427 protein-coding genes, 3 tRNA genes, 4 pseudogenes and 1 riboswitch (1 of these 435 cut by a window edge) are annotated in these 451,051 nt (G+C 66.4%); of the genes and pseudogenes, 201 read left to right on the forward strand and 233 right to left on the reverse strand.

The annotated features are described in order from the left end of the window. A partial coding sequence (locus MRBLMD1_RS05490; RefSeq protein ID WP_364398059.1) for a hypothetical protein occupies positions 1 to 210 on the forward strand: 210 nt, incomplete at its 5' end. A gap of 335 nt (positions 211 to 545) precedes the next feature. Here MRBLMD1_RS05490 and rpsN read toward each other — a convergent pair. Genes rpsN through rpmB form a run of 3 tightly spaced genes read right to left on the reverse strand, consistent with a single transcriptional unit; the run spans position 546 to position 1,257 of the window. Further along, on the reverse strand, positions 546 to 851 hold the full coding sequence (gene rpsN, locus MRBLMD1_RS05495; RefSeq protein WP_015938870.1) for a 30S ribosomal protein S14: 306 nt from the start codon (positions 849 to 851) through the stop codon (positions 546 to 548). A gap of 2 nt (positions 852 to 853) precedes the next feature. Beyond that, positions 854 to 1,021 (reverse strand): 50S ribosomal protein L33, encoded by a 168-nt coding sequence (gene rpmG, locus MRBLMD1_RS05500; RefSeq protein WP_013602737.1) that lies wholly within the window; start codon positions 1,019 to 1,021, stop codon positions 854 to 856. Next, positions 1,021 to 1,257 carry a 50S ribosomal protein L28 gene (rpmB, locus tag MRBLMD1_RS05505; RefSeq protein WP_018763944.1) on the reverse strand — a complete coding sequence of 79 codons (237 nt, stop codon included), beginning with the start codon at positions 1,255 to 1,257 and terminating at the stop codon, positions 1,021 to 1,023. The genes rpmG and rpmB overlap by 1 nt, the downstream gene beginning before the upstream one ends. 314 nt (positions 1,258 to 1,571) lie before the next feature. Here rpmB and MRBLMD1_RS05510 point away from each other — a divergent pair, with 314 nt between their 5' ends. From MRBLMD1_RS05510 to MRBLMD1_RS05520, 3 genes are read left to right on the forward strand one after another with little or no spacing between them, the layout of a single operon-like run. Then, positions 1,572 to 3,038 carry a ferredoxin reductase family protein gene (locus tag MRBLMD1_RS05510; protein ID WP_364398061.1) on the forward strand — a complete coding sequence of 489 codons (1,467 nt, stop codon included), beginning with the start codon at positions 1,572 to 1,574 and terminating at the stop codon, positions 3,036 to 3,038. Then, positions 3,035 to 3,604 carry an FMN-binding protein gene (locus tag MRBLMD1_RS05515; RefSeq protein ID WP_364398063.1) on the forward strand — a complete coding sequence of 190 codons (570 nt, stop codon included), beginning with the start codon at positions 3,035 to 3,037 and terminating at the stop codon, positions 3,602 to 3,604. Before MRBLMD1_RS05510 ends, MRBLMD1_RS05515 begins: the two co-directional genes overlap by 4 nt. Continuing rightward, positions 3,588 to 4,415 carry an FAD:protein FMN transferase gene (locus MRBLMD1_RS05520; RefSeq protein WP_364398065.1) on the forward strand — a complete coding sequence of 276 codons (828 nt, stop codon included), beginning with the start codon at positions 3,588 to 3,590 and terminating at the stop codon, positions 4,413 to 4,415. Before MRBLMD1_RS05515 ends, MRBLMD1_RS05520 begins: the two co-directional genes overlap by 17 nt. A gap of 23 nt (positions 4,416 to 4,438) precedes the next feature. On the opposite strand, the gene MRBLMD1_RS05525 is transcribed toward MRBLMD1_RS05520, so the two are convergent. Together MRBLMD1_RS05525 and MRBLMD1_RS05530 are read right to left on the reverse strand one after the other, a co-directional pair. Next, positions 4,439 to 5,200, reverse strand: coding sequence for an SGNH/GDSL hydrolase family protein (locus MRBLMD1_RS05525; protein WP_364398067.1), 762 nt, complete (start codon positions 5,198 to 5,200; stop codon positions 4,439 to 4,441). A gap of 56 nt (positions 5,201 to 5,256) precedes the next feature. Continuing rightward, entirely contained in the window at positions 5,257 to 5,742 is a 486-nt protein-coding gene (locus MRBLMD1_RS05530; RefSeq protein ID WP_159629765.1) for a MarR family winged helix-turn-helix transcriptional regulator, read from the reverse strand. Positions 5,743 to 5,801: 59 nt separating this feature from the next. Between MRBLMD1_RS05530 and MRBLMD1_RS05535 the strand changes: the two genes are divergently transcribed. Beyond that, the gene (locus MRBLMD1_RS05535) at positions 5,802 to 6,107 is read left to right on the forward strand and encodes a YciI family protein (protein ID WP_364398070.1); all 306 of its coding nucleotides are present in this window, start codon (positions 5,802 to 5,804) and stop codon (positions 6,105 to 6,107) included. On the opposite strand, the gene MRBLMD1_RS05540 is transcribed toward MRBLMD1_RS05535, so the two are convergent. The 6 genes from MRBLMD1_RS05540 to MRBLMD1_RS05565 all read right to left on the reverse strand — a co-directional run bounded on the left by MRBLMD1_RS05540 (position 6,104) and on the right by MRBLMD1_RS05565 (position 12,244). Then, positions 6,104 to 6,967 carry an SGNH/GDSL hydrolase family protein gene (locus MRBLMD1_RS05540; protein ID WP_159629761.1) on the reverse strand — a complete coding sequence of 288 codons (864 nt, stop codon included), beginning with the start codon at positions 6,965 to 6,967 and terminating at the stop codon, positions 6,104 to 6,106. The genes MRBLMD1_RS05535 and MRBLMD1_RS05540 overlap by 4 nt on opposite strands. A 135-nt stretch (positions 6,968 to 7,102) precedes the next feature. Continuing rightward, entirely contained in the window at positions 7,103 to 8,155 is a 1,053-nt protein-coding gene (locus MRBLMD1_RS05545) for a siderophore-interacting protein (protein WP_364398072.1), read from the reverse strand. Continuing rightward, positions 8,152 to 8,967, reverse strand: a complete 816-nt coding sequence (locus MRBLMD1_RS05550; protein ID WP_364398074.1) for an ABC transporter ATP-binding protein — start codon at positions 8,965 to 8,967, stop codon at positions 8,152 to 8,154. The genes MRBLMD1_RS05545 and MRBLMD1_RS05550 overlap by 4 nt, the downstream gene beginning before the upstream one ends. Position 8,968: 1 nt before the next feature. Beyond that, entirely contained in the window at positions 8,969 to 10,006 is a 1,038-nt protein-coding gene (locus MRBLMD1_RS05555; RefSeq protein ID WP_364399294.1) for a FecCD family ABC transporter permease, read from the reverse strand. Positions 10,007 to 10,062: 56 nt separating this feature from the next. Further along, entirely contained in the window at positions 10,063 to 11,145 is a 1,083-nt protein-coding gene (locus MRBLMD1_RS05560) for a FecCD family ABC transporter permease (RefSeq protein WP_364398076.1), read from the reverse strand. Positions 11,146 to 11,155: 10 nt separating this feature from the next. Further along, positions 11,156 to 12,244, reverse strand: coding sequence for an iron-siderophore ABC transporter substrate-binding protein (locus tag MRBLMD1_RS05565; RefSeq protein ID WP_364398078.1), 1,089 nt, complete (start codon positions 12,242 to 12,244; stop codon positions 11,156 to 11,158). 357 nt (positions 12,245 to 12,601) lie between these two features. Between MRBLMD1_RS05565 and MRBLMD1_RS05570 the strand changes: the two genes are divergently transcribed. Then, positions 12,602 to 13,096, forward strand: a complete 495-nt coding sequence (locus MRBLMD1_RS05570) for an FBP domain-containing protein (RefSeq protein ID WP_224023647.1) — start codon at positions 12,602 to 12,604, stop codon at positions 13,094 to 13,096. Between the two features lie 58 nt (positions 13,097 to 13,154). On the opposite strand, the gene MRBLMD1_RS05575 is transcribed toward MRBLMD1_RS05570, so the two are convergent. The 4 genes from MRBLMD1_RS05575 to MRBLMD1_RS05590 all read right to left on the reverse strand — a co-directional run bounded on the left by MRBLMD1_RS05575 (position 13,155) and on the right by MRBLMD1_RS05590 (position 19,792). Continuing rightward, the gene (locus MRBLMD1_RS05575) at positions 13,155 to 13,832 is read right to left on the reverse strand and encodes a hypothetical protein (protein ID WP_364398081.1); all 678 of its coding nucleotides are present in this window, start codon (positions 13,830 to 13,832) and stop codon (positions 13,155 to 13,157) included. A gap of 185 nt (positions 13,833 to 14,017) precedes the next feature. Further along, complete coding sequence (locus MRBLMD1_RS05580) at positions 14,018 to 17,479, reverse strand: ATP-binding protein (protein WP_364398083.1); 3,462 nt, start codon at positions 17,477 to 17,479, stop codon at positions 14,018 to 14,020. Further along, complete coding sequence (locus tag MRBLMD1_RS05585; protein ID WP_364398085.1) at positions 17,476 to 18,342, reverse strand: DUF4194 domain-containing protein; 867 nt, start codon at positions 18,340 to 18,342, stop codon at positions 17,476 to 17,478. Before MRBLMD1_RS05585 ends, MRBLMD1_RS05580 begins: the two co-directional genes overlap by 4 nt. After that, positions 18,335 to 19,792, reverse strand: coding sequence for a DUF3375 family protein (locus MRBLMD1_RS05590; protein WP_364398087.1), 1,458 nt, complete (start codon positions 19,790 to 19,792; stop codon positions 18,335 to 18,337). The genes MRBLMD1_RS05585 and MRBLMD1_RS05590 overlap by 8 nt, the downstream gene beginning before the upstream one ends. 260 nt (positions 19,793 to 20,052) lie before the next feature. Here MRBLMD1_RS05590 and MRBLMD1_RS05595 point away from each other — a divergent pair, with 260 nt between their 5' ends. The 3 genes and pseudogenes from MRBLMD1_RS05595 to MRBLMD1_RS05605 all read left to right on the forward strand — a co-directional run bounded on the left by MRBLMD1_RS05595 (position 20,053) and on the right by MRBLMD1_RS05605 (position 23,329). After that, positions 20,053 to 20,355 carry a hypothetical protein gene (locus tag MRBLMD1_RS05595; protein ID WP_364398089.1) on the forward strand — a complete coding sequence of 101 codons (303 nt, stop codon included), beginning with the start codon at positions 20,053 to 20,055 and terminating at the stop codon, positions 20,353 to 20,355. A 61-nt stretch (positions 20,356 to 20,416) separates the two neighbouring features. After that, the gene (locus MRBLMD1_RS05600; protein ID WP_364398091.1) at positions 20,417 to 22,417 is read left to right on the forward strand and encodes an acyl-CoA dehydrogenase family protein; all 2,001 of its coding nucleotides are present in this window, start codon (positions 20,417 to 20,419) and stop codon (positions 22,415 to 22,417) included. Between the two features lie 64 nt (positions 22,418 to 22,481). Further along, positions 22,482 to 23,329 (forward strand): annotated as a pseudogene (locus MRBLMD1_RS05605) (hypothetical protein). Here the strand turns inward: MRBLMD1_RS05605 and MRBLMD1_RS05610 are convergent. After that, positions 23,330 to 23,728, reverse strand: a complete 399-nt coding sequence (locus MRBLMD1_RS05610; protein ID WP_364398095.1) for a YchJ family protein — start codon at positions 23,726 to 23,728, stop codon at positions 23,330 to 23,332. 163 nt (positions 23,729 to 23,891) lie between these two features. Between MRBLMD1_RS05610 and MRBLMD1_RS05615 the strand changes: the two genes are divergently transcribed. The 5 genes from MRBLMD1_RS05615 to MRBLMD1_RS05635 all read left to right on the forward strand — a co-directional run bounded on the left by MRBLMD1_RS05615 (position 23,892) and on the right by MRBLMD1_RS05635 (position 28,090). Continuing rightward, a complete protein-coding gene (locus MRBLMD1_RS05615; protein WP_364398097.1) occupies positions 23,892 to 24,545 on the forward strand; it encodes a hypothetical protein in 654 nt (217 codons plus the stop codon). A gap of 39 nt (positions 24,546 to 24,584) precedes the next feature. Then, on the forward strand, positions 24,585 to 25,589 hold the full coding sequence (locus MRBLMD1_RS05620) for an aldo/keto reductase family protein (RefSeq protein WP_364398099.1): 1,005 nt from the start codon (positions 24,585 to 24,587) through the stop codon (positions 25,587 to 25,589). Beyond that, entirely contained in the window at positions 25,590 to 26,450 is an 861-nt protein-coding gene (locus tag MRBLMD1_RS05625; protein WP_364398101.1) for an SDR family oxidoreductase, read from the forward strand. It abuts the gene before it with no gap. Between the two features lie 86 nt (positions 26,451 to 26,536). Then, a complete protein-coding gene (locus MRBLMD1_RS05630; RefSeq protein ID WP_364398103.1) occupies positions 26,537 to 27,652 on the forward strand; it encodes a sulfite oxidase in 1,116 nt (371 codons plus the stop codon). A gap of 54 nt (positions 27,653 to 27,706) precedes the next feature. After that, on the forward strand, positions 27,707 to 28,090 hold the full coding sequence (locus MRBLMD1_RS05635; protein ID WP_142070227.1) for an RNA-binding S4 domain-containing protein: 384 nt from the start codon (positions 27,707 to 27,709) through the stop codon (positions 28,088 to 28,090). 16 nt (positions 28,091 to 28,106) lie between these two features. Here the strand turns inward: MRBLMD1_RS05635 and MRBLMD1_RS05640 are convergent, their stop codons facing one another. Next, a complete protein-coding gene (locus tag MRBLMD1_RS05640; protein ID WP_159629729.1) occupies positions 28,107 to 28,619 on the reverse strand; it encodes a hypothetical protein in 513 nt (170 codons plus the stop codon). Between the two features lie 102 nt (positions 28,620 to 28,721). Here MRBLMD1_RS05640 and MRBLMD1_RS05645 point away from each other — a divergent pair. From MRBLMD1_RS05645 to MRBLMD1_RS05685, 9 genes and pseudogenes are all read left to right on the forward strand, one after another. Further along, a pseudogene (locus MRBLMD1_RS05645) lies at positions 28,722 to 30,114 on the forward strand (HNH endonuclease). Further along, positions 30,101 to 30,982 (forward strand): cytochrome c oxidase assembly protein, encoded by an 882-nt coding sequence (locus tag MRBLMD1_RS05650; RefSeq protein ID WP_275182010.1) that lies wholly within the window; start codon positions 30,101 to 30,103, stop codon positions 30,980 to 30,982. The pseudogene MRBLMD1_RS05645 and the gene MRBLMD1_RS05650 overlap by 14 nt, the downstream one beginning before the upstream one ends. A 209-nt stretch (positions 30,983 to 31,191) precedes the next feature. Then, a complete protein-coding gene (locus tag MRBLMD1_RS05655; protein ID WP_236560681.1) occupies positions 31,192 to 31,728 on the forward strand; it encodes a uracil-DNA glycosylase in 537 nt (178 codons plus the stop codon). A 79-nt stretch (positions 31,729 to 31,807) separates the two neighbouring features. Continuing rightward, on the forward strand, positions 31,808 to 32,566 hold the full coding sequence (locus MRBLMD1_RS05660) for a phosphatase PAP2 family protein (RefSeq protein ID WP_364398107.1): 759 nt from the start codon (positions 31,808 to 31,810) through the stop codon (positions 32,564 to 32,566). Between the two features lie 9 nt (positions 32,567 to 32,575). After that, positions 32,576 to 33,226 carry a DedA family protein gene (locus MRBLMD1_RS05665; RefSeq protein WP_364398109.1) on the forward strand — a complete coding sequence of 217 codons (651 nt, stop codon included), beginning with the start codon at positions 32,576 to 32,578 and terminating at the stop codon, positions 33,224 to 33,226. 41 nt (positions 33,227 to 33,267) lie between these two features. Further along, positions 33,268 to 33,978 carry a FadR/GntR family transcriptional regulator gene (locus MRBLMD1_RS05670; protein ID WP_364398111.1) on the forward strand — a complete coding sequence of 237 codons (711 nt, stop codon included), beginning with the start codon at positions 33,268 to 33,270 and terminating at the stop codon, positions 33,976 to 33,978. A 30-nt stretch (positions 33,979 to 34,008) separates the two neighbouring features. After that, the gene (locus MRBLMD1_RS05675) at positions 34,009 to 35,055 is read left to right on the forward strand and encodes an asparaginase (protein ID WP_159629717.1); all 1,047 of its coding nucleotides are present in this window, start codon (positions 34,009 to 34,011) and stop codon (positions 35,053 to 35,055) included. A gap of 7 nt (positions 35,056 to 35,062) precedes the next feature. Beyond that, the gene (locus tag MRBLMD1_RS05680) at positions 35,063 to 36,484 is read left to right on the forward strand and encodes an aspartate ammonia-lyase (RefSeq protein ID WP_159629715.1); all 1,422 of its coding nucleotides are present in this window, start codon (positions 35,063 to 35,065) and stop codon (positions 36,482 to 36,484) included. Positions 36,485 to 36,514: 30 nt separating this feature from the next. Beyond that, positions 36,515 to 38,029 carry an amino acid permease gene (locus MRBLMD1_RS05685; RefSeq protein WP_364398114.1) on the forward strand — a complete coding sequence of 505 codons (1,515 nt, stop codon included), beginning with the start codon at positions 36,515 to 36,517 and terminating at the stop codon, positions 38,027 to 38,029. An 87-nt stretch (positions 38,030 to 38,116) separates the two neighbouring features. Here the strand turns inward: MRBLMD1_RS05685 and ggt are convergent, their stop codons facing one another. Continuing rightward, positions 38,117 to 39,949 carry a gamma-glutamyltransferase gene (gene ggt, locus MRBLMD1_RS05690; RefSeq protein ID WP_364398116.1) on the reverse strand — a complete coding sequence of 611 codons (1,833 nt, stop codon included), beginning with the start codon at positions 39,947 to 39,949 and terminating at the stop codon, positions 38,117 to 38,119. Between the two features lie 88 nt (positions 39,950 to 40,037). Between ggt and MRBLMD1_RS05695 the strand changes: the two genes are divergently transcribed. The 3 genes from MRBLMD1_RS05695 (at position 40,038) to MRBLMD1_RS05705 (ending at position 43,050) form a co-directional block, all read left to right on the forward strand. Then, positions 40,038 to 40,985: an L-lactate dehydrogenase gene (locus MRBLMD1_RS05695; RefSeq protein ID WP_364398118.1), complete on the forward strand. Its 948-nt coding sequence runs from the start codon at positions 40,038 to 40,040 to the stop codon at positions 40,983 to 40,985. A gap of 122 nt (positions 40,986 to 41,107) precedes the next feature. Then, positions 41,108 to 42,424: an ATP-binding protein gene (locus MRBLMD1_RS05700; protein WP_224023698.1), complete on the forward strand. Its 1,317-nt coding sequence runs from the start codon at positions 41,108 to 41,110 to the stop codon at positions 42,422 to 42,424. A gap of 77 nt (positions 42,425 to 42,501) precedes the next feature. Continuing rightward, positions 42,502 to 43,050, forward strand: a complete 549-nt coding sequence (locus tag MRBLMD1_RS05705; protein ID WP_364398120.1) for a flavodoxin domain-containing protein — start codon at positions 42,502 to 42,504, stop codon at positions 43,048 to 43,050. Here the strand turns inward: MRBLMD1_RS05705 and MRBLMD1_RS05710 are convergent. Together MRBLMD1_RS05710 and gluQRS are read right to left on the reverse strand one after the other, a co-directional pair. Further along, on the reverse strand, positions 43,017 to 43,640 hold the full coding sequence (locus tag MRBLMD1_RS05710; RefSeq protein ID WP_364398122.1) for an HD domain-containing protein: 624 nt from the start codon (positions 43,638 to 43,640) through the stop codon (positions 43,017 to 43,019). The genes MRBLMD1_RS05705 and MRBLMD1_RS05710 overlap by 34 nt on opposite strands. 9 nt (positions 43,641 to 43,649) lie before the next feature. Then, the gene (gluQRS, locus tag MRBLMD1_RS05715; protein ID WP_364398125.1) at positions 43,650 to 44,549 is read right to left on the reverse strand and encodes a tRNA glutamyl-Q(34) synthetase GluQRS; all 900 of its coding nucleotides are present in this window, start codon (positions 44,547 to 44,549) and stop codon (positions 43,650 to 43,652) included. A gap of 327 nt (positions 44,550 to 44,876) precedes the next feature. Here gluQRS and MRBLMD1_RS05720 point away from each other — a divergent pair, with 327 nt between their 5' ends. The 3 genes from MRBLMD1_RS05720 to MRBLMD1_RS05730 all read left to right on the forward strand — a co-directional run bounded on the left by MRBLMD1_RS05720 (position 44,877) and on the right by MRBLMD1_RS05730 (position 47,579). Further along, entirely contained in the window at positions 44,877 to 45,344 is a 468-nt protein-coding gene (locus MRBLMD1_RS05720; protein ID WP_364399296.1) for an Lrp/AsnC family transcriptional regulator, read from the forward strand. Positions 45,345 to 45,429: 85 nt separating this feature from the next. Then, complete coding sequence (locus MRBLMD1_RS05725) at positions 45,430 to 46,920, forward strand: WXG100 family type VII secretion target (protein ID WP_364398127.1); 1,491 nt, start codon at positions 45,430 to 45,432, stop codon at positions 46,918 to 46,920. Between the two features lie 56 nt (positions 46,921 to 46,976). Further along, entirely contained in the window at positions 46,977 to 47,579 is a 603-nt protein-coding gene (locus MRBLMD1_RS05730; RefSeq protein WP_224027235.1) for a hypothetical protein, read from the forward strand. A 15-nt stretch (positions 47,580 to 47,594) separates the two neighbouring features. Here the strand turns inward: MRBLMD1_RS05730 and MRBLMD1_RS05735 are convergent, their stop codons facing one another. After that, positions 47,595 to 48,050, reverse strand: a complete 456-nt coding sequence (locus tag MRBLMD1_RS05735) for an Lrp/AsnC family transcriptional regulator (RefSeq protein WP_082006995.1) — start codon at positions 48,048 to 48,050, stop codon at positions 47,595 to 47,597. 106 nt (positions 48,051 to 48,156) lie between these two features. Here MRBLMD1_RS05735 and MRBLMD1_RS05740 point away from each other — a divergent pair, with 106 nt between their 5' ends. Further along, positions 48,157 to 48,798: a LysE family translocator gene (locus tag MRBLMD1_RS05740; protein WP_307490980.1), complete on the forward strand. Its 642-nt coding sequence runs from the start codon at positions 48,157 to 48,159 to the stop codon at positions 48,796 to 48,798. 11 nt (positions 48,799 to 48,809) lie between these two features. Here MRBLMD1_RS05740 and MRBLMD1_RS05745 read toward each other — a convergent pair whose 3' ends face one another. The 6 genes from MRBLMD1_RS05745 to MRBLMD1_RS05770 all read right to left on the reverse strand — a co-directional run bounded on the left by MRBLMD1_RS05745 (position 48,810) and on the right by MRBLMD1_RS05770 (position 54,404). Further along, positions 48,810 to 49,787, reverse strand: coding sequence for a hypothetical protein (locus MRBLMD1_RS05745; RefSeq protein WP_364398130.1), 978 nt, complete (start codon positions 49,785 to 49,787; stop codon positions 48,810 to 48,812). A gap of 57 nt (positions 49,788 to 49,844) precedes the next feature. Next, positions 49,845 to 50,237 (reverse strand): nuclear transport factor 2 family protein, encoded by a 393-nt coding sequence (locus tag MRBLMD1_RS05750; RefSeq protein WP_275181990.1) that lies wholly within the window; start codon positions 50,235 to 50,237, stop codon positions 49,845 to 49,847. A 40-nt stretch (positions 50,238 to 50,277) separates the two neighbouring features. Beyond that, complete coding sequence (locus MRBLMD1_RS05755) at positions 50,278 to 50,781, reverse strand: DUF456 domain-containing protein (RefSeq protein ID WP_275181989.1); 504 nt, start codon at positions 50,779 to 50,781, stop codon at positions 50,278 to 50,280. A 102-nt stretch (positions 50,782 to 50,883) separates the two neighbouring features. Further along, on the reverse strand, positions 50,884 to 52,083 hold the full coding sequence (locus MRBLMD1_RS05760; protein ID WP_159629689.1) for an NAD(P)-dependent malic enzyme: 1,200 nt from the start codon (positions 52,081 to 52,083) through the stop codon (positions 50,884 to 50,886). A 289-nt stretch (positions 52,084 to 52,372) separates the two neighbouring features. Continuing rightward, a complete protein-coding gene (locus tag MRBLMD1_RS05765; RefSeq protein ID WP_364398133.1) occupies positions 52,373 to 52,981 on the reverse strand; it encodes a TetR/AcrR family transcriptional regulator in 609 nt (202 codons plus the stop codon). Between the two features lie 139 nt (positions 52,982 to 53,120). Beyond that, positions 53,121 to 54,404, reverse strand: coding sequence for an MFS transporter (locus MRBLMD1_RS05770; RefSeq protein ID WP_224023717.1), 1,284 nt, complete (start codon positions 54,402 to 54,404; stop codon positions 53,121 to 53,123). 156 nt (positions 54,405 to 54,560) lie between these two features. On the opposite strand from MRBLMD1_RS05770, the gene rraA reads away from it, so the two are divergent. From rraA to MRBLMD1_RS05785, 3 genes are all read left to right on the forward strand, one after another. Next, on the forward strand, positions 54,561 to 55,022 hold the full coding sequence (gene rraA / locus MRBLMD1_RS05775) for a ribonuclease E activity regulator RraA (RefSeq protein WP_364399298.1): 462 nt from the start codon (positions 54,561 to 54,563) through the stop codon (positions 55,020 to 55,022). Positions 55,023 to 55,143: 121 nt separating this feature from the next. Continuing rightward, positions 55,144 to 56,808, forward strand: coding sequence for an MDR family MFS transporter (locus tag MRBLMD1_RS05780; protein WP_364398136.1), 1,665 nt, complete (start codon positions 55,144 to 55,146; stop codon positions 56,806 to 56,808). Between the two features lie 230 nt (positions 56,809 to 57,038). Further along, the gene (locus MRBLMD1_RS05785) at positions 57,039 to 58,481 is read left to right on the forward strand and encodes a sugar porter family MFS transporter (protein WP_364398138.1); all 1,443 of its coding nucleotides are present in this window, start codon (positions 57,039 to 57,041) and stop codon (positions 58,479 to 58,481) included. Positions 58,482 to 58,601: 120 nt separating this feature from the next. Here MRBLMD1_RS05785 and MRBLMD1_RS05790 read toward each other — a convergent pair whose 3' ends face one another. From MRBLMD1_RS05790 to MRBLMD1_RS05815, 6 genes are all read right to left on the reverse strand, one after another. Beyond that, positions 58,602 to 59,828, reverse strand: a complete 1,227-nt coding sequence (locus MRBLMD1_RS05790; protein ID WP_364398140.1) for an MFS transporter — start codon at positions 59,826 to 59,828, stop codon at positions 58,602 to 58,604. 46 nt (positions 59,829 to 59,874) lie between these two features. Continuing rightward, positions 59,875 to 60,315 (reverse strand): MarR family winged helix-turn-helix transcriptional regulator, encoded by a 441-nt coding sequence (locus MRBLMD1_RS05795; protein WP_159629679.1) that lies wholly within the window; start codon positions 60,313 to 60,315, stop codon positions 59,875 to 59,877. Between the two features lie 40 nt (positions 60,316 to 60,355). Beyond that, complete coding sequence (locus MRBLMD1_RS05800) at positions 60,356 to 60,847, reverse strand: GNAT family N-acetyltransferase (protein ID WP_364399300.1); 492 nt, start codon at positions 60,845 to 60,847, stop codon at positions 60,356 to 60,358. 177 nt (positions 60,848 to 61,024) lie between these two features. Beyond that, the gene (locus MRBLMD1_RS05805) at positions 61,025 to 62,188 is read right to left on the reverse strand and encodes a mannitol-1-phosphate 5-dehydrogenase (RefSeq protein ID WP_364398143.1); all 1,164 of its coding nucleotides are present in this window, start codon (positions 62,186 to 62,188) and stop codon (positions 61,025 to 61,027) included. Continuing rightward, the gene (locus MRBLMD1_RS05810; protein WP_224023725.1) at positions 62,188 to 64,248 is read right to left on the reverse strand and encodes a PTS mannitol transporter subunit IICBA; all 2,061 of its coding nucleotides are present in this window, start codon (positions 64,246 to 64,248) and stop codon (positions 62,188 to 62,190) included. Before MRBLMD1_RS05810 ends, MRBLMD1_RS05805 begins: the two co-directional genes overlap by 1 nt. 88 nt (positions 64,249 to 64,336) lie before the next feature. Then, positions 64,337 to 65,065 carry a TetR/AcrR family transcriptional regulator gene (locus tag MRBLMD1_RS05815; protein WP_159629673.1) on the reverse strand — a complete coding sequence of 243 codons (729 nt, stop codon included), beginning with the start codon at positions 65,063 to 65,065 and terminating at the stop codon, positions 64,337 to 64,339. A 161-nt stretch (positions 65,066 to 65,226) separates the two neighbouring features. On the opposite strand from MRBLMD1_RS05815, the gene ptsP reads away from it, so the two are divergent. From ptsP to MRBLMD1_RS05830, 3 genes are read left to right on the forward strand one after another with little or no spacing between them, the layout of a single operon-like run. Continuing rightward, on the forward strand, positions 65,227 to 66,912 hold the full coding sequence (ptsP, locus tag MRBLMD1_RS05820; RefSeq protein ID WP_159629671.1) for a phosphoenolpyruvate--protein phosphotransferase: 1,686 nt from the start codon (positions 65,227 to 65,229) through the stop codon (positions 66,910 to 66,912). 42 nt (positions 66,913 to 66,954) lie between these two features. Further along, positions 66,955 to 67,377, forward strand: a complete 423-nt coding sequence (locus MRBLMD1_RS05825) for a helix-turn-helix domain-containing protein (RefSeq protein WP_364398146.1) — start codon at positions 66,955 to 66,957, stop codon at positions 67,375 to 67,377. Positions 67,378 to 67,388: 11 nt separating this feature from the next. After that, on the forward strand, positions 67,389 to 68,207 hold the full coding sequence (locus tag MRBLMD1_RS05830) for an alpha/beta fold hydrolase (RefSeq protein ID WP_364398148.1): 819 nt from the start codon (positions 67,389 to 67,391) through the stop codon (positions 68,205 to 68,207). Here MRBLMD1_RS05830 and MRBLMD1_RS05835 read toward each other — a convergent pair. Continuing rightward, on the reverse strand, positions 68,170 to 69,390 hold the full coding sequence (locus MRBLMD1_RS05835; protein WP_364398150.1) for a PucR family transcriptional regulator: 1,221 nt from the start codon (positions 69,388 to 69,390) through the stop codon (positions 68,170 to 68,172). The two genes, MRBLMD1_RS05830 and MRBLMD1_RS05835, sit on opposite strands and share 38 nt — an antisense overlap. A gap of 233 nt (positions 69,391 to 69,623) precedes the next feature. Here MRBLMD1_RS05835 and ald point away from each other — a divergent pair, with 233 nt between their 5' ends. After that, a complete protein-coding gene (gene ald / locus MRBLMD1_RS05840) occupies positions 69,624 to 70,742 on the forward strand; it encodes an alanine dehydrogenase (protein ID WP_159635003.1) in 1,119 nt (372 codons plus the stop codon). 75 nt (positions 70,743 to 70,817) lie between these two features. Here the strand turns inward: ald and MRBLMD1_RS05845 are convergent, their stop codons facing one another. The 6 genes from MRBLMD1_RS05845 to MRBLMD1_RS05870 all read right to left on the reverse strand — a co-directional run bounded on the left by MRBLMD1_RS05845 (position 70,818) and on the right by MRBLMD1_RS05870 (position 78,808). Continuing rightward, positions 70,818 to 71,885 carry a Gfo/Idh/MocA family protein gene (locus tag MRBLMD1_RS05845; protein WP_364398152.1) on the reverse strand — a complete coding sequence of 356 codons (1,068 nt, stop codon included), beginning with the start codon at positions 71,883 to 71,885 and terminating at the stop codon, positions 70,818 to 70,820. Between the two features lie 107 nt (positions 71,886 to 71,992). Next, positions 71,993 to 73,708, reverse strand: coding sequence for an ABC transporter family substrate-binding protein (locus MRBLMD1_RS05850; RefSeq protein ID WP_364398154.1), 1,716 nt, complete (start codon positions 73,706 to 73,708; stop codon positions 71,993 to 71,995). A gap of 49 nt (positions 73,709 to 73,757) precedes the next feature. Next, positions 73,758 to 75,956, reverse strand: coding sequence for an ABC transporter ATP-binding protein (locus MRBLMD1_RS05855; protein WP_364398156.1), 2,199 nt, complete (start codon positions 75,954 to 75,956; stop codon positions 73,758 to 73,760). Then, the gene (locus tag MRBLMD1_RS05860) at positions 75,953 to 76,942 is read right to left on the reverse strand and encodes an ABC transporter permease (RefSeq protein WP_224023737.1); all 990 of its coding nucleotides are present in this window, start codon (positions 76,940 to 76,942) and stop codon (positions 75,953 to 75,955) included. The genes MRBLMD1_RS05855 and MRBLMD1_RS05860 overlap by 4 nt, the downstream gene beginning before the upstream one ends. Positions 76,943 to 76,944: 2 nt before the next feature. Beyond that, a complete protein-coding gene (locus MRBLMD1_RS05865) occupies positions 76,945 to 77,928 on the reverse strand; it encodes an ABC transporter permease (protein WP_364398158.1) in 984 nt (327 codons plus the stop codon). 268 nt (positions 77,929 to 78,196) lie between these two features. Then, entirely contained in the window at positions 78,197 to 78,808 is a 612-nt protein-coding gene (locus MRBLMD1_RS05870) for a TetR/AcrR family transcriptional regulator (RefSeq protein ID WP_414703670.1), read from the reverse strand. Between the two features lie 119 nt (positions 78,809 to 78,927). Here MRBLMD1_RS05870 and MRBLMD1_RS05875 point away from each other — a divergent pair, with 119 nt between their 5' ends. The 5 genes from MRBLMD1_RS05875 (at position 78,928) to MRBLMD1_RS05895 (ending at position 82,644) form a co-directional block, all read left to right on the forward strand. Beyond that, positions 78,928 to 79,485, forward strand: coding sequence for an NAD(P)H-dependent oxidoreductase (locus MRBLMD1_RS05875; RefSeq protein ID WP_364398160.1), 558 nt, complete (start codon positions 78,928 to 78,930; stop codon positions 79,483 to 79,485). A 166-nt stretch (positions 79,486 to 79,651) separates the two neighbouring features. Further along, complete coding sequence (locus MRBLMD1_RS05880; RefSeq protein ID WP_364398162.1) at positions 79,652 to 80,293, forward strand: GerMN domain-containing protein; 642 nt, start codon at positions 79,652 to 79,654, stop codon at positions 80,291 to 80,293. Positions 80,294 to 80,365: 72 nt separating this feature from the next. Next, positions 80,366 to 81,658 carry a PLP-dependent aminotransferase family protein gene (locus tag MRBLMD1_RS05885; RefSeq protein ID WP_364398164.1) on the forward strand — a complete coding sequence of 431 codons (1,293 nt, stop codon included), beginning with the start codon at positions 80,366 to 80,368 and terminating at the stop codon, positions 81,656 to 81,658. A gap of 44 nt (positions 81,659 to 81,702) precedes the next feature. Beyond that, on the forward strand, positions 81,703 to 82,131 hold the full coding sequence (locus MRBLMD1_RS05890; RefSeq protein WP_159629650.1) for a universal stress protein: 429 nt from the start codon (positions 81,703 to 81,705) through the stop codon (positions 82,129 to 82,131). Between the two features lie 177 nt (positions 82,132 to 82,308). Then, positions 82,309 to 82,644, forward strand: coding sequence for a hypothetical protein (locus MRBLMD1_RS05895; RefSeq protein ID WP_159629648.1), 336 nt, complete (start codon positions 82,309 to 82,311; stop codon positions 82,642 to 82,644). Positions 82,645 to 82,675: 31 nt separating this feature from the next. On the opposite strand, the gene MRBLMD1_RS05900 is transcribed toward MRBLMD1_RS05895, so the two are convergent. The 5 genes from MRBLMD1_RS05900 to MRBLMD1_RS05920 all read right to left on the reverse strand — a co-directional run bounded on the left by MRBLMD1_RS05900 (position 82,676) and on the right by MRBLMD1_RS05920 (position 88,276). Further along, entirely contained in the window at positions 82,676 to 83,293 is a 618-nt protein-coding gene (locus tag MRBLMD1_RS05900) for a phosphatase PAP2 family protein (RefSeq protein ID WP_364398166.1), read from the reverse strand. A 16-nt stretch (positions 83,294 to 83,309) separates the two neighbouring features. Further along, on the reverse strand, positions 83,310 to 84,788 hold the full coding sequence (locus MRBLMD1_RS05905; RefSeq protein WP_364398167.1) for a dihydrolipoamide acetyltransferase family protein: 1,479 nt from the start codon (positions 84,786 to 84,788) through the stop codon (positions 83,310 to 83,312). A gap of 7 nt (positions 84,789 to 84,795) precedes the next feature. Beyond that, entirely contained in the window at positions 84,796 to 85,776 is a 981-nt protein-coding gene (locus tag MRBLMD1_RS05910) for an alpha-ketoacid dehydrogenase subunit beta (protein WP_224023746.1), read from the reverse strand. Beyond that, complete coding sequence (pdhA, locus tag MRBLMD1_RS05915) at positions 85,776 to 87,008, reverse strand: pyruvate dehydrogenase (acetyl-transferring) E1 component subunit alpha (RefSeq protein WP_364398170.1); 1,233 nt, start codon at positions 87,006 to 87,008, stop codon at positions 85,776 to 85,778. Before pdhA ends, MRBLMD1_RS05910 begins: the two co-directional genes overlap by 1 nt. Before the next feature lie 149 nt (positions 87,009 to 87,157). After that, positions 87,158 to 88,276, reverse strand: coding sequence for a histidinol-phosphate transaminase (locus tag MRBLMD1_RS05920; RefSeq protein WP_275181975.1), 1,119 nt, complete (start codon positions 88,274 to 88,276; stop codon positions 87,158 to 87,160). Positions 88,277 to 88,383: 107 nt separating this feature from the next. Here MRBLMD1_RS05920 and MRBLMD1_RS05925 point away from each other — a divergent pair, with 107 nt between their 5' ends. Together MRBLMD1_RS05925 and MRBLMD1_RS05930 are read left to right on the forward strand one after the other, a co-directional pair. Continuing rightward, positions 88,384 to 88,809 (forward strand): phage holin family protein, encoded by a 426-nt coding sequence (locus tag MRBLMD1_RS05925; protein ID WP_159629638.1) that lies wholly within the window; start codon positions 88,384 to 88,386, stop codon positions 88,807 to 88,809. Between the two features lie 226 nt (positions 88,810 to 89,035). Next, the gene (locus tag MRBLMD1_RS05930; protein WP_364398173.1) at positions 89,036 to 89,974 is read left to right on the forward strand and encodes a hypothetical protein; all 939 of its coding nucleotides are present in this window, start codon (positions 89,036 to 89,038) and stop codon (positions 89,972 to 89,974) included. A gap of 28 nt (positions 89,975 to 90,002) precedes the next feature. Here the strand turns inward: MRBLMD1_RS05930 and MRBLMD1_RS05935 are convergent, their stop codons facing one another. Both MRBLMD1_RS05935 and MRBLMD1_RS05940 read right to left on the reverse strand, forming a co-directional pair. After that, entirely contained in the window at positions 90,003 to 91,262 is a 1,260-nt protein-coding gene (locus MRBLMD1_RS05935; protein ID WP_364398175.1) for a hypothetical protein, read from the reverse strand. An 86-nt stretch (positions 91,263 to 91,348) separates the two neighbouring features. Then, the gene (locus tag MRBLMD1_RS05940; RefSeq protein ID WP_364398177.1) at positions 91,349 to 91,636 is read right to left on the reverse strand and encodes a hypothetical protein; all 288 of its coding nucleotides are present in this window, start codon (positions 91,634 to 91,636) and stop codon (positions 91,349 to 91,351) included. 194 nt (positions 91,637 to 91,830) lie between these two features. Between MRBLMD1_RS05940 and purB the strand changes: the two genes are divergently transcribed. Both purB and MRBLMD1_RS05950 read left to right on the forward strand, forming a co-directional pair. Beyond that, positions 91,831 to 93,273, forward strand: coding sequence for an adenylosuccinate lyase (gene purB, locus MRBLMD1_RS05945; protein ID WP_364398179.1), 1,443 nt, complete (start codon positions 91,831 to 91,833; stop codon positions 93,271 to 93,273). 137 nt (positions 93,274 to 93,410) lie between these two features. Then, entirely contained in the window at positions 93,411 to 94,088 is a 678-nt protein-coding gene (locus MRBLMD1_RS05950; protein ID WP_159629628.1) for a histidine phosphatase family protein, read from the forward strand. Here MRBLMD1_RS05950 and MRBLMD1_RS05955 read toward each other — a convergent pair. From MRBLMD1_RS05955 to MRBLMD1_RS05965, 3 genes are all read right to left on the reverse strand, one after another. Then, the gene (locus MRBLMD1_RS05955; RefSeq protein ID WP_364398181.1) at positions 94,085 to 95,053 is read right to left on the reverse strand and encodes a serine/threonine-protein kinase; all 969 of its coding nucleotides are present in this window, start codon (positions 95,051 to 95,053) and stop codon (positions 94,085 to 94,087) included. The two genes, MRBLMD1_RS05950 and MRBLMD1_RS05955, sit on opposite strands and share 4 nt — an antisense overlap. Then, positions 95,050 to 95,325: a hypothetical protein gene (locus MRBLMD1_RS05960; RefSeq protein ID WP_236560674.1), complete on the reverse strand. Its 276-nt coding sequence runs from the start codon at positions 95,323 to 95,325 to the stop codon at positions 95,050 to 95,052. Before MRBLMD1_RS05960 ends, MRBLMD1_RS05955 begins: the two co-directional genes overlap by 4 nt. Before the next feature lie 118 nt (positions 95,326 to 95,443). Continuing rightward, positions 95,444 to 95,959, reverse strand: a complete 516-nt coding sequence (locus MRBLMD1_RS05965) for a MarR family winged helix-turn-helix transcriptional regulator (RefSeq protein WP_159629622.1) — start codon at positions 95,957 to 95,959, stop codon at positions 95,444 to 95,446. A gap of 155 nt (positions 95,960 to 96,114) precedes the next feature. Here MRBLMD1_RS05965 and MRBLMD1_RS05970 point away from each other — a divergent pair, with 155 nt between their 5' ends. The 5 genes from MRBLMD1_RS05970 to MRBLMD1_RS05990 all read left to right on the forward strand — a co-directional run bounded on the left by MRBLMD1_RS05970 (position 96,115) and on the right by MRBLMD1_RS05990 (position 101,299). Continuing rightward, positions 96,115 to 96,618 (forward strand): GNAT family N-acetyltransferase, encoded by a 504-nt coding sequence (locus MRBLMD1_RS05970; protein ID WP_224023768.1) that lies wholly within the window; start codon positions 96,115 to 96,117, stop codon positions 96,616 to 96,618. Positions 96,619 to 96,672: 54 nt separating this feature from the next. Then, positions 96,673 to 97,107 carry an acyl-CoA thioesterase gene (locus MRBLMD1_RS05975; protein WP_364398184.1) on the forward strand — a complete coding sequence of 145 codons (435 nt, stop codon included), beginning with the start codon at positions 96,673 to 96,675 and terminating at the stop codon, positions 97,105 to 97,107. 184 nt (positions 97,108 to 97,291) lie between these two features. Then, positions 97,292 to 98,368, forward strand: a complete 1,077-nt coding sequence (locus MRBLMD1_RS05980; protein ID WP_159629617.1) for an extracellular solute-binding protein — start codon at positions 97,292 to 97,294, stop codon at positions 98,366 to 98,368. 46 nt (positions 98,369 to 98,414) lie between these two features. Continuing rightward, the gene (locus MRBLMD1_RS05985; protein WP_364398187.1) at positions 98,415 to 99,479 is read left to right on the forward strand and encodes an ABC transporter ATP-binding protein; all 1,065 of its coding nucleotides are present in this window, start codon (positions 98,415 to 98,417) and stop codon (positions 99,477 to 99,479) included. Beyond that, a complete protein-coding gene (locus tag MRBLMD1_RS05990; protein WP_364398189.1) occupies positions 99,476 to 101,299 on the forward strand; it encodes an ABC transporter permease in 1,824 nt (607 codons plus the stop codon). The genes MRBLMD1_RS05985 and MRBLMD1_RS05990 overlap by 4 nt, the downstream gene beginning before the upstream one ends. Here the strand turns inward: MRBLMD1_RS05990 and MRBLMD1_RS05995 are convergent, their stop codons facing one another. Then, positions 101,300 to 102,361, reverse strand: a complete 1,062-nt coding sequence (locus MRBLMD1_RS05995) for an FAD-dependent monooxygenase (RefSeq protein ID WP_159629611.1) — start codon at positions 102,359 to 102,361, stop codon at positions 101,300 to 101,302. Between the two features lie 57 nt (positions 102,362 to 102,418). Here MRBLMD1_RS05995 and MRBLMD1_RS06000 point away from each other — a divergent pair, with 57 nt between their 5' ends. Next, a complete protein-coding gene (locus tag MRBLMD1_RS06000; RefSeq protein ID WP_159629609.1) occupies positions 102,419 to 102,958 on the forward strand; it encodes a TetR/AcrR family transcriptional regulator in 540 nt (179 codons plus the stop codon). A gap of 40 nt (positions 102,959 to 102,998) precedes the next feature. Here the strand turns inward: MRBLMD1_RS06000 and MRBLMD1_RS06005 are convergent, their stop codons facing one another. The 3 genes from MRBLMD1_RS06005 to MRBLMD1_RS06015 form a co-directional block, all read right to left on the reverse strand. Then, the gene (locus MRBLMD1_RS06005) at positions 102,999 to 104,186 is read right to left on the reverse strand and encodes a 4-hydroxybenzoate 3-monooxygenase (RefSeq protein WP_364398192.1); all 1,188 of its coding nucleotides are present in this window, start codon (positions 104,184 to 104,186) and stop codon (positions 102,999 to 103,001) included. A 135-nt stretch (positions 104,187 to 104,321) separates the two neighbouring features. Beyond that, positions 104,322 to 105,065, reverse strand: coding sequence for an IclR family transcriptional regulator (locus MRBLMD1_RS06010; protein ID WP_159629606.1), 744 nt, complete (start codon positions 105,063 to 105,065; stop codon positions 104,322 to 104,324). Positions 105,066 to 105,175: 110 nt separating this feature from the next. Beyond that, positions 105,176 to 106,252, reverse strand: a complete 1,077-nt coding sequence (locus MRBLMD1_RS06015; protein WP_307491054.1) for an FUSC family protein — start codon at positions 106,250 to 106,252, stop codon at positions 105,176 to 105,178. A gap of 158 nt (positions 106,253 to 106,410) precedes the next feature. Between MRBLMD1_RS06015 and MRBLMD1_RS06020 the strand changes: the two genes are divergently transcribed. From MRBLMD1_RS06020 to MRBLMD1_RS06045, 6 genes are all read left to right on the forward strand, one after another. Further along, positions 106,411 to 107,247: an amino acid-binding protein gene (locus MRBLMD1_RS06020; protein ID WP_159629604.1), complete on the forward strand. Its 837-nt coding sequence runs from the start codon at positions 106,411 to 106,413 to the stop codon at positions 107,245 to 107,247. A gap of 253 nt (positions 107,248 to 107,500) precedes the next feature. Beyond that, the gene (locus MRBLMD1_RS06025) at positions 107,501 to 108,859 is read left to right on the forward strand and encodes an MFS transporter (protein WP_364398195.1); all 1,359 of its coding nucleotides are present in this window, start codon (positions 107,501 to 107,503) and stop codon (positions 108,857 to 108,859) included. Between the two features lie 79 nt (positions 108,860 to 108,938). Beyond that, entirely contained in the window at positions 108,939 to 109,622 is a 684-nt protein-coding gene (locus MRBLMD1_RS06030) for a GntR family transcriptional regulator (RefSeq protein ID WP_364398197.1), read from the forward strand. Then, complete coding sequence (locus MRBLMD1_RS06035; protein ID WP_364398199.1) at positions 109,619 to 110,407, forward strand: aspartate/glutamate racemase family protein; 789 nt, start codon at positions 109,619 to 109,621, stop codon at positions 110,405 to 110,407. The genes MRBLMD1_RS06030 and MRBLMD1_RS06035 overlap by 4 nt, the downstream gene beginning before the upstream one ends. Positions 110,408 to 110,438: 31 nt before the next feature. Then, positions 110,439 to 111,869 (forward strand): amidohydrolase family protein, encoded by a 1,431-nt coding sequence (locus MRBLMD1_RS06040; protein WP_364398201.1) that lies wholly within the window; start codon positions 110,439 to 110,441, stop codon positions 111,867 to 111,869. An 8-nt stretch (positions 111,870 to 111,877) separates the two neighbouring features. Further along, the gene (locus MRBLMD1_RS06045; protein WP_364398203.1) at positions 111,878 to 112,603 is read left to right on the forward strand and encodes a maleate cis-trans isomerase family protein; all 726 of its coding nucleotides are present in this window, start codon (positions 111,878 to 111,880) and stop codon (positions 112,601 to 112,603) included. Between the two features lie 38 nt (positions 112,604 to 112,641). Here the strand turns inward: MRBLMD1_RS06045 and MRBLMD1_RS06050 are convergent, their stop codons facing one another. From MRBLMD1_RS06050 to MRBLMD1_RS06070, 5 genes are all read right to left on the reverse strand, one after another. Continuing rightward, complete coding sequence (locus MRBLMD1_RS06050; RefSeq protein ID WP_364398205.1) at positions 112,642 to 113,562, reverse strand: diacylglycerol/lipid kinase family protein; 921 nt, start codon at positions 113,560 to 113,562, stop codon at positions 112,642 to 112,644. A gap of 83 nt (positions 113,563 to 113,645) precedes the next feature. Next, positions 113,646 to 115,019, reverse strand: a complete 1,374-nt coding sequence (locus MRBLMD1_RS06055; RefSeq protein WP_224023789.1) for an NAD(P)(+) transhydrogenase (Re/Si-specific) subunit beta — start codon at positions 115,017 to 115,019, stop codon at positions 113,646 to 113,648. Beyond that, positions 115,016 to 115,336: an NAD(P) transhydrogenase subunit alpha gene (locus tag MRBLMD1_RS06060; protein ID WP_159629594.1), complete on the reverse strand. Its 321-nt coding sequence runs from the start codon at positions 115,334 to 115,336 to the stop codon at positions 115,016 to 115,018. The genes MRBLMD1_RS06055 and MRBLMD1_RS06060 overlap by 4 nt, the downstream gene beginning before the upstream one ends. After that, a complete protein-coding gene (locus tag MRBLMD1_RS06065; protein WP_364398208.1) occupies positions 115,336 to 116,514 on the reverse strand; it encodes a Re/Si-specific NAD(P)(+) transhydrogenase subunit alpha in 1,179 nt (392 codons plus the stop codon). Before MRBLMD1_RS06065 ends, MRBLMD1_RS06060 begins: the two co-directional genes overlap by 1 nt. Before the next feature lie 173 nt (positions 116,515 to 116,687). Next, positions 116,688 to 117,344, reverse strand: a complete 657-nt coding sequence (locus MRBLMD1_RS06070) for a GntR family transcriptional regulator (RefSeq protein ID WP_159629591.1) — start codon at positions 117,342 to 117,344, stop codon at positions 116,688 to 116,690. A gap of 193 nt (positions 117,345 to 117,537) precedes the next feature. On the opposite strand from MRBLMD1_RS06070, the gene MRBLMD1_RS06075 reads away from it, so the two are divergent. Continuing rightward, positions 117,538 to 118,563 carry an amidohydrolase family protein gene (locus MRBLMD1_RS06075; protein ID WP_364398211.1) on the forward strand — a complete coding sequence of 342 codons (1,026 nt, stop codon included), beginning with the start codon at positions 117,538 to 117,540 and terminating at the stop codon, positions 118,561 to 118,563. A gap of 22 nt (positions 118,564 to 118,585) precedes the next feature. Continuing rightward, a complete protein-coding gene (gene ligK, locus MRBLMD1_RS06080; RefSeq protein WP_364399305.1) occupies positions 118,586 to 119,269 on the forward strand; it encodes a 4-carboxy-4-hydroxy-2-oxoadipate aldolase/oxaloacetate decarboxylase in 684 nt (227 codons plus the stop codon). Here ligK and MRBLMD1_RS06085 read toward each other — a convergent pair. Next, a complete protein-coding gene (locus tag MRBLMD1_RS06085) occupies positions 119,266 to 120,045 on the reverse strand; it encodes an IclR family transcriptional regulator domain-containing protein (RefSeq protein WP_159629588.1) in 780 nt (259 codons plus the stop codon). The genes ligK and MRBLMD1_RS06085 overlap by 4 nt on opposite strands. Positions 120,046 to 120,140: 95 nt before the next feature. After that, complete coding sequence (locus tag MRBLMD1_RS06090) at positions 120,141 to 120,980, reverse strand: shikimate dehydrogenase family protein (protein ID WP_364398214.1); 840 nt, start codon at positions 120,978 to 120,980, stop codon at positions 120,141 to 120,143. A gap of 135 nt (positions 120,981 to 121,115) precedes the next feature. Here MRBLMD1_RS06090 and MRBLMD1_RS06095 point away from each other — a divergent pair, with 135 nt between their 5' ends. Beyond that, positions 121,116 to 122,453, forward strand: coding sequence for an MFS transporter (locus tag MRBLMD1_RS06095; protein WP_364398216.1), 1,338 nt, complete (start codon positions 121,116 to 121,118; stop codon positions 122,451 to 122,453). 87 nt (positions 122,454 to 122,540) lie between these two features. Here the strand turns inward: MRBLMD1_RS06095 and MRBLMD1_RS06100 are convergent, their stop codons facing one another. The 12 genes from MRBLMD1_RS06100 to MRBLMD1_RS06155 all read right to left on the reverse strand — a co-directional run bounded on the left by MRBLMD1_RS06100 (position 122,541) and on the right by MRBLMD1_RS06155 (position 133,966). Continuing rightward, on the reverse strand, positions 122,541 to 123,353 hold the full coding sequence (locus MRBLMD1_RS06100) for an IclR family transcriptional regulator domain-containing protein (RefSeq protein ID WP_224023797.1): 813 nt from the start codon (positions 123,351 to 123,353) through the stop codon (positions 122,541 to 122,543). A 35-nt stretch (positions 123,354 to 123,388) separates the two neighbouring features. After that, complete coding sequence (locus MRBLMD1_RS06105; protein WP_364398218.1) at positions 123,389 to 124,075, reverse strand: 3-oxoacid CoA-transferase subunit B; 687 nt, start codon at positions 124,073 to 124,075, stop codon at positions 123,389 to 123,391. A 1-nt stretch (position 124,076) separates the two neighbouring features. After that, positions 124,077 to 124,766: a 3-oxoacid CoA-transferase subunit A gene (locus tag MRBLMD1_RS06110; protein ID WP_364398220.1), complete on the reverse strand. Its 690-nt coding sequence runs from the start codon at positions 124,764 to 124,766 to the stop codon at positions 124,077 to 124,079. Beyond that, positions 124,766 to 125,980 carry a thiolase family protein gene (locus tag MRBLMD1_RS06115; RefSeq protein WP_364398222.1) on the reverse strand — a complete coding sequence of 405 codons (1,215 nt, stop codon included), beginning with the start codon at positions 125,978 to 125,980 and terminating at the stop codon, positions 124,766 to 124,768. Before MRBLMD1_RS06115 ends, MRBLMD1_RS06110 begins: the two co-directional genes overlap by 1 nt. Then, on the reverse strand, positions 125,977 to 126,417 hold the full coding sequence (gene pcaC, locus MRBLMD1_RS06120; RefSeq protein ID WP_159629579.1) for a 4-carboxymuconolactone decarboxylase: 441 nt from the start codon (positions 126,415 to 126,417) through the stop codon (positions 125,977 to 125,979). The genes MRBLMD1_RS06115 and pcaC overlap by 4 nt, the downstream gene beginning before the upstream one ends. After that, positions 126,414 to 127,232: an alpha/beta fold hydrolase gene (locus MRBLMD1_RS06125; RefSeq protein ID WP_364398225.1), complete on the reverse strand. Its 819-nt coding sequence runs from the start codon at positions 127,230 to 127,232 to the stop codon at positions 126,414 to 126,416. The genes pcaC and MRBLMD1_RS06125 overlap by 4 nt, the downstream gene beginning before the upstream one ends. Continuing rightward, complete coding sequence (locus tag MRBLMD1_RS06130; RefSeq protein ID WP_364398227.1) at positions 127,225 to 128,703, reverse strand: lyase family protein; 1,479 nt, start codon at positions 128,701 to 128,703, stop codon at positions 127,225 to 127,227. The genes MRBLMD1_RS06125 and MRBLMD1_RS06130 overlap by 8 nt, the downstream gene beginning before the upstream one ends. Further along, positions 128,700 to 129,257, reverse strand: a complete 558-nt coding sequence (gene pcaG, locus MRBLMD1_RS06135; RefSeq protein ID WP_159629573.1) for a protocatechuate 3,4-dioxygenase subunit alpha — start codon at positions 129,255 to 129,257, stop codon at positions 128,700 to 128,702. Before pcaG ends, MRBLMD1_RS06130 begins: the two co-directional genes overlap by 4 nt. A 5-nt stretch (positions 129,258 to 129,262) precedes the next feature. After that, a complete protein-coding gene (pcaH, locus tag MRBLMD1_RS06140; protein ID WP_159629571.1) occupies positions 129,263 to 130,135 on the reverse strand; it encodes a protocatechuate 3,4-dioxygenase subunit beta in 873 nt (290 codons plus the stop codon). A 58-nt stretch (positions 130,136 to 130,193) separates the two neighbouring features. Next, positions 130,194 to 132,065, reverse strand: a complete 1,872-nt coding sequence (locus MRBLMD1_RS06145; RefSeq protein WP_364398230.1) for a bifunctional sugar phosphate isomerase/epimerase/4-hydroxyphenylpyruvate dioxygenase family protein — start codon at positions 132,063 to 132,065, stop codon at positions 130,194 to 130,196. Then, entirely contained in the window at positions 132,065 to 132,946 is an 882-nt protein-coding gene (locus tag MRBLMD1_RS06150; protein ID WP_159629568.1) for a shikimate dehydrogenase, read from the reverse strand. Before MRBLMD1_RS06150 ends, MRBLMD1_RS06145 begins: the two co-directional genes overlap by 1 nt. A 156-nt stretch (positions 132,947 to 133,102) precedes the next feature. Then, a complete protein-coding gene (locus MRBLMD1_RS06155; protein ID WP_201302370.1) occupies positions 133,103 to 133,966 on the reverse strand; it encodes an IclR family transcriptional regulator in 864 nt (287 codons plus the stop codon). A 233-nt stretch (positions 133,967 to 134,199) separates the two neighbouring features. Here MRBLMD1_RS06155 and MRBLMD1_RS06160 point away from each other — a divergent pair, with 233 nt between their 5' ends. Next, positions 134,200 to 135,519 (forward strand): MFS transporter, encoded by a 1,320-nt coding sequence (locus tag MRBLMD1_RS06160; protein ID WP_159629566.1) that lies wholly within the window; start codon positions 134,200 to 134,202, stop codon positions 135,517 to 135,519. A 119-nt stretch (positions 135,520 to 135,638) separates the two neighbouring features. Here MRBLMD1_RS06160 and MRBLMD1_RS06165 read toward each other — a convergent pair whose 3' ends face one another. Then, positions 135,639 to 136,724, reverse strand: a complete 1,086-nt coding sequence (locus MRBLMD1_RS06165; RefSeq protein WP_364398233.1) for an ATP-dependent DNA ligase — start codon at positions 136,722 to 136,724, stop codon at positions 135,639 to 135,641. A 52-nt stretch (positions 136,725 to 136,776) separates the two neighbouring features. Further along, positions 136,777 to 137,700 (reverse strand): AEC family transporter, encoded by a 924-nt coding sequence (locus MRBLMD1_RS06170; RefSeq protein WP_364398235.1) that lies wholly within the window; start codon positions 137,698 to 137,700, stop codon positions 136,777 to 136,779. Between the two features lie 152 nt (positions 137,701 to 137,852). Here MRBLMD1_RS06170 and MRBLMD1_RS06175 point away from each other — a divergent pair, with 152 nt between their 5' ends. Together MRBLMD1_RS06175 and MRBLMD1_RS06180 are read left to right on the forward strand one after the other, a co-directional pair. Continuing rightward, positions 137,853 to 139,079 carry a pyridoxal phosphate-dependent aminotransferase gene (locus MRBLMD1_RS06175; protein WP_159629560.1) on the forward strand — a complete coding sequence of 409 codons (1,227 nt, stop codon included), beginning with the start codon at positions 137,853 to 137,855 and terminating at the stop codon, positions 139,077 to 139,079. Positions 139,080 to 139,203: 124 nt separating this feature from the next. Next, entirely contained in the window at positions 139,204 to 139,440 is a 237-nt protein-coding gene (locus tag MRBLMD1_RS06180) for a hypothetical protein (RefSeq protein WP_141158887.1), read from the forward strand. 29 nt (positions 139,441 to 139,469) lie between these two features. Here MRBLMD1_RS06180 and MRBLMD1_RS06185 read toward each other — a convergent pair whose 3' ends face one another. Genes MRBLMD1_RS06185 through MRBLMD1_RS06195 form a run of 3 tightly spaced genes read right to left on the reverse strand, consistent with a single transcriptional unit; the run spans position 139,470 to position 143,092 of the window. Then, positions 139,470 to 140,306, reverse strand: a complete 837-nt coding sequence (locus tag MRBLMD1_RS06185; RefSeq protein WP_364398238.1) for a DUF1932 domain-containing protein — start codon at positions 140,304 to 140,306, stop codon at positions 139,470 to 139,472. Continuing rightward, positions 140,296 to 141,708, reverse strand: a complete 1,413-nt coding sequence (gene ligM / locus MRBLMD1_RS06190; protein WP_364398240.1) for a vanillate/3-O-methylgallate O-demethylase — start codon at positions 141,706 to 141,708, stop codon at positions 140,296 to 140,298. Before ligM (MRBLMD1_RS06190) ends, MRBLMD1_RS06185 begins: the two co-directional genes overlap by 11 nt. A 34-nt stretch (positions 141,709 to 141,742) precedes the next feature. Next, complete coding sequence (locus MRBLMD1_RS06195) at positions 141,743 to 143,092, reverse strand: aminomethyl transferase family protein (protein WP_364398242.1); 1,350 nt, start codon at positions 143,090 to 143,092, stop codon at positions 141,743 to 141,745. 206 nt (positions 143,093 to 143,298) lie between these two features. Here MRBLMD1_RS06195 and MRBLMD1_RS06200 point away from each other — a divergent pair, with 206 nt between their 5' ends. The 7 genes from MRBLMD1_RS06200 (at position 143,299) to MRBLMD1_RS06230 (ending at position 150,978) form a co-directional block, all read left to right on the forward strand. Continuing rightward, positions 143,299 to 144,396: a 4-oxalomesaconate tautomerase gene (locus tag MRBLMD1_RS06200; protein WP_364398244.1), complete on the forward strand. Its 1,098-nt coding sequence runs from the start codon at positions 143,299 to 143,301 to the stop codon at positions 144,394 to 144,396. A 36-nt stretch (positions 144,397 to 144,432) separates the two neighbouring features. Next, the gene (locus MRBLMD1_RS06205; protein WP_364398246.1) at positions 144,433 to 145,398 is read left to right on the forward strand and encodes a VOC family protein; all 966 of its coding nucleotides are present in this window, start codon (positions 144,433 to 144,435) and stop codon (positions 145,396 to 145,398) included. A 46-nt stretch (positions 145,399 to 145,444) separates the two neighbouring features. Beyond that, positions 145,445 to 146,935 carry an aldehyde dehydrogenase family protein gene (locus tag MRBLMD1_RS06210; RefSeq protein ID WP_364398248.1) on the forward strand — a complete coding sequence of 497 codons (1,491 nt, stop codon included), beginning with the start codon at positions 145,445 to 145,447 and terminating at the stop codon, positions 146,933 to 146,935. Positions 146,936 to 147,055: 120 nt separating this feature from the next. Beyond that, positions 147,056 to 147,952: a methylenetetrahydrofolate reductase gene (locus MRBLMD1_RS06215; protein ID WP_364398250.1), complete on the forward strand. Its 897-nt coding sequence runs from the start codon at positions 147,056 to 147,058 to the stop codon at positions 147,950 to 147,952. Positions 147,953 to 147,963: 11 nt separating this feature from the next. After that, a complete protein-coding gene (gene purU / locus MRBLMD1_RS06220) occupies positions 147,964 to 148,836 on the forward strand; it encodes a formyltetrahydrofolate deformylase (protein WP_364398252.1) in 873 nt (290 codons plus the stop codon). Between the two features lie 39 nt (positions 148,837 to 148,875). Then, positions 148,876 to 150,288, forward strand: coding sequence for a vanillate/3-O-methylgallate O-demethylase (gene ligM, locus MRBLMD1_RS06225; protein ID WP_364398254.1), 1,413 nt, complete (start codon positions 148,876 to 148,878; stop codon positions 150,286 to 150,288). A gap of 69 nt (positions 150,289 to 150,357) precedes the next feature. Then, the gene (locus MRBLMD1_RS06230) at positions 150,358 to 150,978 is read left to right on the forward strand and encodes a PadR family transcriptional regulator (RefSeq protein ID WP_159629540.1); all 621 of its coding nucleotides are present in this window, start codon (positions 150,358 to 150,360) and stop codon (positions 150,976 to 150,978) included. 16 nt (positions 150,979 to 150,994) lie between these two features. Here the strand turns inward: MRBLMD1_RS06230 and MRBLMD1_RS06235 are convergent, their stop codons facing one another. The 8 genes from MRBLMD1_RS06235 to MRBLMD1_RS06270 all read right to left on the reverse strand — a co-directional run bounded on the left by MRBLMD1_RS06235 (position 150,995) and on the right by MRBLMD1_RS06270 (position 157,517). After that, positions 150,995 to 152,251: an ABC transporter substrate-binding protein gene (locus tag MRBLMD1_RS06235; protein ID WP_224023830.1), complete on the reverse strand. Its 1,257-nt coding sequence runs from the start codon at positions 152,249 to 152,251 to the stop codon at positions 150,995 to 150,997. Beyond that, the gene (locus MRBLMD1_RS06240) at positions 152,248 to 153,354 is read right to left on the reverse strand and encodes a branched-chain amino acid ABC transporter permease (RefSeq protein ID WP_364398257.1); all 1,107 of its coding nucleotides are present in this window, start codon (positions 153,352 to 153,354) and stop codon (positions 152,248 to 152,250) included. The genes MRBLMD1_RS06235 and MRBLMD1_RS06240 overlap by 4 nt, the downstream gene beginning before the upstream one ends. Next, complete coding sequence (locus tag MRBLMD1_RS06245) at positions 153,354 to 154,235, reverse strand: branched-chain amino acid ABC transporter permease (protein ID WP_159629536.1); 882 nt, start codon at positions 154,233 to 154,235, stop codon at positions 153,354 to 153,356. Before MRBLMD1_RS06245 ends, MRBLMD1_RS06240 begins: the two co-directional genes overlap by 1 nt. Before the next feature lie 5 nt (positions 154,236 to 154,240). Further along, a complete protein-coding gene (locus tag MRBLMD1_RS06250; RefSeq protein WP_255173762.1) occupies positions 154,241 to 154,951 on the reverse strand; it encodes an ABC transporter ATP-binding protein in 711 nt (236 codons plus the stop codon). Beyond that, positions 154,938 to 155,720 carry an ABC transporter ATP-binding protein gene (locus MRBLMD1_RS06255; RefSeq protein ID WP_159629532.1) on the reverse strand — a complete coding sequence of 261 codons (783 nt, stop codon included), beginning with the start codon at positions 155,718 to 155,720 and terminating at the stop codon, positions 154,938 to 154,940. The genes MRBLMD1_RS06250 and MRBLMD1_RS06255 overlap by 14 nt, the downstream gene beginning before the upstream one ends. Before the next feature lie 134 nt (positions 155,721 to 155,854). Then, positions 155,855 to 156,142 carry a MoaD/ThiS family protein gene (locus tag MRBLMD1_RS06260; protein ID WP_159629530.1) on the reverse strand — a complete coding sequence of 96 codons (288 nt, stop codon included), beginning with the start codon at positions 156,140 to 156,142 and terminating at the stop codon, positions 155,855 to 155,857. Then, positions 156,135 to 157,244 carry a WD40/YVTN/BNR-like repeat-containing protein gene (locus MRBLMD1_RS06265; protein ID WP_159629528.1) on the reverse strand — a complete coding sequence of 370 codons (1,110 nt, stop codon included), beginning with the start codon at positions 157,242 to 157,244 and terminating at the stop codon, positions 156,135 to 156,137. Before MRBLMD1_RS06265 ends, MRBLMD1_RS06260 begins: the two co-directional genes overlap by 8 nt. A 72-nt stretch (positions 157,245 to 157,316) precedes the next feature. Then, complete coding sequence (locus MRBLMD1_RS06270) at positions 157,317 to 157,517, reverse strand: hypothetical protein (RefSeq protein ID WP_159629526.1); 201 nt, start codon at positions 157,515 to 157,517, stop codon at positions 157,317 to 157,319. Positions 157,518 to 157,794: 277 nt separating this feature from the next. Between MRBLMD1_RS06270 and MRBLMD1_RS06275 the strand changes: the two genes are divergently transcribed. From MRBLMD1_RS06275 to MRBLMD1_RS06300, 6 genes are all read left to right on the forward strand, one after another. Beyond that, positions 157,795 to 158,607, forward strand: a complete 813-nt coding sequence (locus MRBLMD1_RS06275) for a hypothetical protein (protein WP_364398261.1) — start codon at positions 157,795 to 157,797, stop codon at positions 158,605 to 158,607. A 105-nt stretch (positions 158,608 to 158,712) separates the two neighbouring features. Continuing rightward, on the forward strand, positions 158,713 to 159,468 hold the full coding sequence (locus MRBLMD1_RS06280) for a class F sortase (protein ID WP_364398263.1): 756 nt from the start codon (positions 158,713 to 158,715) through the stop codon (positions 159,466 to 159,468). 66 nt (positions 159,469 to 159,534) lie between these two features. Then, positions 159,535 to 160,044, forward strand: coding sequence for a universal stress protein (locus MRBLMD1_RS06285; RefSeq protein ID WP_224023842.1), 510 nt, complete (start codon positions 159,535 to 159,537; stop codon positions 160,042 to 160,044). Between the two features lie 298 nt (positions 160,045 to 160,342). Continuing rightward, positions 160,343 to 160,702, forward strand: coding sequence for a metal-sensitive transcriptional regulator (locus MRBLMD1_RS06290; RefSeq protein WP_364398265.1), 360 nt, complete (start codon positions 160,343 to 160,345; stop codon positions 160,700 to 160,702). Between the two features lie 52 nt (positions 160,703 to 160,754). Beyond that, positions 160,755 to 160,994 carry a heavy-metal-associated domain-containing protein gene (locus tag MRBLMD1_RS06295; RefSeq protein WP_364398267.1) on the forward strand — a complete coding sequence of 80 codons (240 nt, stop codon included), beginning with the start codon at positions 160,755 to 160,757 and terminating at the stop codon, positions 160,992 to 160,994. 28 nt (positions 160,995 to 161,022) lie between these two features. Then, positions 161,023 to 163,305, forward strand: a complete 2,283-nt coding sequence (locus tag MRBLMD1_RS06300) for a heavy metal translocating P-type ATPase (protein WP_364398269.1) — start codon at positions 161,023 to 161,025, stop codon at positions 163,303 to 163,305. A gap of 28 nt (positions 163,306 to 163,333) precedes the next feature. Here MRBLMD1_RS06300 and MRBLMD1_RS06305 read toward each other — a convergent pair whose 3' ends face one another. Then, a complete protein-coding gene (locus MRBLMD1_RS06305; protein ID WP_224023850.1) occupies positions 163,334 to 163,606 on the reverse strand; it encodes a DUF2277 domain-containing protein in 273 nt (90 codons plus the stop codon). A 213-nt stretch (positions 163,607 to 163,819) separates the two neighbouring features. Between MRBLMD1_RS06305 and MRBLMD1_RS06310 the strand changes: the two genes are divergently transcribed. Beyond that, positions 163,820 to 164,083: a WXG100 family type VII secretion target gene (locus MRBLMD1_RS06310; RefSeq protein ID WP_110545130.1), complete on the forward strand. Its 264-nt coding sequence runs from the start codon at positions 163,820 to 163,822 to the stop codon at positions 164,081 to 164,083. A 105-nt stretch (positions 164,084 to 164,188) separates the two neighbouring features. Here the strand turns inward: MRBLMD1_RS06310 and MRBLMD1_RS06315 are convergent, their stop codons facing one another. Next, the gene (locus MRBLMD1_RS06315; RefSeq protein ID WP_364398272.1) at positions 164,189 to 165,217 is read right to left on the reverse strand and encodes an EamA family transporter; all 1,029 of its coding nucleotides are present in this window, start codon (positions 165,215 to 165,217) and stop codon (positions 164,189 to 164,191) included. 71 nt (positions 165,218 to 165,288) lie between these two features. On the opposite strand from MRBLMD1_RS06315, the gene MRBLMD1_RS06320 reads away from it, so the two are divergent. Continuing rightward, positions 165,289 to 165,834 (forward strand): CGNR zinc finger domain-containing protein, encoded by a 546-nt coding sequence (locus tag MRBLMD1_RS06320; RefSeq protein ID WP_159629508.1) that lies wholly within the window; start codon positions 165,289 to 165,291, stop codon positions 165,832 to 165,834. Between the two features lie 42 nt (positions 165,835 to 165,876). On the opposite strand, the gene MRBLMD1_RS06325 is transcribed toward MRBLMD1_RS06320, so the two are convergent. The 3 genes from MRBLMD1_RS06325 to MRBLMD1_RS06335 form a co-directional block, all read right to left on the reverse strand. Beyond that, on the reverse strand, positions 165,877 to 166,254 hold the full coding sequence (locus tag MRBLMD1_RS06325) for a hypothetical protein (protein WP_275181675.1): 378 nt from the start codon (positions 166,252 to 166,254) through the stop codon (positions 165,877 to 165,879). A gap of 99 nt (positions 166,255 to 166,353) precedes the next feature. Continuing rightward, on the reverse strand, positions 166,354 to 166,944 hold the full coding sequence (locus tag MRBLMD1_RS06330; protein WP_159629504.1) for a hypothetical protein: 591 nt from the start codon (positions 166,942 to 166,944) through the stop codon (positions 166,354 to 166,356). A gap of 67 nt (positions 166,945 to 167,011) precedes the next feature. Then, complete coding sequence (locus MRBLMD1_RS06335) at positions 167,012 to 168,364, reverse strand: MATE family efflux transporter (protein ID WP_364398275.1); 1,353 nt, start codon at positions 168,362 to 168,364, stop codon at positions 167,012 to 167,014. A gap of 108 nt (positions 168,365 to 168,472) precedes the next feature. Here MRBLMD1_RS06335 and MRBLMD1_RS06340 point away from each other — a divergent pair, with 108 nt between their 5' ends. Next, positions 168,473 to 168,910 carry a DoxX family protein gene (locus tag MRBLMD1_RS06340; RefSeq protein ID WP_364398277.1) on the forward strand — a complete coding sequence of 146 codons (438 nt, stop codon included), beginning with the start codon at positions 168,473 to 168,475 and terminating at the stop codon, positions 168,908 to 168,910. A gap of 132 nt (positions 168,911 to 169,042) precedes the next feature. Then, positions 169,043 to 170,059, forward strand: a complete 1,017-nt coding sequence (locus MRBLMD1_RS06345; protein WP_364398279.1) for an acyl-CoA thioesterase — start codon at positions 169,043 to 169,045, stop codon at positions 170,057 to 170,059. On the opposite strand, the gene dnaB is transcribed toward MRBLMD1_RS06345, so the two are convergent. Beyond that, complete coding sequence (gene dnaB, locus MRBLMD1_RS06350; RefSeq protein ID WP_159629496.1) at positions 170,056 to 171,441, reverse strand: replicative DNA helicase; 1,386 nt, start codon at positions 171,439 to 171,441, stop codon at positions 170,056 to 170,058. The two genes, MRBLMD1_RS06345 and dnaB, sit on opposite strands and share 4 nt — an antisense overlap. A gap of 643 nt (positions 171,442 to 172,084) precedes the next feature. On the opposite strand from dnaB, the gene MRBLMD1_RS06355 reads away from it, so the two are divergent. Beyond that, positions 172,085 to 172,402 (forward strand): hypothetical protein, encoded by a 318-nt coding sequence (locus MRBLMD1_RS06355; RefSeq protein WP_307490799.1) that lies wholly within the window; start codon positions 172,085 to 172,087, stop codon positions 172,400 to 172,402. Between the two features lie 2 nt (positions 172,403 to 172,404). Then, the gene (locus tag MRBLMD1_RS06360) at positions 172,405 to 172,971 is read left to right on the forward strand and encodes a hypothetical protein (RefSeq protein ID WP_159634979.1); all 567 of its coding nucleotides are present in this window, start codon (positions 172,405 to 172,407) and stop codon (positions 172,969 to 172,971) included. Here the strand turns inward: MRBLMD1_RS06360 and MRBLMD1_RS06365 are convergent. From MRBLMD1_RS06365 to rpsF, 6 genes are all read right to left on the reverse strand, one after another. Then, on the reverse strand, positions 172,968 to 173,594 hold the full coding sequence (locus tag MRBLMD1_RS06365; protein WP_364398282.1) for an FMN reductase: 627 nt from the start codon (positions 173,592 to 173,594) through the stop codon (positions 172,968 to 172,970). The genes MRBLMD1_RS06360 and MRBLMD1_RS06365 overlap by 4 nt on opposite strands. Positions 173,595 to 173,699: 105 nt before the next feature. Beyond that, the gene (locus MRBLMD1_RS06370) at positions 173,700 to 174,548 is read right to left on the reverse strand and encodes a PhzF family phenazine biosynthesis protein (protein WP_364398284.1); all 849 of its coding nucleotides are present in this window, start codon (positions 174,546 to 174,548) and stop codon (positions 173,700 to 173,702) included. Between the two features lie 81 nt (positions 174,549 to 174,629). Then, positions 174,630 to 175,082, reverse strand: a complete 453-nt coding sequence (rplI, locus tag MRBLMD1_RS06375) for a 50S ribosomal protein L9 (RefSeq protein ID WP_018769834.1) — start codon at positions 175,080 to 175,082, stop codon at positions 174,630 to 174,632. A gap of 17 nt (positions 175,083 to 175,099) precedes the next feature. Continuing rightward, positions 175,100 to 175,339 carry a 30S ribosomal protein S18 gene (gene rpsR, locus MRBLMD1_RS06380; protein WP_003800144.1) on the reverse strand — a complete coding sequence of 80 codons (240 nt, stop codon included), beginning with the start codon at positions 175,337 to 175,339 and terminating at the stop codon, positions 175,100 to 175,102. 125 nt (positions 175,340 to 175,464) lie between these two features. After that, a complete protein-coding gene (locus MRBLMD1_RS06385; protein WP_141158852.1) occupies positions 175,465 to 176,040 on the reverse strand; it encodes a single-stranded DNA-binding protein in 576 nt (191 codons plus the stop codon). A gap of 72 nt (positions 176,041 to 176,112) precedes the next feature. Further along, complete coding sequence (gene rpsF, locus MRBLMD1_RS06390) at positions 176,113 to 176,418, reverse strand: 30S ribosomal protein S6 (protein ID WP_015939036.1); 306 nt, start codon at positions 176,416 to 176,418, stop codon at positions 176,113 to 176,115. Positions 176,419 to 176,805: 387 nt separating this feature from the next. Beyond that, positions 176,806 to 176,957, forward strand: a riboswitch (cyclic di-AMP (ydaO/yuaA leader). Between the two features lie 3 nt (positions 176,958 to 176,960). Here rpsF and MRBLMD1_RS06395 point away from each other — a divergent pair. From MRBLMD1_RS06395 to MRBLMD1_RS06405, 3 genes are all read left to right on the forward strand, one after another. Beyond that, a complete protein-coding gene (locus tag MRBLMD1_RS06395; protein ID WP_364398288.1) occupies positions 176,961 to 178,064 on the forward strand; it encodes a glycoside hydrolase family 16 protein in 1,104 nt (367 codons plus the stop codon). Positions 178,065 to 178,185: 121 nt separating this feature from the next. Then, a complete protein-coding gene (locus MRBLMD1_RS06400; protein ID WP_364398290.1) occupies positions 178,186 to 179,379 on the forward strand; it encodes a glycosyltransferase in 1,194 nt (397 codons plus the stop codon). Continuing rightward, positions 179,376 to 180,863, forward strand: coding sequence for an oligosaccharide flippase family protein (locus MRBLMD1_RS06405; RefSeq protein WP_275181687.1), 1,488 nt, complete (start codon positions 179,376 to 179,378; stop codon positions 180,861 to 180,863). The genes MRBLMD1_RS06400 and MRBLMD1_RS06405 overlap by 4 nt, the downstream gene beginning before the upstream one ends. Before the next feature lie 12 nt (positions 180,864 to 180,875). Here the strand turns inward: MRBLMD1_RS06405 and MRBLMD1_RS06410 are convergent, their stop codons facing one another. The 7 genes from MRBLMD1_RS06410 to MRBLMD1_RS06440 all read right to left on the reverse strand — a co-directional run bounded on the left by MRBLMD1_RS06410 (position 180,876) and on the right by MRBLMD1_RS06440 (position 190,123). Then, on the reverse strand, positions 180,876 to 181,889 hold the full coding sequence (locus MRBLMD1_RS06410) for an aminoglycoside phosphotransferase family protein (RefSeq protein ID WP_364398293.1): 1,014 nt from the start codon (positions 181,887 to 181,889) through the stop codon (positions 180,876 to 180,878). Then, positions 181,886 to 183,862, reverse strand: coding sequence for a dTMP kinase (locus tag MRBLMD1_RS06415; RefSeq protein WP_364398295.1), 1,977 nt, complete (start codon positions 183,860 to 183,862; stop codon positions 181,886 to 181,888). Before MRBLMD1_RS06415 ends, MRBLMD1_RS06410 begins: the two co-directional genes overlap by 4 nt. A gap of 50 nt (positions 183,863 to 183,912) precedes the next feature. Further along, on the reverse strand, positions 183,913 to 184,716 hold the full coding sequence (locus MRBLMD1_RS06420; RefSeq protein WP_364398297.1) for a glycoside hydrolase family 16 protein: 804 nt from the start codon (positions 184,714 to 184,716) through the stop codon (positions 183,913 to 183,915). 7 nt (positions 184,717 to 184,723) lie between these two features. Next, positions 184,724 to 186,937: a hypothetical protein gene (locus MRBLMD1_RS06425; RefSeq protein ID WP_364398299.1), complete on the reverse strand. Its 2,214-nt coding sequence runs from the start codon at positions 186,935 to 186,937 to the stop codon at positions 184,724 to 184,726. Between the two features lie 75 nt (positions 186,938 to 187,012). Further along, a complete protein-coding gene (locus MRBLMD1_RS06430) occupies positions 187,013 to 188,314 on the reverse strand; it encodes a glycosyltransferase (RefSeq protein WP_364398301.1) in 1,302 nt (433 codons plus the stop codon). After that, the gene (locus MRBLMD1_RS06435) at positions 188,311 to 189,315 is read right to left on the reverse strand and encodes a glycosyltransferase family 2 protein (protein ID WP_201302369.1); all 1,005 of its coding nucleotides are present in this window, start codon (positions 189,313 to 189,315) and stop codon (positions 188,311 to 188,313) included. Before MRBLMD1_RS06435 ends, MRBLMD1_RS06430 begins: the two co-directional genes overlap by 4 nt. Next, positions 189,308 to 190,123, reverse strand: a complete 816-nt coding sequence (locus MRBLMD1_RS06440; RefSeq protein WP_236560671.1) for a glycosyltransferase family 2 protein — start codon at positions 190,121 to 190,123, stop codon at positions 189,308 to 189,310. Before MRBLMD1_RS06440 ends, MRBLMD1_RS06435 begins: the two co-directional genes overlap by 8 nt. A gap of 517 nt (positions 190,124 to 190,640) precedes the next feature. Here MRBLMD1_RS06440 and MRBLMD1_RS06445 point away from each other — a divergent pair. From MRBLMD1_RS06445 to MRBLMD1_RS06500, 12 genes are all read left to right on the forward strand, one after another. Next, positions 190,641 to 192,884, forward strand: coding sequence for a PKD domain-containing protein (locus MRBLMD1_RS06445; RefSeq protein WP_275966692.1), 2,244 nt, complete (start codon positions 190,641 to 190,643; stop codon positions 192,882 to 192,884). Between the two features lie 693 nt (positions 192,885 to 193,577). After that, positions 193,578 to 196,265, forward strand: a complete 2,688-nt coding sequence (locus MRBLMD1_RS06450; protein WP_364398304.1) for a helix-turn-helix transcriptional regulator — start codon at positions 193,578 to 193,580, stop codon at positions 196,263 to 196,265. A 150-nt stretch (positions 196,266 to 196,415) separates the two neighbouring features. After that, positions 196,416 to 198,008 (forward strand): sugar transferase, encoded by a 1,593-nt coding sequence (locus MRBLMD1_RS06455; RefSeq protein ID WP_364398306.1) that lies wholly within the window; start codon positions 196,416 to 196,418, stop codon positions 198,006 to 198,008. A 28-nt stretch (positions 198,009 to 198,036) separates the two neighbouring features. Further along, positions 198,037 to 199,179 (forward strand): Gfo/Idh/MocA family protein, encoded by a 1,143-nt coding sequence (locus MRBLMD1_RS06460; protein WP_364398308.1) that lies wholly within the window; start codon positions 198,037 to 198,039, stop codon positions 199,177 to 199,179. After that, complete coding sequence (locus MRBLMD1_RS06465; protein ID WP_364398310.1) at positions 199,176 to 200,168, forward strand: NAD-dependent epimerase/dehydratase family protein; 993 nt, start codon at positions 199,176 to 199,178, stop codon at positions 200,166 to 200,168. The genes MRBLMD1_RS06460 and MRBLMD1_RS06465 overlap by 4 nt, the downstream gene beginning before the upstream one ends. Further along, positions 200,168 to 201,334 (forward strand): DegT/DnrJ/EryC1/StrS family aminotransferase, encoded by a 1,167-nt coding sequence (locus tag MRBLMD1_RS06470; protein ID WP_201302367.1) that lies wholly within the window; start codon positions 200,168 to 200,170, stop codon positions 201,332 to 201,334. Before MRBLMD1_RS06465 ends, MRBLMD1_RS06470 begins: the two co-directional genes overlap by 1 nt. Then, positions 201,331 to 201,990, forward strand: coding sequence for an acetyltransferase (locus tag MRBLMD1_RS06475; RefSeq protein WP_364398312.1), 660 nt, complete (start codon positions 201,331 to 201,333; stop codon positions 201,988 to 201,990). Before MRBLMD1_RS06470 ends, MRBLMD1_RS06475 begins: the two co-directional genes overlap by 4 nt. Next, on the forward strand, positions 201,987 to 203,111 hold the full coding sequence (locus MRBLMD1_RS06480; protein WP_364398314.1) for a DegT/DnrJ/EryC1/StrS family aminotransferase: 1,125 nt from the start codon (positions 201,987 to 201,989) through the stop codon (positions 203,109 to 203,111). The genes MRBLMD1_RS06475 and MRBLMD1_RS06480 overlap by 4 nt, the downstream gene beginning before the upstream one ends. Further along, on the forward strand, positions 203,108 to 204,586 hold the full coding sequence (locus tag MRBLMD1_RS06485; protein WP_364398316.1) for an oligosaccharide flippase family protein: 1,479 nt from the start codon (positions 203,108 to 203,110) through the stop codon (positions 204,584 to 204,586). The genes MRBLMD1_RS06480 and MRBLMD1_RS06485 overlap by 4 nt, the downstream gene beginning before the upstream one ends. Then, positions 204,583 to 205,851, forward strand: coding sequence for a glycosyltransferase (locus tag MRBLMD1_RS06490; RefSeq protein ID WP_364398318.1), 1,269 nt, complete (start codon positions 204,583 to 204,585; stop codon positions 205,849 to 205,851). The genes MRBLMD1_RS06485 and MRBLMD1_RS06490 overlap by 4 nt, the downstream gene beginning before the upstream one ends. Next, complete coding sequence (locus MRBLMD1_RS06495) at positions 205,848 to 207,023, forward strand: glycosyltransferase (protein WP_364398320.1); 1,176 nt, start codon at positions 205,848 to 205,850, stop codon at positions 207,021 to 207,023. Before MRBLMD1_RS06490 ends, MRBLMD1_RS06495 begins: the two co-directional genes overlap by 4 nt. 2 nt (positions 207,024 to 207,025) lie before the next feature. Beyond that, positions 207,026 to 207,913, forward strand: coding sequence for a DUF6492 family protein (locus MRBLMD1_RS06500; RefSeq protein ID WP_364398322.1), 888 nt, complete (start codon positions 207,026 to 207,028; stop codon positions 207,911 to 207,913). 794 nt (positions 207,914 to 208,707) lie between these two features. Here MRBLMD1_RS06500 and MRBLMD1_RS06505 read toward each other — a convergent pair. From MRBLMD1_RS06505 to MRBLMD1_RS06605, 21 genes are all read right to left on the reverse strand, one after another. Then, complete coding sequence (locus tag MRBLMD1_RS06505) at positions 208,708 to 209,544, reverse strand: chain-length determining protein (RefSeq protein ID WP_364398324.1); 837 nt, start codon at positions 209,542 to 209,544, stop codon at positions 208,708 to 208,710. Continuing rightward, on the reverse strand, positions 209,544 to 210,926 hold the full coding sequence (locus MRBLMD1_RS06510; RefSeq protein WP_364398326.1) for an O-antigen ligase family protein: 1,383 nt from the start codon (positions 210,924 to 210,926) through the stop codon (positions 209,544 to 209,546). Before MRBLMD1_RS06510 ends, MRBLMD1_RS06505 begins: the two co-directional genes overlap by 1 nt. Further along, positions 210,923 to 212,209, reverse strand: a complete 1,287-nt coding sequence (gene epsE / locus MRBLMD1_RS06515) for an exopolysaccharide biosynthesis GT4 family glycosyltransferase EpsE (RefSeq protein ID WP_364398328.1) — start codon at positions 212,207 to 212,209, stop codon at positions 210,923 to 210,925. Before epsE ends, MRBLMD1_RS06510 begins: the two co-directional genes overlap by 4 nt. After that, positions 212,206 to 214,845 (reverse strand): WecB/TagA/CpsF family glycosyltransferase, encoded by a 2,640-nt coding sequence (locus tag MRBLMD1_RS06520; protein ID WP_364398330.1) that lies wholly within the window; start codon positions 214,843 to 214,845, stop codon positions 212,206 to 212,208. Before MRBLMD1_RS06520 ends, epsE begins: the two co-directional genes overlap by 4 nt. 475 nt (positions 214,846 to 215,320) lie before the next feature. Beyond that, entirely contained in the window at positions 215,321 to 216,622 is a 1,302-nt protein-coding gene (locus tag MRBLMD1_RS06525) for a M18 family aminopeptidase (protein ID WP_364398332.1), read from the reverse strand. 42 nt (positions 216,623 to 216,664) lie between these two features. Beyond that, positions 216,665 to 217,666, reverse strand: coding sequence for a hypothetical protein (locus MRBLMD1_RS06530; RefSeq protein WP_364398334.1), 1,002 nt, complete (start codon positions 217,664 to 217,666; stop codon positions 216,665 to 216,667). 491 nt (positions 217,667 to 218,157) lie between these two features. Then, positions 218,158 to 218,433, reverse strand: a complete 276-nt coding sequence (locus MRBLMD1_RS06535; RefSeq protein WP_364398336.1) for a hypothetical protein — start codon at positions 218,431 to 218,433, stop codon at positions 218,158 to 218,160. A 154-nt stretch (positions 218,434 to 218,587) separates the two neighbouring features. Further along, on the reverse strand, positions 218,588 to 219,994 hold the full coding sequence (locus tag MRBLMD1_RS06540; protein WP_224023908.1) for an amino acid permease: 1,407 nt from the start codon (positions 219,992 to 219,994) through the stop codon (positions 218,588 to 218,590). 271 nt (positions 219,995 to 220,265) lie between these two features. Beyond that, entirely contained in the window at positions 220,266 to 221,159 is an 894-nt protein-coding gene (locus MRBLMD1_RS06545) for an ABC transporter permease (protein WP_364398338.1), read from the reverse strand. Further along, positions 221,156 to 222,082, reverse strand: a complete 927-nt coding sequence (locus MRBLMD1_RS06550; protein ID WP_159629443.1) for an ABC transporter ATP-binding protein — start codon at positions 222,080 to 222,082, stop codon at positions 221,156 to 221,158. Before MRBLMD1_RS06550 ends, MRBLMD1_RS06545 begins: the two co-directional genes overlap by 4 nt. Before the next feature lie 144 nt (positions 222,083 to 222,226). Next, positions 222,227 to 223,723, reverse strand: a complete 1,497-nt coding sequence (locus tag MRBLMD1_RS06555; RefSeq protein WP_364398340.1) for a bifunctional phosphatase PAP2/diacylglycerol kinase family protein — start codon at positions 223,721 to 223,723, stop codon at positions 222,227 to 222,229. 22 nt (positions 223,724 to 223,745) lie between these two features. Continuing rightward, positions 223,746 to 224,960 (reverse strand): MFS transporter, encoded by a 1,215-nt coding sequence (locus tag MRBLMD1_RS06560; RefSeq protein WP_364398342.1) that lies wholly within the window; start codon positions 224,958 to 224,960, stop codon positions 223,746 to 223,748. Then, entirely contained in the window at positions 224,957 to 225,730 is a 774-nt protein-coding gene (locus MRBLMD1_RS06565) for a DeoR/GlpR family DNA-binding transcription regulator (protein WP_364398344.1), read from the reverse strand. The genes MRBLMD1_RS06560 and MRBLMD1_RS06565 overlap by 4 nt, the downstream gene beginning before the upstream one ends. A 49-nt stretch (positions 225,731 to 225,779) precedes the next feature. Beyond that, positions 225,780 to 227,462, reverse strand: coding sequence for an ATP-binding cassette domain-containing protein (locus MRBLMD1_RS06570; RefSeq protein WP_364398346.1), 1,683 nt, complete (start codon positions 227,460 to 227,462; stop codon positions 225,780 to 225,782). 24 nt (positions 227,463 to 227,486) lie between these two features. After that, a complete protein-coding gene (locus MRBLMD1_RS06575; protein ID WP_364398348.1) occupies positions 227,487 to 229,475 on the reverse strand; it encodes a penicillin-binding transpeptidase domain-containing protein in 1,989 nt (662 codons plus the stop codon). Positions 229,476 to 229,547: 72 nt separating this feature from the next. Continuing rightward, positions 229,548 to 230,990: a phytoene desaturase family protein gene (locus MRBLMD1_RS06580; protein ID WP_159629420.1), complete on the reverse strand. Its 1,443-nt coding sequence runs from the start codon at positions 230,988 to 230,990 to the stop codon at positions 229,548 to 229,550. Then, positions 230,983 to 232,446 carry a glycosyltransferase family 87 protein gene (locus MRBLMD1_RS06585; RefSeq protein ID WP_159629418.1) on the reverse strand — a complete coding sequence of 488 codons (1,464 nt, stop codon included), beginning with the start codon at positions 232,444 to 232,446 and terminating at the stop codon, positions 230,983 to 230,985. Before MRBLMD1_RS06585 ends, MRBLMD1_RS06580 begins: the two co-directional genes overlap by 8 nt. 47 nt (positions 232,447 to 232,493) lie before the next feature. After that, entirely contained in the window at positions 232,494 to 232,634 is a 141-nt protein-coding gene (locus MRBLMD1_RS06590) for a hypothetical protein (protein WP_159629416.1), read from the reverse strand. Positions 232,635 to 232,970: 336 nt separating this feature from the next. Beyond that, positions 232,971 to 233,105, reverse strand: a complete 135-nt coding sequence (locus tag MRBLMD1_RS06595; protein WP_255173822.1) for a hypothetical protein — start codon at positions 233,103 to 233,105, stop codon at positions 232,971 to 232,973. Between the two features lie 155 nt (positions 233,106 to 233,260). Continuing rightward, positions 233,261 to 233,845: a histidine phosphatase family protein gene (locus MRBLMD1_RS06600; protein WP_159629414.1), complete on the reverse strand. Its 585-nt coding sequence runs from the start codon at positions 233,843 to 233,845 to the stop codon at positions 233,261 to 233,263. Next, entirely contained in the window at positions 233,842 to 235,350 is a 1,509-nt protein-coding gene (locus MRBLMD1_RS06605; RefSeq protein ID WP_364398352.1) for a CCA tRNA nucleotidyltransferase, read from the reverse strand. The genes MRBLMD1_RS06600 and MRBLMD1_RS06605 overlap by 4 nt, the downstream gene beginning before the upstream one ends. Before the next feature lie 208 nt (positions 235,351 to 235,558). Between MRBLMD1_RS06605 and MRBLMD1_RS06610 the strand changes: the two genes are divergently transcribed. The 5 genes from MRBLMD1_RS06610 (at position 235,559) to trxA (ending at position 241,648) form a co-directional block, all read left to right on the forward strand. Next, the gene (locus MRBLMD1_RS06610) at positions 235,559 to 236,059 is read left to right on the forward strand and encodes an NUDIX hydrolase (RefSeq protein WP_159629410.1); all 501 of its coding nucleotides are present in this window, start codon (positions 235,559 to 235,561) and stop codon (positions 236,057 to 236,059) included. A gap of 60 nt (positions 236,060 to 236,119) precedes the next feature. Beyond that, positions 236,120 to 238,261, forward strand: a complete 2,142-nt coding sequence (gene murJ, locus MRBLMD1_RS06615; protein WP_364398354.1) for a murein biosynthesis integral membrane protein MurJ — start codon at positions 236,120 to 236,122, stop codon at positions 238,259 to 238,261. A 166-nt stretch (positions 238,262 to 238,427) separates the two neighbouring features. Beyond that, positions 238,428 to 240,113 (forward strand): discoidin domain-containing protein, encoded by a 1,686-nt coding sequence (locus MRBLMD1_RS06620; protein WP_364398356.1) that lies wholly within the window; start codon positions 238,428 to 238,430, stop codon positions 240,111 to 240,113. A gap of 215 nt (positions 240,114 to 240,328) precedes the next feature. Next, positions 240,329 to 241,285: a thioredoxin-disulfide reductase gene (gene trxB, locus MRBLMD1_RS06625; RefSeq protein WP_364398358.1), complete on the forward strand. Its 957-nt coding sequence runs from the start codon at positions 240,329 to 240,331 to the stop codon at positions 241,283 to 241,285. Positions 241,286 to 241,321: 36 nt separating this feature from the next. Continuing rightward, positions 241,322 to 241,648, forward strand: coding sequence for a thioredoxin (gene trxA / locus MRBLMD1_RS06630; protein WP_364398360.1), 327 nt, complete (start codon positions 241,322 to 241,324; stop codon positions 241,646 to 241,648). Positions 241,649 to 244,995: 3,347 nt separating this feature from the next. On the opposite strand, the gene MRBLMD1_RS06635 is transcribed toward trxA, so the two are convergent. The 9 genes from MRBLMD1_RS06635 to rpmH form a co-directional block, all read right to left on the reverse strand. After that, positions 244,996 to 245,973 carry an IS481 family transposase gene (locus MRBLMD1_RS06635; protein WP_364398362.1) on the reverse strand — a complete coding sequence of 326 codons (978 nt, stop codon included), beginning with the start codon at positions 245,971 to 245,973 and terminating at the stop codon, positions 244,996 to 244,998. A 1,460-nt stretch (positions 245,974 to 247,433) separates the two neighbouring features. Further along, entirely contained in the window at positions 247,434 to 248,741 is a 1,308-nt protein-coding gene (locus MRBLMD1_RS06640) for a ParB/RepB/Spo0J family partition protein (protein WP_364398364.1), read from the reverse strand. A gap of 65 nt (positions 248,742 to 248,806) precedes the next feature. Next, positions 248,807 to 249,889, reverse strand: coding sequence for a ParA family protein (locus MRBLMD1_RS06645; RefSeq protein WP_236560665.1), 1,083 nt, complete (start codon positions 249,887 to 249,889; stop codon positions 248,807 to 248,809). Between the two features lie 89 nt (positions 249,890 to 249,978). Next, positions 249,979 to 250,629 (reverse strand): 16S rRNA (guanine(527)-N(7))-methyltransferase RsmG, encoded by a 651-nt coding sequence (gene rsmG, locus MRBLMD1_RS06650; protein WP_224023939.1) that lies wholly within the window; start codon positions 250,627 to 250,629, stop codon positions 249,979 to 249,981. A 20-nt stretch (positions 250,630 to 250,649) separates the two neighbouring features. Continuing rightward, positions 250,650 to 251,213 (reverse strand): protein jag, encoded by a 564-nt coding sequence (locus tag MRBLMD1_RS06655; RefSeq protein ID WP_364398367.1) that lies wholly within the window; start codon positions 251,211 to 251,213, stop codon positions 250,650 to 250,652. Further along, entirely contained in the window at positions 251,213 to 252,184 is a 972-nt protein-coding gene (yidC, locus tag MRBLMD1_RS06660; RefSeq protein ID WP_364398369.1) for a membrane protein insertase YidC, read from the reverse strand. The genes MRBLMD1_RS06655 and yidC overlap by 1 nt, the downstream gene beginning before the upstream one ends. A gap of 15 nt (positions 252,185 to 252,199) precedes the next feature. After that, complete coding sequence (yidD, locus tag MRBLMD1_RS06665) at positions 252,200 to 252,592, reverse strand: membrane protein insertion efficiency factor YidD (protein ID WP_201302365.1); 393 nt, start codon at positions 252,590 to 252,592, stop codon at positions 252,200 to 252,202. Continuing rightward, positions 252,585 to 252,995: a ribonuclease P protein component gene (gene rnpA, locus MRBLMD1_RS06670; protein WP_224023943.1), complete on the reverse strand. Its 411-nt coding sequence runs from the start codon at positions 252,993 to 252,995 to the stop codon at positions 252,585 to 252,587. Before rnpA ends, yidD begins: the two co-directional genes overlap by 8 nt. Before the next feature lie 40 nt (positions 252,996 to 253,035). Continuing rightward, positions 253,036 to 253,173 carry a 50S ribosomal protein L34 gene (gene rpmH, locus MRBLMD1_RS06675; RefSeq protein ID WP_003800212.1) on the reverse strand — a complete coding sequence of 46 codons (138 nt, stop codon included), beginning with the start codon at positions 253,171 to 253,173 and terminating at the stop codon, positions 253,036 to 253,038. Positions 253,174 to 253,643: 470 nt separating this feature from the next. Between rpmH and dnaA the strand changes: the two genes are divergently transcribed. The 12 genes and pseudogenes from dnaA (at position 253,644) to MRBLMD1_RS06735 (ending at position 266,908) form a co-directional block, all read left to right on the forward strand. After that, entirely contained in the window at positions 253,644 to 255,065 is a 1,422-nt protein-coding gene (gene dnaA / locus MRBLMD1_RS06680) for a chromosomal replication initiator protein DnaA (RefSeq protein ID WP_224023945.1), read from the forward strand. Between the two features lie 538 nt (positions 255,066 to 255,603). Continuing rightward, positions 255,604 to 256,728, forward strand: coding sequence for a DNA polymerase III subunit beta (gene dnaN, locus MRBLMD1_RS06685; RefSeq protein ID WP_214945168.1), 1,125 nt, complete (start codon positions 255,604 to 255,606; stop codon positions 256,726 to 256,728). 85 nt (positions 256,729 to 256,813) lie between these two features. After that, positions 256,814 to 257,722 (forward strand): annotated as a pseudogene (gnd, locus tag MRBLMD1_RS06690) (phosphogluconate dehydrogenase (NAD(+)-dependent, decarboxylating)); the annotation flags it as partial. A 45-nt stretch (positions 257,723 to 257,767) separates the two neighbouring features. After that, positions 257,768 to 258,973 carry a DNA replication/repair protein RecF gene (gene recF, locus MRBLMD1_RS06695; protein WP_364398372.1) on the forward strand — a complete coding sequence of 402 codons (1,206 nt, stop codon included), beginning with the start codon at positions 257,768 to 257,770 and terminating at the stop codon, positions 258,971 to 258,973. Next, positions 258,963 to 259,517, forward strand: coding sequence for a DUF721 domain-containing protein (locus tag MRBLMD1_RS06700; RefSeq protein WP_159629378.1), 555 nt, complete (start codon positions 258,963 to 258,965; stop codon positions 259,515 to 259,517). The genes recF and MRBLMD1_RS06700 overlap by 11 nt, the downstream gene beginning before the upstream one ends. 378 nt (positions 259,518 to 259,895) lie before the next feature. Continuing rightward, entirely contained in the window at positions 259,896 to 261,983 is a 2,088-nt protein-coding gene (gene gyrB / locus MRBLMD1_RS06705) for a DNA topoisomerase (ATP-hydrolyzing) subunit B (RefSeq protein WP_224023955.1), read from the forward strand. Positions 261,984 to 262,038: 55 nt separating this feature from the next. Further along, a complete protein-coding gene (gene gyrA, locus MRBLMD1_RS06710) occupies positions 262,039 to 264,717 on the forward strand; it encodes a DNA gyrase subunit A (protein WP_141158797.1) in 2,679 nt (892 codons plus the stop codon). After that, positions 264,710 to 265,360 (forward strand): DUF3566 domain-containing protein, encoded by a 651-nt coding sequence (locus MRBLMD1_RS06715; RefSeq protein WP_364398375.1) that lies wholly within the window; start codon positions 264,710 to 264,712, stop codon positions 265,358 to 265,360. Before gyrA ends, MRBLMD1_RS06715 begins: the two co-directional genes overlap by 8 nt. A 98-nt stretch (positions 265,361 to 265,458) precedes the next feature. Further along, positions 265,459 to 265,532 (forward strand) — tRNA-Ile (locus MRBLMD1_RS06720). A 71-nt stretch (positions 265,533 to 265,603) separates the two neighbouring features. Further along, positions 265,604 to 265,720 carry a DLW-39 family protein gene (locus MRBLMD1_RS06725; protein WP_306629327.1) on the forward strand — a complete coding sequence of 39 codons (117 nt, stop codon included), beginning with the start codon at positions 265,604 to 265,606 and terminating at the stop codon, positions 265,718 to 265,720. A gap of 72 nt (positions 265,721 to 265,792) precedes the next feature. Next, positions 265,793 to 265,868: transfer RNA gene (locus MRBLMD1_RS06730), tRNA-Ala, on the forward strand. Positions 265,869 to 265,951: 83 nt separating this feature from the next. Then, positions 265,952 to 266,908: a DMT family transporter gene (locus MRBLMD1_RS06735; protein ID WP_364398377.1), complete on the forward strand. Its 957-nt coding sequence runs from the start codon at positions 265,952 to 265,954 to the stop codon at positions 266,906 to 266,908. Between the two features lie 3 nt (positions 266,909 to 266,911). Here MRBLMD1_RS06735 and MRBLMD1_RS06740 read toward each other — a convergent pair whose 3' ends face one another. Then, a complete protein-coding gene (locus tag MRBLMD1_RS06740; RefSeq protein ID WP_159629370.1) occupies positions 266,912 to 267,787 on the reverse strand; it encodes a glycosyltransferase in 876 nt (291 codons plus the stop codon). Between the two features lie 103 nt (positions 267,788 to 267,890). Then, positions 267,891 to 268,832, reverse strand: a complete 942-nt coding sequence (locus MRBLMD1_RS06745) for a hypothetical protein (protein ID WP_364398379.1) — start codon at positions 268,830 to 268,832, stop codon at positions 267,891 to 267,893. A 154-nt stretch (positions 268,833 to 268,986) separates the two neighbouring features. Between MRBLMD1_RS06745 and MRBLMD1_RS06750 the strand changes: the two genes are divergently transcribed. From MRBLMD1_RS06750 to MRBLMD1_RS06760, 3 genes are all read left to right on the forward strand, one after another. After that, a complete protein-coding gene (locus MRBLMD1_RS06750; protein ID WP_141158792.1) occupies positions 268,987 to 269,532 on the forward strand; it encodes a peptidylprolyl isomerase in 546 nt (181 codons plus the stop codon). Between the two features lie 9 nt (positions 269,533 to 269,541). Then, on the forward strand, positions 269,542 to 270,420 hold the full coding sequence (locus MRBLMD1_RS06755; RefSeq protein WP_159629366.1) for a rhomboid family intramembrane serine protease: 879 nt from the start codon (positions 269,542 to 269,544) through the stop codon (positions 270,418 to 270,420). Positions 270,421 to 270,964: 544 nt separating this feature from the next. Continuing rightward, positions 270,965 to 271,432, forward strand: a complete 468-nt coding sequence (locus MRBLMD1_RS06760) for a carboxymuconolactone decarboxylase family protein (protein WP_159629357.1) — start codon at positions 270,965 to 270,967, stop codon at positions 271,430 to 271,432. A 214-nt stretch (positions 271,433 to 271,646) separates the two neighbouring features. On the opposite strand, the gene MRBLMD1_RS06765 is transcribed toward MRBLMD1_RS06760, so the two are convergent. Both MRBLMD1_RS06765 and MRBLMD1_RS06770 read right to left on the reverse strand, forming a co-directional pair. Beyond that, positions 271,647 to 272,258 (reverse strand): DNA-3-methyladenine glycosylase I, encoded by a 612-nt coding sequence (locus MRBLMD1_RS06765; RefSeq protein ID WP_159634951.1) that lies wholly within the window; start codon positions 272,256 to 272,258, stop codon positions 271,647 to 271,649. 34 nt (positions 272,259 to 272,292) lie between these two features. After that, positions 272,293 to 272,544 (reverse strand): cell division protein CrgA, encoded by a 252-nt coding sequence (locus tag MRBLMD1_RS06770; RefSeq protein ID WP_141158788.1) that lies wholly within the window; start codon positions 272,542 to 272,544, stop codon positions 272,293 to 272,295. 173 nt (positions 272,545 to 272,717) lie between these two features. Between MRBLMD1_RS06770 and MRBLMD1_RS06775 the strand changes: the two genes are divergently transcribed. From MRBLMD1_RS06775 to MRBLMD1_RS06785, 3 genes are read left to right on the forward strand one after another with little or no spacing between them, the layout of a single operon-like run. Continuing rightward, positions 272,718 to 273,512: a class E sortase gene (locus MRBLMD1_RS06775; protein WP_159629355.1), complete on the forward strand. Its 795-nt coding sequence runs from the start codon at positions 272,718 to 272,720 to the stop codon at positions 273,510 to 273,512. Between the two features lie 2 nt (positions 273,513 to 273,514). Beyond that, positions 273,515 to 273,685, forward strand: coding sequence for a hypothetical protein (locus MRBLMD1_RS06780; protein WP_201302364.1), 171 nt, complete (start codon positions 273,515 to 273,517; stop codon positions 273,683 to 273,685). Then, positions 273,682 to 274,323 carry an aminodeoxychorismate/anthranilate synthase component II gene (locus tag MRBLMD1_RS06785; protein ID WP_159629353.1) on the forward strand — a complete coding sequence of 214 codons (642 nt, stop codon included), beginning with the start codon at positions 273,682 to 273,684 and terminating at the stop codon, positions 274,321 to 274,323. The genes MRBLMD1_RS06780 and MRBLMD1_RS06785 overlap by 4 nt, the downstream gene beginning before the upstream one ends. Before the next feature lie 27 nt (positions 274,324 to 274,350). On the opposite strand, the gene pknB is transcribed toward MRBLMD1_RS06785, so the two are convergent. The 7 genes from pknB to MRBLMD1_RS06820 form a co-directional block, all read right to left on the reverse strand. Beyond that, positions 274,351 to 276,294 (reverse strand): Stk1 family PASTA domain-containing Ser/Thr kinase, encoded by a 1,944-nt coding sequence (gene pknB / locus MRBLMD1_RS06790; RefSeq protein WP_364398384.1) that lies wholly within the window; start codon positions 276,292 to 276,294, stop codon positions 274,351 to 274,353. A gap of 63 nt (positions 276,295 to 276,357) precedes the next feature. Continuing rightward, positions 276,358 to 278,088, reverse strand: coding sequence for a serine/threonine-protein kinase (locus MRBLMD1_RS06795; protein WP_364398386.1), 1,731 nt, complete (start codon positions 278,086 to 278,088; stop codon positions 276,358 to 276,360). Continuing rightward, a complete protein-coding gene (locus MRBLMD1_RS06800; RefSeq protein ID WP_275181768.1) occupies positions 278,085 to 279,545 on the reverse strand; it encodes a peptidoglycan D,D-transpeptidase FtsI family protein in 1,461 nt (486 codons plus the stop codon). The genes MRBLMD1_RS06795 and MRBLMD1_RS06800 overlap by 4 nt, the downstream gene beginning before the upstream one ends. After that, on the reverse strand, positions 279,542 to 280,930 hold the full coding sequence (locus MRBLMD1_RS06805; RefSeq protein ID WP_364398389.1) for an FtsW/RodA/SpoVE family cell cycle protein: 1,389 nt from the start codon (positions 280,928 to 280,930) through the stop codon (positions 279,542 to 279,544). Before MRBLMD1_RS06805 ends, MRBLMD1_RS06800 begins: the two co-directional genes overlap by 4 nt. Beyond that, positions 280,927 to 282,636, reverse strand: coding sequence for a PP2C family protein-serine/threonine phosphatase (locus MRBLMD1_RS06810; RefSeq protein WP_370871850.1), 1,710 nt, complete (start codon positions 282,634 to 282,636; stop codon positions 280,927 to 280,929). Before MRBLMD1_RS06810 ends, MRBLMD1_RS06805 begins: the two co-directional genes overlap by 4 nt. Before the next feature lie 2 nt (positions 282,637 to 282,638). Then, complete coding sequence (locus MRBLMD1_RS06815) at positions 282,639 to 283,121, reverse strand: FHA domain-containing protein FhaB/FipA (protein ID WP_275181771.1); 483 nt, start codon at positions 283,119 to 283,121, stop codon at positions 282,639 to 282,641. After that, on the reverse strand, positions 283,118 to 283,861 hold the full coding sequence (locus tag MRBLMD1_RS06820) for a DUF3662 and FHA domain-containing protein (protein ID WP_364398391.1): 744 nt from the start codon (positions 283,859 to 283,861) through the stop codon (positions 283,118 to 283,120). Before MRBLMD1_RS06820 ends, MRBLMD1_RS06815 begins: the two co-directional genes overlap by 4 nt. Before the next feature lie 395 nt (positions 283,862 to 284,256). On the opposite strand from MRBLMD1_RS06820, the gene MRBLMD1_RS06825 reads away from it, so the two are divergent. Beyond that, a tRNA-Leu gene (locus tag MRBLMD1_RS06825) sits at positions 284,257 to 284,339 on the forward strand. Positions 284,340 to 284,497: 158 nt separating this feature from the next. Here MRBLMD1_RS06825 and MRBLMD1_RS06830 read toward each other — a convergent pair. Together MRBLMD1_RS06830 and MRBLMD1_RS06835 are read right to left on the reverse strand one after the other, a co-directional pair. Further along, positions 284,498 to 285,217 carry a FadR/GntR family transcriptional regulator gene (locus MRBLMD1_RS06830; protein WP_159629342.1) on the reverse strand — a complete coding sequence of 240 codons (720 nt, stop codon included), beginning with the start codon at positions 285,215 to 285,217 and terminating at the stop codon, positions 284,498 to 284,500. A 23-nt stretch (positions 285,218 to 285,240) separates the two neighbouring features. Then, positions 285,241 to 286,368: an L-talarate/galactarate dehydratase gene (locus MRBLMD1_RS06835; RefSeq protein ID WP_364398393.1), complete on the reverse strand. Its 1,128-nt coding sequence runs from the start codon at positions 286,366 to 286,368 to the stop codon at positions 285,241 to 285,243. 153 nt (positions 286,369 to 286,521) lie between these two features. Between MRBLMD1_RS06835 and MRBLMD1_RS06840 the strand changes: the two genes are divergently transcribed. Then, complete coding sequence (locus MRBLMD1_RS06840; protein WP_364398395.1) at positions 286,522 to 287,451, forward strand: NADP-dependent oxidoreductase; 930 nt, start codon at positions 286,522 to 286,524, stop codon at positions 287,449 to 287,451. 15 nt (positions 287,452 to 287,466) lie between these two features. On the opposite strand, the gene MRBLMD1_RS06845 is transcribed toward MRBLMD1_RS06840, so the two are convergent. Beyond that, positions 287,467 to 288,177, reverse strand: coding sequence for a TetR/AcrR family transcriptional regulator (locus tag MRBLMD1_RS06845; protein ID WP_307493262.1), 711 nt, complete (start codon positions 288,175 to 288,177; stop codon positions 287,467 to 287,469). Between the two features lie 82 nt (positions 288,178 to 288,259). On the opposite strand from MRBLMD1_RS06845, the gene MRBLMD1_RS06850 reads away from it, so the two are divergent. Further along, positions 288,260 to 289,705: a flavin monoamine oxidase family protein gene (locus tag MRBLMD1_RS06850; RefSeq protein WP_364398398.1), complete on the forward strand. Its 1,446-nt coding sequence runs from the start codon at positions 288,260 to 288,262 to the stop codon at positions 289,703 to 289,705. Positions 289,706 to 289,772: 67 nt separating this feature from the next. Beyond that, the gene (locus MRBLMD1_RS06855; RefSeq protein ID WP_159629334.1) at positions 289,773 to 290,255 is read left to right on the forward strand and encodes a pyridoxamine 5'-phosphate oxidase family protein; all 483 of its coding nucleotides are present in this window, start codon (positions 289,773 to 289,775) and stop codon (positions 290,253 to 290,255) included. A gap of 28 nt (positions 290,256 to 290,283) precedes the next feature. Here MRBLMD1_RS06855 and MRBLMD1_RS06860 read toward each other — a convergent pair whose 3' ends face one another. After that, entirely contained in the window at positions 290,284 to 290,892 is a 609-nt protein-coding gene (locus MRBLMD1_RS06860; RefSeq protein WP_364398400.1) for a DUF6919 domain-containing protein, read from the reverse strand. A gap of 60 nt (positions 290,893 to 290,952) precedes the next feature. Continuing rightward, the gene (locus MRBLMD1_RS06865) at positions 290,953 to 291,579 is read right to left on the reverse strand and encodes a hypothetical protein (protein WP_364398402.1); all 627 of its coding nucleotides are present in this window, start codon (positions 291,577 to 291,579) and stop codon (positions 290,953 to 290,955) included. Between the two features lie 162 nt (positions 291,580 to 291,741). Here MRBLMD1_RS06865 and MRBLMD1_RS06870 point away from each other — a divergent pair, with 162 nt between their 5' ends. Beyond that, a complete protein-coding gene (locus tag MRBLMD1_RS06870) occupies positions 291,742 to 292,122 on the forward strand; it encodes a VOC family protein (RefSeq protein ID WP_364398404.1) in 381 nt (126 codons plus the stop codon). A gap of 90 nt (positions 292,123 to 292,212) precedes the next feature. Here the strand turns inward: MRBLMD1_RS06870 and MRBLMD1_RS06875 are convergent, their stop codons facing one another. Beyond that, positions 292,213 to 292,614, reverse strand: coding sequence for a DUF5997 family protein (locus MRBLMD1_RS06875; protein WP_159629326.1), 402 nt, complete (start codon positions 292,612 to 292,614; stop codon positions 292,213 to 292,215). 58 nt (positions 292,615 to 292,672) lie between these two features. Here MRBLMD1_RS06875 and MRBLMD1_RS06880 point away from each other — a divergent pair, with 58 nt between their 5' ends. Beyond that, complete coding sequence (locus MRBLMD1_RS06880; RefSeq protein ID WP_364398407.1) at positions 292,673 to 293,398, forward strand: LysR family substrate-binding domain-containing protein; 726 nt, start codon at positions 292,673 to 292,675, stop codon at positions 293,396 to 293,398. Positions 293,399 to 293,501: 103 nt separating this feature from the next. On the opposite strand, the gene MRBLMD1_RS06885 is transcribed toward MRBLMD1_RS06880, so the two are convergent. The 3 genes from MRBLMD1_RS06885 to MRBLMD1_RS06895 are packed head-to-tail and all read right to left on the reverse strand — an operon-like array spanning position 293,502 to position 295,491. Further along, entirely contained in the window at positions 293,502 to 294,164 is a 663-nt protein-coding gene (locus MRBLMD1_RS06885) for a DUF3618 domain-containing protein (protein WP_224023988.1), read from the reverse strand. Then, positions 294,161 to 294,592 (reverse strand): phage holin family protein, encoded by a 432-nt coding sequence (locus MRBLMD1_RS06890; RefSeq protein WP_224023990.1) that lies wholly within the window; start codon positions 294,590 to 294,592, stop codon positions 294,161 to 294,163. The genes MRBLMD1_RS06885 and MRBLMD1_RS06890 overlap by 4 nt, the downstream gene beginning before the upstream one ends. After that, on the reverse strand, positions 294,592 to 295,491 hold the full coding sequence (locus MRBLMD1_RS06895) for a hypothetical protein (protein ID WP_364398410.1): 900 nt from the start codon (positions 295,489 to 295,491) through the stop codon (positions 294,592 to 294,594). The genes MRBLMD1_RS06890 and MRBLMD1_RS06895 overlap by 1 nt, the downstream gene beginning before the upstream one ends. A gap of 275 nt (positions 295,492 to 295,766) precedes the next feature. Between MRBLMD1_RS06895 and MRBLMD1_RS06900 the strand changes: the two genes are divergently transcribed. Continuing rightward, complete coding sequence (locus tag MRBLMD1_RS06900; RefSeq protein ID WP_159634933.1) at positions 295,767 to 296,300, forward strand: MarR family winged helix-turn-helix transcriptional regulator; 534 nt, start codon at positions 295,767 to 295,769, stop codon at positions 296,298 to 296,300. Between the two features lie 79 nt (positions 296,301 to 296,379). Here the strand turns inward: MRBLMD1_RS06900 and MRBLMD1_RS06905 are convergent, their stop codons facing one another. From MRBLMD1_RS06905 to MRBLMD1_RS06940, 8 genes are all read right to left on the reverse strand, one after another. Beyond that, entirely contained in the window at positions 296,380 to 297,516 is a 1,137-nt protein-coding gene (locus MRBLMD1_RS06905) for a Vms1/Ankzf1 family peptidyl-tRNA hydrolase (RefSeq protein ID WP_364398412.1), read from the reverse strand. A gap of 158 nt (positions 297,517 to 297,674) precedes the next feature. Further along, on the reverse strand, positions 297,675 to 298,010 hold the full coding sequence (locus MRBLMD1_RS06910; protein ID WP_224023998.1) for a hypothetical protein: 336 nt from the start codon (positions 298,008 to 298,010) through the stop codon (positions 297,675 to 297,677). A 22-nt stretch (positions 298,011 to 298,032) separates the two neighbouring features. Continuing rightward, positions 298,033 to 299,283, reverse strand: a complete 1,251-nt coding sequence (locus MRBLMD1_RS06915; protein WP_364398415.1) for a D-arabinono-1,4-lactone oxidase — start codon at positions 299,281 to 299,283, stop codon at positions 298,033 to 298,035. A 167-nt stretch (positions 299,284 to 299,450) separates the two neighbouring features. Further along, positions 299,451 to 301,223, reverse strand: coding sequence for an amidase (locus MRBLMD1_RS06920; RefSeq protein ID WP_364398417.1), 1,773 nt, complete (start codon positions 301,221 to 301,223; stop codon positions 299,451 to 299,453). After that, positions 301,220 to 302,323 (reverse strand): agmatine deiminase family protein, encoded by a 1,104-nt coding sequence (locus MRBLMD1_RS06925; RefSeq protein WP_364398419.1) that lies wholly within the window; start codon positions 302,321 to 302,323, stop codon positions 301,220 to 301,222. The genes MRBLMD1_RS06920 and MRBLMD1_RS06925 overlap by 4 nt, the downstream gene beginning before the upstream one ends. A gap of 42 nt (positions 302,324 to 302,365) precedes the next feature. Continuing rightward, positions 302,366 to 303,082, reverse strand: coding sequence for an alpha/beta fold hydrolase (locus tag MRBLMD1_RS06930; RefSeq protein ID WP_364398421.1), 717 nt, complete (start codon positions 303,080 to 303,082; stop codon positions 302,366 to 302,368). Between the two features lie 40 nt (positions 303,083 to 303,122). Next, entirely contained in the window at positions 303,123 to 304,283 is a 1,161-nt protein-coding gene (gene rsgA / locus MRBLMD1_RS06935) for a ribosome small subunit-dependent GTPase A (protein ID WP_364398423.1), read from the reverse strand. A gap of 249 nt (positions 304,284 to 304,532) precedes the next feature. Further along, positions 304,533 to 304,940 (reverse strand): CGNR zinc finger domain-containing protein, encoded by a 408-nt coding sequence (locus MRBLMD1_RS06940; protein WP_364398425.1) that lies wholly within the window; start codon positions 304,938 to 304,940, stop codon positions 304,533 to 304,535. 222 nt (positions 304,941 to 305,162) lie between these two features. Here MRBLMD1_RS06940 and MRBLMD1_RS06945 point away from each other — a divergent pair, with 222 nt between their 5' ends. After that, positions 305,163 to 306,425: an MFS transporter gene (locus tag MRBLMD1_RS06945; RefSeq protein ID WP_364398427.1), complete on the forward strand. Its 1,263-nt coding sequence runs from the start codon at positions 305,163 to 305,165 to the stop codon at positions 306,423 to 306,425. A gap of 54 nt (positions 306,426 to 306,479) precedes the next feature. On the opposite strand, the gene MRBLMD1_RS06950 is transcribed toward MRBLMD1_RS06945, so the two are convergent. From MRBLMD1_RS06950 to MRBLMD1_RS06960, 3 genes are all read right to left on the reverse strand, one after another. Continuing rightward, on the reverse strand, positions 306,480 to 307,520 hold the full coding sequence (locus MRBLMD1_RS06950) for a hemolysin family protein (protein ID WP_364398429.1): 1,041 nt from the start codon (positions 307,518 to 307,520) through the stop codon (positions 306,480 to 306,482). Further along, complete coding sequence (locus MRBLMD1_RS06955; RefSeq protein WP_364398431.1) at positions 307,513 to 308,874, reverse strand: hemolysin family protein; 1,362 nt, start codon at positions 308,872 to 308,874, stop codon at positions 307,513 to 307,515. Before MRBLMD1_RS06955 ends, MRBLMD1_RS06950 begins: the two co-directional genes overlap by 8 nt. Positions 308,875 to 308,998: 124 nt before the next feature. Next, a complete protein-coding gene (locus MRBLMD1_RS06960) occupies positions 308,999 to 309,235 on the reverse strand; it encodes a zinc-ribbon domain-containing protein (protein WP_364398433.1) in 237 nt (78 codons plus the stop codon). Between the two features lie 147 nt (positions 309,236 to 309,382). Here MRBLMD1_RS06960 and MRBLMD1_RS06965 point away from each other — a divergent pair, with 147 nt between their 5' ends. Beyond that, positions 309,383 to 310,534 (forward strand): GGDEF domain-containing protein, encoded by a 1,152-nt coding sequence (locus MRBLMD1_RS06965; RefSeq protein WP_159635973.1) that lies wholly within the window; start codon positions 309,383 to 309,385, stop codon positions 310,532 to 310,534. A gap of 36 nt (positions 310,535 to 310,570) precedes the next feature. Here MRBLMD1_RS06965 and MRBLMD1_RS06970 read toward each other — a convergent pair whose 3' ends face one another. The 7 genes from MRBLMD1_RS06970 to MRBLMD1_RS07000 are packed head-to-tail and all read right to left on the reverse strand — an operon-like array spanning position 310,571 to position 317,846. Next, on the reverse strand, positions 310,571 to 311,686 hold the full coding sequence (locus MRBLMD1_RS06970; RefSeq protein ID WP_159634897.1) for a Gfo/Idh/MocA family protein: 1,116 nt from the start codon (positions 311,684 to 311,686) through the stop codon (positions 310,571 to 310,573). Then, a complete protein-coding gene (locus tag MRBLMD1_RS06975) occupies positions 311,671 to 312,369 on the reverse strand; it encodes a ThuA domain-containing protein (protein WP_275181352.1) in 699 nt (232 codons plus the stop codon). The genes MRBLMD1_RS06970 and MRBLMD1_RS06975 overlap by 16 nt, the downstream gene beginning before the upstream one ends. A gap of 48 nt (positions 312,370 to 312,417) precedes the next feature. Beyond that, positions 312,418 to 313,422: a sugar phosphate isomerase/epimerase family protein gene (locus MRBLMD1_RS06980; RefSeq protein ID WP_364398436.1), complete on the reverse strand. Its 1,005-nt coding sequence runs from the start codon at positions 313,420 to 313,422 to the stop codon at positions 312,418 to 312,420. Between the two features lie 51 nt (positions 313,423 to 313,473). After that, on the reverse strand, positions 313,474 to 314,664 hold the full coding sequence (locus MRBLMD1_RS06985) for a Gfo/Idh/MocA family protein (RefSeq protein ID WP_364398438.1): 1,191 nt from the start codon (positions 314,662 to 314,664) through the stop codon (positions 313,474 to 313,476). A gap of 14 nt (positions 314,665 to 314,678) precedes the next feature. Beyond that, a complete protein-coding gene (locus MRBLMD1_RS06990; RefSeq protein WP_364398440.1) occupies positions 314,679 to 315,584 on the reverse strand; it encodes a carbohydrate ABC transporter permease in 906 nt (301 codons plus the stop codon). Between the two features lies 1 nt (position 315,585). Beyond that, positions 315,586 to 316,521, reverse strand: a complete 936-nt coding sequence (locus tag MRBLMD1_RS06995; protein WP_364398442.1) for a carbohydrate ABC transporter permease — start codon at positions 316,519 to 316,521, stop codon at positions 315,586 to 315,588. Continuing rightward, complete coding sequence (locus tag MRBLMD1_RS07000) at positions 316,518 to 317,846, reverse strand: extracellular solute-binding protein (RefSeq protein WP_159634879.1); 1,329 nt, start codon at positions 317,844 to 317,846, stop codon at positions 316,518 to 316,520. Before MRBLMD1_RS07000 ends, MRBLMD1_RS06995 begins: the two co-directional genes overlap by 4 nt. Positions 317,847 to 318,081: 235 nt before the next feature. On the opposite strand from MRBLMD1_RS07000, the gene MRBLMD1_RS07005 reads away from it, so the two are divergent. Then, positions 318,082 to 319,125 carry a LacI family DNA-binding transcriptional regulator gene (locus MRBLMD1_RS07005; protein WP_159634876.1) on the forward strand — a complete coding sequence of 348 codons (1,044 nt, stop codon included), beginning with the start codon at positions 318,082 to 318,084 and terminating at the stop codon, positions 319,123 to 319,125. Positions 319,126 to 319,154: 29 nt separating this feature from the next. Here MRBLMD1_RS07005 and MRBLMD1_RS07010 read toward each other — a convergent pair whose 3' ends face one another. Then, positions 319,155 to 320,264 carry a LacI family DNA-binding transcriptional regulator gene (locus tag MRBLMD1_RS07010; protein ID WP_364398445.1) on the reverse strand — a complete coding sequence of 370 codons (1,110 nt, stop codon included), beginning with the start codon at positions 320,262 to 320,264 and terminating at the stop codon, positions 319,155 to 319,157. A gap of 173 nt (positions 320,265 to 320,437) precedes the next feature. On the opposite strand from MRBLMD1_RS07010, the gene MRBLMD1_RS07015 reads away from it, so the two are divergent. From MRBLMD1_RS07015 to MRBLMD1_RS07035, 5 genes are all read left to right on the forward strand, one after another. Continuing rightward, complete coding sequence (locus MRBLMD1_RS07015) at positions 320,438 to 321,301, forward strand: ABC transporter substrate-binding protein (RefSeq protein ID WP_364398447.1); 864 nt, start codon at positions 320,438 to 320,440, stop codon at positions 321,299 to 321,301. A 97-nt stretch (positions 321,302 to 321,398) separates the two neighbouring features. Continuing rightward, positions 321,399 to 322,187 (forward strand): amino acid ABC transporter permease, encoded by a 789-nt coding sequence (locus MRBLMD1_RS07020; protein WP_159634867.1) that lies wholly within the window; start codon positions 321,399 to 321,401, stop codon positions 322,185 to 322,187. After that, complete coding sequence (locus MRBLMD1_RS07025; protein WP_364398450.1) at positions 322,184 to 322,966, forward strand: amino acid ABC transporter ATP-binding protein; 783 nt, start codon at positions 322,184 to 322,186, stop codon at positions 322,964 to 322,966. The genes MRBLMD1_RS07020 and MRBLMD1_RS07025 overlap by 4 nt, the downstream gene beginning before the upstream one ends. Then, on the forward strand, positions 322,966 to 324,009 hold the full coding sequence (locus tag MRBLMD1_RS07030; protein ID WP_364398452.1) for a Gfo/Idh/MocA family protein: 1,044 nt from the start codon (positions 322,966 to 322,968) through the stop codon (positions 324,007 to 324,009). The genes MRBLMD1_RS07025 and MRBLMD1_RS07030 overlap by 1 nt, the downstream gene beginning before the upstream one ends. A gap of 77 nt (positions 324,010 to 324,086) precedes the next feature. Beyond that, positions 324,087 to 325,208 carry an NAD(P)/FAD-dependent oxidoreductase gene (locus MRBLMD1_RS07035; protein ID WP_364398454.1) on the forward strand — a complete coding sequence of 374 codons (1,122 nt, stop codon included), beginning with the start codon at positions 324,087 to 324,089 and terminating at the stop codon, positions 325,206 to 325,208. A gap of 61 nt (positions 325,209 to 325,269) precedes the next feature. Here the strand turns inward: MRBLMD1_RS07035 and MRBLMD1_RS07040 are convergent, their stop codons facing one another. Continuing rightward, on the reverse strand, positions 325,270 to 326,769 hold the full coding sequence (locus tag MRBLMD1_RS07040) for a SulP family inorganic anion transporter (RefSeq protein WP_364398456.1): 1,500 nt from the start codon (positions 326,767 to 326,769) through the stop codon (positions 325,270 to 325,272). A gap of 182 nt (positions 326,770 to 326,951) precedes the next feature. Here MRBLMD1_RS07040 and MRBLMD1_RS07045 point away from each other — a divergent pair, with 182 nt between their 5' ends. Both MRBLMD1_RS07045 and mptB read left to right on the forward strand, forming a co-directional pair. After that, complete coding sequence (locus tag MRBLMD1_RS07045) at positions 326,952 to 327,353, forward strand: MerR family transcriptional regulator (RefSeq protein ID WP_414703682.1); 402 nt, start codon at positions 326,952 to 326,954, stop codon at positions 327,351 to 327,353. A gap of 149 nt (positions 327,354 to 327,502) precedes the next feature. Continuing rightward, complete coding sequence (gene mptB / locus MRBLMD1_RS07050) at positions 327,503 to 329,128, forward strand: polyprenol phosphomannose-dependent alpha 1,6 mannosyltransferase MptB (RefSeq protein ID WP_364398460.1); 1,626 nt, start codon at positions 327,503 to 327,505, stop codon at positions 329,126 to 329,128. A gap of 24 nt (positions 329,129 to 329,152) precedes the next feature. Here mptB and MRBLMD1_RS07055 read toward each other — a convergent pair whose 3' ends face one another. Further along, entirely contained in the window at positions 329,153 to 330,409 is a 1,257-nt protein-coding gene (locus tag MRBLMD1_RS07055) for a glycosyltransferase 87 family protein (protein WP_364398462.1), read from the reverse strand. Positions 330,410 to 330,437: 28 nt separating this feature from the next. Continuing rightward, positions 330,438 to 331,727, reverse strand: coding sequence for a glycosyltransferase family 87 protein (locus MRBLMD1_RS07060; protein WP_364399309.1), 1,290 nt, complete (start codon positions 331,725 to 331,727; stop codon positions 330,438 to 330,440). 356 nt (positions 331,728 to 332,083) lie between these two features. Between MRBLMD1_RS07060 and MRBLMD1_RS07065 the strand changes: the two genes are divergently transcribed. Continuing rightward, complete coding sequence (locus tag MRBLMD1_RS07065) at positions 332,084 to 332,287, forward strand: hypothetical protein (RefSeq protein WP_159634846.1); 204 nt, start codon at positions 332,084 to 332,086, stop codon at positions 332,285 to 332,287. A 125-nt stretch (positions 332,288 to 332,412) separates the two neighbouring features. On the opposite strand, the gene MRBLMD1_RS07070 is transcribed toward MRBLMD1_RS07065, so the two are convergent. Further along, on the reverse strand, positions 332,413 to 332,673 hold the full coding sequence (locus MRBLMD1_RS07070) for a DUF3072 domain-containing protein (protein ID WP_364398464.1): 261 nt from the start codon (positions 332,671 to 332,673) through the stop codon (positions 332,413 to 332,415). Between the two features lie 137 nt (positions 332,674 to 332,810). Between MRBLMD1_RS07070 and MRBLMD1_RS07075 the strand changes: the two genes are divergently transcribed. From MRBLMD1_RS07075 to MRBLMD1_RS07090, 4 genes are all read left to right on the forward strand, one after another. After that, complete coding sequence (locus MRBLMD1_RS07075; protein WP_159634840.1) at positions 332,811 to 333,683, forward strand: NAD(P)-dependent oxidoreductase; 873 nt, start codon at positions 332,811 to 332,813, stop codon at positions 333,681 to 333,683. 188 nt (positions 333,684 to 333,871) lie between these two features. Beyond that, complete coding sequence (locus MRBLMD1_RS07080; protein WP_364398467.1) at positions 333,872 to 335,248, forward strand: MFS transporter; 1,377 nt, start codon at positions 333,872 to 333,874, stop codon at positions 335,246 to 335,248. A 153-nt stretch (positions 335,249 to 335,401) separates the two neighbouring features. Continuing rightward, entirely contained in the window at positions 335,402 to 336,064 is a 663-nt protein-coding gene (locus MRBLMD1_RS07085; protein WP_364398469.1) for a GntR family transcriptional regulator, read from the forward strand. Continuing rightward, positions 336,061 to 337,230, forward strand: a complete 1,170-nt coding sequence (locus MRBLMD1_RS07090; protein ID WP_364398471.1) for an MFS transporter — start codon at positions 336,061 to 336,063, stop codon at positions 337,228 to 337,230. The genes MRBLMD1_RS07085 and MRBLMD1_RS07090 overlap by 4 nt, the downstream gene beginning before the upstream one ends. Before the next feature lie 156 nt (positions 337,231 to 337,386). Here MRBLMD1_RS07090 and MRBLMD1_RS07095 read toward each other — a convergent pair whose 3' ends face one another. Continuing rightward, positions 337,387 to 338,187, reverse strand: a complete 801-nt coding sequence (locus tag MRBLMD1_RS07095) for an IclR family transcriptional regulator (protein ID WP_364398473.1) — start codon at positions 338,185 to 338,187, stop codon at positions 337,387 to 337,389. Between the two features lie 120 nt (positions 338,188 to 338,307). Here MRBLMD1_RS07095 and MRBLMD1_RS07100 point away from each other — a divergent pair, with 120 nt between their 5' ends. From MRBLMD1_RS07100 to MRBLMD1_RS07185, 18 genes are all read left to right on the forward strand, one after another. Then, positions 338,308 to 338,811, forward strand: a complete 504-nt coding sequence (locus MRBLMD1_RS07100; protein WP_364398475.1) for a tripartite tricarboxylate transporter TctB family protein — start codon at positions 338,308 to 338,310, stop codon at positions 338,809 to 338,811. A gap of 2 nt (positions 338,812 to 338,813) precedes the next feature. After that, positions 338,814 to 340,316, forward strand: coding sequence for a tripartite tricarboxylate transporter permease (locus MRBLMD1_RS07105; protein WP_364398477.1), 1,503 nt, complete (start codon positions 338,814 to 338,816; stop codon positions 340,314 to 340,316). 49 nt (positions 340,317 to 340,365) lie between these two features. Continuing rightward, the gene (locus MRBLMD1_RS07110) at positions 340,366 to 341,373 is read left to right on the forward strand and encodes a tripartite tricarboxylate transporter substrate binding protein (protein WP_364398479.1); all 1,008 of its coding nucleotides are present in this window, start codon (positions 340,366 to 340,368) and stop codon (positions 341,371 to 341,373) included. A 24-nt stretch (positions 341,374 to 341,397) separates the two neighbouring features. Continuing rightward, positions 341,398 to 342,024 (forward strand): methyltransferase, encoded by a 627-nt coding sequence (locus MRBLMD1_RS07115; protein ID WP_159634816.1) that lies wholly within the window; start codon positions 341,398 to 341,400, stop codon positions 342,022 to 342,024. 45 nt (positions 342,025 to 342,069) lie between these two features. After that, positions 342,070 to 342,849, forward strand: coding sequence for an NAD(P)-dependent oxidoreductase (locus MRBLMD1_RS07120; protein ID WP_364398481.1), 780 nt, complete (start codon positions 342,070 to 342,072; stop codon positions 342,847 to 342,849). 79 nt (positions 342,850 to 342,928) lie between these two features. Then, entirely contained in the window at positions 342,929 to 344,266 is a 1,338-nt protein-coding gene (locus MRBLMD1_RS07125; RefSeq protein ID WP_364398483.1) for a TRAP transporter large permease subunit, read from the forward strand. 9 nt (positions 344,267 to 344,275) lie between these two features. Continuing rightward, positions 344,276 to 344,533, forward strand: coding sequence for a hypothetical protein (locus MRBLMD1_RS07130; protein WP_364398485.1), 258 nt, complete (start codon positions 344,276 to 344,278; stop codon positions 344,531 to 344,533). After that, the gene (locus MRBLMD1_RS07135) at positions 344,530 to 345,510 is read left to right on the forward strand and encodes a cyclase family protein (protein WP_364398487.1); all 981 of its coding nucleotides are present in this window, start codon (positions 344,530 to 344,532) and stop codon (positions 345,508 to 345,510) included. The genes MRBLMD1_RS07130 and MRBLMD1_RS07135 overlap by 4 nt, the downstream gene beginning before the upstream one ends. Before the next feature lie 197 nt (positions 345,511 to 345,707). After that, the gene (locus MRBLMD1_RS07140; RefSeq protein WP_364398489.1) at positions 345,708 to 346,397 is read left to right on the forward strand and encodes an HD domain-containing protein; all 690 of its coding nucleotides are present in this window, start codon (positions 345,708 to 345,710) and stop codon (positions 346,395 to 346,397) included. Positions 346,398 to 346,493: 96 nt separating this feature from the next. Next, complete coding sequence (locus tag MRBLMD1_RS07145; RefSeq protein ID WP_364398491.1) at positions 346,494 to 347,288, forward strand: IclR family transcriptional regulator; 795 nt, start codon at positions 346,494 to 346,496, stop codon at positions 347,286 to 347,288. Positions 347,289 to 347,409: 121 nt separating this feature from the next. Continuing rightward, complete coding sequence (locus MRBLMD1_RS07150; protein ID WP_159634795.1) at positions 347,410 to 348,687, forward strand: cytochrome P450; 1,278 nt, start codon at positions 347,410 to 347,412, stop codon at positions 348,685 to 348,687. A 5-nt stretch (positions 348,688 to 348,692) separates the two neighbouring features. Then, positions 348,693 to 349,772 carry a PEP/pyruvate-binding domain-containing protein gene (locus MRBLMD1_RS07155; protein ID WP_159634789.1) on the forward strand — a complete coding sequence of 360 codons (1,080 nt, stop codon included), beginning with the start codon at positions 348,693 to 348,695 and terminating at the stop codon, positions 349,770 to 349,772. Between the two features lie 61 nt (positions 349,773 to 349,833). After that, positions 349,834 to 351,702 (forward strand): PEP-utilizing enzyme, encoded by a 1,869-nt coding sequence (locus tag MRBLMD1_RS07160; protein ID WP_159634786.1) that lies wholly within the window; start codon positions 349,834 to 349,836, stop codon positions 351,700 to 351,702. Positions 351,703 to 351,739: 37 nt separating this feature from the next. Next, complete coding sequence (locus tag MRBLMD1_RS07165; protein ID WP_159634783.1) at positions 351,740 to 352,483, forward strand: SDR family NAD(P)-dependent oxidoreductase; 744 nt, start codon at positions 351,740 to 351,742, stop codon at positions 352,481 to 352,483. 49 nt (positions 352,484 to 352,532) lie between these two features. Then, positions 352,533 to 352,853 carry a 2Fe-2S iron-sulfur cluster-binding protein gene (locus MRBLMD1_RS07170; RefSeq protein ID WP_286400767.1) on the forward strand — a complete coding sequence of 107 codons (321 nt, stop codon included), beginning with the start codon at positions 352,533 to 352,535 and terminating at the stop codon, positions 352,851 to 352,853. A gap of 2 nt (positions 352,854 to 352,855) precedes the next feature. Beyond that, a complete protein-coding gene (locus MRBLMD1_RS07175; RefSeq protein ID WP_364398495.1) occupies positions 352,856 to 354,157 on the forward strand; it encodes an NAD(P)/FAD-dependent oxidoreductase in 1,302 nt (433 codons plus the stop codon). A gap of 30 nt (positions 354,158 to 354,187) precedes the next feature. Further along, positions 354,188 to 354,967: an HD domain-containing protein gene (locus MRBLMD1_RS07180; RefSeq protein WP_159634777.1), complete on the forward strand. Its 780-nt coding sequence runs from the start codon at positions 354,188 to 354,190 to the stop codon at positions 354,965 to 354,967. Continuing rightward, entirely contained in the window at positions 354,964 to 356,493 is a 1,530-nt protein-coding gene (locus tag MRBLMD1_RS07185; protein ID WP_159634774.1) for an aldehyde dehydrogenase family protein, read from the forward strand. Before MRBLMD1_RS07180 ends, MRBLMD1_RS07185 begins: the two co-directional genes overlap by 4 nt. Before the next feature lie 158 nt (positions 356,494 to 356,651). Here MRBLMD1_RS07185 and MRBLMD1_RS07190 read toward each other — a convergent pair whose 3' ends face one another. Further along, positions 356,652 to 357,224, reverse strand: a complete 573-nt coding sequence (locus tag MRBLMD1_RS07190) for an MOSC domain-containing protein (protein ID WP_364398498.1) — start codon at positions 357,222 to 357,224, stop codon at positions 356,652 to 356,654. 61 nt (positions 357,225 to 357,285) lie between these two features. Here MRBLMD1_RS07190 and MRBLMD1_RS07195 point away from each other — a divergent pair, with 61 nt between their 5' ends. Continuing rightward, the gene (locus MRBLMD1_RS07195; protein ID WP_364398500.1) at positions 357,286 to 358,260 is read left to right on the forward strand and encodes an alpha/beta hydrolase; all 975 of its coding nucleotides are present in this window, start codon (positions 357,286 to 357,288) and stop codon (positions 358,258 to 358,260) included. A gap of 32 nt (positions 358,261 to 358,292) precedes the next feature. On the opposite strand, the gene MRBLMD1_RS07200 is transcribed toward MRBLMD1_RS07195, so the two are convergent. The 3 genes from MRBLMD1_RS07200 to MRBLMD1_RS07210 all read right to left on the reverse strand — a co-directional run bounded on the left by MRBLMD1_RS07200 (position 358,293) and on the right by MRBLMD1_RS07210 (position 361,639). Continuing rightward, positions 358,293 to 360,662: an excinuclease ABC subunit UvrA gene (locus tag MRBLMD1_RS07200; protein WP_364399311.1), complete on the reverse strand. Its 2,370-nt coding sequence runs from the start codon at positions 360,660 to 360,662 to the stop codon at positions 358,293 to 358,295. 111 nt (positions 360,663 to 360,773) lie between these two features. Further along, complete coding sequence (locus MRBLMD1_RS07205; protein WP_159634762.1) at positions 360,774 to 361,193, reverse strand: VOC family protein; 420 nt, start codon at positions 361,191 to 361,193, stop codon at positions 360,774 to 360,776. After that, positions 361,190 to 361,639: a helix-turn-helix transcriptional regulator gene (locus tag MRBLMD1_RS07210; RefSeq protein WP_364398502.1), complete on the reverse strand. Its 450-nt coding sequence runs from the start codon at positions 361,637 to 361,639 to the stop codon at positions 361,190 to 361,192. The genes MRBLMD1_RS07205 and MRBLMD1_RS07210 overlap by 4 nt, the downstream gene beginning before the upstream one ends. 257 nt (positions 361,640 to 361,896) lie before the next feature. Here MRBLMD1_RS07210 and MRBLMD1_RS07215 point away from each other — a divergent pair, with 257 nt between their 5' ends. Both MRBLMD1_RS07215 and MRBLMD1_RS07220 read left to right on the forward strand, forming a co-directional pair. Next, complete coding sequence (locus tag MRBLMD1_RS07215; protein WP_364398504.1) at positions 361,897 to 362,286, forward strand: CBU_0592 family membrane protein; 390 nt, start codon at positions 361,897 to 361,899, stop codon at positions 362,284 to 362,286. A gap of 133 nt (positions 362,287 to 362,419) precedes the next feature. Next, entirely contained in the window at positions 362,420 to 363,442 is a 1,023-nt protein-coding gene (locus MRBLMD1_RS07220; RefSeq protein WP_159634753.1) for a sugar phosphate isomerase/epimerase family protein, read from the forward strand. A gap of 21 nt (positions 363,443 to 363,463) precedes the next feature. Here MRBLMD1_RS07220 and MRBLMD1_RS07225 read toward each other — a convergent pair whose 3' ends face one another. The 6 genes from MRBLMD1_RS07225 to MRBLMD1_RS07250 form a co-directional block, all read right to left on the reverse strand. After that, the gene (locus MRBLMD1_RS07225; protein WP_159634750.1) at positions 363,464 to 364,099 is read right to left on the reverse strand and encodes a PAS and ANTAR domain-containing protein; all 636 of its coding nucleotides are present in this window, start codon (positions 364,097 to 364,099) and stop codon (positions 363,464 to 363,466) included. Positions 364,100 to 364,274: 175 nt separating this feature from the next. Continuing rightward, entirely contained in the window at positions 364,275 to 365,198 is a 924-nt protein-coding gene (locus MRBLMD1_RS07230) for an NAD(P)-dependent oxidoreductase (RefSeq protein ID WP_268891554.1), read from the reverse strand. After that, on the reverse strand, positions 365,195 to 366,544 hold the full coding sequence (locus tag MRBLMD1_RS07235) for an MFS transporter (protein ID WP_159634747.1): 1,350 nt from the start codon (positions 366,542 to 366,544) through the stop codon (positions 365,195 to 365,197). The genes MRBLMD1_RS07230 and MRBLMD1_RS07235 overlap by 4 nt, the downstream gene beginning before the upstream one ends. A 158-nt stretch (positions 366,545 to 366,702) precedes the next feature. Beyond that, positions 366,703 to 367,500 carry an IclR family transcriptional regulator gene (locus MRBLMD1_RS07240; protein WP_159634744.1) on the reverse strand — a complete coding sequence of 266 codons (798 nt, stop codon included), beginning with the start codon at positions 367,498 to 367,500 and terminating at the stop codon, positions 366,703 to 366,705. A 90-nt stretch (positions 367,501 to 367,590) separates the two neighbouring features. Next, entirely contained in the window at positions 367,591 to 368,328 is a 738-nt protein-coding gene (locus tag MRBLMD1_RS07245; protein ID WP_364398508.1) for a fumarylacetoacetate hydrolase family protein, read from the reverse strand. A gap of 13 nt (positions 368,329 to 368,341) precedes the next feature. After that, the gene (locus tag MRBLMD1_RS07250) at positions 368,342 to 369,394 is read right to left on the reverse strand and encodes a D-2-hydroxyacid dehydrogenase (protein WP_224024102.1); all 1,053 of its coding nucleotides are present in this window, start codon (positions 369,392 to 369,394) and stop codon (positions 368,342 to 368,344) included. Between the two features lie 196 nt (positions 369,395 to 369,590). Here MRBLMD1_RS07250 and MRBLMD1_RS07255 point away from each other — a divergent pair, with 196 nt between their 5' ends. After that, entirely contained in the window at positions 369,591 to 370,496 is a 906-nt protein-coding gene (locus MRBLMD1_RS07255; RefSeq protein WP_364398510.1) for an MBL fold metallo-hydrolase, read from the forward strand. A 9-nt stretch (positions 370,497 to 370,505) separates the two neighbouring features. On the opposite strand, the gene MRBLMD1_RS07260 is transcribed toward MRBLMD1_RS07255, so the two are convergent. Genes MRBLMD1_RS07260 through MRBLMD1_RS07270 form a run of 3 tightly spaced genes read right to left on the reverse strand, consistent with a single transcriptional unit; the run spans position 370,506 to position 373,623 of the window. After that, on the reverse strand, positions 370,506 to 371,483 hold the full coding sequence (locus MRBLMD1_RS07260) for a hypothetical protein (protein ID WP_364398512.1): 978 nt from the start codon (positions 371,481 to 371,483) through the stop codon (positions 370,506 to 370,508). 9 nt (positions 371,484 to 371,492) lie between these two features. After that, positions 371,493 to 372,599: a GTP pyrophosphokinase gene (locus MRBLMD1_RS07265; RefSeq protein ID WP_364398514.1), complete on the reverse strand. Its 1,107-nt coding sequence runs from the start codon at positions 372,597 to 372,599 to the stop codon at positions 371,493 to 371,495. A gap of 34 nt (positions 372,600 to 372,633) precedes the next feature. Beyond that, on the reverse strand, positions 372,634 to 373,623 hold the full coding sequence (locus MRBLMD1_RS07270; RefSeq protein ID WP_370871796.1) for a LacI family DNA-binding transcriptional regulator: 990 nt from the start codon (positions 373,621 to 373,623) through the stop codon (positions 372,634 to 372,636). A 269-nt stretch (positions 373,624 to 373,892) separates the two neighbouring features. Between MRBLMD1_RS07270 and MRBLMD1_RS07275 the strand changes: the two genes are divergently transcribed. From MRBLMD1_RS07275 to MRBLMD1_RS07285, 3 genes are read left to right on the forward strand one after another with little or no spacing between them, the layout of a single operon-like run. Beyond that, the gene (locus MRBLMD1_RS07275; RefSeq protein ID WP_364398516.1) at positions 373,893 to 374,948 is read left to right on the forward strand and encodes a nucleoside hydrolase; all 1,056 of its coding nucleotides are present in this window, start codon (positions 373,893 to 373,895) and stop codon (positions 374,946 to 374,948) included. 15 nt (positions 374,949 to 374,963) lie between these two features. Continuing rightward, the gene (locus tag MRBLMD1_RS07280) at positions 374,964 to 376,379 is read left to right on the forward strand and encodes an MFS transporter (RefSeq protein ID WP_364398518.1); all 1,416 of its coding nucleotides are present in this window, start codon (positions 374,964 to 374,966) and stop codon (positions 376,377 to 376,379) included. Continuing rightward, positions 376,376 to 377,338 (forward strand): ribokinase, encoded by a 963-nt coding sequence (locus MRBLMD1_RS07285; RefSeq protein ID WP_364398520.1) that lies wholly within the window; start codon positions 376,376 to 376,378, stop codon positions 377,336 to 377,338. The genes MRBLMD1_RS07280 and MRBLMD1_RS07285 overlap by 4 nt, the downstream gene beginning before the upstream one ends. Before the next feature lie 49 nt (positions 377,339 to 377,387). Here the strand turns inward: MRBLMD1_RS07285 and MRBLMD1_RS07290 are convergent, their stop codons facing one another. The 10 genes from MRBLMD1_RS07290 to MRBLMD1_RS07335 form a co-directional block, all read right to left on the reverse strand. Next, complete coding sequence (locus MRBLMD1_RS07290; RefSeq protein WP_224024117.1) at positions 377,388 to 378,134, reverse strand: SDR family NAD(P)-dependent oxidoreductase; 747 nt, start codon at positions 378,132 to 378,134, stop codon at positions 377,388 to 377,390. Positions 378,135 to 378,169: 35 nt separating this feature from the next. After that, positions 378,170 to 379,369 (reverse strand): ROK family transcriptional regulator, encoded by a 1,200-nt coding sequence (locus tag MRBLMD1_RS07295; protein ID WP_275181391.1) that lies wholly within the window; start codon positions 379,367 to 379,369, stop codon positions 378,170 to 378,172. A gap of 27 nt (positions 379,370 to 379,396) precedes the next feature. Further along, on the reverse strand, positions 379,397 to 380,755 hold the full coding sequence (gene ggh, locus MRBLMD1_RS07300; RefSeq protein WP_364398523.1) for a glucosylglycerate hydrolase: 1,359 nt from the start codon (positions 380,753 to 380,755) through the stop codon (positions 379,397 to 379,399). Next, positions 380,752 to 381,834, reverse strand: coding sequence for an ABC transporter ATP-binding protein (locus MRBLMD1_RS07305; RefSeq protein ID WP_364398525.1), 1,083 nt, complete (start codon positions 381,832 to 381,834; stop codon positions 380,752 to 380,754). Before MRBLMD1_RS07305 ends, ggh begins: the two co-directional genes overlap by 4 nt. Before the next feature lie 42 nt (positions 381,835 to 381,876). Next, positions 381,877 to 382,716 (reverse strand): carbohydrate ABC transporter permease, encoded by an 840-nt coding sequence (locus MRBLMD1_RS07310; protein ID WP_159634702.1) that lies wholly within the window; start codon positions 382,714 to 382,716, stop codon positions 381,877 to 381,879. Beyond that, positions 382,713 to 383,606: a carbohydrate ABC transporter permease gene (locus MRBLMD1_RS07315; protein WP_159634699.1), complete on the reverse strand. Its 894-nt coding sequence runs from the start codon at positions 383,604 to 383,606 to the stop codon at positions 382,713 to 382,715. Before MRBLMD1_RS07315 ends, MRBLMD1_RS07310 begins: the two co-directional genes overlap by 4 nt. Beyond that, positions 383,606 to 384,871 carry an ABC transporter substrate-binding protein gene (locus MRBLMD1_RS07320; protein ID WP_224024125.1) on the reverse strand — a complete coding sequence of 422 codons (1,266 nt, stop codon included), beginning with the start codon at positions 384,869 to 384,871 and terminating at the stop codon, positions 383,606 to 383,608. The genes MRBLMD1_RS07315 and MRBLMD1_RS07320 overlap by 1 nt, the downstream gene beginning before the upstream one ends. Positions 384,872 to 385,166: 295 nt before the next feature. Further along, positions 385,167 to 385,544 (reverse strand): hypothetical protein, encoded by a 378-nt coding sequence (locus MRBLMD1_RS07325; protein WP_364398528.1) that lies wholly within the window; start codon positions 385,542 to 385,544, stop codon positions 385,167 to 385,169. Between the two features lie 85 nt (positions 385,545 to 385,629). Beyond that, positions 385,630 to 386,586, reverse strand: a complete 957-nt coding sequence (locus MRBLMD1_RS07330; RefSeq protein ID WP_364398530.1) for a hypothetical protein — start codon at positions 386,584 to 386,586, stop codon at positions 385,630 to 385,632. 123 nt (positions 386,587 to 386,709) lie between these two features. Next, a complete protein-coding gene (locus tag MRBLMD1_RS07335) occupies positions 386,710 to 387,366 on the reverse strand; it encodes a cyclodeaminase/cyclohydrolase family protein (protein WP_364398532.1) in 657 nt (218 codons plus the stop codon). A gap of 175 nt (positions 387,367 to 387,541) precedes the next feature. On the opposite strand from MRBLMD1_RS07335, the gene MRBLMD1_RS07340 reads away from it, so the two are divergent. After that, positions 387,542 to 388,336 carry an alpha/beta hydrolase gene (locus tag MRBLMD1_RS07340; RefSeq protein WP_364398534.1) on the forward strand — a complete coding sequence of 265 codons (795 nt, stop codon included), beginning with the start codon at positions 387,542 to 387,544 and terminating at the stop codon, positions 388,334 to 388,336. A gap of 42 nt (positions 388,337 to 388,378) precedes the next feature. After that, positions 388,379 to 389,323 (forward strand): carbohydrate kinase family protein, encoded by a 945-nt coding sequence (locus MRBLMD1_RS07345; RefSeq protein WP_224024132.1) that lies wholly within the window; start codon positions 388,379 to 388,381, stop codon positions 389,321 to 389,323. A 6-nt stretch (positions 389,324 to 389,329) separates the two neighbouring features. Here MRBLMD1_RS07345 and MRBLMD1_RS07350 read toward each other — a convergent pair whose 3' ends face one another. After that, positions 389,330 to 390,106, reverse strand: a complete 777-nt coding sequence (locus MRBLMD1_RS07350) for a matrixin family metalloprotease (protein ID WP_364398536.1) — start codon at positions 390,104 to 390,106, stop codon at positions 389,330 to 389,332. Between the two features lie 470 nt (positions 390,107 to 390,576). Beyond that, positions 390,577 to 391,755, reverse strand: coding sequence for an ABC transporter substrate-binding protein (locus MRBLMD1_RS07355; protein WP_364398538.1), 1,179 nt, complete (start codon positions 391,753 to 391,755; stop codon positions 390,577 to 390,579). A gap of 299 nt (positions 391,756 to 392,054) precedes the next feature. On the opposite strand from MRBLMD1_RS07355, the gene MRBLMD1_RS07360 reads away from it, so the two are divergent. Further along, positions 392,055 to 392,201 (forward strand): lmo0937 family membrane protein, encoded by a 147-nt coding sequence (locus MRBLMD1_RS07360; protein ID WP_159634671.1) that lies wholly within the window; start codon positions 392,055 to 392,057, stop codon positions 392,199 to 392,201. Between the two features lie 106 nt (positions 392,202 to 392,307). Here MRBLMD1_RS07360 and MRBLMD1_RS07365 read toward each other — a convergent pair. Together MRBLMD1_RS07365 and MRBLMD1_RS07370 are read right to left on the reverse strand one after the other, a co-directional pair. Further along, positions 392,308 to 393,601, reverse strand: a pseudogene (locus MRBLMD1_RS07365) (Y-family DNA polymerase). 23 nt (positions 393,602 to 393,624) lie between these two features. Then, positions 393,625 to 394,056 (reverse strand): LexA family protein, encoded by a 432-nt coding sequence (locus MRBLMD1_RS07370; protein WP_159634668.1) that lies wholly within the window; start codon positions 394,054 to 394,056, stop codon positions 393,625 to 393,627. A gap of 163 nt (positions 394,057 to 394,219) precedes the next feature. On the opposite strand from MRBLMD1_RS07370, the gene MRBLMD1_RS07375 reads away from it, so the two are divergent. From MRBLMD1_RS07375 to MRBLMD1_RS07390, 4 genes are all read left to right on the forward strand, one after another. Continuing rightward, on the forward strand, positions 394,220 to 395,029 hold the full coding sequence (locus MRBLMD1_RS07375; protein WP_364398541.1) for a hypothetical protein: 810 nt from the start codon (positions 394,220 to 394,222) through the stop codon (positions 395,027 to 395,029). Between the two features lie 9 nt (positions 395,030 to 395,038). Further along, a complete protein-coding gene (locus MRBLMD1_RS07380; RefSeq protein ID WP_364398543.1) occupies positions 395,039 to 395,857 on the forward strand; it encodes an HAD family hydrolase in 819 nt (272 codons plus the stop codon). Positions 395,858 to 395,982: 125 nt separating this feature from the next. Next, complete coding sequence (locus tag MRBLMD1_RS07385) at positions 395,983 to 396,246, forward strand: hypothetical protein (protein WP_159634626.1); 264 nt, start codon at positions 395,983 to 395,985, stop codon at positions 396,244 to 396,246. A 41-nt stretch (positions 396,247 to 396,287) separates the two neighbouring features. After that, positions 396,288 to 397,127, forward strand: a complete 840-nt coding sequence (locus MRBLMD1_RS07390; protein WP_414703671.1) for a glycerophosphodiester phosphodiesterase family protein — start codon at positions 396,288 to 396,290, stop codon at positions 397,125 to 397,127. 48 nt (positions 397,128 to 397,175) lie between these two features. Here MRBLMD1_RS07390 and MRBLMD1_RS07395 read toward each other — a convergent pair whose 3' ends face one another. Continuing rightward, on the reverse strand, positions 397,176 to 397,535 hold the full coding sequence (locus tag MRBLMD1_RS07395) for a hypothetical protein (protein ID WP_364398545.1): 360 nt from the start codon (positions 397,533 to 397,535) through the stop codon (positions 397,176 to 397,178). Positions 397,536 to 397,670: 135 nt separating this feature from the next. Between MRBLMD1_RS07395 and MRBLMD1_RS07400 the strand changes: the two genes are divergently transcribed. Continuing rightward, positions 397,671 to 397,907 (forward strand): DUF6480 family protein, encoded by a 237-nt coding sequence (locus MRBLMD1_RS07400; RefSeq protein WP_224024140.1) that lies wholly within the window; start codon positions 397,671 to 397,673, stop codon positions 397,905 to 397,907. Between the two features lie 61 nt (positions 397,908 to 397,968). On the opposite strand, the gene MRBLMD1_RS07405 is transcribed toward MRBLMD1_RS07400, so the two are convergent. The 3 genes from MRBLMD1_RS07405 to MRBLMD1_RS07415 all read right to left on the reverse strand — a co-directional run bounded on the left by MRBLMD1_RS07405 (position 397,969) and on the right by MRBLMD1_RS07415 (position 402,418). After that, the gene (locus MRBLMD1_RS07405; RefSeq protein WP_364398548.1) at positions 397,969 to 399,033 is read right to left on the reverse strand and encodes an EAL domain-containing protein; all 1,065 of its coding nucleotides are present in this window, start codon (positions 399,031 to 399,033) and stop codon (positions 397,969 to 397,971) included. A 170-nt stretch (positions 399,034 to 399,203) separates the two neighbouring features. Next, on the reverse strand, positions 399,204 to 400,754 hold the full coding sequence (locus tag MRBLMD1_RS07410; RefSeq protein WP_275181433.1) for a putative bifunctional diguanylate cyclase/phosphodiesterase: 1,551 nt from the start codon (positions 400,752 to 400,754) through the stop codon (positions 399,204 to 399,206). A 20-nt stretch (positions 400,755 to 400,774) separates the two neighbouring features. Beyond that, the gene (locus MRBLMD1_RS07415; RefSeq protein ID WP_159634614.1) at positions 400,775 to 402,418 is read right to left on the reverse strand and encodes an ATP-binding protein; all 1,644 of its coding nucleotides are present in this window, start codon (positions 402,416 to 402,418) and stop codon (positions 400,775 to 400,777) included. A 208-nt stretch (positions 402,419 to 402,626) separates the two neighbouring features. Between MRBLMD1_RS07415 and MRBLMD1_RS07420 the strand changes: the two genes are divergently transcribed. The 4 genes from MRBLMD1_RS07420 to MRBLMD1_RS07435 all read left to right on the forward strand — a co-directional run bounded on the left by MRBLMD1_RS07420 (position 402,627) and on the right by MRBLMD1_RS07435 (position 406,254). Further along, positions 402,627 to 403,403 (forward strand): class I SAM-dependent methyltransferase, encoded by a 777-nt coding sequence (locus tag MRBLMD1_RS07420; protein WP_224027254.1) that lies wholly within the window; start codon positions 402,627 to 402,629, stop codon positions 403,401 to 403,403. 365 nt (positions 403,404 to 403,768) lie between these two features. Then, positions 403,769 to 404,215, forward strand: coding sequence for a hypothetical protein (locus tag MRBLMD1_RS07425; RefSeq protein ID WP_364398551.1), 447 nt, complete (start codon positions 403,769 to 403,771; stop codon positions 404,213 to 404,215). Positions 404,216 to 404,233: 18 nt separating this feature from the next. Further along, positions 404,234 to 405,043 (forward strand): SDR family oxidoreductase, encoded by an 810-nt coding sequence (locus MRBLMD1_RS07430; RefSeq protein ID WP_364398553.1) that lies wholly within the window; start codon positions 404,234 to 404,236, stop codon positions 405,041 to 405,043. Positions 405,044 to 405,129: 86 nt separating this feature from the next. Further along, complete coding sequence (locus MRBLMD1_RS07435; RefSeq protein WP_224024148.1) at positions 405,130 to 406,254, forward strand: glycerate kinase; 1,125 nt, start codon at positions 405,130 to 405,132, stop codon at positions 406,252 to 406,254. Between the two features lie 13 nt (positions 406,255 to 406,267). Here MRBLMD1_RS07435 and MRBLMD1_RS07440 read toward each other — a convergent pair whose 3' ends face one another. Both MRBLMD1_RS07440 and MRBLMD1_RS07445 read right to left on the reverse strand, forming a co-directional pair. After that, a complete protein-coding gene (locus tag MRBLMD1_RS07440; RefSeq protein ID WP_307491284.1) occupies positions 406,268 to 406,930 on the reverse strand; it encodes a DUF6766 family protein in 663 nt (220 codons plus the stop codon). Between the two features lie 2 nt (positions 406,931 to 406,932). Then, positions 406,933 to 407,451, reverse strand: coding sequence for a DUF6328 family protein (locus MRBLMD1_RS07445; RefSeq protein WP_159634599.1), 519 nt, complete (start codon positions 407,449 to 407,451; stop codon positions 406,933 to 406,935). 220 nt (positions 407,452 to 407,671) lie between these two features. Between MRBLMD1_RS07445 and MRBLMD1_RS07450 the strand changes: the two genes are divergently transcribed. From MRBLMD1_RS07450 to MRBLMD1_RS07460, 3 genes are all read left to right on the forward strand, one after another. Next, a complete protein-coding gene (locus MRBLMD1_RS07450) occupies positions 407,672 to 408,571 on the forward strand; it encodes an SDR family oxidoreductase (RefSeq protein ID WP_159634595.1) in 900 nt (299 codons plus the stop codon). Positions 408,572 to 408,659: 88 nt separating this feature from the next. Continuing rightward, on the forward strand, positions 408,660 to 409,034 hold the full coding sequence (locus MRBLMD1_RS07455; protein WP_364398556.1) for a hypothetical protein: 375 nt from the start codon (positions 408,660 to 408,662) through the stop codon (positions 409,032 to 409,034). A gap of 233 nt (positions 409,035 to 409,267) precedes the next feature. Then, a complete protein-coding gene (locus tag MRBLMD1_RS07460) occupies positions 409,268 to 410,146 on the forward strand; it encodes a glycosyltransferase (protein ID WP_364398558.1) in 879 nt (292 codons plus the stop codon). Between the two features lie 14 nt (positions 410,147 to 410,160). Here MRBLMD1_RS07460 and MRBLMD1_RS07465 read toward each other — a convergent pair whose 3' ends face one another. The 10 genes from MRBLMD1_RS07465 to MRBLMD1_RS07510 all read right to left on the reverse strand — a co-directional run bounded on the left by MRBLMD1_RS07465 (position 410,161) and on the right by MRBLMD1_RS07510 (position 420,481). Further along, positions 410,161 to 410,964 carry a TolB family protein gene (locus MRBLMD1_RS07465; protein WP_364398560.1) on the reverse strand — a complete coding sequence of 268 codons (804 nt, stop codon included), beginning with the start codon at positions 410,962 to 410,964 and terminating at the stop codon, positions 410,161 to 410,163. A gap of 94 nt (positions 410,965 to 411,058) precedes the next feature. Continuing rightward, positions 411,059 to 412,060 (reverse strand): sugar phosphate isomerase/epimerase family protein, encoded by a 1,002-nt coding sequence (locus MRBLMD1_RS07470; RefSeq protein WP_159634583.1) that lies wholly within the window; start codon positions 412,058 to 412,060, stop codon positions 411,059 to 411,061. A gap of 51 nt (positions 412,061 to 412,111) precedes the next feature. Continuing rightward, positions 412,112 to 413,290 (reverse strand): Gfo/Idh/MocA family protein, encoded by a 1,179-nt coding sequence (locus tag MRBLMD1_RS07475; protein ID WP_224024157.1) that lies wholly within the window; start codon positions 413,288 to 413,290, stop codon positions 412,112 to 412,114. Positions 413,291 to 413,346: 56 nt separating this feature from the next. Next, entirely contained in the window at positions 413,347 to 414,474 is a 1,128-nt protein-coding gene (locus MRBLMD1_RS07480) for a Gfo/Idh/MocA family protein (protein WP_364398563.1), read from the reverse strand. Further along, the gene (locus tag MRBLMD1_RS07485) at positions 414,471 to 415,223 is read right to left on the reverse strand and encodes a sugar phosphate isomerase/epimerase family protein (protein WP_364398565.1); all 753 of its coding nucleotides are present in this window, start codon (positions 415,221 to 415,223) and stop codon (positions 414,471 to 414,473) included. Before MRBLMD1_RS07485 ends, MRBLMD1_RS07480 begins: the two co-directional genes overlap by 4 nt. Positions 415,224 to 415,265: 42 nt before the next feature. Continuing rightward, the gene (locus tag MRBLMD1_RS07490; protein WP_159634571.1) at positions 415,266 to 416,156 is read right to left on the reverse strand and encodes a carbohydrate ABC transporter permease; all 891 of its coding nucleotides are present in this window, start codon (positions 416,154 to 416,156) and stop codon (positions 415,266 to 415,268) included. Next, entirely contained in the window at positions 416,156 to 417,118 is a 963-nt protein-coding gene (locus MRBLMD1_RS07495) for a carbohydrate ABC transporter permease (RefSeq protein ID WP_159634568.1), read from the reverse strand. The genes MRBLMD1_RS07490 and MRBLMD1_RS07495 overlap by 1 nt, the downstream gene beginning before the upstream one ends. A gap of 12 nt (positions 417,119 to 417,130) precedes the next feature. Then, a complete protein-coding gene (locus MRBLMD1_RS07500) occupies positions 417,131 to 418,459 on the reverse strand; it encodes an ABC transporter substrate-binding protein (protein WP_159634565.1) in 1,329 nt (442 codons plus the stop codon). Positions 418,460 to 418,571: 112 nt separating this feature from the next. Beyond that, the gene (locus MRBLMD1_RS07505; RefSeq protein ID WP_364398568.1) at positions 418,572 to 419,393 is read right to left on the reverse strand and encodes a hypothetical protein; all 822 of its coding nucleotides are present in this window, start codon (positions 419,391 to 419,393) and stop codon (positions 418,572 to 418,574) included. Further along, positions 419,390 to 420,481 (reverse strand): Gfo/Idh/MocA family protein, encoded by a 1,092-nt coding sequence (locus MRBLMD1_RS07510; protein WP_414703683.1) that lies wholly within the window; start codon positions 420,479 to 420,481, stop codon positions 419,390 to 419,392. The genes MRBLMD1_RS07505 and MRBLMD1_RS07510 overlap by 4 nt, the downstream gene beginning before the upstream one ends. Positions 420,482 to 420,676: 195 nt before the next feature. Here MRBLMD1_RS07510 and MRBLMD1_RS07515 point away from each other — a divergent pair, with 195 nt between their 5' ends. Further along, positions 420,677 to 421,894 (forward strand): ROK family transcriptional regulator, encoded by a 1,218-nt coding sequence (locus tag MRBLMD1_RS07515; RefSeq protein WP_224024168.1) that lies wholly within the window; start codon positions 420,677 to 420,679, stop codon positions 421,892 to 421,894. Positions 421,895 to 421,924: 30 nt separating this feature from the next. On the opposite strand, the gene treS is transcribed toward MRBLMD1_RS07515, so the two are convergent. Further along, complete coding sequence (treS, locus tag MRBLMD1_RS07520) at positions 421,925 to 424,210, reverse strand: maltose alpha-D-glucosyltransferase (RefSeq protein ID WP_364398573.1); 2,286 nt, start codon at positions 424,208 to 424,210, stop codon at positions 421,925 to 421,927. A gap of 276 nt (positions 424,211 to 424,486) precedes the next feature. Here treS and MRBLMD1_RS07525 point away from each other — a divergent pair, with 276 nt between their 5' ends. Together MRBLMD1_RS07525 and MRBLMD1_RS07530 are read left to right on the forward strand one after the other, a co-directional pair. Beyond that, complete coding sequence (locus MRBLMD1_RS07525) at positions 424,487 to 425,371, forward strand: GAF domain-containing protein (protein WP_364398575.1); 885 nt, start codon at positions 424,487 to 424,489, stop codon at positions 425,369 to 425,371. Next, the gene (locus MRBLMD1_RS07530) at positions 425,368 to 426,273 is read left to right on the forward strand and encodes an SGNH/GDSL hydrolase family protein (protein ID WP_364398577.1); all 906 of its coding nucleotides are present in this window, start codon (positions 425,368 to 425,370) and stop codon (positions 426,271 to 426,273) included. Before MRBLMD1_RS07525 ends, MRBLMD1_RS07530 begins: the two co-directional genes overlap by 4 nt. Positions 426,274 to 426,331: 58 nt before the next feature. Here the strand turns inward: MRBLMD1_RS07530 and MRBLMD1_RS07535 are convergent, their stop codons facing one another. Together MRBLMD1_RS07535 and MRBLMD1_RS07540 are read right to left on the reverse strand one after the other, a co-directional pair. After that, the gene (locus MRBLMD1_RS07535; protein ID WP_364398579.1) at positions 426,332 to 426,775 is read right to left on the reverse strand and encodes a hypothetical protein; all 444 of its coding nucleotides are present in this window, start codon (positions 426,773 to 426,775) and stop codon (positions 426,332 to 426,334) included. Further along, the gene (locus MRBLMD1_RS07540) at positions 426,772 to 428,124 is read right to left on the reverse strand and encodes a uracil-xanthine permease family protein (RefSeq protein ID WP_159634544.1); all 1,353 of its coding nucleotides are present in this window, start codon (positions 428,122 to 428,124) and stop codon (positions 426,772 to 426,774) included. Before MRBLMD1_RS07540 ends, MRBLMD1_RS07535 begins: the two co-directional genes overlap by 4 nt. Positions 428,125 to 428,324: 200 nt before the next feature. On the opposite strand from MRBLMD1_RS07540, the gene MRBLMD1_RS07545 reads away from it, so the two are divergent. Both MRBLMD1_RS07545 and MRBLMD1_RS07550 read left to right on the forward strand, forming a co-directional pair. After that, on the forward strand, positions 428,325 to 428,930 hold the full coding sequence (locus MRBLMD1_RS07545; protein WP_364398582.1) for a malonic semialdehyde reductase: 606 nt from the start codon (positions 428,325 to 428,327) through the stop codon (positions 428,928 to 428,930). Positions 428,931 to 429,094: 164 nt separating this feature from the next. Further along, entirely contained in the window at positions 429,095 to 429,622 is a 528-nt protein-coding gene (locus MRBLMD1_RS07550) for a hypothetical protein (protein ID WP_364399314.1), read from the forward strand. On the opposite strand, the gene pgm is transcribed toward MRBLMD1_RS07550, so the two are convergent. After that, complete coding sequence (pgm, locus tag MRBLMD1_RS07555; protein WP_159634495.1) at positions 429,619 to 431,271, reverse strand: phosphoglucomutase (alpha-D-glucose-1,6-bisphosphate-dependent); 1,653 nt, start codon at positions 431,269 to 431,271, stop codon at positions 429,619 to 429,621. The two genes, MRBLMD1_RS07550 and pgm, sit on opposite strands and share 4 nt — an antisense overlap. Before the next feature lie 241 nt (positions 431,272 to 431,512). Between pgm and MRBLMD1_RS07560 the strand changes: the two genes are divergently transcribed. Then, on the forward strand, positions 431,513 to 432,469 hold the full coding sequence (locus MRBLMD1_RS07560) for a nuclease-related domain-containing protein (RefSeq protein ID WP_364398585.1): 957 nt from the start codon (positions 431,513 to 431,515) through the stop codon (positions 432,467 to 432,469). Here MRBLMD1_RS07560 and MRBLMD1_RS07565 read toward each other — a convergent pair. After that, complete coding sequence (locus tag MRBLMD1_RS07565) at positions 432,429 to 433,358, reverse strand: LysR family transcriptional regulator ArgP (protein ID WP_364398587.1); 930 nt, start codon at positions 433,356 to 433,358, stop codon at positions 432,429 to 432,431. The two genes, MRBLMD1_RS07560 and MRBLMD1_RS07565, sit on opposite strands and share 41 nt — an antisense overlap. A 94-nt stretch (positions 433,359 to 433,452) precedes the next feature. Between MRBLMD1_RS07565 and MRBLMD1_RS07570 the strand changes: the two genes are divergently transcribed. Together MRBLMD1_RS07570 and MRBLMD1_RS07575 are read left to right on the forward strand one after the other, a co-directional pair. Then, positions 433,453 to 434,025, forward strand: coding sequence for a LysE/ArgO family amino acid transporter (locus tag MRBLMD1_RS07570; RefSeq protein ID WP_364399316.1), 573 nt, complete (start codon positions 433,453 to 433,455; stop codon positions 434,023 to 434,025). 34 nt (positions 434,026 to 434,059) lie between these two features. Beyond that, positions 434,060 to 434,521, forward strand: coding sequence for a DUF4190 domain-containing protein (locus MRBLMD1_RS07575; RefSeq protein ID WP_159634486.1), 462 nt, complete (start codon positions 434,060 to 434,062; stop codon positions 434,519 to 434,521). 90 nt (positions 434,522 to 434,611) lie between these two features. Here the strand turns inward: MRBLMD1_RS07575 and MRBLMD1_RS07580 are convergent, their stop codons facing one another. Both MRBLMD1_RS07580 and MRBLMD1_RS07585 read right to left on the reverse strand, forming a co-directional pair. Continuing rightward, positions 434,612 to 436,057 carry a purine-cytosine permease family protein gene (locus MRBLMD1_RS07580; RefSeq protein WP_364398590.1) on the reverse strand — a complete coding sequence of 482 codons (1,446 nt, stop codon included), beginning with the start codon at positions 436,055 to 436,057 and terminating at the stop codon, positions 434,612 to 434,614. 139 nt (positions 436,058 to 436,196) lie between these two features. Continuing rightward, positions 436,197 to 436,895: a FadR/GntR family transcriptional regulator gene (locus tag MRBLMD1_RS07585; protein ID WP_275181449.1), complete on the reverse strand. Its 699-nt coding sequence runs from the start codon at positions 436,893 to 436,895 to the stop codon at positions 436,197 to 436,199. Between the two features lie 131 nt (positions 436,896 to 437,026). Between MRBLMD1_RS07585 and MRBLMD1_RS07590 the strand changes: the two genes are divergently transcribed. Genes MRBLMD1_RS07590 through MRBLMD1_RS07600 form a run of 3 tightly spaced genes read left to right on the forward strand, consistent with a single transcriptional unit; the run spans position 437,027 to position 441,200 of the window. Then, on the forward strand, positions 437,027 to 438,397 hold the full coding sequence (locus tag MRBLMD1_RS07590; RefSeq protein ID WP_159634477.1) for an SLC13 family permease: 1,371 nt from the start codon (positions 437,027 to 437,029) through the stop codon (positions 438,395 to 438,397). A 45-nt stretch (positions 438,398 to 438,442) separates the two neighbouring features. Then, a complete protein-coding gene (locus tag MRBLMD1_RS07595) occupies positions 438,443 to 439,666 on the forward strand; it encodes a CaiB/BaiF CoA transferase family protein (RefSeq protein ID WP_364398593.1) in 1,224 nt (407 codons plus the stop codon). Position 439,667: 1 nt separating this feature from the next. Continuing rightward, entirely contained in the window at positions 439,668 to 441,200 is a 1,533-nt protein-coding gene (locus MRBLMD1_RS07600; RefSeq protein WP_364398595.1) for a carboxyl transferase domain-containing protein, read from the forward strand. Positions 441,201 to 441,212: 12 nt separating this feature from the next. Here the strand turns inward: MRBLMD1_RS07600 and MRBLMD1_RS07605 are convergent, their stop codons facing one another. From MRBLMD1_RS07605 to MRBLMD1_RS07615, 3 genes are all read right to left on the reverse strand, one after another. Further along, a complete protein-coding gene (locus MRBLMD1_RS07605) occupies positions 441,213 to 441,566 on the reverse strand; it encodes a LapA family protein (RefSeq protein WP_308209022.1) in 354 nt (117 codons plus the stop codon). 691 nt (positions 441,567 to 442,257) lie between these two features. Further along, positions 442,258 to 442,485 carry a hypothetical protein gene (locus MRBLMD1_RS07610; RefSeq protein ID WP_159634465.1) on the reverse strand — a complete coding sequence of 76 codons (228 nt, stop codon included), beginning with the start codon at positions 442,483 to 442,485 and terminating at the stop codon, positions 442,258 to 442,260. A 189-nt stretch (positions 442,486 to 442,674) separates the two neighbouring features. Further along, positions 442,675 to 444,081, reverse strand: coding sequence for an amidase (locus tag MRBLMD1_RS07615; protein ID WP_364398598.1), 1,407 nt, complete (start codon positions 444,079 to 444,081; stop codon positions 442,675 to 442,677). 220 nt (positions 444,082 to 444,301) lie between these two features. Here MRBLMD1_RS07615 and MRBLMD1_RS07620 point away from each other — a divergent pair, with 220 nt between their 5' ends. From MRBLMD1_RS07620 to MRBLMD1_RS07630, 3 genes are all read left to right on the forward strand, one after another. Continuing rightward, the gene (locus MRBLMD1_RS07620) at positions 444,302 to 444,628 is read left to right on the forward strand and encodes a rhodanese-like domain-containing protein (RefSeq protein WP_224024197.1); all 327 of its coding nucleotides are present in this window, start codon (positions 444,302 to 444,304) and stop codon (positions 444,626 to 444,628) included. Continuing rightward, complete coding sequence (gene pheA, locus MRBLMD1_RS07625; protein ID WP_364398600.1) at positions 444,628 to 445,608, forward strand: prephenate dehydratase; 981 nt, start codon at positions 444,628 to 444,630, stop codon at positions 445,606 to 445,608. Before MRBLMD1_RS07620 ends, pheA begins: the two co-directional genes overlap by 1 nt. Before the next feature lie 94 nt (positions 445,609 to 445,702). After that, positions 445,703 to 445,927, forward strand: a complete 225-nt coding sequence (locus MRBLMD1_RS07630) for a hypothetical protein (RefSeq protein WP_159634453.1) — start codon at positions 445,703 to 445,705, stop codon at positions 445,925 to 445,927. Positions 445,928 to 445,979: 52 nt separating this feature from the next. Here the strand turns inward: MRBLMD1_RS07630 and MRBLMD1_RS07635 are convergent, their stop codons facing one another. After that, positions 445,980 to 447,077 (reverse strand): diacylglycerol/lipid kinase family protein, encoded by a 1,098-nt coding sequence (locus MRBLMD1_RS07635; RefSeq protein WP_275181455.1) that lies wholly within the window; start codon positions 447,075 to 447,077, stop codon positions 445,980 to 445,982. A gap of 88 nt (positions 447,078 to 447,165) precedes the next feature. Here MRBLMD1_RS07635 and serS point away from each other — a divergent pair, with 88 nt between their 5' ends. From serS to MRBLMD1_RS07655, 4 genes are all read left to right on the forward strand, one after another. After that, a complete protein-coding gene (gene serS, locus MRBLMD1_RS07640) occupies positions 447,166 to 448,494 on the forward strand; it encodes a serine--tRNA ligase (RefSeq protein WP_364398603.1) in 1,329 nt (442 codons plus the stop codon). A gap of 90 nt (positions 448,495 to 448,584) precedes the next feature. Beyond that, positions 448,585 to 449,592 carry a type IV toxin-antitoxin system AbiEi family antitoxin domain-containing protein gene (locus MRBLMD1_RS07645; RefSeq protein WP_364398605.1) on the forward strand — a complete coding sequence of 336 codons (1,008 nt, stop codon included), beginning with the start codon at positions 448,585 to 448,587 and terminating at the stop codon, positions 449,590 to 449,592. Between the two features lie 241 nt (positions 449,593 to 449,833). Further along, positions 449,834 to 450,721: an HAD family hydrolase gene (locus MRBLMD1_RS07650; RefSeq protein ID WP_364398606.1), complete on the forward strand. Its 888-nt coding sequence runs from the start codon at positions 449,834 to 449,836 to the stop codon at positions 450,719 to 450,721. Between the two features lie 66 nt (positions 450,722 to 450,787). After that, positions 450,788 to 451,051, forward strand: partial view of a histidine phosphatase family protein gene (locus MRBLMD1_RS07655; protein ID WP_364398608.1) — the 5' end (the start) only. 321 nt of this gene lie beyond the right edge of the window; the window shows 264 of its 585 coding nt (coding positions 1-264); it begins with the start codon at positions 450,788 to 450,790; its stop codon lies beyond the right edge, outside the window.

Below are 451,051 nucleotides of genomic sequence, written 5' to 3' on the forward strand. Positions count from 1 at the left end.
CAACCAATTACATACATAATCGGTATCAACAAACTTGGCACACTATTGAGTTCTCAAACAACAGACACACCCGGCACCACCCAAACCAACGTTCAGGATCGCTCCGGAGCAACTTTTCAAACTTACCCGATCCCCACCTCCGAAGCAAATCCATCTTTCAGGATTCCCATCGAATTGAAGACCGCCCCATACCGATTTCCAGCGCCCTAAAGAGCAACCAGATTCTGGCTTTGAATTGGGGGTTTTGGCCACCCGGTGAACAGTTCTTCACTGTCTCCCCCGCGGCGACTTAGAAAACAATACACGCACACCGGCCCCATCGCAAACCGGCCCTTCGGAGGCCGGAAATCCCCGGTATTCCGCGGCGAAACCCGGGGTGGAGCGCCTACGCAACCTGCCGTCGTCGTCATTCTGCCGCTGTGTGCTGCCGCACAGGTGTTTCCTGGCAGGGCCGGCCGCTGAACAAGCAATGGGTTAAACGCAGAAGGGCCGGCAACCGTAAGGTTGCCGGCCCTTCTCAAGCAGCTGGAATCAGCGGTGCTGGATTACCAGGAAGACTTGGTGATGCCCGGGAGCTCACCGCGGTGAGCCATGTCGCGGAAGCGAACACGGGAGATACCGAACTTCTGGAAGGTGCCACGGGGGCGGCCGTCGATGATGTCGCGGTTGCGCAGACGGATCGGGGACGCGTTGCGGGGCAGCTTCTGCAGGCCCAGGCGGGCTGCTTCGCGTGCTTCGTCGGTTGCGTTTTCGTCAACCAGGGTCTTCTTCAGTTCGAGGCGCTTGGCAGCGTAACGCTCAACGATGACCTTGCGCTGCTCGTTGCGAGCAATCTTGGACTTCTTAGCCATGTTTAGCGCTCCTCTCGGAATTCGACGTGCTGGCGGATCTTGGGGTCGTACTTCTTCAGGACCATGCGGTCCGGGTCGTTACGACGGTTCTTGCGGGTTACGTAGGTGTAACCCGTGCCCGCGGTCGACTTGAGCTTGATGATCGGACGTACGTCCTTGTCCTTAGCCACTAGAGCTTCACCCCACGAGCCAGAATGTCGGCGACGACTGCGTCGATACCGCGCACGTCGATGGTCTTGATGCCACGTGCAGAAACCTGCAGCGTGACGTTACGGCGCAGGGACGGAACCCAGTAGCGCTTCTTCTGGATGTTCGGATCGAACCGACGCTTGTTGCGGCGGTGCGAGTGCGAAATGCTGTGCCCAAAGCCCGGCTCGGCCCCGGTCACTTGGCAGTGTGCTGCCATGACTTCTCCTCAAGAATTGAAAGTAATGATCCGCATATCTGCTGCTGGACCATGCTGCCAAGTGCGACCCACAGAATGTACGGGCAACGGTTAGTTACGCAACTTGAGCCCCTAACTACCGACCACCCTGGAGAAAATTACCGGGCAACCGGAGCAATTGCGCACGCTCCGCGCACTTAGCGCCTACCAAGTCTACGAGTTGACGCAATTAAAGACCAATCGGGTGTATAAGGGCTTGCCCCTGTTGAAAGGTCACAGCAGTCGGTGGCCCCTTTTCACAGCAGGGACATAGCTTCCCCAAGCATGTTTGATGCATGAACACACAGCTCCTGCCGGCATCACCGGCCGCAAGCAGCTCCGGCCGCCCGGAGCTCTCACCACCGAAGATACCCGCCCGCGGCTGGTTCGCCCGCCAGTACCGCCGGCGCATGCTGCGGACGGACTTCCTGACCGTCATTTCCTGGGCATCCGTGGCTGCCGCCATCGCCTTGTGGCTGGCAGACGGCGGGGCCACCAACATCACCTCGCCCGCCTCGCTGTTCACGGCGGCGGGGATCGTGGCCGGCCTGGCGGGCATGGACCTGGTCCTGCTGATGCTGCTCCTGGCCGCGAGGATCCCGTTCATCGACCGCACCTTCGGCCACGACCGGGCCCTGGAATTCCACGGCAAACTGGGCAAGCCCTCCCTTTACCTCCTGTTGGCACACGGCCTCCTGCTGGTCATCGGGTACGGCATGGCGGAGGGACTGGACCCGGTCAGCGAATCCATCAACCTGTGGGTGCAGGTCCCCGACATGTGGCTGGCGTTCGTCTCCATGGCCCTGTTCATCGCCGTCGTGGTGACGTCCCTGGTGGCTGTGCGCCGGCGCTTCCCGTACGAGTTCTGGTACGTGGTCCACCTGCTGACCTATGCCGCGGTGGCAACGTCAATCCCGCACCAGTTCAGCGTGGGCGGCCTCTTTGCGGCCGGCACCTGGCAGCGGTGGTACTGGCTCGCCATCTGCATCTACACCGGCAGTGCCCTGGTGTACTTCCGCATCCTTGAGCCGGTTCTGGCCACCGCGCGCCACCAACTGACGGTGGCCCGCGTGGAGGCCGTGGCTCCGGGCGTGGTGAACATCGTCATGCGGGGACGGAAGCTGGACCAGCTGGCGGGGACGGGCGGACGCTTCTTCATCTGGCGCTTCCTGGTTCCGGGCATGTGGTGGCACCCCCACCCGTTCAGCCTGTCCGCGGAGCCCGTGGTCAACGGCCGGGACGGCCAGGGGACGCTGCGGGTCACCGTCCGGAACCTCGGCGACGGCTCCGCCCAGCTGCTCCGGCTGCGGAAGGGCACCAAGGTGGCCCTGGAGGGTCCCTACGGATTGCTCAGCACGGCAGCCCGGACGAAGAACAAGGTGGTGATGATCGGCGCCGGCATCGGCATCACTCCCCTGCGCGCGCTGTTGGAGACCACCCCGTTCGCTCCAGGCGAGGCCACGGTCCTGCTCCGCGGCCACACTGACAAGGAGCTTTACCTGGGCACCGAAATCCTTGACCTCTGCCAGGCGCGCGGGGCCCGGCTCTTCCACCTCACCGGACCGCGGGGCCATGGCGGGTCCACCTGGCTTCCCGAGGACTCGGTGCGCAACGGCTACAGCCTTACCTCCTATGTGCCGGACATCAGGGATGCGGACGTCTACGTCTGCGGCCCGGCGGCGTGGGCGGCCAATGTCATTGCGGATGCCGGGAAGGCCGGCGTCCCCGAGGAACAGATCCATCACGAAAGGTTTGACTGGTGAAAATTCGCGGAACAGTCGCAGCAGCTTTGGCCTCCGCCGGGATCCTCCTGGCGGGCTGGCAGACAGGCACGCAGGCGGGCGGCATCAGCACCGTCGCATCAAGTACGACGGCGACCGGCACCACGGGTGCCACCGGCACGGGAGCGTCGGGGACGGGTTCGTCCGGGTCGGCCGGGTCCTCCAGCTCATCGGGCACCGCAGGTTCCTCCGGGTCCTCCAGCTCGTCAGGCACCACAGGTTCCTCCGGGTCCGCAAGCTCCGGATCCTCCAGTTCGTCCAATTCCTCCGCGTCCGGCACCTACAAGGGCAACACCGTCCAGACCCGGTTTGGCCCCGTGCAGGTCCAGATCACGGTGGCGAACGGGAAGATCACCGATGTCACGGCGCTGCAGCTGACCAATACGGACGGCAAATCCATCCAGATCAGCAACCGCGCGGCACCCCTGCTCCGCAGCAAGGTCCTGGCGGCGCAGTCTGCCAATGTCCAGACCGTCAGCGGCGCCACCATCACCAGCGACGCCTACCTCACCTCACTCCAGGCAGCCCTCGATGCAGCAAACCTCTAACCCCCTGCCCGCCACGGCAGGCACCGCCCTGAAGGCCCGCACCTTTGAATGCATGGGAACGGTCATCGGCCTGACACTGCCGGTGGGCTCCCCCGCGGAAGGGCAGCCGGGGCTCGACGAACTCGCAGCCGCCACCGCCGTCGTCGAACGCCTGTTCCGGGACCTGGACGAAACGTTCAGCCTGTACCGCCCCGATTCGGAAGCCAGCAGGCTGGCGCGCGGTGAACTGACGCTGCCCCACGCCTCGGCGCAGATGCGCGAGCGGTACGCCGAGGCGCATGAATGGCGCCTGCGCACGGAGGGCGCGTTCACCCCCGAAAGGCCCGACGGCGTGCTGGACCTGTCCGGGATTATCAAGGGCCACGCAATCCGGGAGGCGGGAACCTCGCTCCTGGCCTTGGGGCGGCGCGATTGGTGCCTCAATGCAGGTGGCGATGTGCTGGTCAGCGGCTCACCTACGCCCGGCAGCGGTGAAGCCTGGAAAGCCGGCGTGGTGGACCCTGCCGACCGACTGACCCTCATCACCGGATATCCGCTGGGCGGCAACAGCCGGCACAGCGCGATGGCCACCTCCGGCTCCGCTGAACGCGGCGAGCACATCTGGCGGGTGGGAAGCGGGGCCGGTGACGACGGGTTTGTCCAGGTCACCGTTGCCGCCGGGGATATTGTCACCGCCGACGTCCTGGCCACGGCGATCGTTGCCGGCGGGACACGGATGCTGGACCGTGCCGCGGACAACTGGGACGTTGCCGTGCTGGCCATCCGGGCGGACGGCTCCATGCTGGCGACTCCGGCGTTCCAGCCGGGGTAGGAGAGGCGCAGCCGGGACCCGCGCTACAGCCGCGTGAGCTGGGGGTACTTGGCCTGCAGGTTGTCCCCGGAGGATTTCCCGGTGACGCGGCGGACCACCCACGGCGCCGCGTATTCGCGGAACCACTGGGCGTTGGCACGGATGGCGTCGGCCCCGCTCAGTTCCGGCACCGGAGTCATGGGCGGGACGTCAATGGAGTGGTCATATTTGAGGACCTCAAGCACGCGCTTGGCCATGTTCGCGTGGCCGGCGGCGGACATGTGCATCCGGTCGTGGGCCCACATGCCCCAGTCGTAGTACTCGCTGAAGCGCCAGTAGTCCACCAGCAGGGCGCCGTGGTCCCCGGCGATCCCGCGGACCAGTTCGTTGTAAATGGCGGTGCGGCCGCGCATGGTGCCGAATACCTTCGAACCCCGGGCGTCGAAGCCCGTGAACATCACCACGATGGCGCCGGTGGCAGCGAGCTTCGCCACGGCGTCGTTGTATTCCACGAGGAGATCATCGATGTCCACGCGCGGGCGGAGGATGTCATTGGCGCCGGCGTAGATGCTCACCAGGGTGGGGTTGAGTTCGACGGCGGCGTCCACCTGCTCAGCCAGGATCTGGCGGAGCTTCCTGCCACGGATGGCCAGGTTGGCGTAGCCGAAGTCCGGGTCCGCGGCGCAGAGCTGTTCCGCCACACGGTCGGCCCATCCGCGGACACCGTTGGGACGTGCCGGGTCGTCGTCACCGACGCCTTCGGTGAAAGAGTCACCGAGTGCCACAAACCGGGAAGTGAAATCCATGCGGTTAGTTTGCCACCCGTTGCCGGAAGCAACCAATCGCCGGGGATGCTCTCGGGTCAGGCCTGGGTTTCGCGCAGGATCCAGTGGTCCGAGTCCAGGCGTCCCACCACTTTTTCACCGATCCGCGCCAGGTCCAGGACATCCTGCTCGGTCAGCGCATCGAGGAACAGGTCACGGACGTCCTCAACATGCGCCGGGGCCAGGCCGACAATCGTGGCCATGCCTTCCTCGGTGAGGTGCGCCGTGGTCACCCTGGCGTCGTGGGGGTGCGGGCGGCGTTCCACCCAGCCGCGCTTCTGAAGTTTTGTCACCACGTGTGAGAGGCGGGACAGGGAGGCGCTGGTGCGGGCTGCGAGCTCGCTCATGGGCAGGAACCGGTCCTCGGCTTCGGACAGCATGGCCAGGACGGTGTAATCGAACAGGGACAGTTTTCCCGCGGCGTGCAGCTTGGTGTCCAGGGCGGCAGGCAGCAGCGTATTGATGCTTACCAGCGCCAGCCAGGCGCGGCGTTCGTCAGCGTTGAGCCAGCGGGGTTCGGTCATGTTCCCTATTCTACGATTGATCCTTCAAGTAGCTGGTGCGGCGCCGGTAGGCTTGCCCCATGTATGTTGTCTCCCTCACCTACCGCGTGCCCCAGGAGATCGTCGACTTCCACAACGACGCCCACATTGTCTGGCTGCAAAAGGCGTTCGACGACGGCGTGTTCATCGCCGCCGGACGCAAGATTCCGCGCACCGGCGGGTTGCTGCTGTCGCAGGCCGAACGGGAAACCCTGGACGCGAGCCTGGCGCAGGATCCGTTCTACACCAACGGGGTTGCCGACTTCGAAGTCATGGAATTCCATGCAGGCCGGGTGGCCCCGGGCTACGAAATCCTGCTGGACACCCCTCCCCAGCCCGCACCCTAAGGCGGGCTGCTTCCCGAAGGTATGCTGCCGGCGTCGGACGTTCCGGCGGCGAGCTTCTTCAACCCGCCCTTCCGCGGAACCTTCACCGGCTGGGGCCAGCGCGGGGTGAGGGTGTCCCCCAGCGTGACCCCACGGAGCTTGCGGCCGAAGAGCGGCAGGACCCAGTCGTGGACCCAGCGGCGCTGGCGCCGCTCCCACTCGCGCAGGCCGGGCCGGGCGGGTGGTTCCCAGTCCCTGGGTTTGATCTTGTGCGGCACGCCCAGCTGGTCCAGCACCTGCCCGGCAAGGTATTTGTGCCCGGCTTTGGACATGTGAAGCCGGTCCGAGTCCCACATCCGCCGGTCGTGGAAGGCGTCCAGGCACCAGTAGTCCACCAGCACGGCCCCGTATTTATCCGCGATGTCCCGGACCCGCTGGTTGTAATAGGTGTTGCGCTTCTTCAGTGGCTCCAGCAGAGCGGACACCTTGACGTCGAACCCCGTGAAGAGGACCAGCGTGGCCCCGGTACCGGCCAGCCGGGCCACCAGCTGTTCGTAGTCCGCCATGAGCGCCGGCATGTCGGTCTTCAGGTCCAGGATGTCGTTGCCGCCGGCGTAGAGCGTGACAAGCGTTGGCCGCATCTGCAGCGCCGGTTCCAGCTGTTCGTCGACGATGTGCCGCAGTCGTTTGCTCCTGATGGCCAGGTTGGCATATTTCCACCCTGGCTGCGCCTTGGCGAGTTTCTCGGCCACCCGGTCGGCCCACCCCCGCACCCCGTTGGGCAGCCGCTCATCCCGATCCCCCACCCCTTCGGTAAAGGAATCCCCAAGGGCAACAAACACCCGCCGCCCGGAGTCAGGAAGCAAGGGATCAGAGGGCACGCCACGAAAGTACCGGGACAAGTCAAAGGAATCACGACTCCGGGATGAACAGTAAGTGATGGCGCGTCCCGGAAATACCGGCAGGATCTGATGGGGCGTCCCGGAAAAGCCGGGAGGATCTGATGGGGCGTTTGGCTAGCCTTCGGCTTTGCCCTGCCGCCAGTACCCCATGAACGCCACCTGTTTCCGGTCGATGCCCACGTCCCGGACAAGGTACCGCCGCAGTTCCTTGATGACCCCTGCTTCGCCCGCCATCCAAGCGTAGAAGGGCAGGGCGCCGGCGGGCAGGTGCGGGTTCCTGGAGCCGCTGATAACGGAGGATTCCAGGCGCCCGGGCGTCTCCCACAGGATGTCTTCATCCACGTTGACGTCATCGGGCTCAGGCCCGGCGCCGCCGTCGTCCGCCGTGATGCCCACCCAGCCCGGCACGGGGACGGCTTTGCGCACGGCCTCATGCAGCAGCTGCCCGTGTGGCCGGGACCGCCCGATGGCGGCGCCGCGGGCGAGCCAGGTGATTTCGATGTCCGCCGGGGAGCTGAGTTCCAGGAAGTCGCCTGCCTGCGGGACTTCTAGGAGGGCGTGGCCACTCATGTATGGCGGGAGCGTTTCCAGGATCGCGGAGATGGCGGGGACGGCGGTTTCGTCGCCGGCGAGCAGGACGCGCTGGGCCATGCCGGGGCGCCACTCGATACCGGAATAGGTTTCGGCGGTGACGCAGTGCGCGGCGCGGTTGTTCGGGCCGATGAGGGTGAGCGGGTCGCCGGGTTTGGCCTTGGATGCCCAGTCCGCTGCCGGCCCGGCGTGCCCATCCTCGTCGGCGTGCATCACGAAGTCGACGTCGATCTCGGGGTACACCGCATCCAGCCGCGCCTCCCGGACCGTATAGGTGCGCATGGAGCCGCGCACGGCCGGGTCCATGGCCAACCAGTCCCGGTACCAGCCGGCGTGGGCGGTGTCGAAGGCGGGGACCGGCAGGACCGACCCGTCGGGGGCCTGCGATGGAATGACGAGCTTCACCCGCAGGTCCAGGGTGTGGCCGTGGACGCCGAAGTCACGCAAGGAGTAGCCGCCGAAGGTGATCCTGCGGAACGTGGGGCTCAGTTGCTGGACAGCTGAGACGGTCACCTCGAAGGCAAGGCTCATCGGCTGGGTTGCCGGCTGGGTTGCGGCGCTTTCCCGGGTCTTCATGAAACGAGCTCCAGTTCGGTGGTTGTGGCGTGGTGGCGGCCGATGGGAAGGATCAGCGGGGTACCGGAGACGGGGTCCGGGATGACGCGGCTCTCCAGGCCGAAGACGTCTTTGACCAAGTCCTCCGTCACCACGTCCTGCGGGGAGCCCAAGGCCGCCACGGCGCCGTCCTTCATGGCGATGACGTGGTCCGCGTAGCGGGCGGCCAGGTTGAGGTCGTGCAGGACGATGGCCACGGTGGTGCCGCGCGTGCGGTTCAGGTCCGTCACCAGGTCCAGGACCTCCACCTGGTGGGCCAGGTCCAGGTAGGTGGTGGGTTCGTCCAGCAGCAGGACGTCGGTTTCCTGGGCAAGGGCCATGGCGATCCAGGCCCGCTGCCGCTGGCCGCCGGACAGTTCGTCAACGTCCCGCCCGGCGAGCTCCAGCGTTCCGGTGGCTTCCAGCGCGCGCTGCACCGCGGCGTCGTCCTTGACACTCCAGCTGCGGAAGAAGCCCTGGTGCGGGTAGCGTCCCCGCCCCACCAGGTCGCGGACGGTGATCCCGTCCGGGGCGCTGGGGTGCTGGGGCAGCAGGCCCAGGGCGCGGGCCAGTGCGCGCGCCGGGCGGGAATGGATGTCCTTGCCGTCCAGGGTCACGGCGCCGCGCTCAGGTTTAAGGAGCCGGGACAGGCCTCGGAGCAGGGTCGACTTTCCGCAGGCGTTGGCGCCCACGATCATGGTCACCCTACCTTCGGGAATCCGGACGCTGAGGCCGTCCACCACGCAGCGCTGGTGGTAGCTGAGGGTCAGGTCCTTGGCTTGGAGAACTGCCACGTCAGGCATCCTTTCGGTTGGCCGTGACCAGGAGCCACAGCAGGAACGGGGCGCCGAGCGCGCCGGTGACCACGCCCACCGGGAGCACTGTGCCGCCCAAAAACAAGGGGGCCAGGTTGGCGGCGAAGTAGTCGGCCGCCAGGACAATCAGGGCGCCCACCATGGCCGACGCCGGCAGGCTGGCTTTGCCTGTGAAGCGGCGGGCGATGGGACCGGCCAGGAAGGCGACGAACGAGACCGGTCCGGCAGCCGCCGTCGCCACTGCTGCCAGCGATACCGCGACGACCACCAGTGCCAGGCGCGCGGTGTTGACCCGGACGCCCAGCCCGGCCGCTGCGTCATCCCCCAGTTCCAGGATTCGCAGCGGCCCGGCGATAAGCCCGGTGGCGGGAACCAGGGCGGCGAGCGCAAGGAAGAGGATCCCGGCGCGGTCCCAGTTGGCGGAGTTCAGGGATCCGTTCAGCCAGACCAGGGCGTCGGCGGCGGTGCGGATGTCGGCCCGGGTCATGAGGAAGCTGACCACGGCCTGGAGGGCGGCCGCGGTCCCCACACCGGCCAGGACCAGCCTGTTTCCGGCAGCGGTTCCCCTGCCGGTTCGGCGGGCGCCGCGAGAGATCGCGTAAATCAGGGCCGCCACGGCCAGGGCACCCGCCAGCGCCGCCCCGGACACCGCGGCACCGGACGCGCCGAAAACAACGATCGCAACAACCGCGGCCGCGCTGGCTCCCGAGCTGATGCCGATGACGTCCGGGCTGGCGAGGGGGTTCCGCAGCATGGTCTGGAACAGGCCGCCGGCCAGGCCGAACGCGATCCCGATCAGGGTGCCGATGACCGCACGGGGAAGCTTGTTCTCCATCACGATGAAGCTGGCGCCCGGAATCTTCACGCCGCCGGTGAGGTGGTTGATGACGATGGTGAAGAAATCCGCGATGGTCACCGTGTAGCTGCCCAGCAGGACGGATGCGAAGAACAGAAGCACGACGGCGGCAGCCAGCACCGCGGTCCGGTGCAGCCGCCTCCGTCCCCCGCGCTGCTCCATCACTTTTGGTCCTTTAGGACCGGTTTTGGCAGCCATATCTGATAGCGCAACGCCGGTCACAGGCCTGCCCCCTTCCCGCGGCGGACCAGCCACACGAATACGGGGGCGCCGATCAGGGCGGTCATAATGCCCGCCGGGATTTCACCGGGAAGCAGCACCACCCGGCCCACAATGTCCGCGCCCAGCAGCAGCGCCGGGGCGGCCACCAGGGACAACGGCAGGATCCAGCGGTAGTCCGGGCCGGTGAGGAAGCGGACCGCATGCGGGATCACCAGGCCGACGAAGCTGATGGGCCCTGCCAGCGCGGTGGCCGTGCCGCACAGCAGGACCACCCCCAGGGCCACCACGGCCCGGGACAGGCCCACCCGTTGGCCCAGCCCGCGGGCAACGTCGTCCCCCAGGGCAAGGCTGTTGAGGGTCCGCCCGGCCAGCAGCACAACCAGCGCACCCGCCGCCAGGAACGGCAAACCCGGCAGGAGTACCGGCCAGTCACGGCCCGCGATGCCGCCCACCTGCCAGAAGCGGAACCGGTCGAGGGTGTCCTGGCTGGAGACCAAGATGACGTTCATGAGCGATGACAGCCCGGCGCTCAATGCTGCTCCCGCCAGCGCGAGCTTCACCGGCGTTGCACCCTCCCGGCCCAGCGAGGCGATGAGGTACACCACGACGGCGGCCGCGGCGGCCCCGGTGAACGCGAACCAGATGTAGCCGGTGAAGGTGGTGACGTCGAACAGGTAGATTCCGGCCACTACCGCCAGGGCAGCCCCGGCGTTGACACCGATGATGCCGGGATCGGCCAGGGGATTGCGGGCAACACCCTGCATCGCCGCACCGGCCAGGCCCAGCGCACCGCCGGCCAGCAGGCCCAGGACGGTCCGCGGGATGCGGGCGTGCACCACGGCGTGGTCGCCGTTTGCGGGATCGAACGCTGTGAGCGCCTGCCACACAGTGCCGAGGGGAACGTCACGGGCGCCCACCGCCAGCGATGTGCCGGCCAGGAGCACCAGCACGACGACGGCGGCCGGCAGCCAGGCGGCAGGTTTCCTTCCCTGAGCATCGCCCCGGACGGTGCCGGGGACTGCGGTGGCCGGCACCTTGGTGCCGTTGTCTGCTGCCGGATGCGCCGTCGTCGTACTCATGGAGGTGCGCCTACTTCACTGCGTCCGCTGCTGTGGCCAGCTGCGGGAGGAACGTGTCCAGGGACCACGGCAGGCTCAGCGGCGACGATGCCGAGATGGACAGGGTCAGCGTGTTGTCCGAATCGGCCACCAGGGCACCATTCTTGATGGCCGGGATCTGGCCGAGGAGCGGGTCCGCCTTGATGGCGTCGGTTGTGGAGGCATCCGGAACCCAGGTGACGAAGATGTCCGACTGCAGTTCATTGGCTTTTTCGGCGGACCACGGAATGTAGAACTCCTTGGAGCCCTTGGAGTTGTCCGCCACCACCGGGGCGAGGGTCATGCCGATCTCGCTGAGGAAGCGGGGGCGGTTGTCGTTGGCGGTGTAGACGTTCACGCCGTCGCCCTTGGCGGGCTCCAGGTTGCCGTAGATGAAGCTCCTTCCTTGGATCTGCGGGTACTGGGCCACCTTGTCCTTGACCGTCGACTCGGTGTCAGAAACCAGAGTGGCGGCTTCGACGTCCTTGCCCAGGGCCTTGCCGATGATGGTGGTGGCGTCCTGCCAGGAGGTTCCGTAGGCGACGTCCGGGTGAGCCACCACGGGGGCAATTTCGCTGAGTTTCTTGTAGTCCTCTTCCGTCAGGCCCGAGTAGGCGGCGAGGATGACGTCCGGGCTGAGCTTGGCAATCTCCGTGAAGTTGATCCCGTCCGCTTCCGAGTACTGGGCGGGAGCCTTGGCCGAACCGAAGCCCGCGCCCAGTTTTTCCAGCGCGGCGTCCTTCCAGGGGGTGGAGCCCTTGTCATTGCCGCCCCACTCGTTCCTGGGGACGCCCACCGGAACCACGCCCAGCGCGATGGCGACGTCGTCGTTCACCCAGGAAACGGTGGCAACCCGGGTGGGCTGCTTCTCGATGGTGGTCCTGCCGTACACGTGCTCGATGGTGACCGGGAACGCGGTGCTGCTGCTGGAACTGCCGGCATCCGCAACGGTGGTGGCGGGACCTGTGCTGCACGCCGACAGCGTGAAGGCCGCCGCAGCCAGCACTGCGGCAGCCTTTCCGGCCGAGGAAAGCAGCGTTCGGCGGGTGGGCGCTGGGCCGGGAAAGAGGGGGAACGACACGGGGCTCCTTGAATCGGACTGATCAAAACTTAAGTAAGGCTAACCTATGTAAATCAGCATTACGCAACACTTTTATCACCTAATCCGCCATCGTGACGAAAACCACATTCTGCGATTGGCTGCTTGGACAGGACCCGCATCCTTTGGCAGGATGGCCCTTGCTGGTCCGGCTTTTGAGACACCGGACGGCTGAACAGGAAAAGGACAACGGGAACGATGCGCACGCAGAGGACCAACTGGGCCGCCGCTGCCGTGGAGAGCGGGGTGGCCGCTTTGGCCTGCACCGCGGAGACTGACTGACTCCCCCGTTACCCCTGGCCCGGCTCCGGGCTGCCCACCGTCACGAAAGTTTCAGCCATGCAATCAGTCACGTCCCAGCAAATCCGTTCATCCTTCGTCAACGCCAGCCGCTCGGAAGCTGCAAAGCTCACCCTGCCCAAAAACTTCGAATCCCTCGACTGGGGCAGCCTGGAGTTCCTCGGCTGGCGGGACGAGAAGATGCCGCTGCGCGGCTACCTCGTGGTCCCAGGGCAAAAGGGCCTCACCGGGATCATGCTCCGGGCACCCGAAGGAGGGGCCAAAAAGAACCGGTCGGTGCTGTGTGAGCTCTGCCGGGATGTGTTGTCCAAGGAGGACGTCTTGTTGTGGGTCGCCAAGCGGGCGGGCCAGTCCGGGCGGAACGGCAACACCGTCGGCACCCTGATCTGCGCCGACTTCGTGTGCTGCGGCAACGTCCGCAGGGAGCCGCCTGTCAATGAGATCAATCCAGATCCCGCAGCCGTGGTGGAACGCCAGATCAAGGGGCTTCAGGACCGCACGGCGCAGTTCCTGGCGCGCGTTCAGGCCAAGTAGGACGTCAGGCGGGGGAAGTCCCGTTCACGGCCGTGAGCGGGACTTCCCTGCCTGCCGGTCAGCGGTAGGAGAAGCTCATCAGCACAGCCTTCAGCGCCTGGCCTTCGGCGCCCCAGTACCAGGCCTTCGCCGCGTCATCGTTGGTGAACGGCTGCGCATCGAACAGGACGTCCGCGCTCAAGACCCGGTCGCCAAGCAGTACCGGACCTTCCCGCACCTGTCCGTCCGGGGAAACAGGCAATCCAGCCGTGAGTTCCATGCGGTATCTTGCGGCGCCTTCACTGCGGTCTACAAAGAACGACGCATGCGGCGTGGGAACAGAATGGTCCCGGAGGCCCAGGACAGGGCCTGTTTCGATGACGGTCCGGGTGGCAGAGCCGGCGACGACGTCGGCGATTTGACCGTAGTAGATGTTGATGCGGCTGCTTCCTTCGGCATCGTGAACCGTGGCCGTTCCCACATACGGAGTTTTCGACGGCTCGAAAAGCTCCACCGTCCAGTCCGCCGGGTGGCTGAAGGACAGCCGGCCATCGGGAAAGGTGAAGGCGTCCGGCCCTGGGGGAACCGGGGAAGATGTGGCGGCGGGAACTATTGCCCGGCCAGGGTCCGGGGCCACTGTGGAAATGACGGCGGACCCCGGGGATGAACCGCCATTCGCCGGGGTCCCCTCCGCACAAGCCGCGAGAGGGAGCAGCGCAGCAGCGAGCGCGAGCGGTGCACATTGCAGAAGGCGCATGGGAAGGCCTTTCAAGAGGACGCCATTGTTCTCTCTTGGAACAGCGCGGACCCAGCTTCCCGCAGTGCCGATGGGATTTCTTCAGGCGAGGTGTGGTTGGTGATCCCAGAGTGGCACAACGAAAACACTGGCCACCATGGCGCGGCCAATAAATCCATCAATTTGTTATTTGGCGTAATTTCCGGTTACCGCAGGACGATGTCCACCGGGTTCGCCTCCGACCGCCAGGCGCCCTCCTCGCCGGCGCGGGAACGGATCACCGGCGCCGTGAGGACACCGGAGCGGTTGGTGCGCCGGTCCCGGAGGATCTCGGTGACGGAGCCCAGGTGCCGGGACAGGTCGATCACGTTTTCGGGTGCGGCCAGCAGCAGCTGGAATCCGAATTCGTGCAGCGCCTTGATTCCGGCGCCGGCGAACTCCTCCGACGCGAGCACAAAGGCCTCGTCCATCATCACGGTGCCGTAGGTGGTGAAGCCCTGCTCGGCGATGCCCAGCTGGTAGCTCAGGGCCGCGGCCATGATGAAGGCGGTGAACCGTTGCCGCTCGCCGCCGGACATGGAGCCGGTGTCGGCGTGCATGAACACTTCGGTCTTCTTACCGCCACGGGGACCGGTGACTTCCCGGTGCTCCTTGCACTGGATGAACAGGTGCCCGCGCACGTCCAGCACCTCGGCCCGCCACCTCCGGTCCTCGGGTGCCTGGGAGCCAAGCCGCTTCACCAGCGACTCCAGGGATTTGTAGCGGGCGGTGAGCTCGCCGTCGTCGTCCCCCTCAGCGCCGGAACCCTCCGCCCGGCCGGCCTCCGATTTGGCCGGCCGGCTGTGCCGGGCCTTCAACGCGTTCTGGATGGCGTCCTTGAACTGCTTGGCCGTGGGTGGCAGCGTCTGCTTGATGTCCAGTTCCAGGTAGCTGCCCTCGTGGAAGTTCACCTGCGACAGGATGCCGTTCAGGGGCAGGATGCGGCTGGTGATGGAGCGGCGTTCCTCGTCCAGCAGGTGCAGCAGGGTACTGAAGGACTCGTGCGTGCGCTGATTGAAGAACTGGCGGAACTCCGCCTCCTGCGCGGGCAGGCCGTCGTTCACGATCGCGTGGTAGCGCGCCTCGAACTCGCTCGCGGCGCCGATGCTGGTGCCGTGGTCCGCCGAGATGGCGCTGCCCCACTCACGTACGAAGCCCTCGAAAATGCGGGTAAGCCGCTCCGCCGTCGCCTGCCCCCGCGACTCCGCGGTGTGCAGTTCGCCCAGCAGCGCGGTCCGCACCCGGTTGGCCAGGTTGTCCAGCTCGTGCATTTCCGTGATCTCGCCGAAGTCGGCGAAGTAGGGCTCCAGGGCTTTGACGGTGGCGTCCGACGGCGGCGCCTGGGCCAAGCGGTCGCGCGCGGCTTCCAGCAGGCTGTCGGCAGCCGTCAGCTGGCGGTCGAGTGCCTTGTATTCGCTTTGCAGGACCGCTGCGGACTCGGTGCTGGACTGGTGCTTGTGCCGGACTTCCTCGATGGTGGCACGCAGCGGCTCCAGGTCCGCCTGTGCCGCCAGGGCATCCTTGAGCCGCTGCTCGATCCGCGCCAGCTCATCGGCCGCCACCGCGGCAGACACCTGTTCCCAGGGACGGTCGTCTTCCGCGATCCGGCGCAGTGCGTCAAGCTGCCGGCTCATGCCCTGGTGCGAATCCTCGCGGCTTTGCGCCAGTTCGGCGGCTTTGGCCACTTCCTGCCGGAGGTCCTCCACCTGCCCGGCCACGAGCTCCAGCTTGGCCGCATTATCGAAGCCCAGGACGTAATCCTGGCGGCTGTTGAACCGGTCGTCCTTTTCCACCGTGTGCCGGTTGCGCTTGACCACGCCGCCCAGGCTGAGGCCCTTGTCCAGGGCGGCCAGTTCGTCAGGATCCTCCACGCAAGGGTAGGCGAAGTCGAGGGCGATCCGTTCGCGGACCCATTCGCCGGCTTCAGCAGCCGCACCCGAGGCGAGGATGTCCAGCTTGGTGAGCAGGTCGCCGTCGCGCGCGTCCTCCACGGCGAGCGCGCCGCCGGCGAGCGGCTTGGAGACATCCACGGCCCGCAGCGCGCCGCGGACGTTGTGGTCGTTGAGGTAGCGGGTCACGGCGCCGAAGTGCTCGCCGGGAACCAGCAGGGTGGTGGCCAGGTTGCGGAGTGCGCGTTCGGCGGCGGGGCGCCACCGTTCCTCCCCCTCGGCAAGATCCATGAGCTCACCGGCGAAGGGCATGCGGTCCTCGGGGATGCCGGTTGCCGCGGCAATGGCGGCGCGGTTCTCAATGCTCGACGGCGGCAGCAACGATTTGCGCGTCTTCAGTGAGACGAGTTCCTGCTCAGCCGCGGCCAGTTCGCGTTTCCGGCTGGCGTGCGCGTCGAACGCCTCGAACCGCAGCTCCTGCAGGGCCTGCGAATCATCCTTCAGCTCGGCGGACCGGGCCGCCGCCTGCTCGTGTGCCTGCTCCCAGCCGGCGGCGCTCCACTCGAGCTGCAGGCCGGCGTCGGCCAGTGCCTGCTGGGCTGCCTCCTCCACCTGTTGGCGGAGTTTCAGGCCAACCCGGGCGTTCTCAAGCGACTGCTCGATGGCCGAGATCGCGTTGCCGCCCTGGTTGTTGTAGTCGGTTTCAAGCTGCCGTAGCTCCTTGGCCAGGCCGTCCCGGACCGCACGCTCGGCGCCGAGTTCCTTGGCCTTTGCCTGCGCCAGCTCGCGGAAACGGACCAGGGTCTTCTGGTGGACCGTGACGGCCAGCTGCTGCCGGTACGCCTCGAACTCCCCGCCCACCAGCTCCCGGAGCCGGTTGGCATCCAGCAGCGACTGCGCGTACTCCCTGTTCAGTCCCGGGACCGGGGCCAGCTGGTCCCGCTGCTGCCGGACGTCCTCGAGCCGCTGGCGGATGGACATCAGGTTGCTGAACTCCTCCACCACGTCGTCCGCGGCGGCCAGCGTGGCAGGAGCATCGAGGACCTGGTCGCGGAAGAAGGTGTTGACGCTGCCGCCGAGGCCCTTGCCGGCCTGGATGACGCGCAGCAGGGGCAGCGCCTGGTCCGAGCTGATCCCCAGGAGGCGCCGGAACCGCTCCGCGAATGCCTTGTGCACGTCGAACACCTGGGCGTGCGGGAAGAGCGTCTCCAGCGCGCCCTTGGTGAAGCGCTTGTCCGCGATGCCCTCCACCGCCTCAAGGTCCAGCGGCACGTTGTCGATCAGGTAGAACCGGCCCACGCTGGACTCGGTCCCGTTCTTTGGCAGGTCGAACAGGGCCGAGACCGTCACCCGCGTCCCGGCGGCGTTGTCGAACGTCAGGGCGACGGCGGACCAGGTGGCACCCGGGCGCTGGAACGCGCTCGCCGAGCCCTCCCCCACGGCCTTGTCCCCCACCTTGCCGCGCATGTACGTGAAAGTGGTCCGCTTGTCCTCCACGGCACCCGAACGCTGCGCGGCGGCCTCGTTCGACCTCGGCCGGGCGTCGAACACCCGCAGCATCGCATCGAACAGCGTGGACTTGCCCACGCCGGAGTTACCCGTCAGCAGGGTGCCGTTCCGGTCCACGTGCATCGTGTGCGCGCCGTGGAACGTCCCCCAGTTGACCACCTGCACCAGCGCCAGGCGCATCTGCCCGGGGTTGGTCACGTCCCCCAACGGAAGCATGCTCGCGATCGTCACTGTCCTGCCTCCTTAGCTGTGGTTGGGAACGACGACAGCGCTGCGCCGTCGTCGTCATTCTCGTCCCCACCTTGGGCGTCAAACTCCAGCAGTGCTTCCGTGCCCGTGGCGTCGGCCGAGGCCGCTACCAAGGCCTCGATGTGGGCCGGGATGTCGCCGATGTTTTCGAACGGGAGGGCCAGGGGCAGGGCGTTGGAGATGGTGTAGACGTCGTCCAGTCCGGTGGGGAGCAGGAGTTGGCGGGCCAGGAGCTTGGTGATGGCTCGCGTGACCACGTCCGAGTCCCGCAGGGCGTCCTGCTGGCCGGCGGGCTGGTAGTGCGCCACCAGGTCCGTGATTTCCTCGCGGGTGATGGTGGGGTCCGTCTGGGCCGTGACGTGCCGGTCCAGCAGCAGGCGCAGCCGGAGCAGCACGATGGTTTCCACCCGGCTGAGGGCGCGCTGCTGGCGCAGGATGCTGGACCGGGTGTTGCCGCCGATCACCTCCGGATCCACGGGGCGCAGGACGGCGATCTTCCGCTCATGGTCCAGCTGCAGGGTCAGGAACAGCTCGGACAGGCGGCTGCGCAGGATCACCTGGTTGTCCAGCAGCACCGTCCAGAGCTTTTCGTCCCGGCCGCCGTCAATGTAGGGGCCCTTGAGGAGCTTCACCAGGGCCTGCCGCACCTTCATCGACAGGACTCCGGTGTCGCCGGGGAACAAGGCGGCGCCGTCGACGAAGGTGTCGCGGGGTGAAACAGGTCCGGGGTACCCAGCGCCCGATGCCGCCCCGGTGTCAACCTGCTCAACCAACGACTCCTCCAGGTGTTCTCCAGCCGGCGTTTCCGCGGACTCAACTACCGGCGTCGTGCTTTCCTCAGTCATCTGAATCCTTTGCGAGCGTGACCACCGGCAGGTAGGCCTTGCGGGTGGAGCCGTCTATCTGTTCGAAGTCCAGGCCATCCCAGGCGCCGCGGTCGAAGTCCGCCCCTGCGTGCAGGGCTTCCGACAGGAGGGCGCGGATGGTGTTGATGTGCTGCTCTTCGGGCGGCAGCTGCTGCCAGGCATCGGCAAGGGTTGCAGCTCCTGCCATGGCCGCCCGGACCACCGCCGGTTTGGCCTTGCCGGTCCTCGGCGAGCGCACCCGGTCCGAGTCCGTGAAGGCGATGGGATCGGCCAGGCGGGGCGGCGCCGCAAACTCGTCGGGATCGAAAAGCTTCACCATGGACAGGGACTCAAAGCCGGCGTTGTAAAGGACCGGCCCGGGGACCAGCCCAGGGCGTTCCCGCTCGTACGGCAGGGAACGGATGGCCTGCTCCGCTTCGCGCAGGACCTGCCGCAGCCGGACCGACTGGCGGAAGTCGTCGCTCTGGATGTAGGTGTTGAGGCTTTCGCTCAGCTTGCCGTAGATGCGCTGGATCTGGCTGTGCTGCTGGCGGAGTTCGGCCACCAGGTTCTTCAGCGTTTCCCGGTCGTCGGGCGAGAGGTCGTCGGCGAACTGCCGGCTCAGCACCTCGCCGATCGCCGACCGGAACCTCAGCTGCTGCTGCGGATCCTCCAGGAACGCCGTGAAGGACCGGAACGTCCTGCCCTCGGGACTTTGGCGGAGCCGCTTGTCGGCTTCCAGGACCTGCGCCATAGTGGCGCCCTTGGTCAGGGACTCCTCGATGATCTGGTTGCGGAGGCCGCCCACCAGTTCCTCGATCCGGTCACGCATCTTCTTGTAGTCCGCGGGCAGGCTGGCCGCCAGGTCCAGGATGTTTCCGGCGGCCTCGACCGCTTCATCGTCGTCCAGCAGGCCGTCGAACTCGCCGGTACTGATGTTCTGGATGAGCTGCTGCCGCTCTTCGATTTCCTCTTCGAGGGCTTCGAGCCGGGCGCTCTGGTCCGGGTTGGTTTCGTTGGCGAGCTTTTCCACGTCTCCCAGCAGGGTGCCCAGGCGGGACCCGTTCAGGGTGGACCGCTCGCTGGAGAGGCTGTCCAGGAAGGCGAGCACACGGGCCGCCGGCTCGGTTGCCTCGTAAACGATCTGGCCTGACTGGTTGCGGCGGGTCAGGAACTGCCGCCGGGTCCATTCGTCGCCAAAAGCCTTTCCGTTGGCCCCTCCTCCCAGCCCGGGATCCTGGCGGCGGAGCTCCTCAAGGAAGGAGTCGACGTCGGCATGGAATTCCTCAAGCGGAACCTGCGGCCGGGTGCGTGTGAAGGAAGCCTGGAGCACGGCAATCACCCACGGCGCCGAACGCGTCAGGGCCCAGGCAGGTCCCTTGGTGAGGAGTTCGAGGTCCCGGAGCCGGGCGCTGATGGCGTCAGCGGATGACCTGGCGGAGCGGGGCACACACTCTCCTTGGGCTGGTGGGCGGGGGCTGGGCAGGAGGTGGCCCGAAGTGGACGGACCGGAAAACTGCCAACTACAAGGTTAACGCAGGCCGCCGCGACCGCTTCGTGACCTACCTGCGGGTAGTGTTTCAATCCCGTATCAACAGTCACATCTGCCCCATCCAGCACTGGCTGGGCGTGCGGCCGTCCCCCTACGCTTCTGCTACTGGTCTTCGCCACCGCAGTCTTTTGCACAGCAACGTCGCAGCAGGGGGATTCATGCAGTTCGATTTAAGCTCAGTGGAAACAGCCACCTTGGTCTTCATCGGGACCCTGGTATTTGGCGCATTATTAGCCGCCTTCGTCCTCACGGCCGGACTGGTTGCCCTGGTAGTGCTGGGGGCCGGCAAGCTCACCTGGATGGTGGTGATCAATACCTTGATGGCGGTAGTCCACGGGATCAACGCCGGCTGGGAAAGGCTGGTCCACCGCGCCTCGGCCGTCGAGCTTCCCGGCGATTTCCAGCCCCAGCCATCCCCTAGCACCGGAACCTACCCGCGGGTAATCTTGAGGGACAGCTGAAGGGTTCTCCAACCCGGCGGATCCATGGCTACACCGGCCAATCCGGCCAAGGAGATAACCCATGACCTCCGCAACTGACAGCCAGGCCAAAGACGCCCCGGCTGAAGAAACCCCCGTCCCCGCCGGAAACATCGGCGCCGGAGCTACCGCCGAAGATGCCCGGGCCGTCGCCGAGGCCGCCCGGGAAACAGGCTGGGAACGCCCCAGCTTCGCCAAGGGCCTCTACCTGGGCAATTTCGACCTGGACCTGGTCCATCCGTGGCCCGCCGCGGACCCCGCCTCCGTGGACCGGGGCGAGGAGTTCATGTCCCGCCTCACCGAGTTCGCGAAAACCATGTCCGGGCGGGTCATCGAACGGGATGCGAAGATTCCGGACGACTACATCAAGGGCCTGGCGGACCTGGGTGTGTTCGGGATGAAGATCCCGGAGGAGTACGGGGGGCTGGGCCTCTCCTTGGTGTATTACGGCCGGGCCCTCGCCCTGCTGGGCAGCGTGCACCCCAGCCTGGGCGCCCTCATCTCCGCCCACCAGTCCATCGGCGTGCCGGAGCCCGTCAAGGTCTTCGGCACGCCCGAACAAAAGCGCGAGTACCTGCCGCGGTGTGCCGCAGGCGCCGTCACGGCCTTCCTCCTCACCGAACCCGACGTCGGGAGCGACCCCGCCCGCCTGGGCAGCACGGCAACGCCAACGGACGACGGCGACGCGTACCTTTTGGACGGCGTGAAGCTTTGGACCACCAACGGCGTGATCGCCGAACTGGTGGTGGTGATGGCCGTGGTTCCGGCGCACACCGACGCACACGGCACCCGGCACAAGGGCGGCATCAGCGCCTTCGTGGTGGAGATGGATTCGCCCGGCATCACGGTGGAGAACCGCAACGCGTTCATGGGCCTGCGCGGCATCGAGAACGGCGTGACCCGCTTCCACCAGGTGCGCGTGCCGGCCGCCAACCGGCTTGGCCGCGAGGGCCAGGGCCTGAAGATCGCACTCACCACACTCAACACCGGCCGCCTTGCGCTCCCGGCACTGTGCGTGGCGTCCGGTCGATGGAGCCTGAAGATTGCCCGCGAATGGTCCAATGCGCGCACCCAGTGGGGCAGGCCCGTGGGTGAACACGAGGCCGTGGGTAAGAAGATTGCGTTCATCGCGGCCTCGGCCTTTGCCCTGGACGCGGTGTTTGAACTGTCCGCCGAACTTGCCGATGCGGGGCAGAAGGACGTACGCATCGAAGCGGCGCTCGCAAAGCTCTGGGCCACGGAAATCAGCTGCCGGATCGCGGACGAGCTGGTCCAGATCCGGGGCGGGCGGGGGTTCGAAACGGCCGAGTCACTGGCCGCCCGCGGGGAACGCGCAGTACCGGCGGAGCAGCAGCTGCGGGACCTCCGCATCAACAGGATCTTCGAAGGGTCCTCCGAAATCATGCGGCTGCTGATTGCACGGGAAGCTGTGGACGCGCACCTTGCCGCCGCGGGCGACCTCGCCTCCCTGGACGCGAGCCTGGCCGACAAAGCGAAAGCCGCCGTCGGCGCTTCCGGCTTCTACGCCAAGTGGCTCCCCAAGCTGGTGGCGGGCGCCGGCATGGACCCCCGCTCGTATGGCGAGTTCGGCAGGCTGGCCAGGCACCTTCGCTTCGTTGAACGCTCGTCGCGGCGCCTGGCGCGGCAAACTTTCTACGGCATGGGCCGGTGGCAGGCCAAGCTTGAGCGCAAGCAGGCGTTCCTGGGCCGCGTGGTGGACATCGGCGCGGAACTGTTTGCCATGACCGCCTGCTGCTCCCGGGCCGAGATGCTCCTCAAGTCCTCCCCTGGCAAGGCCGCCGGCGCCTACGAGCTCGCCGACGCCTATTGCGAGCAGGCAAGGGTGCGCGTGGACGAATACTTCGACCAGCTGTGGCGGAACACGGACGACGCCGACCAGGCACTGACGCACAAGGTCCTCGCCGGCGATTATGAATGGCTGGAAGTGGGGGTCCTGGACCAGTCCGAGGGCACGGGCCCGTGGATCGCCGACGCTTCGCCCGGGCCTTCTGCCAAGGAGGACCTCCACCGGAAGTACCGGTAAAACTGCAGGTCACAAAATAGTAAGCACGCTTGCTATCACTCGGGGCGGGTGGTTGAGTTGAGCCATGAGCAGCTCAACGGACCCAGAGAACCTGCCTCCCCGCCGTTCCCGGGAGGACGAAACCACCCGGGGCGGAGGCCACCGGGAAGCAGCCGCGGACGACGCCGCCACACGCTCGATGGACCAGGCACCGGTCCGCCCCAGGGACCGCGACCGGGCCGTGGACCGGGACTATGTGGCGCCGACGGCCGAGCGGACGTACGCTCCTGCCCCGACCAGAGCGACACCCGTGGTGGCACCCGCGGCGGACCCAACCCTGGCAGACAGGGAAACTGCCGTGGCGCGCCAGAAGGAGCGGTTCGGCGGCATCAAGGTTGGCTCTGCCTTCTTTGGCTGGCTGACCGCCACCGGAATGGCCGTCCTGCTGACCGCACTGGTGGCAGCGGCCGGGACCGCCGTGGGCCTCGCCAGCAACACCGACGTCAACCAGGCCGTAAACCAGGCCGCCCAGAACAGCGGCACGGTCGGTTTGGTGGGGATCATCGTCCTTCTGGTGATCCTGTTCCTCTCCTATTACTGCGGCGGCTACGTGGCAGGCCGCATGGCCCGCTTCAACGGCGTCAAGCAGGGGATCATGGTGTGGATCTGGGCCCTGATCGCGGCCGTTGTGGTGGCCATCCTGGGGCTCGTGGCAGGGCAGCAGTTCAACGTCCTGGCCAACCTGAACAGCTTTCCGCGCATCCCCATCAATGAAGGACAGCTGACCACCACCAGCATTATCGCCGCGGTGGTGGTTGCGGCTGTGGCCCTCGTGGGTGCGGTGCTCGGCGGCCTGGCGGGCATGCGGTTCCACCGGAGGTTGACCGTGCCGGGTTCACCCCGGACAGCGAGTTTTACGACGACGAGGAGTAGTCAGGCGAGGATGTCGCCGTCCACGTACAGCCAGTGCCCGCCCTCCCGGACGAACCGGCTGTTCTCGTGAAGGACGCCGCGGTCCTTGCCGTGCCGGTAGAACGCCTTGAATTCCACGGTTCCCTCCGTGTCGAAGGGACCCCCATTCCCGGTGGCCACAATGTCCAGGCGGCGCCATTCCATGGCAGGGTCCAGGTCCAGGGCTGCCGGCGCGGTGGACGGATGGTAGGTGCGCAGAAGGTAGGCCTCGTCGAGCAGGGCAAAGGCGCTGTACCGGGACCGCATCAGCTGTTCCGCCGTGGCGGCCTCCGCCCGGCCGGAATGGAACCGGCCACAGCACGCCGCGTACGGATCTCCGGACAGACATATGCAGTTTGCGGAATCTATTGATGTGGTCACCCGGTGATGCTGTCATATCGGGTAACAGCTTCGCTACAACCTGGCACCGGGCCCTGCCCGCCCGGGCACGGCCGGACAAAAATCCGTATGGTGGAGAAGGAGCTTTGCGCCCGGCCTTATGCGCCGCACGCGGGCCCAGGATGTTGGCCAGAGAGGAGAAGACGTGGAGAACCCGGACACTCTCGTCCTCAACCTGACCTTCCTGGGCACGATGGGCGTGGCTCTCCTGATGTTCCTGGTCCTCTTCCTGCTCGGGGTTATTACCCTGGTCCTCGCGGGTCTGGGGCGCCTCACGGCCGTCGTGCTGATGACCCTGCTCGGGCGGGCGCCCGGCAAACGGGACTCCGCCGGTTCCGCCGGCGCACCCGCCCGGCAGCCCCGCCCGCGAACGACGTTCCGGGAACGTGCCGCCGCGCTGAAGTCGGGCCGGCTGAAGGAGTCGCTGCGCACCGCCGTCGTACGCCACCCGAAACTTGCCGCAGCCCGCCCTGAACCGCAGGTCCTCGCCGAAGACTGGGCCTCCGCCGTCGCGGAAGCCGACAAGCGCGCCCAGGCCAGGGCGCGGGCGGCTGTGCCGGAAATCAAACTGTCCGTGCGGGATCTTCCGGATCCGGCCGTCCCCGCGGACAAGGTCTCCGAGGTAGCCCCGCTGGTGGAGTCCGCCCTGCACAACCACCGGCCGCCCCATGAGATGCCGCGGTCCTTCAAGAAGCCCCAGCCGCTGCATCCGCTGCCGCCGCTGGATACTGGGTCCCTCGTTTCGCTGGCCGGCCCGCAACAGGTACTCAAGGAGCAGCAGGCCAAGGAGAATGGCTAAGCCCTTACCCTGAGCAACCATGTGGGTTAGCGTGAACACATGGAATTCAGATACCTCGGAAACAGCGGCTTCAAAGTCTCGGAAATCACGTTCGGCAACTGGCTGACCCACGGTTCACAGGTGGAAAACGACGTCGCAACCCAGTGTGTGCGCGCCGCCCTCGATGCCGGCATCAGCACCTTCGACACCGCGGACGTCTACGCGAACACAGCCGCGGAAACCGTCCTGGGCCAGGCCCTGAAGGATGAGCGCCGCGAGTCCCTGGAAATTTTCACCAAAGTCTTTGGCCCCACCGGCCCCAAGGGCAAGAACGATCTTGGCCTGTCGCGCAAGCACATCATGGAATCCATCAACGGTTCGCTGCGCCGGCTGCAGACGGACTACGTGGACCTTTACCAGGGCCACCGGTACGACTTCGAAACACCGCTGGAAGAAACCATGCAGGCGTTCGCGGACATCGTCCGGCAGGGCAAGGCGCTGTACATCGGCGTGAGCGAGTGGACCGCGGAACAGCTCCGCGAAGGCCACAAGCTGTCCAGGGAACTGGGCTTCCAGCTCATCTCCAACCAGCCGCAGTACTCCATGCTCTGGCGCGTGATCGAGGCCGAGGTGGTCCCGGCGTCAGAAGAGCTGGGCGTGTCCCAGATTGTCTGGTCGCCCATGGCCCAGGGTGTCCTCAGCGGCAAGTACCTGCCCGGCCAGCCTGCCCCCGAAGGCACTCGCGCCACGGATGAAAAGGGCGGTGCCAAAATGATCCAGCGGTGGATGCGCGACGACGTCCTGGCAGCCGTGCAGGAACTGAAGCCGATCGCCCAGGAGGCCGGCCTCACCATGCCGCAGCTCGCTGTGGCCTGGGTGCTGCAGAACCCCAACGTTGCATCCGCCATCGTGGGCGCCTCCCGTCCCGAGCAGATTGCCGACAGCGTGGGCGCGGCCGGCGTGAAGCTGGAGGCGGAGGTCCTCAAGCGTATCGACGACGCCGTCGGTGGCCTCGCCGAGCGCGACCCCGCACAGACCAAGTCGCCGGCTACCCGGGAAGCCTAAGTGGCCTCCCCGACGGAACTGCCGGACCTCGCTGTCACCGGATCCACCGGAGGCCTGGGCGGAATGGTGGCACGGCAACTTGCCGCGTCCGGTTTCGCCCAGCGCCTGCTGGTGCGCGACGCCGCACGCGCCCCGCAGCTGGATGACGCACATCCGCTGGTGTGTTCCTATGGGGACGGCGCCGCCTCCCGCCAGGCGCTGGACGGGGCGAAAGTCCTGTTCATGGTGTCCGCCGCCGAGGCCGAAGACCGGCTGCAGCAGCACTACGCATTCGTGGATGCTGCTGCGGCTGCCGGGGTGGAACACGTGGTGTACACCTCCTTCTACGGGGCGGCACCGGATGCTACCTTCACCCTGGCCAGGGACCACTACGCCACCGAGGAGCGGATCAAGGCGTCCGGGATGGCGTACACCTTCCTGCGCGACAACTTCTACCTCGACTTCCTGCCGCTGATGACCGGCGACGACGGCGTGATCCGGGGCCCTGCCGGGGATGGCGTTTTCTCCGGGGTGGCGCGGGAGGACGTTGCCCGCAGCGCCCACGCCGTGCTGCGGGATCCCGCCATCCACACGGGCAAGACGTACGACCTGACCGGCCCGGAGGAACTGAGCATGGCGCAGGCCGCCGAGGTGCTGAGCGCCGGCACGGGGCGGTCGGTGCGCTACCAGCCGGAGACGGTGGAGGAAGCCTACGCGTCACGGGCTTCCTACGGCGCCCCGCAGTGGCAGCTGGACGCGTGGATCAGCACCTACACGGCGATGGAGGCCGGCGAGATGGCAGGGCTTTCGCCGGATGTGCACGGACTGACCGGGCAGGACCCCATCAGCCTGGCCGAGTTCCTGACCCGGCCGGTGCTGTAGCCCGGTTAATTTCGTTGACGGGCGGGTTGGCCCGGCGTAGACCTGTGGCGGGGGGACCTTAGTCCGCCGAGCAGAATCGCACCGCCATGAATCCCAGCAACCAGCAGTCCACCCGGCAGGAGCCGGCGGCCGCTCCGGCGCCAGCCGCACAGCCTTCCTCCGGCCCGCTCACCCAGGAGGAACTGCAGCTCGCCGCCCGCAACCATTCCATGCCGCTGGAGGCACTACGCCGCGAGGTCACGCCGCCCGGACTCCACTACGTCCTCACGCACTTCGACATTCCCGACCTGGACGTTTCCTCCTGGCACCTGCGGATCGGCGGCGCCGTGGAACGTGCCCTCGAGCTGAGCATGGCCGCGCTTCGCCGCGACCCGGCCATCACTGTGCCCGTCACCCTTGAGTGCGCGGGCAATGGCAGGTCGCTCCTGGAGCCGCGGCCCCTCAGCCAACCCTGGGTCCTGGAGGCGGTGGGCACCGCACAGTGGACCGGCGTGCCGCTTGCCTATCTCCTGGGCAAGGCCGGTGTGCTGCCGGACGCGGCGGAAGTGGTGTTCACGGGGGCAGATGCCGGGTTGCAGGGCGGCGTCCCCCAGCGCTACGCACGCAGCCTGCCGATTCGCGAGGCCCTGCGTCCCGACGTCGTCCTTGCCTACAAAATGAACGGAGCCGTTCTGCCGCCGCAGCATGGTTACCCGCTGCGGCTGGTGGTCCCGGGCTGGTACGGGATGGCCAGCGTCAAATGGCTGGAGTCCATCGAGGTGGCCAGGGCACCATTCACCGGGTTCCAGCAACAGGTTGCCTACCGCTACCAGAGCTCCGCGGACGACGGCGGGAGCCCGGTTTCGCGGATCAGGGTGCGTTCGTTGATGGTCCCGCCGGGTGTCCCGGACTTCTTCACCCGGCGGCGATTCCTCCGTGCGGGCCCGGTGATGCTGGAGGGCCGGGCATGGTCCGGGGAAGGTGCCGTGACCGCCGTCGAGGTGGGGATTGACGGCACCTGGCTGCCCGCCCACCTGGATAAACCGGCAGGTGGATTCTCGTGGCGGAGGTGGAGCCTGCCCTGGGTCGCGGACCCGGGCGAACACGTCCTGGCCTGCCGCGCCACGGACATCACCGGCGCCACCCAACCACTGGAGCAGAACTGGAACTACCAGGGAATGGGAAACAACGTGGTGCAGCGGGTCAACGTGACGGTGGAGTGACGCTGGACCGGCTTCCCGGGGCGGCATCCTATGGGGCTATACTCGGTGCCAATTATGACCAGCCTCCCATCCGCTCCCGCCAGTGTCCGAATCGATGCGTGGCTGTGGGCCGTCCGCGCCTACAAGACCCGGTCTGCCGCCACGGCAGCCTGCCGCGCAGGGCATGTCCGGCTGAACGGCAACCCCTCCAAGGCTTCGGCAACACTGGTGACCGGTGATACCGTCACGGTCCGCATGCCAGGCTACGAGCGGATCCTTGAGGTGCGGCGGCTCATTGCCAAACGCGTGGGGGCCGAGGCGGCGTCGCACTGCTTCACCGACCACACTCCCCCGCGGCCCGTCCTTCCAGCGCTTGGGTTGCCGCAGCGCGACCGGGGCGCCGGACGGCCCACCAAGAAGGACCGCCGCGAGATGGAGCGGTTGCGGGGCCCTGCCTAGCGGACGTGCTGCCGCGTCAGGCACCCGCCTTGGTGCGTGCCTGCACCAGGTTGGCGAACGGCAACCGGCCATATTCCTCCACAAAGGCAGCGTGGTAACCCGCTTCCGCGCTGCTCAGCTGGCCGGCCGGAAGTTCCTTCCACGCAACGGCCAGTGATTCCGCGTCAGCGAGCTGCCAGACAAGCCGCCCGTCCCAGTGGCCGGGCGGCTTTCCTTGCCCAAAGTCAACGAACTCCTGGATCTGGCGCCGAAGCCCCCGGTTACCCTTGCTTCCGGGTCCGGCCTTTCCCAAGTAGAGAACGACCGCGGCGTCCACCCATTCGGTGGCCAACACGGCTTCGGGGAGGGAAGGGTCCTTCTTCTTGAAGACTCCGGCGGTGCTTTTCGTGAGAAAGCGCGCCTGGAAGTCTTCCGGCACAACGACGGCGAAGAGGCCTGTGCCCTGCGGAATCCTCATGGTTTCGAGGTTTCGGATAGGCCGGAATCCGGCGAAGCCTTCGACCTTCAGGCCCTTCCTGGTGAACTGCATAATTCATTGAACCGCATGGCACGGGCCATTGCTGCGTTTGCGTTTTCCACATAGGGACTTTGGGTGGCCGGGATTGTCACACCCTGCTGGAAGACTTTGGCTATGGAAGCGGTTTTGGAATCGGCGGCAGTACAACAGGGGGTGCGGTGCGCCGAACCTTCCAGTGTTGGTCCCACGCCATACCCGCCCGCCGCACCTTCCATTGGGGATGTCCTGGACCTGCTCGCCCGCGTCCCGGTCCCTGCGGATGGTGCGGGCATGATCGAGCAGATTCGTGGGTTGGAGGATCTGAAGTCCTTGGCGGGTGCCCGGCAGGCTGATGCCGCTGTCGCTTTTGATTTATCCCAGCGGCGGGAGCAGGCCGAGGCCGGGGTCCCGGCCGACGAGCGGGGCGCCGGGGTCGCGGCGCAGATCGCGTTGGCCCGGCGTGAGTCCCCCGCCCGGGGTTCCCGGTTGCTCGGCCTGGCCAAAACCCTCACCGGCATGCCGCACACGTTCCGGGCGTTCCGGACCGGCCTGTTGAGCGAGTGGCGGGCCACCCTGATCGTGAAAGACACCATCTGCCTGAGCACCGAGGACCGGGCGGGGGTGGATGAGGAACTCGCCGCGGAAACCGGCGCCCTGGACGGCCTGGGCGACAGGGCCATCATCGCCGCGGTCCGCGCCGCCGCGTACCGGCGGGACCCCGCCTCGGTCGCGAAGCGCGCCAGCCGGGCCGTGGGCGAGCGGGGCGTGAGCCTGCGCCCGGCCCCTGACACCATGACCTGCCTGACCGCGCTGCTCCCCGCCGCCCAGGGCGTCGCCGCGTACGCCGCGTTGTGCCGGGACGCCGACACCGCCCGCTCGAACGGGGATCACCGGTCCCGGGGCCAGGTCATGGCGGACACCCTCGTCGAACGCGTCACCGGCACCCCCGGGCGGGATCAGCGGGGTTCAGATCCAGCTCGTCATGACCGACCACACCCTCCTGCAGGCCGGCGCCGAACCTGCACGGCTGCCCGGCTACGGCACCATCCCCGCCGAACAGGCACGCACCCTCGCCCTCACAGCTCCTGGTGAGACCGACTTCAACCTCTGGGTCCGCCGGCTCTACACCGTCCCCGGCACCGGCGAGCTGGCGGCCATGGACTCCCCAGCCCGGCTCTTCCCGCCAGCACTGAAACGCTTCCTCCAAATCCGGGACGACACCTGCCGGACCCCCTACTGCGACGCACCCATCAGGCACCACGACCACGTCACCCCCTGGCACCACCGCGGACCCACCACCGCCGGAAACGGCCAAGGCCTCTGCGAAGCCTGCAACCACACCAAAGAAACCCCAGGCTGGGCCGCACAAACCATCCCCGGCCCACGGCATACGGTTGCAACCACCACCCCCACGGGCCACACCTACCACTCCACAGCACCACCACTCCCCGGCACCCCACCTGCAGGAGGCACACGGTCATGCGGCTCTCAGGAACGGGGGCTAACCTTGGCGCGTGCCACCCCTTGAGATCCTTGTTTCTTCCTGGCAGTTCGACTGGGCCGCCGTGGCTTTCGCCGCCGCGGCCGGCATTCTGTACGGCTGGGGAATACGGTCAGCCGCGCGCCGGGGTCAGGGATGGCCAGTGTGGCGGGCGGTGGCGTTCTACGTCCTGGGTCTGGGCTCATTCATCATCCTCACCTGCGGGTTCACTGGGGTATACGGAGCGCAGCAGCGGTGGGCCTTCACCATCAAAATATCCCTGCTGCTCTTTGTCGTCCCGCTGCTGATCGGCCTGGGCAAACCGCTAACCCTCGCGCGGGCAGCACTGCCGGCCAAGGGCACAACAGCCTTGGACAAGGTCCTGTCCAGCAGGCCCGTACGGTTCGTCAGCAATTCATTTGGCGCGCCCCTGCTGGGACTGGCCCTCTTCTCCACGTTCCTCACGCCGGCCTTCTTCACGCTGCGGACCGACCCCGTGGCAGGCGCCCTCCTCACCGTTGGCGTGCCGCTGCTGGGCATGCTGATGGCACTGCCGATCATCGAAGAGTCCGATTTCCAGCGCTCCAGCGCCTACCTGACCCTTGAATTCATGTTCGTGTTCATCGAGTTGCTGATCGATGCGGTCCCCGGCATCCTGCTGAGCCTCAACGGCCAGGTGCTCGACCACGTGATGTCCGTTCCCAACCCCCAATGGTGGTTCCGGGACGCTCTCCAGGACCAGCAGTTCGCCGGAAATTTGCTGTGGTTCATCTGCGAGGTGCTGGACCTGCCGCTGATCATCCTCATGTTCATCCGCTTCTCACGCAGCGACAAGAGGGAAGCAGGCGCCTTCGACGAACTGACCGACGAGCAGTTCGACGAACTTCAAAACCAGCACCTGCGTGGGCGGCAGTAACCATCCCGCGCCCGCTGCCCGGCGCCGGGAAGGGTAGTGCGGATTTCGGTGTGCCCACCCTTTCCCGGGGAAGCGTAGAGTGACATAGGACGCCTGATTCTGGACGCCTCGCTGCCAAGGGAGAAATCGTGACGATTGATTGGGACGAAAAAAAGGCCCTGCTACAGGAACCGAATATCGCGAAGGTAACCCAACTTTGCGATGAGCTGATGGAAAAAAAGCCTGGTTCGACTGTCCCCTATATCGACCCCGTCCACGACGAGGACGAATGCAGGATCATCAGCCTCCAGGCCAGCCCCGGCAAAGGGACCGAGTCCGGGTTCGTCTCCCACAACAACGACGACGAAGCTGCCCGACGCGCCACGCAGATCTATGAGCTGGCCGAGCTGGACCCGCGCTACGTCATGCCGTGGAATGCCTACCCCTGGGTGCGTGAGAGCGGCAGCCCCTCCGCGCTGAGTGTCCAGGAAAAGACCGATGGGCTCCGCCCGTTCCGCCAGTTCCTGAAGATCAATTCCCGCGTCTCCGCCATCATCGCGCACGGCACGGACGCGTCCACATTCCTGACCCTCTTTGAGAAGACCTACCACTCATCGCTGAAGAACAGCGGCATCAAAATCTACAAGGCCTCCGCCCTCGGCGGCAGGGCCTTTGCTGTTTCCGAGGCCAAGCAGGAAGAGCTTCTCGCCAAGAGCGTCGAAACCTATCGTGACGCGATGCAGCGGGCGGGCATCCAGCACCTGTAAGGGAAAGTCACAGGGTTCTTTCAGCCACGCGGGCGCATACTCGTAGGTACCCGGACCGGCGAAAGAACCAGGCTGAACCTTGACGTCCCACACCAACCGCTCCCCCGGGGCGGCATCCCCAGCAGAGGCTGCCGCCGTACGCATGGCGGCCCTGCCCCAGCTCCGGCACTGGATTGCCGTGCCGGTCACGGCGGCTGTCTTGATCGTGGCCGCCGGCCTGGCCCTGCGGTTCATTCCGGCGCTGACGTCTGCGGACATGTCCGTGGATGCCGAGCTGAGCCGTGACCACACGGCGCCGCTGACGGGTGTGGCCATGTTCATCAATGTGGTGTTCAGCCCGGCAGGGGGCGTGCTGATGATCGCCGCCCTGTGCCTGTACCTGCTGCTGGTACGCCGGAGTCCTGTCAACGCGGTTGCCACAGGGCTCGTCGCTGCGGGAGGCTGGGTCAGCAGCGAACTGTTCAAAGTACTCGTGGCAAGGCACCGGCCGGACTCCACCGCCCTGTTCAACCCGCTGATCCCCGAACCGGGCACCGACAGCTTTCCCAGCGGCCACGTCGCACTGGCTTCCGCCCTGGCCATCGCCGTCTTCCTGCTGTCCCGCGGCACCAAGTGGCAGCGGCCCGCGGCCATCCTCGGAATCGTCGTGGCGGTTGCCGTCGCATTCTCGCGCGTCTACCTCGGTGTGCACTATCCCACCGACGTCACGGCGTCCTTCCTCACGGCAGCCACCGGTGCGGCGTTCCTGACGGGCTTGTGGAACCGGTTTGGCCTGGCGCTGCTGGCCCGCATACCGTTCCTGGCGAAGCTGGGCCCCGTCCCGGCACCCCAGGCCTGATCCACGGCCATGACGGGCTTCATTGACGGACTCCTGAACGTCAGCCCGCTTGTGGCGTACATCGCCGTCTTTTGCCTGGTATTCGCCGAGGACGCCTTGTTCGTGGGCTTCGTCATCCCCGGTGAAACCGCCGCCGTCCTCGGCGGAGTGGTGGCCAGCCGGGGCGAAGTGCAGCTGGGCTCCATGATGGCCCTGGTGGTGTGCGCGGCCGTCATCGGCGACAGCGTGGGCTACGAGGTGGGCAAGCACCTGGGCGGCCGGCTTATGAAGACGAGGCTGCTGGCCCGCCACGCCGGGAGGCTGGAAAACGCCCAGGACTTCCTCCGGCGCAGAGGCGGGTCCGCTGTGTTCCTGGGCCGCTTCACCGCCTTCTTCCGCGCCGTCATGCCCGCCCTGGCCGGCACGTCCCGGATGCCCTACGGCCGCTTCATCGCCTACAACGCTGCGGGCGGCGTGGCCTGGGGCATCGGCTTCGTCCTGCTGGGCTTCCTCGCAGGCAACTCCTACGAGACCGTCGCCCAGGCCGTGGGCCGGGACCTCGCCGTCGTGATCGCCTTAGTGGCGGTGGTGGCGCTTATCGCCTGGCATGTCCGTTCACGACGGCGGCAGCAACGGCGGCGCCCGGCCAACCAAGGGCGGGACCATGGCCCGAATTCATAGAAGGGTTTGACAGCAACTGTGACCAGTGCCATATTTAAGGCGTGAACCTGTCAGACAGCCGGACAGCAGGACAGCCTGCATCGTTCCGTCCCCTTGCCCGGCTGAGCGCTGCCGAGGCGGTGTTCAACGCCATCCGCCAGGACATCGAATCGGGCGGCATCCCGGTGGGGAACAAACTCAGCTCGGAAGCCACCCTCTCGCAGCAGTACGGAGTAAGCCGCTCGGTAATCCGGGAAGCCCTCCGCTCCTGCACCGCCCTGGGCCTGACGGTCACCCGGACCGGCAAGGGCACCTTTGTCATTGCCAGCAAGGTGGCCAACGACCTCACGTTGGGCCAGTACTCCGCCCGCGACCTTACCGAAGCCCGCCCCCACATCGAAATTCCCGCCGCCGGACTGGCCGCAGAGCGTCGAACGGAGGAGGAACTGGACACCCTCCGCCACATCATGGGTGCCATGGCCACCGAAACGGATCCCGAATCCTGGGTGGCCCTGGACTCCACCTTCCACGCCACCATCGCCCGTGCCAGCGGCAACAAAGTGTTCGCAAGCGTCGTGGCTGACATCCGGGACGCGCTGGCGCATCAATCCGAGACGCTGAACATGGTGGCAGACCGCCAACATGCTTCCGATATTGAGCACCAGCAGATCCTTGCCGCCATCGAGACCGGCTCCGCGGAAGAGGCCCGCGCCGCCATGGCCCACCACCTGGAGGCCGTGGGCGTGGCCCTGGACTCCATCCTCAACAGCTAGCAAGATCCAACCAACCCTCCCAAGGACCCCATGCCATCCCCCGTGTTTTCTGCTGCCCACACTGCTGCCCCGGCCGGGCTGTCCCTGCCGCAGCACACCCCACTGGTCGCCGCCGTCCGTGACGGCCTCGTGGAAAGTGTCCACTACGGCTCCGCGCTTGCCCTCGCGGCGGACGGCTCAGTGGCGGCATCGGCAGGGGACCCCCTGGCACCGTTCTACCCCCGGTCAGCGCTCAAACCCCTCCAGGCAGTGGCCATGGTCCGCGCCGGCCTTGAGCTTCCCGCCGACCTCCTGGCACTGGCCGCGGCAAGCCATTCAGGTGCGGCAGCACACCGCGACGGCGCGCTGCGCATCCTCGAAGTGCACGGACTTGCCCCCACGGACCTGGAGAACAGCACCGACCTGCCCTACGGCACGGCCGAACGGGAAGACTGGCTCAGCACCGGCGGCAGCGCTACCCGGATCACCCAGAACTGCTCCGGAAAGCACGCTGCCATGGTGGCCACCTGCCTGATCAACGGGTGGCCCGTCCAGGGCTATCTCGATCCCTCCCACCCGCTGCAGCAGCTGGTGGCCCGGACCGTCACCGACCTCACCGGCGAGGAGCCGGCCGCCGTCAGCACCGACGGCTGCGGCACTCCCTTGTTCGCCCTCACGCTGCGCGGCATGGCCCGCGCCTTCGGCCGGATCGCCCAGGCTGCAGCGGACGACGACGGCAGCCCGGAAGCCGCCGTCGGGCTCGCCATGCAGCAGCACCCCGGGATGGTGGCCGGGGACGGCCGCGACGTCACCGCACTGATGCGCCTGCTGCCCGGTGCCGTGGCCAAGGACGGCTTTGAAGGCGTGCAGCTGGTGGGCCTGCCCGACGGCGGTGCCGTGGCCGTCAAGATTTCCGACGGCGGCGACCGCGCCCGGATGCCCGCCACCGTCCGCCTGCTGGAGGCGCTGGGCGTGGAGACGGAGCCGCTTGCCGGCATCGCCACGGCCCCGGTGCTGGGCGGCGGCCACGAGGTGGGCCGGCTGCTGGCCACCGACTTCCTGAATCACCTGTCCGCACCCGTCAACGAAGCCCTGTAAGGACACCATGACAACCATCGAAACCGCCGCACCCGCACAGGTCCGGTCCGAGCACGACCTCCTCGGCGACCGGGACGTGCCCGTGCACGCCTACTGGGGCGTGCACACGCTCCGCGCCGTGGAGAACTTCCCCATCACCGGCCAGAAGCTGTCCTCCAACATGCACCTGGTCCGCGGGCTTGCCGCCGTGAAACTGGCCGCCGCCCGCACCAACCGCGAGCTCGGCCTGCTGGACGCAGAACGCGCCGACGCCATCGAGCAGGCGTGCCAGGACGTCATGGCCGGCCGCCTGGCCGACCAGTTCGTGGTGGACGTCGTCCAGGGCGGTGCCGGGACGTCGTCGAACATGAACGCCAACGAGGTCATTGCCAACAGGGCCCTGGAAATCCTGGGACACCCCAAGGGCGACTACGCCCGGCTGCACCCCAACGACCACGTCAACCTCAGCCAGTCCACCAACGACGTGTACCCCACGGCCGTGAAGCTGGGCACCATCTTCGCCGCCCGGGAACTGCTGGCAGCCCTCGAAGAACTCGAGGATGCCTGCGCTGCCAAGGCACTGGAATTCCGCACCGTAGTGAAGATGGGCCGCACCCAGCTCCAGGACGCCGTGCCCATGACCCTGGGCCAGGAGTTCGGCAGCTACGCCGTGACCATCGGCGAGGACCGGCTGCGCCTGGCGGAGGCCGAGCTGCTGATCCACGAGATCAACCTCGGCGCCACCGCCATCGGCACCGGCCTGAACGCCCCTGCCGGCTACGCCGAGGCAGCCTGCCGGCACCTGGCGGAGATCACCGGGCTGCCCCTGGTGACCGCCGTGGACCTCATCGAAGCCACCCAGGACGTGGGCGCCTTCGTGCACCTGTCCGGCGTGCTCAAGCGCGTTGCCGTGAAGCTGTCCAAGATCTGCAACGACCTGCGCCTGCTCTCCTCCGGCCCGCGTGCCGGCTTCGGTGAAATCAACCTGCCGGCCGTGCAGTCCGGCTCCTCCATCATGCCCGGCAAGATCAACCCGGTCATCCCGGAGGTGGTCTCGCAGGTGGCCTACGAGGTGATCGGCAACGACGTCACCATCACCATGGCCGCCGAGGCCGGGCAGCTGCAGCTCAACGCCTTCGAACCGATCATTGTCCACAGCCTCCACAAGAGCATCTCCCACCTCGAGGCAGCCTGCCGCACCCTTACGGCCCGCTGCATCCGGGGAATCACCGCCAACACCGACCACCTGCGCCGCACCGTGGAGCAGTCCATCGGCCTGGTCACCGCTTTGAACCCCCACCTCGGCTACGCCACGGCCACGGCCATCGCGCAGGAAGCACTTGCCACCGGCAAGGGCGTGGCCGAGCTGGTCCTGGAACACGGGCTCCTCACCGACGCCCAGCTCCAGGAACTCCTGAGCCCCGAACGCCTGGCAAACCTCAGCAAGTAGTCCCCCAACTGCTCCCCGAAGGACACCCCCATGACTAATACTCCCCTTCCAGACCACTTGATTGATGGTGGTCACGCGCATGCGTCCGAGACCTCCCTGCACGCGGAGGACAAGGGTTACCACAAGAACCTGAAGCCGCGGCAGATCCAGATGATCGCGATTGGCGGTGCGATCGGTACCGGCCTGTTCCTGGGCGCCGGCGGCCGGCTCAACGCCGCGGGCCCCTCCCTGGTCATCGCGTACGCGGTGTGCGGGTTCTTCGCGTTCCTGATCCTGCGCGCCCTGGGCGAACTGGTCCTGCACCGGCCCTCCTCGGGCTCGTTCGTCTCCTACGCCCGTGAATTCTTCGGCGAAAAAGCCGCGTTCGTCTCCGGCTGGTTCTACTGGATCAACTGGGCCACCACCACCATCGTGGACATCACCGCCGCCGCCCTCTACATGCACTTCTTCGGCAACTACGTCCCCTGGATGGCCGATGTCCCGCAGTGGGCCTGGGCACTGACCGCCCTCGTCGTAGTCCTGGCCCTGAACCTGGTCTCCGTGAAAGTCTTCGGCGAAATGGAATTCTGGTTCGCCCTGATCAAGGTCGCCGCCCTCGTCGCCTTCCTCATCATCGGCACCTACTTCGTCATCTTCGGCACCCCCGTCGACGGCCAGCAGGTCGGCATCAGCCTCCTGTCCGATAACGGCGGGATCTTCCCCAACGGCCTGCTGCCCATGATCATCCTCATGCAGGGCGTCCTGTTCGCCTACGCCTCCATCGAACTCGTCGGCACCGCCGCCGGCGAAACCGAGAACCCCGAAAAAATCATGCCCAAGGCCATCAACTCCGTGGTCTTCCGCATCGCCGTGTTCTACGTCGGCTCCGTGATCCTCCTGGCCCTGCTGCTGCCCTTCACCTCCTACCAAAAAGGCGTCAGCCCCTTCGTGACGTTCTTCGGCTCCATCGGCGTCCAGGGCGTGGACGTCATCATGAACCTCGTGGTCCTCACCGCAGCCCTGTCCTCCCTGAACGCCGGGCTCTACTCCACCGGCCGGATCCTGCGCTCCATGTCCGTCAACGGCTCCGCTCCCAAATTCGCCTCCCGCATGAACAAGGCAGGCGTCCCCTACGGCGGCATCGCCATCACCGCCGTCGTCTCCCTCCTCGGGGTCCCGCTGAACTACCTCGTCCCCGCCGAAGCCTTCGAAATCGTCCTGAACATCGCCTCCGTCGGCATCATCATGACCTGGGCCACCATCGTCCTGTGCCAAATCCAGCTCAAACGCTGGGCCGACAAAGGCTGGGTCGAACGCCCCTCTTTCCGGATGTTCGGCGCCCCCTACACCGGCTACCTCTCCCTGCTCTTCCTCGTCGGCGTCCTCATCATGGTCTTCATCGACTCACCCCTGACCATGCTCGTCACCGCCATCGCCTCCATCCTCATGGTCCTCGGCTGGTACGCCTGCCGCCACCGCATCCGCCAAATCGCCGAAACCCGCGAAGGCTTCACCGGGACGTCCCCGGTGGTGGCCAACGCGGCGGCTGACACCTTCAAGAAGTAACTGCCTTAAACGTCCGACGGCGGCACCTGGGTTCTGGAAGTCCGGAACCCAAGTGCCGCCGTCGGGGTTTAAAGGTGGCTCAGCCCGTCACTTGGACGGCTTGACCACCATGGCTGATCCGCCGCCGCGCCTGACCGGCTCGGCTGCGGCCAGGGTCCGTCCGTCGTCGAGGAACTCGATGGCGGTGGCGGCCCCGATCTCCGAGGCGGACGTGAACGAGTCACCCGACGGCGTCAGGATGTGGCCGAACCGGGACGTCAGGGCCGGGCCGTACTTGTCGATGAACGCCGGCTCTGCGGTTACCTTCTCGGTGTTCCGCTGGGAAGCCCGGGGGGCCGCAATGGCATCCGGGATGCTCATGCCCAGGTCAATGCGGTTGACGATGGTCTGCAGGACCGTGGTGATGATGGTGGAGCCGCCCGGGGAGCCCAGTGCCAGGAACGGCTTGCCGTCCTCGAGCAGGATGGTGGGCGACATGGACGACCGCGGCCGCTTGCCCGGCTCAATCCGGTTGGGGTCCTCGGCGCTGTAAACCGTGGAGAAGTCGGTGAGCTCGTTGTTGAGCAGGAACCCGCGGCCGGGAACAACCATGCCGGAGCCGCCGGTCTGTTCAATGGTCAGCGTGTACTCCACCACGTTGCCCCACTTGTCCGAGACGGTCATGTTGGTGGTGGAGATGTTCTCTGTGTCCTTCTCATCGGCGAGCGCGGCCGGTTCCGCCGGGCAGCTTCCGTCGTAGGAGGTGACGTTGCCGGGCTTCACGGGTTTGGGTGCCGCATGGTTGGGGTCAAGCTCGCAGGCGCGTTCCTTGCCGAAGACGGGATCGGTCAGCGCTTCGGTGGGCACGTCCACGAAGGCGGGGTCACCCACATATTTTCCCCTGTCCGCGAAGGCCAGGGCGCTGGCCTCCAGATAGTGGTGCAGCACGGCCGGCTGGTCATTCTTCAGTGCCGGCAGGTCGAACACGTCCAGGATGTTCAGCGACTCCCCCACCGTGGTGCCGCCGCTGCTTGAAGGTGCCATGCCGTAAACGTCATAGCCGCGGTAGTTCACGTGCGTCGGGTCCTGGTCCAGGGCCTCGTAGCCGGCCAGGTCATCGGTGGTCATGGAACCCACCGGGACGGGGAGCTTGGTGTCCGGGGACTTGGGCGGGTTCTGGACCGTCTTGGCGATTTCCTCCGCGAGCGGGCCGGTGTAGAACGCGCCCATGCCCTTGCGGGCCAGCAGGCGGTAGGTATCCGCGAGGTCGTGGTTCTGGAAGACCGAGCCCACTTCGGGCAGCTTGCCGCCCTGCAGGTACAAGTCCTTGGTGGAGGTGAAGGCCTCGAACCTCGCCTGGTTGTCTGCGGTTTGGCTGCGGAATGTCTGATCCACCACGAACCCGCGATCTGCCACCTTGATGGCAGGTTTCAGTGCGTCCCCCAGGCTGATGCTGCCCCAGCGTTCCAGTGCCCGCTCCCAGGTGGCGGGCGTACCGGGAACGCCCACGGAGACGCCACTGGTGACGAGTTCCGGGGTGAACCGGTACGGCTTACCGGTGGCGGGATCGATGAAGGCATCCTGCTTGATTCCTGCCGGCGCCGTTTCCCGGCCGTCGATGGTGCTGACCTTCCCGGACTTGGCGTCGTAGTAAACGAAATAGCCGCCGCCACCGATCCCGGCGCTGTACGGCTCAGTGACTCCAAGGGTGGCTGCCGCGGCAACGGCCGCATCCACCGCGTTCCCGCCCTTGCGGAGGACCTCGATGGCTGCCGCTGATGCTTCCGGGTCCACCGTACTGACCGCGCCGCCGTAGCCGGTGGCCGTGGGGTCCTTGTCTGTCTGCCGCGGATCGGCCGAAGCGGGGCTGATGGCCCCCGTGGTGACGCTCATCGCCAGCGCCGCAGTAACAGCTGCGAGCCGGCGTCCCAGATGTGGCATGGTGGCTCCTAAAGGGGATGTTGAGTGATGTGGGCCACGCTACTCTTCGGGTAGGACACACTCAACGACTCCGGGAAGGAAGGGCATCATGCCAGGATCCAAACTCGCGGTGGTGGGCGCCGGCAGCGTCGGCACCTCGCTGGCATACGCGGCACTGATCCGTGGTTCGGCCAGCAGCATCGCCTTGTTCGATGTCAACGCGCCCAAGGCGGAGGCGGAAGCCCTGGACCTTGCCCATGGCAGCCAGTTCGCTGCGGCGTCGGCCACGGTTGCCGGCGGCGGGGATATCGCTGTCACGGAAGGCGCCGACGTCGTGGTCATCACAGCCGGCGCCAAGCAGAACCCGGGCCAGAGCCGGCTGGACCTGGCCGGCACCAATGTGCGGATCCTGGAACAGCTGATGCCGCCGCTGCTTGAGCGGGCACCGGACGCCGTCTACGTCCTGGTGACCAACCCGTGCGACGTCCTGACGGTGGCGGCCCAGCGCATTTCCGGACTGCCCCCGGAACGGATCTTCTCCTCCGGCACCGTTCTGGACACGTCCCGGCTGCGCTGGCTGCTGGCCCGCCGGGCAGGGGTTTCTGTTTCCAGCGTCCACGCCAGCATGGTGGGCGAGCACGGCGACACCGAATTCCCGCTCTGGTCCGGCGCCACCATCGGCCCGGTGCCGATCCGCGAGTGGACCGAAGGCGGCGAGCGGATCTTCACGCCCGAATACCTCGCCGGCACTGCCACGGAAGTGGTGCAGGCCGCCTACAAGGTCATCGCCGGCAAGGGGGCCACGAACTACGCTATCGGCCTGTCCGGCGCCCGCATCGTGGAGGCGCTCCTGCGCGACGACAATGCCGTCCTGCCGGTTTCCACCGTCCTGTCGGGGCTTCACGGGATCTCCGGGGTGGCCCTGTCCCTGCCCAGCGTGGTGGGCCGCGGCGGCGTGCACCGCGTCCTGGAAACGCCCATGGACGACGGCGAACTGGCGGCACTGCGGCACTCCGCGGACACCCTGCGCCACACCATGGACGCGCTGGGCCTCTGAAAGGAAGTCATGCAACGCCGCCGCAACCCTCCCGGGCGACGGGTTCGCATAAGCTCACTTCCAGGTGCCAAACGCTGACCCGAACACGGCTGGCTCAACGACGAACCAACAGGAGTAGACCCATGACCAACTGGCGGATCAGGGATTTCCATTCGGCTGACCTGGACGGCATCCTGCACCTGTGGGAGACGCTGAAGGCCAACAACGTCGAGCCCGTCTACGCCCTCTCCGAGGTCCTCGCCTCCTGCGAGAAGGACCACGCCGTGGTGGCGGTGCTGGGTGAGCAGGTGGTGGGCGCCGCCGTCGGACGTGCCGCCCACGACCAGGGCTGGATCGTGTTCCTGGCCACCCTGCCCGAGTACCGCGGCCGCGGCATCGGCACCTCACTGTTGGCCGCCGTCGAAAACCGCATGGCCCCGCACGGCCTGAACAAGCTCTCGGCGCTGATGCCGGAATCCGAAACCCGGGTGGAGGCCTTCCTGGGCCGCGGCTTCGCGCTCAAGAAGAACCTCCGCTACTTCGAACGCACCATCCCGGTCCAGCGCCAGGAACTGGGCGCCCTCGGCCAGCTCGGCGGCCGCGTCCTGGCCCGCGACCTGTGGGAAAACGTGGCCGGCATGCGCAAGGAAAAGGAACTGCTCGAACGCCGCCTGGTGCTTCCGCTCGCCGAGGCGGACCTGGCTGATGAATTCGGCGTGGTGCCGCCGCGCGCCGTCGTCCTGTTCGGCCCGCCCGGCACGGGTAAGACCACCTTCGCCAAGGCCATCGCGTCCCGGCTCGAATGGCCGTTCGTGGAAGTGTTCCCCTCCCGGCTGGCCGGCGATCCCCAGGGGCTTGCCGGCGCGCTCCGCGAAACCTTCCTGGAGATCGCCGAGCTGGAGCACGCCGTGGTGTTCATCGACGAGGTGGAGGAGATCGCGTCCCAGCGGGCCGGGGATCCGCCGTCGCCGCTGCAGGGCGTCACCAACGAGCTGCTGAAAATCATCCCCGCGTTCCGCGAACAGCCCGGCCGGCTCCTGGTGTGCGCCACGAACTTCATCCGGGCCCTGGACTCAGCCTTCCTGCGCCACGGCCGGTTCGACTACGTCATCCCCATCGGCCTGCCTGACCGGCAGGCGCGCGAGGCCATGTGGCAGCGCTTCATCCCCGCGGCCGTGGTGGACGCCGTGGACGTGGAGCTCCTAGTGGAACGCACGGAGGGCTTTTCGCCGGCGGACATTGAGTATGCCGCCCGCAGCGCGTCCCAGCGGGCGCTGGAGAAAGCAGTGTACGACGACGGCGGGCTGGCCTCGGGAGGGGACGTCTCGGTCCGTGAGGCGGTCCGGAAGGGTCCCTCCACCCAGGACTACCTCGACGCCATCGGTGATACCCGGACCACCGTAAGCCCCGAGGTGCAGGCCGACTTCCTGGAGGACATCGAAGCCCTGGGACGGGTGTAGCCTGCCGGCCTTCCGGCCGGGGCGTGGGGGACCTTTGCCTCTTTGCCCGGCTGCTGCGCACCGCCAAAGTGGTGCCCATGGCAAAGATCCTGATCCCGTACGGAACCTCGGAGGGCCAGACGGCCCGCATCGCCGACTACATCTCCGACGTGCTGCAGGCCCACGGCCACCAGGCCGACACACTGGACCTCAAGCACGCAGACCACGACCTCCCGGACGGCTATGACGCCGTCATTGTTGGCGCCTCGGTCCATGCCGGAAAACACGAAGGCTACGTGGCCGATTTTGTCCGCAGGAACCTGCCCGCCCTGCAGAACCTGCCGGCCGCCCTGTTCTCGGTCAGCCTCTCAGCCCACGGCGACCCGGAGGACGCGGAAAAGTACGTCGCGGAATTCGAGGACAGCACCGGCTGGCGGCCAGACAAGGCGGCGATGTTCGGCGGTGCACTCCTCTACACCCAGTACGGGTTCCTGAAGCGCACGATGATGAAGAAAATCGTCAGCAGCCAGGGCAGCCCGGATACCGATACCGGCCGGGACTACATCTATACGGAATGGGACGGCGTCCGCCGGTTCGCGGAGGAGTTCCTGGTCTACATGGAGCGGAATCCGGGTCCGGTGTCGTAGCGGAGGTTCTCGTAGTCAGTGTCGTCCGCCTCGTCCAGCTGCGCGTCGAATTCCTCCAACAGCCAGGGATTGACCCGCGCCAGGATCTTCCGGACCTCGTCCACCTCCACGGCGGCATAGAGCACGGGCCGGGCATCCCGGTACTTGGTCACCGGAGGCTTGTCCGGCCACTTCGCCGCCAGCGCCTCGACACGCTCAGGCAGCGAGTTATGCGCGTTGTCGGCGATCTTGACCAAGGCGGCGTCATGGTCCTCGGCGATCTCACGGATGCCGGACTGGTAATCGTCGGGGTTGCTGTGCAACCGGTTGGTGACGCGCTCAATGATGTCCACGGAGCGCTCAGGGACGCCCATCTCCAGCAGGGCCTGCCGTGTCATCGGCGTGTCCTCGGCAATGTCGTGAAGGTAGCCCGCGATCCGGATCTCGTCGTCGAAGTCCGCCAGGGCATCTCCGACGGCCAGGACGTGCTCCCGGTAGGGCCGCTTCAGCTTGTCCTTTTGCCGGTTGTGGGCCACCTCGGCGAGGACTTTGGCGGTTTCCACCGTGAATGTTGGCGTCCGGCCCTGGGCCGGAATCTGCTCGTCTGACATCCACCAAGCTTAGCCAGCCGGCGGACGCTCCATCCCTGGCCACACCCAGGGTTCGCGGGGCAACTGTGTTGGGTCGAGGGCGTGCAGGGCCTGGTCCAGTGTTCCGGCGGGCAACCCCAGGGACTCCAGCAGCAGGTTCCGCACCTCCCGGGCTGTTACGCCGGCTTGGCCAAGGTCCGCCAGCGTGACCGCGCCGTCGCGCTTGGCCAGCCGCACGCCGTCGCGGTTCACCACCAAGGGCACATGCACATATTCCGGTACGGGAATATTCAGGAGGGAGGCCAGGTAGGCCTGCCGGGGCGCGGACGGGAGCAGGTCGTCGCCGCGGACCACCTGGTCGATGCCCTGCGCGGCATCATCCACCACAACGGCAAGGTTGTAGGCGGTCACGCCGTCGTTCCTGCGCAGCACGAAATCATCCACGACGCCGGTGAACGTCCCGTGCATGACATCCTGCACCGTGTACTCATGAACGTCGGCGCGCAGCCGGATGGCCGCAGGCCGGGTGGACCGTTTGTAGTCGAGCTCTGCCCGGTCCAGGTTGCGGCAGGTGCCGGGGTAGGCCCCCTGTGGAGCGTGCGGCGCGGACGGCGCCTCCTGGATTTCACGGCGGGTGCAGAAGCATTCATAGGTCAGCCCCGCCGCTTGAAGCCGGTTGATCGCCTCGGCGTAAACGGATCCGCGGCTGGTCTGTCGCACCACCTCCCCGTCCCAGGTGATGCCCACCGCCGCCAGGTCACGCAGCTGCACGGCTTCCGCACCGGCGCGGGCGCGGTCCAGGTCCTCCACCCGCAGCAGGAATCGGCGGCCGGTGGAGCGGGCGAAAAGCCAGGCGAGGATTGCGGTTCGAAGGTTCCCGACATGGAGTTCACCGGATGGGCTGGGGGCAAAGCGGCCGGCGGAAGTCATGGAACAACCCTAGACGGAAGCACACAAGAGCCCCTCAGCTACCGATGACTTCCGGGAACCGGGCGTCGGTAGCTCAGGGGCTCTTGCCGTGTTTGCAGAATGAGCGTGGTGTGAACAAGCCTCAATCAGCGGCAGCCTCCTTGCGGGAAACGGTGTCCAGGAGCCGGGTGGTGTGCCGGGGAACCTGTAGCCTGCGGGGGACCAGCGGTAGCTTTTGCCCTTGTTGCCACTATTCCAGCAGACACCCTACAGTTGGGACAACCACCAGTACTTCAGTTGGTCAGACTGACCAATCCATGGAGTTCCCAGCGACAGGAAGTGATCAGATTGCAGGAACTGGACCCCACCGACCGGCGCATCCTCAGCGCCCTTGACGAGGATCCCCGGGTTCCCATCATGGTGCTCGCGCAACGCCTGGGCCTTGCCCGGGGAACCGTCCAAAGCCGGCTGGAGCGGATGGCGGCATCCGGAGCCCTCCGCCTCAACAGCAGCCGGGTGCTGCCAGCGGCACTGGGCCGCGGCGTGGCCGCCGCCGTGAGCGCTGAACTGGACCAGAGCCACCTCAACGAGGCCATCGCGGCGCTGCGCGACATCCCGGAAGTGCTGGAATGCCATGCCCCTGCCGGGGACACCGACCTGCTGATCCGCGTGGTGGCCAAGAGCCCGGACGATCTGTACCGGGTGTCCGAGGAGATCCGGCTCTGCCCGGGCATTGTCCGTACCTCCACGAGCATGTTCCTTCGCGAGGTCATCCCATACCGGACCACCGGGCTCCTGAAAGGCCGGCCGGAATAGCCGGCGGCCCACAGGGAACCTCTCCCCATCGCCGCCCGCAGGCTGCCCAGCTAGGCTGGCACGGAAGAGCCAACAGGGGGACAACATGGCGGGGAACTTTTACGGCGCGGATGTGGCGCAGCTGCGGCAACTGGCCAAGGAGCTGTCAGCCGGCGCCAACCGGCTTAATGCCCTGGGGCAGCAGCTCGGCAGCAGCATCAGCTCCGGCCTTTGGAAAGGGCGCGACGGCGACAGGTTCCGCAACGAGTGGACGGCATCGCACGCGAAACTGCTGAGGTCGGCCACGTCAGGGCTTGAATCAGCAGCCAGGACGCTCCTGGCCAATGCGGAAGAACAAGAGAAGGCAAGCACCAGCGGTCCGGGCGGCGCCGGCGGGTCCGGAGCCGGCGGGGCTGGCGGGACCGGCGGGGCAAGCGCGCAGGACCTGACGGATATCCTCACCGCCATGACGCCTGCCGAGCGGCGCGCCTACCTGCAGAGCGACGAGTTCCGCCGGTGGGCCCAGGCAAACCCTGAAGCTGCCAAAGCCGCCATGGATGCCGCCGCGGACTCGGGCCTCATCAGCAAGAACTCCAAGGGGTACCAGGACTTCCTCAACGACTACTGGAACGGGCAGGCGATGCTGGCGATGGGCATCGATCCAGCCGACTGGGACACGTCCAAGGGCACGGAATACAACTGGGAGACCATCGCCAAGGTCTATGACTTCTACGGCCGCGCCTACCTTGCCAATCCCGATCTGCAGTGGGCAGGCATGGCCAACATGATTGGCCCCTCCTTCGCCGGCGGTTTCCGGGACATGGCCATGCTGCGGGACCTGGCCCAGCAAATCACCGACAACCCCGCCTCTGACATCCCGCTCCCGGTCCTTGACCAGCTGGAACAGCTCGCAGGCATGACGGACGACGAAATCCGTTTTTATGAGACCAGCATGCTGGACATGAACAAGGAAATCTTCCTGGACCAAGCCCGCCAGCACCAGGCGTACATGGACGGCGGCATCGCGGAGATCAACCGTCTTCGCGACTCGGGCGCCATCGACCAGGCCACGGCCAACGCGTGGGCGCAGATCGATTCCGGCGATCCCGGCCAGGTTCGCGAGGGCAACACCACACTCCTCTACCGCGAACAAAACGAAATCATCGCGGACGACTACGACGCCATGCGCAGCCACCCCGGAGGCGAAGCGGTTACGTACATGGTCACGCTCGCCGGGGAACCATCCATCCCGGGAGCCAGGAGCTACCCCGAGGTGTTTCCCTACACCTTCAGCGTGGAAAGCCCGGGGCCGGAAAACATCCCCTTCACCAGCTGGGACAATCCCGCCCAGTTCCGCACCGACTTCACCACCGGCTTCCCGGACGGAAACATCGCCAACGCGGACCAGCGCTGGAACCTCATCAGGCAGGACACCCTCCCCGCCTACCAGCACCTTCTGGCCACGGACCCCGAGGGTGCTGCACAGATTATCGGGTCCGATTTCAACGGGAGGGTGGTCCAATACCGGCCCACCAACAATATTCCCGGCATCATGGACCGGTTCCTTGACGGCTTCGACGCGGAGGTCCACCAGTGACTGCCACCCACCGCACCGCCGCACCCGGGCGGTGTGCCGCCGTCGCCAGTGCCCTGATGTCCCTCCTTGTCCTGACCGGCTGCCAGGCCGCCGCGCCGGCTCCGGCCGATCCCACCACCGCCACTTCATCTTCTGCAGGGAGCACCGTGAAAACCTCTTCGTTCTCCACACTTGACGCCGCCGGTGTGGAAAGCATCCGCAACAGCCGGACGGCCCGCCTGGACATGAGTTCGGGGCGCCTTGAGAAGGAGGCAGTGCGGGTCACCAAGGACAGCTACGGCCCGGAGATCAACACCCGGGACTTAGGCAAGATCAGCCTCAGCATCCTGGCGCCCAGCGGTGAGATCACGGCCGAAACGGACCGGATCCGTTTCAACACCACGGACTCGCGCACGGATTTCAGCGAGGTGACCTACTTCCTCACCGCCGGCTCACCCGAGGAGTACTTCGAGCTGATCAGGGACGGCGTGCAGCGGTACGGGATAGCTGCGGATGCGGCCGAGGAATGGATCAGCAGCACCCAGGCGGACCCCGGCTCCAAGAGCGACTTCTCCATCACGCCCGGGACCGGCACCGGGCTGGTGGTGAACTACGATCTCCGCTACGACGGCAGCAAGGACACCCAGGTGATCATCGTCCACGTCCTCCCCGCACCCTGACCCGCCGGGCCACGCCTAGACCGGCGGTCCGGCGTTGGACTTCAGGTTCTTCATGACGAGTGTTGAAGTCAGCCGCTCGACGCCGGGCAGCGATGTGAGTTCGGTGTCATAGAAGCGCTGGTAGGCGGGCAGGTCCGCCGCGATGACCTTGAGCAGGTAGTCCGGGGATCCGAACAGCCGCTGGGCCTCCACGATGTTCGGGTTGTCCGCCACCCGGTTCTCGAAGATCTCCATGGTGGGCCGGTCCACCTGCCGGAGCGTGACGAAGACGATTGCCTCAAATCCCAGGCCCACCGCGGCGGGGTCAACGTCCGCCTTATACCCGCGGATCACTCCCGACTGCTCCAGGTCCCGCAGCCGCCGATGGCAGGGCGCCACGGTCAGGCCCACCTTCGAGGCGAGGGCGGTGGCGGTCATCCGGCCATCTTCCTGAAGGTGTCGCAAAATATTTCTGTCGATGTTGTCCAGCACGCAATAAACATACTGCCTCTGCTGCGAGGCGGGCGAAAAAGGGACAGCACTTTTGGTGCCATTCTTCCTATGGTTGCTCCTGAGAGACGTTCGACAGGAGAAACCGATGAATCCGCAGCTGTTCCTGGCCTTCCTGGTGGTGGCCGCAGCCCTGGCCTGCACGCCTGGAGTGGATTGGGCGTACACCATCGCGGCCGGACTCCGGCAGCGCAGTTTCGTGCCCGCGGTGGCCGGGCTCTGCGGCGGCTACGTCCTGCACACCGCCCTGCTCGTGGCCGGCCTGGCTGCCGTGCTGGCCGGCATGCCCGGCGTCCTTGGCTGGATAACCCTGGCCGGCGCCGGGTACCTGCTGTGGCTCGGGGTGGGAACCCTGCGCTCCTGGCGCGGTGCGAGCTTCAGTGCGGATGCCGCCGTCGGGCCGGGAACCCAGCTGCGCACCTTCCTGCAGGGCATGGGCACCAGCGGTATCAACCCCAAGGGCCTGCTCTTCTATGTGGCCCTCATTCCGCAGTTCGTCAGCGCCGATGCGTCGCTGCCCGTGCCGGTGCAGTCGGGCCTCCTGGGCATGACGTTCGTGGCGCTGGCGGGCCTGGTCTATACGGTGGTGGCCCTGCTGTCGCGCACGCTGCTGCAGAGCAGGCCCGGCGCAGCGCGCGCGGTAACCCTGGCCAGCGGCATCATCATGGTGGTCCTGGGGACTGTGCTGCTCGGCGAGCAACTGTTGCCCTTCCTGGCCAACCGCTCATAGGCCAGCGGGTCCTAATCCCCGCTGAGTTCCCTCCAGTCCTGCTCCCAGATCCGGCGCATTTCCTCATCCTTGCGGATGGGCGCCGGAGCCTCCAGCTCCCGCTGGGGTTCAGGGTCACCGTGCCGGCGTCCCCAGTCGCGCGGATTCAGCGAGCGTCGGCTCGATTCCAGGACCAGCAGCGCCCGGTCCGTCAAGGCGTCATTGCGCAGCGCAAGGTGCGTCTTGCGGCGGCGCAGGACCTCGGCGATCGCCTGGTGGGCCGCGTCCAGCCGGCCTTCCCTCCGCAGGGCACGGGCACGGACCAGCAGCAGGGCAGCGGAGAGGTCGTCCGCGTTCAGCAGTCCCTCCGTCCAGTCGATGACCGTGCGGCTTCGGCCCAGGCTGAGGGCAAGGGAGCAGCGGGCCAGGGCCATGGGAAGCGACGGCGGCAGCCCGGTCAGCGAGTCGAGCGCAGCCTCGGTGCGGCCGGTCTCGCGCAGCGAGTGGGCCAGGGCCAGGAACACCGATTCCTCGCTGAACAGGACGGGGATCTCCACCCGCTCAGCCAGCTCGATCCGCGTGACGATCCTGGTGAGGTAGATGGAGGAGTACCTGTTGGCTTCATCGTCGTTCCTGGTGGTGAGCCCCCGCTGAAGGAGCTCGGAAGCACGCAGATAGCCGCCGTGTTTGTACACCAGCAGCCCGGCCATCAGGTAGCAGAGCCCGGCCCATCCGGGGTAGGCGCGCGCCAGGGTGATCAGCCGTTCCGGCTCGCGGCTGGTGAAGACGGCTTCGTGGACCGCTTTGGCAGGCTTGGGCATCAGCCGCTTGAGCCGGGGCACCTCGCCGTCGATGGACAGCAATACGGGGTTCCGCCCACCCAGGACACCGGTCAGCAGGCCACCCACTCCCCCGGCGAGATCATGGACCGGAGTGCGCAGCTGTGCCTGTCCGAAAGGTGTGAGATCGCGGCTGTCCCAGTAGATCGGTGCAGTCTCCCCGGCGCTCATCCTTAAATGCTAACCGTGAGTTCAGAGCCCCCCTCCCCAGTCCGGGCCCCAGGGCAGTCAGTTCCTGGCCATGAACCATTCGGTAAAGGCGGAGGCCCGGCCGGACCCGTCAAACCTGATGACCCACAGGTTGTCATACGTGGGGCGGCCGCCCGAGTAGGCGGTGACGCCCTGGACAAAGGCGGTGTTGCCGTCGCATCCGAGCAGCTCCCAGCTGAATGTCCAGTCGGCTGGCTCGTCGCGTGCGGCGAGCCAGCCTTCGACGATCCCCTCGTCGCCCCGCCAGGGTTCCGGATCGTGAGGACGGGTTTCATAGACCGCGTCAGGGGTGAACAGGGCGCGGATGTCATCGGCGCCGTTGCTGTTCCAGGCCGCCTGGTACTTTTCCATCCAGGCGTGGACAAGATCCTCTGCCGACGCACGGCCTTTTGCTGAAGCTGGCTGGGTCATACCTAGGTTGTACCCGCGCCGCAGTGCCGGCGCAACGGCGTCACCCGTTGGCGGCTGCTATCCACACGCCGATCACCCAGGTGCTGGCAGCAAGGCAGGCGAGCCCGAATTCAGCGAGCATACCCACGCCGGTGGCTTTCAGGGCGGCCCAGCTGGACCTCGCCGCCGTCGTAAAGTTCCGCGTGCGGAGGAACTCGCTGGCCAGCAGGCCGGCAGCAAAGCCCACGAAGAGCCCCACCACGGGGATGATGAACATCCCCACGACTCCCGCAACCAAGGCCACCACGATGCTGCGGCTGGGAATGGCGTGCTGCTTGAGTTTCCTGCCGGTCAGGACGGCACCTGCCGTCATTCCCGCGGCGACGAAAATCATGGCCACCGCAAACACCACCCAGCCCGCCGTCCCGGCACCGCCCCAGATGGCCCACGCCAGCAGGCTGACACCGATCAGCACGCTCCCGGGCAGGACGGGAATGATCGTGCCGGCCACCCCCACCAGGATCGCCAGGCCGCACAGGATGGTCACCACGGTCTCGGAGCTCATGATGCCCAGTCTAGGTGGCCCGGTTCAGCGCCTTAACGCCCGACGGCGGTGCCTCCTTCGGGGAAGGAGGCACCGCCGTCGTGGTTCCGGAGGAAAGGAGTCCTACTCCGCTTCCACCGCTGCGGCGACGGCGGCGGTAACCGCCGGGGCCACGCGCGGGTCCAGCGGGCTGGGGACGATGTAGTCCGCCGACAGGTCCTCGGCGGCAAGCTCGGCAATGGCACGGGCCGCGGCCAGCTTCATGGCCGGCGTGATGCGGCGGGCCCCTGCGTCGAGCGCACCGCGGAAGATGCCCGGGAACGCCAGGACGTTGTTGATCTGGTTGGGGAAGTCGCTGCGGCCCGTGGCCACGACGGCGGCGTACTTCACGGCAACCTCGGGCAGGACTTCGGGGTCCGGGTTGGAGAGGGCGAAGACGATGGCGTCCTGGTTCATGGTGGCCAGGTGTGCCTCGTCCAGCTTGGAGGAGGAGACGCCGATGAACACGTCGGCTCCAGCGAGGGCTTCGGCGGGGCCGCCGGTGATGCCGCGGGGGTTGCTGCGGCCGGCGATGTCCGCCTTCTTGCTTCCGGGGCTGGCGGCCAGGTCCTCCCGGCCGCTGTTGATGACGCCCCGGGAGTCCAGCAGGACCACGTCGGTGATACCGGCTGCGAGGAGGATTTCGGCGACGGCGATTCCTGCCGCGCCGGCGCCGGACACCACAACCTTCAGCCCTTCCAGGCCGCGGCCTGTCACCTTTGCTGCGTTGGTGAGCGCGGCAAGGGCAACGACGGCGGTGCCGTGCTGGTCATCATGCATGACCGGGCAGTCCAGGGCTTCGATCAGCTTTTCCTCAAGCTCGAAGCAGCGCGGAGCCGAGATGTCTTCAAGGTTGACGGCGCCGAAGCTGGGGCGCAGGCGGACCAGCGTTTCCACGATCTCGTCCACGTCGGTGGTGTTGAGGACCAGCGGGATGGAGTCAAGGTCGCCAAAGGTCTTGAACAGGGCGGACTTGCCTTCCATGACGGGCAGTGAGGCGCTGGCACCGATGTTGCCCAGGCCCAGGACGGCCGTGCCGTCGCTGACAACGACCACCAGGCGCTCGGCCCAGGTCAGCGTGCGGGCGAGTTCGGGCTTGGCGTGGATGGCGCGGCTGACCTCGGCGACACCCGGGGTGTAGGCGATGGACAGGTCCCGCTTGTTGGACAGCGGAACAGTGCTGGTGACGGACAGCTTGCCGCCCTGGTGGGCGCTGAAGATCTCGTCTTCGGTCAGGGCAGTGGCTGCTGAGTTGTCGGCGGCGGTAATTGCGTCAATGGACACGTCGTTGTCTCCTGGTGCTTGCCGTGGGCGCACGGCACATGGGACTGGAACCCGGCAGCGGGCCCAGCATGGAAAAGTAGTGCGACAGGAAACCCAGGGGTGGCGGGTCCGTGGGAACGCCGGGGATGTTTCCGCCCTGCCGCTCCTGTGCCTCCATGGTAGGCAGTCCCGAACTGCCCGGATGGCACCTCTTGACAGCCGCGGCGTCTGAAAAAACGTTTTGGCAGCGGTTTATGTGGCCCGCATCACGTGATTATGGCGGATTTAATCAGGTTTTGGTCTAGACCAGTTACGCCGATCGACTCACTGTTAACGCCGCCTCGGCTTCCGGGGACAGCCGCCCGCAGGCCTTTTTGAGGTCTTCCTCCGCTTCAAAGAGCGACAGCCGGCGGTTCCGCACGGACTGGACCAGACCAGTGACCGTCAGGAGGAGGACCCGTGCTCCCACGGCGTCACCGCAGGCGCCGGCCACGAGCGTTTCGCTGAGTGCGTCGATCTCGCGCAGGAGGTCCGTGGTGTCTTTGTCCGGCAGGTACACGCCCCTGCTGAGGCATTGCTCCACCGCGGGCTGCATGACGCGCATATGGAAGATTTCCATCAGCAGGCCGGAAAGAGCGCGGCCCCGGAAGCGCGGGGACGAGCCACGGGAACCTGCCTGCAGCTCGTCCAGCTGCTGCCGGTACAGCGCCAGCATCAGATGGGTGGGGGACGGAAAGTAGCGGTAGAGCGTGCCCAGCGGTACGTCTGCTTTTTCTGCGACCTGGGAGAGTTCCACGGCATCAAGCCCCGTGCGGGCAAACCCGGCAGCGGTATCAAGGATCCGTGCGTAGCGGAGGCGCTGGCGTGGAGCGGAAGGCCTGGCGGCCATGGGCGGATGGTCTGAAAAAGTCTCGGGCATCAGCATTCCGGGGTTGTGTCGTAGGGACTGCGGCCAGGAGCGCCCCCACTTCCGTACCGCCCTGCAGCCCGGTTCAACTATACGGCACAGGCACGTGACCTAATTAGTCAGCGGCCTTATCTTCAGCCTCCCAACGGGGTCAGTCGACGCCCCTGATCTTCACCACAAAGACCGCGCCCAGGAGTCCAATTGCCGCAGCGGTGAGGAACAGTGTCCGGTAGCCGCCCCAGTAGTTCACGGCCAGGAGCGCCAAAGCCGGAGCAACCACCTGCGGCAGCGAGTTGGCCACGTTGATGACGCCCATATCCTTGCCCCGGCTGACGGCGAAAGGCAGGACCTGGGTCAACAGGGCAAAGTCCACGGCCAGGTAGGCGCCAAACCCGATGCCCAGGACCGCGGCACCGGCCAGCGCACCGGGCCACACGGGAAAGAACGCCATGATGGCACCGGCCATGGCGATGGTGGCGGAGGATCCGATGACGAAGGGCTTCCGCCGCCCCACCCTGTCACTCCAGGGCCCAGCGACGACGGCCGTGATCATCACCATCACGGCATAGATGCCGGTCAGGACCAGCACCCCCATGGCGGGATCCCCGAAGTGGATGACGTCGCGCAGGAAGAAGAGGAGGTAGACGATGGTCAGCTGGTTGCCCACATTGACCAGGAAACGGGTCAGCCAGGCCCACGCGAAGTCCGGATAGCGCCGGGGGCTGATCCAGAAGCCCTTGATGAAACCGAGGGGGCGGAAAGCCGTCAGTTCAGACTTGGGAAGTTCGGGGTCGTTACGGTGGAACAGGTACGGCAGCACGGAGAGCAGCAGCGCACCCGCGCAGAGCCAGTAGCCCACCATGAAGTTCCCGGAGACTACGGCGCCGAAGACCGCCCCCGTGAGGATTCCGAGGGTCTGGCCCATTGCCGCGAGTCCGCCCACTCCCCCGCGTTGGACCACGGGTACCCGGTCCGGGACGGCGGCGGTGATGGCGGCGTAGGCGGCGTTTGCGCCCAGTTGCACCAGGCACCAGAAGAGAACCATGAGCGCCACGGCACCCGAGAAGGACATGGCCAGCAGCGCCGCGGTGGCAAGCACTGCCCCGGCCAGCACCCACGGCGCCCGCCGGCCGAACCGTGACGTGGTCCGGTCCGACAGCGCACCGAAGAGGGGGTTGGCCACCAGCGACACGGCGGCCCCGCAGGCCGTGACCAGGGACAGGATGGCTTCCTTGGCAGGCGCATCGATGCTGATGGCCTGCTGGCCGATGAAGACGTTGATGGGGCCGAAGAAGGCGGCGTTGATCCCCACGTTCACCAGCACCAGCCCGGTCACCCAGCGGGCAGTGACCCGCTCAACCGGTTCGGCGAGCGCTGCCGCCGGGGTTTGGGCCGCGAAGGTGCCGTCCGGCGCGGGCGTATTGGACACACTCATTGGTTTGGCTCCCCCTGGTACGGCCGGTTGGCGGTGGGATCAGACTATCGTGGGCGGTAACGCGCCGCCCTGCGCCGGGCGACGAATGTGCACAGTCCACCACCACGCGAGGAGAGCCACGTGACCACACCAGCAGGAAACGGATCCGCTCCGGCCATGAACACTGCCGATCTCTACGATGAGCGCGGCGACGCACTGGCATCGGTGTCCCTGCAGTTCCAGTCCTTGGGTGGCAGGTCCCATTTCAGCGGTCCGGTCCGGACCATCCGCTGCTTCCAGGACAACGCCCTGGTGAAGTCCACGCTCGGCTCGCCAGGGAACGGTGCCGTCCTGGTGGTGGACGGCGGCGGCTCGCTGGGCACCGCCCTGATGGGGGACATGATCGCCGAAAGCGCTGTGGCCAACGGCTGGGCCGGCGTCGTCATCAATGGCGCCATCCGCGACCGGCTGGCAATCGCTGAACTGGACCTCGGCGTCAAGGCCCTCGGAAGCAACCCCAGGAAGAGCCAGAAGGCCGGAGCCGGCGAGGTCGACGTGGACGTGGTGATCGACTGCGTGACGTTCCGCCCCGGAGCCACCGTTTGGTGCGATCCCGACGGCATCCTCGTGGAACCGTAGGGGCGTTTGGGCAAAGGCTTCAGCAACAAAATACGCACGGCGGGGAATAGAAAGAGCCGGTAAGATAGTTACTGAAAGCAACTATCGCTGCTTGTATCCTTTTTCTTCCCTTGGAGCACCCATGTCCAAAGCCACTGCCGCGCCAGGCGCCGGAGAAACCCTGACACGACGCCAGATCGTCACCGTAATGGTGGGCCTGATGCTGGGCATGTTCCTGGCATCCCTTGACCAGACCATCGTCTCCACGTCCATCTACACCATCGCCAACGACCTGGACGGGCTCTCCCTGCAGGCGTGGGCCACCACCGCCTACCTGATCACGTCCACGGTCAGCACCCCGCTCTACGGCAAGCTGAGCGACATTTTCGGGCGCCGCCCGCTGTACCTGACCGCCATCGCCGTCTTCCTGGTGGGCTCGCTTTACGCGGGGTCCGTGCACTCGATGACTGAACTGGCCATTGCCCGCGGCATCCAGGGCCTGGGCGCCGGCGGCCTGCTCGCCCTGGCGCTGACCATCATCGGCGACATCGTCTCGCTCAAGGACCGCGCCAAGTTCCAGGGCTACTTCATGTCCGTATTCGGAATCTCCTCGGTCCTGGGGCCGGTAGTGGGCGGCGCGTTCGCCGGTTCCGCCAACATCCTGGGCTTTGACGGCTGGCGCTGGGTGTTCTTCATCAACATTCCCATCGGACTGGCGGCCCTGACGGTAGTGTTCCTGTTCCTGCACCTTCCCGCCAAGCACCTCAAGCAGAAAATCGATTACTGGGGCGCTGCAGCGATCACCGTCGCCATCGTTCCCCTCCTCCTGGTGGCCGAACAGGGCCGCACCTGGGGCTGGACCTCGCTGAACTCCTTCCTCTGCTACGGCCTGGGCGTGGTGGGCATTGCCTGGTTCCTGCTGGCGGAAAAACGCGCCGGCGACTACGCACTCATCCCGCTGAGGCTCTTCCACAACGTCACGTTCGGCCTGTCCTCGCTGCTGAACTTCATCATCGGCATCGGCATGTTCGGCGCCATCGCCATGCTCCCGATGTACCTCCAGCTCGTGAAGGGCCTCACCCCCACCGAAGCCGGCCTGATGATGATCACCTTCACGGTGGGCATCCTGTTCGGATCCATCACGGCCGGCCGCACCATCTCGGCCTCCGGAACGTTCCGCATCTTTCCCATTATGGGTACCGGAATCCTGACCGCGGCGGCCCTGGTGATGGGCTTCTCGCTGGGCGTGGACACGGACCTGTGGGTGCCGGGCCTGATTGCGGTGTTCTTCGGAGTGGGCCTGGGCTTCTGCATGCAGCCGCTCACGCTGGCCATGCAGACCTCGGTACCGCCGCGGGACATGGGCGTGGGCACCTCCTCGGCAGCGTTCTTCCGCTCCATGGGCGGTGCCGTGGGAACCGCCGTCTTCATCTCCATGCTGTTCAGCCTGGCTGCCAGCCGGATCGCCGACAGCATGAAGGCCGCCGCCACGGATCCCGCCTACCTGGCCGTGCTCAAGGACCCCGCCGTCGCGTCGGACCCGGCCAACGCCAAGCTGTACGACTTCTTCAAGAACGGTGCATCCAACGATTCCCTGAACGACACCAGCTGGCTGCACACCGCCAACAGCACCCTGACCAGGCCCATCACCGACGGGTTCGCCACGTCCATTGACACGGTGATGCTGACGGCGGCAGCCCTGACCGGCCTGGCGTTCCTCATCAGCTTCGCCCTCCCCCGGAAGAAGCTGACCGACCAGAAAGCATCCCCGCAGGACAGGGACAGCATGGAGATTCCGGCGCACTAGCAGGTGCCCCGGCCCGGGAGCGCACTGAACGGACGACGACGGCGGCACGGCCCGCCGTCGTCGTCCGGCGTTTAAGGGGACAGCCGCTCAAGGGGACAAGGGGCGCCAAGTGGAACCTAAGGCGGTGACGTGCCACACTGTTTAGCGCGTGTGCGCCGGCCCCTTTGGCCGGTACCGCAGCCGACGACGTCCGCACCGCATCCATAAAACCCCCAAACCCAGGGAGAACCATGCCCACTGCACAGGAGCAGACCACCACCGGGATTCCGCGGCGGGTGATCTGGCTGGCGCTCGCGGGGGCGGTGGGCGGATTCCTCTTCGGCTTTGACTCGTCCGTGGTCAACGGGGCCGTGGATGCCCTGAAGGGAGAATTCGCGCTCTCCGAGGCCGTGACAGGCTTCGCCGTGGCCATTGCCCTCCTGGGCTGCGCGGCCGGCGCCTTCCTGGCCGGCAAGGTGGCGGACCGGCACGGCCGCATTCCCGCCATGAAGCTCGGCGCGCTGCTGTTCCTGGTCAGCGCCCTGGGCACCGGGTTCGCCTTCGGCGTCTGGGACCTGGTGTTCTGGCGCCTGGTGGGCGGGCTGGGCATCGGCCTGGCGTCGGTCATCGCCCCGGCCTACATTTCCGAGATTTCGCCGCGGCAGGTGCGCGGCCGCCTGGCCTCGCTGCAGCAGCTGGCCATCACCACCGGCATCTTCGCCGCCCTGCTGTCAGACGCGCTCCTGGCCACCACTGCCGGCGGCGCGGACCAGCGCTTCTGGCTGGGCATTGAGGCATGGCGGTGGATGTTCCTCGCTGCCGCCGTCCCGGCCGTGGTCTACGGCTGGATTGCCTTCACCCTGCCCGAGTCCCCGCGGTTCCTCGTGTTCAAGGGCAAGGAGGAGGAAGCCCGGAAGGTCTTCGCCTCGATCGCCCCCGCCGAGGACACCGACCGGCACATCCGCGAGATCCAGGACGCCATCGAGGAAGACAAGGTGGCCGGCCAGAAGGGCTCGCTGCGCGGCAAGACCCTGGGCCTGCAGGCAGTGGTCTGGGTGGGCATCGTCCTGTCCGTGCTTCAGCAGTTCGTGGGGATCAACGTGATCTTCTACTACTCCACCACCTTGTGGAAGGCTGTGGGCTTCCAGGAGAAGGACTCCCTGGCCATCTCGGTGGCAACGTCCATCACCAACATCCTGGTCACCCTGGTGGCCATTGCCCTGGTTGACCGCGTGGGCCGCCGCCCCATCCTGCTGGCCGGCTCCGTGGGAATGGCCGTGTCCCTGGGCGCCATGGCCCTGGCGTTCTCCTCTGCCACCGGCTCCGGCGAGAACATCACCCTCCCGGGTGCGTGGGGTCCCGTGGCCCTGGTTGCGGCCAACGTGTTCGTCGTCAGCTTCGGCGCCTCCTGGGGACCACTGGTATGGGTGCTCCTGGGCGAGATCTTCCCGTCCCGGATCCGCGCCCGGGCCCTGGGCCTGGCCGCCGCCGCGCAGTGGGTGGCCAACTTCGTGATCACCCTCAGCTTCCCGGTCATGGCGTCCGCGTCCCTGCCGTTGACCTATGCGATGTACGCCCTGTTCGCTGCCGCGTCCTTCTTCTTCGTCATGTTCAAGGTGCCGGAGACCAACGGCATGTCCCTGGAGCAGGCGGAGACGCTGTTCGTGCGGAAGGGTTCGGCGAAGGCCAAGTAACGCCCCATCACATTCGGCAACTTTTCCGGCCACGCCCCATCAGCTTCCGCCGGAAAACATCAAACCCTCCATCACCTGGCGTGATGGAGGGTCTGCCGTTTATTGCCTGACGTGCGGCGGTTACACGACGTGCGGTTCGTGCGAGGACAGGTAGGCCCGGCCGCCGAACGCGACCAGGATGGCGATCACCATGGCCACCGCACCGGCGAAGAACGGGACCTGCGGGCCGAAGTGCTCGCCGAGCTGGGCCGCCGCGAACGGGGCCAGCGCGCCGCCCATCCAGCGGACGAAGTTGTAGCCGGAGGATGCCACCGGCCGGGGCGAATCCGAGACACCCATGGCCAGTTCGGTGTAGATGGTGTTGTTGACGCCCAGCAGTGCACCGGCAACGATCACCAGCACGACGACGGCAGGAACCGAGTGCCCGGCAGCCAGTCCCAGGCCGGCCAGGTCCAGCATGAGCAGGAACAGCGTGCCCGTCAGGACCTTCACCGCGCCGAAGCGTGCCTGCAGCGGCGGGGCCACGAAGACCGAGAACACCGCCACGGCCACGCCCCACCCGAAGAAGACTCCGCCAATGCCGTACGCATCCATGCCCAGGATGAACGGGGTGAAAGCCAGGATGGTGAAGAAGCCGTAGTTGTAGAACAGGCCGCTCGCCGCCGTCGTCCGCAGTCCCTTGTGTCCCAGCGCCAGCAGCGGGTCGCGGAGGCGCACCTTGCGCTCAGGCAGCGGGGTCTTGGGCAGCAGGGCGATCAGGGCGATGAAGGCGGCGGCCATGAGGACGGCGGTGCCGAAGAAGGGTGCGCGCCACTGCCAGCCGCCCAGGAGGGCGCCGAGCAGCGGGCCGAGGGAGATGCCCAGGCCCAGGGCGGCTTCGTAGAGGATGATGGCGGTCCCGGCGCCGCCGCTGGCCACGCCTACGATCACGGCGAGGGCGGTGGCCACGAAGAGGGCGTTGCCCAGTCCCCAGCCGGCGCGGAAGCCCACCAGCTCACCGACGCTGGCGGACATTCCGGACAGCGAGGAGAAGACGACAATGACGGCCAGGCCGATCAGCAGGGTCTTCTTGCCGCCGATCCGCGAGGACACAAAACCCGTGATCAGCATGGCCAGCGCCGTGACCAGGAAGTAGCTGGTGAAGAGCAGCGATACCTCGCTTGGGCTGGCGTCCAGGTTGGTGGCGATGGCCGGGAGGATGGGATCCACCAGCCCGATGCCCATGAAGGCGAACACTGCGGCGAGGGCGGTGGCCCACACCGCCTTGGGCTGCTTCAGGAATGAGGCCTTTTCGGCCTGCAGGGTTGATTCTGGTGCCGGCAGGGTTTCTGCGAGCTGGCCGTCCATGGAGGGTACTCCTAAGTTCGTGGCTAATTCAGTGTGGGTGGCTGGTTCAGTTCTGGAGGGATGCATTGATCTTGTCGATGACCGGCAGGGCCTCCGACAGGGCTTTACGGTCCTGGTCGGTGAGGGTGCTGAGGATGTCGGCCATCACCTGGTTGCGCCGCGTGTTTGCGGCGTCGACGGCGGCACGGCCTTGGGGGGTGAGGATCACCCGGACGGCGCGGGAGTCTGCCGGGTCGGGCTCGCGCCGGGCCAGGCCCGCGCGTTCGAGCTTGATGATCTGCTCGGTGGCGCTGGGCACGCGGACCCCGAGGTTCCGGGCAATTTCACCGACGCGCTGGCCTTCGCCGAGCAGCATCTTGAGCGTGCTGAGCTGGGCGGCGCTGAGTTCACCGTCCGCGTCGAGGCGCCGGACCAGGTAGACACTGTGGCGGAGGGCTTCGCGGAACCCACTGGCGAGTTCCTGGAGCTGGGGATCGTTGGTATCCATCGTTAGGTACCCTAACATTTAGGGTACCTAACGGTCAAGATTAGAGGGCCAGCTTCATGCCGACGTGGCTGGCCTCGAAGCCGAGCTGCTGGTAAAACCGCTGGGCTGCCGTGCGGCTTTGATGGGTGGTCAGCTGCATCAGGCTGCAGCCGCGCCTGCGGGACTCCCCGGCCGCCCAGCCCACCATCAGCTTCCCGAGCCCCTGGCCGCGGAGGGACGCGTCCACCCGGACGCCCTCGAGCTGCGAGCGCCAGGCACCCGTCCGCGAGATCCCTGGCAGGAAACTCAGCTGGAAGGTGGCAACTGCCGCGCCTGCGGCTTCGCCGTGAGGCACCAGCTCGCCCACCACCAGCAGATGGTTCCGGTCAGCCGCTATCGCGTCGAAGGCGTGCTCGTAAGGTTCCATGTCCTGCGCGGTTTCCCGCCCGGCGGCCAGGGCGTCGTCGGCCAGCAGCCGCACCATGGCGGGCAGGTCGGCACGGGTGGCGTGGCGGAGGCGGAACGTGCCGCCGTCGACGTCGGCAGTGAACAGGGCAGGAACGGCATCTTGGGCAGGGATCACCTGCCCAGCCTTGCACAGGAAGACCGCGACGCCGGCACCCGCATGGGTGCCGGCGTCGTCATGATGCCGCGTTGCCGGAAATCCGGCAGGATCTGATGGAGCGTTGCGTCAGGGGGTGCAGGAAGTGATGGCGCGTCCCGGGATGTGTCAGGCCGGGGTGCTGGCCAGCTCCGCCTGCCGCTCCTCCACCAGGGTGGCAACGGCATTGAACAGCGGATGGTCCTTCTCGAGCCCGGTGATTTTCGCCGTGGCATCCGCCGGGCCCGCGGAGGCCAGGATGGCTGCCAGCTCGGTAGCCTCGGCATCGGCGGGATCGGTGAAGCGCAGGGCGGCCGCGATGGCACCCAGCAGGGCCTCCGGCACGACGCCGCGTTCCGCCAGTTCCGCCGCCGGGCCGATGAACCGTTCGTGCCGGCTCAGCTTCCGCAGCGGGGCGCGGCCCACCCGGTTCACGGTGTCCGGCAGGTACGGGTTGGAGAACCGGACCAGGATCTTCTGGACGTAGGCCTCCTGCTCGTCGTTGCTGAACCCGTGCTTGGCCACCAGGAGCTGCTTGGTTTCCTCCAGCACCGCCCGTACGTCCTCGGCCACATCCTGGTCCGCCATGGCGTCCGAGATCTTCTCCACGCCCGCTTCGAAGCCGAGGTAGGCGGCAGAGGCATGCCCGGTGTTCACGGTGAACAGCTTCCGCTCGATGTAGGGCGAGAGGTCATCCACGAAGGTGGCTCCCGGAATCACCGGAACGGAATCGCCGAAGGCGGTGCGGTCGATGACCCACTCGTAGAAGGTTTCCACCGTCACGTCCAGGCCCTGCCCGGCCTCCTGGTTGGGCACGATCCGGTCCACGGCGGTGTTGGCGAAGACCGCCTTGCCGTCGAGCACTGCGGCGGTGACCCCGGGCTGCGAGGCAACCTCCTTGGCCAGGATGTCCGTGGCATTGATGGCGTTCTCGCAGGCCATCACCTGGAGCGGGGTGAGGCCCGGTTCCCTGGCGACGATGCCCTTGGCGATCACGGGCGCCACGAACTTCAGAATGTGCGGGCCCACCGCCGTGGTGACGATGTCCGCCGTCGAGATTTCCTGGACCAGCTCTGCTTCCTGGGCGTTGGAGTTCAGCGCCCGGAAGTTGTCCACGGTGCGTACGGCGGGGTTCTCCCCCACCTCGTGCACCGCATAGCTGTCCGCCTGCGAGAGCCGGGTGATGAGTTCCTCCGCGACGTCCGCGAACACCACCTCGTAGCCTGCGTCATGCAGGAGCAGGCCCACGAAGCCGCGGCCGATGTTGCCGGCACCGAAATGTACTGCCTTCACTATGCGTTGACCTTTCCGAAGAGCTCCAGGACTTCGTCCTCGGACGTGGCAGCCTCCAGCCGGGCCACCTGCTCCTTGTTGGTGAACACCTTGGCGATGGAGGACAGGATGTGCAGGTGTTCGTTGTTGATGCCTGCCACGCCCACCACGAACTTCACTTCCTTGCCGTTCCAGTCGATGCCCTCCGGGTAGCGGATGACGGACACCGCGGACTTGCGGATGTGGTCCTTGGCGGCGTTGGTGCCGTGCGGGATGGCCAGGAAGCTGCCCATGTAGGTGGACACGGATTCCTCGCGCTCGTGCATGGCGGCAATGTAGCCCTCATCCACGGCGCCACGGGCCAGCAGGAGCCGGCCGGCCTCGTCGATGGCGGCGTCACGGGTGGTGGCCTTACCGGTCAGCACCACGCTCTCGCGGGCCAGGATCTCGGAGGTTCCGGTGGCGGCTGCTGCGCCGCCTGCCGTCGCTCCCGCGGCAGCGGGGGCTGCGTCCACCGGGGCATCGGCGGCGTGGGCACCGTGGGAGGTGCCGGCGTCGGCCGTTCCGCCCTCGGTGTTGCTGTCCCGGACCAGCTCGACGATCTCGTCGTAGCGGGGGCTGTTCATGAAGTTGTCCACCGAGTAGTGGACGGCGCTGGAGGTGACCGGCTTGGCGCGTTCGGTCAGGTCCTGGTGGGTGACCACAACGTCGTAGGTGTCGCTGAGGTTGGCGATGGAGGCGTTGGTGACCTTGACGTCGGGGAAGCCCGCTGCCTTGATCTTGTTCCGCAGCACCGAGGCGCCCATGGCGCTGGAGCCCATGCCGGCGTCGCACGCAAACACGATGTTCCGCACCGGGCCGGCGAGCACGCCCACTCCGCCGTGGCCGGCGGCCGCACCAGCGGCAGTTCCCGCCCCGGCACCGGTCAGGGTGGAGGCAACCGAGCTCTTCTTGCCCTTCATGGCCTCCATGCGGGCGGTGGCGTCGCCCAGGTCCGCCTCGTCACTGTGCTTGGTGGTTCGCAGGATGACGGAGGAGACCAGGAAGGAGACGGCAGCCGCGAGCACCACGGAGAGGATCACGCCGAAGTAGCTGTCGCGGGAGGTCTGCGCCAGGACGGCGAAGATGGAGCCAGGCGCGGCCGGGGCCACGAGGCCGGAGTTGGTGATGGCCAGGGTCGCGATGCCGGTCATGCCGCCGGCGATGGTGCCCAGGATCAGCAGCGGGCGCATCAGGACATAAGGGAAGTAGATCTCGTGGATGCCGCCGAGGAACTGGATGATGGCAGCGCCGGGGGCGGAGGCCTTGGCGGCGCCGCGGCCAAAGAACGCGTACGCGAGCAGGAGGCCTAGGCCGGGACCGGGGTTGGCCTCCAGCAGGAACAGGATGGACTTGCCCTGCTCCAGGGACTGCTGGACGCCCAGCGGGGTGAGGACGCCGTGGTTGATGGCGTTGTTCAGGAACAGGACCTTGGCGGGTTCGATGAAGATGCTGGTCAGCGGCAGGAGGCCGTTCTGCACCAGGAACTGGACAAAGTTGCCGGCGGCCGTGCTGAAGGCGGTGACCAGCGGCGAGATGCCGTAGAAGCCCAGCAGTGCCAGCAGGGCGCCCCAGATGCCGGCGGAGAAGTTGTTGACCAGCATTTCGAAGCCCGGGCGGATCTTGCCGTCCCAGATGGAGTCGATCTTCTTCATGGTCCAGCCGCCCAAGGGGCCCATGATCATGGCACCGATGAACATCGGGATGCCGGCGCCCACAATCACGCCCATGGTGCCGATGGCCCCCACCACGCCGCCGCGGACGTCGTAGACCATCTTGCCGCCGGTGTAGCCGATCAGCAGCGGCAGGAGGTAGGTGATCATGGGGCCCACCAGGCCGATGTTGGGCTTCCCGCCGGTCTCACCGAAACCACCGAGCTGCGGAACAGGCAGCCACCCCTTCTCGATGAAGAGGGCGGTGATGATGCCCCAGGCGATGAACGCGCCAATGTTGGGCATGATCATGCCGGACAGGAATGTCCCGAACTTTTGGACGTGCACGCGCGCGCTGGTGCGGGGTTTTGCAACTGTCTCTGTTGCCATGTGATTTCCTAACCGTCATTCCTGCTGCTCCGCAGGATTGGTCCGATGATTACGACGACGTACTGCTGGGTAATGCGGGGTTGTGGGGCTATCCGGCCGGGCTGGTGGAGATCCGGTGCAGCCATTCGAGGAAAAGCTTGAGTTCCGAGCTGGAAAGCTGGTCAGAGTGCGAAGCCTGAAGTGCGGCGTTCAGGGCGATCGCTGCCACCACCACCGAGGACTTCCCGGTGCCGCCCGGGGCCGGGCCGCTGGCGGGCTCGGCGGACACCGCGAAAATCATGGCGTCCCGGGTCATGGTGGACAGTTCGAGGTTGCGTTCGGTGGCGGGTTCCGCAATCAGCATCAGCGTCACTCCCACGTTGGCCGCCAGGATGGACCTGGCCGCTTCCCTGGGCTGGACGTTCAGCTGGCCCGCCGCCGCTGCCTTGTTCAGCATCTCTTCCATCAGCGCCTCGGCATCCGCCACGATGGCAGGACGGCTTTCCGGACGGATGTTGCCGAACATGACCAGGTACAGCTCGGGCTGGTTCAGGCCGAACTGGACGTGGTTGTCCCACATTCTCCGGATGTCCTCAAGTGGCTGTCCGGAGGGGGCGAAATCCCTTTCGCCCGCGACATATTCCTCAAACCCTGCGGCGACGACGGCGTCGAACAGACCTTCCTTGTCACCGAAGTGGTGGTACAGGGTGGGAGCCGAAACCCCTGCCAGCTGGGTGATCTGGCGGGTGGAGACCGGAGCTCCGGCCGAATTTGCCAGCAGTTCCGCGGCAGCACGGAGCAGCCGCATTTTGGGGGGAAGCTGGCCATCCAAACTCATAACCGCTACCCTAGCACCTATAGCGTTGCTATATGAACTGAATCACATACAATTTTTTCAGGCACGTTTCCCGCCCCTGGACGTAGCAGTCCTCCGGCGGACCCGGCACGGCGCCGGAGAACTTGGCGGGCCTGTCTACCGGCAGAGAATGAGGACCTTCAGTGCAGAACTTCCCAGGAGTAGGCGTCAGCCCAGGCCGCGTCATCGGCACCATCCGGCAGATGCCCAAACCCATCAGTGAGCCTCCCGCCGGTGAACAGCTGGCTCCGGACACCACTGCCGAGGAAGCCACCGCAGCCCTGAAGGCAGCTTCCCAGGCGGTGCACGACGAACTGAAGGAGCGCGCCGCGCACGCCATCGGTGACGGCAAGGCTGTCCTGGAAGCCACTGCACTGATGGCCAAGGACACCATGCTGATCAAGGGGGCGGCCAAGCTGGTGGCCCGGGGTGTTTCTGCCGAACGCGCCATCTGGGAATCCGGCTCCTCCGTGTCGGAGATGCTGCACAACCTGGGCGGCTACATGGCCGAACGGGCCACCGACGTCCTGGACGTCCGTGCCCGGATTGTCGCCGCGCTGCGGGGCGTCCCCGCACCCGGCATCCCCGCCTCCAACACCCCGTTCGTGCTGGTGGCAGAGGACCTTGCCCCCGCGGACACGGCAACCCTTGACCCGAACAAGGTCCTGGCGCTGGTCACCGCCGGCGGCGGCCCCCAGTCCCACACGGCGATCATCGCCCGCTCCCTCGGCCTGCCCGCCGTGGTTGCCGCCGTGGGCGTCGACGAGCTCCCCGACGGCACCGAGGTCTACGTGGACGGCGCAGCCGGTAGCATCACCGCCGAACCTGACGAGACCCTCCGTGCCACGGCGGAAGCCTGGGCAGCCACGGCGTCGCTGCTGGCTGAGTTCACCGGCACGGGTACGACGGCGGATGGCCACCAGGTGCCGCTGCTCGCCAACGTGGGTGGCGGCAAGGACGCCGAAGCTGCCGCCAAGCTCGGAGCCCAGGGCGTAGGCCTCTTCCGCACCGAGTTCTGCTTCCTGGAGCGGGACACCGAACCTTCCGTTGAAGAGCAGGCGGCTGCCTACAAGAGCGTTTTCGATGCCTTCCCCGGCAAGAAGGTGGTGCTGCGTACGCTGGATGCGGGCGCGGACAAGCCCCTGCCCTTCCTGACCGATTCCACGGAGCCCAACCCTGCCCTCGGCGTCCGCGGCTACCGCACGGACTTCACCACCCCCGGCGTCCTGGACCGGCAGCTCGAAGCCATCGCCCTGGCCCAGCAGCAGTCCCAGGCCGACGTCTGGGTCATGGCCCCCATGATCTCCACCGCGGAGGAAGCCTCGCGCTTCGCCTCCATGTGCGCAGACGCCGGCATCAAGACCCCCGGCGTCATGGTGGAGGTCCCCTCCGCGGCCCTGACCGCCGAGGCCATCCTCCGCGAAGTCAGCTTCGCCAGCCTGGGCACCAACGACCTCACGCAGTACGCCATGGCTGCCGACCGCCAGCTCGGCCCGCTCGCCAATCTGAACACCCCCTGGCAGCCCGCGGTCCTGCGCCTCGTGGGACTGACCGTCGAGGGGTCCCGCGCGGAGGGCCACGACAAGCCCGTGGGCGTCTGTGGTGAAGCTGCCGCCGATCCTGCCCTCGCCGTCGTCCTTACCGGCCTTGGCGTCAGCACCCTGTCCATGACCGCGCGGTCCCTTGCCGCGGTGGCCGCGGTCCTGAAGACCGTGACCCTGTCCGAGGCCCAGGAACTGGCCAAGCTGGCCCTGTCCGCGCCGAGCGCCACCGAAGCCCGCGCCTGGGTGCGGGAAAAGCTGCCGGTCCTGGAGGAACTGGGGCTCTGACGCCCGCGGGCATGCCGGCCACACCCGGGATAGGCTACGTCCATGGCACTGATAGCCCCCCGCGTCACGACCGGCCTGCCCGCCGGCGAGGCCCGCAGCCTGACGCGCGCCCTCGAGGACAGCAATGACATCACCGTGTTCGTGGATGGAACGGTCCACCGGCTGCCCGGGCAGGCGAGGGACGCCGTCGTGGATCTCCTCGCCAGGCTGGGCCGCGGCGAAACGGTGACCGTGAGCAGCGTGGAGGAGATGCTGACCACCTCCCAGGCGGCCGAACTGGCCGGGATCTCGCACACCTACCTGCGCAACATGACGGACCGCGGCGAGATCCCGGTGGAGTACCGCGGATCGCACCGCCGGATCCGGACGGCCGACATCATGACGTGGCTTGGGAAGCAGAAGCTTGCGGAGCAAAAGCGCAAGCACGAAAAGGACGCCGGCGATCACGCCGGCACGGCCGGGTAGTGCGGCCCCGCATGGCGTGGCCGCGGCGACGGAAAGACGTTTCGCTTCACTCTGCCGACGTGGAAGCAAACGGTTTGCATGGCCGCATCTTCTGGGCTCACGGGACGCCGCCTCCCGGACCGGACGCTGCCGGAGCTCCCGCCGCGCCCGCCTATGTCCTCATCCACGGCATCGGCGTCTCCCACCGCTACCTTCGCCGCCTCCACGGCGAACTCTCCGCCGTTGCCCCCACGTATTCGCTGGACCTGCCGGGCTTCGCCGGGACGCCCAGGCCGGAGCGGCCGCTGTCCATTGCAGACTACGGCGCCTTCATCGCCCAGGCCCTGAAGGCAAGCGGCATTGGCTCCTACATCCTGGTGGGACATTCCATGGGCGTGCAGTTCGCCATCGAAGCCGCCCTCTACGCCCCGGGGCAGGCCCACCGGCTGGTGCTCATGGGGCCGGTGGTGGACGCCCGGTACCGGAGCGTGCAGCGGCAGGGGCTGGCGCTTTTCCTGGACGCCCTCCTCCGCGAAAACGCGTCCTCCAACTGGCTCGTCTTCTCGGACTACTTCCGCTGCGGACCGCGCTGGTACTTCACCGAACTCCCCGTCATGATGGCCTACCCCACGGAGCGGCGGCTGGCCGGCATCAATGTGCCCGTCCTGGTGCTGCGCGGCAACCACGACCAGGTGGCCGGCGCCGACTGGTCGCTCCGGCTCTCGCAGGTGGTGCCGGAGGGAAGCTTCGTGGAGATCCAGCGCGCCGGACATGTGGTCCAGCACCTGCGTCCGCGGCAGGTGGCGGAGGCCATCAAATCCTGGGCCGCGCCGCCCACCGCCGCATCTTGAGGGCGGCGTGCAGTTCCAGCCGGGGCATCCCCTTCAGCGGGTCCACCCCCAGCAGCTGCCGGATCCGCCCCAGCCTGTTGTAGATGCTGCTGCGGTGCAGGTGGAGCTTGGTGGCCACATCCTGGACTGAGCCGTCATTGTCATAGAGCAGCTCCAGGACCGGAATCAGCTCGCCGTTGCGGTCGTGGTCCTCGAGCATCCGGAAGTACACCGACCCGGAATCAGCCCAGGCCCCCACCCCTCCCCCGGCGGACGCGAGCAACTGGTACACGCCGGTGGCCCTGCAGTCCACCAGCTCGCCCAGCTGGGGATCCACTGCGGCGGCCTGGGCCGCCATCCGTGACTGCCGGTATGCCTCGGAGAGCTGGCGGGTCTTGGCGAAGCCTTCACTGATCCCCAGGATGATCCGGTGCACCGGGCGGCCGGAGCGCTTGGCCAGCTCCAGCTGGTAGTGCACCAGGACCTGTGCATGGTTGGCCCGGCCGGTCGATTCGCGGAACAGCACCACCGAATGCGTCTCCGTGCCGGCGCTGAAGAGGGCGGCGTCCACCCCCACCGTGGCCTGGAGTGCGGTGGACCGGTGGATCAGGGTGGAGGCGATGGGGTCCGGGCCGCTGGCCCAGCCGTCCGCGTCCAGCACCGTGACCATCTGCCATGGACCCCTGCCCTGGACTTCCTTCCACCCGGCCACGGCGGCCACGGCATTGGGTTCTCCGGCACAGGCGGCCAGGAATTCCCGCTCACGGCCCCGCCGGAATTCGGATTCGGCCGTGTTCGAGTCGAGCAGGAGCCCGGACAGCAGCTCCAGCTCGTGGTTGACGCCGGGCAGTTGGGTGAGGATCGCCGTCGGGCTTTCCGCCGCCGAGTCCTGCTGCACCCAGAGGTAACCCACCCGGAAGCCGCGCACCATCAGCGGGACGCACACCCGGCCCAGCATGCCCAGGTCCGGGTTGGCCGGAACCACCACGGGCCGCACGGCAGTGGCAATGCCATGGGAGAGCTGCCATGCGCTTACGTCCGCCGGAACCTTCTTGCTTAGCAGGAAGTTCACCCGCACGCGGTCGGCATGGGACTGGTTGGAGCTGTAGGCGAGCAGCAGTCCGTCCAGGTCCTCAAGGGACAGGCCACGGCCCAGCTTCTGCGCCACCTGTTCGACGAGCTGTTCCACACCCTGCTGCTGCATGGGCCAACAGTACTGCCCAGATGGGCCCGGGGACGAACGGACATGAGGCGACACCTGACGCTTCAGGACTCGACACGTGTCGAAGCAGGGGATCCAAAATCGGCGGAATGGCGCGGTTGGTCGTGCAGCGTCCGATGCAGTTCATGTCGCCTGGCTCACAGCGGGATTTATCGTTGAAACACGAAAATCCTTCCGCCTTTTCGGCCTACCGGCCCCAAAAACTGGAGCAGACGATGATCATCGGCGTCCCGAAAGAAATCAAGAACAACGAATTCCGCGTGGCCATCACCGCGGCAGGCGTCCACGAGTTCCTCACCCACGGGCACACCGTGCTGGTGGAGCGCGGGGCCGGCCTGGGTTCGGGCATCACCGACGAGGAATACTCGATCGCCGGCGCCGAGATCGTCAACGAGGCCGATGACGTCTGGGCCCGCGCCGACATGGTGATGAAGGTCAAGGAACCCATCAAGTCCGAGTACCACCGCTTCCGCAAGGGCCTGATCCTCTTCACCTACCTGCACCTGGCCGCCGAGCCGGAGCTCACCACGGAGCTCATCAACTCCGGCGTCACCGCCATCGCGTACGAAACCGTCCAGGAGGGCCGGTCCCTCCCCCTGCTGGCACCGATGTCCGAAGTTGCCGGCCGCCTCTCCGTCCAGGTCGGTGCCACCTCCCTGATGGCCCCCGCCGGCGGCAAGGGCGTCCTGATGGGCGGCGTGCCGGGCGTCCGTCCCGCCAAGGTGGTTGTCCTGGGCGCCGGTGTTGCCGGCACCAACGCCGCAGCCATGGCCCTGGGCCTGGGCGCCGACGTCACCATCCTGGACATCAACATCAACCGCCTGCGCGAACTGGACGCCCAGTACCAGGGCCGGTTGAAGACCGTTGCCTCCAACACGTACGAGATCGAAAAGTCTGTGGTGGACGCCGACCTGGTGATCGGTTCCGTCCTCATCCCCGGCGCCAAGGCCCCCAAGCTGGTCACCAACGACCTCGTGGCCCGGATGAAGCCCGGCTCCGTCCTGGTGGACATCGCTGTGGACCAGGGCGGCTGCTTCGAGGACACCCACCCCACCACGCACCAGGAACCCACGTACAAGGTGCACAACACCATCTTCTACTGCGTGGCCAACATGCCTGGCGCCGTACCCAACACCTCCACGTACGCGCTGACCAACGTCACCCTGCGCTACGCGGTGTCCCTGGCAAACCTGGGCGTCAAGGCCGCCTTCGACCGCGACCCCGCCCTGGCTGCGGGCCTCAACATCGCCGCGGGCCACGTGGCACACCACTCCGTGTCCGAGGCTCACAACCTGCCCCTCGTGGCTGACTGGCACGAGCTCGTCTCCGCCTAAGGCCCTCCCTTCATCGATTGCTCCGTACTTGTCGTTTTGGACCCCCGGAACGACAACTACGGAGCAATCGATGAGTCATTTAACCCCAAGCTCCCTGGCCCTCTCGATGATTTTGAGGACCTCGACGGCGTCTTCCGGGTTTACGGGGAGGGGCAGGGGTGACTGTGCTCCGCCGTCGAGGATCCTGGCTGCCAGGAGGCGGTAGAACTCCGGGTAGTTCCCGCGTTCGGTGGGCAGACGGTCCAGGTGTCCGTCGCGGCCCAGGAGCCCGGCCCACTCCGGCGCTTCCACGCCGTAGTCCCCGTCCAGTGGGCTGCCACCTGCCACGATGTAGGGCTCCTGCGGGTCCACGCCGTTCTTGGTGAAGCCGCCAATCGAGCCCAGCACCCGGAAGCGCGGCCCCTGCTGGGCGCACAGCACGTTCATGGCCAGGTGGCTGATCACTCCCGACTGGTGTTGCAGGACCAGGAAGACGTCGTCGTCAGCCCGCTCATCGGACCGCCGCGCCTGCAGTTCCGCGTGGAGGACGGTGGCCGGGCCGAACAGCTGCAGCGCCTGGTCGATCAGGTGGCTGCCCAGGTCGAACAGGACGCCTCCGCCGTCGGCAGCGGTGGCCCGCGCTTTCCAGGCTTTGGCGATGGCCGGGGACCACCGCTCGAACCGCGACTCGAACCGGGTCACCCGGCCCAGGGCCTGGGCCGCCAGCAGCTTTTGGAGGGTCAGGAAATCCCCGTCCCACCGGCGGTTGTGGAACACGGTGAGCACCCGGCCCAGTTGCCCCGCCAACGCAATGAGTTCCTCGCCCTGCGCGCTGGTGACCGCGAACGGCTTGTCCACCACCACGTCCAGCCCCGCCTCCAACGCGGCCTTTGCCAGGGGGAAGTGGGTCATGGGCGGCGTCGCCAGGACCACAAGGTCAAGGTCCGCTGCCCGCCTGACGACGTCGGCGCCGTCGCGCACCACCTCCACCCCCGGAATCCGGGACGAGGCACTTGCCTGCCGCCCGGCGTCGGACGTTGCAATGACGTCCAGCGAGTAGCTGGTGTTGGCTGAGAGCAGCGGCGCGTGGAAGACGCTGCCGGCAAGCCCGTAGCCGACGACGGCGGTGCGGATGGTGCGGGGGGCGCCTTCAGTTCCGGTCATGGAAGCAACGCTACCCCCCGTCCCGCGTGGTTAAAACGCCTGGTTAAAAGAAGCCGGCACCCCTGGAAGACCAGGGGTGCCGGCTTCTCGATCGGGCTGCGGGGGGGTTACTTCTTGACCCAGCCGATGGTGGTCCAGTCCGGGACCTGCGAGGTGCTCTGGAAGAGGGACGGACCGTAGTTGGCCAGTCCGGTGCGGACGAAGGAGATCTGCGGGCCGTTGAAGACCACGCCCATGGAGTAGTACTTGGCCATGTGCTCCTTCTCCACGTCCATGGCTGCCTTGTTGCGGGCTGCGTTGTCCTCGATGGAGGCGAGGTCGGCGATCTTCTTGTCCAGCTCGGCGTCGCCCAGCTTGTTCTCGTTGACCTTGGAGTCGTAGTACTGCTTGACGGCGTCGGTGGCATCCGGGCCCACGGTGTAGCCGGAGATGCTCAGGTCGAACTCGCGGCTGCCCAGGACCTTACCGAAGTCGGCGGAGGCGCGCTGGTCAATGCCCACATCCATGCCGCCGGCCTGGAGCTGCTTCTGCAGGGTCTGTGCCACGGCCAGGGTGGTGGGGTCGTCGCCGAAGTTGCTGATCTTGAAGGCAGCGGGCTTGCCGTCCTTCTCCATGATGCCGTTGGCGTTGGCCGTGTAGCCGGCGTCAGTGAGGACCTTCTTGGCGGCATCGGCACCGGTTTCCTTGACCGGGTAGTTGTCCTGGTAGTACTCCGAGAACGGCAGGAGCATCATGGAACCGCTGCTGGGCTCCTCCCAGTTCAGGCCGTTGAAGCGGACCTTGCGGAGGGCTTCGCGGTCCACGGCAGCGAAGATGGCCTTGCGGACGTTGACGTCGGTGATGCGCTGGGCATTCAGGTTCAGGCCGCCGGCGAAGAGGCGCTGGCCGCGGCGGATGTCCGCATCCTTGGTGCCGTCCAGCTGCTTGTAGAGCGAGATGGTGTTGGCGGACATGGCATCGATCTCACCGTTCTTGAAGGCGGCGATCTGTGCGCTGGTTTCCAGCTGGCGGAAGGTCACGTTGGCCAGGACCGGCTTCTGGCCCCACCACTTGTCATTCGGCACCAGGGTTACCGTCTTGGCGGCGGTGTCATACTGGTCCAGCTTGAACGGGCCCGCCATCCACTCCGGGTGCATGTTGCCGTTGAAGCCCTCGTTGAAGATCTCCGGGGTGTTGACGGCCGGGTGGATGAGTCCGAAGAAGAGCGAATCCACGGGGAAGACCGGGCGGCTGGTCTTGACGATGACTTCCTTGTCGCTGCTGCCCGCCTCCACGGAATCAACGAACTCATAGGCGCCCGAGCTGACGATGTCGTAGCCGGCATCCGGGCTCTTGAGGATGTTCCAGGTGTTCTTGAAGGCCTTGACGTCAATGGGCGTGCCGTCGTTGTAGGTGGCCTTGGGGTTCACCTTGATGGTGATGGTCTGCTTGCCGTCCTTGACCACGCTGTCCACCGACTCGCAGAAGTCCGTGTTGGGCGTGACCTTGCCCTTGAAGTCAACCTTCCAGCAGCCGCCGATGCCGCCGCTGTTCATGGCGACCGGGTTCATGGGGATCTGCAGGGCGGAGTTGTCCGCGCTGTTGCCGTTGTTGGAGAACCCGTTGAAGTCCGGGCCGATGTTGCCCAGCGGAAGGGTAACCTTGCCGCCCTGCTGAAGGTCGGACGCCGGCTTCTCGTTAATGCTGATCAGCTTGGACAGGTCGCTTCCGGATTCCTGTCCTTTGGCTGTTTCGGGGCCGCTGGCACCGCCACCGCCGCAGGCCGTCAGCGCCAGGGCCGCAGCAACAGCTGCAGCTCCGCCGATCCTGTTCAGTTTCCTCATGGTTTTCCCTTCATTGGTGCGAGTGGTGGTGCTTTGGGGTCGAAAAATCCTAGGGCGCATGGTGGTCTACCGGTTCGTGGACCACCAGCATGTCCTCGTCCAGCTCCCCGTCCGGGAAGAAGCAGGCGAACTGCTGGTCCGTGGCGGAGGACGCCGTTTCCAGGGGCGGTTCAAGGGTGAGGCACTTCTCCTGCTTGGCCGGCGGGAGTGCGGCGAAGACGGGACAGCGGGTGGCAAAATTGCAGCCCTTCGGTGCCTGCAGCGGCGAGGGCAGGTCGCCCTGGAGGATGATGCGTTCGCGGGTGCGTTCCAGCTGGGGGTCCGGCACGGGGATCGCGGAGAGGAGGGCGCGGGTGTAGGGGTGGCGGGGGTTGTCGAACACCCGTTCCACGGCGCCGATCTCCACGATCTTTCCCAGGTACATGACGGCCACCCGGTTGGAGATGTGGCGGACCACCGAGAGATCGTGCGCCACGAGCAGGTAGCTCAGGCCCAGTTCGGCGCGCAGGTGGTCCAGCAAGTTAATGACACCGGCCTGAACGGAGACATCAAGGGCCGAGACGGGCTCGTCCAGGACCACCAGCTTGGGGTTCACGGCCAGTGCGCGGGCTATCCCGATCCGCTGGCGCTGGCCGCCGGAGAACTGGTTGGGGAAGCGGTTGACGTGGTCCGGCTGCAGGCCCACGAGCTTCATCAGCTCCATGATCCGCTTCCTGATCGCGGCCCGGTCCATGCCCGCGTTCTGCAGCGGCTCGGCAAGGACTTCGTACACCGTGAACCGCGGATCCAGTGCGCCCGTGGGGTCCTGGAACACCATCTGGAGTTCGCGCCGCATTTTGGCTTTGGTCCGGGCATCGGCCGCCTGCTTGTTGCTCAGGCCGCCAATCACCACCTCGCCGTCCTGGTCCGGGTGGAACTCCATGATTTCCAGGAGCGTGGTGGTCTTCCCCGAACCCGATTCGCCCACGATGGAGAAACATTCGCCTTCGCGGATATCGAAGCTCAGGCCGTCCACGGCCTTAACCGTGCCGATCCTCCGCTTGATCAGGGCGCCCCTGGTCAGCGGGAAGTGTTTCCGCACGTCCGTGAGCTGCAGGACGGTGGACCGCTCCTCCCTGGGAATGGCATCGAAGCGGGACACCGGCACGGGCGGCGCAGCGAATACGTCGTGCACATCCACGGTTCCGCCGAGTGAGCCGGACTTGATGCACGCCGCGCGGTGCCGGGCGCCGTCGTCAACGGGTGCCAGGGCGGGCTCACCGTCCAGGCACGCCTCCGAGGCCAGGGGGCAGCGGGCAGCGAACGAGCAGCCGGTGGGGGCGTGCAGCAGGTTGGGCGGCATGCCCTCGATGGGAACGAGCGAGGATTTCTCTGCCACATCCACGCGGGGCACGGCGCCCAGCAGGCCCATGGTGTAGGGCATCCGCGGGTTGTAGTAGATGTCATCCACGGCACCGGTTTCCACCGGCCTGCCTGCGTACATGACCATGATGTCGTCCGCCATCCCGGCCACCACGCCAAGATCGTGGGTGATCATGACCACCGCCGCGCCCGTCTCCTCCTGGGCCGTATGGAGCACCTCGAGGACCTGGGCCTGGATGGTGACGTCCAGGGCCGTGGTGGGTTCATCGGCAATCAGGACGCGGGGGTTGTTGGCTATGGCGATGGCAATCATGACGCGCTGGCGCATGCCGCCGGAGAATTCGTGCGGGAAGGCCTTGAGCCTGTCCTTGGGGCTGGGAATCCCCACCATGGCCAGAAGTTCGACGGCGCGGGCTTCCTTGGCGGTCCTGCTCATCGTGGGGTGGTGAATAGTGAGCGCTTCGACGATCTGGGTGCCCACGGTGAACACCGGGGTGAGGGATGACAGCGGATCCTGGAAGACCATGGCGAGGTCGTTGCCGCGGTACTTGCACATGTCCTTGTCGCTGAGCCCCAGCAGCTCGCGGCCCTTGAGCCGGACGGACCCGGAGACCTGGGCCGTGGGCGGGAGCAGCCCCATGATGGCCAGGGACGTCACGGACTTGCCGGACCCCGATTCGCCGACGATCCCGAGCGTCTTGCCCGGCATCAGGTCGAAGTCGACGCCCCGGACGGCGTGCACGACACCGTTCTCCGTGTTGAAGCGGACGTTCAGGTCGCGGACGGACAGAACAGCGTCGCCGGGGGCGTGGAGCCCTGCCACGTGCAGGCGCTCCACGGCTGGACGTGATGGGTCCGTGGCTCCGGTGGTGGTTTCGCTGCTCATGCCGCCTTCTTTTCCGCGGTAATTTTCCGGGTTTTGGCTTTCTTTGCCTTGCCGCTGGAAGTGGAGCTGGGGTCAAAGGCGTCGCGCAGGCCGTCGTTCATCATGGCCAGGGAGCCGGTCAGCAGGAACATTACGGTGAGCGGCACCCAGAACATCCAGGGGAAGGTCTGCACCTGGGAGGTGGCCTGGCCGATCAGCACGCCCAGGCTCACGTCCGGGACCTTGATGCCGATGCCGATGAAGGAGAAGGCGACCTCGGCCAGGATGGCTGCGGTGACGCCGCGGGTGATGTCCAGGATCAGCAGCGAGCCGATGTTCGGCACCAGGTGCCGCCAAACGATCCGACGCGGCGGGACACCCATGTACTGGGCCGCCTTGACGAAGTCACGCTGCATCAGCGACATGGACATGGAGCGGATCAGGCGGGCGGTGCCCATCCAGCTGAACACCAGCAGGACGATGATGAGCAGAAGCCACGAGGGCAGGTCGCGTTTTAGGCCTGCACCGCCGCCGCTGGTGGCTACAGCAACCACCAGGAGCGCCGGCATCATGATCAGCGCTTCGAGGATGAACAGCATGACCTTGTCCACCTTGCCGCCGAAGTAGGCCATGGTGCAGCCGTAGACCGCGGCAATCAGGACCGACACCAGTCCCACCACCAGGCCGATCAGGATGGAAATCCTGGTGCCCTCCACGGTCATGGCGTACAGGTCGATCCCTGCCTGCGACGTCCCGAGGTAGTGGTCGGCCGACGGGGGCATGCCGATGTTGAAGGGGTCGATGGTTTCCTTGTCCCATTGGGTGAAGAAGCCGCCGATGAACGAGAAAACGGTCAGGGCCAGGAAGATGGCCAGGCCGGCCACTGCGGTCTTGTTGCGCAGGAAGCGGCGGAAGATGATGGTGGTTTTGCCAATGACGACGTCGGCGCTTTCCAGGTGCGCGTCCTGCGCCACTGCTGCCGGGTCAACGGCGTTCAGGTTGGTCATGGCTACTGCACCCGCACTCTCGGGTCGACAAGCGTGGTGGCGAAGTCCGCGAGGATGGCGCCCAGGGCGAAGATCACGGAGCCGTATGCCAAGGTGGCCGTGGCCGCGTTGACGTCCTGCAGCGAGATGGCGTCGATGCTCCAGGACCCCACACCCGGCCAGGCGAAGATCTTTTCCGCGAAGAAGCCGCCGGCGAAGATGGCCGGGATGGTGAAGGCGATGCTCTGTGCCACCGGAATGAAGGAGACGCGCAGTGCGTGCCGGGCAATGGCCTGGTTGCGGGTCAGCCCTTTGGCGCGTGCGGTGCGGACAAAGTCGGCGTTCACGTTGTCCAGCAGGTATTGCCGCTGGGCAATCTGGTACGCGCCCCACCCCACAAGGGTGATGGCCACCGTGGGGACTGCATAGTGGGCCAGCATGTCCACGAACTGGGCCCAGCCCGGCGCGATGCCGGGGGTGGAGATGCCGGTGACGAAGAAGATCCGGTCGCCCACGGATTCGTTGATGTTGATGGCGCCCAGTTGCACCAGGAAGTAGGCGATGGGCGCCGGCACGATGTAGGCAAGGTAGCTGTAGGACGTGATGACCCGGTCCTGGAACTTGTACTGGCGTGCCGCCGAATAGACGCCGAGCGCGACGCCGATGACCAGGGTCAGGATGATCGATGCCAGGAAGAGCCGGGTGGAAATCCAGACCCGGTCCCCGAATTCGGCGTTAATGTAGGCGCCGTTGGGGCTGCGGCCCCAGTCCCAGCGGGTGACGATTCCGGTGAGCCAGTCAACGTAGCGCTCCCACGGGCTGAGGTCCGGGTCCAGGCCCTTCAGCCGCATGGAATTGGCCACCTGCTCCGGGGTGGGCCGGGGGATCCGTTCCTGCTCGAGCAGCGCCGGCTTGAGCGAGCTGACGGCCAGGAAGTAGCCGGCGGACGTGGTGAGGAGGATCATCACCACATACGTGATGCCGCGCTTGGCGAGGTACTTGAGCATGGGCGCTGCTGGATCCTTCCGTCTTCCCCGGACAAGCACGGGTTGTGCCGCCTCACCGGGTCCTGCACCAGCGGGTAGCTGGCCTCCCGCAGCCCTTAGGGGCAGGTCCTGGTGGACTATGTCGCGGGTCACATTCCAGAGGAAACTATCACAAGGCCCAACCCGAAAAGTGCGGGAATCCCCGGAAATTGGACGCGCCGTATCAGATCGTTATGAATAGTTCTGTGAAGCCCGCGTGACTGGACGTGGGGGAACGCCATCGCGTAACCTACGCGCCCGTGACAACCCGTGTCACAAGGTCGCGCCAGGATGTTGCCAGCCGTTCGCGTGTGACGCCATGTTCACGGATCAGGTGCAGGAGCCGCTCGGGATCGAGGGTGGCGTTGAGGGATCCGGCCATCAGCCAGGGTTCCGCGGAGTCCACCCCGCCTTCGCGCAGCAGCATCTCCACATGCCGGTCCCAGAGGGCGGCGGCAGGTACTTCGAACTTTCCCCTGGAAGCAGTTCCGGCAGCAAGCACCAAGTCCCCGTATTCCACCACGTAGGCGATCCGCTCGGTTCCGAAGGCGATCAGCCGGTCGAGCGGCGGAGCACCTGGCCCCAGTGGCGGCGGTCCGAACAGGAACCGGGCTTGAAACGCGGCCTCGGAGTCGTTCAGCAAGGTCAGCATCAACCCGGCCCGGCTGCCGAAGCGGCGGAAGACGGTGCCCTTGCCCACGCCGGCCTGTTCGGCCAGCCGGTCCATGGTGAGCGCAGCGGCTCCACACTGCTCGATCAGTTCCCGGGCAGCCAGCAGGAGGCGTTCCCGGTTGCGGGCAGCATCGCTGCGTTCCGCGGCCGTTACCGGGGTCATTCCCGGCCGCACTGGGATGGAACTCACACAGACAGTGTAAGCATGGGGAATATAAACGGACTACGGTCCGTTTAGTCTGGTGAAGGCTCCGCGAGCCTGAAGTCTGACCGATAGCGGCCCCGCCGCTCCCCTAGCCAGGAGTTCCCATGACCAAGAGCACAGTACTTACCCTTGTCGGCAGCCTCCGCGCCGAGTCCACCAACCAGAAGCTGGCCGAAGCCATCCAGCTCAACGCCCCGGAGCAGGTGGACGTGGTGATCCACGAGAGCCTGGGCAACATCCCGTTCTACAACGAGGACATCGACGTCGAGGGCCAGGTCCCTGCCGCCGCCGCAGCCCTGCGCGCCGCAGCCGAGGAAGCCGACACCGTCCTGCTGGTCACCCCCGAGCACAACGGCACGGTTCCCGCCGCCCTGAAGAACGCCATCGACTGGCTGTCCCGCCCCTTCGGCGCCGGCGCCCTGGCAGGCAAGCCCACCGCCGTCGTCGGCACCGCGTTTGGCCAGTACGGCGGCGTCTGGGCCCAGGATGAGGCCCGCAAGGCTGCCGGCATTGCAGGTGCCCGGATCCTGGAGGACGTCAAGCTCGCCGTCCCCGGTTCCATGGTGCGCTTCGCCGAAGTCCACCCCAAGGACGACGCCGAGGTTGTAGAGCAGATCAAGGGCATCTTCCACACCCTTGCCGCAGCAGCTCCCGCCGCTTAGTCCCCCTGGCGCAGCGCCCGGCACGCAGCCCGCGTGCCGGGCGCTGCTGCATCCGGTGTTGCCGTGACCAACTCTTGTCCCAACCGGTACCGTGCGGACATCTCCGCCGGCCGGCGCCGCCGTAGCGTTAATCCCCTGGACCTACCGGATCGGATTGCGGTGCCGCATGGCAAGAAGATGGAGCGGGGACGGGCATGGGCGCGGTGCCCTGGCTGCGGTCGCCGGCTGCCTGGCGCTCCTGCTCTCCGGCTGCACGCCCAGCGGGGGCAGCGCCGGATCCAGCGGGGCCCCGCTGGCCCTCCTTCCCGCCTCGGCGCCGGCCACCCCTTCCACCGGTACGGCCGGAGCGGCGCGGGAAAAACCGGACAGTCCGACGGCCCCTCCAGCCCCCGGCACCAACGCCGGGCCCGCGACTCCCCCGGTGACGGCATATTTCGTGATGGTGGACGACGGCGGCAGGCACGGTGTCCGCTTCGGCTGCAATGACAGCCTGGTTGGCTCCGCCCAGCCGGGAGGCTCCGGGGACGCCCGGCTCAAGGCGGCAATCGGCGCCCTGCTGGGTGGCGGCCGCGCGCCCGTGAACGCCTACAACGCACTGGGCTCTTCCCGGCTGATGTTCCTCTCCGGGAGCTTCGACGGAACCACCGTCACCGTTTACCTTTCGGGAACGCTGAACCAGGGCGGAACATGCGACCTTCCCAGGATCGAGGCCCAGCTAACCCAGACCGCCCTCGAAGCCGTGGGTGCCATCAGGGCCGATATCTACATCAACGGCGAAAGCCTGTCGGACTATCTGAGCCTTGACTAGCGCACCGCCCGCCGTGAACCGCGTATAAACAGATGTTGTCTCCGAAGCAACAATGGGCTGTATCCTGACTCTGTGACCCACGAAACACTTGACGCCCCGGCCGGAACGCTCCCCGCCGAAGCCATCGATGCGATCGAGCGCGCGGCCACGTCCGCCCACCGCCACGAGGGACTGTTCTCCGAGCGGGCAGCCAACATCCGCCAGTCGGCCGTCCGGGATGTTTTCGACATCTCGCTGCGGCCGGGACTGGTTTCCCTGGCGGGCGGAAGCCCGTACCTGCAGTCACTTCCCCTGGACCGCCTGGCAGCGACGGCGGCAAAAATCATTGCCGACGACGGACTCACAGCCCTTCAATACGGCGCCGGGCAGGGAACCGCGGAGCTCCGGGCACAGATCTGCGAGGTCATGGCCGCCGAGGGAATCCTGGATGCCCTGCCGCAGAACGTGGTGATCACGGCAGGCTCACAGTCGGCCCAGGACGTGGCCACCAAGCTCTTCTGCAATCCGGGAGACGTGGTCCTGGTGGAGGATCCCACCTACGTGGGCGCGCTGAACACCTTTGAGGCCTACCAGGTGCGGGTGGAGACCGTGGAGATGGACCAGTACGGCCTGGTCCCGGAGCTTCTGGAGGCGCGGATCGCGGCCCTGCAGCTTGCGGGCAAAAGCATCAAGTTCCTCTACACCATCCCCAACTTCAACAATCCCTCCGGGATCACGCTGGCCAGGGAACGGCGCCAGCAGGTGGTCGATATATGCCGCAGGGCGAATATTCTGGTCCTGGAGGACAACCCCTACGGACTGCTGCGCTTTGAAGGTGAGCCTTTGCCTCCCCTGCGCGCCGCCAACCCGGACGACGTCATCTACCTCGGCTCCTTCTCCAAGATCTTTGCCCCCGGCCTCCGCATCGGCTGGGCCCTGGTGCCTGAACACCTGCAGCGCCGGTATTACCTCGCCGCGGAATCGGTGACGCTCTGCCCGCCGGCCCTGAACCAGATGCTGGTCTCCGCCTACCTCCGCGACTACGACTGGAAAGGCCAGATCGAAACCTACCGCGGGCTGTATGCCGAACGCTGCCGCGCCATGCTGGCAGCGCTCAAGGAGTACATGCCGGCGGGGACCACCTGGACCAGCCCGCAGGGGGGCTTCTTCGTCTGGGTGACCCTGCCCGAAGGCATTGACACCTACCCGCTGCTGCACAAGGCGATCGATGCCGGCGTCGTGTTCATCCCCGGCGCCGCCTTCACGCCGTCGGACGAACCGTCCAACAAGCTGCGGCTCGCGTTCAGCGCCGTTCCCCCCGACGCCATCGCCGAGGGTGTGCGCAGATTGGCACCGGTGCTGCAGGAAGCCATGGCGGCGCTGTAGCGTAAGCCACACGAACGCCGAAAACCGAGCAAAGGAGCATGCATATGGGTGGAATCATCGTTGTAGGGGTTGACGGCAGCGAGACCGCGAAGAGGGCGGCGGAGTCGGCCAGGAACCTGGCTGCAGGACTGGGCGCTTCACTGCACGTCGTGTCAGCCTTCGACAGCGACCGGACCGAGGTCTTCGGCAGCGGCAGCGACCGGTGGATCGTGTCCGATGCCGACGCCGCAGAGCAGGTGGCACGGACCGTGGCTGAGTCGCTGGGCCGCGACGTCCCGGTCACCTATTCCGCAGCCCGGGGACGGCCCGCAGACGCCCTCATCAAGGAAGCCGTCCGCATGGATGCCCGCGTGATCGTCGTGGGAAACCGGCGCATGCACGGCATCGGCCGGGTCCTTGGCAGCGTGGCCAACAGCGTGGCCCACAACGCCCCGTGCGACGTGTACATCGCCAACACCTACGACGCCGACTAACGCGCGGAAGCCCTCCTGGGGTAACGCAGGACACCCCCCGTGGTGGCGGATATCGCTGCGGGGGGTGTCCGTTCTCACCGCCGTATCACCGATTCAGCTGCTGGCGCAACGATAAAATTGGATGGGCCCCCAAAGGCGTGGACACTGCCGAATCCACCCCACAGCGAAGGGCTCCCCTTGATCACCTTGCAGCGCCGCCAGCTTGTTGGCCACGACATCCTCCTGGCCCGCCACGGCAACCACATCAGCTCCATGCGGGTGGACCGCAGCAATGACCGGGTGGTTGCGCTCCTTGATGACGGCAGCCTGGACAGCGCACCGAACCTCATCACCCCCGGGCTCCAGCTTCCGCAGACCGTGCGCAGCGTCCTGCGCGAGGACTGGAAGCTCCTGAGCGCCTGGGCCGGCATGGCCGCGCTCATGGGCGGCCTGATGACCGCCGCCGCTGTTGTGCTGGGAACCACCGCGGATCCGGCCATGCTCGAGGCTTTCACGGCATACGCCGCCTACTAGGCAGGTAATTCCAATCGGCTGGGCGGAGGGCTTAGCCCACCAGCCAGCCCTGCATCAGCCACCAGATCCCTGCCATCACCAGCCCGCCGAAGAGCGATCCGGCCACCACCTGGGCCAGGGAATGGGCCCGCAGCACCACCCGTGACCAGCTGACTGCCGGGATCAGGAGCAGCAGCGGCGCCCACGCGGCGCCGAGCATCAGCACGGATACGACGGCGGCGCAGGACACGGCAGCGGCGTGGCCGCTCATCTTCCAAAACGGACTGACCACCGCCAGTACCGCCACGCCGCCCACCACCGCCAGGACCATCGCAAAGACGCTCTCCGGTGCATTCACGGCGCCCAGTACCAGCAGCCCCACGGCGATGCAGCCCAGCGCCATCAGCAGCACGGGTGCACGCTGCTTCCGGTCGCTTACATGGTGGTCCGTGACCTTGCCCAGCCTGACCAGGACCAGCAGCACCATCAGCGGAAGCACGCACACGAAGAGGGCCGCCAGCGCGCCGTAGCCCATGGTTCCCGGGAAACCCGGCTGGGCCAGCGGGCTGATCAGCAGCTGCAGGGAAACCACCACCGGAGGCTGGAAGACCTCCGTCAGCCACCTGGCGGTGCGGTTCCTGACCCGGATTGCCCCGTTGTCTATTGCCACGTCCTGACCCGGCGCCCTAGTCCAGGAGGAGCGCGGGCTCCTCCAGGATGGCTGCGACGTCGGCCATGAAGCGGGCGGACAGGTCACCATCCACCACGCGGTGGTCGAAGGATCCCCCGAGGGTGGTGATCCAGCGGGGAATCACCTCTCCGTCCAGGACCCAGGGCTTCTGCTTGATGGTTCCGAAGGCAACGATGGCCACCTCGCCCGGATTGATGATGGGCGTCCCGGTGTCGATGCCCAGAGCGCCGATGTTGGTGATGGTCAGCGTCCCGCCCTGCATCTGCGCCGGCTGGGTCTTCCCGGCCCTGGCCGTGGTGGCAAGGTCGTTCAGCGCCAGGGCCAGCTCCTTCAGGGACAGGTCCTGCGCATTCTTGATGTTGGGCACCATGAGGCCGCGCGGAGTGGCCGCGGCAATGCCCAGGTTCATGAAGTGCTTGACCTGGATCTCGGCGCTGCCGTCCTCGTTGTCCACCCAGGCTGCGTTCACGCTGGGGTTCCTTGCGGCGGCCCAGATGACGGCCTTGGCAAGGATGAGCAGCGGCGAGACCTTGATGCCCTCGAAGTCCCGGGAGGCCTTGAGCCGCTTGACGAATTCCATGGTGCGGCTGGCGTCGACGTCCACGAAGATGCTGACGTGCGGTGCGGCGAACGCCGATTCCACCATCGCCTTTGCCGTGGCCTTGCGGACGCCCTTGACCGGAATGCTTTCCACGCGCTGGTCCTGCGGCTTCCCGGCCTTGCCCCAGAAACCGTCCGCCTTGTCCAGTTCGGCGTCGCGCTGCGCCTGGTAGCTCACCAGGTCCTCGCGCGTCACCTCTCCGCGGGAACCGGTGGCTACAACGTCGGCGAGGTCGATGCCCAGGTCGCGGGCAATTTTGCGGACCGGGGGCTTGGCCAGCACCCGGTTGACCAGGCCCGTGATGGTGCCGCCAAGGGTTGGGCGGGTGTCGACGGCGGCAGGTTCCGCGGCGGAAACCTCGGCGGGCGTGCGGGGCTGGACAGGTTCAACCTCCGGGGCGTTGACCGTCACGGCAGCCGCCGGTGCAGTCTTCCGCGGGCGCCGCTTGACGGCGTCGGCCTTGGGTCCTGAACCCACCAGGGGAGCGGCGGACGGGGTACCGGCACTCCCGGTCTCCCCCGCATCCGCTGACAGCTTGCCGTAGAGCGGCTGGGCAGGAAATTCAGCGGGAGTAACGGCGGCGGGGACGGCCTGGGGCGCGCGGACGTCGGCGGGGGTCGGGTCCCCGGAAACTTCGTCGCTGACGCTGATGATGGCGGTCCCGACGTCGACAGTCACCCCTTCCTCCACCAGCAGTTCGGTGACTGTTCCGGCAAAGGGGGACGGCAGCTCCACGATCGACTTTGCGGTTTCGATCTCGCAGATGACGTCATTGACCGCGACGGTGTCGCCGGGCTTGACCTTCCAGGAGACGACTTCCGCCTCGGTGAGGCCCTCGCCGACGTCGGGCAGGTTGAACTTGTTCAGGGTCATGGTGTCCTCAGTAGGAGAGGGCGCGGTCCAGCGCCTCCAGGATGCGGTCGATGTCCGGAAGGTAGTCTTCCTCCACCTTGGCAACGGGGTAGGGCATGTGGAACCCGCCGACGCGGATCACGGGCGCCTCAAGGGAGTGGAACGCCCGCTCGCTGATCCGGGCTGCGATCTCGCCGCCGATTCCGCCGAACGTGGGAGCCTCGTGCGTGACGATCAGCCGCCCGGTCTTTCGGACGGAGGCGGTGACGGTGTCGAAATCGATCGGGGAGATTGACCGGAGGTCGATGACCTCGATGCTCCTGCCGTCCTCCTCCGCTGCGTTCGCGGCTGCCAGCGCCACGGGCACCAGGGGGCCATAGGCCACCACGGTGGCGTCTGTGCCCTCACGAAGGACGTGGGCCTTGAACGGATCCTCCGACGGCCCGGGTGCCTCGACATCAACGTCGCCCTTGAGCCAGTAGCGGCGCTTGGGTTCGAAGACGATCACCGGGTCCTGGCATTCAACGGCCTGCTGGATCATCCAGTAGGCGTCATGCGGATTGGACGGGGTGATGATGCGCAGGCCCGCCGTGTGGGCGAACAGTGCCTCCGGGGATTCGGAGTGGTGTTCAATGGAGCCGATGCCCCCGCCGTATGGAATCCGGATGACCACGGGCACGCTGAGGTTGCCGTTGCTGCGCGAATGGATTTTGGCGAGCTGGGTGGTGATCTGGTTGAAGCCGGGGAAGACGAAGCCGTCGAACTGGATCTCGCAGACCGGGCTGTATCCCCGGAGGGCCAGGCCGATGGCGGTGCCGATGATCCCGGACTCGGCCAGCGGGGTGTCCACCACGCGGTCCGGGCCGAACTCACCGATCAGCCCGTCCGTGACCCGGTAGACGCCGCCGAGCGGACCGATATCCTCGCCCATCAGCAGTGATTTGGGGTGTGCGGCCAAAGTGGCGCGAAGGCCTTCGTTGATGGCCTTCGCGATGGTCATGGTGGTCATCAGTGGCCTGCCTTTGCTGCCTGCCCGGCGGACTCTTCCTCGCCGGCGAATCCTGCGCTGTATTCCTCGAACCACGCCAGTTCCTCGGCGACCAGCGGGTGGGCCTCCCTGTAGACGTTGGCGAAGGCCTGACGGATATCCGGCTTTTCAAGGTCGTGGGCGGTACGTCGGACGTACGCGGCCAGTTCGTCGCCGTCGGCCTTGACCTTGGCAAAGTAGGCGTCGTCCGCAAGGCCCTCGGCACGCAGGTACTTCTCCAGGCGCGCCAGCGGGTCCTTGGCGCGCCAGGCGTCTTCCTCCGCCGACTGCCGGTACTTGGTGGGATCGTCTGCCGTGGTGTGCGCCCCGACCCTGTAGGTGAAGGCTTCGATGAGGACCGGCCCCTTGCCCTGGCGGGCGTGCTCCAGGGCCCACTCGGTAACTGCGTGCACGGCGATTACGTCATTTCCGTCGACCCGGATGCCGGGGAACCCGTAGCCCTTTGCCCGGTTGGACAGCGGAACCCGGGTCTGGACGTTGGTGGGCACGGAGATGGCCCAGTGGTTGTTCTGGCAGAAGAACACCACGGGGGCCTTGTAGGAGGAAGCGAACACCATGGACTCGTGGACGTCGCCTTCCGAGCTGGCGCCATCGCCGAAGTACGCGATGACGGCGGCATCCGGCTCCCTGCCTGCCGCGTTAGATGCGGCGGCAAGCTTCTGGTCACGCTGGATCCCCATCGCGTAGCCCACGGCGTGGAGGGTCTGCGCAGCCAGGACCAGCGTGTACAGGTGGAAGTTGGTGTCCTTGGGGTTCCAGCCGCCGTTGGAAACACCGCGGAACTGGCGCAGGAGTTCGGCCAGGTCCACGTTGCGCGTGAGGGCCACGCCGTGCTCGCGGTAGGTGGGGAAGATGTAGTCCTGCGGCTGGCTGGCCCTGCCCGATCCGATCTGTGCTGCCTCCTGGCCGGTCAGCGGGACCCACAGCGCCAGCTGGCCCTGGCGCTGGAGGGCGGTCGCTTCGACGTCGAACCGGCGGATCGCGGCCATGTCGGCGTACAGGCAGCGGAGGGCCTCAGGGGTGAGCTTGTCCGCGTAGTCGCTGAAGACCGGATCGGTGCCCAGTTTCCCGTCGGGGCCGAGCAGCTGCACCATCTGGGCCGCGGGCTCGCCCATCACGGCTTCAGCATCGGCTTCCCGCTGGTCGTCTACCGCTGTTCCGTCGAACTCGGTGGAAGGCAGATGAGTGCCCATACCGTCTCCTTGCTTGCCGCATCCGGATGCAATGCAATGTCGCTGGGATATATGCCGTACGGGGAATACATTCCCGGCACGGCATATACATTGGCTTACTGATCCTAACTTTATCTTCGGTAAGTAGCGGGAGGGCTACTTGTTAAGTGCTAGGAAGTTGCCGGTGCCTTTGTATAGTCGGCACACAACTGGAGGAATCTGGTATTCGCTTCGGGTTCTCCGATGCTGACCCGCACGCCCTCTCCGGCGAATGCCCGGACGGACAGGGCGCGTGTCCCCGCCAGCTCTGCGAAAGCAGTACTTTCGGCGCCAAGCGCGAGCCAGACGAAGTTTCCCTGGGCATCCGGGACCGCCCAGCCCAGGTCCCGGAGACCCTCGGTTACCCGGGTCCGCTCATCCACGAGTTTTTGTACCCTTTCCACAACCTGGGCGTAGTTCTCAAGGGAAACGATTGCTGCCTTTTCGGCTATCTGGGATACCGCGAAAGGTGTTGCGGCGACCCTGAGGTACTGGGTCAGTCCGGGGTTGGAGACGCTGTAGCCAACGCGGAGCCCTGCCAGGCCGTGCGCCTTGGAGAACGTACGGAGCACCACCACGTTGGGATATTTCCGGTAAAGGTCGATCCCGTCCACGGCGTCCTCCGCCCTGACGAACTCCTGATAGGCCTCATCGATGACCACCACCACGTCTGCCGGGATGGAGCGGATAAACGCTTCGGTTTCGGCTGCAGTAAGGGCAGGGCCGGTGGGGTTGTTGGGCGTGCAAAGCAGGATGACTTTGGTGCGGGCGCTCACCGCGGCCGCCATGGCCTCGAGGTCATGCCGTCCCTCGGCGGTCACCGGAATGCGTACGCTCTCTGCGCCTGCCAGGCCCACGCTGATGGGGTACGCCTCAAAGGACCGCCACGCATAGATGACCTCGTCCGCTTTGCCGTCCTCGTTCTGGCCGGCAAAAGCAGCCAGGATCTGGTTCAGGGCACCCAGGCTTCCCGCTCCAGTGACGATGTCCTCCGCCGGTACGCCCAGGAAATCCGCGAGCGCCGCGCGGAGCTTGCTGCTCAGCGGGTCCGGGTACCGGTTGAAGTCCGTCTGGCCGGCGATGGCCTCGAGGACGGCCGGGATGGGCGGCAGCGGGTTTTCGTTGGAGGACAGCTTGTAGCTGGCAAGACCGCTGACGGCGGCCGGCGGTTTTCCTGCCGCGTAGCGGGGCAGCCGGTCCAGCACCGGGCGGGGTGCGATGCCGCCCGCCCTGGTATCAGATGAAGTCATGGCTCCTAGCCTACGTCCAAGGTCCCGCGGGACTCCGGGGGCCAGCCCCCGAAAAATCGGGGCACGCCGCCATCCTCCCCCATGGGACGGTATGGAAGCATGGTGCCATGGCTTCATTCATCCTTCGGGTCATCGTCAATGCCGCAGCCCTGTGGGTGGCCAGCTGGCTGCTGCCGGGAATGGACATCTCCAGCACGGCGGCATCTGATGCCGTAGCCAGGACCGGCATTTCGCAGGACACCGGGACGATCGGCATTGTCCTGGCCTACCTGTTCATCGGCCTTATCTTCGGCGTGGTCAACGCCTTTGTGCGGCCGCTGGTGCGGCTCCTCGCGCTTCCCATCACCATCCTGACCCTTGGCTTGTTCGCCATCGTCATCAATGCGGCCATGCTGTACCTGACGGCCTGGATCAGCAGTTACACGCCGGTGCACCTCACGATCGATTCCTTCTTCTGGACTGCGCTGCTGGCCGCGGTCATCATCTCGCTGGTGTCCCTGGTGGCGGGTTTGCTGCCGGGCGGCAGGCGCTGACTCCCCGGCGCATCGCCCCTCTTTCGAAGAGCCCCTCCCCCGGGAAGCCCTGCCCTCCCGAGTAGGAGGACGGCGGAGAACAGGTACCCCCTAGGTACCGCTCCCCGGGACAGCAGGAAAAACTCCAGTACCTGCCACCCATGACCCCCACGGGACCAGCCGCCTAGGCTGCAAACCGGGCCCCAAGAGGCCCGTTGCTGTCAGTTCCGGAAAACGGGGGCCCACCATGAAGCCCATAAGGTTGCTGCTCGCCGCCTGCCTGCTTATGACATGGCAGGCCGGCCCCGCCCATGCAGAATCGGACCCTGCCTTGCAGGGCGGCGGCCCTTTGGGCAATGACATCTCCTGGCCGCAGTGCGGCTCTGATCTTCCGGCGCCCCCGGCATTTGCGGTCGTGGGCGTGAACGGCGGCCGCCCGGACACGGTCAACCCGTGCCTGGATGCCCAGCTGGCGTGGGCGGACCAGAGCGTGGAGTCGGCCGGTGGAACGCCGGCGGCGGTGTATGTGAACACGGCCGCGACCGGGCCCGCGGAGGGGTTATGGTGGCCGGCGGACAACACCTTCGGTGGCGCCGCCGTCAGCAACCCGTATGGATTGTGTGACGGCACCGCGTCCCCGGCCTGCGCTTATGTTCACGGCTACGCCATGGCTGCCGTTGATGCCGCAATCCTGAAGGGGGTGGACGGCGGCGGGGTACGCCGGCTGTGGTGGCTGGATGTTGAAACCGGAAACAGCTGGTTATGGGACAAGGCAGCCAATGCAGCTGAGCTGGAAGGCATGACCGCCTACCTGCAGGGGACCGGCGCGGACGTGGGGATCTATTCCACTTCCTACCAGTTCGGCGAGATTGTGGGCGGGGTAAGTCCTGGCAGCAACCTGTACGCGCTCCGGAACTGGTTGGCCGGCCCCGATTCGGCCTGGTCCGCCAGGGAATATTGCGCGTCCGACCCCCTGACCCCGGGCGGGACCGTCACCACAACCCAGTTCACCGAGAACAACCTGGACTACAACTACCGCTGCCCGGGCGCCCCTCCGGCACCCGCTCCGGCGCCCGTTCCAGCACCCCCTCCACAGCCTGCCCCGCAGCCCTCCCCACCTGCCCCGCAACCCGAACAGCCCCGCTCCACCCGGTACGTGGAATTGCACGCCGCCCAGATTTCGTAAGGGCGGCAACAGCCAGGAGAATCAACACCTACCTGGCCCCCGGCTGCGGCCGCCCGGAAAAGGGATCCCTCCGGTCCATGGGCGGAGCGGGCGGCGGAGGCTTCGACAAGGAAAACCGGGTGGCAGTGGCAGCCCCGCCGGCACCGAGTACCCCGCCCAGTACCGCGGTGGACTGGACCAGCGACGGATCCTTGCTGGCGCCCACAAGCTCCGCCGCCTCCTCGTAGCCGGTCAGCCGGTGCCCGGGCCCCAGGCCGGCGTCTTCTCCGCCGCGCACGTACAGGTCATTGGTTACGGTCACGGTGACCTGGTTCCGGGCGTCCCGGTTGGGCAGGCCATCAGTGCCCGGCACCCAGTCCGTGCGGTGTTCGAGGTGAAGCGTGCTGACCTCCGGCGGGGGCGCGATGCGGGCAACGGGAGATCCGGCAGTCAGGACGTACTTCATGCGGTACTCCCTGAGGACGTCCTCGTCCGCCGCCAGGTTCATGGCATGGATGCCGCCCTGGCTGTATCCCACCGCCACCACATCAGCTCCCGGTTGCGCACCGGCGGCCCGAAGTGCCTGGAGGACAGCGGCATTCACCTGTTCCGAGTTGCTGCCCATCCCGTCGACAATGCCGGAAAGATCGAAAGGATTGGTGCCGTGGTCGGCGTCGTTCATCTGTGTCCCGGGAACCACCACGACGTAGGCCTTTCCGCCGCCGGTATGCACCTCGATAACTTCGATGTAGCCGCTGCCGCGCTCCTCAATCAGCCTGACCCGCTCAAGCAGCCCGGCGGGGGTGGCGTCGAGGTCGATGCGCAGGCGCTCTTCCTGCCTTACTGTTACAGGGCCTGGGCGCAGCGACGGGACAAGCCAGCCAACCGCCGGTTTGATGCCGGGAAGGACCGTCACGGCGTTCGCCAGCACTGATTCAGTGGCATCACCGTTCAGGAAGCCTGTCCGCCAGAAATCCACGTGCTTCTGCAGTTCCACGTCCGGTTCCGACAGACCGAGCATCCACTGCATATGGGCAGTGGATTCGGCCATTTCGTAATCCCACCTGCAGCTGCGCACCTGTCCACTGATCCGCTGCAGTTCCAGGCGGACTTTCAGGACCGCTTCCCGCGCCTCCCCCACCGCGATCAGCGCCGCGGAGCCTGTGGCGCGGGGCTGGTCCTGGTAAGGACAAAGCTCCTGCCAGGCCCCGAAAAGCTCTGCCTCAACGGCGGTGAGCTCCCTGGCGAGCCCATCCAGCTTCGCGGCCCCCGCCTCCAGTTCCTCCAGCTGCACCGTAATGCCGCCCACGCCACCGGATATTGTCAGGATTCCGTCCGGAGGAGGCGGCGAAACATGAAGGGGACCGCCTGAACCGGAGGGAGTTGCGTCCGCCATCAGAACCGTCCGTCAGCTGGACAATCGGCTGTCAGGGCTGCCTGGGCATGGACGGCCACCGCGGCAGAAGCCTCCCGGATCCGGTCCAGGGCCCGCCGTACTGCCACCGCCTGAAGGCTCACGGAATCCCGGTATGCCTGTCCGGCCGGCGACTGCCAGTCCTCCAGCTGGATCTGTTGAAAGCCCGACAGCACCCCTTCGGTCCGGTCCGAAGACCGGGCCACCTTCCTGCCCACTTCCTGGACTGCGAGGCTGATGCCCAGCCCGCCACCCCATATCCCGTCCATCAAACCGTCCCCCCGTCCCAGCTTCCTGCCCGCCGTCCGTCCCGGCCTCCCCGGCCGGACAATCCGCCCCAACCGCGCTGCTCCCAACGCTAGGCACGCGCCGCTGCCCACGTAAGCGCCGCCGTCGGCTATGTGCACAAGTAACGTGGACGATCCGCTTAAGGCGCTGCCGGACTTCATGAAAGAATCAGCACATGCCTGAAACTGCCGCCACAGCTGATACCCGTACGCCCTCAGGACGCCTGGCCCTCGCCGCGTCATCGGAAAAAACCGCTCTTGGACCCCTGGACGGCCGTTACCAGTCCGCCGTCGCGCCCCTCGTGGACTACCTGTCCGAGGCCGCCCTGAACCGGGACCGCGTGGCCGTGGAAGTTGAGTGGCTTATCCACCTGACCAGCAACAACGTCCTTCCCGGCGCCGGACCCCTGAGCGCCGAACAGCAGGACCGGCTCCGCGCCATCGTCACCGAATTCGATGCAGCGTCGGTGCAGGAGCTCGCCGACATCGAAGCCGTGACCGTGCACGACGTGAAGGCCGTGGAGTACTACATCGGCCGCCGCCTCCCTGCAATTGGCATTGAAAACCTGACCGCCATGGTCCACTTCGGCTGCACCTCCGAGGACATCAACAACCTCTCCTACGCGCTCGGCGTCAAGGGTGCTGTGGAGGACGTGTGGCTCCCGGCAGCCCGCGCCCTGGTGGCACAGATCAGCAGGATGGCGGAGGACAACCGGGCGGTCCCCATGCTGTCCCGCACCCATGGCCAGCCGGCCACCCCCACCACGCTGGGCAAGGAACTGGCCGTGATCGCGCACCGCCTGACCCGCCAGCTGGACCGGATCGCGAAGACCGAATACCTGGGCAAGATCAACGGTGCCACCGGCACCTACGCCGCCCATGTGGCCTCCGTCCCCGGCGCCGACTGGCAGCAGGTCTCCAAGTCGTTCGTGGAAGGCCTGGGCCTCACCTGGAACCCCCTCACCACCCAGATCGAAAGCCACGACTGGCAGGCGGAGCTCTACGCCGACGTGGCCCGCTTCAACCGCATCCTGCACAACGTCTGCACCGATGTCTGGAGCTACATCTCTATTGGCTACTTCGCGCAGATCCCGGTGGCCGGGGCAACCGGCTCGTCCACCATGCCGCACAAGGTCAACCCCATCCGCTTCGAGAACGCTGAGGCCAACCTCGAGATCTCCAACGGCCTGCTGGACACCCTGGCCGCCACCCTGGTGACCTCCCGCTGGCAGCGCGACCTCACAGACTCCTCCAGCCAGCGCAACATCGGCGTCGCATTCGGGCACTCCCTGTTGGCCATTTCCAACGTGGCCAAGGGCCTGGAGCGCCTGGATGTTGCCGAGGACGTCCTGGCAGCGGACCTGGACACCAACTGGGAGGTCCTGGGCGAGGCAATCCAGATGGTCATGCGGGCCGAGGCGATCGCAGGCGTCGAAGGCATGGAAAACCCGTACGAGCGCCTCAAGGACCTCACCCGCGGCCAGCGCGTGGATGCCGCCCGCATGCAGGAGTTCGTGCAGGGCCTGGGCCTTTCCCCGGAGGCCGAGGCACGCCTCCTGGCTCTCACCCCCGGCCGGTACACCGGCATCGCGGACCAGCTGGTGGACCACCTGAAGTAGGCACTGCGCCGGCAGGCCAGGAATTTACGACGGCGGCGCCGGGCTCATGTGGGCCCGGCGCCTTGGGTGTGGAGCGGCAGCGCCACGGACAGTTCCGCTTTGCGCCCGCAACAAGCCGGGGGTGGGAAACTGGGAACATGAAGTTGCTCCTGATCCGCCACGGCGAAACCCCCGGCAACGTGCTGGGCCAGCTGGACACCGACCATCCCGGCCCCGGGTTGACCGAACTCGGCGAACGGCAGGCAGAAGCCATGGCGCGGGCCCTTGCCAACGAACGCATCGGAGCGCTGTACGCGTCCACGTTGATCAGGACGCAGATAACGGCCGCGCCGCTGGCACGCCTGCACACCCTTGACGTTGAGGTGCTTGAAGGGCTGCACGAAATCGAGGCCGGATCACTGGAGAAGCTCACCGACCACGAATCCCATAAGCGCTACATGGGCACCGTGATCTCCTGGGCTGCGGGCGACCTGGACCGGCGCATGCCCGCGGGGCCCGACGGCCACGCCTTCTTCGACAGGTTCGATGCTGCCATCGCGCTGGTGGCCGGGCGGGCGGAACGCCAGCAGCACGGCACCGTTGCAGTGGTCAGCCACGGGGCCGCCATCCGTACCTGGGCGGGGCTGCGGGCCGAGGGCGCAGACCACGAGTTCGCTGCCCGCCATGTCCTGGCCAACACCGGAATCGTGGCACTCGAAGGCAGCCTGGCGACCGGCTGGACCCTGATCCACTGGGACGGAAGCCCCGTGGGCGGCCTTGCCCTGGCAGACCCGACCGCGGAGGACCCGACAGGTCGGGACGTAGCCGCCCCCTAGGCCTGCTGCCGGTGGCGCCGCGATGGACGTGCCCGCAGCGCGGGACAAGGACGGGCGTCGATCCCGCCGGGCAGGCTCCCGCGGACCCCTTGAACGCCTGGGCTGCGGGACGGCACCCCGGGCACAAGCCGGGCTGCCATCGCTGCGGCATCTGCCGCCGTCGGCCGTTCCCGGGGATCCATGGCGGTAACGGACCGCAGCAGGGGCACCCAACCGCCGAGGTGGCCGGGGACGTCCGGGGACCGCAGGGTCCGGGCCACGAGGGATTCGATGGCGGTGCCGGGAAACGCCTTGGTGCCCGTGAGGAGCTCCAACAGGACCAGCCCCATGGCGTACACGTCCCATGACGGAGCCGCTGCCCCGCCGGATGCCTGCTCGGGACTCATATAGCGCACTGTGCCGGACGAAATTCCGGGCTCGGGCGCCGAGCCGGTGGCCGTGGCAATTCCAAAATCGATGATCCGGACGGGACTTCTCCGCAGGCCGCTCAGCATCAGGTTTGCGGGCTTGATGTCACGGTGCACAAGACCGTTGGAGTGAAGGTACGCGAGCGCACCGAACAGGCCGCGGGCCCAGAGGGCCACATCAGCGGGCGTGGGGCTTTCCAGCCGTAGGGTTTCGGACAGGGTTGCCCCCAGGGCCAGCTCCTCCACAAGATAGGGCCGTCCCGCATGGGTCCCGCCGCCGCCCACCACGCCTTGACCCAGCAGCCTCACGATGGATGGGTGGGTGAGGCCGGCGAGGACGGAAGCTTCGTTCCGGATCCGCTGATGCTGCTTCCGGCCGCTGGCTGCCGCGATCTTCACGGCCACCTCCGGACCGCCCTCAAGGTCCACCGCCCGAAAGACTTCGGCAGCTGCTCCCCTGCCCAGGCGTTCCCTCAGCTGGTAGCGGCCTGCCAGCGGCCCAGCGGCATTCAGCGACGAGTGCGGCAGCGCCGGCGCTGCCGTCCCCGTGGCGCTCATGCGGGAAAGGCTGCGGTATGGTGGGCGCCCCTGGAATCAGTTGTCCATGCATCGAGCTGGAACCCGCAGGCGCAACGCCACACAGGCGGAAGTTCGGTACTTCCGGCACCGGTTGGGGCGAAGGTGTAGCTGGCGCGCTCCCACCCGAGTGCCGGGGTCACCAGCTGCATCGGTGAACCGCAATGGACGGCGGCCTTTCCCTGCGGCGCTGTGGTGCCGTCCAGGGTGGATCGCGTCAGGTCCAGGAGCCCATCAGGGGTGGTCGCAGCCATGCCGGGCTCACGCGGTGAAACTTCGGTGAAAGAAACCAACACACTCACGACTCCGTTGGGAAGCAACTTTGGGAACAATCGTAAGCTTACATATAACTAGCTGAACTAGCTAGTCAGGCTAGTGAACTTTTAATTCCGCACTTTCGGCCGCCTGGAGCGATTCGGTCATGCGCTGGAGGAAGTCGACCACAGTCCGGGCCTCCTCTGCGGTCAAGCCTTCCGCAACCGCCATCATCCGGCGATGCATGGCACCGAGGGTCTCCCGAACCTCCTTGTCCGACTCCACCGTGGGGACCACCACCACGGAGCGGCGGTCGGAGGGGTGCGCCTCCCGGCGGACATGCCCGCTGGCCACCAGGCGGTCAATCAGCGACGTGGTGGAAGCGCTAGTAATATTGAGGAACCGGCTGAGATCCTTGGGGACAACCTGCTTGCCGGACGCCTGGACCCTCAGCAGGTACCGCAGGGCAAGGATGTCCGTCTCACCCATGCCCATGGAATCCCTGGTGCTGCGGCGGATTTCGGTCTCGGCCGCCCGGTAGTCCCGGAGGGCCTTGAGTACCGCCGCACTGTAGTCCAGTTGCCCGTCGGGTCCGTACCAGTAGCCGGATCCCTCGTTGCCCATAGAAGCCATGGGATCATTTTAGACCAACTGGTAACTAGACCGCCAAGTAACTTCCCTTCACGGCTGCTCCTGGCGTTATCCAGGTGCTAACCGCCAGGAAACACCTGCGTAACTCCCCGCACCTAGCCTTGTCAGGCATACCCCTCCGGCGAATCGAGGCAGATATGCAGACCAACCCCAGGCTCAACATCCGGCAGGTCTCCTGGTCCAATCCCGTTGGCGCGGACCTTCGCCGCGCGCAGCAGGCCGAACTCGACGCCCGCTTTGGCCGGCCCGACCACGAGCCCGGGCCGCCGCCGTCGGGAGCAGACTGCGCTGTCTTCCTGGTGGCATACGACAAAGGATCGGGGCAACCGGTGGGCTGCGGCGGGCTCCGGCTCCTGGATGGAACAACGGCCGAAATCAAGCGGCTCTACGTGCTGCCGTACACCCGGGGCTCCGGCGTTGCCAGCTCCATCCTCGCGGCACTGGAAGCAGAAGCATTCAGCCAGGGAATCACCAGGATCAAAGCCGAAGCCGGATCGGCACAGCCTGACGGCCGGAACTTCTACGAGAATTCGGGGTTCGAACCCATCCCGAACTTCGGGCCCTATATCGGCGTGGAGCACTCGCACTGTTACGCCAAGCGCATCAACGCCCACAGTGCCGCCCAGACCGCCATGGCCTAGCACCCGGTCCGTCACACTCGGATTGCGGGCTGTGGCTTCGGCTAATCTCGGCCTATGGAAACAGCAGACATCACCTTCCGGACCCGCAAATGGGTCCGGCCCGAGGACCTCAACGCCAACGGGACCCTCTTTGGCGGCAGCCTGCTGAAATGGATCGACGAAGAAGCCGCCATCTACGCCATCCTCCAGCTGGGAAACGGCCGCGCAGTCACCAAGTACATTTCGGAGATCAACTTCGTCAGCTCCGCGGTCCAGGGCGACCTGATCGAAATGGGACTGACAGCCACGCGGTTTGGCCGGACCTCACTGACCATGCGCGCCGAGGTCCGCAACGTGATCACCCGGCAGAGCATCCTCACCATCGAGGAGATCGTTTTCGTGAACCTGAACCAGGAGGGCAAGCCCGAGCCGCACGGCTATACGGAAATCACCTACGACAGGGACAGGATCCCCACCCACCACCTCAGTGTGACCGCCGTCAAGGACTGACGCCGCCCACGGCCAAGGTTTTCCCCCGGTTCACGCCGAGGGCCCCGGCCGTTTCCCCGACTGGACCAAAGTGAGCAGCCGGGCTGTTTATCGAATCGATAGCTATAACAGCCCGATTTTTGTCATGCCCGGCTATAGGCTGTGCGGACATGCTCCGATTCCAGTCCAGAAATGAGTCCTGATCGTGCGTACATTGAAGACTTTGGTTGCCGCCGCCGTCGCCGCCACCCTGCTCGCCGGCTGCGGCGGGGCTTCCACCCCGCCCGCTTCGACCGGTGAAGCCTCCGGGGCTCCGGCAGGCGCCTCCGGGGACACCCTGGTGATCTACACCAACTCCAACGGCGAGGGCCGGGGCGACTGGTTGGCCGCCAAGGCGGCCGAGGCCGGATTCAAGATCGAGATCGTGGGGGCCGGGGGCGCCGATGCCACCAACAAGCTCATTGCGGAGAAGAACAACCCCATCGCCGACGTCGCGTTCGGCCTGAACAACATGTACTTCTCGCAGGTCAAGAACGAGGGCGCGCTGGAGGCCTACCAGCCCGCGTGGGCGGGCGATGTGGACAAGGGCCTGGGTGACGGGGAGACGTACTGGCCCCTGGTGAAGCAGGCCATCCTCCTGGGCTACAACTCGGACAAGATCTCCAAGGACGCCGCACCGAAGGACTGGACGGACCTGTGGACCAAGGACGAGTTCAAGAGCCGCTACGAGCGGGTCACCGGCCTGGGCACGGCCACGGCGCAGCTTGTTTTCGCCGGCATCCTCTCCCGGTACCGGGACGACTCCGGGGATCTGGGGATTTCCGACGACGGCTGGAAGCAGGTTGAGCAGTACTTCAAGAACGGCAGCCCGGCAGTGGCCAAGACCGACCTGTTTGCCCGCATCGCCTCCGGCGACGTGGACATGGGCCAGATGCCGTCCTCGATCATTGCCGACCGCGAAAAGTCCTTCAAAGTGAACGTGGACACGGTCATTCCTTCCGTGGGGGTGCCGCTTGCCGTGGAGCAGATCGCCCTGGTGAAAGGCACCAAGAAAAAGGAGCAGGCGCAGAAGTTCATCGACTGGTTCGGCAGCGCAGACGTCCAGGGTGAATTCGCGCAGAAGTTCAACTCCATGCCGGTCAACAAGGCTGCCCAGGCAAAGGCCAATCCCGAGGTGGTGAACTTCTTTGCCGGCCTCAAGCAGCAGGACATCGACTGGGACTTCGTCCAGAAGAACATGGGCGCCTGGGTGGAGAAGATCGAACTCGAATACATGACGTAACCCGTCCCGCCAGCCGCCGTTCCCGCGTTCCATCAGACAGGTTGCCATGATCCGCTTGGAAAACATCGAAGTTACCTTTGGCGATTTCACCGCCATTCCGCATCTGGACCTGCATGTCCAGCCGGGTGAGTTCTTCACCCTCCTGGGGCCCTCCGGCTGTGGAAAGACGACGGCGCTGCGCACCCTGGCCGGCTTCATCCAGCCGGCCGGGGGTACGGTCCGGGTGGACGGGAAGGATGTGACCCGCCTTCCCAGCGACAAGCGGCAGGTGGGCATGGTGTTCCAGAACTATGCCCTGTTCCCGAGCATGAGCGTATGGGAGAACATCGCCTTCGGACTCCGGGTCCGGAAGGAAAAACCTGCCGACAGTGACCGCCTTGTGCGGGATATTGCACGGCGCGTGGAACTCAGCGACGAGCAGCTGGCGAAGAACGTGGCCGAGCTGTCCGGCGGCCAGCAGCAGCGCGTGGCTGTTGCCCGCGCCCTGGTGCTGCGGCCCAAGATCCTGCTGCTGGACGAGCCGCTGTCCAACCTCGATGCCAAGCTCCGCCACCAGTTGCGCCAGCAGCTCAAGGACCTGCAGAGCGAGTTCGGCATCACCACCGTGTACGTTACCCACGACCAGGACGAGGCCCTTGCCATGAGTGACCGGGTGGCGGTCTTCAACAAGGGCGTGGTGGAACAGGTTGGGACGCCCCAGGAAATCTACGACCATGCCGCTACGGAGTTCGTCTGCAACTTCATTGGTGACAGCTCGGCCCTGACGCCGGACTTCGTGGCGGAGGTCAACCGGCTCTCCGGCGCCGGCCTCAGCACGGATGCCAGATCCTACCTGCGCGTGGAAAAGGCCTCCCTGGACCGGCCCGCGGACGGAGGGACCGCCGTCGGGCTTCCCGCCACCGTGGTGTCCCGGACCTACCACGGCCTGCACAGCCGGTATGTGGTCCGCAGCCATGGCGCGGACATCCGCCTCCTGGTCCGGGAAGACGGCGCCGCGCACCCTGAGGCCGGCACGGCCACAACGGTCTACGTCCAGCCCGGGCACATCCTCCAGTACCATTCGGGATCCGGTGCCGCGCTTGCACAGGACCAGGCGGTTGCCCTGCCATGAGCGGCAACAACGCGGTGCGCAGCATGGTCCGCTCCCCGTTCGTCGTGGTGGTGGGGGTCATCCTCACGTGGTTCATCGCCGCGTTCCTGGTATGGCCCAACATGAACATCCTGATCGCCACGTTCTTCCCCGACGGCAGCTTTTCGGGCCGTGCCGCGGAGAAGCTGTTCTCCTCCCAGCGGGCCATGAAGGCACTGGGCAACAGCTTCCTGCTGGCCGTGGCGCTGTCCGTCACCGTCAACCTGGTGGGCGTCTTCATCGTCCTGGTGACGCATTACTTCAGGATCCGGGGTTCGAGGATCCTGTTCCTGGGCTATGCCTCCACCTTCATCTATGGGGGCATCGTGCTGGCGGCGGGGTATAAATTCATCTACGGGGACAAGGGCATTGTCACGTCGCTGCTGGTCCGGGTTGTCCCCGGCATGGACCCCGGCTGGTTTTCCGGGTTCTTTGCCGTGCTGGCGGTCATGACCTTTGCCACCACCACCAACCACATGCTGTTCGTTGCCAACGCCCTCAAAGGCATCGACTACCAGACCATTGAGGCCGCGCGGAACCTCGGCGCTTCCACGTGGACCATCCTGCGGCGCATCGTCCTGCCCATGCTCAAGCCCACGCTGTTCGCCGTCACCATCCTGTCCTTCCTCACCGGCCTGGGCGCCCTCAGCGCCCCGCAGGTGCTGGGTGGCCGCGATTTCCAGACCATCACGCCGATGATCCTGACGTTCACCAACAGCCCCACCTCGCGTGACCTGGCGGCGCTGCTGGCCGTGATCCTTGGACTGGCCACCATGGTGATGCTCGCCGTGATGTCCCGGCTGGAGAAGGGCGGCACCTACTTTTCGGTCTCAAAGGTGTCTTCCGAGCTGCAGAAACAGGACATTGCCAACCCCGTAGCCAACGTGGCGGTGCACGCCGTGGCCTATCTCCTCTTTGCCGTCTACACGCTTCCCGTGGTGCTGATCGTGCTTTACTCATTTGCCGACGGCGCCGCCATCCAGACCGGACAGCTCTCGTTTTCCAACCTGACACTGGACAACTACGTCCGTGTCCTCACCCAGCAGTCCGGGCTGCGGCCGTTCATCGTCAGCGTGGTGTACAGCGCCCTGGCGGCCGTCATCGCCGTCGGCGGCCTGCTCTTTGTGGCCCGGCTGCTGCAGAAGTATAAAAACTGGGTGGCCTCAACATTTGAGTACCTGCTGCACATCCCGTGGATCCTGCCGTCAGCGCTGCTGGCCCTGGGCCTGATTGTCAGCTACGACCACCCCAATCCCCTGGTAGGCGGTGCCGTCCTCACCGGAACAACGGTGATCCTGCTCATCGCCTTCGTCACGGTGAAGATCCCGTTCACCCTGCGGATGCTCAAGGCATCCTTTGCCGCCGTGAACTCTTCCCTGGAGGAGGCCGCCGCCATTATGGGCGCCAAGACGCTGTATGTCTTCCGCCGGATCCTCCTGCCCCTGGTGCTTCCGGCGGCGGCAGCCATCACGGCCCTGAACTTCAACAGCCTGCTGGACGACTACGACACGGCGATCTTCCTGGCCCATCCGCTGGTGCAGCCCCTGGGCCTGGTGATCAAGGCGAACACCGACGGTGCCGAGGGCACGGAGGGCATCGCAAACACCTTTGTCTACACGGTGCTGCTGATGGTGATCACCGGGGTGACGATGTACCTCGTGTACGGCAGGTCAGGGCGGCGGAAGGGCAGGAAGCGTTTTCCCGCAGCTCCGGCCGGCCTGCAGGTTTCCGGCGCCGGACTTCCCGGCGCCCAGGCGCCGGGTGAGGACGACGCCACGCGCCCGGCAGCTGCCGTCCGCTGACTACCTCCCCGGACCGCTGGCGACGGCGGTCCGTGCGTTCCGCCGCCGGGCCAGGTTGAGCACGCGGTCGCGCAGCGGCTGGGCGCGGTCTGCCAGGGCTACACGCCCGAGTGCAGAGGAGGCCACGCTCACCGCGCGGGTGCGGAGTCTCCGTTGCTTGTTGTAGGCGCGCAGTGCCTGGTCCTGGCCTTGAGGCGCGTTGTTGAGGAGGTCGGCCAGTGTCACCGCGTCCACCAGCGATTCACAGGCGCCGCGGCCAAGGGTAGGCATCATGGCGTGCGCGGCATCGCCGATGAGCACCGTCCGGCCGCTGACGTAGGAGCGCAGATGCGGCACTGTCCACAGGCGCTGGACGAGGCATTCCTCCGGGGTAGCTGCCGCCAGGGCACGACGGATGGCAGGTGCGTGGCCGGAGAAGCGTTCCCGGGCCTGGTCCAGCGCCGACGCAACATCGATCCCATAGGGGCCCAGTCCTGACCGGTAACTGGCGTACCAGAAGGACCCGCCCCGGGCGGCGGCCATGCCGAACAGGTCGCCACGGCCCCAGTACTCGCCCACCTCGTCCGGAGCGACCGGCGTCGGGAGGGTTCCCCGGAGGGCAAGGTAGGGCGTCAGGCGGGCATCGGTGGCGCTGCCCCATCCCGCACGGCGAACCATGCTGTGGACGCCGTCGGCGCCCACCACCAGGCCGCCATCCGCGGGGACTGACTGCACGGCATCGGTGACACGGCGGACGGCGGCGGGCACGGCGCCATCCAGCAGCCGGATCAGGTCGATCCGGGAAATGCCGAACATCTCCCCGGCATCGACCGTGACCCACGGTTCACCCTGTGCATTGCGGACCGACCCGCTGCCCAGCACCGGGCTGACGGCCCGGGCCTGGTCCAGTATTCCCAGCCGGGCCAGGGCGCGCTGGGCGTTGGGCCACATCCCGAGGGCGTTGCCGACGGTGGGCAGTTCCGGCCGCTTCTCGTACACCGTCACGTGGAAGCGGCTTGAATCCAGGGCTGCCGCAAGGGCCAGGCCGGCAATGCCGCCGCCAACGATCGTGATCGTTTCCATACGCGCCATTTTACTACTTTTGTAGTGATCCGGAAGGGGTCCCACTACACTGAGTCCATGCCGGACCGACGCACCCTGTTGCTCGACGCCGCCCTGGCCGTGGTGGCGGACAAGGGCATGAAGGGGCTCACCCACCGGGCCGTGGACACCGCCGCAGGCCTGTCGGAGGGCACCACGTCCAACTATTACCGGAACCGCGCCGCCCTGGTTGACGCCGTCCTGGGCCGGCTGCTGGAGCTGGACGCCACCCTCCTCCGGGACCAGGGGCCTGCCGGTCCGCCCAAGGACGTGGGTGAACTGGCAGGCCAGCTCGCCTCCATGGTGGTGATGCTTGCCGGCCGGCACGCCGGCCTGACCCGCGCCCGGCTGGCACTTTCCCTGGACAAGCCGGACTCCGTGACGGCCGGCCACTTCCAGCTGGTGGGAGGCCTGGAACAGGCGCTTGCCGGGCTGGGAGTGCCGGACGCGCGGGCGCGGGCACGGGATGTGGCCGACTACGGCGACGGGGTGCTGCTGCACCTGCTCACCGTCAGGCGGGACGAGCAGCCGGACGCTGCCGCCATCGCCGCCGCCGTCCGGCGGCTGGTGGGTATATAAGCCTCACCCGGCCGGCCGGCGTCGTCCTTCTCCGGATGCCCTAGGAGGAGGCGGGCCAGCCCGTGTAGGCCTCAGCCAGGTAGGCCCTGCCATGGCGGGAGGAGACCACGGAGTTCAGTTCGCCGAGCTGGCGGGCGCGGGAGAAGTCGTCCGCATCGGCCGGGGTGTGCAGCATGGTGGTCATCCAGTAGGAGAACTGCTGGGCCTTCCACACCCGGTCCAGGGCGCGGTCGCTGTAGGTGTCCAGGAGCCGGTCCGAGCCGGAGTTGTAGTGGCTGTCCAGCCCCTCGAAGAGGAACTTGACGTCGTTGATGGCCAGGTTGAGGCCCTTGGCACCGGTGGGCGGCACGGTGTGTGCGGCGTCGCCGGCGAGGAACAGGTTGCCGTGGCGCATGGGGGTGTGGACGAAGCTGCGGAACGGCAGGACCATCTTTTCCAGGACCGGACCCTCCTTGAGCTCGAAGCCGTTGCCGTTGACGCGGCTGCGGAATTCGGCCCAGATCCGCTCGTCATCCCATTCCGCCACGTTTTCCTTGGGGTCGCACTGGAAGTACATCCGCTGCACGGTTTCCGTGCGCTGGCTGATCAGGGCGAAGCCGTTGGCCGAGTTGGCGTAGATCAGTTCGTCGGAGCTGCGCGGCGCCTCGGCCAGGATGCCGAACCAGGCGAAGGGGTATTCGTGGAAGTACCACTTGCGGTGGGCCTCGGGGATCTGGAACCGGCAGTGGCTGCGCGAGCCGTCAGCGCCCACCAGGAAGTCGGCCTGGATTTCGAACTCGACGCCGTCGGCATCGGTGAACCAGACCGTCGGCCTGCCCTCCAGGTCGTGGACGGTGGTGTCGGTGACGCTGTACCGCACGTCGCCGCCGTCGTCCTTCCTGCGTGCGGCGAGGTCCAGGAAGACGTCCGTCTGCGGGTACAGCCACACGGACTCGCCCACGAGGTCCTTGAAGTCGATGCGGTGGCTCTCGTTGTTGAAGCGCAGCTCGATGCCTTCGTGCCGGTCGCCGTCGCGCAGCACCCGGTCCGAGACGCCGCTGTCCACCAGCAGGTTGACCGTTCCGTGCTCCAGGATGCCGGCGCGCACGGTGTGGGAGATTTCCTCGTGGCTGCGGATCTCGATCACCGTGGACTCGATGCCTGCCTTGGCCAGCAGATGGGAGAGCATCAGCCCTGCCGGACCGCCTCCCATGATGGCTACCTGGGTGGTGATGATTTTTCGTGCCATGGCTTTGTCTCGCTTCGTTGCGGGGCCCGGGAGTGGGGCCGGAATGGGTGCCTGGGTTCAGTGTGCGCCAGGCCGGGTGACCGGCGTTACAGGCATTCCGTTCAACGGATTCCGGGGGTGGTGTGAGGGGCCGGATCAGGCCTCGGCGAGGCCGCGGGCAATGCCGCGGGCCGCCGTCTGCAGCGCGGGAACCAGCGCCTGCAGCCGCATTTCCCGCAATGGAACCACGACGCCGAGAGACGCCACCGCGCGCCGGCGGCGGTTAAGGACGGGCACGGCTATGCCCCACGTGTCCGGGTCAACCACGCCCTTCAGCTGCGCGAAACCCTGTCGCGAAGTGTCCGCGAGCAGGGTCCGCACGTCATCGGCAGTCAGCTTTCCGTCGGGATCGTGGAACTGGCCGAGGTACTCGCTCTGCAGCGCCCTGTCCTGGTGGGCCATGAGCGCCAGGCCGGCTGACGAGATATGGACAGGCATTCGGCCTGCCACCTGGGCGCGGTTGGCCACCGAGCCGCGCCGGGAGAGCCGCTCCACGAAGAGCGCCTCCCAGCCGTCCAGTACCGCAAGGTTCACGTTTTGGTTCAGGACCTGCTGGATGTCCTCCATGAAGGGCATGGCGGCCTGGCGCAGCGCCAGAGCGGGAGAGGCACGGTTCACCAGCTCCCAGAGCCGGAGGCCGGGACGGACCGTTCCCCCGGGGGCAGTCTCCAGCAGGCCATGCCCGGCGAGCTGGCCCACCAGCCGGTGCGTGGTGGTCAGGGGGAGGCCGGACCGCTCCGCAAGCTCCGACAACCGGAGATCGGCGACGTCCTGGGGGAAGGCGGAGATCAGCCGCACAATCCGGTCCACCACCGAATCGCCCGAGCTTGAGTTCGCCACGGCCGCACGCCCTTCCGTTGAATGGGAAGTCCAGCATACAGCGCCCGGCGGACCAAAGGCGGGACGAACCGAAGGCGGGGCGCACCCACAGGCGCTTTACCGGACGGCTGTCAAGCCGCCGTCGGGCCCTGCTCCGGCCTGCGCCGCAGGCGCCGCCACGCGCCGGGGGCGAGCACCACCGCGATGCCGACGGCGGCGCCAATGACGGTCTCGATGATGCGGTCCCGCAGCAGGATGGACGCCGAGGCGGGGACCACCAGGAGCGTGGACACCAGCGCGAGGGGTGTGACGAACACCTGGGCCACCAGGTACTGGCGGATGATGAACATCTCCGCGCCGAACTGGCAGAGCGCCATCACCAGCACCGTCTGCCAGGGCTGCAGGCCCACCAATAAGACGGCTGCCAGGACCAGCAGGCCCAGCACCGTGCCGATGATCCTTTGGATGCCGCGGCGCACCCGGTGCCTGGTGGTGTGCCCCACCAGTGGAACCACGGCGGCCACCATGGCCCAGTAGTTGTGGCCGAAGCCGAGCCGGCCGCCGGCCCACGTGGCCAACGAGCCGGCCAGGCCTGCCGCCACCAGGTAGCCGAAACCCTCAAGCCACGCCGTCCGCTTCTCCGCCGGGGTCCGCCGGATGCGGGGAGGCCTGGTCCAGGGGGTGCGGTGGCTGGGAAGGATCCGGGAGGAGAAGCCGATGAGCAGGGCGAACACCGTGGTGAGGACCGCGACCAGCATGCCCTGCCACAGCGGCGGCTGGTTGGGAATGGAGGCGATGGCGGCGAAGGCGAAGATGTGGAAGAGGGAGCCCGCCGGGCGCAGCCGCAGCCAGGAGATCGCCACCGAACACCCGCCGGCCACCAGGGTGGTGGCCAGGACCAGCAGCCAGGTGTGCGCGGCGGCATCCAGGCCCCAGGCTGGACCCATCCGGGCGGCGAGCGCGGCGAGGAGGATCACCAGCAGCATCAGCAGCCCGGCGCGCAGCTGCAGCACAAAACGGACGGCGTGCGGCTCTCCGCGGCCGTAGATTCCGGTGAAGGCACCGAACGACGCGAAGATTGCCAGGTCCAGCCTGCCCAGCAGCACCAGGGTGATCAGGGGCACGAAGACGCCGACGGCGCACCTCAGTGCCGGGTGGTGGTCCTTGTTGCCGGGGGCGATGCTGAACATCTCAGCAAGCATCTTCACGGGGGCAGCGCCTTCCTTGGGGGTGGATTCCGGGGTGGCGGCCGCGCTGACGTTCCTGGTAAATCCTACGGCCCAGACCCCCGGGACCGCCCGGCACGTTCCCATGAACGGAATCGGGAGGCAATGCGGCGGAAACAACGCCCCATGATGCTTGAGTCATGAAGCGCCCTCCGCACAACTCGCCCGCCGCTGACCTGAGCTGTGAAGTCTGCGGCCGGATGCCGGAACCGCCCAAGGCGCGGCTGACCCTGGCGAACGTGGCCGCGATGCTGCCCATCGAGCTCCTGGTGCATGCGCTGGTGGTGGAGACGCACCTCCCTTACGTGGCGAAGGTGCTGGTGCTGACCCTCACCGCCACGGTCCTGGTGATCTGGGTGGCCGAGCCATCCGCCGCCCGGATCCTGCGCGGCTGGCTGCATGCCCCCGCGCTGCGGCACCGCCGCCGGCTGGCCGCCGCCCCGGCGCTGTGGCGGGCGCGGACGATGCTCCAGGACCAGCCGGGATCGCTGCAGCGGGTCACGCGGGCGCTGTCCCGGCTGGATACCAATATCCTCGGCATCCACGTCCACCCGGTGCCGGGAGGGGTCCTGGACGAGTTCGTGCTCTCGGCTCCAGGGACCGTGGGCGAGCGTGAGTTGCTGGCCGCGCTTGCCGACGGCGGCGGGAGCCGTTCGCACGTTTGGCCCACCACCGCGCTGGCCATGGCGGACGGGCAGACCAGGGCCCTGAGCCTTGCCTCGAGGATCGCGGCTGCACCGGAGGAACTGCCCCTGGCGGTGGCCGAGCTGCTGCACGCAACGATTGTGCCGCCGTCGGACGCCGGCACCAAAGCGGCCGACGACGGCACCCGGCTTAAGATCCCCACGGCCTGGCATGGCCCCATCACCTTTGCCCGGCCGGGCGAGCCGTTCACCCCGGCCGAATCGGCCCGGGCGCACCGGCTGGCGGAGCTTGCCGAGATCCTGTCCCACCGGCGCGAGGACTCCCGCGCCTAGGTCCACGGGCAGTCACAATCCGTTGGCAGGCCATCCGGGCTCATCGGACCACCAAACCCCTTGACAGTGGCGGGAGTCACTTCTACCTTTGATTTTGGGATCCCAGTTTGGGATCCCAAAAGAGTATCCGCGCCACGCTCCGGATCGTCCAGCGGCCGCTCCCCCTCCGCAGGCCGGCCCCTTCCTGCCCGCGACGCACCACACATCTTTTCGAACCCTCCCCATCCGTAAACTTCCCCGTGAAGGAGAAGCTGTGTCCATCCCAAACACCGAAACAACGGCCCCGTCCGACGAGGCCGCACCCCAAACCGCCGAACAATCCGGAAAGGGCGGAACGCAACGGCGCACCTCCGTCCGCTGGAAAATGTTCCTGCTCCTGCTCGTTCTGGTTTCCGTCAACTACATCGACCGCGGCTCCATCTCTGTCGCGCTGCCCATCATCCAGAAGGAATTCAACCTCGCTCCGGAGTTGGTGGGCCTGCTGCTGTCCGCTTTCTTCTGGACCTACGCCCTGATGCAGGTTCCCGTGGGCTGGCTGATCGACAAATTCGGTCCCCGCAAGGTCATGACCGCTTCCTGCATCGGCTGGGGTGCTGCCACAGCGGCGTCCGGCATGGCCGGCGGCTTCCTGAGCATGTTCATCGCCCGGCTTGGAATCGGCGTGACCGAAGCCGGCGTGATGCCTGCCGGCGGAAAGCTCAACGCAATCTGGATGCACAAGTCCGAACGGGGCCGCGGCGCCACCATCCTTGACGCCGGCGCACCCCTGGGAGCAGGGCTGGGCGGCATCATTATCGCCGGCCTCATCGCCTCCACCGGCAGCTGGCGCTGGTCCTTCGTCATCGCCGGCGCCGCCACCGTCCTCATGGGCCTGGCCGTCTGGTGGTACGTCCGGGACAACCCCCGCCAGCACCGCGGCGTCAACGACGCCGAGGCCTCCTACATCGAAGCCTCGCATGCTGCCGAGGACGCCGAAGCAGCCATGGACGGCAGCAAGGGCAAGCGCGGCCTGCTCCCCTACCTGAAGTTCCGCTCCTTCTGGGCCATGTGCCTGGGCTGGCTGGGATTCAACGGCGTCTTTTACGGCCTGCTGACCTGGGGCCCGCTGTACCTGGCCCAGGCCAAGGGCTTCGACCTGAAGACCATCGGCTGGTCCACCCTGGTGATCTTCGGCGCCGGGTTCGTCGGCGAAATTATCGGCGGCACCATCGCCGACAAGTGGCGCGCCTCGGGCGCTTCCGCAAACCTGGTGATGCGGACCCTCCTGGGCATCTCCAGCGCCATCGTCGTGGCGGGGCTGGTGGGCGTGACCGTTGTCCCGGACGCCACCACCGCCGTGGTCCTCCTCTCCGTGGTCCTGTTCTTCCTGCGCTGGGTGGGCCTGTTCTGGAGCATCCCCTCCATCCTGGGCGGCCGCACCAACGCCGGCGTCCTGGGCGGGGCCATGAACCTCAGCGGCAACATCTCCGGCTTCGTCACCCCCATCGTCGTCGGCCTGATCGTGGGAGCCACCGGGTCCTACACCTGGGCGCTGCTGTACTTCGTGGGTTCCGCCGTGATCATGGGCGCATCAGTGCTCACCCTGAACTACAACAAGCGGCTTCCTGTCTAAGCTGACCCTCGCAGGGAAACCTGCAAACACATGCCCCCGCAGCCGGGAGCAGTGCCGCACAAAATCCGAATGGAGCATCATGCTGACCGCAGAAGAGACCCAGGACAAGGACCGCCCCCTCCGCGAGACTGTCCGGGACACCCTCCGCACCCGGATTTTCGAAGGACACTACGCTCCCGGCACGCGGCTCGTGGAGCGCGACCTGGCAGCCGAATTCTCCGTATCCCGGCTGCCGGTCCGCGAAGCGCTCCGCATGCTCCGCCAGGAGGGCCTCATCAGTGACCGCGGCGCCCGCGGCGCCGAAGTCAGCAGCCTCAGCCCCAAGGATGTGGAGGACCTCTTCGACGTCCGCCAGTCCCTGGAGGTGCTGGCCTGCAGGCTCGCCGCCAAGCGGGCCACCAGGGACGACCTTTCCGACCTCGAGCGGCTGCTGGACAACGCGGAGGCGTTCCTGGCCAAGGGGGCGGTGATGGAGGCGCACCGCGCCAACAGTGAATTCCATGACGCCATCACCGCCATCGCAGACAACAACTTCCTCAAGTCCGCGCTGGAGCCCCTCCAGGGCCGCATGCACTGGCTGTTCCGGCACGTCAGCGACCTGCCCGAGCTCATCCGCGAACACCGCGAACTCTATGCCGCCATCGCCAGCGGCGATCCGGACAAGGCAGCCGCCCAGTCCGCCTCCCACATTGGAAAGTACCGGGACCAGTTCCCTGAGGACTTCCAAAAGACCGAACCAGAATTCCACCGGAAGAGAAAATGAAACTCCTGGTCATCAACCCCAACATCAGCGCAGATGTCACGGCGCTGATCGAAACCGAGGCGCTCCGATCCGCTTCCCCCGGCACTGAACTGCTGGTCCGGACGGCCGGCCACGGCGTCGAATACATTGAGACCCGCTTCGAATCCCTCATCGCCGCCGGCGCGGTGGCCGAAATCATCGCCGAACACACCCGCCCCGGAGCAGACCCGGTGGATGCGGTGGTGGTGGCAGCCTTCGGGGATCCGGGCATGCCGGCCCTCAAGGAACTGGCGGACATCCCCGTCATCGGCATCACCGAGGCTGCACTGTGCGCAGCCGCCCTGCAGGGCCACCGTTTTTCCATCATCGCCATCTCGGACCGGATCAAGCCCTGGTACCGCGAGTGCGTGGAGCGGTTCGGCCTGTCCGGCCGGCTGGCTTCCATCCGCTCCATCAACGACTCCCTCACCAGCATCGCTTCCGTGCAGCAGGACTTCCGGGAAACCCTGCTGGCGCTGGGCCGGCAGGCCGTGGCCGAGGACGGTGCCGACGTCGTGATCCTCGCCGGCGCCCCGCTGGCCGGGCTTGCCCGCGAACTCAACGGCCAGATCCCCGTCCCGGTGGTTGACGGCATTTCCGCCGGGATCCGCATGGCGGAGGCCGTGGCCGCACTGCAGTCCGGAACCCACCGCGCCGGTGCCTTCGCCCCGCCCCCGGCGAAGGACCGCAAGGGCCTGTCCGGCAACCTGGACGCGGCCCTCGCCGCCCGCCAGGAACGCGCCGGCACACCCCAGCCCACCGCCTGAACCACACGACCCAAACCCTAGGAGGACACCGATGTCCCACCAGCCAGAACTTGTCATAGCCAACGCCACCGTGGTCAACAGCGACGGCCGCCAGGAAGCCCACATCGTGGTTTCCGGAGGCCGGATCGCGGCCCTTGTGGACGCCGCCCAACCCGCCCCGGCGGCAGACCGCACCATCGACGCCACGGGCAGGCTCGTGATCCCCGGCGGCGTGGACGGACACTGCCACGTGGCGCAGGTGACCGGCCGCTTCCGCACCCTCGACGACTACCGCACCACCTCCACCGCAGCACTGTGGGGCGGCACCACCACCATCATCGACTTCGGCATCCCCCGCGACGCCCAGGAAACCCCGCTCGCCGCCGTCCTGCACAAGAAGGAACTCGCCACCCAGTCACGCTGCGACGTGGCCCTGCACGGCGCCGTGGTCAGCTGGGACGAAACCGTGCCGTGGCAGCTGGAGCAGTTGGCCGCCGAGGGCGTGCGTTCGGTGAAGATGTACACCACCAACCGTGGCACCACCATGGCCGACGGCGACACCATCCTGAAGGTGATGCGCGAAATGGTGCGGCTGGACGGACTGGCCTACATCCATGCCGAGCACGATCCCATCATCGCCGACTGCACCGAACAGCACGCCCAGGACGGCCGGATCGGCATCGAACACCTGCACCGGACCCGGCCCGAACTGGCCGAGGAGATCTCCGTCAAGGAAACCCTGGCCATGGCCGAATACACCGGCGCGCCGGTCTATTTCGTCCACCAGTCCACGCCCGGCGCCGTCGACCTGGTATCCCAGGCACGGGAACGCGGGCTCGAGGCCTACTCCGAGACCTGCCCGCACTACGTCACGCTGGACGACACCGTCTACGCCTCCACCTTCCCCGAGTGGTTCGCCTGCTGCCCGCCCATGCGCAGCGCGGAAACCGTGGCCGCCCTCAAGGAGCGGCTGGTCTCGGGCGCCATCCACACCATGTCCTCCGACCACTCCTGCTACGACCTCTCCCAGAAGCGCGAGCGCACCGATGACGTACGCGCCATGCCCCACGGGCTGCCCGGCGTGGAAACCCGGATGCCCGTCACGTTCACCGCCATGACCTCCGCCGGCGCCACCGTTGAGCAGTTCGTCAGCGCATTCGCTGCGGAGCCGGCCCGGATCAACGCCGTCCCCGGCAAAGGCCGCATCGCCGAGGGGTTCGACGCCGACCTGGTCATCTTCGATCCTGCCGAGGAACGCACGGTCAACGGCGCCGCCCTGCACATGGGAACCGACTTTTCACCCTTCGACGGGAAGGCACTCACGGGCTGGCCCGCCGTCGTGGTCTCCAACGGGCGCGTGGTCCTGGACGCCGACGGCTTCCACGACCCCGGCGCCGTGGGCCGCTTCGTCAACCGCAACGGCTTCCGGCAGCACCAGTCCGCCGCCGCCGACGCCTCCCACCTGCCTGCCGCCGTCCGCTAGGAGCCCCCATGCCCGCAACCACACGCCCCCGCAGGATCGGCATGATCGTGCCGTCCTCCAACACCTGCCTGGAACCCCAGACCTACCGCATCCTGGGCAGCCGCACCGATGTCACGGTGCACTTCACCAGGATCCCGGTCACCCGCATCGCCCTGGACGATTCCTCCAACCGGCAGTTCGACCCCGCCGTCATGGAGGAGGCAGCCAGGCTGCTGGCGACGGCGGATGTGGACGTGATTGCCTGGAACGGCACCTCGGGTTCATGGCTGGGGTCAGCCCACGACCAGGAACTGGCCGGCGGGATCACTGCCGCCACCGGGATCCCGGCCACCACCTCCACGCTGGCCTACCTTGAGGCCTTCCGGGCCTTCGGCACCGAGCGGATCGGCCTCTTCACGCCCTATACCGGGGACGTGAACCACCAGGTCATCGCGTCCTACGAGCGTGAAGGCATCAAGACCGTGGATCACCGGGCGCTGGGCCTGAGCGACAACGAGTCCTTTGCCCGGGTGACCGACGACGAGATGCGCCCGGGCTCCCTGGAACTGGCTGCCGCGGCACCGGACGCACTGGTGTACCTGTGCACCAACCTTTACGGAGCCAACATCACCGCAGCGATCGAGGAAGCCACCGGCATTCCCGTGCTGGACTCCGTGGCCGTCACCCTCTGGCACGCCCTGAAACTGGCAGGCGCGCCGTTGCTGGACCCACGCTGGGGACGGCTGCTGGGCTAAGCGGACCTACCCCAAAACATCCCTGAAGCAGCAGGCCCCTACATGCGCAGGGTGAGGGCACCGGGCTCCATGGTCATGAGCACGTGCTTGCCCTCGCCCTCGTGGTCTCCGTCCAGCTGGTAGTCGTCCTTGTGCTCCAGCGTGATCTCAACGGTCTTGCCCTGGAAGTACTCCACGGCGGTGTCCCTGTTCTTGCCCTTGCCGATGATGCCGGCCAGCACGGACAGCCAGCCCAGCTTGCCGTGGTGCGGCGCCAGGACGGCAATGTCCAGCAGGCCGTCGTCCACCTTGGCGTCCGGGAAGATCTCCAGGCCGCCCTGGACCTTGCCGCAGTTGCCCACCATCACGCTGCGGACGCCCCGGTGCACCACTTGCTTGCCGTCGATCACCACGGTGGCCTTGACGGGTTTGCCGGGCAGGTTCCTGATCCCGGCGTCCACGTAGGCGAGCCAGCCCACCTTGTCCTTCAGGTCCTCATTGGTGTCCGCCATGATGGTGGCGTCGTAACCCATGCCGGCCATGACCAGGAACAGCTGGTCCTTATCCGGGTCGCTGCGGCGGGCGCGGACCACGTCGATCTTCCGTTCGGTACCGATCAGGGCGCCGGCCATGGCGCCGTCGTAGTCGGTGACGTCCATGCCCAGGTTGCGGGCCAACAGGTTGCCGGTTCCCAGGGGCAGCAGGCCCATGGGGGTGTCGCCGCCGGACAGCACCTCGGCGACGCAACGGACAGTACCGTCGCCGCCGGCCGCGATGACGATGTCCGCGCCCTGCACCAGCGCTTCCTTGGCCTGGCCCACCCCGGGGTCCTCCTTGGTGGTTTCCAGCCAGATGGCTTCACCCCAGCCGTTTTCCACGCAGTGCTTGGCCACCAGGCCGCGCACGTCGATGTCCACCGGCTTGGCGGGATTGACGATGATGGCGGCACGTTTGGGCGAAGTGGAGCTGGTCTCAGTCATGGCGTCCTCTAATGGCGGATGGAAAGCAGGCTTCTGAAAGAAGGGTATCCCGCCGCGGGGGCGGTCCGGCGCAGCGCGGCGGCCTACAGCGCCTTGACCGCACCCAGCACCTGGGCCAGGGAGTCCTTGGCGTCACCAAACAGCAGGGAGGTCTGGGGTTCGTACAGCAGGTCGTTCTCGATGCCGGCGAAGCCCGGACGCATGGAGCGCTTCAGGAACACCACCTGCCGCGCCTGAGCCACTTCCAGGATGGGCATGCCGTAAATCGGGGACCCGGAGGACGTCTTGGCGGCCGGATTCACGACGTCGTTGGCGCCTACCACCAGGGCCACATCGGTGGTCTTGAACTCCGGGTTGATCTCGCCCATCTCCTTGAGCGACTCGTAGGGCACGTTGGCTTCCGCCAGGAGGACGTTCATGTGGCCGGGCATCCGGCCGGCCACGGGATGGATGGCGAAGTCCACCTCGATGCCCCGGGCTTCCAAGGCCAGCGCCAGTTCCGCGGCCGTGTGCTGGCCCTGTGCCACCGCCAGCCCGTAGCCGGGGACGATAATCACCCGCTGGGCGTACCCCAGCAGGACTGCCACATCCTCCGGTGAAGACGAGCGGACCGGACGCCCGCTCACAGCCGTGGACCCCGCCGTCGAACCTCCCCGGAAAGCCCCGAACAGGATGCCCGCCACGCTCCGGCCCATGGCAGCCGCCATGGCACGGGTGAGGATGGTGCCGGAGGCTCCCACCAGGGTGCCGGCCACCACCAGCAGGACGTTGCCCAGCACCAGGCCCGATGCCGCGACGGCCAGGCCGGTGAAGGCGTTCAGCAGCGAGATGACGATGGGCACATCGGCGCCGCCCACGGGCAGCACCAGCAGCACGCCGGCGGCCAGGCCCAGGGCCAGCAACAGCGCCGCGAGCGGCAGCGAAGCGGTGAGGACCACGGCGACGCCGGCGGCGATAGCGGCCAGGAGGACCACAGCCATCACCACGGGAAGGCCCGGAAAGACGACAGGCCGGGTGGTCATCAGTTCCTGCAGCTTGGCGAACGTGACGCCTGATCCGGCGAAGGACACAGCCCCCACCAGGAGCGTGAAGACGATCGCCACCCGCATCCAGGGGTTGTCCGCATGCCCCAGCTCCAGGAGCGCCACCAGGGCTGCCGCGCCGCCGCCCACCCCGTTGAAGAGCGCCACCAGCTGTGGCATCTGCGTCATCTTCACCCGCCGGGCCACGGGCGCCGCCACCGCGGAACCCACGGCGATGGCGGCCAGGATCCAGGGGATGTTCTCCAGCCGGGCGGACAGGAAGACAGTGACGACGGCGATCAGCGCACCGAGTGCCCCCACCAGGTTTCCGCGGCGGGCCGTCCGCGGGGAACTGAGTCCGCGCAGGGCCAGGATGAAGCAGACCGCAGCGGCGAGGTAAAGCAGGGAAGTCCAGACGGGGTCGAGGAGGCTCATTTGCTGCCTGCCTTGGGCTGGGCGCCCGCCTTCACGGCGTCCTTTTTGCCGTGGAACATGTGCAGCATCCGGTCCGTCACCACGAACCCGCCCACCAGGTTGGCCGTGGCAAGGACGACGGCGAGCAGCGCCACCGCGAGCACCCAGGGGTCCGCTGCCTGGCCGGCGACAATGATGGCCCCCACCAGGATGATCCCGTGGATGGCGTTGGCGCCGGACATCAGGGGCGTGTGCAGGGTGCTGGAGACTTTGGAGACCACCTCGAAGCCAACGAACACCGCCAGCACGGTGATGGTCAGCAGCGCGATCCCGTCCATCAGCGCGCTCCTTCCTGCCCGGCCGCAGCCGTGGCCGTCCGTGCCGCCAGCAGGTCCGCGGTGGGCTGGTGCCGCACTTGCCCGGCGTAGGTGAGGCATGCGCCGGCCACCACTTCGTCACTGAAATCCAGGGTGAGGGTCCCGTCGCGGACCAGGAGGGCCAGCAGGTTGGCCACGTTCTTGGCGTAGAGGCGTGAGGCGTCCGATGCCATGGCGGAGGCGGGGTCTTTCAGCCCCACCAGGGTGATGTGGCCCGTTCCGTCGGCGGTGGGGATGGGGATGTCCCGGCCGGGCACGGAGCCCTCCACGTTGCCGCCGGACTCGGCGGCGAGGTCGACGACGACCGATCCCGGGCGCATGCCCTGCACCATCTCGCGGGTCACCAGGAGGGGCGCCGGGCGCCCGGGGACGGCCGCCGTCGTAATCAGGACGTCCGACTGCGCCACGTGGGGTGCCAGCAGCTGACGCTGCCGCGTGCCGGCGTCGGAACTCAGCTGCCGGGCGTAGCCGCCGGCCGCTTCAGCGGTTTCGAGGTCCAGCCGGATAAAGGTGCCGCCCATCGAGGCGACCTCGTCGGCGGAGGCGGGGCGGATGTCGTTGGCGAAGACCCGTGCCCCGAGCCGCTTGGCGGTGCCGATGGCCTGCAGCCCTGCCACGCCGGCGCCGAGCACCAGGACGCGGGCCGGCGGGATGGTTCCCGCCGCGGTCATGTACAGCGGGAAGAACCGGGGAAGCCTGATGGCTGCCTCCAGGACGCACCGGTAACCGGCTACCAGGGCCTGGGAGGTCAGGGCGTCCATGGACTGGGCGCGGGAGATGCGGGGCACCAGTTCCAGGGCGAAGGAAGTCACTCCGTTGTCAGCGAGCGCCTGCACCGCGGGCAGTTCGGACGACGGCGACGCGAGGCCCACCGTCACGGCTCCCCTTTGCAGGGACGCGGCAGTGTGCGGGTCAAGGGGCCGGACGTGGGCCAGGACATCCAGGGCCGGGGTGTCCAGTGCAGGGACGATGGTGGCGCCGGCCTGCTGGTAGGCGGGATCGGCATGTCCCGCGCCGTCCCCTGCCCCGGTTTCCACCAGGACGTCCAGCCCCATCCCTGCCAGCTCCCTGACAGTATCCGGAGTGGCGGCGACACGCCGCTCGCCCTCCCTGCGTTCCCGCGGAATCCCCAGTTTCACCCGCCGACTCCTCTTCCTGACGAGCTGTGCAGCGGCTCTGCTGCACGCAGTTGGGTTGAGTCTAGAGCGCGGCGGCCCTCGGCGGGAGTAGTCGGCGGGGAGCTTGTGGGTAACGATTCGCCTGTCAGCGCGCGTCCTCCCGGGGCTGGGCGTCCCTTGGCGCGGCGGGCGGGTTATTTGTTGCTGGCGCGGATGGCGTCCGCCACGCTTTCGAGATGGACGCGCATGGCCTCGGCGGCGGCGTCGGCGTCATGGGCGCAGACGGCATCGATGACGGCAAGGTGCTGCGGGAGCGAGACGGCCGGGCGCCCCGGCTGGCGCGCCAGGCGGAACTGGAAGCGGACCGCCTGTCCGCGCAGCCGCTGGATGGTTGCCGCGGCGGTCTTTTGCCCGCTCATGGCAATGATCTTTTCGTGCATCGCCTGGTTGCCTTCCGAGTAGGACTCGCGGTCTCCGCGGTCCACGGCGCCCTTCATCCGGGCTGCCAGTTCCTGCAGTTCGGCGATGTCGCTGTCCGTGGCCCGTTCGGCGGCCTTGCGGGCACAAAGGGCTTCCAGGGCTGCGCGCACCTCAGTGATCTCAACGGCCTCGTCCACGGAGACGGCGCGCACCCTGGCGCCCCGGTTCTGGACGCGTTCCACGAGGCCTTCAACGCTCAGCTCCGAGAGCGCCACCCTGATGTTTCCCCGGCTGGCTCCATACTCGGCGGCGAGGTCGCCTTCCACCAGGCGCTGGTTGGGAACCAGTTCGCCGCTGACGATGGCGGTGCGCAGCAGCTCCGCGAGTTCGGCGGCGGTGAGGGTCCGGCCCGTTCCGTCCACGGTCTCCACAGCCCACCATCTCCCTGTTCAGCCCGTTGCCAATTTTGCTGACAATTTTCCGGATTCAGCGTACTCCACACCCGGCCGCCCGGACCCCGTGCTGACCATTGATTGTTAGCTATATTGCTGACAACATTTGCTTGTGCGGTTATCGAGTTAGCACGGCGTCGTTCTGCAGGCGCCCCTGCCAGGAGCATGCGCGATGATTATTGACATCCACGGCCACTACACCACGGCCCCCGCCGCCCTTGGGGAGTGGCGCGAGCGCCAGGTGGCAGCACTGCAGGATGCCTCGCCGCCGCCATCCCGTGCGGATGTGAAGATCTCCGACGACGACCTGCGGGCGAGCATCGAGGCGAACCAGCTCCGGCTCATGGACGAGCGCGGCATCGACCTCACCGTCTTCTCACCCCGGGCATCCTTCATGGCCCACCACATCGGATCCTTTGAAACTTCCGCCGAGTGGGCTGCCATCTGCAACGAACTCTGCTACCGGGCCAGCCGGCTCTATCCGGAGCGGTTTGTCCCGGCCGCGATGCTTCCGCAGTCCCCCGGCGTTGACCCGGCCACCTGCCTCCCTGAACTGACCCGCTGCGTGGAGGATTACGGGGCCGTGGCCCTGAACCTGAACCCGGACCCGTCCGGCGGCCACTGGACTGCCCCGCCACTGACGGACCGGTACTGGTACCCGGTCTACGAGAAGATGGTGGAGTACGGCATCCCCGCCATGGTCCACGTCAGCACCAGCGTCAATCCCGCCTTCCACACGACCGGGGCGCATTACCTCAACGCGGACACCACAGCGTTCATGCAGCTCATCCAGGGCGACCTGTTCGCGGACTTCCCCACCCTGAAACTTGTCATCCCCCACGGCGGCGGCGCAGTGCCGTACCACTGGGGACGTTTCCGTGGCCTTGCCATGGCACTGGGAAAGCCCGCACTGGAAGAACACCTGCTGCAGAACGTCTTTTTCGACACCTGCGTCTACCACCAGCCCGGAATCGACCTGCTGCTGGAAGTCATCCCGACGCAGAACATCCTCTTCGCCTCCGAAATGATCGGCGCGGTCCGGGACATCGACCCGCGGACCGGCTACCACTTCGACGACACGGCACGCTACATCGACGACGCCGGCCTTGACGAGGCCGAACTCGGCGCCATCCAGGAACACAACGCACGCAACGTTTATCCACGCCTTGACGCCCTGCTCACGCAGCAGGGCCGGTGACATGCCTTCGGAGGGAACAATGATGCAGGAACTCGGCGTGGTCCACACCAATATCACCCGCGCCGGGGAAGACGCCGTCAAGGCCCTCGCCGTGTTCGGCGTCAGCACTGTGCATGAGGCCATGGGCCGCCTGGGGCTCATGCGGCCCTACATCCGCCCCGTCTACCCCGGCGCCACCCTGTGCGGCACCGCTGTCACCGTCCTGCTCCAGCCCGGCGACAACTGGATGCTGCACGTTGCAGCCGAACAGCTCCGGCCCGGAGACGTGGTGGTGGCAGGGTGCACCACCGAATGCGAGGACGGCTTCTTCGGCGAATTGCTGGCAACGTCGCTCCGGGCACAGGGCGCAGCCGGCCTGGTCATCGACGGCGGCTGCCGCGATGTCGCAGCACTCCAGGCCATGGACTTCCCCGTCTTCAGCCGCGCCATCAATTCCAAAGGCACCGTCAAGGCAACGCTCGGTTCCGTGAACGTCCCGGTGGTCTGCGCCAACGCACTGGTCACCCCCGGGGACGTGGTGATTGCCGACGTCGACGGCGTGGTGGTGGTGCCCGCCGCCCGCGCCGCCGAGGTAGCGGCAGCCGCCAGGAAACGCGAAGAGAACGAAGAAGCCAAGCGCGGGCGCTTCGCAGCAGGAGAGCTGGGCCTGGACATCTACAACATGCGCGGACCGCTTGAAGCGGCGGGGCTGCGGTACGTGGATTAAACGGCGCGGACGGCAGGACCGCCGTAATCGAGTGCGATGCGCCGCGCGGCCTCCGTCAGCTGCGGGAGGACCGTTGCCTCGATATCCCGGGCCGCTGCCCGGTGTGTCTGCAGGGATACATTTGCCGCGGCAACAACCTCGTTTCCGCGGCGGACCGGGACGGCCACACCGCGCAGGCCCTCTTCGAGTTCCTGGGAGACCATGGACCAGCCCCTGGTCCGCGCCGCTTCCACCTCTGCCCTGAGGTCCTCCACACTGCCGATTGAGCGGTCGGTAAAACGGCGCAGCTGGACTGACCTGAGGTACTCCTCCAGCTGCGGACCGGGCAGTCCGGCAAGCAGGACCCGGCCCATGGAGGTGGCCCACGCCGGGAAACGGGTCCCGACGGTGATGGAAACGCTGAGCAGCCCCGGAGACGGCACGCAGGCCACGTAGACCACGTCGCCGCCGTCGAGGATGCACAGGGCTGTTGTTTCATTGAGCTCCGCCGCCAGGTCCCTGAGATGGGGCTCGGCCACCCTGGGCAAGGTCAGGCCCGCAAGATAGGAACGGCCGACGTCCAGGGACCGGGCCGTGAGTTCGAAGGCCGGCCCCTCGGCGCGGATGTACCCAAGGTCCGCCAGGGTCAGCAGGAAGCGGCGGGCGGAGGCACGGGTCATGTCCGTCCGGGCAGCAACCTGCGACACGGTCAGCCGGGGCTGGTCCGGAGTGAAAGCGAGCAGGACGTCGAAAGCCTTCTCAACCGACTTCACGAAGTAGGCTGCCTGCTCCTCCATTGACGTTGCTGTTCCTCTCTGAACGGTTGGCATGCCTGCGGCGGCCTGCCGGCCTGCGGTGCCTGTTCGATCTTATCGTCCGGCGCGTCCGCCTTTCAGTGCTTTACCCGGAGCTCTCCCAGGGTCTGCTCCAGCAGCTGGCAGGCCCGCCCGTCCAGGCCGAGGAGGGGCACCATGGCCACAGCCTGCTCACGGAGATGGTCCCACCCATCGATGCACCGGACCCCCAGCTCCTCGGCCCGCTCCACGCTGGCAGTGGCATGGCCGGCGTAGACGTAGTCGTAGAGCACAGCATCGGGAGCCAGCCGGGCGCCGCCCCAGACCGGACCGTCGGTGGCCTTTTTCCCGACAGGAGTCGCATTGACAATCAGGGACGCCCCGGGCGCCAGGTCCTGCGCCTCCTGCCAGGTGACGGCCCGGGCCTCGATGCCGAAGCCGTTGGCCAGGTGCAGCAGCTCCTCCGACGCGTGGGGATCGCGGTCCGCAATGGACACTCTTCCCACCTTGTCCTTGAGCGCGATCAAGGCCGCCCGGGCTGCTCCCCCGGCACCCAGCAACAGCGCGTGCCGCTGGTACCGGCCCTCCAGCAGGACGCCCACGGCGGTAACATCCGTGTTGTGCCCCGCCAGCCGGCCGTCCTGCCGTACCAGCAGGTTGCAGGCACCACTGAGCTGGACGGGCCCGGTGGCTTCATCAGCGGTTTCCGCCGCCCAATGCTTGTGCGGCATGGTCACGTTAGCCGCCACGATGTCCGGTTCCAGGAGCCTGCGCCGGACGGCGCCAAGATCGGCGTCCGGCGCCACGTCCCAGGCCTCATAGGTCCACCCGCTGCCGAGTTCCTGCAGGACCTGATTCCACAGGCCGGGGGACATGGCCTGTGAGGCGGCGGAACCGATCAGGACCAGCCGGGATGCGTGCCCGCGTCGTTCGGCCATGATGCACCTTTCTTTTTGCCGTTGTGATTGGCGTCACGGCCTAGTATCCTCTTTCTAGGCGCATTCCGCACACCTGTTCGCATTGCGTACAAATAATGACAGATCCCCACCTTCAGCGTGGAAGGGAACCCCACCATGACCCACATCGCAGCAGGAGCCCAGGCGCAGTCAACGCCTGAAGCACAACGCCAGCTCAAGCGCGCCCGGAAAGCCGCGCTGGCTGCCTTCCTTGGCGGCGCCCTGGAGTACTACGGCTTCTTCATCTATGCCACCGCCGCGTCGCTTGTGTTCTCGAAGATCTTCTTCCCGGCCGGCGATCCCACGGTGGCCCTCATCGCCTCCTTCGCGACGTTCGGCGTCGCCTACGTCGCACGGCCCTTCGGAGCTGTGGTGTTCGGTCATCTCGGTGACAAGATCGGCCGCAAGAACACCCTGGTGCTCACCCTGGTGCTCATGGGCAGTGCCACTTTCCTGATCGGCGCCCTGCCCGATTTCAACGCAGCCGGCTACTGGGCCCCGGCACTGCTGGTGGTGCTGCGCCTGATGCAGGGCCTGTCGGCCGGAGCGGAAACCGCAGGTGCTTCCGCGCTGTCCACGGAGGAAGCACCCGAAGGCCGCCGCGGCTTCTTCGCCAGCTTCGCCATGAGCGGCATCTCCGCCGGCATCGTCCTCGCGTCCCTGGCCTTCCTGCCCGTGGCCGCCATGAGCGAGGCGGACCGCCTCGCCTGGGGCTGGCGGATCCCGTTCTGGCTCTCCCTGGTGGTCCTGATCGTCGCCTACCTGGTCCGCCGCTCGCTGGAGGAGCCGGAGGTCTTTGAGGAAAAGCACGACCACGGGGAACTGGTGAAGCTCCCCTTCGCCAAGATGTTCCAGACGCACCCGGCCCAGTTCTTCCAGGTGGCGCTGATGTCCTTCGAGACCGTCACCAACACGTTCATGCAGTCCTTCGGCCTGGCCTATGCGGTGTCGGTGGGCGTCCCCGCCTCCACCATGCTCTGGGTCAGCATCCTGGGCAACGTGCTGGCGATCGCCAGCCAGCCCCTGATGGCACGCTGGTCCGACAGCTTTGGCCGGCGCCCCATCTTCATCAGCGGTGTGCTCGGTTCCGGCGCCATGATCTTTGTCTACTTCTGGGTGATCTCCACCGGAAACATCCCCATGATCTTCCTGACCAGTACGCTGATCACCGCCGGCACCTACTCCATGTCCAACGCAATCTACCCGGCCTGGTTCTCCGAGCTCTTCAACGTCAAGGTCCGGTACTCCGGCATGGCAATCGGACTCCAGGTCGGCATCCTGTGCGCCGGCTTCACCCCGCTGCTCGGCACCGCCCTGGTGGGTGCGGACAAGGCGAACTGGGGACCGGCAGCCTGGATCGTGGCAGGTTCCTCGATCCTCGCGGTGGCGGGCGCCTGGTGGGCGCGCGAAACTGCAAAGACCCCGCTCCGCGAGCTGGGCAACCACGTAAAGTAACGGCCTTCGCAGCCACACCGCAAAACTGAAGAGGACGACGGCGGGAAGCACCCGCCGTCGTCCTCTTCAGTTAAGCTCCGGATAAAGTCAGCCGCGGGCAGTGAGGTCCGCGGAGATGAGCTTGGCCGTGGCCACGATCTCCTGCGCCACCGAAGCCAGGTACGCCTGCGGGTCCGGCTTGGCCTCCACGGACTGGGCCTGCAGCGACACGTTCACCGCCGCCACCACCTTGGCCCCGTCATAGACCGGGGCGGCCACGGACATGAGGCCCAGCTCCAGCTCCTGGTCCAGGAGGCACCAGCCCTGCGCCCGGACGGTGTCCAGCACCTTCAGCAGTTCCGGGACGGTGCCCAGGGCGCGGGGCGTCAGCGGCTTGATTTCGGCCGCCGCCAGGTACGCCTTAAGGTCGGCCGGCGGCAGGTAGGCAAGCAGCACCCGGCCCATCGACGTCGCATACGCCGGGAACCGGGTACCCACCGTTATGCCGACGGTCATGATCCGGCGGCTGGTCACCCGCGCGATGTAGGCGATATCCGTGCCGTCCAGCACGGCCGCGGACGTGGATTCGCCCAGTTTGAGGGACAGCTCCTCCAGGTGCGGCTGCGCCAGTTGCGGCAGCGACAGCCCCGAAAGGTAGGCGTAGCCCAGCTGGAGGACCTTGGCCGTGAGCGCGAACGTCTTGCCGTCGGTGCGTACGTAGCCGAGCTCCACCAGGGTGTGCAGGAAACGGCGGGCCGTGGCCCGGGTCAGGTTGGTACGCGAGGCCACCTCGGTGAGCGTCATGACCGGGCGCTCGGCGTCGAAGGCGCGGATCACGGCCAGGCCCCGGGCCAGCGACTGGACGTACTGGTCGCTGGCCTGCGGGGCGGCCTGGGTATCTGTGCCTGCGGCGTCAATCATGGTTACCAATCCTAGGTGCGGTGACGGGCGCAGGCTCATCCGGCGGCGGGCGTGGCCTTCAGCGGGACGGGTACCAGGTCCTGGAGTTCCTCGAGGGTGCAGCCGAAGGTTTCACGGACGGTGACGCCGTCCGGGCCGGTGAGGAAGACGGCTTTGTCCGTGTAGACGCGGGTGACGCAGCCGACGCCGGTGATGGGGTAGGTGCAGGCGTCCACGATCTTCGAGGCGCCTTCACGGGTCAGGAGGGTCATCATGACGAAGACGTCCTTGGCGCCGGTGGCCAGGTCCATGGCACCGCCGACGGCGGGAATCGCCCCGGGTGCTCCGGTGTGCCAGTTGGCGAGGTCCCCGGTGGCGGAGACCTGGAAGGCGCCCAGGACGCAGATGTCCAGGTGCCCGCCGCGCATGATGGCGAACGAGTCGGCGTGGTGGAAGTAGGACGCGCCCGGGAGTTCGGTGACGGGGATCTTGCCGGCGTTGATCAGGTCCTCGTCAATCTGGTCGCCCTTGGCTTCGGGGCCCATGCCGAGCATCCCGTTCTCCGTGTGGAGGGTGATGCTCTGGTCCTCGGTGAGGTAGTTGGACACCAGGGTGGGCTGGCCGATGCCGAGGTTGACGAAGGACCCGGGGGCGATGTCCTTTGCCACGAGCCGGGCCAGGTCATCCCGGCCCAGGGGCGTCGCCGAGGTCTGGAGGGACTTTTCGTTGGACTGCACGCTCATGTCAGGCCGCCTTTCCTGCTGTGCTGCCGCTGCCGGCAACCTTGACGATGCTGTTGACGTAGATGCCCGGGGTGACCACGTTCTCCGGGTCCAGCGCCCCGGTGGGCACGATCCCGGAGACCTGGACGATGGTGTGCTTCGCGGCCGCTGCCATGATGGGGCCAAAGTTCCGGGCGGTCTTGCGGTAGACGAGGTTGCCCTTGCCGTCAGCCTTCAGGGCCTTGATGAGGGCGACGTCGGCGTGGATGGGGGTTTCGAACACGTGGCCGCGGCCGTCGATGATCCGGGTTTCCTTGCCCTCGGCGAGCATGGTGCCGTAGCCGGTGGGGGTGAAGAACCCGCCGATGCCGGCCCCTGCGGCGCGGATGCGTTCGGCGAGGTTGCCCTGCGGGACGAGTTCGAGTTCGATTTCGCCGGCCTTGTACTTGGCGTCGAAGTGCCAGGAATCGGACTGCCGCGGGAAGGAGCAGATCATCTTCTTCACCCGGCCTTCCTTGATCAGCAGGGCCAGGCCCTGGTCTCCCTGGCCGGCGTTGTTGTTCACCACGGTCAGGTCCGTGGCGCCGCAGTCCAGCAGCGCGTCGATCAGTTCGAACGGCTGGCCGGCGTTGCCGAACCCGCCGATCATCACGGTGGAGCCGTCCTTGATGCCGGCGACGGCGTCCTGGACCGAATCTACGAAGGTCAGCATTACTGGTCCTTTCCAGTGTTGGTTCCGGCGGCGGTCATGTTTTCGAGCACGACGGCCAGGCCCTGGCCCACGCCGATGCAGATGGCAGCGACACCCCAGCGTTCGCCGGAGGCCTGCAGGGACCGGGCCAGGGTGCCCAGGATCCGGGTCCCGGAAGCACCCAGCGGGTGCCCCATGGCAATCGCCCCGCCGTGCCGGTTCACGATCGAGTGGTCGACGCCCCAGGCGTTGATGCAGGCCAGGGACTGCGCGGCGAACGCTTCGTTAAGTTCGACAGCGCCCACCTGCTCCCAGCCGATCCCCGCCTTTTCGAGGGCCTTGTTCGCCGCCTCGACCGGGGCGTAGCCGAAGTACTGGGGATCGTTGGCGTGCGCGCCACGCCCGGCGATACGCGCCAGCGGGTCCAGGCCCAGCAGCCCCGCGGCCGCCTCGGACCCGATCCAGGCCGCGGAGGCGCCGTCGGACAGCGGGGACGCGTTCCCCGCGGTGACCGTGCCGTTCTCCGCCCGGAAGACCGTCTTGAGGCCGGCGAGCTTCTCCGCCGAAGAACCCGCCCGGATGCCCTCGTCGCGCACCAGGTCCGTGCCCGGGACCGGGGCGACCAGGTTGTCGTAGAAGCCCTCGTCCCAGGCGGCTGCGGACAGGTTGTGCGAGGCGGCGGCGAACTCATCCTGCGCCTCGCGGCTCACACCGTACTTCTCGCGGAGCCGCTCGGTGGCCTCGCCCAGGGAGATCGTCCATTCCTTCGGCATCGCCTTGTTCACCAGGCGCCAGCCCAGCGTGGTAGACGCCAGGGTCATGTCCCCGGCCGGGTACGGCTTCTCCGTCTTCGGCAGCACCCAGGGCGCACGGGACATCGACTCGGCGCCACCGACCAACATCAGGTCGGCGTCCCCGGCGTTGATCTGGCGGGAGGCAATAATGGCCGCATCCAGGGAGGAACCGCAGAGCCGGTTCACCGTGGTGCCCGGGATGGACACCGGAAGACCGGCCAGCAGCGTGCCCATCCGGGCGATGTTGCGGTTCTCCTCACCCGCCCCGTTCGCGTTGCCGAACACCACCTCATCAATCCGCTCGACATCAAGTCCCGGAGCCCGCTTGACGGATTCCTTGATCACGTGCGCGGCAAGGTCGTCCGGACGGACGGCGGCGAGGCCGGAGCCGAACTTGCCAAAGGGGGTGCGCACAGCGTCGTACACAAAAGCCTGGTTCATCGGGTGGTGTCCATTTCTCGAAAGACCTGTTGGGCGGTCTTGAAGGCGGTGTTGGCGGAGGGGACTCCGCAGTAGATGGCGGTCTGCAGCAGGATTTCCTTGATCTCATCCCTGCTGAGGCCGTTCCGGAGGGCGGCGCGGATGTGCATGGCCAGCTCCTCCCAGTGGCCGTGCGCCACCATGGCGGTGATGGTGACCGCGGAGCGCATCTGGCGGGTCAGGCCGGGCCGGGTCCAGATTCCGCCCCAGGCAATGCGGGTGATCATGTCCTGGAAGTCGTCGGTGAATTCGTCCTTGTTGGCGTTGGCCCGGTCCACGTGCGCGTCGCCCAGCACCTCGCGCCTGACCACCATGCCGCCGTCGTAGATTTCCTGGCTGGTGGCGCCGGGCTGGACCACGCCGTGGCGCTGCGCCCCGTCGTGTTCAGCGCCGCTCACTGGGCGGCCTGCCGTGATTCGGCCCGGCTGGCCAGGCTGCGCATCAGGTCCGCAACGTGTGCCGGAGCTTCGGCGGGTGCCAGGTGGGAGATGCCCTCCACGGTCACCGCCGTCGCGGTTCCGCCCCCGGCGGTGATTCCCGCTGCCACTTCCTCGGCCATGGCGGGCGTGGCGACGCCGTCCAGGGACCCGGCGATGACCTGGGTGGGGACGGTGATGCTGCCCAGCTCCTGCCGGACGTCGAATGCGGCCAGCGCCTCGCAGCAGAAGGCATAGCTGAACCGGTCGGCGTCGCGCAGGGCGTGCAGCAGGCGGCTGCTGAAATCGGGTTCCCGGTCCATGAAGCCCGGCGCGAACCAGCGCTCCGCGGACCCCTGGATCATGACCGGCGTGCCCTGGGTGCGGACGGTCTCGGCGCGCTCCAGCCACCCTTCGGGGGTGCCGATCTTGGCGCCGCTGTTCTGCACGGAAAGGCTCTTCAGCCGTTCCCCGTGCTTGATGCCCAGCTGAAGGCCGACGGCGCCGCCCAGGGAGACTCCTGCGCAGTGGAAGTTTTCACCGGGGGCGATGGAGTCCACCAGGTCCACGACGGCGTCAGCGAGCGCGGCGACGTCGAACGCTTCGGTGGCGGCGGGTGAGACGCCGTGGCCGGGAAGGTCCCAGGCCACCACGTCGTAGTCGTTGCCGAGCAGGGACGCCACCCTGTTCCACAGGATCGACGAGGTGCCCAGGGAGGGCCCCACCACCATCAAGGGGTGGTCGCCCAGGGGACGTTGCGGGGACAGCAGTACTGCTTTCAAGGCCGGCTTAGCCACGGGAGGCTCCATTCGCGTCGGTGGTAGGGGAAGTGAATTCGGGAAAGGCGGCCAGGACGCGGCGGGCGATCTCCGCCGCCTGGCCCAGGTAGCTGGCGGGGTCCAGGAGCTCCTCCAGCCGGGCGTCAGGGACGACGGCGGCGGGGACGGCGTCCCGGAACAGCTTGCGGTAGGTGGCGGCTTGCTCCGGAGGGGGCGCCTGCAGCGTCTGGTCCACCACGTCCTGCAGCTGCTGCTTGCCGCTGAGTCCGTCCCTTTCCTCAAGCAGGGGGGCCACCGCGGCGCTGACGCCCTCAGCCAGCAGCAGCGGGCCGGACAGGTCAAGGTTGCGGCGCATGGCGTCCGGGAAAACCTGCAGCCCCCCGGCGAGTTCGCGGATGTGGCCCGCGGCGCCGAGGGCCAGGGCCAGCAGCTGGCGCAGGGCCGGCCATTCGGTGTGCCAGGCGCCGTCCGGGCGTTCGTCGTTGAAGTTGGCGGCGGCCACGTGCAGCTGGGCGGCCAGCTGTGGTGCCTGCAGCGCGGCGCTGCGGACCAGGACGGACAGCACCGGGTTCTGCTTCTGCGGCATGGCGGAGGAGACGCCGCGCCCGGCCGCCCGCGGTTCGGCGACTTCAGCCACCTCGGGCCGGCTCAGGAACAGGACGTCGGCGGCGATCTTTCCGAAGGCGTCCAGCACGGATGCCAGCGCATGGCCCAGGGATGTGATGGCCAGGCGGTTGGTATGCCAGGGAGCCGCGGCCGGGGCCAGGCCCAGCTGGGCCGCCAGGGCGTCGGCCAGGGTAAACGGCGTGGCCTGGGAGCCATCCGTCAGCACGGTTCCGGCGGCGAGGGTCCCCGCCGCCCCGCCGAACTGGACCGGGAACTCCAGGTTTTCCAGTTGCCGCCCCGCGGCGGCCACGCCCTGGAACCACTGCGCGGCCCGCAGCCCGAAGGTGTAAGGCAGCGAATGCTGTGTCAGGCTCCTGCCCACGCACAGCGTGTCCGCATACTGCCCGGCAAGGTGCGCGAGCGCCGTCGTGGTGCCTTTCAGGTCCGCCAGCACCGCGTGGACGGTATTGCGGGCCAGCAGCATCAGGGCAGTGTCCAGCACGTCCTGGCTGGTCAGGGAGGTGTGCACGGCCTTCGCGGCACCAACCCCGGCGGCATCGAGGGCCGCCACGTTCTTCCGGAGGTCCGCCAGCAGCGGGATCACCGGGTTGCCGCCGCCCTGGGCGCGCAGCGCAATACCGGCCAGGTCGTAGCGCCCCGCCTCGGCGGCGGAAGCGACGACGGCGGCCGAACCGGCGGGTGCCAGCCCGGCCCGTTGCAGCACGGCGGCCCAGCCGGCTTCGACGGCGAGGATGGCCGCCAGCACTGCCCGGTCCCCCGTCAGCGCCGCCACCAACGGCGACGCTGAGACGGGGGTGAGCAGGCCGGCGTCGGCCTCTTCCGCGAAGGCGCGCAGGTCTCCCAAAGCGGCGGCGTGGGTCACTGGAAGTCCAGGAAGACCGTCTCGCCCTCACCCTGGAGGCGGATGTCCCAGGTGAGGCCGCCGTCGGGGTCGCGGCGGGCGATGAGCGTCTCGCGGCGCTCCGGCTCCAGCGAGCTCAGCAGCGGGTCATTGGCCAGTGCCTCGGTGTCCTCCGGCAGGTAGATGCGGGTGAACAGCCGGTTGGTCAGGCCGCGGGCGAAGAGTGCCACGGAAATGAACGGGGCCGCACCCGGCTTGGTGGGGCCGGGGTTGACGGTGGTGAAGGTGAAGACGCCGGAGTTGCCCACGGCGCCGCGGCCCCAGCCGGTGAAGGTGTAGCCGTCCCGGACCAGGGAACCGGTGCGCTGGACAACCTTGCCGTCCGCGTCGGGCTGCCAGATTTCCAGGATGGCGTCCGGGATGGTGTGGCCGGCGCCGTCGTAGACGGTGCCCTGCAGGCGGATGGAGCCCGGGAAGCCGGGGGGCAGGAGTTCGTTGTCCTTCTCGAACGGGAGCGCGTAGCCGTAGAACGGGCCCACGGTCTGGCCGGGGGTGGGTACCAGTTTGGTGCTCATCTTTCCTACTCCTCGTCGCCTGCGGCGCCGAGCGCCTCGTTTTCGGTCCAGGTCCGCTTGGGACCGGTCAGGACGATGTCCCAGTTGTAGCCCAGGGCCCATTCGGGTTCGGTGATGCTGTGGTCATAGGTGGCCACCAGCCGGTCGCGGGCGTCCTGGTCCACGATGGTCTGGTAGATCGGGTCCAGCGGGAACAGCTGGTCGCCGGGGAAGTACATCTGGGTGATGATCCGCTGGGTGAATTCGGTGCCGAACAGCGAGAAGTGGATGTGCGCCGGCCGCCACGCGTTCAGGTGGTTCTTCCACGGGTAGGCGCCGGGCTTGATGGTGATGAACCGGTACGAGCCGTCCGGGCCGGTGATGCAGCGGCCGATGCCCGTGAAGTTGGGGTCGATGGGCGCGGGGTGCTGGTCACGCTTGTGGATGTAGCGGCCGGAGGAGTTGGCCTGCCAGATTTCCACGAGCTGTCCCGCCACCGGGCGGCCGTCGCCGTCCAGGACCTTGCCGGAGACGATGATCCGTTCGCCCAGCGGTTCGCCGTTGTGCTGGATGGTGAGGTCCGATTCCAGGGCGTGCACGTCCTGGTGCCCGAACGCCGGCGAATACAGCTCGATGGTTTCCGGGTCCGCGTGCTGCAGGCTCTTGGTGGGGTGGCGCAGGATGCTGCTGCGGTACGGCGGGTAGTCCAGGCGCGGCTGGATCTCCGGCTGGCCGCCGTCCTTGAGGGCGCGCCGGTAAGCCTCGCCGATGGCGCTGATCTCTGCGCTGAGGTCCGCCTGCGACTCGATGGCCTTGTCCAGGGGCTGGTGGGCAGCCTTGGGTTCGGCCGGGGGCACGAGCTCCTCCGACTCCAGCTCGGCGTTGATGTCTTCCTTCACGGCTGGCTCCTTTCTGATCTGTTGGGTTTGTTGCGTCTGGGTACTGGGTGGTGCGGGTTTAGGTGGTGCGGTGCAGCGAGTCGTACTGGACCGCATGCCGCACCGGGGCGTTCGGGGCGCCGTAGCCGTCGTAGCCGCCGCGGCGTTCGACCATTTCGAAGAACACGCTGCCCACGGTGGCGGTGTAGAAGTGCAGGAACTCGCCCTCGGCATCCCGGTCGAACAGCAGGTTGAGTTCCTGCAGCGTGGCCAGGAATCCCGGTTCCAGGTCGAACCGCGCGTCCAGGTCCTCGTAGTAATTGGCCGGGATCTGCAGGAATTCCAGGCCGCGGTCCCGGGCGGCCCGGGCGGTGGCCACCAAGTCCTCCACGGCGAAGGCGATGTGTTCCTGATAGGTCTTGCGGGCCTGGTTCCGTGCCTGCTGGATGGGTGCCAGGTTGAGCACGAGCCGCACGGCGCCGTCGGAGGTCTGCATGACCTGGGACCGGACCAGGCCGTTGGGGCTGGGCACCTCGGCGAACGGCTGGGGCTCCAGGGCCAGGGCGCTGGTGTAGAAGAGGACAGCCTCGTCAAAGTGCTGCCACGGCTGGGCCAGGTTGACGTGGTCGATGACCGCCCTGGCTCCTGCCGACGGGTGTTCCAGCCCTTCCCCGAATTCGTGCGTCCACGCCGCGGTTCCGTCCGGGCTGCCCTGGCAGAGGAAGATCTCGGTGGAGTCCGGCGCGGCGCTGCCCTGGAACACTTCCTCGTCCGCCTGGACCTTGCGGGCCACCACGGGGGCCTTGAGCTGCTGGGCGCGGGCGGAGGCGATCACGGGGGAATCAACGTCGAACCCCAGCGCGGCAATGGCCGGTTCCGCATGCTGCGCGGCCTGCTCGTTGATGATGACCCGGGCCTGCCCCATGGTCCACAGCTGGACGTCCTTGGTGCGGTGGCGGCCTTCGAACTGGAACCCGAGCTGGCCCAGGAGCTTCTCCAGCTGGGCGGTATCGTCCGCCTTGACCTCGGCAAAGTTGAAGCCGGCAGGTTCGTTGACCTTGGGCAGCGTGGCAAGTTCCATGGGATAACGACGGCGGAGCGCGGCTGCGTTGCCGGGCGCGGCTTCGGTGCCGGCGAGCCATTTGGCACTTTGCTCCTCCAGCCAGATCAGGGACCGCATGGCATCCACCGCGGTGCGCTCGACGTCCGACTGGCGGAAGACGTCGTTGAAGACCTCCAGCGACACGGGTCCGGTGTAGCCGGCGCGGACCACGTGGCCCATGAACTTGGCCAGCTCGAACTGCCCCTCGCCCGGGAAGACGCGGTAATGGCGGCTCCAGGACAGGACGTCCATGGAGAGCTTGGGGGCGTCCGCCACCTGGACGAAGAAGATCTTGTCCGGGTTGATGTCCTCGATCGGCGCCGTGTCCCAGTCGCGGGACAGGATGTGGAAGGAGTCCAGGCAGGTTCCCAGGTTGGGGTGGTCCACCATCTCCACCAGGCGGTAGGCGTGCTCGTAGTCGTTGACGTACTTGCCCCAGGCCAGGGCCTCATAGGCCACCTTGACGCCGTGGTCCCCCGCCAGGTTTGCGAGCTGTGCCAGTTGTTCGGCGCGGACGGCGTCGTCGTCAATGGTGGCGGTGGCAACGTTGGAGCACACCAGGATGGTGTCCATGCCCAGGCGGGCCATGAGCTTGAACTTGGCCTCGGCGCGGCGGAGGTTGGCCTTCAGCAGGTCCGGGGTGACGCCGTCGAAGTCGCGGAAGGGCTGGTACAGGTCCAGGCCGAGCCCCAGGTCCGCTGCCATCTTCCGCACGTCTTCGGGGCTGAGCGGTGAGGTGACCAGGTCCTGCTCGAAGATTTCGATGCCGTCAAAGCCGGCGATGGCGCAGGCCTGCATCTTTTCCTTCAGGGTGCCGGAGAGGCAGACCGTGGCGATTCCTGTGCGCATCAGGCGGCCACCTCCTCGGCGGCCACGAGCTCCAGGAAGTGCGAGCGCATGCGCTCCGGGTCGGCGTCCAGGCCGGTGAAGATCCGGAACGCGTCGGCGGCCTGGCCCACTGCCATCCTGCCGCCATCCAGGACCTCACAGCCCTTGGCGCGGGCGCCGCGGACCAGTTCGGTGTCGATCGGGCGGTAGACGATGTCCGCCACCCAGTGCCGGGGCTCGAGCAGGTCAAGGTCCAGCGGGACGCCGGGGTGGGCTGCCATTCCAACGGGAGTGCAGTGCACCAGGCCATCGGCCAGCGGCATCAGCTGCGGCAGCTCCGCCGTGGTGCGGGCCGTGACGGTGCTGTCCGGGAAAAAGCCCTGCAGCTCGGCAGCCCGTGCGGTGGCCCTGGCGGGGTCCATGTCCACCAGGTCCAGGGATTTGACGCCTGCGCTGAGCAGGGCATAGGCGACGGCGGACCCGGCACCGCCCGCGCCGAGCTGCACCACGCGGTCCAGCCGGGCGCCGGGAAGGCCGGAGGCGAGGGCGGCGGCGAAGCCGGAGAAGTCGGTGTTGTGGCCGATGAAGCGGCCGTCCCGGATGACCACGGTGTTGACGGCACCGAGGCGGCGCGCGTCCGGGCTGACCTCATCCAGGTGCTGCAGGACCAGCTGCTTGCAGGGATGGGTGATGTTCAGGCCGTTGAAGCCCAGGATGCGGGCACTGTCCAGGATGGCGCCCACCGATTCCCCGGTCAGCCCCAGTTCCAGCAGGTCGATGGGACGGTACAGGTAGCGCAGGCCCTGCACGTCACCTTCCCGTTCGTGCATGGGCGGCGTGAGCGATGGCGTAACGCCATCACCAACCAGCCCTACAAGGTAGGACTCAGTTCGATTGCTCATGCGTGCAGCTCCTTTGGTACGGCACCGGGCAGGCGCGGAACTCGGCCGCGCTGCGGGGTGATAGGGATTACGGTACAACAAATGTTCACTTATCGCACTATTGTTCTTCATGCGAACAACGGTGTCGCCCCGGGGACGGTTGCTGGCCCCTTGGTGCTATCGCTGCGGCAGCCTGGCCGCCAGTTCGGCGGCGGCTTCCTGGAGCAGGGGAACGTGCGCCACCAGCCCCTCAAGGTCCAGCCGGAAGACCGGCACGGCAGTTGCCAGCGAGGCGAAGGCGTGCCCCTGGTCGTTGAGCAGCGGCACGGCCACGGCACGCATCCCCGCCTCGTTCTCCTCGTCCATGACGGCGTAACCCTGCCGGCGGACCTTTTCGATCTCAGCCCGGAAAGCGCGGCGGTCCGTCACGGACTTGTCAGTCAGCGCCTCCAGCGGGAGCTCCGCCAGTAGCTTCTCCCGTTCCGCATCCTCGGCAAAAGCCACCAGGGCCTTGCCCACGGCGGTGGTCGAGAGCGAGCCGAGGTGGCCGGGGTCACTGGTCACGCGGAAGGTCTGCGGCCCGTCCACCTTGCTGACGGTCAGGTGGTGCAGGCCGTCGCGGACGCTGAGGATGGTGGCCTCGCCGGTCTGCTCGGTGACACGGCGGAGAATGGGCATGGCCGTACCCGCGAAGCCATGGTGGTTGGAGACGCGCTGCCCCAGCTGGAAGATCCGCAGGCCCAGGTGGTAGCGGCGGCCGTCCGGCTCGTAGTCGACAAAGCCGTCGCGGGTCAGGGAGCCCAGCAGGCGGTAGGTGGTACTGAAGGGAAGTTCGGCGCGGCGGGAAATTTCTGCGGCACTGGCACCGCGGGGTTCATCACCCAGGAGGACCAGCAGCCCCAGGGCCTTGCCCACCATGTCCGTGCGGTCGGCGGGACGGGCGCCCACTTTGCCTTCCGGCGGCATGGCATTCACGGGCTCTCCGGCGCGGGCGGCGGCAGCGGATTCTTCATTGACCGCTGTGGTTTGGTTCACACTCATGCATTCGATGTTGCCACAATGTGAGAGCTATTTCTAGATGGTGATTATTTTCTTGACAGGTGACTGCCCTCACAGTCATAGTTTCTGTATCGCAAAAGTAGCTCCCACCATGTGGCTACAACTGCCGGGTCTTTGCACCGGACTCCAGCCGCATCCCCCGCCCGCACCAAGGCATCGGCGGCTGCGACCCCCCAGATCCATCCGCGACAATGTCGTCACACCAAAGGAACACCATGAGCAAGACACTTCCGTCCGCAGGGGCGGGTGCCCTCACCTCCGCCGGGACACCCAAGAAGGCCGCCCTCGCCAGCTTCCTGGGCAGCGCCGTCGAATACTATGACTTCTTCATCTTCGGCTCGGCCGCAGCACTGATCTTCCCCACTGTCTTCTTCCCCAACGCCGATGCCAACGCCGCCATCATGTCCTTCGCAACCTTCGGGTTCGCGTACGTGGCACGTCCCATCGGCGCCATCATCCTGGGCCACTTCGGCGACCGGGTGGGCCGGCAGAAAGTCCTGATGTTCACCCTGGTGCTCATGGGTGCTTCCACCTTCGTCATCGGCTGCCTGCCCGACTTCCGTACGGTCGGCTGGTGGGCTCCGGCGCTGCTGGTGCTGGCCCGCCTCTGCCAGGGCCTCTCCGCGGCAGGCGAGCAGGCCGGCGCCTCCTCCATGACCCTGGAGCATGCCCCGGACAACCGCCGCTCCTTCTTCACCTCCTGGACCCTCACCGGCACCCAGGGCGGCCAGATCCTCGCAGCCCTGGTGTTCATCCCCGTCCTGGCCCTGCCGGACGAGATCAAGTTCGGCATCGGCTGGCGCATCCCGTTCTGGCTGAGCGCCGCGGTGGTTGTGGTGGCGTTCCTCATCCGCCGCACCCTGCACGAGCCGCCCGCCTTTGAGGAAGCCCGGAAGAACGCACAGATCGCCAAGCTGCCCGTGGCAGACCTGCTCAAGGGCCACTGGCGCGACGTGCTCCGCGTGATCTGCTGCGCCTTCATCGCCGCCGTCTCCACCGTCTTCGGCACCCTGGCCATCAGCTACGCCAAGACCGTTGCCGGCGTGGACGGCACCACCACCCTGTGGCTGGTGGTTGCCGCCAACATCGTGGCACTGGGCACCCAGCCGCTCTTCGGAATGCTGGCCGACAAGATCGGCCGCAAGCCCGTCTTTATCTACGGCGCCCTGGCCAGCGCGGTCCTCACCCCCGTCTTCCTGCTGAGCCTGGAGTCCCACAGCGTCCCGCTGATGTTCCTGGCCGCCATCGGCTACTTCTCGTGCGGCTACGCGGCGGCCAACGCCGTCTGGCCTTCCTTCTACGCCGAAATGTTCAGCACCAAGGTCCGGTTCTCCGGCCTGGCCATCGGAACCCAGCTGGGCTTCCTTATGGCAGGGTTCGCGCCCGCCATCGTGGCTGCCATGGGCGGCATCAAGCCCGGCGGCTGGGTCCAGATCAGCATCTTCACAGCCATCATCTGCGCGGTGGCCGCTGTCTCGGCCCTGACCGCAAAGGAATCCTTCCGGACCCCCACCAAGCAGCTCGGCCTGAAGTAGGCCGTCCGCCGCGTACAGACTGGCCCGGTTTTCAGGCCGGAGAGCCCGCCATTCCCCCACATGGCGGGCTCTCCGGCGTTAAAACTGGGCCAGTCCGTTAAGACTGGGCCAGTCTCCGGCTACCGCCCTGTCTCCAGCACCGAGGCGAGGTCGAAGTTCACCGGCTCCTCCAGCTGCGCGTAGGTGCAGGATTCCGGGTCCCGGTCCGGCCGCCAGCGGTTGAACTGGGCAGTGTGGCGGAACCGGTCACCCTCCATGTGGTCGTAGCGGACCTCCACCACCAGTTCGGGCCGGAGCGGAACGAAGGACAGGTCCTTGCCGGCGCTCCAGCGGCTCCCCTCCGCGTTCCGCGGGGTCCGTTCGCCTTCTTCCTGCTTGGCCCAGGCCCAGGGGTGGTTGTCGAAATCGGTCACCAGCGGCTGGAGTTCCTGGAACAACTCCCGCCGCCGCTTCATCGGGAAGGCGCCGATGACTCCCACGCTGGCCAGGCCGCCGTCGTCCTTGTACAGCCCAAGCAGCAGCGAGCCGATGGCGTCCGGCCCGCTCTTGTGCAGGCGATAGCCGGCCACCACGCAGTCCGCGGTGCGCTCGTGCTTGACCTTGAACATCACCCGCTTGTCGGGTTCGTACCGGCCGTCCAGCCGCTTGGCCACGATGCCGTCCAGCCCGGCCCCCTCGAACTGCTCGAACCAGTGCCCGGCCGTGTCCTTGTCCGTGGTGGCCGCGGTGAGGTGCACTGGTGCCTTGCTCGTGGCGAGCGCCTTCTCCAGCGCAGCGCGCCGCTCAGCAAAGGGCCTGCCGGTGTAGTCCTCATCGCCGAGGGCCAGGAGGTCAAAGGCCACAAAGCTTGCCGGGGTTTGTTCCGCCAGGAGCTTCACGCGGCTGGCGGCAGGGTGGATGCGCTGCTGCAGGGTGTCGAAGTCGAGCCTGTCCCCGGACGCCCCCACGAGGATGATCTCGCCGTCCACCACGCAGCGCGGGGGCAGGTTCTCCTTGAGCGCGGCCACGAGTTCCGGGAAGTACCGCGTCATGGGTTTTTCGTTGCGGCTGCCGATCTCCAGGTCATCGCCGTCACGGAAAATGATCGACCGGAAGCCGTCCCACTTGGGTTCGTAGCTGAGGTCCCCGCCGCCGGGAATACCGTGGATGCCGCTGACGGCCTTGGCAAGCATGGGCGGGACGGGCGGCATCACGGGAAGTTCCATGTGCCCATTCTTGCCCGGCCGGTGGCCCGGGCGGTAGGGCGGCGCGCCCGCTTTAGGCCGCCAGCAGCCACACGACCAGCACCAGCACCGGCGCAGCGGCGGCCGTGGAGAGCAGGATGGTTTCGCGCGCCACGGCCACGCCCCGCCCATACTTGCTGGCGAACAGGAACACGTTCTGGGCCGAGGGCAACGCTGCCATGAGCACCACGCCCAGGAGCATGTGGTGGTCCAGGTTGAACAGGAAACGTCCGACGACGAACGCCACCGCCGGCATCACAGCGGACTTCAGTGCCGTGGCAGTGAGGATTTCGGCCGTGTGGCCGCCGCTCCGGAACATCCTGGTTCCGCGCAGCGACATGCCGAAAGCCAGCAGCACCACCGGGACAGCAGCACCGCCCAGCAGGGTGAGCGGCGCCATCACCGGGGCGGGCAGCTCCACGTGGAACGCCGCCAGGACCACACCCAGGAGCGAGGCGATGATCATCGGGTTGCGGAAGGGCTGCGTGAGCATCAGCCGGGGCGAGAACCGGCCGGCTTCGCTGAGGTCAAGAAGAGTCAGGACCAGCGGGGCGAACAGGAGGAGCTGGACCAGCAGGACCGGGGCCACCGGGGTTGCATCCCCCAGGGCATAGAGCGTGATGGGGATGCCGATGTTGTTGGCGTTGACGTAGGAGCCGGCCATGGCACCCACTGCGGTCTCAGCCAGGGGCCGCCGGAACCAGATCCGGCTGGCGGCCACGTATAACAGCGCGGTGGCCGTCGCCGTAATCATGGCTAGCGGAACGTAAGCGGAAAAGACCACGGACAGGTCCGATTTCAACACCACCGTGAACAGCAGGACCGGGTTGGTGATGAAGAAGGCCGTGCGGGTCAGTGCGTTGATGGTGGGTTCATCGCCCAGGCCGCAGCGCGCGGCAACGTATCCGGCGGCAATGACGACGCCGATCACCGCCAGTCCGATCAGCACACCGCCCACGTGGGGTACTTCCTTCCCGTTCCGCCGTGCACCACCGCAGGAAGGCAGTACTACAAGTTCACAACTTATCGAATAAGGTGCGTTGTGCCAGCAGGCGTCCACGGAGTGGCCTCCCCCGCCGCCCGCCGTCGTGCTTTATGAAAAGATCAACCATGCGCGCCATGCAACACTCCAGCAAACTCCGGAACGTCCGCTACGAACTTCGCGGGCCGATCCTTGAGGCCGCCAAGAACATGGAGGCCGAAGGGCACCGGATCCTCAAGATGAACCTTGGGGACACCGCGCCTTTTGGGCTGGAAGCGCCCGAGTCCGTGGTGGTGGACATGATCCACCACCTTCGCGGCGCCCAGGGCTACAGCGATTCAAAGGGCATCTTCACGGCCCGGACCGCCATCTCGCAGTATTACCAGACCCGAGGCCTGATGAACATCGGGGTCGAGGACATCGTCATCGGCAACGGCGTCAGCGAACTGATCTCCATGTGCCTGCAGGCCTTCATGGAGAACGGCGACGAAATCCTGGTCCCGGCACCCGACTACCCCCTGTGGACGGCCGCCGTGACCCTGACCGGCGGCAAGCCCGTCCACTACGTCTGCGACGAGGCGGAGAACTGGTGGCCGGACATGGCCGATGTGGAAGCGAAGATCACCAACCGCACCAAGGGCATCGTGATCATCAATCCGAACAACCCCACGGGCGCCGTCTACCCCCGGCACATCCTGGAACAGTTCGCCGGGCTGGCCCGGAAGCACAACCTGGTCCTGTTCTCCGACGAGATCTACGAGAAAGTGCTCTACGACGGCGCCACGCACATCCACACCGCCGCGGTGGCCGAGGACGTGTGCTGCCTGACCTTCAGCGGCTTGTCCAAGGCCTACCGGATGCCCGGCTACCGGGCCGGATGGGTGGCCATTACCGGCCCGCTGGCTGCCACCGCCGCCTACCGTGAAGCGTTGGAACTGCTCGCGTCGCTGCGCCTGTGCGCCAACGTTCCCGCCCAGCACGCCATCCAGACCTGCCTCGGCGGCTACCAAAGCATCGACGCGCTGGTGAAGCCGGGGGGCCGGCTGCGCGAGCAGCGGGACCTTGCCCACAAACTGCTCACGGCCATTCCCGGCGTCACCTGCGTCCCGGCGTCGGGCGCCATGTACCTGTTCCCGCGCCTGGACCCGGAGCTGTACCCGATCGAGAGCGACGAGAAATTCGTCCTGGACCTGCTGCGGGACCAAAAGATCCTGGTCTCCCACGGCTCGGCCTTTAACTGGCCTGCGCCGGACCACTTCCGCTTTGTCATCCTTCCCTCGGTGCTGGACATCGAGGAAGCCGTCCGGAGGATTTCCACGTTCCTGGCGGCTTACCGGAGCGGGGCCGTGGCCTGAAACCGCGGCGGCGCGAAGAACTAACCGGGCCCTAACCGCGGGGAAACCGGTACGCAACATTCCAGGCCCACACTTGGTAGTGCAGGCAAGAGCCGGCACCAGCTCCAGCCAGGAGGCCCCAGCGATGTTGAAGAAAGCGACCACGCATGTAACACGAGTCCGCGCCCTGGACCAGCTCCACCGCGGCGATGAAATCGAAGCCCGCCTGTCGGTGGGGCCCTCCTACGACGACGTGGTGATCCGCCGCGGCAGCGTGCAGGAAACAGCACCCGGCATCGGTGTGGTCTGGATCCTGGACCGCATCAGTGGCGTGCGCAAAGCAATCAATACGGACGAGTGCAGCGTCTGGCGGGTTGCATAGCAAGTCCGGGAAGACGGTTGCGGGCGTAGTCAGGAAGGACTGTCCGCAACCTGGTCCTCCTCCGGCTCCTGCTGCCGGAGTGCGAGCGAATGCAGCCACTCGATGCTGGCGTCCGTTACCGGATGGGCGGTCCCGAGCGACTCCAGGAAGTCCCGCACCTCAACCATTTCTGCCTCCCTGCGGACGGCATGCAGCCGCGTGCCCTCAAGCATCCGTGCCACCAGCGCATCGCCTGACGGGCCAAGTTCCGCTGCAATCTGGCTGATGACCCAGTCTTTTGCCCCTGCCGCCTCGGCGGCCGTGACTGACTCCAGGACAGTGGCGGCCAGCCCCTTCATGAAGACGCTGCGGAGCAGCTTCCGGCCGGCCGCCGCTCCCGCTTCGCTTCCGGCGTTGGTGGCCGGGATGCCCCATCCGGTGAAGAGGGCCACCAACGCGTCCGCCCCCGTGCCGCTGACCAGCAGGGGCGAACTGATCCGGCCCCGCGGAACGGGCGCCAGGACGGCGACATCGGCGAAAAGGATGCCGCTCCCGGCCGCCCGTTCCGCGAGCCGCCGCTTTTGGTCCGGTCCGGTGGTGTTGAGGTCCGCGAAGATGGCCGCCGGGTCCATCGCGGCCAGCGCCTCGTCAAGGACGGATTCGGCGGCGCGGGCTCCCACCAGGCTGATCACCAGGCCGGCGCCCGCCACTGCGTCACTGATGCCAGGGGCCCGCAGCACCCCGGGCGGGACTGCGTCGACAGCAGGGTCCGTTCCCGTCACCCGCAATCCACGGGCGGCCAGGTCCTGGGCGTAGATGCTCCCGGCTTCCCCCAGGCCCAGGACGGCAACAGGCCGGCCGGCCGTTCCCGCCGGACTACCGTGCACCGGCGGCCGCGGTCCGCCAGCCGCCGTGGTATTCGGTGCGGGCGGTGACCGCGTAGGGCGCCGGGCTGACAACCGCCCGGACACTGATCTGTTCATGCGGTTCCACGGTGGTCTTGCGGGAGCCGCCGTCGGGTTCGCCCCAGACAACCCGCACTTCGGTACCGATCTCCACGTTGGGGTCCACCGTGGCCAGCGAGAGGCCCCGGCGTTCATTGGCCGTCACGCCGGTGAAGAGCGACAGTCCCACCCCCGTCCCGTCCGCGTCGATGACGGAGTCGTAGTTGGACGACCCGTAGTTGGCGTTGGGGACGTCGAAGAACTGGTAGCCGGGCTTGTCGCGGTCCAGGAACGACGCCCAGATGGTGGCCAGGTCCTCATCGTTCCAGGCGAGGGTGACCTTTTTCCGCTGGGCAGCAGGATCGACCTTCTGGAGGGCGTCCCGCCCAATGAAGTCGTGGTCGAATTTGACGAATGAGCCGTAGCCCAGTTCCCAGGGGGTCAGGTAGTAGTCCTCGATGTTGCCGGAGACGAACGAGCCGGCGAGCGCGTTGACCGCTTCATAGCTGGTGGCCGGCAGCCATTCACGGTAGGCGCGCTCGGCGTCGCTGCTGTAGATGGCCGGCAGCGGCGAGGGGATCCAGCCCGATTCGAGCGTGTTCGAGGAGTAGGCACGAGACCCGCACGGTTCCAGCCCGAACTCAGCCCCGGCCTCGAGCACGGCATCCCGGATTTTTCCGTGCTGTTCGTAGGGTCCCCAGATTTCCAGCCCCGGGGCTCCCGCCATGCCGTGGCGCAGCGTGCGGACCTGCTCCCCGGCGATGGCCAGGTGCCCCATGTGGAAGAACTTCACCTGCTCCAGGGTCCCGCCGTTGAGCTTTTCGATGATCTGCCAGGCGCTGGGGCCCTGGATCTGGAAGCGGTAGTACTTCCGGCTGACAGCCTGGCCGTAGGGGCGTGATGGCGACCTGTCATCGTAGGTGCATTCGACGTCGTATCCGCCGGTTGCGGCATGGAACTGGAGCCAGTTGGCGGCCGGCGCGCGGCCAACGTAGACAAATTCCTGCTCTTCCAGGTGGAACAGGATGCCGTCGCCGATCACCCCGCCGTTGGAGGCCGTGGGCACGAACTGCTTGGCCGTGTTGACCGGGAAGTTGGCGAAGCTGTTGATGCCCGTGTCCGAGAAAAGCTTCAGCGCATCGGGGCCCTTCACGAAGAAGTTGACCATGTGGTGGGACTGGTCGTAGAGCACCGCCGTTTCACGCCATGCGCGCTGCTCGCGCCGCCAGTTGGTGAACTCGGCGGGAACCACCGGATAGATGTAGGTGCCAAGTTGGGAATTGCGCAGCAGTTCGACGGTGCTGCCCGCCGCATCGAGCACGTCCTGCAGGGATTTCGGGGCCATGGGATGTTCTCCTTCGGTTCAGGGGTGGCGCAGTTCAGTGGGTGGCGCGGTAACTCTCGCGTGCGTATTGCACGAAGGGAGCGGGGGCGACGGTGGCCCGGATGGTGACCTGCCGGTGGGGTTCCACCTGCAGTTTGGCGGAGTTGGGCTCTTCGCCCCAGAGCACGGTGACCTCGGCGCCGTCCTCCAGTCCGTCCACCGCCGCCAGGGAAACAAAGGAGTGCTCGTTGGCGATGTAGCCGCAGTCAAAGGACTGGCCCACCGTTACGCCGCCCTGGAGCACCCGGTCCACCTGGAACAGGGCGTAGCGGGCCTTGGGCATGTCGATGTACTTGGCGGGAAGCCCGGGACGCAGGAGGGAACCCATCACGTCCTGGACGTCGTCCGGGTTCCAGACGAGTGTCACCTTGCGGCGGGAGGGTGTGCGGGAGAGCGCCTCCAGGGCCTCACGGCCCACGAAGTCGTGGTCGAATGCGACGGAGCGGCCGTACCCGAGCTCGTACGGGGTCAGGAAGTAATCCTCGATGTCCGGCGAATCGAAACTCCCGCCGAGTGAACCCGCCGCTGACGCCGGGAGCCATTCGCGGTAGCCGCGCAACCGTTCGTCCGTAAAGACCGCCGGGACGGGCGAGGGCACCCACCCGGACTCAAGGTTCGCCGTCGAGTAGCCTTTAGCCCCCACCTGGGTCAGCCCGAACTCGCCGCCGGCCTGCAGCAAAGCGTCCCTGACGCGTTCGCCCTCTGCCCAAGGGCCGAACAGCTCATAGCCGGGCTGCCCGGCCATGCCGTGCCGGATCGCCCGGACCTGCAATCCGGCGATGGGGAGGTGCCCCATGTGGAAGAAACCGAGCTGCGGCACAGGGGCGCCGGTGAGTTTTTCGACGAGGGCCAGGGCGGTTGGCCCCTGGAGTTCGTAGCGGAACAGCCGGGGGTCACCGGCGCGGACGATCGAGTTTCCGTCCCGGGAGACCTCAATGTCGTGGCCTCCGGTTTCGGCGTGGTGCTGCACCCAGTCGATGGCCATCGGGTGGCCCACCAGGTTGAAGGACTGTTCGTCGAGGTGTGCCAATATGGCGTCGCCGATGAGCTGCCCTGAATGGTTCACCGCGATGAACTGCTTGGCACGGTCCACGGGAAAGTTCGCGAAAGAGTTCACCGCGAGCCCGCGCAGCAATCCTTCCGCGCCCGGTCCGGAGAGGAAGAGATCGGTCATGTGGTGCGACTGGTCCAGGAGGGCACAGGCTGTACGCCAGGAATTCTGCTCGGAGCGCCAGTTGCTGAACTCGGCCCGCACTGGAAAAACGTGGGGGCTGGCCGGGGAATCGCGTAAAAGCTGGACCGGTGAAGCCGCCTGGTCGAGCGCCTCCTGCAAAGACCCTGTCACTGCGAAATGCCTGTCACTGCGAACTCCATCGTTCGGTCCACGGCGAAAAGCAGCCCCGGACGTCCAGTACCAACACGATTGCTAACAAAATTGTATCGGATGTCTTGACCAGAGTTCCAGAGCGTGGTTTTCTGGCACTGTCCGCCGGAAAGGACTGACCATGGGCCGCCCAGGCACCATGCCCGCCGTGGAACGCGAGGGTGCATATGCCCGATACAGAGGGGATCCCCTGCCTCCTGATGCGGGGCGGGACCTCCAAGGGTGCCCTGTTCCTGGCGTCGGACCTGCCTGCCGACCCCGGAGAACGCGACGACCTGCTGCTACGGATCATGGGCTCTCCTGATCCCCGCCAGGTGGACGGACTGGGTGGAGCGCACCCCCTGACCAGCAAGGTTGCCGTCATCGCGCCGTCTCCGGACGCCGGCGCGGACGTGGACTACCTGTTCCTCCAGGTCGCTGTGGACACCGCAATTGTCAGCAGCCGGCAGAACTGCGGCAACATCCTTGCCGCCGTCGGGCCCTTCGCCGTGGAACGTGGCCTGGTGCAGCCGGCGGACGGCCACACGGAAGTGCGCATCCGGATGCTGAACACGGGCAGCATGGCCACCGCACGGTTTGCCACCCCCGGCGGCGTGGTGGATTACGACGGCGGCCCGGCGGCAGGCGGTGCGGTGGCCATCGATGGCGTTCCGGGGACGGCGGCAGCCATCCGGCTCAATTTCGAGGGCACGGCGGGGTCTTCGACCGGCGCCCTGTTCCCCACGGGCAACGCGGTGGACCGCGCGGAGGGCATGGACCTCACCTGCGTTGACAACGGAATGCCCACCGTCCTGATGCGTGCCGCCGCTCTGGGCATCACCGGGAACGAGGCCCCTGCAGACCTCGAGGCCAATGAAGACCTGGCACAACGGCTGGCCGGGATCCGCCTCGCCGCGGCGGACCTGATGGGCATGGGCGATGTCAGCGCTGCCACCGTCCCTAAGCTGGTGCTGCTGGCGCCGCCACGGGACGGGGGCGCCATTGCCACCCGCAGCTTCCTTCCCGTCCGGGTCCACACCTCCATCGGCGTGCTCGGAGCACTCACGGTGGCGGCGGGTGTGCTGGCGGAGGGGTCGGTGGGCCATGACCTGGCCGCGCTTCCTTCACCGGGGGAACCCTTCCGGGTGGAACACCCCACCGGCCATTTTGACGTCGAGGTGGCCGTCGAGAAGACCCCGGACGGCTACACGGTGACCCGCTCAACTGCCCTCAGGACAGCACGGAAGATTTTCGAAGGACGCGTCTTCCCGCGCCCGCGCCCTTGACCACTGCACAACGACCCCTTGAGAGAGGACAGCTTCATGACCGGGTATACCTCGTTCGACGTCGCCCACCTGGGAAACGTGGAACTGCTGACCCCCGTCTTCGAGGAAAGCCTGTGGTTCTTCCGCGACCTGCTCGCCATGCGCGTTGTAGCGGAGACCGGCAGCGCCGGCACGAAGTCCGCCTACCTGCGGACCTGGGACGAATACCAGCTCTACACCCTCAAGCTCACCGCCTCAGCCGATGCCGGCGTCGGGCGCACCACCTTCCGGGCCACCAGCCAGGAGGCGCTGGAGCGCCGGGTCGCCGCCATCGAAGCCACCGGCCTGGGCATTGGCTGGGAAGACGGTGAGGTGGGAACGGGGCCGACCTATTCCTTCCGGGACCCCGACGGGCACCTCATGGGCATCTATTACGAGACCGAACGGTACGTGGCCACGGACGACAAACCCGCCCTGAAGAACCAGGCCTCGGCCTTCCCCGGCCGGGGCGTTAACGCCCGCCGGCTGGACCACATCAATTTCCTGGCCAAGGATGTGGTGGCCAACGGGGAGTTCGTGGCCCACGCGCTGTGCGGGCGGGAAAGTGAACGCATCCGGCTCGACGACGGCGGATACGCCGCGTGGTGGTTCCATTTCAACAACAAGTCCTACGACATCGTGTACTCCGACGACTGGCTCAAGCACGGCAACCGGCTCCATCACGTGGCCTTTGCTCCGGATACCCGCGAGGACATCCTGAAGGCCGCGGACATCTTCCTTGAAAACGGGATCCACATCGAGTCCGGGCCGCACAAGCACGCCATCAACCAGACGTTTTTCCTCTACGTCTGGGAGCCCGGCGGCAACCGGATCGAACTGGCCAACGCCGGCGCCCGCCTGCTGCTGGACCCGGACTCACCCGTGGTGGAGTGGAGCCAGGAGGAGCGCAGGAAGGGGCAGGCCTGGGGCATGAAAACCATCGAGACGTTCCATACGCACGGAACGCCAAACATCCGCCAGTGAGAAAATTAAAGGATCCCTGCAGTACCGCACAGAGAGGTGCATCATCATGACCAACACAGTGGACACGTCCGCCCCGGTGACCACCGGCCTCTACATCGGAGGCTCAGAACGGCAGGCCGCCGCCACCATGGATATTGCCGATCCGGGCAAGCCCGGCACCATCGTGGGCCACGCCGCGGCGGCCGGCGCGGCCGACGTCCAGGACGCCATTGCTGCGGCCAAGGCGGCCTACCCCGGATGGGCTGCACTGGGGGCGCAGGAGCGCGCAGACCGGATGCGGCAGGCACTGGAGGGCATCGCGGATTTCCGGGATGAGGATGCCGCCATCCTTTCGCAGGAAAACGGCAAGATCCGCATGGAAGCCTGGGTGGACTCCCTGGTGTTCGAGATCAGGTGGAACCTCGCCCTGGAACTGGCTCCCGACGTCGACACCGCCAAGGTGCTGCCGCCCGCGCCCGGCATTCCCGTCTCCACCTCGGTCACTTTCCAGCCCCTGGGCGTGGTGACGGTCATCGTGCCGTTCAACTGGCCCATTGCCATCCTCGCGGCCTCGCTGCCGCACGCATTGCTGGCAGGGAACACGGCAATCGTGAAGCCGCCGCCCACCGCGCCGCTGGCAACGACGCGCGTGGTCCAGCGGATTGCCGAAAAACTCCCGCCGGGGGTGCTGAACGTGGTGACCGGCAAGGACGCAGACATGGCTGCGCTCATCACCAGCCCGGACATCGCCAAGGTCTGCTTCACGGGAAGCGTGGGCGGCGGCAAGCGCATCATGGAAATGGCGGCAAAGTCACTCACCCGGGTAACGCTTGAACTCGGCGGAAACGATGCCGCCGTCATCCTCGCGGACGCGGTCTTCGATGACACCCACCTGGACCGGCTCTACGCCGCGATCTTCGATACCACCGGCCAGATCTGCATGAACGCGAAGCGGGTCTATGTGCACCGTTCGCGCCTGGACGAGGTGGTGGCGGGGCTCTCGCAGCGGCTGGAGAAGGCGGTCATTGGCTACGGGCTCGACGACGGGACCACCATGGGTCCGCTGCACTCCCCCGTACAAAAGGCCTTCGTGGCTGAGCTCATCGAGGAGGCCAAGGAGGCGGGCGCGGATGTCAGGGAATTCGGCACCCTTCCCTCGGACCCTGAACTGCACGGCGGGAACTTCCTGCGCCCGGCACTGGTCATCGATCCGGACCCCTCGCTGCGGGTTGTCACCCAGGAACAGTTCGGGCCGGTCATCCCCCTGATCCCGTTCGACACGGAGGACGAGGCGGTGGAGGCGGCGAACGCCACCTGGGCGGGGCTGTGCGGCTCGGTGTGGACCGCCGACCCGGCAGCGGCCGACCGCGTGGGCGGACGCCTGGTCTGCGGCTACGTCTGGGTTAACGACCACGGGGCAACCCGACTGGACCTGCGCGCGCCATTTGGCGGAATGAAGCAGTCCGGCATGGGCAGGGAACAGGGTATTGAAGGGGTCCGGGCCTTCCAGGACACCCGTGCCATCGCCCATCTGGAACCGGAAGCAGCACAGGGGTAGGCCCGGAACGGACGGCGGACCGGAAGGTTCCGGATTCCATCAATAGCTATCGACATTACCTATGCACATAGGTAATCTTAGAGGTGGGTGCACCGCTGCACCCGCCGAAAGGATGACCTGATGGCGACTCGAATCATGCCCGCCCCCAACCGGGCAGCATCCCTGGAACTCATCAACAACTTCTCGCTGGAGATGACCGGCAAGGACATTCCCGCCCTCATCGAAGCAAAAGACAGGATTCCGCCGGGCACCCGCATTAACGTCACCTTCCTCGGCAACGAGGACCTGGAGATGCGGGTGGCCGCCGCCAAGGCCGCCCGGGACCTGGGATTCATCCCCGTGCCGCACGTCTCGGCGCGCCGGCTGGCTTCGAAGGGCGAGCTCGAAAAGTTCCTTCAGCGCCTGGCGGATGTGGGCGCCGCCGAGCACCTGTTCGTGGTGGGCGGCGACCCCGCAGAACCCGAGGGCCCGTACGAAGACTCCCTGGCGCTGGTCAACACCGGCCTCCTGCAGCAGTTCGGGGTCCGGGAAGTGGGAATCGGCGGATATCCGGAGGGCCATCCCGATATCCGCAAGGAAGACCTTTGGCGGGCGCTGGAGGACAAGACCGCAGCCCTCGCCGCGCAGGACCTCGGCGCCTCCATCATCACCCAATTCGCCTTCGACACCGAACCGGTTGCTGCGTGGATCGCCGAGGTCCGGGCCAGGGGAATCCAGGCACCGATCCGCGTGGGCACCCCCGGCCCGGCGGGAGTCAAACGGCTCCTGGGCTTTGCGCGCCGTTTCGGGGTGGGCGCCAACGCGATGATCGTGAAGAAATACGGCTTCTCGCTGACCAACCTGATGGGCGATGCCGGCCCGGACCGGTTCGTGAACGACCTGGCCGCCGTCCTTGCCGACCGTGCGCCCGGCCAGGACCGGCGCCTCCCGGGGCAGGTTGGCCTGCACTTCTATACGTTTGGCGGCCTGCTGGCCACGGCCAACTGGGTCCGGCACTTCACCGCGGAAGAGGACTAGGACGGCATCCGATGGTCCTGCATACTGAATCCCGCAAGGACCAGTCCTGCCTGATCGTCCACGGGCCGGACCAGCCGGGCATCGTGGCTGCGGTGGCCGCCCTGGTGACCCGCAACAGGGGAAACATCGTCTCCCTGGACCAGTACTCCAGTGATCCTTCGTCGGGCGACTTCTTCCAGCGGGTGGTCTTCAACCGGCCGGACCTGGCCGCCGCGATGCCTGAGATCGAGGCCGACCTCGCCAGGACCCTCACCCCGCTGGGGCTGTCCTGGACCCTGACCGACCGCTCCATCCCCAAGCGCATGGCCATCCTGGTATCCACCTCCGACCACTGCCTGCTGGAACTGCTCTGGCGGCACCGGAGGGGTGAACTGCCGGTGACCATTCCCATGGTGATCTCCAACCACACGAACACGGCCGAGGATGTGCGGGCCTTTGGCGTTCCGTTCTTCCACGTCCCCTCCGCCGGGCCGGACAAGGCAGCAGCGGAGGCCCAGATCCTGAAGCTGCTGGAGGGCAACGTGGACTTCGTGGTGCTGGCCCGGTACATGCAGATCCTGTCCCCCGGATTCCTGGACTCGGTTTCCGTGCCGCTGATCAATATCCACCACTCCTTCCTGCCTGCGTTCGTGGGCGCCGCGCCCTACCGCAAGGCCAAGGAGCGGGGGGTCAAACTGATCGGCGCCACCTCGCACTACGTGACCAAGGACCTGGACGAGGGGCCCATCATCGAACAGGACGTGGCCCGCGTAACGCACGGGCACTCCGCCCTGGATCTTCAGGCGCGCGGCGCCTACGTGGAACGCGCGGTGCTCTCCCGCGCCGTCCAGTGGCATGCCGAGGACCGGGTCATCCGGCACGGCAACCAGACCATCGTCTTCTAAAGACCCACCACCAATCCGATACAGAACAAGAGGTTCAACGTGGCACCGAAAAACCTGCAGGAAGTCCTCGACGCGTCGAAGGGGGCGGTTGACCTCCTCCGCAACTCCCAGATCGGCTCCTACATCTACCCGGTGGTCCCGGCCGACTTCCAGAACTGGATCAAGGAGCAGACCGCGTGGCGGCAGACGGCCGTGCTGTACGACCAGTCGCACCACATGGACAACCTGTTCCTGAAGGGCCCGGACGCGATCAAGCTGATCACCGCCACCGCCATCAACTCCACCGCCACCTTCCCGGTGAACAAAGCCAAGCAGTACGTGCCCACCACCGAGTCCGGGCACGCGATCGGCGACGGCATCCTCTTCCACGAGGCGGAGGACGAATACGTATACGTCGGCCGCTCCCCGGCGGCCAACTGGCTGCTCTACCACGGCGAGACGGGCGGCTACCGGGACCTGGACATCACTGTGGACCGGCGCTCACCGTCGCGGCCGTACGGCCACCCGGTGACCCGCCAGTACTACCGCTTCCAGATCCAGGGGCCCAATGCCTGGCAGGTCATCGAAAAGCTCAACGGCGGCGCACTGGAGCAGCTCAAGTTCTTCAACATGTCCACCATGGCCATCGCCGGCACCACCGTCCGCACCCTGCGGCACGGGATGGCCGGCGCACCGGGCCTGGAGGTGTGGGGACCGTACGCGGACCACGACCGCATCCGCGACGCGATCGTGGAGGCCGGAGCCGAGTTCGGGCTGGTCCCCGTCGGTTCCCGGGCGTACCCGTCCAACACCCTCGAGTCCGGCTGGATCCCGTCGCCGCTGCCCGCCATCTACACCGGCGAAGCGGAGCGCGGCTACCGCGAATGGCTGCCCGCTGACGGCTACGAAGCCACCGGGACCCTGGCGGGCTCGTTTGTGTCCGGGAACATCGAGGACTACTACCTGACCCCGTGGGAGCTGGGCTACGGCTCGTTCGTCAAGTTCGACCACGACTTCATTGGCCGCGACGCACTCCAGAAAATCGACCCCGCCGCCCAGCGCAAGAAGGTCACCCTGGCCTGGGACGCGGAAGATGTCACCTCCATCTTCGCGTCGCTGTTCAACGTGGACGGACCCAGCTACAAGTTCTTTGACCTGCCCCTGGCAAACTACGGCTCGGCCAACTACGACTCGGTGGTGGACGCCGACGGAACGGTGGTGGGCTACTCGATGTTCACCGGCTACAGCGCCAACGAACGCCGGGCCCTGTCGCTGGCCACCATCGATCCCAACGTCCCGGAAGGCACGGAACTCAAGGTCGTGTGGGGTGAGCCGAACGGCGGAACCGCCAAGGCCGCCGTCGAACCCCATGTGCAGACTGAAGTGCGGGCCGTGGTCAGCCCCGTGCCCTACTCCACCGTGGCGCGCGCCACGTACCACGGCGGGTGGCGGACGAACTACCAGTCGGCCTAGGCTGGGGACCCCGGAGTGCGGGGGCGAGTGCGCCCCCGCACCTTCCTTGAGCCCTTGGAGGAGTACCGCATGAGCCTTCGGTACGCGCTGCTTGCGCTGCTGCGCGTGGGCCCGCTGTCAGGCTACGAACTGCAGAAGCAGTTCTCCATGTCGGTGGGGCACGTGTGGCATGCCCCCGACTCCCAGATCTACCCCGAGCTGCGCAAGATGGAAGCGGAGAACCTCATCGAGGGTGAGGAGCAGCCCAGGGGCCAGCGCGCCACGCGGCGGCTGTACCACGTGACGGATACCGGAAACCAGGCCTTCCTCGACTGGATGCAGACCCCCTTGGAGTACGCCCGGGTCCGCGACCCCGCCCACCTGCGGGCCGCCTACCTTGAAGCGGCGTCGCCGGAGGCCGCCCGTGCGTTCTTCCGCCGGCACAAGGAGCAATGGGAGTCCGAACTCGCCCAATGGGAGGGTGAGCTCCAGCGCATCGACCAGGTGGACAACCCAATGCTGGTGCGCCGCCTGGCCGTGACCGATCCGGCCGACCGCGAACGGACCATCGCTTTTAAAAGGTTCACCTACGAGGGCCTGGTGGACCGGGCGCTTGTGGAGATTGCGTGGGCCCGGCGCGGGCTGGAACTGGTGGACGCCCTGGAAGCTCCGGGCGGCACGAGGCCGGTGCCAAGCGCCGCCCGGAGCTGATCAGACCCGGGGCTGATCAGCCAAAGTTCTCGGCAGTTGCATAGCCCTTGCCGTTGTACTTCTGCACCACCACCGAGGACACGGCCGGCTGGCCATCCACCGTCGTGTTGACCGACGTGCCCTCCAGCATCAGTGGCGCCTTCAGGTCCTTGATATCCCGCAGCGCCGTCATGAAGCTGTCCCGCGTGGGCTCCTTCATGTTCTGGAACGCCTTTTCAAGGGTGGCCCCCACCATGTAGCTCCACATGCAGTGCGGGAAGGCCGGCATGTCCGGGTAGTTTCCGTACTTCTTCAGTTCGTCGAGGAATTTGACGACGTCGGGGTCCTTGGCGAACGCCGGGCTCTGCGGTGCCTTGGCAAAGGACACTGAGTAGATGCCGGGGTAGGCGGAGGCGCCACCCGGTTCGAGGATCGCTGTGGGGCTGGACGTGTTGGAGGGCAGGAACCAGCTGGGCTTCCAGCCGATCTGCTGCGCCTTCTGCAACGAGGCGATGGTCAGCGGCGTGATGGACATGGCGTTGAAGAAGACATCCGCCCCGGAGGAGGCCAGCTGGGTGAGCTGGGCATCAACGGACGTATCGGTGGCCTCATAGGTCTGCTCGCCCACCACCGAAATGTTGGACGCCCCCTGGATGGCCTCCTTGAAACCCGAGACGTAGCCCTTGCCGTAGTCATCGTTCTGCGACAGGATGGCCACCTTGTGCTGCGCACCCGACTTCGCCAGGAGCTTTCCGAACGCGGCACCCTCATTCTGGTAGACGGGCACGAAGCCCAGTTGCCAGGGGCTCTGCTTCCGGTCGCTGAAGAGCGGGTCACCGGTCATCACCAGCACCTGCGGGACCTTCTGGCTGATGGCAGCGTCACGGAATGCCCTGTTGGTGGGCGTCCCCAGGCCCGCGGTGGCGGCAAACACGTTGTCGGACACCATCTGCTGGAAGTTGGCCAGGGACTTTTGTGGGTCGTAGGCGTCGTCGTAGGACTTAATGTTTACGGTGCGCGTCTTGCCGTCACCAAACTTCACCCCGCCGGCGGCGTTCGCGGCCCCGAAGTACGCCGAGACCCCGGCGACCGTGCACTTGCCCGGCCCGGCAGTGGCGCCGCTGAGCGGCGTGGTGATCCCCAGCGTGATCGCCGAGTCCGTGATCCCCGGGGAGGATGCCGAACCGCCGCCCTGGCCGCCGCTGTCACCCCTGCATCCGGACAGGGAAAGCGCGACGGCGGCCGTCACGGCAACGATGCCAAGTACCCCGCCGGGCTTCTTTCTCATCTTCATGGTCCATCCTGCCTCTCTGTTTGTTCGTGTCCATCCAGCGCACTGTCCGGTACCGGATGGCGCGCTGGAGCGTTCTGCTCGGAGGTCTGCGCTGGAGGGGCCGCGGTGGAACGGCCGGTGGAGCGGCCGCGGGCGGCATCGGTCCGGCGGGCCAGCCGCCGCACCACCCGGGGCAGGCTGACCAGGCCGCCGGGCAGCAGGAACAGCACCGCCAGAAGGATGGCGCCCTGGCTGATGGTGGTGAGGTTGGGGTCGATGGCGTTGGTCAGTTGCGGGACGAAGACGTAGTAGGCGCCTCCCAGGAGGGAACCGGCGATGCTTCCGGCTCCGCCGATGACCATCGCGGCCAGGAGGCTGATGGAGTGGCCGAAGCTGAGGGTCTCAGGCGAGGTGTATTGCACGGCCGCGAGGTACAGGAAGCCGCTGGCGCCGCCGAAGATGGAGGCGATGGTGAAGGCGAGGACCTTGGTCCGGTAGGGCGAAATGCCCATGGAGGCCGCAACGGCCTCGTTTTCCCGGACGGCCGCAAATGCCCGCCCGTACTTGCCCCGGACCAGGCTCCGCGCCAGCAGGAAGGCCGCGGCCGCCACCACCAGGACGATGTAGAACTGCCATTGGTCGTTGTCCAGCCCGGACCAGTCCGGGGCGTCCGTGAACCGCGCGGAAATCCCCTGCGAGCCGCCGGTAAATTCGGAGAGGCGCTTGGCCAGGGGCACGCCGACGATCGGGAGGGCGATGGTGACCATCGCGATGGCAAGGCCGCCCAGACGGGCGGCGGCAAGGGCCACCAGCAGCCCCACCACGCCGGCAACGGCGCAGGCGGCGGCGAACACCAGCAGGATGTTCCAGCCATGGTTGACGCCGTACGCGGTGACATAGGCGCCCAGCCCCACGAAGAAGATCTGCCCAAGGTTGACCTGGCCTGTGTAGCCCATGACGATGTTCAGCCCGAGCACCGCCACGGCATAGACACCGATGCGGACCAGCGTTTGGTTGGCAAAGGCCGGCAGGGCCAGCGGGGCCACGATCAGCACCACGGCCACGACGGCGGCGAGGACAATCCGGACCCATGGCCTGCGGGCGGTGGCGGCAACGGCGTTCATCAGACCCTCACCACGACCTTTCTGCCGAACAGGCCCTGGGGGCGAACGATGAGGATGACGAAGATCAGCGCGAAGGGCACGGCGATTTTGAGGTCGTGGCCAATGAGGGGAACGTAGACGGCCACCAGGTTTTCCAGGACACCGATGGCCGATGCCGCCACCACGCAGCCGATGGGGCTGGTCAGGCCGCCGAGGATCACGGCTGCGAGCGCGTAAACCAGTGCGGTGTCCAGCATGCCGGGCGTGAGGGTCAGCTGCGGAGCCACCAGGACGCCGGCAATCGCCCCCAGGGTGGCGGCAAGTCCCCAACCCACCATGAGCAGGCGGCCCACCGGCAAGCCGGAAAAAGCGGCCGACGCCGGGTTGTCGGCAACGGCGCGAAGGGCCAGTCCCAGCTTGGTGCGCAGGAAGAGCAGCTGCAGGACCACCATGATCACAACTATGGTCACGGCGGTGGCAAGGGACCTGACGCTTACCACGGCCCCCAGGATTTCAACGCTGGTCAGCGGGAAAAGCGACGGGAAGCCCAGGTTGTTGTAGCCCCAAAGGACCGCGCAGATGCCGGTGACCAGGGTGAGCAGGCCGATGGTCACCACCACTGCGGTGTCCGGATCCCCCCGTTCAAACCGCCGGATCAGGAAGCGTTCCACCAGTGCGCCGAAGAGGAAGGACAGGACAATGGCAATGATGATGGCCAGGATGAGCGGCAGGCCGAGCTGCACGAAAACGTAGGCGATGTAGGCGGACAGCACGGCCATGCCGCCCTGCGCGAAGTTGATCAGGCCGGTGGCCTGGTTCACCAGCACGATGGCCAGGGCCAGGGCGGCGTAGATGGAGCCGGTGGCGAGGCCGTCGACCACGAGTTGGATGAAGGTTCCCATGCCGGTCAGCCTCCCAGGTAGGCGCGGCGGATTTCGTCCATGCCCTTGAGTTCGGCCGAGGTTCCGGTGAGGACGTTCCGGCCCGTTTCCAGGACGGTGGCGGTATCCACCAGGGAGAACGCGAGGTTCGCGTTCTGTTCCACCACCAGCATGGCGATCCCGGACTCGAGCCGCAGCCTGCGGATGGCCTGGTAGACCGCCTTGGCGGTACTGGGCGCCAGCCCCAGCGAGGCTTCGTCCAGGAGCAGCAGTTTGGGTTTGGCCATGAAGGCGCGGCCCACCGCGAGCATTTGTTGTTCGCCGCCCGAGAGTGCCGCTGCCCGCGAGCCAACCCTGTCCTGCAGTTGCGGAAACAGGTCCAGGCAGTAGTCGATATCGCCGGCGATCGCCTTCCGGTCCTTGCGCAGGTAGGAGCCCACCATCAGGTTCTCGCGCACGCTCAGCTGGCCCAGCGTGCCCCGGCCCTCGGGCACGTGGGCTATGCCCAGCGCGGCCACCTGGTCCGGCCGCAGGCCCCGGATGTCCCGGCCATCGAACCTGATCCGTCCACCGGTCCTGACGCTGCCGCTGATGGCCCGGAGAGTGGTGGTCTTGCCCGCCCCGTTCGCACCCAGGATGCCCACGGACCCGCCGTCCGGCACGCTGAGCGAGACCCCGTCCAGGACCTGCACGGGGCCGTAGGACGCTGTCACGTCCGTGAGTTCAAGCAGCGTCATCAGCGGCGTCCTTCCCAATGTAGGCCTCGATGACGCGCGGATCGGACTGGGCCTCCGCCGCAGTTCCCGACATCAGCTTTCGTCCGTGGTCCAGGACCACCACCTGGTCCGTGAGCGCGGAGATGAGTCCCATGTGGTGCTCCACGATGATGATGGTGACGTCCTGCTCGGCGCGGAGGCGCTTCACGGTGGCGATGAGTTGTTCAACTTCCCCGTGGGAGAGCCCGGCTGCCGGCTCGTCGAGAAGAAGCAGTGCGGGCCTGGAAAGAAGGGCCCGCCACAGCTCGATGCCTTTATGGAGCCCGTGGGATAGTTCGTCGGCAGGCACATCCGCCGCCCAGCCCAGCCCGGCCTTGGCGAGGAGTTCGAGCGCCTCGCTGCGGACGGCGCGCTCGGCCCGGACGGTGTAGGGCATCCTGAGCGCCCACGAGACCGGGCCGCCGGGCAGCCGCGTGTGCCCTCCGAGGAGCACGTTCTGCAGAACTGTGGCGTTCAGCTGCAGTGCCGGATGCTGGAAGGTGCGTGCAAGTCCAAGGCGGGCCATCCGGGACGGGGCGCTCCCGGAAACCTCGGTCCCGTCGATGGAAATCGAACCGGAGCTTGGCCGGTAATGGCCGCTGATGCAGTTGAACAGGGAGGTCTTGCCGGCACCGTTCGGGCCCACCAGGCCAAAGATCACGCCGGGCTCGACGTCGAAACTGACGTCCTGCAGCACCTTGACCCCGCCGAAGTGCAGGCTGACGTCCTTGAGGCTCAGGCTCGCGGCCACCCTGTACCTTCCTGTCGCATCATCGCTAGGAATGGGTGCAGTCGATCACCACTGCACGAAACCGACGGTACGGATCGCGGACGAAATTGTCAACGATTTTGGAATCGTTTGGCGGTCAGGACTTCGGGCGCGGCTTAGCCACCCGCAACGGACTGGATCACCAGCACTTCTTGGCCCGGTTGTACCTCGGTGTCCAGGCCCTGCAGGCGCCGGACTTCGTCGCCGTTCACATAGATGTTGACGAATTTGCGCAGGGCGCCGGTCTCGTCGCGGAGCCGCCGGCCCAGCACGGCATAGTCCGCGGCCACCGCGTCAAGCAGGTGTGCCACCGTCACCGGCCCGTCGGCCCGGGTGGACAGGACGGCCTGCCCGCCGGCCAGCGGCTGCAGGACACCGGGAAGCAGCAGCGAGATCTCAGGCACCGGCCACCACTGCCGCCCGGACGCAGAGGACGTCCGGCAGGTGCGATGCCACTTCACTGAAAGTCTCCCCTTCGTCCGCACTCGCGTAGACGGACCCGCCCCGGGTGCCGAAGTAGACGCCGGCGGGTTCGGCCGTGTCCACCGAGGCGGCGTCCCTGAGCACGCTGTTGTATTCGTGCCCGGGGAGTCCGGTGCTGAGCCGCTTCCAGCTGTTCCCTGCGTCGTCCGTGCGGTGGACGGCGAGCTTTCCGTCGGGAGGAATGCGTTCGCCGTCGGCCTTCAGCGGAACAACCCAGGCGGTCCCGTCCCGGCGCGGATGCGTCAGCATCACGAAGCCGAAGTCCGCGGGCAGGCCCTCGGCGATGGAGTTCCAGCTGTCGGCATTGTCGTCTGTCCGGTAGACCCCGTGGTGGTTCTGTGCGTAGAGGCGTCCTGCCACCGCGGCATCGGCAGCGATCTTGTGAACGCACTGGCCGAACTCCGGGTTTGGGTCCGGCATGAAGTAGGCCGAGATGCCCTTGTTGCGCGCTTCCCAGGACGTGCCGCCGTCGAGCGAGCGGTACACGCCGCCGGTGCTCATGGCGACGTGCACGGTTTCACCGGCAGGGTCCACCACGATGGAATGTGCCGCTGCACCGCCATAGCCGGCTCCCCATTCACTGCGGTGCGGGTGGTCCCACAGGCCCCGGTTCAACTCAAAGTGCTCGCCGCCGTCCGTGGACTTCCAGACAGAGATGGGCTCGGCGCCGGCCCACACCACCCCGGGACGGGACTCTGCGTCCGGATAGATCTGCCACACACGGTCCAGGGCGGCGCCGGTGTCCTCGGGAAACGTGATGGCACCATGTTCCGGCTCGGACCACGTGGCGCCCAGGTCATCGGAGTGTGCAACCGTGGGCCCCCAGTGCGGGCTGCGGACGCCCACCAGGATGCGGGTGCGGCCCTCCCTGGTATCGATTCCGATGCTGGGGATTTCAGCCATGAGGAAATGCGGGCCGGTGAAGGACCACTCCCGCCTGTCCCGGCTTGTGGCGAGCCACAGCCCTTTCTTGGTGCCGATTGCCAGGAGGAATGATTCTGCCGCCGTTGCCATGCGGACCATGCAACCACCGGAGCGGCCAGGGCGCAACGGGTACAGGCCCCCTTCAGCTCCCGAACTGCCGGCGGTCGGGGGTCAGTCCACGAATTCCGACTGGGTCTCGATGAAGTCCCAGTCCGCGGCAGTCAGTACAGCAGCGGGGTTGCCGGGGTGCGGACCGCCCGCCTCTGCGATCCCCTGGAGCACCGGAAGCGGCAGTTCCTCTGAATGGAGGTTTTGGCGCAGCCACTCCTTGCTGGCGAGGTCCAGGTCCAGCCACCACATGAAGATTTCCACGATTCCCCTCCTTGCTTCACTTAAAACGTTAGGCGCGGCCCACGCGGCGGACAAGGTCCCGGCGCGGAAGCAGGTGGCGCAGGCCGGCTTTAGGGTACTGGCAGGTAACTTGGCCGGCCTGCCCCGGTGAAAGACAAGTACCCCCTACTGGCGACTGCCCCGGGAGGCGCCCTTAGCCTGAAATCTCAAAGCAAGCTGACCGTGCTGCTGGGGCATACGGCGCCACCGCTGGCCGTCCCCCGCCACGGTCCGTTTCACGCACATATGGGGAGAAGACATGAAACGCACCTTAGCCACACTGGGGGTGGTTGGGCTCGGCCTGATCAGCCTCACAGCGCCTGCCATGGCCGCGGGAGAGAAAGTCACCGTTTGCCACAGCGACGGCAGCACCTGGGCACCTTTGGAATTCAGCATCAATGGGCTTGGCGGCCACGACCAGCATCCGCTGGACATCATTCCGCCGACGTCCAAATCGCCGGGCAAGAACTGGACCAGCGCCGGAAAGGCGCTCTACGTCGCCAAGTGCGCCCCGCTGCCGCCCGGCGAGGTGCTCGATCCCGTGGATCCGCCGGTCGTCGTCGACCCTCCCGTGGTCACACCGCCCGTCGTTACCCCGCCCGCCGTCGTCGACCCTCCCGTGGTCACACCGCCCGTCGTTACCCCGCCCGCCGTCGTCGACCCTCCCGTGGTCACGCCGCCAGCTGGGCAACCGCCAGCGGTGACTCCCCCGCCCAACGAAACGCCCGTCGTCGTCGACCAGCCTGTGGAACAACCCGCGGTGCAGCCTCCGGCGGAGAGCCCTGTTGCGGAAACCCCTGCGGTGGTGCCACCGGCCGCGGTGGCACCGGCAGCGGTGGCACCGGCAGCCGTACCCGCCCAGGCAACCCCTGCCCAGCAGGCCGCCGCTCCCAAGGCAGCCCCCGCCGCAGCGGCCGCCAGCGTGGGAACCAACCAGGGCTACAACGCCCAGACGGCTGTGGGCGCCGCTGACGGCGCGCCCGGCTGGCTTGCAGGTGTGGGAGCGCTGGCTGCCGCAGGAGCAGCAGTGGCAGTACGCCGCCGGCCACGCCCACTGCACACCGCCGGCTAGCCCGCCATCCGCCACTTCCCGTGGCTTCCCGACAAGGAAGGCGTCCTGCCAGTGCCCGGCAGGGCGCCTTCCTTCCTTTCCACCGACCACCCGTGAGGAAATGCCATGCCACAGGACCGACGCCGGCACGCAGCGCCAGGGCGACGCATCGCCACCTGGCAGCGGTGGAACAGGGGCGATCTGGCCATCCTTTGCTGCGGCGTCCTCACCTTCCTGTCGTTTACGGCGGGCGCACCCCTCTTCCACGAGGCACCCGTAATGACCGTCCCCGGCATCTCCACTTCGACTCCCGGCGTCCGCGCCGCCGCGGCGCCTGCCGGGGCAGCGGCCCCGATGGCGGAAACCGGTGTGCCACAGCCGGCAGCGGCGGCCGCCCAGGCTCCGGCCCGTCCGGCGGCGGCAACACCTGCCCTTCCCCCGGCTGCCCAGCCAACCCATATCCGTTACCCGGCCGCCGCCTTTGACGTAGCCGTCCAACCCCTGGACCTGGACGGAGAAGCCCAGGCCAGCCGCACCATAGAACCCCCTGCCACCAAGGACGGGTACTGGCTCACGGCCTTCGGCACCCCCGGGAAGGGCTCCGGCAACACCACCTACGTCATCGGCCACAGCTGGGAGGGCGCGGACGCCCCGTTCAACCACCTCAGTTCCGCCGCGGCCATTGGCGACCTGCTTGATGTCCAGACTCCGGCCGGAACCATCAGCTACCGCGTGGACAGCGTCACGACCTACCTGAAGACCGGCCTCAAGGACAGCCCGGTCTGGGACATGGTGCCCAACCGGCTGGTCCTCATCAGCTGCTACACGGAAGATCCGTGGGGCAGGAACGTGGTTGTCACCGCCTACCCCGCAGTTCCCTAGCTCCGGGACCTGCCCGGGCCTAACGCACCTGTTCAGGCGGCCTTGGGCGGGCGGACAATGGGCAGCATGACGTGGGAACATTTCGACGGGGCCCCGCTGCTGGTGGGGATCATGCCCAAACAGCACCCGGAGGTCATCCAGACCGCGGCCACCCTGGCTGCCCGGCTGGGCGCCCCCTTGGTCTGCGCGTACGTGGACGAAGCCAGCTACCTCGTGGAGTGGGATCCGGCTCGTTCCGCCCACCGCCTTTCCCGGCACCCGGACGCTGATGACGACATGCTGGAACTCGCAACGGAGCTCAAAGCACAGGTTCAGGCCACCGTGGACAAGCTGCCCGGTGGCAGCCCCCCTGACTGGTCCTTCCGCACCCTTACGGGAGACGCAGCCCGTGCGCTGGGACAGCTGGCCGCGGAAGTGGATGCCCCCATGATCATCGTGGGAACCTCGGAACGTGGATTGTCCCATCGCCTCTCCGAGGCTTTGGGTGGGTCCGTTGGGGCGTGGCTCAGCCACCATCAAAGCCGGCCGGTGCTGGTGGTTCCCTACCGGATGCCCGCCCATGAGGACCGGCCATGACCGGCGCATCCAGGGCAAAATGCCTCCGTTCCGGGCGTGATTAAAGTAAAGCGAAAGTAGTTATTCTCGGTGCTGGCGCAGTCCCGTACCAGCCAGTAAGCTGATTCAAGCAAGGCCGATCCACCCAGGTGGAAGCCGGAATTGCCCAAGAGCTGCTCCGGAGTGCGTATCCCCCAATAACGCACTCCGGAGCTTTTTTGTGCCCTGACGGACCGGGCCTTCCGCGCGCCGCGGCACTTCTGCAGATACCCCCAGGGGGTACTTGCATAGATACCCCCATGGGGTATATGTTGGCTCCATGAACGCTACCGAAGAAGCCCTTGCGGCGGCCGAACAGCCGGCTGCGGAGGATGATGCTGCCCCACAGCACGGGTACACGGGAAACAAGGACGCGTACCTGCGCCGCCTGAAGCGCATTGAGGGCCAGGTGCGGGGCATTGCCCGGATGGTGGATGAGGACAAGTACTGCATCGACATCCTGACCCAGGTTGCCGCCGTCACCAAGGCCCTGCACGCCGTCAGCCTTGGGCTGGTCGAGGAACACATCGGCCACTGCGTGGTGGGGGCGGCCTCCGAGCCGGACCCCGACGCACGCGCAGAAGCCATCGATGCCAAGGTAAAGGAAGCTGCCGACGCCATCGGCCGGCTGCTTCGCTGACACACCCCCACACCAACCCGGCCACCGCCGGCACCACATGAAGGAGCAAGCCATGAGCACCACCTCACCCACCACCACAACCATCAGCGTCTCGGGCATGACCTGCGGACACTGCGTGTCGGCAGTCAGCGAAGAACTCGAAGCCATCGACGGCGTTGAAGCAGTGGCCGTGGACCTGAACGCCGGCGGCATCTCCACCGTGACCATCACTTCAGGCAAGGAACTCTCCCCCGCGGAAATTGGCGAAGCCGTAGCCGAAGCCGGCTACCTGATGGTTGCCAACGAAGCCTAGAAACCCTTCCACCACCGGAAAGCTGACAATGAGCCACCAGGAACTGCTCCACCCGCCGGGCACCCGCGTCGTCGAACTCGACATCGAAGGGATGACCTGCGCGTCCTGCGTCAACCGCGTGGAAAAGAAGCTCGGCAAGCTCGACGGAGTGGCCGCAACCGTCAACCTGCCACTTGAGTCGGCCTACGTCACGGTCCCGGACGGCGTCACCGACGAGCAGCTGGTGGATACGGTCAACGCCGCCGGCTACAAGGCCCGGGTACGCCAGCAGCGCCCCGCAGGCCCGGAAGCCGGCACCGCGGCTGAGCCCGCTGCAATCCCTGCGTCCCTGCTCCGCCCGCGCCTCATTCTGGCCGCAGTCCTGACCGTCCCGGTGTTCCTGGTCAGCATGGTCCCGGCATTCCAGTTCGCCAACTGGGGCTGGGTGGCGGCGGTGCTGGCGCTGCCGGTGGTCACGTGGGCCGCGTGGCCCTTCCACCGCGCGGCCGCCATCAACGCGCGGCACTTCGCCTCCACCATGGACACCCTGGTGTCCCTCGGGGTGGCCTCGGCGTACCTGTTCTCGGCCTGGCAGCTGCTGGCGGATCCACGCATGACTGAGCACCCTGGCATGGAGGGCATGTCCGGCGGCCTGTACTTCGAGGTGGCGGCCGTTGTCACCACCTTCCTGCTCCTGGGCCGGTACCTGGAGGCCAATGCCAAGCAGAAGGCCGGTGACGCCCTCCAGGCACTGCTGAACCTGGGCGCCAAGGATGCCACAGTCCTGCGCAACGGCAAGGAAGAGAGGATCCCCGCCGACCTGCTGCAGGTGGGCGACGTCCTGGTGGTCCGCCCGGGAGAGAAGATCGCCACAGATGGCGTGGTGGTGGACGGCGCCTCGGCCGTTGATGCCTCGCTGGTGACGGGTGAATCAGTCCCCGTGGAGGTGGGGCCGGACAGCCGTGTCACCGGCGCCACCATCAACACGTCCGGCCGCCTGCTGGTCCGGGCTGCCCGGGTTGGTTCCGAAACCACCCTTGCCCAGATGGCGCGGCTGGTGTCGCAGGCCCAGACCGGGAAGGCGCCCATCGCGCGGCTCGCCGACCGGATCAGTGCGGTCTTCGTGCCGGTGGTCCTGGCACTGGCGGTCGTGACGTTCGTGCTTTGGCTCCTCCTCGCCGGCCCGGCCGCTGATGGCGACCACCTTCGGCAGGCCTTTACGGCCGCCGTCGCCGTGCTTGTCATTGCCTGCCCCTGCGCACTGGGCCTGGCCACGCCGGTAGGCCTGCTGACGGGCACCGGCCGCGGCGCGCAGCTGGGCATCCTGATCAAGGGCCCGCAGGTCCTGGAGGACACCCGCACCGTGGACACCATCCTGCTGGACAAGACAGGCACGGTCACCACCGGCGTCCTGGCCGTGGACGCCACGGCAGCCTTCACCGGTTTCCAGGACGAGGCCGTCCTCCGGCTTGCCGGAGCCGTCGAGGCAGCCTCCGAGCACCCGGTGGCCCGCGCCATCGCTGCCGCAGCTCCCGCGGTCCCGTCCACGGGCGCCACGGCCGACGCCGGCACGTTGCCATCCGTGCAGGGTTTCAGTTCCGCGCCGGGCGGCGGAGTGTCGGGAAGCGTTGAGGGCATGGCCGTGATGGCCGGGCGGCGCGGCTGGCTAAAGCAGAACGGGATCATTCTGGACGCCGCCCAGCTGGCCACGCTCGCATCGGCGGAAGAGGGCGGCGCAACGGCCATCTGCGTCGCCGTGGACGGGAAAGCCGCCGGAATCATCAGCCTCAGGGACACGGTCAAGGCGGGGTCCGCGGCCGCCGTCGACCGGCTGAAGGCACTGGGCCTGCGGCCCATCCTGCTGACCGGTGACAACGCCGCCGTGGCCGCCCGGGTGGCTGCCGCCGTCGGCATCGCTCCGGACGATGTCTACGCCGGCGTCCTGCCGGAAGGAAAGGTCGAGGCAGTACGGAAGCTCCAGGCCGGCGGTGCCACGGTGGCCATGGCCGGGGACGGCGTCAATGACGCTGCGGCGCTGGCGCAGGCCGACCTGGGAATTGCGATGGGATCGGGCACGGATGTGGCCATCGAAGCCGCGGACCTGACGGTGATGGGCAACGACCTCGCCCAGGTGGCGCAGGCCATTGAGCTGTCCCGGAAGACCCTGGGCACCATCAAGACCAACTTGTTCTGGGCGTTCTTCTACAACGCGGTGGGTATCCCGGTGGCCGCCCTGGGGCTGCTCAACCCGATGATCGCCGGCGCCGCCATGGCCGCCAGCTCGGTCCTGGTGGTGACCAACTCGCTGCGGCTGCGGAGCTTCGGCAAGTAGCCGCAGTCCCGGCGCTGCGGGCGGGGGCTTAGGCCGCGCCGTACCGCACCGCGGCACGCGCCTTGGCCTTGGCCGCCTCCGCCTCCCTGTCCTTGGGCGGGGCCTGCGTCACCAGCGCATCCAGCAGATGCTGCGTGATGTGCGCGATCTCATGCACGGCGTCGTCAAAGGCCTCCTGGTTGGCCTTTGACGGCTTGGTGCTGCCGCTGATCTTGCGGACATACTGCAGTGCGGCCGCATGCACTTCCTCGGATGTGGCGTGTGGCTCGAAGTTGTGGAGGGTTCGGATATTCCGGCACATACCGCCATGCTAGGCTCTTCCAACGCCTGGGATCGACCCCTTTTTTCATGGTCTCCACCCGGCGTCCATGGGGAGCCCGGCATGGGCAGGGCTGCCCATCGACACTGTTTGGGGGCCCGGGATAGGTTTTAGGCAATGGATCTTCCGGATGAGCCGGGGGGCCGCTGGGGATGCCGATCTGGTTCGGATCCACAACCTAACAAGGAGAAACTGATGGCTATTTGGGGTGCAGACGTTGAGCAGCTTCGCCAGCTCGGCAGCAAGCTTCAGGCAGGGGCGTCCGAGATCGAGACGCAGAAGTCCACTCTCACCAAGGTTCTGAGCAGCACCAACTGGGAAGGCCCGGACGCAACCAAGTTCCGCAACGAGTGGTCCGGTACCCACACCGCGATGCTCACCAAGGTTGCCGAGGCACTGAAGGAAGCCGGCTCGCAGGCCAAGCGCAACGCTGAAGAGCAGAGCCAGGCCTCCCACTAGGCTTACCGCCGCTGGCGGGGGCAGGGACACCAACCGGTGTCCCTGCCCTTTTTTGTTGCATCTTTTGTTGGCGTCCGACGCCGGCGCCTGGCTGTGCAGGTCCGCCTAGGGGACGGGTTCGACGTCGTTCGCGTGTTCCAGGGGTGATGCCGGAACCCCGGCGCGCTCTCCGGCGGCGGCGGGGGCCCGCAGCTCATCCACCCGGACCAGGATGACTCCGCCGACAATCAGGACTCCGCCGAGGAGCTGGATGGCGCCGGGAAGTTCCCCGAGCAGCAGCCACGCCCACAGCACGGCGAACAGGACCTCGGTGAGCGACACGAAGGAGGCCACCTTGGAGCCGAGGGCCCGGGCGGCCATGATGCCCGAGGTGTATGCGAGTACGGTGGCGAGCACCACCAGCCCGGCCAGGGATACCCACCAGGGAGTGGTCCAGGGACCAAGCGTGGTGTCCGCGGTACTGTACGCCATGGGCAGCAGGCCGGTGGCGGCAGCGAGCCACATGACCGCCGCGCCCGTCAGGAGACCGCCGGATGCGAGCACGATGGGAGGCAGGGTGTCGTTTTCCCTGGCCGTGATGAAGAAGTAGATGGCCAGGCACACGGCCGCCGCCATCCCCCAGAGGACGCCCACCAGGTCCACTTTCACGGCTCCCGTGAGGTCAAGGACCAGCACCAGCCCGGCCAGGGACAGCAGTGTTCCGCCGGAGGTCAGCAGCCGGGGGCGCCGGCGGCTGGCCGCCCACAGCCACAGGACGATGATCACCGGGGCAAGGTACTCCAGCAGGAGTGCCACTCCCACGGACAACCGGGCCACCGCATTGAAGTAGAACAGCTGGCAGGCCGCGACCCCGATGAGCCCGAACAGCATGATGGTGAGCCAGTTGTCCCGCAGCTGGTTCCAGCGGCCCCTAAGCGCCCAGGCGGCGGGCAGGGCGAGGATCAGGGCGGCACCCGTCAGGCGGGCGGTGACGGCCGCCCCCGGCGACCAGCCGGTTTCCAGCAGTGACTTGGCGAACGATCCGGACAGGCCAAAGACTGCGGAAGAGAAGAGCGCGGTCCCAATTCCGGAGGCCAGGAAGCCGGGCCGCCCGGTGGGAAGCCCTGTGGTGGTGTGGTTGTTGGCGGCAGGCAACGTCGCCTCCTGTCAGGAGTAAAGTGGGGTAATGCCCATGACACTACGCCCGAGTGCTGTAAGGAGTCAACATGGTTTTCGCCCCTGACACTGAGGTGGCGCTGCGGACGGTGGTAAACCTCATCAATACCGCCGCGAATGGCAGGGAAGGACTGTCCTCGGTTGCGGACCTGGATGCCTTCCTGGCCGCTGAGGGGTTTTCCGGGGGACGGGCCCGGGATGCCGCGGAACTGGAGAGTGTGCGGCAGCTGCGCCGTGAACTGGCGGCGGTGTGGACAGCAGATGAGGATGCCGCCGTTGACACCGTCAACCGGCTCCTGCGGGACGCGAACGCACTGCCTCAGCTGATGAAGCACGACGGCTGGGACTGGCATCTGCATGCAACGGCACCGGAGGCTCCCCTGGCGGACCGGATGAGTACCGAGGCAGCCATGGCGCTGGCAGACGTGATCCGCGGCAAGGAGATGGAGCGGCTGCGCACCTGCGAATCCGACGACTGCGATGCCGCCGTGCTGGATCTGAGCCGCAACCGGTCAAAGCGGTATTGCGACACGGGAAACTGCGCCAACCGGGCCCACGTTGCGGCCTACCGGGCCAGGCAGGCGGCCGCGAACTAGCAGGCCGGCGCTGCCAGCGTTCCGTTGTGCGCCGGTGTGGCCCTAGCGCTGGGGTGTGCCGTCGGCGCCGTCGCCGGATGCCGGCGGGTTCTGGCTGCCCGGAGTACCGAAGCCGTGGCCGGATCCTCCGTGGGGGGATGCCTTGGGCGCCGAGCTCAGGTTCACGCCCGAACCCTTGCCCAGGTGTTCGGCGTTCTCCTTGTAGCTCATTGAGAGCATGGCCGCGATCACCAGGGTCACGATGAAAGCGATGCCGGCCGCCGTGAAGGCGAGGTCGAAGCGAGGCGCCCGGGCGCTTCCCCCGGAGGCGAAGATCAACACTGCAACGAAGGCGACGACGGCCCAGAAGGCCGAAAACATCAGCGGCCCCTTCACCGAGGTCCGCAGCTTGCGCGGTTTTCCTTGATGCTGGTCAGCCACGGTGGTTCCTCCCTGCAGGCGGCGCACGGCCGGCCTGGTGTACGAATTGCGGTTTCGCACCCGATTTTCTACAGAAAGTAGAAGGGCGCTCCTCCTAGTTTACGGCTTTCCTGCGCCGCCCCGGGCATCGTGCCGCAGGGTCAGGCCGGACAGCACCCAGAGGACCCCGGAAATAATCGCCCCTCCACCGGCCACGCCCAGCAGGGCGTGGGCGCCGAGGTTGATGAAGAACGGCAGCAGCACCGCTGTTCCAATCCCGATGATCCCGGACGCTATCCAGTCGCGTGCCAGGACGTGGCGGCCCCTGTGCTGCAGGCCGCAGGCCAGCTCGAGGACACCGGCCACCCCCAGGCCCAGGGCGGCAATCACCCCGAACAGCAGGTCGCTGTGCAGCAGGAGCACCGCAAAGCCTGCGCCGGCCAGGACGGCGCCGGCGGCGGAAAGCAGCTTGCCGGGGAGCGACTTCGGGGCAATCCCCGCGGCAGGGATGGCACGGAGGGAAACCACGCCGGTGGCCAGGAGATACAGGCCGCCGGCCCAGCCCATGACCTCCACGGAAGGCGAAGTCCAAAACACCGTCACGGCACCGAATGCCAGGGCAGCAGCCGAGCGCAGCAGGACCGGCTTCCAAAGGTCGTTACGGGGGGCAGTTCCCGGGGCAGCGCCCGCAGGGGTGGATGGTTGCGTCACCGGTCCAGTTTAGTGGGGGCTGCCGGAAGGTCGAACCGGCACTGCACCCACTTTGCCTGCACTCAATTCAGGCGGAACCCAGGACCATCCAACGGTCGGACCGGGCGCGCACGCCCAGCGTGAGTGCCCGCGCGGCCATGTATCCCACGCCAAAAGCGGCCCACAGCCAGCCCAGCCCTGCGGCGCCGGTGGCACCGGAGAATGCCACCCAGGCCAGCAGCGGCACGTAGATGGCGATGTTCACCAGCCCGGCGAGGGCGAGGTACCGGGCGTCGCCCGCGCCGATCAGCACCCCGTCCAGGACGAAGACGTAGCCGGCGATGGGCTGCCCGGCAGCCAGGACCCAGAGGGCGACCGTGAGCGCCGACTGCACCTGGGGATCCGGGGTGAACAGGGCTCCTGCCCAGGGGGCAACCACGGCCAGCAGCAGGCCGGTCACCACGCCGAACCCCGCGCCCCATCTGATCATGGTGCCGGTCAGAAGCCTGGCCCTGCCGGCATTCGAAGCACCCAGCTCCTTCCCGATGAGCGCCTGCGCGGCGATGGCCAGGGCATCCAGGGCGAACGCCAGGAAGGAAAAAATGGTCATGGCCAGCTGGTGGGCGGCGAGGTTGACCTCACCCTGGGCCGTCACCACCAGCACCGTGGCCAGGATGGCTGCCCGCAGGCTGAGCGTGCGCAGCATGAGCCAGGATCCGACGCGGGTCATGCTGCGGATCCCCCGCCAGCTGGGCAGCAGGCTTACGCCGTGGCGGAGGGCGTTCCGGCGGACCATCACCACATAGACCGCGGCCATGGCCCACTGGGCCACGCTGGTGCCGATCGCCGAACCGGTTACCGACAAGCCCAGGCCATAGACCAGCCACAGGTTCAACACAATGTTCACGCCGAATCCGGCCGTGGCCACCACCAGCGGAGTCCGGGTGTCCTGCAGCCCCCGCAGCACGCCGGTGCCGGCGAAGATCAGCAGCATCGCCACCAGGCCCGGCATGGACCAGCGGAAATAGTCGACGGCAAACGTGCGGGCACTGCCCTCCGCGCCCAGCAGGTCGATGAGCGGTTCGGCCGCGGCGAACCCGGCCACCGCCAGCAGTACGCCGAGGAGGGCTGCCAGCCACACGCCGTCGCGCCCCGCGGTCAGCGCCTTGCCCAGCTGCCCTTCGCCGATGGCGCGGGCCACGGCGGGTGTCGTGGAGTAGGCCAGGAAGACCATTAGTCCGACGGCGGTCTGCAGCACGGCTGATGCCAGCCCCACCCCCGCGAGCTGGGCGACGCCGAGATGCCCCACGATGGCAGAGTCCGCCAGCAGGAAAAGGGGTTCAGCCACCAGCGCCCCGAAGGCAGGGACGGCGAGGCGGAGAATTTCGCGGGCGGGGGCGCGGGTGCCGGCCGCGGCGGCAAGGGCAGGTTGTTGGGGCACGCTGCCAGCTTAACCGCGCCTGCGGCCGGACCGCCTCCGGCATGACAAATCCCACAACCAAGGCAACTTAGTTGACACTTCAACTATATATCGGGAACAGTGGAAGGCATGAACAAGCAAGCACTGACCACTACTGCCCTTGCCGCCCTCCGCATCATCCTTGGTTTTCTCTTCGCAGCCCACGGCTGGCAGAAGTTCAACGAATGGACCATCGCCGGCACCCAGGCTTCCTTCGCCAAGATGGGCATTCCGGCCGCCGACGTCATGGCGCCCGCCATTGCGGTCCTGGAACTTGCCGGCGGTATTGCCCTGATCCTGGGGATCCTCACCCGCGTGGTGGCCGCCCTCCTCGTCCTGGACATGCTGGGCGCCCTGTTCCTGGTGCACGCGCCTGCCGGCGTGTTCGCGGCAAACGGAGGCTACGAACTCGTGCTGCTGCTGGCCGCGGCATCCTTCGCCCTGGCCCTCACCGGAGCCGGCCGGCTCTCCCTGGACCGCGCCCTCTTCGGCGGCCGCCCGGAGTCCCGCCTGGCGGTCCTCGCCTAGCGGCTCCTGCATGACCGAACGACGGCGGCAAGGCACCCACGGCGCCCTGCCGCCGTCGGACTTTTAAGCTGCGCCTTGGCTTTGTTGCAGCGCCAACCGGCCGGTAACCGGGGCCGCCAGTAGGATCGCAGCATGACTGAGTCCGGCCGTCGCAACTCCGTAACCCTCCGCTTCCTCGCCGCTCCCACCGACGTGGGGCACAGCGGCTCGGTGGATGCCGGCACGGTGCTCGAGTGGGTGGACAAGGCCGCCTACGCCGCAGCGGTGGGGTGGGCCAAGTCCTACTGCGTGACTGCCTATGTGGGAAACATCCACTTTGCCGATCCCGTCAACAGCGGGGACATGGTGGAGGTGGAAGCGACCATCGTCTATACGGGCCGGTCCTCCATGCACATCCACACGGTGGTCTCTTCCGGGGACCCGAAAGGCGGCCCGGCCACAATGCGCAGCCAGTGCATGGTGATCTTCGTGGCGGTCGGGGCGGACGGCAAGCCCATCCCGGTGCAGCAGTTCGAACCCGCCACCCCTGCCGAGATCGAGCAACGCGACCACGCACTGGCCCGGATCAAGGTCCGCGAGCAGATTGTGGAAGCCATGAACCGGCAGGAATATACGGACGCCGGTACGGCCGAACGTGTAACGCTGCGCTTCATGGCCGCCCCTACCGATGTGAACTGGGGCGGCAAGGTGCACGGCGGCATCGTTATGAAGTGGATCGACGAAGCCGCGTACGTCTGCGCGTCCCGGTACTGCGGCCGGGACACCGTGGCGGTCTTCTCCGGCGGCGTGCGCTTCTACCGGCCCCTGCTGATTGGCCATGTTGTGGAGGTGGAGGCGAGGCTGGTCTACACCGGGACCAAGGGGATGCACATCGCGGTCCACGTCCGTTCCGGCGATCCGAAGGGCCGGGAGTTGAACCTCACCACCTATTGCCTCACCGTGATGGTGGCGCGCGACGACGAAGGCAACTCAGTGCCCGTCCCGGCATGGGTGCCGGTCAGCGAGGAAGACAAGCGGCTCCACGCCCACGCCCGCGAACTCCTGGAGATCCGGGGTACGGCCCCGGGGAACCGCCTGCCGAACCATCTTCTCGCCGCAGCGGGACCTGCCGGCAGCGCCGCGTCCCGCACCGGGAGCGAAGGCTCCTAGAAGCCGCCGCCACCGCCGGCGTCGCCCGCCATGTTGGCAAAGCGGGAGTAGTGGCCCTGGAACGCCACCACGATGTCCTTGGTGGGACCGTTACGGTGCTTGGCCACCAGGATGTCCGCCTCCCCGGCGCGGGGTGATTCCTTGTCATATACGTCTTCGCGGTGGAGCAGGATGACCATGTCGGCATCCTGCTCGATGGAACCGGACTCACGGAGGTCCGACACCATGGGGCGCTTGTCCTGGCGCTGTTCCGATCCACGGTTCAGCTGGGACAGGGCGATCACGGGAACCTGGAGTTCCTTGGCGAGGAGCTTCAGCGCACGCGAGAACTCGGAAACTTCCTGCTGGCGGGACTCCACCTTCTTACCCGAGCTCATGAGCTGCAGGTAGTCGAGGATAACCAGCTTGAGGTCATGCTGCTGCTTGAGGCGGCGGCACTTGGCCCGGATTTCCATCAAGGACATGTTGGGGCTGTCATCGATGAACAGCGGAGCATCGTTCATTCGGCCCATGGTGGTGGCAATCTTGGACCACTGCTCGTCCTTGATGGTTCCCTTGCGGAGGTCCTGGAGCCCAATGGTGGCTTCGGCGGACAAAAGGCGCATGGCGATCTCGTTCCGGCCCATTTCCAGGGAGAACATGACCGTGGAGAGGTTGTTCTTGATGGCCGCAGACCGGGCGAAGTCCAGGGCGAACGTTGACTTACCAACGGCGGGGCGTGCGGCGATGACGATCATCTGTCCGGGGTGGAGTCCGTGGGTCAGCTCGTCGAGTTCGTAGAACCCGGTAGGGACACCGGTCATGCCCTCCCCGCGGTGGCCGGACGCCTCAATTTCGTCCACCGTGGACTCCATGACGTCCTTCAGCACCACGTAGTCCTCGGCGGTGCGGCGTTCAGCCACGGCGTAAACCTCCGCCTGGGCCTGGTTGACCAGGTCCTCCACCTCGCCGTCGGAGCCGTAGCCCAGCTGGACGATCTTGGTGCCGGCGTTCACCAGGCGGCGAAGCACCGCACGTTCAGCGACGATCTCGGCGTAGTAGCCGGCGTTGGCTGCAGTAGGCACGGTCTGGATGAGCTCGTGCAGGTAGGCAGGGCCGCCGATCCTGTTGATCTCGGCACGCTTGGTCAGTTCATCGGATACCGTAACCGCGTCCGCGGGCTCCCCGCGGCCATAGAGGTCGATGATGGCCTCGTAGATGGTCTCGTGCGCCGGGCGGTAGAAGTCCTGGCCGCGGAGGATTTCAACAACATCCGCGATGGCGTCCTTGGACAGCATCATGCCGCCAAGAACCGACTGTTCGGCGGCGATGTCCTGCGGCGGCTTCCGGCTCGCGTCCGATCCACGGGTTGCCTCAACAGGGTCCAGATGCGCGATTGACAAAGCTGCCGTCCTCCATTTGTACCGGGCGTGCGGCCCGGTGGTCCATCCTGTTCACGGCCTCCGACAACCGGATCCGCCACTCATCCAGGTCTACCCGCAGGCCCTGACAATCAAGCTCCGGGGTCCGGAAACCAGCTCCGGGCCGGAGTTATCCCCAATATCCACAGCTTTTCCACAGAGAGACGTGGGAGGCGGCGCAAAGGCCCCCGAAAACCGAACCAGGGGACCCTGTTTCGACTGTGGAGAACAGGTACCCCGCTACGCTAGCCGCCACGGCGCCACCCGCAAAGCCAGCATGCCGCAGACCCTGTGGATAACCTGTGCAGTATGCGGCATAGCTTGTGCACAGCCTGTGGGGAACTCTGTGGATACAAAACTTTTTTGGCCCACTTTCAGCGTCTGACCTGCGGAAACAGGAGGGCTTGCTTGTGGAGTAAATATTTCCTCCAAGGAATTTCATCCACAGGCGCTGAAGGGGATGTGCAGCGGCAGGAGGGCTGCAGGGTCCCCGGAGCGTCCCTCTCCGCAGGCCCGTGGTGCTCCTCATATTCCGTGCCGGAAGTTTGACTGCCGCGCGCCCGGCCCTGTATGCGCACACGTGAATATTGCTGTGGATAAACCCAATCTGGATTAAGCTCTACGTATGGGCGATCTCCTGCTGGTGCTGTTGCCGGCGATAGCTTTAGTGGCGCTCATCTGGGGCATTGCCACCGCACTGCGGCCGCGTGATGCGGGAACGTCGGAAGCCGACAAATACCAGCGCGAGCTTGCCGAGCGCTCGGCACGCCATTACGCAGCCCAGGTCCAGGCTGCCACCGCTGCCAGGGCCCGCCTGGCGGCGGCTACCCACCCCAGCCAGAACGCCCAGCAGCACAACCAGCAGCAGGAATATATCCGGGCGGGTGGCCAGCAAAGCAACCGCACCTGGCAACGGCCAGGAAGTACAAAGAACGGCTCATGAAAATGGAATCCCTTGTGGCCCCGGTCCTCATCCTGCTCGCGGTGATTGCGGGGGTCCTGGTGGCATACAGCGCCGCCCGTAGGCGCAAAGCAGCGCGCGGCGCCGCCCCGTCCCAGCCCGCCGCCACACCCCAGGAACTGGCCCGGACAGCTGCCGGGCGCCTGACGGAGGAACAGCACCGGCGGATCTACGCCCTGATCGCACAGGGCCAGGCCATGGCCGCCATCAAGCTCTACTACGAGGTCACCGGTGAAGGGCTGCGGGCGTCACGCGATGCGGTGGGCGCGTTGGCGGCCCACCCCCAGCCCTACGTGGGCAAGGAGCCCGCACAGGTCATCGAAGAGGACGACGACGAGCCGCAGCGGTTCCCGTACCGCTACCGGGCGATCGCCAGCAAAGGCGACGTGACCCGGGAAGTGAGCAGCAACATGCTCAATGACGAGATCTACGGAAGGATCCGCACGCTGGCCCGGAGCGGCGACACCGAGGCGGCGGCCACGGCGCTGACGCGGCACTCCGATATCTCGCTCAAGCAGGCACGGGAATTCATCGCGCTGCTGGACGACTAGCGGGATCCGGAAATACCGGCCAGCAACTGCTCGAACGGGAGGGATTCCAGCGGGGCGGACTTCCGGCCCGGCTGAAGCCCCTCCAGCAGGCGGGTGAACTCCCCGGCAGCACGTTCGATCCGGTCCGCGAGGGATGCCCCGCCTTCCTCGGCGGTTCCCCAGTCCTGGGGCCCAGCGAAGACGCCGGTGGCCGTAATGCGCGTCCGAAGGTAGCTGAACAGGGGCCGAAGAGCGTAGTCCAGGACCATCTGGTGCCGGTCCGTTCCACCGGTGGCGCCCAGCAGGACGGCCTTGCCATCCAGCGACTTGGGATCCAGGACGTCGATGAAGGACTTGAAGAGGCCACTGTAGGAGGCGCTGAAGACCGGGGTCACGGCTATGATTCCGTCCGATGCCTCCACACCCGCGATGACGTCCGCCAGCCTCGGGGCGGCGTAGCCGGTGACGAAGTTGTTGGCGATGTCCACCGCAAGGTCGCGGAGCTCGACGACGTCCACGGCCACCTGATAGCCGCGTGCCTCAAGCTGCCTCGTGGCGGCCGCTGAAAGCTGGTCGGCCAGCAGCCGGCTCGATGAGGGGACGCCAAGTCCTGCGGAGAGGACGGTGATGCGGCGGGTTTCCATGGCATTCTCCTGGTGCTCGTTCAAATCATTATACATGCGTTTGCATCTATACCGTTGAACTGCCGCAGGTGGCGGAGTATTCCCGGAGGTTCTGCGGGACCCTGATCAGAGCAGGACGGTTCCCTGGATGCACGTGGTCGATTCGCCGCCCACCCAGATGTCCCCGCCCTCAGCGCTCACATGGATCCGCCCGGCCCGGCCCAGCACGGTCCCCTGCGAGGCCACATACTGCTCCGGCGCCCTGCCGGTTCCCATCAGCCATTGGGCTGCACCGGCATTGAAGCTGCCGGTGACGGGGTCCTCCGCCATCGCGTCACCGGGCAGGAACGTGCGCACCTCAAAGTCGGCGCCGGCGCCCGGAGCGTGCGGACCTATGACGCCGATCTTCAGGTCGCCCATGGCTGCGTGGTCCGGCTCCAGGGCCAACACCTGCCCGGCGGACTCCAGCAGGACACCGATCCTTTCCGGCCCGTTCACCAGCCAGCACGCGTCGACGATGTCGCCGGGGGCCACCCGCAGCGCCGCTGCCAGCTGCCGGCGGACGGACTCCTCCACGGGGCCGGATCGCGTCAGGGGCGGCGCGGCGAAAGCCAGCCTCCCGCCGTCGCGCTTGATCCGGACAAGCCCCGCCGCGCATTCCTGCACCACGCAGCCGTCGGACTTCGGCACCCCTCCGCTTTCCAGCCACGTATGGGCAGAGCCCAGAGTCGGGTGGCCCGCAAACGGGAACTCCTCGCTCCCGGTGAAAATCCTGACCCGGTAATCGGCGCGGGGATCCCGGGGAGGCAACAGGAAGGTGGTTTCCGAGAGGTTGGTCCAGTTGGCGAAATGCTGCATGGTCGCCGCGTCCAGGCCTTGGGCATCAAGCACGACGGCGAGCGGATTGCCACGGTAGGCCAGGCCGGCGAACACATCCACTTGGTGGAAGGGGCGGGGGCGGGGGTTCGGGTTCACCGGAGCAGGCTACCACCGCACAAACGAAAGACCCCCGCCGCCGGAGTCCGGCGACGGGGGTCGTGACGTGGAGTGGGGAAATTACTTTCCTGCCACCACGTCCAGTTCGATCACAGCGGCAACGTCAGCGTGGAGGCGGACGTTGGCCTGGTAGGAACCGACCGACTTGATGTGTGCGGGCAGTTCAACCTTGCGCTTGTCGATCTTGCCAAGGCCAGCGGCCTCAACAGCGTCGGCGACGTCGCCCTGCTTGACGGTGCCGAACAGGCGGCCGGACTCGCCGGCCTTGACGACCAGCTTGACCGGCTTGGCGGACAGTGCAGCGGCCTGCTTCTGAGCATCTTCCAGGGAAGCGTGCTCGCGGGCGGCGCGGGCAGCCTTGATGGACTCAACCTGCTTCTCGCCACCCTTCGACCAGGTCAGGGCGAAGTTGCGGGGCAGCAGGTAGTTACGTGCGTAACCGTCCTTGACCTCGACAACATCGCCGGCAGCACCGAGACCGGTGACTTCGTGGGTCAGAATGAGCTTTGCCATGTTAGTTAATCCCTTCCTTAGCCGCGGCCAGCGCCGGAGTAAGGCAGCAGAGCAACTTCGCGGGCGTTCTTGATTGCCTGGGCGATCTTGCGCTGTTCCTGCACCGTGACGCCAGTGACGCGACGGGCGCGGATCTTTCCGCGGTCGGAGATGAACTTGCGCAGCAATGCTACGTCCTTGTAGTCGATGACAGTGATGTCAGCGGCCTTCAAGGGGTTGGACTTTGGTTTGGGCTTACGGAGTTCAGCCTTAGCCATCGTGGAGCTCCTATTCTAGGGAGCCCGTGGATATTGATCCACGGGATGGTGGTGGTCCGACGGCGGCAGTGCCTTGGGTGCGTGGCGCACCCGGGCAGTCCCGGCGCCGGGCCGTTATTTGGGTTTTAGAAGGGAGGTTCGGAATCGGGGCCGTTGCCCCAGCCGCCTGCGTTGGAGACACCGGGCGTAGCCCAGGGATCGTCCTGTGCAGCCTGCTGGTTGCCGCCGCCCCAGCCTCCACCGGAGTTGCCGCCCTGGTTTCCACCAGAGTTGCCTCCTCCGAAGCCACCGCCGCTGTTGCCGCCGCCGAAGCCGCCGCCACCCTGTCCGCCGGAGCGCTGGGTGCGGTTGACCTTGGCATTGGCGTAGCGCAGGCTGGGGCCGATTTCGTCGACCTCAAGCTCGATAACGGTGCGCTTTTCGCCTTCTTTTGTTTCGTAGGAACGGCTCTTCAGGCGGCCGGTCACGATGACGCGCATGCCCTTGGTCAGGGATTCGGCGACGTTCTCGGCTGCTTCACGCCATACGGCAGCGCGGAGGAACAGGGTTTCCCCGTCCTTCCACTCGTTGGACTGGCGATCAAAGGTGCGGGGGGTGGAAGCGATGGTGAAGTTCGCTACTGCCGAACCTGACGGTGTGAACCGCAATTCCGGGTCATTGGTGAGGTTACCGATGACCGTAATGGTGGTCTCGCCTGCCATCTACTGCCTCCTTGTTCGATCCTGGGTGAAGAGTGCGTTTCCTGCGGGGTAAAGAATGAAGACGGTGCTGAATTACTCAGCAACAACCTTCTGCTCTTCGGGGCGGGTGATCTTGGTGCGCATGATGGTCTCGTTAAGAGACAGCTGGCGGTCAAGTTCCTTGGCGGTCTCCGGCTTGGCGGTGAAGTTCACCACGGCGTAGATACCTTCGGACTTCTTCTTGATGTCGTAAGCCAGACGGCGACGGCCCCAGATGTCAACCTTTTCGATGGTTCCACCATCGTTGGTGATGACGTTCAGGAACTTCTGAAGCGACGGCTCAACGGTACGCTCTTCGACCTCGGGGTCGATGATTACCATCAATTCGTAAGGACGCATATGTGAACCCACCTCCTTTGGGCTAAGCGGTTACGGCATTTCCGTAACAGGAGGTTCATTTGCGATTCCATGCAATGCCTTGCCGCCGGAACGGAGGCAGGACGCAGCACAGACTTCAATATCTTAGTGCATTTGGACCCGATAGGCGATTCGCGCTTGACCCAAGGCTAGCCCCGGTGGAGGTGGGCAGCAGCCGCAGGTTCAGCCATGTGGAAAACCCTGCCGTCACTGGCGCCCATACCAATGCACTTTGCCGACAGGGGAGCGCCACGCCAACGCAGTGAGGTCCGTTACCTAATTGTGATTCGCAGACCCTTTTCGTGTACGGTCGTCCGGGGGCCGCCCCCAGCCGGCTCCAGTCCCGGATGCCGCCCAACTCTGCCGCGTCCGTGATTATCACCAGATTCCAGGCAGAGGCGGGGGACCCAAGCGTCCCGGGCACGGCAACGCGCCTGCCCTTGGGGTGAAGCCGCAGCACGCGGCCGAATGCCCTCATTCGAACCCGACAGCTAACTCCGCAGGCGACGAGAGGTAGCATCCCCATGCCCGCACCCCGCAAAGGCAGCGCCAAACGAGCGCACCGTTATCAAAATGAGACAGATCACGCCCGGACATCCCCGGCCTTCAAGTCCGGTGCTCCGGCCCGGGCGCGCCGCCGCTGGCCCCTTGCCGCCGGTCTTGCCGCAGCACTCCTCGGAGCAGGTTCCCTTGGCCTGGGCCTGACCCACGGTGACGGAACCGCTGACGTGGCGCGGGTGGCGAGTGCAGAGGATGCCGGCAGCGCCGCACCCACCCAAACTCCGGACATTCCGGTCCCCGCTCCAACGCCAGTCCCGGCAGTCGAGGCCGCTCCTGCCGCCCCTCCTTCGCCGGCAGAGGCACCGGCACCTGCCCCCGCAGCAGTACCGGCACCCGCTGCCCCTGCCCCTCCCTCCGAAGCACCCATCGCTGTGGCGCCGGCGGCGGCACAGCTGGCCAGCACCGGGACGCCTGCGCCCGCCGGGGTCCCGGGGAACTGGACCATGACCTTCGCCGACGAGTTCAACGGGGCCGGACTGGACACCGCGAAGTGGTCCAGCTGCTGGTTCTCCCCCGGTTGCGGAACGATGAACAAGGTCTCCACCAGCCCGGCGAACGTCTCCGTGGCCAACGGGAACCTGGCCCTGGGGCTCAGCTCATCCACCTCCGGCGGACTGGTATCCACTAACCCGAAGGGCGGGGCGGGGACCGGCTTCCAGTTCACCACCGGCTACGTCGAGGCCAGGATCAAGTTCCCGGGCAACGCCAACGGCCTCTACAACTGGCCTGCCTTCTGGACCACCGGACAGTCGTGGCCGGCCACCGGCGAGAATGACATCGCCGAGGTCCTGCAGGCCAAAATGACCGTGAACTACCACTCCGGTTCCGGCTCCCACAACCAGGGCGGCGTGGGCGGCAACTGGGCCAACGAGTACCACACCTTTGGCCTGCACCGGATGGCAAATTCGTCGGACGTGTACTTCGACGGCGTCAAGGTCAAGTCCTACCCCACCGACGACGGAAATGCCCCGCAGTACATCGTGCTGAATGTCGGCGCCTCCTCCACGAACCCGGCCTACGGCGCGCCGTCCCAGATGATGGTGGACTACGTGCGCGCCTGGCAGTAGCAGCCCACGCACCCAGGTGAAAGGGCGACGGCGGGACCTCCCGCCGTCGCCCTTTTTTGGCTTCCCTCAAGGTTGCCTAAAGCAACCCTCCGGGGACGATGTGATCCAGTACACTCTTGCAATGAAGCTCCTGTACGTGACGGAAAGCGTGCCCAACCGGGATCCGGAACTGGGGGATGGAAGCTCGATGATCCCGTACGAAGTGATCCTGCACCTCCCCCCTGGCGTTGCCGTCACGCTGCTGACTTTCTCGGGTCCTGTTCCGGTTCCGGCAGAGATCAGGAACCGCTGCGATACCGTGTACGAACTGGCCCCGCGCGAAGAACTTTCGGCCTTTGCCCGCTCCATGGGCGGCCTCACCGGATTAGGAAAACACCGGCGGTCCACCCCGTCCGCCCGCGCCGCCGCGGCCCGGTTGTCCGCAAGCCGGGACGCCACCCTGATCCATGGCCCCCATGCCCTCTTCCTGTCCCACTGCGTCACCGGTCCCCTGGTGCTGCAGACAGTGGACCCTTGGTCCATCCGGGCCGGCATGGACACCGCCATCGCCCGTACCTTCCGGCCCGCCTACCGGCTGCGCGAACAATTGGCAGCCCGAGCTGAACGTCAGCTGCCGCCCCGGGCCAGGCTCCTGACCGTCGGATCCCAGGACGCAGCGGCCTGGTCCGCCACGCTGGGCAGGCCGGTCACGAGCATCCCCAACGGCACGGCGGTGGCCACCGGTCCCCGCCGGGAGCGGAAAGCCCCCGTGGTGTGCTTCGCGGGCAGCCTGAACTACGCGCCGAACGTGGACAGCGCCACGGTACTGGTCAACAGGATCGCGCCGCTGGTGTGGCGGGAGGTCCCGGACGCCCGCTTCGTCATCGCAGGGCGGCGCCCCACACCGGCGGTTCAGGCGCTGGCCGGACCCCGGGTGGATATCCTGGCCAACGTGCCTTCCATCCTGGATGTGTTCCAGGGCGCGGATGTGGCGGTTTTCCCGGACGAACACGGCGTGGGTATCCGGAACTCCGTACTGGAGGCCCTCGCCGCGGGGCTGCCCGTGGTGGCCACGCCGGTGGCGGCGAGGGAACTTCCCGCACATCCGCTGCTGGCCGTTCGGGACAGCCAGGACACCCTTGTCCGCGAGGTGGTGGAGCACCTCACCGCCCCCAAGCAACCGCCCGGGCCTTCCCACGGCGCTGCCGGAACGGCCGCCGCAGGCGCAGTCCGCACCTGGGACACCGTGGCAGGCGAATACCTGGCGGAAGTCCGTGCGGCCATGGCCGGTTCATCCCCGGCGGGGGAGCTTACCCGGACGAACAGGCAACCATGACGTACGCGCCGGGGGAACTGGAGCGGAAGGGAGTCCGGGGAGCCCTGTGGCAGGGGCTGGCCTTCGCCTCGGGCAGGGTGATCGTGCTGGTGACCACGGTGGTCCTGGCACGGCTGCTCTCACCTGAGGAATACGGCCTCGTCGCCTTGGCGCTGGTGCTGATGGCCTACGCCGAGACCATCGCCGATGCCGGGGTGGGTCAGGCGTTGGTCTACCTGCCCAAGACACCGGTCATCGCCAGGTCGGCGCTGCTGCTTTCCGTTGCCCTGGGCGCAGTGCTGGCCGTGGCGGCCCTGCTCGCTGCTGACGCGGTGGAGGACCTTCTTGGGCTGGACGGCGTGGCCCCGCTGGTGCAGGTCCTTGGCGTTTCGGTGCTTGCCACGGCCTGCGGTGCCGTCCCGGAAGCCATCATGCGCCGGGACCTGAAGTTCAGGCAGCTCACGGCGGCTCCTGTACTGCGCGCCGCAACCATGGGAACGGTGACCCTCTACCTGGCCTTCACCGGCCACGGCGCCTGGTCACTCGCCGTCGGAACGGCTGCCGGGTCGGTCGCCTATGCCGCCACCTGCTGGTTCCTGGTCCGCCGCGAGGCGCCCTGGCAAATCTGGCGCGTGAGCAAAAGCGCCATCGGGGAAAATGTCCGCTTCGGCGCCCCCGTCGCCGGCAGCACCATGCTTGCCCGGGCGATCTTCGACGTCGACTACCTGGTCATCGGCATTGTGCTGGGCGCACACGCCCTGGGTCTCTACACCCTCGCCTTCCGGCTGCCGGAGGCCCTGATCCTGAACGTGTTCTTTGTGCTGTCCACCGTCCTGTTTCCCCTGTACACACAGGTCCGGGGCGACCGGCAGCGGCTGCGGGACGGCTACCTGAAGAGTGTCACCGTGCAGGCGCTCTACGGCATCACGGCAGGTGTGGGCCTGGCCGTGGTGGCGCCCGTCCTGGTCCCGGTCCTTTTCGGGCAGCAATGGGAGGAGTCGGTGACCCCCCTGGTATTCCTGGCCCTGTACGCAGCCGCCCGCTCCTTGGGCGCCGGGGCCAATGACGTCTACAAGGCGATGGGCCGGCCCGGTCTTTCCATCTGGATCTCCGTGGTCCGCCTGGTGGTCCTCCTCCCGGCCCTGGTCTTTGCCACCCAGTGGGGCATCGTGGGGGTCGCCTGCGCCCAGATGGTGGTGGCCGTGGTCTTCGCGTTCGGCATGCAGGCAGTAGCCGCCAAGGTCATGGGGACAAGGATGCGCCGGATGATGCGGGCCGCCGCTCCGGGCCTGGTGTGCGGCGCCGCGGTGGGCCTGGTGGGCCTGGTCAACCTGGCACGGCATGCCCTGGGACCGGTCCCCACGCTGGCTGTCATGGTGGTGGCCGGAGTGGGCGCGGTGTACGCGGTGCTGCGGTTCGGCTACCGGGACCTGCACGACGAGATCCTGGGCCTTTTCCGGCGCAACCACGAAAACCCGGGAGCGGCGGAAAGCCGGACCTCCTAGCGGGTGGCCGCCCTACGCGGCTTCCACAACATGGCGCCACAACCAGAAGTCCCTGTCCGCCTGGAGGGCGGCCCGGACTTTCCCGTTTCCCTGCGTCGGATCAGCCTCCGCCTCCTGCGCCAGCCGGTCGGCGAGCGTGGCGGTGGACCGCGCCCACGTGGCGATGACCAGCAGCGGGAGGAGTGAGTGGTCCACTCCCCTCATGCCAAGGTGGCGGGAAAGCGGCTCCAGCGCCCAGCCGCCCTTGCCGAAGGCTTTGTCAAAGGCCGCCATCTGGGCCTCCCGGGCGAACGCCTGTTCACTGGATTCGCTCAAGTACTGGAGGTAGAACACCAGGTCGTGCCCGGGTACTCCATCCGTGAGCGAGCGTTCCCAGTCCATGACCTGCAGGGCGCCGCCGGGTTTAACAAGGAGGTTCGGATGGCTCAGGTCGCCGTGTTCGATGACCGCGGGCAGTTGCGAGCGGCGCAGCGGGGCAAGGAGTTCGTGCGTGCGCCCAACGAGTTCGTTCGTCCGGGCATCCGGGCCGGCCAATCCTTCCAGGGCCGCCAACGGCGCGGCGACTGCGCGCTGGTACCAGTCCACGTTGCCGGCGGCGGGCTGGGTGCAGGGAAGTGCCCCCACGAACGCGGCCCCGGTGGCGACGGCGGCAGGAAGGTCCGCTGCCACCGTCCTGGGATCGAGCGGCAGGCCGGTCAGCGCGGTTTCGACCAGCACCGTGTACGGTCCCACGTCCCGGATTCCCACCAGTCGTGGAACACCGGCGCCTGAGTCGCGGACGGCGGCGGAGAGCTGGGCCAGCATGGCCGCCTCACGGCGGACGCCGCTGTTGTCCCCGGGCTGCCGCGGCACCTTCACCACCAGGGCAGGTTCGCTGTGCCGGGAGGGGAACACCAGGGCCACCACGTGCCGGGAGGTTGCGAACCGCGGGGTCAGCAGCAGCGTCTCCCATTGTTTGCCCAGGCCGTACTGGTCCAGGGAGAACTCGTCGAAGTGGTCCCGCAGGAACTGGTCTATGAAGCTCATTGCGCCGCGTTCCTCTCCGGAAGCCGCCCGGTGACGGTGCCCTCGGGGACCAGGAGGTCGAAGACGTGCAGTGCCAAGGCCATGTGCACCGCAGCCGCTTTGAGGGCCCCGAAGCGCACATCCTTGCGCAGGGCCAGGGTGTCCCGGATGGATACGCCGGACCGCACCGGAACCAGCCGGGCCGTCCGCTCCCGGTTGGGGGCGTTCCAGTACAAGGCAACGTCCTGGTACCCCCGGCGTTCCAGCGTCCGCTTCCACCCTCGCAGCGTCCGGGGTCCGGAACGCCGGAGCAGGGACCGGCTGGCCTCCACGCAGATCCAGCCTCCCGGCTCCAGTGCCAAGCCTGCGCTTTCGATCTGGCCGGGGCCCGGAGAGGCCAGCAGCACCACGTCGCACGTCCGGCCGCGCGGCCCGGTGTCCGGCTCGTCCAGCCGCACAGCCTGCGGGTCCAGCAGGCGCAGCGCCGATTCTGTTTCCGCACTCACCCTTCCGGCGAAGCCCAGGGTGCGCGGCTGCAGGACCGGAAGCAGGAACCGCCAGTCAAGGAGCCGCCACAGGTGCAGGGACAGGGCCTCGCCGGCGACGGTTTCCGCCGCGGCCGGGCTCTGGGAAGAGGGGCCGACGGCGGTGGTGCGGTGCGGGGCGCGTCCTGCGGTGGTTGCCCTCCCGGCAGCCGGGGAGCACGTGTCCCAGATGATGCCGGTAGCCACCCGCTGCACGGCCTCCACGGGCTGGGCCGCATCAACCACCCGGCTGCCGGGGAGCCGGCCCGCCAGCTGGAGGTAGTCGTTCCGCCAGGATTCCAGGAGCTCCGGGCTGTGTTCACCTTTCCGCTCGAACATCACCGCGCCGGGAACATCAAGCACCAGGAGCACGTCCGGGGCAGGGATGACGGCCAGGGCCAGGGCGTTGCTGATCCGTGCCAGGGGACCGCCGCCGGGGCCGGCCAGCAGCGCGTCGTACGCCACGCGGTCCATCAGCACCACCTTGCCCATGCGGCGGTAGAACCTGGCCAGGATTCCGCCACGGACCAGCCGGTACACCTTCTTGGCCGTCCTTCCGCCCGGAATCCGGTTGAGCACAGCATCAAAAGGCCCCGCGCCCCACAGGCCCATGTATACGTATTTGGTGGGCAGCGGCACGTCGGCGTGGAGTCTGTTCAGCAGGGTGGTCTTTCCCGCTCCGTCCGGAGCCATGACGCCCAGCAAAGGAGTATGCCCCCGGAGCCGGGCGCCCGAGCGCCTCAGTGTCCGTCTGACCGCTTCCATGAACGCAGGGTTCGCCCCGCCACTCCAGGACGCCCTCATCCGCGAGGCCATCGCGGGAGCATCCCCGAACCGGCCGGCGAGGACCAGGTTCAACATGTCGGTTGCCAGCCCCGCACCCACCCTGCGCCGGACCGACTCCGCAATCCTGCCGCCGTCGGCCGCCACCCTGGCAGCCGCCCGCGCAGCCTCCTGCCGCGCCGGCGTGATTCCACCCTTGTCCATGAACAGATGCAGCAGCAGCAGCCAGGCCTGGTCCGCGGCGTCGGGCATCCAGTAGGAGCCATGCCGGATCCTTCGGCGCAGGCAGCGGGGCGCCCACGGGGTGCGCCACTGCTGGCAGGAGCCGAACGCCAGGTCGGAGACGACGTCAAGTTTGATCCAGGCTCCGTCGCCGGGTGAGTAGCTGAAGTAGAACCTGTGGCTGCCGTGTCCCCATGCAAGGACCCTGCAGAACCCTGCTGCCGCCATCACGTCGTCGAGCCGGGAAAGGAGGTGCTTGTCCACGAGGATGTCCACGTCCCCCGCGGGCAGGGCCAGATCGTCCTCGCCGCGGAGCAGGAGCCACGGCAACCCTGTCCCGTCGAGGGTGTCGAAGACCGCTTCCACCCGGGGGTGGATCTGTTGCCTTCCGGCGACGTCGGGCTCCGTCAGGGCACCCGGGTGACCCAGCTCTTCGGGAACCGGAAGGTCACTGGTGATTTCCATGGTGCAATCCCCCAAATCGTCCTAAACCGCTGTCGCGGCGCTTGGTTCGTTCACGGCGTGTAGGCATACTGGGCCACCCAATCAACCTGCAGGTGCCCTGCCGTGCCGGCGGCCGGAAAGGTTGCTTTGGCGTCATCGGCGGTCTCCGCCTGAAGGGTCCAGCGCATGGGCGTGTTCGGCACACCCTTGGGTTTGGTTGTCTGGTCCACCAGCCCGCCGTCCAGGAACCACCGGACCAGGCCGGGGCTCCATTCGATGGTGGCAACATGCCACTGGCCTGCGCGGGAGTCCGAGTACTTCCTGTCGGCGGGGTCGAACTCCATCCCGTCGGTCGTGCGGGTCCCTTTGATGGCGGAGTTCCCGTAGAGGGATCCGTCCAGGGCTCCTTCCGGCCAGTCGATCTCCCCTTCGTTCCAGTCGTCGCTGGCCGGCCAGAGAAGGAACGCGATCTTGTAGCCCGGGATGGAATCGTACCGGAACCTCACCGAGTACCTTCCGTACGTCTGGCCGGTGTAGCCGAACGGAATGACGCTGGCCACCCGCGGCCTGCTGTCCGAGTAGTGCAGGTAGAAATCGAGGTAGCCGTCATGGACCGAAAGGACATCGTCGGGCGTGTACGTGCCAAAGCCCGATGAGTCGGAAAAACCGGAATACCCACGGATGTCCGGCCCGTACACCTGGCCCACGGCCCCCAGCGGGGCCGGGACGTCGAAGTCCTGGACCATGGTCTGCCGCCAGGACGGCAGATCCCCTTTCGGGGCCCCGGTAACCTTCGAGGAATCCGCGTGCAGGGCCAGCAGCGCCGCCCCTACGATGGACAACGACGTTACCGTGACGAGCGACAGCTGGTACACCCGTCCGCTACTTTCCCCAGTCAGCACGTGAAACCTCGTAGATCCGCACCGACTTGTTCTCAAACACCAGCTCGGTGCCCCTGGCCACGTTCAGGTCATGCTCGAGCGGGACCAGGACATCCTTGGGGAACTGGCGTGGAACGCCGGTGGATGTGCGCTGCTGCAGGTCCGATACCACCACGAAGACCCGGTCCGAGGGGCGCAGCCTGGCTGCTGCCCTGGTCTTGTCAACGTAGGCCAGCATGTCATCCCCGGTGAACGGCTGGGCGGTGTTGTGCAGCTTCGACGCAACCGAAACAAGCTGCCCGGTGCGGAGGTAGAAGGCGTAGTGCGAGCCGACCAGCAGCGGCAGGTGGTAGTTCGTTTCCACCACTGCATCGCCCCGGCCGACGTTGGAGTCGAGCCAGCGGCTGGCCGATACGTCTGCGGCCGGTACCCGGACGTTGGCTTCATTCTGGAAGTACACGGCCGTGAACAGCACGGCCATGACCGAGATGGCCGAGGTTGCGCCTACGACGGCCTTCCTGCCCGGGAGTTTCCCGGACCAGAAGAGCCAGGCCGCGCCGATGGCGAGCCACGGAAGGGCGAACATGAAGACGCGGAGCCTGCCCTCGCCGCCGTAGGACGTGCCGAAGAGGCCAATGATGGGGGTTGCCGCAAGCGTTCCCACGATCAGGGTGGTGCGGACGTTGCCCCGGAGGATGTTGCGGATGAACCCCAACCCGGCAAGCAGGGCGGTGAACAGGGACAACGCCAGGGCTTCGCGTGCCAGCCACCTTCCGGAGAGGAGGGACGGTCCCGGTGCGCCGCTGGAGGCTTTGTAGCCGGCGTTGGCGAGGAAATCGAAGCCGTTGAGCAGGCCGTACTTGTCCTTGACGAACTCGGCGTTGGGAAGGAGGTAGAGCAGGGCCATCAGGAGCAGCGCGGGCGCTACCCAGGCCGGCTTGAAGTAGCGGGCCAGGAAGAGGGGGAAGAGCCCCAGGATGGCCAGGTACGGGGTCAGCTGGTGGCTCATCACAATCATTGCCTGCAGGACCAGGACTGCGGCGATGGCCAGTGCCTGCTGGCGGCCGCTGTAGGTCCTGACCTCCTCCGGCTTGGGGGCCTCTTTTGAGAAACGGCCGGACAGCCGCTCCTCAAGCCTGAGCACCCAGGGGGCCGGGTTGCCGCGAAGGTAGGTGAGGATCAGCAGGCACATTGTCAGGTGCAGCGTGTAGGCGAAGGCCTGCGGCGAGTAATAGTTTTGGTTCAGCCAGTTGGAGAGGGCGAAAACCAGCGCACTCGTCCAGTAGATCCGCGGGTTCTTTGTCAGGGCCCGGGCGATGGCAAGCACCAGGGCGACGTTTATCAGCGCGAATACCGGCTCGGCCCATCCGGCGTAGGCCATGGCGTCCTTGTAGCCGCTGGATTCACCCAGGAACGCGCTGAACAGGAAGAAGCCGGGCCAGCGGTTGTAGATGTCGATGTCCGGGTCAAACTGGCCGGTGGTCTGGATCAAGTCGGTGACGGCTATGTGCTTGTAGGTCCAGGGCAGCCGCGGGACGTTGGCCAGCAGCCCGGCGGAAGAATAAAGGATGACCACCAGGCCCGTGATCGAGGCACCGGTAAGCCACCCGGAGTGCTCGCTCTGCCGGACGATGCTCCAGATGCAGAGTGCCACCACGACGGCCAGCGCCAAGTACCAGGTGACAGGGAAGGCGGCAAGCAGGCCCAGGTCGCCGAGGTGGGGGTTTGTGAGCCCTAGTGTGGCGGCCCACGTGACCATGGAGGCCAGGAGAACCAGCCAGGGTGCATAGGTTTTGAGCTCCGGACGTGGCAGCCGGGTTGCGGCGGCCCGGGGGCTGGGTGGCCCCGGCACCAGGAGGGCGGCCGCGGAGGCCAGCATGATGCCGACGGCGGAGGGCCGGGGATTCCAGAGCTGGAGCCACCCCATGACGGCGGCGGCCAGGGCAAGTGCCGTGGCGCCGGCGACGACGGTGAAGATCAGGCGGGCCACCGGGTCCACATTCCGGACCCACCGCACCAGTGCCCAGCCCGGAATGAGGAGGCACACCAGGAGTTTGGCGCCCGCAATGGACTCGCCCCCGACGTCGAACAGGATCAGGACCGCCGTCACGGCACCGAGCAGTGCCAGGACGTAATCGGAATACCCTGGCCTGCGCCGGCGTGAAGGGCGGGAGTTCATCGGGCCGGACACGTCACCCCTGATGAGAAGCGCCATACTGTTTCAACTCCTGGATTGCTTGCCGCCGGTGGAGCGACCCTCCGCCAACGGCCCCGACTGTGGACTGTTGTCTTAGCTGCCCGCGGCAGCCCTGCGCGATTGCAGATATTTGTAGGGGCCCAGGGCCACAGCCAGAAGCTGCAGCCAGACGAGCCGGTCGACCTGGGCCTCCAGCGAACTGTGGATCGGCGGCCCCTGGAGCGCCGGCTGGCCGGCCTGTTGGCGCCGGTTCAGGAACTCGAGTCCAACGCCCCAGCTCCTGGCCAGGGCCAGCCTCGCGGTACGGGGGTCCATCATCACCTTCGTCATCCAGGCCCCGAGGCCGTTGCCGTAGCCCCGCGCCTGTACCCGCAGGTCTTCGAGGCCGTCCCGGTGTCGGTGCCAGACAATGGCGGCCGGCTGGACCACCAAAGCGTGCCCCGCGAGGATGACCCGGGTGAACATGTCGATGTCTTCCCCGCCGCCCGTGGGAGTTCCCACCCCCAGGGCGGGATCGAACCCGCCGAGGCGAAGTGCCGGCTGGCGCCTGAGGGCGAAATTGGCTCCCGTACCGAAAGCACCGGGGCTGAACGGGAACTTGGGGAGCGCCGCGGGCGGGTTGGCGAGCGAGTAGACCTGCGGAACCAGGCTCCGTGACCAGCTGACCTTCGAATCGAAATAGCCCTGGGTGGGGGTGCGGAGCTCTCCCGCGGGAACCAGCCCCGTAACGCAGGCAGCCCCGGGAACGGCTTCGAAGGCGGCGGCGATCTCCCGCAGCCAGGACCTGTCCACCACCACGTCGTCATCGGTGAAGGCTACGACGTCTCCCCTGGCGTGCCGAAGGCCGGTGTTCCTGGCGTGGGAGAGGCCCGGAACGGGTTCGGTCACCAGCCGGACCCGCTGGTCCCTGAACTCGCGCCGGACCAGTTCTTCAGTGGCTTGCGTGGCGGGGGCGTTGTCCACCACCACCACGTCAAAGTGCGGGTAGTCCAGGGCAAGGATGGTCAGGAGCGCACCCCGCAACTGCAGGGTGCGGTCCCTGGTGCACACCACCACCGTGATGTGCGGGGTGGTCACCGCCGGCGGGAACGATGCGACTGGCGGCAGGGCCGCCAGGGCGTCCTCGAAGACAGTCCGATCCACGATTCCCGCCGGCGACGGCACGTCGACAAATCCCCGCACAGCCCCCGACGCACGCACCAGCAGCCGTGCCCGCTCGTATCCAGCATGGTTCTCCAGTTCAAAGCGCGAACAGTCCGCGAGGTCTTCCAGGTCCACCGACCCGATCCACCGCGCCCCCGGCCAGGCCGGCGGCAACAGCGACTCCATGGCGGGCACCAGGATCAGCGCCTCGCCCTGGAGATCCTCAAGCACTTGGCCGGCACCTTCGCTCATTGCACTTCCCTCCACTGTGCCCCGGCCGGGACCAGGACCACGTCCTCTTCCTCCGGGCCCGTCCAATGCTGAAGCCGGCGCCCCTGGAAGTACCCGGCCGCGGTGCAGGCCAGGACCGCGATGACCGCGCCGGCACGGCCCAGCCCGTCGGGACTGCCATCGCGCCCCCACGACTTCAGGCCGGTGAACACGGCGCGCGGGAGCACGCTGCGGACGTAGCGGCGTTCCGGGCCGAGTGCCCGTTTGTGGCCCACCAACTGGCTGACCTGGGCTTTGGACAATCCCTCGGCCCAGGACCGGGACATCATGTAGCGCCATGTCCCACGGGATGCGGGAACATGATGGTGTACCAGCGCCGCGGGTTCATAGACGATCCGCGAACCCGGCAAACCCATCCGGGAGCGGATGCAGATTTCGGTCTCCTCGCATCCCAGTGGCAGCGTGCCTTTGCGGCCCAGCGACTGGTTGAAGCCGCCCACCTGGCGCAGCACCTCAAGCCGGAAGGACATGTTGGCGCCGATCACGTTGCGGACTTCCGAAGCGACGCGGGGCAGGCCGCGATGGCTGCAGCCCACAATCCAGTCCAGTTCCTCCGCGAAGTACCCCGGGCGGCCGGATTCCCACAGCGGGACCACCTTCCCGCCCACACCCAGGACATCCGGATCGTCGTACAGCGCAACCAGGCGTTCGAGCCAGTCCGGCGCCGCCTCGGCGTCGTCATCAAGGAAGGCGACGATGTCCGATTCGGCGAGCCCCACGCCCGTGTTGCGGGCCCCTGACAACCCGGGCAGGCCTTCGCTCTCAACCACCGTGACGTCGTCGACGATCTCGATGAGCCGCTCGTAGAGGTCCTCGTTGTGGTCGATGACCACCAGCACCTGGTCCGGGGCAAGCGTCTGGTTGCGGACTGATTCGATGACGTCGAGCAGCATTCCCCACCGCTCGGAGGTATACGCGCAGATCACCACTGTCACGGACAGTGGCTTGATGCGGTCAAGCATGCCGGCTCACCGCCGCGACGAGGGTGTCATGCTGTTTTACGGCCGGGGCGAGGACGCTGTGCGGATCCACCGGAAGCCGTGGGAAGTGGACGTTGGAGTAGGTGTACTTCACGCGGCGGAGCGCCTCCGGGCGGGCACCTGCCGTGGGTGCCTCCCACAGGGTGCATTCCCGGGCCAGCGTGTGCAGCACCCGCCACCCGTCGCGGAACGTCTGGAGGTTGGATGCTCCCGAAATCCGGTCGAGCTCAAGGCTGGGAACCTCGGCGATCCTCAGCCCGCCCTTGGCGGCCCTGACGATAAGTTCCGTCTCGATCTCGAAGCCGTCCGACTGCAGCTCCAGCACCTGCAGGCATTCCCGGCGGAAGGCGATGTACCCGTAGCAAAGGTCCGAGTAGTTGCTGTGCAGTACAGCATTAGCGAGTCCGGTCAGCGCCCGGTTGCCGGCCTTCCGCAGCCGGGTCAGGTCTTCCGACCCGCCGCCGGTGACGTGCCGGGAGCCCTTCACGAAATCAAAATCGTGCTGGAGGGGTGCAACGAACCAACCAATCTCCTGGGGGTCCATGCTCCCGTCCGCGTCCAGCATCACGATGATGTCCCCCTTGGCGGCGTTGAAGCCGGCGCGGAGGGCCACACCCTTCCCTTTGCGGGTTTCATTGACCACCACCACGTCCGGGCGGAGGGCCTTGGCCACTTCAACAGTCTTGTCCTGCGAGCGGCCGTCGACGATGATCACCTCATCGACGTAAGAGGGCATCCGGCGGAGAACCCAGGGGAGGTTCTTTTCCTCGTTCAGGGTGGGAATGACCACGCTGATTGAGGCTTGTGGAAATAAATGTCCCGGCTCGGAAAAGAGAGCTGGAAGTTGGGGGGAAATCGACAATTGCCTCACCACTTCATGACAGTTCGGATTCTTGACAAGGCCGCCGGCCGTTATGGCGGTGGCACTAACGCTTCATCCGGTCATGGTCTGGTCGCTGACCCCCCAGCAAACCGTCGCCAATCCTCTGGCCGTTCCGGAAGACTACCCCCTACCTAATGCGGGTATCACGAGTAGTAGGTACTCACTTTTTACCTGGGGTTTACCCCCTGTTAGGCAAGTAAAGGGCTTGGGGGAGGCCGAAAAGATTAGGTATAGGGGGAACCGGGGTGCCGGGAAAACGTTAGGTAGGGGGATGGGAGAAACCCCTATTTAGGTATGGCACTTGCATTGCCCCAGCTCCTGTCCGGGCATACGCTTCTCGGTACTTGGGGGCTGAGAGCTCTTTGTGACTGGGCCAAACGGGCAGACGTTCCCCGAATTCTTCCTATGCCCCAGGAGTTCCCTTATGAAGCTCAGACGCAGACACTTTTTCAGCCGGACAGGCCAGGCCCTTGCCGTTGCAATGGTTCTGGCGGCCTCCATCCTCGGTTTGCCCGGTACGGCCTTAGCCGATCCCGTCTATGGCACGCAGAGCATTGCGTATTCAGGGGTGTCCAATCCGCCGACGTCGGACAAGCCGCAAAGCAAGCTGTGGTGGAATGACGGATCGTGGTGGGCCGACATGTGGAAGTCCGGCACCGGATGGAGCATCTACCGGCTGGACCGGGCCTCCAACAGCTGGGTGGACACCGGGGTGGTCAATGACACCAGGGGAAGCACCTTGGCGGACACCATGTGGGACGGGTCCCACCTCTACATTGCCTCCCACGTGGTGACCATCACCGGCGATGGAACACCCAAGCCGTCACTTTCCAACTCCCCGGCCAAGCTCTACCGGTACAGCTACGCCGGCGGCAAATACACGCTCGACAGCGGATTCCCCACCACCATCACCAACAATTCCAGTGAATCCATGACGATCGATAAGGACACCACCGGCCGGGTCTGGGCGACCTGGACGCAGGTGGCCGGAAACTCTACGTCGGGATACACCAACACCGTGTACATGAACGCCGCCACCAACAGCGGCGCCTCCTGGGGGACCCCCTTCGTCCTTCCCGTCAGCAACCCGAACCCCGCTCCGGATGACATCTCCGCGGTGGTGGCCTTCGGCAACGGGCAAGTAGGTGTCATGTGGAGTGACCACAAGGCCGACACCGTCTGGTGGGCCACGCACAAGGATTCAGATGCTGCCAACTCCTCCTGGAAACTGCAGCCGGCCCTGCGCGGCAACGGCCAGTCCGATGACCACCTGAACCTCAAAACGCTGCAGGCGGACACCACCGGCAGGGTCTTCGCGGCGGTCAAGACGAGCCTGAATGACATCTCCAGCGACAAGACGCTGCCGCAGCTGATCCTCCTGGTCTTCAAGCCCGGCACCGGAGCATTCACGCAGTCCACGATTGCCAAGACCGGCGACTGCGTCTCGCGGCCGCAAATCATCCTGGACACCCAGAACAACCTGGTGCGGGCGTTCCACACGGCACCGCCAACGTCGGTTTCCGGTTGTGCCTACTCCGGCGTCGCGGGAAGCATCTATGAGAAGACCGCGTCCATGGACAATCCCGTCTTCGGTTCCGGCCGCGGCACGCCCATCATGCAGGCAGCCTCGTCGTCGAACATCAATGACGTGACCACCAGCAAGCAGAGCGTGAACAACACCACCGGACTGGTGGTCATGGCCAGCGACAACGTGGCAAAGCGCTACTGGTTCTCGGACCGGTCGCTCGGCGGCACCCCGCCGCCCGCAGGCCAGGCTCCGGTAGCGTCATTCACCGCCAACCCGACGTCGGGTGCCGCGCCCCTGAATGTGGCCTTTACTGATACGTCCACCAATGCACCCACCTCGTGGGCATGGACCTTCGGCGACGGCGGCACGTCCACAGCACAGAACCCCAGCCACTCGTACACGACGGCCGGGACCTACACCGCCAAACTCACGGCGACCAATGCAACGGGATCGTCGTCGGCGACGGCCACCATCACCGTCGGCTCGGCACCACCGCCGGCAACCGGCGGCATTACCGTGGTGAGTTCCAGCACCTCCAACTCCGGGACTGCCGTGACCACTGCGTCATTGACGGTTCCTGCCGGTACCGCGGCGGGTGACGTCCTGGTCGCCTCCATCACCACGGACCTCAACCCGAACCTGACCGCCCCTGCCGGCTGGACGGCAATGGTCAATGCAAAATCCATCAACAGCACCTCGACCTCCGGTGCACGGGCGTTCGCGTACTACAAGGTGGTGGGTGCCTCGGATCCGGGAACGTACAGCTGGACGCTCAGTTCGGCGGCCAAGTGGGGTGGCGGCATCACCGCCTACCGCGGCGTCAACAACACCACGCCCCTGGACAGCCCGGTGGTGACCGCCGCTGACACCAGCTACTCGGCCACCAGCATCACGGTGGGCAGCATCACCACGGCCAGCAACGGCGCGATGCTGATTGGCGGGGTGGCCTGCGACTGCAGCGCACCCGTGGTCACCGCCCCGTCGGGCTGGACCGAACGCTGGGAGGCAGCGGCTGGGCAGATCGCCGAGCAGGCGGACAAACCGCAGGCAACGGCGGGGGCCAGCGGAACGGCCACGTGGACCCTGAGTGCCGCACGGGCTGTTGCCGCCTGGCGGACCGCCCTCAAGCCGGCGGCCTAGTGGAACCCATAACTGAATAGACAACTGAATGAATAACTGAACAAGGAGCGGCTCCGGCCCGCCGGCATGGCGGACCGGGGCCTATCCCCTTCTAAACACGGGAATTCGAAGTTATTTGCAATACCGCCGTTTGTGCCGCGACTTTAGTGGTCATCCGTGTCCGGCTAAAAATGAAAGTCTTCGCAAAGTCTTCCTGCGACCATTTCAAAAAATTGCCGTTCAGCATCCGCTTTGTGGGAGGAATTCCGCGCGTCAATCTTGAATTAAAGCTACGGGCGGGCCACAAAACCGAGCCCCTGAACGGGCTCCAACCGGCTTCCATGTTCCCCGCACCGGGAAAGGGCAGTACGGAACAATGCGGCAGCGGCTGCCGTGCGGGGCCGCCCAGTTGGCAAACTCCGACCTGCGTCCGGGCATTGAACCTATCCAGGGCGTACGCGAGAGAGCATAGCCCTCCTGTTCCGGCTTGGCGAGGGACTTTCGTCCCGGGTCATGGTCCTGAATAACTGGACTGCAATCTTGAGCAAGTCGGAGATGAAATCTTGATGGAATTCAGCAGGTAACAAGCTGGTGCCAATGTTCGTTTCGGCACTATATTCGCATTGTCGGCTCAACCCGCGCTGGGGAGCGTGGGTCGGCATCGAATTGGTCAGTTCAAGAATGCGGTCTCCTTCTTCGACGAATGGGGACACCATGGCGCTTATCGGGCGGAGCAAAGAACTGGACCGCGTGCTTTCCGTGGTCCGGGGGCCCAAGGAAAGCACTCTGGCAGTCATCGGCCGGAAGGGCACGGGCAAGTCCGCACTCTTGTCCGAGATTCCCACCCTGGCGGATTACCGTACCGTGTTCCTGACCGCCAGCGCCGCTGAATCCGATTGGCCTTTGTCCGGGTTGACTGCCCTCCTGAACGGCATGGACGATCCCGTCCTGAACCGGATCGCAGATGAACTCCTCCGGGACACGGCCGGTGCCTTGAGCGTCCCCGCCGTGTCCAGCATGCTGCTCGAGGGCCTGCACCAGCGCTCGTCATCACGGACCATCATCGTGATTGATGACGCAGACCAACTGGATCCCGGCAGCCAGGCAGTCCTTGGGTTCCTCGCGCGGCGCCTGGCCGGCACGGACATCGTCCTGTTCGTCAGTTTGCGGGAGGATCTCCCGGAGGGCCCCTTCAGCGGCCTTCCCGGTCTGCTGCTCGCTCCGCTGAGCTACAGCGACACGGTGCGGATGCTGGAAAGCGTGCCCACGAAACGGACCACGACGGCGGCCGCCCACGCGGTTGCCGCAGCCACGTGCGGCAACCCGCTTGCCGCCGTCGAACTCTATGACCGGCTCATTGAACGTCATGCTGAGGGCAAGTACGCGCTGCCCGTCCCGCTGCCCTCCAGCGGCAGCTTTGACGCAGAGTACGCGGCGCTGGTGGGCTCGCTGACACCTGGCGCGCGGAACGTCCTGGACCTGCTTGCGCTGTCCTGCCGCAGCGACATCTCCACTATCGAGAAGATCGACCGCGACGTATGGACAAGTGTGGATGAACTGCTGACCGCGGGACTGGTGAAACGGACCGGACCGCACCTGGGCATCGGCGACCAATTGCTCCGCGGTTACGTATTCACGGCCATGACCCCCGCGGTCCGCACCGCCAACCACCGCGCCCTTGCAGAAGCAGCCGCCGACACGGACCCCTATGCCCGGCGCTGGCACCTCAGCTTTACGGCACTGGAGCGCCAGACGCCTTTCCAGCTGCTCCGCCATGCTGTGGACCTGATCCGGGGCGGGGAGGTTTCCTTTGCCGTGGAGTACATCGAGCGCGCCCTCACCGTCAATCCGTGGGAAGCGGAGACGGCGGCCCGGCTCACGAGCGTGGCCGAACTGCTGTTCAACCGCGGTGAATTCGTGTATGCGCGGCGCTACCTGGAATGGGCGCAGCGGGTAACGCGCAATCCCGCCCTGATCCTGCGGCTGACCGGCTTGTCATTCGAGATCCAGTTTGCCCAGGGAGCCTCCGTCCGCTCGAGCATGGTGTTGCGTCTCGTCAAGGAATTCGGACAGCACGATCCGGCCTATGCCGCCAGCCTGCTGGCCATCGGGGCCCTCTACTATGCCGAGCGGTGGGAGCTGAAGGACGCCGCCGAGCTTCTCCACTTCGCCGGCGGATTCCAGGGGTCGGCGTCCGCCCAGTGCCTGGCCCTGGCCGACCGGGCCAAGGTCCTGATCGAATCCGTCAGCGGTGACACCGCAAACCTTGGGCGCAAGTACGATCAAACCGGGGCCACCCGCACAGCCGGCATCCTGGTGCAGGGGCGCGCGCTCACGTACGCGGAGCACTACGAGAGTGCCCATGAAGCGTTTGCCATGCTCCGCAGCTCCGCCGAGCCAGCCCACATCAACTGGCGGGAAACCGCAGCCCTCATGGCGGTGGACAACGAAATCCGCGCAGGGAATGTGCGCGCTGCCGTCAAGCTGATCGATGACCTCGAGCTTTCCGAGCCTGAAATCAAATACCACCGCGGGATGCGGTACTACTTCCGGGTGTGGCGCGCCTACGCCCTGGGCGATGCTGCACGGGCCCAGGTCTGCGCCGTCGAGGCCCAGCGCTACGCAGGGGCCGAAAGCCACCCGGCCATCATGGCCCAACTCGCCGCTTGCCAGGGCCACTTCGCCCTTCTGCGCGGGGACCTGGCAGAGTCTGTTGCCCAGTTGTCCCGGGCCGCCGAGATCGGCATGAAGTTTGGCAGCCCCACCCTGCTGCGCTGTGAGGCCGACCTGGTGGAGGTATTGATCCGCCTGAACCGGCACCGTGAAGCCACCCAGGCACTCCTGCGCCTTGAAAGCCGCTCCGTGGGTCTGCGCTCCCCCTGGCTGATGATGGTGGTGGCCCGCAGCCGCGCGATGCTGGCGGACGGCGAGCGGTCACTGCAGCTCTTCTGCCAGGCACTGGAGGGCAGGAACGGTCACACGCTTGAGCGGGCCAGGACGCTGATGTGCTACGCGGAGCGGCTGCATGCCTTTGGCCGGCTGCGGGAGGCGCGTGATGCGCTCCTGCGGGCGAAGGTGATGTTCGATGAGGCCGGCGCAGACGCATGGACCCAGCATGTGGATGCCCTCCTGCTGGACGAACGCGTGGAGCCCGTCCACCCGCAGGGCAATCCGGCCATGCTGATGCTCGCAGACCATGAGCGGGTCCTCGCGAAAATGGTGGCCCGGGGCATGCGCAACAAGGAGATCGCCGGGACGTTGTATGTGTCCGTGCGTACGGTCGAAGTGCGCCTCACGGCGATCTACCGCAAGCTCGGTGTCGAGTCCCGGGCACAGCTGACGGCACTCGCTACGGATAAGGGCTCGGCGGCCACGGAGCCGTACGTCCTGCCTGTTTTGTAGGAAAACCCCTGGATTTGCGGTAACCGCAGTTTCCACAGCCTTCCCCTGCAAGAGCCACAAAGGCCTTGCCCATCCCCTCAATACCCGGCCGTCTGCGGCTAACTTTGCTTCACGGCCAGAGGACAGGCGGCTACGCCGGAAAGGGTGACCATGGCAGAAATACCAGTAGCCAGGACCCAGCGCGCAGCGTTCGACTGGCCTGTTTCCCCCGCTGCTGCACAGCGGGCGGGAACAGGGCAGCAGGCGGCAGGGGAAAGCGCAGGAACCCGCTTTCCCCTGCCGTCGGCGGCCCGAACCTCCTTGGCAGTGAAAGTCCGGACCAGGAAGGCAACCGCGGCCTGGATTTCCACGCATATCAATCTTCTGAGGTGCACGGACGCCGCAGTGGTGATGGCCGCCGCCTACGCCGGCTTCCTCCTTTCGGAAGCAGGATTTTCGCCGGAGGGACCCAGGGACGGCGGAGCGGCTGCCGCGGCCGCGGCATTGACCGTTGCCTGGTTGGGCGCACTTGAGCTCTACCACAGCAGGGACCTCAAGGTGCTGGGCATCGGGGCCGATGAGTACAAGCGCGTGGCCTCGGCGACACTGCACATCTTCGGCCTCATGGCCCTCGCCGCGGTGGTGTTCTCCATCCACGGCGCCAGCGCGTTCGTGACCGTGTCCCTCCCGCTGGGCCTGGCGGCCCTGACGGTGAACCGCCACCTGTTCCGCCGCCGGCTCACCGCCGAGAAGGCAAAAGGCCGCCACCTCTCGCGCGCCGTAGTGGTGGGCGAACCGGAAGATGTCCGCTATGTGGTTCAGCAGGTCCGCAAGTCGGGAGCTGTATACGAGATCCTGGGCGCATGCCTTCCCGGGGCACGGCGGGGAGCCGGCCTGCGGGTGGAAGACGAAACAGTGCCCGTGCTCTCCTCCACGGACGCCATTGCCAGGACAGTCCGCCTGGTCCAGGCGGACTCTGTGATCATCGCCGGTCCCCTCCCGGGCGGCAACAAGTTCATCCGCGAACTGGGCTGGAAACTCGAGGAATCGTCCACCGAGCTGATTCTCGCGGCAACCCTGACCAACGTGGCCGGGCCCCGCGTCCACTGGCGGCCCGTAGACGGCCTGCCATTGATGCACGTGGACATCCCGCAATACACCGGAGCGAAGCACGCCTTGAAGCGGGTCATGGATGTCACGGCTGCGCTTGCTGCCCTCCTGGTGCTATCACCCGTGCTCCTGCTGATCGCCTTGATCGTCCGGCTGGACAGCCCTGGTCCCGTGCTCTTCCGCCAGGACCGGATCGGCAAGGACGGCCAGGTCTTCGGAATGTTCAAGTTCCGCTCCATGGTGGTCGACGCCGAGGCGAGGCTGGCGGCCCTGAACCAGCAGAACCAGGGCGCCGGGGTGCTTTTCAAGATGAAGGACGACCCCAGGGTCACGCGCTGCGGACGCTGGATGCGGAAGTACTCACTGGATGAACTCCCCCAGCTCTGGAACGTGGTGCTGGGCGACATGAGCATGGTGGGGCCCCGGCCCCCGCTGGACCGTGAGGTCAGCGGCTATGAACGCCACACCCGCCGCCGGCTCCTGATCAAGCCGGGCATCACCGGACTGTGGCAGATCAACGGCCGCTCGGACCTCCCCTGGGAGGAAGCGGTCCGGCTGGACCTCTACTACGTCGAAAACTGGTCCCTCGCGGGCGACCTGCTGATTCTTTGGCGGACGTTCCGGGCTGTAGTCCGGCCATCGGGCGCTTACTAGCAAATCCACAAAATGGGAAGAAAGTGACATGAGAGCCTTCACCAATCCATTCCACGCCACCCAAGCGCAACCTGCGCCCAAACTCCGCATCGCCGTCGTGGGCGCCGGCTACTGGGGACCAAACCTGGCGCGCAACCTCCAGGCCAGCCCGGACTGGGACCTGGTGGCCATCTGCGACCTGGATGTCGAGCGGGCGCGGAAACTTGCCGCCACGCTCGGGGACATCCCCTGCGTGGAGTCACTGGATGAGCTGCTGGACACCTTTGAGGTGGACGCGGTAGCCATTGCGACGCCGGCGCGCACCCACCACGGAACGGTCATGACGGCGCTCCGGGCCGGGAAGCATGTCCTGGTGGAAAAGCCGCTGGCAGACAGCAGGGAACACGGGCTGGAGATGGTGGCCGAAGCACATGCCAACGGGCTGGTCCTGATGGCGGACCACACCTACTGCTACACCCCGGCCGTCCTCAAGATGCAGGAACTGGTCCAGTCCGGGTCCCTTGGAGAGATCCTGTTTGTGGATTCCACCCGGATCAATCTGGGGCTCGTGCAGCCCGACGTGGATGTCTTTTGGGACCTCGCGCCGCACGACCTCTCCATCCTCGATTTTGTCCTCCCCGGCGGACTCAACCCCGCCACCGTGTCCGCCTTCGGCGCAGACCCGCTGGGAACCGGGCGGGACTGCGTGGGGCACCTGAATTTCCGGCTTCCCAACGATGCCACCGCCCACGTGCACGTAAACTGGCTGAGCCCCACCAAGATCCGCCAGATGGTGATCGGTGGTTCCCTGCGGACCCTGGTGTGGGATGACCTGAACCCCCAGCAGCGGCTTAGCGTCTATGACCGGGGCGTCAGCCTGGACCGGCAACCCAAATCGGCCGGGGAAAGAGCCTCCACCGCCGTTTCCTACCGCCTCGGCGACACCTGGTCCCCCGCGCTGCCCGAGCGCGAGGCCCTCGGCCAGGTGGTGGCTGAACTCGCGTCCTGCATCCGCAACGGCCGCGACGCCAGGACAGGCGGCGCATCCGGTCTCCGCGTGCTGTCCGTCCTGGAAGCGGTGACCCGCAGCCTGACCCAGGACGGGCGCCCCACTCCCGTGGCCGGTTCTGCCTTGGCCGCGACAGGCGCCGCGTTGGGTGGCTCCGGGGCCGAGTTGGAGGAAGCACTGTGAGCCGCCTTGAGGGGGCCAGCGTCCTGGTCACCGGCGGGGCGGGCACCATCGGATCCACTCTGGTGGACGCCCTCCTGGACGCCGGCGTGAGCCATATCGACGTGCTCGACAACCTGGACCGCGGCAGGCTGGACAACCTGGCCGGCGCCATGGCATCCGGGCAGGTTGAGCTGGTACAGGGCAACATCCAGGACCGGGATCTGGTGCATGACCTCACCCGCGGCAAGGACCTGGTGTTCCACCAGGCGGCCATCCGCATCACCCAGTGTGCCGAGGAGCCGCGGCTGGCCCTGGAGGTCCTGGTGGACGGAAGCTTCAATGTCCTCGAAGCGGCCGCGGAGCACAAGGTAGCCAAGCTCGTGGCGGCGTCCAGCGCCTCCGTGTACGGGATGGCTGAAGAGTTTCCCACCACGGAACGGCACCACCATGCGAACAACGATACTTTCTACGGGGCAGCCAAGTCCTTCAATGAAGGCATGGCCAGGAGCTTCCGGGCCATGACCGGCCTGGACTACGTGATGCTCCGCTACTTCAACGTGTACGGGCCCCGGATGGACGTCCACGGCCTGTACACCGAGGTCCTGGTGCGCTGGATGGAGCGGATCATGGACGGGGAGCCGCCGCTGATCTTTGGCGACGGTCTCCAGACCATGGACTTCATCCATACCGCCGACGTCGCCCGCGCGAACGTGCTGGCCGCCGGCAGTGACGTCGTTGAAGGGACCTACAACGTGGCCAGCGGTACGGAAACCAGCCTGCTGGAGATGGCGCAGGCACTCCTGCGGGTCATGGGTTCCGGCCTCGCCGTAGAGCACGGGCCCGCGCGCCAGGTAAACAGCGTGGTGCGCCGGCTGGCTGACACCTCCGCCGCCGCCCGCGACCTTGGCTTCAAGGCCGAAGTGGAACTGGAAGAGGGACTGCGGCAACTGGTCACCTGGTGGCTGCCGCTGCGCGACGAGATCGCCGCTGCACGGAAGGTTGGTGCCTGATGACTGCTGAACCAGTTCTTGCCCGGATCAACGTCATGAAGCCCTGGCTCGGTGAGGAGGAAGCCCGGGCGCTGGCTGAGGTGGTGGCGTCCGGCTGGGTGGCGCAGGGGCCCAAGGTCAAGGAATTTGAATCGCGCTTCGCCGAATTCCAGGGAGTCCGCCACGCGGTTGCCACGTCCAGCTGCACCACGGCCCTGCATCTGGCGCTGGTGGTCGCGGGAATCGGGCCCGGGGACGACGTGGTTGTGCCGTCCCTGTCGTTCATCGCCACCGCGAACGCCGTGACATATGTTGGGGCGCGCCCGGTGTTCTGCGATGTTGACCCGGCCACCGGAAACGTGACCGCGGAAACCATCCACGCTGCGCTCACTTTGGACACCCGTGCCGTGATCGTGGTGGACCAGGGCGGCGTGCCGCTGGACATCGACCCCATCCGCGAGCTGTGCGACCGGCACGAAATCACCGTGATTGAAGATGCAGCATGTGCGGTCGGATCCACCTACAAGGGACGGCCGGTGGGTGCGGGCGCGGATGTTGCCGTATGGTCCTTCCACCCGCGCAAGATCCTGACCACCGGTGAGGGCGGCATGCTCACCACCAACCGGGCTGACTGGGCGGCCCGGGCCAGGACCCTGCGCGAGCACTCGATGAGCGTGTCCGCTGCGGACCGGCACGGTTCACTGCTCGCTCCGCCGGAGTCTTACCTTGAGGTGGGGTTCAACTACCGGATGACGGACCTGCAGGCCGCCGTCGGGCTGGTGCAGCTGGGCCGGCTGCCGGAGGTGCTGGCACGGCGGCGGGACATCGCAGCGCAGTATGTTGCCGGGCTCTCGAGGGTGCCGGGCCTGCGGCTGGTGTCGGATCCTCCTTATGGCACCACCAACTTCCAGTCGTTCTGGGTGGAGGTCCTGCCGAACTTTGGGACTACGCGGGACGGATTGATGGAGCTCCTGGCGGAAGCCGGCATCTCGGCCAGAAGGGGGATCATGGCGGCGCACCGCCAGCCCGCCTACCGGTGGCGGAACGCGGGCCGGGCCCTGCTGCAGCAGACGGAGCGGCTCAATGACAGGACGCTGATCCTCCCCGTCTACCACGAACTCGACGACGAAGGGCTGGCCAGGATTATCAGCACCATCCGGGCTGCGGCCGCCGGGATGCGCACATGAGTGAGCTGATCCTGATAGCTGCCAGCGGCCTGGCCCGCGAAGTCCTGGCGATGGTGCGCAGCAGCGGCCAGTACGACGTCGTCGGCCTGCTTGATGACGACAAGGAAATGGCGGGCGTGACCGTGGACGGGGCGCCCGTGCTCGGGACCATCGACGACGCCGCGAAGTACACGCACGCGTTCGTCCTGGTCTGCATCGGCTCCGGCCGGGTCCGTGAAGCTGTGGTGGAGCGGTTGACCGCGCTGGGCCTCACCGAGGCCCGTTATGCCATCGCCGTGGATCCCTCCGTCCAGTACCCGGAGGGGTGCCGTGTGGGGAGGGGCAGCATTCTGCTGCGGAACGTCACACTCACTGCGGCCGTCACGCTGGGCTCGCACGTGGTCGCCATGCCGTCGGTGACATTCACGCACAACGACGACGTGGCCGACTTCGCCACATTCGCTGCGGGAGTGTCGCTGGGCGGCGGAGTCCGGATCGGCCGGGGAGCGTACCTGGGCATGAACGCCAGCGTGCGTGAACGGACGTCCGTGGGGGCCTACGCCACGGTGGGTATGGGCGCGGCGGTCCTCAGCAACGTTCCCGATGGCCAGACGTGGGTGGGTGTGCCGGCGCACGAAATCAACGGGGAGAACTTCAAGTTTCGGGGGATGTCATGAGAACCGGGATAGACGTACAGACCATTCCACTGGTGGACCTCGCCGCCCAGCAGGCGGAGGTCCATGAGGAAGTCATGGCGGAACTGGCTGACGTCTTTTCCACGGCTTCCTTTATCGGCGGACCGGCCGTTGCAGATTTTGAGGCCGCGTACGCCTCGTTTGTGGGCGCCGGGCACTGTGTCGGCGTTGCCAACGGAACCGACGCCCTGGAACTTGCCCTGCGGGCCGGGGGCGTCTGCCCCGGCGGGGAAGTGATCATCCCCGCGAATACCTTCATCGCAACGGCAGAGGCAGTCAGCCGCATCGGGGCAGTCCCGGTACCCGTCGACGTCGACCCCCACTACCTTCTGATTGATCCGGACGCCGTGGCGGCCGCCGTCACGTCCAGAACGCAGGCCATAGTGCCGGTCCATTTGTTCGGGCAGACCGCGTTCGTGGAGCGCCTGGTGCCCATCGCGCAGTCCTGCGGTGCCGTGATCATCGAGGATGCTGCACAGTCGCAGGGTGCAACACGCTTTGGAGCCCAGGCCGGTACATTGGGCGCGGCGGCAGGAACCAGCTTCTACCCTGGCAAGAATCTTGGCGCCGCCGGGGATGCCGGAGCGGTGCTGACCGACGATCCCGGCCTCGCGGCGCGCGTCCGACTGCTGGGCGCGCACGGCAGCTCAGAAAAGTACCGGCATGAGGCCATTGGGTTCAATTCGCGGCTGGACACGGTCCAGGCAGTAGTCCTCAAGGCAAAGCTTGCCAGGCTTCACGCATGGAACCAGCGGCGGCGCGCAGCCGCGGAACGGTACGCGGCGCTTCTGGCCGGCGTGCCGGGGGTTGACATTCCGCAGGAGGCGCCCGGAAACGCGGATGTGTGGCACCTGTACGTGGTCCGGGTCCAGCACCGGGATGCGGTCCTCCGGGCGCTGCACGCTGCCGGGATCCACGCCGGCATCCACTACCCCGTCCCGGTTCACCTCAGCGAGGCGTACGCCGGCGGTACTTCCGGTTCGTTCCCTGTTGCCGAAGAAGCCGCCCGCCGGATCCTGTCGCTGCCGCTGTTCCCGCACATCACCGCGGAACAGCAGCAGCGGGTGGCAGAGGTGCTGGCAGATGCTGTGAAGACATCATGACGGCACCCGCGCCCCGCCCCGGAGCTTCCAGTGCATTCGGCTGGAGTGTCCTGAATACGGTACTTTCCCGGCTGGGCACGCTGGGCATCGGCATTGTCCTGGCCCGTGTGCTGGGACCGGAGTCATTCGGCACCTTCGCGGTGGCGCTGGTGGCACTCATGGCGGTGTTGAGCTTCAACGAACTCGGCGTTTCCCTGGCCATCGTCAGGTGGCCGGGAGATCCGGCCCGGATCGTGCCCACCGTCAACGCCATTTCCGTGGCGGGAAGCACCTTGTTCTGCGGGGCGGCCATTGTTGCCGCCCCGGCTTTTACCGCCGCCGTGGGAGATCCACACGCCACGGACGTCATCAGGGTCTTGATCCTCAGCGTCCTGATCAACGGCGTGGTGGCTTCCCCGGCCGCATTGCTTCAGCGGGATTTCCGCGAAAAGACGCGGCTGGGGATCGACCAGGTGAATGTTTGGGTGGGGGCCCTGCTGTCCCTGGTCCTGGCTCTTGCGGGCATGGGAGCGATGGCGCTGGCAGTCGGCCGTGTGGCCGGCAGCCTGCTTGCCGCCGTGATGTTCCTTCGGGCGTCCCCTGTCCCCTACCGGCTGGGCCTGGACCGGGAGCTGGTCATGCCACTGCTCCGGTTCGGGCTGCCCCTGGCGGGCACGAGCATCATCTTCTTCGCGGTCGGCTATAGCGACCAGGTGGTTGGAGGCTCCATCCTAGGGAGCACTGCTTTGGGTTTCTACGTATTGGCTTTCAACTTATCCAATTGGCCCGTCAGTATCCTCGCCCAGCCCCTGCGAAGGGTGGCGCCCGCTGCATTCTCAGCGCTGCAACGTGACAGCGCTGAATTGAACAACGCTGTGATATCAACACTGGGAGTACTCGCCGCTGCAACATTACCGGCGGTTTCATGTCTTGCGGGAAGTGCCATTCCCTTAGTGGACTTCATCTACGGACGGGTTTGGCTGCCAGCTGCGGCAGTGCTCCCGTGGCTACTAGTTTCTGCAATTTGCAGGGTCTTTTGTGATCTCTCCTATGACTATTTAGTAGTCCGTGGCAAGTCTGGGACGGTATTTTCGGTTCAGGCGGTGAGCTTGGTTGTACTGGTACCCATGCTCGTTGGAGGGGCACTGTGGAACGGGGTTTTGGGACTCGCCATGGCCCAAGCCGCCGTGGCATTGGTGGTGGTGCTGCCCCTCTATGGCTGGCAGTTGTCCCGCAGCGGGGTTTCGTTGACCGGAGCGGTCTCTATGCTCTGGCTGCCGCTGTTGATATCACTGGCAGTTGGCGCATGTTCCTTTGGACTGACCTCCTTCATGGCCTTTAACCTCTGGACTCTTCCCCTTGCCGGTCTCCTTGCCGGAGGAACAACATGGGCTCTGCTTCTTATCCGCCGCAAGGATGTCCGGATATTGCTTAGTGTGGGGCGAGTACCGGCCGTACACCCGGCTCAACTGGATAGGCGAGCGACGACAAAATGAGAGTACTTGTTTACGTTCACGACCTGGGTGTCGGCGGCAGCCAGCTGAACGCCATAGAAATTGCCAGTGAACTTCGTTCCAAGGGACACGACATCATTATCTACGGCCGCCCAGGACCCCTGGTGAAAACAATAAAGAACCTGGACCTGGAATTCGTGCCTGCCGGTGAACCCGGCTGCCGTCCCTCGGTTAGAGCGACACGGGAACTGGTTACAATCGCAAAGACACGAAGCGTGGATATCTTGCACGGTTACGAGTGGCCACCAGCGCTGGAGTGCTATATGGCGGCCAGACGACTGGAACGGACAGTCGCTGTAGCAACGGTCATGTCTATGCGCGTAGCCCCTTTCATTCCGGGTCACGTGCCACTGGCAGTAGGTACGGAACTCATCCTGGAGCGTGAAAGGCGTTTTGGTCGCACGAACATCGCCCTGATCGAACCCCCAGTCAACACCCACAGCAACGCGCCAGGACTAGAACTGGGACAAAAAGAATTTCGGCGCAGGTGGGGATTGGAGGACGGCACCTACATTGTTGCCATCGTGTCCCGTTTAGCGCGGCAGTTAAAGCTGGAGGGCATTCTGTCAGCGATGGAGGCAGTGGCCCGTCTGGCGCCCACGGTCCCGGTATCGCTAGTTATAGCCGGAGATGGGCCGGCCCGCGAAATAGTTCAGGAGTACGCCGACGAGATGAACCATCGGACGGGTAAACCGACAGTCGTCTTGACAGGGGAACTCCCCGATCCGCGCCCACTTTACGATATTGCGAACATATGCCTAGGAATGGGAGGCTCCGCACTTCGTGCGATGGCCTTTGCCAAACCATTGGTTGTTCAAGGCGAGGGCGGCTTCTGGGAACTGCTCACTCCTTCGACCCTCCCCACCTTCCTACAGCAGGGGTGGTTTGGCGAAGGCACTGATCCAGCGGGCGGAGCCGACAAACTCTGCAGTCTTCTCAAGGGTTTGCTTTCAGAAGAACAACGGCGCCAGCATCTTGGTGACTTTGGACGGCGACTCGTGGAAGAAAGATACTCATTGTCGATGGCGGGCGAGCGCCAACTGGCGATATATGCCGATGCCGTGAATCCCAGCGATCAAGGAAGGCTCTTTCTGGAGAATGCGTTGGCTGCAGGCAGGTATGCAATCTATGAAGCGCGCCGACGGGCTTCCCGTTTCATGGGATTGGAAGCCTCCGACGACTTCAACACCCGACCGCTGGGCGGCAACCGGCGTTCGGGTAAGTCTCAGGCTAGGAGCATCCAGTGACTCAGCAGACCATTGTCTGGATCGCAGGGACCGGCTGGGACGCTGTCCCCGGTACAGACAAGCGACTCGTTCAGGCCCTACCACCTGATCAGCACGTTCTATGGATTGATCCGCCTGTGCCTGTCAGAAATATGAAGGGTCTGGCTGCACTGACCTCTGCGGGAAAAAGCCCGGACGCGGTAGCGCAGAATGTTTTGCGGGTAAAGGTGTCGGCTTTGCCTGGCGTAACCCGGTTTGGCGTCCGAAGAGTCACTGGCGTATTACTTAGCAGGACCATTCGACGGGCGCTGTCGGGATCTGGACGCAGAGCGAGCGCTGTCGTGGTGGCCTTCCCCCTGGCCCGTTTCCCCCAGTGGGCAGACACGCAAAAGATTCTTTACGTGACTGATGATTGGCTTGGTGGATCCTCCCTCATGGGTTTCTCCCGCAATGAAGTCAAGCGGGTGTTGGTCAAGAATCTGCGGGAGGCTCACAATGTTGCTGCAGTATCGGAGTACCTCAGCAGCGAACTTCGACAGATCCGGCTTTTACGGGAGGACGAGGGGCCCGAACCGCCTTTTACTCTGCTTCCGAACGGGTGTCAGGAAGCAGAGCGCACGGGTTTGCAGTCAGATCCCCAACCGATCGCCGGTCTCGTGGGCCAGCTCAACGAGCGGCTGGATCTCGACGTTCTGGAGGCTGTTCAAGCGAAGGGGGTCAGGATCATGGTCATTGGGCCCCGGGCTGACCGTGATCCGGAGTTTGGACGACGACTCGACCGATTCCTTGCAGCTGCCAATGTGCAATGGTTGGGTCGCGTCGCTCCCGAAGATCTTGCATTTCACCTCCGCCAGCTTGGCGTGGGCCTTACGCCTTACGCTGACACGAGATTCAACCGCGCGAGCTTTCCACTCAAGACCCTTGAGTACCTTGCAGCAGGAGTACCTGTCGTTTCGACGGATATACCTGCTGCCCGCTGGCTGAGCACGGAGCATGTAGAGATCAGCGCCACACCTCAAACATTTGCCCGGAACGTTGTGCACGCACTGTCAAAGCCCGCAGACCTCATCCAAAGACAGCAGTGCCGTGATTTCGCTGCGAATCACTCATGGGCAATGAGGGCAAGGCAATTCCTGGATCTCCTGGAAGCCGGAAGCAGGAATCAAGCTCTCTTAGGCCCAAAGGAGTCCTGACAGTGGTCCAACATCGCCTGTCTCTCGCCATAATCACGCCCAGTTACTCAGAGGATCTGGAACTATGCCGCGACCTCACTGAATCGGTGACCAGGTTCACTGGCGAGACTGTGAAACACTTCGTGCTGGTTCCTGGCAAAGACAAAAGGGCCTTTGAGCAGATAGCAGGACCACGTACTGTACTGCAGGACGTGCGGAGCTATCTTCCTCCCACATTGGTCAAGGTGCCCTATTTCAACTGCTGGCTGAACCTGCGTCAGCCCTTTCCGCCGGTACGCGGTTGGGTTGCCCAGCAGATCGTCAAATTGGCTGCAGCGGCAGCAATGGACACGGACGTGGTCCTGCTCGTGGATTCCGACGTTCTGTTGATAAGGCACATTGACGCAGGATCATTCGCGCCAGGAGGTGAACTGGAATTTTTTGAGGCTCCCGACGGCATCAATGAGTCGTTGCCCCGCCACCACCTCTGGCACGCAGTAGCCAGAAGGCTTCTGGGCCTTCCTCCGGTGAGCAGGTCATTGATGCCTGATTACATCTGCTGGCCTTGCGCTTGGAGCCCTTCAATAGTCCGCGAAATGCTTCAGCGAGTGGAGTCGGTAACCGGCAAACCGTGGGCCACAGCAATCGGGGGAGAGTTGCATTTTTCGGAGATGATCCTATACGGCGTGTACGTCCGGGAAGTTTTGAGTAGAAAAGAAAAGCCGCCAACCACCACATCCATGCGGTGCCTGAATTATTCAGAGGAATCGCCCCTTGATGAGTCAGCCCTCAAGGTCCTGGTACAGCAAGCAGGGCCAGAAGACATCGCAATAATGGTGTCTGCGAAGTCCGGAACACCACTATCAGTCCGCCGCCGTATCCTCGGCGGATTCCCGGTCCCTGATGTCTGAGGCCCTCGCGTGTTGGGCATGGTTGAGGTTATTCCTGCGGTAGGTCGGAAGCCGCCAGGGTTGAGGTAACGGCTGAGCGCGTTTGCGCGAGCGCTACCCGGTCGCAGCCGACGACGCCCCCATCCTCTTCAACCTGCCCGACTACCCACAACCGTGAACGATGGCCGGCGGCAAATCATCGTCGAAACTGATGAGCCACTAGGCTGCCCGAGCTGCGGAGTCATCACCGCCCGCCGTGAAGAACGCCATCTGGAGCGACTCCGAATATTCCTGTCGCTGGGCCCGTGGACGTCCGCTGGTCCACGTATCGGTGGCACTGCGACGAGTTGGCCGGCGAGCGGCTTTCGTTCTTCGAATCCACGCCGCCGCTCCCGGGCCGGGCCCGGTACACGAGATAGCTCCGAGACCCGCTCTTGGAATCGGTCATCCGCTCCGGCAGCGCCGTGTCGAAGACGACCTTCTGATTCGCCGTGACTCGGTCGATGGCCGGTGCCGCCATCACAGAAGACCATGCGGGAAGAGATCGGAAACGAGCTGTCGAAATGCTGCAAACGCATCCGTCACCCGTGCTGCGGCCCTGGCCGTAGTTTCGCCCCCGGTCCGGCTAGCGCATGACCCGAAGTAAACGTCGTTCGAAGGCACCAAGTGTTCGGGTACAGTAAGACACATTTGGCCGCATCAGGAACACGGCCCAAGCGCATTGGACGTCAAAAGCTGGACGCGCTGGCGGTTATGTCCGACGGCGACGACGCTGCAGTCCGGACACGTACCGACATCGTGCCCTGCCTCGTCAACTACCGATTTGATGAGTGACTGAGCGATTCCCCATCCGTGGCCGACAGGGTCCGGCTTGACCTGCGGGTTACGGGACCCGAGGCTTGCGTATGGACAAACTCCTTATCTGGCGAAAACGCAGGGATAAGCAAGGATGACACTTGCTTATCTGGCATGGTGGCTGCGTTGCCGTCTGCACTGGCCCCCTTTAGGTCGTTCATTCGATCTCGTCGGGCTTCCAGGGATCGGGCCAGGGACACGGCTCCGAACGTGAGCACAGCACCTCCCAAGAGCACCATGATGACTGATCTAAGCCGGCTCGAAAATTGCTCGGTCGCCTGGTCTGGGGCATTGATAATCAAAGCTGTGAAAAGGAATCGGTCATCAGCGCCATTGATCTTTTGAACGGTTTTGAGTTCTTCTTCAAGCGTTGTCCCAAGAGCACGCGTGGTAGCCAAAGCCTGCTCCTCCGATTCTCCATGCCCTGTGATTGTCACGACAAAGCCATTCCCATTGATTCCCTTATTAACGGTGTAGTCAGCACTCAGGCCCTTGGACTTAAGTGATTCCGCAACAGCACTGCTGTCCAAACGGGCTATGACTACCTCTGTAATCAGAGAAGGATCAGAGGATCTAAGGAACGGATTGTCCTTGTTCAGTGTGCTGAGCTGAGGTTGCTCATCAAGTTCTTTATCCGTAGGCAGCTTTGGATTGACCATCGCATAGCTCATATTTGATTCGAAGTACCTGGGACCAAATTGAAAGACATAAACCACCGCGATGAGCGTTACCAGCATAGCGGGCAGGATGAATGTCTTATAGCGCCAGATCGTGCGCATGACGGTTAGCGGATCCATCAGAATCTTCCTTCTATATCGGTTGAACTATCACGTTTAGTCATGACCCACAGCGCGCCGCCTAAACCAACTATTAACGGATACGCCAAGGCGAATACCGGAAAAGAAAGGGAGTCGAAAGTAGTCGAACAAACAGCACCCACCGTACCGCCTGCAGCGATGGCCCCGCCGAGGCATTTCAGTGCTGGGGCAGTAGCGGTTTTCGCGGCGAGCAGTGACGCGATGCCGGGAAGGATGAAGTAGGCAATCATGCCCAGGAGCCCTACTATTCCCATGGTTACTGTCGCATTGAGGTATTGGTTGTCCAAAATGAAAAGTGCATTCGGCGGCGTATAGTTACCAGGGCCGGCCCCAAGAACCGGACGATGCTCGAACATCGCTGCAACCCGTGGCCAATTATTTGTGCGGGTGGTGATGGAGGGGTCGCCTTCTTCTGGCATCAAAGCACTGGATAATGTGCTCAACAGCCCGGGAATGCTCAGGAAAAGTCCAGCAACCACAATGGGAGAGATAACGAGGACCCACGAGCGCGCTCGACGCGGCATGAACGGTATGAAAACGGCCATCGCCACCGCTGTTCCCAAGACTCCGGACCTGGAAATAGTGGCCACAATGGCAAAAACTAGAAGCAATGTTCCGCTCCAGTGCAGCCACTTTCGCCCTGCTACGTCGTAGATTCCACGCCAAATCGAAAGAGGTAAGAGCATGCAGCAAACAACGGCAAGTTCTATAGGTGTGAAGGTCGTCCCAGCTACCCTGAGCAGAGCGCCACGGTTTTGAAAGACAGTGTCCCCACCGTTGTATGTAAAACCAGGCATGACATTGTGAAACCACTCGGCCGGATTGATGTGGAAAAAAAACTGTACGGTCGCCACGAGGCAACAAACGACAGCTCCGGACAGAAGTGCCCTGACGAGCACCATTGCGTCGTTGAGCGTCTTTATCGTTTCCGTGGCCACGAAGATCATCCCCGTGCTTGCAAGTAAGAGGATGACCCACCGGTCAGCGGAGGCCCGCGCGGCAATGGAACTTGGTCCCGTCCATCCCGAATAAAGAGCCACATATGTGATGCTCGTTGCCAAAAGCAATAAGGCAAGACCAATTCTCCCTGGGTGACGGTTGGGAATAGGATCGTGCAAACCGAGCAACACTGAGCCGGCCCACAGAAGGAAGAGCAACGTCGATAGCATCAGCGGAACCGTGCCAGCTGCTCCCATGGGGCCAAGCACCATCGTGGACGGAACGGCAAAGACACTGAATGCAGCTGCCTTCAACAACCAGGGGACGCGGCCAGAAGGGAGGCTTGCTGTTTCTTTCTTGATTGGGATGCGTCGTCCATGCGCGCCGGGCTGCGGCCCAGCCGAAACGCTGCCAGTCGTCAACGAGTCACCCCATCGACGTATGCAGGACCAGGTGCAGTCCGGCCAGTTAGCCTCCGGGTCAGTGCCGTTGCTCCCCGTCGGCTTGTGAATGAGTTGGTGACCCTTTGTTTCGCCCTATGCCCCAGAGACAGAGCCAGGTCAGGCTGGGACAGGATTGTAAGGATTTCCCGCGCCAAACCCTTGGGATCACCTGGTTCAACCAACATGCCGGTACACCTGTTCTCCACCAGTTCGACTACGCCGCCTCCAGAGGTCACAACGACGGGGAGCTCCATCGCCATTGCCTCCATGATGGCTACACCAAGCGGTTCAGCGTGACTGGCAAGAGCGAAAACGTGTGCGCGCTGCAAATAATCCAATACTTGTTCTTCCGCAACGGCGCCCAGCAGAGTAACTCGGTCGGTGATGTCTAATTCGAGGATCAGGCCTTCGAGCTCTTTTCGGTAGCCACTGCCACCCTGCTCATCTTCCCCGGCGATGACCAGCTCGACGTCAAGGCCCTGCGCCGTCATCAGCGCCACCGCCCGCACCAGATCGTCATGTCCTTTGCTTTTGTTGAGTCGTCCGCAGCTGAAGAGCCGCGCCGGTCCGCTCCCGTCCCAAGGAATATAGGCACCTTTTCGCGAGAATTTGTCTGTGTCCACCCCCATGGGGACAACTTCGGTGCGTACCCCGACGTCCCTTCCAAGAACCTCTGTGACTTCCTCGAGTAGCCGATGGGTTATAACAAAGGAAAAGTCGGCCTGCTCCCACTTCTTCGGCTGATTAGACCCATAATCTCCAAGTGGTCCATGGAGGGTCAGACTGTACCTCAGTCCTGTCAGCCGATGCGCAAACAATGCAACCTGGGCCGAGTCAGCGCAGGAATGGACATGCACGTGGGTCCAGCCGCGCAAGGACGCCACGTAAGAGAGTTCAGCAGCCGCGACAAGTAGCCCCGATTCACGAACCAGGCTGTTGACGGCTGCCCGCCAACCGGCTGAGGTGGCAACATCTCGCGTGGTTTGGACAATGTCCCTTCGCACTTTTGCCAACTGCCCCCCTCTTGCAGCCTCAATCAGCACCCCCGCCACCTTTATGGCCGATGTGACCGCCATTGGGGTCAAGTAGGTTGTAATTGTCTCCGCTTCATGTGCCCATCTCTGGGCCACGATCCGAGAGTTCGGTTTGCGGGTTGAAACAACGTCCGGTTCCATCCCCAGCTCGCGAAGCGCCGAAAGCTCTCTCCAGAAGAATGTGTGAGTCTGTCCAGGGAATTCTGGAACAAGATATCCGAACTTCAATCCGCCACCTCCATCGGCTTCATCCGCTCCTCCACCGGCTGAGGCCCCGGCAGTTGCCGGCTGCTCTCATCCCGTTCCCAGGTGTCCCCAGCGGCGCGTCTGCCCCTATTTCTTCCACAGAGCGCGAAAGTAACGTAAATTGCAGCATCAATGGCAGAAAAGGGGCCGTGAATCGAGCAAAGCAACGCAAGGAGCGTCCGGGCAGCGGTAGATCTGGCACCGCAGTCCTGTTCCGCGTTCCCGCGATACACACGTTTCAAAGTGCCCAGCAGCGCGCTGGTAGACCGGGGCGTCCTAACCGATGCTGGATCGCACTCCAGGACCTTCTTTTCTTCTTTGGTAAACACCCGGTCAACGAAGTAGTCGTCGCCTACAAATCCCGGAAACCTTTCGAATCTCGCGTGCCCGAATTCGTTGATGCCATACACCCCAGCGCCCCAGAGGGCGGAGGACGATAGCGAGATTCGCGTGCGTGCCCGGTAGTAAGCACGGACCGGCCACGTCGCACTAGTGGTGTCGTATTGGAAGGGAGGGCGTGCCGCGAGCGGACCGCCTTCTTCGGACAGTGCGCCGAGGGTTTGGGCAACGGATTCAGGAGAAAGTTCAATATCTGCGTCGAGGTAGATCCGAGGCCATTTGGTAGCCGCACAATCAGCCGAGTTGAGCGCTTCTGTCTTAGAGGCGCCTGGCATGCTAATAACCCGCACTCCAGGTACGGACGCCGCTATTTGCTCCGTGCCGTCCGTGCAACCATTACATGCAACGATGACTTCCACGTTGCCGCTTTCCAGCAGGGGAACAAGCGACCGCAGGGTTCGTCCGAGGACGGCTGCCTCGTTATGCGCCGGAATAATCACGCAGCCGGAAGGTTGGGCGCTGCGTTCTGCAGCCCTTTCATAGCAGGTGGCATGGGGTAGGCGTTCCCAACGGTGTAGACCAATGACGGTCGCAAGGGCAAGTCGTCGTTCCGGCTTTCCGGCTCGCAGGAGTTCTCCCACCGCCACCGTGCAATGCACCAAAACAGCCTCAAGAGAGGTTCCGTGCTTGCGAGAGTACCTGATCCGATTCACGGCCATCAGGGCACTGAGGTCCGGCGAGGATCCGGAAGCACCGCCTTGATGCTTCATTCGCGCGCGGGGCTCGAACCAGACGGAAGCACCTGCCTGCCGTGCACGCCGAAAGAAGTCAGTTTCCTCCGAATAGAGGAAGAACCTCTCGTCCCAGCCGCCGACCGACTCGGCGGTTTCGGAGGAAACAAGCAACGCCGCTCCTGTCGCCCATTCAGCCGGATGTGGATAGGCGTAACTTTCACTGTTGTAGTCCATCTCAGACAACCAGCCGGGGCGCCCGGGCAGCTTGCTGCCGAGGCATGCGTCTCCAAGCGACCGAAGCAGGCTTGGCTCCCTTCGCAGGGACAAGTAGGTAGTGCCGTCCCCATTGAGCAGCCTCGGAACCACAATCCCCGCTGCGCTGGAGCGCATGCGGTCACGCAGGGCTTTGATGGACCCTCGTTCGAGCCAGATATCCGGATTCAGGATGAGGAACGAGTCGGCCGTTCCCGCGCTTTTTGCCGCCAGGTTAAGGCCGCCGGAGTATCCTCGATTACCGCCTGTGGAAAATGAGTGTACGTCCACCTCCGAGACCAGGGTGTCCAAAGTTTCCCGGGAAGCGGAATTATCCGCAATAACAACTTTGATTGACTGATCCGCCGTCTCCCGCCTCAAAGACTGGAGCAACCGCCCAATGTCGTGTTGGTTGTTATAAGTGACGATTAGGACGGCGACATCGGTGTGTGCACCAAGGGGGGAGAACCTGCCTGGCTGCAGCCCAGCGCTCGACCGGGAAGACGTATAGGTGGGCAGCCCGGAATGCTGAAGTCGGGACGGCGTCGGAGGAAGGCCGATGAAGCTATCTCTCCGAACGGACATATATGATCCTGGTCCATTCAGGAGATACCTTTTAGCAAGACGGCGAGGTTCCATGGCAAGACGCCAGGCCCACTCCATTCCGAGTTTTTTCACCGAGTCAGGCGCCCGGCGTACGCGTCCCGCCAGGAAGTCCACTGCAGCACCGAAAGCCAACAGGGCCTTGGCACCGGTCTGTGCACCGTATTCCGCGATCCACAGCTCTTGGCGTGGTTTGCCCAGGCAAACAACGAGGACGTCCGCTTCTGCTTCTTTTATTCTTGCGCACAACTCCCTGCTCGAGTCGGAGTCTTCCAGTGATTCACGCTGCGGTGCCCACCAGCCCACTATTTGCAGGTCAGGGCGTTCGATTGCGAACTTCTCCCGTACAAGGCGCTGTGTTTCGCAGGTGCCGCCCAGGAATCCAACACGAAGCCCCTCCAGTGCACACCGGTCAAGGATAGATTCAATGATGTCGCTGCCAGCCAGTCTCGGCCACTGACGCCCCGTCAACTTGTTCGCTTGAGTCACCAGGGGTGCGCCGTCCAGCAACGTCAGCCATTCCACCGATTCCTCGCATTTGAGTGCCTGCTCCCAGAATCCCTGGGCACCAAAATGCTGGACGTGGTCGAGATTGGCGGACAGCACAGCCAGGGTCTTCCGCTCTGCCTTTAGTGCATGTCCAACAATCACCGCGATGGCATTCTCGGAGCTCATCAGGTCGACGGCCACGCCACCGATTGTCACTGGCGTAAACAGCCTGGTGACATCACTCTCCGGGAGAGATCTCCCCGAGATAGAGTAATGCCTGCCGTGACTCCACGATGCTGCAGACCGGGGGGAAAGCAGCGAAGGAAGCTCCAGCTTGAGGATCCGGCGGGCGAATTCAGGTGCAGACGTCATTTTGCGCTCCATGGTCGCGACGCAGTCACGCAGTGGCCGGAATTGCGGGGTCTGCACTCCCCACACCGGCCGGCGCCATAGGCCGAGCGCCCTGCCTGTTGCGTCAGTCAGTTGTCACGGATGTCTTTTGAGTCGAAAGGCAGTTTGCACCTTCCTGTTCACGGCCCGGAACCAAGGGCCGTCAACCCCATAGGGCTCCCGTTTTTCAACCGTAGGCTGGCCACAACTGCACACCTAGAGGGCGGGGGGCTCCATGTGGGTATCCGCATGACGCTTTGTGGTGGAGCCGCAAAGTCACGGCACCCTAGGCGGCTGTCCTGAAAAACAGCTCTGTTACGGCAGCCAGGTGCTTGGGATCCTCAACCCCGCACAACTCGCGTGCCGAGTGCATAGACAGAAGCGGGATACCCACATCCACCGTCCGGATACCCAGCCTCGTTGCCGTCAACGGCCCGATCGTCGAGCCGCACGGGACAGCGTTGTTGGACACGAACTCCTGATACGGCACGCCGGATTCGGCGCATAGCCGCGCCCAAAATGCGGCACCAAACGCATCCGTGGCGTAGCGCTGGTTCGCATTGATCTTCAGCAGCGGGCCGTCGTTGAGTAAGGGATGGTTGGCCGGGTCGTGCCGCTCGGCGTAGTTCGGGTGCACCGCGTGCCCAGCATCGGCAGAAACACAAAACGACGACGCCAGAGCCTGCCGCCGTTGGCTCACCGTAGCCCCAAGGCCGTCAGAGATGCGCACTAGGACGTCTTCAAGGATGGGACCGCAGGCACCCGAACGCGAGTTGGAGCCGATCTCCTCGTGGTCAAAGACGGCCAACACGGCGATGGGCCCGGAATCTGGAGCAGAAGCGGCGTGCCCCATCAACGCAACCAGCCCCGCGTGCGCGGACGACAGGTTATCCAGCCGCCCGGACGCGAAGAACTCCCCCTTGCCCCCGAAAACTGCAGGCGCCTGCGTATCCGCAATAACGACGTCATACCCGCCGATCCTCGCAGGATCGACGCAAGCACCGTGCACGCTTGAAGCGAGCACGGCGAGCAGGTCAAAATCAGACGGGTTGCCCAGCCCCCAGACGGGATTCATGTGGCGCTGCTTATCCAGGGCCAGCCCGTCGTTTACGGCCCGGTCCAGGTGGATGGCCAACTGGGGGAACCGCAGCAGGGGTCCAGTGGCAGTCAGGTGCTCGGCGCCGTCGAGCATCACCAGCCGGCCGGCGAGCTGCAGTTCCCGGTCGAGCCAAGAGTTCAGCAGCGGCCCCCCATAGACCTCGACACCCGCCTGAAGCCAACCGTGCGCACCGGTAGTGGGCTGGGGTTTGAGCTTGAAAGACGGAGAATCCGTGTGGGCCCCCAGGATGTTGAAGCCGGTCTCGGGACCGGCATCCTCCGGCACCACCCAGGCGATCACCGCGCCGTCTCGGATCACAAAGCAGAAACGGCGGGTCCCCTCCCAGGGTTCCAGCTCATCCAGTCGGGTGAACCCGGCCTCTTCCAGCCGCCGCGCCGCTTCGTGCACTGCGTGGAAGCTCGACGGCGACGCGCTGATATAAGCGCCAAGGTCCTGAATGTGCTCTGCGGCGGAGGAAAGAGAAGGCATGGTTCCGAGTCTAGAGTGTGACGCGGAGACCCGTTGCGGCCCCTATGAGGGGAGGGCTATCCGATAGATATGGTGGGTGTATTCATGCGCAAACTCATCAGTGAACTTTCCACCCTCCAACTTCACCGTCCGGCCTTCGTCGACTACGTCAACCGAGGTTCCAGCCAAGGATGGGGGCAGCGTGAAGGTGCGCCTGCCCGGTTCGCTGCCCAGAGAAATCTCAGCGAAGACATAGGCAAACTTGTCCTTTGCCTTGAGCATGGTATCCAGCCCCGGCCCGAAATCCCAGCCATATGATTGCGTGTTAATCACAGGCGCGAGGGCAGTAATTTTCGCATTGGATCTACGGATGAGGTCTCTGCGCTCCTTACTGCAGTCCACCAGCGAGTACACGCCGTTGATGCCGTCATTGTTGTGCTGAAAGAAACAGATGCCGCGGGCCTCATGAATGATAGCCGACCAGCATGCACCCTCGATCTGCTCGGGGCTGATGGTTCGTGCCCCAGTATCACTGAGGAACGGCATTGCTGTTTCTACAAACATCCAGTTTGGCTTACTGCCTGCTTGAGACTGGTAGGAGCGCATCCTGTCCACCAGCCACCCATAGGTAGCTGAGCGGGCCACCGCCGCTCCCTCTGGCCAATGCGGTGACTGCATTATTGCCGTTTCGATGTTGGGAGAGGTGTAGGCGTAGTTGTCCACGCTTGCCACGTCCACGGCGTCCATGAAGTCGTCCATGGTCCCGCGCGCCCACCACGTCCCCAATACGCCCTTTGAATAATTGGCGTTGACGAACCTGCCGTCGTTCCGGGACCGAAGATTTGCTACCTGCGCGCGCATATTGGCGAGGTTGGCATCTGTACTGCCGCCGCCACACCCCAGTCCTATGTCGCACTCGTCATAGGCGAACAAGCCCACGGCCAAGGGATCATCCCCAATTTCGGCTGCTGAGAACTCGTCCTGAACAATGCAGGAAATGCCTTTGGAAGTGGCAACGCTCAGAGCATCGTTATGTTCCACGGCCTGGAAAGTGTTGATGCCCACAGACTTCAACTGATCCGCATGAGCCGGACGCGCCAAGAAAACGGCTAGCGGAAAAAAGGACGGATCTGTCCAGCCGGCAGCCGCCGCCCTAGGGAACGCCGCCCAATATGCCGGTCCGCCTTCCCATGCGGTTCTGGGCAAGTCAGATAACGGGGGATAGCTCGTTCCCGGCTGACGCCGCCCGGCAGCGTTATTGCCCCGGGCGGCAGCTACAACGGCAACACCGGCACCGGCCGCTGTTGCAGTAACCCCTATTAAAAATGCCCGACGATTTATCGCGTGGCCCCTGAATCTTGTCATATTGCACCCCTTTCCCGTCTCAAGTTTCGCCTGCTGCAGGGAAGCACTCCAGGAGCAACTGCGGATACTGCGGAAAGTATGCGGACGCCGCTAGCCCAAGTCCACAATTCAGCGAGGCGCATCGACGTGGCTGACCGGAGCGTCCCTCGAAACTGCTATTTCTGTCATGTCCTGCCTGTACTCCCGCCCGGTCAGACGTCGCTTTTCTTCAGCCCGATCATTGCCGGGGTGAGGAAGAGCAGCACGTAGCCTGGGTCAACGCCGGCCTCGCTCGAAATGTACTGGCGAACATACTTCCAGAACTCAGCGGGACGAGGGACAAGAACCTTGCCGCGGTGGACAGGACAAAGAAGATTGGAGTTAGGCCGGTGATCCCGCCAGCGGAATTGCGCACCACCGTTCCCGCGACAGGCCGTCAAGACGACATCTGCCATACAGAGGCCGCCGGTGAAGATGCTGTAGAGCACTCTCTGTCTCATTCGAGGTCGAAACACATGTCTTCGAACACTCGGACGGCGGTCAAACAGGTGACTGCACCAGCGAAGGCGTGATTATGCGGGAGATGACGGCGAGGAAGAGCGCCTTGAAGGCAAAGGCATGGTCCCGAGTCTAGCGCCGCGCCTATTCTGCGGGCGCCGGAGCTGCCTCGGCTGCTACTGCGGACTGTCCGGCGGCTTCCGCGCCCTTCCGCCGGTAGCGGAGCACGCCCACTGCCACCACTACGGCAGCCAGTGCCAGCGAGAGCAGCAGGGATTCACGGGTGGATTCCACGATCACCATGCCGATGAGCAGGGCCACGATGCTGATGATGGCCGCCCAGGTGAGGTACGGGAACAGCCACATCTTCAGCTGCAGGTCCTTGGCTGCGGCACCCATCCGACGGCGGAGGACCAGCTGCGAGGCCGAGATGACCAGCCACACGAACAGGGCAATGGCGCCCGAGGTGTTGACCAGGAACAGGAAGACGGTGTCCGGGGCAATGTAGTTCAGGCCAACCGTCACGAAGCCCACCACGGTGGAGGCGAGCACGGCGGCGGCGGGGACACCGCGGCGGGAGATGCGGGTCCAGGCGCGGGGTGCGTCACCGCGGGTGGAGAGCGAGAACAGCATTCGGCTGGCCGTGTAGAGGCCGGAGTTCAGGCAGGACAGCACGGAGGTGAGGACCACGACGTCCATGATGGTTCCGGCGCCGGGGATACCGAAGAGTTCGATGACGGCCACGTAGGGGCTCTTGGCCACGGAGGCGGAGTTCCACGGAAGCAGCGTGACCACGATGGCGATGGAGCCGATGTAGAAGACCAGGATGCGCCAGACAGTGGATTTCACGGCCTTCTTCACGGCGTCCACGGGGTTTTCGGACTCACCGGCCGCGATGGTGGCGATTTCTGCGCCGAAGAAGGAGAAGACCACCACGAGGATTCCGGCCAGGACGGCTCCCGGGCCATTGGGCATGAACCCGCCGTTGTTGACCAGGTTGCTCAGGCCGGGTGCGGGGACGCCGGGGATGAGGCCGAGGATGGCGGCGACGCCAAAGATGAGGAAGAGGACGATGGCCGCGACCTTGATGGAGGCGAACCAGAATTCGAACTCGCCGTAGGACTTTACGGAACCGAGGTTGGTGAGCGTCAGCAGCACCATGAGGACAAGGGCCCACACCCACTGGTCGATGCCCGGCACCCAGCGGTGCATGATGGCAGCGCCTGCGGTGGCCTCGATGCCCAGGACGATGATCCAGAACCAGGCGTAGAGCCAGCCGATGCTGAACCCTGCCCAGCGGCCCAGCGCCTTGTCTGCATAGGTGGAGAAGGAGCCTGTCTCAGGGTTGGCTGCGGCCATCTCGCCCAGCATGCGCATCACCAGGATGACCACCAGGCCGGCGGCCGCGTACGCCACGAGGATGCCCGGGCCGGCCTGCTGAATGGCTGCCCCCGAGCCGACGAAAAGGCCTGCACCAATGACGCCGGCGATGGCGATCATGGACAGGTGCCTGGGTTTCAGGGACTTTGAAAGTTGCTGGTCAGCATGCATGGAAGCGCCGTCCTGTTGGGAAATAGCATGGGTTGAGCGACGTACCTTGGTGGACCACCGGTGGACCGTGTGATGCACCACATCGTCGTTTCACCCTAGATCCGCCATTATGCGCCTTGCTTTGTGCAGTCCAACAGATCTGGTTCCCACCAACAGGACGGCACTCCAAGCGGAAACACCCAGGAGCAATAAAAGTTGTCTTTCAGGCATATTTGTAATGTGCCCGAAACCACGCGCCCGGCGCGGGCGCGTGGCGGAAACAGGATTGGGGCTACACGTCCCGGCGTTTCAGCAGGACGGCTGCGAGCAGTACCGGGATGACCACCCAGGCGCCCAGGACCAGCACCGCCTGCCATGCCTCCAGGGTGTCCGGAACGTGCTGGGCCGCCGTCAGCGGCTCAACGGTGTTGCCGGGCAGGTACTTGCGGGCTTCCTTGAAGAAGTCCCCGGGAATCAGCTGGAACGCAATGGGTGCCACGAAGAAAATGCCCACCAGGCTCATGATGCCGCCGGCCGAATTTCTGATCAGGGTGCCCAGGGCCATGCCGATGGCAGCCACAGCAGCCACATAAACACTGTTGACCAGGAGGAGCTTCACCGACTGCGAACTGCCCAGGTCCAGCTTGAGCCCATAGTTGTCCAGGATGGGCACCGCCGCCAGGCCCGCCACCCAGGTGGAGACGGCAGTGACTGCGAACGATGTCACCATCACCACCACCAGCTTGGCGGCGAAGGCGGGAAGGCGCCGGGGCACCGCAGCAAAGGTGGACCGCGCCATGCCGGTGGTGAATTCCGAACTCATCAGGAGTACGCCAAGGGACCCCAGGATCAGCTGGGCAAAGGCGATGCCCGACGTGGGCACGCTGACGGCAAGGTCTCCGCCCTGGGCCGCCATCCTGGCCGCGGCCTGCGGATCCCGGTTGGCCGCATCCGCGAACTGGCCCGTCCCCCATGCTGAGAGGGCGCCGAAGCCAACCATGACCACAGCGGTGGAAGCGAGCAGGATCAGCGTGGAGAGCAGGCTGCGGAACTTAATAACTTCAGAGTTGAGGACCCGGACAAAGGTGGGGCCGGGAAGGGACCGTCCGGCGTTGCGGGCGGCGTGCCCGGCAGGGGAGGGCGCCGGCTCGCGCGCGGGCATGGATTCGGTGGTCGTGGAGCTCATGGGTGGCTTACCTCCGCAGCGGGCAGGGAGTGGTATTCGACGTCGTCCTTGGTCAGTTCCATATACGCTTCCTCAAGGCTGGCAACAAGCGGCGTGAGTTCGTACACCATGACCTGGTTTTCAAGGGCCACGGCTGCAATGGTTCTAGGGTCCAGGCCCGTTACCTCGAGCAGTTCACGTTCCGGAACGGCAATGGAAGCACCCCGTCCGGCGAGCAGCTGGTGGAGGCGGTCGGGCTGGTCGGTGCGGACGCGGACCCGGGACTGGCCCTTGCCGGTGATGATGTCCTGGATCGGGGCGTCAGCAATGACCCGGCCGCGGCCAATGACGATCAGGTGGTCGGCCGTTTGAGCCATTTCGCTCATCAGGTGGCTGGAGAGGAACACTGTGCGCCCCTGCCCGGCGAGATACCGGACCAGGTTGCGCACCCACACCACGCCCTCAGGGTCCAGACCGTTGACGGGCTCGTCGAGGATGAGCGTCTGCGGGTCGCCCAGCAGGGCAGCCGCGATTCCCAGGCGCTGGCCCATGCCCAGCGAGAACCCGCCGGCCTTTTTGCGCGCCACCGCTTCCAGTCCGGTCATCTCGATCACCTCGTGCACCCGTGCTTTGGGGATGCTGTGGGTGGCCGCCATGGCCAGCAGGTGGTTGTAGGCGCTGCGGCTGGTGTGGACTGCCTTGGCGTCAAGCAGGGCGCCCACCTCCCGCAGGGGAGCCCTGTGCTGGACGTAGGGCAGGCCGTTCACCGTGGCGGACCCCGACGTCGGCCGGTCCAGGCCCATGATCATGCGCATGGTGGTGGACTTTCCTGCCCCGTTGGGGCCAAGGAAGCCGGTGACTTGCCCGGCCCGGACGGTGAAACTGACACCGGCTACGGCAGTTTTGGCACCGTAGACCTTGGTCAGCCCGTTTACCTCGATCATGAATCATCCTTTGAACGGCAGCGGACGGCTGCAGACGTTGTGGGGTGCGGTACCTTCCCCACGGTACCGAGCCCGCCGCCGCTTTTCGCCGCTTCTCAGGGATGATTCAGGGGCGAATCAGGGTAGGTCTCCATCCCGGCCCCGCTACGGACGGGGCGAATAGTAGGTCAGTGCCCGGGGCCGTACTTCATAGGCCACTTTGCGCACCCCGGCCAACGCTTCTCCGTCCACAGCCAGTGCCATCGGGGCGCCGCCGGCGTCGATCCGGACTTCCGTTGCCTCCCGGAGGTGCGTGATCCCGGAGCTTGCCACCGTTCCCGTCAGCACGGACCAGAGCAGGCGGAGCCGGGCAAAGCGTTCATCAGCGGTGATCAGGCGGACGTCCAGCACCCCGTCATCCATCACGGGCCGGATCAACGGCGCGTGGTCACGCGGGTAGAAACGGCCCCGGCCCAGGTAGGCGATCCATACCTTGTGCCGGACGCCGTCCACGGTCAGTGTGATGGGCGTGCCGGCCGCGAAGGTCCGGAACATGGCCACGACGCCGGCCAGCGGCTTTCCCAGGGCCGGTTGCAGGTGCTCCCGCCTGCGCACAAAATTCGGGTAAAGGCCGACGCTGGAGGTGTTCAGCATGACCATCTCCGACACTTCAGGGTTTCCGGGCAGCCCGCGTTCCGCAGTGACCACGCCAACGTCCGCCAGGGCAGCCTCGCCCTTGTTCGCAGCGTCGACCGCATCCTTCAGGCTTCCGGTTCCCGCGTCGCGCGCAAAGTGGTTGAGCGTGCCGCCGGGCAGGACCAGCAGGGGAATGGAGCGTTCGACGGCGGCGGCCGCCGCAGCGCCCACAGTCCCGTCACCGCCCCACACACCCAGGGCGCGGGTCCCGGGAAAGTCGGCAGTGGCCCTGATGCGCTGCACCAGGTCTTCGTCCGGCTGCACGGTGTTTATATGCGCCTTTGGGAATACTTCCTGGAGCGCCGATGCGGTCTCCTCCTTAAAGGAGCCTCCGAGGGTGTTCACCACAATGCTGAGCCCCTTGCCGTCCGGAAGCGTTGGGGCGTTGGTCCACATACGCGTGGTCTGCGGGATGGGCGGCCGCACCGGCCACCAGTGGCGGGTTATGAGGGCAGCACCGGCACCCAGCGCCGAACCGAAGAGGACATCCGAAGGCCAGTGCGCCCCGGTGTGGACCCGTGAGTACGCCACACCCAGGGCTGCCGGGGCCAGGGCGGCACCAAGGGCCGGACGCACCAGTCCGGCTCCCACCGCGAATGCCACGGCCGACGCCGAATGCCCGGACGGCATGGAGGAGCTGGTCGGTTGCGGGTGCACGAAGCGGAAGACGGGCAGGTGCTCGGGCAGTGGACGCGTCCGGGGGAGCAGCGTCTTGAAAACCACGTTGGTGACGGCGGATGCCACGCCCTGGGCGATCAGGCCATGCACCGCCGCCCTCCGCGTCTTGCCAGGGAAGAGCGCCAGGACCGCGGCCGTTCCTATCCAGAGCTTGCCCTGGTTTGCCGAGGCGGAAAGGCGGCGGAAGAAATCGTCGTGGTTTCCTCCCGGCAAATTGGAAACATGCCCTAGAAGGTATCTATCGAGGCGGCTGATCCACGTCCGGCCCCTGCGCCTGGTGCTTTGCATGTGATCACCCTAACCCCAACAGCTACTGCCCTTCAGCGGACTCCGGCTCAACGCGCAGGGGCCTGGCCGCTCCCGCAAGGAGCAGAGCCACCAGGATGGGCGCCATGATTGCCAGCAGTGCCGTATGGATGCCGGTCAGGTCGCCGAGGTAGCCGAGCAGCGGCGGTCCGGCCAGGAACGATATATACCCCAAAGTGGATACTACGGAGACACGGGCCGCTGAGTGCTTCGGATCATCTGACGCAGCCGACATGCCCATGGGGAAGGCCAGGGCGGCACCTATTCCCCACAGGGCGGCACCTACGCCGGCCAGCCAGATATTGGAAGCCAGCACGAAGAGACCCAGTCCTGCGGCCGCCGCGGCCATGCTGGCGCGCAATACCGCTACCCGTCCATATTTGTCGATGACACGGCCCCCGAGGAACCGCATTGCCGTCATGGCCAGGACGAACAAAGCGAACATGAGGGCGCCGGTGGATTCGGAGGTGGCGAGCCCGTCCACCGAGGCCTTGGCGATCCAGTCGTTGCCGGCGCCTTCGGTAAGCGTGGCGCCGAGAACCACCACACCAATGAGCAGGGTCCTGCTGTCCCGCCAGGCGGACGGTCCCTTGGCTTGTTTCGGCTCCCCGTCCACGGGGGCAGTTGAGACGTGGGGGAGGAAGTAGCGTGGCACCGTCAGCGCCGCCAGCACCACCACGGCTGCGATCACCAGAAGGTGCAATGGCAGGTCCACGCCGAGGGTCGACAGTCCCGCCCCCACCAGGGCGCCTACGAAGGCGCCGCCGCTGAAGGCTGCGTGGAACTGCGGCATGACGGTCCGCCGGAGCTTGTGCTCCACGTCAGCCCCTTCGATGTTTTGCGCCACATCCCAGAGGCCGATTCCAATGCCGAAGAAGAACAGTGACACGGCCGTTCCGGGAATGGATGTCGCCAGGAGCGACATGGCGATCCCCACGCCTGCGGCCGCCGCCAGGAGTCCGGCGAAGCGCACCGTGTTGGCCGTTCCAATCCTGCCCACCACCAGGCCGGCGGTGGGCAGCGCGAGCAGGGAGCCCACGGCCGTGCACAGCAGCAGGGTGCCCATTTGGCCGGAGGTGATCTGCAGCGTCTGGGTGACGGCGGGGATCCTGGCCGCCCAGCTGGCAAAGACAAGCCCGTTGATGCCGAAAACCACGAATGTTGCCACAGCGGCAGCCTTCAGGCCTGCCTGCTGTTCCGTACCGGTGTTGGTGCTCATACGCTCACTACTTCCACTGAGTATTTTTCGAGTTCGGCATTGTCCTGCGCGCTGAATCTCCGGTCGGTCACGATGACGTCCACCCGGGCCAGGCCGGCCACGAGCACCCTGGCATGTGCCTGCCACTTTGCAGCGGAGGCGGCCACCACCACCCGTGCTGCTGATTCCAGGCCGGCTGTCTTGACTGCCGCATCGTCAAGGTCGTGGGCCAGGAGGCCGTCCTTGAAGTCCACGGCACAGGGCGTGAGCACGGCGGTGTCAAAGCGGAGCGACCTGATGTTGGACTCGGCCAGGGGTCCACGGAAGCAGAGTTCACCGGGCACCACGCTGCCCCCGGGCAACAGCAGTGCCGGGCGTGAGCCGTCGGTGCCCCCGCTCCCGGCCACTGCATTGAGGGCCTGAAGGGACATGGGCATCAGCGTCAGTTCCCTGCCGGCCAGGGCCCGGGCCACCGCAGTGGCCGTGCTTCCGCTGTCCAACCAGACGTGTTCGCGGTCAGCCAGGAGGCCGGCAACCGCAGCCGCGATACGCATCTTGCCGTCCTGCTCCTCCAGCTCGCGCTGTCCGTAGCCAGGGTTCTGCCCCTGCCCGATCAGGCTCCTGGCGCCCCCATGAATCCTTCTCAGCACGCCGTGGCCGGCCAGTACCTCAAGGTCGCGGCGGATGGTTGCGCCGGAGGCACCGCAGGCCTGCATGAGCTCCTCCACGCTTGCCTTTGACTGCCGCCGGAGGACCTCGGCTATGGCCCGGTGCCGCTCATCGGTTTTCATGACCAAATGCTATCAATCGATGATCATTTAATCATTACGTGATCATGCTTCAACGTGCGCGCTCTACCCGCTGCTCGTCCCACACCGGTTCCGGAGATTCGTACACTTTCCCGTCCGAGCCAAACACCAGGAACCGGTCGAATGTCCGCGCAAACCAGCGGTCGTGGGTGACTGCCAGGACCGTTCCTTCAAAGTGGTCGATGGCGCGTTCCAGCGCCTCGGCCGAATGCAGGTCCAGGTTGTCCGTGGGCTCGTCCAGCAGGAGCAGCGTGGCACCGCTGAGCTGGAGGAGCAGGATTTGGAACCGCGCCTGCTGTCCGCCGGAGAGGGACTCATACTTCTGTTCCGACTGCCCCGCCAGGCCGTAGCCGTCCAGCGCGCCGGCGGCCGCCTCGCGGCCCAGTCCGGACCGGTGTTCGTCCCCGCGGTGCAGGATTTCCAGCAGCGTCTTGCCCAACAGGTCCGGACGGACATGGGTCTGGGCGAAGAAGCCGGGCCGGATCCGGGCACCGAGCTTCACGGTTCCCACATGCGGCACCTCGGCGATCTCCACGTCCGAGACCGGCAGGTGTTCGCGTTCAGGGTCGGTGCCGCCCGTAGCCAGCAGCCGCAGGAAGTGCGACTTGCCCGAGCCGTTGGAGCCCAGGACGCCCACGCGGTCACCAAACCACACTTCGGTGGAGAACGGCTTCATCAGCCCGGTCAGCTCCAGCCGTTCAGCCACGATGGCCCGTTTGGCGGTCCGGCCGCCTTTGAGCCGCATCTGGACGTTCTGTTCGATGGGCAGCGCCTCGGGCGGACCGGCTTCGAGGAACTTGGCCAGCCTGGTCTGGGCTGCGTGGTAGCGGTTGGCCATGTCAGAGCGGAAGGCGGCCTTGTTCTTGTACATGTTGACGAGTTCCTTGAGCTTGATGTGCTCCTCGTCCCAGCGCTTGCGGAGTTCCTCGAAACGCGCGTTCCGGTCCGCGCGGGCCTCCACGTAGGAGCCGAAGCCGCCACCATGGATCCAGGCCGCGGCGCCGTTGATTCCGGGTTCGAGGGTGACGATGCGGCCGGCAGCGTTGTTCAGCAGTTCCCGGTCGTGGCTGATGAAGAAGACCGTCTTCTTCGACTCATTCAGCTTTTCCTCGAGCCAGCGCTTGCCCGGGACATCCAGGTAGTTGTCCGGCTCATCCAGGAGCAGGAGGTCGTCCGGGCCGGCGAAGAGTGCTTCCAGCACCAGGCGTTTTTGCTCCCCGCCGGAAAGGGTCGACGCCGGGCGGTGCTGGGCGCGGTCAAAGGGGAGTCCCAGCGCGGCCATGCAGACCTCGTCCCAGACGGTTTCGACGTCGTAGCCCCCGGCATCGCCCCAGTCGACGATCGCCTGGGCGTACCGCATCTGGGTGGGTTCGTCGTCGTGCTCCATCATGGCCAGCTCAGCCTCGTCCACCTCGCGGGCAGCGGCCGCCAGGGCCGGGGGAGCGGCAGAGACCAGGAGGTCCCGGACGGTGGAGCCGTCCCGGACCTGGCCCACGAACTGGCGCATGATGCCCATGTTGCCGGAGCGGCCAATGACGCCTTCGTCCGGAACCAGGTCCCCCGCGATGATCCGGAACAAGGTTGTCTTGCCTGTCCCGTTGGGGCCGATCAGGGCGGTCTTGGTACCGTCCGGAACCTTGAAGGTCACCCCGTTCAGGAGCTGGGTGCCGTCGGAGAGGAAGTAGTCAATGCCGGAAACGTCAATATGGGCCACGCCGTCAATCCTCCCATGCCGTACCTAGCCGGCGGCGGTGAGGAACTGCTTCAGGAGCGGGCCGGAGGTGGTGGCGCCCAGGCCGCCGTCCTCGACGAAGACGGCCACGGACAGGTCGCCGTGGACGGCCACGATCCAGGCGTGGGTCTTGGGCGGATTCTCCGTGCCGAACTCGGCCGTTCCGGTCTTGGCTCCCACCGGAGCGCCGGGGACGCTCGAAAGGAAGCCCGCGTGCCCAGAGGTGACCACGGCGCGCATCATGTCGACCAGCAAGGCCGCCTCCGCTGCGGTGATGGGCTTGTCCGACGCCGTGGAGGGCGCCTCGGCCGTGGCCGTCGCCGTCGCTTCGGCTGCTGGAGCAGTGGATCCCGCCGTTGTCCCGGCGGCGGGAGCGCCGGCGTCGGGGTTCAGGACAAGCTGCGCAGAGACCGGGGCGCCCTTGGCGACGGACCCGGCCATGATCGCCGCTGCCAAAGGAGAGAGCAGCACCTTGCCCTGGCCGATCATGGAGGCTGCGTGTTCCGTGCCTTGGGCCTGGCCGGGAACGGATCCCAGGAACGCCTCCGCACCAAGTTTGGGTGCCTCGACCGCCACACCCATGGACGTGGCGGCCGCTTCAAGCTGACCCTGTGAAACCGCGTCGCGCTGGGAGATGAAGGCGGTGTTGCAGGAGTGCGCGAAGGCGTCCCGCAGCGTGACGGCGCCCAGGGAGGTCTCGGGATAGCCTTCGGAGTTCTTGAAGGTCCGTCCGTCCACTGCGAGCGTTGGGGTGCACTGGACGGTGGAATCAGGCGTCATTCCGTTGCGGAACATGGCCAGGGAATCCACCATCTTGAAAATGGAGCCCGGGGCGTACTGCCCCAGCATCGCGGTGTTGTAGCCGTTGCTGCCGGGCCCCGAGGCCGCTGCCAGCACGGCGCCCGTGGAGGGGCGCAGGGCCACTATTGCCGAGGCCGGGCCTACTTTTTCGAGGGTAGTTTCAGCCAGCGACTGCAGCCGGGGATCGAGCGTGGTCTTCAACGGCGTCCCGGGCTTGGGTGCCACCTGGAAAAGGACCCGCCGGGGATCGGTACCCGCGGACTGGATTTGTTCCCGGGTCAGGTCTGCCCGCTGCGCGCGGATCACGACGGCGTCTGATCCGCGAAGCTGTTCGTCATACTGCTGCTGGAGCCCGCCGATGCCCGTAACGTCGCCAGCAGTGAGAACGCCTTTCGACGCGTCGATTTGTTCTGCGGTGGCTTCGCCAACGGAGCCAAGCACTGCGCGGGCAAACGTCCTGCTCGGGGCCAGGGGGATTGATGCCGGGATGCCGCGGGCGCCCGGAATGGCCGCGATCTGTTCGTCTGAGATGGTGCGGCCTTCTTCACGCAGCGTGATGGCGGGAACGAAGGCCTGCGCCCCTGCCGCCATGACCTGCTGCACGTACGCGGCGGGGTCCACTCCCACCAGTGCTGCCAGCTTTCCGGCGGAATCGGCGGGGTCTGCGGCGCCCAGCTGGGGCTTGTCGATGCCCACATTCACCACGGGACGGTAGGTCACCAGCGGGACGTCTCCGGCGCCAAGGATGTCGGCGCGCTGGGGGGACTGGGACCCCTTGGTCACAATCTCGCTGTCCGCGAGGCCTGGTGCCAGGATGGCCGGGTCCCAGACGGTGAGCCATTTGTCCCCGGACTTCTTGAAGTTGGCCCCGATGGTGTACTTCCACTCGGCATCGCCGAACTTCCATGTGTAGTTCAAGGGCGCGGACGCCTTGTCTCCGTCCAGCGTCAGTGCACCGGCCTGGACCTCGGGCTTTTGCGGGTCCAGGGCGGCAAAGACCTGGTGCAGCTGGTCGTTGGCGGCGGCGGCGTCCTTGCCTTCGAAAGCCACAGACCCCACGTCCAGCGCCGAGACCGCGCCGGCAAGCTGTTGTGCCGCGGCTTCCGCCCCGGATTTTCCGTCATCGCAGGCCACCAGCGAAGTACCAAGGATGAGTCCAGCTATGGCAAGCGAAAGTTTTGTTGATTTCCCCATCGCGCCATTATCCCCCGGCCCGGGCGCTGGAAATGCCATTCCCGGCGCCTGCACCGGCCGTCACCGGTACCTCTAGGAAAGCCCCAGATCCGGGACCGGCAGTTTGAAAATGTCCTTGAGGGCGTACTTTGCCGCGTGCATCCCGGGCATTCCCGTGACCCCGGGGCCGGGAGGTGTGGACGACGAGCAGAGGTAGACACCCAGCAGCGGGGTCCGCCACGGGACGGGGGACACCACCGGCTTCTGGATAAGCCCGCGGACGTCCATCACACCGGCGCTGAAATCGCCCCCGATGTAGTTGCGGTTGTACTCAGCCAACTCCGCAGCGGTGATGACGTGCGATTCCACCACCAGGTCACGGATGCCCGGCGCGAACCGTTCCAGTTGGGCCACCACCTGGCTGGTCATGTCCTGTGTTGAGCCGGAGGGCACGTGGCAATAGGTCCACAGCGTGTGCCGGCCCGCCGGAGCGCGGCTGGAGTCGAAGCGGGAAGGCTGCGCCACCAGCACGTAGGGCCGTTCGGGATGGCGTCCGGAACTGACCTCGTTCTCCGAGCGGGCCAGTTCTGCACGCGTGCCGCCCACGTGCACCGTGCCGGCGTCGGAAAGCCCGGCGGCCTGCCACGGCACCGGCCCGGACAGGATGAAGTCCACCTTGCAGGAGCCGTTGCCGTAGCGGAAGCGCTCCAGGGCCCGTCGGTAGTGGGCGGGAAGGGCGTTGCCCGCCATGCCGAGCAGCCCTGCGGGCGCCACGTCCAGGAGGGTGGCGCGGGCGGCAGGAAGCTGTTCCAGCCGGTCGATTGGGGTTTCGGTGTGGATCACCCCGCCGTGGGCCCGGATGTCATCGGCAAGTGCTGCCGCGATGGACGCCGAGCCGCCGCGGGGGATGGGCCATCCGCCGGCGTGCCCCAGGGCGCCGAGCATGAGTCCGGCTCCGGAGGCTGCGAGGGAGGGCAAATGGGAGATGGCGTGCGCGGCCACGCCGCTGAGGAGGGCAGGGGCAAGGTCGTCCCGGAACCTGGCGTTCCACAGCCCGGTCCCCTGTTCCAGGGTCCGCAGTCCATAGATCCCCGCCACCAGGGGGTTCCGGGGGATCCGGAGGAGCTGGTTCTGGGTGAAGTCCATGACATCGTCGATATGCCGGACCAGCGGTTCCATGAGCCGCCGGTAGGCGGGGCCGTCCTGGCCCAGCTCCGATGCCGTCCTGTCCAGCGATTTGTAGGCCAGCGCCGCGCGGCCGCCGTCCAGCGGTGACCCGAAGGAAATTTCCGGAGTGACCAGGTCCACCCGCCGGGGCAGCTCGAAGGCACGGAAGAAAGGGGATGCAATAGCCATGGGATGCACCGCGGAGCAGACGTCATGGAAGTGCTCCGGCTGCATCAGCTCCGTGGTCCGGGTTCCACCGCCAATTTTGGCTGCAGCCTCGAAGACCTCCACTGAGAGCCCGGCCCGCGCCATGACCGCTGCCGCCGAAAGTCCGTTGGGACCGGAGCCTACTACCGCGACATCAGGCATGGGACCTTGCTTTCGGAGGAAGGAGCGGGGTGCCGGGCCGGAATGGGTGCAGCCGGAACCGGTCCGGCGCATTCGCGAATGGGCCGCCGTGCGGGTCATCCAGGTGGTGCCGGCGGATGGGGTCGTACGCGGGCTCGTAGATATCCCAGACCACCCGTGCCATGAGGTAGCCCACCGCGGCCATGTGCGCGGCTACGGCGAGGACGTAGTAGGGCATGTCCAGGTTGTGCTGGGAGGAACCGGCGCTGGTCACCTGACCAAGGTACATCCAGATCGCGGCCCAATGCAGGGCTTCGATGCCCTGCCACACCAGGAAGTCGCGCCACCGCGGCCTGGCCAGGGCCAGCAGGGGAATGAGCCACACGACGTACTGCGGCGAATAGACCTTGCTGGTCAGGATGAAGGCAGCCACAACCAGGAAGGCGAGTTGTGCCAGCCGTGGGCGGCGGCGTGCCGTCAGGGCAACAGCGGCAATCCCGGCGCAGGCCAGCACAAAGAGTCCAGTGGACAGAACGCTGACGCCGTCGGCACCAGGCCCGGACCAGCCCAGCCGTTCAGCCACAAGGTTGTACGCGAACCAGGCTGAGCTGTAACCGGCTCCCCGGTCGGCGCTGTACTGGAAGAAATAGGCCCAGCCGGAGGGGTTGGCGACAGCGAAAGGCAGATTGACCACCAACCATGTGGCAGCCGCGCTGCCGGCGGTTACCAGCAGGGGGCGCCATCTTCCGGTGCGTACCGCAAGCAGCAGGATGGCCCCCAGCACCAGGAGGGGATACACCTTGGTGGCTGTTGCCAGGCCGATCATCACTCCGGCGGGAACGAGGCGCTGCCGGGCAAAAAAGTACATTCCCAACGCGAGCAGGCACGCAGCCCACAGGTCCCAGTTGATGGTTCCGGCCAGCACGATTCCCGGTGCCACCGCCACCATGGCCGCGTCCCAGGGACGCCGGCCGGGCATGCGGGCCGTCACCAGCACGGTGAGGATGGCAACCGCCGCCAGCAGGACGGCGTTGATGTCGAAGTAGGCCAGAGCCTGGGCGTTGGTATCTCCACCCGGCACCAGCCAGGCTGTCAGCCCCGCGATCAAACCGATGAGCACCGGGTATTCAAACTGGCTGCCGCTGCCGAGGATGGGAAAGAGTCCCGCCGCCATGCCGCGGTTCCGGAACAGCTCCGGGAAGTCCGAATAGCAGGTGGCATAGAACTGTGTGGGCGTCGCCCACCCGTTGACCCTGCAGTAACCCTTCAGCAGGATCCCCAGCAGGGCCGCCAGCGCCGTGAGGACAATGAGCACCCGCTCCACGGTGAAGATGCCCGGTGTGACCACGCCGGGATCAGCCCTGGTCCCCAGCGGGCCCCCGATCACCTCCGTGAAATTCCGCAGCAGGGAATCACTGCGGCTGGGCACCACGATGCGGGGCCGTCGTGCATCCTCCGGCGGCTGGGTCTCGTGCATGGAATCGAGCTTACAGCCGGCCCCTTCCCCCAGGTTGGGGCCGGCTGTCAGCGCAGTCCGCCCAACTGCTGGTGCATCAGCACGAACACGTCGTTCCGGTGCTGTTCCAGCAGGGCACTGTTCAAGGAACTGCGGCGCTGCTGGGGCCGGGACAGGAGTCCCAGGATTCGTCGTATCAAGGGAGTCACCTCCTTTCTTTGATAATCAGGAATGAAAAAGGGCACCACGAATCCGCACCGTTTTATGGCAAAAAAGAGCATGCAAAAACGGTGCGGGAATTCCACAAAAGGAATCAGTGAAAATTGCACGAATCAGCGCAATTAGACAGGCCGGCGTGAAAGAGGCTGTTGGGGAACTGCAAAAGCCGAATGCCAGTTTCTCCGGGCAAGGACCGTTTGAAGGCAGTGCACGTGGCTACGCCAAGAACTGCTTCGGGGAGTCAGCGGGGAACCGCAACGGTCTGCTGCCGGGAGGAACTGGCCGGATACCGCAGCGGCAGTCCCGGCGGGGAAAGCTGGTGCCGGTTAGCGGCGCCGCAGCAGGCCTGGGAGGGCGACGGGCCCGCCCATGCCGGCATTGACCGGGGCAACGCGCGCGGAATCAGCAAAGGCCGGGAACGCATTGATGGGGGCATTCCATTCGCCAGTCAAAGTCATCATTATCCCAACCTCCTTTTCTGCTGTCCGCTGCGTGGATTGCGATGCGGTCTGGAGCCCAGGTGGATCACCGTGGGGTCAGGAATAAAGGTACCGCAGGATTCCGTGAATTGCCAGCAATTTCCCGGAAAAGGGTAAAACTTCCCGAAAAATAAGTTTTAGAGGCCCCAGCGGACAATAGCGGGTGTCTTCTTATCCCATCCCAGGGTGCAGACCTTGGCCGTCCCCAGGACAAAGTGCCGCCCCTCCGTGGGAGGCAATTCCAGCCAGCGGGCGGTCAATATCCGGGAGAAATGCCCATGTGCCACGATCAGCACGTTATCCATCCCGGATTCCAGGATCCGGCCAATGATCTTGTCCGCCCTCGCGGCCACCTCGTCCAGGGTCTCGCCGTTGGGCACGCCGTGGGTCCAGATCAGGTAATCGGGGTTGTCCTTGCGGATCAGGTCGGAGCTGATGCCTTCGTAGTCGCCGTAGTTCCATTCCACGGCCAGCGGCTCGTGCCGGGCATCGGGGAATCCAGCCAGCTCGGCGGTTCGCCGTGCGCGCCGCAACGGGGAGGTGAGCACCAGGTCGAAATCGACGCCGTCCAGCACCTTGCGGGCCTCCACGGCCTGCTGCTCACCTTCCACGGTCAGCGGGAGGTCGGTGAGGCCGGTGTACTGTCCGCTCTTGGACCATTCGGTCTCGCCGTGGCGGAGGATCCAGAGCTGGGGGCGCGGGGCTAGGGCGGGACTGGTCACTTGGACTCCTCAACGGGTGAAGGTTCGACGACGGCGGGAGAGGCTTCGGCCCCGGGTCCTGCAGGTACTGATTCAGGCTGTTCGGCCCACCAGCGGAGCAGGCGCGCCTCCGCCTCCCCGGCGGGCAGCGGACCGTGCTCCATCCGTTCATTCAGGAGGAACTTGTAGGCCCGGCCCACCACGGGGCCCGGCTTGAGGTCCAGCAGGGCCATGATCCGGGCACCGTCCAGGTCCGGGCGCACCGCGTCCAGGGACTCCTGCTCACGCAGGGCTGCGATCCGTGACTCAAGGTCGTCGTAGGCAAAGGCCAGGCGTTCGGCCTTCCGCTGGTTCCTGGTGGTGACGTCGGAGCGGGTAAGCCGGTGCAGCCGCTCCAGCAGTGGCCCGGCGTCCGTGACGTAGCGGCGGACGGCGGAGTCGCTCCAGCCGGCGTCGCCGTACCCATAGAAGCGCATATGGAGCTCCACCAGCCGAGCTACGGCCTTGGTGGTGTCATTATCGAACCGCAACGCCTTCATGCGCTTGCTGGTGAGCTTGGCCCCCACCATGTCGTGGTGCCGGAAGCTCACCGCGCCGCCCGGTTCAAAACGGCGCGTAGCCGGCTTCCCGACGTCGTGCATCAAGGCTGCAAAGCGCAGCACGAAGTCCGGCCCGGGCACGGGCCCATCCGCGTCCGTTTCAAGCTCGGCTGCCTGTTCCAGGACCTGCAGGGAGTGCTGGTACACGTCCTTGTGCCGGTGGTGCTCGTCGGACTCGAGGCGGAGGGCGGACACCTCGGGCAGCACATGCTCGGCCAGCCCCGTGTCCACCAGGAGGTCGATACCTGTCCGCGGCCGGGCCCCGCAGACCAGCTTGACCAGTTCGTCCCGCACGCGCTCCGCGGAAATGATCTTGATCCGGTCGGCCATGCCCGTCATGGCATCCCGGACGTCATCGTGGACCGAGACCCCCAGTTGGGCGGCGAAGCGTGCGGCGCGCATCATCCGCAAGGGGTCGTCGGAGAAGGACGCTTCCGGCGCTCCCGGCGTGGCCAGCACGGAGGCGTGGAGGTCGCGGACACCTCCGAAGGGGTCCACCAGCTCCATGGAGGGCAGCTTCAGCGCCATGGCGTTGATGGTGAAGTCCCGCCGCAGCAGGTCATCCGTCAGGGAGGAACCGAACGCCACCACCGGCTTACGGGAATCAGGATCGTAGGCCTCGGCCCGGTAGGTGGTGATCTCGATCTGGAAACCGGCCTTGCGCATGCCGATGGTGCCGAAAGCCCGGCCTATCTCCCAGAAGTTGTCCGCCCATTTCTTGACCAGGGCCACCGTCTGGTCCGGGGTGGCATCAGTGGTGAAGTCGAGGTCGGGGGAGGTCCGGCCAAGGAACAGGTCGCGCACGGGACCGCCCACCAGGGACAATTCGTGGCCGGCGTCCACGAAGCGCTGTCCGAGCTCCAGGACCACCGGGGGCACCTTGAAGTCGACAGTGTGGGAATCAATCTTGTGATGTGCGTGCGCCATAGTTCCTTAAGCTTGGCAGAAACCAGCGCCTTGGCAGTCCAAAAAAGCGTCACGATCCGCGCTGATTCGTGTTCCCCTCCGGAAAGTGCGTCATATCCCGTCCATGTTGGTGTCATGTTCCGGTCATCACGGGAGGGCAACAGTCGTTAGAGTGGACTCCATGGCCCATCCAGTACCGAGCGCTCCAGGCAGGAGGACAAACGCACCATTGCCGTCGGCAATCGGTGCGCACGTTGCCCCTGCCCAGCAGTCGGCACCGGCATCGCTGCCCACGGTTGAGGAAGTGTCAGCCGGCGGCGTTGTGGTGGACACGTCCGACGCCGAATTGAGGGTGGCGATTATCGCCCGCCTTAACAGGGGTGGACGCCTCGAGTGGTGCCTGCCCAAGGGCCATCCGGAGGGCAAGGAAAACAACGAAGAGGCCGCCGTCCGGGAAATCGCCGAGGAAACCGGCATCGAGGGCATCATCCTGGCACCGCTGGGCAGCATCGACTACTGGTTCACCGTCAGCGGCCACCGGGTCCACAAGACCGTGCACCATTACCTGCTGCGTGCCACGGGCGGCGAGCTGACGATCGAAAACGATCCCGACCAGGAAGCCGTGGACGTGGCCTGGGTGCCCATCCAGGAGCTGGCCCGGAAGCTGTCCTTCCCCAACGAACGCCGCATCGCCGACCTCGCCCGCGAGGTCCTGCCCGGACACCTTTAAGCCCGGACGCCGCCGTCGCCATTGCGGTGTTAAGTGCGCGCGGGTGAGACGATGAAGTCGATGTCAGCTACCAACTTTCCTTCCGACCGGTCCGGCCGGCCCGATGACGCCGCGCCCGACGGCGTGCCCCCTGAGCCGGCGGCACCGGACCTTGCGGAGCCTGCAGCGGCAGGCGTCAGCGAGACCCGGTCCAGCGCCATCATGGCTGCCGGGACGCTCGTGTCACGTTTCCTGGGCTTCGCCAAGACCTGGATGCTCGGCACCGCCCTGGGCCTGGGTTCAACGGTCAATGACACGTTCATCAATGCCAACAACCTGCCCAACCTGATCTTCCTCCTGGTGGCCGGCGGCGTGTTCAATGCCGTGCTGGTCCCGCAGATCATCAAGGCCAGCAAGGCTCCGGACAGGGGAGCGGACTACATCAGCCGGCTGCTGACGCTGGCTGTCCTGCTCCTCTTCGGCCTGACAGCGCTGGTTACGCTGGCGGCGCCGGGGGTCATCGAACTGACCACGCAGGGGTATTCGCCACAGCAGAAGGCCCTCGCTGTCACCTTTGCGTTCTGGTGCCTGCCGCAGATCTTCTTCTACGGCCTCTACGCCCTGCTCACCCAGGTCCTGAACGCCAACGGCGCGTTCGGCCCAGCCATGTGGGCGCCCATCCTGAACAACGTGGTGGCCATCGCCGGCCTGGGGATGTTCATCTGGATCTTCGGCACCAACGACGTCAATACCCACACCCTGGACAACTGGGGTTCCACCCAGACGCTGTTGGTGGCCGGGTTCTCCACCATTGGCGTGCTGTCGCAGACGGCCATCCTGCTGGTGCCGGTCTTCCGGTTGAAGCTCGGACTCCGCCCCAGGTTCGGCTGGCGCGGCGTGGGACTTGGCCACGCCGCAAAGCTGAGCGTGTGGACGCTGCTTACCGCCGCCGTCGGGCAGCTGGCCTTCCTGTATGTCATGCGCATCGCCACCATTCCCGGCGCGGAACGCATCCGGCTGCAGGAAGCGGGGGACCCGGCCGCGTCCACCCTGCCCGGCAACGCCGTCCTTGAAGTGGCCAGCCAGCTGTACCTGCTGCCGCACTCGATCATCGCGCTGTCCCTGGCCACTGTGCTGTTCAACCGCATGACCCGCGCCTCCCAGGAGGGCAACCGGGCCGAACTGCGGGATGCGCTCTCGCATGGGCTGCGGACCATGGCCGTCGCCACCGTCTTCGGTGCGCTGGCGCTGTTTGCGCTGGCCGGGCCGCTGGGCATGTTCTTCTCTGGAGGCTTGCGCCAGGACGGCGTCATGCTGGCCCAGACGCTGACCATCCTCGCCCTCAGCACCCCGTTCATGAGCGCCAACTTCATGATGTCCCGCGTCTTCTACGCCAACGAGGACGCCCGCACCCCGTTCTACGTGCAGCTGCTCCTGGCAGTGGTTTATGTGGCCGGTGCGTTCGCCATCCAGTTCCTGCCGGTGGGCCAGATCATCTATGCCATCGCCATCCTCTACATGGTGGGCAACATCCTCTCCGTGGTCATCAGCGCATTCTTCCTGCGCCGCATGCTGGGGCACCTCGATGGGGCGCGGATCGCCAACTCTTACATCCGCATGGGGTACGCGGCCCTGGGCTCGGCCATTGCCGGCGCAGGTGCCCTGTGGCTCATGGGCAGCTACAACCCGGACGGCTTCGCGTGGAGCGGCCGCCTCCAGGCACTCGTGACGCTCGCCGTCGTCGGACCGGTCATGCTGGCCGTGTACTTCCTGCTCCTCCGGGTGTTCCGTGTCTCTGAACTCAGCGACATGCTGCGGCCCCTGCTGGGACGGATCGGCCGGGGCGGCCCAGCCGCTGCTCCGGAAGCCGGGGACGCGCCGTCGCCCTCTCCTTCCGAGGGATCCTCCACTGACCGCGGGAACCACCCAGAGCGTGCCACCACCTCCGTGGACACCGGCCTCATTCCCCGGATTTCCGGCGAGTTCGACGCCGTCTCCTTCCGTGCGGGCCCGGACCCCCAGCGTGGGGCCCGCCGCCCGGAATCGTACGACGCCGGCGCGCGGCAGGGTGCCGAAGGCGCCTACCTGCCGGGTGAGGACCAGCCCAGCACGGCCCGTGGAGGACTGCTCAGCGAACAGATTCCGCTTCCCGGCCGCCGTACCTACCAGGGGAAGGCCGGCGAGAACCCGTTTTTCAGCAGCCGGCGCAAGCGTAAAAAGTAAATCCCTGCGCTGCGGCGCCCGTCTTCTCCGCAGCCGCCGGGAGCGGATCGGCTAGGATCGAACAGGTACAGGGGTAGTTGCATTCAGGGCAGGCCGTGCGACGCGGGCACCTGAAGGGCGGTTGCGTCATCGAGGCCGGCAATCCCGGACAGTCTAGGAGGAACACGTGTCCAACCCGATCGATGTCGGATCAGTACTGGGCGGCCGCTACAAGGTCACCGCCACAGTGTTGGCCTCGCACGACCACGATCTGGTGCTGGATGGTGTGGACCAGGTCCTCAACCGCCCGGTCAGCATCCTGGTTGCCGGACCGGAGAACACCGAGCAGGTTGCGCAGAGCGCCCGCGAAGTGGCCACCGGCGAACGTCCCGGAACGGTGCAGGTCCTGGACCTTGGCGTGACCGAGGACGCCACCTACCTCATTACCAACCACACGTCGGCCGCCGACCTCCTGGACCTGGTGGTGGCCCCCAATCCTCCCTACGTGGAGCCGTTCTTCACGGACACCCTGGGCAGCGAAATCTTCGGACAGGCGCGGTCGCACGAGCCCGAACCATACGACGAGGAAGACCACGTCGAGGCGGGCTACATCAGCTACGCCGACTCTCACCCCAACCAGGTTGATCCCTACCGCTCTGCCCCGGACCGGCCTGCTCCTGCCCGGTCGGCTCCTGCCGTCCCGCCCAGGCCTCCGGTCCGGCCCGCCGCCCAGCAGCCGGCTTCCACCGGCCGCACTGGCGCCGGTGCGGGAGCTGCCGCGGCAGCTGCTGGTGCCGCTGTATCAGGTGCCGCGGCTGCTGGTGCCGCGGCCCCCGCGTCGAAGACGGGGACTGGCTCCTCTCGGACTGATCCCAATGCCACCGCCGCGCAGCCTGTTGCGCAGAATGCTGCAACCTCGTCGGAGCGTTCAGCCTCCGCAGAGGCGGATACGGGCCCGAACGATACCGCTGCTGTGGCCCACACTGCGGCAGGTGCCCAGCCTTCCGCCGGGGACCGCAAGCCCAAGGTGTCCCTCTGGTCCAATGACGACTACGCCCAGGCGGGGGACCAGGACCCCTACGAGGACACAGACGATGCTCCGGAGGAATCCCGCCCGGTCAGGAGCAAGTCGGCGCTCTTCGCCCGCGCCGCAGCACCCGCTGCCGCCGGTGTGTCGTTTGCTGACCGGGACGACTACGACGATGACCGTGATGAGTCTGAAAACCAGCCCCGGTCGATGCGCTGGCTCGTTGGGGGCCTGCTGGCTGTAGTGCTCATCGCAGGCCTGATCTTCGCCGTGACCAACCTGGGAAGCCTCTTCACGTCGGAGCCGCAGGCCAAGCCGACGGCTGCTCCTGTTACCAGTGGCGCCCCGCAGAACTCTGCACCGGCAACGCAGGCAGCCCCGTCCGCGCCGCCGGTGGTCCCGCCGGCCATCGAAAGTGTCACCCGCCAGGGGAACTTTGATTTCGCCGCGACCTTCGACGGAGACCTGGTCAAGGCATATGACGGCAACGCCGCCAGCTACTGGTCGGACATGGAGTTCGCAACGGAGAACTGGGGTGGCCTGGCCCCCCAGGGCGTCCCGCTGGTTGTGAAGTTGAAGGGCACTGCCACCATCTCTTCCATCACGCTCTCCCAGCTCGGGGGATCGGGCGGCAACATCACCGTTTACACCAACGACAAGCCTTCCATGGACGGCGCCAAGGCAGTCGGGACGAACAGCTTCACGTCCACTGACCTGAACATGCCCCTCCCGGAACCCGTCCAGGCCCAGTACGTCATCGTATCGATCAATGCACTGCCCAAACTTGCGGCGCCCAAGACCCGGTACGGCTACGGTCTCCGGCTCGCCGAAATCAAGGTCCAGTAGCGCTTAGTCGCAATAGTGCACCCCTGCTGCTGGAATCCATTCCCCAGCAGCAGGGAATGTAGTCTACAAAGAGCGCCCTGCGACGGCTGGACCTCTGTCTCCTGCGATGGCCCACGGTGTCCGGGCGCTGGAATATTCAGCACCCGGACACAGTTGTGCCATGTGGCCGGCCTCCACCGGGAGGCGAGTCGAACAAGGAAGAGGTTCACGGTCCAGTGACCATCGAAGAGAAGACGGCGTCGGACGTTCGCGACGTCATTATTGTGGGCTCAGGTCCGGCGGGCTACACGGCCGCCGTCTACACAGCCAGGGCAAACCTCAAGCCTTTGCTGCTGGCTGGTTCGGTAACCGCCGGCGGCGAACTGATGAACACCACGGACGTGGAGAATTATCCCGGGTTCCCGGAAGGCATCATGGGCCCGGACCTGATGGAAAACTTCGAGAAGCAGGCGGCACGGTTCGGGACGGAGATCCAGTTCGAGGATGTAACTGCCCTTGAGCTCGACGGCCCCGTCAAGACGGTCACCATCGCTACGGGGGAGACCTTCAAGGCAAAGGCTGTCATCCTCTCCACCGGCTCTGCGTACCGGGAATTGGGCCTGCCCAATGAGAAGCGGCTCTCGGGCCACGGTGTGAGCTGGTGCGCAACCTGTGACGGTTTCTTCTTCAAGGATCAGGACATCGCTGTCATCGGCGGCGGCGACTCCGCCATGGAAGAGGCGCTGTTCCTCACCAAGTTCGCGAAATCAGTAACGGTTGTCCACCGCCGTGACTCGCTGAAGGCATCGAAAATCATGGCCGACCGTGCACTCTCCCACGAAAAGATCAACTTCGTCTGGAACAGCACCGTCGATGACGTCCTGGGAACCGAAAAGGTGACCGGTCTTCGGCTGAAGAACCTCCTGGACGGCTCCCTGTCCGATCTTCCCGTCACCGGTGTATTTGTCGCCATCGGCAATGACCCCCGCACTGACCTCGTCAAGGGCGTTCTGGATCTGACCCCGGAGGGAACCATTGCCGTGGACGGGAGGAGCTCCCGCACCAGTCTCCCGGGTGTCTTCGCTGCCGGTGACGTTGTGGATCCCACCTACCGCCAGGCGATTACCGCCTCGGGTTCGGGATGTGTTGCGGCCATCGATGTTGAGCACTACCTGGCAGACCTGCCCGCATAATCTGCGCCACTGTTATTCGAAGAGAAAGATAAGGTTATGAGCAACGCAAAAGATGTGACTGACGCAAGTTTCGGGACCGATGTCCTGTCCGCCGATAAGCCGGTAATTGTTGATTTCTGGGCCGAATGGTGCGGTCCCTGCCGCAAGCTCGGACCCATCCTGGATGAAATTGCAGTGGAATACGGCGAAAAGGTTGACGTCGTCAAGGTCAACGTCGACGACAACCCCGCCATTGCTGCCCAGTACGGAATCACTTCCATTCCGGCCGTCTACCTATTCCAGGGCGGCGAAGTGAAGAACAGCGTTATCGGTGCCAAGCCGAAGCAGTTCTTCGAGAAGGAATTCTCTGACGTTCTGTCCTAGTATCGGGGGACCCTGCGGGTTTAGCCGGAGTCTAACGGAAAGTGGCCATCGCCTTCGGGTGGTGGCCACTTTTTTGCCTGTGCTCCTCCGGAGCTCTGGTGTCATGCTCTTAGCCGTGAGACGTGTGCGCAGGTGGGCGGATGTGCCGGTACTGGCGCCGTCGTGGTTCCGCCGGTGCGTTTCACGTGAAACACGGCCAATCGACGCGGAGCTCGTTTCCACACACGTGCCGATTCACTACCACCGAGGCATGAAGGCTTATGCCGAGCTGTGATGTACGTAGGCCGCACGGTCAGCATATGGCGCCTGCTGACCGTTTTTGGATGAGCGCATCTGCTCGCATCGGTAGCGGAGTGCGCATGCAGATCGACGTTATGGAAAATGCATCAAGTGCGTCTGCGAAGCGATATGCCAGAACGTCGGGGGATGACCCCAACTTGGAGCACCCACCACCGTCGAAGGCCGATGGTAAGTTTTAGCTATGAACCCTTGATGACGCTTGGAGACCTGTTTCACGTGAAACATGCAGCGCTCAGCGCCCCAATCTAGCCCCCTAGGTGTCGGGGCGCACTCATCACTTTGCCCCTCGGAGTATGTCACCATTCAGCGGAAGCAGCCTACGGGAAGGCTGCACCTCGGGCTGCGGCTCGGCCGGAACAAAGCTGGCCTATCTTCGACAGGTATTCGCCTGGTCGTCCGGATGCAAATATCCATTGTCCTGCATGCTTCCTGCGCCATTGCAGAAAGCAGGTCTTCGCATCGGAGACGCATATATCAGAGTCGAAGGTAAAGTGCCCTGCATGCTGGTCCTCTGCGTCGCCGGACAAGATGAGCGCATAGCAACAAATCTCTAGCCGCTTGCATGCAGGTTGGATGTGACTGGGCAGATTGGGGGCGGGCGCCGATTGGGTCGTCTCAAGAGCGTGTCTAAGAGTCGGGAGCATGGGATTCCGAACCACCGTGCCTTGCGGGACATGTCGCATTGTTTAGCGATCATCTTGCGTACAAAGGGGTCAAAGGCACTCACCGGGTACAGACGCTTAGCCGCCCGGATCCGTAGAGGTCGGCTCGCTCGGGTCATGAATGCGGGCGACTCAGTAACGCGCGCGCCCAGCCAGGGCCACGCTTGGGGGTGGCGTGGCCACCATTGAAGCGTTCGTGAACGACCTGAAAGCCCTCGTGCCCTTCGGTGGACGCCCGATGTCCACTCACAGATTTAGAAGCAAAGCAACCGCGAGTTTGGCGACTCCGACGGAATCTCACCTGTCGTACCGCTACTCCTGTGCTGTTTCACGTGAAACAATCCATGGCGGCGGCCGGCATGTTTCACGTGAAACGGCGGCCTCTGAACACTGGGCCGAGGTCTGCGCCAGGTCGAATACGGCCTCCGCAGCGACTTCGTCTTCGCGCTGAAGAAAGAGCCGGACGACGTCGACACCCGGCAACGGGAAGCGACCGGTATCGCAGCCGAGTGGCGGAACAATCGAGATCCGGGCTAACAGGAGATCGGACACCATCCAGCGGGAAGCCCACCCTGGATGCGGCTGCCCAATATGGCAACCGGCGTGGTATCGATGGACCGCCCGCCGCCTCTGGATACCAGCGCCCACGAAGCGCGTGTCATATTCAAATAGGACCGTCATCACAGCGGGTCCTGGGCTCCGGAACGTCGGCTCCTCGCGCTTGAGAGTCCGCCACTGGAATCTGCTGTCCTATGCAAGGTTGTAGGGGGGGCTGGGTGAGGACCTGCCGCCTGCCCTGAACATGCATCCAGGCAGGCAAATACGCTGCTGCTCGAAGCACTCAGCTCAGACCGTTACGCCTCTCAGGGCCATGCTAAGGCCAAGCGGACTTACGGACTGCCCGCGAAAGACAGGGCTGAATACTGCAGCTGTCCGCTGACTCCGTCACTGGCACCATACCCATAAGCGGCAAGGGACTGTGATCTTATCCACACTGTTATCCACAACATAGGGTCTCAGCAATCCACACACTTATCCACAGACTCGCGGCGCTTTCGAGTCTGCGTCCACTGGAGCTAGTGTGGGGCCCGTGGTCGGCATGACCCATACTGAGGTCTTGGAGTGTGAGCCCACCGACGTGACACGCTATCCGTGGGGCCCCTAGCCCCGCATCCAAGGGCGTTCCGAAACCAATTTGAGTAGTCTATACATCGTCGGCCCGCAAATATGGTCAGCCCCAGCTGTTTCACGTGAAACATCCGGGAACACATGCGGCGTCATTGGTTCTACGGCGCTAGTCGTGCGCCGTGACCAACCCTTTGCGGCACTCCCAGGGGTTAGACCCGGTGCAATGCTGACGCGTGATATCCCCAACGTTATCCACAGGGATATCCACCGCGCATTTGCCCTTCTCGTTAGGGCAGGAACGGATTCTGCTGCCCTCTGGCCCGGGCGGCCAGAAATGCGGGAGTGCTGCCTGGAAGACTGCCGCCCGCTGGTGACTTTAGTCGAAGACAGGTCCCAGGCGAGGGGCGGGAACTCACGCGCCGACGGGCGGGACTGCACGTCTGCAGGGGCCGCCCGCCTACCCGCGCGCGTGGCTGGACTGCTGCAGGCTCACTACCGACAACCACCTATACCTCATCCCGTGGACTGCAGGAGGCCTCGGGGGAGGACCAACGCGTGGCAGGAGCTGGAAGCGACCGACTGGACCGTTAACACGAGTAGCGGCTCTCCCCAGATGTCAGGCCCGGAGGCTCAGCAGTACGCAGCCGGTCACTCAGGGAGCTCAACATTCCCCTCCGTAGCGGGCTACGTTCCTGAGCGCAGCGCCGAAGTGCCAACGGCACGGCGACGTGCACCAGTTGGTGGGATTAGTGTTGCAAACTACAGAACAACACAATGGAGAGGGCGGCAAAAGAGACCGAGCCCAACGTATGGGGCTTTCTAATTACCGGCGGTCAGCATAACGGGAAGTGACACATGAGCGGGACAAAGAAAGTTCCGAGGTGAGTCGAAACCCTCTGCGCAGCACCGCAGCACCGCAGCACCGCAGCACCGCAGATAACCCTACGTCGCCGCGGCCTGGAGCCCAGACAGCCACCGGGACCACCGTGTGTCGAGGCATGGATATTGTCGCTCCCGGCCGATACTAAGGGCCTCGGGCCTGAGACTAACCGACTAGCAAGTCTCCATTACTCGGAGGACTGCAGGCGTGCTGACGCCCCTAAACGCCTGATGGGCGTTTGTAGACGGGGGAGTCCGCCTGCGCTGCCCCCTCTCTGCCCTGGTTACTGCTAACTAGTTGTCTTTCCTAGCGGAGCGCCTGCACTGCTTGTTTCACGTGAAACGCTCGCAAGCCCTCGAATCGGGCTCTAGGTGTACTCAGCCAGTAGGTTGGTTGCACCTGCTGATGGGTGGCTTGCCTCCGAGGCTCCCGTGGGGCCGGTGGTTGTTGTAGAAGTTTAGCCAGGGCTGCAGGGCGTCTGTCCGGGCCTGGTTTGAGGTGAATGGCTGGCGGTAGGCCCAGCCTTCCTGGAGCGTGCGGTTGAAGCGTTCTGCTTTGCCGTTCTGCCAAGGGTGGCGGGGTTTGATCAGGATGTGTTTAGCGCCCAGGGCAACGAGTGCGTCCTGGAAGTCGCGGGAGAGCCGGTAGGCGAAGGCGTTATCGGTCATGACGCGTTTGACAGGCGCGCCGCCGTTCGCTGCCATGGCGGCGGCGGCCCGAGTGAGGAACCCGGCGCAGGTCGGGTCTTTCTCGTCGGGCAGAACCTCGGCGTAGGCGAAGAGGGTGTAGTCGTCCACGGCGACGTGGACGTAGTCAAAGCCCATCCTCTGATGCGACTTGCGGTGGTTTGCCGCGCTCTGGGAAGGGTCGGCCCGCCAACCGCCGCCGTCCGGGATCCGGCCAAGTTTCTTGACATCGATATGGATCATGTCCCCTGGGGCGTCTCGTTCGTAGCGGCGGTCGGTAGCCTGGGAAGCGCGGATCCGTTGCCCGGTCACCGGGTCCAGATCCCACAACCTGGGCATGCCCGCCCTGGCCAAAATCCGGGAGACCGTCCGGGCGCTCGTGCCGCAGCGCAAAGCCAGGTGCAGTGGCCCTTCGCGGTACTCCACGCGCTGGATCAGAACATCGGCAACGACTTCCGCCGAGGTGGCGTGGGGGCAGGATCTTGGTCGGGAGCTGCGGTCCTCGAGGCCGTCCCAGCCGTGGGTACGGTACCGGCTGAGCCAGCGGTGCGCGCAAGTCCGCGAGACGCCCATTTCCTTCGCCACGTGAGCGACGGGACGGCCGGCGAGGACGCGCTCGACGAGGATGCGCCTACCATTCCGGGTCAGGCGGGCATTACGGTGGGACATGAGGACCTCTTAGTCGTTGGCTGTGTGTGGTAGCCACCAACCTAAGAGGTCCTCACCTCTTCACGATGTAACCAACGTCCTGACTCAGTACATCTAGGCGGCATAACAGCACAGGCGTCACGACCCAATAGGGGTGCAAAGGGATGCACCTGATGGTCTACTTCGGACGTGGACATCTGAGTTGGGTCCTCGTCGGTGCATTGCAGATGAGGCTTGCCGAGCCTCTTGGGGCCACCCCACGCCCGGCAGTCAGTAGGGCGGCATCCGCCCGCGGCTCAACAGCAATGCAGTGCAAGGTTTCACATGAAACGTCTACGCTCACCACGGGTCACTGTATGTTTCACGTGAAACCGGCACAGGCTCCGGCCGGCATAGCTCTTTCCCTCAGCCGTCCCCGCTTCTTTGCCGAACGAAAGTCCCACAAATCCGCGTCGTCTTCCCGCAGGATCGACAAAAGCTGGGTACCAGCGGATACGCCGAGTAGACCATCCGGAAACTACGAAAGCGCATTATGGGGCAGCGCACGCTGCCTCGCCGGGGGCGAGCGGCACGGCGAGACGGCTGATAGCGGTAGAAGATACCGCATTCTGACGCCACTGAATGCGGGGGACTCCTTCGATGTTGTGGCCGCATCAGCGCACGGCTTATGGGCCGCCAGGGCGCTCATCCCGCTCATTCCCGTATGCAGTACGGATCAACGGGAGATGACAGGTGCAGCGCACCAGGAGACAGCGCATAAAGCCGGCTGTAGGCGCCAACTCACGGCATGAGCGCCCCCAGACCATGTCCTGCCCGCGGAGTGGCGTGTACTTGGGCGGTCACGGCCCGTGCCTACAGCCGCTCAAGTCGGCGCCAACGTCGCCGCTTCTCCTCAGCGACTGCAATATCCGTTGTACAACACACATTGCCCCCAACTACTGGGTGGCAAAAGGGCCCACAGTGTCGCTCTATATACGACAAACGCCTCGTATTTGGGGGTGCAAGCACCAGTACGGCTGGGTCAGACGACTTCGGTAGTTCTGGCCTACCAGGAGTTTCACGTGAAACGTAGACGCGGGGCGTTGACACGGTGAAACGCAATCCCCGCTGGGATCCTTTACGCTTGGTTGAACCGCGGAAACGCGGTCGGAGCCTTCATGAACCGCTCCCTGGCTGCGCAGATTGCGGCGAAACAGTCCTCGACCAGAATTTCTTCAGACACTCATTCCAAACTCTTCCGACGGGGAGCGCGGGCTGCTCCACGCCTACCGGCCATCCGAACCCGGTACACTGACCGCCGTGCCTGACGCAGTCTCCCTCTCCGAAGCGGACAAGGTACAACGAAACCACAAGACGCCGGTAGGGGTCGCAGGTATGAGCATCTCCACCTAACAGCCGGCCGCTGGGTGGGCTGGATAAGCTCCTAGGCCACCTAAGACAAAAAAGGCCCGATTCATAAAGAATCGGGCCTTTCTCAGGGATTAGTTACTGGAACCCGGCGCCAGGACGTCCATGATCCGGTTCAAGTCCTCAACGCTGGCAAACTCGATACTGACCTTGCCTTTCCTGGCGCCCAGCGAGATCTTGACGTTGGTGTCAAGACGGTCGGAGAGCGAGGATGCAAGATAGTCCAGCCGCTCGTGCCTCGCACCGGGGCGCGGAATGTTGTTCTTGGGAGGCTTGGCAGGATCCTGGTAGAGGGTCACTGCTTCCTCTGTTGCCCTGACGGACATCCCTTCCGCCACGATCTTCTGGGCCAGCCGTTCCATGGCTGCTGCATCCGGAAGCGACAGAAGGGCCCTGGCGTGGCCTGCGGAGAGCACACCGGCAGCCACGCGGCGCTGCACCAGAGGGGGCAGCTTGAGGAGGCGAAGCGTATTGGACACCTGGGGCCGGGAACGGCCGATACGGTCGGCCAGCTGCTCGTGGGTGGTGCCGAAGTCCTCCAGAAGCTGCTGGTAAGCCGCCGCCTCTTCAAGGGGGTTCAGCTGGCTGCGGTGAAGGTTCTCGAGCAGGGCATCCCGCAAGAGGTCGTCATCCGTTGTGTCACGGATGATCGCGGGAATGGTTTCCAGCCCTGCTGCCTGCACAGCACGCCACCGGCGCTCACCCATGACGAGCTCATAGGGCTCGCTACCGTCTTCGGTTGACGTACGGACCACAATTGGCTGCAGGACGCCGATTTCCCGCACGGAATGAACAAGCTCGGCCATGTCGTCTTCATCAAAGACGCTTCGGGGCTGTTTCCGGTTGGGATGGATATCGGCAACGGAGATTTCCGCGAAACGGGCGCCCGGAACCTCCACGAGTTCGACACCGGAGTCCGCATGGCCGGTTACCTCGGCGTCAGCAGGATCAGCGTTGCTCTCTGCCATGGCAGCAGCAGATGCTTCCACTGAGGGGCCAGGTCCAGCTGCTGCCTTCACCTCAGGGTTGGGTGCGGGCGCCTTTTTGGCGGGAGCCCTTTTCGTTGGAGCGGTAGCTGCAGCTGATGCTGCCTCCTTCTTCCCGTCTTCACTGACCTTGGCCCCAGTGGACTCGGCAGCCGCCGGCCTGGCTGAGGACCGGTTGTCCGAACCCGCGGAATCCTTTGCCTGGGTCTTGGCAGCGGCGGGCGCGGCAGGCGTCGCAGGTTGCTCCAACGGTTCAGTCTTCTTCCGGCCCTCGGGGAAGAAGAGATCCACGGGCCGGGACACCGCCCCACCGTTACCGGAGGACCCATTGGCTGCGGCGGAACTAGGAATCAGCGCGCCAAGACCGCGGCCTAGGCCCCGTCGCTTCTCGCTCATGGGTAAATCCCTCCAGTGGTAGACCCAGGACCAGCCTGGCTCCGTGCGTTGCGGTATTGAAGATTCTAGCGTTCGGCTATTTCAGCAGCGGCTTCCAAGTAGGACAGTGCACCACTTGAGGAAGGGTCGTACGTCATGACGGTCTGCTGGTAGCTGGGGGCCTCGGAGATCCGCACAGACCGCGGCACGACGGCCGAGAGCACCTGCTCGGGGAAGTGCTGGCGCACCTCGGCGGCTACCTGTGCAGCGAGGTTTGTGCGGCCGTCGTACATGGTCAGCAGGATGGTGGAGACAACAAGATCTGCATTGAGGTGCTTCTGGATCATCTCAATGTTCTTGAGGAGCTGGCTGAGGCCTTCCAAGGCGTAGTACTCGCACTGGATGGGGATCAGTACCTCGTTGGCCGCACAAAAAGCGTTGACGGTCAGCAGGCCCAGGCTCGGCGGGCAGTCGATGAAGACGTAGTCCAGGCGCTCTTCGCCGTTCTTCTCGCGCACCTTCGCGTAGACGTCGATGGCCCGCCGCAAACGCTGTTCGCGGGCCACGAGCGATACCAGTTCAATTTCCGCACCGGCAAGGTGGATGGTGGCCGGCGCACAGATGAGCTTTCCGATGTCCGGGCACGGGGCAACAACATCAGCCAGAGGGACGTCATTGATCAGGACGTCGTAGATGCTGTCCACGTCTGCGTGGTGTTCGATTCCCAAGGCAGTGGAAGCATTGCCCTGCGGATCGATATCGATGACCAGGACGTTGAGTCCGGCAGCAGCCAGCGCGGCGGCGATGTTCACGGTGGTGGTGGTTTTGCCCACACCGCCCTTTTGGTTGGACACCGTGAAGATCCGGGTCTTCTCAGGGCGCGGGAGCTTTCGTCCCATCAGGCGCTCACGGCGCTTCGTCTCGTGGGCAAGCTCGCGGGCGATGGGGCTTGAGTCGTCGATGGCGTCGATGACGTTGGAACGACCGCCGGGGGTTGTTTCACGTGAAACCGCGCTACCGGACGAGGGCGAGGCAACCGTCTTAGGGTGATTACCGCCCCGGCCCGGAGCCATAGCGGTGCCCGCCAGTCCTGACCCAGCGACAGAACGTGCCGACCCCAAGGACACAAACGGCGGGATCCGTTGTGCGGAGGCTTCACTACTGGTCACTGGGGCACACTCACTCTCGTTCAGCCAATTTTGCTGCCGTTGTCTAGCCTAACTGCTCGCACCTGCTGACAGCCGTCAGCGGGCCCGCGTTAGGACTTCTTTTGGGACTTGTTCACCACGATGCGGACCACCGTGGTGGGCTCTTCCAGCAGGTTGTCACCCACCGTCAGCACCGAGGTCTCCACACCACCCAGCTTCCGGATGGTCTTTGCCGCCTTCTCGATCTCTTCGCCGGCGCTGCGGCCCTTGATGGCCACCACTTCACCGCGCCCTCCCAACAGGGGGATGGTAAGGCCGGCAAGGTTGGTCAATGCCGATACGGCGCGGGCGGTCACAACGTCGGCCTCCACGTGACCCACGGCCAGCTCGGCCCGGGTACGCATCACCGTGACATTGTCCAGGCCGAGGTCATCAACCACTTCCTGGAGCCAGATTACCCGGCGCTCCAGCGGTTCGATGAGGGTCAGTTCAAGGTCGGGACGCGCGATGGCGAGGCAAAGGCCAGGCAGTCCTGCGCCGCTTCCGACGTCGGCCACATGGCTCCCGTGGGCGATCTCGCTTTCAATGACCGCGCAATTGAGCACGTGGCGGCTCCACAGCCTGGGAACCTCGCGCGGGCCGATCAGGCCCCGTTCCGTCCCGGACGTAGCGAGGTGCTCAACGTACCGCTTGGCCAGCTCGAGGCGGTCGCCGAAGATCTTCTCAGCAGCGCGAAGCTCTGCTGCCGTGATGTCAACCATAACTATTGGGTCAGCATTCTCTAGTCTACGGAAACAACAATGTGGCGTCCGGCGCCTTCGCCCTCGGACTCGCTGACCAGGCCGAGATCGGCAACGGCGTCGTGCACGATCTTGCGTTCGTAGGCGCTCATCGGCTCAAGGGCCACCGACTTGCCGGTTTCCTTCACGGAAGCCGCGGCCTCTTCGGCGATCTTCTGCAAATGCCCGGTACGTTCCTGCCGGTAGCCGTTGATGTCCAGGACAAGCCGCGAACGGTTCTCCGTTGCGGACAGCACTGCCAGGCGGGTGAGCTCCTGCAAAGCTTCCAGGACTTCACCGTCCTCGCCAACCAGGCCTTCCAGCCCCTCGGCCTCATCCTCGGCGACGATGGAAATGTAGGTCCGTCCGTTGCGGACCTCGATGTCGATGTCGCCGTCGATGTCGGCGATGTCCAGCAGCTCTTCCAGGTAATCGGCAGCCACGTCGCCCTCTTCTTCGAGGCGACTTGCGGCGGAGCCCTTGGGGGACGAATCATCCTGGCCCACGGACACGTCCTGATCTTCGATTTCTTCAGTAAAGGCGTGTTCGGTGCTCTCAGCTGACATTACTTCTTCTTCCTGTTCTTGCGCTGGGGCTGGACGCGCTGCGCCTTGATCTCGACTGCGGCCGCCGCTGCGGCGTCGGCTTCTTCATCCCGCTTCCCGCTGAGGACGGACAGGGCCGGCAGGCCCTTGGCGGCACGGCGTTCGGCGAGGGCCTTGGCTGCGGGGGATCCCGGCGTCGGCATGCGGCGGATGACGAAGAACTGCTGGCCCATGGTCCACAGGTTGGTGGTGGTCCAGTAGATCAACACACCGATGGGGAAGTTGATGCCACCCACGCCGAAGACGAGAGGCAGGATATACAGCATCATCTTCTGCTGGCGCATGAACGGGCTGGCCATGGCTTCTTCAGACATGTTCTTGGCCATGATCTGCTTCTGGGTGATGAACTGCGAGGCCGTCATGGCAATGATCATCACGATGGAGAGCACCACGACGGCGACCTGGCCGCTGCCACCCCCGCCGTGCAGCAGGGAAGCGGACAGCGGAGCACCAAAAATGCTTGACGCATCGAACTCGACTACCTGCTCGTGGCTCATGGCCCCAATGCCGGCGCCCTGGTCCTTGGCGGCGGAAATACCGGACAGCACCTGGAACAGGGCAAAGAAGAACGGCATCTGGATGAGCATGGGCAGGCAGGCGGAGAAGGGGTTGGTCCCGTGCTTCTTGTACATGGCCATCTGTTCCTGCGCCATTGCCTGGCGGGACAGCTGGTCAGTCTTGCCCTTGTACTTGTCCTGGAGCTTCTTCAGGTCCGGCTGCAGCAACTGCATGCCGCGCTGGGCCTTGATCTGCTTGACGAATACCGGGATCAGCGCGGCACGGATCACCAGCACCAGTCCGATGATGGACAGTGTCCACGTCCAGCCGTTCGCGGCGGGCATCCCGATAGCGCTCAGGCCATCGTGGAATCCAATCATGATGATGGAAACCAGCCACTTGAACGGGGCCATGATTGTTCCAAAGAAGTCCATACTTATCCCTATTCGTCAGGCCGCACTGCGGCCTTCTTCATCAGTCCGAGCAACCAGGTACCTGTCCGGATTGTTCAGCACAACAATTGTGGGGGTCTGGCCTGGAGGCCATTCCCGGCCGCCGGCGGGGACGTGGTCCACTCCACCGGCGTTCCATGGGTGGCAGTGGCCAAGCCGGCGCGCGGCAAGCCAGCTTCCCTTGACCGCGCCGTGAACGGTGACCGCTTCAAGGGCATAGGCCGAGCATGAAGGGAAGAACCGGCAGACCGGACCGTACAAGGGAGAAACCACCTTGCGGTAGGCCATCAGCAGAAGGATGAGGATGTTCCGGGGCAGGTTCCAAAGGAACTTCCCGACGGCGGCAAACACTGTGCGGAGACGGGCGACGACGGCGGTGGCGTTAGGCACGCGGTGTCCCCTCCTGTGTTGTACCGGCCGAACCCCTGGCAGCAGCCCGCGAAGGGCGGCCGGCCAGCCGGTTCAGCGTAGATTCCAGTGCAGCGTTGTAGTCCGACAGCAGCTGGTCCCAGCTGGCGGAAGCGGACGCAGGAAGCGCCCGCACCACGATAGCGAGTCCTGTGCCGTGCTCGCGCAACGAGGCAGCGCCCGCTTCTCTCAGTCTCCTCTTAACGAGGTTCCTGACCACAGCGTTCCCTACACTCTTGGAAACAATGAACCCGATCCGGCTGGGTTCGTCGGCAGCAATGGCTGCCGCATATAACACTACGTTCCGGCGCCCATTGCGGACACCGGAACGTACAGTTGTTGAAAAATCAGTTGAGGTCCTCAGGCGGTTGCGGGTGGCCAGCACCTTAAACTCGCAAAGGGATGTCTACCGATAAGCCAGTTATTTAGGCCGACAGTTCGGTGCGGCCCTTGCCACGACGGGCTGCCAGGATGGCACGGCCGGCACGGGTACGCATACGAAGGCGGAAGCCGTGCTTCTTGGCTCGACGGCGGTTATTCGGCTGAAAAGTCCGCTTGCTCACGTTAGTTACTCCAGTGGATCAAAGGTGCGCCCACCCGATCAGTAATGGGGAAGAACTGGCCGACGCTAAGTTTTGTATATGCACGCTTCCCCCGGCTGCTCCAGGCGCATTGCGCTTGGATGTTCAGATGGGGCCAAAAAGCGGACACAAAGGACTTCACAACGTTAGGGCAATCTGCAAGCCCGAGTCAAACCGGGGCGGCCCATCACGGCTGTCCCCAGCTGTTCCTAACTATCCCCAACAGCCTGTGGATGAAGTGGCTCACAGGGGTGCTTCCGGAACCACAACCGTGTAATTATCCACAGCCGGATAGCCAGCTATCTTCTAGGCTTTTCATCCCCTAGAGTGTCCCAGTAGCCGATTATCCACGGACTGTGCATAACCCTGTGGATTAAGCTGGGCCAGCACCCTGGTTCCGGACTTGGGGCTGCAGGCAATGCAGGCATAGCAAGTTTTGAGGGAACCGATTGATGACAGTAGACGAAGCCAACCACGCCAATACTGTCGGAAGTTCCTGGCGCCGGGTTGTCAGCCTGCTGGAACAGGACCACCGCGTAACACCGCGCCAGCGTGGCTTTGTCATCCTCGCCCAGGCGCAGGGCCTCATTGGTTCCACGCTCCTGGTCGCCGTACCCAACGAACTCACCCGCGAGGTGCTCCAGACCCAGGTCAAGGAAGCCCTCGACGATGCACTGCACAATGTCTTCTCCGAAGACATCCGCTGCGCCATCGATGTGGACACCGATCTGGTCCCCCTCCACGAGGAACCCGAACCCATCGTCGAGCCGGCTTTCGCACCGGACCAGGTCATCGAGCAGAAACCGCAGCCCATGCTGCCCAGCACCTCGCACGAATTCGGCCGGCTGAACCCCAAGTACGTCTTTGACACCTTCGTGATTGGTTCCTCGAACCGTTTCGCCCACGCTGCCGCCGTTGCTGTTGCCGAAGCACCTGCCAAGGCATACAACCCGCTCTTCATCTACGGTGACTCCGGTCTGGGCAAGACCCACCTCCTGCACGCCATCGGCCACTACGCCCGGCGCCTGTACAGCGGGATCCGCGTCCGATACGTAAATTCCGAAGAGTTCACCAACGACTTCATTAACTCCATCCGTGATGATGAGGGCACGAGCTTCAAGACGACCTACCGCAATGTGGACGTCCTGCTGATCGATGACATCCAGTTCCTGGCCGGCAAGGACCGGACGCTGGAGGAGTTCTTCCACACCTTCAATGCCCTGCACAACAACAACAAGCAGGTGGTCATCACCTCGGACCAGCCGCCCAAGCTGCTGGCCGGCTTCGAGGACCGCATGAAGTCGCGTTTTGAGTGGGGCCTGCTGACGGACATCCAGCCGCCGGAACTTGAGACCCGAATCGCCATCCTCCGCAAGAAGGCGCTCAGCGAGGGCCTGTCGGCGCCGGATGATGCCCTCGAGTACATCGCATCCAAGATCTCCAGCAACATCCGCGAGCTTGAAGGTGCACTGATCAGGGTGACGGCGTTCGCCAGCCTGAACCGCCAGCCGGTGGACGTGGCCCTTGCCGAGATGGTCCTGAAGGACCTGATTACCGACGACGGCGCCCAGGAGATCACGTCCGCCCAGATCCTCCAGCAGACAGCTGACTACTTCAAGCTCAGCATGGAGGAACTCTGCAGCAAATCCCGGACCCGGACGCTGGTGACCGCACGCCAGATCGCCATGTACCTCTGCCGGGAGCTGACGGACATGTCACTTCCCAAGATCGGCCAGGAACTCGGCGGCCGCGACCACACCACCGTCATCCATGCCGACCGGAAGATCCGCGAGCTGATGGCGGAGCGCCGTGTGATCTACAACCAGGTGACCGAGCTGACCAACCGGATCAAGCAGCAACAGCGCGACTCCTGAATCCACACCGCGCCCGGCACTCTATACCTTATTAACAGGGGCATGTGGATAAGCCTGTGGATACTTAAGGGGACAAGCGCGGTTAATGGGCTTAAAACCCTTAAGCCGTCTGTGGATCGTTAAAAATGGCCCTTTGCGTTGTCCCCATCCACACCCTGTTTAAAACCCACTTAACGCACAGCGGGTGAACAGGGCTTAAGCGCGGAACCACGCGGCAGGACCGGGTTATCCACAGTTTCCACAGCAGTTATTAACACTACTAATCCCAAAAAATTGAAATCCCTCAAACAACAAGAACGATCCGCGCATCCGACACAGGGGGCCTGCCGGCCCACGGCGGACTGGACCGGACCCTGGGGGATGGGTTAATCCCCGATCTTCCGGCTAAGCTGTCAGCAGCGCTCCCATCCCTGGGTTTTCGTGTGGTTTCCGTTTTCGCGGACCATGCACCAGCCGGGGTGCGCCCAACTTCTTCCGGAGTTTCCTGCGAAATTCCCGGGTTTCACATGGCAGCAGCAATGAAAGGCGGCACCCTTCCGTGAAGTTCAGAGTCGATCGGGACGTCCTGGCAGAAGCCGTCACCTGGACAGCCCGGTCGTTGTCTCCGCGGCCGCCCGTGCCCGTCCTCTCCGGCCTGCTTTTGAAGGCTGAAGCAGGAACCGTCAGCCTTTCGAGCTTCGACTACGAGACTTCGGCGCGGCTCGAAATCACCGCAGACATCAGGGATGAAGGCACCATCCTGGTATCCGGCCGGCTGCTCGCGGACATCTGCCGCAGCCTGCCCTCTGCTCCCGTGGACGTGGAAACCGACGGCAACAAGGTCACGCTCACCTGCCGTCGAAGCAGCTTCCATCTCGCGACCATGCCTGAAGCCGAATACCCACCCCTGCCGTCCCTGCCGGCCATCAGCGGAACCGTCCCGGGAGATGCTTTTGCCCAGGCCGTCTCACAGGTCATCATCGCGGCAAGCAAGGACGACACCCTCCCCATCCTCACGGGTGTGCGAATGGAGATCGAGGACGATCTGATCACGCTGCTGGCCACCGACCGTTACCGGCTCGCCATGCGCGAAGTTCCGTGGAAGCCGGTCACGCCAGGCATCTCCACCAGCGCCCTGGTCAAGGCCAAAACCCTCAACGAGGTAGCCAAAACGCTTGGTAACAGCGGCGACATCAACCTCGCCCTGTCCGACGACGACAGCCGGCTCATCGGCTTCGAAAGCGGGGGGCGCACCACCACGTCACTGCTGGTGGACGGGGACTACCCCAAGATCCGCTCCCTGTTCCCCGAGTCCACCCCCATCCACGCCACCGTCCAGACCCAGGAGCTCGTTGAAGCTGTCCGCCGTGTATCCCTCGTGGCAGAGCGCAACACTCCGGTCAGGCTTGCCTTCACCGCGGGGCTGCTGAACCTCGATGCCGGCACCGGTGAGGACGCCCAGGCATCGGAAGAACTCGAAGCCCAGCTGTCCGGTGATGACATCACGGTCGCTTTCAACCCGCATTACCTGATCGAGGGACTCAGCGTCATCGAGACCAAGTTTGTCCGGTTCTCCTTCACCACAGCTCCCAAGCCCGCCATGATCACGGCCCAGGCGGACGCAGACGGCGAAGACCAGGATGACTACCGCTACCTGGTGATGCCGGTCCGGCTTCCCAACTAGTTCCCATCGGCGCCCAGCCTTCGCAAGCTCAGGCCGGGCCCCTCGCCGATGGGGCCCTACCCACCGCCAACCCCGTTCCTCCCACTTAGCGCAGAAAAGAGTTCCACTCATGCACATTGGACTGATCGGCCTCGGCAAAATGGGGTTCAACATGCGTGAGCGCCTCCGCAAGGGAGGACTGGAAGTCACCGGTTACGACCGGAACCCGGACGTTACTGATGCTGCCAGCGTCGATGAGCTGATCGCCGCCGTACCGGCGCCCCGGATCATCTGGGTGATGGTGCCCTCGGGCCCCATCACGGACGCCGTCATCACTGAACTCAGCGAAAAGCTGGAAACCGGCGACCTCGTCATTGACGGCGGCAACTCGCGATTCACCGAGGACCAGAAGCACGGCGAACTCCTCGCCGCCAAGGGAATCCGCTTCGCGGACTGCGGCGTGTCCGGCGGAGTCTGGGGCCTGCAAAACGGCTACGGACTTATGGCCGGCGGCGACGCCGCCGACATCGAACGTGCCCTGCCCGTCTTCGATGCGCTGCGTCCCGAAGGTGAAAGGGCGGACAGCTTTGTCCACGTCGGCGGCATCGGGGCAGGCCACTACGCCAAGATGGTCCACAACGGAATCGAATACGGCCTCATGCAGGCCTACGCCGAAGGCTACGAACTGCTCGCCGCCAAGGACATCGTCACCGACCTTCCCGGCACGTTCAGGGCATGGCAAAAGGGAACGGTAGTCCGTTCATGGCTCCTTGACCTCATGGTGAAGGCCCTTGACGAAGATCCCGGTTTGGCCTCCATTGACGACTACGTCGAGGATTCCGGCGAAGGCCGGTGGACCGTGGAGGAAGCCATCGCCAACGCCGTCCCCGCCCCGGCCATCACCGCCGCGCTGTTCGCCCGGTTCGCATCCCGGGAAGACACCTCGCCCGCCATGAAGATGGTTTCCGCGCTGCGCCACCAATTCGGCGGCCACGCAACCCGCCCCGCCAAGTAGCACCCACCGGGGACCAGCAGAGTTCCCAGAATTGCCGAAAACCGCGTGTATCTGGAACACCTTTCCCTGACCGACTTCCGCAGTTACGCCCAGGTTGACCTCACCCTGGGACCGGGCGTCACCGTCCTGGTAGGCTACAACGGCATCGGCAAGACCAACCTGATGGAGGCCATCGGGTATCTGGCCACGCTCAGTTCCCACCGGGTCAGCTCGGACGCGCCCCTGCTCAGGTTCGGGACGGAACGTGCACTGGTCCGCGCGCGGCTGGTCCGGGGCACGCAGACCACGGTCCTTGAGCTGGAGATCAACGCCGGCCGCGCCAACCGGGGACGCATCAACCGCAGCAACCCGGTCCGGGCCCGCGACATACTCGGCATCTGCCAGACAGTCCTGTTTGCCCCTGAGGACCTGGCACTGGTCAAGGGGGATCCATCAAACCGGCGCCGCTTCCTGGACGAGCTGCTGGCAAGCCTTATCCCGCACCACGCTGCCACCCGCAGCGACTATGACCGGGTCTTAAAACAACGCAACGCCCTGATCAAATCAGCCCGCGCCGGCAGGTTCACCACAGCACACGAATCCACCCTGGACGTGTGGGACCAGCACATGGCCCGGGCGGGCGCGGAGTTGCTGCACGCGCGCCTGGAACTGGTTGAACGGCTCCGCCCGCACCTTGCCCGGGCCTATGCCCAACTCACGGACGCGTCCAAGCCGGCGGATGCCACCTACCGGTCAACGCTCCAAAGCCAGATGGACGACGACGGCGTCCCGGCGGGAAGCGCGCAGCGCTCCGCAGCAGGAGGTACTGCAGACGGCCAGGATGATCTCCGGCTTCTCTCCGTGGAACAGCTCACCGAACGCTACGTGCAGGCATTCGCTGAATCCCGCAAGAAAGAACTGGAACGGGGCATATCCCTGGTTGGCCCGCACCGCGACGAACTGGAGCTCATGCTCGGACAGGCGCCAGCCAAGGGATACGCGTCGCATGGGGAGACCTGGTCCATGTGCCTGTCCCTTCGGCTGGCCTCGTACTACGTGATGCTTGACGACGCCCGGACCGGAGGTTCTGCTCCCATCCTCATCCTGGACGACGTCTTTGCCGAACTGGACGTCCAGCGGCGGCGTAAACTGGCGGCAATAGTCTCCGGCGCGGAACAGGTCCTGGTGACCGCCGCCGTCGACGCCGATATTCCGGAAGAACTGTCCGGGCGGCGGGTGAAGGTCATCCCGGGAGGTATCGATGAGCAGTGACCAGGGCGGCGGGCTCCAGCCCGGCCGCGAGCCTGACGACATCGATGCGCCGCAGGCGGCGCTGAACCGGATGCGGGAAGCCGCGGCAGCACGCGGCGAAGTCCGGCGGAAAGTTGCACGGCCCGGTTCCGCAAAGGCTAAAGGCAGTATCCGGGACACCCGCGGCTTCAGCCAGTTCCACGCCACTGGCCGGGACCCGTTGGGCCTGGGGAAGGTGGTAGGACGGCTGGTGGCGGAGCGGGGCTGGAGCTCACCTGTGGCTGTCGGCTCGGTCATGGCGGAGTGGTCCACGCTGGTGGGGCCGGAAATCTCTGCCCACTGCACCCCGGAAAGCTTCACCGACACCACCCTGCACGTGCGGTGCGATTCCACTGCCTGGGCCACCCAACTTCGTCTCCTGAGCAGCAGCCTGCTCGACAAATTCCGCCGTGAACTGGGAGACGGGGTGGTCACCAGCATCCAGGTGCTGGGACCCTCCGCACCCAGCTGGCGCAAGGGCGGACGCAGTGTCAACGGCCGTGGTCCGCGGGACACGTACGGATAGGCCAGGACGGCAGCTCTTGAAACTGCGCGCAACGGCGTGTAGGGCGCTGTAAGGACCGCAGCGTGTATAGGCACCCGGAGGGCGTACCGCTGGGCCGCCCTAGGCGCGGCCAAGAGCCTCGCACAGCCATATTCAGTGGCGCTGAAGGCCCCGGAATGCGGGGATATGTCCTGGTTCACGGTAGAATTGATGCAGATAACTGGGCGCGGATGAAACGTTGACTTCAGTCCGTTCTGCGCGCGCTCTCCGCGCGCGGGGCGCGGACCACCAACCGTCAGCAGGTCACCGGCGCCATAAGTTTGTGCCTGTTGGCGGGTGGCTTTTCCCTGGGAAAGGCACCGGCCGGCCATCATCGAGAACAGAGGAGTCGCAGCGCCTGTGGCTAACGACAATACAGATATTCTGGCAGCAGATACAGCAGTCGAGGATGGCCGCACCCCTGATACTCCACCCACGGCAGCCACGCCAAGGGAATACGGCGCCAGTGACATCACCGTGCTGGAGGGCCTTGAAGCTGTCCGCAAGCGTCCGGGCATGTACATCGGCTCCACCGGACCCCGTGGCCTGCACCACCTGGTCTACGAAGTGGTGGACAACTCGGTGGATGAGGCGCTGGCCGGTTACTGCAGCCATATCGAGATCGTCCTGCAGGCCGATGGCGGCGTGAAAGTGGTCGATGACGGCCGCGGCATTCCGGTGGATATGCACCCCACGGAACACAAACCCACCGTCGAGGTGGTCATGACCATCCTGCACGCGGGCGGCAAGTTCGGCGGCGGCGGATACGCCGTTTCCGGTGGCCTGCACGGCGTGGGCATCTCGGTGGTCAACGCACTGTCCAGCCGCGTGGATACCGAAGTGCGCCGCCAGGGGCACGTGTGGCGGATGTCCTTCGCTGACGGCGGCAAGCCGCAGGGCAGCCTGGTCCAGGGCGAAGAGACGGACGCCACCGGCACCACCCAGACCTTCTACCCGGACCCCGCGATCTTCGAAACCACCGAGTTCGATTTCGAAACGCTGCGCGCCCGCTTCCAGCAGATGGCTTTCCTGAACAAGGGACTGCGGATCACCCTGACGGATGAGCGCGCGCCAGCCGGGGACGACGCCGACGGCGACCTGGACCTTGACGACCTCAGCACCGAGGGTGAAGTCAGCGCCGAACACCGCACCGTGGTGTACCAATACAACGAAGGCCTGCTGGACTACGTCAGGCACCTGAACTCGGGCAAAAAGGTTGAGGTGGTCCACGAGGACGTCATCGCCTTTGAAACCGAGGACACCGAGCGCAAGATCGCCCTGGAAATGGCCATGCAGTGGACCAGCGCCTATTCCGAAAGCGTCCACACCTACGCCAACACCATCAACACCCATGAGGGTGGCACGCACGAAGAAGGCTTCCGCGCTGCCATGACCTCCCTTATCAACCGGTATGCCCGCGAAAAAGGCATTATCAAGGAGAAAGACGACAACCTCACGGGCGACGACATCCGCGAGGGCCTCACCGCCGTCATCTCGGTCAAGCTGGCCGAGCCCCAGTTCGAGGGCCAGACCAAGACCAAGCTCGGCAACTCCGAGGTCAAGGGCTTCGTCCAGCGCGTGGTCACCGACGGGCTGGGCGACTGGCTGGAGCGCAACCCCGGCCCCGCCCGCGACGTGATCCGCAAAGCGATTTCCGCCGCGCAGGCCAGGATGGCTGCGCGCAAGGCCCGCGACAATGCCCGGCGCAAGAGCCCGCTGGAGTCCTTTGGCATGCCCGGCAAGCTTTCGGACTGTTCCTCAAAGGACCCGGAAAAGTGCGAGGTCTACATCGTGGAGGGTGACTCGGCCGGTGGTTCCGCCAAGCGCGGCCGCAACCCCGAGACCCAGGCCATCCTTCCCCTCCGCGGCAAGATCCTCAATGTGGAACGCGCACGCCTGGACAAGGCCCTGGGCAACGCAGAAGTGCAGTCCATGATCACTGCCTTCGGTACCGGCATCGGCGAGGACTTCGACCTGGCCAAGCTGCGGTACCACAAGATCGTGCTCATGGCAGATGCCGACGTGGACGGCCAGCACATCACTACGCTGCTGATGACCCTGCTGTTCCGTTACATGCGGCCCCTGATCGAGAACGGCTACGTGTACCTGGCCCAGCCCCCGCTGTACCGGATCAAGTGGTCCAACGCCCCGCATGACTACGTGTACAGCGACCGCGAACGCGACGCCAAGCTCGTGTCGGGCCAGGCCGCCGGGCGCCGCATCCCCAAGGACAACGGCATCCAGCGCTACAAGGGCCTTGGCGAGATGGACTACACCGAGCTGTGGGACACCACCATGGACCCCGACCACCGCACCCTGCTGCAGGTGACCATGGACGACGCCCTGGCTGCCGACCAGATCTTCTCCGTCCTCATGGGCGAAGACGTCGAATCCCGCCGCAACTTCATCCAGCAGAACGCCAAGGACGTCCGGTTCCTGGACATCTAAGGATCCGCTCCAAAGTATTCGGAACCAGACATATACCTGAAACGGAAAATAACTAATGAGCGACGAAATCCCCGAGAACTCCGCCCCTGAGGGCGGAACTCCGGACACCGTTCTTGAAGGCGACGTGCTGATCGACCGCGTGGAACAGGTGGACCTGCAGACGGAAATGCAGCGGTCCTACCTGGACTACGCCATGGCCGTCATCGTGGGCCGTGCCCTTCCCGACGTCCGCGATGGCCTCAAGCCCGTGCACCGCCGCGTGCTGTACGCGATGTTCGACGGCGGTTACCGCCCCGACCGGTCCTTCAACAAGTGCGCCCGCGTGGTGGGCGAGGTCATGGGCCAGTACCACCCCCACGGCGACACTGCGATCTACGACGCCCTGGTGCGCCTCATCCAGGACTGGACCATGCGCTACCCGCTGGCGCTGGGGCAGGGAAACTTCGGATCCCCCGGCAACGACGGCGCTGCCGCACCGCGGTATACCGAAACCAAGATGGCGCCGCTGGCCATGGAGATGGTCCGGGACATCGACGAGGAGACCGTCGATTTCCAGGACAACTACGACGGCAAAAACCAGGAACCCACCATCCTGCCGGCCAGGTTCCCCAACCTGCTGGTCAACGGTTCTTCAGGTATCGCCGTGGGCATGGCTACCAACATCCCGCCGCACAACCTCCGGGAAGTAGCCGACGGCGTGCAGTGGTACCTCTCCAACCCGGGTGCCACGCGCGAGGAACTCCTCGAGGAATTGCTGGTGCGGGTCAAGGGCCCGGATTTCCCCACCGGAGCCACCATCCTTGGCCACAAGGGCATCGAAGACGCCTACCGCACCGGCCGCGGATCGGTCACTATGCGCGCAGTAGTTGCCGTGGAGGAACTGCAGGGCCGCACGTGCCTGGTGGTCACCGAACTTCCGTACCAGGCCAACCCGGACAACCTGGCCATCAAGATCGCCGAACTGGTCAAGGACGGCAAGATCCAGGGCATTGCCGACCTCCGGGATGAAACGTCCGGACGCACCGGCCAGCGCCTGGTGATCGTGCTGAAGCGCGACGCCGTGCCCAAGGTGGTGCTGAACAACCTCTACAAGCACACCGAGCTGCAGAGCAACTTCTCCGCCAACATGCTGGCCATCGTGGACGGCGTGCCCCGGACACTGAGCCTTGATGCGTTCATCCGCCACTGGGTCACGCACCAGATGGACGTTATCGCCCGCCGCACCCGGTACCGCCTGCGCAAGGCGGAGGAAGAAGCCCACATCCTTCGGGCCCTCCTCAAGGCGCTGGACATGCTGGACGAGGTCATTGCCCTCATCCGCGCTTCCAGCACCACCGAGGCCGCACGGGACGGGCTGATGGAGCTGCTGGACATTGATGAGCTGCAGGCCCGGGCCATCCTGGACATGCAGCTGCGCCGCCTGGCCGCCCTGGAACGCCAGCGGATCCAGGAGAAGCACGCAGAACTCGAAGCCCTGATTACCGAATACAAGGAAATCCTGGGGTCGGAGCAGCGCCAGCGCGAGATCATCAGCACTGAGCTGGGCGAGATCGTGGACAAGCACGGCGATGACCGGCGCACCAGGATCCTCATGGGCTACGACGGCGACATGTCCATGGAGGACCTCATCCCCGAAGAGGAGATGGTGGTCACCATCACCCGCGGCGGCTACGTCAAGCGCACCCGCAGCGACAACTACCGGTCGCAGCAGCGCGGCGGCAAGGGCATCAAGGGTGCCCAGCTGCGTGGTGACGATGTGGTGGAGCACTTCTTCGTCACCACCACCCACCACTGGCTGCTGTTCTTCACCAACCTGGGCCGGGTCTACCGCGCCAAGGCGTACGAGCTGATGGAAGCGGGCAGGGACGCCAAGGGCCAGCACGTTGCCAACCTGATGGCATTCCAGCCCGACGAACACATCGCCCAGGTGCTGGACCTCAAGGACTACCAGCAGGCGCCGTACCTGGTGCTCGCCACCAAGAGGGGCCTGGTGAAGAAGACCAGGCTGGAGGACTACGACACGAACCGTTCGGCAGGCGTGATCGCGATCAACCTGCGTGACGGCGACGAACTGGTCTCCGCCCAGCTTGTCTCGGAAACCGACGACCTGTTCCTGGTGTCCCGCAAGGGCCAGTCCATCCGCTTCACCGCCACCGATGACGCACTGCGCCCCATGGGACGTGCCACATCCGGCGTTACCGGCATGAAGTTCCGCGAGGACGACGAACTGCTGGCCGCGGACGTGGTCACCGACGGTTCGTTCGTGTTCATCGTGACCGAAGGCGGGTACGCCAAGCGCACGGCGGTGGAGGAATACCGCCTGCAGGGCCGTGGCGGACTGGGTATCAAGGTCGGCAAATACCAGGAAGAGCGCGGCCACCTCGTGGGTGCACTGATCGTCCAGGAAGAAGATGAAGTCCTGGTGGTCATGGAGGGCGGCAAGGTTGTCCGTTCCTCCGTTGCCGGGGTTCCTGCCAAGGGCCGCGACACCATGGGCGTGATCTTCGCCAAACCTGACAAGAATGACCGGATTATCGAGGTGGCGCGCAACAGCGAACGCGGTCTTGAGGACGAGGAATCCGCCGGGGATGACGTAACGTTGGCTGAAGATGGCGGGACCGCTGGGGAATCCGCCGCGCCAGCAATGGCAGAAGAATCACCGGCCGTTGAGTCAGAGGACGCCTCGGGCGACGCTGAGCCGAACGAAGACAACACGGAGGTAACGAGTGAGTAATTCCGACTCATTTCCCAAGCCGAACAGTACTGTTCCCGACGGGAACCGGCCTTCAGCGGCACCCCGCGTGAACGCCCCCGTTCGTCCGCAGCAGCGCCCCGCTGCGCCGGCCGGCGCTCCGGGCCAGCGCCCCGCCGTCCCTGGCCAGCGGCCGCAGCAGGGCGACCGCCCCGTGCAGCCCGGCCAGCGCCCCTTCCAGGGCCAGCCCGGACAGCGTCCTGCACAGGGTGCCTCCGGCCAGGGAACCCCTGGCCTGGTGAAGCCGGCGCCGAAGGCAAAGGTCCGGCGGGCCCGGCTCCTGATCAGCAAGGTGGACCCGTGGTCCGTCCTGAAGATGGCATTCCTGCTGTCCGTGGCACTGGGGATCGTGACCGTGGTGGCCGCCATCGTCCTGTGGACGGTCCTGGACCTCACCGGGATCTTTGACCAGGTGGACAGTCTGCTGGGCACGCTCGCCGGCTCGGAAAGCGGCGGCTTCGAACTGAAGAAGGTGGCTTCGCTGGGCCAGGTTGCGTCGTTCGCCACCATCATTGCCGTGGTCAACGTGGTCCTGCTGACGGCACTGTCCATGCTTTCCGCTGTCCTCTACAACATCTCCGCCACCCTGGTGGGTGGCATTGGCGTGACCCTCACCGACGATTAGGAAGCCATTTTCGCCGGGTTCGCACCGGTGAAAAGGCCCGATTTGAGATCGGGCCGGGGTGTGCTGTAAAGTCATGTCTCGGCCCGATGAGGGATTGAGGGCGTATAGCTCAGGCGGTTAGAGCGCTTCGCTGATAACGAAGAGGTCCCAGGTTCAAGTCCTGGTACGCCCACGGAACCTGTGCAGGTTTCAAACGGAGGTTTGGTCCGGAGTTATCCGGTACCGGATCGGAACGGGGAGCATGTGAAAAAGTTGCTTGTACTGGCAGCGGCAATCGCAGGCTTCCTGGTCTACCGGAAAGCACAGGAATCCGAAGCCCAAAAAACAGTCTGGAGCAAGTCAACCGATACGGTGGACTAGGCCGGACGCCCGCTCCGGGAGCCTGTCAAGGGCTCCCTGGTTCTAGGGTATGATGGACGGGTTGCTTCTTATGGGGGCATGGCGCAATTGGTAGCGCACCTGCTTTGCAAGCAGGGGGTTCGGGGTTCGAGTCCCCGTGCCTCCACCATAAGGAAGTCCCGGTCAGCGGAAACGCCGGCCGGGACTTTTTGCTTTCCATCTGCGCAAGGAACCAGAACCAAGGGGGCTGCATTGAACTTCTTCTTCGCGGCCCTGGGAGTCCTGGGCGTTGCATCATCCGGGCCCTTGATCGCGGCCACGCTCGGCGCCACAAGTGTCAGCGCCCTTGCCATCGCCTTCTGGCGCAACGCCATCGGCGCGGCCGTCATGGCCTCCCCCACCCTGGTCCGGGAACCCGGCCAGTTCCGCAGGATCAGCCGCAGCGAGTTCCGCTGGTCGATGCTGGCAGCCGTCGCGCTTGCCCTGCACTTCGCCTGCTTCATCACATCCCTTCAGCTGACATCCGTAGCAGCCGCCACCGCCCTGGTCTGCCTGCAGTCAGCCTGGATTGCCGTCTTTCAGCTCTTCCGCGGCATCCGCCACCGCTGGCAGGTCCTGGCGGGGCTGGGAACCGCCTTTGGCGGGGTCGTGGCGATCACCGGCTTCGACATGGGCTCTTCCCCGCAGGCCCTCACGGGAGACCTGCTGGCGATGGCCGGCGGCGCCCTTGCCGGCCTTTACACGCTCGCAGGTGGCAAGGCACGGCAGAGCATGACAACAGGAACCTACACCACGCTCTGCTACGGAATGTGCGCCGCCCTCGTGGCCGCCCTGGCCCTGTTCGTGGGCCAGCCCCTGGCGGGGTTTGAGCCGGGCGGGTGGCTGGGCATCGCAGCAATCACCGTCTGTGCCCAACTGGTGGGCCACACCGCCTTCAACCACCTGCTGGCCACCATGAGCCCCCTCATCGTCTCCATGATCATCCTCCTGGAAATCCCGGGGGCAGCGCTGTTGGCAGCCGTGTTCCTGCACGAGACGCTGCCCGCAGGCACTTACGCCGGGCTCGGCCTGATCCTGGCGGGACTCGCCGTCGTGGTCCTCGGTCAAAGGAACAGCAGGGGCCAGGGGAATGGCAGCCGGGGCAGCCGTGGAACGGCACCCCAGGAGGAACCGCCGTCGGACCGCCTGGCCGGGCTGGGAACTGACTGAGCCCTACTGACCGCCGCGGCGGACCGGCTGGGCCGTGTTAACGGTGTGGATGGCCCTGAGGAGCTTGGCCGGAAAGTACACCGAGAAGAAAACCACCATGGGGGCCTTCAGCGCCATCTTCCTGACGTTGTGGGCTTTGTAGGTCCGGTCGAACCGGGTGACGTAGTAGCGGTAGTCCCGCGGTGAATCCTCAAGCCGCCGCGCGGACATCCCGGACACCATCTGCGGCCAGTAGCGCACCGGCAGTTCATGGTCGGCCAGGTGCAGGGACAGGTCGATGTCCTCGTGCATCTCGTCCTTCTCGTCCCGGCAGGTCTCGGAACGGATGGTCTCCCAGGCCGTGGCCCGCAGGGCCATGTTGGAGCCGAACAGGAAATGGTACTGGTGCTTGGCCAGCTTCAGCATGAGCTGGCGCATCTTGTCGTCCGCCTTGAGTCCGAACCGGCGCATCGGCATGTCGTAGTAGACCACCGGGCCGGTGGCAGCCTGGACCGACTGGTCAGCGAAGGCCTTCTGCACCTGTTCAACCCAGTCGGGTTCGACGATGGAGTCAGCGTCAATCCGCCCCAGGATGTCCCCGGTGGCACTGTCCAGCCCGAAGTTCCTGGTGGGGATGAGTCCCTGTTCCCGGTCCTGGCTCAGGAGGATGATGGGGCTTTCCGGATACTCCAGCTGCATCTGGCGCACAATGTCAGCGGTCCGGTCCTTCGAAAGGTTGTCCACCACGATGATCTCGTGGGCGGGAACGGACTGGTAGATCGCAGCTATCAGGCACTGCCTGATCACGCTCTCCTCGTTGTACGCCGGGATGACGATTGACACGCGGAGCTGTACGGCTGCGTCGTTCACGGCATCCCCAGAGGATCGATTGGCTGACATCACTTCAAATCTAGCATCCGCGTAAGATGCCTCCGCGGACGGGAAGAGACACAAAAAGGGGGCCCCGCCGTCAAACGGAGCCCCCTTGTGTGAATGGCGAAGATCAGGCCTGGCTGCTGCCCTTGTCTTCATCGGCAACCGTCTTGGCGCCGCCTTCGGTGTCGTCGGCAACGTGCTTGGCCTTGTCGGCGGCATCGGCTGACTTATCAGCGACCGTCTCAGCTGCGTCCCCGGCCTTGTCCGCGGCAGCACCGGCCGCGGATGCGGCTGCGGAAGTGCCCTTGTCGGCGGCGTCGGCAGTGGTTGCCTTGACGTCGCTGACGGTAGTGGCCGGAACGGGTGCCGGGGTGGGGGTGACCGGCGAGGGGGTCTTCCAGGGGTCCTCGACCGGCTTGGACGCCTTCCATGCGGCAACGCCCGCTGCAACCGCTGCGGCCACCACACCGAAGATCAGCCAGCCACGCTTCTTGGGCTTCTCCGGCTGGGCAAGCTGCACGTCCATTGCGCGGCTTGCCCCTGCCGCGGCTGCTTTCAGCTGCGTGCCGGTGGCCTGGGCCTGCTCCTGGAGGGCGTGGATGATTCCCACGTCCCCAAGCTTCTGCGCCACTGCGTCAACCCGTGCCGGGGTGTTTTCCAGGGTGCGGTGAACGGCGCCGGACGCCACGCCAATCTGGTCCGAGAGCTTGGGCAGGTACTCCACCACTACCCGGTCCCGGGCGTTCAGGACCACCGGGGTGGCCTTGTCCAGGGCCTCGTGCAGCCTGGGCGATGCGCCTTCAACCACGTCATTGATCTTCGGGGCCAGGTGGGCCAGTCCGTCCTGGATCCGGGGAGTCACTGTGGCAACGCCGTCGGCCAGGCTGTGGGCCGCCGTCTTCAGGCCTTCCTGGATCTTGGGAGATGCGCTGTCCAGGCCCTGCTGCAGCCGGGGAACAGCCCAGTCCACGGCAGCTTCCACCCGGGGGGCCGCCCAATCCTTGGCGTTTTCCACGGCACTGGTGACCGACTGCTCAAGGTCACGGGCAATACGATCCGATTTCTTCACAACTACCTCCCGATTAATGTGACGGTTCTGTCGCTAGCCTACGTGCCCAGATCACCACGGGCTATTCACTCTGCGGATTTTAGGGGGATTTCACCCAGCGCGGAACTGCCCCCGCAGCCGTGGCTGCCCAGAACCGGCATGGGAGAATCAACCTATGACTGCCATCGCAACTGCAAAAGCAACCATCCACACCAGCCTCGGCGACATCGTGGTTAACCTCTTCGGCAACCACGCGCCCAAGACGGTCAAGAACTTCGTGGGCCTTTCCACCGGCGAGCAGGCCTGGACCCACCCGGAAACCGGCGAGGACAAGACCGGCACGCCGCTTTACAACGGAACCATCTTCCACCGCATCATCAAGGACTTCATGATCCAGGCCGGAGATCCCCTGGGCCGTGGAACCGGTGGCCCCGGCTACCGCTTTGACGACGAGATCCACCCTGAACTGAGCTTCAACCAGCCCTACAAGCTGGCCATGGCCAACGCCGGCATCCAGATGGGCAAGGGCACCAACGGTTCACAGTTCTTCATCACCACCATTCCCACGGACTGGCTCCAGGGCAAGCACACCATCTTCGGTGAAGTGGCTGACGAGGAATCCAAGAAGGTCGTAGACGCCATCGAGGGTGTCCGCACCGGCATGGGTGACCGCCCGGTCGAGGACGTCACCATCAACAGCATCGACATCGAACAGCTGTAACGCCCCACCATGAGTTACGGAATTCCGTCGGCTGAGCCGTCCGCCCAGGTTCCGGTATGCCCCCGGCACCCGGACCGGCCGTCCTATGTGCGCTGCCAGCGCTGCGGGCGCCCCGCCTGCCCGGACTGCCAGCGGGCGGCCGCCGTCGGATTCCAATGCGTTGACTGCGTCAACGAAACACGACGTACGACGCCGGAAGTACGGAGCGTCTACGGCGGTGCCGTTGCCACTGGCAAACCTTTGGTGACGTACGGCCTCATTGCAGCCTGCGTTGTGGTTTACGCACTGCAGATGCTGATTCCCGGGGACTGGGTATACAAACAGTTCGCGTACAACAACATCTTTGCCGCCCCTCAGTACGGCGCGTTTGAGCCGTGGCGGATGGTGACCTCGGCCTTCCTCCATTCCCCGGATTCGCTGCTGCACATTCTCCTGAACATGTACACGCTGTGGATTTTCGGCCAGGCCCTGGAGCCCATCCTTGGCCGGGTCCGCTTCCTGGCGCTGTACCTTATCTCCGCCTTTGGTGGTTCAGTGGGCTACCTGCTGATGAACCCCGTGCTGGTGCCAGGGCAGGGTCTGGTGGGATTGGTGGGCGCCTCCGGTGCCATCTTCGGCCTCTTCGGCGCCATGCTGCTGGTCCAACGGCAGCGCGGCGGGGACACACGGCAACTGTGGGTCCTGATTGCCATCAACGGCGTCATCGGCTTCCTGATTCCCCATATCGCCTGGCAGGCCCACCTGGGCGGGCTCATCACCGGCGGCCTCTGCGCCGCGGTTCTTGCCTACACACCCCGGGGACGCCGCCAGGGCCTGCTCCAGGCACTGGGGCTGGCCGCCGTTTTTGCGCTGCTTGTGGCCGCCAGCTGGGTGCGCGTGACGCTTTAGCCGCCACATATCCACGACCAACCGGAATGCCCCCGTCACCGTTGGTGACGGGGGCATTCGTGTTTTCCACAGCGCTTTTCCACAGTGTTGGTAACTTACATAGCTGTAGTTCAGGTGATGGATCGGCCCATCCCGGCCCTTGGCGGCTTACGCCGGGGCAACAGCCGGGCGCTTCTCCACAGCTGTGGATAACCTGTGGGGATATTGCTGTGCGTAAGTGGATAAGAGGCACTTTCCGGGCGCCTCTGTGGAAAAACCGGCCCATGGAACGCCCGCCGGACCGCTCTGCCGGCGTTGGCGGAGGGTTATCGACATCGGTATCCACACTGTTAATAAGTCACAATGCTGTTGTTCGGAGTCCCGCGCGACCCGTAGCAGTAAGGGCAGGGCCGGCCTAGGGCACCGCTTTCCACGCGGTTTCCCACAGCTGTGGATAACTTGTGGGTATCGCATTGTTGGTAAGTGGATAAACACCAGAGGGTCGCGCTCTGGCCGCCTGCCTATGATGGTTGCCTGCCAAGCCGCCCAACCGACAAGGACATCCGTGACTGCCACCGAGCACCTGTATCTTGATAAACAGCATCCGGCCCTGTGGAGGGCGATCAGCGGCCTGGGCCTGAAGGTGCAGGAAGCGGCAGAAGAGGCTGGGATCGGGAGGGGCCTGTTGGAACTGCTCAACGTGCGGATTTCCCAGATCAATGGCTGCGCCTATTGCCTGGATCTCCACGTGCGGAAGGCCGGCGAGGAGGGAGAAAGTGCGCAGCGGCTGGCGGTGTTGCCTGCCTGGCGTGAGACCGCCCTGTTCACGGACCAGGAGCGGGCCGCGCTGGCCTTGGTGGAAAGCATCACCGAACTCCCGGGTGAGCGGTCACGGGAGCACGCGGAGGCCTACGCGCGGGAGCGGCTCAGCGCCGAGGAGTTTTCGGCCGTGAGTTGGCTTGCCGTGACCATGAACGCATTCAACAGGGTGTCCATCACCAGCCATCACCCGGTCCGGCGGACCCGCCCGTAGTCTCCAGCGCCGGCCCGTCGGGACGTGTCCCCTTCAGGCTCCTGGACTTATCCACAGGTATTCCACACTGTTAATAACCACATTTTCCCGGCAGCTTTTGGCGGAAGGGTGCCGCACAGGGATGCTGGCGCCTTCTACAGAATCCCTGGGGAAGGTTGTCCACAGTGTGGATAACCTTCCCAACAGTTGGGGATAACGGGCGGCGGTAGGGTCTTTAGGCCTGCATGGACCAAATTCCGGAGGAGCCGCGGCGGTGGCTGTCCAGTAGATGGGTGTCCACTATTCCCACGGCTTCCATCAAAGCGAACATGGTGGTGGGACCCACAAAGGAGAAGCCCCGTTTCCGGAGCGCCTTGGACAGGGCCACCGATTCCGCCGACTGCGTGGGGACATCGGCGGCCACCGCGGGCTCCGGGGTGCTGGCCGGGCGGAAGCTCCAAACAAAGTCCACCAGCCCGCCGTCGTTGCGAAGTTCCAGTGTGGCCTGTGCATTCTTGACCGCGGCAAGGATTTTGAGCCGGTTCCTGATGATTCCCGGATCCTGCATCAGCCGTTCCACGTCCTCGCCGCTGAACAAGGCCACCTGTTCGGGGTCGAAGCCGGCAAAGGCGGCACGGAAGGCAGGGCGCTTGCGCAGGATGGTGGCCCAGGAAAGACCTGCCTGGAAGCCCTCCAGGCAGATGCGCTCGTACATGCCCTGCTCGTCAGTGACGGGCAGTCCCCATTCCTGGTCGTAATAGTCGCGCATGAGCGGATCCGTGGCGGCCCAGGCAGGACGGGCCAGGCCATCCTCGCCAACGATCACTCCGCTGGACTCGGGCGCCAGTGTGGTTCTCCTTGGAACAGTTCCGCGGCAGGCGCTACGAGCGCCAGCGGGTGGTCATCAGGAACCCGACGATGGCGATGCCGAAGCCCGCCACGATGTTCCAGGACTGCCAGGCCTGGACCGGGAAGCGTCCCTCGCTGATGTAGAAGGTGATGATCCAGAAGAGGCCGATGATCATGAGGCCGAACATGACCGGCTTGAACCACACGGGGTTGGGCTTGTACGCCTGCGGGGATGCCGGCTGGGCGGTGCTGGCGGTCTTCCTGCGAGGCTTTGACTCGGGCACTGGCTCTCCTTGGCGGGCTGGGCAAGCTCGGCGGCCCGGGCTTGGTATCCTGCAAGAAGGAAATTGCCAGCGGTCTGCGCGATCTTGGTCAAATCTGGATTCTTACTAGCAGCCAATTCTAGCCGCAGTTGATGGGCACCCGGTGCCCAGGGTGAATGCCCGGAGGGGAACGCGTGGTATTGCAGGAGAAGGCGGAGCCCGCCACTGCGCCCGCGCGCCGTCGTGCCCTCCTCACTGGCACCATCTCGGTGCTCGGCGAGCTGCTGATTACTGCCGGCGTCATCCTCCTGCTGTTTGTCGCGTGGCAGCTGTGGTGGACCAACGTGGAATCCGACGCCAAGCAGAGCCAGGTCATCAAGGAATTCGCCCAGGACCTGGGCAGTGCCGCTCCCGCGACGGCCGCCCCGGCCCCTGCGGCGCCCCCTGCCGCCGGCGAGGATTTTGGCAAACCCGTGGTGGGTACCGCTCCCGGCCACGCCGGCACCATCGGCATCATGTACATCCCCCGGTTCGGCCCCACCTACACGCGTCCCATCGTCCAGGGGACCAGCCAGGACGTGCTGGATACGCTGGGCCTGGGGCACTACAGCAATACGGCAATGCCCGGTGCGGTGGGCAACTTTGCCGTCGCAGGGCACCGGCAGACGCACGGGGCGGTGCTGGACAACATCCACACGCTGGTGCCCGGCGACAAGATCTACGTGCAAACCAAGGACGGTTACTACGTCTACGTCTTCCGGAACAACCAGATCGTGATGCCCTCCCGAACTGACGTCCTGGAACCTGTCCCCACCCAGCCGGGCGTCGCGCCCACCGAAAGCTACCTCACCATGACCAGCTGCAACCCCCGCTTCGGCGCGGAAGAACGCATCATCGCCTACGCCCTGCTGGACAGTTGGCGGCCGGCAGCCGCAGGGCCGCCTGCTGAGATCGCGGCGCAGGTTGCAGCAGCCACCGGAAGGAGCTGACCGTGTACGCCTGGATTTTCCGCCACCTTCCCGGGCCGCTCTGGCTCAGGATCATCATCTCGCTGGCACTGATCTTCGTGGCCCTGGTCCTGATGGTCCAGTTCCTTTTCCCCTGGATGTCCCACTTCACCCAATTCACCGACTCAACGATTGGTTCCGCAGACCAGCCATGACCACAACCAAGATCCTTGTAGTGGATAACTACGACAGCTTCGTCTACACCCTGGTGGGATACCTCCAGGAACTCGGTGCCGAGACCACGGTGGTCCGGAACGATGACGTCACCCTGGCCGAGGCCATCGAGCTTGCCAGTACCCGGGACGGCGTCCTCATTTCCCCCGGTCCCGGAAATCCTGCGGAGGCGGGTGTCTGCATCGAGCTGATCAAGTGGTGCGGTGAGAACAGCGTTCCCATGTTCGGCGTGTGCCTGGGACATCAGGCCCTGGCAGAGGCCTTCGGCGGCAAGGTGACCCACGCCCCCGAGCTCATGCACGGCAAGACGTCCCAGGTGGAGCACACCGGCACCAGCGTGTTCGCCGGCCTCCCCTCCCCCGTCACTGCCACCCGCTACCACTCGCTGGCGGCGGTCCGGGAGTCCATTCCCGAGGTCCTGGAAGTGACGGCGCAGACCGCGTCCGGCGTGGTCATGGGGCTGCAGCACCGGACTGCACCGTTGTGCGGGGTGCAGTTCCATCCCGAATCGGTCCTCACCGAAGGCGGGTACCAGATGCTCGGCAACTGGCTGGAGTCGCTGGGCATGAAGGGTGCGGCCGCGCGGGCTGCGAAGCTAAGCCCGCTGATCCAGCACTAGCAGGGCCAGCCCCCGCCAGGCCGGGCGTCAGCCCTTCCTGGTGGGCTTCGGCGTCGGCGTTGCTGTCGGCGTGGGCGTTTCCGTGGGGGTTTCCGTGGGCGCCGGCGGGGGCGGCGGAGCCTTGGCCACCACGACGGTGATGGTCTTTCCCTGGTCGACGGCGGCGTTGACGGGGTCGCTCTGATCCGTGACCCTGCCGGGCTCCACCTGCGAGTTTTCCGCCTCGACCACTGAAGCGACCAAGCCACGTTCCTTCAGGGCGGCCTCGGCCTCTTCACGTGTCATGCCGCGCAGTTCGGGGACAACCACCTTGCCGGTGGAGACGATGAGCTCCACGCTGGTGCCCACGCCGACGCTTTGCCCCGGCGCCGGGTTGGAGGTGATGACGATCCCGGCGGGGACAGTGGCGCTGTTGGCAGTGGTGGTTGACGGAGCGCCAACCAGCCCCACCTGGCGGAGGATGTCCCGTGCCGCGGCCTCGGTCTTGCCGGGGAGACTGTCCGGGATCTTGACCGAGCTGGGGCCGTCGGAGACGTTGAGGATTACGTCGGCCCCCGGATCCAGGGAACCGCCGGCCGCGGGATCCGTCCCGATGGCGGTCCCCTTGGGCACCGTGTCGTTAGCCGACCTGGCGATCCTGGGGCGAAGGCCCGCGTTGTACAGCTCCTGGAGCGCAGCGGTTTCCGTCATGGACGCCACCGATGGGATGGCTACCTTGGGCGGAGCGGGAGCGGGACGGTTCACCGTTTGGTACAGCCACAGCCCGCCCCCCGCGAGAATCAACAGGGTGAAGATCACCAGGGTGGCAATCCAGGCACGACGGCGGGACTTCTGGCGGCTGGTCCGCTCGCGTTCGGGAGCGAGGCCGAGCGGGAGCGGGCCGGCCCCGTAGGCATCCGCACCGTACCCATCCGGCCCGTGCCCATCCGCCAGCTCCAGCGGAACCGCGGAACCGCCGTCGTCATGGAACAGGCTGGTGGCAGCCAGCCGCCCCGTGGGCGCGTCGTCAAGGAAGCCTGCCCCCGCAGCAGCAAATGCCTCGGTGGGCGGAGCCGCCTGGGGTACGTGGTCATTCGGATCGGTGGGTGCCTCGGACGCCGGCACGGCCGGGACGGCCACTCCGGCCTTTGCAGCGCGCAGGGCACGCCGGAAAGCGGCCGCATCCTGGAACCGGTCCGCGCGGTTCTTCTGCAGCGCCTTGGCGAGGACCGTGTCCAGCGCCGGTGACACCTCGGGGTTGAGGCTGCTGGCCGGGTCCGGGATTTCGCGGACGTGCTGGTAGGCCACGGAAACCGGGCTGTCCCCGACGAACGGCGGCCGCGAAGTCAGCATTTCGTAGAGCAGGCACGCGGCGGAATAGAGATCGCTGCGGGCATCGACGGTTTCGCCCCGGGCCTGTTCCGGCGAGAGGTACTGGGCCGTTCCCACCACTGCCTGGGTCTGGGTCATGGTGGCGGAGGAATCGGCGATGGCCCGCGCAATGCCGAAGTCCATCACCTTCACCGAGTTGGTGCCCGGGCAGTACATCACGTTGGCAGGCTTGATGTCCCGGTGCACAATCCCGGCCTTGTGGCTGTATTCGAGGGCCCCCAGGACGCCCAGGCAATAGTCGATCGCCTGGCTGATGGTGACCTCGTTGCCGCGGATCAGTTCGCGCAGGGTCCTGCCCTCCACGTACTCCATGACGATGTACGGCACCCGTACGTCCTCGGCGGAGCCGTCGTGGACCACGTGTTCCCCGGTGTCGAAAATCGCCACGATGGAGGGGTGGTTGAGGGCGGCCACCGACTGCGCTTCACGTTTGAACCGTGCCTGGAACTGCGGATCCCGGGCCATGTCGGGCCGCAGCAGCTTGATGGCGACTGTCCTGCCCAAGCGGGTGTCGGTGCCCCTGTAGACGTCCGCCATGCCGCCGCGGCCAATGAGGTTACCCAGCTCGTAGCGCCCGTTCAGGACACGCCGGTTATCCACCGGCAGGCTGTCCTCCCGGTGCAACGGTGTGCGTGGTGACTCATTCACTGGTGGTCCCGACGGTCAGGGTGCGCAGGTTGGGGGTACTCCCGGCGTCTGGCCGGCCGCACAGGTTGCCAGGGGCGAGATGGGCGTCGGTCCCGCCACGGGGGACGAGGACGTGGGGGCAGGGCTTGGCGCCGTCGTGGTGGGCGCGGGGCTGGGAGCCGTGGCGTAGATGACGGTGATGAGCGAACCCTTGGGCACCGTCCCGGTGGGGTTGAGCTCCAGCACAGTACCAGGCGTCTCGGTGCTGCTCTCCTGCGGAAGGACAGTCACCTGGAGTCCCAGGCCCGCCAGGGCGGACTGGACCTGGCGGTAGTCCTTGCCGAGGTACGCCGCCGGTATCACGTTGACCGTGGCCTGGGTGGGCTGCGTGGTGGGTGTGGGCGTCGGCGTGCTGCGCGTCTGCGTGGGCGTGGCTGAGGCGCTGGTCCGCGTGGGTGTCGCGGACGACGGCGGTGCGCTGCTGGCGGTGGCGCTGGAGCTGGGGTTGCCGGCCGGCGAGAAGAGCCCCACCTGGTTCAGGAGGAAGCCCACCAGGGCGAAGAGGAGCAGCAGGATCAGGGCAACCAGGGGCCAGGTCCACGGGCTGCGTCCCTTGCGCCGGGGCTCATCGGAGGGCGCGTCGTCGTACGTTTCCTCCTCCTGGTCCCAGTTCCGCTCGGCAGCCAATGCGTTGGCGCGGGCCAGCGGCCCCTGCGCACGCTCCCCGCCATCGGCTGATGCGCCGTGGGCGCTGGCAGCCATTCCCGCCGCAGCGCCTGCCGCGGCTGCGCCCATCACCGGGAGGGCGGATGTGGCGGTGGGGGCCGAGTCACGCTGTGTGCCGATGACGCCCGTGGGGGCCGTGGCCGTGTCAACGGGTGCGGTGATGGGGCCGGTATCGGCGTCGAAAAGAAGCATGCCGGGCACCGCGGCACGGGCAGCGCCCACATCCCCGTTACGGATGGCTTCCGCAGCTTCGGCGAGCTTGATGGCATTCGCCGGCCGGTCCTTGGGGTCCTTGGCCAGCATGGACATCAGGAGCGCGCGGACCGGCGTGGGCAGGCTCTCCGGGAGGGGCGGCGGGGCGTCGTTCACTTGGGCCAGGGCAATGGCGATCTGCGATTCGCCGGAGAACGGGCGGTGGCCGCTGAGGCACTCGTATCCAATGACGCCCAGTGAGTAGATGTCCGACGAACCGGTTGCGGTCTGGCCCGTTGCCTGTTCGGGCGCCAGGTACTGCGCGGTACCCATGACCTGCCCGGTCTGGGTGAGGGGCACCTGGTCGGCGAGGCGGGCGATGCCGAAGTCGGTGACCTTGACCCGCCCGTCAGGGGTGATCAGGAGGTTGCCAGGCTTGACGTCGCGGTGGACAAGGCCCTGGGCGTGCGCAACGGCCAAGGCGCGGGCGGTCTGCGCGATGATCGACAGCGTACGGTCGGGCGAGAGCACCTGCTCGTGTTCGATGATGCTGCTCAGCGGCTGCCCCGGGACCAGTTCCATGACCAGGTAGGCTGAGCCCTCTTCTTCGCCGTAGTCGAAGACGTTGGCGATCCCCACGTGGTTCAGGAGGGCGGTGTGGCGGGCCTCGGCGCGGAAGCGCTGGAGGAATCCCGGGTCGCCGGTGTACTCCTCCTTCAGCACCTTGATGGCGACGATGCGGCCCAGGACGAGGTCTTTGGCCTTCCAGACTTCCCCCATGCCGCCGATCGCAATCCGCGTGGTCAGCTGGAATCTGCCGCCGAGGGTGATTCCCGTTGTAGGCCTCACTTATTCAACACCGCCTCAAAAATCTTCTTCGCGTTAGGACTGGTCAGCTTTGCTCCCGCGTAGATGTCTACGCCTTCCATGACGATCGTGACGCTGACCTTGGGATTGTCAGCGGGTGCGAACCCGGTGAACCACGAGTTGTTGGTTCCGTTGCCGAGTTCGGCGGTGCCGGTCTTGCCCGCGACCTGCACGCCGGGCACTGCAGCACTCTTGGCGATACCGTCCGTCACCACGCTGGTCATCCATTCGGTGATTTGCTTGGCGATCTCCGGGCTGGTTGACGTCCTGAGCTGGGCCGGCTGTGGCTCGTCAATAACGCGCAGATCCGGGGACCGCAGCGTTTTGACCAGGCTGGGCGCCATCTGGACGCCGCCGTTCGCGATGGCGTTCGTCATCATGTTCACCTGCAGCGGCGTCACCCGGACATCCTTCTGGCCGATGGCGGACTGGGCCAGGCCCGGCGCGTCCAGCTTGTCAGGGAACCCGTTCCCCGTTGCGTGGCCAAGCTTCAGCTGGTTTCCAACGTCCTCGCCGAACCCGAACTTCTTGTACTGGGCGGCAATGGCGTCACGGCCAAGGTCCAGGGCGATGCTGGCGAACGGCGTGTTGCAGGACTGCTGCAGGGCGAAGGCGAACCCAGCGGTGTCCCTGGTGTAGCAGTTACCGCCGGCGTAGTTGGGAAGCTTGTACTGGATGCCGTCGAAAGGCATCTCGGCGGGGTTGGGCAGGACGCTGTCCTTGTTGTACTTCCCCGACGCCAGGGCCGCGGCTGTGTCCACCAATTTGAAGACCGATCCCGGAGCGAGCAGCTCGCCGGTGGGGCCGCTGACGTTCTGGTTCAGGTTGATGCCGGGGACCTTCACCAGTTCGTTCATGTTGGCGCCTTCGGCGGCGGCGTCCTGCGTGGCGGCGAGGTTCGGATTGTAGGACGGCTTGGATGCCATGGCCAGGATGGCACCGGTCTTGGGGTTGGTGACCACGATCGAGCCGCGCTGGCCGTCCGGGATCAGGCTGTAGGCGAGCTGCTGGATCTGGGGGTCGATGGTCAGTTCCACCGAGGCGCCCTTGGGCTGGTTGCCCAGGAAGAGCTGGCCCACCCGGTCAAGGAAAAGCTGGTCCGAGTTGCCTGCCAGTTCGGCGCCCATGGCCTGTTCAAGGCCCGTGGCCCCGTAGTTCTTCGAGAAGTAGCCGGTGATCCCGGCATACAGCTCCGGCTGGGGGTAGGTGCGCTGGAACTTGCAGGTCTCCGAACCGGTCTCCACGGACTCGGCCACGGGGGTGCCGCCGACGATGATGGCGCCGCGGTCGTTGCAGTAGTTCTGGAGAATGGCGCGCTGGTTCAGCGGATTGGTCTTGAGGTCGTCGGCGCCCACCACCTGCACAAAGCTGATGGCGCCGAAGAGCAGCGCGAACATGGCCACTGCGGCTACCCACGAGTGTCGGATTGCCTGGTTCATGCCTGCTTCACCGCCTCGGTTGGAGTGTCAATGCCGGTTGCCGCCGTCGCGCCGGCGGGCGGGAGTGGAGTGGTGTCCACGGGTCCGCGGGCGGCGTGCGAAATCATCAGGAGCAGTCCCACGATGATCCAGTTGGCCAGGAGGGACGATCCGCCGGCCGCGAGGAAGGGGGTGGTGAGCCCGGTCAACGGAATGAGCCGGGTGACGCCGCCGATGACCACGAAGCACTGGAGGGCGACCGCGAAGGACAGCCCGCAGGCGAGGAGTTTGCCGAACGCGTCCCGGGTGCCCAGGGCGGCACGGAAGCCACGGGTGATGAACAGCAGGTACAGCAGGACCACGGCGAACAAGCCGATCAGCCCCAGTTCCTCGCCCAGGGAGGCGATGATCATGTCGCTGTTGGCGAAAGGAACGAGGTCCGGACGCCCCTGGCCAAGGCCCGTGCCCACCAGTCCGCCGTTGGCCATGCCGAACAGGCCTTCGATGACCTGCCGGCTGCCGTTCTCATAGACGTCGGGGGAGAAGGCGTTGAGCCAGCCGTAGACGCGCTGCTGGACGTGGGCGAACACCTGGGCCGCAACGAAACCGCCGCCGATGATCAGGGCCAGCCCGATCACCACCCAGCTGATCCGGCTGGTGGCCACATAGATCATGACGATGAACAGGCCGAAGAACAACAGGGAGGAGCCCAGGTCGCGCTGGAAGATGAGCACACCGATGCTGACGAGCCATGCGGTGATCATGGGACCCATGTCCTTGAACCGCGGAAACTGCATGGGGCCGATTTTGCGGCCGGCGAGCAGGATGAGGTCGCGGTTGGAGGACAGATACCCGGCGAAGAATATGGCCAGCGTAATCTTGGCGACTTCGCCCGGCTGGAACGTCATGGGACCGACCCTGATCCACACCCGCGCACCCAGGATTTCACCGGCGCTGATTCCCGGGACAAGCGGCAGGATCAGCAACAGGGCCGAGGCTGCCAGCGAAATAAAGGTAAACCGGCGCAGGATGCGGTGGTCCTTGAGGAAGAAGACCACGGCGATGGCCACTGCCATGGCAATGAGGGTCCACCGGAGCTGGTTGTTGCCGGTGTCCTCGCCGGGAGCATCAAGCCGGTGGATCATTGCCAGGCCCAGGCCGTTGAGGGCGACAACGATCGGAAGTATTACTGGATCGGCATATTTAGCGCGGAACCGCAGGACGCCGTGGAACACCAGGGCGGCCATTGCCAGCAGGCTGGACTGGAACCAGAAATCCGAGTCGAAAGCCTTCTCCTGGTCCACGCCCACCATCATGTTGGCGCCGATGCCGACGGCAAGGGCCAGCAGCAGCAACGCAAGTTCCACGTTGCGGCGAGGCTTGGGCATGGTGCTTACCTGGCTCATTTGGCCGCCTCGCAGGTGATGGTGGGAGTGGGTGAGGGTGACGGTGCGGACGGCGCCGGGGCAGGAGCGGACGCATCCGGTGCCGGTGGCGGCGCCGCTGCACTGGCAGGGGGCGCACTGTTGGAGGGTGCCGGGGCACTGGCGGACGCGGAAGGCTTGGGGCACTCTTCCTCGGGCGAAGTTGTTCCGGTGAGCTCCAGGTTCTTGACGATCCGCTGGGCGTCGTAGAGGTCATTGGCAGGCACCGTCTGCCGCACGCGCTGCTGCGAGAACGGCGGGAGGGAGTCCATGCGGATATCCGTCACTGCTTCCAGGGAGGAAAGCTGGATGGGACCCAGCCGCTGCGACACCCCGTTGTAGATGGCCACGCGGGAGTCGAACTCGCCCACGTAGTAGCGGGTCTGCGTCCACGCGTAACCAAGCCAGAGGCCAACGGCCACCACTACCAGGACGGCGGCCGCGATGGACCAGGTCAACCAGCGGCGGGGACGCAGTGGCGGCAAGGTGTCTTCCCCGTCTGCCGGTTCCGCCTTGTGCGTCAGGAGCGTTGCGGCCCGCCGGGCCACGGTACGGCCGGCGACGGTGGGGATGGAACCGGACTCCGCGGCAGCAGCAGCGGCGCCCACCAGTTCATGCGGGCGGGAGGCCAGCTCTTCGCGCAGGACCTCGGCGGAGAGGTGTTCCCCAAGGTGGGGGTCGGTGCCGCCGGAGTCGGCCGGGCTGGCGTCGCCGTCCTTGGCGCCGGCGCCGTCTTCCGTTTCCTTGGCAGGCCCGGTATCTGGCTTGGGAGCTCCGGCTTCCGAACCGGCCACCTCCTTGCCATCGGCCGGCACGGCGGCAGCAGCCTGGGCTGCGGGTGAAGCATCCGCCGCGGCAGCGGGCTTGCTGCCCTGCACCGGCGGGACAATTTCGACGGCTGCCGTGCTGACGTCGTCGGGCGTTTCCTCCACGATGTCCACCATGACCACGGTGACGTTGTCCGGCGAACCGGCCTCAAGGGTCAGTTCAACAAGGGTTTCGGCGCACTCATGCAGGTTGTGGGTTTCTCGGACAGTCCGCTCCACCGCATGCGCGGCCACATAGTTCAGTCCATCCGAGCACAGCAGCCAGCGGTCCCCGGGCCGGGCGTCCAGGGTGTCCAGGTCCAGCTCGGGGCTGGCATCGACGTCACCCAGGACGCGCATGAGGACGTTCTTGTGCGGGTGCGTTTCCGCTTCCTCAGGCCGCAGCCGGCCTTCGTCGATGAGCCTCTGTACGAAGGTGTGGTCCACGCTGACCTGCTTGAATTCACCGTCGCGGAGCCGGTAGGCGCGTGAGTCGCCGATGTGGGCGAAATGCAGTTTGTCATCCGCCAGCAGGAGCGCAGTGACGGTGGTGCCCATACCCGCGAGCTTCGGGTTGATGTGCACCAGTTCAGAGAGCAGGGAGTTGGCAGTTTGGATCTCATCGGCCAACACGGTCCCGGCGTCCGCCCCGTGGTCCGCGCTGTCCAGGTGGATCATGTCCAGGACGGTCGCAGCTGAGGCAACATCGCCGCCCGCATGGCCGCCCATGCCATCTGCGACCACTGCGAGATGGCGGCCGGCGTAAGCGGAATCGTCGTTCTTGGAACGGATCCGGCCCACGTCCGACCGCGCGGCGAAGCGCATGATGAGGGGCCGCTGAGCCGGACTGGAGCCGGTTGCGGGGGTTTCAGCCTCGGCCACAGTTACGGCCTCAATTCAATGACCGTCTTGCCGATTCTCACGGGTACCCCTGGCTCGACAGGCAGGGCACGGGTAAGTTGCTGGTCTCCCAAGTAGGTTCCGTTGGTGGAACCAAGATCTTCGATGAACCAGCGGCTGCCCTGCGGGAAGAGCCTGGCGTGGCGGCCGGAGGCGTAATCGTCCTCAAGGACCAGGGTGGCTTCCTGGGCGCGTCCCAGCAGGATGGGGCTCGCTGCCAGGGGCAGGGTCCGGCCCTTGAGCGGACCTTCGAGCACCACCAGCTGCCGGGCCTGCTGTTTCACGGGCTGTGGCGGCGCTTCGGCCAGTTCGGGGTTTCGCCGGATCTGGCGGGCTGTGGGTGCACCGGCCGCAGCCTTGCGGCCCAGCATCAGGTCACGGCGCATGGCGGAGACGATGCTGAAGATCAGGACCCAGAGGAGCAGCAGGAAGCCGAACCGCAGCGCGGTGATGGTGAGGTCGCTCATGCGTGGCCACCCTGGTTGGCAGGAAGCAGGCGGAAGATGATCTTTGTCCGTCCCATCGTGATGGTGGAGCCGTCTGTGAGTTCGGTGCTTCCGGAAACCTTTTGGCCGTTGACGTAGCTGCCATTGGTGGAGCCCAGGTCCACGGCGCTGGTGACACCGTTGGCCGTGCGGATCTCCAGGTGGCGCCGGGATACGCCCGTGTCTTCGATGTGGATGTCCGCCTCTGAAGACCGGCCCAGGATGATGGACGGGGCGTTGAGCGAATAGCGCTGGCCGTCAATGTCCAGCACCGGCTGGAGCCTGACAGGCTGCCGGCTCGGGGCCGCCGGAACGTTGGTCTGGGGCTTTGGCTGGGCGGCGGATCCCTGGGATTTTTCGGTGGAGGAGGCTATTTCGAAATCCCCGGCGCGGAGTTCGGAATCGCGCCGGAACGAAATGCGGACGGGGCCCTGGAGGGTGTAGCCCTGGCTGCGGACGTGGTTGATGACCACGTCGCAGAGTTCTTCGGCCAGCGGCGTGCCCCATTCCTGTGCGCGGCCAAAGTCATCGTCACTGAGCTGGACGTCGAAGACGTTGGGTACCAGCGTGCGTCCGGCCGCCACAGGGAGGGCCTTGTGGTCCACCTCGCGGCGGAGCCGGCTGGCGATCTCAACGGGCTCAACCTGCGCTTTGGAACCGGTGGAGAAGACGCCGCGGACGGCCTTTTCAATGCCACGTTCAACCTTGTCCAGCAGACCCATGGTTCTTCTCCTTTCCCCCCGGCTCCGGGGCAGTAGTTGTTGCTGGCCAGCACCTGCAGGGCAGTCCATCGTTGCGCGGTGATGCCCGCGGGCAGTGGCCACTCCTACATCCGATACTAATGGCCAGCCCTGCGAATGACCTTAATCCACAACGGCCGGGCGCCGGCAAAAGTTCGGATGCGTGACTGCTCAGGGCTGTTGCGGCGGGGAATCGGGGGCACGGCTGATGACCCCAGGATGCCTGCTTTTGCGCGGCTTTTAGCCTGTCGTAGAGGGGCGCGGGAGGGCGGACGGGGGCCAATTGGTAATTTGCGGCATCTGTCCGTTATGCTTGATCTCGCTGCTTTTACGAGGCGCGGAACGGGAAACCGGTCCGGTTAAGTGGAGGAAGTTGCGCGCGAGTGGCGGAACGGCAGACGCGCTGGCTTCAGGTGCCAGTGTCCGAAAGGGCGTGGGGGTTCAAATCCCCCCTCGCGCACGCAAATGGAAGAGCCCCGGTCTTGGACCGGGGCTCTTCTGCGTTTCCCGCATGGATCAGCGGTTCTGAAGGATCGCCCCCGCGCACGGACTTCGCACCCCGCGCGTTCCAGGGTGGTTCGTCCGGTGGCGGGTGCGTTGAGTGCCTGGCCGGCGGCGCTAACGGACGGGCCCCTGGCTGGACGGGCGCGCCGAAGCCTTGAACCGGCGTCGTGAGTTGGCCAAGTGGCTGCGCATGGCTGCCGCCGCGGCAGCCTCGTCACGGTCGGCGATCGCCTCCAGGATGGACCGGTGCTCCTGGACCACCTGGTCAAAATGGTCCCGGGCGTAATGCTCGACGCCGGTCATCAGGCGGGTGCGGGGCATGGCAATCATGGTCTGGCCCAGGGCCGCCAGGCAGTCCGAGTAATAGGGGTTGCCGGATGCTGCGGCCACGGCCCGGTGGAACTCGAAGTCCGATTTCATGGCATGGGCAGGATGGCCCGCGCTTCCGGTGAAGGCGTCCAGCGCCGTACTGGCGGCGCGCAGTTGCCGGTCCGTGTGGTTCCGGGCGGCCAGGGCCGCAGCCTCCGTCTCCACGCCCATGCGGAAGGCCAGCAGGTGCAGCCGGTCCTCTGTAGTGGCCACGGGGCGGACTCCGGGCACTGCCAGCGGCCCTTCCGCGGGCGGAGTAAGGGCGAAGCTGCCGCGGCCGCGCTCGGTTTCGACGAGGCCCTCCGCCTGCAGCCGGGTGAGGGCGGCCCGCACCACAGTGCGGCTGACGCCGAAGTCGCTGATGAGCGTGTTCTCGCTGGGCAGCTTCTCGCCCGGCTGGATCACGCCGTCCACGATGCGGTTGCGGAGGTCAGCGGCAAGGTCCGCGGTGAGGTTCCGGCTCATGGCTCAAGGGTACGGCGTCGGGGTTACGCGCCGAACTCAACGCTCTCGGTGGTCCAGGCCCGTGCCTGGTCGCTCAGTGTGACGCCCAGGCCTGGGCGGTCGGGGACGATCATCCGGCCGTCCTTGGTTTCCAGGCGCTCGTTGAATAAGGGGTCCAGCCAGTCGAAGTGCTCCACCCAGGGCTCGCGCGGATAGGCAGCAGCGAGGTGGAGATGGATCTCCATGGCGAAATGCGGGGCAAGTCCCAGTCCGCGCTCGTCCGCAAGGGCGGCGAGGCGGAGGAATTGGGTGATGCCGCCGACGCGAGGGGCATCGGGCTGGATGATGTCGCAGCCGTTCGCGGCAATGAGGCCCTTGTGCTCGGCCACGGAGGCAAGCATTTCGCCGGTGGCAATAGGGGTGTCCAGGACCTGCGCCAGGTGGGCGTGGCCTTCGAAGTCGTAGGCGTCCAGCGGCTCTTCAATCCAGACAAGGTCGAATTCCTCGAAGCGGCGGCCCATGCGCAGGGCGGTGGCGCGGTCCCACTGCTGGTTGGCGTCCACCATGAGCGGAACGTCAGGACCGATGTGGTCGCGGATTCCGGCAACGCGGCGCAGGTCTTCCTTGCTGTCCGGCAGGCCCACCTTGATCTTGATGCCGCCGATGCCCTCCTCGATCGACTGGGTGGCGCGTGCTTTGACCTCCTCCAGCGTGGCATTCAGGAAGCCGCCGGAGGTGTTGTAGGTCCGCACGGAATCGCGGTAGGAGCCAAGGAGTTTGGCCAGCGGCAGTCCGGCGCGCTTCGCCTTGAGGTCGTACAAAGCGACGTCGACGGCGGCGAGGGCCTGGGTGGCGACGCCGGACCGTCCCACGGACGCGCCTGCCCACAGGAGCTTGGTGTAGATCCTGGCGATGTCGTTGGGGTCCTCACCGATGAGGCCTTCGGCAACTTCCTTGGCGTGGGCGTACTGGGCCGGCCCTCCGGCACGCTTGGAGTAGCTGAAGCCGATCCCTGAATGGCCCAGTTCGGTGGTGATCTCGGCGAACAGGAAGACCACCTCGGTCATGGGCTTCTGCCGGCCGGTGAAGACCTTGGCGTCGCTGATGGGAACGGTGAGGGGAAGCCTGGCGGTGGACAGCCTGACGTGCCGGATGAAGTCGACGGTGCTCATTTAATCTCCTAGGGCGGGGCGGGGCTCCTTCGCCCACCCTCTTAGGATATAAGTCACATACTTGTATTACAAGTAGGTGGGGCCGTCCGTGCGATGCGCCACTTACGGTGCACGGCCGGAATAGCTGCAGGCCAGGAGGCTGTTGACGCAGGCATGAAGGCGATTACTTACAGCAAATACGGCAGCCCCGACGTCCTTGAGCTCACTGAGCAGCCCATGCCGAAGGTGGGACCCGGAATGGTCCTGGTCAAGGTCAAGGCGGCTTCGGTAAACCCGGTGGACTGGAAGATCATGGCCGGCTACCTGGATGCTGCGATGGACCTGCAGTTCCCGGCGGTCCCGGGATGGGACGTGGCGGGCGTGGTGGAATCCGTGGGAATCGATTCCCAGCAGTTCAAGCCCGGGGACGAAGTCATCTCCTATGGCCGCAAGGATTATGTCCACGGCGGCAGCTTCGCCGAATACATTGCCCTTCCTGAAAGGCTCCTGGCCCGAAAGCCCGCAACCCTCGAATGGAACGAGTCCGCAGGACTCCCGTTGGCCGGATTGACTGCCTACCAGGTCCTCAACCGCCTTGGCCTCGCGTCCGGCGAGACCGTGCTGATCCACGGCGGAGCCGGCGGCGTGGGATCCCTGGGCATCCAGATCGCCGTGGCCCTGGGCGCCCATGTCATTGCGACGGCGTCGGAAAAGAACCATGATTTCCTCCGGTCCCTGGGCGCACATCCCATCACCTACGGTGACGGCCTTGCCGACCGGGTCCGGTCCCTCCGCCCGGACGGCGTTGAGGTGGTTGCCGATTTTGTCGGCGGCAATCTTGAGGCTACCCTCGCGGTGCTTGCTGACGGCGGCAGGCACGCCTCCATCGCCGACAGTGACGTGGAGGAACATGGCGGAACCTGGATGTGGGTAAGCCCTGTGGGCGCCCAACTCCAGGAGCTTGCGGATCTGGTGGACGACAGGAAGATGCGGGTGGAGGTCGCCGAGGTATTTCCGCTGGACCGGGCCGCCGATGCATTCCGGCTCAACATGGCCGGGCATACCCGCGGCAAGATTGTTGTGACAGTGGACCAAACCCCCTGAGGTCCGTGAGGGCCGCTAGGTCCTGATGGCTCCGAAACCGGCAATCAGGGCCTCGAGCCCAAGCTGGAAGGCGGTATCGGCCGGGCGGCCACGTTCCTGCCCGGCCGGCCCGTCCTGCCCGTGGGCCGAACTCCGCACGGCCGCGGTGAAATGCGGCGTGGATTCCGCCATGGAACCGGAATCGAAGATGTCCTCCGGTGCCGTGACGTCGTACGCAGAGCCGAAAATGAAGGACTCCAGCGCCACGATGGCGGGGACAATGCGCTCCCGGGGGAACCCGGCGTCGAAAAACCCCTTGCTGACGGTTTCATACATGGCAAGGGTCTGGGGGGCGTCCGTCACCGGCAGGACTGCGATAACGGGAATGAGCGGGGTATGTTCGGCGAAGACATCCCGGTAGCTCCACGCCCAGGTGCGCACGGCGTCTTCCCAGCTGCCGCCCCCGAAACCTGAGACGTCCACCAGTGACATCAGGTGGTCCTCCACCAGGAGCAGTACGTCCTGTTTGGATTTCACATGGTTATAAAGGGCGGAAGGTGCCACGTCGAGCACCTTGGCCAGCGCCGCCATGGTCAGGCCGTCATAACCTTTCCGGCTCACCAGTTCCAGGGCGGCTGCCGTGATCCCCGCCTTGTCCAGCACTGCAGCCGACGGCCGGCCTGCCCGCCTCCTCTGTGCGCCGCCGTTGCTGGCGGAGCGCCCCTGTGCGGCTGATACTGCCGGCATTGCTGCCCTTTCGTCGGTGTCCCCTGCATTATTCCATCCAGCACTTCCGCTCCCGGCAGGCACCGGCTATAGTTCTAGCTAAATGAATGGCATTCATTTAGTGGTCCCCGTCACCGAGGGCCGCAGAGAGGACATCATGCTGAACCTGAACCGCGACGTCGTGGTCGTTGGAGCCGGGCCGTCCGGACTCACCGCCGCCCGTGAACTGAAGAAGGCCGGCCTCACCGTCGCCGTGCTCGAGGCCCGCGACCGGGTGGGCGGCCGCACCTGGACCGACACCGTTGATGGGGCCATGCTCGAAATCGGCGGACAGTGGGTCTCGCCGGACCAGACCGCCCTCCTGGAACTGCTCCAGGAACTGGGCTTGGAGACCTACCCGCGCTACCGCGAAGGAGAGTCCATCTACATTGGCGCCGACGGCTCACCCGTGCGCTACACCGGGGACACCTTTCCGGTGGACCCGGACACCGCCGTCGAAATGGACCGCCTGGTGGCGCTGCTGGACGGACTCGCCGCGGAGATTGGACCAACCGAACCCTGGGCGCACCCCAAAGCGCGTGAACTGGACACCATCTCCTTCCACCACTGGCTGCGGCAGAACTCGGCCAATGAGGAAGCCTGCAGGAACATCGGCCTGTTCATCGCCGGCGGCATGCTCACCAAGCCCGCGCACTCCTTCTCCGCCCTGCAGGCCGTCCTGATGGCCGCCTCGGCCGGCTCCTTCACCCACCTGACGGACGAGGACTTCATCCTGGACCGCCGCGTGGTGGGTGGAATGCAGCAGGTCTCGCTGCTGCAGGCGCAGGAACTGGGGGAGGACGTGGTCCTTGGCTCCCCGGTCCGCACCATCAACTGGGAGCCGGATGCCGGCGGCGGCCACCGCGTCACCGTTGAATCCGACCGGGCCACAGTGAACGCCCGGTTCGTCATCATGGCCGTGCCGCCCAACCTCTACTCCCGTGTCTCCTTCAATCCGCCGCTGCCGCGCCGCCAGCACCAGATGCACCAGCACCAGTCCCTGGGCCTGGTCATCAAGGTGCACGCCGTCTACAGCACCCCGTTCTGGCGGGACAAGGGACTTTCCGGGACCTGTTTCGGGGCAGACGCCCTGGTCCAGGAGGTGTACGACAACACCAACCATGGCGATGCCCGCGGCACGCTGGTGGGCTTCGTCTCCGATGAGAAGGCCGACGCCGTTTTCGAGTTGAGTGCCGAAGAGCGCAGGAAGGCGATCCTCGACTCGATCGCCGGTTACCTGGGTGCGGAAGCCCTCGCGCCGGAGGTCTACTACGAGTCCGATTGGGGTTCCGAGGAGTGGACCCGCGGCGCCTATGCCTCCAGCTATGACCTGGGCGGACTCCACCGCTACGGCAAGGACCAGCACGCCCCCGTCGGCCCCATCTACTGGTCCTCGTCCGATCTCGCCGCTGAAGGCTACCAGCATGTGGACGGCGCCATCCGCATGGGCCGCATCACCGCGGCGCGCATCGCGGAAGTTGCCAAGGTTCCGGTGGCATCCGGCTGGTAAATAAGCATGCTTACTAATAGGCTGGCGACGGGGAGCGTCCCCGACTTTTCGACGAACGAGGTGAGGCATGACTGACGCCCAGAGCATCAGCAAGGTTACGGAGATCATCAACGATTCCAAGATCGGAATGGTCACCACCATCAACGAAGCAGGCGCCCTCGTCAGCCGGCCGCTGGCGGTCCAGGAGGTCAAGGACGACGGCGACATGTGGTTCTTCACGGGCCTTGGCACCTCGCAGGTAGCGCACGTCCAGGCCGACCCGCGCGTCAACGTCGCCTTTGGCAAGAAGACCGAATGGGTGTCCGTTGCCGGAACCGCGGAAGTGGTCACGGACCGGGCCAAGATCCACGAGATGTGGAACCAGGTTGTTGAAGCATGGTTCCCGGACGGTCCGGACACCCCCGAGGTGTGCCTGCTGCGGGTCGATTCGGATTCTGCCGAGTACTGGACCAGTCCGGGCGGCACCGCTGCCACGGTGCTTCAGTGGGTGAAGTCAAAAGTCACCAACAGCCGGATGAGCGTCGGCGAAAGCGGCACTGTGGAGCTGTAGCGCAGGTTGTTGACAGGGGGCGGGGCGGCTACTGCTGCTCCGCCCCTTTCAATGCCTCCAGGACTGCAGGCAGCAGCACGTCATTGCGGCCCCACACAGGATCCAGGATCTCCACATACCAGGAATCCGCGAGCAGGAGGGCCAGCGCATCGTTGGTTTCCCCGGCCCAGTCCTGGATCTGGGCCTCCTCCACGGGGTTCTCGCTGGAGCCCAGCACCGTGGTGATCTCTGATCCGGCCAGGGTCACGGGAATGGCGGCGCTGCTTGCCTCCCCGGGAGCGTGGACTACTGTCACCAGCTCCGTGCGGGTGGAAAGTGCCAGCAGGCTCCGCGCGGTTTCGGCGCTGCAGAAGCCGGTGACGTACTGCCGCTGCGCCGCCCCATCAGCCAGGATGCCCGGCTGGGACTCCTTCGTGAACAGCCCGCTGCGGTTCAACTCAGCCAACGGCGCGGCCAGTGGTTCCGTCTCGGCGTCGAATGCCGCAGCGAAGTGGCCCGGCTGGTACGAACTCCCGCCTTCCAGCCACCGTGCCGTCAGCTCACCGGCGGCCTCCAGCGTGGTGGCTTGCCGCCAGACCCCGCGGTCCTCCAGCAGCCGGCCGTACTCGTCATGGACAGGCAGTTCCTCAGGCTTCATCTTGGGATGCTATCGCCGGGCCTCCGCGCCGATCCAACCCCTTCGACACAGCAGTTAACTTCAGCCGGCCTGCTTCATTGGCATGGCCGCCGGAATTCCCGCCGCCCGTTCCGCTGCTGCGAGCGATGCAGCCAGGCTTCCGACGGCGTCCGGGTAGCCCTTATGCGTGGCCGTCCGCAGTTGATCCGCGGTCCGCATGGCCTTGATCAACGCGGACGTTTCCGGCAGCCGCACGTCGGTCAGTGCCGGGTAGTCGATGCTGCAGCCGGGATCCAGTTCGTAGCGCTGCCAGCGGACTATGAGCTCATCATGCTGTATCCGGGCGGCCTGATGCGCGGAGAGCTGCTCCCGGTATTCACGCCGGGCTGCGCGCCACGCCAGGAACTTTGGGCTGCCCCGGTAGGCCGCAAGGCCCGAAGCCGCAGCTGCTCCGGCCAGCACCAGCCCCGCCCAGGGATAAACCAGGGCCGGGATCAGAAGGGCCGGAAGCGCCACGCAGGAACCGAGGAACAGGTCCCAAAACAGCTGGTCAGGAGCCTCCGGTGCGCCGCCTGCGGGTGCCAGGGACCGTCGTCGTACAACGAAAACCGTGGCGGCGACGCTGGCAACCAGCACGGCACCGCACAGCAGGACCACCCCCGCACCTTGAAGCAGTCCCTGGGTCAAGGACTCCGCCACGACTGACATCCTGCACCTCCCGCGCCCGTCATTCCCCACAAAGACTCGGCCCCGGCCGGAAAGCCCGGGCTGGTCCTTCCATTGGACCGTCTTCCAGGCACAGCGTCAATGGCTGCAAAATGCGGAGGCAGGCACTCCAAAGGGCGCCATGTTGGGCGGTAGCGTGGGACCATGCGACTCAAAATGTGCAGCATCCACGTCCAGGACCCCGCGGCCGCCCACGCCTTCTACACCGGCACGCTCGGCTTTGACACCCTCATGGCCATGCCGGAGTACAACCTGTACATCATTAAGGATCCGGGGGCGGCCGACAGTTCGGTGGGGCTGCTCCTTGAACCCAGCGACAACCCGATCGGCGCGAGTTACATGCACGCCGTGCGTGAGGCCGGCCTCCCCGCCATCGTTTTCGGGGTACCCGACGTCCAGGCAGAATATGACCGCCTGTCGGCCGCCGGGGTCAGCTTCAAGACTCCGCCCACCACGGACTCATTTGGGACCAGCGCCGTGTTCGACGACGGCTGCGGCAACTACATCCAGATCCACCAGGACTGACGGACCGGGATGCAACAGAAGCTTGTCCGCGCATCCGGACGCTGAGGCTCCGGACGGGCGAACAAGCTTCTGAAAGGGCGGCGGTGCAGGCTAAGCCTGGGCGCGGTCCTTCTTTGCCTGCTTCTTCGCGGCCTCGTCCTTGACCCGCTGGGCCTCGGCACGGACTGCAGCGTGCGTGGCGCGTTCGGTGACGAGCCACTGCGGGGGAGCCTGCAGCAGCGCGGTGATCTCCGCCGTCGTAAGCGCTTCCTCCACGCCGCCGCGTGCCAGGCCGCTGATGGACACGTTCAGCTTCTGGGCCACCACGGGGCGGGGGTGCGGCCCATTGCGGCGGAGTTCGGCAAGCCATTCCGGCGGGTTGGCCTGGAGTTCGGCGAACTCCTCGCGGGTAATGGTTGAATCCTGGAACTCCTGCGGGGTGGCCGGCAGGTAGATGCCAAGTTTCTTGGCAACGGTGGCCGGCTTCATGGACTGGGAGTTTGCAGAGGTCATGCTTCAAGGGTATCCGGGCGGCGGGTACTGTGAAGACGTGCCCGCCGACAATGCCCCCATGCCTGATGCCCAGCCCGCCCCCGACGAGGCGGCGCCGCGGGTGCTGCGCGTCGCGTATGTGGCAGGGGTGACGCCGGGAAAGTGGATCCGCCGCTGGGAAGAGCGGATGCCCCATATTCCCCTTGAAGCATTCATGATCGACGACGGCGTGCAGCGCCAGGTGCTGGATGGCGGCCGGGCTGACATGGCCTTCGTCCGCCTTCCGATTGACCGGGACGGCCTCAGCGTCATCCCGCTCTACGAGGAACAACCCGTGGTGGTTGCCCCCAAGGGCCACGAGATCTCAGTGTTCGAGGAAGTGGCGCTTGCCGACCTCGCCCAGGAGTCCTTCCTCGATGCTGCTGCCTTAGGCGGCCCGGAGACGGCGCTCCAGGTGGTGGCCTCCGGGGCCGGGCTGCTGGTCCTCCCGATGTCAGTGGCGCGCCACTTCAACGTCAAAGACACCGTGGCGCGCAGGCTCACCGGGGCGGAGGAGACCGAAATCGCCCTGGCCTGGCCCGCGGAGGCCACAGACGACGTGCTGGAGGAATTCATCGGCGTGGTGCGCGGCCGCACCGCCCAGAGCTCCCGCCAGCCCTCCGCCCAGCCGCAAAAGGTGAAGAAGGAACCCAAACCGGACCGCCGCGGCACCGGAACCAAAAAAGCGCCCAAGGTGGCCCAGCGCTATGCCCCCAACCCTGACAAGGGCCGCGGCAAGGGGTCGCGGAAAAAGGGTAAGCGCTAGCCATGGGGGCCCAACAGGCACCTGGTTGTTGACCGAATAACAGAAAGCCGGCCCCGCATGATGCGGAGCCGGCTTTGCTGTAGTCCGTCGCTGCCCGCGCGGACTAGGTGTTTTGGATGGTGTCTTTGGCGTCGGTTGCGCGGTCTTTGACGTCGGTGGCTGCGTATTGGCCTTCGGTTTTGACGTTTTGGGCGGCGTCGGTGGCGGTGGCCTTGACGTTTTCCATGGCTTCCTGGGCGGGTTCCTTGAGGTCCTGGGCCATGGTTTTGGCGGCGTCGGTGACCTGGGTTGCCAGGGGCTGGGCTGCGGTTTTGAGTTGGTCCGCGGCTTCGCGTTCTTTGTCGCTGGCGGGGATCAGGGAGGAGATCAGCATGCCGGCGCCGAAGGCGATGAGCCCGGCGGCCAGGGGGTTGCCGGCGGTTTTGGCTTTGACCTGGTCCGGGGCGTGGGAGACGGCCTGGCCGGCGTCGGAGAGTTTCGCGGACACGGTGTCTGTGGCCTGGTGCAGGTTGTCTCCGGCGGTGTGCATGGCGTTGGTGGTGTGCCCGGCTCCGGTGGCGGTGGTGTCGTGGACTTTGGTGCCGGCGGTGTCTGCTGCTCCCATGATTTTCTCCTTCACCCCGGTCACGGCGTCGCGGACCTTGTCGGTTTGGCGGTGGACGATGTTGGACGGGGTGACTTTGTCGGCCACGGCGTCCACGTTGGTGCCCAGGCGTGCCCGGGTGGCTTCTATGTCTGCGCGGATGACGTCAGGGTTGTCGCTCATCGGTTTACCTCACCTGGTTTTAGGGTTGGGGGAATTTCTGAGAGGGTTTCGCCGGTTTGGGGCAGGCCTTTGATCTGTTTGAGTTCCTTGCGGCCGGTGGAGGCCAGGACGGCGGCGATGATGGCCCAGATGACGGCGACGATCAGCGCGGCCCAGCCCAGGGCCATGATGGCGCCCAGGGCCCACATCAGGGCCAGGGAGAGGAAGAGCAGGACGAAGTGTCCGCCGATCCCGGCGCCGGCGAGCATGCCGGCGCCTTTGCCTGCGCGGGAGGTGGATTGTTTGAGTTCGGCTTTGGCCAGTTCCACTTCCTGGCGCATCAGGGTGGACAGGTCCCGGGTCACGTCCCCGAGGAGGTCACCGAGTGAGGCGTTGTCCGCTTTCACATGCGCCGCGCTGGGCGGCGGCTCCGGAATCTGGCTACTCATCACAGACCACCCGTGCCATGACGGCCGGTGCCCGGGGTACCCTCAGTGCCGAACGTCCCGTCGCCGGAGTACACGCCGTTTTCCGCCCGGTAGGGGTCGTCCTCGAAGCGGAGCGGAGTCTCTTCGGCCGTTCCCGAAGGCAGGGTGCTGGTGGAAACCGGGGTGGCACTTCCCACTACCGGCTCAGCAAAGAGGTCGTCGGTGCCGGCGGCATAAACGGTCTCCTGGCGAAGCGGCGCTGCCGGGGCTGGCTGCGCGGCACGGTGCTGGCCTGAACCCTGGGCCGCGTTCGAACCCGCAACCTGTCCCGATGTTTCGGGTGCACCTGCGGTGAGGCCGCGGGTGAGGCGCCCGGCCAGGACGCCGGCGCCGGCGGCGAGGAGCAGGAAGGTTCCGGGCCGGTTGCGGGCGAACCGCTGGACCTCGTTCAGGAGGTCACCCGGCTCCCGGTTTTCCAGCCAGGTGGCCATGGAGGAGGTGCGTTCTGCGGCCTGGCGGACCAGGTCGCCGGCCATGCCCTGCTGGTCCGGGGCGTTGGCCATGCTGTGCAGCTGGGTGGAGATGTTGCGGATGCCTTCCGCGGCCTTCTGCTGCTGGGTGCCCGCCTGGCTGGTGAGGCCGGACTTTGCCTGGTGCAGCAGGTCCTGCGCATTGGCTTTCGCCTCATGCGCCACGTTCGCGGCTTCGTCCTTCGCCGTCTGGGCCACTCCCTGTGCGGCGGATGCGGCCTCGCCGGCAACGTTGGATGCCTGCTCCCTGGCTGCCTGGGTCTTGGAGGTGTCACCCGGAGTGGTGGGGTAGGAGGCCTGCCGGGGAGCTGCCTCCGTTGCGCCGTACGGATCGGCGATGGCCGGGTCGTTGGCGGTGTGCGGGGTCTGGGGCCATTGGTTCTCTGTCATCTTCGCTCTCTTTCAGAAAGGGTTAGCTGGCGATCAAGAACCAGCAATGCTGGCGAGTTAGTAAGCAAGGTTACTAACTAGATACTAAGCACACTTCCTATTTGGATTGCAAGGGGCGGTGCTGCAGTTTCGAAGTCCCGGGGCGCCCGGCGATGGGGTTCAGTGGCCGCCGGATAGTAAGCCTACTTGCGAATATGTTGCTAAGCATGCTTATTGTAGTGGTGTAGCGACGCAGGGTGACCAGCACTTCGCCACCTACAGGAAGGCCGCGGCCGATGACCAGCAATCTCGATCCCGACGCCCGGAGCAGCTACCGCCTGATCACTTTGGCGGCCCGGCTCATCCAGCGGCGCCAGGACGATGCACTGGCCCCCCTTGGCCTCACCCGTGCCGCAGTTATTGCACTGGAAGGCCTGACGGGGGGCCCACTGAACCAGGAACAGCTTGCCGATGCGATCAGGGTCCAGAGCCAAACACTGGGCCGGGTCCTGACCCGGCTTGAGGGCACGGGACTCATCACCAGGACCCGGCACGCCTCGGACCGCCGCCAGCTGAAAGTGGAGCTGACGGACGCCGGCGTTGCCGCCGTTGAAGCGGCGCGCCAAGCGGAGGTGAACGCCTATCCGGACGATCCGGACATCGGGTGGAAGGAACTCCGGGAGGAACTCACCAAGTTTGTCCGTGCCGTCCCACTCAACCGCGATAGCGGCGTGGTTCCGTTTGCTCCGCCGGAACACCGGGCCGGACACCGTCCCCAGACCGGGCGGGCAGCCGGAATCCGTGGCTGGGAACAGCCACACCAGAACTGACAGGGCTGCCGGCGTCTTGCCATGGCCCGTGCGTGGGGTTGGGCAGCACCGGACAGGCACGCCGGACAGGCAGCAGGGCTTACGACGACGGGACGTCCGGTCCCGAGGACCAGCGCAGCAGTGCCGCGATATGCACGCCCCTGGGCAGGACCGGTCCCGGAACCAGGAGAACGCGGGCGTCGGTGAGGGCGGCTGCGCGAAGCAGCGCCGCCGGGGCCGGCACTTCTCCCAGGATGCGGGCAGCCAGGGCTTCTTCCCGGGCTGTGGCAACCCACGGTTCGGCGTCCAGGGCCAGCAGGGTCCGTCCGGACAGGGCGGCATCATCAAAGATCAGGACGTCCGCCTGTGCCTGCTGGAGTGCATGCACCACCGCTCCGATGCCATGGGCTGCCCCGGGATTGGCCTGGCCCTCCTGGACGGCCAGCCTGTCCATGACAGCCTGCTGCTCCTCCGCCCACAGCTCAGCAACGTGCTGGTTGACGTGGTCCTCCAGGTTGGCGCTGCCAGCCCCGGCGGTATGGGTGTGGGACTCCACCTCCGACACCAAAGCCCTGCCGGCTTCGGAGAGGTTGTCCTTGACCAGGCCCCGGGCACGGATGTCGCCGGCGAGCACGATGAGCCGGGCGCCGCTGGCACTGGCCACCCTGTCGATTTCGCCGGCCACTTCGTCCGCGTTACGGCGCCAGACGTCTTCGGTGTGGTGCTGGAACCGCAGTTCAGACCAACCCCCGCCATGGAACTTGTGCACGTGTTCGGATTCGCCCTCCACGTCCTGTACGAGGGCGGGAATCCTGGCTCCGGCCCGGTACAGCCGGATTTCACCGTGCTCCCGGCTTACTTCCGCCACAACGTAGGCAAGGTCTTCGGGCCGGTGCTTGACCAGCGGCAGCAGGTCCGGAACGGGCTCCACTGCGAGCCGCTCCGGCATGACGGGATCGCCGGGAAGCACCTCATTGACTACGGCCTTCCCTGCGTGGACCAGGACGAAGCGTGCCACGGGGGAGGGGATCCCGGCGGCCGGCTGGAGGGCCTGCTCCATTGCCTCGACATCGGCGGAGGTTGCCCCCTGCGTTTCAAGCCGGGCACGTGTATTTCCGGCCCGGACATCCCCGGCTTCAAGGGTGTCCACTGTTCCGGTTCCCGCGTCCACATAGGCCGTGCACCACGGGCCGGGAGTGCGGTAGAGATCGGCATATTTCTGCAGGTTCGTGGTCATTTTTCCTCCTCCCCGATGCGTGGGGCCGAGGTGGTTTTGCCGCGTTCCGCCATGACGATCTCCTTCGCGCGTGGCGTACTGCCACAGGCTTACCGGTTCGTCATTTCACCGTAGCAGCGGTGATCCGGGCGCTGAAGGGCCTTCCGGCCCCTTGCCGGTCAGCCGCGGCAGGCGTCCTGCAGGGCCCGGACTGAGTCTGCCGGCACCTGGTCCCCGGCCTCCGCAATCCGGCCCAGCGGCGTCGTGATCTCTGCAGGAACCCCTGCCGTCCGCGCGGCCGACACCAAGCCCGCCAAAGCCTGGCGGTCTTCGGCACTGACCAGGCCGTCCTGGACCACTGCGCAGATTTGCCGGTTGACTTCCTGCGCGGCGGCCGAGGCCGCCCTGGAAGCGGCGTCGCTTGCCGCGGTGCCTGCGGCTTCCCCCACGGCGCCGCACCCCGTCAGCAGCAGGGCGGCGGCAAGGGCAGTGGCGGCGACGGGGCGAAGAGTCATGCCTCCAGCGTACCGGCGGCCTCTACCGGCGTGCCGGTACCCCGAGGATGCTGTCCAGCAGGGCGTTGCGGAACTTGCCCTCGGGGTCATGGCCGGCCGCAAAGGCCCGGAAATCGGCGAAGCGCGGGTACAGCGCCTCCCAGTCATAGCCCTCCGGCGTGAACAGCTTGCCCCAGTGCGGGCGGGCACCGAAGGGCCGCAGGGCTTCCTCAAGGACCGGGAGGAAGCCTTCCACCTCAGGCTGCAGCGGTTTCCACGTGAAGTGCAGCGCAGCGCTTTGCTGCCGGTAGAACGGGCTGAGCCAGAATTCGTCGGCGGCGCCGGTGCGGATTTCCGAGACGAACAGCAGCGGGGCAAGGTCTTCGGCCAGCGCGCGGACTGCCTGGAGGGCGGCGGGGGCATGCTCCAGGGGAAGGATGAACTCGCTCTGGAGTTCGTCGCCGTTGCTTGGGGTGAACTCGTGCCGGAAGTGCGGGAGCCGGTCCAGCCACAGCCCGGGTTCGTCCAACTGCGCCGTGCAGTTCTCCGCTGACATGTCCGGCAGGGGGTGCCGGGGATGCAGCGCGGCGGTTGCCCCGAAGAGGTTTGGAAGCGGCTCCTCCCCGTCGAGCGCTTTGAGCCATACCTGGTTGATGCTGCTGCCCGCGTAGTCCGTAAAGAGGCTCACGCTGTAGGCGCTGGACACGATGCCGGCGAAATCTCCCAGGGCGTTGTCCCACGGCAGGTCCTCCAGAACCCGCTGGCGCATCCTGAAGCTGGGCCGCACCGCCAGTTCCAGCCCGGTGACAATGCCCAGGGCCCCGATGCCCACCACGCTTGCCAGGAACTCGTCGCCGTCCTCCCGGGTCAGCGTGACCTGCTCTCCGGAGGCCCGGACCAGGTCGATGGATTCCACGGCACCGGCGAGGGCCGGGTTGTTCACACCGGACCCGTGCGTGCCGGTCTGCACCGCGCCTGCCACCGAGATGTGCGGCAGCGAGGCAAGGTTGTGGATGGCGACGCCGGCATCCTCAAGCGTCCGGCAGAGCGCCCCGTAACTCACGCCGCCGCTGACGCGCACTGTTCCGCGGCCGGAATCCAGCTCCACCTGCTGCGGCAGCGCATCGAGCAGCACGTGCACGCCGTCGGTGTCTCCCACCCGGTTGAACGAGTGCCGGGACCCCAGGGCCTTGATCCGCGGCGAAGCGGCCACGATGGATGCCAGTTCCGCTACTGATTCCGGCCGCCTGACATCCGCGGAGGAGTATTCGAGGTTTCCTGCCCAGTTCTTCATCGAGTGGCTTTCGCTTGGCGTCGGTTTCCTCCCACTGTCAGCGCTAACAATCGAGGCTGTCAAGGCGCTTCCGCTGTGTGGGCGGGGATGTCTCGTGGCCGTGATCCGCCTGCCCGCGGGCCGCCCGGGGCGGGCCCGCAAGGCAAGCGGACGCCAAGGCCGTCCAGTCAGGAGCTTCTTTCGGTGCGGGGTGTGGTGGTGCGGGGCGGGGGCATGCGGCGGCTCCCGGTTGCTTCGATGGCCGCGGCCAGCCGGAGCAGGCCGGTATCGCTGTAGGCTTTGCCGGCGATGGTGAGGCCCACCGGCATGGCGATGTCCGCCGCGATGCCCATGGGAACCGTGACCGTGGGGATGCCAAGGTGCCGGGGGACCAGGTTCCCGTTGGCCACCCATACGCCGTTGCGCCAGGCGGCGTCCGCCGAGGCCGGGTTGGTGTCCGCGTCCGCCGGGGCAACATCGGCCGCCGCCGGGAACACCACGGCGTCCAGGCCCAGCCGGTCCATCCATTCCTCCAGGTCCACCCGGCGGGTTTCCTCCAGCCCTGCCAGGCCCGCGGGCAGGTGCGGAATGTCGGCCAGGACGGGCACGCCGTGCCCGCGGATCCAGCCGGGATAGTCGCTGATGTCGTCATCGAAGCCGTAGTAGCGGTCCGGAAGCGCCCCGTCCGGGGCCGGGAAGATGGCGGAACCGTCGACGTCGGCAAGGCGGTTCAGCTGCGGGTCCCCGTTGGCCTCCAGGAAGTCATTCCACGCCCAGGCCGACAGGTCCACGATTTCCCGCCGCAGGTATTCCGGGGACACCAGCCCCCGGGTGGCGATGGTGGGCGCGCCGGGCCGGTCGCCTTCGTAGTTGGAGACCACGGGGAAGTCCACCTCCACCACGTCGGCGCCTGCGGCTTCGAGGTCGCGGCGGGCCGCGTTCCACAGCTCCATGATGGATGCGCGGGTTTCGATCCGCTGCCCTGTGGACCCGCCGATGCCTGGCGCTTCGGCAGTGCCGGCTTCCGGGTCCGCGTTGATGTACATCCGCGGCACGCCCAGCCGCTTCCCGGCGAGTACGCCTGCCGCCGCGGCGGCGTCCGGAACGGCGAGGTCAAGGTACGACGCCGGCCGGACGGTGGATGCCTTGGGCACCGGGATCCAGGGCTGGACACGCCAGAAGTCGCCGCGTGGCTCGGCGTCGTCCGCCACCACCACGTCCAGGACCTCCAGCAGGTCCGTCATAGTGCGGGTGTGCGGAACCACGACATCCATGGTGGGCACCAGGGGCCAGTTCCCACGCACGGAGATGACGCCGCGGGAGGGTGTATAGGCGCACAGGGCGTTGTTCGATGCCGGGGCCCGGCCTGAGGACCACGTTTCCTCCGCCAGTCCGAAGGCTGCGAAGCTGGCCGCAGTGGCCGTGCCGGACCCGTTGGATGACCCGGAGGCAAAGGCGGCCGGGAGGAAATCGGCGTTGTAAGGGCTCTCCGCCCGCCCATATACTCCGCGTTGCATACCTCCGTTGGCCATGGGCGGCATGTTGGTCAGCCCGATCAGGACGGCGCCCCCGGCCCGCAGCCGTTCGATGGTGAAGGCGTCGCGCTGTGCCACCAGGTCCTTGAACGCGGGTGAACCGGCAGCCACGGTAAGGCCTTTGACCTGATAGCTGTCCTTTGCGGTGTAGGGGATGCCGTCCAGGGGGCCGAGCGTGAACCCGGCGGCACGGCGGCGGTCCGACTCCTGCGCCTCGGCGATGGCCTTCGGGTTCATCACGACGAGCGAGTTCAAACATATTCCTGATGAGTCATACTTCTCAACGCGTGCCAGATAGAGGCGGACCAGGTCTTCGGAAGTGACCACACCCGCATCAAGGGCTGCCCGGAGCTGGCCGATGCCGGCCTCCACCACGTCGAAAGTCCCCGCAGCGGCCAACTGTTGAGTGGCCTGTGCCTGCTTCATGCTGCATCGCCTTCGCGCCGGGCCGGCTGCTGCTGGGTGATGCAGTGGATGCCGCCGCCGAAGGCGAAGATGTTTCGGGCATCCACCAGTTCCACCGTGCGTCCGGGGTAGGCGCGCTCCAGGATGCCGGCGGCGATGGTGTCGTTGGGATCGTCGAAGCCGCAGAGCACCACCACCTTGTTGGCTACGTAGTGGTTGATGTAGGACCAGTCCACCCAGCCCTCTTCATCCCTGAGTGTGGTGGGGGCTGGAACGTCGATGATGCGAAGCGGCCGGCCCTGGGCGTCCAGCTTCCCGGCAAGGACTGCCTTCAGCTGCAGATAGACGGCGTGGTCCGGGTGGGCGGGATCATCCTGGCGGTGGAGCAGGATGGTTCCCGGGCCGGCAAAGGCGGCCACGATGTCCACATGGCCGCGGGTGCCGAACTCGTCATAGTCCCGGGTGAGCCCGCGGGGAAGCCAGATGGCCTTGGTGGTGCCCAGGGCTGCATGGATTTCTGCCTCGACGGACTCTTTGGTGGCGCCGGAGTTTCGGCCGGGATCGAGCTGCACCGTTTCGGTCAGCAGCACCGTGCCTTCACCGTCCACATGGAATCCGCCGCCTTCGTTCACCAAGGAGCTTCGCCTGACTGGCACATTGGTGCCGGCTGCCACGCTCCGGGCTACGTCCTGGTCCTTGGCCCAGGCAGCCCAGTCCTGTGCGCCCCAGCCATTGAAGATCCAGTCAACCGCGGCGAGTGAACCGTCTGCCGCATGAACGAACGTGGGGCCGCTGTCCCGCAGCCAGGCGTCGTCCAGCGGAACGGCCAGGACGTCGATGCCCTGGCCGAGCCATTCCCGCGCGGCGGTGGCATCGCGCGGATCGGCGACGACCGTAACGGGCTCGTACCTTGCGATGGTCCGGGCCACCTTGGTCCAGGCGGCCCGCGCACGGTCCAGGGTGGAGCTTCCCACCGGCCCGAAGGTCTCGTTTGGCGGCGGAAAGGCCATCCAGGTCCGCTGGTGGGCGTCCCACTCGGCGGGCATGCGGGACGCGGTACTGACGGCCGCGTGGCCAGGGGCGGCGGTGCCACCGACTGCTGTCGAATAAATGAATGCCATTCATTTATTATGGGGACGGTGCCGTCCGCACGCAAGGGTTTTTCAAACCTGGCGAGTAGTGGTCCGGTCGACGGCCTTCAGGATGGCGCCTGCCAGTTGCTCCGGTTTGGTGAACTGCGGCCAGTGCCCGGTGGGCAGGTCGATGTACTCGACGTCCCGGACCTTGGCCAGTTCCGCGACGAACGGGTGCCCGGCCGCGATCCATTCCCGGATCATGGCGGACGGGAACTCGCAGGCGATCACGGTGGCGGGGACCTCGTAGCGGCGTTCGTCATGCAGTTGCTGCTTGCCGTACGCCACGCCCCGGGGCTCCGGAATGGCGCGGTCACGGAAGGCCTGGCGAAGGCCGGCATCGAGATCCACCAGGTCGGCATCGTCAAAGTCCTCCCAGGGAGGCAGGGGGACGTCATCCACAACGGCCGGCAACTCGTCATTGATGACACCGCCTTCACCGAGCGGTCCGCTGTCCACGTACACGGCACGCGCCACCTTGTCCGGCCGCGCATCCACCGCGCCGTGGATGATGGCACCGCCACCGGAATGGCCCACCAGGACCACCTTGCCGGGGAGGCCGTCCAGGACCTCCACCACCGCGTCGATGTGGTCCTGCAGATTGATGCCCGATCTGGCGGCGTCCACGGATTCCTTCCCCGGGAGGGTGAGGGGGTGGGTCCGGTGCCCTGCTGCCTCCAGGGCAGGGGTCACCTCCTCCCAGGATGAGGCGTCCAACCAGAAACCGGGAACCAGGATGATGTCCATGACCGAACCCTACTCCCCGCCCCCACGCCGGAATACGGTCCTACCGCTTCGGCTTGCGGTCCTTCCCCGCGGTCCGGCCTTGGCGTTCCGTGGCCTCGCGTTCCGCCCAGCGCTGCGATTTTCCGGCGGACACCACCTTCTGGTGCCACTCCCGGTGGTAGGCGCGCTGGGCGGCGACGTCGGAGCGGCGGGCCAGCGCGGCCAGTTCGCGCTGCATCTTCAGGTACGAGTTCCAGCGCCGTTCCTCCAGGACGCCGCCATCAATCGCTTCCCGCACCGCGCAGCCGGGCTCACCGCCGTGGGCGCAGTCCGCGAAGCGGCAGCCGGCGGCCAGTTCCTCCACGTCGCCGAACATCCCGCCCAGGCCTTCGCCGGCGTCGAACAGCCCGAAACCCCGTACACCGGGCGTGTCCATCAGCACCGTGCCGTTGGACAGGGGTACCAGCTCGCGGGCGGTGGTGGTGTGCTTGCCCTTGAAATCCCCGGACCGCACCTCCCCGGTCTGCTGGACCTCGCGGCCCACCAGCGCATTGATCAAGGTGGATTTTCCCGCGCCGGACGGACCCAGGAGCACGATGGTGCCGCCGGGCTGGATGCGGGACATCAGTTCGTCAACCCCGTCGCCGTTTTCGGCGGATGTGGTGACCACTTCCACGCCCGCTGCCTGCAGGATGACTTTCCCGACGACGTCGTCCGCCACATCAGCCAGGTCCGCCTTGGTGATGATCACCAGCGGGGTGGCACCGGAGTCCCACGCGGCAACGAGGGTGCGTTCCAGCCGGTTGTGCGTGAGCGGCCGGTCGACGGGCACCACCACCCCCACGGTGTCCATGTTCGCGGCCAGGACCTGTTCCCCGGAGGAATCCTCGAACGCGCGTTTGCGGCTGAGCTCCGAGCGGCGCGGAAGGACTGCCAGGATCTGGCGGTTACCGGCCCGGTTGGGGCCGATCCAGACCCAGTCGCCGGTGACGGCGGGCTCCCCGGACAGCGGATACGGCAGGTGGAGCAGGCCGTCCCCGGCGGCGACCAGCAGCAGGGTGCGGTCCACGCGGACCACCCGTCCGCGTTCCGTGGCGCCGGGGCAGGGGTTCTGGTCGAAGTGGCGGGCGACGGCGGGGGTGTAGCCGTAAGCGCCGGGGCCGCCGGTTGGTTGGTTGGTACTTGGGGTGTTGTCCAGGGGGTTGCCTGAAGAATTGTGCACTGTGGTTTCCTTGCGGGGTCCCCGGTGCAACAGCGCTGCTGCGGACAGCTGCCGACAGGTCAGGCGGGTGCAGCCGGGAGGATGGATGATGGGGTGGGTGCGGAGCGCTCTGGGCGCGCGGCAACTGCAGTCATCAAAACCACCTCCATTCCCTCGCGGGTTCACCGTCTTCCTGCCGGGGACGGCAGGGTGCGAACGGTCCCACTGTAGCGCCCGTCGCCGTCGGGGGCCATGGTTGAATGCTGCCTGCTAAGGGCGGCCAGCGTAGTGCCCTCGCTCCCGGTAGCGCATCACCGCCTCGGCGTTGCCGCACCGCGCCGAGCAATAGGCGCGCCGTCCGCCGCGGCTGGTGTCGGCAAAAACCTTCGGGCAGCCGTCCCTGGCACAGGTACCCAACCGTCCACCGGCAGCCTCCGTGATGAAGATGGCCAGGCCGCCGGCCGTGAGGGCACGCACGCGTTCCACCAGGCTGTCGCTGGTTTCAGCAAAATGAAGGTGTGGGCCCAGTCCGTCGTGGACCGTCAGGAAGACCCGCTTGACCCCTTGTTCCAGCAATGCGTTCACCGTGGCGCAGCGGTCCTTCTCGCTGTCCGACTCAAAGACAGCGCGCAGGCGTGTTGTCCAGTCCCGCAGGAGCGCTTCCTCGGGCGCGCCCACCTGCCGGATTGTGGAAAAGGTGGGCCGCCAAAAGGTCTGCCAGCGCACCTTCGTCCCAGCCTCCGCCGCCCAGCATGTTGACGAGTTCCTCCGCGACCCGGACGCCGGACATGTTGTCATGGTTGAACTGCATAAACCCATGACACCACACTGGGCATGACGGCGGGCTGCCCCACGGGGGTCCTGCCACACCCCACGTTTTCCTGACCAGGAGCCACACCTTTGACCGCCACCGCCGAAACCGCCCGCTCCCTGCAGTCCCGGATGCGCAGGACGCTGGTGTCCGCCCAGATCTTTTCCGGGCTGGGCAATGGCTCCACGCTCGCCTTGGGTTCGATCCTGGCCGTGGATTTGTCAGGCTCGGAGGCCTGGGCAGGCTCAGTCAACACGTCCCTGACGCTGGGAACGGCAGTGACGGCCATACCGTTGGCGCAACTGGCGCTCTCCCGCGGCCGCCGTTTTGCCCTTGCCTCGGGGCTTGCCGCTGCGATTGCCGGTACCGCCCTGATGGTGGGCGCCGTGATCACGGGGCTCTTCCTCCTGCTGCTCGGGGGTGCCTTCCTGGTGGGCGTGGCTTCGGCAGTGAACCTCCAGGCCCGCTTTGCGGTGACGGACCTGGCCGAACCCGCGCACCGGGGGCGGGACCTTTCCCTGGTGGTGTGGGCCATCACCATCGGGGCAGTAGCCGGCCCCAACATGGTGGGTCCCGGCGCGCTGGTGGCCGGTTGGCTGGGGATTCCTGCCGCAGCAGGGCCGTTCCTCATCTCGGCAGCCGGCATGGTCATCGGTGCTTCGGTTGTGTGGGTCTTCCTCCGGCCCGACCCGCTGCTGACCCGCCGCACTATGGATGGTCCTGATTCCGGTGACGGTGTTCGGCGCCGGGGCGCCCTGCAGGCCGGATGGCAGATCGTACGGGAGAACCGCACCACCCGCGGGGCAGTGGTGGCGGTGGTGGCTGCCCATGCGGTGATGGTGGCGGTGATGTCGATGACCCCGCTGCACATGCAGCACCAGGCAGGCGCGGCCGCGGGCCACCCGGACACCATCGCGCTGATCGGGCTGACCATCTCCCTGCACATTGCCGGAATGTACGCCCTGTCACCGCTGGTGGGGTGGCTTACGGACAGGATGGGCCCCGCGCGGATGATGTTGGCGGGCCTGGCAACCCTTATGGCTGCGGTGGCGGTGACGGGATTGGCGCCGGAGTATCCGGCGGCCGTGACCACCGGGCTGGTCCTGCTGGGTTTGGGCTGGTCCGCCACCACCGTGGCAGGATCCACGCTGCTCGTCGCTGCCTTGGCGCCCTCCCAGCGGATCCCCGCCCAGGGTTTTTCGGATGCCGCCATGTCCCTCGCGGCAGCGCTGGGCAGCGCGGCCGCAGGGCCGGTCATGGGCATGACCGGGTATTCGGGAATCAGCGCCGCCGCCGCTGTCCTGGTGGCAGCGGTTCCGGTAGCCCTTCTGCTTCCGGAACCGGGCCGCTGAGCGAGGGAAACCCGATCCCTGGATCCGCCCCCATCACCACCGCATCAAAACCGGTTATGCGCTGGTGGCGTCCTGCACCTCGCCCACCAGTTCCTCGATGATGTCCTCCAGGAAGAGCATCCCGGTGGTCCTGCCGTCGGCGTCGAACACCCTTGCCACGTGGGCGCCCGTCCGCCGCATCGCTGCCAAAGCGTCCTCGAGGTCCGCCCCGGCGAACGCCGAGGCAAGGCGGCGCACCCTCTTGGCCGGGACCGGTCGGTGGAATTTCTCGGCCGAGGTGAGGTCCATGACGTCCTTGAGGTGCAGGTAGCCATCCGGCTCGCCGGCCGCGTTAACCAGGATGTACCGCGAGTAGCCGTGTCCTGCGACGGCCTGCTGGATGTCCGCCGGCGTGGCGGAGTTGTGCAGCAGCACCATCTCCGCCATGGGCACCTGGACGTCGGCCACCGTCTTGGCCGTGAACTCGAAGGCGTTGGTCAGGGCGCCGGTGGTGTCCTTCAGCACGCCGTCCCGGGTGGACTGCTCCACGATGGTGGCCACCTCATCCAGGGTGTACGCGCTGGTGGCCTCGTCCTTGGGCTCAACCCGGAAGAGCCGGAGGACGGAGTTGGCAATCCCGTTCAGCGTCCAGATCACCGGCTTGAACACCTTGGCCACGAACACCAGCGGCGGGGCGAGCAGGAGGGCTGCCCGGGTAGGCACCGAGAAGGAGATGTTCTTGGGCACCATCTCGCCCACCACCACGTGCAGGAACGTCACCAGCAGCAGCGCCACCACGAACGCGATGATGCTTATTGCCTCGTAGGACAATGCGGTCAGCTCCAGCGGGATTTCCAGCAGGTGGTGGATGGCGGGTTCGGACACGTTCAGGATGACCAGGGAGCAGACGGTGATGCCCAGTTGGCTGGTGGCCAGCATGAGGGTGGCGTGTTCCATGGCCCAGAGGGTGGTTTTCGCAGCCTTGCTCCCGGCTTCGGCGCGGGGTTCGATCTGGGAGCGGCGGGCCGAAATGACGGCGAACTCGGCACCCACGAAGAAGCCGTTGACCAAAAGGAGCACCACCAGCCAGATGATGCCGGGAAGATACTCACTCATGGGTCAGCTCCTGGGTCAGGTTGTCGATGATCCGGTCGTGCGGGCTGCGCGGCGGTTCGCCGGACGCTCCGGGGGTGAAACGCAGCCGTTCCACGTGCATGCCCGCCACGCGCTCCACGCGGAGGGTGCCGCCGTCGACCGCCACCTCGTCGCCCAGCTCGGGAAGCCGGTCCAGCCGGTCCGTGACGTACCCGGCCACGGTGTCGTACTCGTCCCCGTCGGGGACCTCGATGCCGGTGCGGTCCAGCAGCTCGTCCGGCCGCAGTGCGGCGTCGAACGTGACGGAACGGCCCACGCGGACCACCCCGGCCCGCGCCCGGTCGTGCTCGTCCTCCAGCTCGCCCACGATCTCCTCCACCAGGTCCTCCAGCGTGACGATCCCGGCCGTGCCGCCGTGCTCGTCGGAGACGATGGCCACCTGGAGTCCCTGGCGCCGAAGCAGGCCCAGGAGTGTGTCAACGCCCATGGATTCCGGAACCCGCAGCGGCTCGATCATGAGCTCCGCCGCGGTGGTGTCCGCACGCCGGCCAAGGGGCACGGCGAAGGCCTGCTTGACGTGCAGGAGGCCCAGGACATCATCCTTGTCACGTCCGGTGACCGGGAAACGGGAGTAGCCGGTGGAGGTGGCAAGGGCCACGATGTCCTCCGCAGTATCCGCCGCGCCCACCGCCGCCATCCGGACGCGCGGGGTCATCACGTCCGCCGCGCTGTACTCGGAGAAGCGGAGGGTGCGGTGCAGCAGGGTGGCGTGGTCCAGGTCCAGGACGCCCTCGACGGCGGACCGGCGCACCAGGGAGCTCAGCTCCTCCGCGCTCCGGGCACCCGAGAGTTCCTCCTTGGGCTCGATGCCGAAGCCGCGGATGATGCTGTTGGCCGTGTTGTTGAACAGCAGGATTACCGGCTTGAACACGGCGGTGAAGAGGGCCTGGAACGGCACCACCACCTTGGCGGTGGCCAGCGGCAGGGCCAGGGCGAAGTTCTTGGGGACAAGCTCGCCCACCACCATCGAGAAGACCGTGGCCAGGAAGATGCCGGCAACAGACCCGACGGCCGGCACCAAGGCTTCGGCCAGCCCCGCAGACTGCAGCGGGCCGCTGAGCATCCGGCTGATGGCGGGCTCAAAGGTGTAGCCCGTCAGCAGGGTGGTCAGCGTGATGCCCAGCTGCGCGCCGGAGAGGTGCGTGGAGGTGATGCGAAGGGCCTTGATGGTGGGCCCAAGCCTCTTTTCGCCGCGGGCCTGGCGGGCTTCCAGGTCATGCCGGTCCAGGTTCACCAGTGCGAACTCCGAGGCGACGAAGAAGCCGGTGCCGACGGTCAGGACCAGGCCGATGCCCAGCATGATCCATTCAAACATTGGGGCGCCCCTCTCCTGGTGTGGCCGGTGATCCGGTCAGGTGGCAGAGGGGCCAGGGCATGTGTGAAGGAGGGTCGTCCATAACCCGTTCAACTCAGCCGGGGACGGGAAGGTTCCCGGCGCCCTACCGCCGCAGTTCCAGCGCACGCTTCTGGCGGGCGCTGATGGATGAGACATAGCCGCAGTTGGTGCAGGTGATCCGGTATTTCCGGGACAAGGTAAGCACCGGGATGAAGAACAGCGCGAACCTGGTGGCCTGCTCCTCAAGGAGGTGGTGGATGAAGGCGCCGCAGTGCGGGCAGGTAGCGGTCCGTCCCGGCAGGGCCTTGTGCACGGTCTTGAACCCAAAGAGAAGAAGCATGGCGGCCTTTCGTGGTCCGGTTGCTAACCACCACCCTAGGCGGGTTTCGAAGGTGTCCGTCAGGGGTACGGGAGCTTCTGCAGTGTCTGTGTTAAATGCAATACTTGCGTGAGCAGCAATCGCCGCATTTGGGGGGACGTCTGGCACATGGTTCTGGATACGGCAACCCTGCGCATCGCTTTTGGCCTGATGGCCCTGGTGCTGGTGGTTCTGTTCTACTTTTCCGCCTACCGGGTGACGCGATCGCCGTACAGCGCCTGGTGGTGCGGCGCCCTGCTGTTCTTCCTGTCGGGATCGGCCTGTTTCCTCCTCGATGGCACGCCCAACCAGTGGTGGGCCAACCCGGCCGGGAACACCCTGCTGGTCCACGGCGGCGTCGCGGTGTGGGCAGGGGCGCGTTCGCTGCGGACAGTGCGGCCGCCCAAGTGGGCCTTCACGGGCATTCCGCTGGCCACGCTCGTTGCCTCCCTGCTCGACCATCCCGCCACCAACACCTGGTCCGGCGGTCCCGTGTTCCTCGCCGCGATGAGCTTGACTGTTGGGCTTGCGTCCCGTGAACTGTGGCGCCTTGAGCCGGGTTATTCGCGGGTCCGCATCCCCATGGCGGTGGCTGCGGGCGGACTTTCCGTTTTTTACTTCTTCCGCTGGCTGGCGTTCCTCGTGGAGGGCCCGGATGGCCCGGTGTTCGTTAATGTCTTTGGCTCGGCCATCACCACGCTGGTCACCATGGTGTTGCTGGTGGTGGTTTCCTTCAGCATGGCGGCGTTGAGCAGTGAACAGCAGACGCGTGCCCTGCGCGTGGTCGCCACCCGGGACGACCTCACGGGGCTATTGAACCGCAAGGCCTTCATGGACCTTGCTGCGGAACAGCTTGCCGACCGCAGCATCACGGGCGGCTCGGGAGCCTTGATCCTTGCCGACCTGGACCACTTCAAAGCGGTCAACGACACCTACGGCCATGCCGCCGGGGACCTGGCGCTTCAGGCCTTCGCCGACGCCTGCGTGGCAACTGTCCGATCCACCGACCTGATCGGGCGGTATGGCGGGGAAGAGTTCGTCATCCTGGTTCCGGGGGCAAGCGCGGAACGGGCAGAGACGATCGCGGAGGAAATCAGCAGGCGCCTGGCCGGCGCCAAAGCACCGGATGGCATGGAGATGCCCACCGCGAGTTACGGGATTTCCACGTACGACGCCGGAACTTTCGATGCCGATGACCTGGTCGCCTCGGCGGACGCGGCTTTGTACAGGGCCAAGTCCCTGGGCAGGAACCGCGCCGCCCGCAGCGATCGGCTGCACTAGCCCCCCTGCTTCTGCGGCGCGGTTCCGGACACCTGCCTACTTGGACTGGAGCGCGTCTGCCTGCTCAGCCAGGACCGTCAGCTCCACGCTGCCAGGCCGCTCAACGGTGCTCTCGATGGCCACCGCCGTGCCCTTGTGTGCGGACTCCAGGACGGATTCCATGACCTCCAGGGCGTGGTAGGCCAAGGCTCCGCCGGCCCTGGGCTCCATTCCCTGCGGGGTGGCGGCCAGGTCCGCGATGCCGAACCCGCGGCCGGAATCCACGTAGCCGGCGGACACGGGAAGGGTTTCCCAGTCCTCGGCGCCCAGGGAAAACAGCTGGACGTCGCCGTCGAAGTGGTTGGGGTCCGGTACCACCAGGGAGCCGCGCTCGCCGTGGATCTCGATGTTGGGGGATTTGGACTTCACGGCATCAAAGCTCATGAAGAGCGTCGAGAGCGCGCCGGATGCGTGGACCAGGACGCCGGTGACGTGGGAATCGATGTTCACGGGGACCTTCCCGCCCTGGCGCGGCCCCGAGCCGATGGTCCGCTCATTCCGCGTGTGGCTGGCCGCACCGATCACCGACACCACAGGGCCCAGCAGCGTCACGAGTGCCGTGACGTAGTAGGGGCCCATGTCCAGGAGGGGGCCGCCGCCGGGCTGGTAGTAGAAGTCAGGGTTGGGGTGCCAGCGCTCGTGGCCCGGCGTCACCATGGTGGCGGACGCCGCGATGGGTGCGCCGATCAGTCCGTCATCGATGGCTTTCCGGGCGGTCTGGATCCCGGTGCCCAGCACGGTGTCCGGTGCACAGCCGACGACGACACCTGCCTCCCGCGCCGCGTCCAGCACCCGGCGTGCTTCTTCGGTGGTGGCAGCCAGGGGTTTTTCGCCGTAAACGCTTTTTCCTGCGGCGATCGCCTTCAGTGCCACCTCTGCGTGGGCGGCGGGGATGGTCAGGTTCAGGACCAGGTCCACGTCTTCTGCGGAGAGCAGTTCGTCCACGGAGACGGCGCGGACGCCGTCGTAGTCATCCGCCACGGCCTGCGCACGTGCCGGATCCAGGTCCGCCACGGCCACCAGCTGGATCTGGTCCAGCCGGCGGAAGTTGGCGAGGTACTGCGCGATGATGGCTCCGCAGCCAACGATTCCGACTTTCAACGGCTTGCCCACAGCAGGCCCCTTTCGATGATGGTGCGTACGTTCCGGTCCTGGAGGATTTCCACGCGGTGCCCGGGGGTGGACACGAAGATCCGGCCTTTGCCCCACTGGCGGGTCCAGATGGCGGGGGATGTCACTTCGCGGTTCCAGGGGTCCCACTCGCGGACTTTTTGGGTGGTGGTGGCCAGGACGTCGATGTAGTCGTCCGACAGCACCCAGTACTGTTCGGTGATCAGGTCGAAGTCCTTGATGCCCTTGGTGATGGGGTGGTCGGCGGCGGCCGGCAGCATGTTGACGGTGTAGGGCACATAGTTGTCCGACTGCTCACCGATGCACTCATCCGGGTGCTTGCCGGGGTGGCAGGCGAACTGGCCGCCGATCAGGTGCAGGTAGTCGGAGGTGTTCCGGTAGGAATCGGCGATCCCGCCGTGCCAGCCGGCCAGGCCGGTGCCGTTCTCCACGGCTGCCCGCAGTCCGGCGAATTCGTCCTTTTCGATGGTGGTCATGGTCATGCACTGCATGATGAGGTCCACCCCTGCCATGTAGGCGGCATCGGCGTAGACCTTCGGGGATTCCTCCACCCGGACGTCGTAGCCGTTGTCCTTGAGGTAGGGGATGAAGAGCTCTGTGGCCTCGTAGGGCTGGTGGCCGTCCCAGCCGCCGCGGACCACCAGGGCGTTCTTGCGTTCTGTCATTGGGGTTTCCTTTGGTTGGCTGCCGGCTTTTGCCGGCAAGGCGTGGGGTCAGCGGCTGGCGAAAGCGGCGTCGAAGGCCGCTGCCGGCGGGGCGATCCGGGCCAGGTCCTGGACCATGGCCAGCGCCTGCGGGGCCCCGATAAGCCGGTCCATGCCGGCGTCCTCCCACTCGATGCTGGTGGGGCCCTCGTAGCCGATGGCGTTCAGGGTCCGGAAGATCCGGTTCCACTGCACGTCCCCGTGCCCTGCCGTGACGAAATCCCAGCCGCGCCGGGGATCGGCCCAGGCCAGGTGCGAGCCCAGGCGGCCGTTGCGGCCGTCGAGCTGGCGGATGGACTCCTTGACGTGGACGTGGAAAATCCTGTCCGCGAAGTCCTGCAGGAACATGACGGGGTCCAGGTCCTGCCAGATGAAGTGGGAGGGGTCGAAGTTCAGGCCGAAGTTCTCCCGGTGTCCGATCGCCTCAAGGGTGCGCTTGGCGGTCCAGTAATCGTAGGCGATTTCGGACGGGTGGACTTCCAGGGCGAACCGGACACCCACCTCGTCGAAGACGTCGAGGATGGGGTTCCAGCGGTCCGCGAAGTCCTGGTAGCCGGCGTCGATCATTTCCTGGGAGGCGGGCGGGAACATGGCCACCGCCTTCCAGATGGAGGAGCCCGTGAAGCCGGTGACAGTCTTCACCCCCAGGCGGGCAGCAGCCCTGGCGGTGTCCTTCATGGCGTCCGCTGCCCGGCGGCGTACGCCTTCGGGCGCCCCGTCACCCCAGATGTCCGCGGACAGGATGCCCTGGTGGCGCTCGTCGATGGGGTCGTCACACACCGCCTGTCCGGTCAGGTGGTTGGCGATGGCGAACACCTTCAGGTTGTTCTTTTCGAGGATGTCCAGCCGGCCCTGGAGGTAGTTGTCATCCTCGGCCGCGCGGCGCGGGTCCAGATGGTCGCCCCAGCAGGCGATCTCCAGTCCGTCGAAGCCCCACTCGCCCGCGAGCCGCGCCACTTCCTCGAAGGGCAGGTCGCCCCACTGGCCGGTAAACAGCGTGATTGGTCGTGTCATGTCTATTCCTTGGATCGCTTGAAGCTGGTCGTTGCCGTGCCGAACCGCTGCTCAGACTTTTTGCCACTGGCTGGAATTTGCGGCACTGGACTCCACAGCGGCCAGGACCCGCTGCACCTGCAGGGCGTCCGCGAAGGACGGTTCCGGTTGGCGGGCTTCGCCGATGGCCGTGACGAGGTCCACCACCTGGTGGGTGAAGCCGTGTTCATACCCCAGGCCGTGGCCGGTGGGCCACCAGTTGCCGACGTAGGGGTGCTCGGGCTCGGTGACGAAGATCTTCCGGAACCCGGCGTCGGGGGATTCGGCGGCGTCGTAGAAGGACAGGACGTTCATGTCCTCGAAGTCGAAGGCAACGGAACCCTTGGTGCCGTTGACCTCCAGCCGCATGGCGTTCTTCCTGCCCAGGGCGTAACGCGTGGCTTCAAAGACGCCGATCGCACCCGAAGCCGTGCCGCCGTCGAACTTTGCGCTGAAGATTGCCGCGTCATCAACCGTGACTTTTCCCCGCGGAGCATCGCTGCTGAGGTCGCCGTGCCCGCCGAGTCCCACCAGGTCGCCGGCCAGCGGGCGTTCCTGCACAAAGGTCTCCATCAGTGCCGAGACCCCGCTGATGTTCAGGCCCGTAACCCACTGCGCGGCGTCGATGCTGTGTGCTCCGATGTCACCCAGCGAGCCGGATCCGGACTTGCTCTTGTCCAGCCGCCAGGTCATGGGGGCGTTGGCATCGCTGAGCCAGTCCTGCAGGTATTGGGCCCTGACATGGCGGATGCCGCCCAGCCTGCCCTGTTCCACGAACCGCTTGGCCAGCGCCAGCGCCGGAGTGCGGCGGTAGCTGAAGCCGCACATGGAGAAGACGCCGTTCTTCGCCGCGGTCTCCGCGGCGAGCGTCATCCGTTCGGCTTCCTCGACGGAGTTGGCCAGCGGCTTCTCGCACAGCACGTGCTTGCCTGCTTCCAAGGCGGCGATGGCGATGTCGGCGTGCGTGTCACCGGGCGTGCAGATATCGATGAGGTCGATGTCGTCGCGCTCGATCAGGCGGCGCCAGTCCGTTTCAACCGATTTCCAGCCGAGCTTGTCTGCCGCGGAACGGACTCCCTCGGCATTCCTGCCCGCGACCGCGGTCAGCCGGGGCTGCAGGGGCAGGTCGAAAAACCGGGGTGCGGTGCGCCAGGCGTGGGAGTGGGCTGCACCCATGAAGGCGTAGCCCACCATGCCGACCCGCAGGGGTTGTGCGGTGGTCATGGAGATGTCCTTTCTTACTTGCTGAAGCCGGCGGTGAGGCCTGCGAGCAGCTGACGGCGGCCGATGACATACAGCACCAGGATGGGCAGGGTGCTGAGCACCACGGAGGCGAGCACGGCCGGGATGTTGACGCTGAATTCACCCTGGAAGGTCCACAGGCCCAGGGGCAGGACGCGCAGGCCGGGGCTCTGGGTAAGGACCAGCGGCAGCAGGAACCCGTTCCAGACGTGCAGGCCGTTGTAGATGGCAACGGTCACGATAGCCGGCCGGGTCAGGGGAAGCGCCAGGCGCCACATGGTCTGCCATTCGCTGCAGCCGTCCAGCCGCATGGACTCGAACAGTTCGTTGGGTACGTCGCGGATGAAGTTGGACAGGATCAGTACTGTGAGCGGGATGGCGAAGGCGATGGACGGCAGCATCAGGGCCAGCAGGCTGTCATACAGGTTGAGCCGGATGATCATCAGGTAGATGGGAATGATCGTGGCCTGCAGCGGAATGGCCAGTCCCATGAGGAACACGCCGTTGACCAGCTTGAGGAACCGGCCGCTGCCTCGGACGATGGCGAAGGAGGCCATGAACGAAACCAGGACCGTGGGGATCACGGAACCGAGCGTGACGATGGCACTGTTCATGAAGTACGTTGCGAAATCCGCCTCGAGGACCATCTGGTAGTTCTCCAGCGTGGGCGAGGCGGGCAGTGCCAGCGGATTCTGGCCAAAGTAGCCTGCCTGCGTTTTCAGGCTGGTGATCACCACGTAATAGACCGGCAGGATGATGATGGCGAGCCAGACCCAGCCGCCGAGGCCGCCGGGAATGTTCAGCCGCTTCAGCCGGGAACCGAGCCCCCTTGTGGCGGCCGGTGGGCCGCCAATGGTTCCGGTCCGGGCCTCCTGCGTGTTGCTCTTCAGGACGGTACTCACCCTACAAACCTTCCAATTGGCTGCCCTGCTTGTCCTTGCCTCCAAGGCGCTGGAGGAACAAGGCAAGTGCAAGGCCGATGATGACGAGAATGACGGCGATGACGCTGGCAGGGCCCATGAGGTTGGCCCGGAAGCCCCGGAGGTACATATCCAGGGCCAGGATCCGGGTGGAGTTTCCGGGTCCGCCGCCGGTGAGGACGAAGATCAGGTCGAAGTAGGTCAGCGAGCCCACCACCATCAGCGTGGAGGAGGTGATGATGGTGTACTTCAACTGGGGCAGGGTGATGTGGAAGAACTGCTTGATGGTTCCGGCGCCGTCGATCTGGGCCGCTTCATACAGCGACTTGGGAATCTGCCGCACGCCGCCCTGGTAGATGAGCGTGTGGAACGGCACGAACTGCCAGGCGATGACGAAGATGACCAGGCCCATGGCAAGGTGCGGAACCCCCAGCCAGTCCTGCGCCAGGAAGGGCAGGCCCAGGCCGGTTGCCAGGCCGAAGTTCGGGTCCAGCAGGGCCTTGAAGGCGATGGCGACGGCGGCCGAGGACAGCAGCAGGGGCAGGAAGTACAGCACTGCCAGGGCGGCACGGTACCGCTGGCTTCCTGCCGTGAAGACCCCCAGCAGGAGGCTGATGGGGGTCTGGACCAGCCACGAGACGATCATGATCAGGAAGGTCAAGCCCAGGGCGTTGTACAGCCCCGGGTCTGCCAGCACGGAGAACCAGTTGTCCAGCCCCGCCGCCCCGATGGCACCGATCCCGTCCCAGCTGGTGAAGCTGAGGATGAGCACGCCGGCCAACGGGATGACGGCGAACACCAGGAAGAAGAACAGGGCAGGCAGTGTCAGCCAGGCCAAGGCGGCCTTGCGCTGTTCGGTCTGCCTGGATTCCTTGATCCTGGCAGTGGCCCGCGGGGCGGTGGAGACGGCGTTACTCATTTCCCGAGGGTGCCGTTCATGTTCTCGGCGAACTGCTGCGGCGTAATCGACTTCAGGAAGAGCTGGTCGATGTTGTTCAGCAGGGCTTCGGCGGCGGTGGGGCTCAGCGCCTGGTCCCAGGATTGCTGGAAGTTCGGGGCGTTCTTAGCCATGTCGTAGACAAAGTTAAGGAACTCTTTGTCCTCGGACGTATTCAGCTTGTCTTCGATGCCGTTGACGATGGGCACCGAGCCGGAGTTGATGTAGGCGTCGATCACGGTCTCGGTCAGGATGCCGTCCTTGAAGAACTTCTTGGCGGATTCCTTTTCCTTGTCGCTGGCCTTGGAGGAGATGGACATGTAGGCCGCGGGGTTTCCCACGCCGTTCTTTGGATCGCCCTTCCCGCCGGCAATGGTGGGGAAGGGGACGAAGCCCAGTTTGCCGTTCTGGACGAAGTTCTGGCCGGCCTTCTTCATGGCACCGTAGGTCCAGGAACCGTGCAGCATCATGGCGGCCTTGCCGGAAAACAGCAGTGCCTGGTCTGCCTGCGAGTCTGCGGTAATGGAGGAGAAGCCCTTGATGAAGCCGTCGGCGGAGACCAGCTCCTGCACCTTGGTGCCGGTCTCGATCACCGCCGGGTCCATCCAGGCATTGGGCTTGCCTTCGAAGATCGCCTTGAAGACTTCCGGGCCGCCAATGCGGTCCAGCAGGTACTCAAGCCACATCATCGAGGTCCAGCGGGACTGGCCGCCCAGGGAGAAGGGAGCCACGCCCATGTCGTTGAAAGTCTTGACCAGGGACATGATGTCTTCCCACGTCTTGGGCGGCTGGACGCCTGCCTTCTGGAACAGGTCCTTGTTGTAGAACAGGACAATCGGGGCCACGTACTGGTTGGGCAGTGCGTAGATCTTGCCGTTGATCGTGGCGGCGCCGAAGGAGGACGGGAAGAACTTGTTCTTCACGTCCGGGTTCTGCTCGAACCAGCTGGTCAGGTCCTCGACCTGGTTGGCCTCGGCGTACGTCTTCAGGCCACCGCCGCCCCAGCCGTAAATGATGGTTGGCGCCTGGTTGGCGCCGATGGCGGTCTTGATCTTGGTCTTGTAGGCGTCGTTCTGGAAGTAGGTGACGTTGATCTTGTCAGCGGAGTTGGCCGAATTGAATGCATCCACCGCCTTCTGCATGGTGGTCTGGTTCGGTTCACCGGACAGGTACCACATGCTGGCGCCTCCACCGCCGCTGGAGGCGCCCGGACCTGACGTTCCGCAGGCAGTCGTTGCGGCAACGGCAAAGGGAGTAAGGGCAGCGAGGGCGAGGAAAGAGCGCCGGGACGTCTGGGGTTGCTTCATTGCTTCTCCATTGTGAATTTGCAGTCGAGGTACGGGGCATCAGCTCCGACGTTCATTCGAAACATTTCGAATGGTGATATAAGTCACGGTGTAAACTAAAGCCCGAAATATCCGCGTGGTCAAGGGATCGTAGAGGATCCTTTTCCCTGGATCCCGGAAACCGGGCCGTGCTTGACGTTCGAAGCCCGCTTCCTCAAAATGAATGCACTCTCCATCTTCGAAAGATTGCGAACCAATGACCACCAAATTGCCTGAGCGGACAAAGCCAACGCTCGCCACCGTTGCCAGGCAGGCAGGGGTCTCGGCTCCAACTGTTTCCAAGGTGGTGAATGGCCGGGACGACGTAGCTCCCGAAACCAGGGCGCGGATCCTCGCGGTACTGGAGCAGGCGGGGTACCAATCGCCCGTGCAGCGCCGCGCAGCCGCGGAAAGTTCCACCGTGGTGGAAGTGGTCATCGACGTCCTTGATTCCGCCTACACCATCCAGGTCCTGAACGGCATCCTGCAGTTCGCGGCCGGCGCCGACGTCGAAATCCTCGTGAGTGTGACCGGCCAGTCCACCGTTGGGCCGCACAGCCCCGAACGCCGCGCCCAGCGCATCCTGGAAGAGGGCAGGGCGGGAATGATCGTGGTCACCTCAGCCTTCAGCGAGGCCCAGCTGAATGCGTTCCGGCGCCGCCAGATTCCGGTGGTGGTCATCGACCCGCTCAATCCGCCCTCCGCTGACGTGGTCAGCGTCGGCGCGACGAACTGGGCCGGCGGCAAGGCGGCCACCGAGCATCTGTTGGGGCTGGGGCACCGCCGCATCGCCTACATCGGCGGGATCGAGAGAGCTGAATGCAACCAGGCGCGGCTTCACGGTTACATGGCCGCCCTGATGGCTGCCGGCGTGCCGGTGGACCCCCGGTACATTGTCTCCGGGGGCCGGTTCCGGACCGAGAGCGGGGTCAGGGGACTCAAAGCACTGCTGCAGCTTGATGAACTTCCCACCGCCATTTTTGCCGGAAGCGACGCGATCGCCCTGGGCGTCCTGAGTGAGGCGCGGCACCACGGGATCAGGGTTCCCGAGGACATCAGCCTCATCGGTTTCGACGGCACCAACCAGGGCGAGCAGTCCGTCCCTTCCTTGAGCTCGGTGGCCCAGCCCCTTGAGGAGATGGGACGGGCTGCCCTGAGGTCGCTGCTGCGCCAGGCGCGCGGTGAGGTCCTCGATTCGCACCGGGTGGAGCTGGCCACCCACGTGATTGTCCGCGAGTCCACCGCCCCTCCCGCCGCCTGAGTGAGTGCGGGGGCGGGGCGCCCGGGGCGTCAGGCGGGCTTCCCCGCCAGCTGTTCGCGCCCGGGTTTCCCGGTAGTGGCCGGGCGCGGCCCCACTGACCCGCGCCGCACCAGGGTTGCCGTGAACTGTGCGGGAGCGGCGGGCGGGAGCCCCTCCATTTGCCGGATCAGCGCCTTCGCTGCCGCCACTCCCATGTTGTAGACGGGCTGGGCGATGACTGTGAGGGGCGGGGTTGTCAGCCTGGTCCACGCAAAGTCGTCGTACATCAGGAATGAAACATCCGCTGGAATGGACAGGCCCAGTTCCTGGATCGCTTCCACAACGCTGAGGGCGATGAGGCCGTCGGACGCCACCGCGGCCGTGGCCCGGTCCGGACCCCTGAGCACTTCCCGGGTAATGCTGCGGATGGAGTCTTCATCGCCCGCGTTCAACCGGACCAGGTCCTCCGGAAAAGCCAGCCCGGATTCCAGGAAGGCCTCCCGCATGCCTTCGATACGGTCGGCAATCTGTGAGGACTCCAGCGTCATTCCGGGGGTGTACGGGGCATTAGTCCTCAACGTGGAAATGAAGGCGATCCGGCGGTGGCCCGCATCCAGCAGGTACCGCGTAGCCTCGCGCGAAATCCGTGCCATGTCCACGGCCATGGTCTCAACCGGCATGTCCCCGGCAGTGCGGTCGATGAAGACCATGGGCCGGCCTGACCGGTGCACCTCCTGGAGGTGTCCGGTGTCCACCGAGGACGCAGGAGCGACGATCAGCCCGTCCACGCGCTTGTCCAGCAGCACCCGCACTGCGTCCACTTCCGCCTCGCGGTCCTCGTCCGTATTGACCAGGATGACGTTGTAGCCGGCCTTCTTTGCCGTGTCCGTGATGCCCCGGGTTGCCAGTCCAAAGTGGGGGTTTTCGATGTCACCCACCACCACGCCGATGGTGTGCGACTTGCCCGTATTCATGCTGCGCGCAAGCTCATTGGGCCGGTAGGAAAGGGCCTCCGCCGCGGCCAGGACGCGCTCGCGGACGTCGTCGCTGACGGCGCCGTAATTGCCCAACGCGCGGGCTGCCTGGGCCTTGGAGACCTGGGCTGCCTTTGCGACGTCCGCAACGGTGACGTCCCGCCGCCGTGCTCCTTCAGCGCTCATCTTCACCTTTCGAAGAGGCTGTTGACGCCCCCTGTGACTTCCGCTACATTTCTATCCATCGATGTGAGTCCGGTCTCAATCTTAGGGTGTGAGACCGGACTCAACAAGAGCATCGGCGACTTTCTTCGGCGGCCCTGACAGCACCGCCTCCCTCCCAACGATTGGACAACGCTGTGAAGAAAAAGAACCTCCGCCCGGCCGGTATCGCCGCCGCGGCACTGGCTGCGGTCCTGGCGCTCTCCGGCTGCAGCTCCACCTCCCCCGCTTCCACCACGGAGAACAACCCTTACGGACTGATCCAGCCGGGCACCATCCGCGTGGCCAGCCTGGGCGACTCCAAGCCGTACACCTTCGCCGACGCGTCCGGTAATTTCACCGGCTTCGACGTCGAACTGTTCAAGGATGTGGCCCACCGGGCCGGTGTGGACAACGTCGTCTTCACCGGACAGGACTTCTCCGGCCTCCTGGCCGCAGTGGCCAACGGGCAGTTCGACGCCGGTGTTGCCGCGATCGGCATCACGGACAAGCGGAAGGAAACCGTGGACTTCTCGGACGGCTACCTGGCCGGTTACCTGACGGTGATCACCACCAAGACGTCGGGCATCACAAGCGCTGAGGGCCTGGCCGGCAAGCGCCTGGGCGTGGTCCAGGGAACCCTGCAGGAAGCGTACGCCGTCAAGAACTTCACCTCGGCCAGTCTGGTCCGCTTCCCGGACAACAACACCGCCATCGCGGCCGTGAACAGCGGCAGCGTGGACGCCCACTTCCTGGATTACGAGGCAGCGAAGGCCTACGAGGACCAGCACGGCCTGGTCAGCGCCGCGGACATCCCGTCCTTCGACGCTCCGGCCGGGTTCGCCGTCGCCAAGGGTAAGACCGCCTTCAAGGAAGCCCTGAACAAGGGCTTGGCCGCAGCCATGGAGGACGGCACCTGGAAGAAGCTCTACCAGAAATGGTTCCCGGGCTCCCCGATGCCCAAGCAGTACCTGCCCAAGGCCGAACAGGCCGCCTCCGCCTCACCCGCGCCCAGCAAGTAGCCCGCGCGCACCAGCCCTCCGGCTTCACTGCCGGGGCGGGCCCCGCTGGCCGCGGCCCGCCCCGGCACCTCCACCCAATCTACGTCTGAGAGCAACCATGGACTGGTTCAACACCATCATCCGTACTTTCTTCGACTTCGGCGCTATGGCCGAGGTCCTGCCCCAACTGTTGGCGGTCGGCCTGCTGAACACGCTGATCATCTCCATCGCCGCCACCGTCCTTGGCACGGTGCTGGGGATGGTGGTGGCCGTTATGGGCATCTCACCCTCGAAATGGCTGCGGGTTCCGGCCCGGATCTACACCGACCTTTTCCGGGGCCTGCCGGCCATCCTGACCATCCTGCTGATCGGCCAGGGCTTCGCCCGGCTCAGCCAATCGATCTTCGGGCCGTCACCTTACCCGCTGGGCATCATCGCACTGAGCCTGATCGCCAGCGCCTACATCGGCGAGATCTTCCGCGCCGGCATCCTCAGCGTGGACAAGGGCCAGGGCGAGGCCTGCCGCGCCCTGGGGATGAGCTACGCCAAGTCCATGGCCCTGGTGGTGGTGCCCCAAGGCGTACGCCGGGTGCTTCCGGCTCTGGTGAACCAGTTCATCGCGATCGTCAAGGACTCCTCCCTGGTGTACTTCCTGGGCCTGCTGGTCACCGAACGCGAACTCTTCCGCGTGGGCCAGGACGCCGCCGTGCTCTCCGGCAACCTCTCACCTCTGGTCGCGGCAGGCCTGTTCTACCTGGTCATCACCGTCCCGCTGACGCACCTGGTAAACCACTTCGACAACAAGTTCCGCACCGGACGCCGCCGGGCCGCGCCACCCACCAGCGGGCTGAAGGAAGTCAAGGAACTCGACGCGGCCTCGCCGCTCACCACCGGGAGCAACACATGAACACCCCCGCACAAAACACCACCACAGCAGGCCGCATCGGGGCCCCGACCTTCCACGGCTCCAGCCTGGAACTGCACAACGTCACCATGGCCTACGGCGACATCGACGTCCTGCGCAACGTCAGCCTCACGGTCGCCCCCGGAACCACCACCTGCATCATCGGCCCCTCCGGCTCCGGCAAATCCACCCTGCTGCGGGGCATCAACCGCCTCCACGAACCCAAAAGCGGCGACGTGCTGCTCGCCGGCGACAGCACCCTGGGCACCAACCCGGACACCCTGCGCACCCGCATCGGCATGGTCTTCCAGCACTTCAACCTCTTCCCCGACCACACCGCGGAAGAAAACGTTGCCCTGGCCCTCTGGGCCGTCAAGGGCATGCCCAGGGCCCAGGCCATGGATCGCGCCCGCCAACGCCTGGCCGAAGTAGGCCTCGCCGAACGCGCCGACCACCGCCCCCGCGATCTCTCCGGCGGCCAGCAGCAGCGCGTCGCCATTGCCCGCGCCCTGGCCATGGAACCCGAAGTCATGCTCTTCGACGAAGCAACCAGCGCCCTGGACCCTGAGCTGGTCAAGGGCGTCCTGAACCTCATGGCGGGCCTGGGCCGCCGCGGCATGACCATGCTGGTGGTCACCCACGAAATGGGCTTCGCCCGCAAAGTTGCCGACCAGGTGGTCTTCATGGACGAAGGTGAAGTGGTCGAAGCAGGCACTCCCACCCAACTCTTCGACAACCCCCGCAGCGAACGCCTCCAGCGCTTCCTTTCCGAGGTGCTCTGATGGGTACGGTTCCCGCTGCACCCATCCGGACCGCCGTCGTCGGCTTTGGGATCTCCGGAAAGGTCTTCCACGCGCCGCTGATCGCGGCCAACCCGGATTTCTCGCTCGACGTGATCCTGACGGCCCGGCCCGGGCGCGCGGCCGAGGCGGCACGCCTCTACCCACGGGCACGGATCGTTGGAACTCCAGAAGAGCTTTTCGCCCTGTCCGCGGACCTGGACCTGGTCATCCTGGGCACCCCGCCGCACACCCACTTCGGACTGGCCGCGACGGCCATCGCTCATGGCCTGCACGTGGTGGTGGACAAGCCGTTCGTGCCCACGTCCGCCCTGGGTGGGGAACTGCTCAGCAGGGCGGACGACGGCGGGGTGCGGCTTACGGTGTTCCAGAACCGCCGGTGGGATGCAGACTTCCTTACCCTCCGGAAGATCCTGGCCTCGGGAGCGCTGGGGCAGGTCAGCAGCTTCGAATCACGGTTCGAGTGGTGGCGGCCGGAAGGGTTTGGGAACTGGCGGGACACCGTGTCCCTTGCCGAGGGCGGCGGCATCCTGCACGACCTGGGAGCCCACCTGATCGACCAGGCCATCCAGTTGTTTGGCCCGGTGGAACGGAGCTACGGCGAGACGGCCAACCGCGGGAAACATCCGGACGCTGCCGACACTGAGGCCTTCGTGTCACTGCTGCATGCCTCCGGAGTACGCTCCCGGCTGTGGATGAACGGCATGGCCGCCCAGGCGGGCGCCCGCTTCCACGTCCTCGGCTCCGCGGCCGGGTACACCAAGTGGGGTCTTGACGGCCAGGAACCTGCGCTCGCAGCGGGTATGCCGCCGTCGGATCCGGCATATGGCCTCGATCCCCAGGAGTCTTGGGGGCTCCTGGGCATCGATGGTGCAACGTCCCCCGTTCCTGCCGAACGCGGCGCCTACCCGCAGTTTTACGTGCAACTGGCCGCAGCCCTGCACGGGGAGGGGCCGCTGCCCGTCGACCCCGCCGGCCCCCTCGAAGTACTGAAAGTCATCGAGGGGATCCACGCCCTGGCCTGAGGCTCCCCCCAACTCTTCTCCATGACGCACCGTTCGCGTCCAACCCAGAACCACGAATTCCACAGAAAGGGACACCAATGTCCTCTGCCACAGCCACCAAGCGCGTCGCCATTATCGGCGGCGGAATCCTGGGCGTTTCCACCGCCGTGCACCTGCTCCGCGAAGGCGCCTCCGTGATCCTGCTGACCGAGCGCGGCCTGGCCAGCGAAGCCAGCGGCCGTTCCCTGTCCTGGCTCAACTCAGCGGGCGAACGGTCCACCCCGTACCACCAGCTGCGGGTTGCCGGCGTGGACCGCTACCGCACGCTCTTCGCCTCGGACCCCCAGCGGGAGTGGCTCCAGTTCGGAGGCGGACTCATGTGGAACGCGGACGGGCAGGCTGCAACGACCGAGGCGCGGCACGCTTACGAGAAGTCCATCGGTTACGACTCCAAACTGCTGGCTCCGGAAGAGATTGCAACAGCCACCCCCGGTATCGATTCCAGTGCCGTACCGGACAGCGCCATCTTCAACCCCGGCGAAGGCTGGGTCAGCCTTCCGGACCTGATCGACTTCCTGATGGAGGAGTTCCACTCCCGTGGCGGCGAACTGGTCCTCAATGCCGGCAAGGCCTCCGTCATGGTGGAGGGCGGCCGCACCACCGGCGTGGAGACCTCGTCCGGTGGGACCTACCCGGCCGACGCCGTCCTGGTGGCGTGCGGGGCAGCGACGCCCGCCGTCGTCCAGCCCCTGGGCGTGCACATCCCCAATGGTTCGCCGGTGTCCATGCTGGTGGTGACCAAACAGGTGCAGCACGACGTCACCGCCGTGATGAACACCCCGCGCGCCGCGCTCCGGCCCAACCCCGGCGGCACGTTCGCGCTGGACCACGACTGGTACGAGGAACACATCACCGAGCACGCGGACGGTTCCTTCACCGTCCCGGAAGAAGTGGTGCAGGAACTGGCTGATGAAGCCTCCAGGCTGGTTGCCGGCAATCCGGAACTCAAGCCGGCCTCCTGGAAGATGGGCTACAAGCCGATCCCCGGTGACGGCGAACCCGTCCTGGGCGAACTCGGCCAGGTGCCGGGCTGCTTCGTTGCCTTCACGCACTCCGGTGCCACCCTGGGCCTTATCGCCGGCGAACTTCTTGCCGGTGAAATCCTGACGGGCCGGAAGCACCCCATGCTGGCGACGTTCCGGCCGGGGCGGTTCTCCTAGGTCATGCGCGAAGGAGCGGGACCGCAGACGTGCGGCCCCGCTCCTGGACGCGCGCCGAAAGTCAGGCGCCCAAATGCCCCGTAAGGCGGCGGTGGAAGCCGGTGCTGCGCTCATCCAGGCCCTCAATGGCCACCGCGGCGCCGTGGTGCCCGTACTTGGTTTCGATGGAGTCCAGGGCCGCCACTGTTGACGCGTCCCAGATCTGGGCGCGGCTAAGGTCGATGGTCACCGAGGCGGGATCGTCGGCGTACGCGAAATGCTCCACGAGGTCATTGCTGCTGCCGAAGAACAGCGGCCCCACCACCTCGTAACGCACGCTTCCGCCGTCGTCCGCCAGGTTCCGCTCGACGGTGATGACGTGGGCCACCCGGCGGGCGAACAGCACCATCGCCAGGATGACGCCCACCAGCACTCCGTAGGCCAGGTTGCCCGTGAAGACCACGACGGCCACCGTGACGCCCATGACGATCGTCTCCGGCAGCGGCATCCGCTTGAGGGTGGACGGCCTGACGCTGTGCCAGTCCACCGTGGTAACGGCCACGACCATCATCACCGCGGCCAGGGCCACCATGGGGATCTGCCCCATGATCGGGCTCAGCCCCGTCACCAAGGCCAGCAGGAACACCCCGGCCACAACCGTTGAGATGCGGGTCCGCGCCTGGCCGGTCTTCACATTGAGGACGGTCTGGCCGATCATGGCGCAGCCGGCGATGCCGCCGTAGAACCCGGCGAGGATGTTCGAGACACCCAGGCCCCAGGACTCGCGGCCCTTGTGCGAAGGCGTCTCAGTGATGTCATCGACCAGTTTCGCCGTGAGGAGGGTTTCCATGAGGCCGACGAACGCCACGCTCAGCGCCGTGGGCAGGACCAGCTTGAAGGTCTCAACATCAAGCGGAACCAGGAACGGGGTGAATCCCGGCATCTGGCCGGTCAGGGGCCCCTCGTCGGCGACGTTGGGAACAGCAAGGCCCGCAAGGATGGCGATCGCCGTGACGACGACGATGGCCACCAGCGGTGACGGCACCACCTTGGTGAAGCGGGGGAGGACGAAAATAATGGCCAGCGTCAGGGCAAACAGGAGGTAGGCGAGCCAGGGAACATTGAGGACATGGGGCACCTGCGCCATGAAAATCAGCACACCCAGGGCGTTGACGAACCCGATCATCACTGATCGCGGGATGAACCGCATCAGGCGGGCAAGCCCGGCCAGGCCAAAGACCACCTGGATCACCCCCGCAAGCAGCACCGTGGGCAGGACGTACTGGACACCGTGCTCGTGCACCAGCGGTGCGATGACCAGGGCCACGGAGCCCGCAGCCGCCGTCACGACGCCGGGCCGTCCACCAAGGATGGACATCGCCAGGGCAAGCACGATGGAGGCGACAAGGCTGACCATCGGATCCACCCCGGCCACGATCGAGAACGAAATGACCTCCGGGACGAGCGCGAGGGTGGTGACCATGCCGGCGAGGACTTCGCGGGTCAGCTGCCGCGGAGAGCGCAGCGCGGCCGTGACGGTATTCGGCTGCCGGGTGGGGCGGGGGCGGTCGGCGACGGCCAAGGAGCGGCTCCAGGGACTTGGCTCTCAGGAAAGAGCGGGTGGGCAACGTTGGGCGCGCCACGGTGCGCAAGGGTCCAGCCCTGCCATGGAAGACAATTGGGGTGGAGAGAAAAGCGCCGGTGACTGCCGGCTGCGCATGCAACACTACCCTAACGTGAGGGTTGAGCCTGATGGGTGACGTGATGGTGAAAGAGATGACCGCCGAAGAAGTGGTGGCCACAATGCATATCGGCGAACTCGCGGACCGTTCGCAGATGTCCCTGCGCACCATCCGCCACTACGACGAGGTGGGCCTGCTCAAACCGTCCGGCCGCACCGACGGCGGATTCCGCCTCTACACCGAGCGCGATTTCACGCGCCTGCTGCTGATCCGCAGGATGAAACCGCTGGGGTTCACGCTCGAAGCCATGGCCGGGCTCCTGAAGGTCATTGACGCTTTGGAGGCGGCAGGGCCGGGCGAGGATGTTACGGCCATCAGGACTGAGTTGAACGGTTTCATTGAAGAAGCAGCGCGGCGCCGTGCGAAGTTGGAGGAACAACTCGGCATGGCCGACGAGTTCCTGGCGCTGCTGCGCGCTCGGTAGGGGACCCGCCGCTGTTGCCAAACTGTGCCTTGCCGCCCTGCCATGGCCCCGGGGCAGCAGTAAGCACGGCTGATAAAATGACCGGGTTGCAGGGCGGCCCAGAGAGCCGGTGCAACCAGTGCCGTAACAAAGTAGGGGACCACACAATCATGACGGCAGGCGGGTCACACCTTGAGACGTCGGAGAGCCGGCCGGGCAAACCGGTCGACCCCTCCGCGCCCGCCAGGGGCCGCGCCTACCTCGCCACCATCGAAGGTTTCATCGGCGCCCTCATGATGTTTGTCGGCTCCATCGGCACGGGCTGGATCGCCAACGGCTCGCCCATGATCCGCCAGCCGGTGGTCATCGCGCTCCGCACCGAGGGGTGGGGTGTTGCCGTATCCACCGTGCTGCTGACAGCCGGCGCCATGCTCCTGATGCGCTCCTGGCTGAGGCTGGGCCAGCGCCTGGGGGACTGGGGGCAGTCCTCGCTGCGGTCCGTGGTGGTGGCCATCTCCGCCTGGTCCCTGCCGCTGCTGTTCTGCGTCCCGGTCTTTTCCCGCGACGTCTACGCCTATACCGGCCAGGGCCGCCTGGTCCAGGAGGGCCAGAACCCGTATGAGGTGGGCATTTCCACCCTCAACAACTGGTTTTCGCTGGGCGCCGACCCCGCCTGGGCCGAGAACCGGACCCCCTACGGGCCGTACTTCCTGTGGCTGGCGCGCGCCGTCGTGGGGCTGACCGGCGCCCAGCCCGACGCGTCAGTCCTGCTCTTCAGGCTCCTGGCCGGCGTCGGCGTCCTGCTCTGCGTCATCTACGTCCCCAAGCTGGCCGAACTGCACGGCATCAACGGTGCTCGGGCCCTCTGGATCTCCGTGGCCAACCCGTTGTTCCTCATCAGCTTCATCGCCAGTGCCCACAACGACGCACTCATGGTGGGGCTCGCCGTCGCCGGTGTCTACCTGGCCGCCACCCGCCGCTACCTGCTGGGCATCCTCCTGGTCACCGCCTCCATCGGCATCAAGCCCATCACCGTGCTGCTGCTGCCGTTCATCGGGGTCATGTGGGCGGGCCCCTCTGCTTCATGGCCGCGCAAGTTCCTGATGTGGGGCGCGACGGCGGGCATCAGCTTTGGCGTGCTGGCCCTCAGCGGCATCCCCTACAACCTGGGCATCGGCTGGACCTGGGCCATCATGGACCCCACCCCGGGCTACACGGGGTACTCGCCGTCGGGCTTCCTGGGCCAGCAGGTGGAGATGCTCGCCAACGCCCTGGGCCTGCCCGGGGGAACGCTGGCCACCTGGCTGAGGACGGCCATGAAGTGGGCCGCCATCGCCCTGGTCCTGCTGCTGATGTTCCGCGGCGACTACTCCCGTGCGGTGCGCCGGATGGCCCTGGCGTTCACCGCCGTGGTGATGCTCTCACCCATCATTCAGCCCTGGTACATCCTGTGGTTCCTGCCGTTCCTGGCCGTCACCGGCATCCGGGACGACTGGCAGATCCGCTCGCTGTACGTGGGCGTGACGTTCTTCGTGGTGTTCGGCGCGCAGGACCAGCTCTCGGTCTGGTCCTTTGTGGAACTGCCCATCGACGCGTCTTCCCTGGCGTTCTTCACCGCCCTGGCCTTCACGTTCTACCTGCTGGTGCTGGACGTCCACACCCGGAAACTGCTCATCGAGGGAAAGCCCCTGGACCTGGCCCGGCGCGGGTGGCAGTGGGCTTTGGAACGGCGGGCGGTACGCCGCACCCGCGCACCCCAGGCCCCAGCCGCCGTCGACCGGTCCGAAAGCCGCTAGCCGGGCGGCCGGCCACATAAAAAGCTAGGCTTCCGCCGGCACCCGCGTGGAGGTCTTGCGGCCCAGTTCCGCCGTGCGCTTCACCGACCACCACAGCAGCACCACCAGGAGCACGTTACGGGTGGTGAGAATGGCCGCCATGACCGGGTGGGCGTGGATCAGCGGCGTATAGAACAGCGGATAGATCACGAACGTTGTCATGGCAATGCCCATCAGCAGGGCCGCGGGCACCTTCCAGCGCTCCCAGTCATGGGCCAGGCCGGCGATGATCACCGGGGCCAGCCAGATGATGAACTGCGGCGAGCCCACCTTGTTGAAGACGATGAATGCGGTGACCATCATAAGGGAGCCCTCGAGGAACAGTTCCTCGCGCTCGGCGCCCCGCCGCATGGCACGCACCAGCAGGATGGCGGCGGTCACGGCGGCGAGGACCAGCAGCGGCTGCATCAGGAACGCTGCAGTACTGGCTCCGGGGCCGTAGACCTCGGTGGAGTTGATGGCCGTGTTGTCCGCCATTTTGGAGCCGGCGATGTGGAAGACGCTCAGCCAGACCCACGGTGTGGAGAAGGTGGCCTCGAGCTGCATGCCGCGCTCGCCCTGGTTGAGCAGGAAGTCCATGATGTGCGGCAGCCCGCCGGTCAGCCAGGTCCCCAGTCCAACGACGGCGGTCACGGCGGCACCGGCGAGCACCACCTGGATGCGCTTGTGGCTGGCGATGACGATGGGTACCAGCACGGCTGCAGGCCACACCTTGATCCAGGTGGCCACGCTGAGCAGGACGCCCGCCACCACGGGCCGGTCAGCCGCGTAGAGCAGCGCGATCAGCACGATCGGTGCGGTGATGCCTTCCACCCGGGCGAAGCTCAGGTAGCCCATGAAGACGGTGAAAAACAGCCACCACCAGGCCGGCGCAACGCCCGTCACCTTCCGCGGGCCGCGGGTGAGGTAGAGCAGGCCGACGGCGTTGAGCGCCGTGATGATCAGGAACCACACCAGCAGGTAGAGGCTTGGCCCGGCGATGTTCGCCAGGAAGATGGGGATCTGCGCCAGCACGGGGTAGACCCAGGGGCTGATCTTCCCGGTCAGGTCCGCCGGGTTGTACCCGTCCATGGCCCACTGCCGGTACTGCTCGGTGTCGCTGAACGTATCGCCGTTCAGGAAGAAGGACGCCATCCAGCCCAGGAAGTACAAGTGGACGACGGCGAAGCCCCACCACACGCTGGACGGACGGGCGAACCAGTCCACCACCTTGGCTGGCAGGACTTTGCTGCGGACCGTCACCAAACGGTCAAAGAACCTTGCGGAAATCTCAGGTCTCCTTGAGCGCGGGCGCGGGTGCGGCGGTCTTCTTGCCCAGTGAGTACAGGCGCCGGACGCTCCACAGGAACAGGACCACCAGCAGGATGTTGCGGATGGTCAGCACCAGTGCCATCCACGGGTTGTTGTGGCTGAGGGCGTCGTAGAAGAGGGGGTAGATGAAGTAGGTGGCCACGGCGATGGCGATCAGCATCAGTGCCGGGACGCGCCATTCGCGCCAGCTGTGCGCCAGGCCGACGGCGACGGCGGGGCCCAGCCACACCATGAACTGGGGCGAGCCCACCTTGTTGAACACCACGAAGGCGGCGGCCAGGGCGAGGGCGCCGGCGAGAAGCAGCTCGGTCCGGTCCACGCCGCCGGCCACCTTGTGCTGCTTGCCGTTGTGGAGCGCCCAGAAGGCCAGGCCTGCCACCAGCAGGGCGGCCAGGACCAGGAGCGGCTGCATCAGCACGGACATGGTGGCGGTGCCGGGGCCGTCCACCTGCATGGAGTTGATGTCCGTGTTCATGTACATCCGGGAGCCGCCCACGTTCAGGACGGAAAGCCAAAGCCACGGGGTGGTGAAGGTGGCCTCGAGCTGCATGCCGCGGTCGCCCTGTTGGGTGAGGAAGTTCAGGAGCTTGGGGACGCTGCCCAGGGCTGCTGCCAGCGCAACGACGCCCGCCGTCGTCGCGATTCCTGCCAGCACCACCAGCAGGCGGTTCTTCACGACGGCGAACAGGGCCAGCATGATGGCCGCCGGCCAGACCTTCACCCAGGTGCCGATGGCCAGCAGGACCGAGGCGATGAACGGGCGCTGGACGCCGTATGCCAGGGCCACGAGGACCAGCGGGGCGGTGAGGCCGTCAACGCGGGCGAAGCCGAGCCAGCCCATGAGGAAGGTGAAGGCCAGCCACCACCAGCCCGCGGGGATGGCGTTGGCGTTGCGGCCGCGTCCGGTGAGTTTCAGCAGCGCCCAGCCGTTGAGGAGCGTTGTCATGAGGACCCAGAGGAAGAAGAACGGTCCAGGGCCTGCGAGGCCCGCGATAGCCATGGGGATCAGGGCCAGGATGGGATAAACCCAGGGGCTGGGGCCGCCCCGGAGGTTGGCGTCGTTGAAGCCGGCCATGGCCCAGTCGCGGTAGATGAAGGTGTCGCTGAACGCCTCGCCGCGCAGGGAGAGCGAAGCTGCGAAGACCAGGAAGACAAGGTGGACCACAATGAAGCCGCCCAGCAGTCCGCGCCCGGAGTTCAGGCCGCTCCGCACGGGCGCGGGGAGGATGATGTTGCGGATCCTGGTCAGATTGCCGAAGAGAGCGTCGGTGGAAATGGCGGAATCCTTGTCAGGTCGTTGCACAGTCAGCGGTCGCGCAATAATGGCTCGGGTGGGCCGCGAGGCGGGTTTCGGAGGCAGATGGAAGCCCCGGAAAACGGCTCCCACTCCCTTTCAACTCTAATTGACAGCGCCCTGCGGCCAGTAATTGTCAGGACAAATGGTGGAGCCCAAGGCGCTGACCTGCGTCATTTATCTAAAGTTGTTGGCACATTTTTGCTCAGGCACCATGGGTCGAGGCGCGAAAGCGCCAACCGCCTATGCAGCCAGGGGGAGCGCTGGGCGGGGTATGCCCACCCATCCCCTGAAAGACACAGGCAACATCCATGAACTTCCCCCTAACCCTCACCGTCTCCGACCGCCACAGCATGGACACCGAGCTCGACGCGGCGGTCGCAGCAGCCAAGGCCCATGCACTGATCGGCCGCCGCCACGGCATCCTGGTGACCCGCCATGGCGCCGACAAGTTCACGGTGGACCTCAGCGACGCCGTCCCCTTCGGCCTCACCCGCGAACACCAGGCCTGGTAGGCCCCTTAAGCCGGCGGCTGACACAGCCGGGCCCCGGATACAAAGCCGGTCTTCGAACTTAGCCTGCCCCTGACGGCGGTGCCTTTGGCGCCGCCGTCAGTGCCGGCGTCGCCCGCTTGCCGCGTCTAGCTGCCGGCGCTGCTGTCCCCGCCGCCGCCCACGCGGTTGCTGCGCTGCTGCAGCCGGTCGATGTGCTTTGACGCCTCAGCCTTGCTCAGGTCAGCGGGAAGTTCCTCCCCCGCCTCGCGTGCAAGGGTATCGAGGTAGCTGCGCTGGGCTGCCGTCATGGGCTCGTCCCCGGTCGCCCAGTCTTCCGGGTCCCTGTTGAGCCCTGCGTTGGGTTCCGGTTCCGGGCTGCCGATCGTTTCCTGGTTGCTGTCGCTCATGGTACGAGTCTAGGCCGGGGCGCAGACATTCCACTGGAGCGTGCGTTCTGGAATGCCTCCGCTTGAATAAGTCGGGGAATGATGGAGACGTTGAGTAGGTAGACGCCGGACATTAACGCAGCCAGGAGAATGACTCGATGGATACCAAGCTCAAAGTCGCAGTGCTCGGGACGGGAATCATGGGAGCGGCCATGGCCCGGAACCTCGTGCGGGCCGGTCACGAGGTTTCCGTGTGGAACCGGGATGCGGCCAAAACGGAACCCCTGGCTGCTGACGGCGCCCGGCGTGCCGCCAGTCCCGCCGACGCCGTGGAAGCGGCCGACGTGGTCCTGACCATGCTCTATGACGCCGCCGCGGTGGAAGAAGTGGTCCGGGCTGCAGCCCCGGGCTTCCGGCCAGGCACGGCCTGGATCCAGTCCACCACCGTGGGTGTGCAGGACGCGCCCGCTGTGGCCAAACTGGCCGCGGAGCTCGGCCTGGACCTGGTGGAGGCGCCCGTGTCAGGCACCCGCGCGCCCGCGGAAGCCGGCCAGCTCCTGGTGCTGGCCGCCGGGCCTGACGCTGTGCGTCGGCGGGTGGCACCGGTGCTGGATGCTATTGGCGCCCGAACCGTCTGGACGGGGCAGGACCCCGCTGAAGGGTCCGCCGCGCGGCTCAAACTTGTGGTGAACAGCTGGGTCATTGCCGCCTCCAACGCCGCCGGCGAGGTGGTTGCCCTTGCCCAGGCGCTCGGGGTCGATCCGCAGCAGTTCCTCAACGTAATCGACGGCGGCGGACTGGACCTTCCTTACCTGCGGACCAAGATGGGGCTCATCCTGGATGAGGGACTCGAGCCTGCGTCCTTCGCCGTGGACACCGCCTGCAAGGATGCACACCTGATCGTCGATGCCGCCGCTGAGCAGGGCCTCAAGCTCGACGGCGCCGAAGCGTTCGCCGCCCGGCTGGACCGGGTGGCAGAACAGGGCCGCGCCAAGCAGGACATGGCTGCGGCGTACTACGCCAGCAGGTAGCAGCCGGGGCTCCCAGAGCAGGCTGGATAGCGCTTGCCCGTTGACGTAATGCACGTCACCTTCTATATTGGATGAATCGATTCAAGAGCTGCCGCCCAAGCCCGTACCCCGTGGGTTTCTGCGCAGACACCGCCCCAACTGTTTCCAGGGGTTTCGGTTCCTTGCCAATGAAGACGAAGGACAAGCACATGAGCACCACCCCAACCCGCGTAGCCCCTTCCAGTCCAGCTGCCGGCGCGGGTCTGCGGGATCCGAAGAAGGCCGCAATGAGCGGCTGGATCGGAAGTGCCCTTGAGTACTACGACTTCGCGCTGTACTCGCTGGCTGCCACGCTGATCTTCCCCACCATCTTCTTTCCCGCGGAAAACCCGACCGTAGGGATCATTGCCTCCCTTGCAACCTATGCGGTGGGATACGTCTCCCGCCCGGTAGGCGCCGTCGTCCTCGGTGCTTACGGGGACCGGCACGGACGCAAGAAGGTGCTCGTCTTCGCCATGCTGCTCATGGGCTTTGCGACCTTCGCCGTCGGGCTCCTGCCCACGTACGGGCAGGTGGGCCTCCTCGCCCCCGCCCTCCTGGTGATCCTCCGCCTGATCCAGGGCTTCGCGGTGGCCGGCGAACTGGGCGGCGCCAGCGCCATGATCGTCGAACACTCGCCGGATGCCCGGCGCGGCTTCTTCGCCAGCTTCAGCCTCCAGGGCACCCAGGTGGGGTCGATCCTGGCCACCGCCGTCCTGCTGCCGCTCGCCGCCCTCCTTCCGGCTGACCAGTTCGGCTCCTGGGGCTGGCGCATCCCGTTCCTGCTCAGCGCCGTCGTCATCTTTGCCGGCTACCTCATCCGCCGCCGCGTGACCGAGCCTCCCGCCTACGCCGCGCAGCCCGGGACCGCCGGGGCCGCGCAGCGCTTTCCACTCGCCGAGCTCCTGCGCACCCGGCCGGGCGCACTGCTCCGCTGCATCCTCATGACCTTCACCAATGTCATCGGCATGGCCACCCTGATCTTCGGCGTCTCCTTTGCCACCCAGAAGGGCTACGGCAACGGGTTCTCCAGCAGCGAGTTCCTGTGGGTGACGCTGGTGGCCAATATCGCGGCCGTGGCCACCATTCCGGTGTTCGGCGCGCTCTCGGACAGGATCGGCCGGCGGATGCTGATGGCGGCCGGCGGCGTCACCGGCGGCGTCCTGGTGACCGGATACCTCTGGGCGATCGAGCAGGGGAGCCTGCCACTGGTCTTCGTCTGCGTGGTGATCGTGCAGGGCATCTTCTTCCAGATGTGGAACGCCACATTCGCCACGTTCTTCCAGGAGCAGTTCCCCATGCGGATCCGGGTGACCGGCTTCGCTGTTTCGCAGAACATCGGGCTCATGATCGCGTCGTTCTTCCCGAGCATTTTCACCGCGATCGCCCCTCCCGGTTCCGCGAACATCCCGCTGACCATCGGACTGACTACGCTCGGCATCTGCCTGGTCTCGGCCGTGGCCACCCTGATGTCCTCCGACACCAGGGGTACGTCCCTGGAGGACCTGGAAACGCAAAAGACCGGACGAGCCGCAGACCGCGCTTAGGTCCGCCGTTCAAGGAGGCAGAGGGAGGGGCGGCGCCTGCTGCCCCTCCCTTCTTCGTGTGCCCGGCCTGTGCCCCCGGGGAGGGCTGAGACCAACACCAATTCCCGATTGTATAGATGTATACAAGTATGATGGCTGGTGGAGGTACCGCCGATGCCAGAGTCACCTGCCCGGAACACCGGGGCCCATTTTGTTTACAGCGAGCTGAAGCGCCGGATCCTGAGCCTTGAGCTGAAACCGGGGGAGCGCATCTACGAACCGGCGATGGCATCGGCGCTGCAGGTGAGCCGCACGCCGCTGCGTGAGGCCATCCGGCGCCTCATCTCGGAAAGCCTGCTGGAACAGCAGCCCACCGGCGGGGTGCTGGTGCCGGCCCTTGACGAAGCTGCCATTTCGGAGCTCTACGAGGTCCGCGCGGCAATGGAATCCCTGATGGCCCGCAACGCCTGCCTGAAAGCGACGCCTGCTGACATCGAAGCCCTGCGCGGCATCCTTGAACGCAACGCCGCCATGGTGACGTTCGCCGATGACGCCATGCAGCAGGGCATGGCGCTGCACTCAAAAATCGCCGCGATCGCCGGAAACTCCTGGGCCCGCCGCTTCCACGGCCAGATCTCGAGCCATATGGAGCGGTACCGGCACTTCACCAACAGCACCCAGGAGCGCCGGGACCAGGCCCTGGCCCAGCACCGGACCCTGGTGGATGCAGTGGCCGGCGGCGATCCGGACAAGGCTGCCGCCATCGCTTTCGAGCACGTGATGGGCGCCCGGGACGCCGCGGTGCGGGCCATCTCCGGCGCCACAACCGGCGCATGATCGGTGAACTCGGACGGCGCACGTCCACGGCCCTGCTGGTCCATTCCGCACTCATCCAGGCAGTCACCTTCCTGGTCCGCCCGGCCGCCACCTACCGTGCGCTCGAGCTCGATGTCCCCGGCTTCGCCCTGGGCCTGCTCGCCGCCAGCTACGCCGTCTTTCCGCTGCTGCTTGCCGTGCCCACGGGCGGCCTGGTGGACCGCCTGGGTGAGCGCAGGCTCATGGCGATCGGGTCCGCCGTCGTCCTCTCCTGCTCTGCCTTCCTGCTGCTGTGGGGCTCCTCGATCGTGGCCCTGGTCATCGGAACCGCGCTGCTGGGCGCGGGGCAAGTGGCGTGCGTCGTGGGGCAGCAGGCGGTGGTGGCCAACAATGCCGCCTCGTCCCGGATGGACTCCGCGTTCGGATACCTGACGTTTGCCGCGTCCCTGGGGCAGGCCCTGGGGCCGCTGGCGATTTCCCTGGTGGGCGGCGCATCCATCCGTCCCGACACCCAGGCGATCTTCCTTCTTTCGGTCGTCATGAGCCTGGTGCTGTTCGCCACCACCTTTGTTGTCCCGGCCCACGTCAGCGCCGGGAGGAAGAAGGCCGTTTCCGCCGTTACGGGCAGTGCGGTATCCCTGCTGAAGTCACCCGGCGTGGCCCGCGCCCTCGCCACCAGCGCCACCGTCCTGGCCGTGGTGGACCTGACCATGGTCTACCTGCCGGCCCTCGGCGCCGACCGTGGACTCACCGCGGCAACCGTGGGCGCCATGCTGACCGTCCGCGCCGTCTTCTCCATGGTGTCACGGCTCCTGCTGGGCCGGGTGTCCCGGAGGATCGGCCGGATGCGGCTGCTGGTGGTGAGCCTGGCCCTGTCCACCGCGGCTTTGGCGGCTGCGGCCATTCCCATGCCGGCGTGGTTGCTCTTTGTGGTGATGGCCGTGCTGGGGCTGGGCCTGGGCATCGGCCAGCCGCTGACCATGTCCTGGCTTTCGGCGCAGGCGCCGGCTGGGCAGCGGGGGCGTGCACTGGCGCTGCGGCTCGCCGGCAACCGGGTGGGGCAGGTGGTCCTGCCCAGCACCATCGGCGTCGTTGCCGCCGGGCTGGGCGCGGGCGGCGTGTTCCTGGCGTCAGCCGTCGTGGTGGGAGGGACGCTCCTGCTGCTTCGCGGGGTGCAGCTGGACTGACAGCTGCTGCCCAGCGTCACGCCGGGCAGGCTTTCAGGCAGCGCACGACGGCGGGTCCCCGGGTTCCCGGGGCTTCCCCGCCCCAGGTGGGCCGAAAGCGTGCCGTGCGTGACGCCGTCGCCCGCCTTTTTGCGGCGGTTGCGGTTGCGGCGAGGGTCAGTAGACGGAGCCCTCCAGCAGCTCGGACAGGCGTCCCGCGGCGCGGCGCAACTCGGGGACCCCGGCTTTCAGGGTAGCCTCGCTGGCTGCTTCCACCGGGCTGGTGAGCGAGATCGATTCGGTGGGCCGGCCCGTCCGGTTGGGCACGGCCATGGCCACCGACAGGACACCGGTGGCACGCTCATCGGCGGAGAACGCATAGTCGGTTCCGGGTTCCGGGAGCCGCGCACGCAGTTCCTTCGCTGTCAGCTCCGCGTCTTCCTGGCCGGCCGCAACGGCCGCCGCCACTGCCTGCTGAAGTTCGTCATCGGACGCCGACGCGAGCAGGATCTTTCCTGCGGCGCCGAGCGTCAGGGGCAGCCGCTTGCCCAGCGGCAGGTCGTAGCGCAGCGGTGCCTCGCCGTCCACGCGCGCCACCAGGATGCGCTCGAAGCCAAGCCGCGAATACAGCGACGCCGTCAGTCCGGTCTGCGCTGCCACCTGCTGCAGGACGGGGCGCGCGGCGACAACCAGGGGATCGTTCTCCAGGAAACTCCGTGCGGCGGGCAGGACGGCCGGGCCGATCCGGTAGGACTTGTCCGTCTGGCTCACCATCCCGAAATCCTGCAGCACCCGGAGGATCCTCAGCGTGGTGGGCAGGCTCATGCCGCAGTTCCGCGCCAGATCGCTGAGCCGCTGCGGCCGTTCGGCCCGCTGCAGTTCGGCGAAGACCTCCATGGCCCTCGAGAGGGAGCGCATGTTCGAGGACTTGGGGCCCTCTTCTGCCGTGCCGGCAGTGGTGGAAGTCGTCGTCGCCATTCTTTCATTCTATGTAAGTTTCTTGCGCTTGACAGCCCCTGTGTCTCCTGTCACTATTTCTCAGTACGCAATATAGTTTCATTCTGTGAAATGCAATGACGCGCTGTGAAAAGGAAACTCATGACAACGGAGTCAGTCACGACCAAAGCAGGGAGCACCATCCGGGTGGCACCGGGTGTGCTGGCGGGAATCGGTGCCTTCGCCGCCGTCGGCATCTATGTCCTGGTCAGCTCGCTCAGCCTGGGGCTCTGGACATCCCTCGGCCCCGGCGCCGGAATGTTCCCCTTCGCGATGGGTGCTCTCCTGGTGGCGATGTCCGCCGTCTGGCTCCTGCAGGAACTCCGCCGGCCCAGCGCCAGGGGCGAGGGTGTGGACAAGGGTGTGGTCATCTCCGTCGTGGCCAGCCTGGTCATCCTGGCGTCCGTGATGGACCTGCTGGGCTTCCAGCTGAGCATGTTCGCGTTCCTGCTCTACCACCTGAAAATCCGGGGACGCCGGGCCTGGGTGCCCTCACTGATCATCGCCCTGGCGGGAAGCGTCGGCGCTTTCTACGCCTTCAACTACGGCCTGAACGTGGCCCTTCCCGTATCGGCATTTACTCCGCTGAACCTGATCGGACTCTAGGCATGGAAACCCTCAACGAACTGCTCGGCGGCTTTGCCACCGCCATGACCTGGCAAAACCTGCTGTTTGCCTTCCTCGGCTGCCTGCTCGGCACCATCATCGGCGTCCTGCCCGGCGTCGGACCCGTCGCAGGCGTGGCCCTGCTGATCCCGCTGACGCTCAACCTCGACCCGGCCGGGTCCATCATCATGCTGTGTGCCATCTTCTACGGCACCCAGTACGGCGGAACCATCACCAGCGTCCTGCTGAACACTCCCGGCGAAGCCTCCTCGGCCATCACCACCATCGACGGCTATGCCATGACAAAAATGGGAAGGGCGGGTGCGGCACTGACGCTGGCCGCCGTCGGCTCCTTCATCGGCGGCACCATCGCCACCGTCGGCCTGGTCGCCGCCGCGAAACCACTCGGCGAGATGGGTTTGCTGGTGGGGCCGCCCGAATTCTTCGCGCTCATGGTGGTGGGCATTTCGCTGCTGGTCGCCCTGGCCGGAAAGTCCATGGTCAAAGCCCTGATCTCCGGCGCCCTGGGCCTGCTGATCTCCATGGTGGGCATCGATCCCGTGGCCGGAGCACCGCGCTTCACCTTCGGCATCGACAACCTGATGGACGGGGTCAGCTTCGTTGCCGTCATCGTCGGCGTCTTCGGACTCTCCGAAATCCTCTCCTTCCGCCGGAACGAGCCCACCCCGGTGGTGCATGCGCCAGGTTTCCGGCAGCTGTTCCCGTCCAGGACGGAATGGCGCCGCAGTGCACCCGCCATGGCGCGCGGCACCGGCGTCGGCTTCGGCCTGGGCCTCATTCCCGGCATGACCGGCTCCGTGTCCTCGCTCCTTTCCTACGCCACGGAAAAGAGGTTCTCGCGGTTCCGCCACCAACTCGGCAAGGGCGCCGTCGAAGGCGTGGCCGGTCCGGAGACCGCCAACAATGCCCACGCCAACGCTGCCCTCATCCCGCTGTTCACCCTGGGAATCCCCGCCTCGCCCACCATCGCCGTGCTGATGGGCGCGTTCCTGCAGCAGGGCCTCACCCCGGGACCCAGCCTGTTCACGGAACACTCGGAGATCGCCTGGGCCATCATCGCCAGCCTCTTCATCGGAAACGTCCTCCTGCTGCTGCTGAACGTCCCGCTCGTGGGGCTGTGGACCTCCATCCTCCGCGTGCCCACCCCGATCCTGACCGCAGTGATCCTCGTGTTCATGGTCATCGGGGCCTACACCATCAACTTCAGCGTCTTCGATGTCTACGTCATGATCGGCTTCGGCCTCCTGGGCCTGGCACTGCGGAACCTCGACGTGCCGCTGGCCCCGATGGTGCTCACCCTGGTGCTGGGGCCGCTGATGGAACGCTCCCTGCGCGAATCTCTGGAAATATCCCAGGGCGACTTCACCGTCTTCACCAGCCGTCCCATCTCCGCCGTGCTGATCGGCCTGGGCCTGCTCATCATCTGCAGCCCCCTGCTCAAACTCCGCAAGCCCAAGGCCCTCATGGAGGACCCCGAAGCCTGACCCGCCACCACAACCCGCATTTCCCGCACCGCTTCAAAGGAGAAGAACCATGTCACGCAACAAGATCATTGCAGCCGTCGCAGCTGCGTCCCTGCTCGCCCTCACCGGCTGTGGCGCCAACGCCGGAGCCGGCAACTCCGCCGCAGCCGCTGGCGACTTCCCCAAGAAGGGCAAGTCAATCGACCTGATTGTCGCCTTCTCGTCAGGCGGCGCCGTGGACACCGCCGCCAGGCTCATCCAGCCGGTCCTCGAAAAGGAGCTCGGCACCAACGTTGAGGTCATCAACAAGCCCGGTGCCGGCGGCCAGATCGGCTACACCGCCCTGACCGGCGCCAAGCCGGACGGCTACACCATCGGCGCCACCGGATCCCCCTCGGTGGTGGTCTCACCCCTGGACCCGGCCCGCGGCGCGAAATACACCAGGGACAGCTTCCAGCCGCTGGGCCGGCAGGTCATCGACCCCACCGTCATCGCCGTCCAGCCGGACAGCCCGTACCAGACCCTGAAAGAGCTGCTGGAAGCGGTCAAGGCCAAGCCGAAGTCACTCACCGCCAGCACCACGGGCATCCAGACCGGCGAACACTTCGCCCTGGCCCAGATCCAGGAAAGCACCGGCTCGGAGTTCGCGCCGGTCCACTTCTCCGAGGGGGCCTCCCAGGCCACCACCGCCTTCCTGGGCAAGCACGTGGACGTCCTGGTGGCCAACGTCAGCGACGTGAACGACCTCAGCAAGCAGGGCAAGGCACGGGTGCTGGGCGTCATGTCCGGGGACCGCGCCCCCTCGCTGCCGGACATCCCCACGTTCAAGGAATCCGGCTACGACCTGACCGCCGGCACCGCTCGCGGCTACTCCGCCCCCGCCGGGCTCCCGGCTGACGTGGCCAAGAAGCTCGAAGCCGCCATCGAGAAGGCCATCGAGGACCCGGCCGTGGTGCAGAAGATGAAGGACCTGGGCCTGCAGACCAGCTACCTCAACGGCACCGACTACCAGAAGTTCTGGGCAGGCCAGGAAGACGACTTCAAGAAGGTCCTTCCGCTGGTCCAGAAAAAAGACTGACCCACAGCCCCTAAGGAACCGACCATGACAACTCCAGCCCTTGATACCAGCGCCGACTTTGCCCGCCCCGACCAGGGGACCGTGGACCGGCTCGCCAAGCTGCCCGCTGCCAATATCGGTGACGCCATGGACCGGCTCGGCGTGGCGGACTCCGCCATCCAGGCCGTGTGGCCCGGTGCGAAGCTGGCCGGACCGGCGTTCACCGTATGGACCCGTCCCGGCGACAACAAGGGCATCCACGCTGCCCTGCAGCTGGCCCGTCCGGGAGACGTCATTGTGGTCGCCGGCGGCGCCGATGAATCCCGCGCCCTCCTGGGTGAATTGATCGGGGAGCGCGCCATCAACCTCGGCGTCGCGGGCTTCGCGCTGGACGGAGCAGCGCGCGACGCCGAGGCGCTGGGTGAGATCGGCATGCCCGTCTTCGCGCGGGCTACTTCGCCCGCCGGCCCCTACAAGGACGGTCCCTTCAGGCTGGGAACCGCCGTAGCCTTCGGCGGCGTCCCCGTCCTGCCCGGCGATGTCATTGTCGGTGACTCCGACGGCGTGGTGGTTGTCCCCCGGGAGCAGGCCGCCGCCGTCGCCGAAGCCGCCGAAGCGGTGTTCGCGGATGAAACCGGCCGCCGCCAGGCCATCGTCGCCGCCCGCAACTGAACCGCACCCCCACCAGAACGTCACCAGAAGGAACAGAGCAAAACCATGACAGCGTGCACCGTCATTGGCCTCGGCGAAGCCGGAGCCACCTATGCCGCAGCGCTCGCAGCTGCGGGCCACCAGGTCACCGGGTTCGACCCCGTGGCCCCCACCACCCCGGAAGGCGTCACTCGGATGGCCACGGCGGCCGAAGCATGTGCCGGGGCAGACATCGTCCTGGTGATGACCGGAGCGGCAGCTGCCCGCAACGTGGCGCAGGAATGCCTGCCGGTCCTGGGTGACGGCAGCGTCTACGCCGACTTCACATCCTCCTCCCCGGGCGTCATGCAGGAACTCGGACAGCTGCCCAGCAATGCCGGCTTTGCCGACGTCGCCATCCTTGGCCCCGTCTCCGCGCTGGGGGAAAAGACGCCGCTGATGGTGAGCGGCCCCGGCGCCCAGGCTGTTGCCGGCCTGCTGCGTCCCCTCGGCGTGCAGGTGGAAATCGCCGACGGCGAGCCTGGGGCTGCGATGGCCCACAAACTGCTGCGCAGCGTCCTCATGAAGGGCCTGGCGTCCGTGGTGGTGGAAGCGGTCACGGCCGGCAAGGCAGCCGGCCTGGAGGACTGGATCCGCGGCCAGATCGCGAACCAACTGGCAGGGGACGGCCAGGCTGTCATCGACAGGTTCCTCACCGGAAGCGCCAAGCACGCCGTCCGCCGCTCCAAGGAAATGCAGGACACCGCCAGCTACCTCTCGGACCTCGGTGTCCCGGCCGAGATGACCACCGCCTCCGCCGCAGCCCTCGCCCGGATGGCCCAGAACGCGGAACCGGCCTTGCGCTGACCGCGCAGCAGGGCACAATCAGGAACGGGAAATACGTGATTTCAACAGCAACAAGCATTCCGTTATTAGGAGCAGCAGCATGATCGGCATCTGGGCACTGGGCGCCTACCTTGCCGTGATCCTGCTTTGGACGACTGCAATCAAGCGCAGCGTGGGGGAGGCCATGATCCTGGGCTTCCTGGTGGTCCTGCCGTTTACCGGGGCCGCCGCGGCACAGGTGGGTTGGTCAGCGTTCTACTCGGCAGCGACCGACGAGATTGTCTACGCCACCATGGCATTCGTCTTCATGGGCTACCTGTTGGATAAGGGCGGCGTGCTGGATCGGCTGATCGACCTGCTGAACTCGCTGATCGGCGGAGTCAAGGGCGGTCCGGCCTGGGTCTCCACGGTAGCCTCCGCAGGCCTGGGCGGAGTGGTCCACAACCAGGCGGCCATCGCCGCGACGGTGGGCTCGGTGACCATTCCCTGGATGGAAAAGTCCAGGCTCGACAAGCCTGCTGCCGCAACCCTCGTGGCCGGGAACGCCGGCATGGGCATCACCTTTCCGTTCAGTGCCTCCATGTTCGTCCTGGTCGGTTCCGCCACCGTGGGGCCTCTGCTGGACATCAACGCCCTCGTCCTTCCCCTGCTGTTCGGCGGCCTTTGGTGTTTCCTGCACCGGCTCATCGTCACCTGGCTGCTCATCAGGAAGAGCGGGATGGCGCCGCTCGACGCCGCCCACCGCCTGTCTGTCCGGGCCGCCTTCGGCCAGGGGTGGGCCACGCTCCTGCTGTTCGTCGTCGTCGCCATTCCCTTGGTCATCACCTCCGGCTTCCTGACCTCGGCGCTCTCCGACTGGACCGGTGGGGATGTCAGCAAGTCCGTCAGCGTGATCGTGTGGATCCCGGTGGTCCTCCTCATTACGGGTGCCCTGCTGGGCCGGAAGAAACTGCCCCGCACTGGCCGCGACTGGGGAAACCTGCTGCACGGTTCGGCCCCTCGGTTCGGCATCGTGGGCGTTACGGTGCTCTTCGCCTTCGCTGGAGCCAATGCCCTCGCCGCCACGGGCCTTCCCAAGCAAATGACCGCCCTGCTGAACGGGATGAACCTTCCCCTGTGGCTGCTCGCCATCCTGATCGGGCTGATTGTCATCGCGGTCGCGGCCCCGTTGTCCGCCACGGCCACCATGGCCGCCGTCGGAACGGTCGGCGTCGCAGCCCTCGTCGCCGCCGGTGTGCCGGCCACCACGGCCGCCGTGGCCGTGCTGGTGTTCTCCTCCTGCGAGGCCGCGGTCCCGCCCGGCGGCGCACCGCTCTATGTTGCCTGCGGCATCGCGGACGTCAACCCCATCAAGACCTTCGCCCGCCTGCTCACCCACTATGCGCTGCCCCTGCTGGTCATCGGCGTGCTGATCATCCTCGGCGTCCTGCCGATCTAAGGAACCACCATGAACACATCCCGCAGGATCACCGGAACCGTCTTCACCCTCACCCTCGCAGTCCTCCTCATCGGCGGCGTCCTGTTCGTGGCCGGGCAGGCCGCGGGCCTTGTGGCCGGGCAAAACGGCTGGCTCGAGTTCTTCAACAACGTCATCAAACCGCCCCTCTGCATTGCCGCATCGGCGTGCGCGGTGGCAGGCTTCCTGCTCAGCTACGGGCAGCCACGGAAAAAGGCCGGGCAGAAACAGGAAGCAACCACCCGATGACTGTCCACAAACCATTTCCCACCTACGCGGAACTCCTGGCGAGGGAGGGCGACCTGGCGGGAACATCCTGGGGCCTCTTTCCGGGGCCCGACAGGGGTACACCCTCCTTCATCACCCCCGCGGCCGTCCTGGAAGCCAGGAACAGCATCCGGACCGGCACCGTGTTCGGCCTGGACTATCCCGCCGACGCCTTTGATCCGGGGATGTCGCTCAAGCGCGGAGCACCCCGGCACACCATCTACTCCTCCCATCCCGCCCACCGCGATGACTACCTTGACGGGTATTACCTCCAGGGGTCGACGCAGATTGACGGGCTCCGGCACCGCCGGGCCGATGACGTGGGGTTCTACAACGGCGTCCCGGACCACCGGATCACCGAAGGCACCCCGGACCTGGGGGTCCAGGAATGGGCCGAACACCCCATCGCCGGCCGGGGCGTGCTGATGGACCTCGAGGGCTTCCGGAACGGCATGGGCCAGCCCATCGACCACGCAGCCGGGGAACCGCTGGGTTTCGACCTGGTCCACGCGGCCTTGGACTCCCAGTCCCTGACAACCCGTCCCGGCGACATCCTCATGCTCCACACCGGGTGGTGCGAATGGTTCCTCGCGCTGAACCCGGAGGAGAAGCAGCGGCTCCGTGAAAGCCGGAAGGCAACAGGCGTGGCGCAGTCGCAGGAGTTCGTGGCCTGGGCGTGGGACCGCCGGTTTGCCGTGATCGCCGCCGACAACTTTGCCTTCGAATGCCTCCCCGCGGTCCCGGGAAGCCCCTACCGGGAGTCCGCGGTCAACGACCACGGCATGATGCACCAGCAGCTCCTGGCCAAGCTCGGCATGCCACTGGGCGAGTTGTGGCGGCTCGGCCCCCTGGCGCGGCACATGCGCAGCACGGGCAGGTGGGACGCGTTCATCACCATCAAGCCGCTGAACATCACCGGGGGCACCGGCTCCCCGGCCAACGCCACCGCCATCGTGTGAGCTGAGGGCGCGGGAGCGTCACGCGAGGCAGGTTTTCAGGCAGCGCACGACGGCGGGATCCCGGGTTTCCGGGGCTTCCCCCGCCCCGGGTGGGCCGAAAGCGTGCCGTGCGTGACGCCGTCGTCCGCCCACCGTCCGGTTCCACTGGGCAGAAGCCGCCCGTTGCCCGTGGGCCCGTTGCCCGGCAGGCTGTAGGAATGACGAAGCTGCAGCCCGCCGCCAACCACTCACGCCTCGACGCCGCCGCTGTTGCCTCCGGGATCGAGCCGCGCCCGGCCGGGGTCATCGCGCTGGACCCGGTGCTGGCAGGGATCTGGGACCTCGCCGCACCGTACCTTCAGGTCCGGGACAACGACGCCCACACCCTCTATGCCTTCGGCCTGGCCCGCGCCCTGCTGGACGCCCACCCGGAAGCGGACGCCGCGGTGGTGCTTCCAGCCATCCTGCTGCACGACACCGGCTGGTCACAGGTCGCGCCCGGTGACGTCCTCGCCGCCATTGCACCGGGCGGCGGCAGGCCAGACCTGGTGCTGCTGCACGAAAAGGAGGGGGCGCGCCTGGCCGCGGACATCCTCGCCGAGTGCCGTTACGACCACACCAGGATCCCCGCCATCCTGGACATCATCGACGGCCACGATTCCCGGCGGGAGGCCCTCTCCATCGAGGACGCGATCGTCAAGGACGCGGACAAGACCTGGCGCCTCAGCCCGCACGGCCTCGACACCGTCATGGACTGGTTCGGGCTGGACCGCGGGCAGGCCCTCCGGCTCTGCTCCCAGCGCGTGCACGGCCACCTGTTCACCGCGGAGGCGCAGGCCATGGCGCGGGCGCTGTCAGCCCTGGAATCGGTCACCCTCTGGCCGCAACGGCAACGTCTGCTTGGCTGACCTGGAAACCGGCGCGGTCCGGAGCCGTTCCCGCGCTTAGACTCTTTCCGGACGCTGCCGGCACCTTGGCCCAGCGCCAGGAGCGAGGAGGCCCCCATGGCCGGCGGCAACCGCGACCCCGGACGCACCGTGACGTCCAAAGTGCTGTCCATCCTGGAAGCCTTCGAGACGTCCCGCGGCGCCCTCAGCCTGACCGACATTGCAGACAAATCCGGGCTACCGCTCAGCACGGCGCACCGCCTGGTGAACGAACTGACCGACTGGGGATTCCTGTCGCGGGAACCGAACGGCCGCTACCAGCTGGGCATCCGGCTGTGGGAGCTGGCGCAGAACACCGGCCGCCAGCTGCGCGATGCCGCCCACCCCTACATCCAGGACCTGTTCTCGCTGACGGGCGAGACGGCACACCTGGCCATCCGGGCCGGCAATGAGGTCCTGTACATCGACCGGGTCTACGGCTCCAAACGCGTGCCCCGCGCGTCCCGGGTGGGCGGCCGCCTTCCCATGCACGCCACCGCCGTCGGGAAAGTCATCCTGGCGTTCGAAGACGACTGGGTGCGCGACGCCTACCTGCACCGGGACCTGGAGCGCGCCACCGCCCACACCCATATCGACCCGCAAAAATTCACCGCCGAGCTGGCGGACATCCACGCGCAGGGCTACGCCACCACCCTCGAGGAAGTGCGGCTTGGCTCGTGCTCCATTGCTGTCCCGGTGTTCCATACCGGCCGGATCGGCGCCGCGATCGGCCTGGTGCTGCCCACCGCCCAGGCATCCACCATGACCAGGTACCTTCCCGTCCTCAAGGGCATCTCAGCCCAAATCGAAAAGGCCACCGCGCGGATCCCCCTGGAGACATTGATCGGCGTCCACAAAGCCCCGCGCTTCTGACGTTCGCTTCCGTCCAGTGGAAGCCGGCGCTGTCCCCGCCCGGTGATGTGGACCACACTGGTCACTAAGAAACCCCCGCCGCCCCGAGGCGCCGGGCGGAGCCAAGTCACCAGGAGTCAACATGTCATCGTCGACAGAAACGGCTGGCCGTTGTCCTTTCGGGTACGGCGCCGAAGCCCCCGCCGGGCACCACGGCTACGAACCCTTCCAGATGAAGGATCCCTTCACCGCCTACGCAGAGCTCCGGGCCGAGCAGCCCGTGATGTTCGATGAGCGCACAGGCCTGTACGTCGTCTCCCGGTACGACGACATCAAAGCCGTCTTCGAGGACTGGGAAACGTTCTCCAGCGAAAACGCCCAGGCCCCGGTCCGGGAACGCGGACCCGCTGCGAAAAAGATCATGGAAGAGGGCGGCTTCACCGCCTACTCCGGCCTGTCCGCGCGCCGTCCGCCGGAGCACACCCGCATCCGCGCCGTAGTGCAGAAAGCCTTCACGCCCCGCCGCTACAAGGCGCTGGAACCGTTCATCCGGCAGAACGTGGTGGACCTGCTCGAAAAGATGCTGTCCCGCGGAGAGCGCCGCGGGGATCTGGTCAAGGACCTGGCCTACGACGTTCCCACCATCACCATCCTCACCCTGATCGGGGCGGACGTTTCCCAGGTGGACACGTTCAAGCGCTGGTCCGACTCCCGCGCGGCCATGACCTGGGGCGACCTCAGCGACGAACAGCAGATCCCGCACGCCCACAACCTGGTGGAGTACTGGCAGGAATGCCTGCGACTGGTCCGCCTGGCCCACGAACAGGGCGGCGACAACCTCACCGCAGACTTGGTCAAGGCCCAGCAGGACGGCGCCGAAATCTCGGACCACGAGATCGCCTCGGTCCTCTACAGCCTGCTCTTCGCCGGGCACGAGACCACCACCACCCTCATCTCCAACGCCCTGCGCGAGCTCCTGGCCCGTCCGGAGCAGTGGCAGCAGCTGGTGGCGGATCCCAAGAAGATCCCCGCCGCCATCGACGAGGTCCTCCGCTACGCCGGCTCCATCGTCGGGTGGCGCCGCAAGGCCCTCAAGGACACCGAGGTGGGCGGCGTGCCGATCGAAAAGGGCTCGCAGCTGCTGCTCCTGATGGGATCCGCCAACCGCGACGAAACCAAGTTCACCGACGGCGAGGACTTCGACATCACCCGGCCGAACGCCCGCGAGCACCTCTCCTTCGGGTTCGGCATCCACTACTGCCTGGGCAACATGCTCGCCAAGCTGCAGGCGAAAATCGCGCTCGAGGAGGTGGCCCGGCTCGCCCCCGGGCTGCAGCTCGACGCCCCCGGGGACATCGCCTTCCGCGAAAACCTCTCCTTCCGTGTTCCCGAGACCGTTCCTGTCACCTGGAAGGCCTAAGCACCATGCACAGCAACGATTACGTCCAGTTCTTCGACGGCGGCATCGAGCCGAAGCTTGAAAACCTCGGCGGCAAGGGAGCGTCCCTGGTCACCATGACCTCCGCCGGCATGCCCGTTCCGCCCGGCTTCGTCGTCACCACCGCGCAGTTCGATGCCTTCATGGACGAAGCCGGCATCACGGCAAAGATCCACGAACTGCTGGCCGGGCTGGACCCTGAGGACACCCGGCAGGTGGACCAGGTGTCCGCGTCCATCCGCGAGGACATCTGCTCCCGCCCCGTCCCTGAAGAACTGCGCAGCATGACCATCGCCGCCTACGAATCCCTGATGGGACGCTTCGACGCCCCCGTCCCCGTGGCAGTGCGCTCCAGCGCCACCGCCGAGGACCTGCCGGACGCCTCCTTCGCCGGGCAGCAGGACACCTACCTCTGGCTGGACGGCGTCAAGGCAGTCACCGACCACATCCGCCAGTGCTGGGCTTCGCTCTACACCTCCCGCGCCATCATCTACCGGCTCAAGAACAGCATCCCCAACGAAGGCCTGTCCATGGCCGTGGTGGTGCAGAAGATGGTCAATTCCAAGGTTTCCGGCGTGGCCATCACCATGGACCCCACCAACGGCGACCGGTCCAAGATCACCATCGATTCCTCCTACGGCGTGGGCGAGATGGTGGTCTCCGGCCAGGTCACCCCGGACAACATCGTGCTGGACAAGGTGACCCTCGCCGTCGTCACCGAACACCTGGGCGACAAGCACGCCGAGCTGGTCCCGGACGCCGGCGCCAAGGGCCTGGTGGAACGCGAGGTCGACGACGAACGCCGGGGCCGCCGCAGCCTCACCGACGCCGAGCTCACCGCCGTCGCCCAGATGGCCAAGCGGGCCGAGAAGCACTACAAGTGCCCGCAGGACATTGAGTGGGCCCTCGACGCGGACCTCCCCGACGGCGAAAACCTGCTCCTCCTGCAGTCCCGGCCGGAAACGGTCCACTCCTCGAAGCCTGCCGCGGTGACCGCGCCCCAGCCGGTCGTCACCGGCGGCTACTTCAGCGGCTTGAGCACCCCCGCGCTCAAGCCGACTGCCTGACCCCCGTCCGAGGCTTCACCCCCACCAAGGCTCACCGCCGAGCCCTCCTGAAAGGACCGCCATGTCCATGAAGTCGTTCCCCAAGCCCTCCGAACTGCCGGTTCCCGCCGGGGCCGAAGGCTGGGAAAAGATCTACCCCTACTACCTGGTGTTCCAGGACAAGCTCAAGGAGCAGGAGGACGCCAAGTTCTGGTTCTGCGACAGCCAGCACTGGCCCACTGTGTTCAAGCCCTTCGAGACCATCGGCGGCGAATTCGCGGTCAAGTGCCTGGGCCAGTACAACGCCAGGCACCTCATGATCCCCAACGCCAACGGCATCGAGTTCCGCATCCACCTGGGCTACCTCTACATGTCCCCCATTCCCGTCCCGGAGGACCAGATCGCCGCCCGCGTGCCGCTGTTCGAGCAGCGCGTCGGCCACTACTTCCAGAACTGGGAGCAGCTGCTCAAGGACTGGCACGTCAAGGTCAAGGGCACCATCGCCGAGATGGAAGCCATCTCTTTCGCCAAGCTGCCGGACATGGTCCCGCTCGAGGACATCACCTCCGGCAAGGGCAAGGACGGTTCCGAGAAGCTTCTGGAAAGCTACGACCGGCTCATCCAGCTGGCCTACCAGAACTGGCAGTACCACTTCGAGTTCCTCAACCTGGGCTACATCGCCTACCTGGACTTCTTCAACTTCTGCAAGCAGGTCTTCCCCAACATCCCGGACCAGTCGATCGCCAGCATGGTCCAGGGCGTGGACATGGAACTGTTCCGGCCCGATGACGAGCTCAAGCAGCTCGCCAAGCTCGCCGTCGAGCTGGGCCTGCAGCCCCACTTCGGAAACACGGACGACGTCGAGGCTACTTTGGGTGCCGTCGCCGCCGCACCGGGCGGGGACCGCTGGCTGGCCCAGTATGAAGGTGCCAAGGACCCGTGGTTCAACTTCACCGTGGGCAACGGCTTCTACGGCCACGACAAGTACTGGAACGTGAACCAGGAAATCCCGCTGGGCTACATAGCCGACTACATCCGGCGCGTGGACGAGGGCCAGGAGATCATGCGCCCCGTTGAGGCGCTCATCGCCGAACGCGACCGCATCATCGAGGAATACCGGGACCTCCTCGAAGGCGACAACCAGGCCGTCTTCGACGCCAAGCGCGGCCTCGCAGCCACCGCCTACCCCTACGTGGAGAACCACAACTTCTACATCGAGCACTGGACCATGGGCGTCTTCTGGCGCAAGATCCGCGAACTCTCCCGCATGATGCATGCCGAGGGTTTCTGGACCCAGCCGGACGACCTGCTCTACCTGGGCCGCAACGAGGTTCGCGACGCCCTCTTCGACCTCGTCACCGGCTGGGGCGTGGGTGCCAAGCCCATCGGCCCCGACTACTGGCCCGAGGAAATCGAACGCCGCCGCGGCATCGTGGACGCCCTCAAGACCGCCCGCCCCGCGCCTGCACTGAACACCCCGCCGGCGTCCATCACCGAACCCTTCACCCGGATGCTCTGGGGCATCACCACCGAGCAGGTCCAGCAGTGGCTGGGAGCCGGCGAGGAAGTGGAAGGCGGCGGGCTCCGCGGCATGGCCGCCTCGCCCGGCGTGGTGGAAGGCCTGGCCCGCGTGGTCACCGACGCCGACCAGCTCTCCGAGGTGCAGCAGGGCGAAATCCTGGTGGCCACCGTGACGGCGCCGTCCTGGGGCCCCATCTTCGGCAAGATCAGCGCCACGGTCACGGACATCGGCGGCATGATGAGCCACGCCGCGATCGTGTGCCGGGAGTACGGCCTGCCCGCGGTTACCGGAACGGGCTCCGGGTCCACCACCATCAAGACCGGCCAGCGGCTGCGTGTGGACGGCACCAAGGGCACGGTCCAGATCCTGGACGCCGAGGACGACCTTGTGGTTGCCGGACCCGGCGCCCACAGCCATAGCCATGTCTGATCTGGACATGCCCTCAGGAGAATATTCCACTGAGGGCATGAATGATAGAACGGTCCTCATCACGGGAGCCGCCGGCGGGCTGGGAAGGGCGTTCGCGCTTGGCTTCGCCGGCCGCGGCTACCGGGTGGCGGTGGCCGACATCAACCTTGAAGGTGCTGAGCAGACCGCCAAGCTGGTCCGGGAAGCCGGTGCCCGCGCCGCTGCCTTCGCCGCCGACGTGACCGACCTGGACTCCACGGAGCAGCTCGCCGCGAGCTGCGCGGAGTTCGGAAACGGGCGCATCGACGTCGTCCTCAACAATGCGGCGGTCTACGCGGGGGTGACCCGCAGCCGCTTCGAGGACATCGATCCGGCCGAGTGGGACCTGGTGATGAACGTCAACCTTAAGGGGCCCTGGCTGGTGACCCGAGCCGCGAGCCCCTACCTGGCCGAGGGCGGGCGCGTCATCAACCTCTCCAGCGCCACGATCTTCAGCGGCTCCGAGCAATGGGCGCACTACGTCGCCTCCAAGGGCGGGGTGGTGGCACTCACCCGGGTCATGGCCAAGGAACTGGGCCGGCGGGGGATCACGGTGAACGCCATCGCCCCGGGCTTCACGCTCACGGAAGCCAGCTACGGACTCATGGAGAACGCCGAGAACTACGGGGTGGACCGCGGGGCCATCAAACGCGCCAGCCAGCCCGAGGACATCGTGGGCGCCGCCCTGTTCCTCGCCGGGCCCGACAGCTCCTATTACACCGGCCAGACCATGGTGGTGGACGGCGGCCGGCAGTTCATCTGACCGGCCACCCCCGCCACCACCCAACCAACTTCAACCAAGGAGGACCACAATGCCAACGGTTCACTTCACCGACGCAGAAGGCACCGTCCGGGACGTCGAAGGCAATGCAGGCGATTCGGTCATGGAAACCGCGGTGCGCAACGGCGTCCCCGGCATCGTGGCCGAATGCGGCGGCTCGCTGTCCTGCGCCACCTGCCACGTCTTCGTCCGCGAGGACTGCGCCTCGCAACTTCCTCCCATGGAGGACATGGAGGACGAGATGCTCTACGGCACCGCCGTGGACCGTGAGGACAACTCCCGGCTGTCCTGCCAGCTCCGCCTGACGGAGGAGCTCGAACTGTTCGTCACCACCCCCGAAACCCAGGTGTAGCCATGGGAACGCAGGCAGTGGAGCAGGAAGCCGGAACGGCCACGGTCCCCACCAGGACCGGGCTCCTGATCATCGGTGCCAGCCAGTCCGGCGTGCAGCTGGCCGTATCGCTCCGGGCGCTCGGCTTCGACGAACACATCACCCTGCTGGGGGACGAGGACCACCGGCCCTACCAGCGGCCGGCGCTGTCCAAGGAGTTCCTGCAGGGCACCGTGGAAAGCGAATCCCTCATCTTCCGGTCCAACGACTACTGGGCCGAGCACAACGTGGACCTGGTCAAAGGCGAATACATCGTCCGGATCGACAAGGAAGCGGACGGCTCCGGAGTGGCTTATGCGTCCTCGGGCCGGGAGTTTCCGTTCAAGCGGCTGGCCCTCACCGTAGGCGCCCGCGCCCGGAAACTGGAGATCGAGGGCAGCGGCCTGGACGGTGTGCTTTACCTCCGCAACGCCGACGACGCCCTGGCCCTGAAGGCAAAAGTGGGTGACGCCACGGATGTGGTGGTGATCGGCGGCGGGTTCATCGGCCTCGAGGCCGCGTCCAGCCTGCAGAAGATGGGGAAAAATGTCACCGTGCTCGAGTTCGGGCCGCGGCTGGTGGGCAGGGCCGTGGGGGAGGAAACCGCCGAGTACTTCCTGCAGGCCCACCGGTCACGCGGTCTGGATATCCGCCTCAACACCAGTGCGGCGCGCTTCACCGCTGACGACGGCGGCAGCCGGGTTGCCGCCGTCGAGCTCCAGGACGGGACGGTACTGCCGGCACAGATCGTCCTGGTCGGCATCGGCGTCATTCCCAACACCCAACTGGCGGAACAGCTGGGCCTGGCCGTGGACAACGGCGTGGTGGTGGACCGGTTCGCGCTGGCCTCCGACGGCACCACGGTGGCCGTGGGGGACGTCGCCAACATGCCCAACCCCGTTCCCGGCTCCGAGCCCGGGGAACGGATCCGGCTGGAAAGCGTCAACAACGCCATCGAGCACGCCAAGGTGGCCGCGTATTCCCTGACCGGACGGCGCGAGGAGTACGCCGGAATCCCGTGGTTCTGGTCCAACCAGGCGGACCTCAAGCTGCAGATCGCCGGCCTGTGCAACGGCTACGACCGGACCGTAGTCCGGAACGACCGGGAACGCGGAAAATTCAGCGTCCTCTACTACCGCCAGGGCCGCATCATCGCCGCGGACTGCGTCAACGCGCCGCTGGACTTCATGGCCGTCAAGAACGCACTCGCCAAGGGCCTCAACATTCCGGCCGAGGCCGCCGCGGACCCCGGCACCCAACTCAAGACCATCACCACGGACAGCTAGCCGCCAGGCCAGCCAACCCGAAGGAGCATTATGAGCACCCCCAAGACGCCGTTTGCCCCGGCGGAGCCCGGCATTGCCGCCGGCAGCGCCCCCGGTGCCCCCGGCACCGCACCGGACACGGGCGACGCCCTGGCCGATGCCTTCGCCGCCGAATACAGCGTCCGCCCCATCCCCGCCGCAGGACCCGTGGACACCACCCCCATTGCCGGCACCCCCGCGGCCCTGGACTCGCTCGACGCGCTCTGGAAGGCCGTGGTCCACGAGACCCGGACCCGCGGCAACGACATCCACCTGCCCATCTCCCTTGCGTTCGCCGAACGGCTGTGCCGCGCCTACCCGGACGCGGATGCAGACCTGGTGCGGGTGGCCACGCTGCTGCATGACACCGGCTGGGCCCACGTGGATGAATCCCGGATCCTCTCGGAAGGGTTCACGGGGGACTGGCGCAAGGCAACCATCCGCTATGAGCACGAAAAGCAGGGCTGCGACGTGGCCCGCCGGGTCCTTCCCGGCCTGGGCTATGCCCCCGGGTTCGTGGAGCAGGTCTGCGCAATCATTGACGGCCACGACACCCGGCCCGTGGCCCGCTCCCTCGAGGACGCGCTGATGCGTGACGCCGACAGGCTGTGGCGGTTCGACCACGCCGGCATCGCCCTCGCCTCCTCCTGGTTCGGGATGGATCCCGCCACCTACACGGACCGGCTGGCCGCCGAAATCATCCCCGAGCTCATCACCGGGGCCGCCCTCGAGATGGCCACCGCGGACCTTGCCCGGTCCAACGCGCTGCTGAAGACGGCGGTGATCCGATGACCTCCGCCACGCATGACGCACCGGCCGGCGCACCGGCCCTGGCCACGCGGTCCGGCCTGGCCCTGCCGCACACCCACGTGGACACCATCTACGTCGACGGCGCCTGGCAGCGGTCCCGGGGCACCGGCCGGAACCCGGTCACCGACCCCACCACCGGCAAAGTCTGGGGCTCGGTGCCGGACGGCACGCCGGAGGACGTGGACGCCGCCGTCGGCTCCGCCCAGAAGGCTTTTGACGGCGAATGGCCCCGGCTGGCGCCGTCCGAGCGGGCCGCCTACCTGCTCCGGATCGCCGATGAAGTGGAGAAGCGCGCCGAGGACCTCTCCCTGATCAACTCGCGGGAGAACGGATCCCCGGTGGCCGAATCCGCAGGCGCCGCCGCCAACGCCGCCGGGATCCTGCGCTACTTCGCCACCCTGGCCGGATATCTGGAACAGGAGGACATCCGTCCCTTCCCCCGCGGCGGCGGCGAATCCGTGGTGCGTCGCGATCCCCTGGGCGTCTGCGCCCTGATCGCCCCGTGGAACTTCCCCATCAACCTGGTAATGATCAAGCTGGCACCGGCGCTGCTGGCCGGCTGCACCGTGGTGATCAAACCGGCATCGCCTACCCCGCTGTCCATCCGGGTGATTATCGACGCCATCGCCGCAGCAGGCGTCCCCGCCGGCGTCGTCAACCTGGTCACCGGCTCCGGCCGGCTGGGCGACGTCCTGGTCAAGCACCCCGGGGTGGCGAAGGTGGCATTCACGGGCTCGACGCCGGTGGGCCGGAAAATCGCCGCCGCCTGCGGTGAGCTGCTGCGTCCGGTAACCCTGGAGCTGGGTGGCAAGTCCAGCGCCATCGTGCTGCCGGACGCGGACCTGGACGCCATGTCCCGGGTGCTGATCAAGTCCTCCATGCGGAACACCGGGCAGACCTGCTACATCTCCACCCGCATCCTGGCCCCGGCCAGCCGGTACGACGAGGTGGTGGACATGGTCACGGCCACCATCGCCGCCGGGAAGCAGGGCGACCCCCTGGATCCGGACACGGTGTTTGGCCCCTGCGCCACCGAGGCGCAGTACCGGACGGTCATGGAATACGTCGAGTCCGGGCTGGCTGAAGGCGCCCGCGCCACCACCGGAGGACGCGCTGCGTCGCTGGCCGGAGGGCTGGAGGACGGCTACTTCATTGAGCCCACGGTGTTCGCCGACGTCACCCCGGACATGCGGATAGCCCGCGAGGAGATCTTCGGTCCGGTGATTACCATCCTCAAATACAACGACGCCGGCGGCAGCGTCGAGGAGGCAGTGGCACTGGCGAACAACACCGAATTCGGCCTGGGCGGCCTGGTGTTCGGCCGGGACGAGGACGCCGCGCTCGCCGTGGCGGACCGCATGGACACGGGATCGGTGGGACTGAACTTCTTCGCCTCCAACCACTCCGCCCCGTTCGGCGGCCGGCACGACTCCGGGCTGGGCACCGAGTACGGGATCGAGGGCCTCAACGCCTACCTGAGCTACAAGTCGATCCACCGGAAAAGGTAGGCCGCGGCAGGCGTCACGCGAGGCAGGCTTTCAGGCAGCGCACGACGGCGGAGGCCCGGGTTTCCGGGGCTTCCCCGCCCAAAGTGGGCCGAAAGCGTGCCGTGCGTGACGCCGTCGTCCGTCGTACGTCCTGCCGGGGCGTCCTAGGGCAGGGCCTGCTACGGCAGCCGCGACGGCCGCAGGACGCTGGCCTCGCCTGCCTGGGCAGGGTCCAGCGGCACCGGGCTGACCAGCACGGCAGGACCCCGGTGCAGGAAGCCGCTGGAGACGGCGCGGCAGCGGATGCCGCCGCGGCCGCGCATGGCCGGGTGGGCGCCGGGGGCGAGCATTTCATTCATCCACGCGCAGGGCTGGGCGTGCCGGCCGCCGTGCAGGGTCACCGCGGAGCCGCCGGATTCCAGCACGAAGTCCTGCCCCAACAGTGGGGCCAGCTGGGCCCCGCGCAGCACCACGTTCCGGCGGGTCAGCAGCGGATCGAACGGCGCCGAGCCCAACTCTGCGGCGATGGCCTCGAGGGACTCGACGGCGAACAGGGTCACCGCAGCATCCATGTGCGCGGCCTTGCCGAAGAACCGGTCGTCCACGATGCCCTTGCCGGCCACCACCTCAGCCTGCGGAGCATCAGTGGTGGGAACGTCGGCGGCGCCGTCCCGGGCTCGGCCAAAGTAAGCATGCGCGGGGGATACCAGCAGGTGCAGGATCTCGACGTCGTACCGGAACATTTCGGGCATACGGCCAGCGTAGGCCAGCCCGGCATTGAAATCCTGCCGCCGGATGGAAGGATCAGGAACCATGAAGACTTCACCGGCCGGCCAAGCCAGTGCGCCGCCCAGGAAGCGGACGGCCCTGTTCTGGGCATCGGCGGCTTGCGCTGCCGCCCTGATGGGGGTTGCGCTGTGGATGCTGGCAGGCAACCCCGCCGTTCTGGGCGGCCACCCGCTGCTGCCGGGCATCCTGCTGGCCGCGGCAGCCGCCGGTGCAGCCTGGGCGGCCCTGCTCTGGCGCCGCCGCGATGTCCCCCGGCCTCGCGCGCGTGTGCGCGCCATCGGCGCGTGGGCCGGCAGGCTGGCCGTCCTGGCAATTGCCGCCGGGCTCGCCTGGCTCAACCCCTTCGCCTATCAGCCGGGCCCGACGGCGGAGGCCGGGCCGGCGTCGGACCTCACCGTCACCGAAACGGACACCGCCATCACCATGTCACCCGAGGGAGCCAGAACCACCAAGGGGCTGGTCTTCTACCCGGGAGCACGCGTGGACGCCCGGGCATACCAGGACGTCCTGGCTCCCGCGGTCGGTGCCGGGTACCGGGTGGTCATCCTGAAGGAACCGCTCGGGCTCAGCCTGCTGGACGGCAACCAGGCCCGCAGCGCCATCGAGGACAACCCGGACATCACCACGTGGGCGGTGGGCGGCCACTCCCTGGGCGGGGTGTCCGCATCGTCATTCGCCCTGGCGAACACCGACATCACCGGCCTGGTGCTGTACGCCTCCTACCCGGTGGAATCGCTGCGGGGACGGACCGGCCTCTCCGTCCTCTCCGTTTCCGGGACCAAGGACGGTCTCAGCACGCCGGACAAGATCCAGGCCTCCCGGGAACTCCTGCCGGCGGACACCGAGTTCATCGCCGTCCAGGGCGGAGTGCACGCGTTCTTCGGCGACTACGGTGATCAACCCGGCGACGGCGAGCCCGGCATCAGCCGCAGCGCCGCGCAGCAGCAGATTGGCACCGCCACCGTCAGCTTCCTGGGCCAGCTGCCGGGAAGCCGCTGACGCAGCGCCCTAAGTAGGCCCAGCCGCCCGCTTCACGCACCGACGTACGCCGCCAGATGCTGGCCGGTAAGCGTGGCCCTGCCGGCCACCAGATCAGCCGGGGTGCCCTCGAAGACGATCCTGCCGCCGTCGTGCCCTGCTCCCGGACCGATATCGATGATCCAGTCACCGTGCGCCATCACCGCCTGGTGGTGCTCGATGACGATGACCGACTTCCCGGAGTCAACCAGCCGGTCCAGGAGCCCCAGCAGCTGTTCCACGTCCGCCAGGTGCAAACCCACCGTGGGCTCATCAAGGATGTAGACATCCCCGGACTCAGCCATCTGGGTGGCCAGCTTCAGCCGCTGGCGCTCGCCGCCGGACAGGGTGGTCAGCGGCTGGCCCAGTGAAATGTAGCCCAGGCCCACATCCGCCAGGCGTTCCAGGACCTTGTGCGCGGCGGGCGTTTTGGCGTCCCCCTCGGCAAAGTAGGCCAATGCCGCGTCCACGGACATGTCCAGGACATCTGCGATGTTCTGGCCGCCCAGGGTGTATTCGAGAACGGCGGGCTGGAAGCGGCGGCCCTCGCAGTCTTCGCAGGTGGACTCCACCGTGGCCATGACGCCCAGTTCGGTGAAGATCACCCCGGCGCCGTTGCAGGTGGGGCAGGCGCCTTCGGAATTCGAGCTGAAAAGCGCCGGCTTCACGCCGTTGGCCTTGGCAAACGCCTTCCGGATGGGCTCCAGCAGCCCCGTGTAGGTGGCCGGATTGCTCCGCCGTGAGCCTTTGATGGCCCCTTGGTCGATGACGACCACGCCTTCGCGCTTTGCCAGCGAGCCGTGGATGAGGGAGCTCTTGCCGGACCCGGCCACGCCCGTCACCACGCAGAGCACGCCCAGCGGCACATCAACGTCGACGTCCTGCAGGTTGTTGGTCGACGCGCCACGGACCTCCAGGGCGCCCGTGGCGTTCCGGAAGGACTCCTTGAGGCGGGCGCGGTCGTCCAGATGGCGCCCGGTGATGGTGCCGCTGGAACGCAGCCCGTCCACGTCGCCCTCGTAGACAATCTCGCCTCCGCCGGTGCCGGCCTTGGGACCGAGGTCGACGACGTGATCGGCGATGGCGATCATCTCCGGCTTGTGCTCCACCACCAGGACGGTGTTGCCTTTGTCCCGCAGCTGCAGCAGGAGCGTGTTCATCCGCTCGATGTCGTGCGGGTGCAGGCCGATGCTGGGTTCATCGAAAACGTAGGTGACATCGGTGAGGGAGGAGCCCAGGTGGCGGATCATCTTGGTCCGCTGTGCCTCGCCGCCGGAGAGGGTGCCGGCCGGGCGGTCCAGTGAGAGGTAGCCCAGGCCGATCTCGGCAAACGAGTCCATCAGGTCCCGGAGCCCGGCGAGCAGCGGCCGGACCGAGGGCTCGTCCAGCCCGCGGATCCACTGCGCCAGGTCGCTGATCTGCATGGTGCACAGGTCCGCGATGTTCTTGCCGTTGATCCGCGAGTTGAGCACCTCCGGCGTGAGCCGCGTTCCGCCGCAGTCCGGGCAGGTGGCGAACGTGACGGCGCGCTCCACAAACCGCTTCACATGCGGCTGCATGGCCTCCACGTCCTTGGAGAGCATGGACTTCTGGATCTTGGGGATGACCCCTTCGAACGTGAGGTTGACGCCTTCCACCTTGATCTTGGTGGGCTCGGCGTACAGCATCGTGTCCAGCTGCTTCGCCGTGAACTTGGCGATCGGCTTGTCCATGGGCAGGCCCATGCCCTCGAACAGGCGGCCGTACCAGCCATCCATGGAGTAGCCGGGAACAGTGAGCGCTCCTTCGGAAAGGGACTTCGAGTCGTCGTAGAGGGCGGTCCGGTCGATGTCGCTGATGTTCCCCATGCCCTCGCAGCGCGGGCACATGCCGCCCAGGTAGGTGACCTGGCGGACCACGTTCTTTTCCACCCGGCCGCCCTTCTCGGTGCTCATGATGCCGCTGGCCTTGCGGGTGGGCACGTTGAAGGAGAAGGCGGTGGGCGGGCCGACGTAGGGCTTGCCCAGCCTGCTGAACAGGATCCGGAGCATGGCGTTGGCGTCGGTGGCGGTGCCCACGGTGGAGCGCGGGTTGGCGCCCATGCGCTCCTGGTCCACGATGATGGCTGTGGTCAGGCCTTCCAGCCGGTCCACGTCGGGCCGGGCCAGGCTGGGCATGAACCCCTGCACGAACGCGCTGTAGGTTTCGTTGATCATCCGCTGCGACTCGGCGGCGATGGTGGCGAACACCAGCGAGCTCTTGCCGGAGCCGGAAACACCCGTAAACGCGGTCAGCCGGCGCTTGGGCAGCTCCAGGCTCACGTCCTTCAGGTTGTTCTCCCGGGCGCCTTGGACCCGGATCAGGTCGTGGCTGTCGGCTACGTGCGCCGCCTGCCTGGTTTCCATGTCTGCTTCCGTGCTCAAGGTGTCCCCCTCTTCCTGGAGCGGCGCCGGAACGGAGCTGCGCTGGCAGCCCCGTTCCGGCGTCGTCCGTTATATACGTGCTTGTTTATATGCCTAGGGTTGCTGGTTGATGCGGACCGTGTTGCCGGCCGGGTCGCGGAAGGCGCAGTCGCGGATGCCGTACGGCTGGTCGATGGGTTCCTGGACCACGTCGGCCCCGGTTGCCTCCACCTTGGCGAACGCGGCGTCCACGTCGGGGGAGGAGAGGACGATGGTGGCGTAGGTGCCTTTGGCCATCATCTCGGTGATGGTGCGGCGCTCGTCCTCGGTGATGCCGGGGTCCACTGCCGGCGGGTGCAGGACGATGGAGACGTCCTTTTGGCCGGCGGGGCCCACGGTGATCCACCGCATGGTGCCGCGGCCCACGTCGTTGCGGATTTCGAAGCCCAGGGCGTCGCGGTAGAACGCCAGGGAGGCGTCCGGATCGGTGGCGGGAAGGAAGGTGGAAGAAATGTTGATGTCCATGGCAGTCATGCTAGTGACGGCTCACGCGCCGGCGCTTCTCGATTCCTGACCGGTCTGGTGACCTGCTTGGCCACGCAGGCCGGGATCCCCGCCGTCGACTCCGCTGCCCCCTGCTTGTAGACGCTCGGCGGCATGCCCACCAGTTCACTGAAGCGGGTGCTGAAGGTGCCCAGCGAGGAACAGCCGACGGCGAAGCACACCTCGGTGACGCTGAGGTCGCCTTTGCGGAGCAACGCCATGGCCCGTTCGATCCTGCGGGTCATGAGGTAGCTGTACGGGGATTCGCCGTAGGCCAGCTTGAAGCGGCGGCTGAAATGGCCGGCCGACATATGGACATCCCTGGCAAGGGATTCGACGTCCAGCGGCTGGGCATATTCGCGGTCCATCCGGTCTTTGACGCGCCTCAGCTGGGTGAGTTCACGGAGGTAGGGATCGGGTGCAGGACTGCTGGTCACAGCTTCGATCGTGCTACGCCGCGCGGGCCTTGTCCAGACGTGGGGAGTATCACGTATCGGCAGTAATTTGGGCGTCCGCGCGCGGGATATGATTATGCCGCCGGCCAGCGTAAGAGGTCCTCGCCCGAACAGGGCTCGAGTCAACGCAGAGCTGGATGATGCAGGTTCCCACGGAACGGCATCCGGCGAAACCCAACCTTGAACCACCTCTTGAGCCCTGCCCTGATACTGCGCAGGCACCACCTTGGAAGGACGCCATGGAACTGTTGTGGGAAATTGCCGGCTGGGCAGGCGCGGTTGCGATTCTCAGTGCATACCTGTCTGTTTCCATGGGGTGGCTGAAGGCCGGCAAGGGCTTCCAGACCGCCAACCTCTTTGGCTCTGTCGCCTTCATCATCAATGGAACCCTGCACGGCGCCTGGCCGTCAGTGGTCACCAATGTTGCCTGGTTCCTAATCTCTGCGGTGGCGCTGGTCCGCATGCGTTCGGAGGAAGCGGCCGCCGAGCCGGTTGAAGCCGCGCATGTCCAGTACCCGGGCGTTCCGGACTCCACCGGCCAGCTGGCCGTCGTTGAGGCGTTCACCGATGCCCTGCCCGTCGTCGGTTCCGCACCCGTCCTGGCGGATGGTCCGCGGCTGGCCGTCTAGGCCAACGACGGCGGTCCGCGCCGCAGGCGCCTTAGGGCTCCCGCCCAAAAGACCTATTGACAGGACAAACTGTCTCTCATACCTTGTTAGAGCGCTCCATTATCAGGAGTGGCCTTTCAAAGGAGAGAACCCCATGAGGCTTGGTGTCTACAACGCGATCCTGCATGACCGTCCACTGCCCGAGGCGCTGACGGTCATCGCCAACCTGGGCCTGACGGGAATCGAGATCAATACCGGCGGCTTCCTTCCCCCGGTGCACGTTCCCACCTTTGACCAGATCCTGGAAAGTGACGCGGCGCGTGATGACTACCTGGCGCTATTTGAAGGGACCGGCGTTTCCATTGCGGGCCTGAACTGCAACGGCAACCCGTTGCACCCCAATCCGGAGATCGGGGAGAAGCATGCCGGGGACATCCGCCGCTCCATCAGGCTGGCGCACCGGCTGGGCCAGACCCGCGTGGTCACCATGTCCGGTCTGCCCGGCGGCGAGCCCGGGGCGACCGTTCCCAACTGGATCGTCAACGCCTGGAACTCGGCCGCACTGGACGTCCTGGACTACCAGTGGGAGATTGCGGCGGAGTTCTGGAAAGAGATCGACCAGCTGGCGCGCGAGCTCGAGGTCAAGGTGGCCCTTGAACTGCACCCGCAGAACCTGGTGTTCAACACCGCCGACGTCCGGAAGCTGATCGGGCTCACGGGCGCCACGCATGTGGGTGTGGAACTGGACGCCAGCCACCTCTTCTGGCAGCAGATGGACCCGGTGGCAGTGGTCCGCGAACTGGGCCCCCTGGTATTCCAGGCTGCCGCGAAGGACGTCCGCATCAACAAAGAAAATGCCGAACTGTACGGGGTACTGGACAACAGCTTCCGCCGGCTGTCCCCGGACGAGAACCGTACCAACCTGGGCGGTGACGAATGGGCCAACGAATGGCCACGGAACTCCGCCTGGGACTTCGTGGCCCTGGGCCGCGGCCATGACACCGCCTACTGGACGGAGTTCCTGCGCGCCCTGCACGAAGTGGACCCGGAGATGCTGGTCAACATCGAGCACGAGGACGTTTCACTCGGCCGGATCGAGGGCCTTCAGGTAGCTGCGAAAGTCCTGCGTGACGCGGACGCGGCACTGCGGGAGTCGCTGGCCTCCACTTCAGCGTAGAAGGCCTGTTCTTCCCTGCGGTTACAGCAGGGGATGGCTTTGCGCGTCCGGATCGCCGGCGCGGACGGTGGCACGGTCCACGATGTCCTGGGCAACAGCGTAGACCTTGCGGTTTGTGTCCTGGCTCAGCTGGCTGATGAGCTCGTAGGCCTGGTCGGCGGTGACACCGGTGCGGCCCATCAGGACGCCCTTGGCCTGTTCAATGACCGCCCGGTTGAGCGCCGACGCCGCCACCGCCTCGGTGGCGAGCTGGTGCCGGTCCGTGTGGATTGACGTCGTGAGGTCCACCACCACGCCCCAGACTCCGATCGGGGTGTCTCCGTCCATGATGTAGTCGGCGGAGTAGAGCAGCTTGTGCTGGTGGTCCTTGCGGTCCCGGATGGACAGGTACATGGATGACGGTCCGCCCTGGGTGGACACATGGTCCCAGTAGGCCTGCACCCTTGGCCGGTCTTCGGGCTCGACGTGGGGAAGCACCATCTCCATGGTCGGGACCACCTCGCCCCGTTCGTACCCGTAGATGCGGTACAGCCCGTCCGACCAGCGGAAGACCCCGTCCGCGAAGTAGTACTCAACGAATCCGGTGGGGCAGTTGAGGAAATCCGTGTGCTGGACGTTACCCTGCGCGGAATCTGGGTGCCTGCTGCTTGGTTTCAATAAAGGGCCGTTCGACGTGCTGTAGCCCGGCTCCCCTGCGCCCGGGCCTGAAAACACCAGAATATAGCAGGGTTTAAACGGCCGTCCCGCTTTCGAACCCGTGGACCGGTGCCGGAATGGCCCACTTTGGGGCCACTAACGACGGCGGGACCCCGGCATTCCGGGGTCCCGCAGCTCAATGCCGGCCCAGGGTGGCGATCGCCTGCCGCACCACGGCCAGGTCCAGATCGCCAAGGCCCTGCGCCACCAGTTCCGCGTACAGGTCGACGCCGGCGGAAGCCATGGGTGTGGCGGTGCGGGCAGTTGCGGCGCTTTCCAGCACGAAGGACAGGTCCTTGTGCATGAACTTCGCCGGCCCTGTCGGCGTGTAATCCTTTGCCGCGAGCCGGGGGCCCACCACCTCCAGCACCCTGCTGGCGGCGAGGCCGCCGGACAGGACCTCAAAGAGGGCTTCCACATCCAGCCCGGAGCGTTCCGCAAGCTCGGCAGCCTCGGCGAGTGCCGCCGTCGTGGTTCCCACGATCAGTTGGTTGCACGCCTTGGCCAGCGAGCCGGCACCCAGGTCACCCAGCCGGCGGACGGAGGTCCCCATTGCCTCCAAAGCCGGGAGGGCCCGGCTGAAGTCTTCCGGGGAACCGCCGGCCATGATGGCGAGGGTTCCCCGCTGCGCGCCGACCGTGCCGCCGCTGACCGGGGCATCAAGCACCGAGGCGCTTCCGCCGCTGGCATCCGCAACGGCGAGCCCGAAGGCCCGCACCGCAACCGGCGACACGCTGCTCATCACCACAACGAGTGTTCCCGGTGCGGGCGGCGCCGCCCGCCACGCCTCCAGGAGCCCCGCCGCAGCCTCTTCAATGAAGGGGAGATCGGGGAGCATGAAGATGATGACGGGCTCGTCCCGAAGGTCCGCAACGTGGCTGGCGGCGTTCCCGCCCAGCGCCTCGAGATCGCGGACGGCGCCGGGGGAGCGGTTCCAGCCCGTGACGTTCCACCCTGCCGTGAGCAGGTTGGCGGCCATCGGCGCTCCCATCAGCCCCAGCCCGACGAACCCCGCACTTTTGGGCGCAGGGTCCGTGGGGGCGGCGTTGCCGATGGTCACTTGGCATCCTCCACGAGCACCAGGTCGCGGCCGTTGGTTTCCGGGGTGAAGAAGGTGGTGGCGAACGAGATAGCCGCCAGGACCAGCGAGTAGAGCGCGGGTACCAGCCAGGAGTGGTTGGTGGCCGCCAGCAGCGCGACGCCGATCATCGGGGCGAAGCCGCCGGCGAGCACGGCCGAAAGTTCACGGCTCAGGGCCACGCCGGTGAAGCGGTGCTGCGAGCCGAAGAGTTCCGGGAGCAGGGCGCACTGCGGGCCAAGCATGGACTGCACGCCCAGGGCGATGCCCACCACCATGACCACCCAGACCAGGGCCACGTTGCCGAGCGTCACCAGGTAGAACGCCGGCAGGGCGATGACGGCCTGGAAGAGCGCGCCGTAGCGGTACACGGGAACCCGGCCAAAGCGGTCGGACAGGGCGCCGAAGGCAACAACCAGCACCGCTGCGAAGCCCGCGGCGATCAGCAGGCCGGTGGGGCCGATGAACTTGTCGCCGGGGAAGACGCCGGCCGGCATGCTGATGAAGGACACCAGCAGCGCGGAGTAGATGGACGAGTTGCCGTTTTCCCCCATGCGGAGGCCAATGCCCACCAGCACGTTCTTCTTGGAGTGCTTCCAGATCTGGCCCACCGGGTTCTTGACCACGGCCTTGTGCTTCTCCAGTTCCTGGAAGACCGGGGTCTCCTTGAGTCGGAGGCGGATGAAGACGGCAATCGCGATCAGGATGATGCTGGCCAGGAACGGAACGCGCCAGAGCCAGCCCTGCAGGACCTGCTTGTCCGCCAGGGCCATCAGGGCAAAGGTGCCGGCGCCCAGGAGGGTGCCCAGCTGGATGCCCACGAACGGCAGCGAAGCGAAGAAACCACGACGGCGGCGCGGGGCCACCTCGGAGATGAGGGTGGTGGCACCTGCCTGCTCGGCGCCGGCGCCCAGGCCCTGGAGGATGCGCAGCGTCACCAGGAGCACCGCCCCCAGCATTCCCGCCTGGTCGAAGGTGGGCAGGAGGCCGATGGCGCAGCTGGAGAGGCCCATCAGGCCGATGGTCAGGATGAGCACCATCTTGCGGCCGAAGCGGTCGCCGATGTGGCCGAAGACCACGCCGCCGAAGGGCCGTGCCGCGAATCCGACGCCGTACGTGGCGAAGGAGGCGATAACGGCTCCGCTCTCGCCCAGCGGGGCGAAGAACAGTGGTCCGAAGATCAGGGCCGAGGCCAGGCCGTAGATGTAGAAGTCGTAGTACTCCAGGGCGGACCCTACGGAGCTGGCAAGTGTTGCCCTTCGCAGCTGGTCCGGATCGACGACGGCGCCGTCCGTGGTGGCCTGCGGTGAGTTAGTACGAGTTGTCACGAAAACTCCCTCTAATGCACTCCAGGCCCCCGTTGGCCTGGTGGGATAGCGGCAACACCTGTTGTGTCGATCACTATGCTGAACACAATACAGCAAGCTGAACAACTGGCAACAGTTTTTGGTTTTGAGTTACGGAAAGCCGCTGGGCCGGCCCGGGCCTAGCCCATCGGGTTGCCCAAGGAGTGGGCCAGTTCCTGCAGTTCCTTGACCATTTGGGAGCCCTGCTCCGGCGTGTAAGTGGCCTTGAGGGCTGTCACGGACAGGCCCAGGCTGGGACCGTGGGCGCCGCGGGTGGGGACGGAGACGGCGAGGCACACCACGCCGGTGGTGGATTCCTCGTCCTCGAAGGCAAAGCCCTGCTCGCGGATCTCCTTCAGCTGCGCCTTCAGTTCCGCGCCGGTGCGCAGGGATTTGGGGGTGAGCACCGGCAGTTCGGCGTCATCCGGGAACATTTCCTCCAGGTCATGGTCACGCAGCCGCGCGATCAGGGCCTTGCCCACGGCGCACAGGGACACCGGCATCTTGTCGCCGATGTTGGACGTGAGCCGCACGGCGGGGTGGCCCTCATACCGGGCCAGGTAAATGACGTTGGTGCCATCCAGCATGGCGATCCGCACCGTTTCGCGGGACAGGACGGAGGCCTGCTCGCAGTAGCGGTAGAACTCCTGCACCTCATCCATCCGGCCGAGATACGCGGCGCCCAGTTCCACCAGCTTGCGGCCCAGCGTGAACTCCGAGCCCTGCCGGCTGATCAGGCGGGCCTCCTCCAGCGCCAGCAGGAGGTTGGAGGTGGAGGACTTGGGGATTCCCACTTCGCGCGAGAGGTCACTCAGGGTGAGGCGGCCGGTGGCCGAGGCGGCAAGGGCATCCAGGACGGCTGCTGCCCGGGTGACGGCCGGCGCCGGCGAGGTGGCTCCCGCTTTGTCGGATGAAGCGGGGATGTGGGAATCGGCCATGATTCTCCTTAGGTCGCCAGGGCAGACTGCGGTTCCGTTCAGTCAACTGAACGCAATCCATCATAAGGGCCGCGGCGGTTCACGGCGCCGTCAGGCCACCGGGCTGCCCAGGGTCCCGATGCCCTCCACTGCGATCTCCACCCGGTCCCCGGGCTCGACGGGTACCACTGTGGCGGGCGCTCCGGTCATCACCACGTCGCCGGGTTCCAGGGTCAGCCATGAAGTGACGTAAACGAGGCAGTCCACCACCGTGGAGGGGAGGTTGAAGGTCCCGGAGCTGGCCTTGGCTGTCCCGTTGACGTAAACGTCGATGGCCACCTTTTCGGGATCCGGGAGTCCGGTTTCTATCCAGGGGCCCAAGGGTGTGTAGTTGACGCCGGCCTTGCCCTGGAAGTTCCGCTCATCCACCGCGTTCTGGTCCACGTTGGTGACGTCGTTGACGCAGGTGTAGCCCAGGACATGGTCCAGGGCGTCCTCCGCGGTCAGGCTGGCGGCTGTCCTGCCGATCACGACGGCGAGTTCACCCTCGGCATTGACCGTGCCTTTGCCGCGGACCGCGGTGATGGTGTCGCCGGGTCCGGCGACGGTGTGGACGGACTTGTGCCACGCCTGGATGGGCAGTGGGTGGGCATTCAGGGTCCGGTTGTGGCCAATGCCCAGGACGACGGCGGGCGTCACCGGGGCGAGGAATGTTGCCTCGCTGTGGGTGGTGGTGCCGCCGGTGTAACGGAGGGTTTCCTCAAAGGGGTCGATGATGTGGTGCCAGGTGCCGTCGCTTTCAACGGCGTGCTGCGGGCCTGCTGCTGTCTGGATTCTGGCGATGCGCACTTCTCTGCCTGTCCTAGTAGAAGTGGACCGTGTCCACGAGGTGGGGGAGGTCGCCGCCGTCGAGGAACGTCCGGAGGTTGCTGCAGAACCGTTCGGTGATGAGGCGGTTCTCGGCGGCGCTGAGGGCTGAGGTGTGCGGCGAGACCATGACCTTGGGATGGTTCCACAGGGGGCTGTCCTGGGGCAGTGGTTCCACGGCGAAGACGTCAAGGCAGGCGTAGCCCACCTGGCCGTTGTCCAGGGCCTCCAGCAGCGCCTCCTCGTCCACCACGGTTCCGCGGCCCACGTTGACGAAGGTGGTCCCGGGCTTCATGGCGGCGAACAGGTCCCGGTTGAACAGCTTTTCCGTGTAGGCGGTGCCGGGCAGGGTGTTGACGACGGCGTCTGCCGTGGCCAGGAGGGCGGGAAGCCCGGCGTTGTCCACCACCTGGTCGATTCCGTCGATGGGCTCCACGGTCCGCTTGGTGCCGCTGACCTTCATCCCCAGTGCCCGTGCGATCCGGGCGGTTTCCAGTCCGATTTCGCCGAGGCCGCTGATGACCAGGTTGGATCCATTGACCAGCCGGGTGGGGACCCGGAGGCTGGGCCAGGCCTTTGCAGCCTGGTCCTGGGCAAGTTCGGCGCTGCGCTTGAAGCCGTTGAGGATTCCCATCGCTGCGAACTCTGCGAGGGGCAGGGCGTGGACCCCGGCGGAGGTGGTGATCTTGAACTTCTGCAGGACGTCCTGGCTCAGGCCCGACGCCTTGACCGCTCCGCCCGCCCCGGCCGCCATCGCGTGGACCCACTCCAGCCTTGGGTTTTCCCGGGCGATGCGCGCCAGGCCGTCAGGACTCTCGTTGGGAAAGCCGTACAGCACGTCGGCACTGTTGAGCATTGCCCAGTAGCGCTCTTCCTGTTCAGCCGTCCGTTGGAAGGCCGGATCCCCTGCGTGGTCGGCCGGGAAGCGCTCCGGCGGCAGGAGGCCGGGCTCGTAAAGGACAGTGACGGCGGGGTCAACGGCGCGGATCTGGTCCACAAGCTCTGCTTCGAGCGGGACAGCGATGGCCACGGTCTTGGTGGAAGTCATGCGTACAGCATACTGGGTGATGTTCGAAATATTGAACACCTGGCGACACATGGTTCTTTTACTGCGATTAGTTTTTCAACGAATGACATTAGCCTGCTCCCCCGACGCTTCCTGGCTGATTCTTGGAAGTCGTCGGGTTTGCCTGCAGTCAGGTGGGTCCGCGAGGTCACTGTCACAACGTCTTAGGGAGCACGTTTTGGATTCGAAGGACCATGAAGACAGGCTTGTCATGCTGGGGGTCAACGGCGGACCTGTCATCGCGCCCGGCGAGGCCCAGCCGGCCCTCGCGCTTGTAGTCAACAATGCTGTCTACCTGGTGGACTGTGGGCTGGACAGTGCACGGCAGCTGGTCCACTCGGGGCTCGGCTTCGGCCCGGTCCGGAGCGTCTTTATTACCCACCATCACTTCGACCACACTTCAGGGCTGCCGGCGCTGCTGCTGCACGGATGGACGGCCCGCCCGCCGCTGTCGTTCCTTGACCTGTGGGGACCGCCCGGGACCAAAGCCAAGGCAAGGAACCTCCTGGCCGGCTTCGAGGACGACATCTCCCTGTACCAGGCGGGTGGCGGTTTTGGCCCGTTTCCGGCGGTCGAAGGCCACGACATCGAACTGCCTGCGGATGGCACCATCACTCCCGTCATGGAGGATGAGAACGTGGTGGTGGCCGCAACCAGGGTGTTCCACGGCCCGGAAGTGGCGGACTCCTATGCGTACCGGTTCACCATTAAACGCACGGGCAAGGTGGTGGTCTTTTCCGGCGACACTGCCGCCCATGACGCAAACCTGATTGCCCTCGCCAAGGACTGCGACGTTCTGGTCCACGAGACACAGGACAACTCCGCGGTTGAGAGAATCGCTGCCGGTCTTCCCGGGCCGCAGGCCGCCGAATTGACCAAGCACTTGTTCGAAGCGCATTCCAGCGTCCTTGAACTGCCGGCCATAGCCGCAGCTGCAGGGGCGGGGAAGCTCGTCCTGAGCCATTACACCCCCACCGTTCAGCCTCCGGAGGTGTGGCTGGCCATGGTGCTGCCTGCGGCCGAAAAAGCGGGATACACGGGAGAAATTGTCGCTCCCGCGGCTTTGGACGTAATTCCCCTGTGACCTGCTGGTTTACCGGAACCCGGAGGTATTTGACCCGGATAGGTTGAGTACGTCCTTCAGCATCGCCAGTGCCGCCCCCTTCGGGCTGGAGCGGCCGCCCTGGACGGTGATGTCCCCGGCGTCCGGGCACCTGAAGACCATGGCCTTTTCCGGTCCAGCAATGGCGAAAAGCGGGTCTCCCGGCGCCACGGCTTCCAAGCGGACTGTGACGATCATGGGCCGCTCCAGGGAGGCGGACGCCACGGCGCGTAAACGCAAGCCTTGCCCGGAGGCCTCCAGCGCCCTGGCGGCTGTGGAGGAGTCGATGGGCTCCGTCCCCACCGCAATGGTGGACACGTCCCAGTTCCAGAGAAGCCCGGCGATAAGCCGCACCTTCGTGGCCGCATCCTTCCCGGACAGGTCCGCGGAAGGGTCTGCCTCCGCGATGCCGCGGACCTGCGCCTCCAGGACCGCGGACTCCAGCCCGGCACCGCGGGACAGCTCATCCAAAACAAACGTGGACGTGCCGTTGGGGCAGGCCCGGACAGCGTTGCAGCCCATGCCCCGCAGCGCGACGCGGGCCATGTCCGCCGTGGGAAGCGCGGCGCCGGTGGCCCCGGAGATGCGGATGCGGCTCCCGCCCTCGACCGCGGCATGCTCAAGGTGCCGCCAGTGGCTGAGGATGTGGCTTTTGGTTGCTGTCACCACATCCACACCACTCCGGAGCGCTGCTGCCGCCTCCTCCAAGGCGCGCGCATGGGCCTCCGGCGACGATGGCAGGGCCTGGACCAGGACAGTGGCGGCGGCCCGGGACAGCGTTTCCTCAATCGGACCGATTGGCACCCACAAAGAACGGGCAGGCACTGCGGAACCGGGCGCGAGGAAGGCTTCCGCCCCGTGACCCCGGACGGCAGCGATGTGCAACAGGGAATCCTGCTCCAGGACAGCCCCGGCAAAGGCGCGGCCCACGGCACCGAAGCCGGACAGGACCAGCCGCACGGGTTCCACCAACGGCCCCTACTTCTTCGTCATCCTGTACCGCTCAATCTGCCGCAGCCGCCGCAGGAGGCTGTCGCGCCGCGGGTGGGGGACGGCGTCGGGATCTTCCGCGGTGAGGTCGATGTGCTTGGTGCCGTACTGCCAGAGGAGGAGGTCATCCAGGAGCCGGTCCGGGCCGGGGGAGTAGCGGTGGTCCAGGGCTTTGCGGACTTCCGTGATCTGGTTGGCGCTGAGCAGTGCGGCCAGTTGCATGGTCTGGTTGAGCCCGTGCGCGGCGAGGAGCTCGGCCGCCCAGCCCCAGTCGTCGTCTACCTTGCGGTCCACGTGCGGGAGCAGGGTCCGCCAGACGTCCCGGATGCGGTTGGGCGTCAGCGGCGCCGCGCCCTCGCCGTCCATGTCCCAGTAGCCGCGGACCTCCTCGTAGCTTTCGTGAAGGTCGGAGAACGCCGTTTCCACGGTTTCCAGCATGGCGGCGGTGGCGGTGAACTGCCGGTCGAAGTGCGGCGTCCAGGCGCGCGGGTCCTCGGCCTTGAACCGGATATCGTGCTCAATCTCGCTCCACGCGTGCGCGAAAATGGTGCGGATCTGGCACTCGAAAAAGTAGCTGCCGTTGGGCTGCAGGTCCGGGTTGAAGACCTGCTGGTACTCCTTGACGGCTTCGTTCTGGATGGTGCGCAGGATCAGGTGCCGGCTGGAATACCCGTAGGTGCCGGACTCGATGGAGCCGATGTCCTTTTCCCGGTCGCCGCGGCAGTCGAAAAGCTGCCGCTGGCGCTTGATGATGTTGGCCACCTCGGCGTTCTCCGCCGGCAGCTTGGTGATCACCCGGATGCCCACCATGTCATTCAGCGTGCGGAACGGGTCCGGAAATTTCAGGAGCCTCCGCCCACCCGGCTCCAGCGGCTCCTCGGTGCGCGAGATCTTTTCCTTGAAGGATTCCACGGTCTTGGTGCGGCCGGTAACGAACAGCGGCGTGACCTCGCTGTCCTTCAGCATGTCCCGCAAAACCAGCAGGACATCACGGGTAACCAGCTTCAGGGCAGGCCGGACGCGCTCATAGATTTCCACGTTGTGCTGCACCGACTCACGCAGCGGTGCGTCCAGACTTTCCCAGTTACTCGGCATGGTCCCAGCTTACGGCCGGGGTCCGACAGGAAGCCTACGTTGCGGCGGCCGACGTGGAGCCGCGCACCACCAGCGAGGTCTCCAGGGTGACGCCACCGGACCCCAGCGACTTCCCCTCCATGAGCCCGCGCAGCTGCTCCCCGGCCTTCTGGCCCAGGGCCGTGGCAGGCAGGTGCACGCTGGTCAGGCCCGGATTGCTGGTGGCCGAATAGGGCAGGTCGTCGAACCCGGCCACGGCCAGCTCCCCGGGAATCCGGATCCCTGCGACGCGCGCTTCCTGCAGCACCCCGTACGCGTGGGTGTCGGTGGCGCAGGCGACGGCGGTTACTCCCGCGCGCTGCCAGTCCGGCCACGCTTCGGCGAACGCGCCCGCCGCGGCACCGACGTCGATGGTGGTGCTGATAATGCGTTCGGGGCTGACGGTGATGCCGCGCGAGGCGGCCTCCTCCAGGAACGCCGCGCGCCGGACCGCAAAGGTCTCGGTGCCGGTCACGCTGTCCACATAGGCAGCTTCCCTGTGCCCGGCGCCGGCCAGGTGCGCCGCCAGCTGGCGTGCCCCGCTGGCCACATCAAGGTTCACGGAGGGCGCGTAGGACTCCAGCCCCGGCGCATCAAGCAGGACAAGGGGCGACGGCGATGCGAGGTCTTCGAGGAACCCCGCGTTGGGTGCGTCCACCAGCAGCCCCGCCGGCCGCAGGGACATCAGGCGCCGGACGTCGTCGGCCTCCGGAAATTCGCCGGCCTCGGTGACGGACAGCAGCAGCTGGTACTGCGGGCCCAGCGATTCCCGCACCCCGGCGATCACCTTGGCGAAGAACGGGTTGGAGATGTCCGGCGCCACCAGGATCACAATCGAGCTGACGCCCTTGGCCAGGGAACTGCCGATCCCGTCCACCACGTATCCCAGCTCCGCAATGGCCTCCCGCACCCGGGAAATGTTGTCCTCGGCCACGCGCCCGGCGGTCTTGCCATTGGCCACCAGCGACACCGTGGCCACCGAAACGCCGGCCCGCGCAGCGACCATCGCCGCCGTCACCCGCCGCGGCCGTGGCCGTTGCTGCTGCACCTGTTCCCCGGAATCCATACTTTGATCGTAGTAGTCCCCGCCTCGCACGGATTGCGGGCCCTGCAGGCCTCCACGGCCACGCCGACCAGCTTCCTTGTCCCCTATGGCATCAAGCGTTTGACGTGCGGCAATGCCCCCCATCACGTTAAGCGCTTGACGTGGACCACAAAACCCTGCCATGATCACTCGCGGAATACTCAAGACCCCTGCCCGCAAGGCAGGCCCCAATGACGTGGAGCACCATCGTGGAACCTAATCCCCAAGAGAATCAGTCCCGGACGGGTTCAACAGAACCCCGGAAGATCATCCTGGACTGCGACCCCGGCCACGATGACGCCGTGGCCCTGCTGCTGGCGCACGGCAACCCCAACATCGAACTGCTTGCCGTCACCACGGTGGTGGGCAACCAGACCCTCGAAAAAGTCACCCGCAACGCCCTGGCCGTGGGCACCATCGCCGGCATTACCGGCGTCCCCTTCGCCGCCGGCTGCCCCCGCCCGCTGGTCCGCAGCATCGAAACCGCACCGGACATCCACGGCGAGTCCGGCATGGACGGCCCCGCCCTGCCCCAGTCCACCATCGAACTGGACCCCCGCCACGCCGTCGACCTCATCATCGACACCGTCATGGCGCACGAGCCCGGCAGCGTCACCCTGGTCCCCACCGCCGGCCTGACCAACATCGCCCTGGCCGCCCGCAAGGAACCGCGCATCGTGGAACGCGTCAAGGAAGTGGTCCTCATGGGCGGCGGCTACCACGTGGGCAACTGGAGCGCCGTGGCCGAGTTCAACATCATCATCGACCCCGAGGCCGCCCACATCGTCTTCAACGAAAAGTGGCCCGTGGTCATGGTGGGCCTGGACCTCACCCACCAGGCGCTGGCCACCCCGGAGGTGGTGGGGAAAATCGCCGCCATCGGCACCGGGCCCGCCAAGTTCGTCACCGAACTGATGGACTTCTTTGCCCACACCTACAAGGACGCGCAGGGCTTCGACTACCCGCCGGTCCACGATCCCTGCGCCGTCGCGTACGTCATCGACCCCAGCATCGTCAGCACCCGCAAGGTCCCCGTGAACATCGAACTCCAGGGCACGCTGACCCTGGGCATGACCGTCGCGGACTTCCGCGCCCCGGCCCCCGCCGACTGCCACACCAGCGTGGCCGTGGACCTGGACCACGCACGGTTCTGGGACCTGGTCACCGACGCGCTGGTCCGCATCGGCGAGCCGGCCGGCGTCGTACGCCCGGAAAGTGCCCAGCTCACCGCCGGAGGCGTCAAGTAGATGGCCACCGCAACCATGACTGAAACCAAGACCGGCCGCGGCAACATCGCCGCCCTCATGACCGCCCTGCTGGCCGCCTGCGTGGCGTTCCAGCTCAACGCCTCCATGCTCAGCCCCGCCCTGGTGACCATGGGCCAGGAACTCATGGCGGACCAGGCCCTGATCGGGCTCTCCCAGACCTGGTTCTTCACCGCCGCGGCCCTGTTCTCCCTGTTCCTGCCGCGCCTGAGCGACATCATCGGACGCAAGAAGGTCCTCGTGGGCATGATGCTGCTCATGGCCGTGGGCTCCGTTATCGCCGCGCTGGCCCCGGACATCACCTGGCTCTTCGTGGGCCGGATCATCCAGGGCGTCAGCGGCCCCACCGTCCCGCTCTGCCTGATCATGCTGCGCTCCGCCGTCAGCAACCCGCGCAAGTACGGCACCCTCATGGGCCTCATCACCGCAGTCAACGGCGGGGTGGCCGGCGTGGACTCCTTCGTGGGCGGCTACTTCGCTGAGCACTTCGGGTTCCGCAGCATCTTCTGGCTGATGGTGGTCCTGGCACTCGCGGCCACCGCCCTCATCATGTTCCTCGCCACCGAGAGCAAGCCCGGCGCCGGCACCCGGATGGACTGGCGCGGCGTGTTCTTCATCGTCGTCGCCGTGGGCGCCCTGCTCACCGCGCTCAACGAGGCCGCCAAGCTTGTGGCCGGCTTCGACTCCGGCACGCTGATGCTGAGCCTGGCGCTGGTGCTGGTCTCCGCCGTCGCGTTCTTCGCCTTCTGGCGCACCGAACAGCGCGCCGCCCAGCCGATGGTGGAAACGGTGCACCTGCGCCAGCGCGCCACCTGGGCCCCGCTGCTCACCACCACCCTGACCATGACCGGCATCTTCGCGGTGATCAACGGCATCGTGCCCGCCTACGTCCAGGCCGCGGACCCCGGCTTCGGGGTGGGTCCCACCGAAATGTCGCTGATCATCCTCACCCCCTACGCCCTGCTGGGCTGGCTGGTGGGCCCGCTCAGCGGACGCCTCGCCCCGGTCCTTGGGTACACCAAGGTGCTGCGGATCGGGCTGCTGGGCAGCATCGCGGCGCTCGCCGTCATCGCCTTCCTGGGCCTGCACAGCCTGCCCATGATGATTGCCGGAACGGTCTTGCTGGGCATCATGTACGCCGGTACGGTCAACATCATGCTCAACGGACTCGGCGTCGTCCTCTCGCCCGCCGGCAACCCCGGCTTCCTCCCCGGCATGAACGCCGGCGCCTTCAACCTGGGCGCGGGACTGAGCTTCCTCATCCTGCCCGCCGTCCTGGTGGCGACGTCCGCACTCGGCGACGCGACGGCGTCGTACCTGACCGTCGTGGTGGTCGGCCTGGCGCTGACCGTGGCAGCGTTCGCGGCGTCGCTGCTGATCCCCAAGCCGGTTGAGGCCGAGGTGGCCGCATGAGTGCTGCCGCTGCCGCTTCAGGCCGGATCGTCGTCGTCGGCTCCCTGAACGCCGACCTCACCATTTACTGTGAGCGGCTTCCGCAGCCCGGCGAAACGGTCCAGGGCAACGGGTTCGCCGTGAATCCCGGCGGCAAGAGCGCCAACCAGGCCGTGGCCGCAGCCCGGCTGGGCGGGCACGTCAGCCTGGTGGGCGCCGTGGGGGAGGACGCCAACGGCAACATGCTCGAGGCTTCCGTGGCCGGGGCAGGCGTGGACGTCAGCCATGTGCGCACGTCCCGTGAGCCCACGGGTGTTGCCGTGATCGCCGTGGACGCCCGCGGCGAGAACAACATCATCATCTCGGCCGGCGCCAACGGCACCCTGTCCCCGGCGGACGTGGCCGGAGCCGCGGACGTCCTGGAGGGCGCCGCCGTGGTGAGCCTCTGCCTGGAAGTCAGCATGGAGACGGTGCTGGCCGCCGCGCAGGCAGGGCACGACGCCGGCGCAACAGTTTTGCTCAACCTGTCGCCGTATGCAGAGATCCCGTCAGCCCTGGCCGGGTTGGCAGACGTCCTGCTGGTGAATGCGCACGAGGCCGCGCTGTTTTTGGCTTCTGACATTCCAGGGGCCGATGCTGTTGGCTCTGACTGGGACGCGGTGCGCGAACGTTTCGCACGCCACGGGATCCAGCAGGTCCTGGTGACGCTGGGTTCCCAGGGGTCCGTGGTGCTGGACTCGCTCGCTGCACCCGGCGCCCGGGTGACCCGCGTCCAGCCCACCACGGTGGACGCCGTGGACACGACCGGTGCCGGGGACGCTTTCACCGGTGCCGTTGCGGTCCGGCTGGCGGCGGGCGATGCGCTCGCGGAAGCCGCCGCATTCGCCTCCGTTGCCGCGGCGCTGGCCACCACCCGCAAGGGGACGCAGGCGGCGTATCCGGAAGCGGCCGACGTCGAACGCCGCCTCGGTACGGCCTAAACCCCGTCGATTGCTCCGTACTTGTCGTTTTCGCGCCCCAAAACGGCGTTTACGGAGCAATCGATTCCGGAAGGGTGAGGCCGGTGTGCTCCGCGAGCCGGGACAGCAGGGCGTCCTGGAACCGCGGATCAACGGCGGCCGGGTGCGGGGCCTGCAGGTGCTGGTGGTACCAGTAGCCCCCGCCGGCCAGGGCGGCCGGATCATCACTGGTGGCCAGCCATTCCTGGGTGCGGTGGCCCAGTTCCAGGCTGTCCGGGGCAGACCGCCCGCCCATCCGGGTGGGCACCCAGCCGGGATCCACCGCGTTGCTGGCGACGCCCGGCACCAGCCTGGCCACGGCTGCCGACAGCGCAGTGACGTGCAGCTTGGTGGTGGAGTAGGAGGCCGTCGTCGTGCGTCCTGCCCAGTCCATGCCGTCCAGGCCGGTGTCGCCGCCGCGGTGCATCCCGCTGCTCAGGTAGATGAGCCGGCGGGGGCCGGGAATGAGGGCGGTGAGCACGTACGGTGCCACCACGTTCACCGGAAGCAGCGCCGCGCCGCTCAGGACGCCGGCATTGTGGATGACAACGTCGATGCCGCCGATTCCGTTGACGTCCTCCGCGATTTTCCGGACGTCCGCCAGGATGGCCAGGTCCCCGACAACACTCTGCGCCCCGCGGTCCAGCAGGTGCTGGACTGCGGGGATCCGCTTCAGGGACCGCGCGTGCACGATCACCTCGTGGCCGTCCCGCAACAGCGTGTCCGCCGCCGCGAGGCCAAGTCCGTCGGTGGATCCGGTGATGAAGATGCGTGCCATGTCCGGCCCTTCTTTCGCTCGTCGTCGCCCTGCCGCTACCGCCTGGTGCTGCCGGATGCCACGCGGACCGCCTCTTCGGAGAAGACCTGGTCTACGGCGCCCGGAGCAAAGATCTTCCGCATGACCAGGGTAGCGAGCCCCGAACAGGCAGCCTGGTCCTCCGGATGCCCTGTTTCCACCACCAGGCCCTCGCCGATGCGGTCCACCACATCGGCGAGAACGCGCTCTCCCACCTGCGCTGCGAAAAAGTCCAGGGAACCCAGGTCGCCGCCCAGGACCAGCCGGTCCGGGTTGAGCGTTGTGACGGTGGCGGCCAGGGCGCTGCCCAGCACCTCCGCTGCCGACTCAACGGCGCCGAGCACGGCCGGGTCGCCGGCCCCGGCGGCGGCGCGGATGTCAGCCATATTCCTGAAGCCCCGGCCGCTGAGCTTTTCGCTGAGTGCCCTGCCGGAACTGTAGGCGGCGAGGCAGCCGCGGCGGCCGCACCGGCAGAGCGGGCCGTCCGGGGTCATGCGGATATGCCCGATGTCCCCCGCCGCGCCGTGGGCGCCCCGCAGGATGGAGCCTTCCACCACAATGCCGCAGCCAATGCCGGTGCCCACTTTCACGTAGACCACGGTTTCGGCATCGCTCCTGCGCTCACCCAGGCCGGCCGCCCTGGCATCATTTTCGACGACGAGGGGCAGGTCCCAGGATGCGGTGACCGCTTGCACCACGGAGTCGTCTGCCCAGCCGGGGAGGGTGGTGGGGTGCCGGACGTGCCCGGTGTCAGCCTCCACGGGGGCCGGAAGGCTGACACCGATGCCGAGCAGGGTCTCGTTCTTTCCCTGGGCCAGCAGCTCCTGCCCTTCCCGGATCAACGGACCCAGCACGGACTCGGCGGGAGCGCTGACATCGAGGGTCTTCGTGAAGGAGCGCAGCTGCCGGCCGGTGGTGTCGGCGATGCTTACCGTTCCGTGGGTCTGGCCCAAGGTGATGGCGAGGACCACCCTGCCCCGGTCTTCGAACCGGATCTTCCGCGACGGGCGGCCCCCGGTGGACCCCAGCGGTTCGGCTTCGTAAATGTAGCCCCGCCGCGTCAGGGTATCCAGCCGTTCATACAGGGTGGCACGCGACATCCCGGTGGTGGAAAGGAGCTGCTGCCGCGACAGCCCATCCGCGGCGCGGATCAGCTCCAGCAGGTGTCCGTGCGACGTCGCCCCAACCAGTCCCGCAGGCACTCTTTCAACCGTCACTCCGGCCCCCTTTCCCGGTTTCCCAGCCTACTTCCCCGGACGGTTCTCCTGGGCCGGCCCCACCCACTCAAGCGCCGCAGCCGCGGTCCAGGCCTGTGCGAGGCTTCCCAGGGGCTCGCCGGTGAAAGGCTCGTAGTACTCGCCGAACTGCAGGTCGGAAAGCTGTTCAAGGGACGCCGACCTGAGCGCGTCGACCAGGGCGGTCTCGCCGTCGCGGGCACAGGCCCAGCCAAGCAGCAGGTTGAGGAAAGGCCACACCGGTCCGCGCCAGTACGTCCGCGGCCGGAAGGCCTCACTGGCCGGAGAGGTGGAGGGCGGCAGGGCGAACCGAAGGCCTGGGAACCCCATCCACCGCGGTCCGAGCAGGAGCTCCCGCTGGGCTGCGAGAAGGGCGGGGTCGCCGCCGGCGACGAGGGGAGCGAAGCCCGAGACAGTTTCGGTGCCGATCCACTCCCGGGCCAGTACATCGTAATCGCGCGCCAGCCCTGTGGCCGGGTCCACGGTTGAGGCAACGCCCTCCCGGAAGCGGGTGGCCATGTTTCTGAGTTCTTCGGCGTCCTGGTCCCGGCCGATTTCCGCAGCAAGTCCTGCGAGTACGTCGCTGGAGGCCGCCATGATGGCGGAAAAGAAGACGTCGCGGACACGGAAATCCACGGCGTCCTGCACGGCGGCATCATCGAACCTCACCTCCGCCATTTGCTGCACCAGCCACAGGTACTTGGTGTATTCGGCGTCGTCGGGCCGTTCGCTGGCGTCCGCGACGTGCAGGACGTCGCGGCGGGTGAAGGGCGGCACGGTTCCCGGCACGATCCGCGAGTAGGGGCCGTCCCAGCGGGGGGAGTTATCGAACCCCGACTCCCAGCCGTGGTGGATTTCAACAAGTCCCACGCCGTCGGGGTCCCGGACGGTGGCCAGCCACCGGTGCCACGCCAGCCAGCCGTCAAAAGATTCGGCCAGGAACGCCTCGGCCACCTCCTGGTCCGCGCTGCCGTTCTCCCGTCCGCGGTCCACGATGTGGCGCAGGGCGATGGCGTGGACCGGCGGTTGGCAGATGCCGCTGCTTTTGATGCCTTCCGGCAGCGCCGCGGCGTCCGCCGTTCCCCACCGGTCGAAGCCCGGGAAGTAGCCGGTGTGGTTGTCACTGAAGACGATGTGCGGAATCATCCCCGTGGACCACTGCGCTTTGAGGAGGCTGCGCAGCTCCGTCACGGCACGCGGAACGCTCGTCCGGGCCAGGCCGATGGCAACGAACGCCGCGTCCCAGCTCCACATATGGGGGTACAGGTTGGGGGCGGCACTGGTCATGGTGCCCAGGTCATTGACCTTCAACACTTCAATGGCGGCTGAGCGCAGTTCTTCCATGGACAGGGAATGGGTCAGGTTCATGAGGCCTCCAGTGCCATTGACGTTTCGCGGTCATAGACGCGCATGGTGTTCGGGGCGAAGCCCAGCCAGATGGTCTGGTGGGGTGCCGTCTTGAAGGTGGGGGGTGCCTGCACCTTGAGGGTGTGTCCGTCGACCTCAACGGTGAGCAGGATGGTGGATCCCATCGGCTCCACCACCAGGACCGTAGCGGCCACATCGCCGGAAGACCGGGTGCTGCTTACCGTCACGTTTTCGGCGCGGACCCCAAGGAGGACGTCCTTGCCCGCGAAGGAACGCAGGATGGACGGGGCAATGAGCCGCTGTTCACCCAGCACCAGCGTGCCGCCGTCGTGGCTGACTGCTGCGTCCAGGAAGTTCATCGGCGGGGAACCGATGAAGCCGCCCACGAACCGGTCGGCGGGTGCGTCGTAGACGTCCAGCGGGTCACCCAGCTGCGCGATCCGGCCCTTCCGCATCACCGCGACCTGGTCTCCGAGGGAAAGTGCCTCGCTTTGGTCGTGCGTGACGTAGACCGTGGTGGTCCCGAGGTCCTGGACGATCTTCTTGAGCTCGGACCGGAAGGTCAGGCGCAGCAGGGCGTCGAGGTTGGACAGCGGTTCATCCATCAGCAGGACGTCGGCGTCCATGACGATTGCACGCGCCACGGCGACCCGCTGCCGCTGGCCACCCGAGAGGTTGGCCGGCAGCCGGTCCAGGTAGGGGCCCAGTTGGAGGAGATCTGCTGCCCACTGGACCTTGCGTTCGATCTCGTCGGCAGGAACCTTCGCCATCCGCAGCCCAAATCCGATGTTGTACCGGACCTTCCGGTGCGGGAACACGGCATACGACTGGAACACCATGGACAGGTTGCGTTTGTTGGGCGGCAGGTAGGTGACGTCGCGGCCGCCGATGGAGATGGAGCCGGAGTCCGGCAGTTCAAGTCCGGCGATCATCCGGAGCAGGGTGGTCTTTCCGCAGCCGGAAGGGCCAAGGAGGACGGTGAATTCACCGTCCGGGATGGACAGGGACACGTCATCCGTCGCGCGTTCGGATCCGCCCGGATAGGTCTTGACGAGGTTGGAGATTTGGATGTCAGCCACGATCGGCTCCTTCAAAAGAATGGTGGTGAGCGGGGGAGGGGCCTAGCGGATGGTTGAGCCCCACATGTTGGTGAGGTACCGGCGCATCAGGGCGATGAAGATGATGGACGGGATGACCAGGGCAAAGCCCCCGGCGAACCTGTAGGCCAGCGGTGAGTCTGACAGCGAGCTGAGGACCTGCGCGGGCAGGGTGCGGTGGTCGAGGGTGAGGATTGACGCGCCCAGCACTTCATTCCAGGACATGACGAACGTGAAGATCGACGCCGCGGCGAGGCCCGGCAGTGCCATGGGCAGCACCACCCTGCCAAACGCCCCCAGCGGTGAGCAACCAAACAGGCGGGCAGCTTCCTCAACATCAACGGGGACGCTGAGGAACACGCTGGCCGAGATCAGGATGGTGGTGGGCAGCGCCAACGCCGTGTGGAGCAGGATGACGGCGTAGGTCGTGTCGTAGATGTCCACGGTGAGGAAGAGCCGGGCCAGGGGGACGGACAGCACCACGATGGGCAGGGCGCGGGTGAACAGCAGGAACAGCTGGTAGGGGTCCTTGCCGGGGAAAGTGAACCTGGCCAGCGCGTACCCTGCAGGGACTCCGATCAGTGCCGACAGCAGGAGTGTGCCGGCGCCAACAATCAGCGAGTTGCCCAGGGCTCCGAAGATTCCCGTGGAGCCGAGGAAAGCGTTGAGCGTGTCCACGGAAAGGTTTGTGGGAAGGAGCGACAACGGAAACTCGTTGAACGATTCCCGGGTGGAAAGCGCCGCAAGCGAGATCAGGTAGATGGGAATCAGCATGAAAAGCGAGACGGCGATGCATGCGGTCTGCAGCAGGATCCGGTTCCGCCTTCTCCGGGCGATGGGGGTGGTGTCCACAGTGGTGCTCATCGGAGCCCTCCCTGGTTCTTGTCGCGGAGGGCCCGCAGGTAGAAGATCGATGTCAGCATGGACACGACGAGGATGACGAGTGCCAGCGCCGCAGCGACGTTGGGGTTCTGCAGCCCGGTGTACCAGCGGTAGGTTTCACCCACCACCAGGGGAAAGTTCTGGCCCGTGAGCGCCTGCGCCACCGCGAAGGTCTGGAACGCAAGGATGGTCCGCAGGATCAGTGCCACCTGGAGGCTCGGCTTCAGCAGCGGCAATGTGACGTGCCGCAGGCGCTGCCAGAATGTGGCGCCGAAGACCTGCGCGGCCTCGTCGTAGTCCTTGGGGATGCCCTGCAGCCCCGCCACCACGATGATGAGCACCAGGGAGGTTGCGCGCCAAAGTTCGGCGATCAGGACGCAGATGAACATGCTGGTCTGGTTGTCGTACGCCAGCCAGGAGGTGCCCTGCAGTCCGAACCAGGAAAGGACCGAGTTCAGGTACCCGCGGTCGTTGAAGATTGCGAGCCAGACCAGGCCGGCCGCCAAGTCGCTGAGCGCCAGCGGTATGGCCCAGACAAAGAAGTGGACTTTGTGAAGCCGGGGGTTGCTCCGCAGCATCAGGGCCATGGCGATGGCGAGGGCGAACTGCAGCGGGATCATGACCACGATCAGCAACAGCGTGTTGCGTACCGCCGGCCAGAAGTATGGGTCCTGCACCATGCGGTTGACGAACTCAAAGGTGAAACCCTGGTCATTCCTGAAGGCCTGCAGGACGCCCTGGATGACGGGCCATCCCAGCAGCAGCGCCATGAATATCACCGAGGGGGCTATCAGCAGGACGGCCGGCGGTATCCTGCGCCGGCGTGGCGGCGCAACAGTTGCCGCGGGGGTGGGGGGTGCCTCTACGGCCATTACGCTACCTCGCACTTCGTGGAAACCGGATCGGGCGCCCAGCAGGGAACATTCAAGCCCTTCAGGATGGTGTTCAACTGCGTCGCCTGCGTATCGAGGACCTGCTGGATGGGCCGGGTTTCCAGGCAGATCTGCTGGAAACAGTTCTTGAAAATCTGCGACACTTCGCCCTCTTTGGCGCCGAGGCCCACCGGGGGAAGGGCCAGGAGGGCGCCGGCAGACCGCTGCTGCCGGCGGACTGCGGCAGCTTCGAGCGCAATAGCGCCGGTCAAGTCGGAGGGAAGCTCCGTTTGGACCACCGGGAAGAAGGCGTTGCTGCGCAGGGTCTCGATCTGGGACGCGGGTTCGGTCAGGGCGCGAATGGCCTTTTCGGCGAGGTCGCGGTCCTTGCCATTTTTTGGCAGGGCCATCCCGGCGATGATCAGCATGTAGCCGCGGCCCTTGGGCCCTCGTGGTGCGGGGACCATGAGCCAGTCGTCGGGCTTGTCAGCAGGGGCATGGACCAGGCGGGCCACGTGGTCCCAGGCGACCAGGACCTCGCCCCGCGCCAGGGGTTCCTGCATGTAGTCATAGTTGGTGGATGCCGGTGCCATCGCGGACCACAGCTCCTGCATGTAGTCCCAGCCGGCTGCGGCATCCTGGTTCCGGAACGTGGTGATCTGCCCGCCGGTGAAGCTGGGCAGCAGGAAACCCTGGTAGAAGCGGTGGTGCAGGCCTTTTGGTCCGGCGGGCATCCCGAAGACGGGCCGGCCAGCTCCTTGTTTAGCCGCCTTGGCCCATGCGAGGTAGCCCTCGTAGGTAAGGTCGTTGACGTCCACCCCCGGGGGCAGCCACTCCAGGGCCTTCTTGTTCACCGCCACCACGTAGGTTGCCTGCATCCAGGGGACATACCGCGAGGTGGAACCGCCCACCTTGGTCAGCTCGAGCATCTCCTTCGTGAAGCCGCGCCCTGACAGGTCCCTGAGGAGGCCATCGACATCCTCCAGGGAGTCGGCCAGCGGAGCGAGCTCACCGTGAAGTCCGCCCAGGAGCGAGGTCTTCACGTTGCCCGCGCTCGCCTGGGAGGTCACCGTGGAGGCGAAGACGCCGGGGTCCACGGAGTTGTAGGCGGTGGGGACTTTCGCGAATTTCTTGAGGACTGCCTCGTACCGCTGCTTTTCCTCCACGGGCGTGAACTGGGTGGAGAGGAAGCCCACGGTTCCCTGGCCGGCTGCTGCGCCGCTGGTATCAAAACCTGCACAGGATGCGAGGAAAGGGGCCGACATGGCCGTTCCCAGTCCGGCCAAAAGGAGGCTCCTGCGGGAAACGGGCCCTCGCTGGGGATGAAATTTCGGGTCGTTCATTGAATGCTCCGATCGAGTGTGCGCCACTGCACAAACTTTCGTTTAAGCATTAGACATAAGTCGGAGGGTGTCAACCCTTCGGTTCGAACGCCAATTGACAGAAAGGGTTCACCACGACAGCGGAAAGCGGCCCGGCGTACGCCGGGCCGCCTTCTGTGCGGACTCATCCAAGCCGGCCCCGTACCGGAGCCAAGTGGAGGTCAAAGGAGGGTTCGGCTCAGCCGCGCTTCCGGCCCAGGATCAGCGCCAGCAGGCCCCCGAAGACCAGAAAGAGCAAACCCACCACCAGCAGCCCGGTGTTGATGCCGGTGTCGGCCGGGGGCGTGGACCCGGAGGCGCTGGCCCCTGCCGGCGCGGCGTCCCCGGCGCCCCCGGCGGCTGCGGCCGTGTGGGCGGTGTGGGCGGTGCGGCCGGAGGGCTGGGCCACGGAAGAAACCGTGCCGCCCAGGAAGGGGGCGGCGGTGTGGGTGGCGGGAATCGTGGCCGGCGTTGCCGGCGTGGTGCCGGCGGCATGGGCGGCTACGCCGTTGGAGGCCAGAAGGCCGCCTGCGATCACGGCGCTGAGCAGGCATCCACGGATAGTGCGGTGCATCATTTGGAAGTTCTCCTGAAAGTTGGATCGGGCCTACTGCTTAGCCCGGGATTTGCTCATTCCGCGTTGGGGCGCAGAGGGGCCTCAACTAGTCAGGAAAGGATCCGGGGTAGAAGGACACACCGTCCGGGGCAGTGGGCAGACCGCCCTGGACGGCGGCTGAGCCGGCCGCCGGGATCTGCAGGTTATGGGCGTCCAGCCACGCGGGCATGGCGGTGCCATTGCCGGACAGGCTGCTTCCGCCGGTGGCACCGGGGACGCCGGGCAGCGGATCAGCCGGCCCGCGGGACGGCGGGCTGTGCGGATCCGTCCCCGTCAGCAGCGGCCGCCCGGCGGACGGCTCCATCCGCGGGTCGCACGGCAGGCTGTTGCTGTGAAACTTCCCATGGGACAGCGGGATCTCGAGGAGGGGCCGGGCGGAAGCCGGCGCTGTGCCGCCTGCCCCAACTTCCAGTTCGGCCGGCCGGGCAGGCACGGCATCACCCGCCTGCGGAATGTCGACACCCGCAAGGAGGGGTGCCATGGCCGTGGGCGGGGGTGCAGTGGGTGCCGCCAAAGGAACGGCGCCGATGACCGGCTCAAGGACCGGCGCAAGCGGCTCCAGGGCCGCGCCGGCCACGGGAGCAACGGCTCCTGCCGTTTCGCCGGCAACGCCGTCCACAGTGCCAATGGCAGGATCAACCACTGCTGCCACGGCTCCTGCCGGTACCACGGTGCTGACCACCGGAACAGCCTGCACCACGTCATCGGCCACGGTGGTGACCTCCTCCACGGCCGGGCGGAGGGGTGGAATTGCGTTAGGTGACGGGGTGCCCGGGGCTCTTGCCGGTCCGGATTCCGCTGGTTCCAGGACGTCCCCGGCCCGGTGAGTGAGGGTGGCGGCAGCCGATGCCAGCGCGGACGGGCCGGCTCCGGGAAGCGGGTCGGCGGGAGCGGAGGTATCAGCGGATGCACCCGCGGCGGACAAAGTGATCCACGATGCGGCTGCCGCCACCGCGAGCAAGAGGGGTCGCAGGAACGTCCAGGCAGCCAGTCTTGACTTCACCGAGTACGCCTCCCCCCCAGAGTTACCTGCAAACAATGCTGCCCACCATAAGCACAGCCGTGCAGCAGAGTCCAACCACCTGGGGAACGCCATCAATACCAGGCGGTCACATGTTTGCCCTGCTCAGGCCGCGTCGGTCGGGGCGGCCCGGTGGTTAATGTCCGCGGTCAGGGTGTCGATGCGGTCCATGGCTTCACTGAGTTTCTCGACGGCGGCCCACAGGTCCGGCTGCTGCTGACGGACCTGTTCCAGGGTGGCCCCGGTGGAGCGGAGGGATCCGAGGTCGAAACTGACATTGGTGCGGGCGCCGGCCACTGCCGCACGGAGGGCGCCGAACGCGACCACGACATCTGCGACCAGTGCCCGGTTGCCGTTGGTGGCCAGCCAGGCGAGGTCGTCGATCGCCTGGATGGCCCGCTCGCCAAGGACAGCAGAGGATGCTGCGGCTTCCAGCGACGCGCGGCGGATTGCCTCGTCCCGTTCCGGGCCCGGTTCCAGCCGGAAGGCGGCGCCGAAGGCTTTGGAGGCGGACGCGTCGTCATCAGCCAGCTTCAGGGCTTCCCGGCGCAGCGCCCGCGCCCGCGCCCGTATCCCGGCCGGCTCCCCGCCGTCGTCCTCCCCATTGCCGCTGTAGCCGGCGACCATCGACGTCAGCGATGCCGCCACTGCCAGCATCAGGCCGGTCCCGGCGCCCCCGCCCGGCGAACCCGTGGACTCCGCCAGCGCGCGTGTCCACTCCTCAACAGTCGAATCCTGGGTGGTTACTTCAGCATCTTCCATGCCATGAACCGTGCCCACAAGGGCCGCTGGCTAAACGGAAACAGCCGGAATGCCCGCGCTGGCCCAGTTATGGCTGCGGGACCCTGGAAAGTCCAAGGTCCCGCCGTCGTTAACCACCCCAAAAGTGGGCCAGTGTGGCACTCACCCGCCGGCGGGCGCCTGTAGTGTCGGCAAGGTGCAGCGGCATAGATACCAGTACGGCCAGGACCCCAGCCAGTGGGGCGAGCTTTTCCTGCCGGATCTTCCGGCCGGCAGCAAGCACCGGGGCGTGGTGGTGGTGATCCACGGCGGCTACTGGCGCTCCACCTACGGCGCCGAACTGGGGGAGCCGCTGGCGATGGACCTGGCGGAGCACGGCATGGCCGCCTGGAACCTGGAGTACCGCCGGGCGGGCAACGGCGGGGGCTGGCCGGAGACCTTCCGGGACATCCTTGCGGGCATCGACAAGCTTGCCGCGCTCGCAGGGCCCCACTCGTTGGACCTGGGCAAAGTGGTGGCGCTGGGGCATTCGGCCGGCGGCCACTTGGCGGTGTGGGCGGCGGGCAGGGACCGGCTGGATGGGCTTGGGACGGCGGAGGCCCGCCAGGTAAATAACACGAACGACGGCGTCCGCCTCACCGGGGTGGTCAGCCAGTCCGGGGTGCTGAACCTGGCCGACGCCGAAAGGCTGGGCCTCAGCAACGGCGCCGTGGACAACCTGCTGGGCGGACCGTCGTCGGACTTCCCCGGACGCCACCGCGTGGCCGACCCGATGGCCGTGCTGGCGCTGGACGTTCCGGTCTACGTCGTCCACACGACGGAAGACGACGATGTTCCTCTGCGCATGTCCACAACGTACGTGGACGCCAGCCGTTCCGCAGCCGTCCCGGCACGGCTGGTCATGGTGCCGGGGGACCACTTCGCGCTCATCGATCCGGCCGCGGAGGCCTATGTGACGTGCCGGGAACTGGTTGGAAAGCTGCTCGGCTGACACGAACTGCTGACGCTGGCCGGTTTCTGGCAGAGTATGACCATGCTCACAGTGATCGGCGAAGGCCTTGTTGACGTTGTCCAGCGCGCTTCCGGAATCGAGGCCCACGTGGGCGGAAGCCCCCTGAATGTCGCCGTGGGCCTGGCCCGGCTGGACCACCCGGTGCAGTTCATTGGCCGTTACGGCCGGGACGCGTACGGCGACTCGGTGGCTGCGCACCTGCGCGCCAGCTCCGTCATGCTGCCGGTGCCCCCGGACGAGCTGCCCACCAGCGTGGCCACCGCATTGATTGACGACGACGGCGCCGCCACCTACACCTTCGACCTCGCCTGGGAGCTGCCGCACCTGGCAGACCGGCTTGGCTTCATGCTGCAGGGAACCACCCTGCTGCACACCGGCTCCATTGCCACCATGCTGGCACCCGGGGCCACAGAAGTGCTGGCCGCCGTCGAATACGCCCACCCGTCCGCCACCATCAGTTTCGATCCCAACTGCCGGCCCAGCATCATCACGGACGTGGACTTTGCCCGGCGCCAGGCCGAAAAGTTCGTCACGTTGTCCGACGTGGTCAAAGCGTCCGACGAGGACCTTGCCTGGCTTTATCCGGGACAGGATGTGCTGGATTCGGCCCGCAAGTGGCTGGCGCTCGGCGGGGAAGAAGGTCCCGCCATGGTGGTGGTCACCCGCGGTGCGGACGGGCCGTGGGGTGTGTGCCGTGCCGGCGAAGCCGCCATTCCTGCGCCCAGGGTGGAAGTGGCGGATACCGTGGGGGCGGGGGATTCCTTCATGGCGGCGCTGCTGTCCGGCCTGGTGGACCGGGAGCTGGACGGCGCCCAGAACCGGCAGGACCTGCGCGACCTTCCCGTCGAGGGACTCTCCGAACTCCTGGCACACGCCGCCCGCGCCGCTGCCGTCACCGTGTCGCGGCCGGGTGCCAACCCGCCGACCCGGGAGGAGCTCCACGGGGCTGAGGCCACGGAGGGTTAGAAGGGCCTAGAGCTGCGGGACGCAGGGACCGCTGCCCAGCAGGGCCAGTCCGGCGAGGTCACCCGCAGCGAAGGTCCTGACGCCCATGTTTTCCGCATACATCAGTTGCGTCGGATCATTCACGTGGTCCAGGCCCAGCACGTGTGCCAGTTCGTGCATGATGATGGCGCGCACCTCCGCCGCGCCGTCCGGGCGGCTGGCGATGATGCCGGCAAGGTCAGGGGCATCAAGGCGCACCTGGCCGGCTTCGAGGACCAGCGGCTGCCCGGCGGCCTCCACGTAACCGCTCCCGCCAAGGCCGGCAACATTCCCGGCAAGGCCCGGCGTTTCCACGGGCGTTGACCAGGCGATGAGTACCGGTACCCACCGCTTTCCGTAGCGGTCCGGCTGGAAAGCGGACCGGTCATCCGACGGCGCTTCCGTGGTGGGTCCGTCATAGACAAACTGCAGGCCGGAGGCCTGGGAGACTGCTGCCACTGCCTCCCGGACCAGGACATCGCCACCCGGCAGCGCGTTGTCCGGCCGGACAACGTAATGGACCGGGCGGCACGGATCGTAAGCGACCAGCCGTTGGCCCTCTTTCGGCGACTCCTGCAGCACAAAGGCAGCGGAGCCCGTGCTAGCGGGCGGCGTGCCCAAGGGTGCGGAGGCTGCCTCATGCCCCGGCGGCGGCATTTTCGCCCCGGGCAGGTAGGGAGCTGCGGTGGGAAGAACCACGCGGTCGAACAGTGTCGGCGCGAAGTACAGGCAGACCACCAGGGCGATCCCAAGGACTGTCCGCAACCGGATCGTCCCCAACGGGGCGGTCCGCTTCGACCGGAACCCTTCTTGTCCCGCCCTGCTCCGGAACTTCTTCCGCCGCCCTTGACCGGCTTCAGCACTGCGCCAGGGCGAAGGGGACTCCGCCCTGCCGTACGCTTCATCGATGGCCCATTGCGGGATGCGTCCACTGGGGGAGCGCCGGACGTTTGGCGGCGCGAACCCGCCGGGCATGTCCCGATGAGACTTATCGTCATTCCCGAAGCCGTGCACCGGCACCCCCTGATTCCTGCCGCCCGCCGGCCAACCCTCCCAGCCTAGGGGCGGGCTGCCCGGCCTTGCCGCGGGAAAGGCGCAGGATTTAGGCAAGAAAGGCGGCCGCGCCGGATGCAGGCCGCTCCGGGGCCGAAGGAGAGGCCTGAGGCCACATCGATTGCTCCGCAGATGCCGTTATGAGGAGTCAAAAGGGCGTTTACGGAGCAATCGATGAGGCTTTACTCCTTGCCGAGTCCTGCTGCCGGGGTCTTTCCGGTCGAGACGCTGTTGAGGGCGCGCAGGTCGAAGATGCCGTTGATGTCGGCCTGCTTGGTGGTGCCTGCGGTCACGCCGTCGGCCAGGAGCTTCTGGTAGGTTCCGGCCAGCGGGTCAACGGTGAAGACGATGTTCTTCAGGGAGCGGTCAATGACATCCGCCTTCAGTTCGGCGCCGGCTGCTTCCTTGAGGGCTGCATTGATGACGGTGGCCTTGTCGCCGGCTGAAGCGCTGTTGAGCCATTCGACCGACTTCGCGTGGCCCTTCAGGAGTGCCTTGACGGTGTCCGGGTGGTCGGCCGCGAACTTCTGGTTCACGATCAGGATGGTGGTGGGGAACTCGCCCGGCTTGCCGGACAGCGAACCGTCCCACAGGTCCTTTTCGTCCACCAGCACCTTCGCGCCGGCATTCAGCACCAGGCGTGACGCCCACGGCTCAGGCAACCACGCGCCGTCGAGCTTTCCGTCCTGGAACAGCTTGAGGGTCTGGGCGTTCTCCGTGGGGTTGATGGCCACGTCACCGCTGCCGTCCACCCCGGTCTTGTACCCCTGGGAGGAGAGCCAGGCGCGCAGGGCCACGTCCTGGGTGCCGCCCAGCTGCGGGGAGGCGAGCGTCTTGCCCCGGAGGTCGGCGGCGGAGGTGATGTCCGGCTTGACCACCAGCTGCGCCCCGCCGGCTGCGGCGCCGGCGATGATGTTGATCGACTGGCCCTGGCTCTTCACGAAGGAGTTGATGGCCGGGTTCGGCCCAATGTAGGTGGCGTCGATGGCCCCTGCGTTCAGGGCTTCGATTGCCGCTGGGCCGGCGTTGAACACCTGGGTGCTGAGTTTGGTGCTGCCGAGTTCATCCTTGATGAGGCCTTTGCTGACGCCCACGAGGGCCGGGGCATGCGTGACGTTTCCAAAGTAGCCGAGCTTCAGTTCGGCCGCGGGGTTGCCTGACGGGGCAGCCTCCTGCGAGGCTGCCGGTGTCCCGCTGTTCACGGCGGACGCGACGGCGGCGCCCCCACCGATGAGGGCCAGGACGGCTGCCGCGATTCCGATCCTCAGGCCGAGCGGGCGTGTGGGCTTGGCGGGCTGCCCGGCGACGATGCGGGTGGAGCCGTGCTGGTCTTCCGGACTCTTGTCCTGCTGGTTTGCCATGGGAAAATCCTTTGCTGGGGTGGATGCTGAGACGAGATTACGGAGCGCCCAGCGGCCCCACAATCGATCCCGTAGCGGGCGTTCACGCGGCGACGCGAACGCTCAACGCGGCGCAGTGCGGCGTCAAAAATCGTCGTGCGGGGACGCTGTTCGGAGGTCCGGTGGAGGAGGCCCTGTTCGACGCCGGGACGCAACGGCGGCCTTGGATGCCATCAGTAGGTGCGGGCCGTGATTCGCGTGCTGCATTGTGGGTACGTGCACGGCATGGGGATTTTGTAAAACTAATCAAGGAGACTCTCATGTTGCTTTGGATTGCCATCATCATCGCCGTTCTCTGGCTTCTCGGATTGCTCGCGAACATTGGCGGCGGCCTGATCCACATTCTGTTGGTTGTCGCAGTGGTGGTCCTGATCTTCCACTTCGTCCGTGGCAGGTCCCGCGTCTAGCAACCCCGCGTCCCCGCCGCCGGCCCAGCGTCCGGCGGCGGGAACCGTCGGCCCCAGGCCGCCTTGCAGCCCCAGGCCGCCTTGAGCTCTTCAGGCGCCTGACCCCTCACGCCGCCTTGACCAAGGGCAGCTCGTCCCAGTGCGTCGTATAGCGGGGCGAGCGCATGTCACGTTTCATGGTCCAGCCCGGACCTGATGCCCGCGTGCCCCAGCCCGATGGTGCCCCGCCCGAAGCGGCGGCTCACATCCTCAAGCAGCGGCCCGATGCCGCGTTCCTCATGCCGGTTCTCGAATGGCTCCAGGGGCGGCTGGTTCCCCGTGGGCCGCAGGTCGGTGAGCATCAGCCCCGCCTTGGCGTATTTGAGCCCGTCCCGGATACTGGGCAGCAGCGCATGCGCCGCCCTGGTGAGCAGCAGCGGATCCGCCGTAGGCATGGGCAGCGGGACGCATACAGACGGGTACGCCTGCTCGTGGTCCCGGAAGGGGGACGTGGCAGCAAACGCCGTCAGGACCTTTGCCTGCAGCCCGTGCTTTGAGAGCCTGGCGCTCGCCTGCTGCCCGTAGATGCTGAGCACCTCCCGAAGCCCGGCGGCGGTGGTCACAGGGGTGGCGAAAGAGCGGGAAAAGATCAGCTGGTCGCGGCCGATGCGCTCTTCTTCCATCGGGATGCAGGGGGTGCCCCGCAGTTCCAGGACCGTGCGCATCAGCACCACCGAGAACTTATTCCTGATCATTACCGGATCCGCCCTGACAAGGTCCTGGACAGTGAAGATGCCCAGCACATTGAGGCGCTTTGTGAGCCGCCCGGCAATGCCCCAGATCTCATTGACAGGAAGCCGGGACATCAAACCCTCCCGCACGTCAGCCGGAACGCATTCCCACAGGCAGACTCCGCCAAAGGCGGGATTGTTCTTGGCCCATTTATTGCAGAGTTTCGCCAGGGTTTTAGTGGGGGCGATGCCAACGCACACGGGAACCCCCACGTGCCGCCGGACTGCCTCTTTCATCCTCCGGCCAAGGGACAGCAGCTCGTCCGGGGTGCCCTTGACGCCCAGGAATGCCTCGTCGATGCTGTAGACCTCCAGCCAGGCCGAGTACCTGCCCAGCAGTTCCATTACGCGGGAGCTGATGTCGCCGTACAGCTCATAGTTGCTGGATTTTGCCACCAGGCCCCACTCCTTGGCCCGCGGCGCGAGTTTGAACCACGGTTCGCCGGTGGCGATGCCCAGTGCCTTCGCTTCCGGGGAACGGGTCACGGCGCAGCCGTCATTGTTGGAGAGCACCACCAGCGGCCGCCCTTCCAGGGAGGGGTCGAAGGCGCGCTCGGCGGAGGCGTAGAAGCAGTTGACGTCCACGTGCGCGATCTGCGGCATCTGCCGCATGTGGACGGGCTTAGCCATGCTGGTCCCCAAGCGCGGGCAGCTCAGACATGGTGCAGGCACCTGGTGGCAACGCCCCAGATGGTCAGCTCGGACAGTGCGGGCACGTGGATGTCCGGGTACTTGGGGTTCTCCGCCTGCAGCACCACGCCAGTGCGGGTGATGCGCAAGCGCTTGACCGTCAGTTCCCCGTCCAGGACGGCGATCACCACGGCCCCGTCCCTGGGCTCGAGGGCCCGGTTGACGATCAGTTCGTCCCCGTCGCTGATGCCGGCACCCTCCATGGAATCCCCCGTCACCCGGACCACGAAGGTGCTGGTGATGTCCTTGATCAGGTGCGCGTTCAGGTCGATCCGGCCGTCGAAGTAGTCCTGTGCCGGCGACGGAAAGCCCGCCGCCACCGCGACCGGGGAAATCAGCACCGAGAACAACGAGGCGCCCGCGTCTATCACGCGGGGACCGACAATAACGCCCACAACACACCTTTATTCGAAAATATGTTCGATAGTTTCAGTGTAGCCCCGAGGGCTGACAACGGGCAGTCCCGCTCGGGGGGGGGGGGGGGGACTAGACTCAGGCCACTGTCTGCTCTGGGGGGAAACGATGCGGTTGGTACGGCTTTGGTGGATTGCGGCGGCGATGACGCCGGGACTGGCGGGGTGCGCGTACAGCGAGGTACCCGAGGGGCAGGCTCCAGTGCCGCCGCCCCCGGCCACCGCTGCCGCCCAGCCCGGCGCCGATCCGCGTGCTTCCGGGGTGGAAGACATGCGCCAGTGGTCCCAGGAGCAACTGCAGCCCAGGTTGCCCGGCGAGTTCGCCGGTTCCACCAGCTCGAACACCACGGTCAGCTTCGGATTCACTGGCGCGGAACCGGGTGGCTATGAGGTGCATTTCACCTGCGAGGGTCCGGTGACGGCAGAGGTTTCGCTTGCCAGCCAGGCCGGCGCCGAAGTCCTTCCCCCGCTGCAGGTCCCCTGTGACGGGAACATCTTCAAAACGCAGGTGGCGCTCGCCGTCCGGGGAGTGGACTTCGTCATGACTCCGGAAGGCGGAGCAGAGGGCCGTTACGCCTTCCGGCTGGTGCCGGCCTCCGCGAAGCCTCCCACCACGGTGCTGCCGGGAACGGATGGGCTGAAGACCGTGGTCCGCTCCAGTCAGACGTCCGCAACGGGACCCGAGGTGGAGCTCACGGGCCACATGGACAGGGACGGGGCCGGATGCGTCATCCTGCAGGCTGCCGACGGGAACGATTACACCCTGATCTTCCCCGAAGGAACCAGTTTCGACGCTGAAACGCTGGTAATGCCCGGCGGCCAGCGTCTTGCCGCCGGCGCCCCGGTAGTCCTCAAGGGCACCCGCGCCCCGGCCGATGAAAGCCTAAGCATGTGCCTGAACTACGCCCGGCTCCTGTCCGTGGAATCGGCGCACGGGAGCCAACCGCCCACGTAGACTTGCAGGATGCGGTTGGTAGCAAGCGATATTGACGGAACGATCCTCGGACACGACGGAAAAATCAGTGACCGCACCATCCGTGCCTTCCACGCCTGCCGGGATGCCGGCGTCGAACTGGTGTTTGTGACCGGCCGCCCGCCCCGCTGGCTGCACCCCCTGGAGGAACAGCTGGGCCACACCGGCCGGGTGATCTGCTCCAATGGTGCCGTCGTGTGGGATCTTGAAGCGGACCGCCTGGTCTCCGCCCGCACGCTGGCCATCGAGACCGTCCTGGAAGCCCGCCGCATCATCAAGGGGCTCCGCCCGGCTGCGCTGTTCGCCGCGGAAACGCTCACCGGATTCCACCTGGAACCGGGCTTCATCGAAAACGAGTCCAGCGAACTTCTCGCCGAATTCACCCCGGCGCCGTTGAAGCAAACCCTCACGGACGATGACTCCGTGGTCAAGTTCCTCGCCATCGTCCGCGATGGCACTCCGGACGATTTCCTCGCCGAGGTGGCGCCCGCCGTCGAACACCTGGCCGCCACCACCCACTCCTCCCCGGGCGTTGCGATGCTGGAACTGTCGCTGCCCGGCGTGAACAAGGCCGTCACGCTTGCCGAATACGCACGCGCACTGGGCATCGACGCCGCAGACGTGGTGGCCTTCGGCGACATGCCCAACGACATCGAGATGCTCCGCTGGGCCGGTCATGGGTACGCGATGGCCAGCGGCCATCCGGAAGCCATCCGCGCGGCCGGGCAGCAGGCGCCGCATTTTGACGACGACGGCGTGGCCCAGGTTTTGGAGGCCCGGCTCGCTGCCCTGGGCGTCCAGTTTTCCTGACGCCCGGGCTGTCCTGGACCCGGCACCCCCATTTTCACAGCTTGCGCTCACCTGGCGTTTACCTTCCCTGCGTAGCGTGAAGCGTGGAGAGCAGGCACCCTCCCGCCGGCTCGAAGGGGGCAACGATGGCACGAAACGTCAGGCAGCACGCGGCCGATGCGCCGCAGCGCAAAGCAACGCCCGCTCCGCACTGGAAACAGTTGCGCCAGGGTGACCGGGTCCGGGTCCTGTTCGCGCCCGGATTCGAGGCAGGCGGCGTGGTGGACACCGTCACGGCGGACCACACCGCGGTATGGGTCCACCTGGACGCCGGCCGTGGGCGGACCCTGCTGCACTGCGGCGACGGCGTGGACATCCTTCCCTGCGGAGAGACCGCCTGCCTGGACTGACGGTGGGTTTCCACTCATGGTGGGGGCGGTAGGCTCGCAGTGTGAGCCTGCCTTTCTTCGAGCACCCTGACGACGCCGGGCGGCAGCTTCCCATCGCCATGGCGCACCGAGGATTCTCGGCTGAGGGCCTGGAAAACTCCATGGCCGCGTTCCGCGCCGGCGTCGACCTCGGCTTCCGCTACCTCGAAACGGATGTGCACACGACGGCGGACGGCGTGCTGCTGCTCTTCCATGACGAAACCCTGGACCGGGTCACGGACGGCAGGGGCCGGGTGGCGGAACTTCCGGCCGCGGACGTGGCCAGGGCGCGGATCAACGGCCGCGAGCCCATCCCCACGTTCGACGAACTGGTCACCCAGCTTCCCGAAGCGCGGCTGAACCTCGACGTCAAGGACTGGGGCTCGGTCCGCAGCACCGCTGCCGCGATCGAGCGGCACCAGGTGCACCACCGCGTTCTGGTGACCAGCTTTTCGGACCGCCGGCGGCGCGCGGTGCTGAAACTGCTCAGCCAGCCTGTGGCTTCGTCCGCTGGAGTGGCCTCGAGCGCCCTCTTCACCTTGCTGGGGCCTGCGCTTCCACGTCCGGCGTTCCGGTGGCTCATGCGCCGGGTGCTCCGGGACGTGCATGCTCTGCAAGTGCCCGTCCGCTATGGGCGGGTGCCTGTAGTCACCACCGGTTTCATCCGGCGGGCGCATGACCTGGACCTGGTGGTTCATGTGTGGACCATCAACGATGCCGGCGAGATGCACCGGCTCCTCCAGTTGGGGGTGGACGGCATCGTCACCGACCGGGCGGACCTGCTCCGCGACGTGCTGCGCGCCCGAGGCCAGTGGCCGGAGAAGCCCGGGCAGGCTAACCGGGCGCCCGGCCCAGCTGCCTAGCCTCTGGCCTGCTCCCGGCTGCCTAGCCCCCGGCCTGTTCCCGGGCGCCTAGCCCTGGTCTGTTGCGGTGGGCGCCGTGGCGTCCCCGGCCAGGCCGGCGTCGTCCGTTGTGCCGTTCTGCTCCCGCTCGCCGTGCGCCCTGCTGTTGTGCGCCTTGTCGTTGTCGGCGTCGCCGCCCAGCGGGCTGTTGGAGACCGGCCCAGGGGCAGCCCCGGTTTTGAGGCCGGGCGCCTTCTGCTTCTCCGCCTCCATTGCGTTTGAGCCTTCGCTCAGGGACGAGTGGACCTCCACGTCGTCGCTGGGATCTGCCGGGTCCGGCACGTCCGTTTTCTCGGTCGGCTTGGATGTCCCGGCCAGGTCCTCCATGGCGTTTTCTGCTGCCTTGCCAATGCTGTCGCCGATACCCATGTGACTGCTCCTTCCGGCGTTGCGTGCCGGCCGCCCCAGCGGCGTGCCGGCCCTACTCCTCCAGAATTATCAGCATGCTTACAATTAGTCCAGTGCTGGGGAACCGAACCGCAGCCGGAGAGGAAAGGAAAGGCTATGAGCACTTACCATCCGGAAAATGACCCCGCGAACCCCGACCGCCCGGGTAAGGAAGAGGTGGGCGCCGCCCAGCCCCGTCCGGCGGAGCAGCGCAGCCGGGAGGCGGCCGGCTCGCCGAACCCGGATCCGCTGGAAGGCAATGTCACCGGCCTGGAACCGGGCGGGGGAGTCCCGCCGGGAGAGACGCCGCCGGCGGAGGGCCAGATGAGCAGGGACCAGGGCCACTCCGAATAGGGCCCGGACGTGCAGCGGGGCGGCGCATGCTGCCCGCCGCCCCGCTGACTGCGTCAGGTTCTCAGGACGACTCTGTTCCCCGGGTGGTGGCGCGAGGTTCCCCCGGCCCGGCCAGGTGGCGCTCCAGGCCGTCCATGTCGAGGCGCGTGTTCCAGCTGGCCCAGTCCTTGGGCCGCACCGACGGCCGGCCCAGCAGGTAGCCCTGGCCGGCGCTGATGCCCAGTTCCGTGAGGACCTGGAGTTCGCCCACCGTTTCGATGCCCTCGGCCACCAGGGTGATGCCAACCTGGTCGGTGAAGTCCACCAGGCATGCAGCCAGCGCACGCTGGAGGCCGTCCTTGTCGACGTCGCCGATCACGTTGCGGCCCACCTTGAGGAAGTCGGGCCCCAGGTGGACCATGCGGCTCAGCGCGCCGGCGCCGGTGTGGGTGTCGTCGACGGCAATGCGCAGGCCCTTTTCCCGCAGCGGATTGATCGCGGAAAGGAATTGCAGGTATTCCTCTTCGGGAATGTCCTGGGTCAATTCGAGCACCACCCGGTGGATGGGCAATTCAATGTGGTCGAAGAGCTCCGGCAGCCGCGGGTCCAGGCAGGACGTGGGGGAAATGTTGAGGGACACGTACAGGTCCTCGGGCAGGTCCTTCGCGGCCGCTGCCGCCGATCCCAGCGCGGAGAACTCGAGGTTGGCGCCCAGGCCCACCGCGGCGGCCTCGGCAAACCACAGCTCCGCGGCTGCGCCGTCGTCGCTGACGAACCGGGACAGCGCCTCTGCGCCCACCACGGTTCTTCCTTCCAGCCCGTAGATGGGCTGGAACGCGGTCATCAGCATCTGGTTCTCAAGCAGGGTGCTGATCCGGGACGCGCTGCGGATGGCATCCAGCTGCTCCGCAAACTGCGGCGGGAGCGCGGGCGGCGTGAGCCGCATATCCTTCGCGGCTTCCAATGTGTCCGTCATGGTGGCGTCGCTGCGCCGGGTCTCGAGGAGATACTCCAGCAGGGCCCGTTCCGGCACGCCGGGATTCTCATCGAGGCTGTTGCTCAGCCGCTGCCGCACAGCGGTTCCCGCAGGATCCGTATCCGCCAGCACGGCGGCGATAATTCCCCATGCCTGTACCCGAACCGACATTAGCAACGCCCCCAGTTGACGAAGTAATGACCCGATGGCCCCATAATGTTCAAATTTCCAAACGCCTTATAAAAGAACGGTGCTGCCAACCTGATTTCAGAGGCGGCGAAAAACCAGACACCGCACGCTGATCGTATAACGGCGGCCACGAAAGTGCAGTAGTTTTTGCGTTACTGGTTAGCGCTTTCCTGCTGGTCAGCCAGCAGTTCCGGAATCTGGTCGGGGGGAACAGGCCGGCTGAAGTAGTAGCCCTGGGCGCTGCGGCAACCCAGGCCGCGGAGGATTTCTGCCTGCTCCGCCGTTTCGACGCCCTCCCACACCGCTTCCAGCCCGCACGCCCGCACCAGCTGCAGGACTGCCGCCACCAGCGCGGGCTGGCTGGGGTCGCTCTCCAGCCCGGTGATCAGTGACCGGTCCACTTTGACCCGGTCCACCGGCAGCCGGCGAAGGTAGCTGATGGACGAGTAGCCGGTCCCGAAGTCGTCGATTTCGATGCCCACGCCCAGGCCGCGGAGCCCGCCCAGCGAATACCGGTCCAGCTCATTGCCTTTGACGATCGCCACTTCCGTCAACTCCAGCACAACCTGTTCAGGCCTGACGCCGGTCTCCTTCAGGGTGTTGCGCACGTCCTCGATGAACTGCAGGCTCTGCAGGTCCGTGGCGGAGATGTTGATGCGCACAGAGAACCGGCTGTCCACCAGGGCAGCATCAATCCAGGCCCGCAGCTGCTTCACGGCAGTCCTGAGGACCCACAGTCCAAGTTCGGAGATCAGGCCCGCCTCTTCGGCAAGGGGAATGAACTCGTCAGGCATGATGAAGCCGCGGGTGGGGTGGTTCCACCGGACCAGTGCCTCTACGCCTTCGATCCGACCGGTGCCAAGCTCCACCACCGGCTGGTAGTACAGGGTCAGTGCATCGTCCTTGATGGCGGCCCGCAGGTCATCCACCAGCTGGCTGCGGAGGCGGCGCACCAGCAGCAGGGCGGGCTCGAACCGGTGCAGCTTGTTCTGCCCTTCGGCCTTGGAGGCGTACATGGCGACGTCGGCCTCCATCAGCATGTCCTCAGGGCTTTGGCCCCCGCTGCCCACGCTGAGCCCGATGCTGGCACCACAGCGCACGCTGCGGCCGGGAAGCTCGATGGGGTCGTTGAGGGAGGCCAGGATGCGGTGCGCCACGATCGCCGCCTGGTCCGCCGATGCGGAGGGCATGACGATGGCGAATTCATCGCCGCCCAGGCGGGCTACGACGTCGGAGGCGCGCACCGCGGTCCGGAGCCTTTCACCCACGGTCACCAGGACCTGGTCCCCGGCCGTGTGCCCCAGGCTGTCGTTGATGGATTTGAACGCGTCCAGGTCCATCAACAGGATGGCCGGCCCCTCTTCGGATCCCCCGCCGTCCACCGCGGCACGGGCTTCCAGCGCGGAGCGAAGGGCTTCGAGCAGCGCCGACCGGTTGGCCAGCCCGGTCAGCGGGTCCTGCATGGCCATCTTCTGCATCTCAAGGTGGGCCTCGTGAAGGAGCTGGGTCCGGACCTGCACCCGCTGCTCGAGTTCCTCGTAGATGACCTGCAGGTCTTCGGCCAGCAGATTGGTGCCCATAATGATCGCATCGAGCTCGTCCCGGGCCGGGGAGACCTCTATCCGGGACGTGAGGTCGCCGGAGGCAAGCCGGACAATGCCTTCCAGGAGCTGGGAGAGCCGGGGATCGTCGTTGGCAAACATGGCCAGTCCTCCTTCGGCGCCTAGTTGGCCTGGACGCGGTCAGTGCCGAGGGGAAGGCTGACGGTGACGGTGGTCCCGGTGCCCAGGGTGGAAGCGACATCGATCCGCCCGCCGTGGCGGTCCACAATGTCCTTGGAGATGGCAAGGCCCAGCCCTGTTCCCGGGATGGCGCCGTTCATCGCGTTCGAGGCCCGGTAGAACCTGGTGAACACGTGGTTGATTTCGTCGTCCGAGATGCCGATGCCGGTGTCGGCGATGCGCACGGTGGCCCACTTGGACCCGTCCTCCGCGGCGTGGGATTCGCTGCCCACCTCGATCCGGCCGCCGCTGGGGGTGAACTTGATGGCATTGGACACGAGGTTGGTGAAGACCTGCTGGAGCTGCACCTCATCGGCCAGGATCTCCGGATCCTCCGGCACCGGGTCCACATCGATGGTGACGTTCTGCAGCGTGGCCAGCGGCCGGAGTGCCGCGGCAACCAAATCCAGGGTCCGTCCCAGGCGCACCGGCGCGAGCTGCATGTCCGCGTTGTCCAGCCCGCCGCGGGAGACGCTGAGCATGTCCTCGATGAGGGTCCGGAGCCGTTCGGTGTTGCGGACCACGATGTCCAGCATCTGGTGGACCTCCTTGGACACCGGGTGCTCGGTGCTCTCCTGGATCATGTCCAGGTACGCCATGATCGAGGTCAGCGGCGTGCGCAGCTCGTGGTTCACCGTGGCCAGGAAGTCCGTCTTTGCCTTGTCGAGTTCGCGCAGCTGCTTGACCACCTGCTGCTGGCTGCTGATCAGGTGGCTCTGGATGAGTCCGTAGGCGGCGTTTCCGGCCACGTGCTGGATCAGTCCCAGTTCGGCGCTGGACCACGTCCGTGGCCGGTCCATCATGGCGATCCAGATGATCCCCAGGGAGGAGTTGCCTTCGCCGATGGGCACCGCCAGCGTGGAGGCCGCTCCGGCAACGGCCCTGGCAGGCTTTTCGTCGGCCCTGGGCTCGGATTCGTTTCCGTCCGACGAGAGCGTCTCTGTCCCGGCCCAAAGCGCATCGGCCGCGGCGCGGGCCTCGTCCTCGCCGGGGAGGGCGTCCTTGGGCAGTTCCACCAGGCCCTGCCGGTGCCAGGCCGCCATGATCACCGGGACGCGGTGGTCCTCGAAGGTGGCCAGCACCACGTGGTCGGCCCTGAAGGTCCGGCCGAAACCGGAGACCACGTGGTTGGCGATCTCCTGGGGATCGTTGGTGGCGCGTACCGCGGCTGAGACCTCGCGCAGCTGTTCACGGAGCCCCTCGGCTTCCTGCCGGGCGGCGCGGCGCCGGGACACCTGCTCGATGAGGACGGATGCGCGGTGGACCAGCTCTTTGGGCTCCGGCGGCTTGGTGATGCAGTCGTGGACGCCGGCCGGGTTGGCTGCGGCTACCTCCTGCGGATTGTCCAGGTCCACCATCAGCAGGACGGGGGCTGCGGACTGGGCAGGGGACAGAAGCGCGTCGGCGACGACGACGGAGGGCTGGCCTGCGTCCAGCAACGCGGCGAGGCCGGCGGCGTCCGCCGCTTCCTGGACGCCGTACCCGGCGTCCCGCAGTGCCTGGGCGTTGCGGGCCAGGCGGCCGGCGTCGGGATCGGCGACGACGGCGGTGCGGGTCAGGGGCACGCCACTCGGCACAGCCGTCACAGTGTTCCCTTCCTCCCAGTTGAGTACATTCTAGGGGGACGGGGGCCGCACGGGTCCAGAGCGCCCGCGCCCACCCCGACATTCGTGCCCCGCGGGCAGGGCACGCCGTAATGTGGCCGAAGCTGCGCCGGTTGGCAGGGATGGAACATATATTTGAGCCGTGTCCTCCCCAACGAAGTCGCCGCGGTCCGTCCTGCAGAAGTACCTGATGCTTCCCAAGCTCGTCAGGTTGTCGCGGGGTGCGCCGAAAGACCGGCACCAGGCATGGGATACCTACTGGGCAGGAATCACGGCCACGGGCCCCGGGGGAGAGGTCCTGTGGGATTCGGGCAGCGACCATGAGTTCCTGGGCTACAAGGACAGCCTCCTGCGCTACCTGGACCCTGCGCTTCCTGTGGTGGATACCGGGTGCGGCCATGGCAGTTTCACCCGGGCGCTCGCAGGCGTCTTCCCCCGGGTCGTTGGCGTTGATGTCTCCCCGCACGCCGTTGACAGGGCCCGGGCGGAGTGCGGGGGAAGCGGCAACGTGACTTTCGAAGCGCGGGACATGACGGCGGAGGGTGCCGGGGCAGCCCTGGCAGAGTCCCTCAACGCAGGCAAGGAAGGGGCCAACGTCTTCATCCGCGGCGTCCTGCACGTCCTTGCCCCGGCGCACCAGATGGCACTGGTCGAAAACCTCCGGCTCCTGGCCGGGCACCGCGGCACCGTCTTCATGGCGGAAACCAACTTCCAGGGCAATCCGGTGGAGTATGTGTCCCACCTCGGGGCCACCACGCGGGGCATCCCGGCGCCGTTGGAACTGGCCATCCGCGGGCTCCCCATGCCGGGGCACTTCGGGCCCGAAGAGCGCGAACGGACGTTCCCGGCGCCGGCCTGGGAACTCCTTGAAGATGGCCATACGGCCATCGAAACCAACCCCGTGACCGGCGTGCCCGGCCAGGACCGGGTGCCCGGGTACTACGCGATCGTCCGCCCCCGCCGTTAGGCCCGGGCAGGCCAATTAACCGTCCCCGCAGACTTGCCCGGATTCCCGCAGCCAGTCCGCAGGCCGCCGTCCTTCCCCTTGACACGGGCCGGATCCCGAGGCTCCATGGTAAGTAGACTTACTAGTTAGCCCGAGGTGAAAGGAAGGCCACGCCAGCCGGGGGGATGGTTCTGCACCTTCGACTCCCGGACACACTGGATGTCCTCTACCAGCAACAGCAGCGACGGCATCCACCGAATGTCTTCCGGTTGGAAAATCCCAGCCCGGAAGGCACCCAAGCCGCACCCGCGCCCCTGCGCCGGCTGGTTCCGGATTACCCTCCGGTACCGCCACCGGCAGCAGGCGCAAGACCTACAGGAACCACCATGAACAACCTCATTCCGTCCGGCGAACTCCGCAGGATGCTGCTGCCCCCCACCTATGGACGGCACGTCACGCCAGCCACCGAATTCACCATTCTGTCCGTGGAGGTATGGGCCTCCGGGTTGGTGGTGAACATCCACCTTCCCTCGGATGACGCCCCCGAGCCCCGGCTCGTGCTCCAGGACCATTTCGGAACCGAATACACACTGCAGGAATCCGCCACCGTCGGGGCCCGCAACCTGCAGGTCTTCACCCCATCCGTGCCGCCGGGCACCAGGAGCCTGACCATCAGATCGGCTGACGACGCCGGCAGCAGGCCCGTGGTGACCTTCGCCGTACCCCTCATGGCCGTGCCCGAAGGCCGGCCAAACCTGGAGGCGGCAGGCCGCGGGGCCTCTACTGCCGCGAGTGAGGAGTCCTACGAGTCCGAGCTCCGCCGCCCTGCCTGACCTACAGAAAGGCCCGCCATGCCCGACACCAGCAACTTCACGCCCACTGCCGCCATCGTCACCGCCTCCGACTCGGGAATCGGCAAGGCCACCGCTGTTGCGCTGGCCCGCGCCGGGATGGACGTGGGCGTCACCTGGCATTCGGACAAGGCCGGCGCGGAGGGGACGGCCGACGAGATCCGCAGCCTGGGGCGCAAGGCCGTGGTCCGCCAGCTTGACACCACCGAACTCCGCTCCGCTGCGGGCGTGATCGATGACCTCGCCGAGGAGCTGGGCGGCCTGGACGTCTTCGTCAACAACGCGGGGACGGGAACCAGCACCAAGTTCCTCGATCTGGGCATCGACGACTGGATGAAGATCCTCGACACGAACCTCAACGGCGCCTTTGTCTGCCTGCAGGCGGCGGCGCGGCGCATGGTCAAGGCCGGCAAGGGCGGCCGGCTGGTGGCGGTGTCCAGCGTGCACGAGTTCCAGCCGCGCGTGGGTTCATCCGCCTACGATGCCTCCAAGCATGGCCTGGGCGGCCTCATGAAAACGCTCGCACTGGAGCTGGGCCAGTACGGCATCACGGCCAACACGGTGGCCCCCGGCGAGATTGCCACGCCCATGACGGGGCAGGAGGACCAGGATCCGACGACGACGGCACGGCCCGGGGTGCCGCTCGGACGGCCCGGCCACGCGCGGGAGATCGCCGACGTCATCGCCTTCCTTGCCTCGCCGGCCTCCAGCTATGTGACGGGTGCGGCCTGGGTGGTGGACGGCGGCATGCTCCAGATGGGTCCGCAGGCGGGATCGCACCTCAGCGGCAATGAATGGCGCGAGGGATAGGCTGATCCGTCCGGCTGGGGGATCGCGCAGTCCGCATCGCGGAGATGGCAAGCGCTTTCCCGAGTGGTGCTGGCATGATGGAGCGCATGCGCATTCTTATCGCTCCGGACAAGTTCAAGGGGTCCCTGACGGCAGCTGAAGCCGCCGCCTCCATCGCTGAGGGGGCACTCCGGGTGTACCCGGACGCCGTCGCCACCCAGTTTCCCATCGCCGACGGCGGCGAGGGCACGCTGGAAGCGGCGGTGGCGGCAGGCTATGAGGAGCGGTTGAACGCCGTGGTGGGGCCAATCCTCGCCCCCCTTGGTGCCGCCTGGGCCATCCACAAGGCAGGCGACGGCAAGGTCACGGCGGTGATCGAAACGGCCCAGGCGTCCGGCCTGGCCGACATGGAGCCAATCCCGGCCAACGCCTTGCGCGCCCACAGCTATGGGTGCGGCCAGCTGATCGCCGCAGCCCTCGACGCCGGCGCCACCGAGATCGTCCTGGGGCTGGGCGGGTCCGCCATGACGGACGGAGGCAGCGGCGCCCTGCGCGCCCTCGGCCTGAAACCTTTGGACTCAGCAGGGAACGTGGTGCCCCTGGGGGGAGGTTCGCTGGCCGACGTCACGGCGCTGGACACAAGCGGGCTGGACCCGAGGCTCTCCGCCACCACGTTCCGCATCGCCGTCGACGTCCGCAACCCGCTGTACGGGCCGTCCGGCGCTGCCCACGTCTTCGCCCCGCAGAAAGGTGCGGACCAGGACGCCGTGGAAATGCTCGACGCCGGGCTCCGCAACTGGGCGTCGGTGCTGCGGGAAGCAACGGGCCGGGACGTGAACGTCCCCGGCGCCGGCGCCGCCGGTGGCTTCCCGGCGTCGTTCCTTGCGTTCACCAACGCCACGCTGGAAGGCGGCTTTGCGCTGGTGGCGGGGCTGACCGGACTGGCCACCCAGCTGGACCAGGCGGACCTGGTGATCACCGGCGAAGGATCCATGGACTCCCAGTCGCTCACCGGCAAGGCGCCGATCGCACTCGCGAACGCGGCCCGGGACCGCGGCATACCCGTCATTGTGGTGGCCGGCAGGATCCTGGTGACTTTCGAGGACCTCGCCGGACACGGCGTGGTGGCCGCGGCCCAGCTGCTGGACGTGGCGTCGAGTCCGGAAGATGCCGTGGCAAACGCCGGCAAGTACTTGGCCTGGGCAACAAGCCAGGTACTCGAAGGGGCCTGACCGGCGCGGAACGTCAGGCACCGGTCTCGTAGTGGGGCTCGGCAACAGGCTTCGATTCCGGGGATCCCTTCTCCCGCAGGTATACCGACGCCCCCACCAGGACACCGACGGCCAGGAACTCGCTCTGCCAGTTCTGGAAGGACTCGAACCAGAAGCGGCTGGTGCCCAGGTACTGCAGGAACGTGATGACGGGCTGGCCGTGGCTTTGCTGGTCTTGGTTGTACTCGTCCACCCCGCCGGCGGCATGGAGGAGGAACGAGGCAAGGAACAACACGAAAAACAGGATCGACAGGGAGTGCTCGTAGACCTTGAGTGCCATGCCGCCACGCCGGATCGGCCATGGGGTGGCGCTGCTGATACGCGCTTCCCGGGGGTCCTGGTCCTGAGGGGCCTTCCTGCCCATCGGCTTGGACTCGGATGAGCCCTTCTGGAACAGGAACACCGTGAGGACCACGTACATGCCCATCTGCAGGAACTCCGACTCCCAGTTCTCGAACGTGGCCTCAACGAACGCGCCGGTTCCCAGGAACTGAAGTACGGACACCGCCGGCTCCCCATGGGCCTGCTGGTCTTCGCTGTACGACGCTGCACCGGAGAGGACCATCCCCACGAAAAACGCGAGGAACAGGCCCAGGTTAGCCACCAGCAGCCCATGCTCTTTGGCCCACTTACGCATCCTCACTCCTTATCTTTGGCCGGGAGGATCCTCCCGGTGGCCCGTTTGTTCAGGCGAAGCGGAACGAAGACCAGCATCACCACCATGACGCCCAGCAGCGCGCCACCGGCCATGACCCCGGCGGACCGGCCTGCCGCAACATCGAAGACCAGGGCGGCTGTTCCCGCACTCAACAGGGCGATGCCGCCAAGGGCAATCTTGGTGATGGTGTCCGCGCTGGACACCAGCATTTCCTTCAGCCGTTTCCGGAAGAGCCGCCGGTGCACGCTGACCGGAAGGAGGATGAAGGCGGTGGTCAGGGCGGCAATCACCACATTGGTGAGGTAGAGGCCAACTTCCCAGTCGTCCAATTTTTCAAAGCGCTGCTGGAACGGCAGGGTCAGCAGGAAGCCGGCCAGGATCTGCACCCCGGTCTGGAGCACCCGCAACTCCTGCAGGAGTTCGGCCCAGTTGCGGTCCAGCTGCTCTTCGCGGGTCTCGTTCCGGCCCGTGCGGCCCGTGTAGTCCTCAACTTCGGACATCGGCGCTCCTTCCTTCCCGGCGGCGGTCCAAGTCTTCTTTCTACTCCTCCCGTACCCAGAAACAAGGCTGGCCGTTGCGCCCGCTACAACATTTGATAAGTTTACTGATTATTACCCGCGGTGGTGGACTTGGTCCGCTGCCCGGGATAGCTTCAAAGGGCCGGAGCACGGCGGAGCCCTTCTCTATCGACACAGGTCAACCGACAGCAGGCAGGCGGACATGAGCGACACGGACAAGCAGACAGACCAGCCGCAGGATCCGCGCGGCGGCTACCACTCGGGCCCCTTTCCCGAGCAGGAACAGAAGCAGCCCGGGCTCACGGCACCCATGGACCCCAAGCCGGACCACGGGGAGCTCAGCTACGAAGGACACGGCAAGCTCGAAGGCAAGGCCGCCCTCATCACCGGCGGCGACTCCGGCATCGGAAAGGCCGCAGCCATCGCGTTCGCCCGCGAAGGGGCCGACGTCGCCATCTCCTACCTGCCGGAAGAGGAAGACGACGCGCAGGACACCGCGGAGTGGATCCGCAAAACCGGGCGCCGGGTCCTCCTTCTTCCGGGCGACGGCCGTGAAGAGGAGTTCAGCACCCGCATCGTGGAGGAAACCGTTTCCGAATTCGGGCGGCTCGATGTCCTGGTGCTGAACGCGGCCTACCAGAAGAACCGGGAGAGCCTGGAGACGCTTCCCACCGAAGAGTTCGACCGGGTCTTCCGCACCAACCTCTATTCACTGCTGTGGTCGGCGCGGGCAGCCGTGCCGCACTTGAAGGCCGGGGCTTCGATCATCACCACGGCCTCCATCCAGGCCTTCAACCCGTCGCCGGAGCTCATCGACTACGCCATGACCAAAGCGGCGCAGGTGGCCTTCACCAAGGCCTTGGCCCAGGAGCTCGGCCCGAAGGGGATCCGGGTCAACGCGGTGGCCCCCGGCCCCATCTGGACACCCTTGATTCCCGCCACCGAGTGGCCGGACAAGCTCCCGTCCTTCGGCCAGGACACGCCGCTGGAGCGCGCGGGCCAACCCGCCGAACTCGCCGCAGCGTACGTACTGCTGGCGTCCGGGGACGGCTCCTACATCTCGGGCGCAGTCCTGCCCGTCACCGGCGGCAAGGGGCTCTAGGGGCGCCGCGCTCCAGGCAGTACCGGGTTCTACCGCCCGGACAGTATCAACAGACCAGCAACATCGGCAACGCACAACAGGAGGAAGCATGACGCAGGAAAACCAGCAGGCTGAACCCGAGTCGGCCCCGGGCGGCTACGGCACCCCCACCGCGGAGCAGGAGGCAGCCGGCACCCAGGGCGGCCAGCAGTCCAGCGGCGGCCAGCAGTCCGGCGGCGCTTCGTCGGCCGGCGCGGACACCAACGAACCGCAGTCCGGGACGGGCCAGAACCCGGTCCCGCACGACATGGACCTCCCCTCCAGCGCGGCGGAGATCGACGAGTCGAATGATGACTCCAAGGGGTCGGCGCCGGTCTCCTCGGAGTCCGGGCAGGAAGCCACGGGCATTCCGGACGGCAGCGGAAACGACCTTCCGCAGGAGAAGTCGCCGAACGACGACGACGAAAGCTTCGACGCCGGATAAGTCACCCTGGCCCCTGGCCTCCGTTTCCCCTGCCCGCAGCGGCAGCGGAAACGGGGGCCTTTGCCGTGCCCGCTGCTCCTCCTGACGGACCCATTCCGGCGGTCCCCCGCAGTGGCATACATCCCGTCCGGCTGGGTACGGAACACGCGAAACCACATCAGCCGGCAGGCAGGCAGCAGAAGGCATCCCCTCCTGCCCGCCGGCGTCAATTTCGACGCCAGGAAAGTGGACCTGTGGGCAGGAGATCTTCGGAGCAGTGGGCGCGGCAGCCGGACCGGCCGGACAAAGTGGCGGTGGACGTCCTGGTGCCCACGTGCAACCGGCCGGCGGAGCTGGCCGTCACCCTTGCGGGGCTGGCAGCGCAGCAGGAACCCGCGTTCGCCGTCGTCATCAGCGACCAGTCAGCGGGGCAGCCCGCGTGGGAACATCCGGCACCCGCAGCAATGGTGCGGGTGCTCGAGGCGCAGGGCCGGACCGTGACGCTGCTGCGCCACCTTCCACGGCGGGGACTGGCCGAACACCGGCAGTTCCTGCTGGACCAGTCCACCGCGGAGCAGTGCCTGTTCCTGGACGACGACGTTTGGCTGGAACCCGGCGCCCTGGAACGGCTGAGCCAGGCCCTCGCCGAGCTGCAATGCGGGTTTGTGGGCATGGCCCCGCAGGGGTTGTCCTTCCTGGACGATCCCCGGCCTGAAGAAACAGCGGCCTTCTCAGCCTGGGAGGGCCCGGTGGCGCCGGAGCGCATCCGCCCGGGCAGCCCGGAATTCGAGCGCTGGCCGCTGCACAACGCCGCGAACCTCAGCCATCTCAGTGCCGAACTGGCCCTGCAGTCTGGCGACTGGGTGCCCTACCGCGTGGCGTGGCTGGGCGGCTGCGTGCTGTACCGCAGGGAGGCGTTGAACGACGCCGGCGGGTTCCGTTTTTGGACCAGCCTTCCGGCAGACCATGCCGGCGAGGACGTCGTGGCCCAGTGGCAGGTGATGGAACGGTACGGCGGGGCCGGAATCCTGCCGTCCGGCGCGGTCCACCTTGAAGCGCCCACCACCGTGACGGACCGGCGGGTGGAGGCCCACGACGTCGTCCTCCGACAGGACTCCGCCGGGGCGCCCTAGTAGGCGTCAGGGCCTCAGGCTCCGCTGCCGCCGGCTGCTCCGGACAGCGGGTAGGCCACGTACGCGAAGCGGTCTGACGCCGGCGACCAGCTGTTGACGTTCAGGGTGCCTTGGCCGCCGAAGACCGGCCAGGTGTGGAGCGGGGTGGTCCAGTCCGTGGTGGAGACGAGGACGACGTCGACCGGCAGGTCTGCCGGGTGGCCTTGCGTTCCGGCGGGGAAGCGGATGTAGCCGGCCAGGCGGCCGTCCGGGGAGAGGTGCGGGAACCAGTCCACGGAGGCGCTGTCCACCAGCCGCTCGAACTGGCTTCCGTCGGTCCGGACGCGGGCGAGTTGGGCATGGCCGGGGAGGGTGGTGAAGGATTCCGTATTGAGGTACAGCCAGTCGCCGCCGGGCGAGTACTCGGGCCCGTCGCAGTGCCCGGGCCCGACGTCGACCCTGGCGGCAGCACCGCCGTCGGACTTTATGGTCATCAGGCGCCCCGGCCGTGTGAAGTCGCCGCCCTCAATCCCTACATATGCGAGCTCCGTGCCGTCGGGACTGACGCCATGCAGGAAATGGAAGGACCCGTCGTCGTCCGTGATCCTGGTGGCCTGTCCGCCCGCCAGGGGCGCCCGGTAGATGTGTCCGTCCTCCCCGGACAGGAAGATGGTGTCGCCGTCCGGGGCCAGGACATGGTCGTTATTGAGCGCCGGGAGGCCCGTCAGCCGGATCCCGGCAAGGGATCCGTCCGCCAGGTCCAGTTTCCACAGGAGGCCGTCGCCGTTCAGGATCAGTGCGCGGCCATCGAGCGTCCAGTTAGGTGCCTCCAGGAGCATATTCCCGGTGGCGTATGCCAGTTCGAGCCCGCCGCCGGCCGAGGCAATCCAGACCTCGCACTGCTGGCCCGCTGCAGGGCACGCATGGCGTGGATCAGTCCTTGCTGCTGAAGGCGGCGTCGAAGCTGGTTTGGGAGGCTGGGAAATCGTACTTCTTGAGCGCTGCCAGTGCTTCGGGGGCCCCGTGGAGGCGGTCCATGCCGGCGTCTTCCCATTCGATGCTGATGGGGCCGGTGTAGCCAATGGCGGCGAGGGCGCGGAACGAGGCTTCCCAGGGGACGTCGCCGCGGCCGGCGGAGACGAAGTCCCAGCCACGGCGGGGGTCGCCCCAGGGCAGGTGGGAACCCAGGACGGTGTTGCGGCCGGTTTGGCGGATCTTGGTGTCCTTGCAGTCCACGTGGTAGACCCGGTCCTTGAAATCCCAGATGAAGGAGACGGGGTCAATGCCCTGCCACATCATGTGGGAGGGGTCCCAGTTCAGGCCGAACGCTTCGCGGTGGCCGATGGCTTCAAGGGTGCGGACGGTGGTCCAGTAGTCGTAGGCGATTTCGGAGGGGTGGACTTCGTGGGCGAACCGGACCCCGCATTCGTCAAAGACGTCCAGGATGGGGTTCCAGCGGTCGGCGAAGTCCTGGTAGCCGGCGTCGATGACTTTTTCCGGGACGGGCGGGAACATGGCGACGTACTGCCAGATGGAGGAGCCGGTGAACCCGACGACGGTGTCCACGCCGAGGGCTTTGGCGAGCCGGGCGGTGTGCTTCATTTCCTCGGCGGCGCGCTGGCGGACGCCTTCGGGGTCGCCGTCGCCCCAGACCTTGGACCCGACGATGGCCTGGTGGCGGAAGTCGATGGGGTCATCGCAGACGGCCTGGCCCTTGAGGTGGTTGGAGATGGCCCAGACCTTGAGGTTGTACTTGTCCAGGATTGCCAGTTTGGACTCGACGTAGCCCGGTTCATCCCAGCGCCAGGCGTCCAGGTGGTCTCCGGAGACGGCGATTTCCAGGCCGTCGTAGCCCCAGCCGGAAGCAAGCTTCGCGACTTCTTCGAAGGGCAGGTCGGCCCACTGGCCGGTGAACAGGGTGAACGGGCGGGGCATTCGGGGCTCCTTGGCTTAAAGCTGGACTGGCGGGCGCTGCCGGGTCAGGCGTTAGTGGCGGACGACGGTGAGGGTGCTTTTGTTGGCGGCGGATTCCTCCACAGCGTTCAGGATGTGCTGGACGTTCAGTCCTTCTTCGAACGACGGCGAGGGCTGGGTTCCGTCCTTGATGGCGGTGAGGAAGTCGCGGATTTGGTGGGTGAAGGTGTGTTCCCAGCCGATGATGTGGCCCTGCGGCCACCAGGCTTCCAGGTAGGGGTGGCTGGGTTCGTTGACCAGGATTCGGCGGAAGCCCTGTTCCCGCACCGGGGCGGTGGCGTCCAGGAAGCCGAGTTCGTTGAGGTTTTCCAGGTCGAACAGGAGGCTGCCCTTGTCCCCATAGATCTCGATCTGGAGGCTGTTTTTCCGTCCCGTGGCCACCCGGGAGACCTCCACTGAGGCGATGGCCCCGGAGGTGAGGGACAGCGTGGCCCAGGCGGCGTCGTCGACCGTGACGTCCTCGGTGCCGTTCTTGCCGGGGCGCTGGTCCACGAAAGTGTTGAGCCGCCCGGACACCTCGGTGACCTGGTCGCCGAGGAGGAACAGGACCTGGTCGATTGCGTGGGAGGCGATGTCGCCCAGGGCACCGGACCCGGCCGTTTCCTTCCGCAGCCGCCAGGTCATGGGTGCCTGGGCGTCCGCGAGCCAGTCCTGCAGGTACGCGGCCCGGACGTGCCGGACGGTGCCCAGCCGGCCTTCGGCGATCAGTTCCTTCGCGAGGGCCAGGGCCGGGACGCGGCGGTAGTTGAACCCGATCATCGACTGCACGCCCCGGGCCCTGGCTTTGGCTGCGGCGGCGGTCATGAGTTCGGCTTCGGCCAGGGTGTTGGCCAGGGGTTTTTCCACCAGGACGTGCTTGCCTGCCTCCAGCGCGGCGATGGCGATCTCCGCGTGCATCCAGCCCGGGGCGCAGATGTCCACGATGTCGATGTCATCGCGGGTGATCACCGTGCGCCAGTCCGTTGCCGATTCGGCCCAGCCATACCTTTCCGCGGCCTCCGCGACCGCGGTGGCGTCCCGGCCCACGAGGACTTTCTGCTCGAAGGCCGGGACGTCGAAGAAGCTGGCCACATTCCGCCACGCATTCGAGTGGGCCTTGCCCATGAAGGCATAACCGATGGCTGCCACGCCCAGCGGGCGCGAAGCCGGTCGGGAGGCCGGGGGTTCGGAGGGGTGTGCGGGTGCGGTCATGGTGCGTTCCTGCGTGCTTCCTGCTGGCTGGACTACGTGCTGGATTACTTGCTGGATCAGAGCGTGGCGGTTTCCGGCGCCCAGTCCTCGGGGAGGGCGGCGGAGGCCGGCGCCGAGCTTTCGACGTTCACGAACGTGCCCGAATCGATGGACTCGGAGATGGACACCATGGTGTCCAGCACGTGGTACGCCAGTTCGCCGGTGGCACGGTGCTTCACACCGGCGCGGAGAGAGCGGGCCATGTCCAGGACGCCCATGCCGCGGCCGTTGGCGGGCCCGGTGGCGGGAACCGTGGTCCAGTCCTCGTCGCCGGCACGCCAGAGCTTGATGTCTCCGGTGAAGTAGTTGGGGTCCGGCAGCGAAATGGTGGCTTCCGTTCCGGTGATCTCCACGAAACCCATCCGGGTCCGGGGGGATTCGAAGGAGAAGACGCTGTGCGAGGAGGCGCCGGATTCGAACTGCGCCATGGCGGAGACGTGGGTGGGCACCTCGACGGTGAACTCCTCGCCCGCCTTGGGTCCCGAACCGATCACGCGCACGTCCTTGGCCTTGGAACCGACGGCGGCCACCTTGCGGATGGAGCCGAAGGCCTGGACCAGGGCGGTCAGATAGTAGGGGCCCATGTCGAACAGCGGGCCGGCGCCGTGCTGGAAGAGGAAGGCCGGGTTCGGATGCCACGACTCCGGGCCGGGGGTCTGGAACGTGGTCATTGCGGTCAGCGGCGTGCCGATGTCGCCGCGCTGGATCAGGCGCAGCGCCGTTTGGATACCGGCGCCGAGGAAGGTGTCCGGCGCGCAGCCCAGCCTGATGCCGGCGGAGTCGGCGGTCTTGAGCAGGCCCAGGCCGGATTCGCGGTCCAGGGAGAACGGCTTCTCCGTCCAGACGTGCTTGCCCGCGTTGACGGCTGCGGTGGCCACCTCCACGTGGGCTGCGGGGATGGTGAGGTTGACGATGATTTCGACGTCGGGGTGGTTCAGGGCCTTGTCCACGCCTCCCCACTCAGGGATGCCGTACTCCTTGGCGCGGGCTTCGGCGGCGTCCTCGAAGAGGTCGGCGATGACGTGGACCTTGAGGTCGGGGAACGCCGTGAGGTTGTCCAGGTATTGCTTGCTGATCACGCCGGCGCCGATGACGCCGACGCCCACCGGGCCGCTGCGGGCCGGCGTGCCGGCGGGGGTGCTCATGCGTTGGCTCCTTCGGCTGCGGTGTTGCTCTCCAGGAAGGCGAGGCTCTGGGCGATGCCCTCGAAGATGTCGCCGTCGTAGTCGTCAAACTCCACCACGCCTACCTCGAGGGACTGCGCGGCGGCGATGACGTCCATGACCGGGACCTTGCCCTGGCCTGCCGGACGCTGGGCCTTGTTGTCCTTGTTCAGCGGGCCATCCTTGATGTGGATGAACTTCACGCGGCCGCCGAGCTTGGTGAGGATGTCGATCGGGTCCTGGCCGCCGACGGCCACCCAGTAGGTGTCCACTTCGAGGACCAGTCCCGGGTCCAGCAGGGACTCGAAGTACTCCAGGGCGGTGCGGCCCTCGATGGTGGACTCCAGCTCCCAGGCGTGGTTGTGGTAGCCAACCCGGATGCCGTACCCGGCGCCCTTCTTCGCCGCGGCGTTGAGCTTGGCGGCGGTCGCCTGGATGTCCTCCGCCTTCTGCCAGTGCTCGGCGGGCAGGAACGGATCGATGACCGTGGTGATGCCCAGTTCCTTCGCGGCGGCGAAGATTTCGTCCTGGTCCTGGCTCATCAGGGGCGCGTGGCCGGACGGCGCGGTGAGGCCGTTTTCCTTCAGGGCGGCGCCGAGTTCCTTGGCAGTGGCCACGAAGTTGTAGGGCTCAACCTGGGTGTAGCCGATTTCGGCGACTTTCCGGATAGTGCCCGGGAGGTCCTCCGCGATCGCGTTGCGCAGGGTGTAGAGCTGAAGTGAGTAGGACATGGGTTTCCTTAGCGTTCTGTTGTGAATCGAAGTGGACTGGGGTCAGCGGCCGGCGAGCGAGCCGCCGATGCCGCCGACGCTGAAGTATTTGTTCAGCGTGGCGAAGACGATGACGGGCGGGAGCATCATGACCACGGCCAGGGCCATGACGGATGTCCAGTCCGTGGCGTTCTGCTGGAAGAAGGACTGCACGCCCATGGGAAGGGTGAAGATTTCGTTCGAGCGCAGGAACACGATGGCTACGAGGTAGTCGTTCCAGGCCAGGAGGAAGGCGAAGATCGCGGTGGAGAGAACGCCGGGAAGGGAGTTCCGGAGGACCACCTTGGTGAACGAGCCGAACACGGAGCACCCGTCGATCCAGGATGCTTCCTCGAGGCTGATGGGGATGGAGTCGAAGTAGGCGGCCATCATCCAGGTGGCCACGGTCATGGTGGAGCCGACGTAGATGATGGTCAGGCCCAGGAGGTTGTCCACCAGGCCCATGCCGGCGAACAGGATGAACAGCGGCACCACGGAAGTGATGATGGGCAGCGACTGCATGACGAACAGCAGCAGCGAGTACCCGGACACCGCCTTGCTGCGGCCGCGGGAGAGGACGTAGCCGGCAGGGGCGGCAACAGCCACGGAGACCACCACGGTGGACAGGGTGGTGACCAGGCTGTTCTTCAACCAGGTGGCGGCCAGGGTCTTGGAGAAGACGTTGCCGAGGTTCTCGAACGTCAGGCCGGTGGCAGTGCTGTTGGGTCCGGGTGTGAAGGCCAGCAGCACGGTGACCATGATGGGCACCAGCACGATCCCCGTGATGATGAGGATTGCGGCGAAGCGCCACCAGCGGCCGCGCTGGCCCGCTTCGGAGAGGACCCTGCGCCGCTTGCCGGCGTCGATGCCGAGCGCGGGGCCGGATTCGGGATGGGCGTGGAGGACTGCGCTCATTATTCGACGCTCGACTTTCGGATCTGGCGGTACAGTATGACCGAGATGACCACCAGGGTCATCGTCATGAGGAAGGCGATGGCCACGCCGGGGCCGGTGGCGAAGTCCTGGAACACGGTCCGGTAGGCCAGGACCACCAGGGAGGTGGTGGCGTTGACCGGTCCGCCGCCGGTGAGCAGGTAGATGGTGGGAAAGTCGTTGACGCAGAAGATGGTCATCAGGATCCAGCTGATGTACGTGGAGCGGGCGATCAACGGCAGGGTGATCTGGGTGAACTGCTGCCAGCGGCTGGCGCCATCCATGCTGGCTGCCTCATAAACGGTGGTGTCCACCGAAGCCAGGGCGGCCGAGATCATCATCATCATGAACGGGAAGCTGACCCAGACCTTGAACACCATCACGGTGATGGAGGCCAGGGTGGGATCGGCCAGAAAGAGTGGCGTGCCCATGCCCAGGTTCCGGAACAGCGACGGGATCAGGCTGTCCGGGGTGGCCACCAGCCAGTTCCAGGCAGTGGAGGACACCACGATGGGCACCACCCAGGGCAGGAGCAGCAGGACCTTGAAAGTGCCGCCGCCGGGGATCTTGGTGCGCAGGAGCAGGGCCAGGCCCAGCCCCACCAGCCAGGACCCGAAGACGCCCACGATGGTGAACCACAGCGTGAACTGGGCAGCTTTCCAGAACGCCGGCGAGGTCAGGACGGTGGCGAAGTTCTGGCCCGCCACGAAGTTGCCGGTCTGGAGCAGGTCTCCGTCGTGCGTCGCCTGGATGGCGGCGTAGATCAGCGGGTAGCCGTGGATCAGGACAAGGAGGACCACGGAGGGGAGCAGGAGCCAGAAGAACGTCCTGGTGGCCTGCGCGGAGAGCTTGCTCTTGCGTTTTCCGGGGACGGCCCCGGACCCGCCGGGGGCAAGCCCGCGGCGGGCCCGGCTTAGGCCGGACTGGGTGGTGGTGCTGGACATGGGCGCTCGGTCCTACTTCTTCAGGACCGACTCGAGGCCGGACTGGAAGGTCTGCAGGGCAGTCTTGGCGTCGGCCTTGCCGGTGATGATGGTCTGGCTGAACTGGTTCAGTGCCTGGCCGCCGTCAAGGGCCGCCAGGTTCGCATTGAGCCGGCTGCCCTGGGCGGCGAAGGTCTTGGCAATAGGCTGCCAGTCCTTGACGATCTTGACGTTGTTGGGGTCGTTGGCGAACTCGGGGATCTCCGTGATCGACTTGAAGACCGGCAGGGCGGACATCAGCTTCTTCTGCCACAGCTGCTTGAGCTGGCCCAGGTAGTACACCAGGAACTCCTCCGAGGCTTCCTGCGACGGGGTGTTGGTGTACATCATGATGTTGTTCGGGAAGACGATGGTGGCCTTGTCCCCGTGCGGGCCCTTGATGGGGTCAGCCACCAGCAGGTCGCCGGAGGTGTCGCCCACGCGCTGCGGGACGTTCACCTGGAACAGGCCGTAGCCGGCCTTGCCGTCTTTCCACTGGGCGGACATATTGTCCGTGGTGTAGCTGACCGCGGCCGGGTCGACGATGCCGTTGGAGACGAGCTCCAGGACGAATTCCATGGCCTCGACGTTGCGGTCATTCATCAGGTCCAGCTCGCCGTCCTTGTTCCAGACGCCGCCGCCGTTGTTGACCATCATCATGATCATGGAGTGGTTGGCGTAGTTGTTCCCTGCGCCTGCGCCGGTGGTGAAGCCGAACGCGCCCACCTTCTTCAGTGCCTTGCCTGCTTCCAGCAGGGACGGCCAGTCCGTGGGCAGCGCAACGTTGGCTTTCTCGAACAGGGACTTGCGGTACCAGAAGACGCGCATGTCCAGCTGCCACGGGACCGCCACGTAGCCCTTGTCCGACTTGAAGGGGTCCAGCACGCCGGGCAGGAAGTCATCGAACTGGCCGTTGGCCTTCAGCTTCTCGATCACCTTGTCCGCGTAGGCGATCTGGCCCTGCTGCTCGAACTGGAACGCCTGGAAGCCGCCGCCCGTGGACACAGCCGGGCCCGTCTTGGAAGCAATCGCGGAGGAGAAGGTCTGGTAGAAATTGTTCCACTGGATGATCTGGTAGCTCGCCTTGGCGCCATTGGCACCGGAGAAACCTTCCGCGATGCCCTTGGCGGCATCGTTGTAGGCCGGTGTTGCCCAGGGCATGTCCCAGAACTTCACGGTGCCGCCGGCCCCGCCCCCGCCGCCTCCCTGCGATGCCGAGCCGCCGCCGCAGGCGGCGAGCAGGGGTACGGAGGCTGCGGCAGCCGTCAGGCCCAGGAAGCCGCGCCGGGAAAAGGAGCGGCGCTGTTCGGGAGTTGCGTTCATGATGTGTCCTTTCGGGACCGTCTTGCGCTGTGCGCCGTTGGTGCGGTCCTGCTCATCGTTGAGAGTGGAGGTGGGACTGGACTGCTGGTTCGGTTGCGTATCGGTGGGCTGGTTACGTGTCAGCGAGGGTTGCGTAGAGGTCGGTCAGCCGGGCAAACCCGGCCAGGTCGTCCGGGAGCGTGCCGGCGCTGAGATGGGTCTTCAGCCGCCGCCACGCCGCCCGGTGGGCGGATTCGTACAGGGTGGGAAGCAAAAGTTGGCCGTGGGCCCCGGTGACCCTGACTTCGGCGGGCCATGCGGCGTCCGGATCCGGGACCTGGACGTCCACGCCGCCGTCGGCCGTGTAGAGGTGGATCCCGACGCCGGCCGGGCGGGCTGCGGTGAGTACGCCCTGGGCGGTGAACGGTGCGCCGTTGGCCAGCCGGCCGGTGGCGGTGTACCCGGTGGTGCCGCTGCGGAGGACGCTGACGCCGTGGAGCTGTCCGCTGACGGCGAGCACGGCGGCGAGGTGCCGGGCCAGGAGCCGCTGCACGTCCGTGCCCGGGGCTGCCGTGGCAACACTGTCCAGCAACGATGCCGTGCCCAGGGCGCTGCGAACAGCGTCGCGGGCGTCGGGGTCGCCGCTTCCGCTGACCAGCGCGGGGTTGGAAGCCCAGTGGAGATCGAGAACGACGGCGGCACCGGCTGCCCGGGCAGCGTCCGCCAACTGCGTGGTTTCCTCGGGGACGGGATCCACCACCAGGATGCCGCGCGGCCCGGAGTCGATGGCCCGGGCGGCTTCCGTGGTCCAGCCCGCTTCGCCGGCGATCACCACAACGTCAGGCGCCCGGTCCTCCGTCGGGGGGCCGAAGGTCGCCGGCAGGGAGGCAACTGCCAGGGCTACCGCGCCTGCTTCTTCGGCCCGCGGCGTTGCTGTCACTGTGTACGCGCTCATGCGGTGGCTCCTGCCGTTTCCGTGGCGGCCGCGTGTCCTGTGGCAACGTCCTGCACCGTGGCCGCGGAGATGGCCAGGGCGAAGGTGAGGTCGTCGATCAGGGCCTGGGCGGAGGGGGCCGGGCGCGTGCCGCGGGCCAGTTCAGCCAGTTCACGCCACTCGCCTTCGTAGCCGTTGTGGCCGTACGGACCGAAGGTGCTGGTTTCGCTGACCCGGGAGAACGTGGCGACGGCGGAGCCGGCCTGGACGTAGGACGGAGTGAAGTCGATCCGCAGCGCGGAGTCGTCACCGATGGCCTCGAAGGTCCACTCGGGCTTCCAGGTGCTGTTCATGACGGCACGCAGTTCGATGACGCGGGTGGGGGTCCTGAGTGAGACGGCGTAACCGAACGGCCGGACGTGCCGCGCCTGGAGCACCTCGATCTCATCGAAGTCCGGGGTGAAGCGCCGCACCAGGGGCAGGTCGTGGATGGCCAGGCCCATGATGCCGCCCTGCATCATGGCCTTGATGACCTCGACGTCCGAATAGTCGGGCGTGCCGGTGGTGGGGCGGGTAATGATCTCGGTGGCGAAGTCTTCGAAGCGGGCGTTCGGCGGGAGGACGATGGAGGAGCGGATGGTGTGCGCCTGTGCGGGAAGATCGCCCCAGTTCTGTTCCGCCGCGAGCCAGCCGGGGTCGAATGTATGCATGGCCCCCACCACGATCGGGACCCCCGTCGCGGCGCTGACTTCGGCGATCCTGGCTGCCTCCTCACCGTTCATGGCGAAGGGCTTCTCGCAGAGGACGGCTTTCTTGCCGGCCCGGCAGGCGGCAATGACCTGGTCCGCGTGGAACTGGTGGGGGCTGCAGATCGCCACGATGTCCACGCCTGGATCACCCAGCAGGGCCTCCAGGCTGGTGCTGGATGCAGCCCCGACCCGGGCCGCCACCGAAGAGGCCACGGCCGGGTCCACGTCCATGATGTGCCGTACTTCCAGGGTGTCCCGGAGCCGTGCCAGTGCCGGGAGGTGGATGGCCTGGGTGACGGGCCCGGCGCCGAGGATGCCGACGCCCAGGGGCCGGTCTGCTGGCGCTGCGATGTGGGACAAGTTCAACTACCTCTTTGTAAGCGGACTCTGGAGTACCGGAGGGATCAGTGCGGCGGATGGTTGCCATCGGAACCGCAAATGTGCCTTGAGTCACAACGTAGAACTACTTTTGACGCGCGTCAAGCAAAAGTTGTTTGTTGCGCGTCATTCTTCTGGCGTGGTGACAGCAGTAAGTAACAGTGTTATGACTTAGACATGACTTCACCGACGGGCAGGCAGGCCGGAAAAGACTCCGATGTCGGCAGCCTGTCGCGTGCCGGGGACCTGTTCCAGCTGCTCCGCGACGGCAGGGCCCGCACCCGCGCCGAACTTGCCCTGAGCACGGGGCTGGCCCGCTCCACGGTGGCCTCCCGGATCGATGCGCTCATGCTGTCCGGCCTGGTGGGCCCGGCAGGGGAAGCCCTCTCCAGCGGCGGCAGGCCGCCGTCGCGCTTTGCCTTCAACCCCGCAGCGCGCCTGGTGCTGGCCGTGGACGTGGGTGCCACTCACGTCATCGTCGCGGTCACCGACCTCGGCGGGAAGATCCTTGCCGAACACCGGCTCGAGCAGCAGGTGGCCGACGGTCCGGAGGCCGTGCTGGACCAGGTGGTGGCCCAGGGCAAGGAGCTCCTCGCTTCGGCGGGACGCAGCGTCGCAGAACTTGCCGGAATCGGCATCGGACTGCCCGGCCCCGTGGAACATGACACCGGCAAACCGGTGAAGCCGCCCATCATGCCGGGCTGGGACGGGTTCGACGTGGTCAGCTACGTCCAGCGGTCCCTGCCCGTCCACGTGCTGGTGGACAACGACGTGAACATCATGGCCTTGGGGGAGCAGTCCGCACACTGGCCGGAGCACAACAACTTTTTCTTCGTCAAGGTGGCCACCGGCATCGGCTCCGGCATCATCAGCAACGGCGAGCTGCAACGCGGTGCCAACGGCACGGCGGGCGACCTGGGGCACGTGCAGGTGGCCCGGGGCGCGGATGTCCTCTGCGCCTGTGGAAACTACGGGTGCCTGGAGGCACTCGCGTCAGGTCCCGCCGTCGCGCGTTCCTTGCGGGAGCACGGACTGGACGTCGGGAGGGGCGCGGACGTGATCCGGCTCGCCGCAGACGGCAACCTGCAGGCCATCCAGGCGCTGCGCCAGGCAGGCCGGGACATCGGTGAGGTCCTGGCCACCGTGGTCAACCTGCTCAATCCGTCCGTGATTGTGGTGGGCGGCAGCTTTGGTGAGACGGGGGAGCACGTGGTGGCCGGCATCCGCGAAGTGGTGTACCGGCGCTCGCCCCCGCTGGCCACCTCACACCTGCGCATCAGCGTCTCCCGCGCCGGAAGCCAGGCTGGCGTGCTGGGGGCAAGCCAGCTGGTCACCCAGTACGTGCTCTCGCCCGCCATCATCGAAGCCACCCTGGCCGGCGCCATCGCCGGGTGACGCCGGAGGATCCCCGGCGCCACCTGGCGGTCAGCCTAACGCCTCCGCTTCGGGCTCCGGGGCCTCAGTCAGGAGCAGCGCGGTTCCGCCATAGGCGGGCAGCTCCAGGAAGAAGCTGTGCAGGTCATCCACCTGCCCCACGGTTTCGCCGCTGAACAGGTCCTGGACATTGGCGCCGGACGGCAGTTCGTTGGACTGGATGCTGCCGGCGATGTCCTGCCCGGAGAAGTTCAGCGCGGTGACCTGCAGGGCCCCGTCCTTCAGCCGGTTGACCAGCACCAGCGCGGCGCGGTTGGAGACCTCGGGGACGTCCAGCAGGGTGCCCGTGGCGATGCCGTTTTCTTCCCGGACGGCGAGGATCCGCTGGAGGCGGCGGGCGAAGGAGTCCTGGTCCTGCAACTGGTCCGGCAGGGATCCGTACAGGCTGCGGGCCCGCGGCATCCCGGCCGAGGAGTTGGTGGCGTCCGGGCTGGTCCCCATGAGGTCGTGCGCGCCCCGGTTGATCCAGCGCGTATCGCCCTGCGACGTGAGTTCGCGGACGCTGCTGCGGTCCAGGGCCATGATGCCGGTCAGGTCCCAGCCGGAAAGGGCAAAGACGCCGGGCTGGAGCGCGTTGTACATGGCCAGCAGCAGGTGGACGTCCCGGATCTGCGCCTCCTGCTCCGCGGTTACTGTGGCCGGGTCCTTGATTCCCAGGGCCGCCATGATGAAGCTGACGGTAGTGCAGGCAATGCCGTTGGTGGTGAACACGGCGTTGTACGGCGCATTCTCCCCGGTGAGCTGGTCCCGCAGGGTCTGCTGCACATTCTCGGCCAGCTGGGCGCCGGTGAGTTCCTCACCGTTGAGCTCGAACATCTCGTCCCGGTGTCCGGCAGCGAAGTGCAGCAGCTCGTAGGTGAGTTCGTCATGGTTCTGGAGTGCGTGCACCAGTGAGGCCTGGTCCACCCCGATTTCCATGGACAGCCGGAGGGTCAGCCGCAGGAACTCGGTGTCGGCCGTGACCAGGGCGTAGTGGTACGCCGGCCGGGTGATGAAGTCGTAGGAAAGGTCCGGGCCGGACTCCGACGTTGCCTTGATGTCGTCAATGGTCAGGTTCAGCTCCTGGAAGGAGAACCCGCCCACCTTGCGGATCATGGACCCGATGAGCTGGTTGGCGGCCTCGGACAGCGGGTGCCCCTCGGACCAGCCGGGCTGCTCCTCCGCGCTCTTCTCGACGCCCAGGAAGCCGTTGGCGTCCAGGCGGAGCGCTCCCGTGCCCAGGTCCACCAGCGAGTGCAGGGCATCGCCCACCACCAGGCGCATGCCGGCGAACGTGGGGTCAAGCCAGTTGATGGAGGGCTGGCCGGCCTTGAAGTAGTGCAGGTAGACCCAGCGGCGGGTCTTTCCGGTGGTGTCCACGATGGGCCGCGTGGCGCTCCAGTTGGTCTCCTTGACTCCGGGCTCGTAGAAGATGACCCGCTGCAGGCGGCCGATGATATAGCCGGCTTTCTGCAGGGCCTGCTCGGAGTCGGGGCTGAGGTTGACCGAGTCCGCCCCCTCCGGGACGTCCGGGAGCAGGTTCCAGTCCTCTTCCGGGATGTCCACCATGTGGTAGATCCCGGGGTAGTCCCGGAAGTTCATCTCGGCCAGGCGGAAGTCCGCGCCCTTGCCGGTGTGGCCGGGGACGATGTCATCGATCACCGTGCCCTCGTGCTCAGCCGCGACCTCGCACATGCTGCGGAACTCTTCTTCGGTGCCGAAGACCGGATCGATCGCCATGCTGATGCGGTCAAAGTGGCCGTCAACGCTGGGCGTGTGGGACCAGCCGCTGATGCCGCCGGCGAGCTTCACGGGTCCGGTGTGGATCCCACGGATTCCGATTTCGCGGAAAGCCTTCCACATTTCGGGGTCGCCCAGGGCGGAGAGGAAGGACTGCCCGGTCCGGGTGATGAAGGACAGCGGGTAGGCGGTGAACCATACGGAGGCGCGTTCGACGGCGGCCCGCGGGTTGGGATGGGCATACGAGTTCTGCCACATGCTGGCCTGGCCGGACAGCTGCCGTGCCAGCGTATTCGCATCCCCGAGCATGGCCTGGTTGCGCAGCCACTCCACATACGCGGCGTTCCGTCCGTCGAATTCGAAGGACGGCCTGCTGCCCACGAACTGCCGCCGGCGCGCGATGGGCCGCAGCGCCTTGGGCCGGGCAGCGAAGAACTGCTCGTCGAAAGTAACCTCCAGGTCCGGTGACGGCTCCGCAGCGCCCTCTTCCACTTCCGCATTGCCCGCGGCGGCTGCATCCGCTTCTGAAGTACGCTCGCTGGTGCCCGGCTCCCGCATAAGCTCCTCTTTCCGTTGCTCGTTTCCGTGCTGGCATGGATGCCCCACGACCCCTTGCCCAAGGTCAGGTACCCAAGCGAGCAGGGAGTATTCGGTGTTCCCCCTCCCGATGCTACTGCGCAGCCGAGCCTGCGGAAGGGACACCGGCGCGCCGCTCCTCCCTAAACCCGCGAAACCCCCTGTTTTACCCGTTTCCCCCACCAACGCCTCAAAGGGGTCGTATTCTTAGAGCAAAGGTTTTGCAGTGGGCCGAAGCGCTGATAGCAGGGCTGGAGCATGGCCGCTGATCCCACGGGGCAGGTTGGCTGGGGACCGCTTCCAGTTACCCCGGAGCCGGTATTCGACAGCAAAGACGTCGAAGACTACCTCTGGGAAGTCACCCGCGACTTCATGACGGGTATCAAAGGTGAGCGCCGCGGCCTCGGCTGGGCGGCCACCCTCTTTCGCCTGGGCAAAGCACGTACCCTCGCGGCCAGCACCGAGCAGGCGCGCGAGGCCGACCGCGAACAATGCTCGTTTGCCGACGGGCCGGTCATGGAAGCCGTGCGCACCGGGGAATTCGTCCTGCTGTCCGACCTGGGCCGGGACCGGCGCTGGCCCGGCTATTCCAGCGCCGCCGCCGGCCATGGCGTGCAGTCCCTGCTCTCCGTCCCCATCCTTACCGAAGGCGCCACGAGCGCTGCCATCACCCTGTACGCAGCGGCCCCGCATTCCTTCACCAGCGATGACCTGGTGCAGAGCCAAAGCTATGCACACCAGGTTTCGCGGGCCCTGCGCGTCGTCGTCCGCACGGCGGAGCGGGCGGAGGCAACGGCCGGCCTCGCCGTCGTCCAAAGCTCCCTGATCCTGGTGGACCTGGCGGTGCGCAGCCTCATGAACGAATACGGACTCACCCGCGAGGGTGCACTGCGGTTCCTGCAGACGCAGGCGCTGCACCACGAAGTGGACCTGCGGGACGCGGCACTGAACGTTGTGGCCCCCGGCGGCGTGGACCGCGGGGGCGGGCAGGTTCCAGCGCGGCGGCAGGAAACGTACGACGGCGTGGCGGAGCTTCCGCGCCCGTCGGCGGCGGGGCGGGACTTTCCAACCGGAAAGTCGCCCCGGAAGGAAGCTGCGGCGGGGAAGGAACCCCCGCCGGCGGCGGAAGGGAGGACGGCATGACCATCGAGAAGCAGGAGCTGCGCTCCGTCGCCGAAGGACCGGACAGACATCCCTGGCACCGGTTCGTTGCCCTGGGGGACTCCTACACCGAAGGAATTGGCGATCCCGAGCCGAACAGCCTGGGCGGCCTCCGTGGTTGGGCTGACCGGGTGGCCGAGGAACTCGCCGACAGCCAGCCGGACTTCGCCTACGCCAACCTGGCGATCCGGGGCTTCCTTCTGCAGCAGATCCTCGACGTGCAGCTGGAGCCGGCCCTGGCACTGAAACCCGACCTGATCGCCATGTCCGGCGGCGGTAACGACATCGTGTTCCGCCACGGCGATCCGGACAAGCTGGCGGAAAAGATCGACGAGGCCGTCGGCATCCTTTCAGGCACCGGTGCCACGGTGCTGCTCTACGCAGGTCCGGACTGGGGCGACACTCCTGTCTTCGGCAAGATCCGCGGACGCGTGGCGATCTATAACGAGCACCTGCACAGGATCGGCGCGCGGCACCACGCCATCATGGTGGACCTGTGGTGCCTGCCGGAGCTTCAGCACGCACTGATGTGGGACCCGGACCGGCTGCACCTGTCCCCGCTGGGCCATCACTCCGTGGCCGTGGCCACCCTGAATGCACTGGGGGTAGCGCACGCCCTCAAGCCGCTCCAGCCGCGGCCGCTTCCGGCCCATGGGTGGACACAGGCCCGGGCCGAGGACCTGGTGTGGGCGCGGCAGTACTTTGTGCCGTGGGTACTGAAGCAGTTGCTTCCCCGGCATGCTGAAGGACTGGCGGCGAAGCGGCCGCAGCCGGCGCCCGTGTTTGGCCTGGGCCGCCCGGGGCCATTCCCGCCCGGGCACCCGGTGGCAGGCCGGAATCCGGGAATGGCGGGCGGCCCCGCACCGGAGGGGCAGGCAGCGTAGCCCTCTGTCCGGCGCGCCGTGTGGAACTCCTGCCCGGCGCCGGCAGGCAGTGCCGGCGTCAGGTCCTGCTGGCGTCCCTGGCCAACGCGATGAGTGCGGGGACCCCTGCCACGATGGCCGGGACGGCCAACAGCAGGCCGTACCCCGGCTGGGTTGCTGACATTACTGCTGCAATGACAGACGCAGCGAGGGCGCCGATGAGCGCCACGGACCACGGCCTCCGGCGGTCCCTGGCGTTGAAGAACAGGAAACCCCCGAGGCCGGCTGTGGCCACGGCGAGAGCGATGACCGTCCCGGAAACAATGGCCGGCCCGGGGCCCGGAGCGTCCTTGAGCTGGTCAATGAGCGCCACGGGTACTGCAAGCATCCAGCTGCCCAAAAGGAATGCGATGACGCAGGCCGCCAAGCGGCCTTTGGGCACCGGGTCCAGGGTGTGGATCTGCTCCGGCGGCAGGTCGGACTGCTGGACGTGGCGGTGGTTTGCCGCTGTATTCAGCCTCAACGCTTCCGCGGGCCCCGCTTCGCTGCCGCGTTCAGCGCCGACTTCACGGCGGGAGGCAGGACGCCCTGTTCCGTTTCGGGCTCCGCCACCGTTCCACGCGCCTTCGCGATGGCTTTCATGCCGTGGTAGATCACCAGCGCGGCAGCGGATCCCAGGGCAATGCCGGTGAACTTCAGGTCCCCGATGGTCCAGGTGTAGTCGGCGATGCCAATGATCAGGGCGACGGCGGCGGTGGTCAGGTTGACGGGGTTGGAGAAGTTCACCTTGCTCTGCACCCAGATCTTCACGCCCAGGATGCCGATCATGCCGTAGAGCATGGTGGCCGCGCCGCCCAGCACCCCGGCCGGGACGGTCGCAATCAGTTCACCAAACTTCGGCGAGAAGCTGAGCAGGATGGCGAACATACCCGCAACCCAGTAGGCCGCCGTCGAATACACCTTGGTGGCAGCCATGACACCGATGTTCTCCGCGTAGGTGGTGGTGCCCGAGCCGCCGCCAAAGCCGGCCAGCACGGTGGCGGCGCCGTCCGCCATCAGCGCCCGTCCGGAGACACCGTCGAGGTTCTGGCCCGTCATGGCGGCGACCGACTTCACGTGGCCGATATTCTCCGCCACCAGCACCAGGACCACGGGGACGAACAGGCCCAGCACGCCAATATGGAACTCGGGGGTCTGGAAGTGCGGCAGGCCGATCCAGGCTGCGGCGTCCATCTTGTCGTACTTCACCTCGCCGCGGAGCATGGCCACCAGGTAGCCCACCACCACGCCCACCAGGATGCTGAGCCGCCCCAGGATTCCGCGGAACAGGACGCTGACCAGGATGATGGTGACGAGCGTGACCAGGGCGGTGATGGGGGCGGCGTCGAAGTTCTGCTTCGCGGCGGGGGCCAGGTTCAGCCCGATCAGCGCCACAATGGCGCCGGTGACGATGGGCGGCATCAGCCGGTTGATCCAGCCGGCGCCGAACTTCTGCACCACCGCACCCACCAGGGCCAGCGTGGCGCCGGCGAGGACCACGCCGCCCAGGGCTCCGGGGATCCCGAACTGCGCCTGCGAGGCGGTAATGGGAGCGATGAACGCAAAGCTTGAGCCCAGGTAGCTGGGCACCCGGCCCTTGGTGATCACCAGGAACAGCAGCGTCCCGATGCCGGAGAAGAACAACGTGGTGGCAGGCGGCATCCCGGTAATGATGGGAACCAGGAAGGTGGCGCCGAACATGGCCACCACGTGCTGCATGCCCACGCCGATGGTCAGGGGCCACGCCAGCCGCTCATCCGGGGCCACCACCTGGCCGGGCTTGATGGTTTTGCCGGTGCCGTGCAGCTTCCATTTGATTCCGAGCATGCTCATGGGAAGGAATGCCTTTCAAGGGGGTGCCGCGAAGGGGCGAAGATCAACTCGGTCCAGAATACCGCCAAGTATTTCCCGCGGCCTGCTGTGGCCAAGGTCACCAGGCGTCACGGGAAGAGGAGGAAAGCACTTGAAGTTGCAACTATGGACAGCAACAGAGGCCACCCCGGCAGGCGGGCGGCGCAGCGAAAGGTAAGCCAATGACCATTGCCCACGAAGAAGCGGTTATCGATTCGGCAGCCGTCGACGCCATCTTTGCCCAGGCCCGCACCGCCAACTCGTTCACCGGTGAGGTGACCGAGGAACAGGCCCAGGCTATCTACGAGCTCACCAAGTTCGGCCCCACCGCGTTCAACTCCCAGCCGCTGCGCGTCACCTACGTCCGCTCGGCCGAGGCCCGCGCCACCCTGGTGGATGCCCTGTCCCGCGGCAACCAGGCCAAGACGGCCTCCGCCCCGCTCGTGGCCATCCTCAGCTACGACACTGACTGGGCGGGCAAGTGGGACAACTTCCTCCCCGGCTACAACGCCCCCAAGGCCATGTACGACGCCGATCCGGCCTTGGCTGCCGCCACGGGCAACAACAACGCCCACCTGCAGGCCGGCTACTTCATCCTGGCTGTCCGATCGCTCGGCTTCGCCGCCGGCCCCATGACGGGCGCCGACTTCGCCGCGATCGACGCTGCCTTCTTCCCGGCCGGCGACCAGAAGAGCTTCATGGTGGTCAACATCGGCCAGCCCGGTGAGGGAGCCTGGGGCGAGGCCAAGCCCAAGTACTCCTACGGCGAGGCCGTCCGCACCGTCTAACCCTCCCCGACGCGCCATCACTTCCTGCCCCCTTTTCCCCAACGCCCCATCACCTACTGATGGGGCGTTCGGGTTTTAAGGGCGGGAGGTGATGGGGCGTTGGATTTTTATGGGCGGGAGGTGATGGGGCGTCTGAGGGGGGAGTGGGAGACTGGGGCATGCCGATGCGGAACCTGATCTTCGTGGCGTTCGTCGAACCCGTGGCCGAAGGCCAGGTCTTCCTGCGGACGGACTGGCCGCTGCACATCACGCTGGTGCGGTTTGACGTGAGGCTCGACGCCGGCGCTGCCGCCACCACAAACGCCCAGGACCCCGCGGACGTCGCGGAAAGCATCGCCGGGCTTGCTGATGCGCCGATCGCCGCTGCGCTGGGTGCCGCGCTCACGGTGGGGGAGGACGCGGCGTTCGGCCGCAACGACTCGGTACCGGTCAACCTCATCAAGCCCCAGCCGGATCTGCAGGCCCTGCACGTGCAGTTGGTTTCTGTCGTCGACGGCGTGCGCGGCAGGATCCTGACGCCCGCGCACACCCTTGCCGGTTACCGCCCCCACGTCTCGCACCACGGTGGCAAACGCCTCCACCCGGGCGACGCCGTCGTGCTTGACCGCGTCGCCCTGGTGGACATGGCTCCCGACGGCGACCACACCATCAGGCGCGTCCTCCGGCTGTGGTGCCGCGAAGGTGAGAGCTAGGCGATGACGCTGTCCACCAGCGCCTTGGCCTCCGCCTGCACCTGCTTCAGGTGCTCCTCGCCCTTGAAGGACTCGGCGTAGATCTTGTACACGTCCTCGGTGCCGGACGGGCGGGCAGCGAACCAGGCGTTCTCGGTGACCACCTTCAGGCCGCCGATGGGTGCGCCGTTGCCGGGGGCCTCGGTGAGCTTGGCGGTGATCTCTTCGCCGGCCAGTGAGGTGGCAGTGACGTCCGCGGCGGACAGCTTGCCCAGCTTTGCCTTCTGCTCACGTGTTGCGGCGGCGTCGATCCGGGCGTAGACGGGGGCGCCGAACTGGTCGGTCAGGCCCTTGTACAGCTGCGACGGGGACTTGCCCGTGACCGCGGTGATCTCGGACGCCAGCAGGGCCAGCAGGATGCCGTCCTTGTCCGTGGTCCACACGCTGCCGTCCAGCTTGTTAAAGGACGCGCCGGCGGATTCCTCGCCGCCGAACGCACCTTCACCGGACAGCAGGCCGGGAACGAACCACTTGAAGCCCACTGGGACCTCCACGAGCTTGCGGCCCAGGCTCTGCGCCACGCGGTCGATGATGGAGGAGGACACCAGGGTCTTGCCCACCACCGAGGCCGGGTTCCAGCCGCTGCGGTTGCGGTAAAGGTAGTCGATGGCTACGGCGAGGTAGTGGTTGGGGTTCATCAGGCCGCCGTCAGGGGTGACGATTCCGTGGCGGTCGGCGTCGGCGTCATTGCCGGTGGCGACATCGAAGGTGGATCCGCCGGCAGCCATCCGCTGGATCAGCGATGCCATGGCGGACGGCGATGAGCAGTCCATCCGGATCTTCTCGTCCCAGTCCAGGGTCATGAACGCCCACTGCGGATCCACCGTGGGGTTCACCACGGTGAGGTCCAGGTGGTGGCGCTCGGCGATCTCGCCCCAGTAGTCCACGGAGGCCCCGCCCATGGGGTCGGCGCCGATCCGGACGCCGGCCTCGCGGATGGCGTCCAGGTTCAGGACGGACGGAAGATCGTCCACGTAGCTGGAGAGGAAATCGAACTTTCCGGTGGTGTCCGCGGACTGTGCGTCGCCCAGCGGAATCCGCTTCACGCCGCGCAGGCCGTTTTCCAGCAGCTCATTGGCCCGGTTGGCGATCCAGCCCGTGGCGTCCGAGTCAGCCGGGCCGCCGTGCGGGGGGTTGTACTTGAAGCCGCCGTCGGCCGGCGGGTTGTGGCTGGGCGTCACCACGATGCCGTCAGCCTGCGGGGCCCCGGGCGCCGCCTTCCGGTTGTAGGTGAGGATGGCGTGGCTCAGTGCCGGCGTGGGGGTGTAGCCGTGCCGGGCATCGACCAGTACCTGGACGCCGTTGGCGGCGAGGACCTCGAGGGCCGAGTTCTGTGCCGGCTCGCTCAGCGCGTGGGTGTCCTTTGCCAGGAACAGCGGACCGGTGACGCCCTGCGCCGCCCGGTACTCCACGATGGCCTGGGTGATGGCCACGATGTGCTGCTCGTTGAAGGAGGCCTTGAGGCTGGATCCCCGGTGCCCGGATGTCCCGAACACCACGCGCTGGCCGGGATCACTGAGGTCCGGCGCGATGTCGTAATACGCGTCAAGGAGCGCAGTGATGTCAACAAGGTCCTGGGGTTGGGCAACTGTACCCGCGCGGCTAGCCATGGCTCCAGCATGCCAGAAGCTGGCAGGAGTCGAAACGATCCGCCCAGAATCCGGACGCTGTGACCTGCTGTGACGGACGCAAACCAAGTAGTCAACCTGAGTACACGGCCGCAAAAGTACCTATATACCGGGCCTTCCGTGCCCTGCTAATTTCAAGAAAATTCCACGAGAACACGCGAAAGGAACGGACGACGGCGGGCCGCCGGCGTCGTCCTGTCCGGCAAGGAAACGGGGACGTCCAATGGGGGCAGGAGACGGGGCAGCGGAACAGTCCAGGCTTGCTGCCGAGCGCGTTGCACGGTTGAAGCGGCGGCTGGACCAGGCCGAACATTCCACCAAGGCATGGGACGCCGGTGCGGTGGGGGAGCGGATGGTGGCCGACAAGCTCAGCGAGCTGGTTCCCCGCGGGTGGTACGTACTCCACGATGTCCATTGGCCGGGCAGGCCCAAGGCAAACCTGGACCATGTCCTGGTGGGTCCGGGCGGCGTGGTGGTGGTGGATTCGAAGAACTGGACCGGTGAGGTGCGGGTAGCCTCCGGTGTCCTGTGGCAGGGCCGTTATGCGCGGACCCAGGCGGTGGAGGGCGCCCTGGCCCAGTGCGCCGCCGTGGCCTCGGTGCTGCCGCCCCCGCACCGCAGATTGGTGCGTCCCCTCATCTGCATGGCGGCCCAGCCGGACCTCTTCGGCGTGACGGCGTCGGACGTTGCCGTGGCCGGTTCCCAGCGGGTTGTCGGTGCCATCGAGGCGTTGCCTGCCGTCCTCGACCAGCAGGCAGTCGTGGGCCTCTATGAGGAGCTGGGCCGGCAGCTTACGCATGAGCAGGAGCCGGGCATCACGGCCCTGCGCAACGTGCGCCCGGGAACGGTGGTGCGCCCGGCAGGTGCGCTGCCCCCAGCCGGCCCCACGGTGCCCCCGGCACGTAAAACCGGATCCGGCGACGAGGCCGCCAGGGCCCGCAGTGCAGCGCGGCACCCCGCCGGCCGGGCCCTTCCGCCACGGGAAACACCGGCAGGCCAGGGGGCCAGTGGGACGGCTGGGGTGCCGGCAAAAAAGCGGTCAGCGCGACCGGCCGGTCCGGGGCGCCACGGCCGGAACGCCAAAGCGCAGCAGCACGGCAGTACCAGCGGAGGAAAGCTGGCGCTGCTGGCTGCATTCGTCATTTTCGCCGTCTATATCCTGCCCTACTTGGCCCGTTAGCTTCCCGGCCGCCGCCCCCGGGCTGCAGCAGGGTTCCGGCGGCCGTCCGGACAGCCGCGCCCAGCCGCGCGAGCCGGTCTGAATCCAGGGCCCAGGCCTGCCAGTAGAGGGCCACATCCTGGTGGGTGTCCTCCTCCAGCCGGACCAGGACGCCGTCGGCCAGTTCGCCGGTGAGTTGAAGCTCCGGGATCATTCCCCAGCCCAGGCCGGCCGTGACGGCTGCCAGGAACCCCTGGGAAGAAGGCACGGTGTGCGTGGGGGGAAGTCCAGGCACGCTCTTCCCGGTGAGCAGCTGCTGCTGAAGCGTGTCCTTCGTGTTGAATTTCAGCACCGGCATTGCCGCCCAGTCCACCCTGCCGGAGGCGGAAAAGCGGCGGCGCAGCGCGGGGGTGGCCACCGGGATGTAACGCATGGATCCCAGCAGCTCAACGCGGCACCCGCTGACCGGGACGGGGTCGGACGTCACCGCGCCCATCACCGCACCGTCGCGGAGCAGCTGGCTGCTGTAGCCCTGGTCCTCCACATGGAGGTCCAAGGCAGAGTCCTCCCAGCCCGCGGCCTGGTGCAGGACCGGAATGAACCACGTGGCCAGCGAGTCGGCGTTCACGGCCACCGGCAGGTGGGCCCGGGCCGGTGACCCCGCCCCCAGCGCTGCTGACGTTTCCGCCTCGAGTACCTGCACCTGCCGGGCCATCCGCAGCATCAGCGCACCGGCGTCCGTGGCGGTACAGGGCACCCGGCGGCGTACCAGGACCTGGCCCACGGATGCTTCCAGCGCCTTGATCCGCTGGCTCACCGCGGACGGCGTGATCCGGAGCAGGTCCGCCGCGGCCTCAAAGGTTCCTTCGTCCATGACCGCGACGAGGGCTTTCAAGTGCTCGAGATTCATGAAGACATTCTAATGACAACCAAGAATCCGTTATTTGCCTTCACTGAGCGGGAATCTTACGGTCATTGGTATGTGGGCTGCAGGAATTACGGGAATGCTGACCGGGCTGGCGCTGATCGTGGCGATCGGCGCCCAGAATGCCTTTGTGCTGCGCCAAGGTATCCGCCGGGAGCACGTTGGCCCAGTGGTGGCCGTCTGCATGGCAGGTGACGCCCTGCTGATCGTGGCCGGCACGGCGGGTATCGGGGCGCTGGTTACCCGGTTCCCTGGAGTGCTGGAAGTCCTGCGCTGGGCGGGAGCCGCCTACCTGCTGTGGTTCGCGGTGCGGTCCTTTATGGCTGCGGCCAGGCCTGCCGCGCTGGCGGAACAGGCGCCCAGGTCCAGGAATTCGGTCATCGCAACCACGGCGGCCCTGACATTCCTCAACCCGCATGTCTACCTGGACACCGTGGTGCTGCTGGGCAGCCTTGCCAACCAGCAGGGTCCTGACCTGCGCTGGACTTTCGCCGGCGGCGCCGTGGCCGGAAGCGTCCTGTGGTTTTCAGTCCTCGGGTACGGGGCGCGGGCGCTCGCAGGAGTGCTGGCAAGCCCCCGCACCTGGCGGTGGATCGACGCGGCCATCGGCGTCCTGATGGTGGTCCTGGCCCTCCGTCTGATCCTGCACTGAAGTAGGCTGTAGCCAGATTCGCAGGGGAGGAATCATGACCAACCAGCCGTCCCAGGGGCCCGATTACCAGCGTCCCGAAAACCAGCCCAACGGTTCGCCATGGCCCGGGTACCAGCCACCGGCCCAGTACGGGCAGGCCCAGTACAACCAGCCGCAGTACGGACAGGCACCATATAGCCAGGCCCAGTATGGCCAGCCCCAGTATTTCGGCCAGCCGTCCTACTACGGCGGAACTGTGGAACCGAAGACCCTGAGCATCGCCAGCATGGTCTGCGGCATCGCCTCGGTCATCATGGGCTGGCTGTTGCTTCCCCAGTTCGCCGCCATCATCACCGGCCACTTGGCACTGCGCCGCGAACCCTCGGGCAAGGGGATGTCCATTACCGGCCTGGTGCTGGGCTACCTCTGCCTGCTGGGGTACGGGGCGCTCTGGCTGCTGTTCATCATTGGCGTGGCCGTCGCCGGCACCGCCGGGTCAAACACCGGCACGTTCTAACCGGCAGGTGCCAGGCGCGCCGATCCGGCACGAAAGGCGGCCCGGGCACCCGCGCCAGGACCGCCGTCGTGCTTACGGAAACAGCGCCCCTTACCCCTTCACTGCCGCGGGGGCCGGCACCTCGAGCGGCCCGTCCGGGTAGATGGACGCCGCCGGGGCGCGGTTGGTTGCCTTGGCCCAGGGGTAGTAGATGGCCAGGGTGGCAACGATCCCCACGAGCCAGGAGATGTCCGCGCCGCCCAGCAGCTTGGTGACCGGGCCGGTATACAGCGACTGCGCCAGGAACGGGACCTGGATGACGACGCCGATTCCATAGGAGACCAGGGCGGCGGCGTTCCAGCGGCCGTAACGTCCGTCCGGGTTGTAGAGGGCTGGGATGTCCAGCCGGTCGCGGGAGATCTTGTAGTAGTCCACGAGGTTGATCACGGACCAGGGGGTGAACACCATGAGCAGCAGGAGCACGAAGTTCTTGAACAGGTTCAGGAAGTCCTTGCTGGCGAACAGCGCGATGAGGACGCTGGCGCCGATGACGGCCACGATGAACGCGATCCGGACGGCTTTGGAGACGGTGTCCCGGCGGTTAACGGCGGTGCTGATGGTGACGCCGCACATGAAGGCGCCGTAGGCGTTGAGGCAGTTCACGGTCAGCTTGCCCGTGACGATCATCAGGTAGATGAAGATGGCGATCAGGCCGCCGCCGGCAAGGTCTCCCATGTACCCCACCTGGTTCTTCAGGAAGTCCCCGCCGAGTTTGGCGGCGGACAGGCCGCCGGCCAGGGCACCCAGGGTCATGGCCCACTGCGCGCCGCCCACCGAGCCCGCGAAGGTGTACCAGAACGTCTTGCGCTCCGAGGTGTCGGCCGGGAGGTAGCGGGAGTAGTCGGCCACGTACGGGCCGAAGGTCAGCTGCCAGCCGGCACCCAGGGCAATGGCGGTCAGGAAGGTGGGCCATTCGAAGCCCTTGACCATCATCACCTGGGTGACATCGAACTTGGTGACGACGGCGACTGTCAGGTACAGGAACCCGGCCAGGCCCAGCACGGTGGCGATGCGGCCCAGCGCATGGATGTACTTGTAGCCCAGGATGGCCAGCAGGGCGGTGGCGGCACCGAAGATGAGGATCCCGACGGCGGGAGTGTCCACTCCCAGCATGAGGTTGATGGCCTGCCCCGAGAGGACGGTGCCCGTGGAGGCGAACCCCACGTACATCAGGATGACCAGCGCCAGCGGGATCACGGCTCCGTAGACGCCGAACTGGGCGCGGCTGGAGATCATTTGGGGCAGCCCCAGTTTGGGGCCCTGGGCAGAGTGGAGGGCCATGACGGCGCCGCCCAGCACGTTGCCCACCAGCAGGCCCACGATGGCCCAGAAGGCATCCGCCCCGAATACCACCGCGAGGGCGCCATCCACGATGGCGGTGATCTGCGCGTTGGCGCCGAACCACAGCGTGAACTGGCCCCGCGGGTGGCCGTGGCGCTCACCCGGCGGGATCATGTCGATCGAACGTGCCTCTACGGCGGTACTGCCTCCGGCCATGGCCAAACTCCTCAGCGATGAAAACGTAAGGTCCATCACATCGGTTTTCGCGCCGCGGAAACACCGCCATTCAGGCGCAGCTGTCCGGGGAGCCAGACAGCCCGGCGTGTCGCCGCGGGGTGCCCGGTGCGTGCGGCTGCTAGCGGAGCAGCTCCACGTCGGAGACGAGCTCGATGTGCGCCAGCATGGCGTCGGCCGCTGCCGCAGCGTCCTGCGCACGTACGGCATCCGCGATCTTCCGGTGCGACGCCAGCGACTGTTCCGGCCTGCCGGGCTGGCCCAGGGATTCCATCCTCGTTTCCAGGATCATCTCCGCGATGAAAGCCATCAGCTGTGCCAGCACCGACGAATGCGCTGCGCCGGTGATCGCCTGGTGGAACAGCTCGTCACCGTGGGTGCCGCGGTCGCCGTCACTGATTTCCTGTGCCATGACGTCCAGGGCCTTGTCGATCGCGGCGAGGTCCTGGTCTGTCCGGCGTTCCGCGGCAAGGGCGGCAAGCTTCACTTCCAGGGTGCTGCGGGCTTCCACGATTTCCGGCAGCCGGCTCTGGTGTTCACGCAGGCCCTTGACCACCGAGGCGACGCTGGGCCTCCGGGCCAGGACCGCTCCGGTGCCGTGTTGCACGTCAATGACGCCCAGGACCTCAAGGGCCACAAGTGCCTGGGCGAGAGTGGCGCGGGAGACGCCCAGCCGCTCGGCAAGGTCGCGCTCGGCCGGCAGCAGGTCGCCGGGCTTCAGCTGGGCGGACTCGATATAGGCAAGGATCTGTTCCACCAGCTGCTCGTACAGCCGTGGCCGCGTCACGCGTTCCAGGCCCAGCCGTGCTGTCTTCTCCACAAAGCCCTCCCTTGGGTCTACCGGTCCAGAATACCGCCTTCATCTATTGACAGATAGACTCACTGTCTAAGAGGCTAGTCCAGTGAGCCAGTAACTCACGTCACATTCTTCCCCTCAATGGAGGACCAACGATGTCCGCTCCTGTCCTATCCATCATCATCCTCGCAGCGATGTTCCTGCTCGCCACCGTGCTGCCCCTCAACATGGGCGCCCTCGCCTTCGTGGGCGCCTTCCTGCTCGGCGCCGTGGTGCTGGGCATGTCCACCAACGAAATCCTGGCCAACTTCCCCGGCGGCCTCTTCCTCACCATCGTCGGCGTCACCTACCTGTTCGCCATCGCCCAGAACAACGGCACCATCGATCTCCTGGTCCGCGGAGCCGTCAAGCTCGTGGGCAGCCGCGTTGCCCTCATCCCCTGGGTCATGTTCGCCATCACCGCCGTGATCACGGCCGTGGGCGCCCTGTCTCCCGCCGCCGTCGCCATCATTGCTCCCATCGCCCTGAGCTTTGCCGGCAAGTACAAGATCAGCCCGCTCCTGATGGGCATGATGGTGATCCACGGCGCGCAGGCGGGCGGCTTCTCACCGATCGCGGTGTACGGGGTCACCGTCAACGGCATCCTGGCCAAGACCGACCTTGCCTTCAGCCCCACCGCGCTGTTCCTGTCCAGCTTCATCTTCAACCTGGTCATCGCCGTGGTGCTCTTCGTGGTCCTGGGCGGCAGGAACCTCCTGTCCTCCAAGGTGGGGCACTTCGTGGAGCAGGCGGCAGAAGCCCGCATGTCCGTCAGCGTCGGCGCTAAGGCAGCCGGCGGCGACGTCCCCTTCAAGGGCTTCGGTTCGGGCATGTACGGCCCCCGGGACCCTGCGGGTGACGGCATCGCCGCCACCAAGGAACGCAAGGACCGGATCCCGCAGCTGGTCACCATCGCCGGCCTGATCGTGCTGGCCGTCGTGGCCCTCGGCTTCAAGATGGACGTCGGCTTCGTGTCCATCACCATCGCCATCGTGCTGGCCCTCGTCTCACCCGCCGCGCAGAAGGGCGCCATCAACAAGATCAGCTGGTCCACCGTGCTGCTCATCTGCGGAATGCTGACCTTCGTCGGCGTACTCGAGGAAGCCGGCACCATCAAATTCGTCTCCAGCGGCGTGGCCGGCATGGGAATGCCGCTCCTGGCGGCCCTGATCATCTGCTTCATCGGCGCCGTGGTGTCCGCCTTCGCCTCCTCCACCGCCATCCTGGCGGCCCTCATCCCGCTCGCCGTCCCCTTCCTCTCCACCGGCGAAATCGGCGCCGTCGGCGTCATCTGCGCCCTGGCAGTGTCAGCCACGATCGTTGACGTCTCACCCTTCTCCACCAACGGCGCCCTGGTGCTGGCCAACGCGCCGGAGGGCGTGGACAAGGACAAGTTCTACAAGCGGATCCTCGGGTACAGCGGGGTGGTCATCGTGGCAGGCCCCATCCTGGCCTGGCTGACGCTGGTGGTCCCCGGCTGGCTCTAGCCGGCACTGCATCCGCCGCCGTACTTACGAAAGGAAACCCAGCACATGAGCACCGCCGAAACTTCCCAAGGCCCCCTGGCCGGGCACATCGTCGTCGACCTCAGCCGGGCGCTGGCCGGACCGCACGCCGGCATGATGCTGGCAGACCTCGGTGCCCGCGTCATTAAAGTGGAGAACCCCGGAACGGGCGATGACACCCGGGGTTGGGGCCCGCCCTTCGTGGGGCCCGAAGACGACCTGCAGTCCACCTACTTCATGTCCTGCAACCGCAACAAGGAATCGATCAGCCTGGACCTGAAGAGCGAAGACGGCCAGGCGGTGCTCCGCGGGCTCCTGGAGCGGGCGGATGTGGTGATCGAAAACTTCCGGCCCGGGGTCATGGACCGGCTGGGCTTCTCCACCGCGGCGATGCACGCCATCAACCCGCGCCTGGTGATCCTGTCCATCACCGGCTTTGGCCACGACGGTCCCGAATCCCAGCGCAGCGGCTACGACCAGATCCTCCAGGGTGAGGCCGGGCTGATGTCCCTGACCGGATCCGGGCCGGATGATCCACAGCGCGTGGGCGTGCCCATCGCCGACCTGCTCTCCGGCATGAACGGGGCGTTCGGCGTCCTGGCGGCCCTCGTTGAGCGGAACCGGACCGGGCAGGGCAAGGTGGTGCGCACCTCGCTGCTGGCATCCCTGATCGGCGTCCACGCCTTCCAGGGCACCAGGACCACCGTTGCGGGTGAGGTTCCGCAGGCCCAGGGCAACCACCACCCCTCCATTGCCCCCTACGGCCTGTTCAACTGCAAGGACGGGAGCGTGCAGATCAGCGTCGGCAGCGAGAAGCTCTGGCAGTCCTTTGCCGCGGCCTTTGGCCTGGAGCCGGCTGCCCCGGGCTTCGCCAGCAACGCCGAAAGGGTGCGGAACCGGGCGGAGGTGATTGCCGCCGTCGAACGCGCCTTCTCGGAGTACGGTGCGGTGGAGCTGCTGCAAAAGCTGAACGACGCCGGGATCCCCGCAGGCAAGGTGCGCTCGCTGGACGAGGTGTACGCCTGGGAGCAGGTGGCGTCCCAGGGGCTCGTGGTGGATGTACAGCATCCGCTGCTTGGAAAGGTGAGCCTGCCCGGGCCGCCGCTGCGGTTCTTCGCGCCGGGCGACGCCGCGGAAACCACCCTGACCGAACACGACGCGCCGCCGCTGCTCGATGAGGACGGGCAGTCGATCCGGGAGTGGCTGGGGCTCACGACGGCCGGCGCCGCTGCGGCTTCCGGGGCAAAGTAGCATGGCGACGGCGGAAAAGGTGCGGCACATGAACGCCACCGAGCTCCTGGAAACCGTGGTGGACCCGGGCTCCTTTGTCTCCTGGGACACCGAACCCCAACAACCCGCGCTGTCCGCGGAGTACGCCGGCGATTTGGCCAGGGCGCGCGAACGCAGCGGCGCCGACGAGTCCGTCATCACCGGCGCCGGACTGATCCGCGGCCACAGGGTGGCGCTGATCGTCAGTGAATTCTCCTTCCTTGCCGGCTCGATCGGCCACGCGGCGGCGCAAAGGATCGTTGCCGCCGTCGAACGCGCCACTGCTGAAGGGCTCCCGCTCCTGGCCGGTCCCGCGTCCGGCGGGACCCGGATGCAGGAAGGGACGCTCGCGTTCCTGTCCATGGTGAAAATCACCGGCGCAGTCCGCGCACACCGGCAGGCCGGCCTTCCCTACCTTGTCTACCTGCGGCACCCCACCACCGGCGGCGTGATGGCATCCTGGGGGTCTTTGGGCCACATCAACGTCGCCGAGCCGGGCGCCCTCCTGGGCTTCCTGGGCCCGCGCGTCTACGAGGCCCTGTACGGCGAAGCGTTCCCGGAGAACGTGCAGGTGGCGGAGAACCTCTTCAGCAAGGGACTGATCGACGGCGTGGTGGAACCCGGCGACCTGGCCGACCTGGTGGGCCGCGCGCTGGACATCCTGGCGGCGAACGGGGGCGCCGGCGGCGGAACCGTGCCGGCGACGGTGCCCGCCCCGCCCGAAACCCTGGACATCAGGCCGTCAACCGCTGATGCCTGGACCTCGATTGGGATTTCACGGCGGCAGCGGCGGCCGGACCTGCGCCAGCTGTTGAAGATCGGCGCCACGGACGCGTTGCCCCTCAACGGAACCGGGCAGGGGGAAAAGGACCCGGGACTGCTGCTGGCACTGGCCCGCTTTGGCACCCAGCCGTGCATCGTGCTGGGGCATGCGCGGCCGCTGCGGAAGGACGCCGCCGGCATGGGCCCGGGCTCGTTGCGCGAGGCCCGCCGCGGCATGAAACTGGCGGAGGAGCTGCGGCTGCCACTGCTCACCGTCATTGATACTGCCGGTGCAGCCCTCTCGCAGGAAGCGGAGGAGGGCGGACTTGCCGGGGAAATTGCGCGGTCGCTGTACGAACTGATCGGGCTCGAATCGCCGTCGGTCTCCGTGCTGCTCGGCCAGGGCGCCGGGGGAGGGGCGCTGGCGTTGCTGCCCGCTGACCGGACCATCGCCGCCCAGCACAGCTGGCTTTCGCCACTGCCTCCGGAAGGCGCCAGCGCCATTGTGCACCGCACCACCGCGTTCGCGGCCGCCATGGCCCAGGCGCAGGGTGTTGACGTCGCTGCCCTGTATGCCAGCGGCCTGGTGGACCACATCGTGGATGAGCGGGGTGATGCTTCACTGGAGCCGCGCGATTTCTGCATCCGGATGGCGCGGGCCATCGAGTATGAACTGGGTTCGGTGGCCAATATTCCGGTACCTGACCTCGTCGCCGCCCGCGCCCGGAAGTTCGCGAACCTGGGCGCCTTGTGAGGTCGACGGCGGCTACCTGCGTTGCCGGACCCTGTCCCGGTGGGCGTTTGAACGTAGCTGCAGGATGCGCGCGCCGCCCGCCACGGCTACCAGCACGCCGCCGGTCACGGCGGCAATGAACAGCGCCATGCCCAGCGGGACGGACCCCTCAAAGCCCAGGAACTTCACCAGGACCAGCTCCTGGTTCTGCAGGATGAAGACGATCAGCAGGATCAGGAGCACCAGGGCGGCCACAACTGCGGCCCAGATGACGCCAGCGCGGGTGACTTTTCGTTCGGGGCCGGCCCCTGCCGTGGTGGCTGGACCCCTGGCGCCCGTCGTTTCCGGTACATCCGCCCGGTAAGAGGGTGCGTTGCCGTGCCCCACAGGACGTTCCGCCGGAGTTTCCGGGGGGAGGGGCTGTGCCGTGGCGTGTTCTGACTCCGGCTGCCTGTCAGGTGTAGGCGTGCTCTGTCCTGCGCTCATCGTGTCCTCTTCCCAGAATGCTAAGCATGCTTACGGTTCAACCATAGACGCCAGGGCCACCGCAGCACAACGGCCTGAACGACGAGGCGCCGCAGCGGCTGCATTTCGGCGGAGAGTTGCAGGGGGCCGTGGTGCTGGAGGGGTCCCAGCGCGGGGACCCCTCCAGTGACTCCCGTCCGGGGCATTCCTGCCCGGGCGTCAGACCCTCTCCTTGCTCTTTTCAGCGGAGGGGGTGCGTGGCGCAGGCGTCCTGCGCCAGTTGGGGAAGGCCCAGAACGTGAATTCCTGTGCCCTAACCGGCTTCCCGGGATTTTCCGCAGGGGTTTCCGGTTCCGCTTCAGGCCGGCGCTTGGTTTCTTTCTTTGCGCCCCACCCGAAGTCCTTGCTCGATGCATAGCACATCACAGACCTCCTCATTGGTGACTGCCCCTTAATCGTCCTCCTGCCTGGCGCCGGAGTCGAGGGCGCGGCAGCGGGGCACCCTGCAGCGGGGCACGCGGCAGCGGGTATCAGCGGGTTCGGGCTGTGGGGCAGGAGCGCCGGGGCATCGGGGCTTAGGCAGGGTGCCGGCGCAGAGTGGCGCCGGGGACTGTCAGGTGCCGTTGGCCACGACGTCCTGCGCCTCCTGCGGGCGGTGGAACTCGCAGGGCCCCTGATGGCGGATGGGCAGGAGGCAGGTCCGGCCCGTCGGCAGGTGGACCAGGGCGCAGCGGCCAGCCATGGCAAGGTCCTCCCTGACGTTGGAGTTGCTGAGGTCCGGCCGTTCCTCGTCTGGCGTCACGGTGGTTCCGGGGCTGGCGGCAGGGTATTCAGCGTTCATTGTGGGCAACTCCTCGTCAGGCGGAGGGCGGGTGGAGGGTGCTGAAACGTGCTTTTCCAGTCTGCGGCCGCGGGGGTTACGGGCGGGTTAACCCGGCGTTATGTTCAGGTCAACAACATCAACCGGGCCGGTTCCTCCCACGCGCTCCAGCCGGCCTGGAATGCAACATCGCCCAGTGCAACTGGCCCACTAATACCCCAGTTGCCGCGCCACCTGCAGGAGGAGGGCTTCTGATCCCACGGGACCCACCAGCTGGATTCCCATGGGAAGTCCGCTCCCGGCGGCACCGCCGGTCCAGTGCACGGGGATGGTGATGGCCGGCAGTCCGCACACGTTCACCATCGAGGACCAGGGCGCGTATTCGCACTGCTTCCGGTAGTCGCCGTCGGCATCCCCCGGCCACTGGGCCGACGGCCAGCGGTCACCGCCGTGGGCGGTGCCGGTGAACCAGCCCACCGGCCGGGCCGTCTGTGCCAGCGCCGGCATCAGCATCAGGTCCCACTGCCCGTACTGTGCCAGGGTGTCGTGCTGGAACTGCCGGAGGAATGCCAAGGCCTCTGCCAGCTTCGCCGGGCTGCGCTGCTGGGCGCGCCGGCGGAAGGTCCGGGTCAGGGGCGCCAGCAGCGCTTCCCGGGACGGGCTGATGCGGGCAGCGCCCACTCCGGCGGTCCACGCGGTGGTGAAGGCGTCTGGGTAGCGGTTGTCGTAGCGGATGCCGGCGTCGCCAAGGGTATGGCCGGCCTGTTCCAGGAGGGTTTCGCCGGCCTGGAGCGCGTCCAGGGCCTCCTGGTCCGGCGTGAACGGAAACGTGCTGGACCACGGGCTGTCCAGCGTGACGCCGATCCGCAGCCGGGGTGGCTCCTGCGTGATCGCCGAAAGGTATTGGTTCCCTGGTGCCAGGATGTCCATCATCAGTGCTGCGTCCTCCGCGCTCCGCGCGAGGGGGCCTGGCGCCACCAGCCGTGCAGGGTCGCCGGTACTTTCCCCGGCGGCCACCACCCCGCGGCCGGGCTTGAGCCCCACCAGGCCACAGGCGGCTGCGGGTATGCGGACTGATCCACCGCCGTCGGTTCCGGGGGCAAAAGGCACCAGTCCTGCGGCGACAGCGGCTGCGCTGCCGCCGGAGGACCCTCCCGAACTCCTGCTGGGTGCATGGGGATTGCGCGACGGCGGTGCGATGCGGTTCTCGCTGTAGGCCGTCAGTCCGAATTCGGGCACCTGGGTCTTGCCCAGCGAAATGGCGCCGGCATCCTTGAACAGGGCCACGAGGGGAGCATCGGCGGGGGCCGGTTTGTGGTCCAGGGCGGCACTGCCGTGCGTGGTCACCACCCCCGCCACATCAGTGAGGTCCTTGAACGCAACCGGCATGCCATGCAGCAGGGGCAGCTCATCGGCCTCCGAGCGGGAGCGCAGGGCATCCGCCGCCCGGGCCTGCTTCATGGCCTGGTCCGCCGTCACCGTAATAAAGGCGCCCAGAAAGGGGTTTTGCCGCCCGATCCGGTCCAGGAAGTGGGAAGTGACGTCCGTGGAAGACACCGCTCCACTGCGAAGGAGGTCCCGCAGGGCCACCGCCGGGAGTTCGTGGAGTTCAGTCACGGTGGCACCCCCAGCGGTATCCGCCCACCTGCGGCCCGGCGCTCCGGCCGGGGCATACCGGTGGCGCGGGAAGGGCGGTCAGCTGCTGGGACATGGAAACCTCCTGGGCCTTCACCAGCCTAACCCGCAGCCTTTTCCGCTGTGATCCGGGCGGAGCGGGGTGGAAGGGCTAGGCTTAAACCTGACTTTGATCCGCCAGCTCCGCCAAGACAGGACTCCGATGAGCGATTTCGACACCGTCCCCGTCCATGACGTCCCCGCTGACGCCGTGATCCTGGACGTCCGGGAGGATTACGAGTGGGTTGCCGGCCACGCTGAAGGCGCTGTCCATATTCCCATGGACCAGATTCCGGCCCGCCTGGGCGAACTCGACCCGGACGAGGACGTCTACGTCATTTGCCGCACGGGCGGCCGCTCCTTCCGCGTTGCCCAATGGCTTACGGGCCAGGGGTATACAGCCATTAACGTGTCCGGCGGAATGGACCAGTGGCTCGAATCCGGCAAGCCCCTCGTCTCGGACAACGGTCTCAAGCCCCTGGTCCTTTAGTGGGCGGCACGTCCCGCACCTACGCCTTCCTGGGCCCCGAAGGCACCTTCACCGAGGCTGCCCTGCTGCAGGTGCCTGACGCCGCCCAGGCTGTCCGGGTGCCGGCGTCGAACGTCAACGCTGCCCTGGACAAGGTCCGCGACGGTTCGGCAGACGCCGCCATGGTCCCTATCGAAAATTCGGTGGAGGGCGGCGTCACCGCCACGCTGGACGCCATCGCCACCGGCCAGGAACTGCGGATCATCCGCGAAGTCCTGGTTCCCATCAGCTTTGTCCTGGTAGCCCGGCCCGGCGTGCGGTTGGAGGATGTGCGGCGGGTATCCACCCACGGTCATGCGTGGGCGCAGTGCAGGCTGTGGATGGACCGGAATATACCGGATGCGGAATACGTCCCCGGCTCATCGACTGCCGCCTCGGCCCTGGGATTGCTGGATGGGAACTGTCACTACGACGCGGCGATCTGCGCACCGCTGGTGGCCAGGGAGCATCCAGGGCTGTCGGTCCTGGCGGAGAATATCGGGGACAACCCCGGTGCGGTGACGCGCTTCATCCTGGTCAGCCGGCCTGGGCCGCTGCCGGAGCGCACCGGCGCGGACAAAACCGCCGTCGTGGTCCCGCTTCCGGAGGACCGGCCGGGCGCCCTGATGGAGATCCTGGACCAGTTCGCCAGCCGCGGCGTCAACCTCAGCAGGATTGAATCCCGCCCCACAGGCCAGTACCTGGGCCACTACTTTTTCAGCATCGACGCCGATGGCCACGCCGGCGAAGCGAGGGTCGCTGACGCGCTGGCGGGTCTGCACCGCATCAGTCCACGCACCCGTTTCCTGGGCTCGTATGCCAGGGCTGACCGGCAGGCCACGCTGGTCCCCGCACATACCTCCGATGAAGCTTTCGCAGCGGCCCGGACGTGGGTGCAATCCATACTCGCCGCGGAATCCACCGCAGGTGAAAGCGGTTCCGGGGCTTCGCCCAAAGCGTAGGTAAATGCCTTCCGAAGTACTTCCGTGGGGTGTTGACAATGCGTATGCTTGCCTGATCCACACGGGGTATGGCCCCTGACGAAGGGAGCGGGTCATGACCAGCAGCACTGACAACGACGGCCAGGGGATGATCGTCAATCCCAAGCCCACGGGAGATAACCAGGACTGGGACGGGGACGACGCCGACCGTGCTGACCGCCTGCGCTTCGAAGAGGAGCAGGCGATGATCCGCGAGCAGTCCGAAGCCCATGCTGCTGCCAAACAAGCCCATGCGGACGCGAAAGCTGCTGCCGAGGCAGAGAAGAAGTCTGGGGCCTGACGGCGCCAACTACTGAGTCCGGGCCCCATCGCGGCACCGCTTCAGCCGTCCGCTACCGTGCGGCGTGTGCGCTTCCATGCACGGGACCGCTGTCCTGTACCTGTCCTTTGACCCTGACCAGGAGTGACCGTGGCTCCACCCGGACCGTGAGCTGCGTGGCTTCCCCCGACGTGTCGCCGTCGAGCTGTGTGGGCATGGGTTCGGGGCACTTGATGACCACCTTGACTGACCGGTAGACGGTCATGATGGGCAGCTTTCCGCTGTGCTTGAACATGATCTTCACGTACATCAGCAGCCAGCCCAGGGCGCTGCGGGGGCTCATGACCACGACGTCGAGCATGCCGTCGTCGATCATGGCCTGCGGGATGAAATCAATGCCGCCGGGGACCAGCCCACAGTTGGCGAAAAGCACGCTCCGGATGTTCCGGACCTGCTCCGGGTTGTCATCCAGGGCGATGGAGACCTTCTTGCGCCGGCCCGGAAGGTGGCGCACGCCGGCCTCGGTGTAGGCGAGCCAGCCCACGGCCTTCTTCAGCCCCGCATTCGTGTCGGCCAGGACTTCGGCGTCCATGCCGATACCGGCGATCACCAGGAAGACGTGCTCCGAGTAATGGCCTGTGCGGGAGTTCTCGATGGCCATCCGGGCGGTGTCGATGTACCGTTGGCGGCCGAAAAGGGCTGTCTGGACGTTGCTGTGGAGGTCGTTCACATCCAGGTCCACGTTCCGGGCCAGCAGGTTTCCCGTGCCCAGCGGAATCAGGCCCATGGCAACATCGGTGTGCGCGAGGGCCTCAGCCACCACGCGGACGGTGCCGTCGCCACCGCCCACCAGGACGACGTCGGGCTTTCCCGCCAACGCAGCCTGCATCTGCGAAAAGCCCGGGTCCTCCGCCGTCGTCTCGAAAAAGACCGGTTCCTCCCAGCCGGCGGCCAGGCAGGCCCTGTGGATCATCCCCTTGGCTTCGTCGGCCCGCGCCTTGATGGGATTCAGGACCACGGCCACGCGCTGTCGCGCCAGCCCTGAGTCGTAGGCTTCGCCAGCCACGGCGCTGCGCACATGCAGGGCTTTGAGGCGGCGCACCCCCCACCAGCTGGACGTGGCGAAGGCAAGCGCCACCGCAATCAGCAGGTAGAGAATCCAGTCGCTCATGGTGCTTCAACAGTAGCCCGGCGCACGGCGGGGGAGCGCACGGGGCCGCGCGCCCGCCGTCGTGCACTGAATTGGATACCCTTGTCTGGTGATCGACGTAAAAGACCTCAGCGAAAACCCGGACAAGTTCCGTGCCAGCCAGCGCGCCCGCGGCGCGGACGAATCAGTGGTGGACGCGATCATCTCCGCGAATTCCGCCCGCCGCGAGGCCCTGCTCCGCTTCGAGAACCTCCGCGCGGAGCAGAACGTCTTCGGCAAGAAGGTAGCGAAGGCCAAGGGCGAGGAGAAGCAGGCCCTGCTGGCCGAGGTCAAGGAGCTGGCTAATTCGGTTAAGGCCGCCTCCGCAGAGGCCGATGCCGCCCAGACCAAGCAGGAAGAACTGCTGCGCACCATCCCCAACCTGGTGGAGGACGGCGTTCCCGAGGGCGGCGAGGACGACTACGTGGTGGTCAAGACCGTCGGCACTCCGCGCGAATTCCCCGACTTCGAGCCGAAGGACCACCTGGAGATCGGCGAGCTGATCGGCGCCATCGACATGGAACGCGGCGCCAAGGTCTCCGGCGCACGCTTTTACTTCCTGCGCGGCGTGGGTGCCCGGCTGGAGATGGCACTGCTGCAGATGGCTATGGACCAGGCCATCCAGGCCGGCTTCATCCCCATGATCACGCCCACCCTGGTGCGCCCCGAGACGATGCAGGGCACCGGCTTCGATGTCAAGCACGACGCCGAGATCTACCGTCTCGCCGAAGACGACCTTTACCTGGTGGGCACCTCAGAGGTGGCGCTGGCCGGGTACCACGCCGACGAGATCCTGGACTTCTCCGCCGGTCCCATCCGCTACGCGGGCCAGAGCTCCTGCTACCGCCGTGAGGCCGGGTCCCACGGCAAGGACACCCGCGGCATCATCCGCGTGCACCAGTTCAACAAGGTTGAGATGTTTATCTACACCACGGTTGAAGAAGCTGCCGCAGAGCACCAGCGCCTCCTGGCCTGGGAAGAGGAAATGCTGGCCAAGTGCGAGCTGCCGTACCGGGTCATCGACACCGCGGCCGGCGACCTCGGCACCTCCGCGGCACGCAAGTACGACTGCGAAGCCTGGGTGCCGACGCAGAACGCCTACCGCGAGCTGACGTCCACCTCCAACTGCACCACGTTCCAGGCCCGCCGCCTGAACATCCGTGAACGGGTGGTCAACGCGGAGGGCGTCTCCAAGGGCACCCGCGCCGTGGCCACGCTGAACGGCACCCTGGCCACCACCCGCTGGATCGTGGCGCTGCTGGAGCACCACCAGAACGCGGACGGCTCCGTCAACGTCCCCAAGGCGCTGCAGAAGTACCTGGGCGGCCTCGAGGTCCTCCCGGTCCTCCAGGGGTCCACTCATAAGCTTGTTCGCGGATCCGAACCTACGTGGTTCTGATCCGCGGACGAGCTTAGGTCCGCCTCGTGGTTGTCCACATGCAGGCGCCGGCCCCGTATCCCTGCTTCCGCTGTCGCGCATCATGATGGCATGGACGTACCGCCGGGACTGATTGATACTGCCGCCATTCTCCGCACGGGTGCCGGCACTGATGCCGTGCACCGTGCCTTCAAAGCGGGGCAACTGGTGCGGATTCGCCGGGGTTTCTACGTTCCCACCGAAGACTGGCTTCGTGCACTGCCCTCCCGGCGCTTCGAATGGACGACGACGGCAGTTGCCAGGTCAGTCAAAGGTGCAGTTCTGTGCGGGCTTACGGCAGCGGTGGCCAGTGGGTTGCCAACACTTGGAACGCCACCCTGCGTGGAACTTGCCACAACGCTTCCCGGCCGCAGCGGCGTCAGAAATTCGCCGCTGCTGGTACTGGGTGGGGACGCTTCCGCCGGGAACGTCCGCCGCACGCGTTCCTATCCGCTTCGGTACCGCCTTATGACCGGGTTCAATGCCGTGCCCTTTGGCGAGTTCCTCTGTTCAGGGCTCACCAAGACCACCGTGGACGTACTGGCCTCAGCGGAGCTTAGCCAGGCCCTGGTGCTCGCGGACGGGGCCGCCCGCAGGCTACTGGCAGACGGCGTGCTGGAGGAGGGTGTCAGCCTCCTGTCCGTGCCGGAAATTGCCGCTGGCATAGCGGCCCTTCCTTCCGCTGCTGCCCGCTGCCGCGCGGAGCGTGCGGCCGGCCTTGCCAGCCCGCAGCCGGAGTCGGTTGGTGAGTCCTACAGCCGTGCCCTCTTTGAATTCCTCGGCTTTGAGCAACCGGTCCTTCAGCAGGTCTTCAGGGATGGCGCCGGCTTCATCGGCAGGAGTGACTTCTGGTGGCCCCGGCAAAGCGTGGTGGGTGAATTCGACGGCAAAGGGAAGTACGTGGAGTTTGCCCGGCGGAACGGGATCAGCGCAGAGGAGGCTGTTTACCGGGAGAAGCTCCGCGAAGACCGGATCCGTGCCCTCGGCCATGGTTTCGTCCGGTGGGGGTGGGCAGACCTGACGGACCCAAACAAGCTGCGTTACAAGCTCCTCGCCGCAGGCCTCCGCCCGCGCCCGTAGCCTGCCGCCGCCTGAATCAGAGTCTTGTTCGCCGATCGGAACGTTGAAGGCGCGGATGCGTGAACAAGGTCGGGATTCGAGGAAATAAGTGCCCTCCTAACGGACAGGACCGCTCAGAGCCGGGGTGAAGACACGCGCCGGCAAGCGCATCCATGTGGAAACCCGCCGTGTTAACCAACAGTTCAATAAACCTGTGGTCCGCGTCCTAGCGCGTGTCAGTTAGGTCTGCTTCACTATGTGGATGACAACGCTGACTGAAACCTCAGTCGCCGGCAACGATGACCGGCGAGACAACAATCGAGACTACAACCAGAAGAACATCGGCTTCGCCGCGGTGGACCGGAAATTCATGGTCGCCCTGGACGTGGACGGCACCCTGGTCAACCACGACGGGCATATGTCCCCTGGCGTACGGGAAGCCGCGCAGGCCGTCGTGGCCGCCGGGCACGAGGTGATGATCGCCACCGGCCGCTCCCTGAATGCCACGCTTCCCATCATCGAGAAAATCGGCATCGAGCGCGGGTACGCCGTCTGCTGCAACGGCGGCGTGACCCTCCGGCTCCACCCGGAACTGGACAACGGCTACGAGGTCATCCACAAAGCCACGTTTGATCCCGCGCCGGCGCTGCGTGCCCTCCGGGAACGGCTTCCGTCCGCCAAGTATGCGCTTGAGGACGCCGACGGCAACTTCCTCTCCACCGAGCGGTTCCAGGATGCCAGCTTCGGGGTGGAGGCGGTCGGCGTCGACTTCCACACCATGCTGGAGGCAACAGCCGTCCGCGTGGTGGTGTTCAGCACCGAAAACACGCCCGAGGAGTTCAACGAGGCCATCAACCACGTGGGTCTCGCGGGGGTGACCTACTCGGTGGGCTGGACTGCGTGGCTGGACATCGCCGCAGCGGGTGTGACCAAGGCCAGCGCCCTGGAAAACCTGCGGCTCCGCCTTGGCTTCGAAGAACACCTGACGGTTGCGGTGGGGGACGGCCGGAACGACATCGAAATGCTCACCTGGGCCGGCCGCGGCGTCGCCATGGGGCAGGCCCCGGCGGAAGTGGTCGCCGCAGCGGACGAAGTCACCCACTCAGTGCACGACGACGGCGCCGCCCACGTGCTGCGCAGCCTCCTCTAAGTCGCTGAAGGCACCGTCCGCTGCCGCGATTCCGGTGCGGGCCTGGAGCCAAGGCAGAATAGAGGCATGACCCTTACGACGTTCGCCCTCGTCCGCCATGGCCAGACCGACTGGAATGCCGAGCGCCGGCTGCAGGGATCAACCGACATCCCCCTGAACGACGTCGGACGCGGCCAGGCGCGGGACGCCGTCGGCATCCTGGCTCCGTACGAATGGGACGCCATCGTCTCCTCCCCGCTCAGCCGCGCTGCCGAGACCGCGGATCTGATCGCCGGAGGGCTCGGGCTCACCGTGGCCCGGCGCGTCCCGGAACTCACTGAACGCAGCTTC

Origin of the sequence: Pseudarthrobacter sp. LMD1-1-1.1, assembly GCF_040676255.1 — a bacterium.
Classification (GTDB): domain Bacteria; phylum Actinomycetota; class Actinomycetes; order Actinomycetales; family Micrococcaceae; genus Arthrobacter.

Coding starts and splice junctions, on each gene's coding strand:
- rpsN (WP_015938870.1), bottom strand. CDS start 851: ATGGCTAAGAAGTCCAAGATTGCTCGCAACGAGCAGCGCAAGGTCATC.
- rpmB (WP_018763944.1), bottom strand. CDS start 1,257: ATGGCAGCACACTGCCAAGTGACCGGGGCCGAGCCGGGCTTTGGGCAC.
- MRBLMD1_RS05510 (WP_364398061.1), top strand. CDS start 1,572: ATGAACACACAGCTCCTGCCGGCATCACCGGCCGCAAGCAGCTCCGGC.
- MRBLMD1_RS05520 (WP_364398065.1), top strand. CDS start 3,588: ATGCAGCAAACCTCTAACCCCCTGCCCGCCACGGCAGGCACCGCCCTG.
- MRBLMD1_RS05525 (WP_364398067.1), bottom strand. CDS start 5,200: ATGGATTTCACTTCCCGGTTTGTGGCACTCGGTGACTCTTTCACCGAA.
- MRBLMD1_RS05530 (WP_159629765.1), bottom strand. CDS start 5,742: ATGACCGAACCCCGCTGGCTCAACGCTGACGAACGCCGCGCCTGGCTG.
- MRBLMD1_RS05535 (WP_364398070.1), top strand. CDS start 5,802: ATGTATGTTGTCTCCCTCACCTACCGCGTGCCCCAGGAGATCGTCGAC.
- MRBLMD1_RS05545 (WP_364398072.1), bottom strand. CDS start 8,155: ATGAAGACCCGGGAAAGCGCCGCAACCCAGCCGGCAACCCAGCCGATG.
- MRBLMD1_RS05555 (WP_364399294.1), bottom strand. CDS start 10,006: ATGGAGCAGCGCGGGGGACGGAGGCGGCTGCACCGGACCGCGGTGCTG.
- MRBLMD1_RS05560 (WP_364398076.1), bottom strand. CDS start 11,145: ATGAGTACGACGACGGCGCATCCGGCAGCAGACAACGGCACCAAGGTG.
- MRBLMD1_RS05570 (WP_224023647.1), top strand. CDS start 12,602: ATGCAATCAGTCACGTCCCAGCAAATCCGTTCATCCTTCGTCAACGCC.
- MRBLMD1_RS05575 (WP_364398081.1), bottom strand. CDS start 13,832: ATGCGCCTTCTGCAATGTGCACCGCTCGCGCTCGCTGCTGCGCTGCTC.
- MRBLMD1_RS05585 (WP_364398085.1), bottom strand. CDS start 18,342: ATGACTGAGGAAAGCACGACGCCGGTAGTTGAGTCCGCGGAAACGCCG.
- MRBLMD1_RS05595 (WP_364398089.1), top strand. CDS start 20,053: ATGCAGTTCGATTTAAGCTCAGTGGAAACAGCCACCTTGGTCTTCATC.
- MRBLMD1_RS05600 (WP_364398091.1), top strand. CDS start 20,417: ATGACCTCCGCAACTGACAGCCAGGCCAAAGACGCCCCGGCTGAAGAA.
- MRBLMD1_RS05620 (WP_364398099.1), top strand. CDS start 24,585: ATGGAATTCAGATACCTCGGAAACAGCGGCTTCAAAGTCTCGGAAATC.
- MRBLMD1_RS05630 (WP_364398103.1), top strand. CDS start 26,537: ATGAATCCCAGCAACCAGCAGTCCACCCGGCAGGAGCCGGCGGCCGCT.
- MRBLMD1_RS05635 (WP_142070227.1), top strand. CDS start 27,707: ATGACCAGCCTCCCATCCGCTCCCGCCAGTGTCCGAATCGATGCGTGG.
- MRBLMD1_RS05640 (WP_159629729.1), bottom strand. CDS start 28,619: ATGCAGTTCACCAGGAAGGGCCTGAAGGTCGAAGGCTTCGCCGGATTC.
- MRBLMD1_RS05655 (WP_236560681.1), top strand. CDS start 31,192: ATGGAAAAAAAGCCTGGTTCGACTGTCCCCTATATCGACCCCGTCCAC.
- MRBLMD1_RS05665 (WP_364398109.1), top strand. CDS start 32,576: ATGACGGGCTTCATTGACGGACTCCTGAACGTCAGCCCGCTTGTGGCG.
- MRBLMD1_RS05675 (WP_159629717.1), top strand. CDS start 34,009: ATGCCATCCCCCGTGTTTTCTGCTGCCCACACTGCTGCCCCGGCCGGG.
- MRBLMD1_RS05680 (WP_159629715.1), top strand. CDS start 35,063: ATGACAACCATCGAAACCGCCGCACCCGCACAGGTCCGGTCCGAGCAC.
- MRBLMD1_RS05685 (WP_364398114.1), top strand. CDS start 36,515: ATGACTAATACTCCCCTTCCAGACCACTTGATTGATGGTGGTCACGCG.
- ggt (WP_364398116.1), bottom strand. CDS start 39,949: ATGCCACATCTGGGACGCCGGCTCGCAGCTGTTACTGCGGCGCTGGCG.
- MRBLMD1_RS05695 (WP_364398118.1), top strand. CDS start 40,038: ATGCCAGGATCCAAACTCGCGGTGGTGGGCGCCGGCAGCGTCGGCACC.
- MRBLMD1_RS05700 (WP_224023698.1), top strand. CDS start 41,108: ATGACCAACTGGCGGATCAGGGATTTCCATTCGGCTGACCTGGACGGC.
- MRBLMD1_RS05705 (WP_364398120.1), top strand. CDS start 42,502: ATGGCAAAGATCCTGATCCCGTACGGAACCTCGGAGGGCCAGACGGCC.
- MRBLMD1_RS05710 (WP_364398122.1), bottom strand. CDS start 43,640: ATGTCAGACGAGCAGATTCCGGCCCAGGGCCGGACGCCAACATTCACG.
- gluQRS (WP_364398125.1), bottom strand. CDS start 44,549: ATGACTTCCGCCGGCCGCTTTGCCCCCAGCCCATCCGGTGAACTCCAT.
- MRBLMD1_RS05725 (WP_364398127.1), top strand. CDS start 45,430: ATGGCGGGGAACTTTTACGGCGCGGATGTGGCGCAGCTGCGGCAACTG.
- MRBLMD1_RS05730 (WP_224027235.1), top strand. CDS start 46,977: ATGTCCCTCCTTGTCCTGACCGGCTGCCAGGCCGCCGCGCCGGCTCCG.
- MRBLMD1_RS05740 (WP_307490980.1), top strand. CDS start 48,157: ATGAATCCGCAGCTGTTCCTGGCCTTCCTGGTGGTGGCCGCAGCCCTG.
- MRBLMD1_RS05745 (WP_364398130.1), bottom strand. CDS start 49,787: ATGAGCGCCGGGGAGACTGCACCGATCTACTGGGACAGCCGCGATCTC.
- MRBLMD1_RS05750 (WP_275181990.1), bottom strand. CDS start 50,237: ATGACCCAGCCAGCTTCAGCAAAAGGCCGTGCGTCGGCAGAGGATCTT.
- MRBLMD1_RS05755 (WP_275181989.1), bottom strand. CDS start 50,781: ATGAGCTCCGAGACCGTGGTGACCATCCTGTGCGGCCTGGCGATCCTG.
- MRBLMD1_RS05765 (WP_364398133.1), bottom strand. CDS start 52,981: ATGCCCGAGACTTTTTCAGACCATCCGCCCATGGCCGCCAGGCCTTCC.
- MRBLMD1_RS05770 (WP_224023717.1), bottom strand. CDS start 54,404: ATGAGTGTGTCCAATACGCCCGCGCCGGACGGCACCTTCGCGGCCCAA.
- rraA (WP_364399298.1), top strand. CDS start 54,561: ATGAACACTGCCGATCTCTACGATGAGCGCGGCGACGCACTGGCATCG.
- MRBLMD1_RS05780 (WP_364398136.1), top strand. CDS start 55,144: ATGTCCAAAGCCACTGCCGCGCCAGGCGCCGGAGAAACCCTGACACGA.
- MRBLMD1_RS05785 (WP_364398138.1), top strand. CDS start 57,039: ATGCCCACTGCACAGGAGCAGACCACCACCGGGATTCCGCGGCGGGTG.
- MRBLMD1_RS05790 (WP_364398140.1), bottom strand. CDS start 59,828: ATGGACGGCCAGCTCGCAGAAACCCTGCCGGCACCAGAATCAACCCTG.
- MRBLMD1_RS05795 (WP_159629679.1), bottom strand. CDS start 60,315: ATGGATACCAACGATCCCCAGCTCCAGGAACTCGCCAGTGGGTTCCGC.
- MRBLMD1_RS05810 (WP_224023725.1), bottom strand. CDS start 64,248: ATGGCAACAGAGACAGTTGCAAAACCCCGCACCAGCGCGCGCGTGCAC.
- MRBLMD1_RS05815 (WP_159629673.1), bottom strand. CDS start 65,065: ATGAGTTTGGATGGCCAGCTTCCCCCCAAAATGCGGCTGCTCCGTGCT.
- MRBLMD1_RS05825 (WP_364398146.1), top strand. CDS start 66,955: ATGGCACTGATAGCCCCCCGCGTCACGACCGGCCTGCCCGCCGGCGAG.
- MRBLMD1_RS05830 (WP_364398148.1), top strand. CDS start 67,389: ATGGCGTGGCCGCGGCGACGGAAAGACGTTTCGCTTCACTCTGCCGAC.
- MRBLMD1_RS05835 (WP_364398150.1), bottom strand. CDS start 69,390: ATGCAGCAGCAGGGTGTGGAACAGCTCGTCGAACAGGTGGCGCAGAAG.
- ald (WP_159635003.1), top strand. CDS start 69,624: ATGATCATCGGCGTCCCGAAAGAAATCAAGAACAACGAATTCCGCGTG.
- MRBLMD1_RS05845 (WP_364398152.1), bottom strand. CDS start 71,885: ATGACCGGAACTGAAGGCGCCCCCCGCACCATCCGCACCGCCGTCGTC.
- MRBLMD1_RS05850 (WP_364398154.1), bottom strand. CDS start 73,708: ATGAGGAAACTGAACAGGATCGGCGGAGCTGCAGCTGTTGCTGCGGCC.
- MRBLMD1_RS05855 (WP_364398156.1), bottom strand. CDS start 75,956: ATGAGCAGCGAAACCACCACCGGAGCCACGGACCCATCACGTCCAGCC.
- MRBLMD1_RS05860 (WP_224023737.1), bottom strand. CDS start 76,942: ATGACCAACCTGAACGCCGTTGACCCGGCAGCAGTGGCGCAGGACGCG.
- MRBLMD1_RS05865 (WP_364398158.1), bottom strand. CDS start 77,928: ATGCTCAAGTACCTCGCCAAGCGCGGCATCACGTATGTGGTGATGATC.
- MRBLMD1_RS05875 (WP_364398160.1), top strand. CDS start 78,928: ATGACCAAGAGCACAGTACTTACCCTTGTCGGCAGCCTCCGCGCCGAG.
- MRBLMD1_RS05880 (WP_364398162.1), top strand. CDS start 79,652: ATGGCAAGAAGATGGAGCGGGGACGGGCATGGGCGCGGTGCCCTGGCT.
- MRBLMD1_RS05890 (WP_159629650.1), top strand. CDS start 81,703: ATGGGTGGAATCATCGTTGTAGGGGTTGACGGCAGCGAGACCGCGAAG.
- MRBLMD1_RS05905 (WP_364398167.1), bottom strand. CDS start 84,788: ATGACCCTGAACAAGTTCAACCTGCCCGACGTCGGCGAGGGCCTCACC.
- MRBLMD1_RS05910 (WP_224023746.1), bottom strand. CDS start 85,776: ATGACCACCATGACCATCGCGAAGGCCATCAACGAAGGCCTTCGCGCC.
- pdhA (WP_364398170.1), bottom strand. CDS start 87,008: ATGGGCACTCATCTGCCTTCCACCGAGTTCGACGGAACAGCGGTAGAC.
- MRBLMD1_RS05920 (WP_275181975.1), bottom strand. CDS start 88,276: ATGACTTCATCTGATACCAGGGCGGGCGGCATCGCACCCCGCCCGGTG.
- MRBLMD1_RS05925 (WP_159629638.1), top strand. CDS start 88,384: ATGGCTTCATTCATCCTTCGGGTCATCGTCAATGCCGCAGCCCTGTGG.
- MRBLMD1_RS05930 (WP_364398173.1), top strand. CDS start 89,036: ATGAAGCCCATAAGGTTGCTGCTCGCCGCCTGCCTGCTTATGACATGG.
- MRBLMD1_RS05940 (WP_364398177.1), bottom strand. CDS start 91,636: ATGGACGGGATATGGGGTGGCGGGCTGGGCATCAGCCTCGCAGTCCAG.
- purB (WP_364398179.1), top strand. CDS start 91,831: ATGCCTGAAACTGCCGCCACAGCTGATACCCGTACGCCCTCAGGACGC.
- MRBLMD1_RS05950 (WP_159629628.1), top strand. CDS start 93,411: ATGAAGTTGCTCCTGATCCGCCACGGCGAAACCCCCGGCAACGTGCTG.
- MRBLMD1_RS05955 (WP_364398181.1), bottom strand. CDS start 95,053: ATGAGCGCCACGGGGACGGCAGCGCCGGCGCTGCCGCACTCGTCGCTG.
- MRBLMD1_RS05960 (WP_236560674.1), bottom strand. CDS start 95,325: ATGGCTGCGACCACCCCTGATGGGCTCCTGGACCTGACGCGATCCACC.
- MRBLMD1_RS05965 (WP_159629622.1), bottom strand. CDS start 95,959: ATGGCTTCTATGGGCAACGAGGGATCCGGCTACTGGTACGGACCCGAC.
- MRBLMD1_RS05970 (WP_224023768.1), top strand. CDS start 96,115: ATGCAGACCAACCCCAGGCTCAACATCCGGCAGGTCTCCTGGTCCAAT.
- MRBLMD1_RS05975 (WP_364398184.1), top strand. CDS start 96,673: ATGGAAACAGCAGACATCACCTTCCGGACCCGCAAATGGGTCCGGCCC.
- MRBLMD1_RS05985 (WP_364398187.1), top strand. CDS start 98,415: ATGATCCGCTTGGAAAACATCGAAGTTACCTTTGGCGATTTCACCGCC.
- MRBLMD1_RS05990 (WP_364398189.1), top strand. CDS start 99,476: ATGAGCGGCAACAACGCGGTGCGCAGCATGGTCCGCTCCCCGTTCGTC.
- MRBLMD1_RS05995 (WP_159629611.1), bottom strand. CDS start 102,361: ATGGAAACGATCACGATCGTTGGCGGCGGCATTGCCGGCCTGGCCCTT.
- MRBLMD1_RS06000 (WP_159629609.1), top strand. CDS start 102,419: ATGCCGGACCGACGCACCCTGTTGCTCGACGCCGCCCTGGCCGTGGTG.
- MRBLMD1_RS06005 (WP_364398192.1), bottom strand. CDS start 104,186: ATGGCACGAAAAATCATCACCACCCAGGTAGCCATCATGGGAGGCGGT.
- MRBLMD1_RS06020 (WP_159629604.1), top strand. CDS start 106,411: ATGAAGCGCCCTCCGCACAACTCGCCCGCCGCTGACCTGAGCTGTGAA.
- MRBLMD1_RS06030 (WP_364398197.1), top strand. CDS start 108,939: ATGCTGACCGCAGAAGAGACCCAGGACAAGGACCGCCCCCTCCGCGAG.
- MRBLMD1_RS06035 (WP_364398199.1), top strand. CDS start 109,619: ATGAAACTCCTGGTCATCAACCCCAACATCAGCGCAGATGTCACGGCG.
- MRBLMD1_RS06040 (WP_364398201.1), top strand. CDS start 110,439: ATGTCCCACCAGCCAGAACTTGTCATAGCCAACGCCACCGTGGTCAAC.
- MRBLMD1_RS06045 (WP_364398203.1), top strand. CDS start 111,878: ATGCCCGCAACCACACGCCCCCGCAGGATCGGCATGATCGTGCCGTCC.
- MRBLMD1_RS06050 (WP_364398205.1), bottom strand. CDS start 113,562: ATGACTGAGACCAGCTCCACTTCGCCCAAACGTGCCGCCATCATCGTC.
- MRBLMD1_RS06055 (WP_224023789.1), bottom strand. CDS start 115,019: ATGAGCCTCCTCGACCCCGTCTGGACTTCCCTGCTTTACCTCGCCGCT.
- MRBLMD1_RS06060 (WP_159629594.1), bottom strand. CDS start 115,336: ATGGACGGGATCGCGCTGCTGACCATCACCGTGCTGGCGGTGTTCGTT.
- MRBLMD1_RS06075 (WP_364398211.1), top strand. CDS start 117,538: ATGATTATTGACATCCACGGCCACTACACCACGGCCCCCGCCGCCCTT.
- ligK (WP_364399305.1), top strand. CDS start 118,586: ATGCAGGAACTCGGCGTGGTCCACACCAATATCACCCGCGCCGGGGAA.
- MRBLMD1_RS06085 (WP_159629588.1), bottom strand. CDS start 120,045: ATGGAGGAGCAGGCAGCCTACTTCGTGAAGTCGGTTGAGAAGGCTTTC.
- MRBLMD1_RS06090 (WP_364398214.1), bottom strand. CDS start 120,980: ATGGCCGAACGACGCGGGCACGCATCCCGGCTGGTCCTGATCGGTTCC.
- MRBLMD1_RS06095 (WP_364398216.1), top strand. CDS start 121,116: ATGACCCACATCGCAGCAGGAGCCCAGGCGCAGTCAACGCCTGAAGCA.
- MRBLMD1_RS06100 (WP_224023797.1), bottom strand. CDS start 123,353: ATGATTGACGCCGCAGGCACAGATACCCAGGCCGCCCCGCAGGCCAGC.
- MRBLMD1_RS06105 (WP_364398218.1), bottom strand. CDS start 124,075: ATGAGCGTGCAGTCCAACGAAAAGTCCCTCCAGACCTCGGCGACGCCC.
- MRBLMD1_RS06110 (WP_364398220.1), bottom strand. CDS start 124,766: ATGCTGACCTTCGTAGATTCGGTCCAGGACGCCGTCGCCGGCATCAAG.
- MRBLMD1_RS06115 (WP_364398222.1), bottom strand. CDS start 125,980: ATGAACCAGGCTTTTGTGTACGACGCTGTGCGCACCCCCTTTGGCAAG.
- pcaG (WP_159629573.1), bottom strand. CDS start 129,257: ATGAGCACCAAACTGGTACCCACCCCCGGCCAGACCGTGGGCCCGTTC.
- MRBLMD1_RS06145 (WP_364398230.1), bottom strand. CDS start 132,065: ATGCGCACAGGAATCGCCACGGTCTGCCTCTCCGGCACCCTGAAGGAA.
- MRBLMD1_RS06150 (WP_159629568.1), bottom strand. CDS start 132,946: ATGAGCAATCGAACTGAGTCCTACCTTGTAGGGCTGGTTGGTGATGGC.
- MRBLMD1_RS06155 (WP_201302370.1), bottom strand. CDS start 133,966: ATGAGTGTGAACCAAACCACAGCGGTCAATGAAGAATCCGCTGCCGCC.
- MRBLMD1_RS06160 (WP_159629566.1), top strand. CDS start 134,200: ATGAGCAAGACACTTCCGTCCGCAGGGGCGGGTGCCCTCACCTCCGCC.
- MRBLMD1_RS06165 (WP_364398233.1), bottom strand. CDS start 136,724: ATGGAACTTCCCGTGATGCCGCCCGTCCCGCCCATGCTTGCCAAGGCC.
- MRBLMD1_RS06175 (WP_159629560.1), top strand. CDS start 137,853: ATGCGCGCCATGCAACACTCCAGCAAACTCCGGAACGTCCGCTACGAA.
- MRBLMD1_RS06180 (WP_141158887.1), top strand. CDS start 139,204: ATGTTGAAGAAAGCGACCACGCATGTAACACGAGTCCGCGCCCTGGAC.
- ligM (WP_364398240.1), bottom strand. CDS start 141,708: ATGGCCCCGAAATCCCTGCAGGACGTGCTCGATGCGGCGGGCAGCACC.
- MRBLMD1_RS06200 (WP_364398244.1), top strand. CDS start 143,299: ATGCCCGATACAGAGGGGATCCCCTGCCTCCTGATGCGGGGCGGGACC.
- MRBLMD1_RS06205 (WP_364398246.1), top strand. CDS start 144,433: ATGACCGGGTATACCTCGTTCGACGTCGCCCACCTGGGAAACGTGGAA.
- MRBLMD1_RS06210 (WP_364398248.1), top strand. CDS start 145,445: ATGACCAACACAGTGGACACGTCCGCCCCGGTGACCACCGGCCTCTAC.
- MRBLMD1_RS06215 (WP_364398250.1), top strand. CDS start 147,056: ATGGCGACTCGAATCATGCCCGCCCCCAACCGGGCAGCATCCCTGGAA.
- purU (WP_364398252.1), top strand. CDS start 147,964: ATGGTCCTGCATACTGAATCCCGCAAGGACCAGTCCTGCCTGATCGTC.
- MRBLMD1_RS06230 (WP_159629540.1), top strand. CDS start 150,358: ATGAGCCTTCGGTACGCGCTGCTTGCGCTGCTGCGCGTGGGCCCGCTG.
- MRBLMD1_RS06235 (WP_224023830.1), bottom strand. CDS start 152,251: ATGAAGATGAGAAAGAAGCCCGGCGGGGTACTTGGCATCGTTGCCGTG.
- MRBLMD1_RS06240 (WP_364398257.1), bottom strand. CDS start 153,354: ATGAACGCCGTTGCCGCCACCGCCCGCAGGCCATGGGTCCGGATTGTC.
- MRBLMD1_RS06245 (WP_159629536.1), bottom strand. CDS start 154,235: ATGGGAACCTTCATCCAACTCGTGGTCGACGGCCTCGCCACCGGCTCC.
- MRBLMD1_RS06250 (WP_255173762.1), bottom strand. CDS start 154,951: ATGACGCTGCTTGAACTCACGGACGTGACAGCGTCCTACGGCCCCGTG.
- MRBLMD1_RS06265 (WP_159629528.1), bottom strand. CDS start 157,244: ATGGTCCGCATGGCAACGGCGGCAGAATCATTCCTCCTGGCAATCGGC.
- MRBLMD1_RS06275 (WP_364398261.1), top strand. CDS start 157,795: ATGAAACGCACCTTAGCCACACTGGGGGTGGTTGGGCTCGGCCTGATC.
- MRBLMD1_RS06280 (WP_364398263.1), top strand. CDS start 158,713: ATGCCACAGGACCGACGCCGGCACGCAGCGCCAGGGCGACGCATCGCC.
- MRBLMD1_RS06285 (WP_224023842.1), top strand. CDS start 159,535: ATGACGTGGGAACATTTCGACGGGGCCCCGCTGCTGGTGGGGATCATG.
- MRBLMD1_RS06290 (WP_364398265.1), top strand. CDS start 160,343: ATGAACGCTACCGAAGAAGCCCTTGCGGCGGCCGAACAGCCGGCTGCG.
- MRBLMD1_RS06295 (WP_364398267.1), top strand. CDS start 160,755: ATGAGCACCACCTCACCCACCACCACAACCATCAGCGTCTCGGGCATG.
- MRBLMD1_RS06300 (WP_364398269.1), top strand. CDS start 161,023: ATGAGCCACCAGGAACTGCTCCACCCGCCGGGCACCCGCGTCGTCGAA.
- MRBLMD1_RS06305 (WP_224023850.1), bottom strand. CDS start 163,606: ATGTGCCGGAATATCCGAACCCTCCACAACTTCGAGCCACACGCCACA.
- MRBLMD1_RS06310 (WP_110545130.1), top strand. CDS start 163,820: ATGGCTATTTGGGGTGCAGACGTTGAGCAGCTTCGCCAGCTCGGCAGC.
- MRBLMD1_RS06320 (WP_159629508.1), top strand. CDS start 165,289: ATGGTTTTCGCCCCTGACACTGAGGTGGCGCTGCGGACGGTGGTAAAC.
- MRBLMD1_RS06340 (WP_364398277.1), top strand. CDS start 168,473: ATGAACAAGCAAGCACTGACCACTACTGCCCTTGCCGCCCTCCGCATC.
- MRBLMD1_RS06345 (WP_364398279.1), top strand. CDS start 169,043: ATGACTGAGTCCGGCCGTCGCAACTCCGTAACCCTCCGCTTCCTCGCC.
- MRBLMD1_RS06355 (WP_307490799.1), top strand. CDS start 172,085: ATGGGCGATCTCCTGCTGGTGCTGTTGCCGGCGATAGCTTTAGTGGCG.
- MRBLMD1_RS06360 (WP_159634979.1), top strand. CDS start 172,405: ATGGAATCCCTTGTGGCCCCGGTCCTCATCCTGCTCGCGGTGATTGCG.
- MRBLMD1_RS06365 (WP_364398282.1), bottom strand. CDS start 173,594: ATGGAAACCCGCCGCATCACCGTCCTCTCCGCAGGACTTGGCGTCCCC.
- rplI (WP_018769834.1), bottom strand. CDS start 175,082: ATGGCAAAGCTCATTCTGACCCACGAAGTCACCGGTCTCGGTGCTGCC.
- rpsR (WP_003800144.1), bottom strand. CDS start 175,339: ATGGCTAAGGCTGAACTCCGTAAGCCCAAACCAAAGTCCAACCCCTTG.
- MRBLMD1_RS06385 (WP_141158852.1), bottom strand. CDS start 176,040: ATGGCAGGCGAGACCACCATTACGGTCATCGGTAACCTCACCAATGAC.
- rpsF (WP_015939036.1), bottom strand. CDS start 176,418: ATGCGTCCTTACGAATTGATGGTAATCATCGACCCCGAGGTCGAAGAG.
- MRBLMD1_RS06395 (WP_364398288.1), top strand. CDS start 176,961: ATGCCCGCACCCCGCAAAGGCAGCGCCAAACGAGCGCACCGTTATCAA.
- MRBLMD1_RS06400 (WP_364398290.1), top strand. CDS start 178,186: ATGAAGCTCCTGTACGTGACGGAAAGCGTGCCCAACCGGGATCCGGAA.
- MRBLMD1_RS06405 (WP_275181687.1), top strand. CDS start 179,376: ATGACGTACGCGCCGGGGGAACTGGAGCGGAAGGGAGTCCGGGGAGCC.
- MRBLMD1_RS06410 (WP_364398293.1), bottom strand. CDS start 181,889: ATGAGCTTCATAGACCAGTTCCTGCGGGACCACTTCGACGAGTTCTCC.
- MRBLMD1_RS06415 (WP_364398295.1), bottom strand. CDS start 183,862: ATGGAAATCACCAGTGACCTTCCGGTTCCCGAAGAGCTGGGTCACCCG.
- MRBLMD1_RS06425 (WP_364398299.1), bottom strand. CDS start 186,937: ATGGCGCTTCTCATCAGGGGTGACGTGTCCGGCCCGATGAACTCCCGC.
- MRBLMD1_RS06430 (WP_364398301.1), bottom strand. CDS start 188,314: ATGAGCGAAGGTGCCGGCCAAGTGCTTGAGGATCTCCAGGGCGAGGCG.
- MRBLMD1_RS06435 (WP_201302369.1), bottom strand. CDS start 189,315: ATGCTTGACCGCATCAAGCCACTGTCCGTGACAGTGGTGATCTGCGCG.
- MRBLMD1_RS06445 (WP_275966692.1), top strand. CDS start 190,641: ATGAAGCTCAGACGCAGACACTTTTTCAGCCGGACAGGCCAGGCCCTT.
- MRBLMD1_RS06450 (WP_364398304.1), top strand. CDS start 193,578: ATGGCGCTTATCGGGCGGAGCAAAGAACTGGACCGCGTGCTTTCCGTG.
- MRBLMD1_RS06455 (WP_364398306.1), top strand. CDS start 196,416: ATGGCAGAAATACCAGTAGCCAGGACCCAGCGCGCAGCGTTCGACTGG.
- MRBLMD1_RS06460 (WP_364398308.1), top strand. CDS start 198,037: ATGAGAGCCTTCACCAATCCATTCCACGCCACCCAAGCGCAACCTGCG.
- MRBLMD1_RS06470 (WP_201302367.1), top strand. CDS start 200,168: ATGACTGCTGAACCAGTTCTTGCCCGGATCAACGTCATGAAGCCCTGG.
- MRBLMD1_RS06475 (WP_364398312.1), top strand. CDS start 201,331: ATGAGTGAGCTGATCCTGATAGCTGCCAGCGGCCTGGCCCGCGAAGTC.
- MRBLMD1_RS06480 (WP_364398314.1), top strand. CDS start 201,987: ATGAGAACCGGGATAGACGTACAGACCATTCCACTGGTGGACCTCGCC.
- MRBLMD1_RS06485 (WP_364398316.1), top strand. CDS start 203,108: ATGACGGCACCCGCGCCCCGCCCCGGAGCTTCCAGTGCATTCGGCTGG.
- MRBLMD1_RS06490 (WP_364398318.1), top strand. CDS start 204,583: ATGAGAGTACTTGTTTACGTTCACGACCTGGGTGTCGGCGGCAGCCAG.
- MRBLMD1_RS06505 (WP_364398324.1), bottom strand. CDS start 209,544: ATGGATCCGCTAACCGTCATGCGCACGATCTGGCGCTATAAGACATTC.
- MRBLMD1_RS06525 (WP_364398332.1), bottom strand. CDS start 216,622: ATGCCTTCTCTTTCCTCCGCCGCAGAGCACATTCAGGACCTTGGCGCT.
- MRBLMD1_RS06540 (WP_224023908.1), bottom strand. CDS start 219,994: ATGCATGCTGACCAGCAACTTTCAAAGTCCCTGAAACCCAGGCACCTG.
- MRBLMD1_RS06545 (WP_364398338.1), bottom strand. CDS start 221,159: ATGAGCTCCACGACCACCGAATCCATGCCCGCGCGCGAGCCGGCGCCC.
- MRBLMD1_RS06550 (WP_159629443.1), bottom strand. CDS start 222,082: ATGATCGAGGTAAACGGGCTGACCAAGGTCTACGGTGCCAAAACTGCC.
- MRBLMD1_RS06555 (WP_364398340.1), bottom strand. CDS start 223,723: ATGCAAAGCACCAGGCGCAGGGGCCGGACGTGGATCAGCCGCCTCGAT.
- MRBLMD1_RS06560 (WP_364398342.1), bottom strand. CDS start 224,960: ATGAGCACCAACACCGGTACGGAACAGCAGGCAGGCCTGAAGGCTGCC.
- MRBLMD1_RS06565 (WP_364398344.1), bottom strand. CDS start 225,730: ATGAAAACCGATGAGCGGCACCGGGCCATAGCCGAGGTCCTCCGGCGG.
- MRBLMD1_RS06575 (WP_364398348.1), bottom strand. CDS start 229,475: ATGGGGAAATCAACAAAACTTTCGCTTGCCATAGCTGGACTCATCCTT.
- MRBLMD1_RS06580 (WP_159629420.1), bottom strand. CDS start 230,990: ATGCCTGATGTCGCGGTAGTAGGCTCCGGTCCCAACGGACTTTCGGCG.
- MRBLMD1_RS06585 (WP_159629418.1), bottom strand. CDS start 232,446: ATGCACGAGACCCAGCCGCCGGAGGATGCACGACGGCCCCGCATCGTG.
- MRBLMD1_RS06595 (WP_255173822.1), bottom strand. CDS start 233,105: ATGATGACTTTGACTGGCGAATGGAATGCCCCCATCAATGCGTTCCCG.
- MRBLMD1_RS06605 (WP_364398352.1), bottom strand. CDS start 235,350: ATGGCGCACGCACATCACAAGATTGATTCCCACACTGTCGACTTCAAG.
- murJ (WP_364398354.1), top strand. CDS start 236,120: ATGTCAGCTACCAACTTTCCTTCCGACCGGTCCGGCCGGCCCGATGAC.
- trxA (WP_364398360.1), top strand. CDS start 241,322: ATGAGCAACGCAAAAGATGTGACTGACGCAAGTTTCGGGACCGATGTC.
- MRBLMD1_RS06635 (WP_364398362.1), bottom strand. CDS start 245,973: ATGTCCCACCGTAATGCCCGCCTGACCCGGAATGGTAGGCGCATCCTC.
- MRBLMD1_RS06640 (WP_364398364.1), bottom strand. CDS start 248,741: ATGAGCGAGAAGCGACGGGGCCTAGGCCGCGGTCTTGGCGCGCTGATT.
- rsmG (WP_224023939.1), bottom strand. CDS start 250,629: ATGGTTGACATCACGGCAGCAGAGCTTCGCGCTGCTGAGAAGATCTTC.
- MRBLMD1_RS06655 (WP_364398367.1), bottom strand. CDS start 251,213: ATGTCAGCTGAGAGCACCGAACACGCCTTTACTGAAGAAATCGAAGAT.
- yidC (WP_364398369.1), bottom strand. CDS start 252,184: ATGGACTTCTTTGGAACAATCATGGCCCCGTTCAAGTGGCTGGTTTCC.
- dnaA (WP_224023945.1), top strand. CDS start 253,644: ATGACAGTAGACGAAGCCAACCACGCCAATACTGTCGGAAGTTCCTGG.
- MRBLMD1_RS06700 (WP_159629378.1), top strand. CDS start 258,963: ATGAGCAGTGACCAGGGCGGCGGGCTCCAGCCCGGCCGCGAGCCTGAC.
- gyrA (WP_141158797.1), top strand. CDS start 262,039: ATGAGCGACGAAATCCCCGAGAACTCCGCCCCTGAGGGCGGAACTCCG.
- MRBLMD1_RS06740 (WP_159629370.1), bottom strand. CDS start 267,787: ATGTCAGCCAATCGATCCTCTGGGGATGCCGTGAACGACGCAGCCGTA.
- MRBLMD1_RS06750 (WP_141158792.1), top strand. CDS start 268,987: ATGACTGCCATCGCAACTGCAAAAGCAACCATCCACACCAGCCTCGGC.
- MRBLMD1_RS06755 (WP_159629366.1), top strand. CDS start 269,542: ATGAGTTACGGAATTCCGTCGGCTGAGCCGTCCGCCCAGGTTCCGGTA.
- MRBLMD1_RS06785 (WP_159629353.1), top strand. CDS start 273,682: ATGACCACAACCAAGATCCTTGTAGTGGATAACTACGACAGCTTCGTC.
- MRBLMD1_RS06800 (WP_275181768.1), bottom strand. CDS start 279,545: ATGAACCAGGCAATCCGACACTCGTGGGTAGCCGCAGTGGCCATGTTC.
- MRBLMD1_RS06805 (WP_364398389.1), bottom strand. CDS start 280,930: ATGAGCCAGGTAAGCACCATGCCCAAGCCTCGCCGCAACGTGGAACTT.
- MRBLMD1_RS06815 (WP_275181771.1), bottom strand. CDS start 283,121: ATGAGCGACCTCACCATCACCGCGCTGCGGTTCGGCTTCCTGCTGCTC.
- MRBLMD1_RS06820 (WP_364398391.1), bottom strand. CDS start 283,861: ATGGGTCTGCTGGACAAGGTTGAACGTGGCATTGAAAAGGCCGTCCGC.
- MRBLMD1_RS06830 (WP_159629342.1), bottom strand. CDS start 285,217: ATGAGCCGGAACCTCACCGCGGACCTTGCCGCTGACCTCCGCAACCGC.
- MRBLMD1_RS06835 (WP_364398393.1), bottom strand. CDS start 286,368: ATGAGCACCGTCGACTTCATCCGGCACGTCAGGCTGTCCACCGCCAGG.
- MRBLMD1_RS06840 (WP_364398395.1), top strand. CDS start 286,522: ATGAAGGCGATTACTTACAGCAAATACGGCAGCCCCGACGTCCTTGAG.
- MRBLMD1_RS06845 (WP_307493262.1), bottom strand. CDS start 288,177: ATGCCGGCAGTATCAGCCGCACAGGGGCGCTCCGCCAGCAACGGCGGC.
- MRBLMD1_RS06850 (WP_364398398.1), top strand. CDS start 288,260: ATGAATGGCATTCATTTAGTGGTCCCCGTCACCGAGGGCCGCAGAGAG.
- MRBLMD1_RS06855 (WP_159629334.1), top strand. CDS start 289,773: ATGACTGACGCCCAGAGCATCAGCAAGGTTACGGAGATCATCAACGAT.
- MRBLMD1_RS06860 (WP_364398400.1), bottom strand. CDS start 290,892: ATGAAGCCTGAGGAACTGCCTGTCCATGACGAGTACGGCCGGCTGCTG.
- MRBLMD1_RS06865 (WP_364398402.1), bottom strand. CDS start 291,579: ATGTCAGTCGTGGCGGAGTCCTTGACCCAGGGACTGCTTCAAGGTGCG.
- MRBLMD1_RS06870 (WP_364398404.1), top strand. CDS start 291,742: ATGCGACTCAAAATGTGCAGCATCCACGTCCAGGACCCCGCGGCCGCC.
- MRBLMD1_RS06875 (WP_159629326.1), bottom strand. CDS start 292,614: ATGACCTCTGCAAACTCCCAGTCCATGAAGCCGGCCACCGTTGCCAAG.
- MRBLMD1_RS06880 (WP_364398407.1), top strand. CDS start 292,673: ATGCCTGATGCCCAGCCCGCCCCCGACGAGGCGGCGCCGCGGGTGCTG.
- MRBLMD1_RS06885 (WP_224023988.1), bottom strand. CDS start 294,164: ATGAGCGACAACCCTGACGTCATCCGCGCAGACATAGAAGCCACCCGG.
- MRBLMD1_RS06890 (WP_224023990.1), bottom strand. CDS start 294,592: ATGAGTAGCCAGATTCCGGAGCCGCCGCCCAGCGCGGCGCATGTGAAA.
- MRBLMD1_RS06895 (WP_364398410.1), bottom strand. CDS start 295,491: ATGACAGAGAACCAATGGCCCCAGACCCCGCACACCGCCAACGACCCG.
- MRBLMD1_RS06900 (WP_159634933.1), top strand. CDS start 295,767: ATGACCAGCAATCTCGATCCCGACGCCCGGAGCAGCTACCGCCTGATC.
- MRBLMD1_RS06905 (WP_364398412.1), bottom strand. CDS start 297,516: ATGACCACGAACCTGCAGAAATATGCCGATCTCTACCGCACTCCCGGC.
- MRBLMD1_RS06910 (WP_224023998.1), bottom strand. CDS start 298,010: ATGACTCTTCGCCCCGTCGCCGCCACTGCCCTTGCCGCCGCCCTGCTG.
- MRBLMD1_RS06915 (WP_364398415.1), bottom strand. CDS start 299,283: ATGAAGAACTGGGCAGGAAACCTCGAATACTCCTCCGCGGATGTCAGG.
- MRBLMD1_RS06920 (WP_364398417.1), bottom strand. CDS start 301,223: ATGAAGCAGGCACAGGCCACTCAACAGTTGGCCGCTGCGGGGACTTTC.
- MRBLMD1_RS06925 (WP_364398419.1), bottom strand. CDS start 302,323: ATGGCATTCATTTATTCGACAGCAGTCGGTGGCACCGCCGCCCCTGGC.
- MRBLMD1_RS06930 (WP_364398421.1), bottom strand. CDS start 303,082: ATGGACATCATCCTGGTTCCCGGTTTCTGGTTGGACGCCTCATCCTGG.
- MRBLMD1_RS06950 (WP_364398429.1), bottom strand. CDS start 307,520: ATGAGTGAGTATCTTCCCGGCATCATCTGGCTGGTGGTGCTCCTTTTG.
- MRBLMD1_RS06955 (WP_364398431.1), bottom strand. CDS start 308,874: ATGTTTGAATGGATCATGCTGGGCATCGGCCTGGTCCTGACCGTCGGC.
- MRBLMD1_RS06960 (WP_364398433.1), bottom strand. CDS start 309,235: ATGCTTCTTCTCTTTGGGTTCAAGACCGTGCACAAGGCCCTGCCGGGA.
- MRBLMD1_RS06965 (WP_159635973.1), top strand. CDS start 309,383: ATGGTTCTGGATACGGCAACCCTGCGCATCGCTTTTGGCCTGATGGCC.
- MRBLMD1_RS06975 (WP_275181352.1), bottom strand. CDS start 312,369: ATGACAGAACGCAAGAACGCCCTGGTGGTCCGCGGCGGCTGGGACGGC.
- MRBLMD1_RS06980 (WP_364398436.1), bottom strand. CDS start 313,422: ATGACACGACCAATCACGCTGTTTACCGGCCAGTGGGGCGACCTGCCC.
- MRBLMD1_RS06985 (WP_364398438.1), bottom strand. CDS start 314,664: ATGACCACCGCACAACCCCTGCGGGTCGGCATGGTGGGCTACGCCTTC.
- MRBLMD1_RS06995 (WP_364398442.1), bottom strand. CDS start 316,521: ATGAGTAACGCCGTCTCCACCGCCCCGCGGGCCACTGCCAGGATCAAG.
- MRBLMD1_RS07000 (WP_159634879.1), bottom strand. CDS start 317,846: ATGAAGCAACCCCAGACGTCCCGGCGCTCTTTCCTCGCCCTCGCTGCC.
- MRBLMD1_RS07005 (WP_159634876.1), top strand. CDS start 318,082: ATGACCACCAAATTGCCTGAGCGGACAAAGCCAACGCTCGCCACCGTT.
- MRBLMD1_RS07010 (WP_364398445.1), bottom strand. CDS start 320,264: ATGAGCGCTGAAGGAGCACGGCGGCGGGACGTCACCGTTGCGGACGTC.
- MRBLMD1_RS07020 (WP_159634867.1), top strand. CDS start 321,399: ATGGACTGGTTCAACACCATCATCCGTACTTTCTTCGACTTCGGCGCT.
- MRBLMD1_RS07025 (WP_364398450.1), top strand. CDS start 322,184: ATGAACACCCCCGCACAAAACACCACCACAGCAGGCCGCATCGGGGCC.
- MRBLMD1_RS07030 (WP_364398452.1), top strand. CDS start 322,966: ATGGGTACGGTTCCCGCTGCACCCATCCGGACCGCCGTCGTCGGCTTT.
- MRBLMD1_RS07035 (WP_364398454.1), top strand. CDS start 324,087: ATGTCCTCTGCCACAGCCACCAAGCGCGTCGCCATTATCGGCGGCGGA.
- MRBLMD1_RS07045 (WP_414703682.1), top strand. CDS start 326,952: ATGGTGAAAGAGATGACCGCCGAAGAAGTGGTGGCCACAATGCATATC.
- mptB (WP_364398460.1), top strand. CDS start 327,503: ATGACGGCAGGCGGGTCACACCTTGAGACGTCGGAGAGCCGGCCGGGC.
- MRBLMD1_RS07065 (WP_159634846.1), top strand. CDS start 332,084: ATGAACTTCCCCCTAACCCTCACCGTCTCCGACCGCCACAGCATGGAC.
- MRBLMD1_RS07070 (WP_364398464.1), bottom strand. CDS start 332,673: ATGAGCGACAGCAACCAGGAAACGATCGGCAGCCCGGAACCGGAACCC.
- MRBLMD1_RS07075 (WP_159634840.1), top strand. CDS start 332,811: ATGGATACCAAGCTCAAAGTCGCAGTGCTCGGGACGGGAATCATGGGA.
- MRBLMD1_RS07080 (WP_364398467.1), top strand. CDS start 333,872: ATGAGCACCACCCCAACCCGCGTAGCCCCTTCCAGTCCAGCTGCCGGC.
- MRBLMD1_RS07085 (WP_364398469.1), top strand. CDS start 335,402: ATGCCAGAGTCACCTGCCCGGAACACCGGGGCCCATTTTGTTTACAGC.
- MRBLMD1_RS07090 (WP_364398471.1), top strand. CDS start 336,061: ATGATCGGTGAACTCGGACGGCGCACGTCCACGGCCCTGCTGGTCCAT.
- MRBLMD1_RS07095 (WP_364398473.1), bottom strand. CDS start 338,187: ATGGCGACGACGACTTCCACCACTGCCGGCACGGCAGAAGAGGGCCCC.
- MRBLMD1_RS07100 (WP_364398475.1), top strand. CDS start 338,308: ATGACAACGGAGTCAGTCACGACCAAAGCAGGGAGCACCATCCGGGTG.
- MRBLMD1_RS07105 (WP_364398477.1), top strand. CDS start 338,814: ATGGAAACCCTCAACGAACTGCTCGGCGGCTTTGCCACCGCCATGACC.
- MRBLMD1_RS07110 (WP_364398479.1), top strand. CDS start 340,366: ATGTCACGCAACAAGATCATTGCAGCCGTCGCAGCTGCGTCCCTGCTC.
- MRBLMD1_RS07115 (WP_159634816.1), top strand. CDS start 341,398: ATGACAACTCCAGCCCTTGATACCAGCGCCGACTTTGCCCGCCCCGAC.
- MRBLMD1_RS07120 (WP_364398481.1), top strand. CDS start 342,070: ATGACAGCGTGCACCGTCATTGGCCTCGGCGAAGCCGGAGCCACCTAT.
- MRBLMD1_RS07125 (WP_364398483.1), top strand. CDS start 342,929: ATGATCGGCATCTGGGCACTGGGCGCCTACCTTGCCGTGATCCTGCTT.
- MRBLMD1_RS07130 (WP_364398485.1), top strand. CDS start 344,276: ATGAACACATCCCGCAGGATCACCGGAACCGTCTTCACCCTCACCCTC.
- MRBLMD1_RS07135 (WP_364398487.1), top strand. CDS start 344,530: ATGACTGTCCACAAACCATTTCCCACCTACGCGGAACTCCTGGCGAGG.
- MRBLMD1_RS07140 (WP_364398489.1), top strand. CDS start 345,708: ATGACGAAGCTGCAGCCCGCCGCCAACCACTCACGCCTCGACGCCGCC.
- MRBLMD1_RS07145 (WP_364398491.1), top strand. CDS start 346,494: ATGGCCGGCGGCAACCGCGACCCCGGACGCACCGTGACGTCCAAAGTG.
- MRBLMD1_RS07150 (WP_159634795.1), top strand. CDS start 347,410: ATGTCATCGTCGACAGAAACGGCTGGCCGTTGTCCTTTCGGGTACGGC.
- MRBLMD1_RS07155 (WP_159634789.1), top strand. CDS start 348,693: ATGCACAGCAACGATTACGTCCAGTTCTTCGACGGCGGCATCGAGCCG.
- MRBLMD1_RS07160 (WP_159634786.1), top strand. CDS start 349,834: ATGTCCATGAAGTCGTTCCCCAAGCCCTCCGAACTGCCGGTTCCCGCC.
- MRBLMD1_RS07165 (WP_159634783.1), top strand. CDS start 351,740: ATGAATGATAGAACGGTCCTCATCACGGGAGCCGCCGGCGGGCTGGGA.
- MRBLMD1_RS07170 (WP_286400767.1), top strand. CDS start 352,533: ATGCCAACGGTTCACTTCACCGACGCAGAAGGCACCGTCCGGGACGTC.
- MRBLMD1_RS07175 (WP_364398495.1), top strand. CDS start 352,856: ATGGGAACGCAGGCAGTGGAGCAGGAAGCCGGAACGGCCACGGTCCCC.
- MRBLMD1_RS07180 (WP_159634777.1), top strand. CDS start 354,188: ATGAGCACCCCCAAGACGCCGTTTGCCCCGGCGGAGCCCGGCATTGCC.
- MRBLMD1_RS07185 (WP_159634774.1), top strand. CDS start 354,964: ATGACCTCCGCCACGCATGACGCACCGGCCGGCGCACCGGCCCTGGCC.
- MRBLMD1_RS07190 (WP_364398498.1), bottom strand. CDS start 357,224: ATGCCCGAAATGTTCCGGTACGACGTCGAGATCCTGCACCTGCTGGTA.
- MRBLMD1_RS07195 (WP_364398500.1), top strand. CDS start 357,286: ATGAAGACTTCACCGGCCGGCCAAGCCAGTGCGCCGCCCAGGAAGCGG.
- MRBLMD1_RS07200 (WP_364399311.1), bottom strand. CDS start 360,662: ATGGAAACCAGGCAGGCGGCGCACGTAGCCGACAGCCACGACCTGATC.
- MRBLMD1_RS07205 (WP_159634762.1), bottom strand. CDS start 361,193: ATGACTGCCATGGACATCAACATTTCTTCCACCTTCCTTCCCGCCACC.
- MRBLMD1_RS07215 (WP_364398504.1), top strand. CDS start 361,897: ATGGAACTGTTGTGGGAAATTGCCGGCTGGGCAGGCGCGGTTGCGATT.
- MRBLMD1_RS07220 (WP_159634753.1), top strand. CDS start 362,420: ATGAGGCTTGGTGTCTACAACGCGATCCTGCATGACCGTCCACTGCCC.
- MRBLMD1_RS07240 (WP_159634744.1), bottom strand. CDS start 367,500: ATGGCCGATTCCCACATCCCCGCTTCATCCGACAAAGCGGGAGCCACC.
- MRBLMD1_RS07250 (WP_224024102.1), bottom strand. CDS start 369,394: ATGACTTCCACCAAGACCGTGGCCATCGCTGTCCCGCTCGAAGCAGAG.
- MRBLMD1_RS07265 (WP_364398514.1), bottom strand. CDS start 372,599: ATGCCGAGTAACTGGGAAAGTCTGGACGCACCGCTGCGTGAGTCGGTG.
- MRBLMD1_RS07270 (WP_370871796.1), bottom strand. CDS start 373,623: ATGGTCGCTGCGCGGGCCGGCGTTTCGGTGGCCACGGTGTCGCTGGTG.
- MRBLMD1_RS07275 (WP_364398516.1), top strand. CDS start 373,893: ATGACGTGGAGCACCATCGTGGAACCTAATCCCCAAGAGAATCAGTCC.
- MRBLMD1_RS07280 (WP_364398518.1), top strand. CDS start 374,964: ATGACTGAAACCAAGACCGGCCGCGGCAACATCGCCGCCCTCATGACC.
- MRBLMD1_RS07285 (WP_364398520.1), top strand. CDS start 376,376: ATGAGTGCTGCCGCTGCCGCTTCAGGCCGGATCGTCGTCGTCGGCTCC.
- MRBLMD1_RS07290 (WP_224024117.1), bottom strand. CDS start 378,134: ATGGCACGCATCTTCATCACCGGATCCACCGACGGACTTGGCCTCGCG.
- ggh (WP_364398523.1), bottom strand. CDS start 380,755: ATGAACCTGACCCATTCCCTGTCCATGGAAGAACTGCGCTCAGCCGCC.
- MRBLMD1_RS07310 (WP_159634702.1), bottom strand. CDS start 382,716: ATGAGCACCACTGTGGACACCACCCCCATCGCCCGGAGAAGGCGGAAC.
- MRBLMD1_RS07315 (WP_159634699.1), bottom strand. CDS start 383,606: ATGGCCGTAGAGGCACCCCCCACCCCCGCGGCAACTGTTGCGCCGCCA.
- MRBLMD1_RS07320 (WP_224024125.1), bottom strand. CDS start 384,871: ATGTCGGCCCCTTTCCTCGCATCCTGTGCAGGTTTTGATACCAGCGGC.
- MRBLMD1_RS07325 (WP_364398528.1), bottom strand. CDS start 385,544: ATGATGCACCGCACTATCCGTGGATGCCTGCTCAGCGCCGTGATCGCA.
- MRBLMD1_RS07335 (WP_364398532.1), bottom strand. CDS start 387,366: ATGGAAGATGCTGAAGTAACCACCCAGGATTCGACTGTTGAGGAGTGG.
- MRBLMD1_RS07345 (WP_224024132.1), top strand. CDS start 388,379: ATGCTCACAGTGATCGGCGAAGGCCTTGTTGACGTTGTCCAGCGCGCT.
- MRBLMD1_RS07355 (WP_364398538.1), bottom strand. CDS start 391,755: ATGGCAAACCAGCAGGACAAGAGTCCGGAAGACCAGCACGGCTCCACC.
- MRBLMD1_RS07360 (WP_159634671.1), top strand. CDS start 392,055: ATGTTGCTTTGGATTGCCATCATCATCGCCGTTCTCTGGCTTCTCGGA.
- MRBLMD1_RS07375 (WP_364398541.1), top strand. CDS start 394,220: ATGACGCCGGGACTGGCGGGGTGCGCGTACAGCGAGGTACCCGAGGGG.
- MRBLMD1_RS07380 (WP_364398543.1), top strand. CDS start 395,039: ATGCGGTTGGTAGCAAGCGATATTGACGGAACGATCCTCGGACACGAC.
- MRBLMD1_RS07385 (WP_159634626.1), top strand. CDS start 395,983: ATGGCACGAAACGTCAGGCAGCACGCGGCCGATGCGCCGCAGCGCAAA.
- MRBLMD1_RS07395 (WP_364398545.1), bottom strand. CDS start 397,535: ATGGGTATCGGCGACAGCATTGGCAAGGCAGCAGAAAACGCCATGGAG.
- MRBLMD1_RS07400 (WP_224024140.1), top strand. CDS start 397,671: ATGAGCACTTACCATCCGGAAAATGACCCCGCGAACCCCGACCGCCCG.
- MRBLMD1_RS07405 (WP_364398548.1), bottom strand. CDS start 399,033: ATGTCGGTTCGGGTACAGGCATGGGGAATTATCGCCGCCGTGCTGGCG.
- MRBLMD1_RS07410 (WP_275181433.1), bottom strand. CDS start 400,754: ATGTTTGCCAACGACGATCCCCGGCTCTCCCAGCTCCTGGAAGGCATT.
- MRBLMD1_RS07420 (WP_224027254.1), top strand. CDS start 402,627: ATGCTTCCCAAGCTCGTCAGGTTGTCGCGGGGTGCGCCGAAAGACCGG.
- MRBLMD1_RS07425 (WP_364398551.1), top strand. CDS start 403,769: ATGAACAACCTCATTCCGTCCGGCGAACTCCGCAGGATGCTGCTGCCC.
- MRBLMD1_RS07430 (WP_364398553.1), top strand. CDS start 404,234: ATGCCCGACACCAGCAACTTCACGCCCACTGCCGCCATCGTCACCGCC.
- MRBLMD1_RS07435 (WP_224024148.1), top strand. CDS start 405,130: ATGCGCATTCTTATCGCTCCGGACAAGTTCAAGGGGTCCCTGACGGCA.
- MRBLMD1_RS07440 (WP_307491284.1), bottom strand. CDS start 406,930: ATGCGTAAGTGGGCCAAAGAGCATGGGCTGCTGGTGGCTAACCTGGGC.
- MRBLMD1_RS07445 (WP_159634599.1), bottom strand. CDS start 407,451: ATGTCCGAAGTTGAGGACTACACGGGCCGCACGGGCCGGAACGAGACC.
- MRBLMD1_RS07450 (WP_159634595.1), top strand. CDS start 407,672: ATGAGCGACACGGACAAGCAGACAGACCAGCCGCAGGATCCGCGCGGC.
- MRBLMD1_RS07455 (WP_364398556.1), top strand. CDS start 408,660: ATGACGCAGGAAAACCAGCAGGCTGAACCCGAGTCGGCCCCGGGCGGC.
- MRBLMD1_RS07465 (WP_364398560.1), bottom strand. CDS start 410,964: ATGCTCCTGGAGGCACCTAACTGGACGCTCGATGGCCGCGCACTGATC.
- MRBLMD1_RS07470 (WP_159634583.1), bottom strand. CDS start 412,060: ATGCCCCGCCCGTTCACCCTGTTCACCGGCCAGTGGGCCGACCTGCCC.
- MRBLMD1_RS07475 (WP_224024157.1), bottom strand. CDS start 413,290: ATGACCGCACCCGCACACCCCTCCGAACCCCCGGCCTCCCGACCGGCT.
- MRBLMD1_RS07480 (WP_364398563.1), bottom strand. CDS start 414,474: ATGAGCACCCCCGCCGGCACGCCGGCCCGCAGCGGCCCGGTGGGCGTC.
- MRBLMD1_RS07485 (WP_364398565.1), bottom strand. CDS start 415,223: ATGTCCTACTCACTTCAGCTCTACACCCTGCGCAACGCGATCGCGGAG.
- MRBLMD1_RS07490 (WP_159634571.1), bottom strand. CDS start 416,156: ATGAGCGCAGTCCTCCACGCCCATCCCGAATCCGGCCCCGCGCTCGGC.
- MRBLMD1_RS07495 (WP_159634568.1), bottom strand. CDS start 417,118: ATGTCCAGCACCACCACCCAGTCCGGCCTAAGCCGGGCCCGCCGCGGG.
- MRBLMD1_RS07500 (WP_159634565.1), bottom strand. CDS start 418,459: ATGAACGCAACTCCCGAACAGCGCCGCTCCTTTTCCCGGCGCGGCTTC.
- MRBLMD1_RS07505 (WP_364398568.1), bottom strand. CDS start 419,393: ATGAGCGCGTACACAGTGACAGCAACGCCGCGGGCCGAAGAAGCAGGC.
- MRBLMD1_RS07515 (WP_224024168.1), top strand. CDS start 420,677: ATGACTTCACCGACGGGCAGGCAGGCCGGAAAAGACTCCGATGTCGGC.
- treS (WP_364398573.1), bottom strand. CDS start 424,210: ATGCGGGAGCCGGGCACCAGCGAGCGTACTTCAGAAGCGGATGCAGCC.
- MRBLMD1_RS07525 (WP_364398575.1), top strand. CDS start 424,487: ATGGCCGCTGATCCCACGGGGCAGGTTGGCTGGGGACCGCTTCCAGTT.
- MRBLMD1_RS07530 (WP_364398577.1), top strand. CDS start 425,368: ATGACCATCGAGAAGCAGGAGCTGCGCTCCGTCGCCGAAGGACCGGAC.
- MRBLMD1_RS07540 (WP_159634544.1), bottom strand. CDS start 428,124: ATGAGCATGCTCGGAATCAAATGGAAGCTGCACGGCACCGGCAAAACC.
- MRBLMD1_RS07545 (WP_364398582.1), top strand. CDS start 428,325: ATGACCATTGCCCACGAAGAAGCGGTTATCGATTCGGCAGCCGTCGAC.
- MRBLMD1_RS07550 (WP_364399314.1), top strand. CDS start 429,095: ATGCGGAACCTGATCTTCGTGGCGTTCGTCGAACCCGTGGCCGAAGGC.
- pgm (WP_159634495.1), bottom strand. CDS start 431,271: ATGGCTAGCCGCGCGGGTACAGTTGCCCAACCCCAGGACCTTGTTGAC.
- MRBLMD1_RS07560 (WP_364398585.1), top strand. CDS start 431,513: ATGGGGGCAGGAGACGGGGCAGCGGAACAGTCCAGGCTTGCTGCCGAG.
- MRBLMD1_RS07565 (WP_364398587.1), bottom strand. CDS start 433,358: ATGAATCTCGAGCACTTGAAAGCCCTCGTCGCGGTCATGGACGAAGGA.
- MRBLMD1_RS07570 (WP_364399316.1), top strand. CDS start 433,453: ATGCTGACCGGGCTGGCGCTGATCGTGGCGATCGGCGCCCAGAATGCC.
- MRBLMD1_RS07575 (WP_159634486.1), top strand. CDS start 434,060: ATGACCAACCAGCCGTCCCAGGGGCCCGATTACCAGCGTCCCGAAAAC.
- MRBLMD1_RS07580 (WP_364398590.1), bottom strand. CDS start 436,057: ATGGCCGGAGGCAGTACCGCCGTAGAGGCACGTTCGATCGACATGATC.
- MRBLMD1_RS07590 (WP_159634477.1), top strand. CDS start 437,027: ATGTCCGCTCCTGTCCTATCCATCATCATCCTCGCAGCGATGTTCCTG.
- MRBLMD1_RS07595 (WP_364398593.1), top strand. CDS start 438,443: ATGAGCACCGCCGAAACTTCCCAAGGCCCCCTGGCCGGGCACATCGTC.
- MRBLMD1_RS07600 (WP_364398595.1), top strand. CDS start 439,668: ATGGCGACGGCGGAAAAGGTGCGGCACATGAACGCCACCGAGCTCCTG.
- MRBLMD1_RS07610 (WP_159634465.1), bottom strand. CDS start 442,485: ATGAACGCTGAATACCCTGCCGCCAGCCCCGGAACCACCGTGACGCCA.
- MRBLMD1_RS07620 (WP_224024197.1), top strand. CDS start 444,302: ATGAGCGATTTCGACACCGTCCCCGTCCATGACGTCCCCGCTGACGCC.
- MRBLMD1_RS07630 (WP_159634453.1), top strand. CDS start 445,703: ATGACCAGCAGCACTGACAACGACGGCCAGGGGATGATCGTCAATCCC.
- MRBLMD1_RS07635 (WP_275181455.1), bottom strand. CDS start 447,077: ATGAGCGACTGGATTCTCTACCTGCTGATTGCGGTGGCGCTTGCCTTC.
- MRBLMD1_RS07645 (WP_364398605.1), top strand. CDS start 448,585: ATGGACGTACCGCCGGGACTGATTGATACTGCCGCCATTCTCCGCACG.
- MRBLMD1_RS07650 (WP_364398606.1), top strand. CDS start 449,834: ATGACAACGCTGACTGAAACCTCAGTCGCCGGCAACGATGACCGGCGA.